At 72.3% G+C, this 460,091-nt stretch carries 411 protein-coding genes, 6 tRNA genes, 1 other RNA gene, 1 pseudogene and 1 riboswitch (2 of these 420 cut by a window edge); of the genes and pseudogenes, 224 read left to right on the plus strand and 195 right to left on the minus strand.

Features of this window, described 5'->3' with window-relative positions; genetic code table 11:
• From PYR91_RS07740 to PYR91_RS07780, 9 genes are all read left to right on the plus strand, one after another.
• On the plus strand, positions 1–1,024 hold the 3' portion of the coding sequence (locus PYR91_RS07740) for a hemolysin family protein (protein WP_279778550.1). Its footprint begins 341 nt before the window's first position; the window shows 1,024 of its 1,365 coding nt (coding positions 342–1,365); the start codon falls outside the window, past its left edge; it ends in the stop codon at positions 1,022–1,024.
• The gene (locus tag PYR91_RS07745) at positions 1,021–2,037 is read left to right on the plus strand and encodes a CNNM domain-containing protein (protein ID WP_279778551.1); all 1,017 of its coding nucleotides are present in this window, start codon (positions 1,021–1,023) and stop codon (positions 2,035–2,037) included. Before PYR91_RS07740 ends, PYR91_RS07745 begins: the two co-directional genes overlap by 4 nt.
• A 355-nt stretch (positions 2,038–2,392) precedes the next feature.
• Positions 2,393–3,379: an ABC transporter permease subunit gene (locus tag PYR91_RS07750; protein ID WP_279778553.1), complete on the plus strand. Its 987-nt coding sequence runs from the start codon at positions 2,393–2,395 to the stop codon at positions 3,377–3,379.
• Positions 3,376–4,281 carry a carbohydrate ABC transporter permease gene (locus PYR91_RS07755; RefSeq protein ID WP_279778554.1) on the plus strand — a complete coding sequence of 302 codons (906 nt, stop codon included), beginning with the start codon at positions 3,376–3,378 and terminating at the stop codon, positions 4,279–4,281. The genes PYR91_RS07750 and PYR91_RS07755 overlap by 4 nt, the downstream gene beginning before the upstream one ends.
• A 65-nt stretch (positions 4,282–4,346) precedes the next feature.
• Positions 4,347–5,981 carry an extracellular solute-binding protein gene (locus tag PYR91_RS07760; protein ID WP_279778555.1) on the plus strand — a complete coding sequence of 545 codons (1,635 nt, stop codon included), beginning with the start codon at positions 4,347–4,349 and terminating at the stop codon, positions 5,979–5,981.
• 40 nt (positions 5,982–6,021) lie between these two features.
• Complete coding sequence (locus tag PYR91_RS07765; protein WP_279778557.1) at positions 6,022–6,708, plus strand: hypothetical protein; 687 nt, start codon at positions 6,022–6,024, stop codon at positions 6,706–6,708.
• Positions 6,709–6,781: 73 nt separating this feature from the next.
• A complete protein-coding gene (locus PYR91_RS07770; protein WP_279778558.1) occupies positions 6,782–8,989 on the plus strand; it encodes an alpha-glucuronidase in 2,208 nt (735 codons plus the stop codon).
• A gap of 87 nt (positions 8,990–9,076) precedes the next feature.
• Complete coding sequence (locus tag PYR91_RS07775) at positions 9,077–9,466, plus strand: TraR/DksA C4-type zinc finger protein (RefSeq protein ID WP_279778559.1); 390 nt, start codon at positions 9,077–9,079, stop codon at positions 9,464–9,466.
• 67 nt (positions 9,467–9,533) lie between these two features.
• Positions 9,534–10,094 carry a cysteine hydrolase family protein gene (locus tag PYR91_RS07780; RefSeq protein WP_279778560.1) on the plus strand — a complete coding sequence of 187 codons (561 nt, stop codon included), beginning with the start codon at positions 9,534–9,536 and terminating at the stop codon, positions 10,092–10,094.
• A 39-nt stretch (positions 10,095–10,133) separates the two neighbouring features.
• On the opposite strand, the gene PYR91_RS07785 is transcribed toward PYR91_RS07780, so the two are convergent.
• Positions 10,134–10,844, minus strand: a complete 711-nt coding sequence (locus tag PYR91_RS07785; protein WP_279778561.1) for a spermidine synthase — start codon at positions 10,842–10,844, stop codon at positions 10,134–10,136.
• Positions 10,845–11,095: 251 nt separating this feature from the next.
• On the opposite strand from PYR91_RS07785, the gene PYR91_RS07790 reads away from it, so the two are divergent.
• From PYR91_RS07790 to PYR91_RS07805, 4 genes are all read left to right on the plus strand, one after another.
• Positions 11,096–12,592: a phosphoesterase gene (locus PYR91_RS07790; protein WP_279778564.1), complete on the plus strand. Its 1,497-nt coding sequence runs from the start codon at positions 11,096–11,098 to the stop codon at positions 12,590–12,592.
• A gap of 62 nt (positions 12,593–12,654) precedes the next feature.
• Entirely contained in the window at positions 12,655–13,128 is a 474-nt protein-coding gene (locus PYR91_RS07795; RefSeq protein ID WP_279778565.1) for a tryptophan-rich sensory protein, read from the plus strand.
• A gap of 180 nt (positions 13,129–13,308) precedes the next feature.
• Positions 13,309–16,068, plus strand: coding sequence for an AbfB domain-containing protein (locus tag PYR91_RS07800; RefSeq protein ID WP_279778567.1), 2,760 nt, complete (start codon positions 13,309–13,311; stop codon positions 16,066–16,068).
• Between the two features lie 408 nt (positions 16,069–16,476).
• Positions 16,477–17,544, plus strand: coding sequence for an endo-1,4-beta-xylanase (locus tag PYR91_RS07805; protein ID WP_279778568.1), 1,068 nt, complete (start codon positions 16,477–16,479; stop codon positions 17,542–17,544).
• Positions 17,545–17,618: 74 nt separating this feature from the next.
• Here the strand turns inward: PYR91_RS07805 and PYR91_RS07810 are convergent, their stop codons facing one another.
• Both PYR91_RS07810 and PYR91_RS07815 read right to left on the minus strand, forming a co-directional pair.
• Entirely contained in the window at positions 17,619–18,275 is a 657-nt protein-coding gene (locus PYR91_RS07810) for a response regulator transcription factor (protein WP_279778569.1), read from the minus strand.
• On the minus strand, positions 18,272–19,411 hold the full coding sequence (locus tag PYR91_RS07815; protein ID WP_279778570.1) for a histidine kinase: 1,140 nt from the start codon (positions 19,409–19,411) through the stop codon (positions 18,272–18,274). Before PYR91_RS07815 ends, PYR91_RS07810 begins: the two co-directional genes overlap by 4 nt.
• Before the next feature lie 266 nt (positions 19,412–19,677).
• Between PYR91_RS07815 and PYR91_RS07820 the strand changes: the two genes are divergently transcribed.
• On the plus strand, positions 19,678–20,229 hold the full coding sequence (locus PYR91_RS07820; RefSeq protein ID WP_279778572.1) for a DUF1772 domain-containing protein: 552 nt from the start codon (positions 19,678–19,680) through the stop codon (positions 20,227–20,229).
• On the opposite strand, the gene PYR91_RS07825 is transcribed toward PYR91_RS07820, so the two are convergent.
• The 7 genes from PYR91_RS07825 to PYR91_RS07855 form a co-directional block, all read right to left on the minus strand.
• Positions 20,176–22,158 carry an ABC transporter permease gene (locus tag PYR91_RS07825; protein ID WP_279778573.1) on the minus strand — a complete coding sequence of 661 codons (1,983 nt, stop codon included), beginning with the start codon at positions 22,156–22,158 and terminating at the stop codon, positions 20,176–20,178. The genes PYR91_RS07820 and PYR91_RS07825 overlap by 54 nt on opposite strands.
• A complete protein-coding gene (locus PYR91_RS07830; protein ID WP_347942943.1) occupies positions 22,155–22,958 on the minus strand; it encodes an ABC transporter ATP-binding protein in 804 nt (267 codons plus the stop codon). The genes PYR91_RS07825 and PYR91_RS07830 overlap by 4 nt, the downstream gene beginning before the upstream one ends.
• Positions 22,959–23,640: 682 nt before the next feature.
• Positions 23,641–24,582 carry a hypothetical protein gene (locus tag PYR91_RS07835; protein WP_279778574.1) on the minus strand — a complete coding sequence of 314 codons (942 nt, stop codon included), beginning with the start codon at positions 24,580–24,582 and terminating at the stop codon, positions 23,641–23,643.
• A gap of 163 nt (positions 24,583–24,745) precedes the next feature.
• On the minus strand, positions 24,746–29,143 hold the full coding sequence (locus PYR91_RS07840) for an NEW3 domain-containing protein (protein WP_279778575.1): 4,398 nt from the start codon (positions 29,141–29,143) through the stop codon (positions 24,746–24,748).
• 110 nt (positions 29,144–29,253) lie between these two features.
• On the minus strand, positions 29,254–31,257 hold the full coding sequence (locus PYR91_RS07845) for a glycoside hydrolase (protein ID WP_279778576.1): 2,004 nt from the start codon (positions 31,255–31,257) through the stop codon (positions 29,254–29,256).
• A gap of 110 nt (positions 31,258–31,367) precedes the next feature.
• Positions 31,368–32,606: a glycosyl hydrolase gene (locus PYR91_RS07850; RefSeq protein WP_279778577.1), complete on the minus strand. Its 1,239-nt coding sequence runs from the start codon at positions 32,604–32,606 to the stop codon at positions 31,368–31,370.
• Positions 32,607–32,665: 59 nt separating this feature from the next.
• A complete protein-coding gene (locus PYR91_RS07855; protein ID WP_279778579.1) occupies positions 32,666–33,706 on the minus strand; it encodes a LacI family DNA-binding transcriptional regulator in 1,041 nt (346 codons plus the stop codon).
• A 331-nt stretch (positions 33,707–34,037) separates the two neighbouring features.
• Here PYR91_RS07855 and PYR91_RS07860 point away from each other — a divergent pair, with 331 nt between their 5' ends.
• From PYR91_RS07860 to PYR91_RS07875, 4 genes are all read left to right on the plus strand, one after another.
• Positions 34,038–35,318, plus strand: a complete 1,281-nt coding sequence (locus PYR91_RS07860; protein WP_279778581.1) for an extracellular solute-binding protein — start codon at positions 34,038–34,040, stop codon at positions 35,316–35,318.
• 59 nt (positions 35,319–35,377) lie between these two features.
• Positions 35,378–36,250, plus strand: a complete 873-nt coding sequence (locus PYR91_RS07865) for a sugar ABC transporter permease (protein ID WP_279778582.1) — start codon at positions 35,378–35,380, stop codon at positions 36,248–36,250.
• Positions 36,250–37,101: a carbohydrate ABC transporter permease gene (locus PYR91_RS07870; RefSeq protein ID WP_279778583.1), complete on the plus strand. Its 852-nt coding sequence runs from the start codon at positions 36,250–36,252 to the stop codon at positions 37,099–37,101. Before PYR91_RS07865 ends, PYR91_RS07870 begins: the two co-directional genes overlap by 1 nt.
• Positions 37,102–37,217: 116 nt before the next feature.
• Positions 37,218–37,994 (plus strand): alpha/beta hydrolase, encoded by a 777-nt coding sequence (locus PYR91_RS07875; RefSeq protein ID WP_279778585.1) that lies wholly within the window; start codon positions 37,218–37,220, stop codon positions 37,992–37,994.
• Between the two features lie 125 nt (positions 37,995–38,119).
• Here PYR91_RS07875 and PYR91_RS07880 read toward each other — a convergent pair whose 3' ends face one another.
• Together PYR91_RS07880 and PYR91_RS07885 are read right to left on the minus strand one after the other, a co-directional pair.
• Positions 38,120–38,449, minus strand: coding sequence for a transcriptional regulator (locus tag PYR91_RS07880; RefSeq protein ID WP_279778586.1), 330 nt, complete (start codon positions 38,447–38,449; stop codon positions 38,120–38,122).
• Positions 38,449–38,904, minus strand: coding sequence for a hypothetical protein (locus tag PYR91_RS07885; protein ID WP_279778588.1), 456 nt, complete (start codon positions 38,902–38,904; stop codon positions 38,449–38,451). The genes PYR91_RS07880 and PYR91_RS07885 overlap by 1 nt, the downstream gene beginning before the upstream one ends.
• A 150-nt stretch (positions 38,905–39,054) precedes the next feature.
• On the opposite strand from PYR91_RS07885, the gene PYR91_RS07890 reads away from it, so the two are divergent.
• Entirely contained in the window at positions 39,055–41,274 is a 2,220-nt protein-coding gene (locus PYR91_RS07890) for a transglycosylase domain-containing protein (RefSeq protein ID WP_279778589.1), read from the plus strand.
• 77 nt (positions 41,275–41,351) lie between these two features.
• On the opposite strand, the gene PYR91_RS07895 is transcribed toward PYR91_RS07890, so the two are convergent.
• Positions 41,352–42,221, minus strand: a complete 870-nt coding sequence (locus tag PYR91_RS07895) for a TetR/AcrR family transcriptional regulator (protein WP_279778590.1) — start codon at positions 42,219–42,221, stop codon at positions 41,352–41,354.
• Between the two features lie 65 nt (positions 42,222–42,286).
• On the opposite strand from PYR91_RS07895, the gene PYR91_RS07900 reads away from it, so the two are divergent.
• Complete coding sequence (locus tag PYR91_RS07900) at positions 42,287–44,101, plus strand: right-handed parallel beta-helix repeat-containing protein (RefSeq protein WP_279778591.1); 1,815 nt, start codon at positions 42,287–42,289, stop codon at positions 44,099–44,101.
• Between the two features lie 314 nt (positions 44,102–44,415).
• Here PYR91_RS07900 and PYR91_RS07905 read toward each other — a convergent pair whose 3' ends face one another.
• Complete coding sequence (locus tag PYR91_RS07905) at positions 44,416–45,156, minus strand: VOC family protein (protein ID WP_279778593.1); 741 nt, start codon at positions 45,154–45,156, stop codon at positions 44,416–44,418.
• A 10-nt stretch (positions 45,157–45,166) separates the two neighbouring features.
• Positions 45,167–45,625 (minus strand): ATP-binding protein, encoded by a 459-nt coding sequence (locus PYR91_RS07910; RefSeq protein WP_279778594.1) that lies wholly within the window; start codon positions 45,623–45,625, stop codon positions 45,167–45,169.
• A 171-nt stretch (positions 45,626–45,796) separates the two neighbouring features.
• Between PYR91_RS07910 and PYR91_RS07915 the strand changes: the two genes are divergently transcribed.
• Positions 45,797–46,618, plus strand: coding sequence for a helix-turn-helix transcriptional regulator (locus tag PYR91_RS07915; RefSeq protein ID WP_279778595.1), 822 nt, complete (start codon positions 45,797–45,799; stop codon positions 46,616–46,618).
• Positions 46,611–46,811 (plus strand): DUF397 domain-containing protein, encoded by a 201-nt coding sequence (locus tag PYR91_RS07920; RefSeq protein ID WP_279778596.1) that lies wholly within the window; start codon positions 46,611–46,613, stop codon positions 46,809–46,811. Before PYR91_RS07915 ends, PYR91_RS07920 begins: the two co-directional genes overlap by 8 nt.
• Before the next feature lie 59 nt (positions 46,812–46,870).
• Here PYR91_RS07920 and PYR91_RS07925 read toward each other — a convergent pair whose 3' ends face one another.
• The 3 genes from PYR91_RS07925 to PYR91_RS07935 form a co-directional block, all read right to left on the minus strand.
• Complete coding sequence (locus PYR91_RS07925) at positions 46,871–47,266, minus strand: TIGR03618 family F420-dependent PPOX class oxidoreductase (RefSeq protein ID WP_279778597.1); 396 nt, start codon at positions 47,264–47,266, stop codon at positions 46,871–46,873.
• A 52-nt stretch (positions 47,267–47,318) separates the two neighbouring features.
• Entirely contained in the window at positions 47,319–47,921 is a 603-nt protein-coding gene (locus PYR91_RS07930) for an AAA family ATPase (RefSeq protein ID WP_279779227.1), read from the minus strand.
• 186 nt (positions 47,922–48,107) lie between these two features.
• A complete protein-coding gene (locus tag PYR91_RS07935; protein WP_279778598.1) occupies positions 48,108–48,731 on the minus strand; it encodes an SRPBCC family protein in 624 nt (207 codons plus the stop codon).
• Positions 48,732–48,860: 129 nt separating this feature from the next.
• Here PYR91_RS07935 and PYR91_RS07940 point away from each other — a divergent pair, with 129 nt between their 5' ends.
• From PYR91_RS07940 to PYR91_RS07950, 3 genes are read left to right on the plus strand one after another with little or no spacing between them, the layout of a single operon-like run.
• Positions 48,861–49,223 carry a metalloregulator ArsR/SmtB family transcription factor gene (locus PYR91_RS07940; RefSeq protein WP_279778599.1) on the plus strand — a complete coding sequence of 121 codons (363 nt, stop codon included), beginning with the start codon at positions 48,861–48,863 and terminating at the stop codon, positions 49,221–49,223.
• A complete protein-coding gene (locus PYR91_RS07945; protein ID WP_279778600.1) occupies positions 49,223–49,687 on the plus strand; it encodes an SRPBCC domain-containing protein in 465 nt (154 codons plus the stop codon). The genes PYR91_RS07940 and PYR91_RS07945 overlap by 1 nt, the downstream gene beginning before the upstream one ends.
• Positions 49,688–49,718: 31 nt before the next feature.
• The gene (locus tag PYR91_RS07950; protein ID WP_279778601.1) at positions 49,719–50,177 is read left to right on the plus strand and encodes a nuclear transport factor 2 family protein; all 459 of its coding nucleotides are present in this window, start codon (positions 49,719–49,721) and stop codon (positions 50,175–50,177) included.
• On the opposite strand, the gene PYR91_RS07955 is transcribed toward PYR91_RS07950, so the two are convergent.
• Both PYR91_RS07955 and PYR91_RS07960 read right to left on the minus strand, forming a co-directional pair.
• Positions 50,162–50,608, minus strand: coding sequence for a lamin tail domain-containing protein (locus PYR91_RS07955; RefSeq protein WP_279778602.1), 447 nt, complete (start codon positions 50,606–50,608; stop codon positions 50,162–50,164). The genes PYR91_RS07950 and PYR91_RS07955 overlap by 16 nt on opposite strands.
• Positions 50,609–50,833: 225 nt before the next feature.
• Positions 50,834–51,448, minus strand: coding sequence for a TetR/AcrR family transcriptional regulator (locus PYR91_RS07960; RefSeq protein WP_279778603.1), 615 nt, complete (start codon positions 51,446–51,448; stop codon positions 50,834–50,836).
• Positions 51,449–51,570: 122 nt separating this feature from the next.
• On the opposite strand from PYR91_RS07960, the gene PYR91_RS07965 reads away from it, so the two are divergent.
• A complete protein-coding gene (locus PYR91_RS07965; RefSeq protein WP_279778604.1) occupies positions 51,571–53,736 on the plus strand; it encodes an MMPL family transporter in 2,166 nt (721 codons plus the stop codon).
• A 46-nt stretch (positions 53,737–53,782) separates the two neighbouring features.
• Here PYR91_RS07965 and PYR91_RS07970 read toward each other — a convergent pair whose 3' ends face one another.
• From PYR91_RS07970 to PYR91_RS08015, 10 genes are all read right to left on the minus strand, one after another.
• Positions 53,783–56,080, minus strand: a complete 2,298-nt coding sequence (locus PYR91_RS07970) for a catalase (protein ID WP_279778605.1) — start codon at positions 56,078–56,080, stop codon at positions 53,783–53,785.
• Positions 56,081–56,313: 233 nt separating this feature from the next.
• Positions 56,314–56,607 (minus strand): DUF2795 domain-containing protein, encoded by a 294-nt coding sequence (locus tag PYR91_RS07975; protein WP_279778606.1) that lies wholly within the window; start codon positions 56,605–56,607, stop codon positions 56,314–56,316.
• A gap of 76 nt (positions 56,608–56,683) precedes the next feature.
• Entirely contained in the window at positions 56,684–58,084 is a 1,401-nt protein-coding gene (locus PYR91_RS07980; RefSeq protein ID WP_279778607.1) for an L-fucose/L-arabinose isomerase family protein, read from the minus strand.
• 39 nt (positions 58,085–58,123) lie between these two features.
• Positions 58,124–60,154 (minus strand): bifunctional aldolase/short-chain dehydrogenase, encoded by a 2,031-nt coding sequence (locus PYR91_RS07985; RefSeq protein WP_279778608.1) that lies wholly within the window; start codon positions 60,152–60,154, stop codon positions 58,124–58,126.
• Positions 60,154–61,311 carry an L-rhamnose isomerase gene (gene rhaI, locus PYR91_RS07990; protein WP_279778609.1) on the minus strand — a complete coding sequence of 386 codons (1,158 nt, stop codon included), beginning with the start codon at positions 61,309–61,311 and terminating at the stop codon, positions 60,154–60,156. Before rhaI ends, PYR91_RS07985 begins: the two co-directional genes overlap by 1 nt.
• 59 nt (positions 61,312–61,370) lie before the next feature.
• A complete protein-coding gene (locus PYR91_RS07995) occupies positions 61,371–61,691 on the minus strand; it encodes an L-rhamnose mutarotase (RefSeq protein ID WP_279778610.1) in 321 nt (106 codons plus the stop codon).
• Between the two features lie 58 nt (positions 61,692–61,749).
• Positions 61,750–62,835: a rhamnose ABC transporter substrate-binding protein gene (gene rhaS / locus PYR91_RS08000; protein ID WP_279778611.1), complete on the minus strand. Its 1,086-nt coding sequence runs from the start codon at positions 62,833–62,835 to the stop codon at positions 61,750–61,752.
• A 17-nt stretch (positions 62,836–62,852) separates the two neighbouring features.
• Positions 62,853–63,899 (minus strand): ABC transporter permease, encoded by a 1,047-nt coding sequence (locus PYR91_RS08005; protein ID WP_279778613.1) that lies wholly within the window; start codon positions 63,897–63,899, stop codon positions 62,853–62,855.
• Complete coding sequence (locus PYR91_RS08010) at positions 63,889–64,920, minus strand: ABC transporter permease (RefSeq protein ID WP_279778614.1); 1,032 nt, start codon at positions 64,918–64,920, stop codon at positions 63,889–63,891. The genes PYR91_RS08005 and PYR91_RS08010 overlap by 11 nt, the downstream gene beginning before the upstream one ends.
• The gene (locus PYR91_RS08015) at positions 64,917–66,416 is read right to left on the minus strand and encodes a sugar ABC transporter ATP-binding protein (protein WP_279778615.1); all 1,500 of its coding nucleotides are present in this window, start codon (positions 66,414–66,416) and stop codon (positions 64,917–64,919) included. Before PYR91_RS08015 ends, PYR91_RS08010 begins: the two co-directional genes overlap by 4 nt.
• A gap of 191 nt (positions 66,417–66,607) precedes the next feature.
• Here PYR91_RS08015 and PYR91_RS08020 point away from each other — a divergent pair, with 191 nt between their 5' ends.
• Complete coding sequence (locus PYR91_RS08020; protein WP_279778616.1) at positions 66,608–67,675, plus strand: LacI family DNA-binding transcriptional regulator; 1,068 nt, start codon at positions 66,608–66,610, stop codon at positions 67,673–67,675.
• Between the two features lie 148 nt (positions 67,676–67,823).
• Positions 67,824–69,245 (plus strand): rhamnulokinase, encoded by a 1,422-nt coding sequence (locus PYR91_RS08025; RefSeq protein ID WP_279778617.1) that lies wholly within the window; start codon positions 67,824–67,826, stop codon positions 69,243–69,245.
• A 349-nt stretch (positions 69,246–69,594) separates the two neighbouring features.
• Here the strand turns inward: PYR91_RS08025 and PYR91_RS08030 are convergent, their stop codons facing one another.
• The 6 genes from PYR91_RS08030 to PYR91_RS08055 form a co-directional block, all read right to left on the minus strand.
• Positions 69,595–70,716 (minus strand): branched-chain amino acid ABC transporter permease, encoded by a 1,122-nt coding sequence (locus PYR91_RS08030; protein ID WP_279778618.1) that lies wholly within the window; start codon positions 70,714–70,716, stop codon positions 69,595–69,597.
• On the minus strand, positions 70,713–71,573 hold the full coding sequence (locus tag PYR91_RS08035; protein ID WP_279778619.1) for a branched-chain amino acid ABC transporter permease: 861 nt from the start codon (positions 71,571–71,573) through the stop codon (positions 70,713–70,715). Before PYR91_RS08035 ends, PYR91_RS08030 begins: the two co-directional genes overlap by 4 nt.
• Positions 71,574–71,661: 88 nt before the next feature.
• On the minus strand, positions 71,662–72,357 hold the full coding sequence (locus PYR91_RS08040; protein WP_279778621.1) for an ABC transporter ATP-binding protein: 696 nt from the start codon (positions 72,355–72,357) through the stop codon (positions 71,662–71,664).
• Between the two features lie 88 nt (positions 72,358–72,445).
• A complete protein-coding gene (locus PYR91_RS08045) occupies positions 72,446–73,201 on the minus strand; it encodes an ABC transporter ATP-binding protein (protein WP_279778622.1) in 756 nt (251 codons plus the stop codon).
• Between the two features lie 133 nt (positions 73,202–73,334).
• Complete coding sequence (locus tag PYR91_RS08050) at positions 73,335–74,552, minus strand: ABC transporter substrate-binding protein (RefSeq protein WP_279778623.1); 1,218 nt, start codon at positions 74,550–74,552, stop codon at positions 73,335–73,337.
• Between the two features lie 188 nt (positions 74,553–74,740).
• A complete protein-coding gene (locus tag PYR91_RS08055) occupies positions 74,741–77,551 on the minus strand; it encodes a glycosyl hydrolase (RefSeq protein ID WP_279778624.1) in 2,811 nt (936 codons plus the stop codon).
• 514 nt (positions 77,552–78,065) lie between these two features.
• On the opposite strand from PYR91_RS08055, the gene PYR91_RS08060 reads away from it, so the two are divergent.
• Positions 78,066–78,707 (plus strand): response regulator transcription factor, encoded by a 642-nt coding sequence (locus PYR91_RS08060; RefSeq protein WP_279778625.1) that lies wholly within the window; start codon positions 78,066–78,068, stop codon positions 78,705–78,707.
• Between the two features lie 51 nt (positions 78,708–78,758).
• On the plus strand, positions 78,759–79,163 hold the full coding sequence (locus PYR91_RS08065; RefSeq protein WP_279778626.1) for a pyridoxamine 5'-phosphate oxidase family protein: 405 nt from the start codon (positions 78,759–78,761) through the stop codon (positions 79,161–79,163).
• Here PYR91_RS08065 and PYR91_RS08070 read toward each other — a convergent pair.
• Both PYR91_RS08070 and cydB read right to left on the minus strand, forming a co-directional pair.
• Positions 79,156–80,850, minus strand: a complete 1,695-nt coding sequence (locus PYR91_RS08070) for a GAF domain-containing sensor histidine kinase (RefSeq protein ID WP_279778628.1) — start codon at positions 80,848–80,850, stop codon at positions 79,156–79,158. The two genes, PYR91_RS08065 and PYR91_RS08070, sit on opposite strands and share 8 nt — an antisense overlap.
• A 50-nt stretch (positions 80,851–80,900) precedes the next feature.
• On the minus strand, positions 80,901–81,881 hold the full coding sequence (gene cydB / locus PYR91_RS08075) for a cytochrome d ubiquinol oxidase subunit II (protein WP_279778629.1): 981 nt from the start codon (positions 81,879–81,881) through the stop codon (positions 80,901–80,903).
• Positions 81,882–82,063: 182 nt separating this feature from the next.
• On the opposite strand from cydB, the gene PYR91_RS08080 reads away from it, so the two are divergent.
• From PYR91_RS08080 to PYR91_RS08090, 3 genes are all read left to right on the plus strand, one after another.
• Positions 82,064–82,498, plus strand: coding sequence for a pyridoxamine 5'-phosphate oxidase family protein (locus tag PYR91_RS08080; RefSeq protein WP_279778630.1), 435 nt, complete (start codon positions 82,064–82,066; stop codon positions 82,496–82,498).
• Positions 82,499–82,841: 343 nt separating this feature from the next.
• Entirely contained in the window at positions 82,842–83,399 is a 558-nt protein-coding gene (locus tag PYR91_RS08085; RefSeq protein WP_279778632.1) for a hypothetical protein, read from the plus strand.
• 333 nt (positions 83,400–83,732) lie between these two features.
• Positions 83,733–84,509, plus strand: a complete 777-nt coding sequence (locus tag PYR91_RS08090) for an SDR family NAD(P)-dependent oxidoreductase (RefSeq protein WP_279778634.1) — start codon at positions 83,733–83,735, stop codon at positions 84,507–84,509.
• A 245-nt stretch (positions 84,510–84,754) separates the two neighbouring features.
• Here the strand turns inward: PYR91_RS08090 and PYR91_RS08095 are convergent, their stop codons facing one another.
• The 3 genes from PYR91_RS08095 to PYR91_RS08105 all read right to left on the minus strand — a co-directional run bounded on the left by PYR91_RS08095 (position 84,755) and on the right by PYR91_RS08105 (position 87,129).
• Positions 84,755–85,414 carry a class I SAM-dependent methyltransferase gene (locus PYR91_RS08095; RefSeq protein WP_279778635.1) on the minus strand — a complete coding sequence of 220 codons (660 nt, stop codon included), beginning with the start codon at positions 85,412–85,414 and terminating at the stop codon, positions 84,755–84,757.
• 117 nt (positions 85,415–85,531) lie between these two features.
• Positions 85,532–86,572 carry an LLM class F420-dependent oxidoreductase gene (locus PYR91_RS08100; RefSeq protein WP_279778636.1) on the minus strand — a complete coding sequence of 347 codons (1,041 nt, stop codon included), beginning with the start codon at positions 86,570–86,572 and terminating at the stop codon, positions 85,532–85,534.
• 137 nt (positions 86,573–86,709) lie between these two features.
• On the minus strand, positions 86,710–87,129 hold the full coding sequence (locus tag PYR91_RS08105; protein WP_279778637.1) for a DUF6223 family protein: 420 nt from the start codon (positions 87,127–87,129) through the stop codon (positions 86,710–86,712).
• A 218-nt stretch (positions 87,130–87,347) separates the two neighbouring features.
• Here PYR91_RS08105 and PYR91_RS08110 point away from each other — a divergent pair, with 218 nt between their 5' ends.
• The gene (locus PYR91_RS08110) at positions 87,348–88,472 is read left to right on the plus strand and encodes a sensor histidine kinase (protein ID WP_279778638.1); all 1,125 of its coding nucleotides are present in this window, start codon (positions 87,348–87,350) and stop codon (positions 88,470–88,472) included.
• A complete protein-coding gene (locus PYR91_RS08115; protein ID WP_279778639.1) occupies positions 88,469–89,131 on the plus strand; it encodes a response regulator transcription factor in 663 nt (220 codons plus the stop codon). The genes PYR91_RS08110 and PYR91_RS08115 overlap by 4 nt, the downstream gene beginning before the upstream one ends.
• Positions 89,132–89,234: 103 nt before the next feature.
• Here the strand turns inward: PYR91_RS08115 and PYR91_RS08120 are convergent, their stop codons facing one another.
• Positions 89,235–90,167 (minus strand): DUF2332 domain-containing protein, encoded by a 933-nt coding sequence (locus PYR91_RS08120; protein ID WP_279778640.1) that lies wholly within the window; start codon positions 90,165–90,167, stop codon positions 89,235–89,237.
• Positions 90,168–90,196: 29 nt separating this feature from the next.
• Here PYR91_RS08120 and PYR91_RS08125 point away from each other — a divergent pair, with 29 nt between their 5' ends.
• Entirely contained in the window at positions 90,197–90,358 is a 162-nt protein-coding gene (locus tag PYR91_RS08125; RefSeq protein WP_279778641.1) for an SDR family NAD(P)-dependent oxidoreductase, read from the plus strand.
• 292 nt (positions 90,359–90,650) lie between these two features.
• Here the strand turns inward: PYR91_RS08125 and PYR91_RS08130 are convergent, their stop codons facing one another.
• Positions 90,651–91,046, minus strand: coding sequence for a MerR family transcriptional regulator (locus PYR91_RS08130; protein WP_279778642.1), 396 nt, complete (start codon positions 91,044–91,046; stop codon positions 90,651–90,653).
• A 95-nt stretch (positions 91,047–91,141) separates the two neighbouring features.
• On the opposite strand from PYR91_RS08130, the gene PYR91_RS08135 reads away from it, so the two are divergent.
• Positions 91,142–91,849, plus strand: a complete 708-nt coding sequence (locus PYR91_RS08135) for an SDR family oxidoreductase (RefSeq protein ID WP_279778643.1) — start codon at positions 91,142–91,144, stop codon at positions 91,847–91,849.
• Between the two features lie 140 nt (positions 91,850–91,989).
• Here PYR91_RS08135 and PYR91_RS08140 read toward each other — a convergent pair whose 3' ends face one another.
• Positions 91,990–92,454: a tetratricopeptide repeat protein gene (locus PYR91_RS08140; protein ID WP_279778645.1), complete on the minus strand. Its 465-nt coding sequence runs from the start codon at positions 92,452–92,454 to the stop codon at positions 91,990–91,992.
• Positions 92,455–92,604: 150 nt separating this feature from the next.
• The gene (locus PYR91_RS08145; protein ID WP_279778647.1) at positions 92,605–93,468 is read right to left on the minus strand and encodes an NAD(P)H-binding protein; all 864 of its coding nucleotides are present in this window, start codon (positions 93,466–93,468) and stop codon (positions 92,605–92,607) included.
• Positions 93,469–93,552: 84 nt separating this feature from the next.
• Here PYR91_RS08145 and PYR91_RS08150 point away from each other — a divergent pair, with 84 nt between their 5' ends.
• Complete coding sequence (locus PYR91_RS08150) at positions 93,553–94,341, plus strand: TetR/AcrR family transcriptional regulator (RefSeq protein WP_279778648.1); 789 nt, start codon at positions 93,553–93,555, stop codon at positions 94,339–94,341.
• 12 nt (positions 94,342–94,353) lie between these two features.
• On the opposite strand, the gene PYR91_RS08155 is transcribed toward PYR91_RS08150, so the two are convergent.
• Positions 94,354–95,631: a hypothetical protein gene (locus PYR91_RS08155; protein WP_279778650.1), complete on the minus strand. Its 1,278-nt coding sequence runs from the start codon at positions 95,629–95,631 to the stop codon at positions 94,354–94,356.
• Between the two features lie 70 nt (positions 95,632–95,701).
• On the opposite strand from PYR91_RS08155, the gene PYR91_RS08160 reads away from it, so the two are divergent.
• Together PYR91_RS08160 and PYR91_RS08165 are read left to right on the plus strand one after the other, a co-directional pair.
• Entirely contained in the window at positions 95,702–96,160 is a 459-nt protein-coding gene (locus PYR91_RS08160; protein ID WP_279778651.1) for a hypothetical protein, read from the plus strand.
• An 80-nt stretch (positions 96,161–96,240) separates the two neighbouring features.
• Entirely contained in the window at positions 96,241–96,543 is a 303-nt protein-coding gene (locus tag PYR91_RS08165; protein ID WP_279778652.1) for a hypothetical protein, read from the plus strand.
• Positions 96,544–96,570: 27 nt separating this feature from the next.
• On the opposite strand, the pseudogene PYR91_RS08170 reads toward PYR91_RS08165, so the two are convergent.
• Positions 96,571–97,421, minus strand: a pseudogene (locus PYR91_RS08170) (IS5 family transposase).
• A gap of 157 nt (positions 97,422–97,578) precedes the next feature.
• Positions 97,579–98,181, minus strand: coding sequence for a class I SAM-dependent methyltransferase (locus tag PYR91_RS08175; RefSeq protein WP_279778653.1), 603 nt, complete (start codon positions 98,179–98,181; stop codon positions 97,579–97,581).
• A gap of 155 nt (positions 98,182–98,336) precedes the next feature.
• Between PYR91_RS08175 and PYR91_RS08180 the strand changes: the two genes are divergently transcribed.
• The gene (locus tag PYR91_RS08180) at positions 98,337–98,486 is read left to right on the plus strand and encodes a hypothetical protein (protein ID WP_279778655.1); all 150 of its coding nucleotides are present in this window, start codon (positions 98,337–98,339) and stop codon (positions 98,484–98,486) included.
• 103 nt (positions 98,487–98,589) lie between these two features.
• Here PYR91_RS08180 and PYR91_RS08185 read toward each other — a convergent pair whose 3' ends face one another.
• On the minus strand, positions 98,590–99,417 hold the full coding sequence (locus tag PYR91_RS08185; protein WP_279778657.1) for an alpha/beta hydrolase: 828 nt from the start codon (positions 99,415–99,417) through the stop codon (positions 98,590–98,592).
• A 209-nt stretch (positions 99,418–99,626) separates the two neighbouring features.
• On the opposite strand from PYR91_RS08185, the gene PYR91_RS08190 reads away from it, so the two are divergent.
• Complete coding sequence (locus PYR91_RS08190) at positions 99,627–100,895, plus strand: glycosyltransferase (protein ID WP_279778658.1); 1,269 nt, start codon at positions 99,627–99,629, stop codon at positions 100,893–100,895.
• 56 nt (positions 100,896–100,951) lie between these two features.
• Here PYR91_RS08190 and PYR91_RS08195 read toward each other — a convergent pair whose 3' ends face one another.
• Positions 100,952–101,257 carry a hypothetical protein gene (locus PYR91_RS08195; RefSeq protein WP_279778659.1) on the minus strand — a complete coding sequence of 102 codons (306 nt, stop codon included), beginning with the start codon at positions 101,255–101,257 and terminating at the stop codon, positions 100,952–100,954.
• A 699-nt stretch (positions 101,258–101,956) separates the two neighbouring features.
• Between PYR91_RS08195 and PYR91_RS08200 the strand changes: the two genes are divergently transcribed.
• Positions 101,957–102,529 carry a hypothetical protein gene (locus tag PYR91_RS08200; RefSeq protein WP_279778660.1) on the plus strand — a complete coding sequence of 191 codons (573 nt, stop codon included), beginning with the start codon at positions 101,957–101,959 and terminating at the stop codon, positions 102,527–102,529.
• Between the two features lie 187 nt (positions 102,530–102,716).
• Here PYR91_RS08200 and PYR91_RS08205 read toward each other — a convergent pair whose 3' ends face one another.
• The 8 genes from PYR91_RS08205 to PYR91_RS08240 are packed head-to-tail and all read right to left on the minus strand — an operon-like array spanning position 102,717 to position 130,871.
• Positions 102,717–103,991: an MFS transporter gene (locus PYR91_RS08205; RefSeq protein ID WP_279778662.1), complete on the minus strand. Its 1,275-nt coding sequence runs from the start codon at positions 103,989–103,991 to the stop codon at positions 102,717–102,719.
• On the minus strand, positions 103,972–107,874 hold the full coding sequence (locus PYR91_RS08210) for an amino acid adenylation domain-containing protein (protein ID WP_279778664.1): 3,903 nt from the start codon (positions 107,872–107,874) through the stop codon (positions 103,972–103,974). The genes PYR91_RS08205 and PYR91_RS08210 overlap by 20 nt, the downstream gene beginning before the upstream one ends.
• Positions 107,871–115,004: a non-ribosomal peptide synthetase gene (locus PYR91_RS08215; RefSeq protein WP_279778665.1), complete on the minus strand. Its 7,134-nt coding sequence runs from the start codon at positions 115,002–115,004 to the stop codon at positions 107,871–107,873. The genes PYR91_RS08210 and PYR91_RS08215 overlap by 4 nt, the downstream gene beginning before the upstream one ends.
• On the minus strand, positions 115,001–118,330 hold the full coding sequence (locus PYR91_RS08220; protein ID WP_279778666.1) for an amino acid adenylation domain-containing protein: 3,330 nt from the start codon (positions 118,328–118,330) through the stop codon (positions 115,001–115,003). The genes PYR91_RS08215 and PYR91_RS08220 overlap by 4 nt, the downstream gene beginning before the upstream one ends.
• An 11-nt stretch (positions 118,331–118,341) precedes the next feature.
• Positions 118,342–118,533: an MbtH family NRPS accessory protein gene (locus PYR91_RS08225; protein WP_279778667.1), complete on the minus strand. Its 192-nt coding sequence runs from the start codon at positions 118,531–118,533 to the stop codon at positions 118,342–118,344.
• 1 nt (position 118,534) lies between these two features.
• Entirely contained in the window at positions 118,535–124,081 is a 5,547-nt protein-coding gene (locus PYR91_RS08230) for a type I polyketide synthase (RefSeq protein WP_279778669.1), read from the minus strand.
• Between the two features lie 8 nt (positions 124,082–124,089).
• Positions 124,090–129,525 carry a non-ribosomal peptide synthetase gene (locus tag PYR91_RS08235; RefSeq protein ID WP_279778671.1) on the minus strand — a complete coding sequence of 1,812 codons (5,436 nt, stop codon included), beginning with the start codon at positions 129,523–129,525 and terminating at the stop codon, positions 124,090–124,092.
• Positions 129,522–130,871, minus strand: a complete 1,350-nt coding sequence (locus PYR91_RS08240; protein WP_279778672.1) for a thioesterase domain-containing protein — start codon at positions 130,869–130,871, stop codon at positions 129,522–129,524. The genes PYR91_RS08235 and PYR91_RS08240 overlap by 4 nt, the downstream gene beginning before the upstream one ends.
• 795 nt (positions 130,872–131,666) lie before the next feature.
• Between PYR91_RS08240 and PYR91_RS08245 the strand changes: the two genes are divergently transcribed.
• Positions 131,667–132,686 (plus strand): C45 family peptidase, encoded by a 1,020-nt coding sequence (locus PYR91_RS08245; RefSeq protein WP_279778673.1) that lies wholly within the window; start codon positions 131,667–131,669, stop codon positions 132,684–132,686.
• Positions 132,687–132,859: 173 nt separating this feature from the next.
• On the opposite strand, the gene yjfF is transcribed toward PYR91_RS08245, so the two are convergent.
• From yjfF to PYR91_RS08270, 5 genes are all read right to left on the minus strand, one after another.
• Positions 132,860–133,882, minus strand: a complete 1,023-nt coding sequence (yjfF, locus tag PYR91_RS08250) for a galactofuranose ABC transporter, permease protein YjfF (protein ID WP_279778674.1) — start codon at positions 133,880–133,882, stop codon at positions 132,860–132,862.
• On the minus strand, positions 133,879–134,997 hold the full coding sequence (locus PYR91_RS08255) for an ABC transporter permease (protein WP_279778675.1): 1,119 nt from the start codon (positions 134,995–134,997) through the stop codon (positions 133,879–133,881). Before PYR91_RS08255 ends, yjfF begins: the two co-directional genes overlap by 4 nt.
• On the minus strand, positions 134,994–136,505 hold the full coding sequence (locus PYR91_RS08260; RefSeq protein WP_279778676.1) for a sugar ABC transporter ATP-binding protein: 1,512 nt from the start codon (positions 136,503–136,505) through the stop codon (positions 134,994–134,996). The genes PYR91_RS08255 and PYR91_RS08260 overlap by 4 nt, the downstream gene beginning before the upstream one ends.
• 33 nt (positions 136,506–136,538) lie before the next feature.
• Positions 136,539–137,405 (minus strand): ABC transporter substrate-binding protein, encoded by an 867-nt coding sequence (locus PYR91_RS08265; RefSeq protein WP_279778678.1) that lies wholly within the window; start codon positions 137,403–137,405, stop codon positions 136,539–136,541.
• A 335-nt stretch (positions 137,406–137,740) separates the two neighbouring features.
• Positions 137,741–138,868 carry a GAF domain-containing protein gene (locus PYR91_RS08270; RefSeq protein ID WP_279778679.1) on the minus strand — a complete coding sequence of 376 codons (1,128 nt, stop codon included), beginning with the start codon at positions 138,866–138,868 and terminating at the stop codon, positions 137,741–137,743.
• 109 nt (positions 138,869–138,977) lie between these two features.
• On the opposite strand from PYR91_RS08270, the gene PYR91_RS08275 reads away from it, so the two are divergent.
• From PYR91_RS08275 to PYR91_RS08285, 3 genes are all read left to right on the plus strand, one after another.
• Complete coding sequence (locus tag PYR91_RS08275; protein ID WP_279778681.1) at positions 138,978–139,646, plus strand: ANTAR domain-containing protein; 669 nt, start codon at positions 138,978–138,980, stop codon at positions 139,644–139,646.
• Between the two features lie 355 nt (positions 139,647–140,001).
• A complete protein-coding gene (locus PYR91_RS08280; protein ID WP_279778682.1) occupies positions 140,002–141,204 on the plus strand; it encodes a hypothetical protein in 1,203 nt (400 codons plus the stop codon).
• Between the two features lie 10 nt (positions 141,205–141,214).
• Complete coding sequence (locus PYR91_RS08285) at positions 141,215–141,805, plus strand: hemerythrin domain-containing protein (protein WP_279778684.1); 591 nt, start codon at positions 141,215–141,217, stop codon at positions 141,803–141,805.
• A 177-nt stretch (positions 141,806–141,982) separates the two neighbouring features.
• Here PYR91_RS08285 and PYR91_RS08290 read toward each other — a convergent pair whose 3' ends face one another.
• Entirely contained in the window at positions 141,983–142,627 is a 645-nt protein-coding gene (locus PYR91_RS08290; RefSeq protein WP_279778685.1) for a class I SAM-dependent methyltransferase, read from the minus strand.
• A gap of 113 nt (positions 142,628–142,740) precedes the next feature.
• Here PYR91_RS08290 and PYR91_RS08295 point away from each other — a divergent pair, with 113 nt between their 5' ends.
• Positions 142,741–143,298: a TetR/AcrR family transcriptional regulator gene (locus PYR91_RS08295; protein ID WP_279778686.1), complete on the plus strand. Its 558-nt coding sequence runs from the start codon at positions 142,741–142,743 to the stop codon at positions 143,296–143,298.
• Between the two features lie 190 nt (positions 143,299–143,488).
• Here PYR91_RS08295 and PYR91_RS08300 read toward each other — a convergent pair whose 3' ends face one another.
• Complete coding sequence (locus PYR91_RS08300; RefSeq protein ID WP_279778688.1) at positions 143,489–144,334, minus strand: GNAT family N-acetyltransferase; 846 nt, start codon at positions 144,332–144,334, stop codon at positions 143,489–143,491.
• Between the two features lie 198 nt (positions 144,335–144,532).
• Positions 144,533–146,077 carry an SLC13 family permease gene (locus tag PYR91_RS08305; protein ID WP_279778690.1) on the minus strand — a complete coding sequence of 515 codons (1,545 nt, stop codon included), beginning with the start codon at positions 146,075–146,077 and terminating at the stop codon, positions 144,533–144,535.
• A 1,208-nt stretch (positions 146,078–147,285) separates the two neighbouring features.
• Here PYR91_RS08305 and PYR91_RS08310 point away from each other — a divergent pair.
• The 8 genes from PYR91_RS08310 (at position 147,286) to PYR91_RS08345 (ending at position 154,705) form a co-directional block, all read left to right on the plus strand.
• Positions 147,286–148,176, plus strand: coding sequence for a copper resistance protein CopC (locus PYR91_RS08310; RefSeq protein ID WP_279778691.1), 891 nt, complete (start codon positions 147,286–147,288; stop codon positions 148,174–148,176).
• Positions 148,177–148,318: 142 nt separating this feature from the next.
• A complete protein-coding gene (locus PYR91_RS08315; protein WP_279778692.1) occupies positions 148,319–148,696 on the plus strand; it encodes a hypothetical protein in 378 nt (125 codons plus the stop codon).
• Positions 148,697–148,706: 10 nt separating this feature from the next.
• Positions 148,707–150,023, plus strand: coding sequence for a hypothetical protein (locus PYR91_RS08320; protein WP_279778693.1), 1,317 nt, complete (start codon positions 148,707–148,709; stop codon positions 150,021–150,023).
• A gap of 207 nt (positions 150,024–150,230) precedes the next feature.
• Positions 150,231–151,232, plus strand: coding sequence for a PstS family phosphate ABC transporter substrate-binding protein (locus tag PYR91_RS08325; protein ID WP_279778694.1), 1,002 nt, complete (start codon positions 150,231–150,233; stop codon positions 151,230–151,232).
• Positions 151,232–152,170 carry a phosphate ABC transporter permease subunit PstC gene (gene pstC, locus PYR91_RS08330; RefSeq protein WP_279778695.1) on the plus strand — a complete coding sequence of 313 codons (939 nt, stop codon included), beginning with the start codon at positions 151,232–151,234 and terminating at the stop codon, positions 152,168–152,170. The genes PYR91_RS08325 and pstC overlap by 1 nt, the downstream gene beginning before the upstream one ends.
• Positions 152,171–153,061, plus strand: a complete 891-nt coding sequence (gene pstA / locus PYR91_RS08335; RefSeq protein WP_279778696.1) for a phosphate ABC transporter permease PstA — start codon at positions 152,171–152,173, stop codon at positions 153,059–153,061.
• Between the two features lie 29 nt (positions 153,062–153,090).
• Positions 153,091–153,918 carry a phosphate ABC transporter ATP-binding protein PstB gene (pstB, locus tag PYR91_RS08340; protein WP_279779229.1) on the plus strand — a complete coding sequence of 276 codons (828 nt, stop codon included), beginning with the start codon at positions 153,091–153,093 and terminating at the stop codon, positions 153,916–153,918.
• Positions 153,919–153,943: 25 nt separating this feature from the next.
• Positions 153,944–154,705: a response regulator transcription factor gene (locus PYR91_RS08345; RefSeq protein WP_279778697.1), complete on the plus strand. Its 762-nt coding sequence runs from the start codon at positions 153,944–153,946 to the stop codon at positions 154,703–154,705.
• Positions 154,706–154,823: 118 nt separating this feature from the next.
• On the opposite strand, the gene PYR91_RS08350 is transcribed toward PYR91_RS08345, so the two are convergent.
• On the minus strand, positions 154,824–156,218 hold the full coding sequence (locus PYR91_RS08350) for a serine/threonine-protein kinase (protein ID WP_279778699.1): 1,395 nt from the start codon (positions 156,216–156,218) through the stop codon (positions 154,824–154,826).
• A gap of 186 nt (positions 156,219–156,404) precedes the next feature.
• Between PYR91_RS08350 and PYR91_RS08355 the strand changes: the two genes are divergently transcribed.
• Entirely contained in the window at positions 156,405–157,340 is a 936-nt protein-coding gene (locus PYR91_RS08355; RefSeq protein WP_279778700.1) for a DUF5996 family protein, read from the plus strand.
• A 129-nt stretch (positions 157,341–157,469) separates the two neighbouring features.
• On the opposite strand, the gene PYR91_RS08360 is transcribed toward PYR91_RS08355, so the two are convergent.
• The 4 genes from PYR91_RS08360 to PYR91_RS08375 all read right to left on the minus strand — a co-directional run bounded on the left by PYR91_RS08360 (position 157,470) and on the right by PYR91_RS08375 (position 160,801).
• Positions 157,470–158,156, minus strand: a complete 687-nt coding sequence (locus PYR91_RS08360) for a DUF3618 domain-containing protein (protein WP_279778701.1) — start codon at positions 158,154–158,156, stop codon at positions 157,470–157,472.
• Positions 158,132–158,530, minus strand: coding sequence for a phage holin family protein (locus tag PYR91_RS08365; RefSeq protein ID WP_279778702.1), 399 nt, complete (start codon positions 158,528–158,530; stop codon positions 158,132–158,134). Before PYR91_RS08365 ends, PYR91_RS08360 begins: the two co-directional genes overlap by 25 nt.
• Positions 158,527–159,408 (minus strand): hypothetical protein, encoded by an 882-nt coding sequence (locus PYR91_RS08370; protein ID WP_279778703.1) that lies wholly within the window; start codon positions 159,406–159,408, stop codon positions 158,527–158,529. The genes PYR91_RS08365 and PYR91_RS08370 overlap by 4 nt, the downstream gene beginning before the upstream one ends.
• A 223-nt stretch (positions 159,409–159,631) precedes the next feature.
• Positions 159,632–160,801, minus strand: a complete 1,170-nt coding sequence (locus PYR91_RS08375) for a hypothetical protein (RefSeq protein WP_279778704.1) — start codon at positions 160,799–160,801, stop codon at positions 159,632–159,634.
• 544 nt (positions 160,802–161,345) lie between these two features.
• Here PYR91_RS08375 and PYR91_RS08380 point away from each other — a divergent pair.
• Positions 161,346–161,639 (plus strand): hypothetical protein, encoded by a 294-nt coding sequence (locus PYR91_RS08380; protein ID WP_279778706.1) that lies wholly within the window; start codon positions 161,346–161,348, stop codon positions 161,637–161,639.
• 190 nt (positions 161,640–161,829) lie between these two features.
• Here the strand turns inward: PYR91_RS08380 and PYR91_RS08385 are convergent, their stop codons facing one another.
• Positions 161,830–162,852, minus strand: a complete 1,023-nt coding sequence (locus tag PYR91_RS08385) for an NAD-dependent epimerase/dehydratase family protein (RefSeq protein ID WP_279778708.1) — start codon at positions 162,850–162,852, stop codon at positions 161,830–161,832.
• A 157-nt stretch (positions 162,853–163,009) separates the two neighbouring features.
• On the opposite strand from PYR91_RS08385, the gene PYR91_RS08390 reads away from it, so the two are divergent.
• Positions 163,010–163,450 carry a thioesterase family protein gene (locus PYR91_RS08390; protein WP_279778709.1) on the plus strand — a complete coding sequence of 147 codons (441 nt, stop codon included), beginning with the start codon at positions 163,010–163,012 and terminating at the stop codon, positions 163,448–163,450.
• A complete protein-coding gene (locus PYR91_RS08395) occupies positions 163,447–164,553 on the plus strand; it encodes an alcohol dehydrogenase catalytic domain-containing protein (RefSeq protein WP_279778710.1) in 1,107 nt (368 codons plus the stop codon). Before PYR91_RS08390 ends, PYR91_RS08395 begins: the two co-directional genes overlap by 4 nt.
• Positions 164,554–164,574: 21 nt before the next feature.
• Here PYR91_RS08395 and PYR91_RS08400 read toward each other — a convergent pair whose 3' ends face one another.
• Positions 164,575–165,228, minus strand: a complete 654-nt coding sequence (locus tag PYR91_RS08400) for a TetR family transcriptional regulator (protein WP_279778712.1) — start codon at positions 165,226–165,228, stop codon at positions 164,575–164,577.
• A 124-nt stretch (positions 165,229–165,352) separates the two neighbouring features.
• On the opposite strand from PYR91_RS08400, the gene PYR91_RS08405 reads away from it, so the two are divergent.
• The 10 genes from PYR91_RS08405 to PYR91_RS08450 all read left to right on the plus strand — a co-directional run bounded on the left by PYR91_RS08405 (position 165,353) and on the right by PYR91_RS08450 (position 175,123).
• A complete protein-coding gene (locus PYR91_RS08405; protein WP_279779230.1) occupies positions 165,353–165,853 on the plus strand; it encodes a 2Fe-2S iron-sulfur cluster-binding protein in 501 nt (166 codons plus the stop codon).
• A complete protein-coding gene (locus tag PYR91_RS08410; RefSeq protein WP_279778714.1) occupies positions 165,850–166,845 on the plus strand; it encodes a xanthine dehydrogenase family protein subunit M in 996 nt (331 codons plus the stop codon). Before PYR91_RS08405 ends, PYR91_RS08410 begins: the two co-directional genes overlap by 4 nt.
• A complete protein-coding gene (locus tag PYR91_RS08415) occupies positions 166,842–169,148 on the plus strand; it encodes a xanthine dehydrogenase family protein molybdopterin-binding subunit (protein ID WP_279778715.1) in 2,307 nt (768 codons plus the stop codon). Before PYR91_RS08410 ends, PYR91_RS08415 begins: the two co-directional genes overlap by 4 nt.
• A gap of 113 nt (positions 169,149–169,261) precedes the next feature.
• Positions 169,262–169,429, plus strand: coding sequence for a hypothetical protein (locus PYR91_RS08420; protein ID WP_279778717.1), 168 nt, complete (start codon positions 169,262–169,264; stop codon positions 169,427–169,429).
• A gap of 44 nt (positions 169,430–169,473) precedes the next feature.
• Entirely contained in the window at positions 169,474–170,466 is a 993-nt protein-coding gene (locus PYR91_RS08425) for a MoxR family ATPase (protein WP_279779231.1), read from the plus strand.
• Positions 170,463–171,425: a DUF58 domain-containing protein gene (locus PYR91_RS08430; RefSeq protein WP_279778718.1), complete on the plus strand. Its 963-nt coding sequence runs from the start codon at positions 170,463–170,465 to the stop codon at positions 171,423–171,425. The genes PYR91_RS08425 and PYR91_RS08430 overlap by 4 nt, the downstream gene beginning before the upstream one ends.
• Entirely contained in the window at positions 171,422–172,369 is a 948-nt protein-coding gene (locus PYR91_RS08435; protein ID WP_279778719.1) for a VWA domain-containing protein, read from the plus strand. The genes PYR91_RS08430 and PYR91_RS08435 overlap by 4 nt, the downstream gene beginning before the upstream one ends.
• 9 nt (positions 172,370–172,378) lie before the next feature.
• Positions 172,379–173,233 (plus strand): trypsin-like peptidase domain-containing protein, encoded by an 855-nt coding sequence (locus tag PYR91_RS08440; RefSeq protein WP_279778720.1) that lies wholly within the window; start codon positions 172,379–172,381, stop codon positions 173,231–173,233.
• A 10-nt stretch (positions 173,234–173,243) separates the two neighbouring features.
• On the plus strand, positions 173,244–173,912 hold the full coding sequence (locus tag PYR91_RS08445) for a response regulator transcription factor (RefSeq protein WP_279778721.1): 669 nt from the start codon (positions 173,244–173,246) through the stop codon (positions 173,910–173,912).
• On the plus strand, positions 173,909–175,123 hold the full coding sequence (locus tag PYR91_RS08450; protein ID WP_279778722.1) for a HAMP domain-containing sensor histidine kinase: 1,215 nt from the start codon (positions 173,909–173,911) through the stop codon (positions 175,121–175,123). Before PYR91_RS08445 ends, PYR91_RS08450 begins: the two co-directional genes overlap by 4 nt.
• Positions 175,124–175,143: 20 nt before the next feature.
• On the opposite strand, the gene PYR91_RS08455 is transcribed toward PYR91_RS08450, so the two are convergent.
• Together PYR91_RS08455 and PYR91_RS08460 are read right to left on the minus strand one after the other, a co-directional pair.
• Positions 175,144–176,001: a cytochrome c biogenesis CcdA family protein gene (locus PYR91_RS08455; protein WP_279778723.1), complete on the minus strand. Its 858-nt coding sequence runs from the start codon at positions 175,999–176,001 to the stop codon at positions 175,144–175,146.
• 1 nt (position 176,002) lies between these two features.
• Complete coding sequence (locus PYR91_RS08460) at positions 176,003–176,629, minus strand: redoxin domain-containing protein (RefSeq protein WP_279778724.1); 627 nt, start codon at positions 176,627–176,629, stop codon at positions 176,003–176,005.
• Positions 176,630–176,758: 129 nt separating this feature from the next.
• Here PYR91_RS08460 and PYR91_RS08465 point away from each other — a divergent pair, with 129 nt between their 5' ends.
• Both PYR91_RS08465 and PYR91_RS08470 read left to right on the plus strand, forming a co-directional pair.
• Complete coding sequence (locus tag PYR91_RS08465) at positions 176,759–178,492, plus strand: HAD-IIB family hydrolase (protein WP_279778725.1); 1,734 nt, start codon at positions 176,759–176,761, stop codon at positions 178,490–178,492.
• Positions 178,493–178,506: 14 nt separating this feature from the next.
• Positions 178,507–179,031, plus strand: a complete 525-nt coding sequence (locus tag PYR91_RS08470) for an HAD-IIIA family hydrolase (RefSeq protein ID WP_347942957.1) — start codon at positions 178,507–178,509, stop codon at positions 179,029–179,031.
• A gap of 48 nt (positions 179,032–179,079) precedes the next feature.
• Here the strand turns inward: PYR91_RS08470 and lysA are convergent, their stop codons facing one another.
• Both lysA and PYR91_RS08480 read right to left on the minus strand, forming a co-directional pair.
• A complete protein-coding gene (gene lysA, locus PYR91_RS08475) occupies positions 179,080–180,453 on the minus strand; it encodes a diaminopimelate decarboxylase (RefSeq protein ID WP_279778727.1) in 1,374 nt (457 codons plus the stop codon).
• Position 180,454: 1 nt separating this feature from the next.
• The gene (locus PYR91_RS08480) at positions 180,455–180,730 is read right to left on the minus strand and encodes an SAV_915 family protein (protein ID WP_279778729.1); all 276 of its coding nucleotides are present in this window, start codon (positions 180,728–180,730) and stop codon (positions 180,455–180,457) included.
• 218 nt (positions 180,731–180,948) lie between these two features.
• On the opposite strand from PYR91_RS08480, the gene PYR91_RS08485 reads away from it, so the two are divergent.
• Positions 180,949–181,362 (plus strand): nuclear transport factor 2 family protein, encoded by a 414-nt coding sequence (locus tag PYR91_RS08485; protein ID WP_279778731.1) that lies wholly within the window; start codon positions 180,949–180,951, stop codon positions 181,360–181,362.
• A 61-nt stretch (positions 181,363–181,423) separates the two neighbouring features.
• Here PYR91_RS08485 and PYR91_RS08490 read toward each other — a convergent pair whose 3' ends face one another.
• Positions 181,424–181,882 (minus strand): DUF5709 domain-containing protein, encoded by a 459-nt coding sequence (locus tag PYR91_RS08490; RefSeq protein WP_279778732.1) that lies wholly within the window; start codon positions 181,880–181,882, stop codon positions 181,424–181,426.
• A 158-nt stretch (positions 181,883–182,040) separates the two neighbouring features.
• On the minus strand, positions 182,041–183,018 hold the full coding sequence (locus PYR91_RS08495) for a YihY/virulence factor BrkB family protein (protein WP_279778733.1): 978 nt from the start codon (positions 183,016–183,018) through the stop codon (positions 182,041–182,043).
• 487 nt (positions 183,019–183,505) lie between these two features.
• On the opposite strand from PYR91_RS08495, the gene PYR91_RS08500 reads away from it, so the two are divergent.
• Complete coding sequence (locus PYR91_RS08500; protein WP_279778734.1) at positions 183,506–185,125, plus strand: cellulase family glycosylhydrolase; 1,620 nt, start codon at positions 183,506–183,508, stop codon at positions 185,123–185,125.
• Between the two features lie 402 nt (positions 185,126–185,527).
• Here the strand turns inward: PYR91_RS08500 and PYR91_RS08505 are convergent, their stop codons facing one another.
• Complete coding sequence (locus tag PYR91_RS08505; protein ID WP_279778735.1) at positions 185,528–186,025, minus strand: hypothetical protein; 498 nt, start codon at positions 186,023–186,025, stop codon at positions 185,528–185,530.
• Positions 186,026–186,331: 306 nt separating this feature from the next.
• Here PYR91_RS08505 and PYR91_RS08510 point away from each other — a divergent pair, with 306 nt between their 5' ends.
• Both PYR91_RS08510 and PYR91_RS08515 read left to right on the plus strand, forming a co-directional pair.
• Positions 186,332–186,595: a DUF2277 domain-containing protein gene (locus PYR91_RS08510; RefSeq protein ID WP_279778736.1), complete on the plus strand. Its 264-nt coding sequence runs from the start codon at positions 186,332–186,334 to the stop codon at positions 186,593–186,595.
• A gap of 547 nt (positions 186,596–187,142) precedes the next feature.
• Entirely contained in the window at positions 187,143–188,201 is a 1,059-nt protein-coding gene (locus tag PYR91_RS08515; protein ID WP_279778737.1) for a PP2C family protein-serine/threonine phosphatase, read from the plus strand.
• A 58-nt stretch (positions 188,202–188,259) separates the two neighbouring features.
• Here the strand turns inward: PYR91_RS08515 and PYR91_RS08520 are convergent, their stop codons facing one another.
• The 3 genes from PYR91_RS08520 to PYR91_RS08530 form a co-directional block, all read right to left on the minus strand.
• Positions 188,260–189,444: a site-2 protease family protein gene (locus PYR91_RS08520; protein ID WP_279778738.1), complete on the minus strand. Its 1,185-nt coding sequence runs from the start codon at positions 189,442–189,444 to the stop codon at positions 188,260–188,262.
• Positions 189,441–190,409 carry a universal stress protein gene (locus PYR91_RS08525; RefSeq protein ID WP_279778739.1) on the minus strand — a complete coding sequence of 323 codons (969 nt, stop codon included), beginning with the start codon at positions 190,407–190,409 and terminating at the stop codon, positions 189,441–189,443. Before PYR91_RS08525 ends, PYR91_RS08520 begins: the two co-directional genes overlap by 4 nt.
• Before the next feature lie 76 nt (positions 190,410–190,485).
• Positions 190,486–191,091 (minus strand): hypothetical protein, encoded by a 606-nt coding sequence (locus PYR91_RS08530; RefSeq protein ID WP_279778740.1) that lies wholly within the window; start codon positions 191,089–191,091, stop codon positions 190,486–190,488.
• A gap of 501 nt (positions 191,092–191,592) precedes the next feature.
• Between PYR91_RS08530 and PYR91_RS08535 the strand changes: the two genes are divergently transcribed.
• On the plus strand, positions 191,593–192,459 hold the full coding sequence (locus PYR91_RS08535; RefSeq protein WP_279778741.1) for a hypothetical protein: 867 nt from the start codon (positions 191,593–191,595) through the stop codon (positions 192,457–192,459).
• A 58-nt stretch (positions 192,460–192,517) separates the two neighbouring features.
• On the opposite strand, the gene PYR91_RS08540 is transcribed toward PYR91_RS08535, so the two are convergent.
• Positions 192,518–194,377, minus strand: a complete 1,860-nt coding sequence (locus PYR91_RS08540; RefSeq protein WP_279778742.1) for a cytochrome c oxidase assembly protein — start codon at positions 194,375–194,377, stop codon at positions 192,518–192,520.
• Between the two features lie 312 nt (positions 194,378–194,689).
• Between PYR91_RS08540 and PYR91_RS08545 the strand changes: the two genes are divergently transcribed.
• Complete coding sequence (locus PYR91_RS08545; protein WP_279778744.1) at positions 194,690–194,887, plus strand: CsbD family protein; 198 nt, start codon at positions 194,690–194,692, stop codon at positions 194,885–194,887.
• An 80-nt stretch (positions 194,888–194,967) separates the two neighbouring features.
• On the opposite strand, the gene PYR91_RS08550 is transcribed toward PYR91_RS08545, so the two are convergent.
• Positions 194,968–195,633, minus strand: coding sequence for an RraA family protein (locus PYR91_RS08550; RefSeq protein ID WP_279778745.1), 666 nt, complete (start codon positions 195,631–195,633; stop codon positions 194,968–194,970).
• Positions 195,634–195,940: 307 nt separating this feature from the next.
• The gene (locus PYR91_RS08555; protein WP_279778747.1) at positions 195,941–196,393 is read right to left on the minus strand and encodes a VOC family protein; all 453 of its coding nucleotides are present in this window, start codon (positions 196,391–196,393) and stop codon (positions 195,941–195,943) included.
• A 173-nt stretch (positions 196,394–196,566) separates the two neighbouring features.
• On the opposite strand from PYR91_RS08555, the gene PYR91_RS08560 reads away from it, so the two are divergent.
• The 4 genes from PYR91_RS08560 to gndA all read left to right on the plus strand — a co-directional run bounded on the left by PYR91_RS08560 (position 196,567) and on the right by gndA (position 201,910).
• Entirely contained in the window at positions 196,567–197,889 is a 1,323-nt protein-coding gene (locus tag PYR91_RS08560; RefSeq protein WP_279778748.1) for an acyltransferase, read from the plus strand.
• Between the two features lie 197 nt (positions 197,890–198,086).
• Positions 198,087–199,481 (plus strand): LCP family protein, encoded by a 1,395-nt coding sequence (locus PYR91_RS08565; protein WP_279778749.1) that lies wholly within the window; start codon positions 198,087–198,089, stop codon positions 199,479–199,481.
• Between the two features lie 133 nt (positions 199,482–199,614).
• On the plus strand, positions 199,615–200,280 hold the full coding sequence (locus tag PYR91_RS08570; RefSeq protein WP_279778750.1) for an HAD family hydrolase: 666 nt from the start codon (positions 199,615–199,617) through the stop codon (positions 200,278–200,280).
• 196 nt (positions 200,281–200,476) lie between these two features.
• A complete protein-coding gene (gene gndA / locus PYR91_RS08575; protein ID WP_279778752.1) occupies positions 200,477–201,910 on the plus strand; it encodes an NADP-dependent phosphogluconate dehydrogenase in 1,434 nt (477 codons plus the stop codon).
• Positions 201,911–201,946: 36 nt separating this feature from the next.
• Here gndA and PYR91_RS08580 read toward each other — a convergent pair whose 3' ends face one another.
• Positions 201,947–202,141: a hypothetical protein gene (locus PYR91_RS08580; protein ID WP_279778753.1), complete on the minus strand. Its 195-nt coding sequence runs from the start codon at positions 202,139–202,141 to the stop codon at positions 201,947–201,949.
• A gap of 619 nt (positions 202,142–202,760) precedes the next feature.
• Here PYR91_RS08580 and PYR91_RS08585 point away from each other — a divergent pair.
• The 6 genes from PYR91_RS08585 to PYR91_RS08610 all read left to right on the plus strand — a co-directional run bounded on the left by PYR91_RS08585 (position 202,761) and on the right by PYR91_RS08610 (position 210,582).
• Entirely contained in the window at positions 202,761–203,633 is an 873-nt protein-coding gene (locus tag PYR91_RS08585) for a hypothetical protein (protein WP_279778754.1), read from the plus strand.
• Positions 203,634–203,862: 229 nt separating this feature from the next.
• On the plus strand, positions 203,863–204,699 hold the full coding sequence (locus PYR91_RS08590) for an undecaprenyl-diphosphate phosphatase (protein ID WP_279778755.1): 837 nt from the start codon (positions 203,863–203,865) through the stop codon (positions 204,697–204,699).
• A 72-nt stretch (positions 204,700–204,771) separates the two neighbouring features.
• Positions 204,772–207,234 carry a glycoside hydrolase N-terminal domain-containing protein gene (locus PYR91_RS08595; protein WP_279778756.1) on the plus strand — a complete coding sequence of 821 codons (2,463 nt, stop codon included), beginning with the start codon at positions 204,772–204,774 and terminating at the stop codon, positions 207,232–207,234.
• A gap of 209 nt (positions 207,235–207,443) precedes the next feature.
• Positions 207,444–208,928 (plus strand): serine/threonine-protein kinase, encoded by a 1,485-nt coding sequence (locus tag PYR91_RS08600; RefSeq protein WP_279778757.1) that lies wholly within the window; start codon positions 207,444–207,446, stop codon positions 208,926–208,928.
• A gap of 187 nt (positions 208,929–209,115) precedes the next feature.
• Positions 209,116–210,069 carry an ATP-binding protein gene (locus tag PYR91_RS08605; protein ID WP_279779233.1) on the plus strand — a complete coding sequence of 318 codons (954 nt, stop codon included), beginning with the start codon at positions 209,116–209,118 and terminating at the stop codon, positions 210,067–210,069.
• Between the two features lie 126 nt (positions 210,070–210,195).
• Positions 210,196–210,582 (plus strand): SCO5389 family protein, encoded by a 387-nt coding sequence (locus PYR91_RS08610; protein ID WP_279778758.1) that lies wholly within the window; start codon positions 210,196–210,198, stop codon positions 210,580–210,582.
• Positions 210,583–210,812: 230 nt separating this feature from the next.
• Here PYR91_RS08610 and PYR91_RS08615 read toward each other — a convergent pair whose 3' ends face one another.
• A complete protein-coding gene (locus PYR91_RS08615; protein ID WP_279778760.1) occupies positions 210,813–211,301 on the minus strand; it encodes a hypothetical protein in 489 nt (162 codons plus the stop codon).
• A 356-nt stretch (positions 211,302–211,657) separates the two neighbouring features.
• Between PYR91_RS08615 and PYR91_RS08620 the strand changes: the two genes are divergently transcribed.
• Positions 211,658–214,729 (plus strand): BTAD domain-containing putative transcriptional regulator, encoded by a 3,072-nt coding sequence (locus PYR91_RS08620; protein WP_279778761.1) that lies wholly within the window; start codon positions 211,658–211,660, stop codon positions 214,727–214,729.
• A gap of 438 nt (positions 214,730–215,167) precedes the next feature.
• Positions 215,168–215,470, plus strand: coding sequence for a hypothetical protein (locus PYR91_RS08625; protein WP_279778763.1), 303 nt, complete (start codon positions 215,168–215,170; stop codon positions 215,468–215,470).
• Positions 215,471–215,488: 18 nt separating this feature from the next.
• On the opposite strand, the gene PYR91_RS08630 is transcribed toward PYR91_RS08625, so the two are convergent.
• A complete protein-coding gene (locus PYR91_RS08630; RefSeq protein ID WP_279778765.1) occupies positions 215,489–216,079 on the minus strand; it encodes a TetR/AcrR family transcriptional regulator in 591 nt (196 codons plus the stop codon).
• A complete protein-coding gene (locus PYR91_RS08635; protein WP_279778767.1) occupies positions 216,076–216,684 on the minus strand; it encodes a GNAT family N-acetyltransferase in 609 nt (202 codons plus the stop codon). The genes PYR91_RS08630 and PYR91_RS08635 overlap by 4 nt, the downstream gene beginning before the upstream one ends.
• 89 nt (positions 216,685–216,773) lie before the next feature.
• Between PYR91_RS08635 and PYR91_RS08640 the strand changes: the two genes are divergently transcribed.
• Complete coding sequence (locus tag PYR91_RS08640; RefSeq protein ID WP_279778768.1) at positions 216,774–217,247, plus strand: helix-turn-helix domain-containing protein; 474 nt, start codon at positions 216,774–216,776, stop codon at positions 217,245–217,247.
• Here the strand turns inward: PYR91_RS08640 and PYR91_RS08645 are convergent.
• The gene (locus PYR91_RS08645; RefSeq protein ID WP_279778769.1) at positions 217,244–217,894 is read right to left on the minus strand and encodes a VC0807 family protein; all 651 of its coding nucleotides are present in this window, start codon (positions 217,892–217,894) and stop codon (positions 217,244–217,246) included. The two genes, PYR91_RS08640 and PYR91_RS08645, sit on opposite strands and share 4 nt — an antisense overlap.
• A 243-nt stretch (positions 217,895–218,137) precedes the next feature.
• Here PYR91_RS08645 and PYR91_RS08650 point away from each other — a divergent pair, with 243 nt between their 5' ends.
• Together PYR91_RS08650 and PYR91_RS08655 are read left to right on the plus strand one after the other, a co-directional pair.
• Positions 218,138–219,112 carry an SURF1 family protein gene (locus PYR91_RS08650; protein WP_279778771.1) on the plus strand — a complete coding sequence of 325 codons (975 nt, stop codon included), beginning with the start codon at positions 218,138–218,140 and terminating at the stop codon, positions 219,110–219,112.
• 134 nt (positions 219,113–219,246) lie between these two features.
• Entirely contained in the window at positions 219,247–220,443 is a 1,197-nt protein-coding gene (locus PYR91_RS08655) for an amidohydrolase family protein (RefSeq protein ID WP_279778773.1), read from the plus strand.
• Between the two features lie 251 nt (positions 220,444–220,694).
• Here PYR91_RS08655 and PYR91_RS08660 read toward each other — a convergent pair whose 3' ends face one another.
• The 3 genes from PYR91_RS08660 to PYR91_RS08670 form a co-directional block, all read right to left on the minus strand.
• Positions 220,695–221,033 carry a YkvA family protein gene (locus tag PYR91_RS08660; protein WP_279778774.1) on the minus strand — a complete coding sequence of 113 codons (339 nt, stop codon included), beginning with the start codon at positions 221,031–221,033 and terminating at the stop codon, positions 220,695–220,697.
• A gap of 138 nt (positions 221,034–221,171) precedes the next feature.
• On the minus strand, positions 221,172–222,116 hold the full coding sequence (locus PYR91_RS08665; RefSeq protein WP_279779235.1) for an LLM class F420-dependent oxidoreductase: 945 nt from the start codon (positions 222,114–222,116) through the stop codon (positions 221,172–221,174).
• Between the two features lie 91 nt (positions 222,117–222,207).
• Positions 222,208–222,918 (minus strand): TetR family transcriptional regulator, encoded by a 711-nt coding sequence (locus PYR91_RS08670; RefSeq protein ID WP_347942962.1) that lies wholly within the window; start codon positions 222,916–222,918, stop codon positions 222,208–222,210.
• A gap of 697 nt (positions 222,919–223,615) precedes the next feature.
• On the opposite strand from PYR91_RS08670, the gene PYR91_RS08675 reads away from it, so the two are divergent.
• Positions 223,616–224,722 carry a hypothetical protein gene (locus tag PYR91_RS08675; RefSeq protein WP_279778776.1) on the plus strand — a complete coding sequence of 369 codons (1,107 nt, stop codon included), beginning with the start codon at positions 223,616–223,618 and terminating at the stop codon, positions 224,720–224,722.
• Between the two features lie 81 nt (positions 224,723–224,803).
• Here the strand turns inward: PYR91_RS08675 and PYR91_RS08680 are convergent, their stop codons facing one another.
• The 7 genes from PYR91_RS08680 to ffs form a co-directional block, all read right to left on the minus strand.
• Positions 224,804–225,877, minus strand: coding sequence for an aspartate-semialdehyde dehydrogenase (locus tag PYR91_RS08680; RefSeq protein ID WP_279778777.1), 1,074 nt, complete (start codon positions 225,875–225,877; stop codon positions 224,804–224,806).
• Positions 225,874–227,148, minus strand: coding sequence for an aspartate kinase (locus tag PYR91_RS08685; protein WP_279778778.1), 1,275 nt, complete (start codon positions 227,146–227,148; stop codon positions 225,874–225,876). The genes PYR91_RS08680 and PYR91_RS08685 overlap by 4 nt, the downstream gene beginning before the upstream one ends.
• 88 nt (positions 227,149–227,236) lie before the next feature.
• Positions 227,237–227,770, minus strand: coding sequence for a DUF5063 domain-containing protein (locus PYR91_RS08690; RefSeq protein ID WP_279778779.1), 534 nt, complete (start codon positions 227,768–227,770; stop codon positions 227,237–227,239).
• Positions 227,763–228,362, minus strand: coding sequence for a recombination mediator RecR (recR, locus tag PYR91_RS08695; protein WP_279778781.1), 600 nt, complete (start codon positions 228,360–228,362; stop codon positions 227,763–227,765). Before recR ends, PYR91_RS08690 begins: the two co-directional genes overlap by 8 nt.
• Before the next feature lie 4 nt (positions 228,363–228,366).
• A complete protein-coding gene (locus tag PYR91_RS08700; protein ID WP_279778782.1) occupies positions 228,367–228,714 on the minus strand; it encodes a YbaB/EbfC family nucleoid-associated protein in 348 nt (115 codons plus the stop codon).
• Between the two features lie 150 nt (positions 228,715–228,864).
• The gene (locus PYR91_RS08705; RefSeq protein WP_279778783.1) at positions 228,865–231,081 is read right to left on the minus strand and encodes a DNA polymerase III subunit gamma and tau; all 2,217 of its coding nucleotides are present in this window, start codon (positions 231,079–231,081) and stop codon (positions 228,865–228,867) included.
• 94 nt (positions 231,082–231,175) lie between these two features.
• An RNA gene (gene ffs / locus PYR91_RS08710) (signal recognition particle sRNA small type) lies at positions 231,176–231,271 on the minus strand.
• Positions 231,272–231,388: 117 nt separating this feature from the next.
• Here ffs and PYR91_RS08715 point away from each other — a divergent pair.
• Positions 231,389–231,474 (plus strand) — tRNA-Ser (locus PYR91_RS08715).
• Between the two features lie 292 nt (positions 231,475–231,766).
• Positions 231,767–232,138, plus strand: coding sequence for a YciI family protein (locus tag PYR91_RS08720; protein WP_279778784.1), 372 nt, complete (start codon positions 231,767–231,769; stop codon positions 232,136–232,138).
• A 113-nt stretch (positions 232,139–232,251) separates the two neighbouring features.
• On the opposite strand, the gene PYR91_RS08725 is transcribed toward PYR91_RS08720, so the two are convergent.
• A complete protein-coding gene (locus tag PYR91_RS08725) occupies positions 232,252–232,503 on the minus strand; it encodes a hypothetical protein (RefSeq protein WP_279778786.1) in 252 nt (83 codons plus the stop codon).
• Positions 232,504–232,739: 236 nt separating this feature from the next.
• Here PYR91_RS08725 and PYR91_RS08730 point away from each other — a divergent pair, with 236 nt between their 5' ends.
• The 3 genes from PYR91_RS08730 (at position 232,740) to PYR91_RS08740 (ending at position 235,023) form a co-directional block, all read left to right on the plus strand.
• Positions 232,740–233,618 carry a neutral zinc metallopeptidase gene (locus PYR91_RS08730; RefSeq protein WP_279778788.1) on the plus strand — a complete coding sequence of 293 codons (879 nt, stop codon included), beginning with the start codon at positions 232,740–232,742 and terminating at the stop codon, positions 233,616–233,618.
• A gap of 67 nt (positions 233,619–233,685) precedes the next feature.
• A complete protein-coding gene (locus tag PYR91_RS08735) occupies positions 233,686–233,997 on the plus strand; it encodes a type II toxin-antitoxin system VapB family antitoxin (RefSeq protein WP_279778790.1) in 312 nt (103 codons plus the stop codon).
• Between the two features lie 144 nt (positions 233,998–234,141).
• Positions 234,142–235,023, plus strand: coding sequence for a hypothetical protein (locus tag PYR91_RS08740; protein WP_279778791.1), 882 nt, complete (start codon positions 234,142–234,144; stop codon positions 235,021–235,023).
• Positions 235,024–235,095: 72 nt separating this feature from the next.
• Here PYR91_RS08740 and PYR91_RS08745 read toward each other — a convergent pair whose 3' ends face one another.
• Entirely contained in the window at positions 235,096–235,410 is a 315-nt protein-coding gene (locus tag PYR91_RS08745; RefSeq protein ID WP_279778793.1) for a hypothetical protein, read from the minus strand.
• A gap of 358 nt (positions 235,411–235,768) precedes the next feature.
• Between PYR91_RS08745 and PYR91_RS08750 the strand changes: the two genes are divergently transcribed.
• Complete coding sequence (locus tag PYR91_RS08750) at positions 235,769–236,290, plus strand: N-acetyltransferase (protein ID WP_279778795.1); 522 nt, start codon at positions 235,769–235,771, stop codon at positions 236,288–236,290.
• A 50-nt stretch (positions 236,291–236,340) separates the two neighbouring features.
• On the opposite strand, the gene PYR91_RS08755 is transcribed toward PYR91_RS08750, so the two are convergent.
• The 5 genes from PYR91_RS08755 to PYR91_RS08775 form a co-directional block, all read right to left on the minus strand.
• Positions 236,341–236,796, minus strand: a complete 456-nt coding sequence (locus tag PYR91_RS08755; RefSeq protein WP_279778797.1) for a hypothetical protein — start codon at positions 236,794–236,796, stop codon at positions 236,341–236,343.
• A 360-nt stretch (positions 236,797–237,156) separates the two neighbouring features.
• Positions 237,157–237,246, minus strand: a tRNA-Ser gene (locus PYR91_RS08760).
• Positions 237,247–237,317: 71 nt separating this feature from the next.
• Complete coding sequence (tadA, locus tag PYR91_RS08765; RefSeq protein ID WP_279778799.1) at positions 237,318–237,785, minus strand: tRNA adenosine(34) deaminase TadA; 468 nt, start codon at positions 237,783–237,785, stop codon at positions 237,318–237,320.
• Positions 237,786–237,842: 57 nt separating this feature from the next.
• Positions 237,843–238,334, minus strand: coding sequence for a tRNA adenosine deaminase-associated protein (locus PYR91_RS08770; protein ID WP_279778801.1), 492 nt, complete (start codon positions 238,332–238,334; stop codon positions 237,843–237,845).
• A 16-nt stretch (positions 238,335–238,350) separates the two neighbouring features.
• Positions 238,351–238,839 (minus strand): tRNA adenosine deaminase-associated protein, encoded by a 489-nt coding sequence (locus tag PYR91_RS08775; RefSeq protein ID WP_279778803.1) that lies wholly within the window; start codon positions 238,837–238,839, stop codon positions 238,351–238,353.
• A gap of 178 nt (positions 238,840–239,017) precedes the next feature.
• Between PYR91_RS08775 and upp the strand changes: the two genes are divergently transcribed.
• The 6 genes from upp to PYR91_RS08805 all read left to right on the plus strand — a co-directional run bounded on the left by upp (position 239,018) and on the right by PYR91_RS08805 (position 243,071).
• Entirely contained in the window at positions 239,018–239,656 is a 639-nt protein-coding gene (gene upp / locus PYR91_RS08780) for a uracil phosphoribosyltransferase (protein ID WP_279778805.1), read from the plus strand.
• Between the two features lie 132 nt (positions 239,657–239,788).
• The gene (locus PYR91_RS08785; protein WP_279778807.1) at positions 239,789–240,004 is read left to right on the plus strand and encodes a hypothetical protein; all 216 of its coding nucleotides are present in this window, start codon (positions 239,789–239,791) and stop codon (positions 240,002–240,004) included.
• A gap of 119 nt (positions 240,005–240,123) precedes the next feature.
• Positions 240,124–240,282 carry a hypothetical protein gene (locus PYR91_RS08790; protein ID WP_279778809.1) on the plus strand — a complete coding sequence of 53 codons (159 nt, stop codon included), beginning with the start codon at positions 240,124–240,126 and terminating at the stop codon, positions 240,280–240,282.
• Positions 240,279–240,806 carry a PH domain-containing protein gene (locus PYR91_RS08795; protein ID WP_279778810.1) on the plus strand — a complete coding sequence of 176 codons (528 nt, stop codon included), beginning with the start codon at positions 240,279–240,281 and terminating at the stop codon, positions 240,804–240,806. The genes PYR91_RS08790 and PYR91_RS08795 overlap by 4 nt, the downstream gene beginning before the upstream one ends.
• 132 nt (positions 240,807–240,938) lie before the next feature.
• Entirely contained in the window at positions 240,939–242,276 is a 1,338-nt protein-coding gene (locus PYR91_RS08800; protein ID WP_279778812.1) for a helix-turn-helix transcriptional regulator, read from the plus strand.
• 105 nt (positions 242,277–242,381) lie between these two features.
• Complete coding sequence (locus PYR91_RS08805; protein ID WP_279778814.1) at positions 242,382–243,071, plus strand: FCD domain-containing protein; 690 nt, start codon at positions 242,382–242,384, stop codon at positions 243,069–243,071.
• 34 nt (positions 243,072–243,105) lie between these two features.
• Here the strand turns inward: PYR91_RS08805 and dnaN (PYR91_RS08810) are convergent, their stop codons facing one another.
• From dnaN (PYR91_RS08810) to PYR91_RS08820, 3 genes are all read right to left on the minus strand, one after another.
• Positions 243,106–244,200: a DNA polymerase III subunit beta gene (dnaN, locus tag PYR91_RS08810; RefSeq protein ID WP_279778816.1), complete on the minus strand. Its 1,095-nt coding sequence runs from the start codon at positions 244,198–244,200 to the stop codon at positions 243,106–243,108.
• A gap of 104 nt (positions 244,201–244,304) precedes the next feature.
• A complete protein-coding gene (locus tag PYR91_RS08815) occupies positions 244,305–244,958 on the minus strand; it encodes a response regulator transcription factor (protein WP_279778818.1) in 654 nt (217 codons plus the stop codon).
• Entirely contained in the window at positions 244,955–246,457 is a 1,503-nt protein-coding gene (locus PYR91_RS08820) for a sensor histidine kinase (RefSeq protein ID WP_279778820.1), read from the minus strand. Before PYR91_RS08820 ends, PYR91_RS08815 begins: the two co-directional genes overlap by 4 nt.
• Before the next feature lie 133 nt (positions 246,458–246,590).
• Between PYR91_RS08820 and PYR91_RS08825 the strand changes: the two genes are divergently transcribed.
• The 3 genes from PYR91_RS08825 to PYR91_RS08835 all read left to right on the plus strand — a co-directional run bounded on the left by PYR91_RS08825 (position 246,591) and on the right by PYR91_RS08835 (position 249,343).
• Positions 246,591–247,517: an ABC transporter ATP-binding protein gene (locus PYR91_RS08825; protein WP_279778822.1), complete on the plus strand. Its 927-nt coding sequence runs from the start codon at positions 246,591–246,593 to the stop codon at positions 247,515–247,517.
• Positions 247,514–248,311, plus strand: a complete 798-nt coding sequence (locus PYR91_RS08830) for an ABC transporter permease (RefSeq protein WP_279778824.1) — start codon at positions 247,514–247,516, stop codon at positions 248,309–248,311. Before PYR91_RS08825 ends, PYR91_RS08830 begins: the two co-directional genes overlap by 4 nt.
• A 138-nt stretch (positions 248,312–248,449) precedes the next feature.
• Entirely contained in the window at positions 248,450–249,343 is an 894-nt protein-coding gene (locus PYR91_RS08835) for a helix-turn-helix transcriptional regulator (protein ID WP_279778825.1), read from the plus strand.
• Here PYR91_RS08835 and soxR read toward each other — a convergent pair.
• The 3 genes from soxR to dnaB all read right to left on the minus strand — a co-directional run bounded on the left by soxR (position 249,277) and on the right by dnaB (position 252,590).
• Complete coding sequence (gene soxR / locus PYR91_RS08840; RefSeq protein ID WP_279778827.1) at positions 249,277–249,846, minus strand: redox-sensitive transcriptional activator SoxR; 570 nt, start codon at positions 249,844–249,846, stop codon at positions 249,277–249,279. The genes PYR91_RS08835 and soxR overlap by 67 nt on opposite strands.
• A 298-nt stretch (positions 249,847–250,144) precedes the next feature.
• Positions 250,145–251,152 carry a phosphotransferase gene (locus tag PYR91_RS08845; RefSeq protein WP_279778829.1) on the minus strand — a complete coding sequence of 336 codons (1,008 nt, stop codon included), beginning with the start codon at positions 251,150–251,152 and terminating at the stop codon, positions 250,145–250,147.
• Positions 251,153–251,234: 82 nt separating this feature from the next.
• Positions 251,235–252,590, minus strand: coding sequence for a replicative DNA helicase (gene dnaB / locus PYR91_RS08850; protein ID WP_279778831.1), 1,356 nt, complete (start codon positions 252,588–252,590; stop codon positions 251,235–251,237).
• Positions 252,591–252,891: 301 nt separating this feature from the next.
• Between dnaB and PYR91_RS08855 the strand changes: the two genes are divergently transcribed.
• Positions 252,892–254,202, plus strand: a complete 1,311-nt coding sequence (locus PYR91_RS08855) for an MATE family efflux transporter (RefSeq protein WP_279778832.1) — start codon at positions 252,892–252,894, stop codon at positions 254,200–254,202.
• 119 nt (positions 254,203–254,321) lie between these two features.
• On the opposite strand, the gene rplI is transcribed toward PYR91_RS08855, so the two are convergent.
• The 4 genes from rplI to rpsF all read right to left on the minus strand — a co-directional run bounded on the left by rplI (position 254,322) and on the right by rpsF (position 256,050).
• The gene (rplI, locus tag PYR91_RS08860; RefSeq protein ID WP_279778833.1) at positions 254,322–254,768 is read right to left on the minus strand and encodes a 50S ribosomal protein L9; all 447 of its coding nucleotides are present in this window, start codon (positions 254,766–254,768) and stop codon (positions 254,322–254,324) included.
• A 16-nt stretch (positions 254,769–254,784) separates the two neighbouring features.
• On the minus strand, positions 254,785–255,021 hold the full coding sequence (gene rpsR, locus PYR91_RS08865) for a 30S ribosomal protein S18 (RefSeq protein ID WP_061256131.1): 237 nt from the start codon (positions 255,019–255,021) through the stop codon (positions 254,785–254,787).
• Positions 255,022–255,106: 85 nt separating this feature from the next.
• Positions 255,107–255,658 (minus strand): single-stranded DNA-binding protein, encoded by a 552-nt coding sequence (locus PYR91_RS08870; protein WP_279778842.1) that lies wholly within the window; start codon positions 255,656–255,658, stop codon positions 255,107–255,109.
• Positions 255,659–255,759: 101 nt separating this feature from the next.
• On the minus strand, positions 255,760–256,050 hold the full coding sequence (gene rpsF, locus PYR91_RS08875) for a 30S ribosomal protein S6 (protein ID WP_279778844.1): 291 nt from the start codon (positions 256,048–256,050) through the stop codon (positions 255,760–255,762).
• A 249-nt stretch (positions 256,051–256,299) separates the two neighbouring features.
• On the opposite strand from rpsF, the gene PYR91_RS08880 reads away from it, so the two are divergent.
• Positions 256,300–256,605, plus strand: coding sequence for a hypothetical protein (locus PYR91_RS08880; RefSeq protein ID WP_279778845.1), 306 nt, complete (start codon positions 256,300–256,302; stop codon positions 256,603–256,605).
• Between the two features lie 90 nt (positions 256,606–256,695).
• Here PYR91_RS08880 and PYR91_RS08885 read toward each other — a convergent pair whose 3' ends face one another.
• Positions 256,696–256,878, minus strand: a complete 183-nt coding sequence (locus PYR91_RS08885) for a hypothetical protein (protein ID WP_279778846.1) — start codon at positions 256,876–256,878, stop codon at positions 256,696–256,698.
• Between the two features lie 99 nt (positions 256,879–256,977).
• Between PYR91_RS08885 and PYR91_RS08890 the strand changes: the two genes are divergently transcribed.
• Positions 256,978–257,733, plus strand: a complete 756-nt coding sequence (locus tag PYR91_RS08890; protein ID WP_279778847.1) for a deoxyribonuclease IV — start codon at positions 256,978–256,980, stop codon at positions 257,731–257,733.
• Between the two features lie 51 nt (positions 257,734–257,784).
• Here the strand turns inward: PYR91_RS08890 and PYR91_RS08895 are convergent, their stop codons facing one another.
• The 4 genes from PYR91_RS08895 to PYR91_RS08910 all read right to left on the minus strand — a co-directional run bounded on the left by PYR91_RS08895 (position 257,785) and on the right by PYR91_RS08910 (position 263,665).
• Entirely contained in the window at positions 257,785–258,912 is a 1,128-nt protein-coding gene (locus tag PYR91_RS08895; RefSeq protein WP_279778849.1) for a mannosyltransferase family protein, read from the minus strand.
• A 62-nt stretch (positions 258,913–258,974) separates the two neighbouring features.
• On the minus strand, positions 258,975–260,318 hold the full coding sequence (locus tag PYR91_RS08900) for a glycosyltransferase 87 family protein (RefSeq protein WP_279778850.1): 1,344 nt from the start codon (positions 260,316–260,318) through the stop codon (positions 258,975–258,977).
• Positions 260,319–260,354: 36 nt separating this feature from the next.
• On the minus strand, positions 260,355–263,168 hold the full coding sequence (locus tag PYR91_RS08905) for a transglycosylase domain-containing protein (protein WP_279778851.1): 2,814 nt from the start codon (positions 263,166–263,168) through the stop codon (positions 260,355–260,357).
• 86 nt (positions 263,169–263,254) lie between these two features.
• Positions 263,255–263,665 carry a DUF5318 family protein gene (locus tag PYR91_RS08910; protein WP_279778853.1) on the minus strand — a complete coding sequence of 137 codons (411 nt, stop codon included), beginning with the start codon at positions 263,663–263,665 and terminating at the stop codon, positions 263,255–263,257.
• A gap of 146 nt (positions 263,666–263,811) precedes the next feature.
• Here PYR91_RS08910 and PYR91_RS08915 point away from each other — a divergent pair, with 146 nt between their 5' ends.
• Entirely contained in the window at positions 263,812–264,468 is a 657-nt protein-coding gene (locus tag PYR91_RS08915; protein WP_279779238.1) for a PadR family transcriptional regulator, read from the plus strand.
• A gap of 13 nt (positions 264,469–264,481) precedes the next feature.
• A complete protein-coding gene (locus PYR91_RS08920; RefSeq protein WP_279778855.1) occupies positions 264,482–265,561 on the plus strand; it encodes an inositol-3-phosphate synthase in 1,080 nt (359 codons plus the stop codon).
• 104 nt (positions 265,562–265,665) lie between these two features.
• Here PYR91_RS08920 and idi read toward each other — a convergent pair whose 3' ends face one another.
• Entirely contained in the window at positions 265,666–266,247 is a 582-nt protein-coding gene (idi, locus tag PYR91_RS08925) for an isopentenyl-diphosphate Delta-isomerase (protein ID WP_279778857.1), read from the minus strand.
• A 215-nt stretch (positions 266,248–266,462) separates the two neighbouring features.
• Here idi and PYR91_RS08930 point away from each other — a divergent pair, with 215 nt between their 5' ends.
• Positions 266,463–267,761 (plus strand): MFS transporter, encoded by a 1,299-nt coding sequence (locus tag PYR91_RS08930; RefSeq protein ID WP_279778859.1) that lies wholly within the window; start codon positions 266,463–266,465, stop codon positions 267,759–267,761.
• A 15-nt stretch (positions 267,762–267,776) separates the two neighbouring features.
• On the opposite strand, the gene PYR91_RS08935 is transcribed toward PYR91_RS08930, so the two are convergent.
• Entirely contained in the window at positions 267,777–269,051 is a 1,275-nt protein-coding gene (locus PYR91_RS08935; protein ID WP_279778860.1) for an adenosylmethionine--8-amino-7-oxononanoate transaminase, read from the minus strand.
• 19 nt (positions 269,052–269,070) lie between these two features.
• A complete protein-coding gene (locus PYR91_RS08940; RefSeq protein WP_279779239.1) occupies positions 269,071–270,495 on the minus strand; it encodes a CCA tRNA nucleotidyltransferase in 1,425 nt (474 codons plus the stop codon).
• Positions 270,496–270,652: 157 nt separating this feature from the next.
• Here PYR91_RS08940 and PYR91_RS08945 point away from each other — a divergent pair, with 157 nt between their 5' ends.
• The 8 genes from PYR91_RS08945 (at position 270,653) to trxA (ending at position 279,975) form a co-directional block, all read left to right on the plus strand.
• Positions 270,653–271,231: a YbaK/EbsC family protein gene (locus PYR91_RS08945; RefSeq protein ID WP_279778862.1), complete on the plus strand. Its 579-nt coding sequence runs from the start codon at positions 270,653–270,655 to the stop codon at positions 271,229–271,231.
• 46 nt (positions 271,232–271,277) lie between these two features.
• On the plus strand, positions 271,278–273,437 hold the full coding sequence (locus tag PYR91_RS08950) for a DUF6049 family protein (protein WP_279778864.1): 2,160 nt from the start codon (positions 271,278–271,280) through the stop codon (positions 273,435–273,437).
• Positions 273,434–275,053, plus strand: coding sequence for a murein biosynthesis integral membrane protein MurJ (murJ, locus tag PYR91_RS08955; RefSeq protein ID WP_279778867.1), 1,620 nt, complete (start codon positions 273,434–273,436; stop codon positions 275,051–275,053). The genes PYR91_RS08950 and murJ overlap by 4 nt, the downstream gene beginning before the upstream one ends.
• Positions 275,054–275,234: 181 nt before the next feature.
• Positions 275,235–276,737, plus strand: coding sequence for a protein kinase family protein (locus PYR91_RS08960; protein ID WP_279778870.1), 1,503 nt, complete (start codon positions 275,235–275,237; stop codon positions 276,735–276,737).
• A 13-nt stretch (positions 276,738–276,750) separates the two neighbouring features.
• Entirely contained in the window at positions 276,751–277,395 is a 645-nt protein-coding gene (sigM, locus tag PYR91_RS08965; protein ID WP_279778872.1) for an RNA polymerase sigma factor SigM, read from the plus strand.
• Positions 277,385–278,473 (plus strand): zf-HC2 domain-containing protein, encoded by a 1,089-nt coding sequence (locus tag PYR91_RS08970; RefSeq protein ID WP_279778874.1) that lies wholly within the window; start codon positions 277,385–277,387, stop codon positions 278,471–278,473. The genes sigM and PYR91_RS08970 overlap by 11 nt, the downstream gene beginning before the upstream one ends.
• A 226-nt stretch (positions 278,474–278,699) precedes the next feature.
• Positions 278,700–279,635, plus strand: a complete 936-nt coding sequence (gene trxB, locus PYR91_RS08975) for a thioredoxin-disulfide reductase (RefSeq protein ID WP_279778875.1) — start codon at positions 278,700–278,702, stop codon at positions 279,633–279,635.
• Between the two features lie 16 nt (positions 279,636–279,651).
• Positions 279,652–279,975, plus strand: a complete 324-nt coding sequence (gene trxA, locus PYR91_RS08980) for a thioredoxin (protein WP_279778876.1) — start codon at positions 279,652–279,654, stop codon at positions 279,973–279,975.
• Positions 279,976–280,139: 164 nt separating this feature from the next.
• Here trxA and PYR91_RS08985 read toward each other — a convergent pair whose 3' ends face one another.
• Positions 280,140–280,757, minus strand: a complete 618-nt coding sequence (locus PYR91_RS08985) for a GNAT family N-acetyltransferase (protein ID WP_279778877.1) — start codon at positions 280,755–280,757, stop codon at positions 280,140–280,142.
• Between the two features lie 455 nt (positions 280,758–281,212).
• On the opposite strand from PYR91_RS08985, the gene PYR91_RS08990 reads away from it, so the two are divergent.
• From PYR91_RS08990 to PYR91_RS09000, 3 genes are all read left to right on the plus strand, one after another.
• Positions 281,213–282,445: a PLP-dependent aminotransferase family protein gene (locus PYR91_RS08990; RefSeq protein WP_279779240.1), complete on the plus strand. Its 1,233-nt coding sequence runs from the start codon at positions 281,213–281,215 to the stop codon at positions 282,443–282,445.
• 80 nt (positions 282,446–282,525) lie between these two features.
• On the plus strand, positions 282,526–283,494 hold the full coding sequence (locus tag PYR91_RS08995) for a D-alanine--D-alanine ligase (RefSeq protein WP_279778878.1): 969 nt from the start codon (positions 282,526–282,528) through the stop codon (positions 283,492–283,494).
• Positions 283,495–283,503: 9 nt separating this feature from the next.
• The gene (locus tag PYR91_RS09000) at positions 283,504–284,550 is read left to right on the plus strand and encodes an aminotransferase class V-fold PLP-dependent enzyme (protein WP_279778880.1); all 1,047 of its coding nucleotides are present in this window, start codon (positions 283,504–283,506) and stop codon (positions 284,548–284,550) included.
• A gap of 728 nt (positions 284,551–285,278) precedes the next feature.
• Here PYR91_RS09000 and PYR91_RS09005 read toward each other — a convergent pair.
• From PYR91_RS09005 to rpmH, 8 genes are all read right to left on the minus strand, one after another.
• The gene (locus tag PYR91_RS09005) at positions 285,279–286,241 is read right to left on the minus strand and encodes a ParB/RepB/Spo0J family partition protein (protein ID WP_279778881.1); all 963 of its coding nucleotides are present in this window, start codon (positions 286,239–286,241) and stop codon (positions 285,279–285,281) included.
• Between the two features lie 146 nt (positions 286,242–286,387).
• Positions 286,388–287,236: a ParA family protein gene (locus PYR91_RS09010; protein ID WP_279779241.1), complete on the minus strand. Its 849-nt coding sequence runs from the start codon at positions 287,234–287,236 to the stop codon at positions 286,388–286,390.
• A 218-nt stretch (positions 287,237–287,454) separates the two neighbouring features.
• Positions 287,455–288,144: a 16S rRNA (guanine(527)-N(7))-methyltransferase RsmG gene (gene rsmG / locus PYR91_RS09015; RefSeq protein ID WP_279778883.1), complete on the minus strand. Its 690-nt coding sequence runs from the start codon at positions 288,142–288,144 to the stop codon at positions 287,455–287,457.
• A gap of 330 nt (positions 288,145–288,474) precedes the next feature.
• Positions 288,475–288,975, minus strand: a complete 501-nt coding sequence (locus PYR91_RS09020; RefSeq protein ID WP_279778885.1) for a R3H domain-containing nucleic acid-binding protein — start codon at positions 288,973–288,975, stop codon at positions 288,475–288,477.
• Positions 288,976–289,003: 28 nt separating this feature from the next.
• Positions 289,004–289,969 (minus strand): membrane protein insertase YidC, encoded by a 966-nt coding sequence (yidC, locus tag PYR91_RS09025; protein ID WP_279778887.1) that lies wholly within the window; start codon positions 289,967–289,969, stop codon positions 289,004–289,006.
• Positions 289,970–289,973: 4 nt separating this feature from the next.
• Positions 289,974–290,207 (minus strand): membrane protein insertion efficiency factor YidD, encoded by a 234-nt coding sequence (gene yidD / locus PYR91_RS09030; protein WP_279779243.1) that lies wholly within the window; start codon positions 290,205–290,207, stop codon positions 289,974–289,976.
• 110 nt (positions 290,208–290,317) lie between these two features.
• Positions 290,318–290,710 (minus strand): ribonuclease P protein component, encoded by a 393-nt coding sequence (gene rnpA, locus PYR91_RS09035; protein ID WP_279778888.1) that lies wholly within the window; start codon positions 290,708–290,710, stop codon positions 290,318–290,320.
• Positions 290,711–290,808: 98 nt separating this feature from the next.
• Positions 290,809–290,946 carry a 50S ribosomal protein L34 gene (gene rpmH / locus PYR91_RS09040; RefSeq protein ID WP_010849920.1) on the minus strand — a complete coding sequence of 46 codons (138 nt, stop codon included), beginning with the start codon at positions 290,944–290,946 and terminating at the stop codon, positions 290,809–290,811.
• Positions 290,947–291,473: 527 nt separating this feature from the next.
• Here rpmH and dnaA point away from each other — a divergent pair.
• The 9 genes from dnaA to PYR91_RS09085 all read left to right on the plus strand — a co-directional run bounded on the left by dnaA (position 291,474) and on the right by PYR91_RS09085 (position 304,661).
• Positions 291,474–293,450 carry a chromosomal replication initiator protein DnaA gene (gene dnaA, locus PYR91_RS09045; RefSeq protein ID WP_279778909.1) on the plus strand — a complete coding sequence of 659 codons (1,977 nt, stop codon included), beginning with the start codon at positions 291,474–291,476 and terminating at the stop codon, positions 293,448–293,450.
• A gap of 586 nt (positions 293,451–294,036) precedes the next feature.
• Complete coding sequence (gene dnaN, locus PYR91_RS09050; protein WP_279778910.1) at positions 294,037–295,173, plus strand: DNA polymerase III subunit beta; 1,137 nt, start codon at positions 294,037–294,039, stop codon at positions 295,171–295,173.
• 97 nt (positions 295,174–295,270) lie between these two features.
• The gene (gene gnd, locus PYR91_RS09055) at positions 295,271–296,215 is read left to right on the plus strand and encodes a phosphogluconate dehydrogenase (NAD(+)-dependent, decarboxylating) (protein WP_279778911.1); all 945 of its coding nucleotides are present in this window, start codon (positions 295,271–295,273) and stop codon (positions 296,213–296,215) included.
• Between the two features lie 143 nt (positions 296,216–296,358).
• Complete coding sequence (recF, locus tag PYR91_RS09060; protein ID WP_279778912.1) at positions 296,359–297,687, plus strand: DNA replication/repair protein RecF; 1,329 nt, start codon at positions 296,359–296,361, stop codon at positions 297,685–297,687.
• Entirely contained in the window at positions 297,677–298,207 is a 531-nt protein-coding gene (locus PYR91_RS09065; RefSeq protein ID WP_347942975.1) for a DciA family protein, read from the plus strand. Before recF ends, PYR91_RS09065 begins: the two co-directional genes overlap by 11 nt.
• Before the next feature lie 346 nt (positions 298,208–298,553).
• On the plus strand, positions 298,554–300,497 hold the full coding sequence (gene gyrB, locus PYR91_RS09070; protein WP_279778913.1) for a DNA topoisomerase (ATP-hydrolyzing) subunit B: 1,944 nt from the start codon (positions 298,554–298,556) through the stop codon (positions 300,495–300,497).
• A 42-nt stretch (positions 300,498–300,539) separates the two neighbouring features.
• Entirely contained in the window at positions 300,540–303,041 is a 2,502-nt protein-coding gene (gene gyrA / locus PYR91_RS09075) for a DNA gyrase subunit A (RefSeq protein ID WP_279778914.1), read from the plus strand.
• A 101-nt stretch (positions 303,042–303,142) separates the two neighbouring features.
• Positions 303,143–304,435: a DUF3566 domain-containing protein gene (locus PYR91_RS09080; RefSeq protein WP_279778917.1), complete on the plus strand. Its 1,293-nt coding sequence runs from the start codon at positions 303,143–303,145 to the stop codon at positions 304,433–304,435.
• Positions 304,436–304,587: 152 nt separating this feature from the next.
• A tRNA-Ile gene (locus PYR91_RS09085) sits at positions 304,588–304,661 on the plus strand.
• Between the two features lie 71 nt (positions 304,662–304,732).
• Here PYR91_RS09085 and PYR91_RS09090 read toward each other — a convergent pair.
• Positions 304,733–305,602: a Gfo/Idh/MocA family oxidoreductase gene (locus PYR91_RS09090; protein WP_279778918.1), complete on the minus strand. Its 870-nt coding sequence runs from the start codon at positions 305,600–305,602 to the stop codon at positions 304,733–304,735.
• 80 nt (positions 305,603–305,682) lie between these two features.
• On the opposite strand from PYR91_RS09090, the gene PYR91_RS09095 reads away from it, so the two are divergent.
• The 13 genes from PYR91_RS09095 (at position 305,683) to PYR91_RS09155 (ending at position 321,112) form a co-directional block, all read left to right on the plus strand.
• A complete protein-coding gene (locus tag PYR91_RS09095) occupies positions 305,683–306,516 on the plus strand; it encodes an aldo/keto reductase (protein ID WP_279778920.1) in 834 nt (277 codons plus the stop codon).
• 529 nt (positions 306,517–307,045) lie between these two features.
• Complete coding sequence (locus PYR91_RS09100) at positions 307,046–307,405, plus strand: MerR family transcriptional regulator (protein WP_279778921.1); 360 nt, start codon at positions 307,046–307,048, stop codon at positions 307,403–307,405.
• 47 nt (positions 307,406–307,452) lie between these two features.
• Entirely contained in the window at positions 307,453–308,466 is a 1,014-nt protein-coding gene (locus PYR91_RS09105) for a zinc-binding dehydrogenase (protein ID WP_279778922.1), read from the plus strand.
• A 140-nt stretch (positions 308,467–308,606) separates the two neighbouring features.
• Positions 308,607–309,569, plus strand: coding sequence for a membrane dipeptidase (locus tag PYR91_RS09110; protein ID WP_279778923.1), 963 nt, complete (start codon positions 308,607–308,609; stop codon positions 309,567–309,569).
• Between the two features lie 157 nt (positions 309,570–309,726).
• Positions 309,727–311,106, plus strand: a complete 1,380-nt coding sequence (locus PYR91_RS09115; RefSeq protein WP_279778924.1) for a serine hydrolase — start codon at positions 309,727–309,729, stop codon at positions 311,104–311,106.
• A complete protein-coding gene (locus PYR91_RS09120; protein WP_279778926.1) occupies positions 311,103–312,689 on the plus strand; it encodes an ABC transporter substrate-binding protein in 1,587 nt (528 codons plus the stop codon). Before PYR91_RS09115 ends, PYR91_RS09120 begins: the two co-directional genes overlap by 4 nt.
• A 2-nt stretch (positions 312,690–312,691) precedes the next feature.
• On the plus strand, positions 312,692–313,654 hold the full coding sequence (locus PYR91_RS09125) for an ABC transporter permease (RefSeq protein ID WP_279778927.1): 963 nt from the start codon (positions 312,692–312,694) through the stop codon (positions 313,652–313,654).
• Positions 313,654–315,459, plus strand: coding sequence for a dipeptide/oligopeptide/nickel ABC transporter permease/ATP-binding protein (locus tag PYR91_RS09130; protein WP_279778928.1), 1,806 nt, complete (start codon positions 313,654–313,656; stop codon positions 315,457–315,459). Before PYR91_RS09125 ends, PYR91_RS09130 begins: the two co-directional genes overlap by 1 nt.
• Positions 315,456–316,187 carry an ATP-binding cassette domain-containing protein gene (locus tag PYR91_RS09135; RefSeq protein ID WP_279778929.1) on the plus strand — a complete coding sequence of 244 codons (732 nt, stop codon included), beginning with the start codon at positions 315,456–315,458 and terminating at the stop codon, positions 316,185–316,187. Before PYR91_RS09130 ends, PYR91_RS09135 begins: the two co-directional genes overlap by 4 nt.
• Positions 316,184–317,563: a serine hydrolase gene (locus tag PYR91_RS09140; protein ID WP_279778930.1), complete on the plus strand. Its 1,380-nt coding sequence runs from the start codon at positions 316,184–316,186 to the stop codon at positions 317,561–317,563. Before PYR91_RS09135 ends, PYR91_RS09140 begins: the two co-directional genes overlap by 4 nt.
• Before the next feature lie 2 nt (positions 317,564–317,565).
• Positions 317,566–318,348: a GNAT family N-acetyltransferase gene (locus PYR91_RS09145; RefSeq protein ID WP_279778932.1), complete on the plus strand. Its 783-nt coding sequence runs from the start codon at positions 317,566–317,568 to the stop codon at positions 318,346–318,348.
• Positions 318,345–319,469 carry an o-succinylbenzoate synthase gene (gene menC, locus PYR91_RS09150; protein WP_279778933.1) on the plus strand — a complete coding sequence of 375 codons (1,125 nt, stop codon included), beginning with the start codon at positions 318,345–318,347 and terminating at the stop codon, positions 319,467–319,469. Before PYR91_RS09145 ends, menC begins: the two co-directional genes overlap by 4 nt.
• Before the next feature lie 23 nt (positions 319,470–319,492).
• A complete protein-coding gene (locus PYR91_RS09155; RefSeq protein WP_279778934.1) occupies positions 319,493–321,112 on the plus strand; it encodes a helix-turn-helix domain-containing protein in 1,620 nt (539 codons plus the stop codon).
• Positions 321,113–321,142: 30 nt separating this feature from the next.
• Here PYR91_RS09155 and PYR91_RS09160 read toward each other — a convergent pair whose 3' ends face one another.
• Positions 321,143–321,319, minus strand: a complete 177-nt coding sequence (locus tag PYR91_RS09160) for a hypothetical protein (RefSeq protein ID WP_279778935.1) — start codon at positions 321,317–321,319, stop codon at positions 321,143–321,145.
• Positions 321,320–321,585: 266 nt separating this feature from the next.
• Here PYR91_RS09160 and PYR91_RS09165 point away from each other — a divergent pair, with 266 nt between their 5' ends.
• Positions 321,586–322,572 (plus strand): NAD-dependent epimerase/dehydratase family protein, encoded by a 987-nt coding sequence (locus PYR91_RS09165; protein WP_279778936.1) that lies wholly within the window; start codon positions 321,586–321,588, stop codon positions 322,570–322,572.
• A 112-nt stretch (positions 322,573–322,684) separates the two neighbouring features.
• Here PYR91_RS09165 and PYR91_RS09170 read toward each other — a convergent pair whose 3' ends face one another.
• Positions 322,685–324,013 (minus strand): hypothetical protein, encoded by a 1,329-nt coding sequence (locus PYR91_RS09170; protein ID WP_279778937.1) that lies wholly within the window; start codon positions 324,011–324,013, stop codon positions 322,685–322,687.
• Between the two features lie 217 nt (positions 324,014–324,230).
• On the opposite strand from PYR91_RS09170, the gene PYR91_RS09175 reads away from it, so the two are divergent.
• The 6 genes from PYR91_RS09175 to PYR91_RS09200 all read left to right on the plus strand — a co-directional run bounded on the left by PYR91_RS09175 (position 324,231) and on the right by PYR91_RS09200 (position 328,793).
• Entirely contained in the window at positions 324,231–324,878 is a 648-nt protein-coding gene (locus PYR91_RS09175; RefSeq protein WP_279778938.1) for a glycosyltransferase family 2 protein, read from the plus strand.
• On the plus strand, positions 324,875–325,555 hold the full coding sequence (locus PYR91_RS09180; protein WP_279778939.1) for a TIGR04282 family arsenosugar biosynthesis glycosyltransferase: 681 nt from the start codon (positions 324,875–324,877) through the stop codon (positions 325,553–325,555). The genes PYR91_RS09175 and PYR91_RS09180 overlap by 4 nt, the downstream gene beginning before the upstream one ends.
• 12 nt (positions 325,556–325,567) lie before the next feature.
• Positions 325,568–326,104 (plus strand): YetF domain-containing protein, encoded by a 537-nt coding sequence (locus PYR91_RS09185; RefSeq protein ID WP_279778940.1) that lies wholly within the window; start codon positions 325,568–325,570, stop codon positions 326,102–326,104.
• Positions 326,105–326,115: 11 nt separating this feature from the next.
• On the plus strand, positions 326,116–327,408 hold the full coding sequence (locus tag PYR91_RS09190; protein ID WP_279778941.1) for a molybdopterin-dependent oxidoreductase: 1,293 nt from the start codon (positions 326,116–326,118) through the stop codon (positions 327,406–327,408).
• A complete protein-coding gene (locus tag PYR91_RS09195; RefSeq protein WP_279778942.1) occupies positions 327,405–327,911 on the plus strand; it encodes a hypothetical protein in 507 nt (168 codons plus the stop codon). The genes PYR91_RS09190 and PYR91_RS09195 overlap by 4 nt, the downstream gene beginning before the upstream one ends.
• A 312-nt stretch (positions 327,912–328,223) precedes the next feature.
• Positions 328,224–328,793 (plus strand): methyltransferase domain-containing protein, encoded by a 570-nt coding sequence (locus PYR91_RS09200; RefSeq protein ID WP_279778943.1) that lies wholly within the window; start codon positions 328,224–328,226, stop codon positions 328,791–328,793.
• Positions 328,794–328,820: 27 nt separating this feature from the next.
• Here the strand turns inward: PYR91_RS09200 and PYR91_RS09205 are convergent, their stop codons facing one another.
• Positions 328,821–329,051 (minus strand): hypothetical protein, encoded by a 231-nt coding sequence (locus PYR91_RS09205; RefSeq protein ID WP_279778945.1) that lies wholly within the window; start codon positions 329,049–329,051, stop codon positions 328,821–328,823.
• A gap of 318 nt (positions 329,052–329,369) precedes the next feature.
• Positions 329,370–330,980 (minus strand): hypothetical protein, encoded by a 1,611-nt coding sequence (locus PYR91_RS09210; RefSeq protein WP_279778948.1) that lies wholly within the window; start codon positions 330,978–330,980, stop codon positions 329,370–329,372.
• 303 nt (positions 330,981–331,283) lie between these two features.
• Here PYR91_RS09210 and PYR91_RS09215 point away from each other — a divergent pair, with 303 nt between their 5' ends.
• Positions 331,284–332,060, plus strand: coding sequence for an arylamine N-acetyltransferase (locus PYR91_RS09215; protein WP_279778949.1), 777 nt, complete (start codon positions 331,284–331,286; stop codon positions 332,058–332,060).
• Positions 332,061–332,067: 7 nt separating this feature from the next.
• Here PYR91_RS09215 and PYR91_RS09220 read toward each other — a convergent pair whose 3' ends face one another.
• From PYR91_RS09220 to pobA, 5 genes are all read right to left on the minus strand, one after another.
• Positions 332,068–332,982: a DUF72 domain-containing protein gene (locus PYR91_RS09220; RefSeq protein ID WP_279778950.1), complete on the minus strand. Its 915-nt coding sequence runs from the start codon at positions 332,980–332,982 to the stop codon at positions 332,068–332,070.
• Positions 332,983–332,989: 7 nt separating this feature from the next.
• Positions 332,990–333,820 (minus strand): MBL fold metallo-hydrolase, encoded by an 831-nt coding sequence (locus PYR91_RS09225; RefSeq protein WP_279778951.1) that lies wholly within the window; start codon positions 333,818–333,820, stop codon positions 332,990–332,992.
• Positions 333,821–333,910: 90 nt separating this feature from the next.
• On the minus strand, positions 333,911–334,411 hold the full coding sequence (locus tag PYR91_RS09230; protein ID WP_279778954.1) for a protocatechuate 3,4-dioxygenase subunit alpha: 501 nt from the start codon (positions 334,409–334,411) through the stop codon (positions 333,911–333,913).
• On the minus strand, positions 334,411–335,091 hold the full coding sequence (gene pcaH, locus PYR91_RS09235) for a protocatechuate 3,4-dioxygenase subunit beta (RefSeq protein ID WP_279778955.1): 681 nt from the start codon (positions 335,089–335,091) through the stop codon (positions 334,411–334,413). Before pcaH ends, PYR91_RS09230 begins: the two co-directional genes overlap by 1 nt.
• 34 nt (positions 335,092–335,125) lie before the next feature.
• Positions 335,126–336,298 carry a 4-hydroxybenzoate 3-monooxygenase gene (gene pobA / locus PYR91_RS09240; RefSeq protein ID WP_279778957.1) on the minus strand — a complete coding sequence of 391 codons (1,173 nt, stop codon included), beginning with the start codon at positions 336,296–336,298 and terminating at the stop codon, positions 335,126–335,128.
• A gap of 135 nt (positions 336,299–336,433) precedes the next feature.
• On the opposite strand from pobA, the gene PYR91_RS09245 reads away from it, so the two are divergent.
• Positions 336,434–337,189: an IclR family transcriptional regulator gene (locus PYR91_RS09245; protein WP_279778958.1), complete on the plus strand. Its 756-nt coding sequence runs from the start codon at positions 336,434–336,436 to the stop codon at positions 337,187–337,189.
• 10 nt (positions 337,190–337,199) lie between these two features.
• Here the strand turns inward: PYR91_RS09245 and PYR91_RS09250 are convergent, their stop codons facing one another.
• The gene (locus PYR91_RS09250) at positions 337,200–338,177 is read right to left on the minus strand and encodes an acetylxylan esterase (protein ID WP_279778960.1); all 978 of its coding nucleotides are present in this window, start codon (positions 338,175–338,177) and stop codon (positions 337,200–337,202) included.
• 148 nt (positions 338,178–338,325) lie between these two features.
• On the minus strand, positions 338,326–339,312 hold the full coding sequence (locus tag PYR91_RS09255; RefSeq protein ID WP_279778963.1) for a WYL domain-containing protein: 987 nt from the start codon (positions 339,310–339,312) through the stop codon (positions 338,326–338,328).
• Positions 339,313–339,356: 44 nt separating this feature from the next.
• On the opposite strand from PYR91_RS09255, the gene PYR91_RS09260 reads away from it, so the two are divergent.
• From PYR91_RS09260 to PYR91_RS09275, 4 genes are all read left to right on the plus strand, one after another.
• A complete protein-coding gene (locus PYR91_RS09260; RefSeq protein WP_279778964.1) occupies positions 339,357–339,827 on the plus strand; it encodes a hypothetical protein in 471 nt (156 codons plus the stop codon).
• 361 nt (positions 339,828–340,188) lie between these two features.
• Positions 340,189–340,308, plus strand: coding sequence for a DLW-39 family protein (locus tag PYR91_RS09265; RefSeq protein ID WP_279778966.1), 120 nt, complete (start codon positions 340,189–340,191; stop codon positions 340,306–340,308).
• A 28-nt stretch (positions 340,309–340,336) separates the two neighbouring features.
• On the plus strand, positions 340,337–341,095 hold the full coding sequence (locus tag PYR91_RS09270; protein WP_279778968.1) for an HAD family hydrolase: 759 nt from the start codon (positions 340,337–340,339) through the stop codon (positions 341,093–341,095).
• A 15-nt stretch (positions 341,096–341,110) separates the two neighbouring features.
• A tRNA-Ala gene (locus tag PYR91_RS09275) sits at positions 341,111–341,186 on the plus strand.
• A gap of 399 nt (positions 341,187–341,585) precedes the next feature.
• Here PYR91_RS09275 and PYR91_RS09280 read toward each other — a convergent pair.
• The 3 genes from PYR91_RS09280 to PYR91_RS09290 all read right to left on the minus strand — a co-directional run bounded on the left by PYR91_RS09280 (position 341,586) and on the right by PYR91_RS09290 (position 343,718).
• Positions 341,586–341,816 carry a hypothetical protein gene (locus PYR91_RS09280; RefSeq protein WP_279778971.1) on the minus strand — a complete coding sequence of 77 codons (231 nt, stop codon included), beginning with the start codon at positions 341,814–341,816 and terminating at the stop codon, positions 341,586–341,588.
• 525 nt (positions 341,817–342,341) lie between these two features.
• Positions 342,342–342,866, minus strand: coding sequence for a tyrosine-type recombinase/integrase (locus tag PYR91_RS09285; RefSeq protein ID WP_347942987.1), 525 nt, complete (start codon positions 342,864–342,866; stop codon positions 342,342–342,344).
• A 132-nt stretch (positions 342,867–342,998) separates the two neighbouring features.
• Positions 342,999–343,718, minus strand: a complete 720-nt coding sequence (locus PYR91_RS09290) for a DinB family protein (protein ID WP_279778974.1) — start codon at positions 343,716–343,718, stop codon at positions 342,999–343,001.
• A 712-nt stretch (positions 343,719–344,430) separates the two neighbouring features.
• Between PYR91_RS09290 and PYR91_RS09295 the strand changes: the two genes are divergently transcribed.
• The 18 genes from PYR91_RS09295 (at position 344,431) to PYR91_RS09380 (ending at position 365,598) form a co-directional block, all read left to right on the plus strand.
• On the plus strand, positions 344,431–345,153 hold the full coding sequence (locus tag PYR91_RS09295) for a DUF4184 family protein (protein WP_279778978.1): 723 nt from the start codon (positions 344,431–344,433) through the stop codon (positions 345,151–345,153).
• Between the two features lie 538 nt (positions 345,154–345,691).
• The gene (locus PYR91_RS09300; protein ID WP_279778981.1) at positions 345,692–347,284 is read left to right on the plus strand and encodes a serine/threonine-protein kinase; all 1,593 of its coding nucleotides are present in this window, start codon (positions 345,692–345,694) and stop codon (positions 347,282–347,284) included.
• Between the two features lie 258 nt (positions 347,285–347,542).
• A complete protein-coding gene (locus tag PYR91_RS09305) occupies positions 347,543–348,076 on the plus strand; it encodes a hypothetical protein (protein WP_279778983.1) in 534 nt (177 codons plus the stop codon).
• Between the two features lie 26 nt (positions 348,077–348,102).
• Positions 348,103–349,119 carry a hypothetical protein gene (locus tag PYR91_RS09310; RefSeq protein WP_279778985.1) on the plus strand — a complete coding sequence of 339 codons (1,017 nt, stop codon included), beginning with the start codon at positions 348,103–348,105 and terminating at the stop codon, positions 349,117–349,119.
• A gap of 17 nt (positions 349,120–349,136) precedes the next feature.
• Positions 349,137–350,564, plus strand: coding sequence for a peroxidase (locus PYR91_RS09315; protein ID WP_279778987.1), 1,428 nt, complete (start codon positions 349,137–349,139; stop codon positions 350,562–350,564).
• A gap of 107 nt (positions 350,565–350,671) precedes the next feature.
• Positions 350,672–352,342: an AMP-binding protein gene (locus PYR91_RS09320; protein ID WP_279778990.1), complete on the plus strand. Its 1,671-nt coding sequence runs from the start codon at positions 350,672–350,674 to the stop codon at positions 352,340–352,342.
• Between the two features lie 142 nt (positions 352,343–352,484).
• Positions 352,485–353,522: an alpha-hydroxy acid oxidase gene (locus PYR91_RS09325; protein ID WP_279778993.1), complete on the plus strand. Its 1,038-nt coding sequence runs from the start codon at positions 352,485–352,487 to the stop codon at positions 353,520–353,522.
• A complete protein-coding gene (locus PYR91_RS09330) occupies positions 353,516–354,871 on the plus strand; it encodes a cytochrome P450 (RefSeq protein WP_279778995.1) in 1,356 nt (451 codons plus the stop codon). The genes PYR91_RS09325 and PYR91_RS09330 overlap by 7 nt, the downstream gene beginning before the upstream one ends.
• Before the next feature lie 144 nt (positions 354,872–355,015).
• Positions 355,016–355,705 carry a response regulator transcription factor gene (locus tag PYR91_RS09335; protein ID WP_279778998.1) on the plus strand — a complete coding sequence of 230 codons (690 nt, stop codon included), beginning with the start codon at positions 355,016–355,018 and terminating at the stop codon, positions 355,703–355,705.
• Complete coding sequence (locus tag PYR91_RS09340; protein ID WP_279778999.1) at positions 355,702–356,994, plus strand: HAMP domain-containing sensor histidine kinase; 1,293 nt, start codon at positions 355,702–355,704, stop codon at positions 356,992–356,994. Before PYR91_RS09335 ends, PYR91_RS09340 begins: the two co-directional genes overlap by 4 nt.
• A gap of 415 nt (positions 356,995–357,409) precedes the next feature.
• On the plus strand, positions 357,410–358,153 hold the full coding sequence (locus PYR91_RS09345) for a hypothetical protein (protein ID WP_279779000.1): 744 nt from the start codon (positions 357,410–357,412) through the stop codon (positions 358,151–358,153).
• A 68-nt stretch (positions 358,154–358,221) separates the two neighbouring features.
• Positions 358,222–359,037 (plus strand): glycosyltransferase family 2 protein, encoded by an 816-nt coding sequence (locus PYR91_RS09350; protein WP_279779001.1) that lies wholly within the window; start codon positions 358,222–358,224, stop codon positions 359,035–359,037.
• Positions 359,034–360,314 (plus strand): 2-phospho-L-lactate transferase CofD family protein, encoded by a 1,281-nt coding sequence (locus PYR91_RS09355; protein ID WP_279779002.1) that lies wholly within the window; start codon positions 359,034–359,036, stop codon positions 360,312–360,314. The genes PYR91_RS09350 and PYR91_RS09355 overlap by 4 nt, the downstream gene beginning before the upstream one ends.
• A complete protein-coding gene (locus PYR91_RS09360) occupies positions 360,311–360,976 on the plus strand; it encodes an HAD family hydrolase (RefSeq protein WP_279779004.1) in 666 nt (221 codons plus the stop codon). The genes PYR91_RS09355 and PYR91_RS09360 overlap by 4 nt, the downstream gene beginning before the upstream one ends.
• Complete coding sequence (locus PYR91_RS09365; RefSeq protein ID WP_279779006.1) at positions 360,973–361,734, plus strand: NTP transferase domain-containing protein; 762 nt, start codon at positions 360,973–360,975, stop codon at positions 361,732–361,734. The genes PYR91_RS09360 and PYR91_RS09365 overlap by 4 nt, the downstream gene beginning before the upstream one ends.
• Entirely contained in the window at positions 361,731–362,996 is a 1,266-nt protein-coding gene (locus tag PYR91_RS09370; protein ID WP_279779008.1) for a glycosyltransferase family 4 protein, read from the plus strand. Before PYR91_RS09365 ends, PYR91_RS09370 begins: the two co-directional genes overlap by 4 nt.
• A complete protein-coding gene (locus PYR91_RS09375; protein ID WP_279779011.1) occupies positions 362,993–364,300 on the plus strand; it encodes an oligosaccharide flippase family protein in 1,308 nt (435 codons plus the stop codon). Before PYR91_RS09370 ends, PYR91_RS09375 begins: the two co-directional genes overlap by 4 nt.
• Entirely contained in the window at positions 364,297–365,598 is a 1,302-nt protein-coding gene (locus PYR91_RS09380; protein WP_279779012.1) for a glycosyltransferase family 4 protein, read from the plus strand. Before PYR91_RS09375 ends, PYR91_RS09380 begins: the two co-directional genes overlap by 4 nt.
• A gap of 233 nt (positions 365,599–365,831) precedes the next feature.
• Here PYR91_RS09380 and PYR91_RS09385 read toward each other — a convergent pair whose 3' ends face one another.
• The 4 genes from PYR91_RS09385 to PYR91_RS09400 form a co-directional block, all read right to left on the minus strand.
• Positions 365,832–367,193, minus strand: a complete 1,362-nt coding sequence (locus PYR91_RS09385; protein WP_279779013.1) for a GH1 family beta-glucosidase — start codon at positions 367,191–367,193, stop codon at positions 365,832–365,834.
• Complete coding sequence (locus PYR91_RS09390; RefSeq protein ID WP_279779014.1) at positions 367,190–368,068, minus strand: carbohydrate ABC transporter permease; 879 nt, start codon at positions 368,066–368,068, stop codon at positions 367,190–367,192. Before PYR91_RS09390 ends, PYR91_RS09385 begins: the two co-directional genes overlap by 4 nt.
• Before the next feature lies 1 nt (position 368,069).
• Positions 368,070–368,996 carry a sugar ABC transporter permease gene (locus PYR91_RS09395; protein ID WP_279779017.1) on the minus strand — a complete coding sequence of 309 codons (927 nt, stop codon included), beginning with the start codon at positions 368,994–368,996 and terminating at the stop codon, positions 368,070–368,072.
• Positions 368,997–369,077: 81 nt separating this feature from the next.
• The gene (locus PYR91_RS09400; RefSeq protein WP_279779018.1) at positions 369,078–370,361 is read right to left on the minus strand and encodes an ABC transporter substrate-binding protein; all 1,284 of its coding nucleotides are present in this window, start codon (positions 370,359–370,361) and stop codon (positions 369,078–369,080) included.
• Between the two features lie 249 nt (positions 370,362–370,610).
• Between PYR91_RS09400 and PYR91_RS09405 the strand changes: the two genes are divergently transcribed.
• The 5 genes from PYR91_RS09405 to PYR91_RS09425 all read left to right on the plus strand — a co-directional run bounded on the left by PYR91_RS09405 (position 370,611) and on the right by PYR91_RS09425 (position 374,029).
• The gene (locus PYR91_RS09405) at positions 370,611–371,615 is read left to right on the plus strand and encodes a LacI family DNA-binding transcriptional regulator (RefSeq protein WP_279779019.1); all 1,005 of its coding nucleotides are present in this window, start codon (positions 370,611–370,613) and stop codon (positions 371,613–371,615) included.
• Between the two features lie 269 nt (positions 371,616–371,884).
• On the plus strand, positions 371,885–372,016 hold the full coding sequence (locus PYR91_RS09410) for a hypothetical protein (RefSeq protein ID WP_279779020.1): 132 nt from the start codon (positions 371,885–371,887) through the stop codon (positions 372,014–372,016).
• Positions 372,017–372,019: 3 nt separating this feature from the next.
• Positions 372,020–372,190 carry a hypothetical protein gene (locus PYR91_RS09415; protein ID WP_279779021.1) on the plus strand — a complete coding sequence of 57 codons (171 nt, stop codon included), beginning with the start codon at positions 372,020–372,022 and terminating at the stop codon, positions 372,188–372,190.
• A gap of 182 nt (positions 372,191–372,372) precedes the next feature.
• Positions 372,373–373,578: a hypothetical protein gene (locus tag PYR91_RS09420; RefSeq protein ID WP_279779023.1), complete on the plus strand. Its 1,206-nt coding sequence runs from the start codon at positions 372,373–372,375 to the stop codon at positions 373,576–373,578.
• A 94-nt stretch (positions 373,579–373,672) separates the two neighbouring features.
• Positions 373,673–374,029, plus strand: a complete 357-nt coding sequence (locus PYR91_RS09425) for a hypothetical protein (protein ID WP_279779025.1) — start codon at positions 373,673–373,675, stop codon at positions 374,027–374,029.
• A gap of 109 nt (positions 374,030–374,138) precedes the next feature.
• Here the strand turns inward: PYR91_RS09425 and PYR91_RS09430 are convergent, their stop codons facing one another.
• Positions 374,139–376,232 carry an MMPL family transporter gene (locus PYR91_RS09430; RefSeq protein WP_279779026.1) on the minus strand — a complete coding sequence of 698 codons (2,094 nt, stop codon included), beginning with the start codon at positions 376,230–376,232 and terminating at the stop codon, positions 374,139–374,141.
• 72 nt (positions 376,233–376,304) lie between these two features.
• Between PYR91_RS09430 and PYR91_RS09435 the strand changes: the two genes are divergently transcribed.
• The 3 genes from PYR91_RS09435 (at position 376,305) to PYR91_RS09445 (ending at position 378,008) form a co-directional block, all read left to right on the plus strand.
• On the plus strand, positions 376,305–376,775 hold the full coding sequence (locus PYR91_RS09435) for a MarR family winged helix-turn-helix transcriptional regulator (protein WP_279779027.1): 471 nt from the start codon (positions 376,305–376,307) through the stop codon (positions 376,773–376,775).
• A 55-nt stretch (positions 376,776–376,830) separates the two neighbouring features.
• Complete coding sequence (locus PYR91_RS09440) at positions 376,831–377,028, plus strand: hypothetical protein (protein ID WP_279779029.1); 198 nt, start codon at positions 376,831–376,833, stop codon at positions 377,026–377,028.
• A 143-nt stretch (positions 377,029–377,171) separates the two neighbouring features.
• The gene (locus tag PYR91_RS09445; RefSeq protein WP_279779030.1) at positions 377,172–378,008 is read left to right on the plus strand and encodes an NAD(P)H-binding protein; all 837 of its coding nucleotides are present in this window, start codon (positions 377,172–377,174) and stop codon (positions 378,006–378,008) included.
• Here the strand turns inward: PYR91_RS09445 and PYR91_RS09450 are convergent.
• The 6 genes from PYR91_RS09450 to PYR91_RS09475 all read right to left on the minus strand — a co-directional run bounded on the left by PYR91_RS09450 (position 378,005) and on the right by PYR91_RS09475 (position 382,713).
• On the minus strand, positions 378,005–378,664 hold the full coding sequence (locus PYR91_RS09450) for an NUDIX hydrolase (protein ID WP_279779031.1): 660 nt from the start codon (positions 378,662–378,664) through the stop codon (positions 378,005–378,007). The two genes, PYR91_RS09445 and PYR91_RS09450, sit on opposite strands and share 4 nt — an antisense overlap.
• A gap of 163 nt (positions 378,665–378,827) precedes the next feature.
• Entirely contained in the window at positions 378,828–379,466 is a 639-nt protein-coding gene (locus PYR91_RS09455) for a response regulator transcription factor (RefSeq protein ID WP_279779032.1), read from the minus strand.
• Between the two features lie 4 nt (positions 379,467–379,470).
• On the minus strand, positions 379,471–380,715 hold the full coding sequence (locus PYR91_RS09460) for a sensor histidine kinase (protein WP_279779033.1): 1,245 nt from the start codon (positions 380,713–380,715) through the stop codon (positions 379,471–379,473).
• Complete coding sequence (locus PYR91_RS09465) at positions 380,712–381,434, minus strand: ABC transporter permease (RefSeq protein ID WP_279779036.1); 723 nt, start codon at positions 381,432–381,434, stop codon at positions 380,712–380,714. Before PYR91_RS09465 ends, PYR91_RS09460 begins: the two co-directional genes overlap by 4 nt.
• Complete coding sequence (locus tag PYR91_RS09470; protein WP_279779039.1) at positions 381,431–382,147, minus strand: ABC transporter ATP-binding protein; 717 nt, start codon at positions 382,145–382,147, stop codon at positions 381,431–381,433. Before PYR91_RS09470 ends, PYR91_RS09465 begins: the two co-directional genes overlap by 4 nt.
• Positions 382,148–382,245: 98 nt before the next feature.
• On the minus strand, positions 382,246–382,713 hold the full coding sequence (locus tag PYR91_RS09475; RefSeq protein ID WP_279779041.1) for a GNAT family N-acetyltransferase: 468 nt from the start codon (positions 382,711–382,713) through the stop codon (positions 382,246–382,248).
• Between the two features lie 113 nt (positions 382,714–382,826).
• Between PYR91_RS09475 and PYR91_RS09480 the strand changes: the two genes are divergently transcribed.
• On the plus strand, positions 382,827–383,678 hold the full coding sequence (locus PYR91_RS09480) for a DUF72 domain-containing protein (protein ID WP_279779042.1): 852 nt from the start codon (positions 382,827–382,829) through the stop codon (positions 383,676–383,678).
• Between the two features lie 104 nt (positions 383,679–383,782).
• Here PYR91_RS09480 and PYR91_RS09485 read toward each other — a convergent pair whose 3' ends face one another.
• Entirely contained in the window at positions 383,783–384,835 is a 1,053-nt protein-coding gene (locus PYR91_RS09485; protein WP_279779043.1) for a sigma-70 family RNA polymerase sigma factor, read from the minus strand.
• A gap of 413 nt (positions 384,836–385,248) precedes the next feature.
• Here PYR91_RS09485 and PYR91_RS09490 point away from each other — a divergent pair, with 413 nt between their 5' ends.
• The gene (locus PYR91_RS09490; protein ID WP_279779044.1) at positions 385,249–385,779 is read left to right on the plus strand and encodes a hypothetical protein; all 531 of its coding nucleotides are present in this window, start codon (positions 385,249–385,251) and stop codon (positions 385,777–385,779) included.
• A gap of 4 nt (positions 385,780–385,783) precedes the next feature.
• Complete coding sequence (locus PYR91_RS09495) at positions 385,784–386,824, plus strand: hypothetical protein (RefSeq protein ID WP_279779045.1); 1,041 nt, start codon at positions 385,784–385,786, stop codon at positions 386,822–386,824.
• Between the two features lie 22 nt (positions 386,825–386,846).
• Here the strand turns inward: PYR91_RS09495 and PYR91_RS09500 are convergent, their stop codons facing one another.
• Positions 386,847–387,956: a zinc-binding dehydrogenase gene (locus PYR91_RS09500; RefSeq protein WP_279779046.1), complete on the minus strand. Its 1,110-nt coding sequence runs from the start codon at positions 387,954–387,956 to the stop codon at positions 386,847–386,849.
• 369 nt (positions 387,957–388,325) lie between these two features.
• On the opposite strand from PYR91_RS09500, the gene PYR91_RS09505 reads away from it, so the two are divergent.
• The 6 genes from PYR91_RS09505 (at position 388,326) to PYR91_RS09530 (ending at position 395,972) form a co-directional block, all read left to right on the plus strand.
• Positions 388,326–390,491 carry a serine/threonine-protein kinase gene (locus PYR91_RS09505; protein ID WP_279779047.1) on the plus strand — a complete coding sequence of 722 codons (2,166 nt, stop codon included), beginning with the start codon at positions 388,326–388,328 and terminating at the stop codon, positions 390,489–390,491.
• Positions 390,488–391,990 (plus strand): hypothetical protein, encoded by a 1,503-nt coding sequence (locus tag PYR91_RS09510; protein WP_279779049.1) that lies wholly within the window; start codon positions 390,488–390,490, stop codon positions 391,988–391,990. Before PYR91_RS09505 ends, PYR91_RS09510 begins: the two co-directional genes overlap by 4 nt.
• A gap of 74 nt (positions 391,991–392,064) precedes the next feature.
• Positions 392,065–393,906 (plus strand): AAA family ATPase, encoded by a 1,842-nt coding sequence (locus PYR91_RS09515; RefSeq protein ID WP_279779247.1) that lies wholly within the window; start codon positions 392,065–392,067, stop codon positions 393,904–393,906.
• Positions 393,903–394,583 carry a 4Fe-4S single cluster domain-containing protein gene (locus PYR91_RS09520; RefSeq protein ID WP_279779050.1) on the plus strand — a complete coding sequence of 227 codons (681 nt, stop codon included), beginning with the start codon at positions 393,903–393,905 and terminating at the stop codon, positions 394,581–394,583. The genes PYR91_RS09515 and PYR91_RS09520 overlap by 4 nt, the downstream gene beginning before the upstream one ends.
• Positions 394,571–395,209, plus strand: coding sequence for an FHA domain-containing protein (locus PYR91_RS09525; protein WP_279779053.1), 639 nt, complete (start codon positions 394,571–394,573; stop codon positions 395,207–395,209). Before PYR91_RS09520 ends, PYR91_RS09525 begins: the two co-directional genes overlap by 13 nt.
• Positions 395,202–395,972, plus strand: a complete 771-nt coding sequence (locus tag PYR91_RS09530) for a serine/threonine-protein phosphatase (RefSeq protein WP_279779055.1) — start codon at positions 395,202–395,204, stop codon at positions 395,970–395,972. Before PYR91_RS09525 ends, PYR91_RS09530 begins: the two co-directional genes overlap by 8 nt.
• Here PYR91_RS09530 and PYR91_RS09535 read toward each other — a convergent pair.
• Positions 395,940–396,881, minus strand: a complete 942-nt coding sequence (locus PYR91_RS09535; protein ID WP_279779057.1) for a GNAT family N-acetyltransferase — start codon at positions 396,879–396,881, stop codon at positions 395,940–395,942. The genes PYR91_RS09530 and PYR91_RS09535 overlap by 33 nt on opposite strands.
• Before the next feature lie 104 nt (positions 396,882–396,985).
• Entirely contained in the window at positions 396,986–397,924 is a 939-nt protein-coding gene (locus PYR91_RS09540; protein ID WP_279779249.1) for an AraC family transcriptional regulator, read from the minus strand.
• Between the two features lie 115 nt (positions 397,925–398,039).
• Between PYR91_RS09540 and PYR91_RS09545 the strand changes: the two genes are divergently transcribed.
• Positions 398,040–399,062: an aldo/keto reductase gene (locus tag PYR91_RS09545; RefSeq protein WP_279779058.1), complete on the plus strand. Its 1,023-nt coding sequence runs from the start codon at positions 398,040–398,042 to the stop codon at positions 399,060–399,062.
• Between the two features lie 12 nt (positions 399,063–399,074).
• On the opposite strand, the gene PYR91_RS09550 is transcribed toward PYR91_RS09545, so the two are convergent.
• The 3 genes from PYR91_RS09550 to PYR91_RS09560 all read right to left on the minus strand — a co-directional run bounded on the left by PYR91_RS09550 (position 399,075) and on the right by PYR91_RS09560 (position 400,952).
• Positions 399,075–399,380 (minus strand): hypothetical protein, encoded by a 306-nt coding sequence (locus PYR91_RS09550; protein WP_279779059.1) that lies wholly within the window; start codon positions 399,378–399,380, stop codon positions 399,075–399,077.
• Between the two features lie 192 nt (positions 399,381–399,572).
• A complete protein-coding gene (locus PYR91_RS09555) occupies positions 399,573–400,400 on the minus strand; it encodes an NmrA family NAD(P)-binding protein (protein WP_279779060.1) in 828 nt (275 codons plus the stop codon).
• A gap of 162 nt (positions 400,401–400,562) precedes the next feature.
• Positions 400,563–400,952 carry a hypothetical protein gene (locus tag PYR91_RS09560; RefSeq protein ID WP_279779061.1) on the minus strand — a complete coding sequence of 130 codons (390 nt, stop codon included), beginning with the start codon at positions 400,950–400,952 and terminating at the stop codon, positions 400,563–400,565.
• Positions 400,953–401,571: 619 nt separating this feature from the next.
• Between PYR91_RS09560 and lpdA the strand changes: the two genes are divergently transcribed.
• From lpdA to PYR91_RS09575, 3 genes are all read left to right on the plus strand, one after another.
• Positions 401,572–402,972, plus strand: a complete 1,401-nt coding sequence (gene lpdA / locus PYR91_RS09565) for a dihydrolipoyl dehydrogenase (protein WP_279779062.1) — start codon at positions 401,572–401,574, stop codon at positions 402,970–402,972.
• 118 nt (positions 402,973–403,090) lie between these two features.
• Positions 403,091–403,591, plus strand: coding sequence for an RICIN domain-containing protein (locus PYR91_RS09570; protein WP_279779063.1), 501 nt, complete (start codon positions 403,091–403,093; stop codon positions 403,589–403,591).
• Between the two features lie 116 nt (positions 403,592–403,707).
• Entirely contained in the window at positions 403,708–403,911 is a 204-nt protein-coding gene (locus PYR91_RS09575; RefSeq protein WP_279779064.1) for a DUF6203 family protein, read from the plus strand.
• 99 nt (positions 403,912–404,010) lie between these two features.
• On the opposite strand, the gene PYR91_RS09580 is transcribed toward PYR91_RS09575, so the two are convergent.
• Positions 404,011–405,417, minus strand: coding sequence for an AI-2E family transporter (locus PYR91_RS09580; RefSeq protein ID WP_279779066.1), 1,407 nt, complete (start codon positions 405,415–405,417; stop codon positions 404,011–404,013).
• Between the two features lie 390 nt (positions 405,418–405,807).
• Entirely contained in the window at positions 405,808–406,245 is a 438-nt protein-coding gene (locus PYR91_RS09585; protein ID WP_279779067.1) for a DUF5324 family protein, read from the minus strand.
• A gap of 240 nt (positions 406,246–406,485) precedes the next feature.
• On the opposite strand from PYR91_RS09585, the gene PYR91_RS09590 reads away from it, so the two are divergent.
• Both PYR91_RS09590 and PYR91_RS09595 read left to right on the plus strand, forming a co-directional pair.
• Positions 406,486–407,007: a peptidylprolyl isomerase gene (locus PYR91_RS09590; protein WP_347942988.1), complete on the plus strand. Its 522-nt coding sequence runs from the start codon at positions 406,486–406,488 to the stop codon at positions 407,005–407,007.
• 82 nt (positions 407,008–407,089) lie between these two features.
• Complete coding sequence (locus PYR91_RS09595) at positions 407,090–407,971, plus strand: rhomboid family intramembrane serine protease (RefSeq protein WP_279779070.1); 882 nt, start codon at positions 407,090–407,092, stop codon at positions 407,969–407,971.
• Positions 407,972–408,046: 75 nt separating this feature from the next.
• On the opposite strand, the gene PYR91_RS09600 is transcribed toward PYR91_RS09595, so the two are convergent.
• Positions 408,047–408,292, minus strand: coding sequence for a cell division protein CrgA (locus tag PYR91_RS09600; protein WP_279779072.1), 246 nt, complete (start codon positions 408,290–408,292; stop codon positions 408,047–408,049).
• 301 nt (positions 408,293–408,593) lie between these two features.
• Here PYR91_RS09600 and PYR91_RS09605 point away from each other — a divergent pair, with 301 nt between their 5' ends.
• From PYR91_RS09605 to PYR91_RS09615, 3 genes are all read left to right on the plus strand, one after another.
• Positions 408,594–409,202 carry a class E sortase gene (locus tag PYR91_RS09605; protein ID WP_279779073.1) on the plus strand — a complete coding sequence of 203 codons (609 nt, stop codon included), beginning with the start codon at positions 408,594–408,596 and terminating at the stop codon, positions 409,200–409,202.
• Positions 409,203–409,299: 97 nt separating this feature from the next.
• Positions 409,300–409,458, plus strand: a complete 159-nt coding sequence (locus PYR91_RS09610; RefSeq protein ID WP_279779074.1) for a hypothetical protein — start codon at positions 409,300–409,302, stop codon at positions 409,456–409,458.
• Positions 409,455–410,027, plus strand: a complete 573-nt coding sequence (locus PYR91_RS09615; protein ID WP_279779076.1) for a gamma-glutamyl-gamma-aminobutyrate hydrolase family protein — start codon at positions 409,455–409,457, stop codon at positions 410,025–410,027. The genes PYR91_RS09610 and PYR91_RS09615 overlap by 4 nt, the downstream gene beginning before the upstream one ends.
• Positions 410,028–410,247: 220 nt before the next feature.
• Here PYR91_RS09615 and pknB read toward each other — a convergent pair whose 3' ends face one another.
• The 7 genes from pknB to PYR91_RS09650 all read right to left on the minus strand — a co-directional run bounded on the left by pknB (position 410,248) and on the right by PYR91_RS09650 (position 418,911).
• Complete coding sequence (pknB, locus tag PYR91_RS09620; protein WP_279779077.1) at positions 410,248–412,074, minus strand: Stk1 family PASTA domain-containing Ser/Thr kinase; 1,827 nt, start codon at positions 412,072–412,074, stop codon at positions 410,248–410,250.
• A gap of 82 nt (positions 412,075–412,156) precedes the next feature.
• Positions 412,157–413,569, minus strand: coding sequence for a serine/threonine-protein kinase (locus PYR91_RS09625; protein ID WP_279779079.1), 1,413 nt, complete (start codon positions 413,567–413,569; stop codon positions 412,157–412,159).
• Positions 413,566–415,014 (minus strand): penicillin-binding protein 2, encoded by a 1,449-nt coding sequence (locus PYR91_RS09630; protein ID WP_279779081.1) that lies wholly within the window; start codon positions 415,012–415,014, stop codon positions 413,566–413,568. Before PYR91_RS09630 ends, PYR91_RS09625 begins: the two co-directional genes overlap by 4 nt.
• Complete coding sequence (locus PYR91_RS09635) at positions 415,011–416,360, minus strand: FtsW/RodA/SpoVE family cell cycle protein (RefSeq protein ID WP_279779250.1); 1,350 nt, start codon at positions 416,358–416,360, stop codon at positions 415,011–415,013. Before PYR91_RS09635 ends, PYR91_RS09630 begins: the two co-directional genes overlap by 4 nt.
• A gap of 30 nt (positions 416,361–416,390) precedes the next feature.
• Positions 416,391–417,689: a Stp1/IreP family PP2C-type Ser/Thr phosphatase gene (locus PYR91_RS09640; protein ID WP_279779083.1), complete on the minus strand. Its 1,299-nt coding sequence runs from the start codon at positions 417,687–417,689 to the stop codon at positions 416,391–416,393.
• Positions 417,686–418,153, minus strand: coding sequence for an FHA domain-containing protein (locus PYR91_RS09645; protein WP_279779085.1), 468 nt, complete (start codon positions 418,151–418,153; stop codon positions 417,686–417,688). Before PYR91_RS09645 ends, PYR91_RS09640 begins: the two co-directional genes overlap by 4 nt.
• Before the next feature lie 17 nt (positions 418,154–418,170).
• Positions 418,171–418,911 carry a DUF3662 and FHA domain-containing protein gene (locus tag PYR91_RS09650; RefSeq protein WP_279779086.1) on the minus strand — a complete coding sequence of 247 codons (741 nt, stop codon included), beginning with the start codon at positions 418,909–418,911 and terminating at the stop codon, positions 418,171–418,173.
• A 92-nt stretch (positions 418,912–419,003) separates the two neighbouring features.
• On the opposite strand from PYR91_RS09650, the gene PYR91_RS09655 reads away from it, so the two are divergent.
• Positions 419,004–419,086: transfer RNA gene (locus PYR91_RS09655), tRNA-Leu, on the plus strand.
• A 288-nt stretch (positions 419,087–419,374) separates the two neighbouring features.
• Here the strand turns inward: PYR91_RS09655 and PYR91_RS09660 are convergent.
• Together PYR91_RS09660 and PYR91_RS09665 are read right to left on the minus strand one after the other, a co-directional pair.
• The gene (locus PYR91_RS09660) at positions 419,375–420,424 is read right to left on the minus strand and encodes a hemolysin family protein (RefSeq protein ID WP_279779087.1); all 1,050 of its coding nucleotides are present in this window, start codon (positions 420,422–420,424) and stop codon (positions 419,375–419,377) included.
• Complete coding sequence (locus PYR91_RS09665) at positions 420,421–421,785, minus strand: hemolysin family protein (protein ID WP_279779090.1); 1,365 nt, start codon at positions 421,783–421,785, stop codon at positions 420,421–420,423. The genes PYR91_RS09660 and PYR91_RS09665 overlap by 4 nt, the downstream gene beginning before the upstream one ends.
• Before the next feature lie 275 nt (positions 421,786–422,060).
• Between PYR91_RS09665 and PYR91_RS09670 the strand changes: the two genes are divergently transcribed.
• From PYR91_RS09670 to PYR91_RS09685, 4 genes are all read left to right on the plus strand, one after another.
• Positions 422,061–423,401, plus strand: coding sequence for an LCP family protein (locus PYR91_RS09670; protein WP_279779092.1), 1,341 nt, complete (start codon positions 422,061–422,063; stop codon positions 423,399–423,401).
• A gap of 56 nt (positions 423,402–423,457) precedes the next feature.
• Entirely contained in the window at positions 423,458–424,336 is an 879-nt protein-coding gene (locus PYR91_RS09675; RefSeq protein ID WP_279779093.1) for a DNA-formamidopyrimidine glycosylase family protein, read from the plus strand.
• Between the two features lie 112 nt (positions 424,337–424,448).
• Complete coding sequence (locus PYR91_RS09680; RefSeq protein ID WP_279779094.1) at positions 424,449–424,781, plus strand: rhodanese-like domain-containing protein; 333 nt, start codon at positions 424,449–424,451, stop codon at positions 424,779–424,781.
• Positions 424,782–425,054: 273 nt separating this feature from the next.
• Positions 425,055–425,166, plus strand: a riboswitch (TPP riboswitch).
• Positions 425,157–426,512, plus strand: coding sequence for a cytosine permease (locus PYR91_RS09685; protein ID WP_279779095.1), 1,356 nt, complete (start codon positions 425,157–425,159; stop codon positions 426,510–426,512). (Overlaps the previous riboswitch by 10 nt.)
• Here PYR91_RS09685 and PYR91_RS09690 read toward each other — a convergent pair.
• Positions 426,509–427,072, minus strand: a complete 564-nt coding sequence (locus tag PYR91_RS09690) for a methylated-DNA--[protein]-cysteine S-methyltransferase (protein ID WP_279779096.1) — start codon at positions 427,070–427,072, stop codon at positions 426,509–426,511. The two genes, PYR91_RS09685 and PYR91_RS09690, sit on opposite strands and share 4 nt — an antisense overlap.
• Positions 427,073–427,287: 215 nt before the next feature.
• Here PYR91_RS09690 and PYR91_RS09695 point away from each other — a divergent pair, with 215 nt between their 5' ends.
• Together PYR91_RS09695 and PYR91_RS09700 are read left to right on the plus strand one after the other, a co-directional pair.
• Positions 427,288–429,174 carry a PAS domain S-box protein gene (locus tag PYR91_RS09695; protein ID WP_279779097.1) on the plus strand — a complete coding sequence of 629 codons (1,887 nt, stop codon included), beginning with the start codon at positions 427,288–427,290 and terminating at the stop codon, positions 429,172–429,174.
• Positions 429,175–429,325: 151 nt separating this feature from the next.
• Complete coding sequence (locus tag PYR91_RS09700) at positions 429,326–429,760, plus strand: ATP-binding protein (RefSeq protein WP_347942981.1); 435 nt, start codon at positions 429,326–429,328, stop codon at positions 429,758–429,760.
• Here PYR91_RS09700 and PYR91_RS09705 read toward each other — a convergent pair.
• Entirely contained in the window at positions 429,743–430,972 is a 1,230-nt protein-coding gene (locus tag PYR91_RS09705) for an arginine deiminase (RefSeq protein ID WP_279779098.1), read from the minus strand. The genes PYR91_RS09700 and PYR91_RS09705 overlap by 18 nt on opposite strands.
• 95 nt (positions 430,973–431,067) lie before the next feature.
• Positions 431,068–431,238 (minus strand): hypothetical protein, encoded by a 171-nt coding sequence (locus PYR91_RS09710; protein WP_279779100.1) that lies wholly within the window; start codon positions 431,236–431,238, stop codon positions 431,068–431,070.
• A 241-nt stretch (positions 431,239–431,479) separates the two neighbouring features.
• Here PYR91_RS09710 and PYR91_RS09715 point away from each other — a divergent pair, with 241 nt between their 5' ends.
• The 8 genes from PYR91_RS09715 to serS all read left to right on the plus strand — a co-directional run bounded on the left by PYR91_RS09715 (position 431,480) and on the right by serS (position 444,609).
• Positions 431,480–432,238 (plus strand): response regulator transcription factor, encoded by a 759-nt coding sequence (locus PYR91_RS09715; protein WP_279779101.1) that lies wholly within the window; start codon positions 431,480–431,482, stop codon positions 432,236–432,238.
• A gap of 25 nt (positions 432,239–432,263) precedes the next feature.
• Positions 432,264–433,391, plus strand: a complete 1,128-nt coding sequence (locus tag PYR91_RS09720) for a HAMP domain-containing sensor histidine kinase (protein WP_279779102.1) — start codon at positions 432,264–432,266, stop codon at positions 433,389–433,391.
• Between the two features lie 692 nt (positions 433,392–434,083).
• Positions 434,084–434,434 (plus strand): STAS domain-containing protein, encoded by a 351-nt coding sequence (locus tag PYR91_RS09725; protein ID WP_279779103.1) that lies wholly within the window; start codon positions 434,084–434,086, stop codon positions 434,432–434,434.
• A gap of 283 nt (positions 434,435–434,717) precedes the next feature.
• Entirely contained in the window at positions 434,718–435,467 is a 750-nt protein-coding gene (locus tag PYR91_RS09730; RefSeq protein WP_279779104.1) for a glycosyltransferase family 2 protein, read from the plus strand.
• 519 nt (positions 435,468–435,986) lie between these two features.
• Positions 435,987–437,507: a polyprenol phosphomannose-dependent alpha 1,6 mannosyltransferase MptB gene (mptB, locus tag PYR91_RS09735; RefSeq protein WP_279779106.1), complete on the plus strand. Its 1,521-nt coding sequence runs from the start codon at positions 435,987–435,989 to the stop codon at positions 437,505–437,507.
• A 2,954-nt stretch (positions 437,508–440,461) separates the two neighbouring features.
• Positions 440,462–442,039, plus strand: coding sequence for a glycosyltransferase 87 family protein (locus PYR91_RS09740; RefSeq protein WP_279779109.1), 1,578 nt, complete (start codon positions 440,462–440,464; stop codon positions 442,037–442,039).
• A gap of 326 nt (positions 442,040–442,365) precedes the next feature.
• On the plus strand, positions 442,366–443,283 hold the full coding sequence (gene pheA, locus PYR91_RS09745) for a prephenate dehydratase (RefSeq protein ID WP_279779110.1): 918 nt from the start codon (positions 442,366–442,368) through the stop codon (positions 443,281–443,283).
• Positions 443,284–443,346: 63 nt separating this feature from the next.
• Positions 443,347–444,609 carry a serine--tRNA ligase gene (serS, locus tag PYR91_RS09750; protein ID WP_279779111.1) on the plus strand — a complete coding sequence of 421 codons (1,263 nt, stop codon included), beginning with the start codon at positions 443,347–443,349 and terminating at the stop codon, positions 444,607–444,609.
• 149 nt (positions 444,610–444,758) lie between these two features.
• Here serS and PYR91_RS09755 read toward each other — a convergent pair whose 3' ends face one another.
• Positions 444,759–444,962 carry a cold-shock protein gene (locus PYR91_RS09755; protein ID WP_279779113.1) on the minus strand — a complete coding sequence of 68 codons (204 nt, stop codon included), beginning with the start codon at positions 444,960–444,962 and terminating at the stop codon, positions 444,759–444,761.
• Between the two features lie 236 nt (positions 444,963–445,198).
• Here PYR91_RS09755 and PYR91_RS09760 point away from each other — a divergent pair, with 236 nt between their 5' ends.
• A complete protein-coding gene (locus tag PYR91_RS09760; protein ID WP_279779115.1) occupies positions 445,199–445,996 on the plus strand; it encodes an HAD hydrolase family protein in 798 nt (265 codons plus the stop codon).
• A gap of 44 nt (positions 445,997–446,040) precedes the next feature.
• Here PYR91_RS09760 and PYR91_RS09765 read toward each other — a convergent pair whose 3' ends face one another.
• Both PYR91_RS09765 and PYR91_RS09770 read right to left on the minus strand, forming a co-directional pair.
• Entirely contained in the window at positions 446,041–446,556 is a 516-nt protein-coding gene (locus PYR91_RS09765; protein ID WP_279779116.1) for a bacterial proteasome activator family protein, read from the minus strand.
• A 15-nt stretch (positions 446,557–446,571) separates the two neighbouring features.
• Complete coding sequence (locus PYR91_RS09770; protein ID WP_279779119.1) at positions 446,572–447,528, minus strand: NAD(P)H-quinone oxidoreductase; 957 nt, start codon at positions 447,526–447,528, stop codon at positions 446,572–446,574.
• Between the two features lie 113 nt (positions 447,529–447,641).
• On the opposite strand from PYR91_RS09770, the gene PYR91_RS09775 reads away from it, so the two are divergent.
• Entirely contained in the window at positions 447,642–450,191 is a 2,550-nt protein-coding gene (locus PYR91_RS09775; RefSeq protein WP_279779120.1) for an AAA family ATPase, read from the plus strand.
• 22 nt (positions 450,192–450,213) lie between these two features.
• On the opposite strand, the gene PYR91_RS09780 is transcribed toward PYR91_RS09775, so the two are convergent.
• The 4 genes from PYR91_RS09780 to PYR91_RS09795 form a co-directional block, all read right to left on the minus strand.
• Positions 450,214–450,300 (minus strand) — tRNA-Ser (locus PYR91_RS09780).
• 56 nt (positions 450,301–450,356) lie between these two features.
• Complete coding sequence (locus PYR91_RS09785) at positions 450,357–451,178, minus strand: TIGR03943 family protein (protein ID WP_279779121.1); 822 nt, start codon at positions 451,176–451,178, stop codon at positions 450,357–450,359.
• Positions 451,179–451,183: 5 nt separating this feature from the next.
• Entirely contained in the window at positions 451,184–452,212 is a 1,029-nt protein-coding gene (locus PYR91_RS09790) for a permease (RefSeq protein ID WP_279779122.1), read from the minus strand.
• A gap of 83 nt (positions 452,213–452,295) precedes the next feature.
• Positions 452,296–453,390: an NUDIX domain-containing protein gene (locus PYR91_RS09795; protein WP_279779124.1), complete on the minus strand. Its 1,095-nt coding sequence runs from the start codon at positions 453,388–453,390 to the stop codon at positions 452,296–452,298.
• A 223-nt stretch (positions 453,391–453,613) separates the two neighbouring features.
• On the opposite strand from PYR91_RS09795, the gene PYR91_RS09800 reads away from it, so the two are divergent.
• Complete coding sequence (locus PYR91_RS09800; protein WP_279779126.1) at positions 453,614–454,888, plus strand: hypothetical protein; 1,275 nt, start codon at positions 453,614–453,616, stop codon at positions 454,886–454,888.
• Here the strand turns inward: PYR91_RS09800 and PYR91_RS09805 are convergent.
• The 4 genes from PYR91_RS09805 to PYR91_RS09820 form a co-directional block, all read right to left on the minus strand.
• Positions 454,824–455,390 (minus strand): hypothetical protein, encoded by a 567-nt coding sequence (locus PYR91_RS09805; RefSeq protein ID WP_279779127.1) that lies wholly within the window; start codon positions 455,388–455,390, stop codon positions 454,824–454,826. The genes PYR91_RS09800 and PYR91_RS09805 overlap by 65 nt on opposite strands.
• On the minus strand, positions 455,387–455,983 hold the full coding sequence (locus tag PYR91_RS09810) for a hypothetical protein (protein WP_279779128.1): 597 nt from the start codon (positions 455,981–455,983) through the stop codon (positions 455,387–455,389). Before PYR91_RS09810 ends, PYR91_RS09805 begins: the two co-directional genes overlap by 4 nt.
• Positions 455,980–456,591 carry a hypothetical protein gene (locus PYR91_RS09815; protein WP_279779129.1) on the minus strand — a complete coding sequence of 204 codons (612 nt, stop codon included), beginning with the start codon at positions 456,589–456,591 and terminating at the stop codon, positions 455,980–455,982. The genes PYR91_RS09810 and PYR91_RS09815 overlap by 4 nt, the downstream gene beginning before the upstream one ends.
• A gap of 180 nt (positions 456,592–456,771) precedes the next feature.
• Positions 456,772–457,542 (minus strand): M15 family metallopeptidase, encoded by a 771-nt coding sequence (locus PYR91_RS09820; protein WP_279779130.1) that lies wholly within the window; start codon positions 457,540–457,542, stop codon positions 456,772–456,774.
• Between the two features lie 337 nt (positions 457,543–457,879).
• On the opposite strand from PYR91_RS09820, the gene PYR91_RS09825 reads away from it, so the two are divergent.
• Positions 457,880–459,061: an ATP-binding protein gene (locus PYR91_RS09825; protein ID WP_279779131.1), complete on the plus strand. Its 1,182-nt coding sequence runs from the start codon at positions 457,880–457,882 to the stop codon at positions 459,059–459,061.
• Between the two features lie 234 nt (positions 459,062–459,295).
• Here the strand turns inward: PYR91_RS09825 and PYR91_RS09830 are convergent, their stop codons facing one another.
• On the minus strand, positions 459,296–460,091 hold the 3' portion of the coding sequence (locus PYR91_RS09830; RefSeq protein WP_279779132.1) for a MauE/DoxX family redox-associated membrane protein. The gene runs 44 nt beyond the window's last position; only the last 796 of its 840 coding nucleotides appear in the window; its start codon lies off the right edge, out of view; the stop codon is at positions 459,296–459,298.

A 460,091-nucleotide genomic window follows, 5' to 3' on the forward strand; every position in this document is an offset into this window, starting at 1 on the left:
CGTCCAGATGGTGCTGGGCGAGCTGGCGCCCAAGAACCTCGCCCTGGCCCGGCCGGAGCCGCTGGCCCGGGCGCTGGCCTCGTCCACCCTGATCTACCTGACGATCGCCGGGCCAGTCATCAAGCTCTTCGACTCGGCGGCCAACAGGCTGCTGCGGGCGGTCGGCATCGAGCCGGTGGAGGAGCTGCACCACGGCGCCACGCTGGAGGAGCTCGGGCACATCATCGGCGAGTCCGAGGCCCACGGCCACCTGCCGGGCGACCAGGCCGACCTGCTGGAGCGGGCGCTGGCGTTCTCCGAGCACACCGCCGAGGAGGTCATGGTCGCGCGGGCGCACGTCATCGCCGTCAGCGGCTCGGCCCTGGTGCCTGAGCTGGACGAGATCATCGCCCGCCACGGCCACACCCACTATCCGGTGCTCGGCGGCGACGGGGTGGACGACCTGGTCGGCGTGGTGAGCCTGCGCGAGCTGGCCGCCCTCCCGCAGGACCAGGCCGCAGGCACGCGGGTCGCCGACGTCGCCCGCGACGTGCTGGTGGTGCCGTTCTCGACGTCGCTGCCCGACCTGGTGGCGCAGATGCACGCGCGCGGTCAGGAGGTCGCCTGCGTCCTGGACGAGCACGGCGGCCTGAGCGGGCTCATCACCTGGGAGGACGTCGCCGAGGAACTGGTCGGGGAGATCACCGACGAGAACGATCTGGAGATCCCCGCCGTGGTCAGCGCCGGCGACGACTGGGAGATCGACGCGGAGCTGCGGGTCGACGAGGTCGCCCTGGAGACCGGGCTGGTGCTTCCCGACGAGGACGACTACGACACCGTGAGCGGCCTCGTGCTCGACCGCCTGGGCCGGTTCGCCGTCCCCGGCGACGTGGTCACGGCCGAGCTGGTGCCCTCGATAGCGGAGCACGCGCCCACCCACGTCGAGATCGAGGTGCTGACCCTCGACCGGCACGTCCCCGAACGGGTGCGGCTGCACCCGCTGCACCGCGCCCACGGGCACACCGGCGAAGGGGAGGACACGTGAGCCTGCCGCTGGGCCTCGCCCTCACCATCCTGCTGCTGGTCGGCAACGGCTTCTTCGTCGCCTCGGAGTTCGCGCTGGTCGCCGCCAAACGGCACCGGCTGGAGAAGGCCGCCGCGCACGGCAGCCGCGCCGCCGCCACGGCGGTGAAGGGCATCCGTGAGCTGTCGCTGATGCTCGCCGGGGCCCAGCTCGGCATCACCCTGTGCTCGCTGGGCCTGGGTGTGGTGTCCGAGCCGCTGATCGCCGGCACCCTGGCCCCGCTGTTCCACACGTTCGGGCTGCCCGACGCCGCCGCGCACGCGGTCGCCTTCGTGATCGCGCTGGGCGTCGTGACGTTCCTGCACATGGTCATCGGCGAGATGGCGCCCAAGTCGTGGGCGATCGCCCACCCCGAACGCTCGGCGATGATCCTGGCGCCGGCGTTCCGCGGCTTCACCGTGGCGGTGCGGCCGATCCTGCGGGCGCTCAACGGCGTCAGCAACCTGCTGCTGCGCCTGCTGCGGGTGCGGCCGCGCGACGAGATCTCCAACCCGCGCACCCCCGCCCAACTGCGGCGCCTGGTTGAGGAGTCGCGCCGCCTGGGCCTCATCGACACCGCCGACCACGCCGTGCTCACCCAGGCGCTGCGCGCCCCCGCCGCCGAGATCACCCCGCTCGTCACCCCGGCCGGCGAGATCGTCGGCGTCTCCGCCGCGGACTCCCCCCAGGACGTGATCGACGTCTGCGCCCGCACCGGGCGCACCCGCCTGGTCGTCCTGGACGACGCCGGCGCCCCCGCCGGAGTCGTGCACGTGCGCGACGCCTACCTCGCCCGCCGTCGCGGCGCCCGCTCCCGCGCGGGCGAGCTCGCCTACCGCCTGCCCGAGCTGCCCGTCACCGTCTCGGTCTCCCAGGCCGTGGCCGAGCTGCGCGCCGCCTCCAGCCAACTGGCCGTCGTCCGCGCGGAAGACGGCACGCTCGCCGGCCTGGTGAGCCTCGACGCCCTGCTCAGCACGCTGCTCATCCCGGCCTAGAGAGGCGGCGTCCCGCCCGAAGGCGCGGTGCCGGGTGCGACGCCAAGGGAAGGCGTCGAAACTTTTCGCAACCCCGGACCGGGCCGTCGGGACCGCGTGGACGTGAAACTTTCACCCGGTCAACCTCGCGAAACACGCCTACCAGGACGGGGATCAGACGATCGCCGGATGCCTGACACGCTCTTGACACGCCTGTATGGGGAGCTTAGTTTCCGCGATGTCGAGGAGAAAGATCGAAAGTTTCGGAGGCGCCACGATCATGCTCTCTGCTGACAGTGGGGGATGACGCCGTCGTCGGCCGACGGGCCGGCATGAGCGAACGGCGGGCACCGCGGCCTTGGCCGGAGGCACGAGGATGAGCGCCACCCTCGACGCGCCGCCCGGCTCGCGCAACCCGGGCGAGGCCGAGCCGGAGCCCCGCCGGCCGAAGCGCACCGCCGGCCCCACCTGGCGTCAGGCGCTGCGGCGCGACTGGCAGCTGTACTCGCTCGCCATCCTCCCGCTGCTGTTCTTCCTGGTGTTCCGGTATCTGCCGATGCTCGGCAACATCATCGCCTTCCGCAAGTTCGAGCCCGGCGGCAGCGTGCTGGGCGAGGAGTGGTCGGGCCTGCGTTACGTGCGGCTGTTCTGGAACGACCCATCGTTCTGGCACGTGTTCCGCAACACCCTGATCCTCGGCTCGCTGACGCTGCTGTTCTGCTTCCCGATGCCGATCGCGCTCGCGCTGCTGATCAACGAGGTCCGGCACCGGCGCGTCAAGCGGTTCGTCCAGTCGGTGTCCTACCTGCCGCACTTCCTGTCGATGGTGGTCGTGGCCGGCCTGGTCATCGAACTGCTGTCGGTGGACGGGCCGGTGAACCAGATCCGGCGCGCGCTGGGCGACGACCCCATCGCCTTCATGCAGGAGGCGGACTGGTTCCGGATGGTCTACGTCTCCTCGGAGATGTGGCAGACCGTCGGCTGGGGGACGATCCTGTACCTGGCCGCGCTGACGACCATCGACAACCAGCTGTACGAGGCGGCTCGCATCGACGGCGCGGGACGATGGCGGCAGATCTGGCACGTGACACTGCCCGGCATCCGGCCGACCGCGGTCACCCTGCTGATCCTCAACATCGGCGCGTTCATGGCGGTCGGGTTCGAGAAGGTCCTGCTGCTCTACAACCCCCTCACGTACCCGACCGCGGACGTGATCTCCACGTACCTGTACCGCATGGGCGTGGTCTCCAACAACTTCAGCTACGCCGCGGCGATCGGACTGTTCGAGGCCCTGATCGGGCTCACGCTGGTCCTCACGGCGAACCAGATCTCCCGTCGCGCAGTGGGGACGAGTCTGTGGTGACAGCGCTCAGCGGTGACCAGCCCGTGACGGTGAAGGCGGACACGAGCCGGGGCTACCGCGTGTTCCGGGTGCTCAACGCCGTGATCCTGACCGGCGTCGTGGTCATCACCCTGTACCCCTTCCTCAACATCGTCGCCCGCTCGTTCAGCGACGAGACCGCCATCCGGTCGGGGCAGGTCAACCTCCTGCCCCGCGGCTTCACCCTGAGCACGTACGCGTACGTGTCCGCCGACCCGACGTTCTGGATCAACTACCGCAACACCATCGTGTACACGGTCGTGGCCACGGTGATCGCGATGGTCCTGACCACCTGCTACGCCTACGTGCTGTCCAAGAAGCACCTCAGGGGCCGCAAGTTCCTGATCGGCGTCGCGGTCTTCACGATGTTCTTCTCCGGCGGCCTCATCCCCAACTACGTCCTGATCACCAGCCTCGGGCTGAAGGACAGCATCTGGGCCGTCGTGCTGCCGAACGCCGTCAACGTCTTCAACCTGCTGATCATGAAGGCGTTCTTCGAGGGGCTTCCGGTCGAGCTTGAGGAGGCCGCCGCGATCGACGGCATGAGCACCTACGGCATCCTGCTCCGGATCGTGCTGCCGCTGTCGAAGGCGGTGATCGCGACGATGGTGCTGTTCTACGCCGTCGCGTTCTGGAACTCGTGGTTCACCGCCTTCCTCTACATGAGCCAGTCCGACCTCTTCCCGGTGACGGTGTTCCTGCGGAACCTGATCGCCGGCGCCACCACCGCGACGTCCGTCGGCGCCGACGCCACCGACATGACGGCCGCCGCCAACATCAAGTCGGTGACGATGGTGCTCACCATGCTCCCGATCATCGGGATCTACCCCTTCGTCCAGCGCTACTTCGTCTCGGGGGTGCTGATCGGCGCGGTCAAGGGTTAGGCACCGCCGCCCGCCTCAGACGCTCCGCACGACCCGTTCCGAGGGAAAGGACTCTCATGTACGAGATGAACCGGCGTCAGGCGCTGGTGGCCATAGGCGCGTTCGTCGCACTGGCCGGATGCGGCAGTGACGAGCCCAAGAAGCAGGGTGAGAGCTCGACGGCGAACCGGGCCGGCGCGATGCCGAACTACGGCGTCGGCACGCAGTTCAAGGCGACCGCGCCGCTCACCTTCAGCGTCCTGTACAACAACCACCCCTTCTACCCGATGAAGAAGGACTGGCTGTTCTGGTCGGAGCTGACGAAGCGGACCAACGTGACGTTCCAGCCGAGCGTGGTGCCGCTCAGCGACTACGAGAACAAGCGCAGCCTGGTGATCGGCGCCGGCGACGCCCCGCTCATCATCCCCAAGACCTACCCTGCCCAGGAGACGCCCTTCGTCGCCTCCGGCACGATCCTGCCGGTCAGCGACTACATGGACCTGATGCCGAACTTCTCGGACAAGGTCGCCAAGTGGAACCTCAAGGCGGAACTGGACACGCTGCGGCAGGCGGACGGCCGCTTCTACCTGCTCCCGGGCATCCACCAGGACCACTGGGTGGACTACTCCCTGGCGGTGCGCGCGGACGTCCTGGAGGACCTCGGGCTGGACGTGCCCGAGACCTGGGACGAGCTGACCACCGTGCTCAGGGCGATGAAGAAGAAGTACCCGGACCTGTATCCCATGACCGACCGGTGGGGGGTCCCCACCCCCGGCGGCAACCTGCTGAACATCCTCGGCACGGCCTACGGGGCCCCGGGCGGCTGGGGCTACCGCAACGGCGCCGTCTGGGACGCGTCCACCCAGAAGTTCCTGTTCACCGGCGCGACGCCCCAGCAGAAGCAGGTGCTGCAGTACCTGCGCACGCTGGTGGAGGAGAAGCTCCTCGACCCGGAGAGCTTCACGCAGCCCGACGACCAGGCGATCCAGAAGATCGTCTCCGGCAAGTCCTTCGTGATCAGCTCCAACGCGCAGACGCTGGTCAACGAGTACCGGCCGCCGCTGGCGAAGGAGAACCCGAAGGCCAGGCTCGTCAAGATCCCCTGGCTCATCGGGCCGCTCGGGCCGATCAAGTCCACCGCGGAGATGACCCGCCTGGAGAACGGCATCATGATCTCCAAGAAGGCCCTCGACAGCCCGAACTTCGTCGCGATGATGCAGTTCGTCGACTGGCTCTGGTACTCCGACGCGGGCCAGGTGTTCGCCAAGTGGGGCGTCGAAGGCGTCACCCACACCAAGGAGGGGAACAAGTTCAAGCTGGCGTCGGACGTCGACTACGTCGGGCTCAACCCCGGGGCGCCCAAGCACCTGCAGAAGGACTTCGGCTTCGGCAACGGCGTGTTCGCCTACGGCGGGCCCACCGAGCTTCTCCAGTCGACCTTCTCCGAGGAGGAGCTGGAGTTCCAGAAGGTGATGAACGCCAGGTCGGCCACGCCGGTGGCGCCGCCGCGCCCGCTCACCGACGAGGAGCGCGAGCAGGCGACGCTGTGGGAGACGCCGCTGAAGGACCACGTCACCCAGAACACGCTCAAGTTCGTGCTCGGCCAGCGCGACCTCGGCGAGTGGGACGCCTACGTCAAGGAGCTGGAGGGGCAGAACATGACGTCCTACATCAACCTGCTGAACACCGCCTACGAGCGGTACAAGAAGGAGCACGGCTGACCGGCCCGGGGCCGGCCGGATGCGACAGGAGGCCGGTGTGGTGAGCGACGCCACGGCGGAGCGCCGGTTCGGCGAGGGGCCCCTTTCCCGCGTCTCCGCGTTCGTCTACACCCTGCTCGTGGTCGAGTTCCTCCTGCTGGCCGCCGCCTCGCCCGGCCTGGCCGGGCTCGTCCTGCTGGAACGCGACGCCGCCAACGTGCCGCTGGCGGCGGTGTGCCTGCTGCCGGCCGGGCCCGCGCTGTCGGCCGCGTTGTACGCGTTGCACCACCGCCGGCTGGATCTCACCGATCTTCATCCCGCGGCGGCGTTCTGGCGCGGCTACAAGGCCAACGCCGCCGGGGTGCTGAAGCTCTGGGTCCCGTGGCTGGCGTGGCTGGCCGTCATCGGGGCGAACCTCGCGAACTTCGCCGTCGCCGGCGTTCCGGGGTGGTGGGGCGTGCTGTCGGTCCTCATCGCGGTGGCGGCGACGCTGTGGGTCGCCAACGCACTGGTGATCACGTCCCTGTTCGCGTTCCGGGCCAGGGACGTGGCCCGCCTGTCCGTGTACTTCCTCACCCGCTCCCCCCGCGCCACGCTCGGCAACACCGGGCTGCTGGCGGTGGCGGCCGTCGTCACGCTGGTCGCCTCAGAGGCGGTGCCGGCGCTGCTGGCCTCGGTGTTCGCGGCGGCGATCCTGCTGAACAGCCGGACGATGATCGCCGAGGTGCGGGAGAGGTTCACGGCCTGAACCCCGGGGCCGGCCGGCGACCCCATGTCCGGGCCGGCCGCCCCGGCGGGCCCGCACGCGACCGAGGAGCCTCGTGACCATACCCGAACCGGCCGGCGTCCACCCGGCGTGGCTGCCGCCGGAGGCCTTCCGGCCGATCGGCACGCGCCGCACGCTCGTGCGCGGCGACGGCCCGCTCGCCGGCACCGTGCGGGAGGAGGTGGCGTGGGCGCGCGCCCGGTACGGCGGCGACGCGCGCCGCCCGGCGCCGGACGCGACCGGCGGCCGGGAGGCACGCGGTGACCGGGCCGCCGGGCGACCGTTCGACCTCGTGCTCACCCTCGCCGCGGCGGAGCCCCTTCCGGCCGTCGCCCGGATGGTCCTGGCCGAGTTCCGGTCGCGGCCCGGACGGGCCGGCCACCCGATCGGCGACGAGGGCTTCGTGATCGGCCGCCGCGACGGCGTGACCGTGGTGCTCGCCGACGACGCGGCCGGCCTGCTCTACGGCCTGTTCCACGTGGTGCGGCTCGGCGAGGGCGCGTTCGGGGCCGCACGCCCGGTGGAGCACCACCGGCCCGCTATGCGCCGGCGCATGCTCGACCACTGGGACAACGTGGACGTGCACCCGGTGATGGGCCAGGTCGAGCGCGGCTACGCGGGCGGCTCGATCTTCTGGCACGACGGCGCCCGGCGCGACGACCTCACCCGGGTACGGGCCTACGGGCGGCTGCTCGCCGCGTGCGGGGTCAACGCGGTCGCGGTGAACAACGTGAACGTGCACGCCACGGAGGCGCGCCTGCTGACCGACCGGCTGGGCGACGTCGCCGCGATCGCCGGCGAGCTGCGGCCGTACGGGATCAGGGCGCACCTGTCGGTCACGTTCGCCGCGCCCATCGTGCTGGGCGGGCCGCCGACCGCCGACCCGCTCGACGAGGACGTGCGCGGGTGGTGGGCGCGCACCACCCGGCGGGTGTACGAGACCATCCCCGACTTCGGCGGCTACGTGGTGAAGGCCGACTCCGAGGGGCAGCCCGGCCCGTTCGCCTACGGCCGCGACCACGCCGACGGCGCGAACGCGCTCGCCGACGCGCTGGCGCCGTTCGGCGGCGTCGTCCACTGGCGCGCCTTCGTGTACGACCACCGGCAGGACTGGCGCGACCGCTCGACCGACCGGGCCCGGGCGGCCCACGACCACTTCGTCCCGCTCGACGGGCGGTTCAGGGACAACGTGGTCCTCCAGGTGAAACACGGCCCGATCGACTTCCAGCCGCGCGAGCCGGTGTCGCCGGTCATCTCGGCCATGCCGTCCACCCGCCTGGCCGTGGAACTGCAGGTGACGCAGGAGTACACCGGCCAGCAGCGGCACGTGTGCCACCTCGCGCCCATGTGGAGCGAGCTGCTCGGCTTCCGCCCGTGGGGCCCGGCCGGACCGGCCGTGGCGCACCTCGCCGCCGGCACGGCGCACGTCGACAGGCCGGGCGGCGACACGGCGGACGGCCACGTGACCGACGGCTACGCGGCGGACGGCGACACGGCGCCGGCTCCGGGTGCGGGCGGCGGCCTGACCGGGGTCTCCAACGTGGGCGACGACGCCTACTGGACCGGCCACCCGCTCGCGCAGGCCAACCTCTACGCGTTCGGCCGGCTCGCCTGGGCGCCGTGGACGGCCCCGGCCGCGATCCTCGACGAGTGGATCGACCTCACCTTCGCCCCCGTGGCGACCGTCGTGCCCGAGCGGCTGCGGCGCACCCTGCACGCGATCATGGACGACTCCTGGCGCACCTACGAGATGTACACCGCGCCGCTGGGCGTCGGGTTCATGGTCCGCCCGGGGCATCACTACGGACCCGACGTGGACGGGTACGAGTACACGCCGTGGGGCACCTACCACTTCGCCGACCGCGACGGCGTCGGCGTCGACCGCACCCGCGCCACCGGCACCGGCTTCACCGGCCAGTACCCGCCGCCGTGGTCGGAGGTGTACGAGCGGCTCGACCGGTGCCCCGACGAGCTGCTGCTGTTCTTCCACCACGTGCCGTACGGGCATGTGCTGCGCGGCGGATCCACCGTCATCCAGCACATCTACGACACCCACTTCGCCGGCGTCGAGCGGGTGGCCGAGGCCAGGTCGCTCTGGCGGGAGCTCGCCGGCACCGGATCGGCGCCGGCGGCCCTGCACGCCCGGGTCGAAGAGCTGCTCGACGAGCAACTGCGCTGCGCGGAAGAGTGGCGCGACCAGGTCAACGCCTACTTCTTCCGCAAATCAGGGGTGCCCGACGCCCGCGGCCGTCACATCCCGTGACGCCCGGCCCGCGTCACCGGCTCCCCGATCGAGCCGAACCCGGCGGGTGCGGGCGCATGGATAGGCTGGAGGGGGAGGTGAGGCACCGTGACGGCGGAACCACCCCGGGACGCCGCGCTCTCCCCGGCCGAGCGGGAGACCCTGCGGCGGCTGCTCGGGGACGACCGTGAGCGGACCATGGAGCGCATCGCCTCGCTGACGCGCGACTGGGACGCCATGGTCGAGTCGTCCGCGCTGGTGGCGACCGACGACGAGCACGATCCCGACGGGTCGTCGACGGCCTTCGAACGCGCCCATGTGCAGTCGCTGCTCGACCAGGCGCGGAGCCATGTCGCCGATCTCGACACGGCGCTGGAACGGCTGCGCGGCGGCGCCTACGGGGTGTGCGAGGGCTGCGGGTCCCCCATCGCCGTCGAACGCCTGATGGTCCGCCCGGCGGCCAGGACGTGCGTCGGCTGCGCGGCCGCCCGGCGGTGAACCCGATTGTCGGTGGCGGTGGTTACGTTGGGCTCGCACAGGAGTCCGGCGTGAGCAGGGGAACACCATGACCACACTCGAGAACCGGCCGAACACCGCGCTGCTCGTCGTCGACGTGCAGAACGGCGTCGTCGAGGGCACTCACGAGCGCGACGCCGTGGTCGCGAACATCGCGAGCCTGGTGGAGCGGGCGCGGGCGGAAGGGGTGCCCGTCGTGTGGGTGCGGCACTCCGGCGAGCAGCTCGTGCGGGGGAGCGACCGGTGGCTGATCGTCCCGGAGCTGTCTCCGGGCGACGCCGAGCCGCTCGTCGAGAAGCACTACGCCGACTCCTTCGAGGAGACCACCCTCGAAGAGGTGCTGGCGGGCCTGGGGGTCGGGCGCCTGATCCTCGCCGGCGCGCAGACCGACGAGTGCATCCGCTCGACGCTCCACGGCGCGTTCGTCAGGGGCTACGACGCCACCCTGGTCGGCGACGCCCACACCACCGAGGACCAGACGGCGTGGGGGGCGCCGCCGCCCGCCCTGGTCATCGCGCACACGAACCTCTACTGGAGCTACCACACCGCGCCGGGGCGCACGGCCGGCACGGTCGAGACCAAGGCCGTCGACTTCGGCCCCGCGTCCTGAGGCCGTCCGCCCCGCTCGGGCCGGCGCGGGGGCCGCCCGTCAGCTCGCCACGTAGACGGTGTTGGTGGACTCCCGTCCCTGGAGGAAGTTGTGGAAGGGGACGACGTGCGCCCGCGAGCTGCCGAAGACCTCGGCGAGCGCGGCGGTGAAGTCGTCGTCCGGGGGGTCGTTCGACCACAGGGCCAGCACACCGCCCGCGCGAAGATGGGCGGCCACCCGGCGCAGGCCCGCCGGGGTGTAGAACGCGGCGTGGCTGGGGTGCAGCACGTGGCGCGGCGAATGGTCGATGTCCACGAGTATCGCGTCGAAGCGGGCGTCCGGCGCCCGGGGGTCCAGGCTCGGGGAGGAGGCCGCCATCGCGAAGAAGTCGCCGTCGACCAGCCGGCAGCGGGGGTCCGACGTCAGCCGGGCGCCGATCGGCAGCAGCTTCGCCTCGTGCCACTCGATCACCTCGTGCAGCGCCTCCACGACGACGAGCGATCGCACGCGGGCGTGTTCCAGCACGGCCTGCGCCGTGTAGCCCAGGCCGAGCCCGCCGACGACGACGTCGAGATCCGCGCCCGGCAGCGCCGCCAGGCCGAGCCGGGCGAGCTCGATCTCGGCGACCGTGAACAGGCTCGACATGAGGTAGTCGTCGTCGAGCTTGATCTCGTAGACGTCGACGTCGAGCGAGGGTTCCCGCCGGCGCCGCAGGCTGAGCTCTCCGATCGGCGTCGCGCGCCAGTCGAGCTCCTCGAAGCGCGCGCTCATCGTCGACCTTCCCGCCGGGATACGTGGTCCCCACCGTATCCGGCGCGGCGACGGGGAGACGCCTCCGTCACCGAGGCGTGGCGTTTCCCGCCGTGCTGACCGTCTGCCACACCGTCCAGCGGACCGTGTCGTCGGGCGGGCATTTTGGAGCCTTTTGTTATTGATCGTCCTGCTTGCCGTTCAAGCTGCGTTCGGCCGGCGCCCCAAGACTGGTCCATCGCACCCTCAGGCAGTGGACGAAAGGCGTCACCATGCACGACGGCAACATCGAGGACCCCGAGAGCGCGGCGGTCTCGCGACGCCAACTGGCCAAGTTCGTCGGCCTCGGGGCCACCCTCGTGGCAGCGAACTCCGTCCTGGGCGCCGGGCCCGCGGCGGCCGACGCCGAGGACGAGCGCGGGAGCCGGGGCAACGACCGCAACCGGGCGTGGCGGGCCGGCGACCACCACGTGCACTCCGAGTACAGCGGCGACTTCGACACCTCCACCAACCCGCCGAAGTTCACCAAGGGCGCCGACGCGGTGTACCCGATCGTCACCAACGCCATCATGGCCAAGCACTTCGGCCTGAGCTGGGCGATGTGCACCGACCACGGCGGCCCGACGCACTCGAAGGTGAACCTGGAGCAGGCCTACCCCGACCTGCTGCGCTCGCGTGTGCTGGTGCCCGAGGTGCTGCAGTTCTGGGGCATGGAGTTCGACGCCCCGGCGCTGGACCACCACACCCTGATGATCCCGCGCCACGACGGTGAGGCGCAGCAGCTGTTCGAGCTGGAGAGCCGCTTCGCCAAGCACGACGCCTTCCCCGCCGACCCGGGGCGTGACACCGAGGCCAAGATGATCGAGTTCCTGAAGGCCGCGCGTGCCATGCCGCACAAGCCGCTGGTGCTCGGCCACCACACCTCGCGGTCGGCGACCGGTCTCGGCGTCTACGGCCAGGACACGCCGAAGGAGCTCCGCAACGGCAACAACGCCGCGCCCGACATCTACGTCGGTTTCGAGGGCGCGCCCGGCCACCAGGCCGGCCCGCTGAACGGCGGCGCACGCGGCGGGTACGGCAACCACCCCACCTACGGCGGCTACGACCAGATGACCGCCAGGGTCGGCGGCCTGTGGGACTCGCTGCTCGGCGAGGGCCGGCGCTGGTGGATCACCGCCACCTCCGACTCCCACGTGCACTGGACGCGCGGCGGCTCCGACTTCTGGCCCGGCGAGTACAGCAAGACCTACGTGCACGCCCGCCAGGACTACGCCGACATCATGGACGGCCTGCGCAACGGGCGGATCTGGGTCACCACCGGCGACCTGATCACCAGCCTCGACCTCACCGCGAGCGGCCAGGGCCGCCAGGCGGCCATGGGCGAGACGCTGACGGTGAACCGCCGCAACCGCGGCGACGTCGAGATCGAGATCAGGTTCCGCTCGCCGAACGGCGAGAACGGCAACGGCGACCGCCCCGAGGTGCGGCGCGTCGACCTGATCGTCGGCCAGGTCACCGGCCCCAGCGCCGACCTGGGCTCCGACACCAACCCCACCACCAAGGTGGTCGCGCGGTTCGGCCCCCGCGACTGGCGCCGGTCCGGCAAGGACCACGTCATCAGGCACACGCTGCGGAACGTCGAGGCCGACTGCTACGCCCGGGTGCGCGGCACGAGCACCGACGAGCAGGAGCCGCTCGCCGACGGCAAGGAGAGCCCCTGGGACGACCTGTGGTTCTACTCCAACCCCGTCTTCGTGCGCGTCCGCTGAGCCCGGCGGCACGACCGTCACTGCGGCGCGCTAGGTCGCCGGTGGCGGGGTAGTGCGGAGTCATGGTCATCGCCGAACGTCCCCGCCGCTGGGCGGTACTGCCGCTGTTCGTCATCGCCGTCGCCGTGGTGGCCGTGGTCGGGTCGCTGGCGGCGGTGGACGCCGGCGGCGAGTACCTGGCCCTGCGGCGGCCGGACTGGGCGCCGCCGCAGTGGCTGTTCGGGCCGGCCTGGACGGTGCTCTACGTCATGATCGCCGTCTCCGGCTGGCTCGCCTGGTCCGCCGGAGCCCGACCACGGGCGCTCACCGTCTACGGGGTGCAGCTCCTGCTGAACGCCCTGTGGACCCCGCTGTTCTTCGCCGCCGGCCTATACGGTCTGGCCTTCGCGGAGATCTGCCTGATGTGGGTCGCGATCGTGGCCAACATCCTGGTCTTCCGGCGCGTCAGCCGCACGGCCGCGGCGCTCCTGGTCCCCTACCTGCTCTGGGTCACCTACGCCGGTGCGCTGAACCTCGCCATCTGGCTGCTGAACTGACAACCGCTTGGATTCCACCAGAAACGCACAGGCCGCACGGAGATTGCACAATCACCAGGAATCAGGCTATTCCTCCCATCTCACAATCGGTATATGGTCACGATGCGATAAACAGGACCACCTGCTGACGCGAACCACCGGGGGGATTCAGGCCGGCTCGTTCCTCGTCTAGGAGCTGAGATGTTCCGATTCTCTGGTTGGTCCCGCCGGGTCGCGGCGGCGCTGGTCCTGTGCGCGGCGACGCTCGCCGCGCCGTCGCAGATCCAGCCGAGCGCGGCGCAGGCGGCGGCGCCCCCGCTCACCACTCCCTGGACCGCCCAGGTGAGCCCAGCGAACGCCCTGCCCGAGTACCCCCGGCCGCAACTGGTACGGACCGAGTGGCAGAACCTCAACGGGCTGTGGCAGTTCGCGGCCACCGGGGCCATCGACGACCCGCCGGTCGGGCAGAACCTCGCCGAGCAGGTGCTGGTGCCGTATCCCATCGAGTCCGGGCTGTCGCGCATCCAGCGGCACGAGGACCGGATGTGGTACCGGCGGACCTTCACGGTGCCGAGTTCCTGGTCGGGCCGCCGGGTGAAGCTGAACTTCGGCGCGTCGAGCTGGGAGACCAGGGTGTGGGTCAACGGCACCCGCGCCGGCACGCACACCGGCGGTTACGACCCCTTCTCCTTCGACGTCACCAGTGCCCTGCGCGCCGGCGCCAACGAGATCATCGTCGGCGTCTGGGCGCCGGTGGACGCCGCCGGCCATCCCATCGGCAAGCAGCGCCGCGCTCCCGGCGGCATCTTCTACACCGCCCACTCGGGCATCTGGCAGACCGTCTGGCTGGAGCCCACGGCCGCCGCCCACATCACCCGCCTGGACACCGTCCCTGACGTGGCGGCGGGGCAGCTCGACCTGGTGGTGCAGGCGGCGGGCGTCTCCGGCCAGGGCGTGCGCGCCGAGGTGCTCACCGGCGGGCAGGTGGTGGGCAGCGCAACCGGTTCGGCCGGCGCCCACCTTCGCGTCCCCGTGCCCAACGCCCGGCTGTGGTCGCCGGACGACCCCTTCCTGTACGACCTGCGCGTCACGCTGACCGGCTCGGGCGGCGGCGACGCGGTCACCGGGTACTTCGGCATGCGGTCGGTGGGCAAGGCGATGGTCGGCGGCGTCCTGCGCCCCACCCTCAACGGCCGGTTCCTGTTCCAGATGGGCACCCTCGACCAGGGGTACTGGCCGGACGGCATCTCCACCGCGCCCACCGACGCGGCGCTCCGCTTCGACCTGGAGCAGCAGAAGGCGCTCGGCTTCAACACCGTGCGCAAGCACGTGAAGGTCGAGCCCGCCCGCTGGTACTACTGGGCCGACCGGCTCGGGCTGCTGGTCTGGCAGGACATGCCCTCGATGCGCACGGGCGCCTCCCCCTCGGCGGGCGACCGCGCCAACTTCGAGAGCGAGCTGCGCCGTATGGTCGACCACCTGCGCGGCGTCACCTCGATCGTGCAGTGGGTCCCGTTCAACGAAGGCTGGGGCGAGTACGACCCGGCCCGCATCGCCGACCTGGTGAAGAGCTGGGACCCGACCCGCCTGGTGAACAACAACTCCGGCTCCAACTGCTGCGGCTTCGACGGCGGCAACGGCGACGTCGTCGACGACCACATCTACGTCGGCCCCGGCAGCCCGCAGCGGCCGTCCGCCACCCGGGTCGCGGTGCTCGGCGAGTTCGGCGGGCTGGGCCTGCGCACCCCCGGTCACGAGTGGCCGGGAACCGGCTTCGCCTACGAGATGACCCCGAACGCCGCCACGCTGACCTCCCGCTATGTGGCGATCAACGAACAGCTCAAGCCGCTGATCGTGAACAACGGGCTGTCGGCGTCCATCTACACGCAGCCCACCGACGTCGAGAACGAGGTCAACGGCCTGTGGACCTACGACCGGCAGGTGCGCAAGATCGACGCGGCCCGGGTGCTCGCCGTCAACCGCTCGGTGATCGCGTCGGCGACCGGCCTGGTCACCGGGAGCCTGGTCTCCCTCCGTGTCACCACGGCGGGCTTCACCGACCGCTTCCTGCGGCACGCCGACTCGCTGGCGCGGACCGACGTGGTGACCGCGAGCAGCCCCGACGCGCTCAAGCAGGACGCGACCTTCGTGGTGCGGCCCGGCCTGTCCAACTCCGCCTGCCACTCGTTGGAGTCACGCGACTTCCCCGGGCACTTCCTGCGCCACGCCGGCTTCCGGGTGCGCAAGGACGCGCGGGACGGCTCGGCGCTGTTCGACCAGGACGCCACCTTCTGCGCCCGCGCCGGGCAGGGCGGCACCGGCGTCTCGCTGGAGTCGGTCAACCTGCCGGGTCACTTCCTGCGCCACCACGCCGAGGCGGTGTACGTGGCGCGCGGCGGAGGCCCGAACGTCTGGGACACCCCCGCGTCCTTCGCGGCCGACGTGACCTGGCTGCCCGCCACGCCCTGGTGGCGCAGCGGCGCCGACCTGACGGTCGGCGCGGCCCAGTCGCTCCGCGTGACCACGGCCGGCTTCACCGACCGCTTCCTGCGCCACAGCGACTCGCTGGCGCGGACCGACGTGGTCACCGCCAGCAGCCCCGACACGCTCAGGCAGGACGCGACGTTCGTGGTGCGGCGCGGCCTGGCCGAGGGCAGTTGTTACTCCTTCGAGTCGCGCAACTTCCCCGGCCACTACCTGCGCCACGCCGACTTCCGGGTGCGAAAGGACGCCCGGGACGGCTCGGCGCTGTTCGACCAGGACGCCACCTTCTGCGCCCAGCCGCCCCGCGCGGGAACGACCGGCGTCAGCCTGGCCTCCTACAACATCGCGGGCCATCACATCCGCCACTACGCCGAGGCCGTGCACATCGCCGTACCCGGCGGCCCGCACGCCTTCGACAGTCCCGCCTCCTACGACGCCGACGTGACCTGGGCCGTCGCGGCCCCTTGGGCGCCCTGAGGCCGGCCCGGCAGAGAGCGACTTCCGCGCGGGGACGAGGGCCGATCCGTCTTCTCCCCGGCGGCCTACCTCGTCGAACCGCTCAGAATTCAGCGCGCCGCCACCCGCCCAGCGCGTCCGGGTCTTCTACTCCTTCCGCAACCTCAGTCAGGAGTGGGTGCCGGCCCCCGACCACCAAGCTCAGGCGATCAACGCCGCGCTGAGGCCCGGCGATCTGGACGGCAGGATGGGCCCCTTCCACTCCCAGGTCACCCCCGGCGGCGGCCTGAAAGTTTCCTCCCGGTCGTTCCCGTGGGCGGGGGGCGTACGGTGCGGCAACATGATTGTGGCGTCCGAAACGTTTCGACATTTCTTTGACACCTTTCCATCACCCTCCTCAGACTGGGGCGTCAACCGAGGAGGAGCAACATGATCGGGAATGTCGTCACGGACACGGCGCGTCAGGCGCGCCGGCCGGGTCTGCGGACCGCGCTCGTCGTCGGCATCGCCGGCGTTCTCGGCGCAGGCCTGATGGCGGGCCCCGCCGATGCCGCGAGCACCCTGGGCGCCTCGGCCGCGCAGACGGGCCGCTACTTCGGCGCGGCCGTGGCCGCCCACCACCTGGACGAGCCGGCGTACGTCGCCACGCTCGACCGGGAGTTCAACTCCGTCACGCCCGAGAACGAGATGAAGTGGGACGCCACCGAGCCGGTGCGCGGCTCGTTCCGCTACGCCGCCGCCGACCAGATCGTCGCCCACGCACGCGGCCAGGGCATGCTGGTGCGCGGCCACACCCTGGTGTGGCACTCGCAGCTGCCGAGCTGGGTGCGGGGCCTGTCCACCGCCGCCGACGTGCGAACCGCGATGACCGGCCACATCAACGCACTGATGAGCCACTGGCGCGGCCAGATCCACTCGTGGAACGTGGTGAACGAGGCCTTCCAGGACACCGGCGCCCGCCGCAACACGGTGTTCCAGAGCCGCATCGGCGACGACTACATCGAGCTGGCGTTCCGCACCGCCCGGGCCGCCGACCCCGACGCCAGGCTCTGCTACAACGACTACTACATCGACGACGCGAACCACGCCAAGACCCGCGCCGTGTTCGATCTGGTCCGCGACTTCAAGACGCGCGGCGTCCCGATTGACTGCGTCGGCCTGCAGTCGCACTTCAACGCCACGTCGCCGGTTCCCGACAACTATCGGCAGACCATCGAGCGGTTCGCCGCCCTCGGCGTGGACGTCCAGATCACCGAGCTCGAGATCCCGGGCTCGGGCGCCGCGCAGGCCGACGACTACCGCAAGGTCGTGAACGCCTGCATGGCGGTGGCCCGCTGCACCGGCATCACGGTGTTCGGCATCCCCGACCACTACTCCTGGCGCCCGTACGCCACCCCGCTGCTGTTCGACAGCGAGTACAACAAGAAGCCCGCCTACGAGGCCGTGCTCAGCGCCCTCAACGCCGGCGGTCCCGGCCCGGTGCCCGCCCGCTCCTGATCACCCCGTGCCCGCTCCCATCCCGGGGGCCCGCACGACGCCGTCACGGCGATCGCCGGAGGTGCTCGCGCGACCTACTCCGCCGGTGAGACGAGGCCCGACTGGTAGGCCAGGACGACGAGCTGGGCGCGGTCGCGCGCGTGGAGCTTGGTCATCGACCGGCTGACGTGCGTCTTGGCCGTGGCGGGGCTGATCACCATGTGGGCGGCGATCTCGTCGTTCGACAGGCCCTGGGCGACCAGCGCCATGACCTCGCGCTCGCGGTTGGTGAGCGTGCCGAGGCCGGGGGGTGACGTCCGGGGGCGTCGGGCGACGAACTCGCCGATCAGCCTGCGGGTGATGGCCGGCGCGAGCAGCGCGTCGCCGCGGGCCGCCACGCGGACGCCGTACAGAAGGTCGGCCGGCTCGGTGTCCTTGACCAGGAAGCCGGTCGCGCCCGCGCGCAGGGCGTCGAAGACGTACTCGTCGAGACCGTAGTTGGTGAGGATCACCACGTGGACGCCGCTCAGGGCGGGGTCGGCGGCGATCCGCCGGGTCGCCTCGATGCCGTCCACGACCGGCATCTGCACGTCGACGAGCGCGACGTCGGGCAGGTGCCGGCGGGCCAGCGCGAGGGCCCGCTCGCCGTCGGCGGCCTCGGCGACCACCTCGATGTCGTCCTCCGCCTCCAGCAGGGCACGGAACCCGCCGCGGATGAGTGCCTGGTCGTCGACGAGCAGCACACGGATCATGAGGGGTCCTTCACGGGGAGTTCGGCGCGGACGGTGAAGCCGCCCCCGGGCCGGGGCGCGGCGCGCAGCCGGCCGCCGAGCGCGGTGACGCGCTCGCGCATGCCGGTCAGGCCGATGCCGGGGACGGCGCAGGCGTCCGGGCCGGCGTCGCCGTCGTCGTCGACCTGCACGATCAGCTCGCCGGGAGCGTAGCCGATGCGCACCGACGCCGACGCCCGGCCCGCGTGCCGGGTGATGTTGGTGAGCGCCTCCTGCACGATGCGGTAGGCGGCGCCGTCGACGGCGGCGGGCAACGGCCGCGGCTCGCCGGTGATCGTGACGGTGGCGGGCAGGCCCGCCGAGCGGGCCCGGTCGACCAGGTCGCCGAGCCGGTCCAGCCCGCTGCCGCGCGACGCGCCGGCGTCGTCGCGCAGCACCTCCAAGGTGGCGCGCAGCTCGCGCATGGCCTCGCCGCTGGCCTCCTCGATGGCCAGCAGCGCGCCCGGCACCTCCTCCCCGCGTTTGCGGGCGAGGTGGACGGCCACCCCGGCCTGCACCTTGATGACCGAGATGCTGTGGGTGAGCGAGTCGTGCAGTTCCCTGGCGATGCGCAGCCTCTCCTCACCCGCGCGCCGCAGCGCGGTCTCCTCCCGCGTGCGCTCGGCCTCGGCGGCCCGCTGCTCGGCCTGGTGCACGAAGGCCAGCCGATGTCTGCTGACCGTCCCGGCGACGGCTGCGGCCAGGAACCAGCCGAGCAGCAGCACCGTGCGGTCCATCAGATCCTGGACGGGCCGTTCGGTGGCCCCGGCCAGGCCGGCCAGCACGGCGCCGCCCAGGAACGCGGCGGCGGCGACCACCGTGGGCACCCGGTGGCCCGCCCGGGCGGTGGCGTAGATCGCGACGAGCACGGGGAAGGCGGCCGGCGGCCCGGGGTTGGTGCGGATCGCGAAGAAGAGCATGCACGCCGTGGTGACGACCAGGACGGTCGCCGGGGCCCTGCGCCAGGCGACGAGCGCGAGCGAGGCGACCGCGATGGCGAGGTGGTCGAGGGGGCGCGTGTCGGGGGCCGACAGCGCGCCGGCCGTCAGCAGCGCGCCGACGCCCGCCGCGAGGGTCACGTCGGCCGCCAGTGGTCGCCAGGCGAGCTCAGGCCTCATCCCTGCACAGTAGGGCTCGATCGGACCGTCCTCTTCGGCGCCGGGTCGGATCCCGCGCTACTCGCCGCGTGGTAGTCACGCCCGCGCCTGCGCTCGGTGACGTAGCCGAGGGAGCCCTCCCCGGCCCGACGACCGGGGACGGCCGCCCGGGGGACGATCGCCCCATGCAGTCGCCCCATGGCGTCGCCGCGCGCCGCGCCCCGCACGGACGCGGGGCTCTTGCCGTGGGCGTGCCCTTCCCTCCCGCCCGCACAGGAGACCCCCTCATGGTCCGGTCCGTCAAAACGCTGACGCTGCTGTTCTTCGGCCTGCTCACCGGCGCGTTCTTCTACGGCGCCGTGAACGTCGTGTACGCGTTCCACGCCGTCCCGCTCGACGTGCGCCTCACCTTCCACTCGGCGCTGATGGAGGTGAACGGCTACGTCATGCAGGCGCTGATGGCGGTGACGGTGCTCAGCTCCCTCGCCCTCGCCGTCGTCACCCGCGGCGTGCCGCGTCTGCTGGCCGCCGGCGCGACGGCCCTGGCCGTGGCCGTGTTCCTGATCACCCGCTTCGGCAACGTGCCGCTGCACGCCCGGATCAAGGAGTGGTCCCTCACCTCGGCCCCGCCCGGCCACGAGCTGGTGCTGCAACGGTGGGAGACGCTGCACGCGGTGCGCACCGTCGTCGTACTGGTCGCGTTCCTGCTCGTCATCGCCGTCACCGTCTTCGGCGACCGCTTCGACCGCTTCGGCCGGTCCGGCGCCGCCGGGGCGGGCGCCGGGTCAGTCGGGGCGGGGGGCCGGGTTCGCGGTGACCGAGCGAAGCAGGGGGCGTGAGAGGGCGCCCGCGCCGACGACCCCGGCGAAGCCCACGGCCACCGTTACCAGCAGCGTGAGCGCGCCGGTCACGTTCATCACCGCGGGGACGAACGGCAGCGCGCAGAACATGCCGGTCACGATGGAGCCGCCGCCCATCACCGCGAGCGGGACGAGGGTCTCGGCGCGCCTGGCCCTGTCGAGCACTTCGAGCGGGGTGCCGGCCAGGTGCAGCAGCGCGTAGGCCTGGCGCCGGTCGAGCACCGAGGAGGCGGCGGTGATGCCGGCGCTCGCGATCGCCACCAGAAAGGAGACGCCGAGCACGATCAGCGTCCCGGTGCGGACGTCGTCGAGCAGCTGGTCGCCCAGGACCCGCTCGTCCACCGGCGAGGTGGCGATCCGCCCGGGCACCAGGCCGGCGAGCGCGGTACGGGCGGTGTCGGTCCGCGCGGCGCCGGCGGCCGGGGGCAGGGTGATCGTGAGCATCCGCCGCCCGGAGTCGCCGGAGTCGCCGGAGCTGCCGGAGACCTCGACGCGGGCGTCGATCCCGGCCCCGGCGAGCCGGTCCTCGGCCTGCCCGGCGAGGGCGGGCGCCTGGGCGGCGGGGACCGTCAGGCGCAGGCCGGTCGTGGCGGGCGGCTCGCCCAGCAGGTCGGACGACGGGCTCAGCAGGCCGATGAACCCGGCGACGAAGCCGGTCAGCGCCACCCCGCTGACGGTCCGCCAGGCCGACTTCGGGTCGTCGACCAGGCGGCGGCCGGCCAGCAGCCGGGCGGGGCTCCGGGCCGTGCGGGTGGTGGTCCTGCCGATGACGCCCACCACCCAGGGGCCGACCAGGTTGAGGGCGAGGAACGCCAGCGCGAGCACGATCGCGACGACCGCCGCCGAGGTGTTCCGGAAGGCCGCCGGGACGGCGGCCAGGATCGCCAGCAGCGCGACCACCCGCACGAACCGCATCGCGGGCGGCGTCTGACGTCGCGCCACCCCGAGCGGGCTGACCACCACCCGCCGAAGCCCGACCACCGCCGACAGGCCCACCAGCAACGGCACGGCCAGCAGCACGCCGAGCACGGGCAGCACCCCCGGCCACAGGTCGGCGGCGAACCACGACCCGCCGGCCATCCGGATCCGCCCCAGCAGGGGGGCGGCCGCGCCGTACAGCGCCAGGCCCAGCACGGCGCCGCCGAACGCCGTGATCACCGCCTCGGCGACCGTCATCAGGACGACCTGCCCCGGTGTCGCCCCCACCAGCCGCAGCGCGGCCAGCCGCTGGTCGCGGCGCGCCACCGTCAGCCGGGCCGCCGCGCCGCCGAACACGAGCAGCGGGACGACCATCAGCACGCTCGCGATCAGCGCCATGATCCGGTACACGGTGATCTCGTCGCCGGCCTTCCCCGCGAAGTCGGCGATCTTCGTCGGCGAGGTGGTGGTCAGCGGCTGGTCGGCCCGGGAGGCCGTCATCGCCGGGTCGGCGGGCGTGCGTCCGACGACGGCGACCAGCTCGCCCGGGTACAGCAGCCCGTCGTCCCCGAGCGTGCCGGCCACCTTGCCGGGGAAGCGCTCGGCGAGCTGCTTCGCCGGCAGGCCGGCCATCAGCTCCGCGAGCCCCGGGGACACCCACACCTCGCCGGGCCTGGGCATGCGGCTCATGCCGGGCGGCCGCACCCCCGCGGCCTCGCGCAGCGGCGCGACGTCCACGATCGTGATGATCCGGTCTCGTACGTGGTCCTGGGACGTGGCCTCGATCGCGACGGGCGTTCCCGCCGCCGCCACCGGGTGACGCCACGCCTCGCGGTCCGCCCTCGCCCCGAAGGCCACGTTGGCGGCCACCGCGAACAGCAGCAGCGCCGACGACACCGCCACCGCCGCGGCCGTCAGCCACGTCCCCAGCATCGCCTGCCGCCCGCCGCCACGAAGCAGCCGCCAGCTCAGCTCAAGCAGGTTCCTCACGCGTCGCTCCCCTCGAACCCGGGCAGCACACGCGTACGCCCCTGCTCCCGGCCCCCGGCGTGACCGGAGCTCCCCATCCCCTCGCGGCCCTCCACGTGACGGGAAAGGCCCATACCGTCCCGGCCCACGGCGTGACCAGGGAGGATCATGCCGTCGCGGACCTCGGCGACGCGGTCGCACCAACGGGCGACCTCGGGGTCGTGGGTGACGACGACGAGCGAAGCGCCGTTGTGCTTGGTGGCCTCGACCAGGATGCGCATGATCTCGTGGCCGGTGGCCTGGTCGAGCGCGCCGGTGGGCTCGTCCGCGAAGATCACGGCGGGCCGGGTGACGAGCGCGCGGGCGATCGCCACCCGCTGGGCCTGCCCGCCGGACAGCTCGCCCGGCCGCCGCCCCTCCATCCCGCCGAGACCCAGCGGCCCGAACCACTCCCGCGCCTCACGCACGGCCCGCGCCCGCGCCGTGCCGCCGAGCATGAGCGGCAGCGCGACGTTCTCCTCGGCGGGCAGCTCCGGCAGAAGCTGCCCGAACTGGAACACGAACCCGAACTTTGTGCGCCGCAGCGCGCTGCGCTCCCGCTCGCGGACGGTGTCGATGCGCTGGCCCAGCAGATGCACCTCGCCGGAGTCGGGCTTCATGACGCCCGCGAGGCAGTGCAACAGGGTGGACTTGCCCGACCCGCTCGGCCCCATGATCGCCAAGGCCTCCGCGCGCCCGATGGCGACGTCCACCCCCGCGAGAGCGACGGCCGGCCCGAACCGCTTGGCCAGCCGCCGTCCAGAAAGCACGATCTCACTCATACACACGACCCTGGCCCGCCCAGCCCCACTCCCGAATCGGCCGACCGGCCCAAAACCCCGGCGCGTATCAGCCGAAAGTCCACCCAGGATGAGCCCGGCTTTCCGCCCGGGGTTCGAGAAGTTATCCACAGTATCCACAGAGTCGTACACAGGTTCGAAACCCTGTACACAAGCGCCCTCCACCCCTGTGGACAACACCGCCAGTCGATGACCTGACCGGGTCGCCAAGCTCCACAGAAGCCCTCCACGGCCATCCACCCCGCCTCAGGCGAAGATCCCCCCGAGCGCCCGCCCTTCCCGAGGCGCCGGTACGCCCGGTCGCGGAACAAAGAAGCCGACGCCGCATACTGCGCCCCACCCGCGACCACCACCCCCAGCCACCACACCGAGACCCCCGCCCCCAGGGGCTACCACCCGGCGCCGGTACGGCGGGTCGCGGAACGGCGAAGTCGGCGCCGCGTACGGCGCCCGGCCCATGACCACCGACCCCAGGCGCACACGAAGGTCCACCCCATCTCTCACAGGCCGACCGCCGCCTCGAAATGGTGCCTTCGGCACGCTTTCTAAAGGCGACCCTCACTCAGCTCGACGGGCGCCCCTGACAAAGCGCGCCGAAGGCACCATTTCCGGGGGCGGACGAATGAGCGTCAGGCAGCGTGGAAGATACCGCGCGATCGGCTGGTCAGTGGCGGTGGTGGTTGTCCGGCTGGGCGGGGTCGCCGGGGTGTTCGAGGCCGGGGACGGAGCGGAGCCGGTGGGCGCGGGCGTGGTCGAGCCAGCGGACGAAGGCGAGGCGGCGGGCCGCCTCCAGGAGGTGCCGGTCGTGGGGCGGCGGTTCGGCCTGGGGACGCCGCGTTCCGAGGAAGGTGACGGTGTCGCCGTCCACGGTGACGGTCGCGCCGGGGCCGGCCGCCGCCAGCGCGTCCGCCAGCCGTCCGGGCAGCGTGCCGGGCGCCGCGTCGAACTCGCCGCCTGGCGTGGACAGGCGCCACTCCACCGGGCCCTCGGGGCGGCTGACGGCCGCCGCGTACACCGCCACCTGCTCCGGGGGAACGGTCACGTCGGCGGTGACCGCCTCGTACACGGCCCGTACGGCGGCGCTGCCCTCGAAGGCGGCGGCGGTGATCGAGCCGAGCTCCACGGCCGCGCGCTGGTCGAGGCGCACCGGCGCCGCAGCGTCCGTGTCGAGCCCCCGCTCGGCGGCCTCGGCCCGGCACAGCAGCTCGGTGAGCATGACCTGGGCGACCCAGCGGGTGAGCTGGCGGTCCTCGGCACTCCCCGGCTCGGGCAGCGCCGACGCCCGGGGCCCGCCGCGCAGAGCGGCGAGCCGCCGCTGCAGGTCGCCGCGCCCCAGCGGCCGCCCGTCGAGCCACCCGAGCAACCGCCCGTCGTCGAAGCCGAACGGCTCACCGCCCAGCGGGCCGGTGACCGTGACTGACGGGTCGCCGTTCAGCGCGTCCGTGCTCGTGAGGGACGGGTCACCACCCACCGGACCGGGGGCCCGGGCGGCCGGGTCGCGGCGCGCCGGGGGGACGCCGGCCGGGGCGGCCGGATCGCGGGGCCCCGGGTCGGCGGACGTGCGGTCCGGTGGGGGTGGCATGGAGGGGAGGTGGGCGGCGGTCACGGGGCCGCCACCTCCACGGTGGGGGAGGTGGGCGGAAGCCATGGGGCCGCCACCTCCACGGTGGGGGAGGTGCACGGAAGCCATGGGGCCGCCACCTCCACGGCAGGAGAGGTGCGCGGGGGCCATGGAGCCGCCACCTCCACGGCCGGAGAGGTGGGTGGGGTCATGGGGCCACCACCACCTTCACGGTCGGGGCGTACTGGCAGCGGCCGAACCACATCACCTTGGCCAGCGCCCAGTAGGAGCCGGGGTCGGCGTCGCGCGGAACCGTGACGTCGAAGGTGACGGTGCCTTCGGCGCCCGCCGCGAGCGTGAACCCCCGGACGGGGGCGGCGATGGCGTCCCACGTCCCCCAGGGGGAGACGACCTGGAGCTCGCCCCTGATCTCACCGCGGGTCCAGTTGGCCAGCGTCACGCCGAGCGCGCCCCGCCCGCCCGGCTCGACGCGCACGGACGTGGAGACGACGTCGACCGACAACCCGGTGTCCCGTGCCATGCCCGCGGTCGTCCCCTGCGCGGCCGCCCAGTCCTCGGGGATGGCGCCGGGCACCGGCAGCAGCCCGGGGAGGTCGCCGACGGCGATCGTCGCGACGTCCTCGACGCTCTGGCCGTCGTGCTCGATGCGGGTGGCGAGGAAGTACAACCCGGGCTCCACGCCCGGGGGCGGCGTGAGCGTCACCGGGAAGCGCAGGTGGCCGTCCGGTTCGAGCCGGTACGGACGGCGCGCGGGGGTCGCCGTCCAGCCCTCGGGCGCGACGAGCACGACGGCGCCCTCCACGGCGGCGTCGCGAAGCTGCGAGCTGATCACCACCGACGCCTCGACCGGCTCGCCGCCCGTGGCGCGCGCCAGCCCGGGCGACACCGCGACCGAGACCGGCAGGTAGCCCAGCGGCGCCGGGCCCCGGTTGTGCAGCCAGTACCGCGCGTGCACGGGCTGGGCGATCTCGGCCACCGGCCCGAGCCGGCCGCCCTCGGCCACCGATCTGAGCTGGGCGCCCTGGGTCACCGGCCCGAGCGTCCCCCCACCACCACCCCCGGAGGCCGGGTCGCCAGCATGCGCCGCCGAAGCGGGCGCCCCATGGCCCGGCTCGCCGGGAACGCCGTGCTGCGGGGGCGCCGGTACACCGTGGCCCGGAGCGGGCGGGGTGCCGTCGACCGGGGTGGGCGCGCCGGGGCGGGGAGTGCCCGGGACGGCGATGACGGTCGCGACCTCCGAGCCGGTGAGCTCGATGGGGCCGGTGAGCGGGTCGCCGGGGCGTTCCAGGAGGTCGGCGGTGCGTAGGGCGGTGAGGTCGAGGGCGCCGGTGAGGCGGGTGGTCGTCGCCAGGCCGGTGGACTCCATCAGTCGCAGCGTGACGCCGCGCGAAGGGTCGACGGGGGCGGCGGAGCCTTGGGCGATCGGGTCGCCGGTGGGCTTCACCGTGCCGAGCAGCACGTCCCGGGCGGGTTCGACCCGGAGGTATGACCTGGTGGGCGGCAGCGGGCCCTCGTGCGCGTCGGTGAGCACCGCGTAGAGGGGGTGGTTGAACTCCTGGCCGCGCGCGGGCAGGGTGGCGGCGCGCCAGTCGCCGTCGCCGGAGACGAGGGCGTAGGAGAAGTCGTGCGTCCAGTGCTGTAGCTGGAACGACGTCCCGTCGGGCGCGGTGCGCTTCGGCGGGTCGATCCACACGCCCGACGGCCACCCGGTGCACGACCGCATCAGCGACAGGTGCATGGCGCCGGTCGGGTCGACGGCGAATCCGGGCAGCCCGAAGGTGAGCAGCCCGACCGTGTGGTCGGTCAGCACCTCCGGCTCGGGCACCGGCCCGGGGCACACCGCCGAGACCCGCGCGTCGGCGAGGTCGGCCGCGAGCGCCGCCGCGTCGGTGACCACCAGCGCCGGCAGCGCCCGCAGGTCGCGCAGGTCGGCGTTGGGCCGCCACACCTCGTGCAGCGGCTTCCCGGCCGGAACCCACACACGTCCGTGCCTGGCCAGCGTCTCGGCGTACTCCGCGCCGGCGGCCTGGAGCAGGTCGCGCGCCGCCTCGTTGGTCTGCGGCCCGCCGATCACGATCCGGAAGTCCGGCAGGTTGGAGTCGACGTCGAGCCAGCCGTACCGGGCCCACCCGGCGCTCGCGGTCGTCGCGGTCACGCCCACCCGGGCCAGCGCGACCACCAGGTCGCGGGCGTCGGCGGCGTCGTCCAGGGCCGGTACGACGACCTCGGCGACGCCGAGCGCCCGGTCGCCCAGCGGCGTACCGCCGGGGTCGGCGAGCGAGACGCGGGCCGTCGAGCTGAGCCCGAACCAGGTGTTGGCCGGGTTGTCCAGCGTCCACGGCGCTTCGGCGGAGTCGACGTCCGGCAGCGCGAAGCCGCGCCCGACGACGGCGCCCGCGACCTCGCTGACCGGCAGCGCGCCCGGCAGGTCGACGGGGAAGCGCACGCGCAGCAGGCGGTCGGCGCCCGCGTGGTCGACGACCCGGGTGCCGAAGTCGACCCGGTCGACGCCGTGCCACAGGGTGACGGTCTGCCGGTAGCCGATGCCGTCCACGGTGCCCGTGACGACCAGGCGCGAGCCCAGCGGGCTGGTCTCGGCCCGCACGGTCGCCGGCGACTCCGACGACCCGACGACCGGCCCGCGCGGGATCAGGTGCCACGGCCCCTCGCCGAAGTCCGGGTGCGCCGGGTACTCCTCGTACACCCGCAGCTCGTTGCCGACGTGACCGTCGCGGACCAGCTCGCGGCCGGACGCCTTGTCGTAGACACTGCGCAGCCCGCCGCCCCGGGCGGGGTCGGCGGTGACGACGTAACGCTCGTTCTCGATGACGGCGCCGCCGGCCGGAGCCCACGCCGGCTCCTCGGCGGACGTCCCGGGCAGCAGCCGCCAGGTGCGCCACCCCATGGCGGGCACGTCACGCGCGTGGAACCGCAGCGTGCCCCGGTCGACCACACAGGCGACCTCCGCGCCGGAGTCGTCGACGACCCGCCCGCCCTCCAGGCCGTCCGGGAGCCGCACGGCGACCAGGGCCGAGCGGTCGAACGACAGCGTGTTGGCGACGACGACCGGGACCCCGTCCCCGGTGGTGTCCACCCGCCCGGCGAGCGCGGCGAGCGCGGCGTCCCGCACTCCGGCGGCCAGGTCGTGCGCCTCGCGCCAGCCCGACAGCAGGTCGATGTACACCTGATCGGACTCCGACCCGGTGATCGCGTCGTGGTGCGCGCCGTAGGCGAGCTGGCGCCACACCTTGTCCAGCGCCGCGCCGGGGTAGGTCCCGAGGTCCTCCAGCGCGGCGAGGGTGGCGAGCTTCTCGGCGTCGACGGCCGCGACCTCGCCGGCCCGCTGCGCCTGCTTGGTGTCGATGTACGACACGTCCTTGCCGGTGTACACGGGGTTCATGTCGCGGGTCTGCGGGCTCGGCCGCCGCCCGGTCGCCGCCAGCTCGGCCCGGACGGCGTCCAGGAAGTCGCGCGGCGTGCCGCAGACGAACCTCGGCCACACGTACTTCTCCGCCCACGACCGGTGGACCTCGGTGACCCACTTGTTCGGCGGCGTGTAGTCGGTGCCGACCGGCAGCAGCAGGTTCCTGGTCGCTCCCACCGGCTTCAGCTTGGCGTACAGCTCGTAGACGGCCTGCTCGGCCGACGGCAGGTCCGGCGAGGAGTCCATCCACCACCCGGCCGAGTAGTGGTGCGGCATGAAGTGGGTGAGCACGCCGCGGCCGGACGGCGAGATCCACTCGAACTCGCTCGGGAACTGCATGACCCGGGCGTCGTTCTTCGACTCGCGGAAGTTCTTCTGGATCGGGCCCCACTGGTGGAACGGCCCGCGCGCCCAGGCCGAGCCGGTCAGGCCGGCCGCGTCGAGATAGCCGGGGAACTGCGGGTCGTGGCCGAAGACGTCGAGCTGCCAGGCGGTGCGCGGGTCGCCGCCGAGGATGTCGCGCTGGTACCCGACGCCGTAGACGATGTTGCGGATCGTGGTCTCGGCGCCGGTGAGGTTGGTGTTCGGCTCGTTGTACGTGCCGCCGACCAGCTCCACCTGGCCGCGCTCCATGAGCAGGCGCAGGTCGGCGCGGCGCTCGGGGTGCAGGTCGAAGTACGGCTTCAGGTAGTCGATCTCGGCGAGCACGAACCGGTACACCGGGTCGCGCAGCGCCAGGTCCAGGTGCGCGTCCACCAGCGCGAAGCCGTTGCGCTCCCACAGCGGCCGGGTGGTCGCGTCGCCCGACAGCAGCTCCCAGGGCGAGGTGTAGGCCGCCTGGGTGTTCCACCACACCGGGTCGTAGTGGAAGTGCGAGACCAGGAACATCGTCCAGCCCGGCTCGGCCACGGTCACGACGGCCTCGGCGCTCGCCTCCCCGGCGGTGACGGTCACCGGCAGCTCGGCGCCGGTGACCGGGGCGGCGACGTCGAGCGGCACCTCGACCACTCCCGTGCCGGTCGCCTCGCCCGCGACCCCGGGGCCGGTCACCGTGACGCGGACGGGCGGGCCGTCGAGGGTCACGCGGAGCACCTGGCGGGCGGCGTCCTCGGTGCCGACGAACAGGTCGGTGGATTCTACGGCGGTGATGGTGACCGGCACGGGGTCTGTTCCTCTCTTTCCTGACCGGCCGCCCCTGGCTCGTGGGGCGGCCGGCGTCGTGCGTCGCGTCCGGGTGCGCCGGCCGGGGGTGGCCCCGGACGGCGTCGCCCCTACCAGGTCACGGTGGTCCTGGCGGCACGCGAGCGGCCGTACTCGGCCGACACGGCCTCCACCTCGATCGTGGTGGCGGTCTCGGCGCCGGCCCGGTCGAGCCGGGGGACGAAGTAGACGTGGTTGGGCGTGCCGCCGAGGTACGCGCGCGTGCCGTCGGGGTAACGCCGGTACACGTCGTAGTGGTGCACGGACCCGTGCCTGGGCGGCGTCCACGACAGGCGCACCGACTTGCCGGCGGGCGTGAGGTCGGCCGTGCCGAGGACGGACGGCCTGATCGGCGGGCTCGGCCGCTCGACCGCGCCGTCGTAGACGGCGATCTGGCCGACGCGCACGTCGTAGGAGGCGACCGTGGCGGGCGCGGAGGCTCGCAGGCCGATCTGCGCGATCGTCTTCCCGCGGTGGGCCGACAGGTTCAGCGTCCTGCGCTCCCAGCCGGCGCCGCGGGTGGGGCCGAGGTCGATCGTGGTGAACTTCGTGGGCGCGTCGGTGAAGGCGACGGCGGCCTTGAGGTTGGTCGCGCCGGCCCGCGGCGTCTTCACCACGACGGACAGCTTGGTGTCGGCGGCCACCGGCAGCCGGGTCTGGTAGAGCCGCACGGTGTTGGGCGCGTCGAGCCGCCCGGACAGGCGCAGCGAGGAGCCGCCCTCGTAGGCGTCGCCGAAGTCGATCGACGGGGTCAGCCTGGTACCACTCGACGACACCACCCAGCGGTAGGTGGGCAGCACGTCCTGCAGGGACAGGTTGTTCCAGCCGCCGGTGCCCACCCGCGCGCCGGCCACGTTGTAGAAGTCGCCCTGGCCGGTGTTGAAGCCGGTCACGAACGGCTTGGCGGTCACCGGCGTCGACTCGGCGACGTAGGAGGCCAGGCCCTTCCAGGGCGAGGTGGTCTCCGTGTTCGAGGGGTCGGCGTTGGCGCCGACCCAGTAGCGCGAGTCCCTGGCGTAGAAGTCGGCGCGGCCGCTGGACGACTTCCACGTCCACTCGGGCCGGTAGAGGCCGAGCGAGGTGACGTGCGGCCGGCCGGGCGGGAACAGGGCGTCCCAGGCGACGGGCGTGTCGTATCCCCTGGACTCGGTGTCGATGCCGGTGAACAGGTCGTACTCGCTGCGGCCGAGCGCCCTGGCGCGGTCGCGCGAGGCGGCCAGGCCCTCCTGAGTCCACCAGAAGTTGAGGAACATCGAGTGCGAGACGGGGGCGGGGTCGGCCAGGTAGGCGTCGTTGGCCGGGGTGAGCGCGTTCTGCCAGTCGACCGGGCCGTCCTCGGTCATCGCGTCGTACCACATGAAGTCGAGCTTCGGGCTCTCGGCGCGGGCGTACTTGATCAGGTCGCGCATGGACGTGGCCAGCTCGGCGTCCGCGCCCTCGGTCTCCTGGTTGATGAACCAGCCGTCGAACCCGTAGTACTCGGCCACCTCGGCCAGCTTGTCGGCGACCGGGAAGCGCGAACCGTCCTTCTGGACGAAGTCGCGGACCCACCGCAGCTCGCCGCCGTACACGGTCGGCGGGAAGAAGACGTTGCCGTAGACCTTCACGCCGTTGCGGTGCGCGGCGTCGATCACCGTGGCGTTCGGCGCGAGGATCAGCCCTTCGCTGGCCGACCCGCCCCAGAAGACGAGCTTGTCGACGTACTGCCAGTGCCCGAACGCGTAGTAGTCGGAGTCGGGCGAGCCCTGGGAGGGGTTGCCCGACGTGGGCCCGAACGAGACCAGCGAGGCGATGCGGCCCTCGCCCGCCCGGGCGCCGGCGTTCGCCTTGAGCGCCGGGTCGGCGGCGCGGGGCCGCAGCGGCGTGAACGAACGGTTGAAGCGGGCGTCGGGGTCGGTGGCGGGGTCCCAGCGCAGGAGCGTGTCCGGGTACCAGTACGAGGCGAGCGGCTGCCCGCCCGGGGCGGGCGCCGTGGCCGTGCCGTCCTGTCCGGACGGCCGGGCCTGCGCGGGCGCGGCGGCGAGCGCCGTGACCGTCAGCGCCGCGGCCAGCACGGATGACACTCTTCGTCGCATGGGGGGCTCCTTCGCGATGCCGGGGAGGGGGGTTGCCGGGGTCGGGGCCCGCCGCCCGCGTGAACCGGGCGGCGTCGCCCGGGGTCGCCCGGGGGACGGCACGAGCGGGATCAGGCCGGGGTCAGGACGGCGTCGATGCCGCGGGCGGCGAGGTAGGCGGGGTCGGCCGCGCGGTCGGCGCCGACGATGGCGAGCGGCCCGACCTGGCGCAGCCGCACCCACTCGGCGTGGAACTCACTGCCGGGCGCCACCTCGCCCCGCCGCTCGGGCTGGGTGCGCAGGTCGACGCCGCACACCAGCGCCGGGCGGGGCGCCGGCGCCGGCCGGCCGGCGCGCGACTCGGCGACGACCGCCGCGAGCTCCCGGGTGGCCGGCTTGATCTCGTGGTCGACGGTGAACAGGCCCAGGTCGTACTCGCGGTCGGGGAAGTCGGCCAGGCTCCGGTCGAGGTCGTGCGAGCACCACCAGGTGACGCCCCACAGCGCCGGGTTGGGGGTGACCGCGTCGAGCAGCCCCCGGACGAACGCCGGCGCGTCGCGCTCGCCGATGTCGGGGCGCGGGGCGCCGACCTCCTGCAGCCAGACCGGCCGCGCCGGGTCGAGCGCGCTCGCCGCCGCCAGCTCCACGAGGTAGTCGGCGTGCGAGACGGTGGCCGGGCCGAGCGGCCCGTCGACGGCCGAGACGCCGTTGAACACCCAGGAGTGGACCGTCGTCAGGCCGCCGAGGTCGGTGGCGTCGACCGGCCGGAACGGGTGGCCGGGGTCGTACCACGTCGCGTCGTAGACCGAGTGCAGGGCGAGCAGGCGCGGCGCGGCGGAGCGGGCGACGTCGAGCAGCTCGGCGGCCCAGCGGGTGGAGTCCTCGGGGGTGGTGGGGTTGGACGGCCACAGGTTGTCGACCTCGTTGCCGAGCGTCACGGCGAACACGTTGTCGCGGGTCGCCACCTCCCGGGTCAGCCGGTCGACGTACGCGGCGACGCCGTCGCGCACCGCCGGGTCGGTGAACAGGCTGCGCCGGTGCCAGGTGAGCACCCAGGACGGCAGGAAGTCGAAGCTCGACAGGTGGCCCTGCAGCAGGTCGACCGAGACGCCGAGGCCGAACTCGGCGGCGACGTCGACGAGGCTGAGCAGGTCGTCGACGCCGCGCTGCCTGATCAGCGTGCGGTTGGGCTGGATCCACGGCCAGATCGGGAAGACGCGCACGTGGTCGAGCCCGATGCCCGCGAGGTCGGCGAGGTCGCGGCGGGCGTCGTCCGCCGAGAAGTCGAGCCAGCTGTAGAACCACCCGGCCGACGGCACGTAGTTCGCCCCGAAGCGGAGCGGGGCTTGGCTGGGCGGTTGCGGTGTCACACGTCCTCCGGCGGCAGGGCGGCGCGGGGCGGACGTCCGCCGCGCTCGGCCCTGGCAGCCTAAACCGCTTTAGTTGAATCTGCCAAGGGCGGCGGCGAGGTGCTCTCGCGGACGGTGAGCCGGGGGGTGGGCGTCTTGCGGTTCACCCGCCGGGCGGGGTCGGCGACCAGGGCCAGCATGGCCTCGGCCACCTCCCGGCCGAGCGCGAAGGTGTCGCGCGACATCGCGGTCAGGGCGGGGTGGACGATGCGCGTGAGCACCGAGTCGTCGAAGGCGACGATCGACAGCTCGGCCGGGACGGCGACCCCCATCTCGGCGGCCACCCCGAGCCCGGCCACGGCCATGAGGTCGCTGTCGTAGACGATCGCGGTGGGCCGCTCGGCGCGCGACAGCAGCGTGCGGGTGACCGCCGCCCCCTCGGCGTCGCTGAAGTCGGTCGGCAGCGAGGCGACGCCGGTCAGCCCGAGCCGCCGCGCCGAGTCGCGCAGCGCGCGCATGCGGCGCTGTGTGTGCTGGAACGCCGGCAGCCCCGCCACGTGGGCGATGCGCCGGTGCCCCAGCGCGGCGAGGTAGTCGACGATCGAGAGCATCGCCTCGCGGTCGTCGGCCCACACGCTGGACAGCGTCCCGTGGGCCCCGGGGCCGCCCAGGACGACCGCCGGCACGCCGAGGTCCTCGACGACCTTGGGGCGCGCGTCGCGGAGCTTCAGGTCGACCAGGATGAAGCCGTCCACCCGGTGCTCGGAGGCCCAGCGCCGGTAGACCTCGATCTCGGCCTCGGTGTCCTCGACGACCATCAGCTCCAGCGCGACCGAGCTGGCCGACAGCTCCGCCTGCAGGCCGGACAGCAGTTGGGCGAAGAACGGCTCCACCCCGATGGCGCGGGCGGGCCTGGCGATGACGAGGCCGACGGCCCCGGCGCGCGCGCCCCCGAGGGCGCGGGCCGCGGTGTGCGGGCGCCAGTTCATCTCCTCGGCGGCCCGCAGGATGCGGGCCCGCGTCGCCTCGCTGACGCCGGGCCGGCCGTTGAGCGCGAACGACACCGCGCCTTTGGAGACCCCGACGCGGCGGGCGATGTCCTCGATCGTCGGTCGCGCCACGACTCACCTTTCCCAACTCTTCCAGGGGTGCCGGGTCGCACGGGCCCGCCGGGCCCGCGCCTCGCCCGGCGTGCGGCGGCGGGCCCGGCCTCGCCTGCGGCCCGTCGCACCGAAGGGTCTCGGAACCCGGGGGTTCGTCTCAACCCTTGACATCGGAGTCTAGTGAGGTGGATAGTCCCCAGTCACTAGAGCGGTTTAGTAACCGAGGTGACCGGCGGGCTGTGAACGGTGGCCGGTTCACCCGTCACAGGTTCCGTGGCCGGGCTCGCGGAGCGGGAACCCGCGGCGGGCCGGGCGCCCGCACGGCGGACCGGTCATGGCAGGAGAGGTCATGGGAAGAAACTGGGTAGGGCTGGCGGCGGCCGCGGTGGCGCTGTCGACGCTGGCGGCGTGCGGGCTCGGCGGCCCCGAGACCTCCAGCGCTCCGGCCGCGAGCGCCTCGGGCGAGGTGAAGGGCAAGGTCAGCCTGCAGACGTGGGCGCTGAAGCCGAAGTTCACCGACTACGTGCAGGGCGTCATCGACTCCTTCGAGAAGAAGTACCCCGGGGTCGAGGTGCAGTGGCTCGACCAGCCCGGCGACGGGTACTCCGAGAAGGTCCTGACCCAGGCCTCCGGAGGCAGCCTGCCCGACGTGACCAACCTGCCGCCCGACTTCGCGCTGCCGCTGGTCAAGAACGGGCTGCTGGTCGACGTCGCCGCCGCCGACCCGAAGGTCGCCGAGGACTACGTCCCCGGCGGCGTGGAGGGCTACCGCTACGCCGGCTTCGACGGCGTGTACGGGTACCCGTGGTACCTGAACACCGACGTCAACTACTGGAACACCGAGCTGCTCACGAAGAACGGGCTCGACCCCGAGGCGCTCCCCACCGACCTCGACGGCCTCATCGCCCAGGCGAAGGTCATGAAGGAGAGGTCCGGCGGCAAGGCCTACCTGATGAGCCGCAAGCCCACGCTGATCGACCTGACCAACGCGGGTGTGCAGGTCATGGCGCCCGACGGGAAGAGCTTCACGTTCAACACCCCCGAGGCCGCGGCCATCCTCGACAAGTACCGTGACGCGTTCAAGCAGGGCCTCATGCCCCGCGACGTGCTTACCACCAAGTACGCGGGCAACACGGCGCTGTTCAACTCCCGGACGGTCGCCTGGACGACGGCCGGCGGCAACTACATCACCAGCCTGGCCACCGACAACCCGTCGCTGGCCCCGAAGGTCGTCCCCTCGCCCGCGTTCGGCACTCCGCCGCTCTACGTGCAGGGCCTGTCGATCCCCAAGAGCACCAAGAACCTGCCTGCGGCCATCGCGCTCGCGCGGTGGGTCACCAACGCGGAGAACCAGGCGGCCTTCGCCCACCTCGTCAACATCTTCCCCAGCACCAAGGCGTCGGCGAGCGACCCGTTCTTCAGCCAGAGCGACGGCACGCACTCGGGCGACGCGAAGGTCATCGCGTTCACCTCGCTGGCCAAGGCGAAGATCCTGCAGCCCGTGCAGGTCACGCAGGCGATGAGCGACTTCGTCGACCAGCAGTTCGCGCTAGCGATCAGCGGCGACGAGTCCTCACAGAAGGCGCTCGACGACGCCGTCGCCAAGTGCGACCAGCTTCTCAACGGCTGACGTAGATCCGCGACGGGTGCGGGGCCGGGCGGCCCCGCACCCGTCGCGCAGGAGATGAAATGACGCACAAGCGCTGGTTCACCCCGTGGGTGCTGATCGCACCGGCCGCCGTCTGGCTCGTGGTCTTCTCCGCCTTACCGGCCGTGAACACGGTGATCCTGTCGTTCACCGACGCCAAGCCGCTCGGCGGCGGCGGCTTCGTGGGCCTGGACAACTACACGCGGATGCTGGACGACCGGCAGCTCGTCGACGCGCTGGTCAACAGCATCGTCTACATGGCGGTCTGCCTTCCGCTGCTCACGTTCCTGCCCCTGCTGCTCGCGGTGCTGGTCGAGAAGAGGCTGCGCGGGATCACGTTCTTCCGCATCGCCTTCTACACCCCGGTGATCGCCTCTGCCGTCGTGGTCGGGCTCATCTGGGGCTGGCTGCTCGACGACCGCGGCCTGGTGAACGGCATGGCCGAACGGCTCGGCTTCCTGAGCGGGCCGCTGCCGTTCCTCACCGACCGCTGGCTGCTGCTGTTCAGCGCGATCAGCCTGACGGTCTGGAAGGGCCTGGGCTACTACATGGTCATCTACATGTCGGCGCTCGGCAACGTCAACCGGGAGCTGCACGAGGCCGCCGCCGTGGACGGCGCCGGCCGGGTGCGCCGGTTCGTCTCGGTCACCGTGCCCGGGGTGCGCAACACGATGCTGCTCATCTCGGTGCTGATCGCCGTCTTCGGCCTGCGGGTCTTCTCCGAGCTGTACATCCTCTCCAACGGCACGGGCGGCCCCGGCGGCCGGGACATGTCGCTCGTGATGCTCATCCAGATGTACGGCCAGGGGCTGACCGGGCAGCTCGGCTACGCCTCGGCGCTCAGCGTCCTGCTGTTCGTGGTCACCGTCGGCCCGATGCTCGTGCTGATGCGGCTCAACCGGAAGGGGGCATGATGGCCGGCGGTGGTCGCGGGTTCAACGGCGTCTCGCCTGTGGAGAAGGTGGTCCGCTACACGCTGCTGGTGTTCGTGCTGGTCATCACCATCGGGCCGTTCCTGTGGCAGCTCTCGACGTCGCTCAAGGGCATCGGCGAGGACGTCTACACGCAGACGCCGAGCTTCATCCCCCAGCAGCCGACCCTCGGCAACTACGCCGAGGTGACCGAGACGATCCCCGTGTGGGCGTACGCCGGCAACTCGCTGTTCGTCGCCTTCATCGTGGTCGCCGGCAACGCGGTCGGGGCGACGCTCGCGGGCTTCGCCCTGGCCAAGCTGCGCTTCCGGGGGTCCAAGCCGGCGCTGGGGCTCTTCCTCGCGACGCTGGTGCTGCCCGGCGAGGTCACGATCATCTCCCAGTACGTCATCGTCCGGGGCCTCGGCTTCGCCGACTCGCTGGTCGGGGTGGCGCTCCCGGGGGCGCTCCAGATGCTCAACGTGCTGCTGATGCGCACGGCGTTCCTGTCGATCCCGAAGGACATCGACTCCGCCGCGATCATCGACGGCGCCACGGTGTGGCAGCGCCTGGTGCACATCGGGCTGCCCAACGTGCGCGGCATGCTCAGCGTCGTGGTGATCTTCTCGTTCATCTACGCCTGGGACGACTTCCTGTGGCCGCTGATCGTGCTGACCGACCCCGACAAGTACACCCTCACCGTCGGCCTGCAGTACCTCAACGGCACCTTCACCTCCAACCCCCGCCTCATCGCCGCCGGCACCATGATCGCCTTCCTGCCGATCGTGGCCGTCTTCGCCGTCCTGCAACGCTTCTTCTTCAAGGGCGTCGAAGCCGGCGCGATCAAGGGCTGATGAGCGCTACAACCGGTCACCGGTTCATCCGGCCGGCGGCGACCACCGAGGGGTGGAGGCGAGGGGGGCGGCGAGCCGGTCTGGGGCGCGGTTGGCGGGAGTGAGATCATCGCGGCATGACGGAGAGCGCGGACGCGGTGGTCCTGTTGCATGGGTGGCCGGGGGGCACCTCGGACTACCGGCTGGTCGTACCGCTGATCGAGGGGTCGGCGCGGGTGTTCGTGCCCGATCTGTTCGACTTCGGGTCCGGGGCGCCGGAGCGGGAGGCGGCGGCGGACGCCCACGCGGAGCGGCTGCTGCGAATGCTGCGGGAGAACGACGTCCAGAGTCCGGTGATCGCCGGTTACGACATCGGCAGCCGCATCGCGCAGGCGCTGGCGCGGCGCGCCCCCGACGCCGTGCGGGGTCTCGTCGTCACGCCCCCCTACCCCGGGGTCGGCGACCGGCCGTTCCAGCCGGCGCACCAGGCGCAGTTCTGGTACCAGCACTTCCACCGCCTCGACGTCTCCAACCGGCTCCTCGACGGCGACGAGCCCGCGATCCGTGCCTACCTGGCCCACTTCTGGCGCACCTGGTCACGGGACGAGGGCATGGCCGCCGGCGACGCGTTCGAGGCGCTGGTCGCCGCCTACTCGCGCCCCGGGGCCTTCACCAGGAGCGTCGCCTGGTACCGCGCCAACCGCAGCTACGCCGCCGACCAGCCCGTGCGGGTGCCGACCGTCATGCTCTGGCCCGAGCGGGACCCGCTGTTCCCGGTGGAGTGGTCCGACCGGGTGAACGAGTGGTTCTCCGACGTCAGACTGATCACCGTCCCCGGCTCCGGGCACTTCGTCCCCCTGCAGGCCCCCCGGGCCTTCGCCGACGCGGTGTCCACCCTGGCCGGAGGCCGCTGAGCCCGCTCGCCCCGACCAGCCTGGAGGCGTAGACCTCACCCGTGCCCGGCCGGTGGGCCGACGGGTCGGGACCACCGGTGCGGGCCCCGTTCGCGTCCGCGACGTGACCTGTGTCATCACCAGGCCTATATCTCCTCCGCGCCCACCTCGGCGCCCTCCCCCGGCACCCGCGCCGCCGCGACGATCCTCTCCAGCGCCGCCGCGTGGCGCTGGAACGCCCGCCGTCCCTGGGAGGTGAGTCGCACGTGGGTGCGCCGCCCGACGGTGTCCCGGCCCTTGCGCACCGAGACGTATCCGGCGCCGGCGAGCGCGGAGATCTGCTTGGACAGCGCGGAGTCGCTGGTGTCGACGCTGTCGCGCAGGAAGGCGAACTCCACCCAGCCGGCCGGGGCCAGCAGCGCGAGGATCGACAGCCGCGCCGGGACGTGCAGGAACTCGTCGAAGGAGGCGTCCATCAGCCGCGGTCGCCCTCACGCCGCATGATCGCCTCGAAGACCCGGCGCCCCGGGCGCGCCGCCGCCACGCTCGTCAGGGCCAGAGCGGCGGCGGCGATGACGTTCGGCGCCGGCAGGCCGAGCGCGAAGGCGCCGATCTGGAAGGCGGAGAAGATCGTCAGCAGGACCGCGGCGGCGCCCACGTAGAACAGCAGCTCCAGGCCGGTGGGCCTCCTTCGGACCGCGGCGCGGAGCTGGTGGACGACCAGCAGGGCCACCGCCAGCACGAGCACGACCATGCCGACGACCGCGTTCCAGGGGCGCGGGAGATCGGCGGAGGCGAACATGACGAAGAGGAGCACCGCCGAGACCAGCACGTAAGGGCGGGCGAAGCCGTGGCGGCTGTACTCCTCGCGGGTCCGGTTCTGCATCCGGCGGATGTCGTCGAGTGATGCATGGGCGTCGTGCTGGGTCATCGGCCGTCTCTCGTCGTCCCGGTACTTTCCTCACAGGAAAGTACCAGCTACTTGCCTCACAGGAAAGTAGGTTGCCGAGGTCAACGGGCCGCATGGGAATCCCCTAACCTTTTGCCCATGTTGGAACGGGGCGAGAATCAGCCGGGGGTCATGTCGAAGATCGGTCGCCTGGTCGCCGTGGGGGCGGCCGCGGGCGTGCTGGTCGCGGGGATCGCCTTCCCGGCCGTGGGGGGCGCGGGGTTCGGCTTCATGGCGGCGGCGAACGAGGTGAACCTCAAGCCGGAGGACCTCACCGAACCTCCGCCGGCGGAGGTCACGATCGTGCAGGACGTGAGGGGCAACGAGATCGCCCGGTTCTACGAGGAGTACCGCGAGGTCGTCGGGCTGCACGAGATGGCCGACGTCATGAAGACGGCGATCCTCTCGATCGAGGACTACCGGTTCTACGAGCACGGCGCGATCGACCTGGAGGGAACCCTTCGCGCGTTCGCCAGGAACCTGAGCGCCGGCGGGGTGAGCGAGGGCGGTTCGACCATCACGCAGCAGTACGTCAAGCAGGTGCTGCTCAACTCCGCCGACACCACCCAGGAGAAGAACAAGGCGCTGGAGGCCAGCTACGCGCGCAAGCTCAGCGAGCTGCGGCACGCGATGGCCATCGAGCAGAAGTACACCAAGGACCAGATCCTGGAGAAGTACCTCAACATCGCCTACTTCGGCGCGAGCGCCTACGGCGTCGAGGCGGCGGCCAAGCGTTTCTTCGGCGTCAAGGCGAACGAGCTGACGCTGCCGCAGGCGGCGACGCTGGCGGGGGCCGTGCAGGATCCCAACGCCACCGACCCCAACCTGGGCAGGAAGCACCGTGAGCGGCTGCTGAAGCGGCGCAACGTCGTGCTCGACCGCATGGCCGAGCTGGGCGAGATCACCCCGGCCCAGGCCACCGCCGCGAAGGCCGCCAAGCTCGGTTACAAGGGCACGAAGCTGCCCGGCGGCTGCGAGGCCGGCAGGTATCCGTACTTCTGCATGTACGTCCGCAACGAGATCCTGAACAACGCCGACTTCGGCGCGACGTCGCAGGCCCGTCTCGAGTTCCTCAACCGCGGCGGCCTGACGATCAGGACGACGCTCGACCCCGGCATGCAGGCGGCGGCCGACAAGGCCATCAGGAAGTGGGTCCGCCGCTCCGACGGCCCGGCGGCGGCCGAGGCCCTGGTGCAGCCGGGCACCGGGGCGATCAAGGCCATGGCCGCCAGCCGGGTGTTCGGCCGGAGCAAGGCGAAGAACGAGGTCTCCTACAACCTCGTCGCCGACGCCGCGCACGGCGGCGCCGTCGGCCTCCAGGCCGGCTCCACCTTCAAGACCTTCACCCTGCTCAACGCCCTGAACAAGGGCATGAAGCTCGACGACGGCTTCAACGTCGGCGCGGGCTTTCGCGCGGCGGGCTACTCCTCGTTCAAGAACTGCCAGGGTGGCAACATCGGCGACCCGACGCACACCGTCACCAACGACGAGGGCACTCCTGGCTGGAAGACGCTGCGCACCGGCACGTGGGGCTCGGTGAACACCTTCTTCATGACGCTGGAGCAGCGGGTCGGGCTCTGCGACACGATCAAGATCGCCAAGTCGCTGGGGATCCACCGGTCCGACGGGCTCAAGCTCCAGGAGTACGAGACGTTCACGCTCGGCATCAACGAGATGGACCCCGTGACCGTGGCCAACGCGTACGCCGCGATCGGCGCGCGCGGCAGGTACTGCGAGCCGATGGCGATCACCCGCATCACCGACCGCGACGGCAAGGCCACCACCTACCGGCCCGAGTGCCGCCAGGCGCTCGACCCCCAGGTGGCCGACGCGGCGGCCGACGTGCTGTCCGGCGTGTTCACCAAGGGCACCATGCGCGCCGCCGGCGGCATCGGCCGCGACGCGGCGGGCAAGACCGGCACCACCGACGGCTACGCCAGCGCCTGGTTCGCCGGGTTCACCCCCGATCTGGCCGGTGCGGTCAGCCTCGGCGACCCGCGCGGCTCCCAGGAGCACAAGCTGATCGGCGTCACGATCGGCGGGCGTTACTACGGCTCGGTGTTCGGCGGCAGCATCCCGGGCCCGATCTGGCGGGACACGATGATCGCGGCGCTGCGGAACGTCGAGCCGACGCCGTTCACCCCCGTCGACAAGGAGCGCTTCGGCGGCTGCGGCGAGAGCTGCCGCCCCGCGCCTCCCCCGTCGGCCGACGACCCCGCCGGCGAGGACGCCCCCGACGCCGACGCCGACCGTGGCACCACGACCCCCGGCACCCCCCGCCCCGGCACCACCGGCACGCCCGGCCCCGGCACGCCCGGCCCCGGCACCACCGACGCCAAGCCGGAGGACTGACCCCTCACGAGCAGCCGTCCCAGCGGCACCGTCACGGCCGTGACCTCACCCTCACGGCCGTGACCGCCGCCGCCGTGTCACCCGTCCTGGCGTCTGCGGTACGCGCGTTGCTGGCAGGCGCGTGAGCAGTACACGCGGGGCCGGCCCGAAGTGGGGCGGTCGACCGGCCTGCCGCACACGCGGCAGGGTGCGCCACTACTTTCGCCGCTAGTTTCGTCACCCATTTCGTCACGCTGGCGGTCGATGAGCGCCTCGATGCCGTCGAGCACGCGTGCGAGGCCGAACTCGAAGGAGTCCTCCGGGCGGTCGTAGCCGCCGGCCTCCCACAGGGCCGTGAGCGTGGGGAAGCGGTCGAGCCGCTGGTAGAGCGAGTCGCGGGCGCCCCACCACTCCTGCTCGCTCACCCCGCTGCTCCGTTCGAGCCGCGCGGTCTCCACCAGGGTGAGGGCCTCGGCGTCGACGAAGCGGCCGACCAGGTTCACCGCGGCGATCATCTGCGCGGGGGCGAGGCCGGTGCCCGCGACCGCGCCGAGCATGTGGTCGTAGTAGGCGATGGCGTTGGGGCCGGGCAGGCGGCGGCTGCCGCGCACCTCGGCCACCCACGGATGGCGCCTGCGCAACTCCCAGCCGTCGCGGGCGCAGGCCTCCAGCCGCGCCCGCCAGCCGTCCCCGCCGGTCGGGAGCGGGCGCTCCCCGCGCACGGCGTCGAGCATGAGGTCGAGGAGCTGCTCACGGCCGGGCACGTGGCGGTAGAGCGACATGGTGGTGAAGCCGAGCCGCTCGGCGACCTTGCGCATCGACAGCCCTTCGAGGCCCTCGGCGTCGGCCAGCTCGACGGCGGCGCGCACGATCCTGCCCGCGCTGAGCCCTTGCCGGGGCTCCTCGCCGGTCTCGCGCCACAGCAGCTCCACACCGTGGTCGGGATCCTCCGCACCGCCTCTGGCCATCGCCACCTCTCTCGTCTATGGTGTTATATCTTGTGTACACCATAAACAGAAAAGAGGGCTCTCTCGTGACGGAGTTCCACGTCGATCCGCAGGGTGACGACTCCTGGCCGGGGACCGAGCACCGGCCGTACGCCACTCTCGCGCGGGCCGCGCGCGCCGCGCGTGAGGCGGCCGGCGCGGTGGTCGTCCACCTCAGGGCGGGCACGCACGTGCTGGAGGAGACGCTCGAAATCACCGGGGGGAACGTCGTCTTCCAGGCCTACGACCACGGCACTCCGGGCCGGGAGCGGCCGGTCGTCAGCGGCGGCCGCCGCGTCACCGGCTGGCGCGTCCTCGACGGCGTGTGGGTGGCGGACGTCGGCGACCTGGACACCCGCCAACTCCACGTCGGCGACCGCCGGGCCGAACGCGCCTCCATCGGCGCGCTGCCCGGCACCGTGACCGGCACGGAGACGGGTTACGTCACGGACGTCACGCTCGGCTGGCACAACCCCGCCGACGTCGAGTTCGTCTACCGGGGCGTCTACCCGTGGACCGAGGCCCGCTGCCCCGTGGCGTCCGCCGTCACCGCCCGCGATGCCGCCGACGGAGGTGCCGGCGACGGCGACGCCTCAGCCGAGGGAGACGACGGCGACGCCTCAGCTGACAGCGACGCCTCAGCCGACGGCGGGAGCGGCGCCGTCGTCCCCGGGTCCACCGTCGTCACCATGGCGCAGCCCGCGTTCGCCCGGGCGCGAGACCTGTACAACTACTCCTATGGCGGGCACTCCTCGCGCGGCCCCGGCCTGCCCACCCGGGTGGAGAACGACACCGCCTTCCTCACCGAGCCCGGCACCTTCGTGCTCGACCGCTCACGCCCGGGCCACCACGTCCTGCGTTACCTGCCCCGCCCCGGCGAGCATCCCGAGCGCACCCCGGTGATCGCGCCCGTGCTGGAGACGCTGCTGCGTGTCACGGGCGCGGCCGGCGTCACGTTCAAGGGGCTGGTCTTCGCCGACGCCACGTGGCTGCGTCCCAGCGCCGACGGGTTCCTGCACTACCACGGCGGCGGTTACTACGAAGGCGGCCCGGTCGACAAGGTCACCATCGTCGAGGGCGAGGCGTGGGTGACGGTCCCCCGTGAGTCGGCCCTGATCCCCGCTTGCGTCCGCGTCGACGACAGCACGGGCGTGCGGGTCGAGGACTGCCGTTTCACCCGGCTGGGAGCCACCGGGCTCGGGCTCACCGGCGGCGCGGACCTCACCGTGCGCGACTGCGACTTCGACACGCTCGCCGCCTCCGCCGTCACCGTCACCGGCGGCCGGGCCGTGCTGGTCGAGGGCAACCGCGTCCAGCACGTCGGCCTCGACTACTCCGGCTCCCCCGGCATCGCGGTCGGCGGCACCCGCGACTGCACCGTGACGCGCAACCACGTCTCGGACGTCCCGCACTGCGGCATCGTGGCCGGGCCCGCGCACGGCACCCGGATCGTGGGCAACCTCGTCACCGGCAGCATGGGGGTCCTCGCCGACGGCGGCGGCGTCTACCTGTCGGGCCCGCAGGGCGACGGCCCCGACGACGGCGCGCTCATCAGCGGCAACGTCATCAAGGACACCCGCACGCCCTACAACTTCGCCCTCTACACCGACTACGGGGCCCGCTGGGTGACGGTCGAGCGGAACGTCGTCATGCGCGCGGACAACACCGCCGTCCTTCAGGTCACGCCTCCGCTGGAGAACGTCGTCTACCGGGGCAACTTCTGGGACGCCGACCCGGTGGGCGCGAAGGACGTACCGGCGGGCGTCACCTACGAGGACAACACCACGATCCCCGAAGCGAGCGCCCTGGACGCCGCCACCCGGGACATCCAGGCACAAGCGGGCCTGGCGCGGCCACGCTGAACGCGACGGGCCGGGGGCTCGCTGTTCACAATGTGTCCGGATTCCTCGTGAGCGGGTGTCTTTCGTCACGGCTGTGCGCGGTGTGGGGGCGGAAGGACTCGAACCTTCGAGAGCCCTCCGAGTGAACGACCTGGGCGGCGCGTCGAGGTATTCGATTGGGTGTGAACTCGACGCGCCGGCCGTTCAACGGAGTTGTCGGCCCATCTTCCGTTTGTTCGCCCCCGGGAAAGGCGGAGCGACGGCGACAGAAAGGGAAGGAATAGCCCTGATCCGGTTGACCGCGACATAAGCCGAAGGGTCGTTGAGGTACCGCGTCAGGAGGGGGCGAGGACGCAGAACTCGTGGCCCTCCGGGTCGGCCAGGCACGTCCATGGGACGTCGCCCTGGCCGAGGTCGAGGCCGGTCGCGCCGAGAGCGCGCAGCCGGGCCACCTCCGCCGCCTGGTCGTCACCGGGATACGGCAGCAGGTCGAGGTGGACGCGGTCGGGCACGGTCTTCAGGCCTGGCGTGCGGAGGAACTCAAGGTACGGGCCGCCCCCCTTGGCGGAGCGCAGCACCGCGTAATCGTCGGTCACCTCGTGCGTGGCCCAGTCGATCGCCTCGCCCCAGAACCGTGCCATGGCCCGCGGGTCCGCGCAGTCGACCACCACCGCGGCGATCGGCCCGGTGTCCCGGTAGACCTCCCGGGGCTCCAGCACGCAGAACTCGTTGCCCTCCGGGTCGGCCAGGACCGTCCACGGCACGTCACCCTGGCCGACGTCGGCGGGCGTCGCACCGAGCGCCTGGAGACGCGCGACCAGCTCCGCCTGATGGGCCGCCGAGGTGGTGGCGAGATCGAGGTGCACACGGTTCTTCGTCGCCGTCTTGGGTTCGGGGACGGGAACGACGTCGACGCCGACGGCGACCGGGTCTGGCCAGACGAATTCGCCGACCGGCCCGACGTAGGTGGTCACGCCGGGGCTGTGGGCACTCCAGCCGAGCGCCTGCGCCCAGAACCGGCCGACAGCCGAGGCATCGAGAGCCTTGATGTTCACCTGGACAGGTCGCAGCGCCATGCCGGCGACCCTATGCGCCCCGCTCCGCGACGACGTCCGCGGGTGGCTCCCGCCGCCGGGGGACCGCCCGCGCGCTCGCGCGGGCGTACTCCACCTGGAACCACACCGTGCGGCAGCCGGGCCCCTCGCGCACGTCCCACCGGGCCGCGAGAGTCTGGACGATCGCCAGGCCGTGCCCTCCCTCGCCGCCCGCGTCGTCGCGGACGTGCGGCACCGTGTCGCCCCCGGCGTCCACGACGTCGACGTGCACGAAATCGTGGCAGTCGGCGAGCGCCACAGTGATCTTCCCGCCGTTCGCGGAGTCCGAGTGGATCAACGAATTCGTGACGACCTCGGAGACCAGTAACGTGACGTCGTCCAGCGCCGGATGTCCCGCGCCGAGTTTCTCGCCCGCGAAGACACGCGCGAGTTTGGCCGATTCGGGAGTACCGGCCAGTTCTATGACGCCCAGCAGTCTTCCTATACGCATGCGCTCGCCTTTTCGTTCGCCCGAAGGAACGCGCGTCTTGAGGGACTTCGCCTTACCAGAGTGGCGGCTGGTGGTTACGATGAGAAGAGAATGACCCTCACCTAAACTCACACCTTATGTGAGTGCGTTAGTGAGTCCTGATCTGTCGATATTCGGATAGGGAGGTATGATTTGTCCCCCCGAAAAGAGCTGGACCCCAACGAATCCCCGCGCGCCCTGTTCGCCGCCGAACTGCGCCGCTACCGGCACGCGGCCAGGCTCTCCCAGAAGGCGCTGGCCTCCCGCATGGGGTACTCCGACTCCCTGGTGGCCATGGTCGAGACCCTTACGCGGTCACCGACGGACGACTTCGCCAAAGCATGCGACAAGGCCCTCTGCCTGGACGGCACGATGTACGGCCTCTACGTCGCCACGAGGTGGGACAAAGCGCAGGCGCACCTTCGACCGTGGCTGGTAGAAGAGGAAGAGGCGCATGTTCTTCGGAGCTGGGAGCCGTCGATCGTCCCCGGCCTTCTCCAGACCGAGGCGTACGCTCGCGCGATGTTCATGACAGCCCCCGGCCTCACCTCGGAACAAGTTGAGGAGCGCCTGGCAGGCCGCATGCGGCGCCAGTCGATCCTGCACCGGGCCGATGCCCCCCTTGTCACCTTCGTTATAGATGAAGGGGTGATCCGTCGTCGTGTCGGAAGCGCGGAAATCATGCGGGAGCAACTGGGGTTCCTGTTGGATGTCGCTCAGCATCGGAACGTGACCCTGCAGATCGTGCTCCACGACGCTGGGGAGCACTGTGGGCTGGCTGGCGGGTTCATCGTCGCCGAACGGAACGGGTCGGTCTTCGCCGCTTATACGGATGCGCAGCCCAATGGACGGACGATCGACGACCGGCGGGTAATCGCGGAGCTCGCCGCCCGATATGACGCGATCCGGTCTGAGGCCCTACCGTTCAAACAGTCACTCCGACTCATAGAGGAAGTGGTGAATCAAAGTGGGTGACCTTCGGAGCGCACAGTGGCGCAAGAGCACCTACAGCACAGACAACGGCAACTGCGTCGAGGTCGCCGCCAACCTGCCGGGTGTCGTCGCCGTCAGGGACAGCAAGACCCCGACCACCCCGGCCCTGGCCTTCACGCCGGGAACGTGGTCCGCGTTCGTGAGCGGCATCAAGGACGGCACCCTGAGCGCCTGAACCCGGGCCTCAGGCAGACAGAAGGGCCCTCACCCGACGGCGAGGGCCCTTCGAACGGCTTAGACGTTGCCCAGCACGCGGGTCACGCGGATCTCCAGGACCACGCGCTGGGGGTTGGGGCGGGGCGGTTTGTAGCGTTCGGTGTAGCGCTGTTCGGCCGCGGTGACCTCGTCGGGGGTGTCGCGCACGGTCGCGCGGCCTTCCAGCGTCGACCAGCGGCGGCCGTCGACCTGGCAGACGGCCACGGGGACGCCTTCGGCTCCGGCCGCGGCGGCCAGGCGGGCCTTCACCGAGCCGGCGGAGGTGATCACGCGGGCGACGCCCTCGGCGACGTCGAGCGTGACCCCTACGGGCACGACGTGCGGGGTGCCGTCGGGGCGGACGGTGGTCAGCGTGGAAAGGTGCCGCTCCCGCCAGAAGTCGGCGAACGCCGCCCCGCGCTGCTCAAGGTCCACGCCATGGCTCCCTTCCCGGTGTCCCGCACCCGTGCCCCGTGCCCGTGCCAGGTTACGCGGCCGGGGCCTCGCCGAAGCAGATGCCGTCCAGACGGTCGGCGGTGGCGCGTTCGAGCAGGTGGGCGCTGGCCGCCGGGGCCGTCCTGCCCGCGCGGACCTCCGCGACCAGGCTCGTCCAGCGGCGGCTGTGACGCTGGAAGGTCGCCGGCGCCACGACCCGGCCCCGGGCGTACTGGCCGACCAGCGCCGCCTCGGGGTGGGCGTCGAGCATCAGCAGGTGCAGGCCCGCGCCGTTGCGGCGGGCCAGGCAGGCCATGACCCGCAGCACGATCGGGCCACAACCGCGGTTGTGCGCGACCACCGGCCGCCCTCCGCGCAGCGCGCCGCGGATGCGCCACAGGTGGGTGACGAACACCACGCCGGTGCGGGCCCGCGCCGGCGCCCACCGCAGCCTGCCCGCCCAGTGCGCACGCGACTGGGCGGAGTCGATCACCACGACCGTGCCCGCCACCACGGGCGCGACCTCGGCCCCGTCGAGGCCGTACAGGCGGCGCAGCAGGGTTGACTTGCCGGCCCCCGGCAGGCCGGTGAGCATCACCAGGGAGGCGGCCGGGTACCACAGCGTCTCCGCCGTCTTTCCGGCGATCGGCACCACGATGGCCAACGGACATCTCCTCCTGCGGACTCGCTCGCTGCGGGCTAATCGCAGCATACGTCCCGATCACCCTTAGTGATCGAGACGGTAGCGGTCACTCCCGCCGGCCGGCGACCGGTTCGGTCCCCGGCCTGGCCGCCGGAGCCCCCGAAGATGATGCCGTTTCCCCAGGTACGGCGGTCGCGGTCAGGCGGAGGCGTCCGGGGCGAACTGCGCCAGCGAGGCTTCGGACGCGGCTGCGATCTCGTCGGGGGTGGCGGTGCCCGAGGCCTCGATCGCCGCGACCCACGCGTGCACCGCCTGCCGGGAGAACTCCTGGCCCTCCGGCGAGCCGGCCGCCGCGACCGGGTCGTCGGCCACCTGGCCGTCGAGGAACAGGCCCAGCGCCATGAGGGCGCCGTCCCATCCAGGGCCGACGTAGAGCGCGCCCGCGCCGCTGCCGGCCATCTCCAGGGGGACGGCGTGCTCGAACTCCAGGGTGGTGGCGCGGTCGCCCTCGGTGGACAGGCGCAGCTCGACCACGCTGGTCTCGGCGCCGAACGTCACCTTCAGCAGGCGCGGCGCCTCGCACCGCAGGATGCGGCCGCCGGCATTGCCTTCGAGCTGGAAGTCGCCGCCGACGCGCAGCTCGCCGCTGACGGGCAGGAACCACCGCCTCAGGCGGGCGGGGTCGGTGACGGCGTCCCACACGTCCTGGGCCGGTGCGTCGTAGCCGCGCCGCAGCACCACGGCGACGCTCTCGGCGCCGTCGGCCGACCGGCGGACGACGTCACGGTGAATGGCTTTGATCTGGTCGCTTATGTCGATCACGGCGGAGACTGTAACAGTTTCCACTTATATAAGGCAAGGCTGCCATATATGCCGGCGGACTCGTGACGGTTGCACTCTCCGGCCGTCGCCGTTATGGTACTAACAGGTTCCGGAACCTGGAGGTTCTCATTGGAGAGTGACCCGCTCAGCGCGGCGTTCGCGGCACTCGCCGACCCCACGCGGCGGGCGATCCTCGCCCGGCTGCGGAACGGTGACGCCTCGGTCGCGGAGCTCGCCGAACCGTTCGCCATGACCCCGCGCGCCGTCTCCAAGCACATCGCCGTGCTGGAGGCCGCGGGGCTCGTCACACGCGGCCGGGACGCCCAGCGCAGGCCCAGCCGGCTTCGGGTGCAGCCGCTCGCCGACATCGACGAGTGGCTCGACTCCTACCGGCGGCTCTGGCAGGAGCGCTTCGACCGGCTCGACGGGCGCCTCGCCCGGCTGCGTGAGCAGGAGGAGCGGCCCTCCGACGACGAAGACAGGAGAGCATGATGACCCCACACGACGACCCGGCCCGATCGATCTCGATCGTCCGTCTCTTCGACGCCCCGCGCGCCCTCGTGTTCCGCACGTGGGTGCGGGCCGAAGACCTCGGCGCGTGGTTCGCGCCGGAGGGGTTCTCGGTCACCGACTGCGAGGTCGACCCCCGGCCGGGCGGCCGGTGGCACGTCCACTACCGGTCGGCCGAGGGCGAGCTGTTCCGGGAGTCCGGCGAGTTCCGCGAGGTGGTGGAGCCCGAGAGGCTGGTCTTCACGCTCCTCCAGCAGCCCCCCGACGGCTACCTCGGCGCCGACACGCTGGTGACCGTCGCCTTCGCCGAGCGGGGCGCGAAGACCGAGATGGCGTTCCTGCAGACGGGTTTCGACTCGGCCGCCCTGCGCGACGGCGTCGCCGAAGGCTGGCAGGGGTGCTTCGGCAAGCTCGACGAGCGGCTGAGCGCGAACGCCCGGCCGTGACCACGACAGGACGACCCGGAAAGGACCCATCATGAGCACGACCCCCGAAGAGGAAGTGCGCGCGACCTTCGAGGAGTGGTTCAGGGACTCCTCGGCCAAGGATCTGGACGCCGCGATGTCGAAGATCGCCGATGACGCGGTCTCCTACGAGCACGGCATCCCGCTCGTGTACACCGGAGTGCCCGCCATCCGCGAAGTCTGCCGTGAGGGCTTCGAACTCATGACGGGCGACTTCCGGTGGGACATCCCCGACCTCCAGGTCATCGTCCGCGGCGACATCGCCGTCACCTGGGGCCTGAACCACATGCGCGCGCAGGAGCCCGGCGGGCGGACGGTCGAGTCGTGGTCCCGCGGCACGCGGGTGTTCCAGAAGATCGACGGCGAGTGGAAGATGATCCACCAGCACGTGTCCTACCCGTTCGACCCGGCCACGGGCCAGGCCCGCACCGACCTCCGGCCCGAGCCGGCGGGCGCTCAGCAGTTCTTGTAGTCGTATCGGGTGCTGTCGTAGGAGCAGGAGTCGACCAGCTTGCCGTCGGCGCGGCGCAGGTAGGCGGTGTCGGTGTCGTTGTTCCACACGTAGGCCCGCCGCCCCCAGTAGACGGTGCTGGTGCCGCCGTCCCCCTGGCCGGTGCGCACGGTGACGGTCCTGCCGGGCTTGATGACCATCGCGCCGAAGGTGTACCGGTAGCCGGTCCTGTCGCGCAGGGTCCAGTCCTCCACGCTGACGGTCTTCTTCGTCATGTTCTTCACGACCACGTACTCGCCGTTCAGGCTGGCGTTGCCGCGCCGGTCGACGCCCGGGCTGTCGTAGTACACCTTGGTGATCTGCACCGCGGGGGCGGCGGCCTGCGCCGGCTGGGCGACGACGGCCAGGCCGCCGGTCAGCAGGACGGCGGCGATGAGGGAACGGCGGCGCACGGGGACTCCTCGTGTGGGGGATGAGACACCAGAGGAGACGGGTGAGGAATCACCACCGTTGGCGCGTTCCACATCTGGTGCTCCAATTACTGCTTAAGCCCCCGAAACCATGGCAGTTCCTAGCATCAGGTCGCCTATGCGGGGCTGGTGTCGGTGATGCGGCCGGCCGAGCACTGCGGTCCGGACGGGCGGGTGGGCGGGCACGCGGTGGCACCGGCCCGCGTCTCACTCGTCGAGGGCGGGGGTCAGGTAGGCCGCCAGCATCGTCTTCAGTTCGGCGATGAGCTCGGCAGAGCGCTGCGGCGGCGCCGAGGCGACAAGCGGCATGACGGCCTTCACCGTCGCCAGCGACATGGTGGCCAGCGTGAGACAGCGCTCCTGGTCGAGGTGCGGGGCGCGTGTGGAAAGGACCTGCGCGACGCGCGTGGCGATGTCCGTGTGGAGCTGCTCGGAGGCCCAGGCCAGGCGGTCGCCGGTCGCCGAGCCGTGCAGCAGTGCCCAGTAGGCGGGGCGGCTGCGCTTGAAGTCGGCGATCTCATCGACGAGTTGGTCGATCAGCTCGGTCAGCGGTATCCGCGTCACGTCGCCGGTCAGCCGCTCGTTCCAGTGCTGCCGCCTGCCGTCGGTGAACCGGGCGAGCAGGGACTCCAGGATCTCTTCCTTGTTGTGGAAGAACTGGTACAGCGAGCCCGGCGACATCCCGGCTCGCGCGGCGATCGCGTTGGTGGTCGCCTCGGCGTAGCCGATGTCGGCGATCACCTCCTCCGCCGCGTCGAGGATCTCCTCCATGCGTTTGAGGCCGCGCGCCTGGCGGCGTACAGGCTTGCGTGTCTCGACCATGGATCACCGTCCACCTTGACAAATGCGAGCGTTTACTTGTATTTCTCAGTTCATCGCTAAATACGAGTAGTTTACCGACTTCGGGGTTGATCAAGATGATCGTCCGCGCCCATACCCCTCCGGTGACCGCGCCGCCGGCGCCCCCGCTGCGCCGCCTCGGCTACCTGCTGGTACGGCGCCGCCGCCTGGTGATGATCCTGGCCCTGCTCGGCACGGTCGTCATGGGCACGCTGGCGGCGGGCACCGTGAGCGGGCTGTCCCTCGCCCGCTACGACGCGCCGGGCTCGGAGTCCGACCGGGCGCAGAACGAGCTGGCCGAGCGGTTCGGCACGGGTAGCGCCGACCTCGTCCTGCTCGTCACCGCCAAGGGCGGAAACGTGGACGACCCCGCCGTGGCCGCCGCCGGCCGGGAGCTGACGAGCCGGCTGGCCGCCTTCGACGGCGTGGCCGAGGCCGCCTCCTACTGGTCGCGGGGCACCCCCGCGACGCTGCGCAGCGAGAACCGCGCGCACGCGCTCGTGCTCGCGCGTATCCCGGGGGACGCCAATGTGGTCAGGGGACGGATCCTGCCGCGAATCATCCCCGAGCTGACCCGAGACGATGACACGATCACCGTTCGGGCGGGCGGCGGGGAGGAGGTCTACCGCCAGACCGTCCCGCTGGCCAGGCAGGACTTCGTGCGGGCCGAGATGGTGATCTTTCCCCTGGTGTTCATACTGCTCTGGATCTTCCTGCGCCGCCTGGTGGCGGCCGTGGTGCCCATCGTGCTGGGCGTCTTCGTGATGGTGGTCTCGCTGGCTCTGATCCGCCTGCCGCTGCTCTACTCCGATGTCTCCACCTTCGCGCTCAACCTGACGCTGGCGCTCGGCCTCGGCCTCGGCATCGACTACGCGCTGTTCATCGTCTCGCGGTTCCGCGAAGAGGTACGGCTGGGCCATGACCGGCACGAGGCGGTCGCCAGAAGCGTCGAGAAGGCAGGCCGTACGGTGATCTTCAGTGGAGTGACCGTGGCGGCCTCGCTCGCGGTGCTGCTGCTGATGCCCTTCGACTTCTTCCGGTCCTTCGGCTACGCGGGGATCGCGGTGGTCATCGGGGGAGTGGTCGGCGCCGTGATCGTCCTGCCCGCGGTGCTCGCCGCGATCGGTGACCATGTGCTGCCCCGGCGTACGAAGGAGGAGGACGGCACGTTCTGGCGCGGCCTGGCCACGCGCGTCATGCGCAAGCCGCTGATCTTCGGCGGAGTGGCGACGGTGGTGCTCCTGCTGCTCGGCTCGCCCTTCCTCGGGCTCAACTTCGGCGTCGCGGACGATCGCATCCTGCCCACCTCGGCGCCGGCGCGGCAGACCTCCGAGGTGATCCGGGCGGAGTTCCCCGCGGAGGAGAGCGACGCGCTGCAGGTCGTCTCCGCCGGGACCGCCGACGCGGCGGCGGTGCCCGGCTACGCGGCCGCGCTGTCGCGGCTGCCCGGGGTCGCCCAGGTGGACTCGGCGGCGGGATCCTATGCCGGGGGGCAGCGGGTCGGCGACGGCGATCCCGGGCGGTTCCAGGGCGACGAGGGGACCTGGCTGTCCGTGGTGCCGTCCGCGGAGCTTATGGAGCGTGATCCGGTGGGCCTGGTGCGGGACGTGCGGGCGCAAGCGGCGCCGTTCGAGGTGCTGGTCGGCGGCTACCCGGCAGAGCTCGGCGACTACCGGCAGGCGGTGGTGGACCGGCTCCCGCTGCTGCTCGGGCTGATCCTCGTGGTGACGTTCGTCATCCTGTTCCTGATGACGGGAAGCCTTCTGATCCCGTTGAAGGCCACGGTGCTCAACCTGCTGAGCCTGTCGGTGATGCTGGGCGCGCTCGTGTGGATCTACCAGGATGGGAACCTGTCGGGCCTGCTCGGCTTCACCGCGACGGGCACCCTCGATCCGAGCATTCCCATCCTGATGTTCTGCATCGGGTTCGGGCTCTCGATGGACTACGAGGTGTTCCTGCTGTCGCGGATCAGGGAGGAGTACGACCGCACGGGCGACACCGCCGCCGCCGTCACGGCAGGGCTCCAGCACAGCGCCCCGCTGATCACCGCCGCCGGTGCGATCCTGGCGATCTCCTTCGCGGCCTATGTCACCGCGGGCGTCTCCTTCGTGCAGATGCTCGGCGTAGGGATGGCGGTGGCGATCCTGGTGGATGCCACGATCATTCGGGCGATCATGGTTCCGGCCTTCATGCGGCTCGCGGGCCGGGCCAACTGGTGGGCGCCCAGCCCCCTGCGGCGGGTGCACGCGCGGATCGGGCTGAGCGAGTGATCCGGGCCCCGCCCTTTCGGGCCGGGCCCGGGGTGCCGGAGGGGCGTCAGACCAGTTCGGACGCGGCGGGGAAGCGGGCCCAGACGCGGTGGTGCTCCAGGAGGCGGACGGTCTCCCCGAGGATCGCCTCGGGGGCGTCGCCGAGGAGGACGCCGGGGGCGCCCTCGGGGACGCCCGCGGCGGTGAGGGCCGCGTCGGCGCCGCCCCAGCCGCCGAGGGGCTTGGCGTGGCGGTAGGCCTCGGCGAGCATCAGCGCGACCCGGGGATCCACCACCGCCCCGGCGGAGGCGCCGTTCGCGGCCTTGGCGTCGCGGGCGCCGTAGGCGTCCGCGCCGGGCGCGGGCGCGCCGGCCACCAGCAGGGCGTCGAACTCCACCGACCGCGCCGTGGCGAAGGTGCGCTGCACCACGACGGGCTCGCCGTCGGCCGTCCCGAGCACCCCGCCGGTCGGCGCGACGACCAGCGGCACCATGCCGCCGTCCAGGATCGCCTGGCGGACGGTCGCGACGGCGTCCAGGTCGCTGCCGGGGCCGGCGACGATGCCGATGACCCGCCCCGCGGTGGGCCAGGTGTCGCCGAGCTGCGAGAGCGCCGGGCTCGGGTCGGCCTGCGGCAGCGGCCCGGAGGGCTGGGGCGCCGGCAGGCCGAGGCCGGCCGCCACCTGCTCGCACAGGTAGGGGTCGATCTCGGCGAGCGTCCTCAGCGTGCGCTCCTTGATCACCTGCTCGTAGACCTTGCCCAGCTCGAAGGTGTACGCCGCGATGATGTGCTCGCGCTCCACCGGCGTCATGCTCAGCCAGAACAGCCTCGCCTGGCTGAAGTGGTCGGCGTACGAGGCGGGCGCCTCGCGCACCTTCCGCGCCGCCGGCACCGGAACGGGCACCTCGACGTACCCGCCCTCCTGCGCGCCCGCGAAGAAGGGGCAGCCGCCGTCGAGCGTGTTGGGCTTGTAGGGGGCCACACCGGTGTGCACCGCGGTCTGGTGCATCCCGTCGCGGAGCATGTCGTTGACGGGGGCGTGCGTGCGGTTGATCGGGATCTGCCCGAAGTTGGGGCCGCCGAGCCGGCTGATCTGGGTGTCGAGGTAGGAGAACAGCCGCCCGGCCAGCAACGGGTCGTCGGTGACGTCGATGCCCGGCACCAGGTGGCCCGGGTGGAAGGCGACCTGCTCGGTCTCGGCGAAGTAGTTGCTCGGGTTGGCGTCGAGGGTGAGCAGGCCGATCGGCTGGACGGGCGCCAGCTCCTCCGGGACGATCTTGGTCGGGTCCAGCAGGTCGATGCCCTGGAAGGTCTGCTCGGGGGTGTCGGGGAAGATCTGGATGCCGAGTTCCCACTCGGGGTACGCGCCGGCCTCGATGGCGTCGGCCAGGTCGCGCCGGTGGAAGTCGGGGTCGACGCCGTTGATGATCTGCGCCTCTTCCCACAGCAGGGAGTGCACCCCGGCCTTGGGCTTCCAGTGGAACTTCACCAGCGTCGTGCCGCCCGCCGCGTCGACCAGCCGGAAGGTGTGGACGCCGAAGCCCTCCATCGTGCGGTACGAGCGCGGGATGCCGCGGTCGGACATGTTCCACAGGGTGTGGTGCGTCGCCTCGGTGTGCAGGGAGACGAAGTCCCAGAAGGTGTCGTGCGCGCTCTGCGCCTGCGGGATCTCCCGATCGGGATGCGGCTTGCCCGCGTGGATGACGTCGGGGAACTTGATCGCGTCCTGGATGAAGAACACCGGGATGTTGTTGCCGACCAGGTCGAAGACGCCCTCGGAGGTGTAGAACTTCGTGGCGAACCCCCGCGTGTCGCGTACGGTGTCCGCCGAGCCCCGTGAGCCCAGCACCGGCGAGAAACGGACGAACACCGGCGTGCGCACGTCCTTGGCGAGGAACGCCGCCTTGGTGATGTTGGCGGCGGAGCCGTAGCCGCGGAAGACGCCGTGCGCCGCGGCGCCGCGGGCGTGCACGACACGCTCGGGGATGCGCTCGTGGTCGAAGTGCATGATCTTCTCGCGCAGGTGGTGGTCCTGCAGCAGGACCGGGCCCCGGGGGCCCGCCTTGAGCGAGTGGTCGGTGTCGGCCAGCCGCAGCCCCTGGGCCGTGGTCAGGTACTGCCCGCCCTGCGCCCTGGCGGCGGGCGGGACGTCCGTGCGCTGCCCCGTGGGCGAGTACGGCCCGGGCCCGCGCTGGTCGGGCTTCGGCGGCAGAGGCCCCCGGGGCGCGGTCGGCTCGTCGACCGGCGGCGGCTCGGGAGCGGGCCCGCCGGGCGCGACACCGGCCTTGCCGTCACCGGAGACCGCCTCGGCCATCTTGCCGGCGACCTTCTCCACCGCCGCCTTCACCGGATGGGACTCTTCCATCGTTCTCCTTCGACATGAGATCAGGGGCGGTCCGCGCGAACCCTCGGACACCGAGAGCCATCGGCCACTCACGTGGAGTGACCGACGAAGGGCGCAGGGCCCCAGCGGGAAGATGCCCTGGAACGGGCGGCCAGAACCGGCACGTGGAGCAGTTCACCCGGCTCGGCCGCCCTGGTCGTCGGACCGGCACCGGGTGAAGCTCACCCGCGCCGACCGGCGACCGCGGTGGACGGCTACGCGTGCTGCTCGCCGCCGCTGAGGCCGAGCTCCGCGGCGACGTCCTCCATGTTGTCGAACGTGCGATCCGGCAGGGACCGGACGACGGCCAGGACACCGTCGGGCGCCCCCTCCGACCGCGCCCGCTCCAGCAGCGTCGCCCGGTCGGCGGGGAACACGTGGGTGCCGCTGATCCACTTGGCGAGCTCGCTGCGGCTCTCCACCTCGCCCGAGCTCATGCCCTCCGGCGAACCGGGCTCGTGCGCCTCATCGTGTCCGGCACCGTCGGTGCCGGGTATCCGCTGTTCCATATGACCCACCTCTCGTATGGATCAACAGCTATCCCGGCTGGGGACCGGCAAACATCCGGCGTGGCGAAGTGGCTGCTCAGACCTGGTGGAGGTCGACGTCCAGCAGGTCGGCGAGGGCCTTGAGGTCGGCGGTGCGGTGGCCGGTGCCGAGGGCCCAGTGGTGGGAGACGCCGGTGGCGCTCCACTCGTCGGTCCACTCGCCGGGGTCGCGGCCGAAGTCCACGCGGGAGGTGGTGTTGCCGATCCGCAGGAGCGGGCCCGCCACGGTGCGGCCTTCGGAGGCGAGGAAGGCGAAACGGCCGTCGGGGCGCTGGATGAGGCCGAACGCGGTGACCGGGCCGTGCCTGACGTCGAACTCCACCGACACGCCGTAGCCGCGCTTGCCGTGGTAGACGCCGAGGCCGCGCAGCAACGGCTTCCCGGCGCTGATGGCCAGGTGGGCGGGGCCGTCGTGGCCCATCTCGACGTGGCCGCGCTCGAAGTCCAGCGCCTGCAGCTCGGTGAAGGAGCCGCCGGCGCCGAGTCGGTCCATGATGAGCATGGCCAGGCTGGTGCGCAGCTCGTACTCGCCGGTCGCGGGCACGCCGCGGGCGGTGAGCAGCGAGGCGCCCAGGATCATGCCCGCGCCGAGCCGTTCGTGCACCTCGCCGTCGAGCCCCCGGTGGTAGTAGGCGAGGCTGTCCAGCTCGAAGTCGGCGACCAGCCGGTCGAGCCCGACGGCCACCCGGGCGGCCCAGTCGAGGTCGGCCCCCTTGACGGTGTCGGCGAGCTCGAAGACCTCCTCGGCCTCGGCGCGCTTGGCTGCGGCCTCGGCGTCGGTGACCTTCTCCACCCGCACGCGCAGGTCGTCGAACTCCAGCACCTCGACGTGCCCGCCGAAGTTGGACGACACCAGCGTGAGGTCGGTGGACACGTCGAGCATGCCGGGGTACAGGTGCCCCATCAGGCCGTGCCGGCCGTGGCGCAGCGTCGCGCGCACGCCCGCGGCGCGCACCCAGCGCCCGATGCGCGCCCACGCCCGCTCGTCCTCCAGGTACCCCGAGACCGAGCGGAACGGGACGCCGCAGCGCTGGAAGGTGTTGGCCATCTCCGGCAGCGGGCAGGCGCCGCAGTACGCCAGCCACTGGCCGGTGTCGAAGGTGGCGTGGTCCATCGACGGCGTCGGCTGCAGGTTGACCAGCAGCACCGGCGCGCCGCTGCGCTGGGCGATCGGCAGCAGCATGGTGGCGGTCATGTACGTGGTGAGGAAGCCGACGATGAGGTCGCAGCCGGCGACACGCAGTTTCTCGGCGGCGGCGGCCCCCTCCTGGGCGTCGGAGACGAACCCGACGTCGACGATCTCGGCGTCGAAGCCGCGCATGCGCTCGGCGACGCGGCGAGCGGACTCCTGGAGCTGCGGGAGCAGGCCGGGGAACTGGGGCCAGTAGGCCCCCAGCCCGCCCGCGACGAGCCCGACGCGTACCTTCTTGCCTGCCATGCTGGTTGTGCCTTTCCGTGCTGGTCGCGCCTTTCGGTCTCAGCGCAGGAACGCGGCCGCGACCCCGGCGTCCACCGGGATGTGCAGGCCGGTGGTGTGGGAGAGCTGGGTCAGGTGGAAGACGGCCGCCGCGACGTGCTCGGGCAGCACCTCCCGCTTGAGCAGCGTCCGCCGGGCGTAGAACTCGCCCAGCTCGGACTCCTCAACCCCGTACACGGCGGCCCGGTTGGCGCCCCAGCCGGAGGCGAAGATGCCCGAGCCGCGCACCACCCCGTCGGGGTTGACGCCGTTGACGCGGATGCCGTGCCCGCCCAGCTCGGCCGCCAGCAGCCGCACCTGGTGGGCCTGGTCGGCCTTGGCCGCCCCGTAGGCCAGGTTGTTCGGCCCCGCGAACACCGCGTTCTTGGAGGAGATGTAGACGATCTCGCCGCCCAGGCCCTGGTCGACCATCACCCGGGCGCTCTCGCGGGAGACGAGGAAGGAGCCCCTGGCCATCACGTCGTGCTGCAGGTCCCAGTCGGCGACCGTGGTCTCCAGCAGCGAGCGCGACAGCGACAGGCCCGCGTTGTTGACGACCAGGTCGACCCCGCCGAAGGCGAGCACCGCCTGGCGCACGGCCTCGGCGACCTGCTCCTCGCTCGTGACGTCCGCCTCCACGGCCACCGCCGCGTCGCCGGGCAGCAGCGCCCTGGCGCCGATCTCGGCGGCGACCTTCTCGGCCGCGCCGAGGTCGCGGTCGGCGACGACGACGCAGGCGCCCTCGGCGGCGAGCCGGCGCGCGGTCGCCGCGCCGATGCCCGAACCGCCCCCGGTGACCAGCGCGACGCGGGTGGCGAGCGGCTTGGGAGCTGGCATCCGGCGCAGCTTCGCCTCCTCCAGCTCCCAGTACTCGATGCGGAACTTCTCCGACTCCTCGATCGGCCGGTACCGGGAGACCGACTCGGCGCCGCGCATCACGTTGATCGCGTTGACGTAGAACTCGCCGGCCACCCGGGCGGTCTGCTTGTCCTTGCCGAAGGAGAACATGCCCACGCCCGGCACCAGCACGATCGCCGGGTCGGCGCCGCGCATCGCGGGCGAGCCCGGCACCACGTGCCGCTCGTAGTAGGCGCGGTAGTCGTCGCGGTAGGCGGCGTGCAGCTCGCGCAGCCGGGCGACCGCCTCCTCCAGGGGAGAGTCCGGCGGCAGGTCGAGCACCATCGGGGCGACCTTGGTGCGCAGGAAGTGGTCGGGGCAGGAGGTGCCCAGCGCGGCCAGCTCGGGGTGCCGGGCGCGGGACAGGAAGTCGAGCACCTCGGGCGTGTCGGTGTAGTGGCCGACCTGCCGGGCGTCGGTGCTCGCCAGGCCGCGCAGCACCGGGAACAGCGCGGCGGCGCGGGCGTGCCGCGCGGCCTCCTCCAGCGGGGCGTGCACGACCGGGCCGAACGGGTCGGGGCGGCCGTGCTCGGCCAGGTACCGCTCCGCGGTGCGGATGATCTCCAGGGAGCGGGCCTGGCACTCCCCGGAGGTCGCGCCCCACGCGGTGATGCCGTGGCCGCCGAGGATCACGCCGATCGCCTGCGGGTTGGCCTCCTTGATGGCGGCGATGTCGAGGCCGAGCTGGAAGCCGGGGCGCCGCCAGGGCACCCACAGCACGCGGTCGCCGAAGACGCGACGCGTCAGCTCGGGCCCGTCCTCGGCGGCGGCGACGGCGATGCCGGCGTCGGGGTGCAGGTGGTCCACGTGCGCGGCGTCGACCAGGCCGTGCATGGCGGTGTCGATCGACGGCGCCGCGCCGCCGCGCCCGTGCAGGCAGTAGTCGAACGCGGCGACCATCTCGTCCTCGCGCTCGACGCCCGGGTACACCTCGCGCAGGGCGAGCAGCCGGTCGAGGCGCAGGACGGCCAGGCCGTTCCCGGTCAGCGTGCCGAGGTCGCCGCCGGAGCCCTTGACCCACATCAGCTCGACGTCGGCGCCGGTGACCGGGTCGTGGCCCGGGCCCTTGGCCGAGGCGTTGCCCCCGGCGTAGTTGGTGTTGCGCGGGTCCGCGCCCAGCGTGTGACAGCGGCCGAGCAGCTCGTCGACGTCCATCAGGCCCCCCAGCCCGCCTGCGTGCCGCCCACCCGGGCAGCGACGATCTTCTCCTGGTATCCCGAGGCCTGGTAGGCGGCGATCGGGTCGCCGTCCAGGCCGCGGCCGCTTCGCCACTCGGCGAGCAGCGGGCGCACGTCGGTGTCGTACGCGTCCATCAGCACGGCGTTGGCGCCGAGCACGTCCCCGGCCTCCTGGGCGGCCCGCAGCGCCGCCGCGTCCACCAGCAGGGCCTTGGCGGTCGCCTCCTGGGCGTTCATCACCGAGCGGATCTGTCCCTGGATCTTCGGCTCGATGTTGTGGCACTGGTCGAGCATGAACGCCACGCCCGTGGACGGCTCAAGGCCGCCGCCGCGCACCACCTCGTGCATGATGCGGAAGAGCTGGAACGGGTCGGCCGCGCCGACCATGAGGTCGTCGTCGGCGTAGAAGCGGGAGTTGAAGTCGAAGCCGCCGAGCCGGCCCTCGCGCAGCAGCAGGGCGACGATGAACTCGATGTTGGTGCCCGGGGCGTGGTGCCCGGTGTCCACCACGACCCGCGCCTTGGGGCCGAGCTTGAGGCAGTGCGCGTAGGCGGTGCCCCAGTCGGGCACGTCGGTCATGTAGAAGGCGGGCTCGAACAGCTTGTACTCCAGCAGCATCCGCTGGTCGCCGCCGAGCCGCGCGTACACCTCGCTCAGCGCCTCGGCCAGGCGGTCCTGCCGGGCGCGGACGTCGTCCTGGCCGGGGTAGTTGGTGCCGTCGGAGAACCACAGCTTCAGGTCGCGCGAGCCGGTGGCGTCCATGATGTCGACGCATTCGAGCAGGTGGGCGAGGGCCTTGCGGCGCACCCGAGGGTCGGGGTTGGTGACCGACCCGAGCATGTAGTCGTCGTCCTGGAACACGTTGGAGTTGATGGTGCCGATCGCCACGCCCAGGTCGCGGGCGTGCGCGGCGAGCGCGGCGTAGTCGTCCACCCTGTCCCAGGGGATGTGCAACGCCACCGTGGGCGCGGCCCCGGTGAAGGCGTGCACCTGGGCGGCGTCGGCGAGCTTCTCCCTGGGGTCGCGCGGCACGCCCTTCTGCGCGAACACCTTGAACCGGGTGCCGGAGTTGCCGTAGGCCCACGAGGGCGTCTCGATCGCCAGGCTCGCCAGCCCGGCGTGCAGGTCACTCATGTGTCGTATCCCCCCGGGATCAACAGGTTCGGTTCCGTCCAGTGCGGGTCGCCCGCCGGTCAGGGCAGGTGGAACACCTCGGTCAGCGGCGTCATGCCGGAGTCGGGGGCGCCGCCGTCCAGGCCTTCGAACATGGGCGCCATCTCCGCCTGCCAGCGGGCGTTGACCTCGGTCGCGGCCATCGCGCGCTGGGCCGCCTCGAAGTCGTCGGTCTCCAGGTAGCCGACCAGGAGGCCGTCCTCGCGCAGGAATAGCGAGTAGTTGCGCCAGCCGGTGTCGCGCAGCGCGTCCAGCATCTCGGGCCACACGGCGGCGTGCCGCTCGCGGTACTCCGCCAACCGGTCCTGGCGTACTTTCAGCAGGAAGCAGACGCGCGGCATGCGGCCCTCCGGGATGAGGGGTACGGCGCGGTCCGCGCGCCGTACCCGGGGCTGTCGGTCAGAAGTCGAACTCGTCGATGTTGTCCTTGTCGAAGGTGAACGGCGGGCCGAGGATGATCTCGCCGTCCTTGCCGATGGTGCGCTCGCCGAGCTTGCCCGCCTTCAGCGTCTCGCCCTCGGCGCCGGTGATCTGGCCGGAGACCAGGGCCGCTGCGGCGTAGGAGGCCAGGTAGCCGAGGTCCTTGGGGTTCCACAGGGCGAACTTCTCGACGGTGCCGTCCTTGACGAACTGCCGCATCTGGTTGGGGGTGCCGAGGCCGGTCAGCGCGACCTCGCCCTTGTAGTCGGTGCCGGAGATGTAGCGGGCGGCGGCCGAGATGCCCACCGTGGTCGGCGAGATGATGCCTTTCAGGCCGGGGTACGCCTGCAGCAGGCCCTGGGTCTCCTGGAAGGACTTCTGGTCGTCGTCGTCGCCGTAGGCGACCTTGACCAGCTTGAGGTCCTTGTACTCGGGCTTGGTGAGCTCGTCCTTCATGAACTCGATCCAGGTGTTCTGGTTGGTCGCGTTCGCGGTCGCCGACAGGATCGCGATCTCGCCCTTGCCGCCGACCAGCTCCGACATGAGCTTGACCTGGCTGCGGCCGACCTCTTCGGAGCTGGCCTGGTTGATGAACAGGTCGCGGCAGTCCTTGGCGGCGTCGGAGTCGTAGGAGACGACCTTGATGCCCTTGGCCATGGCCTGCTTCAGCGGCCCGCACACCGCGTTGGCGTCGTTGGCGGCGATGAGGATGGCGTCCTGGCCCTGCTGCGTCAGCGTGTTGATGTAGGACACCTGCGAGGACGCCGAGGCGTCCGACGGGCCGACCTCCTTGGCCTCGCCCTTGTACTCGGCCGCGGCCTCGATGCCGGCCTTGTCGACGATCGTCTCGTAGGGGTTGTTGATCGCCTTGGGCAGGAAGGCGATCTTGAGGCCCTCCTTGATCGGGGCGTTCGGGTCGGCGGCGGCCGGCGCGGCCGAGGAGACGGCGGCGGAGGGCGCGGCGGAGGCCGAATCCTTGGTGGTGCCACCGCCGCAGGCGGCCAGGCCCAGGCACAGCAGGCCGGCCAGGGCCGCCGCGGGGGCGAGCCGTCGCGAAGAAGTCATCATGGATAACGCCGCTTTCAGGAGGTGGGGACGGTGAGAGGTGGGCGTCCGCGTCGCCGGAAGGCCGACACCAGGCGCGGGGTGAGCACGGAGACGATCAGAAGCAGGCCGGTGACGATCGACTGGATCTCGGTGGACACGTCGTTGAGCATCAGCAGGTTGCGCAGCAGGCCGATGAGCAGCACCCCGGCGATCACCCCGCCGAGCGTGCCCTTGCCGCCGTCGAAGTCGACCCCGCCGAGCAGCACCGCGGCGATGACCGCGAGCTCCAGCCCCACGCCGTTGTCGGCGCGGGCGCTGCCGTAACGCAGGGTGTAGACGACGCCGGCGAACGCGGCGACCGTCCCCGACAGCACGAACAGGATGAGCTTGACGCGCTTGACCCGGACGCCGGCGAAGTAGGCGGCCTCCTCCTGCGCGCCCATCGCGAACAGCGACCGGCCGAACCCGGTGGCGTGCAGCAGCACCGCGGTCGCGGCGGCGAGCAGGACGAACAGCATGACCGGGTACGGGATGGGCGTGCCGGGCACGTGCCCGACGGCCAGGTCGGTGAACTGCTGGGGGTACTCGGCGACCGCGCGGTCGCCCAGCACCACGTAGGCCAGGCCCCGGTACAGGGCCAGCGTGCCGATGGTGACGGCGAGGGAGGGCAGGCCGAGCCGGGTCACCAGCAGGCCGTTGACCAGCCCGCAGACGGCGCCGACGACGACCACCAGCGGGATGATCGTCTCGATGGCCCAGCCTGCGTCCCACAGCGCGCCGACCAGCGCGCTCGACAGGCCCAGCACCGAGGCCACCGACAGGTCGACCTCGGCCGCGACGACCAGCATGGTCATCGCCAGCGCGATGAGCGCGATCTCGCCGAGGTCGCCCAGCGCGAACGACAGGTTTCCGACGGTGGCGAAGCCCGGCGACAGTCCGGCGCCGCCCAGGAACACGACGACCAGCAGCACGCCGACCAGCACGTCCCAGCGCAGGAACCGGCCCAGCGGGTTGCCGGCCACGCCCGCGCCGCCCGGGACGGCGCGGGTCGCGGCCGGCCCCGCGGTGGTGTCAGGAGCCATGACGGGCGTTCCTCTTCCTCAGGGCCCGGGCCACGCGCGCCGCGAGCAGCCGGTCGACGCTGATCGCCAGCAGCAGGAGAGCCCCGGTGACGGCCTGCTGCCAGAACGGGTTGACCTTGAGCGCCACCAGGGCGCTGGTGATCGTGGTGAGCAGCAGCGCGCCCAGCGCCGCGCCCCACACGGTGCCGACGCCGCCGGTGATCGCCACCCCGCCGACCACCACCGCGCTGACCACCTGCAGCTCCCAGCCGTTGGCCGCGTCGGCGACCACGGTGCCGAACCGGGCCAGCCACAGCACGCCGGCGAGGCCGGCGAGCGCGCCGCTGAACAGGTAGGCGGAGAAGACGCGGCGGCGCACCGGGATGCCGGCCAGCCGGGCGGCCTCCGGGCTGGAGCCGATCGCGTAGAACTCGCGGCCCGACCGGTAGGAGCGCAGGTAGTAGCCGACCAGGCCCATCGCCACGACGGCGATGATCGGCAGGTACGGGACGCCCAGGATGGTGCCGTTGCCCATCGCCAGCATGGCGGGCGGCAGGTCGACGGCGTTGATCTGACGGCCGTGCGCGATGTAGTGGCCGAGGCCCTGGATCACGTACAGCGTGCCCAGCGTGACCACCAGGGCCGGCACCCGGCAGAAGCTCACCAGCAGCCCGTTGACCAGGCCGCACAGGGCCCCGATGCCCACCCCCGCCAGCACCGCGAAGGTGACGCCGCGGCCGTGGTCGGCCGCGAGCAGGTCGCCGACCGTGAAGGCCACCAGGCCGACCACCGAGCCGACCGACAGGTCGATGTTGCGGGTGATCACCACCACGGCCTGGCCCACGGCGAGCAGCACGAGGATCGAGGCGTTCAGCGAGATGTCGGTGAGCCCCTGGGCGGACAGGAAGTTGCCGTTCACCCCGGCCGTCACCGCCACCAGCACCACCAGGGCGGCGACGATGCTCAGCTCGCGGGCCCGGAAGACGACGTCCACCAGGTTGCGGGCGCTGCGCGCCTCGGGCGGGGCCGTGACCGCGGTCATGCCGCGCTCCCGGTCGCGGCGGTCATCACGCTCTCCTCGGTGGCGTCGGCACGGGCGATCTCGGCGACCAGGCGGCCCTCGTGCATGACGAGCACCCGGTCGGCCATGCCCAGCACCTCGGGCAGGTCGGAGGAGATCATGAGCACCGCGAGCCCGTCGGCGGCCAGCTGCGACAGCAGCCGGTGCACCTCGGCCTTGGTGCCGACGTCGATGCCGCGGGTGGGCTCGTCGACGATCAGCACGTCGGGACGGGTGGACAGCCACTTGGCCAGCACGACCTTCTGCTGGTTGCCGCCGGACAGCACGCCGACGGCGTCCGACAGGCGGCCGAACCTGAGCCGCAGCCGCACCGCCCAGTCCCTCGCCCGGTCGCGCTCGGCGGAACGGGAGATGACCGGGCCCCTGCGCAGCGCCTTGAGGCCGGTCAGGCCGATGTTGCGCTCGATCGACTGCTCCATGACCAGGCCCTGCTGGCGGCGGTCCTCCGGCACCAGGGCCAGGCCGGCCGACATCGCCGCGGTGGGCGAGGCGGCGGGCAGCCTGCGCCCGTTGACCTCGACCGAGCCGGCGTCCCAGCGGTCGATCCCGAAGACGGCGCGGGCGACCTCGCTGCGCCCGGCCCCGACCAGCCCGGCCAGCGCGACGATCTCGCCGCGCCGCACCTGGAACGACACGTCGGTGAACACGCCCTCCCGGGTGAGCCGGTCGACCTTCAGCGCCGTCTCGCCGGGCGTGCTCTCCTGCTTGGGGTACAGGTCGCCGAGGTCGCGGCCGACCATGCGGCGGATCAGGTCCTCCCGGGTGATCTCGGCCACCAGGTCGCCGGCCACCCAGGCGCCGTCGCGCAGCGTGGTGACCCGCCGGCACAGCTCGAAGATCTCGTCCAGCCGGTGGGAGATGAACAGCACGGCGCTGCCCTCCTCGCGCAGGGCCTTCACCACCTTGAACAGGCGGTCGACCTCGTTGCCCGACAGCGCCGCGGTCGGCTCGTCCATGATGAGCACCCGCGCGTCGCGCGACAGCGCCTTGGCGATCTCCACGAGCTGCTGGTCGGCGATGGACAGCCCGCGCGCGGGCTGGCCGGGGTCGAAGGCCACGCCGAGCCGGGTGAACAGCTCGCGGGCCCGCGAGCGCATCGCGGCGCGGTCGATGCGGCCCAGCGCGGCGCGGGGCTGGCGGCCCATGAAGATGTTCTCGGCGACCGACAGGTCGGGGAACAGCGTCGGCTCCTGGTAGATGACCGCGACGCCCGCGTGCTGCGCGTCGGCGGGCCCGGCGAAGACGACCGGCTCGCCGTCGAGCAGGATCCGCCCCTCGTCGGGGCGGTGCACGCCGGAGAAGGTCTTCACCAGCGTCGACTTGCCCGCGCCGTTCTCGCCCGCCAGCGCGTGCACCTCCCCGGCGTACAGCTCCAGGTGCACGTCCCGCAGGGCGCGCACGGCGCCGAACGACTTGCTCACGCCGGCCAGGGCCAGCACGGGGGTGGGATCGCTCACCTGCCGTCTCCTGACATCATCCGCGGGTCCCTCGTGTAAAAATCGTTTTAAGGTCTGGTTACCGTGGACCGTAGATGTCACTCAACGCATGCGTCAATACCTCCCCCGAAGCCGAAATCGAAGGTTGACACGATTTAACGCAACGGTCAGGGTGGGGGGCCTGTCGCATCTCTCCCCCGCGAGGAACACCCATGGCGCCATCGGACACCCGCCCCCGTGCCGGTTCGCGGGGTGCGCGGGGTTCGGCGCGGGAGGGCACCCGCGACGGCACTGTGGGCATCAAGCAGGTCGCCGCCGCCGCGGGGGTGTCGGCGGGCACGGTCTCCAACGTGCTGAACCGGCCCGAACGGGTCAGCCCGGCCACCCGGGCGCGGGTGCTGGCGGCCATCGGCGAGCTCGGGTTCGTCCGCAACGGCTCGGCCTCCAGCCTGCGGGCCGGGCAGGGCCGCACCGTCGGGCTCATGGTGCACGACCTGCTCAACCCGTTCTTCACCAGCCTGGCCGCGGGCGTCGAGGACGTCATGAGCGAGCGCGGGCACGCCGTCATCATGTGCAGCTCGGGCAGCTCCCCCCAGCGCGAGGAGCGCAACCTGCGCATGCTCGCCGAGCAGAAGGTGCGCGGCGTTCTGGTCACCCCGCTGGAGGAGGGCCCCGACCGGCTGCGGCTGCTGCGCGAGCGTGGCATCGCCACCGTCATGCTCGACCACGCGGCCACCCGCCCCCAGCAGTGCTCGGTGAGCGTCGACGACGTGGCGGGCGGGCAGATGGCGGTGCGGCACCTGCTGGAGCGCGGGGCCCGCGACATCGCCTACGTCAGCGGCCCGCTGTCCATCCGCCAGTGCGCCGACCGGCGGGCCGGCGCGGCCAGGGCCATAGCGTCCGCCGGGTTCGGCGCCCTGCGTGAGGTCACCATGGCCGAGATGACGCCGCGCGCCGGGCAGGAGGCCGGCGAGCACCTGCTCGCCGAGCTGCCCGACGCCGTCTTCTGCGCCAACGACCTGCTCGCGATGGGCGTCCTGCGGGCGCTGCTGCGGCAGGAGGTGCGCGTGCCCGAGCGGGTGCTGCTCATCGGCTACGACGACATCGAGTACGCCACCGCCTCGGCCGTCCCGCTCAGCTCGGTGCGCCAGCCCACCTACCAGCTCGGCCGCATCGCCGCCACGCAGCTGCTCGACGAGTGCGACGACCCCGGCGGGCACGCCCACCAGCAGATCATGTTCCAGCCCGAGCTGGTCGTCCGGGAGTCCACCACCCCGTGACGACCGCCTCCCCCGCCACCCCGCCCGGCGTCCCCCCGCCCCGGCCCACCACCGCCCGCGACGAGGCCGCCGTCCCCCCGCCCCGGACCGCCGGCACCCGGCGCTCCAGCCCGGCCGCCGCACGTCCCCGCTCCGAAGGTGGTGCCGCATGACCGCGACGATCGCCGCGATCGACCTCGGAGCGTCCAGCGGACGCCTCATCACCGCGCGCGTCGGCGACGGTTCGCTGCACCTGACCGAGGTCCACCGCTTCGCCAACCAGCCGGTCGCCGTCGCCGGCAGGCTGCACTGGGACGTGCTCGGCCTGTACCGCGAGATCCTGCACGGCCTGCGCCTGGCCGGGCCCGGCCTCGCCTCGGTGGGCGTCGACGGCTGGGCCGTCGACTACGGCCTGCTGGACGACGCAGGCCACCTGCTCGGCAACCCCGTCCACTACCGCGACGAGCGCACCGCCGCGGTGATCGGCGCCGTGCACGACCGCGTCTCCCCCGAACGGCTGTACGCCGTCAACGGCCTGCAGTTCCTGCCGTTCAACACCCTGTACCAGCTCGCCGCCGAACCGCTGCTCGATCGGGCGGGCACGTTCCTGCTCGTCCCCGACCTGATCTCCTACTGGCTCACCGGCGAGCGCGGCGCCGAGCACACCAACGCCTCGACCACGGGCCTGTACGACGCCACGGCGCGGGCCTGGTCGCACGAGCTCATGGACGGGCTCGGCCTGCCCCGCGCGATCTTCCCCGGCCTGCGCGCCCCAGGCGACGCCGCCGGGCGCCTGCTGCCCGAGACCGGCCTGCCCGGCGTGCCGGTGACCGCCGTCGCCTCGCACGACACCGCCTCGGCCGTGGCCGCGGTGCCCGCCGCCGAAGGCGGCTTCGCCTACATCTCCTGCGGCACGTGGTCCCTGGCGGGGGTGGAGCTGCCCGCGCCGATTCTCGGCGAGCGCAGCCGCGCGGCCAACTTCACCAACGAGGCCGGCGTCGACGGCACGGTGCGCTACCTGCGCAACGTCATGGGCCTGTGGCTGCTGCAGGAGTCGCTGCGCACCTGGGGCGAGACCCACCTCGACGCCCTGCTCCCGGCCGCCGCCGAGGTGCCCGCCCTGCGGTCGGTGGTCGACCCCGACGACCCGGCGTTCCTGCCGCCGGGCGACATGCCGGCCCGCATCCGCGCCTTCTGCGCCCGCACCGGGCAGCCCGTGCCGGAGTCCCGCGCCGAGGTGGTCCGCTGCGTGATGGACAGCCTGGCCCTGGGCCACCGCGCCGCGATCCAACGCGCCGCCGACCTGTCGGGGCTGCCGGTCGAGGTCGTCCACCTGGTCGGCGGCGGCTCACGCAACGCCCTGCTGTGCCAGCTCACCGCCGACGCCACCGGCCTGCCCGTCGTCGCCGGCCCCGCCGAGGCCACCGCCCTGGGCAACATCGGCGTCCAGGCCCGCGCCCTAGGCCTGATCGACGACCTCCCCGCCCTGCGCGCCCTCGTCGCGGCCACCCAGCCGGTGCGCCGCTACACCCCCGCCGGCCCCGACACCCCCTGGGCCGAGGCCGCCGCACGCGTCGGCGACCCGCCTTAGGGACGGGGCGCCCGGCACTAAGGCGCCCGGCGCCCGGCGGGCCGGGGGTAAGGCGGGGGGAGGCGCGTTGATAGGGCATCGTGCCGATGCGGCGGGTGGCGTCTTACGAGGACTCTTGAGTTATCGGCAGGTGAGGGACACCGGCCGACCGACCAGGGAGCACCCGATGATGAGCCACGACATCCTCCGCGAGGTAGTGAACGACCGCGCGCGCCAGATGCGCCGCGACGCCAAGGCCGCCGTCAAGGCGACCAAAGCCGCCAAGGCCGCCAAGCGGTGAGCCGGGCGTCACCGCTTCCCCGCCCGCCACGCCCTCGCTCCTTCGGAACGGGGGCGTCTCGCCGTCCGGCTACGGCCGGGGCGCGCGGCGCAGGCGGGCGACGGCGGCGGGGAACAGCCCCCTGGGCAGGAAGAGGACCACGGTGATGAGGACCACCGCGTAGACGGCGTACGACAGGACGCTCGGCGCGTAGCTGGGCATGCCGGGGGCCGTGCCGATGAGGTTGAGCGCCTGCACCAGGAGCGTGATGGCGGCCGCGCCGACCACCGCGCCCCACACCGTGCCGAGGCCGCCGACCACGGCCATGACGATGTACTCGATGGACAGCAGCACGGGGAACGACGACGGGGCGACGTAGCCGGTGTAGTACGCGTAGATGCCGCCCGCCAGCCCGGCGAAGGCCGCGGACAGGGCGAAGACCACGAGCTTGTACCGGCCCACGGGCACGCCCGAGGACGCCGCCGCCGTCTCGCTCGTGGCCAGGGCGCGCAGCGCGCGGCCCGGCCGGGAGACGATCACGTTGCGGGTCACCAGCATGACCAGCGCCACCCCGCCCCAGGTCAGGTAGGCGTAGCCGACGGCGCCCGTGAGCTCGAAGGACCCCCACCCGAACGGCGGGATGGCCTGCAGCCCGATGTCGCCGCCGGTGATCGCCAGGCGGCCCGCCAGCGAGAGCACGATGAGCTGCATGGCGAGCGTCGCGAACGCCAGGTGGTGCCCGCGCAGGCGCAGCAGCGGCACGCCGACGACCACCGCGAACGCCGCCGCGACGACCGGGGCCGCCAGCAGTCCGGCGATCGGCGGGCCGCCGCGCACGGCCAGGATGCCGGCGGTGTAGCCGCCGACCGCGTAGAACGCGCCCTGGCCGAGCGACACCTGCCCGGCGTACCCCATCAGCAGCGAGACGCCCACGGTCACCATGGCGGCGAGGCCGAGGAAGATGTACACGGTCAGCGCGCTGTCGTCCAGGACGGCCGGCAGCGCCAGGGTGACCGCGCCCACCACGAGGCCGGGCAGCAGGCGCGCCGCCCGGCGCGCGGGCCCGGGCGCCGGGGCGTCCTGCGGGGTGGACGGTGGCGTCACGCGGGCTCCTCCGGGAGGGTCGTGCGGCAGGTCGCGGGCGGCGGCGGGCGGCCCGCCGGGCCCGTGCGGCCGGGGCCCGGCGTCCTCGCCGGTCGGCGGGGACGTCATGCGGGCTCCTCCAGGACGCTGGTGCGGCGGGTCGACTGGACGACCATGATGACGAGCATGAGACCGAGCGCGATCTCCAGCTGGTAGGCCGCGTACCCGTATCCGGCGGCCAGCGACTCGGCGAGACCGAGCAGCAGCGCGCCCACCAGGGCGAGGCCCGCGCGGCCGAGCGAGCCGAACACGGCCGCGGCGAAGCCGTTGACGATGAGCGTGACGTCGGTGTCGAACGAGATGGGCCGCAGCGGGGTCACCAGCACCCCGGCCACCCCGCCGAGCAGCCCGCCGAGCACGAACGCCAGCAGGCCCATGCGGGTGACGTCGATGCCGATCACCCGCGCGGCGTACGGGTTCGACGCGCACGCGGTGAGCGCCTTGCCGAGGTAGGTGCGGCCGAAGAAGGTGGTGAGCAGCGCGAATGTCACGGCCGTGGCCGCGATGACCAGCAGGTGCTGGCTCTGGACGCCCACCCCCGCCACGCTGACCGAACCGGGCAGGCCGGGGAACGAGCGGGGCTGGTCGCCCCAGACGACGATCTCCACCGCGTACGCCAGCACGCCGACGCCGAGCGTCACGATGAGGGCCGACTGCGGCGTGGTGCCGCGCCTGCCGATGGCGAGCAGGCCGGTGAGCAGCCCGGCCACGGCGGCGACCAGCACGGCGGCGCCCTCGCTCAGGCCGTGCGGCAGGCCGGTGCCGAGCAGCCACGACGCGCTCAGCCCGGCGACGACCGCGAACATGCCCTGGGCGAAGTTCACCACGCCGGTCACCCGGTGGACCGCCACGAGGCCGGCGGCGATCAACGCGAACCCGCACCCGACGGCGAGCCCGTTCACGACGTAGGTCAGCAGCTCGCGCACGCCCGCGTCCTTCCGGTCACCGCTCTCGCCCCGAGGGCGAGCCCGTTCACGACATGGGTCGGCTCGCGCACGCCGGCGTCCTTTCCGGTCACTTCCGGGTCTCCTCGATGGAACCGCCCAGGTAGGCGCGGGCGACCCGAGGGCTCTCCGCCAGCTCGGCGCATGGCCCCTCGGCGACGATGCGGCCCGCCTCCAGCACGTAGGCCCGCTCGCAGACGTCGAAGGCGAGGCGGGCGTTCTGCTCGATGAGCAGCACGGTGAGGCCGTGCTCGGCGTTGAGTTGGGTGAGGTGGCGGGCCAGGTCGCGGGTGACGATGGGGGCGAGTCCGAGGGACAGCTCGTCCACCACCAGCACGTCGGGCCGGGACATCAGCGCCCTGCCGAAGGCCACCATCTGCTGCTCGCCCCCGGACAGCACCCCGGCCAGGCGCCGCCGGATCGCCGCGAGCTGGGGAAGCAGCTCGTACACCTGCGCCGGGTCGCGGCGGCGGGAGCGCCAGCCGCCCAGGCGCAGGTTGTCCTCCACGCTGAGGTCGGGGAAGAGCTGGCGGCCCTCGGGGATGTGCGCCAGCCTTCCGCCCACCTCGACCGTGCCGGACGCCGGGGTGAGGATCCCCGACAGGGTGTCGGCCAGCGTCGACTTGCCCGCGCCGTTCGGCCCGAGCAGGGCGACCATCTCCCCGCGCCCGGCCGACAGGCTCACGCCGTCGAGCGCGACGGCCGACCCGTACCGCACGACCAGGTCGGCGATCTCCACCACACCGGTGCCCGCGGGGGTGGTCACGAGGCCGCTCCCGGGTAGGCGGGGACCACGGGGACGCCCGAGCGGGGGCCCACGCGGCTCCCGGACGGGCGGAGCCGGGCCTGGGTGTTCATGAGGCCGCTCCCAGGTAGGCGGAGACCACCAGGGGGTCGGCGCGGACCTCGGCGGGGGTGCCCTCGGTGATCACCTCGCCGAGGTTGAGCACGGTGATCCGGTCGGCGAGCCGGGTGACGAACGCGACGTCGTGCTCCACGAGCATGATCGTGAGGCCGCCGGCGCGCAGCTCCTCGATCAGCGTCGCGAGGGCCTCGCGCTCCGCCGCCCGCAGGCCCGAGGCGGGCTCGTCCAGCAGCAGGAGCCGCGGCCCCGCGCACAGGGCACGCGCCACCTGCATCGAGCGCTGCTGCCCGAGCGGCAGCAGGCCCGCCTCGCGGCCGGCCCACTCCGTCAGGCCCACCCGCTCCAGCGCCTCGTCCGCGCGCCGCGCGATCTCCCGCTCGTCGCGGCGGTGCCGGGGGAGCCGCAGCGCGGCCGCGGCGAAGCCGGCGCGCGTGCGCCCGTGCGCCCCGACCATGACGTTCTCCCTGACCGTCATGCCGCGGAACACCCGCGCGCCCTGGAAGGCGATGGAGACGCCGAGGCGCGCGCGCCGGTGCGCCGGGAGGCGCTCGATGCGCTCGGACCCGAGGGAGATGGCGCCCCCGTCGGCGGCCAGGTGGCCGGTGATCAGGGAGAACAACGTGGACTTGCCCGCGCCGTTGGGCCCGATCACGCCGCGCACCTCCCCCTCGGCGATGTCGAGGCTGACCTCCCGCACGGCGTAGACGCCTCCGAAGGAGCGGGACACCCCCTTGACGCTCAGCAATTCCTACTCCGTCGGCTCGGGCGGGCCGCCGCGACCCGGGTGGACGAGACGGCCCGGGTGGGCGGGGCGGCCCGGGTACACGTGGCCGGTGCCACGACGGGACAGGCCGGTCGGCGCATCCGCGCTGCCCGCCCTACTCGGCGGAGACGGTCTTGGTGAGCTGCTCCTTGGCCCACTCGGTGGGGACGAACTGGCCGTCCTTGACGGTGTTGACGGAGATGTACTCGGGCCGCAGCCCGGAGTGGTCGGTGGCCGAGTACCGGAACCGGCCGTTGGGGGTGATCAGGTCCATGTTCTCCAGCGCCTGCCGCACCTTGGCCTTGTCGGTGCCGCCGGCCTTCCTGATCGCCTCGAACAGCAGCAGGCTGGCGCTGTAACCGTCCTGGGCGAACTGCGGCGGCGGGTAGCCGTACTTCTGCTTGAACGGCGTGGCCATCTGGTCGATGACCTGCTTCTGCTTGCTGTCGGGCAGATGGTCGCCCACGACGCCGATGGCGCTCTGGACGGTCATGCCCTCGGCGTCCGCGCCCATCGGCTCCAGCCAGAGCTTGCTGGCCTGCGACCCGGTCAGCAGCAGCGGGACCTTCAACCCCGAGGCGGCGTACTGCTTGCCCGCCGTGACCCCCGGCGCGCCCGACCCCCAGAAGACCAGGGCCTGCGCGCCCGACTCGCGCACGTGGGTGAAGACGGCGCTGAAGTCGGACGTGGTGGTCTCGTACGGCTCGTCGGCGACGATGGTGACCCCGTACTTGGCCGCCAGGGCCGTCATCGCGGCGTTGCCGGAGACGGAGTAGGCGCTCTTGGTGTCGTGCGCCACGGCGATCTTGGTGATGTCCTCCGCCTGCAGGTACTGCAGGTACCGCTCGGCGTACATGCTCGACAGCGCGGGCGTGACGAAGATGTGCGGCTTGATGGGCTCGACCTGCTCCTGCGCCGGGGCGAGGGAGAGGTAGGGGATCTTCGCGCGCTCGGCCAGCGGCTCGACCGCGAGGGCGGAGTTGGAGAACACCGGCCCGATCAGCGCGTCGATCTGCCCCTTGATCTGGTTGAACGCCACGATGCCCTGGTCGGGGGCGGTCTTGTCGTCGCGCTGGACGAGCTCCACCTTGCGCCCGAGCAGCCCGCCCTGGGCGTTGACCTGCTCGACCGCGAGCTCGACGGCCTTCTTGTCCTCGCTGCCGAGCGGGGTGTAGTTGCCGGTGAGGGAGACGATGAGGCCGACCCTGATGGGGCCCGCGCTCCCGCCTTCGGACTCCCCGGCCCCGCCGCATGCCGTCGCCACCAGGGCGAGACAGGCGATCGCTGGGATGAGCTTGCGCACGTGCGCCTCCTGGAGGTCGTGTCGCGGCACCCAGGCTCCGCGCGTGCCTCCGTCACGCCGACACGGCCACCGCGGGGGGGTAAAGCGTGTGATCAGGCTCTGATCGCCCTGAATTTAGGCACGCCTCTTACGGCTGTCAATACATATGTGAGAGCCGTCGCCCAGCGGTGAAAGCGATCGCCCGAGCGGACGCCCGGGCGATCGCCGTCATACGAGGATCAGTTGAAGGGGAGGTTCAGGACGGAGCGGTTGCCGACGCCCAGCGAGATCGGGTTCGAGCCGATCGCGCTCCAGACTTCGAAGCGCACCCGGCCGTTCCTGAGGTTGCCGAGCGTTCCGGAGGACGAGCTGAGCCCGGCCGCCTGGGTGTAGTGCTCCCATCCGGTCACCGGGTCGGTGGCCATGTACCGGTAGGTCTCCACCCGGTCGTAGCTGCCGTCACCGGTGAGGTCGTAGGAGACGCGGGCCTGCGCGCCGTTGGCGACGAAGCTCCCGGAGTCGACGAACAGGTCGAACCCGGTCGCGCCGCCGGTGTAGTTCATGGTCACGCCGGTCGCGGTGTAGACCAGCGGGTTGTACGGCGTGCCGTCGTGGTTGGTGCCGCCGGCCGAGGGGATCGAGTCGGCTCCCGCCGCGCCCGCGGTGCCCGCCAGGCCGCCCCCGGTCACCAGGTACCGCACGGGCGCCTGCGGATCCGGCGTCGGGGTGGGCGTGGGGGTGGGAGTGGGCGTGGGGGTCGGATCGGGGTCGGGCGCGCCGCCGGCGCTGGTCGCCGTGGAACCGGCCGGCACGGCCAGCGTGCGGCCGTCCGAGAACGTCACCGTGCGGGCGGCGGTGCCGTAGTTGTGCGCCACGTAGGTGCGGGTGCCGCCGGAGGTGAAGACGGCGGCCGTCGGGCTGTTGGCGGTCACCCCGGCGTCGACCAGGCCCAGCCTGGCCAGGTTGTAGATCCAGTGATAGGTGTGCGCCTTGGAGTCGCCCGACTCGGGGCTGTAGGAGTTCCAGCCGGCGTCCCAGTTCGCCTTCGCGGCGGCGGGGTCGCCGAGCGCACGGTACTTCCAGATGATGTCGCGCCACTCGACCGCCGGGCCGCCGTTGTTGGCCTCCAGCTCGGCGATGCCGGCCCGCACCTCGGCGGGGTAGAGCCCGTGGTAGAGCGAGCCGCTGGTGACGGGCAGGTAGTTGATGCCGTGGATCTCCTCGGGGTTGCCGGTCCACCAGGTGGCGTAGGCTCCGCCGTTGCTCCAGACCATCCCGACGGTGTCGTGGCCGAACGCGGCGGGGAACACCGTGTTGTCGGCGTCGAACCAGTACTGGGCGATCGTGGCCGACTGCGTGGTGTAGAGGTAGATGCCGAGGTCACGCAGGCCGGTGTCGCCGGTGGCCGCGCCCAGCAGCAGGGCCGCCGCGGCGAAGTTCATGCCCTCGGACGTCGACTCCTCGTTGTTGCCGGCGGCGAAGCCCTGGTGGCCGGAGGCCCAGCCGTGGCCGGCGTAGGCGTCGAAGTTGCGCAGGAACGGGAACCTGGTGTCGCTTCGGTCCCAGTTGTTGGCGTCCCTGGCCAGGAGCTTGGCCATGCCGCCCCACTGCGCGTCGGACGCCCACGCCTTGTCGTACCGCGCCACCGTGGCGGCGGCCATCATGTAGTAGCCGTAGTGGAAGTGGTGGTCGTTGAGCTCGGTGTCGCTGCCGTACGAGGCCGGGTAGCCGGTGAGCGCGCCCCAGGCGGCGTCGTAGCGGAAGCCCTCCCCGCCGGCGGTGAACCAGCTCTGCAGCTCGGCCTTGAGCAGGCCGAGCAGCTTGTCGCGCGAGGTGGTGTCACCGAGCTGCGCGGCGATCGGCACGAGCTGCGAGAGCCGGCCGAGTGCCTTGCCCGCCCAGTAGGTGTCGCCGGCGCCCTTCCAGGGGTCGGCGGCGTTGGCCTCCTGCCGGACGAAGTCGCCCAGCCGCGCCCGGTCGTAGGCGCCGAGGTCGGGCAGCGACGGCAGGACGCCGTGGAAGGTCTGCCGGGTGGTGAACGTGCCGCCCTCGCGCAGCTTCATCGTGCCGCGCGGCGACACGTAGGTGTAGCTGGTGAGCGCGTCGGGGCTGGTCAGCCACTGGTGCCGGTACAGCGCCTGCAGGGTGCCGGTCTGGGTGCCCTCCTTGGCGCTGGTCGTCGCGGTGTAGGTGGTCGTCAGCCTGGCGGCGGCCTCGTCGTACGCCCAGCTCACCCGGGTGTCGGTGACGAAGGAGTAGGCGTACTTGGCGAACAGGTCGAGCGCGGCGCGCGAGGGCAGCGCGGCGACGGAGTAGTAGTTCCTGCCGCCGAGCGCGGCGGTCACCGTGGTGCCCGCGATGCTCCAGTCGGTGCCGGTGGGCGCGAACAGGGCGTAGTCGTGCCCGTTGACCGTGGCGCCGAGCACGTTGCCGCGGTCGGCCCAGATGGTCGGCGTGGCCACGAAGGACACCTGCGCGTTGCCGCCGGTCGGGGTGGCGTACACGAAGGGGAGCCCGTGCCCGATCGTGGCGCGCAGGGTGCGGGTGCCGTCCGACCAGTACGGGGTGACCGTCCAGTCGCCCCAGCCGTCGACCTCGGTGCGCGGCGCGTTGAGGCCGGTCACGCCGAGGGTGAGGTCACGCGCGTGGTCGTAACTGTATTGACTGGCGGAGATCGACGGCGTGGTCGGGTAGCTGACCTCCAGGCCGCCGGCGACCGCGTGGAAGGCCATGGGGTGGGCGTACATGTTCTCGGAGTACGGGTTGCCCGCGTACCTCTGGAAGGCCAGCGAGGACCACCAGTCGTTGGTCGGGACCTTGCCCGTGACGTTCGCGGTGACCTTGGGGGTGACCGCCGCGCCGGCGCTGTTGGTGGGGCCGGATGCGCCGGCGGGGAGGTCGGTCGTGTAGCTGCCGGCGCCGACGCTGATGGTGGCGGCGTCGGCCGCGGTGGCGGGGACGACGGCGAGCAGGCCGGCCACCAGCATCGTGGCCGTGAGCCCGGCGGACCGCCGCCTCGGTGAGGGTTTGGCGGGGGATTCGAAGATCATGCGTTAGGACACTTCCGTCGTGAGGGGTGGGCCGGCCCGCCTGCGGCGAGGCGATGACCGGCGACGACTCTGTACGGCAGGCGCGACGCCGTTCGTGCCCGCACATGGCTGCGAACCCGGGATTCGCACACACGTAACGTGTTCGTAACTCTCTCGGTGTCGCTGACGCTAGATCCCCCGACAGGCGGTGTCAACCGCCGGAAAAAGGTTTCTCGACACCGTGAGAACGCTCTCTGCGACTCCCCGTCGCCTTCCAGGCGAAACGCCCAGCGGCCCCGGAAACACCTTCTCGAAACTTCCGCCTTCGCCATACAGACCGGGGTCCACCGGGGTGCCCTTCCAGCGCGCCGCTCCATCCAGGAAGATCGGTCTCGTGTCTTCCCGTCTCCGAAAGCGCTCTCCTGAAGATCAAGTTTTGTGGGGTGCGGAAGCCGTCCGGCGGGGGGTGCCGGAGGGGCGGGCAGGGACCTAGGCCCCTACCGCCGGGCGGCGAACACGGCCTAAATTCGGGGGCATGATTCGCGTTTTCCTGCTCGACGATCACGAGGTCGTCCGTCGCGGCGTCGCGGCCCTGCTCGACTCCGAGGACGACATCGAGGTCATCGGCGAGGCCGGCACGGCCGAGTCGGCGATCGCCCGCATCCCGGCGCTGCGGCCCGACGTGGCGGTGCTGGACGTCCGGCTGCCCGACGGCAGCGGCGTCGACGTGTGCCGCGAGGTGCGTTCCCGGCTCCCGGAGCTGGCCTGCCTGATGCTCACCTCCTACGCCGACGACGACGCGCTGTTCGACGCCGTCATGGCCGGGGCCTCCGGCTACGTGCTCAAGCAGATCCACGGCTCCGACCTGGTCGGCGCGGTGCGGACGGTGGCCGGCGGCCAGTCGCTGCTCGACCCGCAGACCACCGCCGCGATGCTGCACCGGCTGCGCGACCAGGCCGCGAGGAAGGACCCGCTGGCCGGCCTGTCCACCCAGGAGCGCCACATCCTGGAGCTGATCGGCGAGGGCCTGACCAACCGCCAGATCGGCGAGCGCATGTTCCTGGCGGAGAAGACCGTCAAGAACTACGTCTCCAACCTGCTGAGCAAGCTCGACATGCAGCGCCGCACCCAGGCCGCGGCCTTCGCCGCGCGGATGAAGGCGGAACGGCACGAGTGACGTGACTTTGGTCCCTCATCCTGGACGTCAGGACGAGACACGCTGGTAGACATGAAAGTCGACTCGGCCGGACTACGCGTGCTGACCCGCCACGAGTGCCTGCACCTGCTGACACAGACCCCCATCGGGCGCATCGTGTTCACCGATCGCGCCCTGCCCGCCGTCCAGCCGGTCAACTACCACTTCGACGGCGTGCACATCGTCATCCGCACCACCGCGGGGTCCAAGCTGGCCGCCGCCACCCGCAACGCCGTGGTGGCCTTCGAGGCCGACGAGATCGACCCGCAGGCGCGCACGGGATGGTCGGTGACGGTCGTCGGGCACGCCAGGACCGCGACGGAACCGGCCGAGGTCGAACGCCTGACCGCGCTGCCGCTGCACCCGTGGGCGCCGGAGAGCCGTGACCACTTCATCGTTATCCCGGTGGAGCAGGTCTCCGGGCGCCGCCTCATGTGAGGGGCGCGCTCCAGACCACCCGTGTCCCGCCCCCGTCGCCCGCCCGCTCCGCCGTGAACTCCCCGCCGAGCTGGGTGGCACGGTCGTACAGGTTGCGCAGGCCGCTGCGCCGGCCGTCGGGCGGCAGGCCCACGCCGTTGTCCCGGACGACGAGCACGACCCGGCCGCCGGTCACCTCCGCCGACACCTCCGCCTTGGACGCCTTGGCGTGCCGCACCACGTTCGACAGGGCCTCCTGCAGGACGGCGAGCAGGTGGTCGGCCACCGGCCCGGGCACCGCGTTGTCCAGCCGGCCCTCCATGCGCAGCCCCGGCATGAAGCCGAGGTGGCCGCGCGCGCTCTCGACCAGGTCGACGATCCGGGTCCGCAGGCTGGGATCTCCGGTGCCGCGCGGCACCTGGAGCGCGAAGATCGTGGAACGGATCTGCCGGATCGTCTCGTCGAGCTCGTCCACCGCGTGCTGCACGCGGGTGGCCGCCTCGGGGCGCTCGACCAGCCGCACCACGCTCATCAACGTCATCGCGACCGCGAACAGGCGCTGGATGACGACGTCGTGCAGGTCCTTGGCGATGCGGTCGCGGTCCTCCAGCAGGCCCAGGCGCTCGGCGTCCTCGCGGGCCTCGGCCAGCTCCAGCGCGATGGCGGCCTGGCCGGCGTAGGCGTGCAGCATGCGCAGCGTCGACGGCGTGAACGGGAACCGGCCCGACCGCTTGCCCAGCCCGAGCACGGCGCGCACCGAACCGGCCGCGCCGAGCGGCACCGCCGCCGCCGGGCCCAGCGGCGGGCCGGACGGCCAGGGGAAGTCGCCGGCGTCCAGGTCGCTGACCATCCGCGGCTCGCCGCTCGTGTACGCGGCGCCGGGCAGCGAGCCGTCCACGGGCACCTCGGTGCCGATCAGCCCGTCGGCCCCCTCGGCGTACATCACCCGGAGGGTCTCGCCCTCCTCGGCGGGGAACAGGACCGTTGTGACGTCGGCGTCGGCCATCTCGCACACACGGACGGCCACCCGGGTCAGCACCTCCTCGGCGCCCGCGCCCGACAACAGGCTGGTCGTGACCTCCGAGGACGCCTGGAGCCAGATCTCCCTGCGGCGCGTGTCCTCGTACAACCGGGCGTTCTCGATGGCGACCCCCGCGGCCGTGGCGAGCGCGATGACGACGGCCTGGTCCTCCTCGTCGAACTCGGCCCCGCCCCGCTTCTCGGTCAGGTAGAGGGTGCCGAACACCTCGTCGCGCACCCGCAGCGGCACGCCCAGGAACGAGCCCATCGGCGGGTGGCCGGGCGGGAAGCCGTACGACTCGGGATGTTCGGAGATGGACGGCAGCCGCAACGGAGCCGGCTCCTTGATCAGCAGGCCCAGCAGGCCGAGGCCGTGCGGCCAGTGCTCGATGCGGGCGATCTCCTCCTCGGACAGCCCGACGGGGATGAACTCCATCAGCGTGCCGCCGTCGCCGACCACGCCGAGCGCGCCGTAGCTGGCGTCCACCAGCCGGGTCGCCGTCTCGACGATGCGGCGCAGCACCGCTTCCAGCTCCAGGCCGCTGCCCACCGAGACGACGGCCTCCAGCAGCGTGTGCACCCGGTCGCGGGTGGCCAGGACGGCTTCCAGTCTCGTCTGGAGCTCCGAGAGCAACTCGTCCAGCCGCATGTGAGGGATCAGGGGCCGGCCGGGGTCTCCGAGGGTCATGGAAGGGATTGTTCCACCCGCCGGCCACACCCGCCCATCCCAACGGCCGCTCACGCTCCGCGGCCGGCGGTCAACCGCTTGCGGAACACCCAGCACGTCCACGCCTGGTAGGTCAGCACCACCGGCGTGAGGATCCCCGCCACCCAGGTCAGGACGCTCAGCGTGTACGGCGTCGAGGAGGCGTCGTAGACCGTGAGGGTGTTGGCCGGGTCCAGCGCCGGCATGACGTTCGGCCACAGGTTCATGAACAGGGTGGCGGTGACCGCGACGATCGCGGCCGCGTTGGCGGCGAACGCCCAGCCGTCCCGGCGCCGCACCGTCGCGACCAGCGCCGCGGCCACCGCCATGACGGCCATGGCGGCGGTGAGCCAGGTGACCGGCTTGCCGGAGTCGAGCTCGGTGGTCACCAGGAACGCGCCGACGACGACCAGCGCGACCAGGCCCAGCCTGCGGGCCGCGCGGGCCGCCGCCGCTCGCAGCTCCCCCTCGGTGCGCAGGGCGAGGAACACCGCGCCGTACAGCGCGAACAGCACGAGGGTGGCCGCCCCGCCGAGCAGGGCGTAGGGGTTGACCAGCGTCAGCGGCGAGCCCCTGTACGCGTGGCCGACGTCCAGCGGCACACCGTGGACGATGTTGGCGAACGCCGCGCCCCACAGGAACGACGGGATGAGCGAGGCCCAGAAGAACGCCCGGTCCCACCCCCGGGCGCCGTCGCTCCCGCGGTGGTACGCCAGGGCGGCCATCCGGATGATCACCGCCGCCAGGATGAGGAGGAGCGGCAGGCGGAAGCCGCTGAACAGGGTGGCGTACCACGCGGGGAAGGCCGCGAAGGTGGCGGCGCCGGCCCCCAGGAACCAGACCTCGTTGCCGTCCCAGACCGGCCTGATCGACTCGGCGACGGCCCGGCGCTCGGCCTCGTCCCGGGCCAGGAACGGCAGCACGACCCCGACGCCGAAGTCGAAGCCCTCCAGGACGAAGTACCCCGCCCACAACATCGCGATGAGGACGAACCAGACGGTTGTCAGCTGCATGAGCGGGATTTCCCTCCAAGGTGCTCGGCCGCCTTCCCAGCGTGTGGCACGGGCGCCGGCCGCCCAAGGGGCCGCCGACCCCACACGCAGGGCCATTGGTCCCGGCCGCCGGAGCCCATCGGCCGTGTCGGCCCGGGGCCGGGGCGGGAAGACTGGGATCGGAGACGACGAAAGGACGACCCATGTCTGAGACGGCGAACACCACCGCCCACCTTGAGGAGCTGGGCGAGGAGGAGTGCCTCGCGCTCATCTCCCCCGGCGGCATCGGCCGGGTGGCGTTCGGCGGTGCGCCGGGGCCGACCGTGCTCCCGGTGAACTACCGCGTCCTCGACGGCGCGATCGTGTTCCGCACCCGCACCGGCGGCGCCATGGACGAGGACCTGCGCTCCGGCATCCGCGGCCTCGACATCAAGATCGCCTTTGAGGTGGACGACATCGACGCGGCCGAGCACCGGGGGTGGAGCGTCCTGATCCAGGGCCCGGCCCACCACATGTCGAAGGACGAGGTGGCCGCCCTGCCCGGCTCCGCCGCGCACCCGTGGGCCGGCGGCGACCGCGACCACTACGTCCGCATCATCCCGATGCGCATCACCGGCCGCCGCATCACCGCACTCTGATCCCGCCCTCGGAAGGCGCGCCGGACACCCGGCGGCACGATCCACGACGAGCCGAGAAGGGCCTCATCCGACCCCGGATGAGGCCCTTCTCGCGTGCGTCCCGCCACCGCGAGCCGGCGTGATGGCCGGGCTCGCCCATAAGGAGCCGTGGACGGCCGGCGGACCCGGGTGAGGTGGCCGCGCCCCCGATGAGGGGCGGGCGGGGCGATCCGCCGAAGGTCCCGAATCGGGCGGGACGTCTGGCCGGAGGGTGGAGTCGTACGGCACTGCTCGTGGGAGCGGCCAGACGATGTCATTGAGTCAAGCAAGAACAGTGACCCCCGCACTGAAAGCGAGGCCAGCCATGGCACTCACCGAAGGACGCCACCAGAACGCCACCCACGCCCCCGTGCCGGCCGGCCAAGCCGAGGTGCTCAACCGCCCCGCCCGTCACGTGTTCGCCGTCGCCCGCCTGGCCCTCGGCTGGGTCTTCCTGTGGGCCTTCCTCGACAAGCTGTTCGGCTGGGGTCTCGCCACGCCGGCCGAGCGCGCCTGGCTCAACGGCGGAAGCCCGACCACCGGGTTCCTCAAGGGCACCGGCGAGAACACCTTCGGCGCCTTCTTCGCCGGCCTGGCCGGTCAGCCCTGGGTCGACTGGCTGTTCATGATCGGCCTGCTCGGCATCGGCACCGCCCTCATCCTCGGCATCGGAATGAACATCGCCGCCATCACCGGCGGCCTGCTGCTGGTGCTGATGTGGGCGGCCGAGCTGCCGCTGGCCAACAACCCCTTCATGGACGACCACCTCGTCTACGCCGTCGTCCTGGCCGGCCTGGCCCTGATCGGCGCCGGCAACACCCTGGGCCTGGGCGAATGGTGGGGCCGCACCGACCTGGTCCGCCGCTACCCGATCCTCAAGTAGCCATCCGTGGCACCGCTCCCGCGCCCGCCCTCGACCGACGAGGACGGGCGCCGGCGTGTGCGCCCCGAAACAGGTACGACGTCCCCGCCCTCACCCCTGAGGGCGGGCATCGGCATGTCCACCCCGTCACGTTGGCGGACCCGCTCCCCACCCCTTGGGGAGCGGGCATCGGCATGCCCACCCCGCACGCGCGTGGCCGGCCCGCTCCCCACCCCGAGGGCGGGCGTCGGCGTCCGCGCCATGGGTGCGGCGGACGGGTAGCCGTGCGCCGGGTTCTCACGCTTCGTGGTAGGACCGTCGGTGACAGGTGTTCGCGAGTGGGGGGAGTGACCCGTGGCCCGTGTTCTCGTCACCGGATCGAGTACCGGTCTGGGGTTGATGGCCGCTCAACTGCTCGCCCGGGAGGGGCACCGCGTCACGCTGCACGCCCGGGACGAGGCGCGCGCCGGTGACGCCCGGGCGGCGCTTCCGGAGGCCGAGGCCGTCGTGACCGGTGACCTGTCGAGCCTGGCGGAGACACGGGCGGTCGCCGAGCAGGCGAACGCGCTGGGTCGCTACGACGCCGTGATCCACAACGCGGCCGTCGGCTACCAGGAGCCGCGCCGCGTCGCGACGGCCGACGGGCTGGCCCACGTGTTCGTCGTCAACGTGGTGGCGCCGTACCTGCTGACCGCGCTGATCACGCCGCCCCGCAGGCTGGTCTACCTCAGCTCCGGCATGCACCGGGGCGGCACCGCCGACCTGGCGGACCCCCAGTGGACTTCTCGCCGGTGGAACGGCCCCCAGGCGTACTCCGACAGCAAGATGTACGACATCCTGCTCGCGTTCGGGGTGGCCCGCCGGTGGCCCGACGTGCTGTCCAACTCGGTGGACCCCGGCTGGGTGCCGACCAGGATGGGCGGCCCCGCCGCCCCCGACGACCTGTCGCTGGGCCCGAAGACCCAGGCCTGGCTCGCCGTCAGCGACGACCCCGCCGCCACCGTCACCGCCCGCCACTTCCACCACCAGCGCCCCCGGACCACCGCGCCCGACGCCCTCGACGAGAAGAGACAGGACGCCCTCCTCGACTACTGCGCCGGCCTGACCGGAACCCCGCTCCCCCGCCCCTGACCCGCGCAGGTCTGCGGCGCGGCGGTTCCCGGCCGGCCACTGGCGATCGAGGCGGCACCGCCCGTGACAAGCGGCACCCCTGTGGGAAGCCGTTCGCGCAACCCGCCCGCCGGTGATCGGGGCACGACCGCATCTCGGAACCCGCCCGCCGGTGATCGACGTGCGAGCCACGCGGGAATCCACCCCGTCGGTTGTCGACGTGCGAGCAACGCGGGGACCGCCCGCCGATGACGGCCCTGAGGGCTTCAGGCGGCGGACGGGTCCCGGCCGGTGCGTACTGCGAGCGCGAGGTAGCGGTCGTCGCCGTCGTCGCAGGCGGTGAGGGTCCACCCGGTGCCGGCGAGCAGGGGGCGCAGGTTGGGCTCGGCGCGCACGTCACCGGCGTCGGGGACGCGGCCGTGGCGGGCCGCCAGCGCCGCGCGGCCCACCGGGTGGAACAGCGCCAGCCGGCCGCCCGCGACGGTGACCCTGGCCAGTTCCGCCAGCACCGCCGCCGCGTCGGGAAGGTGCCCGACCAGCCCTGCGGCCAGCACGCCGTGCACGACGCCGTCGCGCAGCGGAAGGCGTGCGGCGTCGCCGACCAGCAGGTGCCCCCACGCGCCCCGGCCCCTGTCTCTCGCGGACCAGATCATGCTCGGCGTGACGTCGACGCCGACGACGTGCCCGGCGCCGCCCACCGCCGCCCGCAGGGGCGCGAACGCCCTGGCCGTGCCGCACCCGGCGTCCAGCACCGTCGCCCCGGGTTCCAGCGCCAGCTCAGCCACCGCGGCGGCGAAGGCGGGGTCGTCATCGGGGAACTTCTCGTCCCACCCCGCCGCCCGGGCGGCGAAGAACTCCTGGGTCTCGCGCAGATCCCGCCGCTCCCGGCGCCCGGCCGTGGAGGCCCCGCCCTGTTCCTCGTTCATGATCACTTCTCGTCGCTCGCCGGAAGCCGCCTGCCAAGCACGATATGCCACCCCCGTGAAGCGTCCGGGCGTCAGTGCTCGCCCATCCCCGTCACCCCCGCATGCCCTGTCCGGGCGTCAGTCCGTGTTGAGTTCGGCCAGCCAGGCGAGCTGTTCGACGCGGTCGTCCAGGGTGGGGGCGTTCAGGCCGGCGATGAGCGTGGTGGCCCCTGCCTCGCGGTAGGCGGCGAGGCGCTCGCGCACCCGGGCGGGGGTGCCGCAGAGCGTCAGGGAGTCCACGAGGTCGTCCGGCAGCTCCTCCATGGCCTCGCCCAGGCCGCCGTCGAGGTAGGAGTCCTGCACGCGCTCGGCGGCGTCGGCGAAGCCGAGGCGGTGCGCCAGGCGGTTGTAGAAGTTCACCTCCCGCGTCCCCATGCCGCCGAGGTACAGCGCGAGCATGGGGCGCGCCAGGTCGCGCGCGTAGTCGGCGTCGTCGTCCACCATGGCCATGACCATCGGCGACACGGCGATCCGCGACGCGTCCCGCCCGGCCCGCGCCGCGCCCTCGCGCAGGAGCGGGAGCGACGCGGCGACGTGCTCGGGCGGGAAGTGGATCGGCAGCCAGCCGTCGGCCACCTCACCCGCGAGCGCGATGGCCTTCGGGCCCATGGCCGCCAGGTGGATCGGCAGCGGCTTGCGCACCGGCTCGGCCGCCATCGTCAGCGCCTTGCCCCGGCTGTCGGGCAACGGCAGCACCAGGGTCGGCCCCTCGTGCCGCACCGGCTCGCCCGCCAGGGCGGTGCGCACGACCTTCACGTAGTCGCGCAGGTGGGCCAGCGGGCGTTCGTAACGCTGCCCGTGCCACCCCTCGGCCACCTGCGGCCCGGAGGTGCCGAGCCCGAGCCGGAACCGCCCGTTGGACAGCCGGTCGATCGTGACCGCCGTCATCGCACCGGCGATGGCCGTGCGCGCGGAGATCTGCAGCACCCCCGTGCCCAGCTCGATACGCTCGGTGCCCGCCGCCAGCCACGCGAGCGTCGCCGCCGGGTCGACCCCGTACCCCTCCGAGGCCCACACGGACTCGTACCCGAGCCGCTCCGCCTGCTGAACGAGTTTGAGCTGGTCCCCGGGGGACGAGGCGACGGGTCCCAGGGTGCCGATGCTGAAGCCGAGGCGCACGATGACTCCTTGCCGGAAACGCGGTTCTTGATCCCATCCTCCCCACAGAACCCCGCCCACGACAGCCCTTCCAGGAGCCGTCACACGATCGAACGCCCGGGCGCGGGCGCGGACCCGCCAGGACGGCCCGGTGACGGTCAGCCGACGCGGTCGGCGCGGCGGGCGCGGTTCAGGACCAGCCCGCCGAGAACCATGGCGATCACCCCGATCAGCAGGGCGATGAAGCCGCCGACTATTCCGTAGCCGGTGCTGGGGCCGCCTTCGGCGGCGGCCACGACCATCCCGCCGACGGCCGCGCCCACCAGCCCCGCCACCAGGGCCACGACGGCCCCTCTTCTCCCGTCTCCGGCGCCGGCGCGACGGGCGCGGGTCAGAGCCCGGCCGCCCGCGACCGCGCCGACCAGCCCTATCAGCGTGCCCACCATGGCCCAGACCCGCCCGGGGGTCATGGTGTAGGAACTGACGGGGGCCAGGAGGGCCGAGACGCGCGCGGCCGCCGGTGCGGCGAGCCCGTGACCTCCGAGCACGGCGGCGGCGAGCAGGTGACGGACGGACATGGGGTGCTCCTTCTCATGCTGCGACTGGATGTCGCCTGATCATGTCCGCTGGACGGCCGCCGGTCGTCCCGCCGGCGCAGGCGATTCACGCTGCCGCGCGTGGGGCATCCGGCTGCCGCAGGCGCCGCAGGCGCCGGGAACATACCGCGTGCGCGGTAGGCGGCCGCTCGTCCATGAGGAGGTGTCGTCCGCGGCACGACCTGGCTTAAGGTGCGCGCATGGGCCCAGGACGGTCCGGTGTTCCGGCCGGTGTCAGAGATTGGGCGATCGCCGTCTGCGTGGCTGCGGCGCTGCTGGTCGCCGGGCTGTCCGAGAACCGCTCCGCCACCGACGCCGACCTGCTCGGCTACACGCTGCTGGCGGCCGGCGGCCTGGCGCTGACCGCGCGCCGCCGGGCCCCGGTGCCCGTCCTGGCCGTCACCGGGCTGTGCGCGGTGGGTCACCAGGCGGCCGGGTTCGACGTGCCCGCCGTGGCGTTCCTGTTCGCCGTGTACGCCGCCGTACGGGCGGGCCACCGCGGCGTCACGGTGGCGGCGGCCGTGCTGACGCTGGTCGCCCTCCCGCTCGTGGCCCTCGCCGTGCAGGGCCTGCCCGTGGGCGAGGCGCTCGCGCGAGCCCGGGGCGCCTTGGAGCTGGCCTGGCTGGTCGCCGCCGGCGCGGCGGGTGAAGCGCTGCGGCAGGCCGAGCGGCGGGCGGACGAAGCCGAGCGCACCCGGGAGGAGACCGCGCTGCGCCGCGCGAACGAGGAGCGGCTGCACATCGCACGCGAGCTGCACGATTCGCTCACCCACCAGATCTCGGTCATCAAGGTGCAGGCCGGAGCCGCCGTCCACCTGGCCCGCAGGCGTGGCGAGCGGGTGCCGGAAGCCCTGCTGGCGATCCAGGAGGCCGCTCGCGAGGCGAACCGGGAGCTGCGGGCGACCCTGGAGGCGCTGCGCGAGGACGGCGACGCTCCGCCGCGCGGGCTCGACCACGTCCCCGAACTGGTCGAGCGGGTCCGCATGACCGGCCTGGACGCGACGCTGACGATCGAGGGCCAACGGCACGACGTGCCCGCCGCCGTGGGCCAGACCGCCTACCGGATCGTCCAGGAGTCGCTCACCAACATCGCCCGGCACGCCTCCGCCGCCACCGCGTCGGTCCGGATCGGCTACCGCCCGGACGCCCTCGCCATCCGCGTCGACGACGACGGCAAGGCCAGGCCCGGCACCGCCCCGGTGCCCGGCGTCGGGCTGCTCGGGATGCGCGAACGCGTCACCGCCCTCGGCGGCCGGCTGCGCGCGCAGCCACGCGACGAGGGCGGCTTCACCGTCGATGCCGAACTGCCCGTGGCCCGGCCGTGATCCGCGTCCTGCTCGTCGACGACCAGCCGCTCCTCCGTGGCGGGTTCCGCGCGCTGCTCGACATCGAGGACGACATCGAGGTGGTGGCCGAGGCCGCCGACGGGATGGAGGGGGTGGCCCTGGCCGGGGAACACCTGCCCGACATCGCGCTCATCGATATCCAGATGCCGGTCATGGACGGCATCGAGGCGACCCGGCGCATCGCCGCGAACCCGGCCCTGGCCCGGGTGCACGTCGTCATCCTGACCAACTACGGCCTCGACGAACACGTCTTCCACGCTCTGCGCGCCGGCGCCGCCGGTTTCCTCGTCAAGGACATCGAGCCGGAGGACTTCCTGCACGCCATCCGCGTCGCCGCCCGCGGCGACGCGCTGCTCGCACCGTCGATCACCCGCATGCTCATGGACCGCTACGTCACCGAGCCGCTCCACCAGAACACGGACGCGGCCCTGAAATGGCTGACCGCCCGCGAACGGGAGGCCGTCGTCCTGGTCGCCCGCGGCCTGTCCAACGACGAGATCGCCGAGCGCATGCTCATCACCCCCCTGACCGCGAAGACCCACGTCAACCGGGCCATGACCAAGCTCCACGCCCGCGACCGCGCCCAACTGGTGGTCCTCGCCTACGAGTCCGGCCTGGTGACCCCCCGCACCCGCTGACCTCCAGACCGTTTCCACCCATCGCCAAGCTGACAGGCTTCTCAGCAGCCGGCCTCCGCAGCCCCGTGCGGCTGCTGCCCGAGCAGCCGGGACACCGCCGGGATCACGCGAACCAGGTGATCGCCTGCCCGTGCGAGCGGGTCCAGGCGAGCGGCGTCCCGTCCAGCGCCAGTACGTTCGGCGCGCCACCGGGCGGCTCGGGCAGCGCGTCGTTGGGCAGCACGTCCGGGTTCTCGTTCGCGATCCAGTGCCCGGGCAGTCCGCGTACCACGTCGGCGAACGCTTTCCTGCGCGGCGCGGGCACCTGGTACATCACCGAGGTGTGGAACACCACCAACGTCGCGCCGGCCGGCGCCCGCGCGGCCAGCGCCGGCAGGTCGTCCACCAGGTCGCCGCGCACGAGCAGCGGCGGCTCGGCCGCCGCGACGGCGGCCGCGGCCCGCAGCCGGGCGCGGCGGTGCGTGTGCTCCGGCCAGATGAGGGCGTCGAGCCATGCGAGATCGGCGGGGTCGGTGACATCGAGCGGGTTCAGATCCAGGCCGGCCCGCCACACCACCTCGGGTACGCCGGTCGGCGGCGCCACTCCGGTCGCCGCGCAGTCCAGGACCGGTTCGCCGGCGCCGACCACGTGCTCTCCGTAGCGGTAGGCGTACCGGTCGGGGTAGAGGCACAGCCCGGCGGACGCGCCGACCTCCAGCAGCGCGAGCGGCTGTGGCAGCGTGGCGAGCACCGGCAGCAGTACGGCACATCGTCCGGCCTCGTTCGTCTGCGTGGCCCGGGTGCGCATCTCCGCCTCGATCGCCGGCCAGTTCGCCACGGTGTAGTCGTGGAACGAGGCCGGGTCCTCGACCGCGCCACCGAGGAGGCGTACGACGCCGAAAAGCAGGTTCGGCTGACGCTTGGCCGGTGGAAGTGTTCCGAGCAGTGCGAGTACCTCGTCGTCTCGGGAGACCGCGAGCGACAGGCGCTCGTACGCCGGCGACACGCCGTGCGCCTCGTGCGCGGCGAACTCGGCGTACTGCGCGGCAGTCGTCATGTCCGTATCATCCCGCAGAGGCGGCCCTCGTGACCGGCGCCACCGCCGGTATCGGCCGCGCCGTCGCGCCGCGACTGGCAGCCGGCGGCATCGACGTGGTCGCCCACGGCCGCGACCCCGAACGCGGCGCCCAGCTCGTCGAGGAGATCTCGGCACAAGGCGGCAGCGCGCGTTCGCCGCGGCAGACCTGACGAACGCCCAGGAGGTCTTGGCGCTCGCCAAGGAGGCGGGTGACGTGGACATCCTTGTCGACAACGCCCGAATCTACGTGTTCACCAGCACGCCAGACACGACGGCCGACAGCTTCGATCAGCACTTCGCGATCAACACCCGGGTCCCGTTCCTGCTCTTCGGCGCATCGGCGCCCCCATGGCCGAACGTGGGCACGGGTGGATCGTCAACGTCACCTCGACCGCCGCGACGTCGCCCCCCATCGGCGGCGCGTACGGCGCGTCCTGCCGGGGGACCTGCGGGGTGATGAGGTCAGTGGGCTGGTGCTTGCGCCTGGCCTGTGCGCAGGGCGGGGCAGTGGTCCGGGTGGGGGTGGCGGGCGATGTCGATCATGCGGTCGAGGTGGGCGAGCGCCTGTTCCAGCTCGTTCATCGTCGCCGCGATGCGGGCGCGCTCGGTGGCCAGGACGTCGAGGACCTTGGGGGTCGCGGTGCCGGTGTCGACGCAGGGTAGTACCTGCAGGATGGTGCGGCTCGACAAGCCCGCGGCATAGAACTGCTGGATGAGGCGGACCCGCTCGACCACGGACTCGGCGTAGGTGCGCTGACCGCTTGAGGTGCGCTCGGCACTGAGCAGCCCTTGCTCCTCGTAGTACCGCAACGCCCGCACGCTCACTCCCGCGCGGCTCGCCACATCGCCGATTCGCATGCGAACTCCTTCGGTCGCCGACTTGCCTCTGACGTCAACGTCAGGGAATAGCGTAGCCGCGTTGGACAGTCACGAAGGATGAGGAACACATTCACATGAACATCACCGACCAGGTCGCCCTCGTCACCGGAGCCAACCGCGGCATCGGACGGCAGTTCGTCGAGGAGCTTGTCGAGCGTGGCGCGCGCAAGGTCTACGCGACCGCCCGCCGCCCCGAGCTGCTCGACGTGCCCGGGGTCAAGGTGCTGCGGTTGGACATCACCGACCACGACTCGGTCGTCGCGGCGGCCGAGGCGGCGTCGGACGTCACGCTGCTCGTCAACAACGCGGGCGTCTCGACGGGCACACCGCTGGTCACCGGCGACCTCGCGGACATCCGCCGCGAGATGGACACGCACTTCTGGGGCACGCTCGACATGATCCGCGCGTTCGCGCCGGCGCTCGCCGCGAACGGCGGCGGCGCCGTCGTCAACGTGCTCTCCGCGCTGTCGTGGTTCGCCTATCCCGGTAACGGCGCCTACGCGGCGGCGAAGGCGGCCGCGTGGAACCTGACCAACGCCGTCCGGCTCGACCTCGCCGGGCAGGGCACCCTGGTCCAGGGCATCCACCTGGGCGCGGCCGACACCGACATGATGGCCGACTACGACGGACCCAAGATCGACCCGCGCGACGTGGCCCGCGCCTCCCTCGACGGCCTCGCCGCCGGGTCGATCGAGATCGTCGCCGACGAGTGGAGCGCGATGGTCAAGGCCTCCCTCGCGGGCGACCCCGCCGCCTTCTACGCCACCTGGCTCGCCGGCTGAGCCGGACAGACGAGGGCCAACGGACGAGGCGAACACCCTCGCGCGGCCTACCGAGCGGCCACCCGTCCGGTCGGCCGTCTCGGGTCCCGAGGTCGGCGTGGACCACACGCGCGGTCAGACGGCGTCGTCCAGTTGTTCGGTCAGACGGCGTCGTCCAGCTGTTCGGTCAGCCGCTCCAGGCCGCCCCTGATGAGCTGCCCGTACTCGTCGTCGCCGAGTGCGCCCATCCCGGCTCGCGCCTGCCGGAGGTGCTCACGGGCGCGGTCGAGATCGCCCAGCTTGCGGTAGCAGTCGCTCAGATTGAGGTGCAACGACGGATACAAGCCGGCCACTGAGAGCGGCACCCCTGCTTGGGCCACGCGCTCATCGGTGACCAGACCGACGGCGGCGAGCGCCCGCAGATCCCACATCAGCTCCTGGCGCACGTCGTCCTGCACGTCGGCCATCGAATGGGCGAGGACGCAGACATGCAGCGGGTCGCCTCGCTCGCCGCCGATGTCGTCCCAGATCCGCGCGAACAGGTCGCGAGCGGCTGCACGCTGACCCTGGTGGTGGTGCAGCTCCACCCCCTGGCCGATGCGGGTCATCGTCGGGTCGGTGGTCATCGGCGGCTCCCTCACCATCGCGGGCGACCCCGGCCAGCCTAGTCGCCTGACGCGTCCCGACGATCTCAAAGCCGCTGACCGGCCGGTCCTCTTGACGGCTCAGACGACCACGGCCACGTCCTCGACACAGGGGGGTCGCGGGGGGCGGCTTCACCGCCGGGGGGTGAGCTCCGCCAGCATCGAGCGGACCGGCGTTGCTGGGCGCTGGAGGAGCTTCTCCAGGTCGGGCCCGGCGGTGGAGAACTCCCCGCGGCGGCTCGCCTGGAACATGCCGAGCAGCATGTTCGCCTGGTCCGCGGGGACCCCGTGGCCGATCATCGTGGCCGTCCACGCCTCGTCGTCGGCGACGACGCGGCGGATGGCGCGCCCGCTCAGTTCGGTGACGATGCCGGCGATGTCCGCGAGGTCGAGCGCGTCCGGTGCGGTCAGCGGCGGGGTCGGGCCGTCGAAGCCGATCTCGGCGGCGAGGAGGGTCGCCGCCGCCTCGGCGAGGTCGGCGTGCGTGGTCCAGGAGACGGGCCCGTCGGCGGGGGCAACGAGTTCGCCGGTCTCGAACGCCTGGCCGAGCAGGAGCCGGACGGTGTCGGCGTAGAAGCCGTTCCGCAGCGCCGTGAACGGCGTGCCCGCCTTCGCCAGGTACTGCTCGGTGGCGGCGTGGTCGCGCATCGGCGCGAAGAGCGAGTCGTCGGCGACGCCCTGGTGGCTGGTGTAGAGGATGCGCTCGGCGCCGGCATCGCGGGCGGCGTCGATCGCGGCGACGTGCTGGGCGACGGCCGCCTGGCCCGTCCGGTCCGTCGAGACGATGAGCACCTGGGTCGCGCCCTCGAACGCGTCGGCGAGGGAGCCGGGGTCGGTGAAGTCGCCGCGTCGCACGCGTACCCCGCGCGCGGCCAGGTCCCCGGCGCGGCCGGTGTCACGAACGCTCACGCCGACCCGGTCAGCCGAGACGCGGCCGATCAGCCGATCGACGATCTGGGAGCCGAGCCGGCCTGTACCACCGGTGATGACGATCATGTCTTCCTCCTGCTAACACTGGAATGACATGGATGCTATCACCGTTAGCAACAACGATAGCAATAGCGCGTTATCATTGACAGCGTGGCAGAGGCTCGACCGGACGGCACCGGCAGGAACAGGACGCGAACGAACATCGTGGAGTGCGCGGCGCGGCTCCTGCGCGAGCAGGGCGCGGGTGCGGTCACCACCCGCGCGGTCGCGCAGGCGGCCGGCATGCAGGCGCCGACCATCTACCGGTTCTTCGAGGACAAGGACGCGCTGCTCGACGCGGTCGCCGAGCACGTCTTCGCCACCTACGTCGCGGGGAAGACCCTCGCCGAGGACGGCGGCGACCCGGTCGCGGACCTCCGGGCGGGGTGGGACACGCACATCGGCTTCGGCCTCGCCAACGCTGCGCTGTTCGGCCTGCTCACCGACCCCGCGCGCGGTGCGCGTTCACCGGCGGCCGCCGCCGGCCTGGAGGTCCTGCGCGCCCGGGTGCACCGCGTCGCGGCGGTCGGCCGGCTTCTCGTCCCCGAGAGGCGCGCCGTGGACCTCATCCACGCCGCCGGCACCGGCGCCGTGCTCACCTTGCTCGCCACCCCGCCCGAACACCGAGACCTCGGCCTAGCGGACGCGATGTACGAGGCGGTGACCCGATCGATCCTCACCGACACCCCGGCGCTCCCCGCCGACAGCGCGACGGCCGCCGCCATCGCCTTCCGAGCCGTCGCCCCCAACCTGACCCAGCTCACCGAAACCGAGCGCGCCCTGCTCACGGAGTGGCTGAGCCGAGCCGACACCCCCCACCCACCCCCGCCGCCCCAGCCGACCCCGCCTGACACGACGACCAGGCGCCCCTCGAAGTCGAAGCGGCCTCGAAACGTCTGAGTGGGTGGACGCCTAATCAGCCCTCGCACGCCATCGCTGCTCTTCGTTCTGCAATCCTTCATCTTGGGTGACAAGGAGGACGAGTTCCATTATCGCCGACTCTGCCGAAGCGCTCCTTTCAAGCCGCCACCCACTGTTCGATGGCAACCAAAGCGTCTTGTCCGGCTGGTCATGCCGATACGGCACTTCTTTCCACCACTGCTCGGCGACGTCGAGGGCAGCTCTCGGCTGACGGAGCGCGACATGGCAGCACATTCGGTTGTAGACGTTGACGGCAATGGGTTCGTACCCCTGCCGCGCCGCCATGTTCAGATGGGTCAGTGCGCGTGCCGGATCAACAGGCATCAGGCAGAACCCAAGATTGTTCCGTGCGCTGACGTCGTTCGGCCACTGCCGGACGGCGAACTCGAAGAGTGCGGCCGCATCCATCGCACGACCATTGGCCAGGAGCTCGCGGGCGTGCTCGGTGATCCCTGCCGGCATGAACGCAGTACGCGGCGGTCCGTCGGAAAGCGGATTCCATTCGACTGCCGCTCGGTGCGCGATCGCCGTGGTCACGTCCCCAAGAGGCACATCACGCGCCTCCAGCACCCATCCGGGGAAACTCATCGGTTGCAAGTTGTGCCGATATCGGTACTCAAGCAGCAGCGAAGCTTTAGACCATGACTTCATATAGGTTTCGGTCAGCCGCTCAACGAGCCAACGGTACTCGGTCACGAGGGTCAGGTGATCGGCCGGCAGGTTCGCCCGGGTCCAGAACTCTCGTCCGTCAGGAACTTCGAGGCTGACGAGAGCCGCCAGACGTGCCCGCCCCACCCAGTTCACGAGCGGGGGCGTCACTGAAGTGATCGTGCTGTTGACGAGACTGGTGAACTCGTCGTTGCTCTCTGGCACCTGAGCAGGGACTCGCAGCAAGCTGCGCCACCCCTCGATGTCGACACCGAACCCTCTTAGATGGTCACCGCTGTCGGACTGCGGCAAGATCTTGTCGATCAGCAGCACGACGAAGACGGGCCCGAGGATCTCGCCGATCATCCCGTAACGCACGAGGGAGTCCGCGTCCACCCCTCGCCGCGTCAGCTCCGCAGCCGCCGCCTCGAACGCTTCGATCTTGCTGAGGTCCGGCTTGGCGGTGAATCGGGCGAGGAGAGCCTGCTTCATCTCCGTCACGAGACTGATCGCCTGCCAGCTCTCGCGAGACCCCGAGTGATCTTCACACAGCAAGGCCTTGTGCGCGTCGAACGGCTGCGGCTCCCGGCCCAACCCGGCCTCCCCGTACAGAAGCTTCACCGATTGGTTACTGCAACATCTACGAAACCATCTAAGATTGTAGCTACGATCCTGGCAACGGAGGACCGCCATGAGAGACATCATCTTCCAAGCCTCAGATCTCGCGAACAAGCGTACGGAAATCCTCGAATCAGCTCGCCAAGGTCTAGCCCAGATCCGCGACAAGGACAGCACGAGCCTGGTCATGCTGCCGGAGCGTCGGTTGCGGATGCTCGAAGAGATCGCCAAGTGGTCGCTCGCCCACATGCGCCTGGATGATCTGCTACGCCGTGACGCCGAGCCGAGCATCGGCGATCTAGGAGATCTCGCGTGGCTTCGAGTCTTCGACGTAGACGATCTACGGGAGTTCGTGGACGAGCTGCACTCGGCCCTGATCGCAGCCCACTCTGATCAGGATGCATCCGTACTGGATGAGTTCATTCGAGCCTGGCGTATCACTGCGCGTCAGCTTGAGGATCCCCTGAGAAGGTCGGTGCTTCTTGGTCGCCACAACCCAGAAGACTTCTCAGAGGCATCCCCGCCCCAATGACTACAAGTGCCTACGACCCGATGCGACCTGCTCGCCGTCCTGGCAGGAGGCCCGAGGCCACGCCTAGGTATCGGGTCCTGGTGCATCGACGTTTCGCCCAGCATTACGAGCAGCTTGTCCACCGCGTCGGCCTGCAGCAGGCCGAGCAGTTCTGGGATCATGTCTCCCAGGAGCCGGGCAAGCCGTCGGCGCTGGCCTCGATCACTATTCTCAAGGGCTCCGCGGGAAAGCCCAGGGGCTCAGGTTGGTCCCGAACCCACCACTACGAACTCACCAGCATGGCTCGCGTCGACTACCAGTATCACGACGGATACCGGACGGCACCGGATGGAGACGCGCATCCAGTCGTCGCCATCCTCACGATCAGCTTTGGTAGTCACTGATTGCCCTGCTAGGGCGTGTCCGGTAGATCACGCGTGGATCCATAACAGGGTGCTGACCAGGGTGATGCCGGCCTGGTAGTTGCGGGTGAGCTTGTCATATCGGGTGGCGATGCCGCGCCATTGCTTGAGCCGGTTGATGCAGCGTTCGACGACGTTGCGGCGGCGGTAGGCGGCCGGGTCGAACAATGGTGGACGGCCACCGCGGTTGCCCCGTCGCAGGCGTCCGTCCTGCTGGTCGATCCGTTCGGGGATGGTCGCGGTGATATTGCGGGATCGCAGGTGGGTGCGGATGGCGCGGGAGCTGTAGGCCTTGTCGGCGATGACCCGGTCCGGCCGGGTGCGGGGACGTCCCGCGCCAGCCCGGGGGATCGTGATGGCATCCATTACCTGCGCAAAGACGGTGCAGTCGTTGACGTTGCCCGCGGTGATGATCACAGTGAGCGGCAGCCCGCGTCCATCGACGGCCAGGTGCAGTTTGCTGGTCAGCCCGCCCCGGGACCGGCCGAGCGCCTGATTCGTCCCGGGTCGGTCCCCTTTTTCCTGGCCCCGGCCGCGTGCTGGTGCGCGCGGACGATGGTGGAGTCCACGCTGACCGTCCAGTCCAGGCGGCCGATCGCGTCATCGTGCACCTGCACCTGCTTCAGCAGGGCATCGAAGGTCCCCTCAGCCGCCCAGCGCCGGTAGCGCTCATAGACGCTTTTCCAGTTGCCGTATCGCTCGGGCAGATCCCGCCACGGCGCGCCGGTGGCCAGCTTCCACAAGATCCCGTTCAGGACCGTCCGATGGTCCAGCCACCGCCTGCCCTGCACAGGCTGGGCAGGCAGTAACGGCTCGATCCGCGCCCACGCGGCATCGGTCAGCTCATGACGACGCACCATGCAGGCATCTCACCGCAACCTGCTGATCGACCTCAGCTCAACGCCAAGATCTAACGGACACGCCCTAGCTCCCGAGCCCTGAGACCGGGCCGGCCACCACATCGGCCGTTCCGTCGCTCCGGCGGCGGGCCCCGGGTCGGCCCCGGCCCAGTCCTGCTCAGTTCTGGGGTTTGCGCCAGGTGATGCTGTAGCGCAGCATCAGGTGGCGGCGGTACTGGGAGCCGGGCAGGAGGTCGGCGGCCAGTGCGCGCATCTGCGGGTACGTCACCGGGGGCGGCCACACGAGGGGGGACGGGTGCTCCCAGTGGCCCTTCGCGGCGCGGTGGAAGGTGCTGACGGCGACGCCCGCGAGGTCGCGCGGCAGGTCGTGGGGCATGGTGCTGCGGGCGAGGCCGACGATCGCCAGCACGCCCCCGGGACGCAGCAGCTCGCGCATGCGGGCCAGCCCGGTGGCGGCGTCCATGTGGTGCAGGGTGGCCACCGACGCGACTACGTCGAACGAGGCGGGCGCGAACGGGTGGGTGAGGAAGTCGCCGAGGATGTAGTCGACGTCGTCGGGGTGCTCGCGGGCCTGGGCGATGCTTGGCGCGTCGAGGTCGATGCCGGTGACCTGCGGTAAGACCCGCCGCAGTTCACGAGCGAGCATCCCCTCCCCGCACCCGACATCGAGCGCGCGCCGGGCGCCCTCGGGAACCGCGCGCAGGATGCACGGGTGGTAGTGGATGTTGTGGTTCCACCGCCTGCCGTTCCTCATCGTCATCGGATCATCGTGCCGGACGCACGACGTCCAGGTGGCGATCACCGCGAATCCAGACGCACCGCCCGTGCGCGACTGATCTAGGGGCGCCGCATGACGACCGTGCTCTGCGTACCGCAATGGCAAGGCTCGGCGTCCGGCGTCGCGGCTGACGCCCGGTGCTCACCGAACCGCCGAACTCGTTCCTGCCGACGCCGTGGGTGACCGTGCCGGTGCTCGCGGATGGCGGGGAGAAGATCGCGGGGATCCGCGCGTTCGACGCGTTCGTGGAGACGATGACGACCCCGACCCCGGCGAGGACGAGGTGATCCGCCGGTTGGGGGCCGCTCTGACGCGCTGACGCTCGCGACAGAGCCGAAACCGTGCGGTCCCGCGGGATGTGGAGGAGGAGGATCTGGTGCTGCCGGTCGGCTAGCCGGCGAGGAAGCCCTCGACTGCCTCGGCGAAGGTCTTCGGAGCGGTGACCCAGGGGTAGTGAGCCCCGGGCAGCACGACGCTGGTCCCGCGCGGGAAGATCGCGGCCAGCTCGGCCGCGTGGGCGGGTGATGGTCCTGGATCCCGCTCTCCCGCGATCACCAGGACCGGCGTGGTGACCTTCGCCAGGCTCGCGCGGGTGTTCTCGGCAGCGGGCATGGCGGTGTGGAAGCGCTTCGCCGCCTCGGCCGAGCGTTCGGCGAACCGGGTGGCGTGCGCTTCGGCGGTCTCGTTCCAAGGACTGTAGAAGAACGGCTGCGCCCTCAGGCGCCGGCTCTCATCGCCCGCGTCCCACGCCTTGAGGTCTGGCAGTCTGCTCTCGTACCAGCTCTCGTCAGCGCGGCGCTCGATCTGGGCGTACCACTGCTCATCGGTTATCTCGATCCCCACCAGGTGCACGGTCGGTGTGACCAACACCAGGTGCCCTATCCGTTCGGGATACCGGGCCGCATACAGCAACGCCAGCCCTCCGGCCGCCGAATGCCCGAGCAGGTCCATCCGCTCGAACCCCAGACGCACACGCAGCGCCTCGACATCCGCGACCATGCGGTCCACCGCATAGGTGCCTGGATCCAACGGCGCCGCGGATTCGCCGGTTCCTCGGTTGTCCAGCAAGAAGAGCCGACGCTGAGCCGCCAGACCGCCGAGGTCTCCCAGGTATCGCGAGGACCGCCCCGGCCCGCCCGGCAAGCAGACCAGCGCCGGCCCTTCTCCCCGCTCATGACAGACGAGCACGGTCCCGTCGTAAGAGGCAAAACCGATCATCCCGCCATCCTCGCATCGCGGCCCCGAGAGCCGTCGCGTCTCGATCTCGATCTCAAGCCCGGAGCCACCGGTAACGGGCCGTCGACGGCGGAGTGCCCGCTCTCGTTTGGCGGGTAGACGCCATCCATCGCCTGCCGATCTCCGGTGTGCGCGCCGCTTGCGTAGGCTTGCGCCTGCCGACCGGAGATCCGCGGGGGATGGAGAGTGGTGTGCGCGTCGTCGTCTGCGCCCTTGGGACCCGTGGCGACGTGCAGCCGCCGGCCGTCCTGGCGGCGGAGCTCCAGGCTCGGGGCCACCAGGTGCTGGTGGCGACCACCCACGATCTGATCGACTTCGTCGCTAGCCTGGGCCTGCGGACGGCCCCGTTGAGTGCCGACATCAAGGGCATCTTCCAGTCGCCCGAGGGGCAGCGGCTCATGGCGTCGGGCAACGCCAGGGCGTTCCTGAAGCACATCGCCGGCATCCGCCGCGAGCGGGTGACGACCGTCCAGGACGAGATGATCGCGCTCGCGCGAGGTGCCGACCTGCTCATCGCGGGCAAGCACAGCGAGGACGACACGGCCTGCATCGCCGAGGCGTACGGGGTGCCGCTGGTCACCCTCCATCACGCTCCCTGGGGCGGCAACCCCGTGTACCCCGCGTTCCTGGCGACGACCCGCCGACTCCCGGGCGGGCTCCGGCAGGCCAGCCATTGGTACGTCGAGCGGGCCACCTGGAAGTCCCTCGAAGCCGACATCAGGCGCATCCGCCAGGTTCTCGCCCTGCCGCCGGTTTCCAAGCCCACCGAGGCCGGGCTGTACCGCGTCGACGCCCTCCAGATCCAGGCCTACAGCCGCCATCTGACCCCCGAGCTCGTGGACTGGCATCCGCGCCGCCCGCTGACCGGCTTCATCGAACCGACGAGAGCCCAGCACGAGGCCTTCGGCGACGCCACCGCCGACCCCGATCTCGGACGATGGCTCGACGCCGGCGACCCGCCGATCTACTTCGGCTTCGGCAGCATGCCGGTCCTCGACCCGGACGCGATGCTTCAGATGGTCACGAACGTCAGCCGCGCGCTGAACATGCGCGGGCTCGTCGTCGCGGGCTGGACCGAGCTGCGCAGGACGCCGGCCCCGGACGGCCCGATCCACGTCACGCCCGCCGTCGACCACGGGGCGGTACTGCCGCGCTGTCGAGTGGCCGTGCACCACGGCGGCGCCGGCACCACCGCCGCCTCCATCGGAGCGGGCCTCCCGACCGTCGCCGCCGCGGTCTTCATGGACCAGCCCTTCTGGGCGAACCGGTTGGAACGCCTGGGCGTCGGACGAGCGATGCGGTTCGCCGACCTCACCGAGAAGAGCCTTCTGCGGGCGATCGAATCGCTACTGGGGCCGGAACCCAAGCGCCGGGCGGCCGCGATCGCGTCAGCCATGCGAACGGAGAACGGCACGTCCAACGCGGCCGATGCGGTAGAGAAGGCCCCCTTCGAGGCATGAGCCGTCCCGCAGATTGACCGCGAGCATGGTCAGCACGAGCCACCACGGCCGCCAGGTCACCCGGTGGCGTAGCCGTTGGTGTGGGCGATGGCGTCCTGGGCGGCCAGGGCCGCTACCAGGCCTTCGGCCTCGCGCATCAGGTGCCGCAACTCCTCGGCACCGGACACCGCGATGCACACCGGCTCTGCCGCCCACCGCGCGAACGCCACGAACTGCCGCGTCCCCTCGCCGTACATCACCACCCAGGCGGGCTCCAGCTGGTCAAGTTGCGCGGCGGCGGCCTTCTTCGCCCGGGCGAAGCGGCGGGAGGTGAACCCGGGCGGACGCCCGCCTTCCCGGTGCCGTCCCACGGGGCGGCTCATGTCGATTCCTGATCACAGACTGCTGTCATGCCGTGACCGTACGTTCACTGTCCGCTACGGGACCGAACCGGCGTGGGCGAACTTCTGGTTCGCGTCCGGCTACTGGAGGATGCGGTGACGCTCGGCCAGGTAACGTACTTCCGGTGCCCACGACGGCCGGGCGCGACGAGCCAGAGAACTCACCATCTCCCTCAACAGCCGCTTGTAGTCCAGCTTTCCTCCCAAAAGGACTTCGCCCCGGCGGCAGTGCCGGCATCGGACACGATGCCCACACCCTCCGGCACATGGATCGGCGGGGGGACGTCCGCGCCAAGGACCTGCGCGGGCAAGCGGAGGTCGCCTGAGAAGACTGCGCCGAAGGCACCACTGAGCCTTGTCTGGACTTCGCGGCTTCGACTCATCCACCAGGGGCCTCACTACGTCTGCGGCCAGACGCCCAACCCGCGATCATGCTGTGACCAGCCAGCCCTCGCACGGGGATGAAAAAGGCTGTGGAATGGGCATATTTCGGTGGCCGGTCCCGGGCGTGCCCCGGTAAAGCGCGCGCCGCCGCATTTCGCCGGATACGAGGATTCATCCAGGCGGCACTAGGTTTCGGGCGCCCGGAGTCCCGGTTCGCCCGACCTTAAATAGACGGCGGTCGCGGGCGCGTCCATACTCGATTTGTCCCGGGCTACCCAACGCCTTTCCGGAGGAATCTTGAACACGCTAATCCGTAGAACGCGATTACGCCGGGCGCTGGCCCTGCTGATCGCCATCGTGGTCGCCTCGACCGGAACGGTGGCGGGCACCGCCTCTCCGGCCCAGGCAGGAGTCATCGACTGGGTCGACAGCCTCGAAGGACCGACCCCCTGGACCACATGGGAGGGAGGCGGCCAAGGAGACGGCGTCGCCGGCTACGACATCAACGGAGGGGTGGCCCATTCGGGGCTGAACGACGGCTGGCTCTACGTGGGCAACGGCTGGGCCGCCAACCGGATCCGCAAACCCCTCGCCAGTATGAGCCCCCGTTACAACTGCTCGGCGGCCGTCTGGTTCAACGTCCTGGCCTCCGGCGCGCAGGTCGGCCTGCAGATCTGGAACCCGAACGGATGGCGCGTCATCGCGGAAACCTATCCGTGGGTCGCCGGAGGCGGCTACAGGCAGGTCTACATAACCGGACTCAACCTGCAATCCTACGGGGAAATCTACCTGCAGGTCATCTACGGCAACAGCAACGGCGTCAGAACCTACATCCGCTTCGACCACATGCAACTCCAGTGTTACTACTGAACGTTTTCTCATCAATGAACATTTTCAACCGGCCCTGGATCGGCGGTGGGACGCCCCGCGCGACGGACCTGCATCGGGCAGGTCGAGGGTCGCTGAATAAGGCTGCGCCGAAGGCACCATTTCGAGGGCAGGGCTGCTTAACGATCGCCGGCGCCGCCCGAGAGAACGGGCGGCGCCGGGGAGGGGGTTAGGCGGAGAGGGTTTCTGGCATTTTCTTTAGTTTGGGGATGGGGGAGAAGGCCAGGACGGCTATGGGGACGAGGGCGCCGATCAGGGCGGCGGCGAAGACGACCGGGCGCATGCCTATGGCCTGGCCCACCAGGCCCGCGACCAGGGCGCCCAGGGGGGCGGGGATGAGGCCCATGGCCCAGATGGTGGCGATGACGCGGCCGACCATCTCGCGGGGGGTGGCCGTCTGGAGCACGGTGATGTTGTTGACCACGAAGATCTGCGTGGTCAGACCGACGATGAGCTGCGAGACCCCGAGCATGGTCAGCGCGAGCCACAGCGGCCCGCCGGCCAGCGGCACCAGCAGCAGCGAGCTGTTGCCGATGACCGTGGCCCACAGCATCGTCGGGCCCGGCCCGGCGGACTTCATGAGGCGGACCGCCAGCCAGGCGCCCGCGATCGCGCCGACGCCGCCCACGGCCAGCACGCCGCCGACCCAGGCGGCGGGCACGCCCGCGTCCTCCACGACGTACGGGAAGTAGAGCGTCTGCAGGATGCCGATGTCGAAGAACGAGTACACGGCGCTCGCGATCGCGAGCGGACGGATCATCGGCTGACCCATCACCCAGCGCAGGCCGTGCCAGATGGCCTGCAGCATCGAGGGGCCGCCCGGCTCCGGCTGCGGCTTGTCCTCAGGCTTGCGGATGAACAGCAGGCAGATCGCCGAGGTGAGGTACGTCACCACGTCGATGATGATGACCAGCGGCGCGGACCGCGCGGCCACCAGCACGCCCGCGAGGCTCGGCCCCACGGCCTTGGCGACCGAGTCGCTGAGCTGCAGCTTGCTGTTGCCCTCGCCGAGGAGCTCGCCCGGCACCAGGCTCGGCAGGTAGGAGCGGTAGGCGATCTCGAACAGCACGCCGAACAGGCCCATCGTGAACACCACGACGTAGAGCCACCACAGCGTCAGCATGTCCATGAAGAAGAACAGCGGGACCGTGAGCAGGATGGCGGCCCGGGCGAAGTCGCTGACGACCAGCACCGGCCGGTGACGCATGCGGTCGACCCAGACGCCGACGACCAGGAACAGCACCAGGGGCAGCCGGGCGAGCGCCCCGAGGAAGCCCATCTCGGCGACCGAGGCGTTCAGCAGCAGGTACGCCACGATGGGCATCGCCAGGACGGTGACCTGCGTGCCGACCTGAGAAAGGCTCTGGCCGGCCCAGAGCTTGAGGAAGTCCGGGTGCTTCCACAGCGTGGCCGGCTCCGCCCGCTCAGTCGTGGGTGAGGCCATGATCCATGCAACTCCTCAGTTCGGCGGCCGCGTCGGCGACCAGGGGTTCGTACATGACGGTGAAGCGCTCGCCGAGGATGGGCGAGATGCGCAGCCGGCCGGTGACGACGGCGCGCCACCCCATGTCGTCCGGGTCCGCGCCCTCCCGGGCGGGCGAGAACAGCAGCACGTCGCCGTCGTAGGACTCGTGCCGGTAGTAACCGACGGCGTGCGCGTTGGCGCGGAAGACGTTCACGAAGCGCCGCGCCTGCTCCAGGTCGGCGGCGTCGGGCTGCAGCCGGTCGGCCTTGGCGGCGGCCTCGATGACGGCGAGCAGCCGCTCGTCGGGCTCCATGCGCCGCAGGCTCTCCAGGTCGGCCTCCACCGAGCCGCCGGCCAGCGCGTGCATCAGCAGGACGGCGTCGTCCTGGAGCGACCCGCGGATCACCGGCTCGTCGGCGTCGGAGTAGAAGAGCACGACCAGCGGGACCTCGTGCCCCATCTCGCGCAGCCGCCGCGCCGTCTCCAGGGCGATGTTGCCGCCGATGCAGTAGCCGCCGAGGACGTACGGGCCCTCGGGGCGCACCTTGAGCAGGTGGCCGACGTAGTCGTCGACCATCTCCTCCATGCTGGTGTGCGGCTCCTCGCCCGGCGCCAGGCCGCTGGCCTGGATGGCGTGGACCGGCTGGTCGGGGCCGAGGTGGCGGGTCAGCGGCAGGTAGCGGAACACCTGCCCGCCCAGGGCGTGCGACAGGAAGACCGGCGGACGGTCGCCGCCCGGCCGCAGCGGCACGATGCGCTGCCCGCCCTCGCTGTCCTGCGGGCGGCGCAACGCGACGGCGAGCAGCGCCACGGTCGGCGCGGTGAGCACCAGCGAGACGGGGATCTCCCGGCCCAGCTCCTTGCGCAGCTTCATGGCCAGCCGCAGCGCCAGCAGCGAGTGGCCGCCGAGCGCGAAGAAGTCGTCGTGCACGCCGATGGCGCTCAGCCCCAGCGTCTCCTCCCACAGGGTCGCCAGGCGCGCCTCGAACGGGTCGCGCGGCGGCAGGTAGGGAGCGCGGCCGGTGATGCCGGGGTCGGGCAGCGCGGCCCGGTCGAGCTTGCCGTTGGCGGTGACCGGTAGGGCGTCGAGCGGCACCCAGGCCGACGGCACCATGTGGTCGGGCAGGACGGGGCGCAGCCGCGCGGCGAGGTCGACGTCGGCGCCGGGCTCGGTGGGCACCACGTACGCGGCGAGGGTGCCGCCGCGCAGCGCCACCACGGCGGTCCTGACCTCGGGCAGCGCGGCCAGCCGGGCCTCGATCTCGCCCAGCTCGACCCGCTGCCCGCGGATCTTCACCTGGAAGTCGGTGCGGCCGAGGTACTCGATCTCGCCGTCCGGCAGCCACCGGGCCACGTCGCCGGAGCGATACAGCCGCGCCCCCGGCGGGCCGTAAGGGTCGGGGACGAACCGTTCGGCCGTCAGCGCGGGGCGGTTCACGTAGCCCCGGGCGAGCTGGACGCCGCCGATGCACAACTCCCCGGGCGTCCCGACGGGCACCCGCTCGCCGCGCGTGTCGAGCACCTCCAGCCGGGTGTTGGCGACGGGCCGCCCGATGGGGACGACGCTCTCGCCGGCCGCGCAGGCGTGCCACGAGACGTCCACGGCCGCCTCGGTGGGGCCGTACAGGTTGTGCAGGCCCACGCCGGGCAGCCGCTCGTGGAAGCGCCAGGCCAGCTCGGCGGGCAGCGCCTCACCCGAGCAGATCACCCGCCGCATGCGCCCGGGAAGGGTGGGCTCCTCCAGGAAGAGCTCCAGCATGGACGGCACGAAGTGCAGGGTCGTGACGCCCTCCGTCTCGATGAGCGAGGCCAGGTAGGCGCTGTCCCGGTGCCCGTCCGGCCGGGCGACCGCGAGCCCGGCCCCGGTCATGAGCGGCCAGAACAGCTCCCACACCGACACGTCGAACCCGATGGGCGTCTTCTGGACGACGCGGTCGGCGGAGGTCAGCCCGAACGTCTCCTGCATCCACAGCAGGCGGTTCACGATCGCGCGGTGGGAGACGCCCACGCCCTTCGGCCTGCCGGTGGAGCCGGAGGTGAAGATCACGTACGCCAGGGCGTCGGGCGGGACGGACGGCGGTGCGTGGCCCGCCGGGGCCTCGGCGGGCGGCGCGTCCACGCGCAGCGCGACGCCGCCGGGCACCGCGCCCTCGGTCTCCCCGACCACCAGCACCGTGCGGGCCCGCGCCTCTTCGATCATGTACGACAGCCGCTCGGCGGGCAGGCCGGGCTCCAGCGGCAGGTAGGCCGCGCCCGCGCCGAGCACGCCCAGCAGCGCGGGCAGCAGCTCCGGGCCGCGCGGCAGGTGCACGCCCACGACGTCGCCGGGACGGGTGCCGGCGCCCACCAGCAGGGACGTCACCGCCGCCGCCCGTGCCGCCAGCTCGCGGTAGGTCAGCCAGAGGCCGTCGTAGCCGACGGCCGGCGCCGACGGCGTGCGCGCGGCCTGCGCGGCGATCAGCTCGTGCAGCGTCCCGGCGGCGTACGGCCGCCGCGTCGCGTTCCAGCGCTCGATCGTGTCGCCGTCCGCGGCGAGGTAGGGCGCCGACGGACGGGGGTCGCCGTCGGGCCCGGCGGCCAGGGCGCGCAGCGCGGTCAGGTAGTGGTCGCGGATCCGCTCCATCTGCGCGGCGGTGAACTGGGCGCGGTCGTAGGTGAGGGTCAGGTCGAAGCCGCCGTGGTCCCTGCTCCGGCCGAAGCTGACGGTGAGCGGCAGGTCGGTCTGCTCGAAGAACTCCTGGTCGAGGAGCTCGATCCCCGCCTCCGCGGGCATGCCGCGGTAGACGTGGAAGTCGCGGAAGTCGAACAGCACGTCCAGCAGGGGCGAGCGTCCGCTGGCGCGCTGGATCTCGAACAGCGGGTACTGCCGGTGCGGCAGCAGCGCGACCTCCGCGTCGAAGACGCGCCGCACCAGCGCGCCCCACGTGGGCGCGCCGGCGTCCACCCCCAGCGGAACGGTGTTGAGGAACAGCCCGAGCACCTCCTCGCCGGCCTCGCTCTCCGGGCGGCCGTGCGTGACCAGGCCGGTCATCACCTCCGGCCGTCCGGTCAGCAGGGCGAGCACCCGCGCGTGGACGGCGAGCAGCACGGTGCGCAACGGCACCTGGAGCGTCCGCGCCACCGCCCGCAGGTCGTCCAGCACGCCGGCGGGCACCGGTGCGGCCAGGACGTCGACGGCGCGCGTCTCCCCGGCCGGGGCGCCCGGCAGGCGCGGGATCCGGGTGTCGGGGGCGTCGGCGACCCGGGCGTTCCAGAAGTCCTTCGCCTCCGGGGAGGCGACCAGGGCGCGCTCGCGGGCCACCAGGTCGCGGAACGCCGCGCCGGGCGGCCGCACCGGGAGCGGGGCGCCGGCCAGGTGCGCCGCGTACCGGCGGAACAGCTCGGTGGTGAACGCGGCCACGCTCCAGCCGTCGAGGATCGCGTGGTGGAAGCTGAGGCTGAACGCGAACAGGCCGCCGGGGAGAAGGTGCACGTGGACGCGGGCCAGCGGCGGGCGGGCCCAGTCGAACGGGCGCAGCTTCTCCCGCTCCGACCACTCCCGCAGCCGGGCGGGCGCGTCGGCCTCGCCCGTGAGGTCGGTGACCTCCAGGGGCAGCTCGGCGGACCGGTGCACGAGCTGGATGGGCTCGCTGAACCCGGCGAGGTCGAAGGAGGTGCGCAGGACGGGATGGCCGGCGGTCACCTCCGCGAGCGCCGCCGCGAAGGCCGCGCGGTCGAACCGGCCGCGCAGGGTGATGGTCGTCAGATCGTGGTAGGTGGGCGCGCCGGGCTCGTACTCGCTGTGGAACAGCATGCCGGCCTGGAGCGCCGCCAGCGGATAGGCGTCCTCGAGACCTCGTGCGGGACCGGCCGTGACCGTCATCGCATCTCACCTCCGAGCAGTCGGGCCATGTCATCGGGGTTGAGCAGGCCGAAGGCCGCCGCGCTCGGCTGCTCCGGCTCGGTGTCGTCCCGCGCGGAACGCAGGTGCGCGGCCAGCTCGCGCACGGTCTGGTGCAGGAAGACCTGCTCCAGCCGGACGCCGTAGCCCTCCTTGCGGAGCCTCGCCACCACCTTGAGGCTGCGGATGGAGTCGCCGCCGACGGCGAAGAAGTTGTCGTGCGCGGAGACGCGGTCGAGGGCCAGCACCGCGCGCCACGCCTCGGCGACGGCCGCCTCGGCCGGGCCGCGCGGGTCGTCGTGGGGAGCCCGCTCGTCGGGGCCCGGCACCGGCAGGGCGCGCCGGTCGAGCTTGCCGCTGCCGGTGACGGGCAGCTCGTCCAGCACCACCCAGCTCGCGGGGATCATGTGGTCGGGCAGCCGCGCCGCGAGCGCGTCGCGCCACTCCCGGACGGAAGCCGTGCCGGTCGCGTGCTCCGGGGCCGTGGCGGCCGGCTCCCGGACGGAAGTCGTGCCGGCCGGGCGGTCGGGGACGGACACCGGTCCCGCCTCGGCGGGGGGCGTGGTGGCCGGATGCTCGGGGACGGACGCCGGGCTCGCCTGGGCGGGGGCCGTGCCGGTCGGGCGGTCGGGGACGACGTAGCCGGCGAGGCGGAGGCCGGCGCCGTCTCGCACGGCGTGGACGGCGGCGGCCCGCACACCGGGCAGGGACGCCAGCGCCGCCTCGATCTCGCCCAGCTCGACCCGCATGCCGCGGATCTTCACCTGGAAGTCGGTGCGGCCGAGGTACTCGATCTCGCCGTCCGGCCGCCACCGCGCGAGGTCGCCGGTGGCGTACAGGCGCGCCCCCGGCGGGCCGTGCGGGTCGGGCACGAAACGCTCGGCGGTCAGGGCCGGCCGGTTCACGTAGCCCCGGGCGAGCTGCACGCCGCCGATCCACAGCTCGCCGGGCACGCCGACGGGCACCCGGTTCAGCCGGGCGTCCAGGATCTCCAGCCGGGTGTTGGCGATCGGCCGGCCGATCGGCACCGTGCCCTCCCCCGGGGCGCAGGCGTGCCACGACACGTCCACGGCGGCCTCGGTCGGGCCGTACAGGTTGTGCAGCCCGGCGGCGGGGGCGGCCAGGGTGAGGCGTCCGGCCAGCTCGGCGGGCAGGGCCTCGCCGGAGCAGACCACGGTGCGCACGCCGCTCAGCCGCCGTTCGAGGCCGGGCTCGTCGAGGAAGGCGTCCAGCAGGGACGGCACGAAGTGCAGCGTGGTGACCGCCTCGGCCTCGATGACGTCCGCGAGGTAGGCGGGGTCGGCGTGCCCGCCCGGGCGTGCCACCACCATGCCCGCGCCGGTGATCAGTGGCCAGAACAGCTCCCACACCGACACGTCGAAGGTGAACGGCGTCTTGTGCAGCACCCGGTCGTCCGGCCCGAGGGCGAACGTCTCCTGCATCCAGCGCAGCCGGTTGACGATCGCCCGATGTGACACGCCCGCGCCCTTGGGCCGCCCGGTCGAGCCCGAGGTGAAGATCACGTACGCCAGCGCGTCCTGCGGCACGTCCACGTCCGGCAGGACCGCCACGTCGGCGGGCGCGTCCTCGGCAGAAGCGGCGTCGGCGGGCGCGGCGTCAGCGGGCACAACCTCGGTGGGCGCGACGTCGGGGGTGTCCAGCAGGATGGGGGTGACTTCGGCGGGGAGGGACGCGGCCGTCGTGGCGGTGGTGAGGACGAGGCGGGCGCCGGCCTCGGCGGTCATGAACGCGAGGCGTTCGGCCGGGTGGCCGGGCTCCAGGGGGAGGTAGGCGGCGCCGGCGGCCAGGACGGCGTGCACGGCGACGACCAGGTCGGCTCCGCGCTCCAGGCACACCCCGACCACCTGGTCCGGGCCGGCGCCGTGCCGCCGCAGCGTGCCGGCCAGCCGGTTCACCCGGTCGGTGAACTGCCCGTACGTCAGCCAGGCCCGGCCCCGCCCGTCCGGCCGCTCGTACCCGAGCGCCGGGGCGTCCGGCGTCGCCGCCGCCTGCCAGGCCACCAGGCCGTGCAGGGTCGCCGCGTCGCCGTCCGGGTCCTCGTACACGCGGGCGGTGGCGTTGGCCGTCTCGATGGTCGCCAGCTCACCGGCGGTGAGCAGCGGGAGGGCGGAGATCGGGGTGTCCGGCTCGGCGACGGCGGCGGCGAGGAAGGCGCGGTAGTGCTCGGCGAGGCGCTCCACGCGCTCGTGGCCGAACAGGTCGGTCGCGTAGTGCAGCAGCCCGACCAGGCGGTCCCCGGCCTCCTCGACCACCAGGTGCAGGTCCACCTGCGCGACGCCGGGGTCGAGGTCGAGGGTCCGCAGCGTCAGGCCCGCCGCCTCGGGCGGCGAGGGCGGGACGTTCTGGTAGGCGAACATCACCTGGAACAGCGGGTTGCGCGACAGGCTGCGCTTCTCGGCCAGCTCCTCGACCAGGACCTCGAACGGCAGATCGGCGTGGTCGTGCGCCTCCAGCACCCGCTCCCTGGTGCGGTGCAGCAGCTCGGCGAAGCCGGGATCGCCGGACAGGTCGCCGCGCAGCACCAGCGTGTTGAGGAAGAGCCCGGCGACCTCCTCGACGGCGGGGTGGTCGCGCCCGGAGACCGGCGTGCCGACGGGGATGTCGGTCCTGCCGGTGTAGCGGGACAGCAGAGCCTGGAGCGCGGCCAGCATCACCATGAACGGCGTGGCGCCGCGCGACTGGGCGAACGCCCGCACGGCGGCGACCGTTCCGGCGTCGACGGTGAACGTCAGCCGCCGCCCCTCGAAGGTGGGCCGTCCCGGCCGGTGGCGGTCGGCGGGCAGGTCGAGCGTGTCGGGCAGGTCGGCGAGCGCCCGCTTCCAGTAGTCGAGAGCGCCGCCGCTCGGGCGTCCGCGCTGCCAGACGGCGAAGTCCCGGAACCCGGCGGTCAGCTCGGGCAGCTCGGGGCGGTCGCCGGAGACGCGTGCCCGGTACAGCTCCATCAGGTCGCGGAGCAGGATCGACAGCGACCACCTGTCGGTGATCACGTGGTGCAGGGTGAGCAGCAGGTGGTGCTCCTCCGGGGCCACCCGGAGCAGCGTCGCCCTGATCAGCGGCCCCTCGGCCAGGTCGAACCGGTGCCGCGCCTCGGCACGGCCGATCTCGGCGGCGGCTTCGGAAGCCGTAGAAAGGTCCCCTGCCGGAAGGGCGGGCCCGGCGCGGCCCGCCTCGTCCGCGGCCTCAAGGCTCACCTCCCGCGTGACGAGGGCGGGGCGGTGGCGCCCCTCCGCCAGCAGCGGTTCGCCGTCCTCGTCGGTGATCACCATGCGCAGGGCCTCGTGCCGGTCCACCAGGGCGTCGAACGCGCCGGCCAGCGCCTCGGCGTCCAGCGGGCCGAGCAGGCGCTCGGCCCAGGCGACGTTGTAGGCGGGGTTGCCGGGGTCGAGCCGGTCCATGAACCACAGGCGGACCTGGGCGGGCGAGGGCGGCACCGGGTCGTCGCCCGCCGGCGGGATCGTCCCGGCGACCGCCTGGGCCGACCTGCCGGCGAGCAGCGGGGCCAGGCCCGCGATGGTCGGCGTCTCGAAGCAGCGGCGCAGCGGGACGGCCACGCCGAACGCCTCGCGCAGGCGCGTCACGAGGCGCAGCGCGAGCAGCGAGTGGCCGCCCATGGCGAAGAAGTCGTGCTCGACGCCGATGTCGTCGCGTTCGAGCAGCTCGGCGAACATGGCGTGCAGCGCCCGCTCCTCGTCGGTGCGCGGTGCGACGCGCGCCCGCGCCCCGGCCTCCTCGGCCGCCGGTGCGGGCAGCGCGGCCCGGTCGAGCTTGCCGCTGGGCAGGGTGGGGAAGCGCTCCAGCGCCACGAAGGCGGCGGGCACCATGGCCTCGGGCAGCCGCGCACGCAGATAGGCACGCAGCTCGGCCGCGGGATCCCCCGCCGCGTCGTCGCCACCGGCCGCACGAGCCCCGAGGGCCGCGGGGGCGCCCGCGACCTGGTCAACGTCGGCCGCATCAGGCTCGCCGGCCACTTCGCGACGGGGGACGAGGCCGGTGGCGCCCGTCCAGTCGACGTAGGCGACCAGGCCACGGCCGCCCGGGGCGTCGTCGCGGACGGTCACGACGGCGCGCCCGACCCGGGGGTGCCCGGTCAGGACCGCCGCGACCTCGTCCAGCTCGATGCGCACGCCGCGGATCTTCACCTGGTGGTCGATGCGGCCCAGGTACTCCAGCGTGCCGTCGGCGCTCCAGCGCACCAGGTCGCCCGTGCGGTACAGCCGTCCGCCCGGCGGGCCGAACGGGTCGGGCACGAACCGCTCGGCGGTGAGCCCGGGGCGGCCGTGGTAGCCGCGCGCCACGCCCACCCCCCCGATCAGCAGCTCCCCGGCCACCCCGGAGGGGACCGGGCGCAGCGCGGCGTCCACGACGTACACCCGCGTGTTCGCCACCGGGATGCCGATACCGGCCGAGCCTGGCTCGACGCGCCGCCTTGTGGACCAGACGGTCGTCTCCGTGGGCCCGTACAGGTCCCACAGCTCGCCGGTCGTCTTGAGCAGGCGGGCCGCCAGGGGCTGCGGCAGGGCCTCGCCGGTGCTGATGATCCTCGGAACGCCGCCCGCGAGCGCGGGCAGCAGGGCTTCCAGCACCGACGGCGTGGTCTGGACGGTGTGCAGCCGTCCCCCCTGAACGAGGTCGCGCACGCGGCCGGTGTCGGAGGTGGACGCGACCACCACCGTGCCGCCGGTGACCAGCGGCCCGAACAGCTCGACCATGGCGATGTCGAAGGACAGCGACGTCAGGAACAGGAACCGGTCCCCCGGCGCCAGGCCGGGGCTGCGCCGCACGTCCCACAGGAGGCTGACCGCGCCCCGGTGCGGCACCACCACCCCCTTGGGCCGTCCGGTCGAGCCGGAGGTGTAGATGAGGTAGGCCGCCTGGTCCAGCGGGACGACCGGCAGCTCGTCCGGCCCGTCATGGTCCGGCCCCAGGTCGGCCTCCGGCGCGTCCAGGAGGAGGAGCGGGGGGCGGGGATCGGGGAGGCGGTCGGCCAGGGCGGCGACGGTCAGGACGAGGGTGGCGCCGGAGTCGAGGACGACGTGGCCGAGGCGGTCGGCGGGGTAGTCGGGGTCCAGCGGCAGGTAGGCGCCGCCGGCCTTGAGGACGGCGAGCAGCGCCGTCGCCAGCTCGGGCTCGCGCGGCAGGCAGACGCCCACCCGGGTCTCGGGGCCCACCCCGAGCCGGACCAGCCGCCGGGCCAGCCGGTCGGCGCGCGACTCCAGCTCCGCGTAGGTGAGCGAGCCCCGGGCCCCCTCGACGGCGACCGCCAGGGGCGTGCGCGCGGCCTGCTCGGCGACCAGCTCGTGCAGCGGGCGGTCCGGGTAGGCGGCGACGGTGGCGTTCGGGCCGTGGAGCGTCCAGTGCAGCTCGTCCTCGTCCATGAGCGGCAGCGCCGACAGCGGCGTCTCCGGGTCGGCGGCGGCGGACGCGAGCAGGGTGCGCAGGTGACCGGCGAGCCGCTCCATGCGCGGGCGGTCGAACAGGTCGGTCGCGTAGTCGAGCACGCACAGCAGCCCGCCGTCGGCGCGCTCCTCGACGATGAAGTCGAGGTCGAACATGGCCGTCCCCGGCGGGACGTCGAGGCGCTCCAGCGTGAGGCCGTGGCCGCCGCCGGGAAGCGACGGGGTGTTCTGGAAGGCCAGCATCACCTGGAACAGCGGGTTGCGCGACAGGTCGCGCCCGCTGACGAGCTGCTCGACCAGCGTCTCGAACGGCAGGCCGGCGTGCTCGAAGGCCGACAGGACGCGTTCGCGGGTCCGCCGGAGCAGGCCGGCGAAGCCCGGGTCGCCGGTGAGGTCGCCGCGCAGCACGACCGTGTTGAGGAACAGGCCCGCCGTCCTGTCCAGCGAGGGGTGCGGGCGTGACGACATCGGGGTGCCGAGCGGGATGTCGGTCTGACCGGTGTACCTGGCCAGCAGCGCCTGCAGGCCCGCGGTCAGCACCATGAACAGGGTGGCGCGCTCGCGCTGGGCCATCCGCCGCAGCTCGCCGGTCAGGGCCGCGTCCAGGCGGAACAGCAGCCGTTCGCCCGCGTTGGCCCGGACGGGCGGGCGCGGCCGGTCCGCGGGCAGGTCGAGCACCTCCGGCAGGCCGTCGAGCGCCCCCCGCCAGTACTCCAGGCTCTCGGCCCCCACCGGCCGCCCCCGCTGCCATGCGACGTAGTCGGCGTACGCCACGGGCGGCGCCCCGACGGCCTCGCCGTCCGAAGAACCCGTGGTCTCGTCGTCGAGAGAACCCGCGGTCTGGCCGTCCGCAGAACCCACGGCCTGGCCGTCCGGAGAACGTGTGGTCTCCCCGGCCCGCGATCGCGGGCCCGAGGGCTTTCGCGCCTCGTACAGGTTCAGCAGGTCCTCGAAGAGGATCGCCACCGACCACCGGTCGGCCACGATGTGGTGCAGCGTCAGCGTCAGCAGGTGGGCTTCGGGGGCCAGCCGGATGAGACGGGCGCGGACGAGCGGCCCGGCGGTGAGGTCGAACCGGAACCGCGCCTCCTCGGAGGCGAGCGCCATCGCCGCCTCGGTCGCCTCCGGCGTGGGCCCGCGCCCGGACATGCTAGCTATGTCGGATCTGCCGGGCGGGGCTGACCAGTCGGACGGGCCAGAGAGCGCGGAGGGGTCCGAACGGTCGGACGGGCCGGAAAGCCCGGAAGGGCCGGATGGGTCGGACAGGTCGGTGAGCAGGAGGGTGGGGCGGGTCGGGCCCGGTTCCTGGTGGGGCTCGCCGGCGTGGACGGTGACCACGGCGCGCAGGACGGGGTGCCGGTCGACCAGGGCGTCGAAGGCGGCGGCGAGCGCCTGCCCGTCCAGCTCGCCGTCGACGCGGTACGCCCACGACAGCGTGTACGCGGGGTTGCCGGGGTCGAGCTGGTCGACGAACCACAGCCGCCGCTGGGCGTCCGACAGCGGCACGGGGGCGTCCGGATCGTCCCGGCGCGGGATCGGCGGCTGCCCGGCGGGGCCGGAGCCCGATCGCCGGGCGGAACCGGCGCCCGGCGATCGCCCGGCGGTCCGGGCGCCTGCCATGCGGGACTCCAGTGCCGCGCGCTGCTCCGGGGTGAGCCGGGCGAGCCTCTCGCGCAACCCGTCGACGTCGGTCACCGCTCCTCCTCCGCCAGCAGGTCGAGCAGGTCCGCGTCCGTCAGGCTCGCCTCGAGCACGGCGAGGGCCTGCTCCTCGACCGTGCTGGCGTCGAAGCAGCGCCGCAGGGACAGCTCCACGCCGAACTCGTCGGCGATCCGCCCGATCAGGCGCACCACCAGCAGCGAGTGCCCGCCGAGCGCGAAGAAGTCGTCGGTCACGCCGACACGCTCGCGCCCGAGCAGCTCGCCCCAGACGGCGGCGAGGGTCTGCTCCATCGGCGTGCGTGGAGGCACGAAGGACGGCGCAGGCCCGGCGGCCGGAGGCGGCAGCGCGGCGCGGTCGAGCTTGCCGCTGGGCAGCATGGGGAAGCCGTCCACCAGCACGAACGCCACCGGGATCATCGCGTCGGTGACCCGGGGCCGCAGGTGCTCCCGCAACCGCGCCACCGCCTCGGCGTGCCCGGTGTCCGCCGCGTGCCCGGTGTCCGCCGCGTGCCCGGTGTCCGCCGCGTGCCCGGTGTCCGCCGCATGCCCGGCGGGGCCGGGGTCGGGGGTGGGTTCGCCGCTCGCCCAGTCGACGTAGGCGACCAGGCCTCGGCCGCCCGGGGCGTCGTCGCGGACGACGACGACGGCGCGGCGGACGCGGGGGTGTTCGGCGAGCACGGCCGCGACCTCGTCCGGCTCGATCCGCACGCCGCGCACCTTGACCTGGTGGTCCAGGCGGCCGAGGAACTCCAGCACCCCGGCGGCGCTCCAGCGCACCAGGTCGCCCGTGCGGTACAGGCGTCCGCCCGGGGCGCCGAACGGGTCGGGCACGAACCGCTCGGCGGTCAGCCCCGCGCGGCCGTGGTAGCCGCGCGCCACGCCGGCGCCGCCGATGAGCAGCTCCCCCGGCACCCCGGCGGGGACCGGGCGCAGCGCGGCGTCCACCACGTACACCTGCGTGTTGGCGACCGGGGTGCCGATGCCCGCCGAGCCGGGCTCGACGCGGTGACGGGTGGACCAGACGGTCGTCTCCGTGGGCCCGTAGTAGTTCCACAGGCTCGGGGTGACGTCGAGCAGCCTGCCCGCGAGGTCGGGCGGCAGCGCCTCGCCGCCGACGATGATCCGGGGCAGCCCGTGCGGCAGCTCGCCGAGCAGCATCTCGGCGACCGACGGGGTGAGCTGGACCAGGTCGGCCCGCTCGGCGGCCCTGCGCACCTCCTTGGGCGTCTTGACCGCCTCGTCCGGCGCGACGATCAGCGTGCGGCCGGACAGCAGCGGAGTGAAGATCTCCAGCGCCGCGATGTCGAAGGAGAGCGAGGTGAGCAGTAGCACGTCGCCGTCGCCCTGCTCACGCAGCACGTCGGTGACCAGGTTGACCACGCCCCGGTGCGGCACCTCCACGCCCTTGGGGCGGCCGGTCGACCCGGAGGTGTAGATCAGGTAGGCCAGCCGGTCGGGGCCGACCTCCGGCAAGGGTGACGGCGCCGGCTCCGGGGACTGCGGCCCCGCCGGCCCGTCCGGGAGCGCTTCGCGCGCGATCGCGCGGCCGTCGGGCTCCGTCTCGCCCGCGTGCCCGTCCGGGAAGGGCCCGGCCGTGGGTGCGAGGCCGTCGAGCAGCAGTTGGGGCGGGCCTTGCGCCGGGAGGCGGTCGCGGAGGGCGGGGTGGGTGAGGACGAGGCGGGCGCCGGAGTCCTCCAGGATGTACCTCAGCCGTTCCGGCGGGTAGGCGGGGTCCAGGGGCAGGTAGTGGGCGCCCGCGCGCAGGACCGCCAGCAGGGCGACGATGAGGGCGGGGTCGCGCGGCAGGCACACCGCGACGCACGACTCGTCGGTGACGCCGCACGCGCGAAGCTCGCGGGCGAGGGCCGCCGACCGCTCGTCCAGCTCGGCATAGGTCAGCTCGGCGTAGGTCAGCTCGGCGCCCTCGGGGGTGCACACCGCCGTGGCGCCGGGGACGCGGCGCGCCTGCTCGGCGAACAGCTCGTGCAGCGGCAGCTCCGGGTAGGGGGCCGCCGTGGAGTTGGCCTCGGCCAGCAGCCGGCGGCGCTGCCCCTCGGTCATCACGGGCAGCTCCGACAGGCGGGCCTCCGGGTCGGCCACGGCCGCCTCCAGCAGGACGCGGTAGGCCGTGACCAGCCGGGCGACGGTCTCCTCCTCGAACAGCTCGGTGCTGTACTCCACCCAGACGCCGATCCCGTCGCCGGTCCTGACCACGTCCATGCTCAGGTCGAGCTGGGCGGTGCCGTTGGAGAACAGGGGGCGCCCGCCCATGGGCAGCAGGTTGAACTGCACCTGGTACAGGGGCGGCCTGTTCGCCTCGCGGTGCGGATGCAGGGCCTCGACCAGCCGGTCGAACGGCACCTCCGCGTGGTCCAGGGCGTCCACGACGGTGGTCCGCACCCGCTCCAGCGCCTCGGCGAAGGACGGGTCCCCGTCGAACCGGGTGCGCAGCACCAGCGTGTTCACGAACATGCCGATCAGCGGCCCGACCTCCGGCAGGTCGCGCCCGGCGACGGGCGAGCCCACGACCACGTCGTCCCGGCCGGCGAAGCGCGCGAGGACGGCCTTGAGGCCGGCGAGCAGCGCCATGAACAGCGTCGCGCCCCGCCCCCGCGCCAGCGCCTCCAGGTCGGCGGCGAGGCCGGCGGGCAGGTCGGCGTGGTAGTCCGCGCCGGCGTAGGTGCGTCGGGCGGGGCGCGGGCGGTCGGCGGGCAGCTCCACGTCCGCCGGGATCCCGTCGAGCTTCTCCCGCCAGTAGCCGAGCTGGCCGTCGAGCACGCCCCCGCCGAGGTGCTCCCGCTGCCAGACCGCGTAGTCGGCGTACTGGACGGGAAGCTCGGGCAGGCGCGGCGGCCTGCCCTGTCCGAGCGCCTCGTAGTGCTCCGTCAACTCGTCCGAGAGGTTGATCCCCGACCGGGCGTCGAAGACCGCGTGGTGCACGACGAACACCAGGCGCCAGTCCTCGGCGGCCACCCGCGCCAGGTGCGCGCGCCACAACGGCGCGGCGCCCAGCTCGAACGGCCGCGCCGCCTCCCGGGCGGCCAGCTCGTCGAACGCCTTCTCCCGGCCGGGGCCGTCCCGGCCGTCGTCCGCGGTCAGGTCGGTGACGGCCATCGTGACGGGCAGCTCCACCGCGACGAGCTGCACCAGGGCGCCGTCCTCGACCACCAGGGCGGTGCGCAGCGCCTCGTGCCGCTCGACCACCCCGGCCAGGGCCTTCCGCAGCCGGTCGGGGTCGATCTCTCCGGGCAGGTCGATCCGCACGTTGAGGTTCTGGACGGGGATGTCGGGTTCCAGCCTGCTCAGGAACCACAGGCGCTCCTGGGCGAACGAGGCCGGGAACACGTAGCTGCGCGTCACTGATGCCCTTCCTAACCGCCCATGGCTTCGCGCAGGCTGCGCGGCCGCATGTCTGTCCACACCTGGTCGATGTGGTCGAGGCACTGCTGCTTCTCGCCCGAGAAGCCCGTCTCCCGCCATCCGCCGGGGACCGGCCGGTCGGCGAACCAGATCGAGTACTGCTCCTCGTGGTTCACCACGACCTTGTACGAGCCGTCCTGCATGTCACGCCCTCTCCATTCGGGGCAGCCGCTTGATGGCCACCTGCTTGTCGCCGCCGGACGCGGCCGGGGCGGCGTCCTTGCCCGCCCCGCCGCCGGAGCCCTGGGCGCGGATCTCCTCGACCAGCGCGGCCATGCCCCTGACCGTCGGCACCTGGAAGAGGCTGCGCATCGGGAGCCGCACGCCGAGCTTCTTGCGAAGCAGGGCGATGAGCTGGACGGCGACCAGCGAGTTGCCGCCCAGCTCGAAGAACTCGTCCTCGACGCTGACCCGCTTGGCGCCGAGGACCTCGCACCACAGCCCGGCCAGGGTGCTCTCCAGCTCGGTGCGCGGCGCCACGTGCCCCGTCGCGTCGTCGTCCGCGACGGCCTCGCCGGCGGTCGTGCCCAGTTCCTCGGCCACGGTGTCCTGCGTCAGCTCGCGCACGCCGGCCACGAACTCCGCGAGCGGGGTCGCGTTCACCACGACCTGCACGCCGAGGTCGAAGGCGACCAGCCTGCGGAAGGCGTCGGCGCCCTCGGCGGGCGCGATGCCGCGCTTGGCGCCCTCGGCGTCCAGGGCCGCGCCCGCGGCGGCCGACTGCTCGTCGACGGCCTGCGCGCCGGCCGTCTCGCGGGCGGCCTCGTCGACGCCGCGGGCGACGTCGGCGGCGTCGATCCGCCTGAGCACGAAGTCGGCGACCTCCGCGACCCGTTCGCCGCCGTCGTCGTACAGCGTCAGGTCGACGGCCACGATCTCGCCGCCCTCGGTGTCGCGGAGCCGCGCGTGGCTCCACAGCTTGGCGGGCAGTGGGGCGAGCAGCGTGAGGCGCCCGTACCCGAGCGGCAGGTACTTGCCGCCGACCAGGGCGCTGACGAAGGCGGTCGCCTCGTCCAGCAGCGCCGGGTGCAGCGGCAGCCGGTCCAACTCGGCGGCCGCCTCCCGGCCGGCCTCCAGCCGGGCCAGGTGCTCGTTCTGCCCCATGTGGACGGCGCGCACGCCGCCCCACCGGGAGCCGAACGTCAGCAGCCCCGAGGAGGAGGCGGAGAACATCTCGTCGGTGGCGTGGCTGATCCCGTAGGAGCACCGCAGCCGCACCTCGGCGAGGTCGCCGGCGTCGTCGGCGCGCGCCGCGGCGGGCACCCACGACGCGATGCCGCGCGCGTGTGAGGTGGACCGCTCGCCGGCGACGCTGGTCACCTCGAACTCCACGCCGTCGCCTCCCGGCGCGAACACGACGCGCAGCTCGGCCGACGCGTCGTCGGCCAGGGACAGCGGCGTCGTGAACGCCACGTCGCGCAGCTCCACGACGTGGCCGGGGCCGGGGCTGGGGACGGATGCCTCGAAGGCGTGGCGCGCGGTCTCCAGGTAGCCGGTGCCGGGCATCACCGCGACGCCGGCGATGCGGTGCTCGTCGAGCAGCCAGTGCGTCGCGGGCGAGATCTGGCCGGTGCACCAGGGCAGCCGGTCCGCGGACGGCTCGTGCCGGTGGGTGAGCACGGGATGGTCGAGCGCGGTGACCCGGTCGCCGCGCTGGAGGGCGCGGAACGCCACCGGCGCGGCCACCTCCGCCGCCATGCCGACCTCCAGCCAGGCGCCCCAGTTCACCGAGACGACCCGGCCCGGCCAGGTCTGGGCGTAGGCGTCGAGGAAGTTGTTGGCGGCGCAGTAGTCGACCTGGCCGAACCCGCCGGCGACCGCGGTCACCGAGGAGCACAGCATGACGACGTCCAGGTCGAGATCGCCGAAGGCCTCGCGCAGCGCGACCGCGCCGAGGATCTTGGGCGCCAGCACGCTCTCGGCCGTCTCGCGCTCCTTCACCTCGGCCATGCCGCCGCCGGGCAGCCCGGCCGCGTGCACGACGCCGTCGACGCGGCCGAAGCGGGCGAGCGTCTCCTCGCGGACCCGGCGCATGGCGCCGGCGTCGGTCACGTCGGCCGCCAGGGTCAGCACCTGCGCCCCGGCCGCCTCCATGCGGCGGATCGCGGCGACGGCGCGCGACGTGCGGTCGGCGCCGCCCGCGAGGGCGTCCCACTCCTCGCGCGGCGGCAGCCCGGAGCGGCCGAGCAGCACCAGCCGGGCCCGCAGGCGCACGGCCAGGTCCTCGGCCAGGGTCACGCCGATGCCGCCCAGACCGCCCGTGATGACGTACACGCCGCCCTGCCTGAGGCCCGCGTCCGCGGCGGTCACCTCGACGGGCTCGTAGCCGCGGACCCAGCGGCGCCCGCCGCGCAGCGCGACCGGGGACGGCGGAGTGCCCTCCTCGGGCCGGTCGAGGGCGGGGTCGCGGGCCAGCTCGGCCAGCAGCGGGGCGAGGTCGTGGGAGGGGTCCGCCAGGTCGACGTGGCGCACCGACAGCCACGGCGCCTCCAGCGGCACGACCTTGGCGATGCCCGCCACCGTCGCGTGCTCGGGACGGGTCAGGTCGGCCCCGACGACGCCCTGCGTGCCCGCGGTGAGCACGTCGAGGTGGACGTCGGCCTCGCGGTCGGCCTGGGCCAGCGCCTGCACCAGGTTGAGCAGGCTGAAGAACCCGAGGTCCTGCGCGGCCCACACGCGGCCGGGCGTCCGCTCGTCCGGCGGTTCGTCGAGCGCCCAGGCGTGGACCACCCGCTCCGGGACGCCGGCCTCGGCGACCAGCGCGTCGTAGTCCTCGCGCACCCCGGGCCGGACGGTGAACGAGCCGTCCGGCGAGCGCCCGTACGCGTCCCCGGCCGTCACGGTGACGACCTCGGCGCCCCCGGCGCGCAGGGCCGCGACCAGCGGGGCCGCCGTCGGGCCCGCGAAGGCCAGGCAGCGCCCCGTCAGGGGCGTGCCGGTGACGGGGACGGGCGCCTGCCGCCAGGCCGGGACGCTGAACCACTCCTGCACCGGCAGCGCGCCCGTGCGCGGCGGTGCGGGGTAGACCATCTCCGGGTCGGGCAGGATCGGCACCCAGTGGTGGGAGCGCTCGAAGGGGTAGTGCGGCAGCGGGACGCGGCGGCCCGGCGCGGTCAGCGCCCCGGGGTCCACGGCCGCGCCGGCCGTCCACAGGGTTCCGGCGGTGGCGCACAGCACCTGGAGGTCCGACTTGGCGTCCGACGGTCCGGGCAGGCTGGCCAGCGGCGCCGTGCCGCCCTGCCGCACCTGTGTCCTGGCCAGGCCGGCGAGCTGGCGTCCGGGCCCGCACTCGACCATCAGCCAGTCGCCCTCGGCGAGCAGGGTGGCGACGCAGTCGCCGAACCGGACGGTCTCCCGCAGGTGGCGCGTCCAGTACGCCGGGTCCACGGCCTCCTCGGCGGTGATCCACGTGCCGGTGAGGTTGGACAGGAAGGGCAGGCCGGGCACGTGCCGCGTCACCCCGGCGACCAGGTCGTGGAACTCGGCGAGGACGGGGTCCATCATCGGCGAGTGGAAGGCGTGCGAGGTGCGCAGCCGCGTGTGACCGGTGCCGTCCTCGGCGAGCGTCGCCGCGTACCGGTCGACCAGGTCGTCCGGCCCCGCCACCACGCAGGCCCCCGGGCCGTTGACGGTGGCGATCGACAGGCCGTCGGGCAGGCGCCCGCGCAGCTCGTCCTGGTCGAGGCGGACGGCGAGCATCGAGCCCGGCGGGATGCCCTGCATCAGCCGGCCCCGGGCCGCCACCAGGCGCAGCGCGTCGGGCAGGTCGAAGACGCCCGCGCAGGCGGCGGCCACGTACTCCCCGATGCTGTGGCCGATCATGCCGGAGGGCTCGACCCCGCACGAGCGCCAGAACCGCGCGAGCGCGTACTCCACGGTGAACAGCGCGGGCTGGGTGAACTCGGTGCGGCGCAGCCGCTCCTCGGCGGCCTGGCGGTCGGCTTCGGCGGGCATCAGCAGGTCGCGCAGGTCGAGGCCGATCTCGTCGCGCAGGATCTCCGCGCACTCGTCCACGGCCGCCCGGAACGTCTCCTCGGCGCGGTAGAGCTCGGCGCCCATGCCCGCGTACTGGGAGCCCTGGCCGGAGAACAGCCACGCCACGCGCGGCCGTCCGGCGCTGCCCTTGACCAGGCGCCGCGGGTCGCGAAGCGCGCGCACCGCGTCGGCGGCGTCCGAGGCTACGACGACGGCGCGGTGCTTCATCTCGCGCCTGCCGGCGCCCAGGGTGAAGGCGACGTCGGCCAGGTCGAGGTCCTGGCCCGGCTCCTCCAGCCGGTCGGCGAGGCGCGTCGCCATTGCGGCGAGCGCGGACGGCGTGCGGGCCGAGAGCCGCAGCAGGTGGGCGGTGCGCGGCTCGCGGGGCACCGGGTCCAGAGGGGGCGCCTCCTGCAGCACCACGTGGGCGTTGGTGCCGCCGATGCCGAACGAGCTGACGCCCGCGCGGCGCGGGAAGTCCTCCGGCTCCCACTTGGTGGGGGCGCTGACGACGTAGAAGGGGTTCTTCCCGAACCCGATCTCGGGGTTCGGGCGCTCGAAGTTGATGCTCGGCGGGATCAGCCCGTTCTCCAGCGCCAGCACCGTCTTGACGAACCCGGCGATGCCGGCGGCCGGACCGAGGTGCCCGATGTTGGTCTTGACCGAGCCGATGCCGCACCAGCCGGCCTCCGTCGTGTCCCGGTGGAACACGTTCGACAGGGCCGCCACCTCGATGGGGTCGCCCATGGAGGTGCCCGTGCCGTGCGCCTCGACGTAGGTCACCGTGCGCGGGTCGGCCCCGGCCACGTCGAGCGCCTGCGCGACGGCGACCGCCTGCCCCTCGGAGCTGGGCGCGGAGAACCCCACCTTGGTGGCGCCGTCGTTGTTGATCGCGTTGCCGATCACGATCGCGCGGATGTGGTCGCCCGCGGCGACCGCCTCCGACAGCCGCTTCAGCACCGCGACGCCGCCCCCGCCGCCCCACACCGTGCCCTTGGCGCCCGCGTCGAAGGCCCGGCAGTGCCCGTCGGCGGCGTAGATGCCGTCCTGGTGGTACTGGTAGCCCCACTCGGGCGGCATCTCGATCGAGACGCCGCCGGTGAGCACCATGTCGCACTCCCCGGCCCGCAGCGCCTCGCACGCCACGTGCAGCGCGACCAGCGAGGAGGAGCAGGCGGTGTGCATCGTCAGGCTCGGGCCGCGCAGGTCGAGCTTGTAGGAGACGAGCGTGGACAGGTAGTCGGGGTGGTTGCCGACGTAGATGCCGAGGTTGCCCACCGAGGCGTGCACGCTCTTGTCGCGCCGGATGTACATCCACTGGTACTCGTCGGAGCCGACGGCCCCGTAGACGCCGATCTCGCCCGGGTAGCGGGCCGGGTCGTACCCGGCGTCCTCCAGGGCGGAGTGCGCCAGCTCCAGGAACATCCGGTGCTGCGGGTCGCGCGTCTCGGCCTCGCGCGGCGACATGCCGAAGAACGGGGCGTCCAGGGCGCCGTAGTCGGCGGCGATGGACGCGGCCCGGACGAAGGTGGGGTCGTCCAGCAGGTAGCCGGGCACGCCGAGCGCCGCCTGCTCCTCCTTGGTGTAGAACCTGACCGACTCCACCCCGTCCACCAGGTTGCGCCAGAACGCCGGGACGTCCGGCGCGCCGGGCAGCCGGCAGGACAGGCCGACGACCGCGATCGGCTCGACCGTGTATTCCTCGTCAGTGCTCATCGGGCCGGTCATTCGTTGTTCTCCTGTCTGGCCTGGTGAGGCCTTCGCGACGAGGGACGCGCCTGGCGCGCGGCGATCCGCCGGGCGGCGCGCTCCGATCCTTGGAGCCTTCGGTCGCCGTCCAGGTGCGCGGCGAGGGAGCGGACGGTCGGGAAGCGGAAGAGGTCGACGATCGGCACCTCGCGGCCGAGGGAGGCGGCCAGGCGCACCTGGACCTGCGCGGTGGCGAGCGAGTGACCGCCGATGTCGAAGAAGTTCTCCTCTGCGGAGACCCTCGGCACGCCGAGGACCTCGCGCCAGACGGCGGTGATCAGCCGCTCGGTCGCGGTCGCCGACTCCTGGCCGGGCCCGCGCGCGGGGCGCGGCGCCGGGGCGGGAAGCGCGGCCCGGTCGACCTTCCCGTTCGGGGTCAGCGGCAGGGCGGGCAGCAGGATCACGTCGGCGGGCACGGCGTAGCCGGGCAGGCGGTCGCGCAGGTGGCGGCGCAGCTCGCCCGGCGGCGTGCCGGCCGCGGCCGGAACGGCGTACGCGCGCAGCAGGGGGCCGTCGGGCCGGTCGACCGCGACGACGACGGCGGCCCGCACGCCCGGGTGCGCGGCGAGGGTGTTCTCGATCTCGCCCAGCTCGACCCGGTAGCCGCGGATCTTCACCTGGCCGTCGCGCCTGCCGGCGAGCACGACGCGGCCGTCGGGGTCGTAACGCCCGAGGTCGCCGGTCCGGTACCGGCGGACGGCCTCGTCGGGGCCCTCCGGCGTGAACCGCTCCTTGGTGAGCGCCTCGTCGAGGTACCCCTCGGCCAGCCGGCGCCCGCGCACCACCACCTCGCCCAGCTCGCCCACGGCGGCCGGCGCGCCGCCGGGCGTCAGCACGAGCAGCTCGGCGCCGTCCACGCCGTGCCCCACGGGCACCGGTCCCGCGGCGGCCGTCCGGTCGGTGATCTCGTACATGGCCTGCACCTGGGGCGTCTCGGTGGTCCCGTAGGTGTTCACCAGCCGGGCGTTCGGCGCGACCCGCGCGAGGCGCGCGACGTCGGCGCGGGTGAGCCGGTCGCCGCCGAACAGCACCAGCCGCAGGGCGGGCAGCCGGACGCCCGCGGCGGCCACGAGCGTGGCGAGCTGCGGGGTGACGTGGGCGACGGTGACGGCCTCGTCGCGCAGCCACGCGGCCAGGACCGCGGGGTCGCGGACGGCGTCCTGCCCGGGGACCCGCAGCGTCGCGCCCGTGACCAGGGGGGTGAAGGCGTCGCGCAGCAGCGGGTCGTGGGCCGGGCCGGCGAGCAGGGCGAACCTGTCGTCCGGCCCGAGGCCGAAGGCGCGCGGGTACCAGTCGAGGAAGCGGGCGAGCGGGCCTTCGGCCGCGCGCACCGGCTTGGGCTCGCCCGTGGTGCCCGAGGTGAACGACAGGTAGCCACGCCGTCCGGCGGGCACGACCGGGGCCTCGCCGTCGCTGTTCGACTCCAGGACCGGCTCGGGGCGCCCGGCCAGTTCAGGGAGCCCGGCCGGCTCGGGGAGCCCGGCCAACTCGGGGAGCCCGGCCAACTCGGGGAGTCCGGCCAGTTCGGGGGGCGTGACGGTGCCCGGGCAGCGCAGCAGGGCGCGGGCGTCGACGGCCCGGGCCTGGGCCGCCAGCCGGGCGGGCGGCAGCGCCGGGTCGAGCACGGCCCACCGCGCGCCGCTCGCGAGCACGCCGAGCAGCAGGGCGGGCAGCTCGCGGTGGCGGGCGGCCAGCACCGCGACCGCCTGGCCGGGCAGGACGCCCGCGGCGGCGACGGCGCGTGCCGTGCGGTTCATGAGGCCGACCAGCTCGGCATAGGTCAGCTGGCCGCCCGCGTCGGCGACCGCGACCCGCCCGGGGTGGCTCGCCGCCCGGCGCAGCACCCGCTCGACCAGGCCGGGGCCGTCCCACGCGGGCAGCTCGGCGCTCCCGTCGGGAAGCGCCCGGCCCACCGGGCCCGCCGGTCGGAGCCGGGCGAGGCCCGCCGGCCGGGCGGGGTCGTCCACCAGCTCGCCGAGCAGGTGGACGTACCCCGCGAGCAGGGCCTCGACGCGCTCGGCCCGGAACAGGCGGGGGTTGTACACGGTGTGGAGGACGTAGCGGCCGTCCCGCTCGGCCACGTACATCGTCAGGTCGAACAGCGAGCCGGGCAGTCCGGGCGGCAGCGGGCGGGCGGTGATCCCGGGCAGGTCGAGCCGGGGCTCGGAGAAGTCGTACATGTTGAACTGCACCTGGATGAGCGGGTTGCGCGACAGGTCGCGGCCCGCCACCAGCCGGTCCACCAGGCGCTCCAGCCGGGTGTCGAGGTGGGCGAAGGCGCCCGACAGCGCCTGCTGGCAACCGGTCGCCTGCTCCTCGAACGTCCGCTCGTCCGCCACGGTGAGCCGGAGCGGCATGACGTGGACGAGGCAGCCGGCCAGCGGCTCGAACGCCGGGTCCCGCCGGTCGGCGACCGGCGTGCCCACGATCACGTCCTCGGCGCCGCTCAGCCGCCGGAGCACCTGGGCGAACGCCGCGAGCAGCACGGCGTACGGCGTGACGCCGAGCCGCGCGGCGAGCCGGCGGACGCCCCGGCTCGCGCCGTCGTCCACCTCCGTCCCGGACGCGGCGCCCTCGAACGTCTGCACGGCCGGGCGCGGGTGGTCGCCGGGCAGGTCGAGCACGGTGGGCGCGCCGCGCAGCGCCTCGGCCCACCAGTCGAGGTCGGCTGGGGACTCCCGGGCCGCGAGCCAGGCGACGTAGCCGCCGAAGGAGGTCGCCAGCGGCGCGTACGGCTCGCGCCGGTACGCCCGTGCGACGTCCTCGTACAGCACCGCCTGCGACAGGCCGTCGAACACGATGTGGTGCGCCGTGACGGCGAGCACGTGCTCGTCCGGCCCGAGCCGGAACAGCCGCGCCCGCCACAGCGGCCCGGCCGCGAGGTCGAAGGTGCGGCGCGCCTCCTCCTCCAGCAGCGAGCGCAGCGCCGAGTCCGGCGGGGCGGCCTCCTGCCCGGCGGCGGAGTCGAACGTGTGACGCGCCTCCTCCTCCAGCAGCGAGCGCAGCGCCGAGTCCTGAGCGGCGGCCTCCTGCCGCCCGGCGGCGGAGTCGAACGTGCGGCGCGCCTCCTGCTCAGGCGGCGGGGGTGACGCGGGCTCCGGCGCGCCGTCCCCCCGTCCGTCGAACGGGAGGGCGCCGGTCAGGTCCTCCACCGGCAGCGGCACCTCGCCCGGCGGCTCCACGACGACCACCGGCACGCCGCCGGTCTCCGGGACACGCCAGCGCAGCACCTCGTGCCGCCGGGCGACCTCCCCGAGCGCGGCGCGCAGCGCGCCTGCGTCGAGCGGGCCGGACAGCCGCAGCGCCATCGCGATGTTGTGCGCGGGCGTGCCGGGCGAGAGCCGTTCCACGAACCACATGCGCCGCTGGATCGCCGACAGCGCCGCCGGGGCCTCGGCGGGCGGGGCGCCCGCGGGCGGGGCGGCCTCGACCCGGCGCGCGATGCCCGCGACCGTCCGGCCCGAGAGCACGTCCTCGATGTAGACGTCCCTGCCCAGCTCGGCGCGCAGGGCCGACACCAGGCGCATGGCGAGCAGCGAGTGGCCGCCCGCCGCGAAGAAGTCGTCGCCGGGCCCCGGCTCGGCGTCGCCGAACGTGCGGGCCCACGCCGCGGCGACGAGCCGCTCGGTCTCGGTGCGGAGCGCCTCGCCGCGCGCCGGGACCGGGCCGGGGGCGGCGGCGTGGGCATGGGCGCGCAGGCGGGCCAGGTCGACCTTGCCCGCCGTGGTCAGCGGCAGCACGGGCAGCCCGACCACCTGCGTGGGGACCATGTAGGCGGGCAGGCGGGCCAGGCAGTGCTCGCGGATCGCCCCGGGGTCGGCGGCGTCCCCGGGCGCCAGGTAGGCGACGAGGGCCCGCAGGCCCGAGGGGCCGGTGTCCACGTCCACGACGGCCTGGCGCACGCCGGGGTGGGCGCGCAGCACCGACTCGACCTCGCCGATCTCCACCCGCTGCCCCTGGATCTTCACCTGGCGGTCGAGCCGTCCCAGGAAGCCGATCCGCCCGTCGGGCTCGACCACGACGCGGTCGCCCGTGCGGTACAGCCGCGAGCCCGGCGGGCCGTGCGGGTCGGGGACGAAGCGGTCGGCCGACAGGCCCGGCCGATCCAGGTAGCCCCGGGCGAGCTGGGGACCGCCGATGCACAGCTCGCCGGGCGTGCCGGGCGGGCACGGCTCCAGCCGGTCGTCCAGCACCCGCGCCACGCAGCCGGGGAGCGCGTGGCCGATCGGCAGCGGCCGGTCCCACGCGCCGGACAGCTCGGTGCCGACCACGCACACCGTGGTCTCGGTGGGCCCGTACCAGTTGTGGAACCGCCGCGTCCCCGGGCGCGCCCACCTGGCGACCTGCTCCGGCCCGGCGGGCTCGCCGGCGGTGAGCAGGTCGCGCAGCAGGGGCAGCCGGTCGGGGTCGAGCAGCGGCAGCAACGCGGGCGGGATGGTGCCCCAGGTGACCTCGTGCGCCTCAAGAAAGCGCTGCAGCCGGACGGGGTCCACCCGGTCGTCGTCGGGGATGAACGCGACCGAGCCGCCCCTGGCCAGCGGGGCGAAGACGTCGAGCACCGACACGTCGAAGCCCAGCGCGGCGAAGCCGATGCTGCGGCAGCCGGCGTCGAGGCCGAAGAACTCCCCGGCCATCGTGACGAACGCGACCGCGGACGCGTGGCTCACCACCACGCCCTTGGGACGGCCCGTGGACCCGGAGGTGTACAGCACGTAGGCCGCGTTGGACGGGTGCGGCCGCCCGTCCCGCGCCCCCGCCTCCCACGACGGCACGCCATCGGGAGCGGCCGAGTCGCCGGAGGCCGCCGCGTCTTCCGGGGTCTTCGGCCGGTCGCGGTGGGCCGGGACGTCGGGATGGGCCGGGCCGGAGGCGGCCGGGACGTCGGGGTGGGCCGCGCCGGAGGCGGCCGGGATGTCGGGGTGGGCCGCGCGGGAGGCGGCCGGGATGTCGGGGTGGGCCGCGCGGGAGGCGGCCGGGCCGTCGGGGTGGGCCGCGCCGGGGGTGGCCGGGGCGTCGTCCTCGGCGGGCGCGAACAGGCGGACCGGGAGGCCCGTCAGCAGGTCTTCGGCGCCGGGGCCGGCCACCACGTGTCGGATCCCCGCGTCCTCGACGACGCCGGCCAGCCGCGCGGGCGGGTGGCCGGGGTCCAGCGGCACGTACGCGCCGCCCGCCCGCAGCACGCCGAGCACCGCGATCAGCAGCTCGGGCGTCCGGCGGGCGCAGACGCCGACGCGCACCTCCGGCCCGACGCCGGCCTCGCGCAGCCGCGCGGCCAGGGCGTCCGCAGCGCCGGTGAGGCGCCGATAGGTCAACCGCCGGTCCCACTGCCGCACCGCGATGGCGTCCGGGGTGCGCGCGGCCTGGCTGACGACGAGATCGTGCAGGAGTGCCACCGTCGTGCCCCCGCTCAAAGTGAACTGTCCAGGGTGTCGAAGCGCAGCAGCGTCCGGCCGCGCGGGAGGGCGACGGCCGCGAGCGCCTCACCGCGTGAGGTGGGCAGCGGCAGGTGGGTGACGTGCCACCCCGCGATGTCGGTCGCCGTCGCCGTGGCGATGCCGGGCGCCGTCGCCGTCGCGAGGGCGGTCGCACGGCCCGGCGGCGCGGGCGGCGGGCCGGGGTCGCCGTGCGCGACGGGCCGCCACGTGCCGGGGGCGGCGAGGTCGGGGAAGCCGACGCTCGAAGGCTCGACCCCGCTCGCCGCCACCAGCGCCTTCTTCGCCGTACGCGCGCGCAGGGCCAGCCACGGACGGTCCTCCTCGGCGGCGCCCTCGATCTGCTCAAGCTCGTCGGCGCTGAGCAGGGCGTCGTCGGGGTGGCCGCCGTCCAGGGCGCGCAGCCGCTCGACCGCCACGCCGATCTCGCCGCCCGGGGAGACGGCGGCCAGCGCCAGGCCGTCGCCGCCGGCGACGCCGCAGCTCGGGGCCGGGCCGGCGGAGTCGTAGCGGCGCATGACGGCGTCCGCGAGGCGCGCGGCGGGGACGTCCCCGGTGGCCAGCCAGACGTGCACCTCGTCGTCGCCGACCCGTTCGGGGGCGTGGCCGTCCGCCAGGTCGTCGGCGAGCAGCCGGGCCAGGCCGGCGTCCGGGTCGGCCAGGAACAGGTGACCGCCGCGCACGGTGCGCAGGCGGAAGCGGGAGCTGGTGTGCCTGCCCCATCCGAGCATCACCGGCGGCGGCACCTCGGCGTCGTCGAGCCCGGCGACGGCGACCACGGGAACGTCCAGCGGCGGCTCGGGGGTGTACCGGTACCGCCTGATCCACGTGAAGTCGGCGCGCAGCACCGGCAGGAGCAGCTCCCGCAGCTCCGGCTCGTCACGCAGCTCGGGCAGCGCGCCCGCGCGGCTGATGAGCTGCTCGATGAACGTGTCGTCGGGAAGGTCGACCGCCGCGGCCAGCGGAACCCTGCGGTCGGGCGGGTGCGCCCCGCCCACGTAGAGGCGCGCCGGCGGGGGCAGCGCGCGGCGGCGCAGCTCCCTGACCACCTCGAACGCGATGCGCGCGCCCATGCTGTGGCCGTAGAGGGCGTAGGGCCCGCGGGTGTGCGGGGCCAGCTCGTCGGTGATCTCGCCGACGCTCAGGTGAGGCGGCTCGGAGAAGCGGGTCTCCCTGCCGGGAAGCTGGATCGGGACGACCTCGGCGGCGTCGCCGAGAACCGCTCGCAGGGGCCGGTAGGCGCTCGCCGCGCCCCCGGCATACGGCAGGCAGAACAACGTCGGTGCGGATTCGAGGGTAGAAGGTCGTGGTCGGTCCACCGCCATATGCAGTGCTCCCCTGTGAAGCCGCAATTCACCGGTATTCGGATGTGGTACGAGCCACTACCACGCCCCTCTATATCCCACTGAGACTTGCCAAGGACCCTTATATACATGTCGAAGGAGGAACGTCAAGATCCTTTCGGCACACTCGTGACACACGACGTTCACCGACTTCCGGTCCAACCGAAAACAGGTGTTCACATGGCCGATTGGATGGTGGAGAGTTCCGGAGCAGCGGGTCCGAACGGCGACGCAGGCCCATCCGGCCCGCCGGTCAGGTCGCGAAGGAGCGCGTCAAGCCGCTCTGAACTGCGAGAACGCCTGAACGCGAGGGGCCGGTACGCCGGAGCGGCTCCCGTTCAGCGATCACCCGGCTACGGGCGGCGGCGTCCCGCCCCACCCGCCGGACGAGAGGGGCGGGAAGGGCTCCGCCAAAAGGCCCAGCACCCTATACGCCGCAATTAAGGCGGTCAACTTTATTCTTTCCGCGGGATCCGACACTTCAACGATCGCTCGAACAACGGCCCTCCGGCGGAAGATCGGAACGGTCCGATTCGACACTTCAACGATCGACCGAACAACGGCCCGGACGTCGGACCGGAACGGTCCGATTCCACAATTGCCGTCAGAAGGCCAAGGGCGCGCGCAGTCAGGAACATCACCATCAGGTGATTCCCGTTGACCGTCCGATGGCAATTGAATTTTCATCCTTCACGGGTTACATTTCCCGGCGGGAAAGGCCGTCGTCCCAGCCCCTCACGGCTGGCGGTCCCCGCCGCGGCGCGTCAGTATGGCACCATGCCTGAGCCTTCCAGGGTCGCGGTGACGGTCCTGCTCGTCCTCGCGGCGCTCACCGGTTGCGCGACCGGCGCCGCCCGGCCGCCCGAGGAGGACGCCGCGAAGAAGTCCGCCGGCGGGTCGCTTTCCGCCGACCACGCCGCCTCGCTGGCCACCCTGCGCAAGGTCGACGACCACCCGCTGTGGACGATGCGCTTCACCGGCGGATACGACCCCTTCACGCCGCTCGACGCGCCGCTGCCGGCCACCGGCGTCGGGTGCTCGCTGTTCAGCGCGCACGGCGATCCCGCCGACCCCGTCTTCGGCCGCAACTTCGACTACCCCCGCCAGCCCGCCCTGCTGCTGTTCACCACCCCGCCGTCCGGCCACGCTTCGGTGTCCATGGTGGACGTCTCCTACCTGGGCGTGTCGTCGGAGCAGGACTTCGCCACCGACGCCGGCAGGCGGGCGCTGCTGAAGGCCCCGCTGCTGCCGTTCGACGGCATGAACGCCAAGGGCCTGGTCGTGGGCATGGCCACCGTCCCGCGCTGGCAGCCGGTTCACAAGCCCGGGCGCCGCACGATCGGCAGCGTCCGCGTCATGCGCCTGGTGCTCGACGGCGCGGCGACGGTGGACGAGGCCGTCGAGATCTTCGGCCGGCACAACATCGACACCGCCGACACCCCGCCCCTGCACTACATGGTCGCCGACGCCGAGGGCCGCTCGGCGATCATCGAGTTCGTCGACGGCGAGATGGTGGTGCGGCACGGGGAGGGCGCCTGGCAGGCCATGGTGAACTTCATCGACGCCGGTTCCACCGAGAAGGGCCGCCAGGACGACCCGCGCTACCACCGGGCCGACAGGACGTTGCGCGCCGCCGGGGGCAGGCTCACCCCCGAGCAGGCCATGGACCTGCTCTCCGGCCTGCAGCAGCACCACACGCAGTGGTCCATCGTCTACGGCAAGAAGTCCGGCGAGGTGCGGCTCGCCACCGGGCAGAAGTACCACCGGGTCCACCGGTTCCACCTGCCGATGGGCTGAGCCTCCCCCGGCCGCCCGCCGCACCGCCGTGCCCGCCGGCGCCCCCGGCTTCGGGGGCTCCGGCTCCGCGGGCCGGCTCGCGGGCTACGGCGGCGACGGCCGCGGGGATAACGGTCAGCCCGTAAACCGGCTCACGATGAGCGCCGGTGAGGCGCGCGCCCGGGGCGCGCGCCTCACGCCGCGGTCGCGACCGGCGCTCCGCCACGGGTGCGGCGGACGCCGATGAACCTCTGCAGGACGATGAAGACGAACAGCAGCAGGCCGATGAAGATGCTCGTCCACCAGGGGCTGAGCGTCCCCTCGAAGCTCAGGATCGTCTGGGTGAGGCCGAGCACGAGCACGCCCAGCACCGTGCCGACGAGGTACCCCGAGCCGCCGGTGAGCAGCGCCCCGCCGATGACCACCGCCGCGATGGCGTCCAGCTCCATGCCGACGGCGTTCAGACCGTAACCCGAGAGCATGTAGAAGGACATCAGGAGTCCGCCGAGAGCGGAGCACAGGCCGCTGATCGTGTAGACGGCGATCGTCGTGCGCGCCACCGGCAGGCCCATGAGCAGCGCCGACTGCCGGTCGCCGCCGACCGCGTACACCGCGCGGCCCAGGCGGGTGTAGTGCAGCACGTACCCCGCCACGAGCACCACCACGGCGGCGATCACCACGCTGGGCGAGATCCACATCCCGGCGCCGAGCTCGATCCGGGCGTCCGCGACGGCGGTGAAGGTGCCGTCGGTGATCGGGATGGACTCGGTGCCGATCACGTAACACAGGCCGCGGGCCAGGAACATCCCGGCGAGGGTCACGATGAACGGCTGGATCTCGAAGTAGTGGATGACCGCCCCCATCCCCAGCCCCAGCAACGAGCCGGCCGCCAGCACCAGGGCGATCACCAGCGGCGCCGGCAGGCCGGGATCGGCCAGCAGGCTCGCGGAGATCATCGTGGAGAGCGCCACCACCGCCCCGACCGACAGGTCGATGCCGCCGGCCACGATGACGAACGTCATGCCGACCGCGACGACGAGCAGGAAGGCGTTGTCCACGAAGACGTTGAGCACCACCTGGCCGCTGGCGAAGCCCTCGTAGCGGATGCCGCCGGCCACGAGCATCGCGACGAACAGCCCCGCCGTCACGGCGACGGGCACGTACTTGCGCGGGAACGTCAGCCGTGTCTCGGGCAGGGTCGCGGTGGTCTCGGTCATCGGTTCCTCACAGTCTCTTCACGTCCCTCGCCCGCGGTCACGTCCGAGACGGACGCGTCCGAGGGGCCGTCCGCCGGAGCGGGCGGCGGCGGGGCGGGCCTCGCCCGCCGCCGGAACGCCTTGCGCCGGAACGACGGCGACTGCAGCAGGCACACGAGGGTCACCACCAGCGCCTTGAACAGCAGCGTGGTCTCCGGCGTCACGCCGATCGAGTAGATCGTCGTGGTCAGCGTCTGGATGATCAGCGCGCCCAGCACCGTCCCCGCGATGGAGAACCGGCCGCCCAGCAGCGAGGTGCCGCCGATCACGACGGCCAGGATGGCGTCCAGCTCGATCCACAGCCCGGCGTAGTTGCCGTCCGCGCTGGACACGTTGGAGCTGATCATCAGCCCCGCGATGCCGGCGCACAGCCCGCAGAAGGTGTAGACGACGATCAGCACGCCGCTGGACCGGATCCCCGACAGCCTGCTGGCCTCGGCGTTGCCGCCCACCGACTCGATGAACATGCCGAGGGCGAGCCGCCTGGTGAGGAAGCCGGTCAGCGCGACCAGCGCCGTCACGACGAGGATGCCGAACGGCAGCGTGAGCCAGTAGCCGCCGCCGATCAGCTTGTACGGCGCGCTGTTGATCGTGATGATCTGCCCGTCGGTGATGAGCTGCGCCAGGCCGCGCCCGGCCACCATGAGGATCAGCGTCGCGATGATCGGCTGGATGCCGATGACCGACACCAGGACCCCGTTCCAGGCCCCGAGCACGAGCGCGACGGCCAGCGCGACGCCCACGGCCGCCAGCACGCCGGTGACCGAGCCCTGGTCGGTCAGGTCGCTGATGCGCAGGCAGGCCAGCGCGCCGGCGATGGCCACCACCGATCCGACCGACAGGTCGATGCCGCCGGTGGCGATGACCAGCGTCATGCCGAGCGCCACGAGGATCAGCGGCGCGCCGAACCGGAGGATGTCGATGAGGCTGCCGTACAGGTGCCCCTGCCGCATCTGCACGGTCAGGAAGCCGTCGGTGAACACGACGTTCAGCACCAGCAGGGCGACCAGGACGGCGACGGGCCAGAACAGCCGGTGCGCAGTCAGGGCCCGGGCGAGGTTCCTCTCCTGGCTCACGACGGCACCCCACTCGCGATCTTGTTCATCAGCGCGTCGGTCGTGAGCGCCTCGTCGTTGTCGAGCTGGGCGACCAGCTCGCGGTCGCGCACCACGCCCACGCGGTGGCTGAGGCGCAGCACCTCCTCCAGCTCGGCGGAGACGAACAGCACCGCCATGCCGCCGTCCGACAGCTCGGCGACCAGCCGCTGGATCTCCGCCTTCGCGCCGACGTCGACGCCCCGGGTGGGCTCGTCCAGGATGAGCAGCCGGGGTTCCATGATCAGCCAGCGGGCGAGCAGCACCTTCTGCTGGTTGCCGCCGCTGAGGGTGCCGACCGGCTGGTCGGGATCGCCCGGCCGGATGTTCAGCGCGGCGATGTACTTCGCGACCAGCTCGTCCTGCCTGCGCCGGGGCACCGGCCTGCTCCAGCCGCGGGACGCCTGGAGCGCCAGCACGATGTTCTCGCGCACGGTCAGCTCGTCGACGAGCCCCTCCGCGCGCCGGTTCTCCGAGCAGAAGGCGATCTTGCGGGCCATCGCGGCCCGCGGCGACCGCAGGGTCACCGGCTTGCCGCCCATCTGGACCGACCCGCCGCCGGCGAGGTCGGCGCCGAACAGCAGGCGGGCGATCTCGGTGCGGCCGGAGCCGAGCAGCCCGGCGAGGCCGAACACCTCGCCCCGCCTGATGGTGAGCGAGAACGGCGCGATGCCGCCGGGCCGCCCGAGGTCGCGCGTCTCGATCAGCGGCTCGGCGACGCGGGCGAGCGGCCTGCCCTCCAGCTTCTCCAGGGCGGCCAGCTCGCGGCCGATCATCTTGGCGACCAGGTCGACCTGGGGCAGCTCGCGGGTGAGGTACTCCCCGACGAGCCGGCCGTCGCGCAGGATCGTCATGCGGTCGGACACCTCGTACACCTGGTCGAGGAAGTGCGACACGAACAGGATGGCGATGCCCTCCTCCTTCAGCCGCCGCATCACCCGGAAGAGCTGGGCCACCTCGCCGGCGTCAAGGCTGGAGGTGGGCTCGTCGAGCACCAGCACCTTGGCCTCGACGCCGACCGCCCGGGCGATGGCGACCATCTGCTGGACGGCGAGCGAGCACGACGCCAGCGGCGCCGACACGTCGACGTCCAACTCCAGCCGGTCCATCAGCGCCTTGGCGCCGCGGCGCATCTTGCTCCACTGGATGCGGCCGAACCGGCGCGGCTCACGGCCGATGTAGATGTTCTCGGCCACCGAGAGGTTCCCGCAGAGGTTGACCTCCTGGTACACCGTGCTGATGCCGGCCCGCTGCGCGGCGAGCGGGCCGGAGAACGCGACCGGACGTCCCGCCAGCTCCACTCGGCCCTCGTCGACCTCGTAGACGCCGGTCAAGACCTTGATCAGCGTCGACTTGCCCGCGCCGTTCTCGCCCATCAGCGCGTGCACCTCGCCCGGCAGCAGCCGGAAGTCGACGCCGTCCAACGCCTTGACGCCGGGGAACCGTTTGCCGATGCCGCTCATCCGCACGATGGGCGCCGGTTCGGCCATGCGACGATCCTCTCTCTCCTCGGAACGCGCCGCTCAGTACTGACGGGAGGGGAGGGCTTCCTTGGCCTGCTCCTGCGTGAAGGTGGTCTCCTCGGTCACCACGCGGGCGGGAACCTGCTCGCCCTTGACGACCTTGCCGGCCAGGTCCATGAGTTGCGGGCCAAGCAGCGGGCTGCACTCCACGATGTAGTTGATCTTGCCGTCGGCCAGCGCCTGCATGCCGTCCTTCACCGCGTCGATCGTGATGATCTTGATGTCCTTGCCCGGCACCTTGCCCGCGCCCTCGATCGCCTCGATGGCGCCCAGGCCCATGTCGTCGTTGTGGGCGAACAGCACGTCGATCTTCGGGGTGGACTTGAGGAAGGCGTCCATGACCTCCTTGCCCTTGGCCCGGGTGAAGTCGCCGGTCTGCGAGGCCGCGATCTTGAACTTCGAGTCGGCGCCGATGACCTCGGCGAAGCCCGCCTTGCGGTCGTTGGCCGGCGCCGAGCCCGTGGTGCCCTGCAGCTCGACGATGGTCACCGGGTCCTTGGAGTCCTTGTACTCCTCGACCAGCCACTGGCCGGCCTTCTTGCCCTCCTCCACGAAGTCGGAGCCGAGGAAGGTCTTGTACAGGCTGGTGTCCGCCGAGTCCACGGCGCGGTCGGTCAGGATGACCGGGATGTTGGCGTTCTTCGCCTCCTTCAGCACGGTGTCCCAGCCGGACTCCACGACCGGGGAGAAGGCGATGACGTCCACCCGCTGCTGGACGAACGAGCGCAGGGCCTTGATCTGGTTCTGCTGCTTCTGCTGGGCGTCGGAGAACTTGAGCTGGATGCCGGCCTTCTCAGCGGCCTCCTGTACCGACTTGGTGTTGGCGGTACGCCATCCGCTCTCGGCACCGACTTGCGAGAAGCCCATGACGATCTTCTTGTCGGCCGCGGCCCCGCCCGTGACGGCTCCCGTGGAGGGTTCACTGCTCGTCTGTCCGCAAGCCGTCATCGTCAGGGCGAGCGCGCCCGCCAGTATTAACAGTGGTGCTCTCTTCGACACGGGGGGTGTCCTCTCTTGTTAGCGTTAACAGCAAGTAAGGATGGCCATCGCGAGCGTGATCTGCGCGTGGCGATTCGGTCCGCTGATCGGCACTTGATGAAGACTGTGAACGTTAACAACCTGACCGTCAAGCGTCCGGTTTATTACGGTCTGGTTACACCACCGCCGCGTAACGGCCCCTGCGGGCCCCTCCCGGCCGGCCCTTACGGCCGGTACGGAACCTCCAGCGCCAGGCGCGACGCCAGGTGGCCGCAGAGCTCCTCCAGCAGGGCCGTCTCCACCAGCGAGAACGGCGGGCGGGCGCTCGCGCGGACCGCGGTGACCGCGCCGGACGGCTCGTTTCCCGTGCTCAGCGGCACGCACACGACGGACCCCGCCGCCAGGCGGGTCACGATCGACGCGCCCTCGTCGTCATGCCCCAGCAGGCCGGGGTCGTCGACGTGCGCGACCAGGCGCGTCCGGCCGGTGGCCTGGACCTGCCGCGGCAGCTCACCGGGCGTCCGCAGCGAACGCGTCACCGCGGGTGACGCCGGTGCGCGGCCCAGCACGACCTCGCGCCGCCAGCCGCCCTCGTCGTCGACCAGGTCGACGAACAGCCAGTCGGCGAACGCGTCCAGCAACGCCTGCCCCGCCCCCCGCAGGGTCAGTCCGGGCGAGAGCAGGAGCCGGGTGAAGCCGGCCCGCAGCTCGTCGCGTCCGGCCCGCTCGGCGTCGTCCCACGGGCCGTCGAGGGCCGGCCCCGGCTCCGCGTGCTCGCGGACGGGGGCGGCGGTGAGCAGGATGTGCGGCCGGGCGCCGGGCACGTCCAGCCGGGTCAGGACCATCGTGAGGTCCACCGGAGGCCGCCTGCGCCGGACGAGCCGGGTGTGCACCGACCGTGTCCCCTGCCGTACGGCGGCCGCGAACGCCGAGCGCAGGGCGGCGCGGAACCTGAGGTCCACGAAGACCGGGAACGACCGCCCGGTGGCATACGCGTGGGAGATGTCCAGCAGGTCGAGGGCCGCCTGGTTGGCGCGCCTGATGATCGCCTCGTCGCCGGTCACGAGCAGCGCCGGCGCGGGCGACCCGGTGAAGGCGGCGCGCAGGAGGTGCCTCTCCTGGTCGGTGGCGACCCTCTCGGCCACGGCCTGGTCGGCCCAGCCGATGATCTCCTCGTGCTGGACCCGCAGCTCCTCGACGGCGAGGTCCAGCTCCGACAGGACGGCCTCGGCCCACTCCGCGCCCTCCTCACCTCCACCGATGACGGAGCGTGACTCACGAAGATCGTCCAGACGCCGTTGGAATCTGAGGAACTCCTCCTCGAAGGCCTGGACCCCCGAGCGCTCGATCATCGTGCCCTCCCCCTCTCGCCGCCGCAGGGCGGCCCGCGTTGAGGACTGGGCCCCTTCCCCGCGGGTAGCCCGGCATTCGCGCGACGACGCCCGAGTGGAGGACACCTATATGCGAAGGCCACTCCCCCGAATCCCGCAGGACACGCCCACGGGCGCCCTGAGCCTGCTCGCCGACCAGGCGGCCGTCGCGGCCGGCGCCTGCGGGGCCTCGATCTCGGTACGACGGGACGGCGGAGACGTCCTGCTGGTGGCCTCCCATCCCGACGTCGGCGAGCTGGCCGAGGTCGAGGCGGAGCTCGGGGAGGGGCCCGGGCTGGACGTCATGCCGGGCGGCGAGCCCGTGCTGCTGGCCGACACGCTCCGGGAGGAACGCTGGCCCCGCTACTGCCGGGCCGCCCTGCGCCGCGGCGTGCGATCCTGCCTGGCCGCCGCCGGGCAGGTGCCCCGGGCCCGCGCCACGGTGACGGTGTACGGCCTGCGGCCGGGACACCCCGGCGCGTCCGGCGGCCCGCTGGCGGCGGCGTTCGCCGCCCAGGCGGCGATGGTGGTGACGCACCTGGAGGACCGGGAGCGCGGATGGCGTGCCGTCGAGGAGATGCGCGACACCCTGGCCACCCGCTGGCCCATCGAGCAGGCCAAAGGCATGATCATGCAGGCCCTGGGCTGTGACGCCGACGAGGCGTTCGCCGAACTCCGTAAGACCTCGCAGAACGGCCACCTGAAGCTCCGCGACGTCGCCCACCGCCTGATCTCACGAGAAAGCGCGCCGGAAGGTTAGGGGACGGCGACTCGGGTACTGGAGGGGCTCAGCACAACAGCGCGCTGACGTCGTCCCCGGCATGGGATCTTCGATGAGAGCACATCTCAGCGTCAGCATGCGCGCAGGCGTTCCGTCGCCGAGACCCGCCGCCAGGTGGGCGCCGTCACCGAGTCAGGCCGGCGGGCCCGCGCGGCGCCGCCGTGAGCCGGCCCGATACGTGGCGCCTCATGGGCGGGCGTGACCCGCATCGACGTCCCAGGCACGCGGCGCCTGATCCACCCCGGCCCCACGGCTCCGCGGCCCACGCGCCACCGTACGAGTTCAGCGCGCACCCGAGCGTACAAGCCGATTTCCACCCGTAGGAGTGAAGCAGATGACGTTCAACCCTCTGCGTGAGCGAGGCATCCCGCTGGACAAGCAGCTCCGCAACTGGCGCGAGCTCAACGTCACCCCGATCGACCCCGACCACTCCGATCCCTACACGCGGTGCCGCGTCATCGCGATGAACGGGATCGAGGTCGAGGCGATCATGTTCAGCCACCAGCTCGCCCGGCACTGCCCGAACGTGGACATCAAGCGCCAGCTCGCGCAGGTTCGCTACATCGAGGCCCAGCAGCAGAAGGCCGTGAACTGGCTGCTTCCGGGGCTCGCCTCGGTGCTGGAGACCACCATCGCCTACGAGCAGGTCGCCGTCGACCTGACGTCGTGGGTGGCGCGCATGGAGCCCGACCCCTACCTCAAGCAGGCCTACCAGTTCGGCGTGCTGGAGGACTTCGACCACCTGTACCGGTACGCCAACCTGTACGAGCTGATCGAGCACCGCAGGGCCGAGAAGATCGTGGACGGGCTCACCGAGGTCATGCCCGGCCGGCCGACCTACATGCACCACCGCGACCCCTTCGACAACGTGCGCGAGCCGTACGACAAGACCGCCACCGCGCCCATCTCCAAGGGGCACGCGCTCACGATCATGGCGGCCGAGCAGCAGACGATGAACTTCTACATGAACGTCGGCCCCACCTACATGGAGCCGATCGCCCGCCAGCTCTACCAGGAGATCGGGCTGATCGAGGAGGAGCACGTCACCCACTACGAGTCGCTGGTCGACCCGGGTGAGACCTGGTGGGAGATGCTGCTCCACCACGAGTACAACGAGTGCTACCTCTACCACTCGTTCATGGAGACCGAGACCGACCCCAAGGTGAAGGCCGTCTGGGAGCTGCACCTGAACATGGAGCTGGAGCACCTGCGCCTCGCCGCCGACCTGTTCAAGCGGCACGACGGCCGCGAGCCCGAGCAGGTGCTCGCCCCCGAGCTGCCGGCCCCCGTCACGTTCGAGCCGAACAAGGCCTACGTGCGGGAGCTGCTCGCCACCCAGATCGACTTCACCACGATCGGCACCGGCTACGTCCAGGACGCCCACGAGCGGTTCGAGAAGATGCAGGAAGCCGTCATGGGCGGCGAGCCGGCGCCGTCCGAGCAGGTCATCAACGATAACCGTGACAAGGCCGGCCGCGAGTACCGGCTGGAGACCGAAGGACCCCACCCGGTGCAGAGCCTGCGCCTCGACCGCTGAAGGAGAACGAGTGAAAGAGCGACAGCCCGTGCCCGAGCTCATGGACGAGGGAGACGTGGTCGACCTGCTGCTGCGGCAGCACGCCCTGATCAGGGACCTGTTCGACGAGACCGAGCGGGCGGCCCCCGGCGACCGCGCCGAGGCCTTCTCCCGGCTGGTGCGCATGCTCGCCGTGCATGAGACGGCCGAGGAGGAGGTCGTCCATCCCTACGCGCGCCACAAGATCGAGGGCGGCGACGGCGTGGTCGACGAGCGGCTCACCGAGGAGAACGAGGCCAAGCAGCTCCTCATGCAGATGGACAAGAACGGCGCCGACGCGCCCGGCTTCGAGGAGAACCTCGCGCTGCTGCGCGCCGCCGTGATGGCGCACGCCCGCAGCGAGGAGCGCTACGAGTTCCCCCAGCTGCGGGCCGCCACCAGCGTGGCCGAACGCCGGGCCCTGGCTGCGGGGGTGAAGGCGGCCGAGGCCATGGCGCCCACCCACCCGCACCCCGGCACCGAGTCGGCCACCAAGAACCTGCTGGTCGGCACGCCGGTGGCCATCATGGACCGCGCCCGCGACGTGATCCGCCAGGCCATGGGCAAGCAGCCTTCCGGCTGACCGCCGGCGGTCACCACGGCGAGAGGTACCACCGGGCCTCGAAGGCGGCGGCCGCCCGGCCGCCGCCGCGAGAATCCGGATGCGCACGCCGGCCGCGTCCCGGGCACGAGCCCGGGACGCGGAGGACCCGGCCGTCACCTGGGACGCGCTCGGCCGCCGAGGACGACGGCCCTGAGGTCACTCCGGGCGTACGGCGCGCACGTAGTAGAGCAGCGGGGGCAGTTCGCCCTCGTCCCGCAGGTGGAAGCCTGCGCCCGGGATCAGGTCGCCGAGCAGCTCGCGCGGGTTGTGCCGCATGGCGGGGCCGGCCAGGAGGTTGGCGACGAGGACGGCCAGGCGGCCGGTCGGCGGCCGGAACTCGGCGATCAGCAGGCGACCGCCGGGGCGCAGGACGCGGAACATCTCGCGCAGCGCGGTGCCGCGGGCGGCGGCGGGCATGTGGTGGACGGCGAGGCTGGAGACGACCACGTCGAAGGAGGCGTCCGGAAGGTCGAGCGCCTGCCCCTCGCCCACCAGGTAGGAGCAGTTCCCGTACGCCCGCCGACGGGCGTACTCGACCATGGACGGCGAGGGGTCGACGCCGGTCATCCGCCCCTCCGGCCCGAGCACGGGGGACAGGATCCTGCTCAGGTAACCCGTGCCGCACCCGACGTCCAGCACGGCGTTGCCCCGCCGCGCGCCCGAGAGCGTGGCCAGGCGGGTGAAGACCTCCCGCCGACGGCCGCCCAGGCCGACGGCCGCCATCACCTCGTAGGCGCGGGGGTGGTCGATCGTGCCGCCCCCCTCGTCGTGCGAGTGGTCGTGCAGCCCGCCCACCTTCATCGTGACCTCCTTTGCCGAACACACTGTTTGTTTTCCTATGATGTGTTCGTTAACTTGGAGGGGTCAACACCCAGATCCGGCCTGGCGTGCCGTACCGAACAGGAGCGGGGAAGATGTCCGGAAAGGTGGATCGCCGGGTGCGCCGCACCCGCCAGGCGATCCACCGCGCGCTGGTGGAGCTGGTGCTGGAGAAGGGGTACGACGGCGTCACCGTCACCGACATCATCGAGCGCGCCGACGTCGGCCGCTCCACCTTCTACGCGCACTTCACCGGCAAGCAGGAGGTGCTGTTCGGCGACCTCGGCGGGCTCGCCTTCCTCCACCCGGCGCCGAGCACCGACGGCCCGCTCCTCGCGTTCACCCTGCCGGTGTTCGAGCACGTCGCCGACGAGCGCAGCCTGGTGCGGGCACTGCTCGGCCGCCGCGGCGGCGCGGCGATCGTGGCCCGCGGGGAGCAGATGCTGGCCCGCGTCGTCCGCGAGGAGTTCCTCGCCCGGGGCGCCGCCCCGTCCGTCTTTCTCGACCTGACGGTCACCTGCGTGGTCGGAGCCTTCATGGGCCTGCTGCGCGAGTGGGCCGACGGCGACACCACCACGACCCCCGCCGACCTCGACGCCGCCTTCCGCGCCGTGGTGATCCCCGGCGTCGAGGCGGTGCTGGCCCGGCGGTGACACACGGCCCCACCGCACCGACGGCCTCCCCCGGCGGGCCGGGGTCGCGCGGGGCGGCTCTCCGCTCGCCGGGCGTGGCACGGTCGAGCGCGCCCGGCTCAGGCCCCGCGTTCGGCCTACCCCGCCGGCCGCGGGTGAGTGGATCGTGCCGGCGCCCCTGTTCACCCGATGCCGTCGATCGGGATCACGGCTAGGGCCGCCAGGTCCAGTTCTGGCGGACGTACAGGCTCTCGAAGCCCGCTCTGGTCAGGTTGCGCAGGGAGGTGTTGTGCTCGCCGGGGCGTTCGACGCCGGTGTCCGCGCAGAGCCAGCGGCAGCCCGCGGCGGCGGCGGCCTGGATGCGGGCGCGCAGCATCGCGGTCTGGGCGCCGCGGCCGCGGTGGGACGGCAGCGTGGCGGCGCCGACCAGCTGGGCCGCGTCGTGGTGCGTGTACAGGCCGGCCGAGGACACCACGTCGCCGCCGGACCTGGTGACGTAGGCGCGGAAGCCGGGCATCGCGACGGCGGCGGCCGTCATGTCGACCAGGGGGCCCTCCGGCATGCCGAAGCCGCGCATCAGCACCGACGCCCACCGCGCGGCCTCCGGCGCCTCGACACGCTCGGCCTCCGGGCCGCCCTCCGCCTCCGGGACGGGCACGGACAGGTCGCGGGCGAGCTTGACCCACGACGATCCCTCGAAGAGGCCGTACTTCGCGCGGATCTCGTCCCAGTCGGCGGGCAGCACCGAGGGGGCAATCTGGACGACCGCCCCCGGGACGCCCCTGGAGCGGAAGAAATCGCAGACCTCCGCGACCAGATCCGCCGTCACGGGCTCGGTGATCCCGAACCCGAGCGCCTTGTTCCAGTACCCCGTCGGATCGTTGCGCATGGACAGCACCACACCGCCACCCAGCCGCACGCACTCGATGCCCAGGGCCTCGCGCGTCTCGGCGGGCGCGCCCGACTCGAACCGGTACATGGCCTCGGCCTCGACGAGTTCGAGCACCGCCGGCTCGGGGCGGGAACGGGGGCTGGGGCTGGGGCTGGGGTCGATCATGGCGCTGTCCGTTCGGGTGACATCGGGAGACACGGCTCCACCGGTGGGGGACGTCGGCCCGACGTCGGCGGCGGAGTCCGCGCGGTCACGTTACCCGCCCCGCCGAAGGCCCGAAGCACCGGACCACGACGTCACGCGAGGTGAGGCGGCCGGTCACCGGGCCGCGCGCGCCGCGTCCACGGCGGCGGTCGTCGGGTTTCAGGGGCCGAGCACGCGCAGGGTCGCCCACAACGCGGTCGTGGCCGCGAGCAGGGCGGCGGGCACGGTCAGCAGACCGAGGCGGGTGAAGTCGCCCAGGGACGGCTCGTGGCCGTGCCCGCGCAGGACGCGCCGCCACAGGAGGGTGGCGAGCGAGCCGGTGTAGGTGAGGTTGGGGCCGATGTTCACGCCGATCAGCGCGGCCAGCACCGGCCCGGTGCCGGCCGGGCCGAGGACGGGGAGCAGCGCCAGGATCGCGGGCAGGTTGTTGATCGCGTTCGCCAGCACGGCGGCGAGGGCGGCGACCGCCAGCAGGCTGAGCAGGCTTCCGTCCCCCGGCAGCACGCGGGTGAGGGCGGCGCCCATGCCGTTGTCCACGACCGCCTTGACGATGACTCCCAGCGCCAGCACGAACAGGCAGAAGAGAGGGTCGGCCGCGCCGCCCAACCCGAGAAGAGTGGTCTCCCGGCGATACAGGGCACGCCCGCCGAGCACCACGGTTCCCGCCAGCGCCGCCCAGGCCGGCTCGAATCCCGCCAACGAGGTGACGGCCAGAGCCACCAGCGTGACCGCGAGCACCACCAGCGGAAACACCGGCACCCGCACCGGCGGCACCCCCGCCCCGCCACCGCCACCCGGCGGCCGGGTGGTTCCGTCCCTCGTCCGCCGAGAAGCGCGAGCCCCCCACGCCGCACCCGAAGACGGGGAACGCGGACCGGAGACGGCGGACGACGGCCCGCCCGAGGACGGGGAGCGCGGACCGAAGAGCCCGGACGACGGCCCGCCCGAAGACGGGGAGCGCGGACCGGAGACGGCGGGCGGCTCGCCCGAAGACGGAGAGCGCGGACCGGAGACCGCGGGCGGCTCGCCCGAAGACGGGGACGGCGGATCGCCGCCGGCGGGCGCGGGCGAGGGTGCGGGGCCGATGGCGCGGTCGGCGGCGAAGAAGCGGCGGAAGACGGCGTACTCGACGCCGATGGCGACCAGCCAGGCGGGTGACATGAGCGCGGCGAAGCGGGTGAAGGTGAGCCCGGTCGCCGTGAAGGCGAGCAGGTTGGTGAGGTTGGACACCGGCAGGAGCAGCGAGGCCGAGTTGGCCAGGTGCGCGGTCGCGTAGACGTGCGGGCGGGGGCGGACGCCCAGGCGGGCGGCGGTGGCCAGCACCACCGGGGTCAGCAGGACGACGGTGGCGTCCAGGCTGAGCACCGCCGTGGTGAGCGCGGCGACCGCGAACACCCCCGCGAGCAGCCGGTCCGGGCCGTCCGCGTACCTCCGCGCCAGGACGTCGCCCATCGCGGCGAACAGCCCTTCGTCCGCGCAGAGCCGCGCCAGCACCAGCACCACGGCCAGAAAGGCGACCACCGGCAGCAGCGCCCGCATCTCGGCCCAGGCGTTCGCGGGCGGCACCGCGCCCAGGAGCATCAGCAGACCGGCGGCGGGCACCGCCGCCACCGCCTCGGGCCACCCCCGCGGTCGCGCCACGGCGAACGCCAGCACCGCGACCAGCAACACGACCGACACGGCCTCGGCGACGGCGACGCTCACCGAGCCTCCTCGTTCATGTGCGACGGCACCCCACAACATGCTCCACCCAGGCCGCCCCCTTCCCCACCACCCACCCCGGCGTGGCGAACCCCCCGGCCGTCGGAGACGGCAGCCCACCTACACCTCGAAGCCCCCCAGGCCCGTTCCGCCGCCGGGCACAGGAGACGGGGCCACCGCAACATGGCGCCTACGGCGCAGCCTCATCCAGGGCGACTCTCACTGCGCCCCACCCCGCCGTTGCGCCGGCAACCGCCCGGACTCCGCCCCCAGTCGGGCTTTGACCACGATGACGAAGTCTTACGGCGGCTGAGGCGGATGCTCGCGCGACGGCGGGGCGGGGCCTGATCAGGGTCGCCCTTGAGAAAGGCCGCGCCGAAGGCACCGTTTCGGGGACGGCGGGCGACTGCTCGCGGACGGGTTCTCAACCATCCACAGCCGGACGCGCGTGAGGCGTAGTACCAACGGGGACGTGCCCCTTCCCCTGGGCGCCACGTCGGCGGGATGTTCGTACGGCGAAACGGCGCCTCTGTAGGACGCGCGACCGGGCGCTGCCCACACCCCGGCTTTGCCCCAACCATCCACGCGCCGTTACCGCAACCACACCACACACCCGCACCGGGCCCCCACCCCTCCCACCGGCGTGCCCTCCCCCCGGCGCCGCGTCGGTGGGACGTCGTACGGCGAAAGCGGCGCCGCCGTACGACGCGCGACCCGGCGCGCGTTCGCCGGTGACGCATGGTGCCTTAGGTCGGCGGGAGTCATCGGAGCATTGACGTTCCGGTCGGCAGATGGCGACAATTGGCGCGGATCAGGTCACCTCACACCGGTCGGCACACCGGTGAGGGGTGGCGGAAGCTTTCACTACGACGTGGTCGGCGCACGCGTACTTCACCCCGGAAGGATCGACGCTGCGCTTGTTCCGACGCACACGGCCCTGCGCGCCACCGCCCGTATCCGGCCTCTCCGCGCCGCCGTCTCCGCCCGCGAGCATGACTCTGCCGTCTCCGCCCCAGGCTGGGACGCCGCAGCCCCCGCCGGTGGCCGGCACTTCGCCCTCCGGGGCCAGGGGCAGGACTTCGCCGTCCCGGGCCGGGGCCGGGATCTCGCCGTCACGGGCCGAGGTCAGGACTTCGGCGTTCCGGGGCGGGGCCGGCACTTCGGTGTCCCGGGCCGGGGTTGGGACTTCGGCGTCGCGGGCTGCGGGCAGGGTGCGGTGGTTCGCGCGGGTGGTGCTGGCCGCCGTGCTCGCGGGTGGGGCGGTGGCCGTCGTCGCGGCGCCCGCGGCGGCGCACGGGCAGCTCGCGCTGTCGACGCCGGCCAAGGACAGCACGGTGTCCGAGCCGCTGGAGGCGGTGGAGCTCTACTTCACCGAGCAGCCCACGGCCAACGCGTACTTCACGATCCTCACGCCGCGTGGTGCGCGCGTCGACCGGAAGTGGTCGTACGGCGAGGAGAAGCGCCTGGACAAGCCGGTCCGCGAGGACTTCCTCGTGAACGGCGTCTGGGAGCCGCGGCTCTACCACATCGGCTACTCGGTGAAGGTCCCCGTGGCCCACTGGCCCGAGAAGGGCGTGTACGCGGCGACGTACCTGACGGTCGCCTCGGACGGCGAGCGCGTCAAGGGAGAGGTGCGCTTCACCTACTCGGGCCCGACGTCGAAGGCGCCCAAGGGCTGGAAGACGCCCACCGACCAGCCCGACCCCGCCCTGCTCGCCGCAGCGAACGGCCACGCGAGCGGCGCCGCGACCCCGCAGCCCGGCGCCCCGGCACAGGGCCCCACGATGCAGGGAGACACGGGCCCCGTGGTCGGCACGCCGAACCCCGTGAGCACCGGCGCCTCGGCGGAGGACTCCGGCACCGGCCTCATGGTGTGGCTGCTGCCCGTGCTCCTCGTCGCCGGAGCGGGCCTCATGGTGGCCCGCGCGGCACGACGACCACCGGCCGCCGGGGGAGCGACCGCCCGGGCCCCCGCCGGCCCGCGGCCCAGGACGCCGAAGGCGGGACGCCCGACCCCGAAGGCGACGCGCGGAGCACCGGCCAAGGCACGGCGCGAGACCCCCGGCAAGCCGCCGCGCACCAACCCCGGCAAACGCCGGTGACCACCGCGCCTCACCATCGCGGTCACCGGAGGAGACCCCCGCCGAAGGCCGTGCACGTCGCACCAGGCGGTCCGCGCGCCGAGCCGGGCGGGCGCCGGTGACCCGTCGCTCCGCTCATCCATCTCGTCCCAGGAGAACATCCATGTCGCTCGTCCTCGCCCGCCTCCGCCCGCTGGCGGCCGTTCTCGCGCTCGGCGCGGTCCTGCTGGCCGCGGTGGCCTGCGGGTCCTCGGACGCGGACGCTCCGGCCGCCACGGGGGTAAAGGAGGTCGCCGTGACCATCGCCGGGCGGCAGGTCACGCCGCCGCCGGGGCGGGTCGAGGTGGCCAAGGGCCAGACGGTGCGCATCACGGTGACCAGCGACGTCGCCGACGAGGCGCACGTGCACGGCTACGACAAGTCGGCGCACCTGCAGCCGGGCACCCCCGGGACCGTGGAGTTCGTCGCCGACCAGAGCGGGCTGTTCGAGGTCGAGACGCACGGCGCCAAACTGCAGCTGTTCCAGCTCATGGTCCGCTAGGCGGCGCGCGGTGCTGCTGGCACATGGCGTCGGCGGGCGCCAGGACCTGCCGATCCCCTTCGAGGCCGCGCTGACGGGGGCGATCCTCGCGCTGCTGGTGTCGTTCGCGGCGCTCGGCGCGCTGTGGACCGAACCGAGGCTGGGCGCGTCCATCCGGTACAGCCGCCCGCTGTCGGCCGTGTTCCAGCAGGTGGCGTCGGCTCCGGCCTGGCAGTGGGTCTGGCGGGTCGCCGGCCTCCTGGCCGCCGCCTATTTCTGCCTGGGCCTGCTCTTCGGCCCCGACCGGGCCGAGAACCCCACGGCGGGCGTGGTGTACGTCCTGTTCTGGGTGGGACTGATCCCGCTGTCGCTGCTGTTCGGGCCGGTGTGGCGGCACGTCAACCCGCTGCGGACCCTGCACCTGCTGGCCTGCATGGCCGTGCGGCGCGACCCCGCCGCGGGGCCGCGCCCGCTGCCGGAAGGGCTGGGCTACCGCCCCGCCGCGATCGGCCTGTTCGCGTTCGTGTGGCTGGAGCTGGTCGCCCCGGAGCGGGTGACGCTGCCGGTGATCGGAACCTGGCTGGCGCTGTACGCCGTGGCCATGCTCGCGGGAGCGGCGCTCTACGGGTCGCACTGGTTCGACCGGGGTGACGCGTTCGAGGTGTACAGCGACCTCATCGGCAGGCTGGCGCCGGTGACACGGCGTCCCGACGGCGCGGTGGCCTGGCGCAACTCGCTCGACGGCATGGCCGGCCTGCGTCCGGCGCCGGGGCTGACGATCCTGGTGGTGGTGCTGCTGGGCTCCACCATGTACGACAGCGTGTCCAACGCGCCGTTCTGGGTGCGTTTCGTGCAGGAGAGCGCGCTGCCCGCGCCGGTGACCGGGACGGCCGGCCTGCTCGCCGTCATCGGCCTGGTGCTCGCGGCCTACCTCGGGGCCACCGCGCTGGCCGGCCGGCTGGGAACGGCGCCCCCGGGGAAGACGGCGGGCGAGCTGGCCCACGCGATCGTGCCGATCGCGGTGGGCTACCTGGTCGCGCACTACTTCACGCTGCTGCTGCTGGAGGGGCAGCACACGCTCGCCCTGCTGTCGGACCCGCTGGGCACCGGCGCCGACTGGCTCGGCACCGCCGGCTGGAGCATCGGCACGGCCGGCACGACGCCCGCGAGCGTCGCGATGCTGCAGGTGACCGTCATCGTCATCGGCCACGTGCTGGGCACGGTGCTCGCCCACGACCGCGCGCTGGTGCTGTTCCCCAGGCGCACGGCGGTCGTGGGGCAGATCCCGCTGCTCGTGCTGATGGTCCTCTACACCGTCGCGGGACTGCTCCTCCTGTTCGCCGCCTGAGCCGGACGGGCCGCGCGCCTCGCCGTCGCCCGGGCCGGCGCGCCCGCGTCGCGCCGGAGGGCCGTTAGAGCACCGTGTTCAGACATTCAGGTGGGACGGCCCACGTCTTCCGGCGGCGGTCATGACCCGTTTCCGCTTTGTTCATTTTTCACGGTTTGTATTCAGGTGCATCAACTACGCACCTCACTCTTCAGAAGGACACATACCGTGACCAGTGGACAGCGCCGCCTGAGCGCGGTGGCGACGGCCGCCCTCGTCGTTTCCCTCGCGGCGGCCTGTGGTGGCACCAACACCACCCCGCCGGCCGGCGGCGACAGCACCTCGGCGGCCAGCGAAGGCGGGACCGCGGAGCTGAGCGGACAGGTCAAGGCCGACGGCTCCAGCACGGTCGCCCCCCTGACCAGCGCGGCCGCCGAGTTCTTCGCCGAGACCCAGCCGAAGATCAACGTGACCGTCGGCACCTCCGGCACCGGCGGCGGCTTCGAGAAGTTCTGCAACGGCGAGACCGACATCTCCGACGCCTCCCGTCCGATCAAGGACGAGGAGAAGGCGGCGTGCGACGCCAAGAGCATCGCCTTCAGCGAGCTCACCGTCGCGACCGACGCCCTCACCGTCGTGGTCAACAAGGAGAACACCTGGGCGACCTGCCTCACCACCGAGCAGCTCAAGAAGATGTGGGAGCCGGCGGCCGAGGGCAAGATCACCAACTGGAACCAGGTCGACGCCAAGTTCCCGGACGAGCCGCTGAAGCTGTTCGGCGCGGGCACCGACTCGGGCACGTTCGACTACTTCACCGACGAGATCAACGGCGAGGAGGGCGCGAGCCGCAAGGACTACAGCCCGAGCGAGGACGACAACGTCACCGTGCAGGGTGTGTCCGGCTCCAAGGGCGGCGTGGGCTACTTCGGCTTCACCTACTTCGAGGAGAACGCCGACAAGCTGAAGGCCGTCGAGATCGACTCCGGCGACGGTTGCGTCGCTCCCAGCGTGGAGGCCGCGCAGGCCGGCAAGTACACCCCGCTGTCCCGGCCGCTGTTCATCTACCCCTCGGTCGCCGCGGTGAAGAGGCCTGAGGTCGCCGCCTTCCTCCAGTACTACGTCGACAACGCCCACAAGATCGTCACCGACGCCAAGTTCATCCCGCTCAACGCCGAGCAGGAGTCCAAGCTGAAGTCCGACTTCGCCGCCCTGAAGACCCAGGCCGGCTGATGACCGTCCAGGACCGACCGACCGCGCCGGGGGCCTCCCAGTCCCTGGCGCGGTCGCGCCCGCGTTACGGCGAGCGGGTCATCAAGGTGATCCTCCTGGTCGCCGCACTGGTGTCGGTCGCGACCACGGTCGGCATCATCATCTCCCTGCTCGGCCCGACGATCGGCTTCTTCGGGGACGTCGGCTTCGGCCGGTTCTTCGGCGGCACGAGCTGGGGGCCGCTGTTCGAGCCGCCGAGCTACGGCGTGTGGCCCCTGGTCAGCGCGACCCTCATCACGACCGGCATCGCCATCCTCGTGGCCGTGCCGCTCGGCCTGATGGCCGCCATCTACCTGTCGGAGTACGCCAGGCCCCGCGTCCGCAAGCTCTTCAAGCCGGTGCTGGAGGTCCTGGCGGGCGTCCCGACGGTGGTCTTCGGCTTCTTCGCGCTCAGCTTCATCACCCCGCTCCTGCGGAACGTGCTGCCGTTCGAGGTGGAGATCTTCAACGCGCTGAGCGCGGGCCTCACCGTCGGCTTCATGATCATCCCGATCGTCGCCTCGCTGTCGGAGGACGCGATGAGCGCCGTGCCCAACGGCCTGCGCGAGGGCTCCTTCGCGCTGGGCGCGTCCCGGATGATCACCTCGTTGCGCGTGGTGGTGCCCGCGGCGTTCTCCGGCATCGTGGCGGCCGTCATCCTGGCGATCTCGCGCGGCGCCGGCGAGACGATGATCGTCTACATCGCCGGCGGCGGTCAGCCCAACTTCACCTTCGACGTGACCGTCGCGATGCAGACGATGGCCGCGTTCATCGCCGCGGCGGGCTCGGGAGACGTGCCGGTGGGCACCGTCGACTACAACACCATCTTCGCGGTCGGCTCACTGCTGTTCCTGATGACCTTCGCCATGAACTTCGTCAGCGCCCGCCTGGTGCGGAAATATCGTGAGGTGTACGAGTAAATGGCTGTTCTCACGACGCCGCGCTCCAACGTCGAACTGGCGAGCAAGGGCCGACCGGTCAAGGAGACCGCGTTCCGGCTCGCGCTGCTCGCCAGCCTCGCCATCGCGCTGATCTTCCTGGTCGCCCTGCTCGCCTACGTGTTCATCGAGGGTTCACCCCGACTCGACTCCCGCCTCTGGTCGAACATGCCGTCGATCCGCGACCCCGAGATCGCCGGCGCCCAGTCGGCCATCACCGGGACGCTCTGGGTGATCTCCCTGACGGCCCTGTTCACCATCCCCACGGGCATCGCGGCGGCCATCTACCTGGAGGAGTACGCGAACACCTCCAAGTGGTACAACCGCGTCATCGAGCTGAACATCCAGAACCTGGCCGCGATCCCCTCGATCGTCTACGGAATCCTGGGCCTGGGCATCATCGCCCGCACCTTCGGCCTCGGCTTCAGCGTCATCACGGCGTCCCTCACGCTCGGGCTGCTGGTGCTGCCCATCGTCATCATCGCCGCGCGCGAGGCGATCCGCTCGGTCCCCCCGTCGATCAGGGAAGGCTCGCTGGCCCTGGGCGCCACCCAGTGGCAGACGATCTCACGGCAGGTGCTGCCCGCCTCGATCCCCGGCATCGCCACCGGCTCGATCCTGGCGCTGTCGCGCGCGATCGGCGAGGCGGCCCCGCTGCTCATGCTGGGCGCGGTGTCGTTCATCCGGTTCAACCCCGACGGCGTCTTCGCCAGCTACACCGTCCTGCCCATCCAGATCTTCAACTGGATCGCCCAGTCCCGCGAGGGATTCCACATCCTCGCCTCGGCGGCGATCGTCATCCTGCTGGCCATCCTGCTGCTGATGAACTCCGTGGCGATCTGGCTGCGCAACCGCTACCAGAGGCGCTGGTGAAGGAAGAAATGTCTGAGATCGGAACCTCCATGCCCAACCTCACCGTCCGCGGCTCCGCAACGCCCCGCAGCCTCGGAGCCCTCGACCCGGTGTTCACCGTCTCGGGCCTCAGCGTCTTCTACGGCGACTACGAGGCGGTGCGCGGCGTCGACATGACGATCGGCAACCGCGAGATCACGGCCATGATCGGCCCGTCGGGCTGCGGCAAGAGCACCGTGCTGCGCTGCTTCAACCGCATGAACGACCTGATCATCGGCGCCCGGGTCTCCGGCAAGATCCTCTACCACCACGAGGACCTGTACGGCGACCACGTCGACCCGATCGAGGTCCGCCGCCGGATCGGCATGGTCTTCCAGAAGCCCAACCCCTTCCCCAAGTCGATCTACGACAACATCGCCTACGGCCCCAAGGTCATCGGCATGAAGGGGAAGATGGACGACCTGGTGGAGGGCGCGCTGACCAAGGCCGCGCTCTGGGACGAGGTCAAGGACAAGCTCAAGCAGAACGCTCTCGCCCTGTCCGGCGGCCAGCAGCAGCGCCTGTGCATCGCGCGCGCCATCGCGGTGAAGCCCGACGTCATCCTGATGGACGAGCCCTGCTCGGCGCTCGACCCGATCGCGACCACGAAGATCGAAGACCTCATGCAGGAGCTGTCGCGCGACTACACGATCGTGATCGTGACGCACAACATGCAGCAGGCCGCACGTGTCTCCGACCGCACCGCCTTCTTCACCGCGGAAGTGGACGACTCCGGTGAACGGCACGGCCGCCTCGTCGAGTTCGACGAGACCAGCCGCATCTTCACCAACCCGAGCGACAAGCGGACCGAGGACTACATCACCGGCCGCTTCGGGTGACACCACTCACCAGAGGAGGACGTGGGTGATCCAGTCGCGGACCGCACCCGAGACGGGCGTCGCGCGAAGCGGCGAGGAGCCGAGGCGGACATGGGCGGCCGCCCAGGCCGCCCCGCTTCTGCTGGTGGCCGATCCCGAGGAGTCGATGGTGCGGGAGCTGGCCAGGACGCTGGAGCGGGAGGGCGTCGAGGTGACCGGGGTCGCCGACGGCGCCCAGGCGCTCATCCAGGCCGGCGCGCTCCGGCCGGACGTGGTGCTGGTCAGCGCGACGCTTCCCGTCATCGGCGCCGTCGAGGTCATCAAGGCGGTCCGGCTCAACCGGACGCAGCCGGTGCTGCTCGGCGTCGGGCAGGCCGACGCCGAACAGGCCGTGCTGGCCCTGGCGGCCGGGGCCAGCGCCTGCGTCGCCCGCCCCTACCGGGTGCACGAGCTGCTGCCGCTCGTGCAGGCCGCGGCCTCCGGCGAGTCCGGAACCGGCCGCACCATCCACGTCGGTGACATCGAGCTGGACACCAACGCCTACCAGGTGCGGGTGGACGGCAGGGTCGTCCACCTGCCGCTGCGGGAGTTCGAGCTGCTGCACTACCTGATGCGCAACGCCGACCGCACCGTCACGCGCGAGCAGATCCTGCGCCACGTCTGGAACGCCTCCGCGGGCACCACCGCGACCAACACCATCGCCGTGCACGTGAAACGGCTGCGGGCCCGCCTCGGCGACACCGATGACTCCGTCATCATCACCGTCCGCGGCGTCGGCTACCGCCTCGTCTCCCCCGAGCGCCGCTGACCCATCGCCTTTCCGTGCCGTCAGACCCGCACGGACGGATGCGGAAGGCCACCGCCGCGACGGGAGACGGCGAAAAGCAGCCACCCCGAGGGCGTGCCGTCGTACCCGCGATCCGCGCTCAGGGGCCTTTGGGCTTACCCGCGATCTTGCCGGGCACGCCGACCTTGACCTTGAGCTTCAGCTCGTTCTTGTTGTTCTTGTTGTTCTTGTTGTTCTTGTCGTTCTTGTCGTCCTTGCTCGGGGCGTTGTCGCTGCGTACGGGAACGGACCGCGTCACCTCGGGTCTGGGGACCACGGGAGGGCGCGTGTTCCCGGTCGCCTTCGGCGTCACGGGGCGCGGGCTGGTCGCGGGGTCGGTGCCGCGGCGCGCCGCGGGCCGGGTGGTGCGATGGTCGACGGGCTCCGGGCTCGCCGTGCGGGTGTGGACGACGGTCACGGTCGGGGCGCCGGCGGCGGGACCGACGTCCGCGGCGGGCGGGGCGCTCAGGGAGGTCACGTAGGCGGTGCCGCCCGCCACCGCGCCCACGAGGGCGGCGCACGCGACGGTCGCGACGAGAACACGCGACCTCTTCGGGCGTGACGCGACCGGCGGCCGGGGGGCCGCCGCGAGCCGGGCCGGCAAGGGCACGCGCCAGGTGGCCGACCGGCGCACCGGTTCGGGCGTCCCGCCGGCGGCGACCGCCCTCAGCCGCCGCGCCGCCTCGGACGCGGACATCCGCACGCGGGGATCCTTCACCAGCAACCCGTCGAGCACCGGAGCCAGCGCCCCGGCCCGGGCGGACGGCGGCGCCTCCTCGTACAGGATCGCTCCAAGGGTCGCCAGCGCGTGGGAACGGTGGAACGGCGAACGGCCCTCCACCGCGAAGTACAGCGTCACCCCCAGCGACCACAGGTCGGACGCCGCCCGCGCCTGCCCGCCGAGCGCCCGTTCCGGGGCGACGAACGCCGGCGTGCCCACCAGCACGCCGGTGCGGGTCACCGGGCCGTCCTCGTCCAGCGTCGCGATGCCGAAGTCGGTCAGCACGGCCTGGCCGTCGGCGGTCACCAGCACGTTGTCCGGCTTGACGTCCCGGTGCGTCACCCCGGCCGCGTGGGCGGCGCACAGCGCGCCCAGCATCTGCAGGCCGATCTCGGCGACCCGCCGGGGCGGCAGCGGGCCGTCCTCCTCGACGATCCCGGCGAGCGTGCGGGACGGCACCAGCTGCATGACGATCCAGGGCCGGCCGTCCTCCTCGAAGACGTCGTAGACCGCCGCGATGTTCGGGTGGCTCAGCCGCCCGGCCGTCCTGGCCTCGCGCAGTGTGCGCGCGGTGAACAGCTCCCGCTCATAGCTGGTGAACTCGGCCAGGCCCCGCAGTTCCTTGACCGCGACCTCCCGCCGAAGCGTCTGGTCCTCGGCACGCCAGACCACGCCCATGCCGCCGCGCCCCAGCGGCTCGACCAGCCGGTAGCGTCCCGCGACGAGACGCGTGGACGCCGGTAAATGGGGATCGGACGCCTGAGAACCAGCCACGCATCCCTCGCTACCCTCTCAATGCCACACCAATCACCTGATCCCCGACCGCCTCCGGCGTGCAAGCACTTTCGCGCCCGCCGGGCCCGCCGTCAAGCGGGGCGGCCCACCCCGCCGTTCGCCACGAGCGGTCCGCAGGCGGTGCGGCGATCGCGCGCGGAGGGCGACGCGGGAGAGGATCACGGTATGGAACCGTTTCCGGAACTTCCGCTGGCATCGTGGCAGGACACCAAGGCCACCCTGCACCGTTTCGCCCAGGTGGTGGGGAAGATCCGGCTCGCCGCCGGAATCCGCCGCAACCACTGGTGGAACGTCCCCTTCCACCTCACCGGGCGCGGCCTCACCACCCGGCCGATGCGCGACGGCGACGTGATCTTCACGATCGACTTCGACTTCGTCGGCCACCAGCTCGTCCTCACCTCGACCGACGGCAGGACGGTGTCGATCCCGTTGTACGGCCGGTCGGTGGCGTCGTTCTACGAGGAGACCCTGCGGGCACTGGCCCACCTGGACGTCGAGGCGCGGATGAACGTGCCGCGGCCGTTCGACCTGCCCGACTCCGGCCGGCCGTTCGCCGAGGACACCGAGCACGCGGCCTACGACCCCGTCATGGCGCACCGCTACTGGCGGGTCCTCAGCGAGGTGAACCTCCTGCTGGAGGAGTTCGCCGCCGGGTACTCCGGTAAGACCAGCCCGGTGCACCACTTCTGGCACACCTTCGACATCGCCTGCACGCGGTTCTCCGACCGCGCCGTCGACCAGCCGCCCGAGGCGGACCCGGTGACACGCGAGGCCTACTCGCGCGAGGTGATCAGTTCGGGGTTCTGGTTCGGCGACGACGCCTTCCCCGAGGCCGCCTTCTACTCCTACACCGCTCCCGAGCCCGACGGGCTGGTGTCGGAGCCTCTGGCGCCGAAGGACGCCCGGTGGATCGAGCAGCGGGGCGGCCACCTGGCCGTGCTGCCCTACGCCGCCGTCCGCGCCGAGGCCGATCCGCGCGGCGCCGTACTGGCGTTCTACGAGAGCGCCTACCAGGCCGGAGCCCGGCGGGCCGGCTGGGACACCGGCCGGTACGCCTGCCCCGGCGGGGTCACCGACCCGCGCGTCGGCGTGCGGGGCTGAGCCGGTCGGCCGGCCGTGCGACGGAGGCCTTCTGGGGCCGAAGGGGTTCCGTGCGGCTGAGGGACCGCCTGGCCGGCGCGTCCGCCGGGGACCCGCGCCGCGCGGCGCGGGACCCCGGCCGGACCTCGGTCACCGCTCGGTGAAGCCGGTGGCGGTGTCCTTGACGCGCCGTGCCTGGTCGTCGGCCTCCTCGCGGGTCGTCCTGGCGGCGTCGGCCGCGGTGCCCCGCACCTGCTCGGCAGCCTGCTGGGCGACGTCCTTCGCCTCCTGCCTCAGGTTGTCCGCCGACTCCCTGAGCGATTCGGCGACCGGCTCGGCCAGCGCCTGGGCCTGGTCCTTCATCTGCCGGGCGGCCTGCCGCTCCGCACGGGTCTCGGGGATGACGGTGGCCGCGAGCAGCCCCGCGCCGAAGGCGATGAGGCCGGCGGCCATCGGGTTGCCGCGGGTCGTCCTGGCCGCCTGGGCGGGCACCGACTTCACGGCCTGGGCGGCCTGGTGGGCGCCGTGCTGGACGACCTCGGCCGCCTGGTGGGCGCCGTGCTGCACCGCGCCGACCGCCTGGTGCGTGCCGTGCTGCACCGCGTCCGTGCCCTGCTGGAAGGCGCCCACCGCCTGGTGGGAGCCCTGCTGAACCCTGTCCATGGGTGTTCCCATCACTCGCTCTCGAAGGTCGCGGGCCGCCGAACGTACCTGTTCGGTGCGCCGCCGTACGATCCGCGCCGGGCTGGTGCGGTCGGCCAGGCGATCCACGTCGGTGGTGAGCTCGGCCCGGGTACGGGCGATCTCCTGTCTCAACTCGTCAGATCGCGAGCCCACTGGGCATCCTCCTTGAGGGTCTGGATGGTCTCCCGCGGCTTCGGGTCCACCTGGCGCATGCGGGTGCGCCCGACGCTGAACAGCGCCGCTCCCGCGCCCGCCCACAGCACGCCGACGATCAGCGCCGCCCATCCGGCGTCCATGACGTTGGCCAGCGCGAAGACGAGGGCGAAGCTGAGCAGCACCGCGGTCATGACACCGGCGAAGCCGGCGCCGCCCAGCAGTCCCGCGGCCTTGCCCGCCTTGGCGGCCTCTTCCCGCAGCTCGGTCTTGGCGAGCTCGACCTCCTGCTGGAACAGCTTGGACAGGTCCTCGCCGATCTCACCGACCAGCTCCCCGAGCGAGCGTTCCGACGGGTCGCGTGGAATGGTCATCTGCGCTCCTCACCGGGTGCGGCCGAGGGCTCCTCGCCGTACGGCCGGGCCTGGCCGGGGGTGGGCGCGCCGGGCTGCGGCGCGGCCGAGGGGTACTCGGTGTACCCGGTGCCGCCGGTGTACTCCACCTGATCCGGACTCGTGTACGGAGCCTCCTGACTCGTGTACGGAGTCTGCTGGCTCGTGTACGGAGTCTGGGGGCTCGTGTACGGAGCCTGCGGGTCCGCGTACGGCTCCGGCCCGCTCGTGTACGGCTCCGGCTGCGGGGTGGCGTAGCCGTAACCGGTCGGGGCGGGATAGGTGGTCTGAAGCCGGTCGTAGTCCTGGCGGCCGTCCCGTGACGCGCGGCCTTCGTCGGGCTCGTCGGCGGACATGCCGGCCTTGGCCAGCCGTCCCACCAGGAAACCCGCGGCCAGCGCCCCCGCGAGGAACACTCCCGGGCGCTTGCGCGCGAACCGCTGCACGTCCTGCGCCACCCCGGCGACGCCGTGCTCCTCCAGGTAGTCGGCGGCGCGCTTGCCGGTCTCGGCGACGTGGTGGGTGGCCGTGCGCATCGGCGAGTCGGGCTTGCTGTTCTCGGCCATGTAGCTCAGGTCGTCGGCCCACTGGCGGATGCCCTGCGCCGCTCGCTGGGCCTGCGAGTCGGCCTCCTTGGAGGCGCGGCTCCTGAGCTGCCCGATGGCCTGCCCGGCCTGGGTCTTGACCTCGCCCGCGACCGCGCCGGCCTGCTGCTTGGCCGTGCCGGCGACCTGCCCGGCGGCCTGCTTGGCCGTGCCCGCCACCTCACCGGCGGCTTCCTTCGCGCGCTGAGTGGTGTCCTGGCCGCCCTGGGGAGTGGGCGCCCCCGTGCTGCCGTAATTCGCTGGGTATTCGCTCACAGATTCCTCCGTAGACGTCCTGTCGCTGGAAGCCCCGTGCTACCCCCGGAGGACGAAAGGAACCGATGATTTACGCCATCGACGGCATATACATAAGACGTCGAAGATAGGCGGATATAGCGTTTTATAACGTTTGTTCGCCGCAAGCCCTGGAGTGGGCCTGATTCTCCGCCACGCCGAGATCACGGTCGGTAAGGGTGTTGTGGCCCCGCCGTACCGTCCGTCAGCCGTCTCGCGCGATGAGCTCGAAGCCGCGGGAGACTTCTCCGTCGTCGACCGAATAACCGCCGACCGCCCAGTGCCGGTTGGTGCCGCGAACGGGGGCGAGCCCGTTCATGATCTCGGCGCGCCCGCCCGGCGGGAGTTCGCCGGCGACCGTCAGCCAGCCGGTGCCGTCATAGCGCCAGAAGAGGGGCGGGCCCTGGAAGCCGGCCGGGTCGCCGGTGACCCAGAGCCGGCCACGGCCGTCGCCGCTGATCGCGGTCGGCGTCTGCCCCTCGTCCGGCAGGCCGGCGTCCCGCCAGACCTCTCCGTCCCAGCGCAGGACGGCCGGGCGCTGTTCCTCGCCCTCGGGGATCCACCCGGTGACCCACACGTCGTCACGGCCGCCGGCGTACACGTCGGTCACGACGAGATCGTTCTCCGGCATGTCGACGGGGCTCCACGCGGCGCCGTCCCAGCGGGTCGTGTACGGCTGGACGCCGCTGCCGGGCTCGAAGACGTAGCCGGCCATCCACACGTCGGAGGGGGTGCGCGCGTCGATGGAGGTGATGTGCACTCCCTCCGGCAGGCTCGTCGTCTCCCACGTGCCGCCGGAGGAGCGCGCCACCCAGGTCTCGCCGGCCAGCCACGCCGCCCCGCGCGCGACGGCCAGCTCGGCATAGGCGGTGGAGGCGCCCTCGGGCAGGACGGGCATCGGCACCCGCCGCCACGAGGCGCCGTCGAAGCGCGCCACCGCCGCCTCCCGCTGGCCCCATCCGTAGACCCACACGTCGCGCGGGGAGGACGCGCTCACCGAGTGCCAGTAGCCGATGTCGGGCAGCGCGCTCGCGGGCACCCGCCTCCACCGGTCCCCGTTCCAGCGCAGGACGACGCCGTGCGCGACACCGGACTCGTCGCGCTGGTGGCCCGCCGCCCAGGCCGCCTCCGGGCCGGGCGCGGTCACCGAGCTGAGGTAGCCCTCGGGCAGGCGTCCCGCCTGGGAGATCCTCCAGCGAGGCCGCTGGATCGCCGCCGCGTCCGCCGGGGAGGCGGTGAGCGAGGGCACGCCCGGCGCGACCGACGGGGCTCCCTCGGCCGCGGCCGGGACGGCGAGAGCGGGGACGAGGGCGAGCAGGACGACGGCGGCCGGCCGGGCGAGCCGAGTGAGCCGGGTGAGCCGGGTGATCCTCATCGTGATCCTTCCCTCCGCGCCGGCCGGTACGGCCCGGCGCCGTCTGAGGCGGATGGAGCATCACGGAGAGGACGGGAGACCCGCGGGCGCGGTTGACAGCCGGCGGGTGAACAACGGGCGAACCGCGGGAGGCGGCGGGCCGCGCCGGTCACCGTGAGGCGCGCCCGCTGATGGCACATCAATGGGGCGCCGGAGTTAGGGCGGTATGGCCACTCGCGAAGCCCGTCTGTGGTAACCGCCGGGCGTCGATCCGCCGCGATCACACGCCACCGTCACGCTCGGCGATGGCGTCGTGGCTCACCGTACCGTCCCGCCGCGCACTGGGTTCGCTGGGCGAAATCAGCTGGTCCGGCATGGTCTGGGGTGGGTACGACATCACGGAGACGGGAGACCCGCGGGGGCTGACAGCAGCGGGCGAAGGTGCGCTCCCATCTCCTGTTTCGACGGTCTCCGTCCTGCCCTGCCCGGCGGCGCCGCGGATCGGGTGGTGAAAACCCCCTCGCCGGAGGGGGATCAGACCACCATCGTCGCGGAAGGAGCAGCGATGGGAACGCCTTGGGGAGAGCAGGCCGCGACGGCCCTCACCGAAGGACCGCTGGGCCCGGCATCGGGTCAGGTGTACGAGGAGGACGGCCGGCACGGCCGGGACACGATCGTGGTGGTGGTGAGCGCCCGCGGTGGCGACGAGCCGCCGGCGAGCGTGCCGGGCCACGCACGGGGGGCGGCCGAGGCCGCGCTGGTCATCGTGATCCCGCGGCACGCCGGCACCCGGCGGCCGCGAGCAGGCCCCGACCCGGCAGAGCCGGGCGACATACCCGCCGGCCCCCGGCGGGGGTGACGGGAACGGCCCGAGCCGTCCCGGCCGGCGCGAAGCCGGCCGGGGCGGCCCGGGGATGTCACCGTGGAATGGGCAGGTCCCCGCCGTGACGCCCTCGGGACGTCACGGCCGAACCGGGCGGTCGCCGCCGTGACGTCCTCGCGATGTCACGGCCGAACCGGGCGACCCCCGCCGTGACGTCCTCGCGATGTCACGGCCGAACCGGGCGGCCCCCGCCGTGGGGGCGCAGCCCTTCGAGCAGGGCGGCCTCCACCGCGGGGTCGAGGCCGACGGACGGGCGGTCGGGGCGCATCGGCGGTTCGCCGCCGATGCGCCGCAGCCAGGCCCAGGTGTCGGCGACCGTCTGCTCGGCGGGGCGGCATCGCAGCCCCGCGGCCACGGCCTTGGACACGTCGCCGCTGTAGATGTGGTCGTCGAGTTCGCCCGGCGGAAGCCAGATCGGCAGGTCGGTCCACGGCTGGACGCCGGCCGCGAGGATCGGCTCGGGGCCGGCCCACCACAGCTCGGCGTCCGAGCCCGTGACCTTCACGCAGGCTTCGAGCAACGTGCGCATGGTGGCGTGCCCGGGCGGCGAGACCACGTCGTACGGCCCGGCGAGGCCGCGCGCGGCGGCGGCGAGGCTCCACGCGGCGAGGTCGCGGGCGTCGACGAGCGGCCGTTCGGCGTCGGCCGGGCCGGGGGCCAGCACCGGCCCGCCGCGCGCGACGCGGAGCAGCCACCACGGCAGGCGCCCGATGTTCTCGTACGGGCCGAGCACCAGGCCGGCGCGCGCCAGCAGCGCCCGGTCGCCGAAGGCGCCGAGCGCGGCGAGCTCGCCGCCCCTCTTGGTGGCGGCGTAGTCGTCGGCGTCGGCGCGGTCGGGGGTGGACTCGACCACCGGCGCGTCCTCCGTCGCTCCGGCGGGAGCGGGGTAGGCGTAGACCGACCGGCTCGACACGTACACGTAGTGGCCGGCCCGCCCGGCGAGCAGCCGGGCCGTGTCGCGTACCGCGGACGGGGCCCACGACCAGGTGTCGACCACGATGTCCCACTCGCCGTGCTCCAGGGCGGCCAGCCCGCCCGGCGCCGAGCGGTCGCCGCGCAGCGCCGTGACCCCCGGGGGCGGCGGGTGGGTGCCGCGGTTGAAGACCGTCACCGGCCAGCCCAGCGACAGCGCCTCCTCCACGAACGCGCGCCCCACGAACTCCGAACCGCCCAGTATGAGTACCTTCATATGCCTACTGTGGTGCCCGGCTCCCCCGGGGTGACGGGCGCACGCTGACAGCGCAATCGCCCGTAGCTGAACCCCCGGAACACGCTAGGGCCCCGCCCCGGCGCAGCGAGCACTGGAATATAGTTCTATTCTCTGGATCCGAGCGTGGGGAGCCGGCGTGTACGCGCACTGGGAGACCGTGCCCACCAGGTGGAAGGACAACGACGTGTACGGGCACGTCAACAACGCCGTCCACTACGCGCTGATGGACACGGTGATCAACGCCTGGCTCGTGGAGCGCGCCGGGCTGGACATCCACGGCGGTGCCGCGATCGGCCTGTGCGTGGAGTCCCACTGCTCCTACACCGCCTCCGTCGCCTTCCCCGAGGCGATCCGCGTCGGCCTGCGGGTCGGCCGCCTCGGGCGCACCAGCGTCCGGTACGAGCTCGGACTGTTCCGGTCCGACGGGCGGACGCCGGTCGCCGACGGGCACTTCGTGCACGTCTTCGTCGACCGCGGCACGCGCCGGCCCGTCGAGATCCCGGCGCCGCTCCGCGCGGCCATGGAGAAGCTCGTCGTGCCCGCCGCCGGCTCCGGCGACGGCCGGGAGGACGGATGAGCACCCGCACGCGCGCCGCCGTCCTGGTGGAGTCCGGCCGCCCGGCCCCGTACGCGCGCTCGCGCCCGCTGGAGGTGCGGTCGCTGGCCCTGGACGACCCGGGCCCCGGCGAGCTGCTGGTGCGGGTGGGCGCGGCCGGGCTGTGCCACTCCGACCTGTCGGTGGTCGACGGCTCACGCCCCCGGCCGCTGCCCATGGCCCTGGGCCACGAGGCGGCCGGCGAGGTGGTGGCGGCGGGCGAGGGGGCCGAGTTCGCGCCCGGCGACCACGTGGTGCTGGCCTTCGTCCCCGCCTGCGGCCACTGCCCCCGCTGCGCGAGCGGGCGCCCGGCCCTGTGCGGGCCCGGCGCCGAGGCCAACCGCGACGGCACCCTGCTCGGCGGCGGCACGCGGTTCACCGGCGCCGGCGGCGACCGGCCCCGGCACCACCTGGGCGTCTCGGCGTTCTCCGAGTACATCGTCGTGTCGTCCCGCTCGGCGGTGCGTGTCGAGAAGGACCTTCCCTTCGAGGTCGCCGCCCTGTTCGGCTGCGCGGTGCTCACCGGCGCCGGCGCCGCCCTCCACGCCGCCGCGGTCGCGCCCGGCGACGCCGTCGCGGTGCTCGGCCTCGGCGGCGTCGGCCTGGCCGCGCTGCTGGCCGCCAAGGCGGCGGGCGCGGCCACCCTGGTCGCCGTCGACCTGGTCGACGCCAAGCTCGCCCTGGCCCGCGAGCTGGGCGCCACCCACACCGCCAGGGACACCGGGCCGCTGCGCGAGCTGGGCGTGGAGAAGGTGATCGACACCACCGGCGTCGTCCCGGTGCTCGAACAGGCCTACCTGGCCGCCGCCCCCGGCGCCACGATCGTCACCGTGGGCCTCCCGGCGCCCGACAGGCGGCTCACGCTCCCGGCGCTCAGCCTGGTCGCCGAGGAGAAGACTTTGCGCGGCAGCTATCTGGGCTCCTGCGTCCCGCGCCGCGACATCCCGCGCTTCATCGCGATGTACCGCTCGGGCGTGCTCCCGGTCGAGGCGCTGCTCTCCCACCGCATCACCCTGGACGAGGTGAACGAGGCCTTCGACCGCCTCCGCACCGCCGAGGCCGTGCGCCAGGTCATCGTCTTCTGAGCCGGGCCGACGCCGGCCGCGTCAGCGCACCCGGGGGAGGCCGGCGGCGAAGACGGTGGCGGCGCGGCGCATCGTCGGGACGAACGGGGGGCACAGGGCGGCGATCTCGGGGTTCTCGGCGTACAGGCGCTTCATGGTCTCGGGCGGGTTGACGAGGGGGTACAGGCTTCCGGCCAGCATGACGACCACCGACACCAGGTCGGTGCCCTCGCTCGCGGTCAGCTCGGGGTGGGCCTTGGCGACCCGCTCGCCGATGCGGGTCACGACGCCGGACACCGTCTGCTTGAAGGCGCGGGCGGCGGGCAGCGACACGTTGTGCTCCAGGCTGGTGGACGTGTGGCCGAGCAGGTCGCAGAGCAGCGGCAGCTCCGCGACGGTGTCCACCAGCGCCGCCACGACGTCGTCGGCGCCCTCGGCTGTGCTCAGGCGCTCGGCGGCCGCGGCGTCCCACCGCCGCCACTCCTCGGCGGCGAGCTCGAGGTAGATCTCCTCGCGCGTGCCGAAGTAACGCCCGACGTTGGACTTCGCCAGACCGACGGCCGCCGCGACGCCGCCCAGGCTGACGTTGCGCACGCCCGAACGCAGGGCGAGCTCGCGTGCGGCGGCGAGGATGGCCTCGCGCCGCTGCTGCTTGTGCTCGGGCCGCCTCGCCCGCATGAACGCCGAATCTGCCATGACCACGCAAGCATACGACCGGCTTAACAGAACGTCGTCCTCTTGTTAAGCGGACGACGTTCTGTTAACGTCGCGGCATATCCCAACACGAGCCACGGAGGATGATCGGGTGATCAGCGTGCGGATGCGGGTGAACGGGTCCGAGGTGTCGGTCGCCCTGGAACCGCAGGTCAGCCTGCTCGACCTGCTGCGCGGGCGGCTCGGCCTGACCGGCACCAAGCGAGGTTGCGACCAGGGCGCCTGCGGAGCCTGCACGGTGCTCGCCGACGGCGAGCGCATCAACTCCTGCCTCGCGCTGGCCGTCCAGTACGAGGGCCGCGACATCACCACGATCGAGGGCCTCGCCCGCGACGGCGAGGCGCACCCGCTGCAGACCGCGTTCGTCAGGAACGACGGCTTGCAGTGCGGCTACTGCACCTCCGGCCAGATCTGCTCGGCGGTCGGCATGCTCGCCGAGCACGGCGCCGGCGCGCCGAGCGCCGTCACCGAGCACCTCTGCTCGGCGGCCGCGCTGACGGACGCTGAGATCAGGGAACGCATGAGCGGCAACCTGTGCCGCTGCGGCGCCTACAACGGCATCGTCGGCGCCATCCAGGAGGTCGTGGGAAAGGAAGCGGTCCGGTGAAGACCTTCTCCTACGTGCGCGCGACCGACGTCGCGACGGCGGTCGGCGCGATCGCGTCCGAGCCCAACGCCAAGTTCATCGGCGGCGGCACCAACCTCGTCGACCTGATGCGCGAGCGCGTCGAGTCCCCCGACACCGTCGTCGACATCTCCGCGCTCCCGCTGACCGAGGTGGAGGAGCTGCCCGGCGGCGGCGTGCGCGTCGGGGCGCTCACCCGCAACAGCCACCTCGCGGCGCACCCGCTGATCCGGGCGCGGTACCCGGTGCTGTCGCAGGCCATCCTCACCGGCGCCTCGGCGCAGCTGCGCAACATGGCCACCGTGGGCGGCAACCTGCTGCAGCGCACCCGCTGCCCGTACTTCTACGACGACACGGCCGCGTGCAACAAGCGTGAGCCCGGCGCCGGGTGCGACGCGATCGGCGGGTTCACCCGCGGCCACGCCGTCCTCGGCGCCAGCGAGGCGTGCATCGCGACGCACCCCTCCGACATGTGCGTCGCGCTGGCGGCCCTCGACGCCACGGTGGAGGTGCGGAGCGTGCGCGGCACCCGCCGCGTCCCGGTCGACGGCTTCCACCTGCTGCCCGGCGCCACCCCGCACATCGAGACCGTCATGGCGGCGGACGAGCTGGTCACGGCGGTCGAGCTGCCGGCGTCGCCGCTCGCGGCGAATTCGCGCTACCGCAAGGTGCGCGACCGCGCGTCGTACGCCTTCGCGCTGGTCTCCGTGGCCGCGGCGCTGGAGGTGACCGGCGGCGCGGTGGCCGGGGTGCGGCTGGCCCTGGGCGGCGTGGCCGCCAAGCCCTGGCGGGCGCGGGAGGCCGAGCGAGTGCTGCTCGGCGCGCCGGCCACCGAGGAGTCCTTCCGGCGCGCGGCCGAGGCCGAGCTCGCGCCCGCGGCGGCCCAGCCGCACAACGCCTTCAAGATCGAGCTGGCCCGGCGCACGATCACCGCGACGCTGCGCCGGCTGCTCACCGACGGGAGCGCCGCATGACCCAGACCGAGGTGCGGACCCCGCCGCTCCGCGAGACGACCGGGAGCGCCGTCGGCGCCCCGATCGACCGGGTGGACGGCACGGCCAAGACGACGGGCGCCGCCCGGTTCGCCGCCGAGCACCCCTACCCCGACCTCGCGCACGCCGCGCTCGCGCACTCGTCCGTCGCCCGCGGCCGGATCACCGCGATCGACACCGCGGCGGCCGCAGCCGTCCCCGGCGTGCTCACGGTGATCACCCACCTGAACGCGCCGGCGATGAAGCCGCCGCCGAAGATCAGCCCGTTCAACCTGGTCTCGCTCGCCACCGGGACGTCGGTCAACTACCTCAACACCGACGAGGTGCACTGGAACGGCCAGCCGGTCGCGGTCGTCGTGGCCGAGACGCGGGACGCCGCCCTGCACGCCGCGAGCCTGGTCGAGGTCGCCTACCAGCGCTTGGAGGCCGTGGTCGACTTCGCCGCCGAGGAGGGGAACGCCGAACCGCAGAAGAGCAACGCCCTGCAGTCGGGCGGCGCGAGGAAGGGCGACGCGCGGGCCGCGCTGGCCGCGGCGCCGGTGTCGGTGGACCTGCGGTTCAGCACGCCGCAGCACAACCACAACGCCTTGGAGCCGCACGCGACCACGGCCGCCTGGGACGGCGACCGCCTGACCGTCCACGAGGCGACGCAGGGCATCGCCTGGACGCGCGGGCAGCTCGCCCTGCGGTTCGGCGTGCCCGAGAGGAACATCCGGGTGCTCTCGCCGTACGTCGGCGGAGGCTTCGGCGGCAAGGGCATGGTCTGGGCCGGCACCGTGCTCGCGGTGCTCGCCGCCCGGGTGGCCGGCCGGCCGGTGCGGCTGGAGCTCACCCGCGAGGGGGTCTACCGCACCGTCGGCGGCCGCACGCCGTCGACGCAGCGGGTGGCGCTCGGCGCGCGCGCCGACGGGCGCCTCACCGCGCTCGTCCACACCAGCGTGGCGCGGGTGGGCCGGGTGGGCGGCGGCGGCGAGCAGATCACCTCCCAGTCGCGGCACCTCTACGACGCCGAGAACATCCTGCTCCAGCAGAACCTGGTCACGCTCGACCTGCTGCCCAACACGATGATGCGCGCGCCCGGCGAGGCGATCGGGACCTTCGCGCTGGAGAGCGCGGTCGACGAGCTGGCGTACAAGCTGGGGCTCGACCCCATCGAGCTGCGGATGCGCAACGAGCCCACGGTCAACCCGCTCGACGGCAAGCGCTTCGCCCACCGCATGCTGCGGGAGGCCTACGAGCTGGGCGCCGAGCGGTTCGGCTGGCCCGAGCGCACGCCCGCGCCCGGCTCGATGCGCGACGGCCGGTGGCTCGTCGGCATGGGCGTCGCCTCGGCCTACCACCCGTCGTGGCAGCTCGCCGCCAACGTCACCGTGCGGCTGTCGGCCGACGGGGGCGTCCTGGTCCGGTGCGCCTTCCAGGAGATGGGCATGGGCTCGGCGACGGTCGTCGCGCAGATCGCGGCCGACGCGCTCGGCGTGCCGGTCGCGGCCGTCCGGGTCGAGTACGGCGACTCCCTCCTGCCCGGCGGGCCCGCCGCGGGCGGCTCCGCGCAGACGGCGAGCATCGCGGCGAGCCTGCTGCCGGCGGCCGAGAAGCTGAAGCGGTCGGTGCTCGCGCTGGCCAGGCGGTCGCCGGAGTCCCCGCTGCGCGGCACGCGGGCGAGCGGGGTGCTGGCCCGCGACGGTGGGCTGTACCCGGCGGACGGCCGCGGGGCCGGCGAGAGCTACCCGGCGATCCTGGCCCGGGCCGGCCGGGACTCCGTCGAGGCCCGGGTCGGGTCCGACACCCGCGTCGGCGCGATGGTCTCCCAGGCCCGCACCGTAGGGAAGGTCCTGAACGACCGGCGGCGCTGGGTGAAGGCCGCTTGCGGGGCGCACTTCTGCGAGGTGCGCGTCGACCCCGACACCGGCGAGGTCCGCGTGACGCGCTGGGTGGGGGCGTTCGACGTCGGCCGGGTGATCAACGCGAAGACCGCCGCCAGCCAGCTCCGCGGCGGCATCGTGATGGGCATCGGCATGGCGCTGTCGGAGGAGACGCTCGTCGACCCCCGGACCGGGCGCGTCATGAACCCGAGCCTGGCCGAGTACCACGTGCCCGTGCACGCCGACATCCCGCCGATCGAGGTGCACTACCTCGACGAGCCCGACCCGACCATGCCGCTGGGCCTGATCGGCGTCGGCGAGGTGGGCATCACCGGCGTCGCCGCCGCCGTCGCCAACGCCGTCCACCACGCGACGGGCCGGCGGGTGCGCGACCTGCCGATCACCCTCGACAAACTGCTGTGACCAGCCGGAACAGCGACCGAAAGAAAGGGTAAAGAGGGCAGTTACCCGGGTTTTCGGGGCGGGTTGATGCCATAGGTGCCGTGCACTCCATTCTCAGAGGGAGACAGACACCCATGGCACGCGCATCACGATGGAAGACCGTCGGGCTGGTCATGGCGCTGAGCGGCGGCGCGCTGCTGACCACGGGCAGCGTGGCCCACGCCGACCCCGGACCGGACGCGGTCGAGCTGCGCCTGGTGCTCGACGACTGTCCCAAGGGCGCCCCGACGGTGGCCCCATGACCGAACCCCGTCCCGTGACCGGCCCGCACCCCCTGCCCGACCCGATGCGCGAGCCCGCCGCGCGCACGGCGCTGCTCGAACGGGCGCTCTTCGAGGTCAAGCGGGTGATCGTGGGCCAGGACCTGCTGGTCGAGCGGCTGCTCGTGGCGGTGCTGGCCCGCGGGCACTGCCTGCTCGAAGGCGTCCCCGGCATCGCCAAGACACTCGCCGCCGAGACGCTCGCCGGCGTGGTGGGCGGCTCGTTCGCGCGCATCCAGTTCACCCCCGACCTCGTGCCGGCCGACATCGTCGGCACGCGCATCTACCGCCCGTCGACCGAGAGCTTCGAGGTCGAGCTCGGCCCCGTGATGGCCAACTTCGTGCTCGCCGACGAGATCAACCGCGCGCCCGCCAAGGTGCAGTCGGCGCTGCTGGAGGTCATGGCCGAGCGGCAGGTCAGCATCGGGGGCCACACCCACCGGACGCCGGCGCCTTTCCAGGTGCTGGCCACCCAGAACCCCATCGAGTCCGAGGGGGTCTACCACCTGCCCGAGGCGCAGCGCGACCGCTTCCTGATGAAGATCGACGTGGGGTATCCGAGCGAGTCGGAGGAGCTCGCGATCCTCTACCGGATGAGCGCGGACCCGCCCACGCCCAACCGGATCCTCGACCCGCAGCGCCTGCTCGCCCTGCAGCGGCAGGCTCAGGAGGTGTTCGTCCACCACGCCGTGGCCGAGTACGTCGTCCGCCTGGTGTACGCCACGCGGGAGCCCGACCGGTTCGGCGTCCCGGAGGTCGGCCGCCTGCTGGCGTTCGGCGCCAGCCCCCGGGCGACGCTCGGCCTGGTCGCCGCGGCGCGGGCGCTGGCCCTGGTGCGCGGGCGCGAGTACGTGCTGCCGTCGGACGTCCGCGACCTGACGCACGACGTGTTCGCCCACCGGCTCGTGCTCTCGCTGGACGCGCTGGCCGACGGCGTCACCGCGCGCCACGTCGTCGACCAGGTGGTCGCGGCCGTGCCCCAGCCGCAGGTGGCCCCGCAGCACGGCGAGGCGGCGTGACCGGGCACCTGGGCGCGGAGCCGGTGCTGCGCCGCCTGGAGCTGAGCATCGTGCGCCGGCTAGACGGACTGCTCCAGGGCGACCACCTGGGGCTGCTGCCCGGCCCCGGCAGCGAGCCGGCCGACGCGCGGGCGTACGCGCCCGGCGACGACGTGCGGCACATGGACTGGAACGTGACCGCCCGCATGTCGGAGCCGCACGTGCGCGACATGGTGGCCGACCGGGAGCTGGAGACGTGGGTGCTGCTCGACGCCAGCGCCAGCATGGACTTCGGCACCGGCCTGATGGAGAAGCGCGACCTGGCCCTGGCCGCCGTCGCCGCCGTGGGGTTCCTGACCGACCGCACCGGCAACCGCGTCGGCGCCCACATCCTGCACGGGGGCGGCGTGCGCCGCGTCCCGGCCAGGAGCGGCCGGCCGCGGCTGCTGTCGCTGCTGAACGCGGTGTCCCGCCTGCCCCGAGTGCCGCCGGGCGGCCCGTCCCGGCCGCTGGGGACGGCCATCGAGGAGCTGCGGCGCTCGCTGCGCCGCCGATGCCTCGCGGTGGTCGTGTCCGACCTCCTGGACGACCCCGCCACCTGGGAGGGCCCGCTGCGCCTGCTCGGCGTCCGGCACCAGGTGCTGGTCGTCGAGGTGGTCGACCCCCGGGAGCTGACCCTGCCCGACGTCGGCGTGCTGACGCTCACCGACCCCGAGACGGGAAGGCGCCGCGAGGTGAGCACGGCGTCGGCCCGCCTGCGGGAGCGCTACGCGCAGGCGGCGGCTCGGCAGCGGGGGGCCATCGGCGAGGCCGTCCGGCGCTCCGGCGCCGCGCACATGCGGCTGCGCACCGACCGCGACTGGATCAGGGACGTGGTCACGCACGTCATGACCCAGCGCCGGCTGGCCGGAGCCGCCCCCGCCATGTCCGCCGCCCGGCGCGCGCCGGGCGGGCCCGGCACGGGGGGTGACGCCGCGTGACGCTCGCATCGCCCGTGTGGCTGTGGCTGCTCGTCCCGGTGCTCGCCATCCTGGCCCTGTACGTCGTCATGCACCGTCGGCGCAGCCGGTACGCCGTCCGGTTCACCAACCTCGACCTGCTGGAGAAGGTCGCCCCCAAAGGGCCCGGCCGGCGCAGGCACGTGCCCGCCGCGGCGTTCGGCGCCATGCTCGTCCTGCTCGTCGTGGGCTTCGCCCGGCCGAGCGCCGACGTCCAGGTGCCGCGCGAACGGGCGACGATCATGGTTGCGTTCGACGTGTCGGCGTCCATGGAGGCCACCGACGTGTCACCCGACCGGTTCACCGCGGCGCGGAACGCGGCCAGGGAGTTCGTACAGGGGCTGCCGCCTCGGTTCAACCTCGGACTGGTGGCGTTCTCGGCGGCGGCGGCGGTGAGCGTGCCGCCCACCACCGACCGCCCGGCCGTGCTGGCGGCGATCGACCGGCTCACCACCAGCTCGGGCACCGCCATCGGCGAGGCGGTCTCCACCTCGCTCGACGCGATCAGGTCGCTGGACGCCGACGCCGACGCCGACCCGCCGCCCGCGCACGTCGTGCTGCTGTCGGACGGCTCCAACACCACCGGCCGGCCGGTGGAGCAGGCGGCCAGGCAGGCGACCGAGAGCGGCGTGCCGGTCACCACGATCGCCTACGGCACGGCCGACGGCGTCATCGACATCGGCGGCCGCGAGGTGCCGGTGCCGGTCGACGGCCCCTCGCTGAAGGGCCTCGCCGACGGCACCGGCGGCGGGTTCTACGAGGCGGCCTCCGGCGACCAGCTCCAGGCGGTCTACGACGACATCGGCACGTCGGTGGGCTACCGCACCGAGCGGCGCGAGGTGTGGCCGTGGTTCGTCGGCGCGGGGCTGCTGGCCGCGATGCTGGCGGCGGCCACCTCGATGCTGTGGTTCTCCAGGCTCCCGTAGGAGGCAGGCATGAACGACCAGATGGGACTCGGCACGCCGCGCGGTCCCCACTTCCTGCGGGCGGTCATGGAGCACCCCGGGCGGACGGCACCGCCGGCGCCCCACGGCGCCCCCGCGCCGCCCGCGCGCCCACCGGGCGCCGCACGCGTCCTGCTGGCCGCCGCGATCGTCGCGGCGGTCACCGGCGGGGCGGCGGGGTTCGCCGGAGCCGGGCTGAACGCGGCCCCGGACCCGGCTCCGGCGGCCCTTCCCCGGTCGAGCTCCGGCCCCGTCGCGGCGCCGGGCGCGCTCAGCGCGGTCGCCGCGCGGGTGCTGCCGAGCGTCGTCTCGGTGGAGGCGCGCGGCGGGACCGGCTCCGGCTTCGTCATCGACGCCGACGGCCACGTCCTGACCAACGCCCACGTCGTCGGGACGGGCTCGGAGGTGACCGTCGTCCTGGACGACGGCCGCCGCGAGCCGGCCCGGGTCATCGGCTCCGACACCGGCAACGACCTGGCGGTGCTCCAGGTGGACGGCGTCTCCGGGCTCACCCCGGCCGTCCTCGGCCGCTCGCGGGACGTCGCGGTGGGCGACCAGGTGCTGGCCGTCGGGTCGCCGCTCGGCCTTTCTGGCACGGTGACCTCCGGCATCGTCAGCGCCGTCGACCGCGAGGTGCCGCTCGGCCGGGGCCGGCTGACGGCGGTGCAGACCGACGCCTCCATCAACCCCGGCAACTCCGGCGGGCCGCTGGTCAACGCGCGGGGCGAGGTGATCGGCGTGAACACGGCGATCCTCTCGCGCCGGGGCGGCGGCTCCATCGGGATCGGGTTCGCCATCCCCGTCGACCGGGCCGCGAACGTCGCGGAACGGATAATCCGAAACTAGGTTCATCACCATGAGGTTGCTCGTAGTCGAGGACGAGGAGGACCTGGTCGACGCGCTCAGGGTCGGCCTCGTCCGTGCCGGTTACGCCGTGGACGTCGCCTACGACGTCGCACAGGCGCAGGAGAAGCTCCAGGTCAACTCCTACGACCTGGTGCTGCTCGACCTGAACCTGCCCGACGGGGACGGCTTCGAGCTGTGCCGCGCCGTGCGCCGCGCCGAGTACGGCCAGGCGGTGCGGATCCTCATGGTGACGGCCAGGGACCGCCTGGACGACCGGGTCAGGGGCCTGGACGAGGGAGCGGACGACTACCTGGTCAAGCCGTTCGCCTTCCCCGAGCTGCTGGCCCGGGTGCGCGCCCTGCTACGCAGGGACACCGGCGGCACCTCGGTGCTGGAGGTGGGCGAGCTGCGGCTGGACACCGCCCGGTTCGAGGCGCACCGCACCGGACGGCAGCTGCACCTCACGCCCAAGGAGTTCGGCGTGCTGCACTACCTGATGACCCGCCCCGGGCACGTCGTCTCCACCGAGGAGCTGCTCGAACACGTCTGGGACGAGCACACCGACCCGTTCACCAACACCGTGCGCGTCACCGTCGGCAACCTGCGCCGCAAGCTCGGCGTGGAGGGGCTGATCGACACGGTGATCGGCAAGGGCTACCGGCTCAGGGAGAAGACGTGAACCGGGTGCCCGCCTTCGCGCAGACCATCCGGTTCCGGCTCGCGGTGCTCTACTCGGGCCTGCTGTTCGTGCTGGCCGCCCTGGTGATCGGCGGCATCTACTACGCGGTCTCCAAGAGCACCGAGCAGCGGCCCTACGCCACGAAGTTCGCCAAGGCCTACCAGGGCGACACCTACCTGGGCAAGCGTGAGGTCGTGCTGGTGGCGGAGGTGGAGAACGCGGTCAACGTCCAGACGATGGAGATCCTGCGCAACTACTCCTTCGCCACGCTGGGCGCGCTCTTCGTCGCGAGCCTGGGCATCGGGTGGGTGCTGTCGGGCCGGGTGCTGCGGCCGGTGCGCGCGATCACCCGCACCGCCGCGGAGATCCAGGCGACCGACCTGACCCGCCGCATCCAGCTCACCGGCCCGAGGGACGAGCTGCGCGACCTCGCCGACACCGTGGACACCATGCTCGACCGCCTGGAGCGGGCGTTCCGCGCGCAGCGGCAGCTCATCGACGACGCCTCCCACGAGCTGCGCAGCCCGCTGGCCATCATCCGGGCGAACGTGGACGCCGTGCTCACCTCGCCCGAGAGCACCGACGAGGAACGCGCGCGGGCCGCGGTGATCGTCGACCGGGCGACCACCCGCATGACCCGCCTCGTGGAGGACCTGCTCGCCACGGCCCGCCGCGCGGCCCCGGCCCTGGTCGACGCAGACGTCGACGTGGGGGAGGTGGCGCACGAGGCCTGCGAGGAGTTCGCCACCCTGGCCGCCGGGCGCGGGCTCACGCTGCGCCGCGTCCTGCCCGGCGGGCTCGCCGTGATCGGCGACCACGACGCGCTGCGGCGGGCCGTCGGGAACCTGCTGTCCAACGCCGTGCGGCTGGCGCCGGCGGGCTCGGAGGTGACCGTGGCCGCCGGCCGGACCGGGGGCTGGGTGTGGACGGCGGTGCGGGACGCGGGCCCCGGCCTGCCCGAGGAGGACCAGGGCCGGGTCTTCGACCGCTTCTGGCGCGGCGAGACCAGCCGCCGCGACCGGCACACCGGCCTGGGCCTGGCGATCGTCCGGCAGATCGTGGAGTCGCACGGCGGCCACGCGCGGCTGTTCTCCCGCGTCGGCGAGGGCAGCACGTTCGTGCTCTGGCTGCCCGCCCCCGACGGCCTCCCCGGCGAGCTGCCCGACGGCGACCCGCTCGCCCTGGCCGGCCATCCGCGGCGCCCGGCCTAGGTGCGCCGACGCCGTCGCCGTCAGCCGTCCCCGGACGGTCGCGCGCCGCGCCGCGACCCGCGCACCGCGAACACGCCGAGGGCCAGGGCGACGAGCGCGACGGCGATCCACGCGGCGCCGAAGCCCTCGACCCAGCCGGCCACCGCCCCCTGGACGGCGGTCACAGCGTCCACGACCGGGTCGCCGAGCACCGTGCCCGAGAAGAGGCGCAGTTCGTACCAGCCGTAGTAGGCGACGTACAGCCCGGCCAGGAGCATGAGGCCGCCGCTCGCCCTGGACACGTGCGGCAGGACGCGCCGGGCCCGCGCGGCCGCCGCCTCCCCGGCCAGCGCGACGACCAGCGACAGCGCCGCGACGACCAGGCCCATCCCCAGCGCGTAGGCGACCAGCGTCGCCAGGCCGCCGAGCACGCCGCCGCTCACCAGGGACGCCGAGGTGACCGCGAGGAACGGCCCGACGGTGCACGACAGGGAGGCCACCGCGTACGACACGCCGTACCCGTACAGCGAGGCGGCCGAGCCGGTCGGGCGGCCCCGGCCGAGCCCCGGGACGCGGAGCAGCAGCTCCCGCCCGCTCAGCAGCCACAGCCCGAGCGCGGTGAGCGCCACCCCGATGACGATCGTCACCCACGGCAGGTACCGCCCGGCGGAGACGGCGAGCGGGGTCACGATCAGCCCGAACAGGCCGAACACCGTGACGAACCCGCAGGTCATCGCCGCCGAGAGCAGCAGCGCCCGCCCCACGGGGCCGCGCCGCCCGGGCCGGTCGCCGGCGACGAGCATGGCGACGTACGCCGGGAGCATCGCGAAGCCGCAGGGGTTGAACGCCGCGACCGTGCCGGCGGTGAGCGCCAGGGCCAGCGGCAGGTCGGCGCTCACCTCACGCCGCGCGCAGCTCGCGGACGTGCGCGTCCAGCTCGTCGGCGCCGAGCGGGCCCGAGGCCTTCTCGGTGGAGCCGTCCGGCCGCATGAACACGAACGTCGACTGGCTGGTGACGCCGAGCCTGCTCCACACCGCGCCCTTCTCGTCCGAGAGCTGCACGATCGTGCCGGTGCCGGTGCGCCGCACGAACTCCTTCATCGCCTCCTCGGTGTCCAGGCCGGCGACCCCGACGAACGCGACGTCGCCGTACTTGGCCGCGGCCCGCTTGACGGCGGGCGCCTCCGAGAGGCACTTGGGGCACCACGGCGCCCAGAACCAGAAGACGACCGGTCTGCCCGCGAGGCTCGCGCCCCGGAAGGGGTCGCCGCCCAGCGTCGTGGCGGTGAACTTCAACGCCGGGGGGACGGTGGCCGCGGGGCCGGGCGTCCGGCTCGGGTCTGCGGCGGGGGTCGCGGACCGCCCGGTGCCGCGACCCCCATCCGGCTCAGGCAGAGGCTCGACGGTCGCCGACAACGGGGTGTCGCCGGGCGGTTCCCCTACCGCCTCGCCGCGCCCCGCGCCCCCGCATGCCGTCACCATCAGGCCCGCCACCAGGGCGGCGACCGCCGTTCGAACTCTGAGCATGCGGCCAGCCTAGGCGCGGAGGGCCGGTGAAGATCTTACGAGGCGGTGACACCCGGGCTCCGGACCCGGGCGCGCACATTGGTGGGCCCCGGCGCGAGACCTTCGGCTCGCGCGGGGTAGGGCTCGCGCATGAGGTATCACGTGTTTGCCTGTGACTACGACGAGACGCTCGCCACCCGGGGACAGGTCGAGGATGACACGCTGAAGGCGCTGGAGCGAGTGTCCCGCTCGGGCAGGAAGCTGGTGCTGGTCACCGGCCGCGAGCTCGACGACCTGCTGGAGATCTTCCCGCACGCCGACCTGTTCGACCTGATCGTCGCCGAGAACGGCGGCCTGCTCTACGACACCGGCCACCGCACCAGGGACCCGCTCGCCGACCCGCCGTCCAAGGCCTTCGTGGAGCGGCTGCGCGGCGAGGGCGTCACCCCGCTGGGCGCCGGCCAGGTGATCGTGGCCACCCGCGAACCCTACGACGTGCAGGTCAGGGAGGCGATCCGCGAGCTGGGGCTGGAGCTTCAGGTCATCCACAACAAGGGCGCGGTGATGGTGCTGCCGCCCGGGGTCAACAAGGCGACCGGCCTGGCCGCCGCGCTCGACCGGCTCGACGTCTCGGCCCACAACGTGGTGGCGGTCGGCGACGCCGAGAACGACCACGCCTTCCTGGACGCCGCCGAGTGCGGCGCGGCGGTCGCCAACGCGCTGCCGTCCCTGAAGGAGACCTGCGACCTGCGGCTGACCAAGGACAGCGGCGCCGGCGTGGCGGAGCTGGCCGACATGCTGCTCACCGACGACCTGGACACCGTCGACCTCCCCCGCCACCACGTGCTGCTCGGCCGCCGCGACGGCGAGGACGTGCTCGTGCCGCCGTACGGCATGGGCGTGGTGGTGGCGGGCCCGTCGGGCAGCGGCAAGTCGACCGCGACGACCGCGCTGCTCGAACGGCTGACCGAGGCCGCCTACCAGTGCGTGGTGATCGACCCCGAGGGCGACTACGCCGAGTACCCCGGCGCGAACGTGCTGGGCGACCCCGACCGCGCCCCGAGCGTCGACGAGGTGCTGCGGTTGCTGGAGCCGCCCACACAGCACGTGGTCGTCAACATGATCGGCGTGCCGCTGCGCGACCGGCCCCCGTTCTTCGCCGAGCTGCTGCCGCGCCTGTCGAGCATGCGGGCCAGGCTCGGGCATCCGCACTGGGTGGTGGTCGACGAGGCCCACCACCTGATGCCCGCCGAGCTGGCGGAGATCCCGCTGAAGGACCCCAAGGACGTCGGCTCGATCATGATGATCACCGTTCATCCGGAGGCCATGAGCCCGGCGGCGCTGAAGCTGGTCAACACCGTGGTCGCGGTCGGCGACGACCGTCCCGCCACGCTGGCCGCCTTCGCCGAGGCGACGGGCGCCGGCGCCCCGTCCGTGAGCGACGCCACCGACGGCGACCTCGCGCTGTGGCGGGTCGGCGACAAGGAGGCCGAGGAGCTGACGCTCGTGCCGGCCCGCGCCCAGCGCACCAGGCACCGGCGCAAGTACGCGGCCGGGACGATGTCCAAGGAGAAGAGCTTCTACTTCACCGGCGCGGAGGGCCGCCTGAACCTGCGGGCGCGCAACCTGCACACGTTCGTCGAGCTCGCCGAGGGCGTGGACGACGACACCTGGCTGCACCACCTGTCCCAGGGCGACTACTCCTCGTGGATCCGCGAGTCCCTGGGCGACGACGACCTCGCCGACGAGGTCGCCGGCGTCGAGACGACCGACGACCCCGCGCCGGACGAGACCCGGCGGCGGATCGCCGGCCTCGTCGAGGAGCGGTACACCCTGCCCGCCGAGCCCACCACCTACGATCCCGACCACGACGACCGCGACTAGCGGGGAGGTGCCCGTTGCCGACCGGCTCCCGCCCGGCCGCCGTGCTGTTCGACCGGGACGGCACGCTGGTCGTCGACGTGCCCTACAACGCCGACCCCGCCCTGGTGCGGCCGGTTCCCGGGGCACGCGAGGCCCTCGGCCTGCTGCGCGGGGCGGGCGTGCCGATCGGCGTGGTCACCAACCAGTCCGGGGTCGCCAAGGGCCTGATCACGGCCGGCGCGCTGCGTGCGGTCAACGCGCGCGTCGAGGAGCTGCTCGGGCCGTTCGGCGTGTGGGCGGTGTGCCCGCACGACGAGGACGACGGATGCGCCTGCCGCAAGCCCCGGCCGGGGCTCGTCCTGCGCGCCGCCGCCGTCCTGGGCGTGGACCCCCGCGCCTGCGCGGTCGTCGGCGACATCGCCCGTGACACCGGGGCCGCGGCGGCCGCCGGCGCCAGGGGCATCCTGGTGCCGACGCCGCAGACCCTGCCTTCCGAGGTCGCCGCGGCGCCCGAGGTCGCGCCCGACCTCATCTCGGCGGTGGAGCTGCTTCTCGCCTGAGGCGCTCGCGCCGGAGGCCGGGCGCGCCACGCGCCCGGGCTCCGGTGTCTACAGGCCGACGTCGCGCCGCAGCAGGTCCTCGGTCAGCTCGCGGCGGACGACCAGCCTGGCGGCGCCCTGGCTGACGGCGACGACGGGCGGCCGGCCGGTCTGGTTGTAGGTGGACGCCATGGAGTGGTTGTACGCCCCGGTGGCGGCCACGGCCAGCAGGTCGCCGGGGTGGACGTCCTCCGGAAGCGGGACGTCCCGGGCGATCAGGTCGCCCGCCTCGCAGTGGTGGCCGGCCACGGTGCAGGCGCGCACGGCCCCGCCGGCGGCCCTGCCGACCAGGCGGACCTCGTGGCGCGCGCCGTACAACGCCGGGCGGGGGTTGTCGCTCATCCCGCCGTCCACCGACACGTACGTGCGGTTCAGGCCCCGCTTCACGGCGATGACCCGGTACAGCGTCACCCCGGCCGGCCCGCTCAGCGCGCGTCCCGGCTCGACGGTGAGCCGGGGCACGGGCAGGTCGAGCTCGGCGCACCGCGACTCCACCGCACCGGTGACGGCGGCGGCGAAGCGCCTCAGGTCGAGCGCCCGCCCGCCGGTCTCGTACACGATGCCGTGGCCGCCGCCGATGTTCAGCTGGGGCGGCGTCACGCCGTACACGTCCCTGACCAGCGCGAGCTGATCGATCATCCGCACGACGGCCGTCGTGAACGGCTCGGTGCCGATGATCTGCGAGCCGAGGTGGCAGTGCAGCCCGGCCAGTTCGAGGCACGGCTGCCCGAGCACCCGGCCGACGGCGTCGCCCGCGGCCCCGGTGGCGATCGACAGGCCGAACTTCTGGTCCTCGCCCCCGGTGCGCACCGCCGCGTGCCCGCCCGCCTCGACGTCGGGGATCACCCTGACCAGCACCCGCCGGCGCTGGCCCGGCGGGGTGAGCGCGGCGAGGCGGCTGATCTCGGCGACGTCGTCCACGACGATGCGCCCGACGCCGTACTCCAGCGCGGCCGCGAGCTCCTGCGGCGTCTTGGCGTTGCCGTGCATGATCACCCTCTCGGCCGGGAAGCCGGCCGCCGCCGCGACGGCCAGCTCGCCGGAGGAGCAGACGTCGAGGCTGAGCCCCTCGCTGCGCACCCAGCTCGCCATCGCGCGGCACAGGAACGCCTTGCCCGCGTACGCGACCTCCGCGCCGGGCAGCGCCGCGCGGTAGGCGCGGCACCGCATGCGGACGTCGGTCTCGTCCACGACGTAGGCGGGCGTGCCGAACCGGGCGGCGATCGCGGTGAGCGAGACGCCGCCCATCGTGGCGTCGCCGCCGGGGTGGAAGCGGGTGGTGGCGGACCACGGCGGCGTCCCGTCCGGAGCGCCGGCGAAGGCCGGCGCGGCGCTCGGCCGCTCGTGATCGGTGTACAGGGGTCTGGCGACGCTTCGCATCATGTCAGGCGACCTCGCGCTCTGCGGCGGGGGCGGTGAAGGCTCCGGCGGGGTCCAGGACGATGCCCCGCACGCCCAGCTCGCCGATCATGCCGCGCAGGGCCGGCTCGCTGAGGTACGTCCAGGGCTGCTCTGGCCCCAGCACCCTCGTCAACCGTGCGGGCGAGGTGAACGCGATCGCCGTCCGGGCGCCGCTCACCGTCCTGAACAGGCGCAACGACTGGGTCATCGCACCGGTGCGCACGGGAACGACTAACGGGGGCTGTGCCCGATCTTCCATCTCCGCCTCCTGACGAAACGGGTTCCAGGTGACGAACCCGACGAACACCAGGAACGTTAGGCGCCGCTCGCGCCGCCGCACGTGATCGCGACGGGATCCTGACGGGGAGGCCGCGAAGCTTGACGCGACGTTGACGCCGGTGGACGGGGTCCCCTCAAGCACGGCCACCGGACGGCGGAGGCGCCGCGCGACCCGGCGGCCGGACCTAGCATCGGGTCATGCAGCCCGAAGAGCTCGCCGAGGAGTACCTCACCGCTCTGGGCGAGGGCGACCTCCACCGCGTCATGGCCCTCTTCGCCCCCGGCGCCGTGGTCCACTCACGCCTGTACGGGCCGACGCCGGCCGCCGACTTCTACCCGTCGATGCTCGCGGAGACCGGCGCGTCGCACCTCACCCTGCGCGGCGTCACCACGGGGAGGTCCGTCGCCGGGACGGCGCTGGTCAACGTGTGGTTCCACTACGACTGGCGCCTGCCGAGCGGGCGCCCGGCCCCCTTCGACGTCATCGACGTCATGGAACTGGACGACGAGGGCCTCATCGTCACCCTGCACCTGGTCTACGACACCGTGAACGTGCGGCCCGTCTACGAGCAGGAGACCGGAAAGACCTCCTGGCGGCCGGGCGAGCCGTGACCGGCGCCCACGGCGGCCCGCGCCGGCGTACCCGGCGCGGGCCGTGCCGAGACGCCGCGGGTTACTCCGGCTCCACCCGCATGGCGGCCTCCTCGGCGGTGTAGCCGCCGCCGTCCGGGCCCACCTCGTCGGCGATCGCGGCGGCCTCGGTGTCGGCGTGGGCGCCCTCGTCGGGCGCGACCAGCCGGCCCGCGGAACGCGGGTCCTCCCAGACCGTCCCGGACGGCTCCTCCGGCTGGGCGCCGGTGTCGAGGTCGAGCTCGCCTTCGTCCCCGGCGGGCGTGGCGTCCACCCCGAAGACCGGCTGCTCCTCGGGGACCTCGCGGTCCAGGCGGCCGTCCAGAGGCTCGCCCTGGAAGTGCTCCTCGGCGGTCGTGCCGAAGTCGTCGACCGCCACCGGGCGGTCACCGGGCAACGGCGCCTCCTGCGGGTCGACCGCCCACTGCTGCTGCGGGGTGCCGTCCTGCAGGTCGGGAATGCCCTCATCCTCGAACCGCGAACGCGGATCATGCTCTGTCACAGCCACTCCCTTCGGCTCGTACGGGAACTCCGCGGGCCCGGCCGCGCCGGGGGTACCGGCGTGCGCGCACGCGGGCTCCGGGCGGTGGACACACGGCGTCCCGCGCTGGGACCAGCTCCGCTACCCGCGCGCCGGGGCGGAAACACCCTGATGGGTGTTCACTTCTTGTCTATCGTGCGGGTGTCGCGCGGTTCCACGTAGGGCTCCTCGTCGGCCGGCAGGCCCGCCTGGATGGCCCGCCCGCGCGCCAGCTCGGCGTCGAACTCCACGCCCAGCAGCACCGCGATGTTGGAGATCCACAGCCAGATCAGCAGGACCGCCACGCCCGCCAGGGCCGCGTACGTCTTGCTGTAGGCGCCGAAGTTGGCGACGTAGAAGGCGAAGCCGGCCGAGGCGATGATCCAGATGATCACGGCCAGCACGCTGCCGGGGGTCACCCAGCGGAAGCCCGGGTGCTCGACGTTGGGCCCGATCCAGTAGAGCAGTGCGAGCACCAGCATCAACGCGACGGCCAGGACGGGCCACTTGGCGATGTTCCAGATCGTGATGGTGGTGTCGCCGAGGCCGAGGATCTCCCCCGCCCTGTCGGCCAGGACGCCGGTGAACACGACGGCCACCGCGCCGGCCGCCATGAAGATCACCAGAACCGTGGTGATGCCCAGCCGCAGCGGCACCGTCTTCCAGATGGGCCTGCCTTCGGGGACCTCGTACATCACGTTGGCGGCCCTGATGAACGCGCCCACGTACCCCGAGGCCGACCACAGCGCCACGCCCAGGCCGATGAACGTGGCGATCCCGGCGGCGCGCGGGCTGCTCTGCAGCCCCTGCAGCACCGAGTCGAGGATCTGCTGGGCGGGGCCGGGGGCCAGCGCGCCGAGGTTGTCCATCAGCGGGTCGGTGGCGTTCCTGCCGAACAGGCCCAGCACCGACACCGCCGCGAGCAGCGCGGGGAAGATCGACAGCATCGCGTAGTAGGTGAGGCCGGCGGCCCAGTCCATGACGTTGTCGGCCTGGAACTCCTTGACGGTGCGCTTGAGCACGCCCCACCAGGTGCGGCCGGTGAGCTGGCCGGGCTTCTCGGGCGCCGCCCCCGGCTCCCGCGTCGCCGTTCCCGCCTCACCCGGCTGCTCGGCCATCTTCCCACCCTCTTGCCACGGCGCCCGTTCCGACGCCCGCCCGCTACCCCCCGGCGGCGCTCCTATCCGCGTACGCCGTGAACGGTGACGTCGCGGTCACCGGATGGCCGGCCGGGTGCCGGACCGCGCCCTGGTCGAGGTGCCGTCCGCCGAACTGAAAGTTTCAGTGGATCGCCGGGCCGGGCGAGCCTGCGGGGCGCGGACCACGTCGCGGCGTCTTGCGACGTCCGCGAGGGTCGGCGGCGGAGCCTCGGCGCGGCCTCGGCGCCGACCGGCTGCGACCAGCGCTGACACACCCTGTACACGCGTGGGAAACACACCCAGTATGGGAGCGCTCCCAAGCCGTCCACCCCGACGGCCTCTCCGCGCCGCCCCTCCGACAGTCGCGTCGCGGCCCATTCCGGCGGGCGGCGTCCACGCCTTCCCCACTCCTGGGCGGGCCGACGGCCGCCGGATCGCTTAACCGGTTAATACAGGAAGGCAGATCATGACAAGAAGACTCTGGACGGTGAGAGCGGCGGTCCTGTCCCTGCTCGCCGTCCTCGGCGGGATGCTCGTCGCCGCGCAGCCCGCGAGCGCCGCCGTCGGCCTGCGGGTCAGCGGAACCAATATCGTCGAGGCGAGCGGCGGCACCTTCGTCATCCGCGGCGTCAGCCACCCGCACGCCTGGTACCCCTCCCAGCTCGCGACCTCGATGGCGGGCATCAAACTGCAGGGTGCCAACGCGGTGCGCGTGGTCCTGAGCGGCGGACGCTGGCCCGCCAACTCCGCGAGCGACGTGGCCGGCGTCATCGCGCAGTGCAAGGCGAACCGGCTGATCTGCATCCTGGAGAACCACGACACCACCGGCTACGGCGAGCAGAGCGGGGCCGTCACGCTGGACGCGGCCGTCGACTACTGGGTGAGCATCCAGAGCGCGCTGACCGGCCAGGAGAACCACGTCATCATCAACATCGGCAACGAGCCGATCGGCAACAACAGCGTCACGCCAGGCTGGGCCCAGGCGACCAGCGCCGCGATCACCCGGATGCGCTCGGCCGGCTTCCAGCACCTGCTCATGGTGGACGCCCCCAACTGGGGGCAGGACTGGTCGTTCACCATGCGCGACAACGCCGCGAGCGTGGCCGCCGCCGACCCGCAGCGCAACACCGTCTTCTCCATCCACATGTACGGCGTCTTCGACACGGCCGCGGAGATCAACAGCTACCTCGACGCCTTCCGTACGGCCGGCCTGCCTCTGGTGATCGGCGAGTTCGGCCACAACCACTCCGACGGCAACCCCGACGAGGACACGATCATGGCGCAGGCGCAGGCGCGCGGGCTCGGCTACATCGGCTGGTCGTGGAGCGGCAACAGCAGCGACGTCGCCTACCTCGACATGGTGAACAACTTCAACTCCGGCAGCCTGACCTCGTGGGGCACCCGGATCTTCACCGGCGCCAACGGCATCCGGCCGACCGCGCGCGAGGCCGCCATCTACGGCGGCGGGAACAACCAGGACACCACGTCGCCCACCACCCCGGGCACCCCGTCGGCCTCCGCGATCACCTCCTCCGGCGCGACCCTCACCTGGACCGCCTCCACCGACGCCGGCGGGTCCGGCCTGGCCGGGTACCTCGTCTATCGCGAGCAGGGGACGACCGACACCCTGCTGGGCCAGTCGGCCACGAACTCGATCACGCTGACCGGGCTGAGCGCCGCCACGCGGTACCAGGTCTACGTCCGCGCGCGTGACGGGGCGGGCAACCTGTCCGGCAACTCCGGCATCGCCACCTTCACCACCACGACCGGCGGCGGTGGCGGCTGCTCGGTCTCGACCACCGGCATCAGCCAGTGGGGCACCGGCTACGTCCAGCCGGTGACCGTCACCAACACCGGGACCTCGGCCACCACCGGGTGGACCGTCACCTTCACGCTGCCCTCCGGCCACCAGGTCACCGGCTACTGGGGAGCCACGCTGACCACCAGCGGGCAGACCGTGACGGCGCGCAACGCCGGCTACAACGGCACCCTCGCGCCCGGCGCCGGCACGACCTTCGGCTTCCAGGCAAGCCGGCCGAACGGCGACACGCAGCTCCCCTCCGGCTACACCTGCACCGCCTCCTGAACACGGCCGCACGGCCCGCTCCGCCTCATGCGGTGCTCTCGTTCAGCTCGCCCGACAGTCCTCCGGGAGTCGGGCGCGCCGGAGGCCCCCTCCCGCTCGATGCGGGAGGGGGCCTCGTGTTTCCCGGGTCCCGGGCGCCTGCCGGGTCCGGCGGAATTCCCTGATGGCTAAAAAGATTGAAAGTCATATATATGGCGCCTTTGTAGGATTTCGGGAACTCAGGTGCCCGCACCCGTGGCCGTCGGGCGACAACCCGCGCCTCGCGGAGGCGGGACGAGGGCACGGCCGACGCCGTTGCCGCGATTCCGCCGACGCGCGCGATCTTCCATACGGCGCCCGGATATCCGTATCGAAGTGACGGCGAGGGTATTTCGCAGCCGGCACGGTGAGGCGGTGAAACGGTCAGCGACGCCGCCGCCGGCCGGCGCCGCCCACCATGCGGAACGTGACGGCGGTTACGAGCCCGAACACCAGGTGGGGCGCGAGGTCCGACAGCCATCCGGACACGCCCCACGCACGCGGGTCGGTCAGCCGCAGGGCCGTCATCGGCAGGAGGCCGGCCAGCGACGCCGCCGCCCCGAGGCCGGCGGCGGCGACCGGCACCGGCGCCTGCCGCGCGGCGGCTCCGCAGGCGGCGCCGTACGCCGCGCCGACCGCGATGCCCGTCGCGATGCCGAGCAGCCCGCCGAGCCCCTGGGCCCGGGCCTCGGCCTTCTCCCCCTCGCCGAGGTCGGCGCCCGCCAGCGCGGCGATCCTGGCGGCGGTCTGGTCGGGCAGCGTGCTCGACGGCCGACCGCGTGTCGCCTGGTCCAGGTAGGTGACCGCGTAGAGCGCGGTCGTTCCCGCCGTGCCGGCCAGGGCGCCGGCGCCGAGCCCGCGCAGTGCGCGTGTGGTCGCCATGAGCCCGCTACGCCGCCTCAGCGGCCCGCCCGGCCGGGCGGCGCGCCCGGTGCCCGGCGGCGGGTGCCTGCGCCATGACCGCCTCCATGAGTCGAGATGCCTGCCCCATCCCCGGCGGCTCTGGCCCGGTAACGCGGTTTGATCGGTACTTTGCCGCTCTTGGTGCTTTCCGAATGATCCATTCCGGAGCCGTGTGACGTGCCGCCGGCCGCGCACCCCCGGCGTCCCGGACGTCACCCCTAAGACGTGCGCGCTTCGCCGCCCCGATGTGCCCGCGACCGCCCGCGATGACATAGCGTCCTGTCCATGTGCAGGAGCATCAAAACCCTTCGCGAGCCCTACACCAGCGACGTCACCGATGACGACGTGCGGGCCGCGGCGCTGCAGTACGTGCGCAAGATCTCCGGCTTCCGCGCGCCGTCCGCGCGCAACGCCGAGGCGTTCGACCGGGCCGTGGAAATCGTCGCCGCGGCGACGCAGAGCCTGCTGGACGAGCTCGAGCTCAAGCACGTGCAGCGCCGGCGCCCCGACGTCGAGCCGCGCGAAGCAACCGCTAATCAGATGAATTAGCGGTTCTACAACTGTTTATCGCTGTCGGCGATGACCGCACGCGGAAATCGGGAGATCTACGCGGAACAGGTCCCCGGAAGGCCATCCCCGAGTAAGGTTCGATTCAGGAGGCCTTCAGAGACCTCCCAGGTGGAATGGCGCTCGGGCAGGCTCGGTGCGCCTTCAGGGCGGCGGGGGGCCGTCCAGTTCATTCCTGCTGTGAGGTCATCGAGGTGCTTGCTGGCGTAGGCGCAGAATTGTCAGACTTATCCTTTCTCAGGATCGGCGGCCATCCCCGCGGGGTGCACGTTCCGCCCGCGTGCACACGCCTGCTCGCTTACCCGTCCACCCGAACCAGGGCCGAACGCCTCGCCATCCCCGGCGTGAACGGCCGGCCTGCCGCGATTCGACGGCCGGCACGCTTTTCGCCGAACCCCGAAAGCGTTACAGTGACCGCGGAGCGCTGGGAACTTTGGTCGGCAGATATCCACATTCTGCCCGATCCGCTGGGGCGTCCTTTGACGGGCGGCCCCCACTTCGAGCCGAGCCTCACAGGTGCGGAGGGTCCATGACCCAGGTGAACCGCAGAACACAGCGGCTTATGGCGGCGCTGCCCATCGTCTCGCTCGGCGTGGTGGCGGCGGTGGACATCATCACCGGCCCCGACCTCGGCTATCTCTCGCTGCTGGCGGTCGGCCCGGCCTTCGGCAGCCTGGCCGGCGGCGTACGGCGCACGGTCGCGATCGGCGTCCTCGCGCTCGTCCTGTCCCTGCTGCTCGCCATGTACAACGGGCTGCTCGGCGAGCGTCAGAGCAACATGAGCTTCATCTCGATCACCGGGGTCACCGCGGCCAGCATCCTGGCCAGCGTCGGGCGGCAGCGGCGCGAGCGCGAGCTGGCCACCGTCCGCTCGGTGGCCGAGGTGGCGCAGCGGGTGCTGCTCCGGCCGGTCCCCCGCCGCGCGGGCCACTTACGGGCGGCCGTCTCCTACACCTCGGCCAACGCCGAGGCGCGCATCGGCGGCGACCTCTACGAGGTCGTCACCGGGCCCGGCGGGGTGCGGGCGATCGTGGGCGACGTCCAGGGCAAGGGGCTCGAGGCGGTCGAGACCGCCGCGCTGGTGCTGGGCGCGTTCCGCGAGGCCGCGCACGACGAGCCCGACCTGCGCGGGGTCAGCGGGCGGCTGGAGAAGGCGCTCAACCGGCGGCTGTCGGGCGAGGAGTTCGTGACCGCCATCCTGGTCGACGCCGCCCCCGGCGGCACGCTGACCCTGCTGAACTACGGCCATCCGGCGCCGCTGATCCTGCACGCCGACGGCGGGCTCACCCTCGCCGAGCCCGCCGACAGCGCGCCGCCCCTGGGCCTGGCCGTCCTTGGGGTGGAGGGCCCGGCCCCGCACCACGTCGAGTTCGGCCCCGGCGACCAGGTGCTGCTGTACACCGACGGGGTGATCGAGGCCCGCGACCGCGCCGGGCGCTTCTACCCGCTGACCGAGCGGGCCTTCCTGCTCAAGGACGACGACCCCGAGGCCGCCCTCGAAGCCCTGCGCCTCGACCTCGTCGCCCACGTGGACGCTCCCCTGCACGACGACGCCGCCATGCTCCTCCTCCGCTTCCGCGACGGGTGAGCACGACGGCGACGCGGCACGGCCGCGGGCCGGAGGGCGCCGGCTTCACGGGCGGCGCTCAGGCCTCGCCGTCCGGGCCGCCGGCGTAGTCGGGGTTCCTGCGCGCCTCGGGCGGCGGTACCCGCGACGAGGAGCGCAGGATCCCCTGCTGCACGGCCCTGGCCAGGTCGGCCGAGGTGACCATGCCGACCACCCGCCCGGTCTCCCGGACGACGGCGAGCAGGCCGCCGGGCAGCGCGCGGAGGGTGAGGATCCTGCTCGCGTCGTCGTCGGGCGACAGGATGTGGTCGGCGGGCAGCGGTCGCGCGACCGTCCCGACGCGCCTGTCGCGACGGTCCGCGGCGGGGATCGCGGCCAGGCCCTCCAGGGTGACGACGGCGGTCGGCTCACCGGAGAACTCCACGACGGGGAACACCATCTGGCGGGAGTTCAGCCCCATCCCCGCGACGAAGTCGTCGACGTCCTGCCAGGCGGGGGCGATGTCGGGCGAAGCGGTCATCACCTCGCGCACCCGCAAGCCGGTCAGCCCGTCCCAGGCCGCGCGCACCATGCCCTCGTTGCGCGCGGCGCTGCTCAGGAACCACCCGATCAGCATCGTCCACAGACCGGCGGTCCAGCCGAAGACGACGACCTGCGCGCCGCCGATCAGCAGCAGGGCCAGGCCGAGACCCTGCCCCGCCCTCGCGGCGACCCGGTCGGCCGCCGCACGGTCACCGCTTCTTCGCCACATCACGGCGTGCAGCACCCTGCCGCCGTCCAGCGGGGCGCCGGGCAGCATGTTGAAGCCGGCGAGCACGGCGTTCATCAGCGCGAGCCACTGGACCGCGGACGCCGTCAGGGCCGGCCGCGGGAGCAGCAGCAGCGGCGGGTAGAGGAGGACCGCCAGCAGCAGGCTCGTCAGCGGCCCGGCCACCGCGATGCGCAGCTCGTCCCCGGGGCGCTTGGCCTCGCCGCTGAACTCGGTGACCCCGCCGAGCAGCCACAGGGTGATCCCGGTGACCGGCACGCCGCGCCGGCGGGCGGTGATGGCGTGCGCCAGCTCGTGGGCCAGCAGCGAGGCGAGGAACAGCAGCGACGTGACGACGCCGGCCACCCAGTACCACTCCCGGCTCGTCTCGGGGACGTCCTGGGGGAACACCACGCCCGCCAGCGCGCCGGCGATCAGCGCGACGATCATCAGCGTCGACCAGTGGGCCCCCACTGCGATGCCGCCCACCCGGCCGAGACGCACGCTCTGCTTCATCTCCCGAGGCTCCCGCTCCCTTCTCCCCACCGGTCGTCGAGGCCGGGCCCGCCGGGCGCCTCGTCACGGCCCGCCTCGCCCGGCTGCGGCCGGGAGGCCCACTCGCGCGCGCGCACGACCGCGACCGGGCAGTGGGCGTGGTGCAGCAGCCCGTGGCTGACCGAGCCGAGCATGGCCGAGCCGATGGCGCCCCTGCCACGCGAGCCCACGACCACGAGGTCGGCGTCGGCGGACGCCTCGCTCAGCGCCTCGACGGGATCGCCGCTCACGATCAGGTCGCGGACCTCCACCCGGGGATACCGGGTGCGCCAGGGGACGAGCTGCTCCTCGGCGGCGTGCCTGCCCCAGTCGATGGCCGCGTCCATGTCGGCGGTGTAGCTGGAGAACGTCGGCAGGAAGGCCGAGACCTGCCACGCGTAGATGGTGCGCAGGCGGCTCCCGCGCCGCCCCGCGTCCGCGAAGGCGTACTCCAGCGCGGCCTCGGAGTCGGCCATGCCGTCGTGACCCACCACGATCTCCCCGCGCGGGGCCGTGCCCACGTGGCCGGCCACGACGACCGGGCAGTCGGTGTGCCCGGCGACTCCCATGGAGACCGAGCCCAGCACCAGCCCCATGAAGCCGCCGAGGCCGCGCGTCCCGACCACCAGCTCGACGGCGCTGCGCGCCTCCTCCAGCAGCACCGCCCGCACCTGGCCGGTCAGTGCCGCCGTCTCCACCGGCAGCCCCCCCGGGACTCGCTCGCGGGCGGCGCGGGCCGCCTCCGAGAGCACGGCGCGTGCCCCCTCGCCGGGCGAGGGGGGCGACAGGCCGGGCGGTGTGATGAGCGCCTGCTCGCCCGTCCACGGCTCGGTGACGTGCACGATCCTCAGGGGCAGGCCGCGCCGGGCCGCGTCGTCCGCGGCCCACCGCACCGCGTCCGTCGCGGGGGCCGACCCGTCGACGGCCACCACGACGTGTCCGTTCATGCCCGTCCTTCCTCTCCGGGGCCCGGCGGGCCGCGTCGCCCGCGTCGCCGAGCCGCCGGACACCCGGGCGGTCGCGTCACGGCCGCCTCGGACCGCGCCATCGGTCGCGGATCGACGTCCACTCCTGCTCCCACTCGGCGTAGCGGCGGCGGTTCAGCATCCACCGGACGGCCGCCAGATTGAGGAACAGCACGGCGGCGGTGCCGGCGAAGACGCCGAATGCGGCCACCGTGGAGTCGGCGACCGTCTGCGCGTGCGTGCGCGGAGCGGACGCGGCGCGGCCGGTGGAGTCGACCCACATCTTCAAGGAGGATCCCGCACGCGCGTCCGCCGGCACCGACACCACGCCGATCCGCTCACGCCCGTCCGGGGTGTGCCACCTGGCCTTCGCCTGGACGCCGAGGATCGTGCCCTGCGCCGCGGCCGTGCCGCCGCCGGCGGCGTCCTCCAGCAGGACCGCCGTCACCGAGTGCCGCGCGCCGGGGTCCGACCTCTCCATGGCGGCCCCGTGCCGGTAGACGGCCTGGCCCGCCAGCACGGCCGGCCAGACGCTCACCAGCACGGCGAGCAGGGTCGCCAGCAGGGCGACGGCCTCGATGCGGTCCGAGCGCCGGCGCAAGGGATTGCGGTCGAACCGGTACCGGCGAACGCACCTCGTCGTCCACCTGACGAAGGCTCGCATAGCGCACCTCCCCATCGGGGATTCTCCATCCAGACTCCGGTACACCGGAGCCATAGGACAGGGTCTTGCGGCGCCTCGGAATGGGACCTTCGACCCTGCCTGACCTGCACTTTCACGCGTAGGGACGCCTACAACCAACGTACGGCCACCCGAGGCGGCGCGCATCCTCCCCCGGCTACCCGAGCCGCTTGCGTCACCGGCCGGGCGCGACTCGGCAAGCGCCGGTTAAAGCGGCGCGCGACCATCTCGAACGCGTGCAAAGACGGTTCGAGCGGGACCTCAGCCGGGAACGTGACAACGCCCTAAGCGCGATGGCGGCATGTTATGGATGTGGCCCATGGGAGGATTACCAACCTTCGGGGAAACTGTGAAGTTTCCGGACATGCCGCTGTCGAACCTGCTAAGAAGATGCGCGGCAAGGTTATTACAGAGAGGGCCAGTATGGACCGCGACGGCATGCCGAGATCCCACGACGAGGATCCTCTGAAGCAGACCGGTCCCTTGGGGATTGAGTGGCACAACGAGCCCGAGCGCCCGGGCGGCGACGTGCTGTCCGACGGATGGACACCGGGGCAGGAGACCGCGCACACCCACAGCGACGACTCCCTGGAGTTCGAGCGTCCGGACTACGACCGGCCCGAGGACCACGACCGCCCCGAGGACTACGAGCACGAGGGCCGCCCGGGCGATCCGGACGACGACTACGAGGGCACCGTCACCCACGCCCGGCTCGACGAGGAGCCGTGGGACCCCGACGGCGAGCACGACCCCGAGACCGAGTCCGAGGCCCGCCGCGGCTTCCTGGGCTCGGGCTGGACGGGCGAGCAGGACGCCGAGGAGGAGAACAAGAGCCAGAACCGGCGGCTCATCCTCGCCATGGTCGCCATCGTCGTGCTGGCGGTCGCCGGAGGATGGATCGTCTCCTCCTCGGTCGGCTCCCAGCCCGAGGCCGCGTGCGCCACGCCCGGCGCCTGCGCCCCGACGAGCGGGCCCGAGCCCACCCTCTCCGACATCCCCACGGATGAGGAGCCCGCCACCGACCCGGCGCTCGACCCCACCCCCACGCCCGGGGCGACGACCGCCTCCCCCGCCGAGACGGCCGCCGCGGTGCCGGACGGATCGCGGTCGCGTGCGCCGGAGGACGAGCCCTCGGCCTCGGCCCAGCCGACGCGCACCCGGGAGCGCTCGCCGGAGCAGGACCCGCCGGCCGAGAACCGCCCGCGGCAGCAGGACCCGGAGTTCCAGGACGACCCCAGCTCGCCCCCGGCCCCGACGCCCACGACGGCCCCGCCGACGACGCAGCCTCCGCAGCCGACGCCGACCCAGACCCAGGAAGACAACGGCGGCCTGCTCGACTGGCTCTTCTGAGCCGCACCCGGCCCACCCGGCCCGCCCGCCCGATCGAGGGCGCGGCGGGCCCTTCGGCCTAGTCGGTCACGCTCGCGGGAGAGGGCGCGTCGGCGGGCGCCACGCGTTCGCTCCCGCGACGGGCCAGGGTGATCCCCAGCAGCACGGCGATCGTCACGGCGGCCGGGACCACCCCGATCAGCACGCCGGTCCGCTGGTCGGGTACCCGGTCCGGAGCCCACGGGATCGCCAGGGCCTCGTACCAGCCCTGCCCCTGGATCGGGCCGAACAGGAGCACCAGGCCCACCCACACCTGGAGGGCCAGCGCCCCCAGCAGCATGCGGATCCGGGTGACCCGGCCGATCGCCACCGGCAGCGGGCCCAGGCCCAGCGCGACGCAGAAGAACCACGTCGCGGAGGCCACCAGCACGAGCTGGGCGACCAGTCGCACGGCCAGGCTCGACTGGGCCGGGTCGAACAGCGGGGCCACGTACAGCAGCAGGTAGGGCACCGCGTAGACGGCCAACGCCGCCGCCGGGTGCGCGAGCCTCGCCGTGACCGGGCCCGCGGCGAGCCGCCGGCTGAGCGGCATCGCCTCGTGGAGGGGCGCCAGCGGGACGCCGAGGGCGAGCAGCGCGGGGCCGACCGCGCCGAGCAGCGTGTACTGCAGCGCCTGCACGGAGAACACCGCGGGCCCGTACGCCGCGACGCCTCCCGACGCGCCGTACAGAAGCACCAGCAGGCCCGCGAGGGCTGCGACCGTGCGCCCGACGGGCCACGTCTCGCCCCGCCGGGTCAGGCGCCGCACGCCCGTCAGGTACGCGGCCGCGACGCCGGCGACGGCCAGGACCGCGACGGGGTCGAGCCGGATCTCGGTCAGCACCCGCCACGGGGTCATGGCGGGCAGCGCGTAGCCGAGCAGCTCGTGCTGGCCGTGCACCTCCCCCGCGCGCGGGGGAGGTGTGCGCGACAGCGCGACGGCGAGCGCGACCGTGCAGGTCATCACGCCGATCTCCACGGCGGCGAGCCGCAGGAAGGGCCGGGACGCAGTACCGGCCTCCAGAGCTGCGATGGTCGCGCGGCGGTGGCGGAGGCCGAACCAGCCCAGCGCGACCAGCGCGGCCATCTTGCCGAGCACCAGCAGCCCGTAGCGTGACTGCCAGAACTCCGGCAGGCCGCCGAGCCGGACCCAGGCGTTGACCAGCCCTGAGAAACCCACGGCGACGAAGCAGCACAGCGCGAGGGCGCTGAACCGGCGCACCGCGACGGTCAGGCCGGGCGCGCCGCGCAGCAGGGTCACCAGCCCGAACAGGCCGCCTGCCCACAGGGTCACCGCGGCGATGTGCACCATGAGACTGGAGACGGCGAGGTTGTGGTCCGCCGCCGACGCCGAGTGGCCGACGTACGCGGGCGGCAGCACCGCCAGCACCGCGACGACCAGCAGCAGCGCCCTGCCCCAGGTGCCCAGCGTGAGCGAGGTCGCGGCCGCCACCAGCAGCGCGACCAGCGTCACCAGCAGGAACGCCTGCCCCTGCGGGACCTCCAGCCCGAAGGTGGTCAGGAACCCCGACGCCAGCGCCTCGTCCAGCGGCAGGCCGAGCAGGTCGGAGAGGGTCAGCAGCGCGGTGAGCACGGCGGCGCCCGCCCATCCGACCGCCCACAGGCCCGCGGCGCGGGTGACGCGGTGCCGGGTCTCGCCGTCGTCGGTCAGCACCACGGCGGTCAGCAGGATCCCGATCGTCACGACCGCGCAGACGTCGTGGAAGGCCCGGACCAGCGGGAGCCCGAGCGTGGTGAGGGTGCCGGCCGAGGGCAGGCCGGGGATCTCGGGCCTCGGCCATGCGCCGCCGAACCACATCGCTCCCACCAGCACGCCGAGCGCCACGACGACGGTGAGGGTGACGTACACGGCGGGGCGTTGTCGTGGAGGGGTCGTCATACTCCTGCTTCCTCGCTTAGGACCGCACGGTGCCGAATTTCCCACCCTTGATCAAGTATGTCGCTACATCCCGAAAGTGGCGAGATACCTCTTTTACCGAACCAGACTGCCGCAAGGTGACCCGGCTGACCGGAAACACCGGCTCCCGGCGGAGGCACAGGGGTGGCCCTCTCGGTCGACTTCGCGTACGGAACCCGCGTTTTAGCTGGTCATGGGCTGAACCCGGGCATCGGCAGGCTCCGCCGCGCGTTTATCCGCCCCCGCACCGGACAGTGCCTTGAGTGAAAGAACCGCTCTGCGAAGGAGAGCATCATGGGCGCGGACGACAAGGTTTCCAACAAGGCCGAAGAGCTCAAGGGCAAGGCCAAGCAGGGTGTGGGCGACCTGACCGACGACGACCGTCTCAGGGCCGAAGGCGAGGCCGACGAGTCGAAGGGCAAGCTCAAGCAGGCCGGCGAGCGGGTGAAGGACGCCGCCAAGAACGTCAAGGACGCCGTCACCAAGGACTAGGCATCCGGCGAAACGCCGTCGCGGCGGGCCCCTCTCCACTGAGGGGGCCCGCCGCGACGGCGTTCACACGTCCCCACCCGTCACGGGGCGCCGCGGTCCTCCTCGCCCGCCGGGCGGACGGACGCCGAACGCCGCAGCTTGGCGACCGTGTCGGCCTTGTGCCGGTAGGCCTCGGCGAGCGTGGCCCCCTCGCGCAGGGCCGTGACGACGTCCTCCTCGGCCTCCGCGTAGGCGTAGGAGTCGTCCAGCACGTCCGTGGACGGCAGGGCGACCACACCCGCGCCGTCCATGACGATGAACGTGTCCTCGTCCACGATCACGCCGGCGATCTCCACCGGGTCCCCCACGGAGGCGACGCGCACGGCGGCCCCCGGGCCGGCCGTCGCCTCGTACAGGGCCCAGACCGGCAGGCCGAGGTCACGGAAGGCGTTCACGTCCCGCACCCCGCCCTCCACCAGCAGGCCGGCGGCGTGCCTGGCCAGTGCGGCACGGGTGAGGATCTCTCCCCACACCGCCCCGGCCGCCGCCTGGGCGCCCGCCAGGACGAGTACCCGGTCACGCAGGTCCTCGTCGAGCACGGCGCGCAGCGGCTCCAGATCGTCGTCCGGGCCCGGGGCGAGCCGCACGGTGCGCGCCCTCCCGATGAGGCCCATCGTCGGATGTATGGGGCGCAGTGGGGGGCTGAGCCACCCGCTGAGCCCTCGTAGTTGCAGGACGTCCGCGATCGCGGTGGTAGGCGGAACCACGGATCGATCACCTCTTAGAGAGATTTCTGGTCTTTCCCGACCAACCTGAGGACGGTGGCCCTCGGCTCGATCATCCGGGCCCGGCGCCGCCTTAGTAAACACGGCTACACGAGACGGCCGAACCGGAGGCCACGACCGGCGTACGCCGCCGACGGGCCCGGAGCGGCGACGGCCGACGGTGAGGGCACTTCACGGCGGCGGCCCGGATTCTGACGATCACCAAGGTGACACAGCACACCCGTCGCCTGCACGGAAACGGAGGAAAGCGACAGCCGCCCGGCGACCTCGCCGGCCGCGGAGCGGCGGGTCACTCGCTCCAGAGCGTGCGGACCTCCTCGAACACCCTCTGGTCGTGGGAGATCTCGACGACGTTGCCGTCGGGGTCCTTGAGCGCGCACACGTACCCCACCGGCGGTGGCAGCTCCATCGGCTCCCAGTGCAGGCAGCCCAGCTCGCGGCCGCGCGCGGCGGCCGCGTCGACGTCCTCGCGGCTCGGCACCTCCATGCCCAGGTGGGCGAACGGGGCGAGCTGCGGCTGCCTGACGCCCCTGGCCTCGGCGAACTCGACCAGGACCAGCACGAAGGGGGTCTCCACCTGTTTGTCGTTGGACAACCAGGCGTTGCGCCCGTCCTTGTCGTGGTGGGTGGAGACCACCACCAGCGGCGTCAGGGTCGTGTAGAACTCGACGGCCGCGTCCAGGTCGGAGCTGGGCAGCGCGACGTGCGTCCAGCGCGCCTCCGTGAGCTTTCTGCCGAGCATCGAAGCCTCCCTGAGCCCTCGGCCGCCGCCCGCCGGTGCGCTCGGGCGCCCTTCCAGTCTGCGCCACGGCACCGCCTCCCGGCACCCGCCTCGACGGATGCGCAAAAGGGAGAAATCACCCTTAATGTGACTCGGTGCTAATAGATCCAGGGTTACGGGGTAGGGCGGGGCAAATGTCCGTCGCGACCCGATCCGCCCCTCCGGCACCACCCGCGCTCGTCACCCGCCAGTCCTGGCTCGACGCGCTCCGCGGCGTCGCCGCCCTGGTGGTGGTGTTCGAGCACTCCCTGGACGCCCTCCTGCCGGAGGTCCGCGGCACGGTGAGCCCGTGGTTCGACTTCGGCCAGTACGGCGTGCTGGTGTTCTTCCTGGTCAGCGGCTACGTCATCCCCATCTCGCTCGAAAGGCGCGGCGACGTCCGCGGCTTCTGGATCACCCGGTTCTTCCGCCTGTACCCGCTGTGGGCGCTGGCCGCGGCGCTCGGCGTCGGCTTCGCCCTGGCCGGGGTCTACACCCCGCTCTCGGACCAGGCCGAGCGCGAACCGTGGGTGGCCGCCCTGGCCCACCTCACCATGCTCCAGGACCTGTTCCAGGTCCCCAGCGTCGTGAACGTCTTCTGGACCCTCTCGTACGAGATGGCCTTCTACCTGCTGGTCACCGCGATGTTCCTGCTCGGCGCCCGCCGCGCCGGCACCGGGACCTCGGTGACGCTCGCCGGGTGCGCGCTGGTCGCCGGCGCGCTGGTGCCGGCCGGCCTGCTCTCCCGCTCGTTCGGCACCGGCCCGGTGGTGGTCGCCATGACGGTGACGATGGTGGCCGCCGGGATCGCCGCCGTCCTGGGCGCCGGCCGGCCCACGCGGGCGCGCGGCGCCGCGGTGCTCGCGGTGGCCGCGCTCGCGCTCGTCGTCCTCAACAGCAGGGTGGGGGCCTGGCAGAGCCTGATCATCCTGGCGACGATGTTCGGCGGCACCGCGATCCACCGCGTCGAGCGCTCGGCGGGAGGTGCGTGGGCGCTGTGGGCCATGCCGCTGGTGCCGGCCCTGTCGGTGGCCGCGGCCGTCCTGCACGGCCCGGGCTGGGGGATGACCGAGGCCGGGCAGCAGGCGTTCAAGTGGGGCTGGTCGACCGCCGTGGTCGCGGCCTGGCTGACCTTCGCCGCCGGGCTCGCGCTGCGCCACCGCGCCGTCTCGCCGGTGCTCGCCTGGCTGGGCCTGACGAGCTACTCCCTCTACCTGCTCCACCCCCTGGTGCTCCAGGTGATCAGGAGGGTCACCGGGGACGCGGCGCAGATGCCGCTCACCGGGCGACTGCTGTGGGAGGCGGTCTTCTTCGCGCTCGTGATCGGCGCCGCGGCGCTCGGGTACCGCTTCGTGGAACGCCCCGCGCAGCGCCTCGGCCGCCGCCTCGCGTCCCCGGCCCCGTCCCCTCACGCGCCTCCGGACGTGCGCCCGGACCCGCCGCGGGCCGAGCGATGGCGGGCACGCCACCCGTACTGACCACGGGAAATCCGGATTCCCTGTGAATAGTCCGACAGTAGGCCCCAAACTTCCCCGGCGTGGCTAGACTGGCTCGCGGCTTGCCGGGCGGGTGGATCCGGCGCCTGGAGTCGGCGCGTGGCCTCGGGTCACCAGCCCTGGCCATTTCCGTGGGGACGATGAACGGCGGGCTCGTCGAGACGCGCACAGCCCGGCCCGTGGACGACGGATCCGCGGACCGGCCCAGCGCGGGCAGGTGGTGGAAGCCGTGGCTGTGGTGCCTGGTGGCCGCGGTCGCGGGCGTCGCGGTCGCGGGCGGCGGCACCCTCGTCGGCGCCTACGCCACGCTGAACAACAACATCAAGCACATCGGCGTCGACGCCGATGACCTCGGAGCGCGCCCGGTCAAGACGACCAAGGCGCTGAACATCCTCATCGTGGGCTCCGACACCCGCGCCGGCGCGAACCTGAAGTACGGCCACCGCGAGCCGGGCGAGCGCACCGACACGATCATCCTCGCCCACCTGTCGCCGGGCAGCGACAACGCCCTGCTCATCAGCTTCCCGCGTGACTCACTCGTCCAGCTCCCCGCCTGCCCGCCCCGCCGGGGCAAGCCCGGGCAGCGCCCGCACACCGGCATGATCAACGAGTCGTTCAACTTCGGCGGCATCGGCTGCACCTGGAAGACCGTCGAGACACTCACCGGCATCCACATCGACCACTACGTCAAGATCGACTTCACCGGCTTCAAGAGCATGGTGAACGCGCTCGGCGGCGTCGAGATCTGCGTGCCGAAGGCGATCGACGACAAGAAGGCCCTGCTGCGGCTGCCCGCCGGCAGGCAGACCGTCAAGGGGGAGCAGGCGCTCGGCTACGTGCGCGCCCGCTACAGCCTCGGCGACGGCTCCGACATCGGGCGCATCCAGCGGCAGCAGATGTTCATCGCCTCGATGGCCAAGAAGGCGATGAGCGGCGCCACCCTCGCCGACCCCGCCCGGCTGTTCGGCTTCCTGGACGCGGCCACCAAGTCGGTGACCACCGACCCGCAGCTCACCGTGGGCGTGATGAAGGACCTGGCGACGAGCGCCCAGGGGCTGGCGGCCGGCGACATCCGGTTCGTCACCACCCCGTGGCGGTACTCCCTGACCTGGCCGGGTCGCGTCGAGTGGGTGCAGCCGCAGGCCAGGCGGCTGTTCCACCTCGTCGCGACCGACACCACCCTCAAGGGCTCGCAGATCAGGACCGGCCGCCAGGGCAAGGTGCCCAAGTCGACGGTGGAGGTCGTGGTCCAGAACGGCACCGCGCGGGCCGGGCTGGCGCGCCAGGTCGCCGCCGACCTGGAGCGGCGCGGCTACCACGTCGTCCACGTGGGCGACACCAAGCGCAAGCCGTACCCGAAGACGCTGGTCAGGTACTCGGCCAACGGCCAGGCGAAGGTCCCCACCCTGGCGGGCGACCTGCTGACCTCCCGCCCCAGCCTGGTCGCGAGCGCCACGACGCCCCGGCTGGTGCTGGTGATCGGATCCGACTGGAAGGGGCTCAAGCCCGCCCCGATGTCCGACACCGACCTCAAGGGCATCGACGCCACCCAGGACTCCTGCTCGGGAAGCTGACCCGCTTCAGTGCATTCCGGGCACTCCGGGGGTACGGAACCGGACATGCGTTACTTGCTTTCCGTTACCGGACGAGTACCGTACGCACTGCGTGCGGTCCGGGGGCAGGGGCGTCACACGAGGGCGGTGAACGATGAGGCAGGGTGTGATCTTCGACGTCGACGGCACTCTGGTCGACACGAACTACCTGCACGTGGTCGCGTGGTGGGAGGGGTTCCGGCGACGGGGCCGCGACGTGCCCATGGTCGACATCCACGGAGCGGTCGGGCGCGCCGACCGCTCGCTGATCGACTACCTGGCGCCCGACCTGACGGAGGAGGACGCCCAGGCCGTCTCCGCCACGCACGCGGAGCTGTTCAAGCCCCGGCTGGCCGAGGTGCGGCCGCTGCCCGGGGCGGGGGAGCTGATGCACACGCTGGCCGCCCGGGGGCTGGTCATCGTCGTGGCGACCAGCGCCCCCAAGGACGAGGCCGACCGCCTGATCGGCGTCACCGGCGCGGAGGACGCCGTGTCCGCCCTGGTGCACGCGGGAGACGTCGAGACGTCCAAGCCCGACCCCGAGCCGGTGCGCGAGGCCCTGGAGAAGTCGGGGCTCTCCCCCGACCAGGCGATCATGATCGGCGACACCGTGTGGGACGCGCTCTCGGCCCGCTCGGCGAAGGTGGGCGCCGTGGCGGTGCGGTCGGGCGGCATCGACACGGCCTCCCTGTTGGAGGCCGGCGCGGAGGCCGTCTACAAGGACTGCCACGACCTGCTGCAGCGCCTGGACGACAGCCCGATCGGCCGCCTCCTCGGCTGAGCCCCGCACCCTGCCGGCACCCGTTTCGCGACGCGCGCCTAGATTGTGACGGGGAAGCGCCTCGGGCATCGGATCGGGGCCGGTCAGGCCCGCGTCCCCGCGTGCCGGCGCCGCCGGGCGCCCGCGTGGCGGCGCCGTCCTTCGAACCCGACGGCGCTCCCGGGCGTACTGCCAGATCAGAAGGAGAGTGATCGATATGGCACAGCAGGCGGTCATCGGCGTCACGGGCCTCGGGGTCATGGGCCGGAACCTCGCACGTAACTTCGCCCGGCACGGCTACCCGACGGCCGTGCACAACCGCACGGAGGCGAAGACGAAGGCGCTGGTCGAGGAGTACGGCCACGAAGGGCTGTTCCTGCCCGGAGAGACCATGGAAGCCTTCGTGGCGTCGCTGGAACGCCCCCGCAAGATGGTGATCATGGTCAACGCGGGCAAGGCGACGGACGCGGTGATCGAGGAGCTCGTGCCGCTGCTCGACGCCGGCGACATCGTCATCGACGGCGGCAACGCCCACTTCGCCGACACCCGCCGCCGCGAGAAGGCGCTGCGCGAGCACGGCCTGCACTTCGTCGGCGCCGGCATCTCCGGCGGCGAGCAGGGCGCGCTGGAGGGCCCGAGCATCATGCCCGGCGGCTCACGGGAGGCCTACGAGGCGATCGGGCCGATCCTGGAGGACATCTCCGCGAAGGTCGACGGCGTCCCCTGCTGCACCCACATCGGCCCCGACGGCGCCGGGCACTTCGTCAAGATGGTGCACAACGGCATCGAGTACGCCGACATGCAGCTCATCGCCGAGGCCTACGACGTGCTGCGCCAGGGCACGGGGATGTCGCCCGCCGAGATCGCGCAGGTGTTCCGCACCTGGAACACCGGGCGGCTCGACTCCTATCTCATCGAGATCACCGCCGACGTGCTGTCGCACACGGACGCCGCCACGGGCAAGCCCTTCGTGGACGTCGTGCTCGACCAGGCCGAGCAGAAGGGCACCGGCCGCTGGACGGTGCAGGCCGCGCTCGACCTCGGCGTGCCCGTCACCGGCATCGCCGAGGCGGTCTTCGCCCGCTCGTTGTCGGGCCACGTCGAGATGCGCCAGGCGGCGCGCGAGCTGCCCGGCCCGTCGGTGGGCGGCCTGCCGGCGTCGTTCGGCGACGACGTGGAGCAGGCGCTGTACGCGTCCAAGGTCGTGGCCTACGCCCAGGGCTTCAACGAGATCCAGGCCGGCAGCGCCGAGTACGGCTGGGACATCGACCTCGGCGCGACCGCGACGATCTGGCGCGGCGGATGCATCATCAGGGCGCGGTTCCTCGACCGCATCCGGGCCGCCTACGAGGCCGACCCGAACGTGCCCACGCTGCTGGCGGACGCCGACTTCGCGGCCGAGGTGGGCGCGGCCCAGGAGTCGTGGCGTGACGTCGTGGTGGCGGCGGTACGCGGCGGCGTCCCCGCGCCCGGCTTCGCCAGCTCGCTGTCGTACTACGACGCTCTGCGCGCCGAGCGGCTGCCGGCCGCGCTGATCCAGGCGCAGCGCGACTTCTTCGGCGCCCACACCTACCGCAGGTCCGACCGCGAGGGCGTCTACCACACCCTCTGGGAGCTCTCCGAGCGCCGCGAGGCCCGCGTCGACGTCTGACCGGCCGGCCGCCCGACGGTGAGGGACCGATCTCCCTCAGGACGCCGACGTGGCGCGCTGCTCCTGCTCGGCGATGAGACGGGCGAGGGTGGTGGCGTCGTCGGCGTCCACGGTGCGCCAGACTCCGGCGGCCTCGGCGTCGTCGTCGAACCGGACGCGGGTCGCCCAGAAGCGGCCGGTGTCCGACCGGAAGACCGTCCACCCGGCTGTTTCGGGGGTCGAGAGCCTCATCGTTTACCCTCTTCCCTGCTCGGGGAGAACGCTTGTGGACTAATACATATATGTCGCATTTCTCGCACCGAACCTAACTCGGACCACGCAGCAAAAGCACCCAGAGGCACAGGAATCACCCTTCAGGGTTTCGCCATTTCGCCGTCATCGAACTGTGCGCCTGACATCCGCGCTACCGTCATTGTGAGTATCCGATAACGGCGTGTCACCGTTGCACCGGTGCCGCACCGTCGTTGCCGCAACACGGGGAGTTACCATGACGACCGGTGCCGATCTGCGCGCCGCCCGCACCCGCGCGGGTCTCAGCCTCGGTCAGCTCTCCGCCCGGACCGGCGTCTCACCAGGTCACCTCAGCAGAGTGGAGCGTGGTGACCGTGAGGTCACCCCCGCGCTCCTGCACCGTTACGAGCTCGCGCTGGGCCCGATCCCGGTTCCCGATCCGGCGACGAGAACACCGGATGCAGACGGCCCTTCAACGGGTACCTTCGATGACATGAAGCGTCGGGGCCTACTCTCAGTCATCGCGGCCGCGTCCGTCGGTGTGGCCGCGGGCGAACCCTTGACAAGCTTGTTAGACGGACTGGCGGCCGGTTTACCGGCCCGTGTCGGTTTATCCGAAGTGCAGGCCGTCGAGGCGGCGGCCGATCTCTACATGCGCATGGATCTCGCGCGCGGCGGCAACGGCGCCATGGCCATGGCGCGCGGCGCGCTCGAATGGGCGGTCAGGCTCCAGGGCCAGCCGATGAGCGACGCCACCCGCGAGCGGCTGGCCTCCGCCATCGGGCTGCTCGCCGACCGCCTGGGCTGGGCCACGTACGACCAGGGCCAGATCGAGCCCGCCACCAAGATCCTCACCTTCGCCCTCGACTGCAGCGCGCGGGGCGCCGACCGCGACCTCCGGGCGCACACCATGCTCGACCTGTCGGTGTCCTTCGCCGACATCGGCCGGCCGCACGACGGCGTCGAGATCCTCCGCCTGGCCCTGGGCGACGAACGCATCTCCAGCGCCGAGCGGGCCAACGTCCACGCCGTGGCGGCCCGCCACTGCGCGGCGGCGGGCGACCGCCAGGCCGGCGTGCGGCACATCGGCCTGGCGCAGGAGGCCCTGGCCCGCGCCGAGCCCGCCGTCGCGCCCGACTGGGCCCGCCACATCACCGTCTCCCCCGGCCACCACGACAGCGCGCTCGGCCTGGCTCTGTACGAGCTCGGCGACCACACCCGCGCGCACGAACGCCTGGCCGCCGCGCTCGAACGGCTCGGCGAGGGCCGCACGCGCACCGGCCTGCGCTGCCTCACCCGCGTCGCGGTGCTGCGCATGCGCGAGGGCGACCTCGAAGGCGGCGCGTCCCAGGCCCGACGGGCGGTCGCCCAGTCCTCCGGCGTCCGCTCCACCCGCGTCGCCCGAGACCTCCAGATGATGATCGACGGCGTCCGGCGCTGCGGCATGGCCGACCTCGCCCGCGAACTGGAGCAGTCCATCGTCGCCGCCTGACCGCGGCGGCGACGACGTCGCGGCGGAGGCGGCGCGGGCCGCGTCCCGAGACGGGCGAGCGCGCCCCGGCCGTCTCGGCGTGGCCGGGGTGGACCTTCGCCGGCGGAGGAGATCGGCCGTTCGGCCGACACCGGCGGGCCCCGGGTGCACTAGCCTCACCTGGGTTCCCCGCTTCGCGCGGCCCGCACGGCCCGGATGGTCCGCCGTGCCCCGCGGCCCTCCCCGGAAGGTGTGTTCATTGATCGGCTGGTTTGAGGCGCTCGTGCTCGGCCTGGTGCAGGGACTGACGGAGTTCCTGCCCATCTCGTCCAGCGCCCACATCAGAGTCGTCTCGGCGTTCTTCGGCTGGCGCGACCCGGGGGCCGCGTTCACCGCCGTCATCCAGCTCGGCACCGAGACCGCCGTGCTGATCTACTTCCGCAAGCGCATCTGGGACATCATCACCACCTGGACGCGCTCACTGTGGACCCCCGAGCTGCGGCAGGACTCCGCGGCCCGCATGGGCTGGTACGTCATCGCGGGCAGCATCCCGATCGGCGTCCTGGGGCTGACCTTCAAGGAGCAGATCGAGACGACCGTGCGCGACCTGCGCCTGGTGGGCGCCTGCCTGATCGTCTTCGGCCTGCTGCTGGCGGTGGCCGACCGCATGGCGCGCAACGAGCTGACCCTCGACAAGCACCTGAACCTCCCGCACGCCCTGACCTACGGCTTCGCCCAGGCGCTGGCCCTCGTGCCCGGCGTCTCGCGCTCCGGCGGCACCACGGGGGCCGGGCTGCTGCTCGGCTACCGGCGCGAGGAGGCGGCGGAGTACTCCTTCCTGCTCGCCATCCCCGCCGTGCTCATGTCGGGCGCGCTGGAGCTGCTGGAGATCGGCGAGGGCCACGCCCCCGCGTGGGGCCCGACGATCCTCGCCACCATCGTGTCGTTCGCGGTCGGCTACGCGGCCATCGCCTGGTTCCTCAGGTACATCAGCACCCACCGCTTCACTCCTTTCATCATCTACCGGGTGGTCCTCGGCCTGCTGGTGATCGCCGCGGTGAGCTTCGACCTGATCCCGGCCATCTGAGCACCGCGCCGCCGCTGAGCGTGTCTCGACAGAGTCAGTAACATTTTCTGATTCATCCCGTTAAGATCTGTTTTGATCATCATTTCTGAGCGGGGAGCGATGCTGACGCTGTGGTACGACCGTCCCGCGGCGGGGCCGGATGAGCACGACGCCTGGCAGCGCCCCGCCCTGCCCATCGGCAACGGCCGGCTCGGGGCGATGGTCTTCGGCGGCGTCCGCGACGAGCGCCTCGTTCTGAACGAGAGCACCCTGTGGACGGGCGGCCCGGGGTCGCGGCACGCCGGGCCGGGCTCCTACCAGCCGCTCGCCGACCTTTCGCTCACCGTCGAGACGCCGGGCGCCGTCTGCGGCTACCGGCGGGAGCTCGACCCGCGGACGGCCGTAGCGTCGGTGCGCTACACGGCCGGCGGCGTCGTCTTCGTCCGCGAGCACTTCGCCAGCCACCCCGCCCAGGTCGTGGTCGTGCGGCTGACCGCCGGCCGTCCCGGCGGCGTCACGCTCGTCGTCCGGCTGACCGGCACGGCCCCGTGTCACACCGGGGGCGTCCGCGTCGCCGGGGCCGGCCTCCTGACCCTGCGGGGGGCGCTGGAGGACAACGGGCTCCGGTTCGAGTGCCAGGTCCGCGTACTGAACGAAGGCGGCGACCGCGCGGACGCGGAGGGCGCCGTCACCGTGACCGCCGCCGACGCCGTCACCCTCGTGGTCGGCGCGGGGACCGACTACGCCGCCGCGCACCCCGCCTACCGGGGCCACGACCCGCACGAGCCGGTCACCGCGCGCATGGACGCGGCCGGCGCGCGCGGCTACGCCGCGCTGCGCGCCGAGCACGTCGCCGACCACCGCCGCCTGTTCGACCGGGTGCGGCTCGACCTCGGGCAGGGCGCCCCCCTGCACGCGGCGGGTCCGGCCGGCCGGGAACCCGCCCTCCCGGGAGCCCACGCGGCGGCGTTCCCCGACGGCCCGGAGACGGCACGATCGGGCGGCCCGGCGACCGCACCGGCGGGTGGCCAAGGGAGGGCACCGGCGGGTGGCCGGGAGCCGGCACCGGCGGGTGGCCCGCGGACGGCGCCGGCGGACCAGCCGGCGGTCGCGCCCCTGGATCGGGCGCTCGCCGCGTACGGCGGCGGGGGGCCGGGCGACCGGGCTCTGGAGGCGCTGCTGTTCTCCTACGGGCGTTACCTGCTCATCGCGTCGGCCCGCGAGGGGTCGCCGGCGCCGGCCGGGCTGCGCGGCGGCCTGTGGCGGGACGGGGCGGGCCCGCCGTGGACCGCCGCCGGGCATCCGGCGCTCACGATGCCGATGAGCCACTGGCCCGCCGAGGTCACCGGGCTCGGCGAGTGCGCGGAGCCGCTGTCGCGCCACCTCGGCGCGCTGCGTCCCCCGGGCCGGGCCGCCGCCGAGGCGTCCGGCGGAACCGGCTGGCTGACGCACGCCGTCACCGACCCGTTCGGCTTCACCGGCCCCGCCGAGGGGACGGGTGGCACGCGCGCGATCACCGGCCCGTTCGGCCTCACCGGCCCGGGCGCGGGGACGAGTGGCACGCGCACGGTCACCGGCCCGTTCGGGCCCACCGGCCCCGGCGCGGGGACGGGCCCCCGGTTCCCCGAGGGGGGCGCCTGGCTCGCCCAGCACGCCTACGAGCGGTTCCTGTTCGGCGGGGACGCCGCCTACCTGCGTGACCACGCCTACCCCCTGCTCAGGGAGGCGGCGGAGTTCTGGCTCGACCGGCTGGCCGGCGACGGCGGCCTGCTCGGCCCGTCGTCGGACGGCGCGGCGAGCGCGCAGCAGATCGTGTGGGACCTGGTGGCCAACACCGTCGAGGCCGCGGAGTTCCTGGGGCTCGACCCCGGCTACCGCCTGCTGCGAGCCCTCGGCGAGCTCGACGAGGGCCTGCGGGTCGGCGCGGCCGGCCAGCTCCAGGAGTGGCGGGACGACCGGGAGGACCCGTGGGCCGCCGACCCGGGCGTCCTGCACCTGTTCGCGCTGCATCCGGGCCGCAGGATCCGCCCCTGCACCCCGCTCGGCGAGGCCGCGCGGGTGACGCTCGAACGGCGCGGCGACGGCGGGCCGTGCTGGAGCCGGGCCTGGAAGATCAGCCTGTGGGCCCGCCTGCTCGACGGCGACCGGGCGCACCGCCTGCTCGCCGGGCAGATCGCCGACGCCGCCCGCCCCGGCCCGCGCGACGATCCGCCCTTCCAGGCGGCCGGGGTGCTCGGGACCACGGCCGGGATCGCCGAGATGCTGGTGCAGAGCCACGCCGGGGTGGTCGACGTGCTGCCCGCGCCGCCGTCCGCGTGGCCGCACGGCTCCTTCGACGGGCTGCGCGCCCGCGGCGGCCACACCGTGGGGGCCACCTGGGTGAACGGCGAGGTGGCCGAGGTCCGCCTGACCGCCGGACACGACGGCGAGGTCCGGGTGCGCAACGTGGCCTTCCTCGGCGGGTGCGGCGCGAGCGTGCCGTGCGCGGTGGAGGCCGACACCGCCGTCGTCCCGGCCAGGGCGGGGCACACCTACCGGCTCACGCCCGTCCGGTGACCCCGCGCCGCCCGGCGCGAAGCATCCCCCCGGCCATGGCCGAACGGCCACAGGTGACACCGCGCCACGCGGCGCGAAGCATTCCCGGCCATGGGGCGGAACGGCCACAATCGCATGCCGGTAGGGCGATGCGAGCCGCCGGGCGAGGCGACTGTGGGAGACTGCCGATTTGCTGACTTGTTGGGCTATCGCCTGCGGAGGGCTTTGCGATGGGGACTCCAGGCCAGCTCGTCGTCAAGCGGTACCGGCTCGTGCGGGCGCTGGGCCAGGGCGGCATGGGCATGGTCTGGGAGGGGCACGACACGCTCCTCGACCGGCCGGTCGCGGTCAAGGAAGTGCTCATGCCGCCCCGGCTCGACTCCCGGCGCCAGCTCGACCTGATCCACCAGACCTCCCGCGAGGCCCGCACCGCCGCCAAGCTCAACCACCGCAGCATCGTCCGGGTCTTCGACGTCGCCGACGAGGACGGCCGGCCCTGGATCATCATGGAGCTCGTCCCCTCGCGCTCGCTCGACCGGGTGATCGGCAGCGAGGGGCCGCTGTCGGTGGCACGCGCCGCCGTCATCGGCAGCGGCGTGCTCACCGCCCTGTCGGTCGCGCACGCCGCGGGCGTGGTGCACCGCGACGTCAAGCCGGCCAACATCCTCATCGGCTACGACGGGCGCATCGTGCTCAGCGACTTCGGCATCGCGACGACGCTCAACGACCCGAACGCGCACCGCGGCGGCGCCACCGGCTCGCCCGGCTTCCTCGCGCCCGAACGCGTCCAGGGATCACCCGCCGCGCCGGCGTCCGACCTGTGGTCGCTCGGCGCGACCCTCTACGCCACGGTGGTCGGCAGGCCGCCGTTCGGCAGCGGCAGGGGGCCGCTCGCCTCGCTGCTCACGCTGGACACCGAGGTCGCCAAGGCCCCGGCCGAGCTGCGCCCGGTGCTGGCCGGCCTGCTCGTCGCCGACCCCGTCAAGCGCATGGGCGCCGAGGAGGCCAAGCGGCTCCTGGACGCCGTCGTCACCCCGCCCGCGCCCGTCACCGTGCGCATGGGGGACGCCGCCCGCACCAAGCTCCTCGCGGGGGTGGCGGCGGCCGTGGTGGTCGCGGGGACGGTCGGCGGCTGGGCCGTGCTGCGCCCCTCCGGCGCCGCCGGCGCCGAGCCCGGCGCCTCGTCCCCCTTCGCCGCGCCGACCACGGCTCCCACCACCACCCCCACGACCGCCGCCCCCTCGCCGACGGCCGGGCTGCCGCCGCTGCGGTGGTACGACGCCGGGCAGGGCTGGCGGGCTCGGGTGCCGCGGGGCTGGCGGCTCACCAAACGGCAGGGCTCCTTCACGTGGGCCGCCAGCACGGGCACCGCCTACCTCGGGCTCCAGGTGTTCGACCGGCGCGGGCGCGACGCGCTGACGCTGCTGCGCGAGACCGAGACGTCGCTGTCCGGCGCCGTGCGCGAGTACCGGCGGATCCGCCTGGAGAAGGCTCCGGGGCGTGACACGGCGGAGTGGGAGAGCACCTGGACGGGCCCTGGCCACCACCCCTGGGCGGTGTCGGGCGTGGACTACCACGAGGTGCGGCGCGTGGTCGTCAGCGGCGACCGGGTCAGCGTCATCGACTTCGCGGCCGTCCGGTCGGAGTGGGAGCGCCTGCGGCCGACCATGCGGGCGGTGCTGAAGTACTACCGCCCCCCGGCCCCCGGAGGCTGAAAGCGCGCCCCGGCCCCGGAGGCCGACGCGCCCCGGTCCCCGGAGGCCGGCGGCGCGCCCCACCGCACCGCCGGGCGGGCGGAAAGTCCTCCGGTGCGGCGTCTGACGGGCGGCGTCCCCGCGACATGACCGGCTGACGACGCTCGGTAGTTGCAATGGTTTTCATAATCATGTTGGATCCGTGCTTATGAGAGTTGCCTTCGTGGGCAAGGGCGGAAGCGGCAAGACCACCCTGTCCTCCCTCTTCGCCCGGTACGCGGCCCGTCAAGGGCACCCGCTCGTGGCCGTCGACGCCGACATCAACCAGCACCTGGGGCTGGCCCTGGGCCTCGGCCCCGCCGACCTGCCCGCACCGCTGGGCGCCGCCATCACCGAGATCAAGGACTACCTGCGCGGGGACAACCCCCGGGTGCCCTCCGCGGCCACCATGGTGAAGACCACCCCGCCCGGCCGGGGCTCGCGCCTGGTCGGCATCGACGACGCCTTCTTCGCGGAGCGGCACACGACCCGCGTCCAGGGCTTCGGGCTGATGGTCACCGGGCCCTTCGAGGAGGACGACCTCGGCGTCGCGTGCTACCACTCCAAGGTCGGCGCGGTCGAGCTCTTCCTCAACCACCTGGTCGAGGGCCCCGACGAGTTCGTCGTCGTCGACATGACCGCCGGGGGCGACTCCTTCGCCTCGGGCCTGTTCACCCGGTTCGACATGACGTTCCTGGTCGCCGAGCCCACCCGGCAGGGGGTGGGCGTCTACCGCCAGTACCGCGACCACGCCCGCGACTTCGACGTGCCCATCGCGGTGGTCGGCAACAAGGTGCACTCGGAGGCCGACGTCGCCTTCCTGCGCGAGCACGTGGGTGACGACCTGCTGGTGTGCTTCGAGCACTCCCCGGCGGTCCGCGCGATGGAGCAGGGCAGGGCCCTCACCCTCGACGACCTCGAACCGGCCAACGAGGAGGCCCTCGCGGTGCTCCTCGGCCGGGTGCGCACCCAGGAGAAGGACTGGGAGAAGTTCGGCCGCCAGACGATCGAGTTCCACACCCGCAACGCCAGGGCGTGGGCCAACCGCGCCACCGGGGAGGACCTCATCGGCCAGATCGACCCCGGCTTCGTCTTCGGGCGCCGTCCCGCCGTCATGGCCTGACGACGACCTTGACCGCCATCTTGACGAAGTGGTCGGCGCCCACGTGACTGTCCCCCTCGCGCCACCTGCTGTACAGCCGACGTGACGCCTAACGTCGGATTCGTCCTTCCGAGAGGAGAACACAGCATGTCGCTCACCGTTCCCAACGAGCTACTCGACCAGGCCAGGGCCGGCGACGTCGACGACGAGTCGTTCCTCGCCTGTGTCCGCGACTCCCTGCCCTACGCTTGGGCGCTGGTCACCGAACTGGTCCAGCGACGCCAGGAGACCGGTGCCGAGTTCGCCGACAACGAGGTCCCGCCACCTGACGAGGCGGCTCGCGGCCAGTTGCTGCGCTGCCTGGCCAGCGACGCCATGCGCGGCGCCCTCGAACGTCACTTCGGCGTGCGTCTCGCCTTCCAGAACTGCCACCGCGTCGCGGTCTTCGACCCCGCGGCCGAGAAGGCGCTCGCCGAGTTCACCACCGCACGCGCCCAGATCCTCAACCAGCGTCCCGACCTCGTCGACTGCTGAGGCGCGCTCCCGGGCGACCGCAGGCTCCCGCGGCCTCACCCGCGCCACGGGAGCCGTGCGGCGGCCGGCGCGGTCGCCCGCGCCGGCCGCCTCTCACCCCGTTCCCCGCCGGAAAACCTGGTGCCCCTGGTCACCCCGTTCCCCCCGGAACGTTCGGCGCCCCGTGCTCACCCCGTCCCCGTCGACGTCCCCGTCCCCGTGGTCGTGCCGTGGGCCGCGCGTGCGAGCGGTCAGCTCTCCTCGGTCTCGTAGATGTAGTTCCAGCGGCCGCAGGACTTCTTCTTGTCGAACTTGTCGTTGTAGTAGCACACCCGGACCTGGATGCTGTCGACGTCGTGCTCGTAGAAGTGGAAGTAGCGGGCGCCGTGGGACCCGCACTTCTTGGCGAAGTAGGTCGACTCCTCGCCGTCCTCGTCCTCGAACTTCACCTGCGTGTAGCCGCACAGCCACCACGGGGAGTGCTTGTCGTACAGCTTGCCGTCGACGTGCATCCGGCCCTTCTTGTCCTCCCAGACGTGGCCCTTGGCCTTGGCGCGCGAGCCGTTGTAGTACTTCGAGTAGTAGGAGCCCCAGGAGTCCTCCCAGCCGAACCCGGAGGCTGTGGTGGGAGCGGTCGCGGGGGTCGTCACGGCACTGGCCGAGGCGGCGGCGGGCACACCCACCGCGATGACGGCGGTGACGGCGGCGAGGCCGAGCGTGGTGCGGAGCGAGCGGCGCATGTGGTTCTCCTGAAGCTGAGGGTTCCCGGTTCTTCTGCTCACCGGGGCTTGTGCTCTAGTGATAGAGCCCTCCGCCTGCAGGCCGCTTACAGCGGGCTTATGTCCGCCTGCAAGGCACTTGAGGCGGCCCGCCGGATCCGGCCGGAATGCCGAATCCGGGTCGATAGCCGCATATCGCACGTGACCGCCCCCGCGAGGGGCCGCGCCCGATTGCCCCCAGCCTGACCTCGAATGCTCAACGTGAGATTGAAGAGCAATCAACACGCGGCTTAACGGGAGGCGTTCGCATAGGGATATACCAACGGGGGATCTATCATTTGCCCAAGAAACCGCGCAAAGGCTGGAGATTTCGAAGAATGGCTGGTCAGGGAGGACAGGCTGGCCTGAGCTTCGCCGTGCTCGGGCCGGTGCGCGCCTGGCTGGACGGCCGGGAACTGGAGCTGGGCACGCCCCTCCAGCGCTCCATCCTCGCCATGCTGCTGCTGCGCGAGGGCCGCGCGGTCACCCCCATGGAGATGATCGACGCCGTCTGGGGCGAGGACGCGCCGCCGCGCGCGCTCGGGGCGCTGCGCACCTACGTGTCCCGGCTGCGCGCCGTCCTGGAACCCGACCGGTCGCCGCGCACCCGCCCGGAGCTGCTCACCTCGGTCGGACGCGGCTACGCCCTGCGCCTGGAGCCCAACGCCCTCGACCTGGCCCTCTTCGAGCACCGCGTCACCGCGGCCGAGGCCGAGCGCCGGGCCGGCGACCTCGCCGGCGCCGCCGAGACCGTGCGCGGGGCGCTCGCCCTGTGGTCGGGCGAGCCGCTCGCGGGCGCCGTCGGCCCGTACGTCGAGAACCAGCGCGGCAGGCTCGTCGAGCGCCGGATCGGCGTGGTGGAGACCCTGATGGAGCTCGACCTCGAACTGGGCAGGCACGCCGCCGTCATCCCCGAGCTGATCGCCCTGACGGCCGAGCACCCGCTGAGGGAGCGGCTGCGCGGGCAGCTCATGCTGGCCTACTACCGCTGCGGGCGCCAGGCCGACGCGCTGGCGGTCTTCACCGACACCCGGCACGCCCTGGTCGAGGAGCTCGGCATCGACCCCGGCCGCGAGCTGGCCTCCCTCCACCAGCGCATGCTCGCCGCGGACGCCCGCCTCGGCTGGGAGGAGGCCACCGGCCCGGCGCGCGCCGACGGGGGGCGCGCTCCCGCCGCCCCGGGCACGGCCGGCCCGGGGCCCGGCGACCACACACACGAGGCGGCGGGCGGGCAGGCCGAGGCCGGCAAGCCCGAGGAGGAGCACCCGGCGCCACCGGAGATGCCGCGCCCGGCGCAGCTGCCCGCCGCGGTGAGCGACTTCACCGGGCGCAAGCAGGTCGTCAACCGGATGCGCACGCTGCTGACCAGCGCCACCGGCAGCGACGGCATGCCGGTCGTCGCCGTCTGCGGGATCGGCGGCGTCGGCAAGACGGCGCTCGCCGTGCACGTCGCCCACTCCCTGCACGAGGTCTTCCCCGACGGCCAGCTCTACGCCGACCTGCGGGGGCACGGCGACGAGCCGCCCGCGCCGGAGTCGGTGCTGGCCGCGTTCCTGCGCGCCCTCGGCACGCCCGTCGACGTCATCCCCGACGGACTGGCCGAACGCGCCGCCCTGTTCCGCTCGCAGCTCGCCGAACGGCGCATGCTCGTGCTGCTGGACAACGCCCGCCACGCCGAGCAGGTCGAGCACCTGCTCCCGGGCACGGCCGGGTGCGCGGCGATCATCACCAGCCGAGCGAAGCTCGCCGACCTCCCCTCGGCCCGGCTGCTCGACCTTGAGGTCATGGAGCCGGAGGAGGCGCTCGGGCTGTTCTCGGCCGTCGCCGGCCCCGAGCGCGTCGCCGTCGAGCGTGCCGCGGCCATGGACGTCGTCGCCATCTGCGGCTTCCTGCCGCTGGCCGTCCGCATCGTCGCCGCCCGCCTGGCGGCACGGCCCGCCTGGACGGTCGCCTCGCTGGTGCCGCGGCTGGCCGACGAGCACCGCCGCCTGGACGAGATGCGCGTCGGTCACCTCGCGGTGAACGCCACCTTCTCGCTGGGGTACGGTCACCTGGAGCCGGGCCAGGCCCGCGCGTTCCGGCTGCTGTCCCTGCCGAACGGCCCCGACATCTCCCTCCAGGCCGCCGCCGCCGTGCTGTCCATGAGCGTCATCGAGACCGAGGACATGCTGGAGTCCCTGGTGGACGTCAGCCTGCTGGAGGCCCCGGCTCCCGGCCGCTACCGCTACCACGACCTGCTCAAGCTCTTCGCCCGCAGGCAGGCCGAGGTGAGCGAGGACCCCGCGGCGTGCGCGCTCGCGCTGCGCCGGCTGCTCGGCTTCTACCTGGCGTCCGCGCAGGCCGCGCACCGCCTCGCCTACGAGGGCAGCGTGATCGCCGACCACCTGGCCGTGACCGGCGCGTACGGGCGCGCCTTCGTCGGCGCGGAGGAGGCCGTCGCCTGGCTCACGGCCGAGGCAGAGACCCTGTTCGGGGCGATCGGCCAGACGGCCGAGTCCGGCCCCACGCCGCAGACGCTGCTGCCCGCCGCCGACCTGCTCCTGGCCATGGAGCCGCTGCTGGAGTCCGGGGCCTACGTCAGGGAGTTCGCCGGCCGGACCGCCGTCGTGCTGGCCGCCGCGCGCGCCATCGGCGACCGGGCGAGCGAGCTGCGCTGCCGGTACGTGCACGGCCGGGTGCTGTTCGGGGCCAACCAGCTCGCCGCCGCCGACGAGCAGTTCCGGGCGGCCCTGGAGCTGGCGGCCGCCACCGGCGACCGGATCGTCACCGGGGAGCTGCAGAACGGGCGCGCGGTCGTCGCAGGCCGGCAGCGCCGCCACGAGGACGCGCTGGTGCTGTTCGACTCCGCGCTCAAGGCGTACCGGGAGATCGGCGCGGCGGCGGGGGAGGCGCTGGTGGCCAGCTACTCCGCCCGTGACCATCTGGCGCTCGGCCACCCGGAGGACGCCATCGCCGCCGCCGAACGCGGCCTGGCCATCTTCACCGAGCTGGGCAGCGGCGCGGGCATGGCCCGGGCCCGATACCACCTCGGCATCGTCCTGTCCCGGGTCGGCCGGCTGACCGAGGCGGTCGTGCACCACGCCGAGTGCCTCGACTTCTTCCGCGCCGGCGACCAGAAGGTGTGGGAGCAGCGCGTGTGCTGCCGTCTCGCGGAGACCTTCATCGCCGCCGAGCGGTACAAGGACGCCGCCCGGCACGCCGAGCAGGCGCTCACGCTCAGCAGGGAGATGGGCCACCCATACGGCGAGGCGCTGTCGCTGACGGTGCTAGGCCGGGCGCTGGCGGGGCTCGGCAGCGTCCGGCGCAGCGGCGACTGCCTGAGGCGCGCCTTCGAGATCTTCACCCGGCTCGGCTCCCCCGAGGCCGACGATTTGCGCGCCCTTCTGAAGCTCGACCAGCTCAGCGATTAGGTCGCGCACCGTGCCGCTGAAGGGGTCGTCGTCCAGCCGCGTCATCCACACGTGGTTGATCACCTGTTGGCTCACCAAGTTCCGTCGAGGTCGTCGTCCGGGAGTCGTGGGTGCCCGGCCGGCCGTCCGCCGCCGCGTCGACGCCAGGGGGCCCGGTACCTTCAGGAGGCGTCCCGCGGCGGCACGGCCGCCTCACGAAAACGACGACGACCGGCCGGGCGTGGCACGGAGTTCGAACCCCTCAACCTCCGTGCCCACGACACCAGCGTGCTCGGGGCGGTTCAACGTCGGATCAACAGCCGATGAACACCCCCGGCCAAGCGCTCCGACCAGCCGGGACGCCGGGCGGGCAAGCGGCTCGCAAGTGCCGGTCAAGGGTGCGCGGGTATCAACGGGGTGTAAGAAGCCCGCACCGGCTCTACAAGGAGCGGATCCTCGATGCTGATCCCCTGTTTCGCGTGTGAGTCCAGGTTCCGGCCGGACGAGTACTTCCTCGCCTGCCACGACTACAACCGCGGCATGGATCTGGTGGCGTGGACCTGCCCCCGGTGCGGCAACCGGGACGACCTGCGGGTGCTGCCCGGCGCCCTGGGCTTCGGCTACCCGCGCAGCGGCCGGTTCGACGTCCACGACCGCTTCCACGTCCCCGGCCTGCGCCGCCAACGCGGCGACCTTCGGCTGGACATCTCCCTGGACAAGGAGGTCTGGCGCGTCCCCACCCGCCTCCGTCAGGCCGCCTGACCGGCCCCGCGGGCGGGCTCAGGGAAGCCGCAGGCTGTTCCAGGCGGCCTCGCACAGGGCCCGGATCTCCTCCTCGGTGGGCTGGTGGGCGCCGGAGAACCACAGGCGGCACATCTCGGTCGCCGGGCCGAGCCACAGCACGTAACACATCGTCGGGTGCACCGGGCGCAGCACGCCGTCCTTCATGTGCGGGCGCCACCAGTCGGAGACCTGGCGGAAGAACGCCCTGCGCGACTCGGCGACCTCCGAGCCGCCCGGCTCCTCGCGGCGCGGCGGCCGCTCGCTGAGCAGGATGCGCGCCCGCTCCGGGTGCTCGCCGCACCATGCCATGTGCATGGCGACGATCGCCTCGATGCCGCCGCGCGCGGTCTCGTGCCGGCACAGCTCGTCGACGAAGACCCCCTGGTAGAGGTTCTGGATCTCGGAGTACAGCACCCCGAAGACGTGTTCCTTGCTGGCGAAGTGGTGGTAGAAGCTGCCGACGCTGACGCCGCTCTCCTCGCGGAGGCTGGCGAGGGTCGTGGCCGAGACACCGTCCTGGCTGAAGCGGCGCAGCGCGCCGTCGATGATGCGGGTGCGGCCGTCTCGCCCGTTCTTCGCGCTCTTCACAGAGTCAATGGTGACTCAACAGAACCTTGTTCTGCAAACGTCGGGGGCGGGCACCATGTTAGCGGGCGCTCCGGCCGGGTGACGGCGGGCTCGGGAACGCCGGGCGCGCGGGCCGGCGCGATCGCGGCGACGACCTCCACGGTTCCCGACTCGATCCGCGTCCGGGCGTCCGGCCACCAGTGCCTGATGATCTGGAGCGCCCTGCGGTTCTCCCCCATGACGTCCATGCCGACGTTCCGCGCCCCCCGCTCGGCGGCCCGCCTGAGCAGCGTCCGCACCAGGCGGGAGCCGACGCCCATCCCCTGCCACCCGTCGGCGACGACCACCGCGATCTCGGTCGTGTCGTCCCGCAGGAAGCCCATCGCGTGGCCGACCACGCGACTGTCGCCGTCCACGGCCAGCAGGACGTCGCGGCGGTCGTCGACCGCGACGAGGGCGCGCGCCGTCCGCCGGTCGACGCGCGGCATGCCGGTGAAGAAGCGCAGGGTGCGGCTGCGCGGGGACAGCCCGGCGACGAACGCCGTCACCCGCTCCTCGTCGTCCGGCCGGGCGGCCAGGACCGCGACCAGGGCCGGAGGAGCGGGCGCCACCTGAGTTCGATTCACAGACTCAGAGTCGCGTACGACCTCTGAGTCTGTCAACTAGACTTAGCTGTCGTTGGGAAGTGAGGGATATGACGTCCTACGATGCCTCCATGACCGCGCCGAACCACTTCCGCGTGGAGAACTGCTCCATCGAACGCACGCTGGCGATCCTGGGCGAGAAGTGGACCTTTCTCGTCCTGCGCGAGGCGTTCAACGGGGTGCGCAGGTTCGCCGACATGCAGGCCGGCACCGGAGCCCCCCGCCAGGTGCTCAGCGCCCGGCTGGCCAAGCTGGTCGAGGAGGGCCTGCTGCGCAAGGTGCCCTACCGCGAGCCCGGCAGCCGCCGGCGCGACGAGTACCGCCTCACCGAGAAGGGCCTCGACCTCTACCCGATCATGGTGAGCCTGATGCAGTGGGGCGACCGCTACCTCACCGACTCCGACGGCCCGCCGGTGATCCTCAGCCACCGCGACTGCGGCTCGCCCATCGGGGTGCACCTGCGCTGCGCCGACGGCCACGACGTGCCCTCGGCGCGCGCCGTCACCCCCGAGCCGGGGCCCGGCGCCCGCAGGCTGGCCAGCTAGGCCCGCTGCACCGCCCGCAGCACCCGCTTGAACGCGAACACCGACGCCAGCGCGGCGACGGTCATCAGCACCGCCACCGCGGCGGTGCGCACGACCAGGTAGGTCTCGATCGACCGGCTCAGCAGCAGCCACAGGCTGAGCGACCCGTTGGCGAGCTGCACGGTGCCCCACAGCAGCGACAGGTGGACGAAGAGCCTGCGCATGAGGGGGTGCCCGACCAGATGCTCGGGCAGCGGCACGAGGTCGGTCGTCACCCGCTGGATCAGCGGGCGGCGCGAGGCCGCGGTGCCGAGGAAGGCCAGGCTGGCGCAGAACACGCCGAGGGTCGGCTGCAGGAAGTAGATCACCACGTTGCCGGTGACCAGCGCCAGCGCCCCGCGCACGGTGATCGCCAGCATCGCGAGCAGGACGGTGCCGGGAACCGGCTTGCCGCGGGCCATGCGGAGCGCCGCCCCGCCGTACACCCACGCGACGGCGGCGACCAGCCCGACGGTGACCCCGCCGGCGAGCATCCCCGCGTAGAACACCGCGACCGGGATGATCATGCCTTCGAGCACACGGGGGACGGCGTGCCGGACCAGGGCCGAGATCCTCGGCACCGCGGGCAGTTCGGGTGCGGACGGCAACGCGAGAGTGGACGCTGTCATCTTCGAGGAGGCTCCCGAGTGCCTGAGCGACGTGCCGTGGACGGACAACCTCACCGACCGTACGGCATGCCCCCGGCGTTCGCGAGCGAATCGGAGAGATCATGATCCACCGGTGGCCGGCCCTTCACCGTGCCGGGAAAGCGGCCGCGTCCGGCCGTCGCCGGAGGGCTACGTGGCCGGTCAGCGCCGCACGCGGGCGTGGGCGGGTCACGGACCGCCCAGCAGGCTGCCTAGGCTGATGACGTGTACCGGTTCCTGCTCACGCCCCGCTGGCTGGCCTTCCACGCGCTGGTCCTGCTGGTCATCCCCGCCTTCCTCCTGCTGGGGCAGTGGCAGTTCGGGCGGTTCGAGGAGCGCTCGGCCGCGAGCGAGCGCACCACCGCCAACCTGGCCGCCGCGCCCGTGCCGATCACCACGCTCGACCGGCCGGGCGCCGCCGTCCCCGAGTCGGTGAAGTACCGCTCGGTCACCGTCGCCGGACGCTACGACCAGGCCAATGAGCTGCTGGTACGCCGCCGTCCCCACACCGGGCGCCCCGGCTACAACGTGCTCACCCCGCTCGTGACGGCCGACGGCGCGGCGGTGCTCGTCAACCGCGGCTGGGTCGCGATGGGCGCGACCGCCGACACCCCTCCCACGGTGCCTCCCGCTCCCTCGGGTGAGGTGAATGTCACCGGACGGCTACGCCCGGCCGAGACAGAGGAGAGCACCGGCCTCTCCGACCGCGCAGGCCTCCCGGCCCGCCAGGTGCTGCTGATCAACACCCCCTCGATCGCCGCGAGAGTGCCGTACAAGCTGTTCGGCGGCTACGTCGAGCTCACCGAGCAGCGGCCGGAGGTCACCCCGGCCCCCGAGCCGGTGACCGAGCCCGACGTCGGGGGCGGCGGCGGCCTCAACCTCGCCTACGGCGTCCAGTGGTGGCTGTTCATCGGCATCGCCGTCGGCGGGTGGTTCATGCTGATCCGCCGCGAGGCCCGCGACCTCCGCGAGCAGCGCGACGCGCCCGCGGGACCCCCGGAGAACGCCGCCGCGCTCAGCGGCCGCGGAACGGAGACGGACACCGGCCCCGCCGGGCACGGCGGCCCCGGGGCGGGCACGGACGACACGCCTGGTGCGGCGCGGAATCCGGCTTCCGGCGGCACCCCCGATCCGGGCCCGCGCCCGGCGGCCGACCCGGCCTCGCGTTCGGGCACGGACGTCCCCACCCGGCGGTCATGACAGGCTGACGGGGTAATTCGTCATGATTACGGTAAGTCCGATAACCACGCCGAGCACCGCTCCGGGTGCGAACGGATACCAACCGGAGACCTCCCAGCTTGTCTCGTGTTATTCCTGCGGCATACGGTTTCCTCGTGAACACATCGCTGCCCCCTGACCCCGAGCCAAGGCGGCGCGACTACGTCATCATGAGCGTCGACGACCACCTGATCGAGCCCCCCGACCTGTTCGAAGGCCGTCTGCAGGAGAAGTACGCCGATGCGGCCCCCAAGGTCGTCGAGACCGAGTCGGGGCACCAGGTGTGGCGGTACAACGGCACCACCTACTCCTGCGCCGGCATCGACGCCGGCGCCGGTCTCCCGCGCGAGCAGTGGACCCTCGACCCCGTGCGCTTCGACGAGATGCGTCCCGGCTGCCACGACATCGAGGCCCGCATCCAGGACATGGACGCCGCCGGCATCTGGGCCGCGCTCAACTTCCCCGGCATGCTCGCCGTCCAGTCGGGCATGGCCTTCGCCAAGACCCGCGACCAGGACCTCGGGCTGGCCCTGACGCGCGCCTGGAACGACTGGCACGTCGACGTCTGGGCCGGCACCTACCCCGAGCGCATCATCGCCCTGCAGCTGCCCTGGCTGCCCGATCCCGAGGTCGCCGCCAAGGAGATCCGCGCCAACGCGGCGCGCGGCTTCAAGGCCGTGGCGTTCCCGGAGTTCCCCACCCGCCTGCGGCTGCCGTCCCTGCACACCGGCCACTGGGATCCCTTCTTCGCCGCCTGCGAGGAGACCGGCACCGTGGTGTGCCTGCACACCGGCGCCTCGTCGTGGGCCCCGGTGCCCTCGCCGGACACCCCCATCGAGGCCATCACCACCATGATCCCGGCGAGCGCCATGTTCGCCTGCGCCGACTGGCTGTGGTCGGGCGTGCCGCTGCGCTTCCCCAAGCTGCGCATCCTCATCGTCGAGGGCGGCGTCGGCTGGCTCCCCATGCTGTCGGCCCGCGCCGACTACGCGCTCGACCACCCCGTCGCGGGCGAGGCCACCTGGGAGGGCGGCCTCAAGCCCAGCGAGGTCCTGCGCCGCAACTTCTTCTTCGGCACCCTCGACGACTACGCCCTCTCAGGCGTCCGCCTGGCCATAGGCCTGGAACACGTCCTGCTCGAGACCGGCTACCCCCGCTCGGAGTCCACCTGGCCCGACGTCCAGCAGTCCCTGGCCCGCAACCTCGGCAGCCTCCCCCCGGCCGACATAGCCCGAGTCGCCTACGGCAACGCCGCCCGCCTCTTCGGCCACCCCCTCCCCTCCCGAGCCTGGCTCCTCATGGAGCAGCTCTAACCCCCCTGGACGACGCCGGTACGGCGGAAGGCCCGGCGAACCCGGCACCGCCGTGCGGCGACCCGCCGGCGAGCCCGCGCGACCAGGGCAACGCCCCCCTGACGCACCCACGCCCCCACCGACGCACGCCGAACCCCCACCCGCCTCCGTGTCCGCCCCATCCCCGGCGCCGACACGGCGAGACGAGGACCGGCGAACCCGGCGCCGCCGTGCGGCGGCGCGCCGGTGGGTCTGTACGGCCGAGGCGGCCGTCAGAGGATCTCGCCCTGGATCCTTCGGCGCTCCCAGTCGACGTAGCGGCCGCTTTCGCCGAGGACGGAGGCGGTGAGCCACAGCAGGACGCCGAAGTCGTCGGTCACGCCTATCAGGGGGAGGAACTCGGGGATCGCGTCGATGGGCGAGACGATGTAGAGCAGACCCATGCCCATGAGCGCGAGCTTGCCCTTGCCCAGTTCGCGGTAGTCGCCGCGCAGGGTGCCGGCGATCATCTTCGGCACGGCCTTGACGCGGGACATCAGGCTCGGCGACCCCTCACGGGTCACCTCGCGGTAGACCCGCCACGACGCCATCGCACGTCCAGCCTTGACCATGGTGGCCACCCCTCCGTCTGTGCACGCGGTGCGCGCACGGTGGGAACGTCCGACTCTCGCCACTACCCCGCCGTGCTTCCCGTTAACGCCCGGCCCTTCGGGCGGAGTTCCCGCCTGGGATCGGACGGGGTTCCCGCCCTAGGGGGCGCCCGGGGCGAGGTCGCGGACGGCCTGCGGTATCGGGACCTCCCCGCCGGGGATCGGGGCCAGCACGGGCGTCGTGAGCCCGTTGGCGACGTACTCCCGGACACGCGCCCGGCAGGTGGCCGCGTCACCGTGGACGATCAGCTCGTCCACGACCTCGTCGGGTATGGCCTTGAGCGCCGCCCGGCGGTCGCCCGCCGCCCACGCGTCCCACATCGGGCGCAGCACCTCGCCGCGCCCCAGCCACTCGTGGAACGCCGCGTACACCGGCACCGTCAGGTAGGCGGCCAGCATGCGCCTGCCCAGCTCCCGCACCTTCTCGGCGTCCTCGCTGACGCACACGAACAGGCGCGCGATCAGCTCGGTCTCCGGCCCGATCTCGGCCCTGACCTGCCGCACGTCCTGCGGGGACAGCCAGTTGGTGATGGCCCCGTCGGACTCCTCGGCGGCCAGGTGGAGCATGCGGGGACGCAGCGCGGCCAGCACGATCTTGGGCGGCACCTTGGGGGCGCGGTCGAGGCGGAAGCCCTTCACCTCGAACGTCTCATACCGCTCGGTGACCTTCTCGCCCGTCATCGCGCGCTTGAGGAACCGCAGGGTGTCGCGGGTCCTGCCGTACGGCTTGGTGAACTCGCCGGCGTTCCAGCGCTCCACGATGGCCGGGGACGACGCGCCGATGCCGAGCACGAAACGCTCCGGCGCGAGGTCGGCGAGCGTCGCGGCCGACATCGCCAGCAGGCCCGGCCCACGCGTCGACACCGGGACGATCGCGGTGCCGAGCCGCAGCTCGGGCGCCCACTCGGCCGCGAGCGCGAGCGGGACGAACCCGTCGTTGCCGCTCACCTCGGCCGACCAGGCATCGGTGTATCCAAGATCGGAAAGCTCGGCGACCAGCTCCCTGGACTCCGCGAGCGAGCGGTCGTACAGCGGGATCGTCATACCCCAGCGATTCACCGTCCACCTCCTTCCGCCGACCATACCAACCGGACGGTATGTCCGCGAGATCGTGCTCGGATCCGCCTCGGCGGGCCTACGACCTGAGCTCCCGCATCGCCGTGATGAAGTCCTTGGCCACTCCTCGCAGCCCCGGGAGATGCGAGAGCCCCACCAGGCGGTCGATGAGCGGCACCATCACGTCGATCAGCCGGTAGGTGCGCTCGCACCCCGGCGAGGTGTCGTGCACCCAGTACAGCACCACGCCCATCGAGGACAGCCAGAGCAGCTCGGGAAGCTCGGCGCGAAGGTCGGGGTCGATGCGGTCGGCCGAGCCCTCGACCACCTGCCGGTAGATCGCGATGGCCGCCTCGCGGGCGGGCGCCGTCTCCCCGCTGAAAGGGCTGAGCGGATTGCCCGGCTCCGAGGCGTGTTTGTAGAACTTCACCGCGAACGCGTGGTACGGCTCGGACACCCGCACCCAGGCCCGCAGCACCCCGTCGAGCCGCCCGGCGAACCGCCGCTCGGACGCCAGGACGGCCCGGCAGGCGACCTCGTGCTCCGCGTGCGCACGGTCGTAGTACGCCTGGACGAGCTGCTCTTTCGACGCAAAGTAGTAGTAAGCAGTGCCCACGGACACGTCGGCCTCCGCCGCGATGGCACGCATGGTCGTCGCCTCGTACCCCCGCTCCCGAAAGAGGCGAAGGGCCGTCTCGACGATGACCTCCCTGGTCCTTTCTCCCCCACGCCCTCTCGGCGTCGCGTCGACCACGGGGCAACTGTACGACCGGAAGCCAAGCAAGGTCACAGACGCACAGCATGACCACCATTTTCCTGCCAAAACACGCAGAGTAGTGGAGTCACCACTTTCTACGGGTGGCATAGATCTTCTGTCGGAGGGGCGCCCGAAACAGAGGATCCATATGGTTTCGCATCCCTGCACTCGGGGGCCCGCGCGGCTTGGTGCCGGCGCGTTGCTCGCCATGCAGATCACGGTGACGGCATTCGGCCCAGCGGTACCGGCCTCGGCGGCCACCCCACAGTCGCCCGGGGCCGCCGTGTCGCGGGCCGTCGCCCGTCATGCCCACCACCAGGCCGGAACGCTCGGCGGCGTCCACAGCGCACGCGCGCACGCGCTGAGGTACTCGCTCCCCGCCCTGGAGTCGGGGCAGGCCGCGAGGAGCTGGCACGCCGCCGGCCCCGGGGAGGGCGCCCCGACGGGCGCGGTGGCCCGCCCGGGGCACGTGGTCCCGGCGCGAAGGACGGCCCCGCGGGCGTCGCGGAAGGGACGGCTTCTCAAGGGGGCGGCTCCCACGCGCCGGACCCACGCGCGGGCCGCCCGCGCGAGGTGGGGCACCCTTCCGGCGTCCCTGAGCGGGAAGGCGCGGCGGCCGTCCCTCACCGCCACGCATGCCCGCAGGACGCCCGACACGGCGAAGGCGGCCCGTGCCCTCCGGCGGGCGACCCCGCGAGTGGCGCACGCGCCCAGGATCACGGCGGCGCCGGTGAGTGGGGCCACCGCCGCGCAGGCGCCCGAGATCGCGGCGGCACCCGTGGTGGCGGCCGCCCAGGCCGCCGCGGCCCCGCAGACGGCGGCGGCGCAGGCAGCCGCCCCCGAGGCTGCGGCTCAGGCGCCCGAGGCGGTCGCCGTACCGAAGAAGGCCGTGCCCGAGGCACCGAAGACCGCCACCACACCGAAGAAGGCCGTGGCGCGGGCACCCAGGGCGGCCGTCGCACCGAAGAAGGCCGTGCCCAAGGCGTTGAAGAAGGCCACCGCACCGAACAAGACGGCGGCACAGGCACCCGAGGCGGCCGTCGCACCGAAGAAGGCGGCGGCACCCAGGGCGGCCGTCGCACCGGAGAAGGCCGTACTCAAGGCGCCGAAGGCCGTCACCGCACCGAAGAAGGCCCCGGCACAGGCACCCGAGGCGGTCATCGCGCCGAAGGCGGTCACCGCACCCGAGAAGGCTGCGGCCAAGGCCGTCGTCGTGCCCGAGACGGCCGTGGCCCGGACGCCGAAGACCGCGGCGCGGGCGAGGGCCGGCGCGGCGCGGGCCTTCAAGAGGGCCACGGCGGCCGGCGTCGCGCTCGCGGGGTCGGCGCCCGCGATCGGCAAGGCGAAGGCGCCCGCCGCCGTCGCGGTCAAGGCGCCCGGCGTGGCCCAGCCGGCCAGCGCCGCGATGTGGCGGCAGCACCGCCGGTTCCGCGACTTCCGGGTGAGTCACACGCAGGCGCACCAGCGGCTCCGGCAGGCCGGGCTGCGGTGGCGCTCATCGGGTAAGTGCGCCAGCCGCCACAGGTCCACCTGCACGTCGCTCGACACCGTGCGGCTCGGCACGCTGTGGGGGCTGGTGAACCTCAAGCGCCGCAGCGGTTGCGACATCGTGGTCACCGGCGGCACCGAGATCGGCCACGCCCCCGGCCCGCACAGCCACGGCAACGGCTACAAGATCGACGTCGTGCACAACCGGTGCATCGACCGGTTCATCAGGAGCAAGCACCGCGGCCAGATGCGCGGGGACGGCGCCCGGCTGTTCTACGAGAACCGCCCCCAGGGCGGGGAGACGGTCTACGCGAACGAGCCCAGCCACTGGGACATCACCTTCAGATGAGCCCGCGGCGCGGCGGGCGGGGGCATGACGCCACCGCCCGCCGCGCCCGGTGCCGGGGCCGCCTGCGAGCCCGGCGGGCCGCTACGCCGTGAACTCGGCGGCGAGCAGCTCGGCGATCTCGGCGGTGTTGAGGGCCGCGCCCTTGCGCAGGTTGTCGCCGCACACGAACATGTCGAGCGTGTTGGGGAAGTCCAGCGCCTGGCGGATGCGGCCGACATAGGTGGGGTCGGTGCCGACGACGTCGGCCGGGGTCGGGAACACGCCGTTCGCCGGGTCGTCCAGCACGACCACCGTGGGCGCCGCCTCCAGCACCGCGCGGGCGTCCGCCACCGTCACCGGGCCGTCGAAGGTGGCGTGCACCGCCAGCGAGTGCGTGGTGACGACGGGCACCCGCACGCAGGTCGCCGAGACCTTGAGGTCGGGGATGCCGAGGATCTTGCGCGACTCGTTGCGCACCTTGAGCTCCTCGGAGAACCAGCCGTCCTCCTTGAGCGAGCCCGCGGCCGGCACCACGTTGAGGGCGAGCGGCGCGGGGAACGGCGAGGCCAGCAGGTCGGGAACGGCCTTGCGGACGTCGCCCGCGACGGTGCCGAGCGTGCGGTTGCCCGCGACCGCCTCGATCTCGTCGTACAGCCGCTCGGGCCCCGCGACGCCCATGCCGGAGACGGCCTGGTAGGACGCGACCACCAGCTCGCGCAGGCCGTACGCCCGGTGCAGGGCGCCGAGGGCGGCCATCATCGACAGCGTCGTGCAGTTGGGGTTGGCGATGATGCCTCTGGGCCGCTCGCGCACCTTCTCGGGGTTGCACTCGGGCACCACGAGCGGCACGTCGGGGTCCATGCGGAAGGCGCCGGAGTTGTCGACCGCGACCGCGCCGCGCGAGGCGGCGATCGGGGCCCATTCGGCGGACACCTCGTCGGGGACGTCGAACATGGCGACGTCGACCCCGTCGAAGGCCTCCGGTGACAGCGCGACGACCTCGACCTCGCGGCCGCGGACCACGAGCCGCTTGCCCGCCGAGCGCGCCGAGGCGATGAGGCGGATCTCGCCCCAGACGTCGGGACGACCGGAGAGGATCTCCAGCATCACCGTGCCCACGGCGCCGGTGGCGCCGACGACGGCCAGGGTGGGCTTGGCGGTGTTCTGGTCGCTCATCGGCCGCTTCCTCCGTAGACGACGGCCTCGACCTGGTCGCTGTCGAGGTCGAAGGCGTGGTGCGCGGCGCTGACCGCCGCGTCCACCTCGTTCTGCCCGACGATGACCGAGATGCGGATCTCGGACGTCGAGATCATCTCGATGTTCACGCCGGCGTCCGCCAGCGCGCCGAAGAAGGTGGCCGTGACGCCGGGGTGCGAGCGCATGCCCGCGCCGATCAGGGACACCTTGCCGATCTGGTCGTCGAAGAGCAGCTTCTCGAACCCGATCTCGTCCTGGATGCGCTTCAGGGCCGTGACCGCGACGGTGGCGTCGGCCGAGGGCAGCGTGAAGGAGATGTCGGTGCGCCCCGTGGCGGCGGCCGAGACGTTCTGCACGATCATGTCTATGTTGATCTCCGCGCCGGCCAGGGTCCTGAAGATGGCCGCGGCCTCTCCGACCTTGTCGGGCACGCCGACCACTGTGATCTTGGCCTCGCTCCGGTCGTGCGCGACGCCGGAGATGATCGGCTGCTCCATCTCAATTCCTTCGGTGTTGGGATCGGAGACGACCCAGGTGCCTTCCCTGCTGCTGAACGAGCTGCGGACGTGGATCGGCAGGCCGAACCTCCGGGCGTACTCGACGCAGCGCAGGTGCAGGATCTTGGCGCCGCAGGCGGCCATCTCCATCGCCTCGTCGTAGGAGATGCGCGGGATCTGACGGGCGGTGGACACGATGCGCGGGTCGGCGGTGAAGATGCCGTCGACGTCGGTGTAGATCTCGCAGACGTCGGCCCGCAGGGCGGCCGCGAGCGCCACCGCGGTGGTGTCGGAGCCGCCGCGGCCGAGCGTCGTCACGTCCTTGGTGTCCTGGGAGACGCCCTGGAAGCCGGCGACGATGCCGATCTGCCCCGCTTTCAGAGCCTCCTGGATGCGGCCGGGCGTCACGTCGATGATGCGCGCCTTGCCGTGGGTGGAGTCGGTGATCACGCCCGCCTGGGAGCCGGTGAACGACCGCGCCTCGTGGCCCAGGTTGGCGATCGCCATCGCGAGCAGCGCCATCGAGATGCGCTCACCGGCCGTCAGCAGCATGTCGAGCTCGCGACCGGGCGGCAACGGCGTCACCTGCTGGGCCAGGTCGAGCAGTTCGTCGGTGGTGTCGCCCATCGCCGAGACGATGACCACGACGTCGTTTCCGGCTTTCTTCGTGGCGACGATCCGCTGGGCGACCCGCTTGATGCAAGACGCGTCGGCCACCGACGATCCGCCATATTTTTGGACAACGAGCGCCACGGGCTGTCTCCCCAAGGTTCAGTCTGCGGAGCTCACAGTCTACTGGGGGCCTCGTGACACCCTGCTGAGTTGGCCAGTATGTGGACAATCAGGCGATCGTGGTCTCTTCCACCACATCAAGGCGTGCGTGCGCGACGAGCGCCTGCAGGGCCCGCAGCGCGGCGCCGGCGTGGTTGCCCCAGGTGTTGAAGTAGGAGAACTGCCACCACCACAGCGCCTCCAGCGGGCGCCCGTTGCGGTAGTGCCCGAGGCCGTGGATCAGGTCGGCCGCGACGGCCGTGAGGTCGTCCGACAGCCGGTACGGCGTCACGCCGGTGTCCTTGTAGGGGTCGAACACCTCGGCGTAGTCGTCGACGTCGCCGAGGCGCGTGGCCAGGGCCGTGCGCACCCCGTCGAGGTCGGGGTCGGGACTGATCGCGGGCTCGAAGTTGCCCTGCAGGATCACGTCCTCGGCCGCGCCGAGCTGCGCGCCCGCCAGGCTCACCTGGGAGACCTCGACGAGCAGCAGGGGAAGCAGGATGGCGTCACCGCCCTCGCCGCCCGCGAGCCTGGTCAGGCCGTCGAGGTAGTTCTGCGCGTGCACGGCGACGCGGTCCGCGAGAGCGGCCCATCCGTCAGACATCCAGCAGCCTCCGTCCTTCGAAAGCGCGGCCCAGAGTGACCTCGTCGGCGTACTCGAGGTCGCCGCCGACCGGCAGACCGCTGGCCAATCGTGTCACTTTCAGCCCCATGCTTTTGACGAGCCTGGCGAGGTACGTGGCGGTCGCCTCGCCCTCCAGGTTGGGGTCGGTCGCGAGGATGAGCTCGGTGACCCGGCCGTCCGCCAGCCGCACCATCAGCTCCCGGATGCGCAGGTCGTCGGGGCCGATGCCCTCGATCGGGCTGATCGCCCCGCCCAGCACGTGGTAGCGGCCGCGGAACTCGCGGGTCCTCTCGATGGCGACGACGTCCTTGGACTCCTCCACCACGCAGATGACCTGGGGGTCTCGCCGGGTGTCGCGGCAGATGCGGCATTCCTCCTCGGCCGCGACGTTCCCGCAGACGCGGCAGAACCGGACCTTCTCCTTGACCTCCAGCAGCGTGTGCGCGAGCCGCCTGACGTCGGCGGGGTCCGCGGAGAGCAGGTGGAAGGCGATGCGCTGCGCGCTCTTGGGACCGACGCCGGGCAGCAGCCCCAGCTCGTCGATCAGGTTCTGGACGACCCCCTCGTACATGTGGCTAGAGCCCCGGAAGCTGGAATCCGCCTCCGCCGAGGCCCTGCGCCAGCGGGCCGAGCTTCTCCTGCTGGAGGTCGGCCGCCGCACGGACGGCGTCCCGCACGGCCGCCAGCACCAGGTCGGCGATCGTGTCGGCCGTGTCCTGCGGGTCGCCGGCGTCGACGGCCTTGGGGCTGATCTTGAGCTCCAGCAGCTCCCCGCTGCCGTTGACGGTGGCGACCACGAGACCGCCACCGGCGGTGCCCTCGACCTGCGCCTCGGTCAGCTCCTGCTGTGCCGTCGCGAGCTGCTGCTGCATGAGCTGCGCCTGCTCCAGCAACTGCTGAAGATTGACATCACCTGGATTCACGATCGTGCGCTCCTCATGACTTCGCGTGTGGCACGAGCCTACGGGGTTTGCCATGCATGTTGCACTGGCGCCCATCGGTGTTCCTCCCGGCGATGACAAAAGTCATTTCGGGGGAGCTTCTTCGCATCGCTCCGCATCGCGGCCGGACGGCTACGAGTGGTCGATCTCCTCGATGATCTTGCCGCCGAGTTCGCGCTCCACCAGGGCCATGCCGCTCAGGGCATCGGAGTCGGCGTCGGCGTCGTTGACGGGGTCGACCTCGTCGGCCTCGGACGCCGACCGCGAGGGACGTCCGGGAACGGTGTCGGGCCAGGCGGGGGAGCCCGCCTGGCGCGGACCGGCCTGCGCCGCCGCCTGGGCCGCCGAACGCGCCGCGTTCAGGCCCCGGACGGGGCCGGGGCCCTCGTCGTCCTGCGGGGCTTCCGGCCAGGGCTCGTCCGCCGGCGGGGGCGCCTCCTGCGCCGCGCGGGGCGCGGCCTGCTGCCGGCCCTGCGGCGCGCCCTGCGCCGGGGCCGCCGGCCGCCGCGCCGGGGGCGGGGCGTCGGGCGCCGGGGCGCCGGGACGCGCGGTCGCCGGCCTGGCGGCGGGGCCGTTGCGGCCTGCCTGAGGCTGGCCCGCCTGGGGCTGGGCGGACGGGGCGGTGGGGCCGCCGGAGTTGCCGACCACGGCCTCCACGCGCCAGGTGCCGCCCATGACCTCGCCGATCACGGCCGCGACCAGGCTGTCCTTGCCGCCGTTGACGAAGTTGCGCATGGCGCCGACCTGGCTGAAGCCGAGCGTGACGATGTCGCCCTCGACCCCGATGAGCTGTGAGTTGGTCTTGACGTTCGCCCAGACGGCGGGGGAGCGCTGTCTGAGCATGTCGACGATCTGCGGCCACGCCTGCTGGAACGCGCCGCCCACCTGCGCGGGGGCCTGCGCGGCCGCCGGAGCGTTCTCCGCCTGGCGCGGCGCCTGCGCCCCACCGGCCCGGGCGGGGGCCGGCCAGTCGTCCGCCGGACGTCGCGCGGCCTTGGACGCCTCACCCGGCTGCGTGTCCCGCGCCGGCGGCCCGGACGGCGCGGCGGGCGCGGGCGGCACGGACGGCGCGGACGCCGGTCGCGGCGCGGCGGCCTCCGCGGCGGGGGCGGCGGGAGCGGGATAGACGGCGGCGGGCTGGGGCGCGACGGACGGCGGCGGCCCCGGCACCACGGCGCCCGCCGTGGCGGCGGCCCCGCCGCGCTCCAGGCGCTCCAGGCGTGCGACCAGCGCGGCCTCGCCCTGGTCGGCCGCCGGGAGCAGCACCCTGGCGCACATCAGCTCCAGCAGCAGCCGGGGCGAGGTGGCGCCGCGCATCTCGGTCAGCCCGGCGTTGAACACCTCCGCCGCCCTGGTGAGCTCGGCGGGCCCCATCGAGGCGGCCTGCGCGGCGAGCCGCTCCAGCTCGTCGGCGGGACGGTCGAGCAGGCCGCTCGTCACGGCGTCGGGCACGTTGGCGAGCACGACCAGGTCGCGGAAGCGCTCCAGCACGTCCATGGCGAAGCGGCGCGGATCGTGCCCGCCCTCGACCACACGGTTCACGGCCTGGAAGACCTGCGCGCCGTCGCGCCGCGCGAACGCCGTGATGATCTCGTCGAGCAGGCCGCCGTCGGTGTACCCCAGCAGCGACACCGCGCGGGCGTAGGTGATGCCGGACTCGCCGGCCCCCGACAGCAACTGGTCGAGGACCGACAGCGAGTCGCGGGCGGACCCCGCCCCCGCCCGCACGACGAGCGGCAGCGCGGTGGCCTCGTACGGCACCGCCTCCGACTCCAGGATGTCCACCAGGAGCTGGCGCAGCGTGGCGGGCGGCATCAGCCGGAAGGGATAGTGGTGGGTGCGGGACTTGATCGTCCCGATGACCTTCTCGGGCTCGGTGGTCGCGAAGACGAACTTCAGGTGCGGCGGGGGCTCCTCGACGAGCTTGAGCAGCGCGTTGAACCCCTCCCGCGTCACCATGTGCGCCTCGTCGATGATGTAGATCTTGAAGCGCGCCGACACCGGGGCGAAGAAGGCCCGCTCGCGCAGGTCGCGGGCGTCGTCCACACCACCGTGCGAGGCGGCGTCGATCTCGATGACGTCGAGGTGCCCCGGCCCGGTGGGCGCGAGCGCCACACACGACTCGCAGACGCCGCAGGGATCGGGCGTCGGGCCCTTCTCGCAGTTCAGGGAACGGGCCAGGATGCGCGCGCTGGAGGTCTTGCCGCACCCGCGCGGCCCGCTGAACAGGTAGGCGTGGTTGACCCGCCCGTTGCTGAGCGCCTGGCGCAGCGGCTCGGTGACGTGATCCTGACCCTTGACCTCGGCGAACGTCTCAGGCCGGTACTTGCGGTAGAGGGCGAGACTCATGCCGTCTCCTCGCCTAGGGGGCCGGAGTGCGATACGCCGAAGGGCCGGCGCGACCATGCGCCCGTTCGAGTGACGACCCGCCCCGGACCCCAGCGAAAGAGACCCCTCGCACACCCGACAGAGCCCGCTTATCCTTGCTGCCTTCCGGCCCTGGGGAGGTTCACAGGATGACGCCATGCGAGGGGTCCTGGGACAGTCTAGCCGCGCCCGGCAGTACTCGGGGCCGCATGCCGCACCCGACACCGAGACCGTTTCGTGGTCACTCGCGTGGTCCGCACGCCCACCGAAGTCAGGTAAGCTTCTCGGCGGAGGATTCGCCTAGTTGGCCTAGGGCGCACGCTTGGAAAGCGTGTTGGGGGCAACCCCTCAGGAGTTCGAATCTCCTATCCTCCGCGCCTGGTTGAGGCACAAGTCACGAGGGGCCCGGTCGATACAACCGGGCCCCTCGTGCTGTCCGGGGTCTCGCTACGGGTCTCAGTCGGTGCCCGACCTGTCGCACCCGCCCCCGCCGGATCAGGTTCGCCCCCGCCCTGCCGTCGCTCTGCGTAGCCGGGTCTGCGCGCGGCGGCCGAGCGGCGGAACTCGCGTGGGAAATCTTCCGGCATGGTGTCGAATCCGGGGCCGGTCGTTCGTACAACAGGCGAGAGGCGGTCGCGGGAGGCCGCCGGAACAAGGGAGTCATGGCATGACCCAGTACTTGATCTCGTTCAACGACGGCGCGATGGACCACATCCCCGGCGAGGACTGGGCCGACGTGGGCAAGGCTTCGCACGCGGTGGTCCGGGAGGCCGTCGAAGCCGGCGTGTGGGTGTTCGGCGGCGGGCTGGAGAGGCAGCGGGCGAGCATCGTGGCCACGGACGGGACGGTCACCGACGGCCCCTACCCGGAGACCAAGGAGGTCATCGGGGGGTTCTGTGTCGTCGAGGTGGCCTCACGCGAGGAGGCGCTGGAGTGGGCCGCCAAGACCGCCGTCGCCTGCCGCTGCGCGCAGGAGGTCCGGGAGCTCCTGCCCGACCCCGAGACGGACGAGCTGCTCCGCCAGATCGGCAGGCGATGACGACATCCCGGCGACGTCTGATCGGGGAGCACCCACCACGTTGAGGCCGGCGGGGTCCGAGGGCGCCCCGCCGTCTTCGTCCGCCGCTCCACGGTGAGGTCACCCCCGCCCTCTCACGGGCCGGGCGGGGGCGGGACGCGGTGCGGGATGTGGCCCGGGTGGGACGGCGCCGGGGCGGGCGGCGCACAGGGGGGACGCAGGCCGATGGCCATGCCCGCGCCGGCGGCCATGGCGAGGATCATCGCGGCGGCCAGGGGCCCCCGGGAGACGATCATCAGCTTGATCCAGGCCCGCAGCGGCATCACCGGGAGGCTTCGGACGAAGTAGGCGGGGGGCGGCAGGTCGGGACGCATCAGCGAGATCACCCCCGTCTCACGAGTATCGCTCGATCAGCAGCGACAGTACCCAGACCCGGGCGGCCCGCCATGATCACGCGCCCGAGACCGGCCGATCACGACCTTCCCTTTACCCGCGTTTTGCCGGTAGCCGACCTTCGCCAGTTTTCTGACCTGCGGGGACGGTGCGACGTGCATGATCGTTTACTTCCGGGGCAGCGGAGGGGTCACGAGTTCTCACCGCCGAGACGAAGGAAATCGGTCCCATGGACTTCAGGGATAACGTCGGCCTGGACAGCTCACAGGTCGAGAACCGTGGCAGCGGCGGAAGACGGGGCGGCGGGCTGGCGATCGGCGGCGGCGCCGCCGGCATCATCGCGCTCATCGCCGCCTTGATCTTCGGCATCAACCCGGGCGACATCACCGGCGGCGGCGGCGGGGACACCACCGCGGTGCAGCCGTCGTCCGACCTCAGCCAGGAGTGCAAGACGGGGGCGGACGCCGACCAGTCCGAGAACTGCCGGGTGGTCGGCGTGGTGAACAGCATCCAGGCCTACTGGACCGACTCCTTCGGCCAGGGTGAGCAGGGCCAGTACAGCCCGGCCAAGACCGTCCTGTTCTCCCAGGCGGTGAGCACCGACTGCGGCGAGGCGACCTCCCAGGTGGGGCCCTTCTACTGCCCGGCCGACCGGCAGGTCTACCTCGACCTGACCTTCTTCGACGACCTCCAGAGCAAGTTCGGCGCCAAGGGCGGCCCGTTCGCGCAGGCGTACGTCATCGCCCACGAGTACGGCCACCACGTGCAGAACCTGCTCGGCACCATGGACCGCGTCCGCGGCCAGAGCCAGGGCGCCGAGAGCGACTCCGTCCGGCTGGAGCTTCAGGCCGACTGTTACGCGGGCATCTGGTCCAAGAACGCCGTGGAGACCGGCTTCTACGAGCGGGCCTTCACCGAAGCGGAGATCCAGGAGGCGCTCGACGCCGCGGCCGCCGTCGGCGACGACCGCATCCAGGAGAAGTCGCAGGGCCGCGTCGACCAGGACGCCTTCACCCACGGCTCGTCCGCCCAGCGCATGAAGTGGTTCAACACCGGCTACAAGTCCGGCGAGCCCCGCCAGTGCGACACCTTCACCGGATCGGTGTGACCAGGCCGCCCGTCGCGCGCCCGCCACGGCAGCGGCGAAGCTCGAAAACTCTCCTAAACTACATAGCGTGATCTTTAAGTCAGTCGGCGAAGGACGGCCGTACCCAGAGCACGGGCTGTCGCACCGCGAATGGGCCCGCATACCGCCCCGGCAGGTCAGGCTCGAGACGCTGATCACCACCAAGGCGGTCCTCGACCTGCACTCCCTCCTGTCGAAGGACTCGACCTTCTACGGAGACCTGTTCCCGCACGTCGTCCAGTGGCAGGGTGAGCTCTACCTGGAGGACGGGCTGCACCGGGCGCTGCGCGCGGCCCTGCACCAGCGGTCGGTCCTGCACGCCCGCGTCCTGGAGGTCGACGCCGCGCCGCCGTCCGAGTGACCCCGGCCCGGCCCACGGGTGCGAAGGAGCCAGGTAAAAGAGTGTCCGTCCGCCTGATCCGCCGGGGCCGCGCTTCCTAAGCTGCGACAGTCGCAGGGGGCGACACGGCTCATGCCGCGGGAACGCAACGTCAGGCGGGCACCGATGCGAGATGTCACACAGATCGTGGCGCAGGTACGTGAGGAACTCGCCGCGGAGCTTCGCGAGCGCGTACGGATCCGCCTTGGCGAGCAGTCCCCCGAGTGGCTGGTCGACCAGTTGATGGCGCTGGTGCTGCGCGCCGACGAGGCCCCGTACACCATCCCCCGGCAGGTGCCCCGGGGCCCGGCCGGCGAGGGCCTGTACCTCCCGCCGCCCCGCGACGCCGAGGGCGGCCACGACCACGCGGCGAGGAACGGCGGGGACTCCGGCCGCGAGCCCGGTCCCGGCGGTTCCTCCGGGGAGGCCGCGACCGGCTGGGCCGAGGACGACCGGGCGGCGCGGGCGGCCCGGGTGCGCCGCCTGGGCCTCGACCGCGACTCCCTGCCGGGCTACGTCGAGCGCTACCGGTCGCTGGGCCGCGAGGTGCTCGAAGCCGAGGGCTACCTGGTCGATCCGCCGGGCAAGGGCGGTCCGCTCATCGCCCCCCGCCATCGCACGCCCCGCGGCGAGTCCTTGCTGGCGGAGGCCAAGGACGTCCTGCACGCCTTGCTGTTCGGCGGCGAAGAGCACGGCGTCCGGCTCGACCGCGCCGAGCGCGAGCTGCTGACCCTCACGGTGCCGCGGGGCAAGGCGCACGCGGTGGCCTCGTTCCTGCGCGCCGCCACCGCGTTCGCGGCCGAGGGCGCCTGGCGCGACCCACGCCGGGCGGGGGGCGACGACCCCTCGCCGAACGTCGTGCTCCAGGTCGAGTACGGCGAGGCCCGCGACGAGCTGGTGGGCAAGGCCGTCATGGCCGCCCTGCGCCTGATCAACGACCTGGAGATCAACGAGCGGGTGCTCTACGGGCGCATGGAGGACATCGAGGAGAGCACGCTCGACCCCTGACCGGCCGCGTCCCGCACGGGAGTCGCCCCGCGAGGAGGTCCTCCCGGGGCGACCGAAGCGGGCATGACCGCGCTAGCGGCGGCTGTGCTTCCTGTGCTTCGAACTCCCGTGCTTCTTGTTCTTCTTGTGCTTCGAGCTGCCGTGTTTCTTGTTCTTCTTGTGCTTCGAGCTACCGTGTTTCTTGTTCTTCTTGTGCTTCTTTTCGCCGCGCTTGGTCTTGCACCGCTTTCCCCTGCACTGGTTCTGCAGGTCCGCGCCCGGGCTCGTGGGCGCCGCGGACACCGAGGCGGGGGCGGAGGCCGCCGCGCCGGCCGGCGTCGTGAGCGCACCGGGGATGACAAGGGCGGAAGCCACCAGAACACCGGTGGCGAGAGCGTGTCTGAGCATGAGATCACTCCGAATCGAGTGGCCGACGCCTGGGGTGTTGCCCTGGCGGGTCGAGCGCCGCGGAGGCCGGGTTTACTCGGGACACCGCAAAACGGCGCGAAACTACAAAGTTCACCCTAACCGGGCGGAATGCAGCGAGCAGCCGTGAAGAGGCAAAGCCTTGGTTGCGGCATTCGGAGGGTCTTGGAGGTTTATAGGCTGATTCACAGCGCATTGTCGTGAATCAGGAGAATGGCCATTCAGCCGGGTTCCCCGGCCGCCGCGAACGACCCGCCACCCCGCTCGGCCCACGCGTCGATCCGCTGGTCCTCAGGTTTATTCGGTTGACGAGGCGGTCCCGGGTGGGAACCCTGAGCGGGTGTTGATAAGACGTGAGTCGCCGGCGGACATTTCGTCGATCCATGAGGTCCACACCGCCGCCTTCGGCAAGCCCGGCACGCCCGGCGACCCCCCTGCCGAGGCGGGCCTGGTGGACGCCCTGCGTGCCTGCGACGCCTGGCTGCCGGCACTGTCGCTGGTCGCCACGACGCCCGACGGCGCGGTCGCCGGTCACGTCGTCTGCACCCGGGCAACGGCCGGGTCCACCCCCGTGCTCGGTCTCGGCCCGCTAGGCGTCCTGCCCGCCCACCAGGGGCGCGGCGTCGGCCACGCTCTCATGCACGCCGTCCTCGGAGCCGCCGACGCGTTGGACGAGCCCCTCGTCATCCTCCTCGGCCACCGCGACTACTACCCGCGCTTCGGGTTCCGCCCCGCCGAGGACTACGGCATCACCCCCCCGGTACCAGAGTGGGGCCCGTCCTTCATGGCACGCCCCCTGACGTCCTACACCCCCACGATCCGCGGCGCCTTCGCCTACGCCGCCCCGTTCGACGACCTCTGACGCCGTGAACGCCGGACCGCCCTCGTGCGATCCGGCGTTCACGCTTCGGGTCAGGGGCAGGAGCCGTACTTCTGCGCGCGGACGAAGGCCGTGCCGTAGTTCTCGACCTTGACGTAGACCGGGGTGGACATGCCCGACCGGTTGAAGTTCACCGTCCAGTCCTTCCCCGGAACCGTGAACCGGACCTTGTAGCAGTAGCCCGCGTCGACGCGGAACGCGTCCCAGTCCTCGCCGTCGTTGGTCCGGTAACCGGGGTTGATCCATTCGGTGACGCCGAGGCTGACACATCCTGTGCTGGCGGTCCCCGTGGTACCGCTTGAGCAGGTCCAGTTGCGGATCGCAAGCACGCCGAGGGTGCTCTGGTTCCGGGTCTGGGAACAGTAGATCCCGGCGGTGCAGCTCGGCCCCGCGTGGGAGGCCGGAGCGGGCAGCACCACCGCGATGGCCGCGGCGGACGCGCCCAGCGCGGCCAGCCTGCCCACCGTGGACATGATCGTCTTAATCACTCGTATCCTCCAGTTGCCCTCCGCCGGCCTTCCTGGCCGGCGTTCAGGCAGGCCCAACGCTGGCGAAGCCCCCGCCCACCGGCAACGATTCCGCGCCAGCTGGGACGCTGGGACGCCTTCCCCCCCGGCAACAGCCCCGTTCCCCGCCCCCTGGGACGGGGGTGGGACGCCTCCCGGAACGCTCGGGCGCTAGCGCCATCGCCGGTGTCGCGATCGGAGAGGACGGACGATGCGGCGGAGCCAGGCCCGCCCCCGCTCGGCCGGGGCGAGCTCCAGGCCCCGGCAGCGGAGAGCGCGCCGCCATGATCTTGACATGCCAAGGGCCTCCGACCTTTTTCGCGGGTCGGAGGCCCTTGGCAGTGGCGGTGGAGGTGGGATTTGAACCCACGGATAGGTTGCCCCATCACACGCTTTCGAGGCGTGCGCCCTCGGCCACTAGGCGACTCCACCGCCGAGCAGCCTACCGGATGCGCGCCCTCGTTCGCGCACGGCTTGTGCCTGATATGCGGAGAAATGGGTAATCACCGGCGGCGGTCGGCGAAGAAGTCTCTCAGTACGGCGGCGCAGTCGGCCGCCAGGACGCCCATGACCACCTCGGGGCGGTGGTTGAGCCGGCGGTCGCGCAGTACGTCCCAGAGGGAGCCGGCCGCGCCTGCCTTCTCGTCTACCGCGCCGTAGACGACGCGGTCGACGCGGGCGAGGACTGCGGCGCCCGCGCACATCGTGCAGGGCTCCAGGGTGACCACCAGCGTGCAGCCGGCCAGGCGCCAGCCGCCGCGGGCGCGGGCCGCCGTGCGCAGTGCCAGCACCTCGGCGTGCGCGGTGGGGTCGGCGGCGCCCTCGCGGTCGTTGCCGGCCTCGGCCAGGACGTCGCCCTCGGGGCCGACGACGACCGCGCCGACCGGGACCTCCCCGCGTTCGCCCGCCCGCGCGGCCTGCGCCAGGGCCAGCCGCATCGGGCCCTCGTACGGCGAGGCGCCGGAGGTCATCACCGGCCTGCGAGGGGCGGGGTGCCCGCGGAGGACGGGGTGCGGGCGGGCATGGCTTCAGCGCAGACGGTCGAGTTCGTCGGCGAAGGAGAGCTTCTCGCCGATCACCGAGAGCGTGTCTGCCGGCAGGACGCCTTCCTCCATGCTGAGCTCCAGCAGTTCCTCAGGGCTCACGCCGAGGTCGCCGAGCAGCTCGAAGTCGCCGGCCGGGCGCACCCCGAGCTCTGCCTCCTTCTCGGGGACCACCACCGCGGCCAGCTCGTTGAACAGCTCGCCGAGCGGGTCGCCGGCCGCCGCGTGCGCGTCGGACAGGAACGCCCGCGGCTCGACGGCGTCCTCGTAGCGGACGATCGCGAACCACTCGTCCTCGACCTCCACGCAGAGCAGGACCAGTTCGTCCCCCCCGAGGCCGAGGGCCTCCTGCACGGCGTCGCCGAGGTCGTCGGCGATCTCGGCTTCGGTGAGGTCGACCTCCGCGCCCCGCCACCCGTCGGGTGTGCGGACGAAGCCCGCGGCGAACAGGGCGCTGCGTGATGGTCTGGAGGGCATGATCGGGCTCCCGATGTCAGCCTAGGGCTGCGTCGACGGCACGTTCAAACGGCTGGGAGAAGCCCAGCCGGGCGGCGATGCTGGAAAGCACCTCGTCGGGAAGGAGTTCGAGGTCGCCCGAGAGGGCGCCGAGCTCCATCTCGTCGAGACCCAGGTCGGAGAAGATCGACAGGTCTCCCGCGGGGAGCACCATGTCGAGCTCCTCCTCCTCGGGCACGGGGACTTCAAGGAGTTCGAGGACCTGCTGGGCCAGCGGCCAGTCCCACGCCGCGGTGATGTCGGAGAGGAAGAGGTCGACACGGTCGCCGAACACCCGTAATGCCACGAAGAAGTCATCCCCAACGGCGACCAGGCCAATCGTGGCACTCATGCTGGGCTGTTGGCGCAGAGCGTGGATGAGGCCGTGCAGGTCGGCGGTCAGGCCGACCGGCAGCATCTCGGCTTCCCACTGGTCATCCTCGCGGTAGACCACGATGGCGAAGTCGAGAGCGTCAACGTCTGTCATCTTCACTCCACCGACGCGGTTTTCACAGGTGGCAATGCTCCCAGAATCCCTAGGTCCTCGTACGCCGCTCGGGCAAATTGTGATCAAAAACGGGTGTGCCCGCCCAGCTTAGAGCCTGGTGGTCGTTACCACCCCGCTCGTACCGTTTACCAGGTCAGACGAGATACCGTTGACCTTCATGAAGACCCTCGTCGTCGATCATCCGCTGGTCGCCCACAAGCTCACCGCGCTGAGGGACGAGCGCACGGACTCCCCGACGTTCCGCCGCCTCGCGGACGAGCTCGTGACCCTGCTGGCCTACGAGGCGACCAGGGATGTGCGGGTCGTCGAGGCGACGGTCTCGACGCCGGTGGCCCAGGCGCACGGGGTGCGGCTGGCGCGGCCGGCCCCGCTGGTGGTGCCGATCCTGCGCGCGGGGCTCGGCATGCTCGACGGCATGACCCGCCTGCTGCCCACGGCCGAGGTCGGCTTCCTGGGCATGATCCGCGACGAGGGCACGCTGACGGCGCAGACGTACGCCACCCGGCTGCCCGAAGACCTCTCGGGCCGCCAGTGCTACGTCCTGGACCCCATGCTGGCGACCGGCGGCACGCTGGCGGCGGCCGTCGAACTGCTCTTCCGGCGCGGCGCCGAGGACGTCACCGCCATCTGCCTGCTCGCGGCGCCCGAGGGCCTGGCCCACATGGAGACCGTGTTCGCGGACTTCACCAACCCCGTGAGGGTGGTCACCGCCGCCCTCGACGAGCGCCTGAACGAGCACGGCTACATCGTGCCGGGGCTCGGTGACGCCGGGGATCGCCTGTACGGCGTGGTCTGATCCTTTTCCTTCGTTCTCCCTGGTGATGACATTCACTTCGTTACAGAGCGTGCTTCCTTGGGTACTCTGAGTGAGGAAGATGTCATCTGTGTCCCGGGTCCGACAGACCGGGGACGCATACCTGGGAGAGCAATGAATCAGCCGGACACTGACACCTACACACAGGTCGAGACCGCGCTGAGGGTCGAGTTCGCCGGGGTCCACCCCGCCGCCACGGTGACGCGGTGCATCGAGGCCGCTCACCACGGGGCGATGGAGGTCACCGGTTTCGCGTACCCGAGTCTGGTGGAGCGCATCGCGCGAAAGCACCTGCAGGTGCTGGCCGCGGTCGCGACCGAGCAAGGGTGACGCGACGGACATCCGGACCCCATAAGTCTGACTGTGGGGTCTCGATGCGCTTTACCCGGCCACCCGGCTGGGTAATGTATACGGTGGGTGCAGTGGGTGAGTGGTAATCGGAGGCGGCAGTGCAGGTCAAGAAGGTTCTAACGTACGCGGCCATCGCTTTTGTGGCTTTCTACCTGTTCACCAGACCGGCTGACGCGGCCAGCGCGGTCCAGGGAGCGATGAACACCGTGGTCAACGCGGCGGATTCGCTGGCGGTATTCTTCACGAGACTCACATGAGGCTTGTGACCCACGGGGACTCCGCTCCGTCGTCGGTCAACCGCTACCTTCTCCCCCACGAACACCAGGTCATCATGGTGCGGCGCCACCCGGCCGTGCTGTTACGGCCGGTCGCCGAGGTTTTCGGCGGCCTGATCCTGGCCGGATTGCTGAGCAGGTGGCTCGGTGCGAACCAGGGCTCCCAAGCCCTGGTCATCGTCTGGTGGGCCTGGCTGCTGCTATTGATCCGTTTCGTGTGGAAAGTGGCGGAGTGGTCGGTCGACTACTTCGTGGTGACCTCCAAGCGCATGATCCTGACGACAGGGCTGATCACCCGCCGGGTCGACATGATGCCCCTCGGCAAGGTCACCGACATGAGCTTCCAGCGTTCCCTGCTCGGCCGTGTTCTCGGCTACGGCGAGTTCGTGCTGGAGTCGGCCGGCCAAGACCAGGCCCTGTCGACGGTCCCCTACATTCCTTATCCCGAGACCCTGTACCTCGAGGTCTGCCAGATGCTCTTTCCGGGATCTGACGACGACGATTAGTCACATTCGTCCAGAATCCCGAGGGGTGAGACACAGTTTCCCTTCGGGATTCTTGACGTGGGTATACCCGATTCGGCTGCTTCGTGCCATCATGGCGAGACCATTGACCACTTCCCCGCCTTAAGAGATCACATGCCGAGTCAGGGAACCATCGGTGACCGCGTCCGCGGACTGCGACTGAGTAGGCGCATGTCTCAGGCTCAGTTGGCCGGACCAGACCTCTCCGACAGTTATGTCTCACTCATCGAGTCCGGCAAACGCACGCCGACGCCGGTGGTCGCCCGCCTGCTCGCGGAGCGCCTAGGCTGCACCACCGAGTTCCTCCTGCACGGGATCGAGCCGCGCCAGCGCATCGACACCGAGCTCGGGTTGCGGCACGCCGAGTTGGAGCTCTACCACGGAGACCCGGCGCTCGCCGCCGACCGCTTCGGCGACATCGTCAAAGCGGCGGGCGAGGACAACGCGCTGCTCGCGGCGCACGCCCGGCTCGGGCGCGCGCGAGCCCTGGAGGCCCAGGGCAAGATCGGCAGCGCCGTCGAGGCGTACGAGCGGCTGCGCCGCGAGGCCGCCGCGCATCCCGAGCGGCTCGCCGACATCCCGCTGATCGTGGCGCTGTGCCGCTGCTACCAGCGGGCCGGCGACACGCTCCGCGCTCGCGACCTCGGAGCCGGTGCTCTCGAGCACATCTCCGAGCTGTCGGTGGTCCACGGCGACGTCGCGGTCGACCTGGCCGCCGCGCTGGCGGAGGCCGAGATCGGCCTGCCGTACGTCGAGGAGGTGCTCGCCTCCACCGGCGTCCCGGTGCCCGCCGACCGCACCACGGAGATCCTCTCCCTGTGGCAGGCCAGCGTCACGGCGGCCGAAGGCGAGGACTCCGCGCTCGCGGTGCGCTTCGCCGACGACGCCCTGTCCGCCGGCCGGCCCGCGCGGATCGCCGTCCGAATGGCGCGCATCGCGATGCGCTGGGCCGAGATCTCCGTGCCTCTGCGTGGGAACGATCCCGAGCGGGTGGGCGACCTCGTCTCCCGCGCGACCCAGGTCTTCTCCCTCGTGCCGGCCGACGCGGTCGACCACGCGCGAAGCCTGCTCGTGCTGGCTCACCTACGCCTGAAGTCCGGCGACCACGCCGGCGCCGAGACGTTCGGCAGGAACGCGCTCGACGTGCTCCCCGACGGCTCGACGTCCGTCGCGGCCTCGGCGCACCTGGTGCTGGCCGAGGCGGGGCTGGCACGGTCTGACTCCGACCAGTCGCTCACGCTGCGGCGTGCCGGCGCGCTGCTGGCGACGGCCCCGCGCAACGGGGCGCTGCGCGACCGCGAGGTCGCCCGCGTCTGGCGCGAGCTGGGCGATCTGTGGGGCAGGGCCGGTCGTCGCGACGAGCAGACGGGGGCGTATCGTAAGGCACTCGAAGCGGTCGGGGTCAGGTCGACCGTCGCCGGTGCCGTGACCTCCGCGGTGGTCGCTCGGTAGGCCTCCATCCCGGCGGCTCCGGATTTGGCGCGGAGGCACGGGAATAACTAAGGTCAACCAGTCATTGACTCGTAGGATGATTGGTTACCTCGGAGGAGGCAGACGGTGAGTCTGCGTACGGCGCAGCGGGCTTCCCTCGTCGACCAGGTGATCGAGCAGTTGAAGGAGCAGATCACCTCCGGGTCCTGGCGCATGCATGCCAAGATCCCCACAGAGACCGTGCTGGCCGAGCATCTCGGGGTGGGCCGCAACACCGTCCGTGAGGCCGTGCGCGCGCTCACCCACGCCGGTCTGCTGGAGTGCCGCCAGGGCGACGGCACATACGTGCGCGCCACGAGCGAGCTCTCCGGGGCGATGGCGCGCCGTCTGCGCGCCGCCGAGCACCTGGAGATCCTCGAGGTGCGGCGGGCGCTCGAGGTCGAGGCCGCCAAGCTGGCGGCCGTACGCCGCACCGAGGGCGACATCGAGCTGATCGAGGCGGCCCTGCGCCGCCGCGAGCAGGCATGGATCGAGGCGGAGGTCGACGCCTTCGTCGAGGCCGACCTGGCCTTCCACATCGCGGTCGTGGAAGCCACCCACAACCGGGTGCTGATCGAGCTCTACAAGGACTTCTCGGCCGCGTTGCGCGCCAGCATCGCCGCCGCCGGCGCGCCCCTGGAGAACGGCCACATCCCCCACGACTCCATCGCGCGCGCCATCGCCTCCGGCGACGCCGCCGCGGCCGAGCGGGCCGGCCACGCGTGCATGGAGCACATCGCCATCGCGCTCTCCGACAGCCAGGCCATTCTCGACTGACGGGCCCCGCCCGGCCGGGCGGGCCACGCGAGGGTCAGTTGAGGCGCAGCGACATCACCAGGTAGCGGAACGCCGGGTCGGCGGCGTCGTCGGTGACCAGCACGGGCCGGGTTGGCGAGGCCATGTTCAGGCAGGCCGTCTCGGTCTCCACGCCCGCGAGGCCGTCGAGCAGGTAGTGCGGCTGGAAGGCGATCTGGATGTCGCCCCCCTCAAGCTCGGCGGCCAGCGCCTCGGCGCCGCGGCCGATGACGCCGCCGCCCGCCTGCACCAGCACCTGCCCCTGGGTGAACGACAGCCGGATCGCGGTGTTGCGCTCGGCGACCAGCGCCACCCGCTTCACGGCCTCCACGAACGGCGCGACCTGGACCCCGGCGCGGATCGGCCAGTCGTCCACCAGCCGCGAGCGGTAGTCGATGAACTGGTCGTCGAGCAGGCGCACCGTCGTGGCCCGCCCCGCGCACATGAACCCGGCGATGCCGTCGCCGAAGCCGATCGACACCTCGCCCGCGCGCAGGGAACGCGCCACCTCGGCCATCACCCGCGCCGGCACCATCACGCCGGCCTTGAGACCCTCGTTCTCGGGGTGCCAGAGGAAGTCGCGCGCGGCGATGCGGTAGCGGTCGGTGGCGGCCATGGAGACGTTGACGCCGTCGATGTCCATGCGCACGCCGGTGAGCATCGGCAGCGCCTCGTCGCGGCTCGCCGCCGGGGCCACCTGACCGACGGCCGAGGCGAAGACGCCCCCGCCGACCGCGCCGGCCGTCGCCGGCAGGGCGGGCAGGGTGGGGAAGTCGGCGACCGGCATGGTGAGCAGACCGAACTCGGCGCTTCCGCAGGTGAGGACGGCCTCGGAGTCGGACGTGACGATCTCGACCGGCTCGGCGGGCAGGCTCTTGGTGATCTCGGCGAGCAGGCGGCCCGGGATGAGCGCCTTGCCCGGCTCGGCGACGTCGGCGTCGACCGTGGCGCGGGCGGAGACGTCGTAGTCGAACACCGACAGCACAAGGCTGTCGTCGAGCGCCTCCAGCAGGATGCCGCTGAGAGCGGGCACCGCGGGACGGCCCGGGAGCGCCCGCGCGCTCCACGCCACCGCGTCGGCCAGGACATCGCGGTTCACCTGGAACTTCACGCTGATCCATCCCCTTCGAAACGTCCGTCCCCAGAAAGGTAACGCGTGGGTGGGACATTTGGCGGCCCGGCGCGGACGGGGAGGGGTTCGCGGGCGGCGAACCGCTAGGCCCGGGTGCCGTTCAGGTAGGCGAGCACGGCGAGCACGCGGCGGTTGTCGTCGTCGGAGACCGCCAGGTCGAGCTTGGCGAAGATGCCGGCCGTGTGCTTGGCCACGGCGCTCTCGCTCAGGTACAGGCGCTGTGCGATGGCGGCGTTGGACCTGCCCTCGGCCATCAGCTCCAGCACCTCGCGCTCGCGCGGCGTCAGCCTGCCGAGCGGCTCGCTGCGGGCGTTGCTGGCCAGCAGCTTGGCGATGACGTCGGGATCCATGGCCGTGCCGCCCGCCGCCACCCGGCGCACGGCGTCGACGAACTGGCCGGAGTTGAGCACACGGTCCTTGAGCAGGTAGCCGACCCCGCCGGTGCCGTCGGCGAGCAGTTCCCTGGCGTAGAGCTGCTCCACGTGCTGGGAGAGGACCAGCACCGGCAGCCCGGGGACGGCGCGCCGGGCCGTCAGCGCCGCCTGCAGCCCCTCGTCGGTGAACGTGGGCGGCAGGCGCACGTCCACGACCGCCACCTCGGGGCGTTCGCCGAGCAGCGCGGCGAGCAGCTCGGGCCCCGACTCGACCGCCGCGACGATCTCGAACCCGTGCGCGCGGAGCAGGTGCACCAGGCCGTCGCGCAGCAGGTAGAGATCCTCGGCGAGCACCACCCTCATCGGGCGGGCCTCAGGCCGTGCCCGTGCCGGTTGCGGTGGACGTAGAGGCCGGTGCCCAGCATGCCGAGACCGAGCGTGATCATGCCGATGATCACCGGCCACTGGTAGGGCCCCGGCACGTGCATGCCGAGGAACCAGCTCCGCTCGCCGCCGGTGACCTTGACGACCGCGGTGACCAGCCCCTGCGGGAACAGCGGGAGCCAGCACAGCGACCAGCAGACGGTGGTCACCGTCTTCTTCCACGGCGGCACGTCCTCTTCCAGGCGCTCGCCCGCGCCGGGCAGGGCGTCCGGGATCTCGATCGTCGCCGTGGTCGGCCCGCCGGGCGGGCTGTTCAGCGCGAGGACGCCGTCGAAAGCCGCCAGCCGCCGTTCGATGCCGCGCAGCCCGGTGCCCCGCGTGGGGTCGGCCCCGCCCCGGCCGTCGTCGACGACGGTGACGCGCAGGGCCTTGCCCCGTCGGCTGAGATCCACCGTGACGTGCTGGGCGTCTCCGTGCCTGGCCGCGTTCGCCAGCAGCTCGCTGACGGCGAAGTACGTGGCGGACTCGACCGGGGCGTCGGCGCGGCCTTCCAGGTCGACGGCGACCTCCACCCGCAACGGGCTGTCGAGCGCGAGCGCCCGGACGGCGTCACCGAGCCCGCGCTCGGCCAGCAACGGGGGGTGGATCCCGCGCACGAGCCTGCGCAGCTCGACCAGCGACTCGGCCGACGCCTCGCGCACCTTGGCGAGCAGGGCCTTCGCCGCCTTCGGGTCGCTCTCCATGAGCTCCTCCGCCGCGCCCAGGGTCATGCCCATGGCCACCAGCCGCGCCTGCGCGCCGTCGTGCAGGTCGCGCTCGATGCGCCGCAGCTCCGCCGCCTGGGCGTCGTTGGCGTCCATGCGCGACCTGGTGAGGTGGCGGACCTCGTTGGTCAGCCGCGCCCGGTGCGTGGGGGCGAGCAGCAGGCTCGTCCACATGGCGTGGACGCGCACCGCCCAGGGCGCCAGCAGCATACCGGCGACCATCAACAGAACACCGGCCGCCATCAGCAGCGGATGCCAGCTCGCCACCAGCACCGCGCCGCCGCCCACCATGGCCGGCGGCGCCGCGGCGATCACGCCGCCGATCACCGGGTCGGCGAGCAGCCACAGCAGGTCGCGCCAGGTGGCGGGGTCTTTGATCATCCAGCTGAGGTTCTGGTTGTGGAGCGGGACCAGCGCCGTGCGGTAGCGCTGCCCCGCGTGGTGGTACCAGCCGTCCCGGCCGGGCAGCGGCATGGGCGGCTCGGGCCGGTACGGCGGCGGGATCTCCACCCCCGTCCACCCGAGGGCCAGCAGCCGGGCCCGCTGGGCGTGCCCTCGGGTCATGCGGACGGCCGACGGGAACAGGAAGACCGCGCCGAGACCGAAGCTGAGCGCGATCATCGTCACCACCGGCAGGGCCGTGAGCAGTCCCAGCACCGCCATCCCGAGCAGCGCGAGACACCGGGCGAGACCGATGAGCGTCCTGGAAGCCATACCGCTCAGTCTGGAGCACCCGGGCGGCGCTCGGAATGGCCGTATCTGCCGGGCGGGAGGTGTACTCAGGTACACCTCCGGTGGGCAACCAGCCTCATTCCCGAGCCACCACCCCGTTCCTACCGTGATGGTCATGGAAATCATCGAAGTCACCGGGCTGCGCAAGCGGTACGGCACCCAGGTGGCGGTCGAGGACGTGTCGTTCAGCGTGCGAGAGGGCGAGATCTTCGGGATCGTCGGCCGCAACGGCGCCGGCAAGACCACGACGGTCGAATGCGTCTCCGGCATGCGGACCGCCGACGGCGGCGCGATCACCATCACGGGCCTCGACCCGCGTAAGGACCGCGAGCGCATACGTGAGCGGGTGGGCGTGCAGCTCCAGGACTGCACCCTGCCCGACAAGATGAAGGCCGGGGAGGCGCTGGAACTCTACGCGTCGTTCTACGAGCGGCCGGCCGACTGGCGGGCGCTGCTGGAGGAGGTCGGCCTCGGCCCCAAGCGCGACACCCCCTTCGCCAAGCTCTCCGGCGGCCAGCGCCAGCGGCTGTCGATCGCCCTCGCGCTCGTCGGCTCGCCGCGCGTCGCGATCCTGGACGAACTGACCACGGGGCTGGACCCGCAGGCGCGCCGCGACACCTGGGAGCTGGTGGAGCTGGTCAAGGCGCGCGGCGTCACGATCGTCCTGGTCACCCACTTCATGGAGGAGGCCGAGCGGCTGTGCGACCGGGTCGCCGTGATCCACCGGGGACGCGTGGCGGCGATCGACTCGCCGGCCGGCCTGGTCGCCCGCGTCGACGACGAGCAGCGGTTGACCTTCCGCGCCGCGCCCGAGGCCGACGGGGTCCTCCGGTCCCTTCCCGAGGTGCGCACGGTGACCCACGAGGCCGGTCACTTCACCGTCACCGGCACCGACGGCGTCCTGCTCGCCGTGGTCACCGCCCTGGCCGCCCGCCGGATCACGCCCCTCGGGCTCCGGACGGAGCAGGCCACGCTGGACGACGCGTTCCTCGCCCTGACCGGCCCCCCGGCCGGCGACGCCCCCCTGGAGCACACCCGATGACGACGACAGACACCTCGCCCGCGACCCCCCGCGTCGCCGGAGGCCGGTGGGCGGGCACGCGCAAGCTGACGCTCATGGAGTTCAAGCTGTACCTGCGGGAGCCGGCGGCGTTGTTCTTCACGATCCTGCTGCCGGTCGGCCTGCTGCTCATCCTGGGCAGCGCGATCCCCGGCTTCCAGGAGCCCGACCCCGCGCGCGGCGGCGAGCGGGTGGTGGACAGCCACCTGCCCGCCATGATGATCCTGCTCTCGGTGGGGACGTCGGCGTTCAGCGCGATCCCGGCGGCGCTGGCGACGTACCGCGAGCGCGGCATCCTGCGCAGGCTGTCGGCGACCCCGCTGTCCCCCGTCCGGCTGCTGGCCGCCCAGCTCCTGGTCAACCTGACCACGGCGGTCGTGGCCGTGGTGGTCACCATCGGGCTGGGCAACCTGGTGCTCGGCACGCGGGTGCCCGAACGGCCGGTGTGGTTCGCCGTGGCGTTCACGCTGGGCGTGTGCGCGCTGTTCGTCCTCGGCCTGTGCGTGGCGGCGGTGGTGCCCAACAGCCGCGTGGCGGGCGGGATCGGGGCCGCCGTGCTGTTCCCGCTGCTGTTCTTCGCCGGCATGTGGCTGCCGCGGGAGCTGATGCCCGAGGCTCTGCGCACGGTGAGCGACTTCACCCCGACCGGGGCGTTCGGGCAGGCCATGCGGGACGCCTGGTTGGGCGGCACCCCGCAGGTGCTCCACCTCGCGGTCCTGGTGGCGTGGACGGCGGTGGCGGCCCTCGTCGCGGCCCGGCTGTTCCGCTGGGAGTGAGCCGGTACGGGCCGGCGCGATCCGCGGGGGCGGTCGCACCCGGCCCGCCGGGGCGGGCGTTCGCTACCCGGCGGGGAGCACGCCCGCCTACCTCCGGCGTAATCGCCGTGCGCCCGGCCGCCGAATAGCCTCAGACCCATGACGACCACGGCGCTTCCCCGCCGGCCGGTGGGCGAACTCCTGCGGCGGTGGCGCGAGCAGCGGCGCATCAGCCAGCTCGACCTCGCCATCCAGGCCGACATCTCCGCGCGTCACCTCAGCTTCCTGGAGACCGGCCGCTCCAACCCCAGCCGGGAGATGGTGCTACGCCTGGCCGAGCAGCTCCGGCTGCCGCTGCGCGAGCGCAACCGCCTGCTCCTGGCCGCCGGATACGCGCCGGTGTACCCCGAGAGCACCCTGGACGCCCCGGCGATGGCGGCCGTGCGCGGGGCGCTCCGCCAGGTGCTCACCGGGCACGACCCGTACCCGGCGCTCGTCGTGGACGGGCACTGGAACCTGGTGGACGCCAACGCCAGCCTGTCGCTGTTCACCGGGCTCGTCGACCCGAGCCTGCTCGCGGCGCCGGTCAACGTCCTGCGGGCCGGCCTGCACCCCCGAGGGCTGGCGCCGCACATCGTCAACCTCGGCGAGTGGCGCGGGCACCTGCTGGCGCGGCTGCGCCGCCAGATCGCGTTCACCGCCGACGCCGGGCTGGAGGCGCTGGAGGAGGAGCTGCGCTCCTACCCGTGCGAGCAGCCCGAGCCGCACGTCGACCTCCCCGGGCCCGGGGAGATCGCGGTGCCGCTACGCCTGCGGTACGAAGGGCGGGAGCTGGCCTTCCTCAGTACGATCGCGACGTTCGGCACGCCGCTGGACGTCACGCTGGCCGAGCTGGCCATCGAGTCGTTCCTCCCCGCCGACCGCCGCACCGCCGAGATCCTCACCGCCGCCGGCCAGGGCCGGAGCGCACCGCCGGCGGGGGCCGATCAGGCTTCGGCGGGCACGCCGCCGCGGCAGCCGGCGGGCACCGCCGCGCCGTCCCCGGACGGCTGACCGCAGACGTCCGGCTCACGCGCGCCGGCCTCGCCGGTGGCCGGCCGGCCGGAGCCGACCAGGCGGCGGGGGCCGGGGCCCTGCCTGCCCAGCACGTCGCCGGGGTTGATCAGCGGGCAGCGGTCGATCGACATGCACCCGCACCCGATGCAGTCGGTGAACTCGTCGCGGATCTGCTGGAGCCGCCGGATGCGCTCGTCGAGCTCCTTGCGCCAGCACTCCGACATGCGCTGCCAGTCGGCGCGCGTGGGCACGTGGTCGGGCGGGAAGAGCGCGAGGACCGCGCCGACGTCGGCCAGCGGGATGCCGACCCGCTGCGCCATGCGGATCAGCGCCACCCGCCGCAGCATGTCGCGGCGGTAGCGCCGCTGGTTGCCCGCGGTGCGGCGACTGCTGATGAGGCCCTGCCGCTCGTAGAAGTGCAGCGCCGACACCGACACGCCGCTGCGCTCGGCGAGCTCTCCGACACTCAGCTCCATCGCCCCGCGAAAGGTCTGGTCCATCGCCGGCATGCCCCCGTCTCGTCGCGTTGACCTCAACATTACTTGAGGCCGCGATGCGGGCGCCGGCATGCCGGGTGCTTATCGGCCGGCACCACAGGGCAGGGCGCGGGATGGGAGCGAGTTCGTGTGCTGATCCACGGACAAGCCATGCGGCTCAGCGAAGCTGATGCACGCAGAAGTCATCGGGGTCAGCCGAGATGACGGGATTCCGGCCGTGAGCGGATCTTGAACTCTCTGACCCGCGCAAATATGGAGGTACCGAGCCCCTTCGTGGGCTCGCGCCAGCCGCCCGTCAGGATCACCGGTGCCCGCCGGCGGTCGCGAGTGACCGGAGCCTCCCGCCGTTGGCGTCGAGCCAGCGGGTCGTGTCCTCCAGCTTACGGATCCGGTCGGCGACCTCGCCGAGCTCTGCCTTCCCGTTCAGCCAGCGGCCCCCTCGCGACAGAGCGCTACCGACGGCCCGGGCGAGGAGCAACCGGGGCAGCGCGTCGGCCTCGGCGGCGTCCAGCGGGCGGACCGAGGCGTACCCCCGGAGAAACGCCGCCGTGCGGAGTCGCCAGTCGCGCGTCTCCAAGGCCCCGCTGTAGAACAGCGCCGCCGTCACGTCCTGGACCAGGAAGCCGACCCCGGCGAACTCGAAGTCAAGCAGCCCGCTCACCTCTCCGGTGTCCTCGTCGACCAGCACGTTCGAGGCCGCCAGGTCACCGTGGATGACCTGGGTCGGCAGCGCGCCGCCGCCCGCGAGCCACTCCTGCTCGACGCGGCGCGCCCCGGCGTCGAGACGGGCGACCCGCTCCGCGCTGATCCCGGCGGCGCGCAGCCGACGGCAGAGGGCGCCAACGTGCGGCACGGCCGGGTGCGTCAGAGGATTACCGCGCCAGTGCCCCAGCCCGTCTTCTGGCGGCACGCCCAGCATCGCCTCGCCGAGCAGCCCGGCCGCCCGGCCGAAGCGCTCGAGTGCCGTCTGGCCCGTGAGGTCGGGCCGCACGCCGGGGATCCACCGGCAGACGGTCGCGGGCCCGGCCGCGGTCTCGATCACCGTGTCCCCGCTGAGCGTGGCGACTGGCTCAGGCACCCGGAAGGGAAGTCCGGCCTGCCGTAGCCACCGCAAGATCCGGTGCTCGGCGTCCACCTGCGCGGCGGACAGGGACCGGCTGACCTGGAGCACGAATCGGAGGTCCGCCTGGCGGAGCATGAACGTCTGGTTGTTGGTTCCCTGCTCGGCTCGGATGATCGTCGTGCCCGGGGGGAAACCCCACGCTGCAAGCAGCCGTGGCAGGAACTCGCGATCGGCGGGCGCGCTCACGCGCAATTCTGGCGGCATGCCCAGACCGGCGCGCAACCGGTTATAGGCGCATCAAAGCGCGGACCCCACACGAACGTCCGGCTCAGTGCGGGGCCATGTCGACGAAGCGGCTGTAGTGGCCCTGGAAGGCGACGGTCACCGTGGCGGTAGGGCCGTTGCGGTGCTTGGCCACGATGAGGTCGGCCTCACCCGCCCGGGGCGACTCCCGCTCGTAGGCGTCCTCCCTGTGCAGGAGGATCACGACGTCGGCGTCCTGCTCGATCGACCCGGACTCCCGAAGGTCGGACACCTGGGGGCGCTTGTCGGTGCGCTGCTCGGGGCCGCGGTTGAGCTGGGAGATCGCGATGACCGGCACCTCCAGCTCCTTGGCCAGCAGCTTGAGCGCCCGGGAGATCTCGGAGACCTCCTGCTGGCGGCTCTCGGTGCGCTTGGGGGAGCTCATGAGCTGCAGGTAGTCGACGATGACGAACCGCAGGTCGTGCCGCTGCTTCAGCCGGCGGCACTTGGCGCGGATCTCCATCATCGACATGTTGGGCGAGTCGTCGATGAACAGCGGCGCCTCCGCCACCTCGCTCATGCGCCGCGCCAGGCGGGTCCAGTCTTCGTCGTTCATCGTGCCCGACCGCATGGTGTGCAGGGCCACCCGCGCCTCGGCCGAGAGCAGCCGCATCGTGATCTCGTTGCGCGACATCTCCAGCGAGAACACGACGGTCGTCATATGGTTCTTAATCGCCGCAGACCTGGCGAAATCCAACCCAAGGGTGCTTTTTCCAATGGCCGGGCGGGCGGCGACGACGATCATCTGGCCGGGGTGGAGGCCGTTCATCAGGGCGTCCAGGTCTTGGAAGCCGGTGGGGACGCCGACCATCTGGCCGCTGCGGCTGCCGATCGCCTCGATCTCGTCGAGGGCGCCGGGCATGATCTCCGACAGGGGGCGGTAGTCCTCGCTGGTGCGGCGCTCGGTGACCGCGTAGATCTCGGCCTGGGCGCGGTCGACCAGCTCGTCGACCTCTTCGTTCTGGCCGCCGTATCCGTAGGAGACGATGCGCGTGCCGGCCTCGATGAGACGCCGCAGGATGGCCTGCTCGCGCACGATCTTGGCGTAGTAACCGGCGTTGGCGGCGGTGGGGACGACGGCGGTCAGGGTGTGGACGTAGGCGCCGCCGCCGACGCGGGCGATCTCGCCGCGCTTGGACAGCTCGCCGAAGATGGTGACGGCGTCGGCCGGCTCGCCCCTGCCGTAGAGATCGAGGATGGCGTCGTAGATGATCTGGTGCGCGGGCCGGTAGAAGTCGTCGGCGCGCACCACCTCGACGACGTCGGCGATGGCGTCCTTGGACAGCAGCATGCCGCCCAGCACCGACTGCTCGGCCTCGATGTTGGAGGGCGGGGTGCGCTCGAACGGGGCTTCGAAGGCCGGGGCCACTTCGCTGCTCACCGTGGCCCCTCTCTCCCCATGCGCCCACCCCCGCGGTGGCCGGGGTGACAGTCTCGCCGGTTCTGAACGAACCGGCAACGTGCCCTGTCGACAACGTTGTGGATAACGTGTGCAGTTCTCGCCCCGGCATGTGGGAACGCTGGGGACAACACTGTGGATAACCTGTACCGGTATCCACACAGCCCCTACTGAGCAGGGGAAACGACATCCACTGCCTGTGGAGGAAAGAAAGTCGACGTGACACGCGCGACACGGCCGCGGCCCGGCGTCCACAGGGCCGCGTAATGCCCAAAATGGACAAGTGACTCTTACGTCCCGCGTCGGCAGCCGGGAGATCCTCCGCCTCGCCGTGCCCGCGTTCGGCGCGCTGGTGGCCGAGCCGCTCTTCATCCTGGTGGACTACGCCATCGTCGGACGCCTGGGCACCTCCTCCGTCGGCGCGCTGGGCGTCGCCGGCGCCGCGCTCACCACCGTGGTGAACATCTGCGTCTTCCTCGCCTACGGCACGACGGCGGCCGTGGCGCGCCAGGCGGGGGCCGGCGACCTGGCCCGGGCGGTGAAACAGGGTGTCGACGGGCTGTGGCTGGCCCTCGGGCTCGGCGTCGCGCTCATCGCGGTCTGCTGGCCGCTCGCGCCGGGCATCGTCGAGCTGTTCGGCGCCTCGCCGGACGTCGCGGACCAGGCCGTCACCTACCTGCGCATCAGCCTGCTGGGCCTGCCCGCCCTGCTGGTCATCCTGGCCGGGACGGGCATCCTGCGCGGGCTGCAGGACACGGTGACGCCCCTGGTGGTGTCCATCGGCTCCTTCGCGCTCAACGCCGTGCTGAACTACCTGTTCGTCCTGGTCGCGGGGTGGGGCATCGCCGGATCCGCGTGGGGCACCGTCATCGCCCAGGGGCTGGGCGCCGCGGTCTACCTGCTCGTGGCCTACCGGGCCGCCCGGAAGCACCGGGTGCCGATACGGCCCGACCCGGCGGGCGTCAAGGCGTCCGGCACGGCCGGCTTCGCCCTGCTGGTCCGGACGATCTGCCTGCGCGTCGTGCTCCTGGTCGCGACCGTCGCCGCCACCCGCATGGGCGTCGCCCAGTTGGCCGCGCACGCGATCGCCACCCAGATCTGGACCCTGATGGCCTTCGCCCTGGACGCGATCGCCATCGCCGGGCAGGCGATCACCGGGCACGCGCTCGGCGCCGGCGACGTCCGGCGCACCCGTGCCGCCACCAGGACGATGGTCGTCTGGGGCGTCGGGTACGGCATCGTGCTGGGCGCGGCGCTCCTGCTGCTGCGGCCGGTCGTGCCCGGCCTGTTCGGCGCCGATCCCGTGGTGGGCGCGCACCTCACGTCGGTGCTGTTGGTGGTCGCGCTGCTACAGCCCCTGGCGGGCGTGGTCTTCGTCCTGGACGGCGTGCTGATCGGGGCGGGCGACCGGCGCTACCTCGCCTGGGCCTCCGCCCTGACGACGGTCGTGTACCTGCCCGCCGCGCTGCTCGCCGTCCACCTCGGCGGCGGCCTGGTGGCGCTGTGGTGGGCGCTCGGCGTGTGGATGGCCGCCCGGTTCGTCACCCTCGGCCTGCGGGCCCACGGACGCGCCTGGCTCGTGACCGGCGGCTGAGCGCGCCGGGCCGCGCGAGAGGGGCGCCGGGCCCGCGCGCCCGGCGGGCCTGTGCCGGGAAGACGAAGGGCCCCTTCCCCGCCGGGGGAAGGGGCCCTTGTCAGCCGTCGTGCGGGACGTCAGGAACCGACGACCTCGACATCGAGGTTGGCCGAGACGTCCGGGTGCAGGCGGACGGAGACGCGGTGCGAGCCGACGCTCTTGATCGCGTTGTTGATCTCGATGCGGCGGCGGTCGAGCGCGGGACCGCCGGCGGCCTTGACGGCGTCGGCGATGTCGCCGGTGGTCACCGAGCCGAACAGGCGGCCGGAGTCACCGGCGCGGGTGCGCAGCGTCACGCGGAGCGCGCCGAGCCGCCCGGCGACCGCCTTGGCGGTGTCGAGATCGCGGATCTCGCGGGCGTCGCGCGCCTTCTTGATCGAGTCGATCTGCTTCTCGCCGCCGCGGGTCCAGCGCAGGGCGAACCCGCGCGGGATGAGGTAGTTGCGGCCGTAGCCGTCCTTGACCTCGACGATGTCGCCGGGGGTGCCGAGGCCCGAGACCTCGGTGGTCAGAATGAGTTTCATATCTCGGAGCCTCCTTTCAGCGCGCGGTGCTCGTGTACGGCAGCAGCGCCATCTCACGGGCATTCTTGATCGCGGTGGCCACGTCGCGCTGGTGCTGGGTGCAGTTGCCCGTCACCCGGCGGGCACGGATCTTGCCGCGGTCGGAGATGAACTTCCGCAGCAGCGCCGTGTCCTTGTAGTCGACGTAAGAGATCTTGTCGTGGCAGAACAGGCAAACCTTTTTCTTGGGCTTGCGCAGTGCCGGCTTCGCCATCGTGGTGCTCCTCCTAAGAGAGCCCCGCCTCACGCGGGAATGGTCGGTCGGTTACCGGTTGGATGTGGTGCTGGGAAGGCGTGGGTCAGAAAGGCGGTTCGTCGCTGAGGTCGCCGCCGCCGGCCTGGGAGCCGCCGTAGCCGCCGCCCTGGTTGTAGCCGCCACCGCCACCGCCGCCGCCGAAGCCGCCCCCACCGGGCGGCGCGGGCGTGGCGGACGCCCACGGGTCGTCGCCGCCGCCGAACCCGCCGCCACCGCCGCCGCCCTGGCGCGAGGTCTTGTTGACCTTGCAGGTGGCGTTGCGGAGGGACGGGCCGACCTCATCGGCCTCGACCTCGTAGACGGTGCGCTTCTCGCCTTCCTTGGTCTCGTACGACCGCTGCTTGAGCCGACCCTGGACGATGACCCGCATGCCGCGCTGGAGGCTCTCGGCGACGTTCTCGGCCGCCTGGCGCCACACGTTGCAGGTAAGGAAGAGGCTCTCGCCGTCCTTCCACTCGTTGGTCTGACGGTCCATGAACCGCGGAGTGGACGCGATGCGGAACCGGGCCACGGCCTGCCCCGAGGGGGTGAAACGCAGCTCCGGGTCGTCGACAAGGTTGCCGACGATAGTGATCGTAGTGTCGCCTGCTGCCATCGGTCGCTCTCGCCTTCTGGGTGTATCTGCGCAGCCTGTCGCGCCTCAGAGTACGGCCACCGCCCGACAAAAGCCGGGCTTCGGCTCGACCCGGAGCCCGCTCAGTGCATGTCGGGACGCAGCACCTTGGTGCGCAGGATTCCCTCGTTCAGGTTGAGCTGGCGGTCCAGCTCCTTGACCGTCGCGGGGGCGGCGGTGATGTCGATGACGGCGTAGATGCCCTCGGACTTCTTGATGATGTCGTAGGCCAGCCGGCGACGTCCCCAGACGTCGACCTTCTCCACGGTGCCACCGTCGTTGCGGATGACGCCGAGGAACTGGTCGAGCGAGGGAACGACCGTGCGCTCATCGAGGGACGGGTCGAGGATGACCATCACTTCGTAACGACGCATGCGGACTTCCAACCTCCTCTGGACTCTTGCGGTCACGACACCATGCCGTGACAGGAGGACGCTGACGCCTTCGCGAACACCTTCGGAGGCGGCGCGAGCGCGGTGCGGAACACGCGCGTGACCGGCGCAGCCCACGCAGTCTACCAGGGAGCTCACGCCGCCCGTACGCGATTGTCCACAGGCCGTAAGGGGAACGTCATGGGCGAGGAAGAAGCGCACGAACCGCGCAGAAGAGGGGGGGTGGCCGCCATGCCACGCGCCCTGGGCCCCGCCACCATGAGGGCTCTCCGGCTCAACACCGACGGCCGCAGGCATCCGGTGGAGAACGCGCTGTCGCTGACCGTGCTGGGCCTCGGCCTGGTGGCGTTCGTGTGCGGCTTCATCGTCAGCGCGCACGTCGTCGCCTCCTGGGCGGGTGTGGCCGGCTTCCTGGTCGGCCTCGTCTCCCAGTACTTCTCCGCCACGACGGCCGAGCGCTCGGTCAACGTCGTGGGCATGGTGATGTCGTTCGTCGGCGTGCTGACCGGGGTGTCCCACGGCGGGTTCCTCCCGTAGCCGGCGCTCACGCGCCGCGCGGAAGGCCGGGCCGCGACCGCTCATGAAGGCGGGACGCCCCCCGAGGCGCCCCGATATCGCGGTCGCGCGTCACTTCTCGATGTGGAGATCCACGCCGAGGAGGGGGAGGAACCAGAGGAAGATCGCGAGCAGAGCTTGCGCGAGCCTCTTGAGGAGGCTCGGCGTGATGTAGTCGTAGACCCATGCCACGTAGATGCCGATGAGGATGTAGATCAGTCCTATGACGCTGACCCCGCGGCGGTAGCGAGCCACTTCTGTCTCCTATGTCTCACGGTGCGCGGGTTTCCAGGCGCACCAACAGGCAGCACCACTGCCCTTACGCTCGTCCTCGAAACGGCTAGGCTCGACCCCATGGTGCGCATCGGAGCTCACGTCGACCGGGACGACCCACTGGCCCACGCCGCGGTGCGTGAGGCCGAGGTCGCGCAGTTCTTCCTGGGGGATCCGCAGGGCTGGAAGGGGCCGGTCGTCCCGGAGTCGGCGGCGGCGCTCAAGGCGTCGGAGGTCGACCTCTACGTCCACGCCCCCTACGTGATCAACGTCGCCACGGCCAACAACCGCATCCGCATCCCCAGCCGCAAGCTGCTGGCGTCCCACCTGGAGGCGGCGGCGTCGATCGGCGCCAAGGGGCTGATCGTCCACGGCGGCCACGTCGGCAAGGACGACGACCCCCAGGTGGGCTTCGACAACTGGCGCAAGGTCTTCGAGCGTCTCGACCTGCACGTCCCGGTGCTCATCGAGAACACCGCGGGCGGCGACAACGCGATGGCGCGCAGGCTGGAGCGCGTGGCCCGCCTGTGGGACGCGCTGGAGGGGTTCGACGTCGGCTTCTGCCTCGACACCTGCCACGCGCACGCCGGCGGCGAGGAGCTCTCCGACGTCGTCGACCGCGTCAAGGCGATCACCGGCCGGGTCGACCTCGTGCACTGCAACGACTCGCGGGACGTCTTCGGGTCCGGGGCCGACCGCCACGCCAACCTGGGCAAGGGCCAGATCGATCCGGAGCTGATCCTCGGCGTGTGCCGCGCCGCGGGGGCGCCGATCGTCGTGGAGACGCCGGGCGACGGGCAGGCGGCCGACATCGCCTACCTGCGCGACAACCTCTGATCCACAGGCTGTGGACGGCCGGCGCGCGGGCGGGCCGGGAGCGCCGGCGCGTCAGCCCGCCCACGCCCCGCTGATGAAGGTCACCGTGTTGAGCACCATCAACGGCCCCGCCAGCAGCGCGTAGCCGATCAGCACCGCGCGGTGCCGCACCGCGAGCTGCCCGAGCATGATCCACAGCGGCCACCACAGCAGGGCCGACCGCGGGATCGACAGGTAGTAGGCCGACAACAGCAGCGCCCCGAGCTGCAGCCCGACGTAGACGAACTCCGCCCACCGCCGCGCGACCAGCAGCCAGACCGCCGCGGCGACGCCGAGCAAGGCGCCCGCCACCTCCAGCCGGAAGGCCCAGGTGAACTGGCCGTCGTCGGCCGCCATCCGCCAGGTCGTCAAGAAGGACTCCCACGGCCACACCATCTGCCGTCCCCAGCCGGCCTCCTGGGCGTGCTGCCAGGCCAGCCAGTCGCCCGTGCGCGAATACTGGTACGCCGAGTACAGCACCAGCGGGATGAACGGCACCAGGAGCCAGGCGGCGCTACGGGTGCCGCCCCGGCGCACGACGAACTCCACGATGAGCGCGAGCGCCAGGAACAGGCCGGTGACGCGCACGCACGAGGCGCCGGCGGCGAGCAGCCCGGCGGCCATCCAGTTGCCGCGCCGCGCGCACAGCCACGCGGGGATCGCGAAGGCGAGGAACAGCGCCTCGCTGTACCCGGCGAACAGGAAGACCGCCGTCGGGCACAGCAGCAGCGCGAGGACCGCGCGCGTGCCCGTGCCCGCCGGGCCTTCGAACTCGCCGAGCCGCGCGAGGGACACCATCGCGACCGCGCCCGCGACCAGCGAGATCAGCAGGCCCGCGAGTGACCAGTCGTGCACGATCATGTCGACCAGGCGCAGGGCGAGGGGCATGCCGGGAAAGAAGGCGGGAAGTCCGGCGTCCGGCCCCTGGGCGGGGTCGCCGTCGTAGCCGAACTTCGCGATCTCGACCAGGTGCGTGGCGTCCCAGTGCTGCCACCGTTCCAGGAACGGGGTGCGTTCTTGGTCACCGGGCAGGATCCCGGCGCCGACCGTCACCGCCAAAACGATTCCGGCACGTGAGGCGACCCACAGCGCCACGGCCTCCGCGTCCGAGCGGCCGGCCGACGGCGCGTCGGTGACGGTCTCCTGGGGGGAGGTCTGCACACAGAGGAGAATAGACGGTCATCCTGGACTTCTCGGTCAGATGTGTCGAACGCGCGGCCCGCTCACACCGACGCCGGCGTGGCCTCCCCCGGGCGGGTGGACGGCGGGGCACGCAGGACGAAGCGGTCGTCGGCCCCGTCGAAGACGCCGCCCGCCGGGTCGTCGGCGCCACCCTGGCGTATGACGTCGCGTTCGGGGCGGTAGATGTCGCGCACGACGAACGCCGCCATGACGGCGATCGTGATCACCCGGCCCCAGACGGCCGTGAAGTAGGTGAAGTCGCTGATGCCCAGCGCCTCGTTGCCGGGCTGGATGCCCACCAGGTAGAGCCAGATCGCGAAGAAGTACCAGCACTCGGCCACCTGCCAGAGCAGCAGGGGCTTCCAGTTGGGCCGCGCGAGCACCGCGAACGGCACCAGCCACAGGACGTACTGCGGGGACCACACCTTGTTGGTCACCATGAAGGCGGCCAGGACCAGGAAGCAGAGCTGCATCAGCCTCGGCCTGGTGGGCGCCGTGAGAGTGATCACCGCGATGACCAGGCACAGCAGGGCGAACGAGGCGATGCCCAGGGTGTCGACCCTCTCGGACTCCCCGAGGAAGGGCCACTGCTTCATGTTGAAGAAGTACCAGATGGAGCCCCAGTCGGCTCCGCGCTCGCTGCTGAAGACGTAGAACTTCTTCCAGCCCTGGAACGCCAGCAGCATGAACGGCAGGTTCACGGCGACCCAGCTGATCACCGCCCCGCCGAGCGTCCAGAGGAACTCCGGGAGCTTGCGGGTGCGCAGCGCGAGCAGGAACAGCGGGCCGAAGAAGATCAGCGGGTAGAACTTGGTGGCGATCGCCAGGCCCAGCAGCACACCTGCCAGCAGGTGCTTGTTCCTGGCCCAGGCCAGGAAGGCCGACAGAGCCAGCGCGCCGCACAGGAGGTCCCAGTTGATGAAGGCGGTGAGCACGACGGCGGGTGCGATGGCGTACCAGGCGGCGTCCCAGCGCCGGCCCTGCAGCGCGGCCAGCGACGCCATCGCGACCACGCCCACGACCAGCGCCGCCGCCATCAGCAGGACCGTGACGTCGTAGAACCAGACGCCCGGCTCGTTGAGGCCGGAGACCAGCCGCTGAACGAACCACATCAGCCCGCCGATGCCGACCGGATACTCGACCTCGTGCCCGAAGTAGGGGACGGCGCCCTGGTCGAGCCGCTCGTTCCACCACAGCGGGTAGATGTCGGTGTAGCAGAAGTTGAGGAACTGCTGCGTGCCGTCGTTCCAGGCGCCGCCGAACCGGCACGGCGCCTTCCACAGGTACGCGAGCACCGCCCCCGCGGCCGCCAGGAGGGCCAGGGGCAGGAACGGCGCGAGGGCGCGCGTCGCGGGGCCGGGGCCCTCCGAAGTCGATCGGCTCATCACGTCACTCGGCTCGTCGCTCACGTCGTCGACTCGTCAGGGCCGTCGGGCGTCGGGAGGGACCGCCGCCGGTGCCCGGCGCTGCGCGGGCTCGGGGCTCGGGGTGGGTGTGGGCGTGGCGGCCCTGCCGGGCGTGTCCACCGGGTCGAAGGTGTCCACCTGGCCGCCTCCTCCGTCGTTGTTCCCACACGTGTCGTCCCAGGGTAGGCAACCCTCGCCCGCGTCGCCACCGCCGTTGTCGCCACCGTCGGGGCCGCCCTCGGGCCAGCCGTCGCCGCCGCCGTCGGGGAACTCGTCCTCCGGCGTCGGGGTCGGCGTGGGCACGGGCTTGGGCGCCAGGTCGAGCGGCGAGCCGATGTTGGACGGCGTCGGGAAGTCCTTGACCGGCTTGCCCTTCATCGCCTCGCTCATGAACGCCCGCCACACGCGGGCGGGGACGGTGCCTCCCTCGAAGCTGCTGCCCAGCGGCAGCTCGGCGCCGGTCTTCCGGTTCTCCTTGTAGATGCCGACGGCGGCGGAGAGCTGCGGCGTGAAGCCGACGAACCAGGCTTCCTTGTTGTCGTTGTTGGTGCCGGTCTTGCCCGCCACGGTGCGGTCGGGCAGCGCGGCGGCCGTGCCCGTGCCGCCCTTCACCACCGACTTCAGCGCCACGACGGCGTCCGCGGCCACCTCCTCGGCGATGACCTGCTTGGGGGTCTTGTCCTCAGAGATGATCTGGACCTTCTCGCGGTCGATCACCTTGACGACGGTGTGGGTCGGGTAGTGCTTGCCGGAGTTGGCGAAGATGGAGTACCCGCCCGCCTGCTCGACGGGGGTCACGCCGGCGCTGCCGATGGAGAACAGGTACCTGTGCTCGTCGACGCTCGACTGGAGGCTCTCCTTGCTGAGCCCGGCGTCCTCGGCGATGCGCTTGACGGCGTCCAGGCCCACCTCGGCGCCCATCTGGCCGTAGGCCGTGTTGATGGAGTGCTGGGTGGCGTAGATGATGTTCATCGACGACGGGGTCGAGTGCCCGTTCGAGATCGGCGTCGTGCCTTCGAGCTTGAGCGGCTGCTTGCCCGTCACGTAGCTCTGCAGGCTGTGGCCGGCCTCCAGCCACGCCGCCAGCACGTAGGGCTTGAACGCCGACGCGGCCTGCTTGCGGGCCTGGAACGCCTCGTTGAACTGGTCGGGGCGCTTGCCGAGGTAGTTGTCGCCGCCGTAGAAGGCGACCACGCGGCCGTTGGTCGGGTCGACGGCGGCCAGACCGGTGTGGACCTCCCGGGGCAGCCCCGCGGTGGTCTGCTTCACCGCCGCCTTGGCGGCCAGCATCAGCTTCTTGTCGAAGGTGGTGTAGATCTTGTAGCCGCCGGTCTCGATCATCGAGCGGGACAGCCCCTTGCTCTCCAGCTCCTTGAGGGCCTCGGTCAGCATGTAGCCGCGCAGGCCGCTGAAGGCCGACGACGCCTTGCGGGGCTCGGGCTCGGGGAACTTCAGCTTCGCCGGATAGGACCCGTACTTCTGGGGGTTCAACACGGCCATCTGCTTGAGGACGTAGTTGAAGCGGAACTTCGTGCCGGAGAAGTCCTTCTTCTCCTCGGAGATGTCGAACTGGCCGGGCTGCTGGATGCGGCCCGCGAGGTAGGCGGCCTCGGCCGGCGTGAGGTCCTTGACGCCGTGGCCGAAGAACTCGCGGGCCGCCGCCTCGATGCCGTAGGTGTTGCGGCCGAAGGGGATGGTGTTCAGGTAGAACTCCAGAACCCGCTCCTTGCTCCACTCCTTGTCGAGCTTGACCGCGATGAAGATCTCAGTGATCTTCCGCTTGACCGACCGCTCCTTGCTGAGGCCCTTGAAGTAGCTCCGCGCCATCTGCTGGGTGATCGTCGACGCGCCCTGCACCTGGGCCCCGGTGGCGGTGCTCCACGCCGACCGGACGATGCCCGAGAGCGAGATGCCGGCGTCGCTCCAGAAGGTGTCGTTCTCGGCCGCCACGACGGCGTCCTTGGCGAACTCCGGCACCGACTCCAGCTTGACCATGCGCCGCTCGGTGCCGAGCCGCGTCATGTACGAGCCGTCGGCGTAGTAGAAGCTGCTGCCCAGCGACTTGGCCTCTTCCTGGGCGTCCTGGTCGGTCGGCAGCTCGGTGTTGGCGTAGCCGACGGCGATCATGCCGAAGACGCCCGCGACCACGACGGCGAAGCCGACCGTGACGATCTTCCAGTTGGGGACGAACCGCCGCCAGCCCCTGCGCCGGGGAGGCTCGCCGCCCCGCGCGCGCCTGCGGCCGGGACCGTCGCCGGGAGGCCCGTCGCCGGGACCGTTGCCGCCCGGGCCCTGCCCGCCGGGACCCTGCCCGCCCGGCCCGGAACCGGCGGGGCCGGCCGGGCCGCCGCGCGACCGGCGGGACCGGCCGGGTGCTCCCGGGCTCGCGCTGACGGAGGTCTCCGTGCCGGACACATCGCGGCGGGAGGGACGGGCCTCGCGGGAGACCTGCCCGATCGACTGGGTGTCCTCGAAGGCCGCCTCGGCGCGGCGTCGCCGCGGCTCGCCGGAGGCGCGCCCCTCGCTCGCGGGCGGGCGGAACCCGCCCGTGGGCGCGGGCCTCGGGTCGCCGCCCCGCCGGCGGGGCTCGGCCTGACGGCCGGGCGGCGCCTGCGAGGTGCTCCGGGTCTCCTCGGCGCCGCGTGGCGGCGCCGCGCGGCGCCCAGAGGGGGCTGAGGTCTCCGGGGGCGGCTGGTGCGCCGGGTGTCCACCGGCGGGCGCGCCCTCCTGGGAAGAGCGACGGCGCCGCCCGGGACGAGCTGATCCACCGGCGCCCTCGGCGGGGCCGGGGCGGCCGGTCGGCTCTGGGCCATAGCTGCTGTAACTCACGCGTCCTCGTTGGGTCATCTGGCGATCTGGAGGTCTTCGACGTCTGTGTGCGGCAGCGGGTGAGCGTACCTGGGCTCGCGGGTGGACTACGTCTTCTCCGCGGTCCGCCCGTCCGCACCGGTGCTGCCCGGTGGCGTGTCAGTGCCCAGGACGAAGGAGACCGTCAGGTGATTCCATGAACAACCTTGGCAGACCTCGACAACGTAGACGCGGAATTCCTGGTATTCGCGAGCCATCTCGACGAGGTCTGACGATGTCTTTACACGGCCTGCGGAGCGACCGAGCTGGTCACCGTACACGTATGTGACATGAGTCACGTTGTGTCGTTCGCACACGGGGCAGGGCCGTTTCGTGGGCTCCCCGTGATGGCGCGCGGCACGCAGAAGGTAGGGATGGGCATCACACACGTCGTTCCTGGTCGTGCGACCGGAGCGCAGCGACTGTACCGTCGCGCGCTTCGCGAGGCCGTAGTCGACGACCCCTCGCTGTGACCACATGGGCGCCAGACTACGACTTTTTTACCTATTCCGCCCATCGCCTTGACGGATTCGTCGATTGCGCCGTATGCCGAGCCGACGTATCCTCAGGATGTATCGAGTCGATACATCAGCGGGACACATCGGGGCGAGAGGGGGCGGTGGCAGTGGCGGTCGGCAAAGGCGGCGTACTGGAACTCGCCGTGCTCGGCTCGCTGAACGAGACCCCGTTGCACGGCTATGAGCTGCGCAAACGGCTCAACGCCCTGCTCGGCATGTTCCGCGCCTTCTCCTACGGCTCCCTCTACCCGTGCCTTCGCCAGCTACTGGTCAACGGGCTCATCACGGAGGAGCCGCCGGAGGAGACCGCCGCCACCACGGCGGCGCAGGCCGCGCGGGACGCCAGCCCGCCGCTCGCCGGGCGCCGGTCGAAGATCGTGTACAGGCTGACCGCCGAAGGCAAGGAACGACTGCAGCACCTGCTCACCCAGGCGGGTCCCTCCGCGTGGGAGGACGAGAGCTTCGGCGTCCACTTCGCCTTCTTCCGCCACACAGAGGCGGAGGTGCGGCTGCGCATCCTGGAGGGCCGCCGTAGCCGGCTCGAAGAGCGGCTCGACGCGGTCCGCACGGCCCTGGCCCGCACCCGCGAGCGTCTCGACAGTTACACCCTCGAATTACAACGTCACGGTCTGGAGTCGGTCGAGCGCGAAGTGCGCTGGCTGAACGAGCTGATCGATACCGAACGCGCGCAAGCCGTCCGGGCCACAACGGAGAGGGCGGACGCGCGGGACGCCGAACCCCTGTCTGATAAGCCAAATGAGTAAAGGAGCGAGTGCGATGGGTTCCGTGCGCGTAGCCATCGTCGGTGTGGGCAACTGTGCCGCGGCGCTGGTGCAGGGCGTGCAGTACTACAAGGACGCCGACCCCGCCACGCGGGTGCCGGGCCTCATGCACGTCCAGTTCGGTGACTACCACGTCCGCGACGTCGAGTTCGTCGCCGCCTTCGACGTGGACGCCAAGAAGGTCGGTCGCGACCTGTCCGAGGCCATCGTGGCCTCGGAGAACAACACGATCAAGATCTGCGACGTGCCGCCGACCGGGCTCACCGTGCTGCGCGGCCCGACCTACGACGGCCTCGGCGAGTACTACCGCGAGATCATCGAGGAGTCCGACGAGGCGGCCGTCGACGTCGTCAAGGCGCTGAAGGAGGCGCGGGCCGACGTGCTCGTGTCCTACCTGCCCGTGGGGTCCGAGGAGGCCGACCGCTTCTACGCCCAGTGCGCCATCGACGCGGGCGTGGCCTTCGTCAACGCTCTTCCGGTCTTCATCGCCTCCGACCCGGTCTGGGCCCAGAAGTTCACCGACGCCGGGCTGCCGATCGTCGGCGACGACATCAAGTCCCAGGTGGGCGCGACGATCACCCACCGCGTCATGGCGAAGCTGTTCGAGGACCGCGGCGTTGAGCTGCTGCGCACGTACCAGCTCAACTTCGGCGGCAACATGGACTTCATGAACATGCTGGAGCGCAAGCGCCTCCAGTCCAAGAAGATCTCCAAGACGCAGTCGGTCACCTCGCAGATCCCGCACGAGATGGCGAAGGCCGACGTGCACATCGGCCCGTCCGACCACGTGCCGTGGCTCGACGACCGCAAGTGGGCCTACGTGCGCCTGGAGGGCAAATCCTTCGGCGACACCCCGCTGAACCTGGAGTACAAGCTGGAGGTGTGGGACTCGCCGAACAGCGCCGGTGTGATCATCGACGCGGTGCGCGCGGCGAAGATCGCCCTGGACCGCGGCATCGGCGGCCCGATCCTCTCGGCGTCCTCCTACTTCATGAAGTCGCCGCCCGAGCAGTACTCCGACGACGACGCCCGCGACTCGGTGGAGAAGTTCATCCGCGGCGAGATCGAGCGCTGACCGGCGGTTCCGTGCACGACGGACGCCCGGGCCCCCGAGGGGCCCGGGCGTCGTCGTGTGTCAGGGCTCGTCGCCGGGACGCGCATCATCGTGCCTCGACCGCCTCAGCGGGCGGCCGGGGGCAGCTCCGCGGGATCGGCCGGGGCCCAGGTGAGCGGGTCGGGGCCGAGGGCTTCGAGCTGCGGCACCTGCTCCACCGCCCACGGGGAGATCGCCAGCAGCCCGCCGGCGACGTCGTGGCCGAAGTCCTTCCACGGCATCCAGCGGACCCCGCCGACCTCGTCGGGGTTGGGGCGGGGCTCCTCTGAGACGACGGCGCGGTACACCGGGCACATCTCGTTCTCGACCGTGCCGTCCTCCATCACCGCCCGGTACGCGAACGCGGGGAGCATCAGCTCCACGGCGTGGGCGGTGAGACCCAGCTCGTGCGACAGCCGCCGGGTGACCGCCTCGGCGGGAGACTCACCCGGGAGCGGGTGCCCGCACACGCTGTTGGTCCACACCCCCGGCCAGGTGAGCTTGTGCGACGCGCGCCGGGAGAGCAGCACCCTGCCCTCGGGGTCGAACACGTAGCAGGAGAACGCCAGATGCAGCGGAGTGTCCGCGCCGTGGACGGTCGCCTTGGGAGCGGTGCCGATCGACTCGCCTCGGGCGTTCAGGAGCACGACACGTTCGTCATGGGTCACCTCACCGAGATTACGTGATCATGCCGGACGGCGAGCCGCCCGCGCGCCGCCGCCCGCGGCGGTCGTCGAAGGTCCCTCACCCCCGGTGTGCCAATCGTCATCCCAGGTGGGTCAGGCCTCCACCCCCGATTCCCCGCGTGGGCCGGGGGCCGGCCAGGGAGATATCGGGGATGTTCCCGATGTGACCCACGGCACCCGGCCACTAAGCTGACGCCGTGTCAATCGTCTCCGACCTCCGCGCCGTCCTTCGAGGCCGGGACTTCCGACGTCTGTTCGCCACCCGCCTGGTCTCGCAGTTCTCCGACGGCGTCTTCCAGTTCGCCGTCGCCGGGTACGCCTTCTTCACCCCGGAGAACCAGACCAGCGCGGCCGAGGCCGCTGTGGCGTTCGCGGTGCTCCTGCTGCCCTACTCGTTGCTCGGGCCGTTCGCCGGCGTGCTGATCGACCGCTGGGACCGTCGGCGCATCCTCATGGTCGCCCCCATGGTCCGCGGCGCGTTCCTGCTGCTGGCCGCGCTGCTGGTGGGCCTGGGCGCCCCCGACTGGTGTTTCTACGCCGTCGCGCTGATCGTCCTGGGCGTCAACCGCTTCTTCCTCTCGGCCCTGAGCGCCGGTCTGCCGCACGTGGTCGCGGGCGAGCGGTTGCTGATCGCCAACTCCGTCACCCCGACTTCGGGCACGATCGCCACGTTCATCGGGGCCGGCGCGGGCTACCTGATGCGCCTGGTCTTCGGCCCCGAGCACGGCGGCACGGCGCTGCTGCTGGTGGTCTCCGGCGTGATCTTCGGCCTGAGCGCCGTGATCGCCTCCACCATGGCCAAGGGCCTTCTCGGCCCCACGTACGACTCCGCCCGGCCGCAGGCGCGCGAGGCGGTGCGCAACGTCGTGACCGGCATGGTCGACGGCGTCCGGCACGTCCTGCACCTCAGGTCGCCGGCCGGGGCGCTGGGGGCCATGGCGGCGCACCGGTTCATGTACGGCCTGGTCATCGTCATGACCGTCATGCTCTACCGCTACTACTTCACCACCGACGCCGAGGCGGGCCTCAACCACATCACCGGCGTGCTGGCCACCTCGGGCGCGGGCTTCTTCGTCGCCGCGTTGATCACCCCGTGGGCGACCAGGCGGTTCCGCCCCGAGATGTGGATCCCGCTCATGCTGGCCACCGGCGGCGTGCTGCTGCTGGTGCTGTGCCTGCCGTTCCACCAGGCCGGCTTCCTCGTGGCGGGCTTCGTGCTGGGCGTGACCGGGCAGAGCGTGAAGATCTGCGCGGACACCATCGTGCAGCGCGACGTCGAGGACGCCTATCTCGGCCGGGTCTTCTCCATCTACGACATGCTCTTCAACGGCATGTTCGTGCTGGCCGCCGTCGTGGCGGCGTTCCTGCTGCCCGCCGACGGCAAGTCGTACACCGTGCTGGTGATCGCCTCACTCGGCTACGTCGCCGCCGCGGTGGTCTACCGCCTGGTCACCGCAGGCGCCGACCGCCGCGCGCCCGAGAAGGTCGCGGGCTGAGCCGCCCGGCGGCGCTCAGCCGTCGAGCGTCGCGACCGCGGCGGCCATCGCCCCGGTGATCATCGCGAGGTCGTCGGGGGCGGTCACGTAGGGCGGCATCGTATATATAAGGTGCCCGAACGGCCGAAGCCAGACCCCGTGCTCCATGACGGTGTCCTGCACCCTCGCGACGTCGACGGGCCGCTCGGTCTCGACGACGCCGATCGCGCCCAGCACCCGCACCTCGCGCACCCCCGGCGCGCCCGCGACCGCGGCCAGCCCCTCGGCGAGGCCGGACTCGATGCCCTTGACCTCCTCGCGCCACGGACGCTCCTCGAGCAGCGTGAGCGAGGCGCCGGCGACGGCCGCCGCCAGCGGGTTGCCCATGAAGGTCGGCCCGTGCATGAGCACCCCCACGCGCTCGGCGACCTCGGGCGTGCACAGCGTGGCGGCGAGCGTGAGGTAGCCGCCGGTGAGCGCCTTGCCCAGGCACATGATGTCGGGCCGCACGCCGGCGTGGTCGCAGCCGAACATCTCCCCGGTGCGGCCGAAGCCCGTCGCGATCTCGTCGGCGATGAGCAGGAGGCCGTGACGGTCGGCCAGCTCGCGCAGCCGCCTGAGGTAGGCGGGATGGTAGAACCGCATGCCGCCTGCGCCCTGCACCACGGGCTCGACGATGATCGCCGCGAGCTCGTGCGCGTGCCGCGCCACCAGCGTGTCGAGGTGGGTGAGGTAGGCGGGGTCGGCGGGCTCGGGCTCGGCCGTCGCGCCGGGGCGCAGGCCGTACCCCCCGGGCGGGCGGTCGGCGAAGACGTGCTCGGGCAGCGCGCCGGCGAACAGGTGGTGCATGCCGTTGACCGGGTCGCACACCGCCATGGCGCCGAAGGTGTCCCCGTGGTAGCCACCCCGCACGGTGAGCAGGCGGCTCCTGCCGGTGCACTGGATCGCCATCTTGACGGCGACCTCGACCGCCACCGAGCCGGAGTCGGCGAGGAACACCTTCTGCAGGCCGGTCATCTCGGCGAGCCGCCGGGCCAGCCGCACGGCGGGCTCGTGGGTGAGCCCGCCGAACATGACGTGCGCCATGACGTCGAGCTGCTCGTGCGCCGCGGCGGTGAGGCGCGGGTGGTCGTGGCCGTGGATGACCGCCCACCACGACGACATGCCGTCGATGAGCTCGCGGCCGTCGGCCAGCCTCAGGCGCACGCCCTCGGCCGCGGCCACGGGGTGGATCAGGGCCTTCGGGGACGCGGGAGCGTAAGGGTGCCACACGTGCTTGCGGTCGAGCTCACGCAGGGTCGCGTCATCCATCGGGCCACCCTAGCCAACGTCAGGACGGTGTGACGCCCTGGTCACGAGCCCATTCGAGCAGGGCCTTCGACGCGGCGTCCTTGCCGACCAGGCCTTGGTCGAGGCGCATGTCGAGCAGGAACTTGTACGCCCTGCCGATCACCGGGCCGGGCGGCACGCCGAGGACCTCCTGGATCTCGTTGCCGTCGAGCTCGGGCCGGATCTTGGCGAGCTCCTCCTCCTCGGCGAGCCGGGCGATGCGCACCTCGAGCTCGTCGTAGGTGCGCGACAGGGCCTGCGCCTTGCGCTTGTTGCGGGTGGTGCAGTCGGCCCTGGTGAGCTTGTGCAGCTGCTCCAGCAGGTGGCCGGCGTCCCTGACGTAGCGCCGCACGGCCGAGTCGGTCCACTCGCCGCTGCCGTATCCGTGGAAGCGCAGGTGCAGCTCGACCAGCCGGGCGACGTCGGCCACGACGTCCTTGGGGAACCGCAGCTCGGCCATGCGCTTCTTGGCCATCTGGGCGCCCACCACCTCGTGGTGGTGGAAGGACACCCGCCCCGCCTCTTCGTACCTGCGGGTCTTGGGCTTGCCGATGTCGTGCAGCAGCGCCGACCACCGCAGCACGCGGTCGGGGCCGGCGGTCTCCAGGGCGATCGCCTGCTCCAGCACGATCAGCGTGTGCTCGTAGACGTCCTTGTGGCGGTGGTGCTCGTCGATCTCCAGCCGCAGCTTGGGCAGCTCGGGCAGCACGTGCGCGGCCAGGCCGGTGTCCACGAGCAGGGCCAGGCCCTCCCGGGGGTGGGCGCCGCAGATGAGCTTGTCGAGCTCCTCGCGGATGCGCTCGGCCGAGACGATGTCGATGCGGTCGGCCATCGCCGTCATGGCGGCGACCACGGAGGGATCGACCTCGAAGCCGAGCTGGGACGCGAAGCGGGCCGCCCTCAGCATGCGCAGCGGGTCGTCGTCGAAGGACCGCTCGGGGGTGCCGGGGGTGCGCAGGACCTTCGCCGACAGGTCGGCCAGACCGCCGTAGGGGTCGACGAACCGGTGGCCGGGCAGGCGCACGGCCATGGCGTTCACCGCGAAGTCGCGCCGCTCGAGGTCGGCCTCCAGGGTCTGGCCGTAGGTGACGTCGGGTTTGCGCGACTTGGGGTCGTACGACTCGCTGCGGTAGGTGGTGATCTCCAGGACCCAGCCGGCCTTGCGTACCCCCACCGTGCCGAAGTCGATGCCGATGGTCCACACGGAGTCGGCCCAGTCGCGGACGATCTCCAGCACCTGCTCGGGGTGCGCGTCGGTGGTCAGGTCGAGGTCTTTGCCGATGCGGCCCAGGAAGACGTCGCGCACCGACCCGCCGACGACGGCGAGTTCGTGTCCGCGACCGGCGAACAGCTCGCCGAGCTCGTCGGCCACGGGAGCTATGCGGCGGAAAAGGTCGATTACGGCCCTCTGCTGACTAAGGCTCAGATTTGAGACGGACAAGCTGGGTAGGTCCTTCGGTTACGGAGGAGAACCTCCGTGTTGGCCTGGGGTAACGCGCTAGCGATCCACCCTGTGCTACCACCAGGCTACGGTTGGTCAACGGTCTGTCGGGGGCACCCGGACGAGGCAAGGAGCACGAGAGATGAAAGACGCCCTCGCGATCCACCGCTGGCTCCTGTCCCACCAGATCCATCATGAGATCGTACGGCTTCCCCGGCCGTCGGCGTGCGCCGACGACCTGCCGGGCATCCTGCGCGTCGGCCCTGCCTCCTGTGTCCGCGTCACCGTGTTCGAGGTCACGACCCGCAGCACGCGTGAGCCGGTCGCCGTGGTCACCAGCGTGGCCGCGCCTCCGCGACCCGGTGCCGTCGGGGCCCTGCTCGGCGCCCGCCGGGTGCGCCCGGCGCCCGCGTTCATGATCAACGCCGCCACCGACTACACGGCCACATCCGTGTCACCTCTCCTGCTCCCGGCGAGCCTCACGGTGCTGATCGACGAGCGCCTGGCCGACTCCCGCGAACCCGACGACGTCGTGTACTCCCCGACCGGCGAGCGGCGCACGGCGCTACGGTTGCGCGCCCTCGACCTGCTCGCCCTCACCCCGGGCAAACTGGTGGACCTGCAAGGCGCCCGGCACCGGCCCCTGCGAGGGCCGGTCGCCAGGGACGCGCGCCCGTCGAGGCCGCTGCCGCGCCGCGGATCGCCGCCCGCTCGTCTTTAGGCCATACCATTCTGGGCGTGCGCCGAACTCCACCCATGGCCGGCACGTGACCCGCGGAGCCGCCCTCCTCTCCTTGCTGACCGCCGCGTTCGTCCTCGCCCCGGCGTCCACCGGCCTTGCCGGCGCGGCACCGGCGGCGGGCTCGGCACAGGCGCAGGCGGGAGTTTCGGCGATCCGCCAGGACGCCCAGCTCACGGTGGCCTCCATCACCCCCGAGGCGCCGCGCGAGCCGTCCACCCCGCTCACGATCTCCGGCTCGGTGACGAACACCACCGCGGCCACCATGTCGTGGCTGTCGGTCCGTCTGCGCTTCTCCCGCCAGCCGTTCGCGACCCGCGCCGAGATGCAGGCCTTCGCCGACGGCGGCCCGATGCTCGACTCCGTGCGGCGCACCGTTCCGGTCAGCCAGCTCACCGCCTCCGGCGAGGTGCCGTGGGAGTTCGCCGTCACGCCCGGGGAGCTGGGCGTGTTCCGCTTCGGCGTCTACCCGGTGACCCTGGAGCTCGTCGACTCGGCCGGCCGCCAGCTCGCCGCGCAGCGCACGTTCCTGCCGTACGCCCCCAAAGACCAGACGGTCGCGCGCACCCGCATCGCCTGGGCGCTGCCGGTGGTCGACCAGCCGCACCGCGGCGACGACGCCACCTTCGTCGACGACGGCCTGCGCCGCACCCTCGCCGACGACGGGCGCCTGGGCAAGATCCTCAAGATCGCCGAGACGCCGGCCAAGGGCGTGAGCTGGTTCGTCGACCCGGCCGTGCTGGACGACGCCCAGGCCATGGCCCGGGGGTACAACCTCCGGTCGGGCGAGACGACGAGCGCCGAACCCGCCGACCCGACGGCCGCCCGCTGGTTGCAGCGCCTGCGTGAGGCCCTGGCGGAGGCCTCGGTCTCCGCCACCCCGTACGCCGACGCCGACGTGGCGGCGATCACCCACAACGGCCTCGACGGCGCCACCGAGGTCGCGCTCGAGAAGGGCGCCTCGGTCGCGACCCAGGTGCTCGGCAAGGAGGTCGGCACCGGCGTCAACTGGCCGATGGGCGGGGTGATCGACGACGACGGCCTCGACGCCCTCGCGGTCGGCGACGTGCGCACCGTGCTGCTCAACGCCACCGCGCTGCCGCCCGAGCCCCCGGTGCTGTACACGCCGGACGCCGCCACCTCGGTGGAGACCGTCGGCGGACGGGTCGGCGTGCTGCTGGCCGACCCCGTGCTGAGCCAGCTCATCGCGGCGCCGGCCCCGCCGGCGTCCGGAGGGGCCCTGCTGACCAAGCAGCGGTTCCTCGCCGAGACCGCCATGATCAGCGTGGAGCGGCCGCAGGAGTCGCGCGCGGTCGTCGCCGCGCCGCCGCGCCGGTGGAACCCCGACCCCGCCTTCGTGTCCGACATGCTGCGCGCGGCCGCCTCGGCGCCGTGGCTGAAGCCGGTCTCGCTGGGGTCGCTCAAGCCGCCATCCACGTCCACGGCGGTGCCGCGCGCCGGCCTGCTCTACACCGAAAAGGACCGCGCGGCCGAGCTCAGCCGGTCCTACCTCGCCGGCGTCAAGAGGCTGAACGCCCGCGCCGGGCTCACGGCCGCCGTCACCGACGACCACCTGCGGGTCTTCGACACCGCCGTGCTGCGGCTGACCTCCACGGCCTGGCGCGGCCGCGCGCCCAACGCGGCGCCGCTGGTCGAGCAGCTCGACTCCGCCGTCACCGAGCGCACCCGCATGGTCGCCATCACGCCGGTGGAGCGGCGCACCCTGGCGGGGGACAACGGCGTCATCCCGATCACCATACGCAACGGCCTTGAGCGCGAGGAGGTCACCGTGGGCGTGAAGATCACGTCCGGCGACCGGAAGCTGCTCCAGATCGGCGCCTACGACTCTCCGGTCACCATCAACCCCGGCGGCACGCGGCAGGTCGACATCCCGATGGTGGCCGCCGGCGGCGGCCAGACCACCGTCAAGGTGCAGCTCACGAGCCCCGAGGGCGCCGCGTACGGTGAACCGGTCGCGGTCACCGTGCACACCACCGGGTACGGCGGCATCGCGCTGGTGATCGTCGGCGGCGCCCTCACCGTGATGCTCGCCGCCGTGACGCTGCGCATCCTGCGCCGCAGGTCGCGGCGGCCGGCGCGCGGCCAGCGCGCGACCCGGCCCAGCGCTCCCGCCGTCCCCGGCCCCAGAGCCGAACCCGCCGCACAGCAGCGAGAGGGGCTCTCATGAGCCGGATGTTGCGCGCGAGCGCGGTCATGGCCGCGGGCACCCTGGTGTCCCGCCTGACCGGTTTCGTGCGTACGGCGGTGCTCGCGTCGGCCATCGGCGTCGCGGCACTCGGCAACGCCTACAACGTCGCGTACACGATCCCGTTCATCCTGTTCGACCTCCTGATCGGAGGTCTGCTCAGCAGCGTGGTCGTGCCCATGATCGTCAAGGCGCAGCAGCGCGACGCCGACGGGGGCAGGGCCTACGAGCAGCGCCTGATGACCCTGGCGACCCTGGTGCTCGCGGCCGTGGCCGTGGCCGGAGTGCTGTGCGCGCCGCTGCTGGTCGGCCTGCTGACCACCGATCTGAGCCCCCGGGCGTTCGAGGTCGCCACCACGCTGGCGCGTTACATCCTCCCGCAGATCGCCTTCTTCGGCATCGGCGCCGTCGCGGGCGCCGTCCTGAACACCCGCGACCGGTTCGCCGCGCCGATGTGGGCGCCGGTGCTCAACAACGTCGTGGTCATCGCGGTCGCGCTCGCCTACCTCGTGGTGAGCCGCGCGGGCGGCGACGTCGCGGCCGTCACCGACGCCGACCTGCTCCTGCTGGGGCTCGGCACCACGGCGGGCATCGTCATCCAGTCGATCGTCCTGGTGATCGCCGTGCACCGGGCGGGGTTCCGGTTCGTCCCCCGGCTCGACCTGCGCAACGCCAGGCTCGGCGAGATGGGCAGGGCCGGCGTGTGGACGCTGGCGTTCGTCGTGCTCAACCAGATCAGCTTCATCGTCATCACCAACCTCGCGACCGGCGCCACCGGCAAGGCCGCCGCGCAGGGGGCGGGGGACGTCGCGGGCATCGCGTCCTACAGCTACGCGTTCCAGCTCTTCCAGCTTCCGTACGGCATCATCGCCGTCTCGGTCATCACCGCCATGCTGCCCCGCATGAGCCGCCACGTGCACGAAGGCCGCCCCGAGGCCGTCGGCGAGGAGTTCGCCTCGGGCGTGCGGCTGGTCTCCTCGGTGATGGTGCCGTCGGGGCTGCTGCTCATGGTGCTCGGGCCCGCGGCCACCGTGCTGATCTTCGCGCACGGCAACACCAGCGTGGGGGACGCGCTGGCCATCGGCAACGTCCTGCAGGTGTTCGGCCTCGCGCTGGTGCCGTTCTCGATCTACCAGCTCCTCCTGCGGGTGTTCTACAGCTTCGGCGACACCCGCACCCCCGCGCTGATCGCCGGCGGCAACATGCTGGTGACCTCCGCGCTGGGCTACGCGCTCTACCTGGCGCTGCCCCCGCACCTGATCGTCATGGGGCTGGCGCTGGCCTACACCGCCGCCTACTCCGTGGGTGCCGCGGTGGCCTGGAGGCTCGCCAGCCGCAGGGTGGGCGGGCTCGGCGGCCGGTCGGTGGCCTCCGGCCTGGCCCGCATGTACGTCGCGGCGGTGCCCGCGGCGGCGTTCGCGCTCCTCGCCCTGTGGGCGACCGAGCGACTCGGCGGTGTGAGCCAGGTCAGCTCTGCCATCATGCTGGTGGCCGGCGGCGGCGTGGGCGGCCTGGTCTACCTGATCGTCTCGCAGCGCATGCGCATCGCAGAGATCAGTTCGATCATTGGACTTGTGGCAGGAAGGGTAGGCCGCTAGTCATAGGTAAGCCGGAAGTCCGGTTCGCCCGTGTTCCAACGGCAACACAGGCGAGACCCGCTCCCGACTACCATGGTGGCCGGTGCGCGGCTCGCCCGCGCGCCGCCGGCTGACGACGTAGCAGGAGGGGCGTGGGGGCATTCACCCGGACATCGCCCGAGACCAGGGAGAGGACCGCCTCATGAGCGCCCCGGCCGTGGAGCCCGGTGGCCGGCTGGCCGACCGGTTCCGCCTGGAGGACCGCGTCAGCGAGTCAGGTGGCGCCACCCTGTGGAAGGCCATCGACGAGGTGCTGGCCCGGCCCGTCTCGGTCCTCACCCTCGCCCCCACCTTCGAGCGGGTCGTCGAGGTCGTGACCGCCGCCCGGGGCGCCAGCCGGCTGACCGACCCCCGGCTCACGCAGGTCTTCGACGCCGCCGAGGAGAACGGGCAGGCCTACGTCGTCAGCGAGTGGGTCACCGGCGAGACGCTCACCGACATGGTCTCCTCCGGGCCGCTGAGTCCTGAGCGCGCCGCCGCGCTGGTCGCCGAGGCCGCCGAGGCCGTCGCGCACGCCCACCGGGCGGGCCTGTCCCACCTGTGCCTCACGCCCGACCGCCTGGTCTGGACGGCCGGCAGCACCGTCAAGCTGCTCGGCCTGGCCGTGGACGCCTCCCTGGGCTGTGTCGAGAGCGACGACCCCGCCCGTGAGGACGCCCAGGGGCTCGGCCGTCTCCTGTACACCGCCCTGACCGGTCACTGGCCCGGCGGCGGTGAGGTCGACCTGCCGCACGCCCCGCTCGACGACGGCAAGATCTGCACTCCGCGCCAGGTCACCGCGGGCGTTCCGGGGTTCCTGGACGCCATCACCTGCCGCGCCCTGCTGCAGGAGTCCCGGCGCGGCCTGCCCCCGCTCTCCACCCCGGCCGAGGTGGCCGAGGCCCTGGCCGAGGTGCCGAGGCCGGCCCCGGTGCCGGTGTCGGGCATGCCGCCCGCGCTGGCCCTGCGCTCCGAGGCGCCCGACGACCTCGACACCATGCGGCCGCCGAGGCCCTCGTCGCCCCCGCGCCCGCCCGCGCGGTCCCGCCGCCGGGAGTCCGGCGGCATGGCCGGCAAGGCCATGGTGGCGCTGATAGTCGTCCTGGTGATCGCCGCGGTGGGCCTGGGCGCGTGGACGCTCGGCCGCAACCTGGGCAAGCCTCCGACACCGCCCGCGGCGTCGGCCGAGCCGTCGAAGGCGGCCTCGCCGAAGCTCGTCGCGGTGAAGCCCTCCGCCGCCCGCGGCTTCGACCCGCAGGGCACCGACCGTGACGAGCACCCCGAGATCACCCAGCTCGCCATCGACGGCAAGAGCTCCACCGAGTGGCACACCGACTCCTACCAGAGCGCCGAGTTCGGCCGTCTGAAGGAGGGGGTGGGCCTGCTGCTCGACATGGGCCGCCAGACCTCGGTCGCCGACGTCGTCGTCTCCCTGGGCGACGCCCCGGGGGCGTCCGTGCAGCTCAGGGTGGGTGACAACCCCGATCTCGGCGATTTGAAGAAGGCCGCGGAACAGGAGAACGTGTCGGGCACGGTGACCCTCACACCGAGCAGACCGGCCAGCGGCCAGTACGTTTTGATCTGGTTTACGCGCCTTCCGGCGTTTGAGGGGAAGTTTCGTGGCACCATCTATGACGTAGTCGTGCATTCTCCCGGATCGGCCTAACAGGACACGCGCTGTGAACCCACCTCCCGACAGCCCACCGGCGGTCCCGCACGCCGCGCGGCCCGCGGTGTCCGATGCCGACCTGCTGACAAGCCATATCGGCGGCGATCCGCACGCGTTCAGCGAGATCGTCCGCCGCCACCGCGACCGCATGTGGGCGGTGGCGCTGCGTACGCTCGGCGACCCCGACGAGGCCGCCGACGCCGTGCAGGACGCCTTCGTCTCCGCCTACCGCAAGGCCGACAGCTTCCGCGGCGAGGCGGCCGTCACCACCTGGCTGCACCGCATCGTGGTGAACGCCTGCCTCGACCGCATGCGCCGCAAGTCGATCCGCCCCGTGGCGGACGACGAGCTCGTGGAGGCCGCCGAACGTGACACCCCGATCCCCGACCAGACCGGCGAGCGCGACGTCTCCATGGAGGTCTCGGCCGCGCTCAAGCTGCTGCCGGCCGACCAGCGGGCCGCGCTGGTGCTGGTCGACATGATGGGCTACTCCGTCGAGGACGCGGCCCAGGTTCTCAACGTGCCCACCGGCACCGTCAAGAGCCGCTGCGCCCGGGGCCGGGCCAAACTCGCCCCGATTCTTTCGCATCTGCGGAACCGATCAGATCTGACCCGCGTCTCATCCGCGAAGGGAGCAGAACTTCGTGACGGGTGATACGCACTACGACCTGGAGACCCTGGCCGAACTGGCGGAGGGCCTCCTCGACGACCCCACGGCGGCGCGCGTCCGCGAGCATCTCGCGGTCTGCGACCCATGTGGGGAGAGCTTGGCCGACCTGGCGGCGGTCCGCGAGGTGCTCGCGGCGGTGCCGGTCCCGGCGATGCCGATGGGCGTCGCGCTCCGCATCGACAAGGCGCTCAACGCCGAAGCGGAGAACCGGAGGTCAGGAGGGCTTCGCCTGGACGAGACGCCCGACTGGGACCGCATCATGGGCGACTCCCCATGGGAGACCCCCGTTCCCGCGTCGGTGTCCTCGGCGCCCTCGCACGCCGAGCCGCGCCCGCTGGCGTCGGTGACGCACCTGCTGCCGGCCTCCGTGGGCGCCTCGGCGCCGCCGGAGCCTCCGGCTTCGTTCGTTCCCTCGGTTCCCGCGGCTCGCGAGCCCCAGGAGCACGAGGAGCCCCAGGTCGTCCGCCTGGGCGTCGTGTCCGACGACGGCTCGGTGGTCCCGGCCAAGAGCCGCAAGAGGGAGCGGCGCTCCTGGGCGATGCCCGTGATGGCGAGCGCGGCCGCGGCCGTGGTCCTCGGCTCGATCGGGCTGACGGCCAACATGCTGACGGCCACGGGCACCGGCGGGGCGAGCGAGGGCTCCATCGCCTGGACCCCTCCGAGCACGGGCCCGACCTCGGCGGCCGAGCAGCCGGCCGGCACGGTCGACAGGGCCACCACGTCGGGCAGCGGCTACTCGATCGGCACCAGCGGTTACAACTACTCCGACGCCGTGCTCGACGGGCCCCTGCTCACCGTCTTCGGCGCCACCGGCCCGGGTTCGGGCGGTCAGGCGTCGGTCGACCCCGGGGTCGTGCGGTGTGTGAGCCGCATCTCCGAGAGGGTCGGCGACCGCGTCGGCAGGACTCCCAAGCCCATCGGCGTCGACAAGGCGCTCTACCTGGGCAACGAGGCCACGGTGATGGCCTTCTGGAAGGACCGCCTCCGCAACGCCGTCTGGCTCTACGTCGTCGACTCCAACTGCCGCAACCTGCGGCCGCCGACGGTGGGGCGCTGGCAGTAGGTTCCGCGGGCCGGCCACAACCCCTTCGACACCACGCAAGTCCCTCCACGCCCTGCGTGGAGGGACTTCGCCATGTCAGGGGTGGCCTTTGGGCGGGGCGGGAATCGCAGGGCCCTAGGATCTGTTGACGCCACTGCATCGAAGGAACCGGTGGCGTCAGGCCATGGTGCGGTGAGCGCACGGGCGGCCCGCCAAACGGCCGCAACGGGCAGGAAGGGCATGAGGCGTGAGCGACGTCCGTAACGTGATCATCATCGGGTCGGGCCCGGCGGGTTACACGGCCGCGGTGTACGCGGCCCGCGCCGATCTCAACCCGCTCGTGTTCGAAGGCTCCGTCACCGCGGGTGGCGCGCTGATGAACACCACCGACGTGGAGAACTTCCCGGGCTTCCCCGATGGCATCCTCGGGCCGGAGCTCATGGAGAGCTTCCGCAAGCAGGCGGAGCGGTTCGGCGCCGAGCTGGTCGCCGACGACGTGGTGGAGGTCGACCTCACCCGCGATCCCAAGGTGGTCAAGACCGCCACCGAGACCTACCTCACCCGCACGGTGATCGTCGCCACCGGCTCGGGGTACCGCGAGCTGGGCCTGCCCAACGAGAAGCGCCTGTCCGGGCACGGCGTCTCCTGGTGCGCCACCTGTGACGGCTTCTTCTTCCGCGACCAGGACATCGTGGTCGTCGGCGGCGGCGACACCGCCATGGAGGAGGCCACCTTCCTGAGCAGGTTCGCCCGCTCCGTCACGGTGGTCCACCGGCGCGACGAGCTGCGCGCCAGCAAGATCATGCAGGACCGCGCGTTCGCGAACGAGAAGATCCGCTTCGCCTGGAACAGCGTGATCAGCGACATCCACGGCGAGAGCCGGGTCTCAGGCGTGACGCTGCGCGACCTCAAGACCGGCGAGGAGACCCTGCTGCCCGTCACCGGAGTGTTCGTCGCCATCGGGCACGACCCCCGCAGTGAGCTGTTCAAGGGCCAGTTGGAGCTCAACGAGGAGGGGTACGTCGTCGCCGACGCGCCGACCACCCGCACCAACATCGATGGCGTCTTCGCCGCCGGCGACGTCGTCGACCACGTCTACCGACAGGCGATCACCGCCGCCGGCACCGGTTGCTCCGCCGCCATCGACGCCGAGCGCTGGCTCGCCGACCACGCCACCAGCTGAACTAGGGGAGAGAACCTTGAGCGAGATCAAGTCCGTGACCGACGCCACTTTCGAGGCCGAAGTCCTGCGGAACGACAAGCCCGTGCTCGTGGACTTCTGGGCAGAGTGGTGTGGTCCGTGCCGCCAGGTCGCGCCGATCCTGCAGGAGATCGCGAAGGAGCACGCCGACAAGCTGTCCATCGTCAAGATCAACATCGACGAGAACCCGCAGACTCCGCGCGACTACGGCGTACTCCAGATTCCGACGCTGAACGTCTACAAGGGTGGAGAGGTCGTGAAGCAGATCATCGGCGCCAAGCCGAAGGCCATGCTGCTGCGCGAGCTCGACGGCGTCATCTAGACGCCCCTGCGGTCCGCGTTCGCCGCGTCGGCGCGAGCCGTACCACCACCGCCTTCGGGCGGCACCCACCCCAGCGGAGCCCTCCGTGCCTCGGCACGGAGGGCTCTCGCCGTCACGGGCGGCACCTCACGTCACGGTGCTCCCGGTAAGGCGCTCAGATCCCGTCAGACGGGGCGCAGGGCCCGCTCGGGGGACATGGAGCCCAGCAGGCGCTCCAGGGCCACCTCGACGTCCTCACGCCACGACGCGGCCGTCTTCAGCTCCAGCCGAAGGCGCGGGAACCGCAGGTGCGGGCGCACGGTCTTGAAGCCGACGGCGAGAAGGTACTCGGCGGGCAGCAGGCACCCGGGCTGCTCCCACTTCAGGTCGCCGAACGCCTCGATGGCCCGGACGCCCCGGCGCGTCAGGTCCTTGGCGACACCCTGGATCAGCATGCGCCCGAGGCCGCCCCCGGAGAACTCCGAGATGATGTGCGCGCTCATCAGCAGCACGGCGTCCGCGCTCACCGGCGACGTGGGGAACGCGACCGAGCGCGGGACGTACAGCGGCGGCGCGTACAGCACGAAACCGGCGGGAACGCCGTCGACGTAGCAGATCTTGCCGCAGCTTCCCCACTCAAGGAGCGTGGCGGAGATCCAGGCTTCCTTCTCCAGCGCCGGATCGCCCACCTTCTGGGCGCGCTCCCCGCTCACCGGGTCGAGCTCCCAGAAGACACACCGGCGACAGCGGCGTGGCAGGTCGTCGAGGTTGTCCAGCGTGATGTTCACCAGCCGGCGCGACACCCGGGCCCCCAATCCTTGCGCGGACGCGAGTCATGGCGGAAAAGCGCACGAATCACGGCGTCTCCAAAGTGGCATGGTAGCCGAGTGCGGCATGGCCGCGGCGGTCCCCGGCGACGCGCGCGCGGGGCCGCCGGCCCTCCGGCCGCGCCCGCGCGGGACCTCGGGCGCGTCGCCGCAGGCCGGGGCGGCCGGCTGGCGACGCGACTGGGGCCTGAATCTATGCCCCCGGCAACGTCCCCTGAAACGCGTAATCACCCCAAGGCGGGCGGGCGACCTGCCGTAGTGTGGTTCTCCGACACAGCCCCTCTGGCGTCGCCCGAACGCGGCGGACGCCGTGGGCTCGGCTGAATAGGAGGTGGACCGTGACGGAAGAGCAGGATCACGGTCGGAGGAGCGTGGCCCAGGGGTCGCGCATCGATCCCTACATCGATCGGTACGCAGCACGTGCCGCCGGGATGGTCGCCTCCGAGATCCGAGCTCTCTTCGCCGTCGCGTCCAGGCCCGAGGTGGTCTCGCTCGCGGGCGGCATGCCCTACGTCACGGCCCTCCCCCTCGACACCGTGGGCGAACTGGTCGCCGACCTGGTCGCCCGGCGCGGCACGGTTGCGCTCCAGTACGGCTCCGGCCAGGGCGACCCGCACTTGCGCGAGCAGATCTGCGAGGTCATGCGCCTGGAGGGCATCGACGCCGGGCCCGACGACGTCGTCGTCACCGTCGGCTCGCAGCAGGCGCTCGACCTCATCACGCGCATCTTCATCGACCCCGGCGACGTCGTGCTGGCCGAAGGGCCCTCCTACGTGGGCGCTATCGGCACGTTCGCCGCCTACCAGGCCTCGGTCGTGCACGTCGCCATGGACGCCCAGGGGCTCGTGCCCGAGGCGCTCGACGAGTCGATCCAGGCGCTGCACCGCGCCGGCCGCCGCGTCAAGTTCCTCTACACCGTCCCGAGCTTCCAGAACCCGGCCGGCGTCACGCTCTCCGCGGAGCGCCGGCGCCGGGTCATGGAGATCTGCCGGCGCGCCGGCGTGCTGGTCGTCGAGGACAACCCATACGGGCTGCTGGGCTTCGACGGCGATCCCATGCGGGCTCTGCGCGCCGACGACCCCGACGGCGTCGTCTACCTGGGGTCGTTCTCCAAGACCCTCGCCCCGGGCTTCCGTGTCGGGTGGGCCCTGGCCCCGCACGCCATCCGCGACAAGCTGGTGCTCGCCATGGAGTCGGCGGTGCTGTCCCACTCCAGCTTCTCCCAGCTCGCCGTGGGGCAGTACCTCGCCACCCAGCCGTGGCGCGAGCAGATCAAGACGTTCCGCGAGCTCTACCGCGAGCGCAGGGACGCCCTGCTGGGCTCCCTGGAAGCGCTCATGCCGCCCGGCTGCACCTGGACCCGCCCCGCCGGAGGGTTCTTCGTCTGGCTGACGCTGCCCGAAGGGCTCGACTCCAAGGCGCTGCTGCCCCGCGCCGTCGCCGAGCGCGTCGCGTTCGTACCGGGCACCGGGTTCTACGCCGATGGCTCCGGCGCGGGTAACATGCGCCTTTCCTACTGTTACCCCGAACCCGACCGCATCCGCGAAGGCGTCCGGCGCCTCGCAGGTGTCGTCCAGCAGGAGCTGCTGCTGCACGACACCTTCGGCACCGGAGCCATGCGTGCCCTCGGTGGGGTGGACACCCCCGGGCCTGACCTGGCCTGAGACGCGCGGGAAGGAGCCCGGCGCACCCGCCCGACCGGCGGGCGCCGGGCTCTTCTCCGAAGAAGCAAGAGAGGTCGCTGATGATCGAGCTCGGCCACGTGCTGGTGCTGGCAGGCGGGCTGTCGTACGAGCGGGAGGTCTCGCTCCGTTCAGGGCGCCGCGTGAGCGAGGTGCTCCGCGCGGCCGGCATCGACGTCGAGACGCGCGACACCGACGCCGGTCTGGTGCCGGCCGTGCTCGCCGACCCGCCCGACGTCGTGTTCGTCACCCTGCACGGCGGCAGCGGGGAGGACGGCGCGATCCGCTCGGTGCTGGAGCTGCTGTCCGTCCCGTACGTGGGCGCCGCGCCCGACGCTTGCCGCATCGCCTACGACAAGCCGACCGCCAAGACGGTGGTCCGCTCGGTCGGCGTCCGCACGCCCGAGTCGGTCGTCCTGCCCAAGGAGACCTTCCACGACCTCGGCGCCGCGGCCGTGCTCGGGCGCATCGTCGACCGGCTCGGCCTGCCCCTGTTCGTCAAGCCGTCGCGCGGCGGGTCGGCCCTCGGCGGCTCGATCGTCCGCAAGGCCGACGAGCTGCCCGCCGCCATGGTGGGGTGCTTCGCCTACGGGGACACCGCGCTGATCGAGCGGTACATCGAGGGGGTGGAGGTCGCGGTGTCCGTGGTCGACCTCGGCGACGGCCCGGTGGCCCTGCCGCCCATCGAGATCTTCCCGAACGAAGGCGTGTACGACTACTCGGCGCGCTACACCGCCGGGCACACCGAGTTCTTCGCCCCCGCGCGGCTGCGTCCGGAGGTCGCCGACGCCTGCGCGCGGCTGGCCGTGACCGCGCACACCGCGCTCGGGCTGCGCGACGTCTCGCGCACCGACCTCATCGTGGACGCCTACGGCGACCCGCACTTCCTAGAGGTCAACGTGGCCCCGGGGATGACCGAGACCTCCCTGCTGCCGATGGCCGTGGAGGCCGCGGGCAAGGATCTCGGCGCCCTGTGCCGCGGGCTGCTGGAAGCCGCCGCCCGGCGCGGCGGGGCCGCCGGCCGGGCGTAACCTGGCGGCGTGATCGAACCCCTCTACCCCAAGAGCTTCGCCAGCGACAACCACGCGGGAGTGCACCCCGCCGTCCTGAAGGCCGTCGCCGCGGCCGGCGCCGGGGACGCCCCCGCCTACGGGGACGACCGGTGGACGGGCGCCCTCGCCGACCGGCTCCGCGCCGAGTTCGGCGAGGACGCCGCCGGCCTGGTCGTCCTCAACGGCACCGGCGCCAACATCGTGGCGCTGGGCAGCATGCTGGAGCGCCGCTACGACGCGGTGATCTGCCCGGAGACCGCGCACATCGCCACCCACGAGACGGGGGCCAGCGAGCGCCTGCTCGGCGTCAAGCTGGTCACCGTGCCCACCGCCGACGGGAAGCTCACCCCGGCGGACGTGACGGCCCGGCTCGGCGAGCGCGGCAACATCAGCGCGGTGCAGCCGAAGGTGGTCTCCATCTCGCAGGTGACCGAGCTCGGCACCTGCTACACGGCCGACGAGGTCGCCGCGCTCGCGCGGGCCGCCCACGACCACGGCATGCTGCTGCACATGGACGGCGCCCGCCTGGCCAACGCGGCCGCCTTCCTCGGCTGCTCCCTGCGCGAGGTGACCACCGACGCCGGCGTGGACGTCCTCAGCTTCGGCGCCACGAAGAACGGCGCCATGGTCGGCGAGGTCGTGGTCGTGCTGCGCCCGGAACTGGCCGAGGCCGGCCCGTACCTGCGCCGCCAGTCACTGCAGCTCGCCTCCAAGATGCGCTACGTCTCCGCCCAGGTCTCCGCGCTGCTGACCGACGAGCTGTGGCGCCGCAACGCCGCCCACGCCAACGCCATGGCCCGCAGACTCGCCGACGCCGTCACCGGCCTCCCCGGCCTGAGCGTCGAGTGGCCGGTCCAGTCCAACGCCGTCTTCGCCCGCCTCCCGCACGGCGCGATCACCGAACTGCGCTCCCGCTACCTGTTCCACACCTGGGACGAGCCCTCCGGCGTGGTCCGCTGGATGACCGCCTTCGACACCTCCCCCGAGGACGTCGACACCTTCGCCACCGACATCCACCAGGCACTGAAACGCTGACCGGCGACCACTCACCCATAAGTCACACCTCCTCGGGCACCCGTCCCGTACCCGCCGAGCCACCTTCGTGAAATGACGCCTTCGACACGCCTCCTGAAGCGCGCCCCGCACCCGGCCCCCTCCCCACCACCCCGCAGGCGGCCACCCCCAGGCGCCCAGGGGGGCGGCGGTCATCGACACCAGCCGATGGACCGACCGAACACGGGCGACGTGTAGCACCAACCGATCACCCTGCCCCGCCCCCATCACCCCGCAGGCGGCCACCCCCAGGCGCCCAGGGGGCTGCGGTCATCAACACCACTCGATGAACCGGCCGGACCTGGGCGAGGTGTAGCACCAACCGATGGATCGGCCGGACACGGGCGAAGTCGAGGACCAGCCCGATGGGCCGGCCGGATGTAGGCGAGGTGTGACACCAGCCGATGGACCTACCGGAGCTGGGCGAGGTGTAACGGCAACCGATCACCTACCCCCGCTCCATCCGCTCGCCGGCCCTCCCCTCCGCCGGTGGAAGCGCCGACTCCCGGCGCCGCGTCGGCGAGAAGGGATACGGCGAATTCGGCGCCGTCGTACGGCGGGCCACCCGGCTGACGCACACACCGGGAGTGAGCCGGCTCCCCCCGGTAATCCAACCTGGGTGAGCGGACCGTTTCACGTGAAACGGCCGCGTCGCCCGTTGCCGGAAGGGCGCGTGGGGCGGTTTCACGTGAAACGCGGAGGGGGTGGGGTCAGCCGGTGGCGTCGTGCATGGCGCCGGCCGCGCCGGGGGCCATGGCGCCGATGATGCGCTCCAGGTCGTCCATGGTGGCGAACTCGACGACGATCCTGCCCTTGTGGCGGCCGAGGTCGACCTTGACGCGCGTCTCGAAGTGGTCGGAGAGGCGGTTGGCCAGGTGGGTCAATGTGGGCTCGGGGGTGTCGCGAGGGCGGCGGGCGCGTGGGGCGGGGGCGGCGGTCGCCTCACCCATGGACACGATCTCCTCCACGGTGCGGACCGAGAGGCCCTCCGCCACGATGCGGGTGGCGAGGTGCTCCTGCGCCGCCGGGTCGCTCAGCGCCAGCAGCGGGCGGGCGTGTCCGGCGCTGATCGTGCCGGCGGCGACCCGGAGCTGGACGTTGGCCGGCAGGTTGAGCAGCCGCAGGGTGTTGGAGATGTGCGAACGCGAGCGGCCGACCCGCTGGGCGAGCTGCTCGTGCGTGGCGCCGAAGTCGTCCAGGAGCTGCCGGTAGGCCGCCGCCTCCTCCAGCGCGTTGAGCTGCTCCCGCTGGAGGTTCTCGATGAGGGCGTCCCGCAGCATCGCGTCGTCCTGGGTGCTCCGGACGATCGCCGGGATCTCCGTCAGCCCCAGGAGCCGCGACGCGCGCCACCGCCGCTCCCCCATGATCAGCTCATGACGGCCGTCGCCCACCGCGCGGACCACGATGGGCTGGAGCAGGCCGACCTCGCGGATGGAGTCGGCCAGCTCGCCCAGGGCCTCCTCGTCGAAGATGTCGCGAGGCTGCCGGGAGTTGGGCACGATCGAGTCGACCGGGATCTCCTGGAAGTACGCGCCGGCGACGGGCTTGAGCCCGTCGCGCTCCCCCGGGGACTCCGAGGCCCACACCCCGGCGGTCGGCTCCTCCACGGCGGGCCCGGTGGGGATCAGGGCTCCGAGACCCTTCCCCAGTCCACCACGCCTCTGCTGGCCCACGGTTCCTCCTCGACACGACATCCCGCCCGTACCGAGTCGACGGCTTTTGTACCGTCGCCCTCGCCGGCCGGGTTCACAGACACTCGCTTACCGCCGTTCCGGCCGGCGCGGGACACCCTCCAGGAGAGTACCGCCGCCGGGCCGGGTCAGCCTCCCGCGACGGCGGCACCACGGAAGGCGATCTCCCGCGCCGCGTCCATGTACGCCATGGCGCCGCTGGAGCCGCCGTCGTAGGTGAGCACCGACTGCCCGTAGCTCGGCGCCTCCGACACCCGGACGCTGCGCGGGATGACGGTCGAGAGCACCGTGTCGCCGAAGTGCGACCGCACCTCGTCGGCCACCTGCGACGCCAGCCGGGTGCGGCCGTCGTACATGGTGAGCAGGATCGTCGACACCCGCAGCGCCTGGTTCAGGTGAACCCGCACGAGCTCGACGTTCCGCAGGAGCTGGCTGACCCCCTCCAGGGCGTAGTACTCGCACTGGATCGGGATCAGCACCTCCTCGGCGGCGACCATCGCGTTCACCGTCAGCAGGCCGAGCGACGGCGGGCAGTCGATCAGGATGTAGTCGAGCTCGATGACGTCGAACGCCTCCAGCGCCCGCTTGAGCCGGGCCTCCCTGGCGACCAGCGACACCAGCTCGATCTCCGCGCCGGCCAGGCCGATCGTCGCCGGCGCGCAGTAGAGGTCGGGCATGTCGGGGACGGGGCTGACGATCTCCTTCAGCGGAAGGTCCTCGACCAGCACCTGATACACCGAGGGGATCGTCCCGCGGTGCTCGACCGACAGCGCCGTGGACGCGTTGCCCTGCGGGTCGAGGTCGACCACGAGCACCCGCTGGCCGTGCATGGACAGGCCCGCCGCCAGGTTGACGGCCGTGGTGGTCTTGCCCACGCCGCCCTTCTGGTTGGCGATGGTGATGATGCGCTTCTTCGGTGGGCGAGGCCAGTCGCCCTCCTGCCGGGACGACGGGTAACCGAGTGAAGCGGCGGCTATGGGAGCGGAAGGAGCTGTTTCACGTGAAACCACTGAGCTGAGCGCCTCTCGGACCAGCGGCGATTCGCCGGGGCTAAGGGGGGGCTGTGACACGGTTGTTGTCCTTTCAACCGGCACGGCGACGGAAGGAGGCCAGCCGAGACCCGAAGGTCTCCCGCTCGAAGCGGAGACATGACCGCCCGGCCAGCCAAGGCCGGTCGCCGTACCCGGCATGACCGTCACCTCTTCCGCCGACGCCGCGTACCTGGCGCACTCCGCGCCGGGGAGCGTCCGGCAACCGCCCGGACAAGAGTCGCGGGCGGATCGACCTTACCGTGCCCGACAGTCACAAGTTCGGCAGTATCAACGCCATAGGACGGCAATCGTTGCGCGACGGCCGCCAATTCCTCGGCGGCACGCTCCCCTTTCATGGCCAGCAACCGGCCACCCTCCCGCAGGAGCGGCATCGACCAGGACAGAAGGCGGTCGAGCGGCGCGACGGCCCGCGCGGACACGACGTCGAAGACCCGCCGGCCCGCGAACTCCTCGGCCCGGCCGCGCAGCACCTCGACGTTGGACAGCTTCAGCTCCTCCACGCACTCCTCCAGGAACGTCGTCCTGCGCAGGAGCGGCTCCAGCAGCGTCACCGAGATGTCGGGCCGGACGATGGCCAGCACGATTCCGGGCAGGCCCGCCCCCGAGCCGACGTCGGCGAGCCGCGCGCCCTCGGGCACGGCCTCCGCCACGACGGCGCAGTTCAGCAGGTGCCGGTCCCAGATGCGGGGGATCTCCCTCGGCCCGAGCAGGCCGCGGACCACGCCGGGCCCGGCGAGCAGCTCGGCGTAGGCACGGGCCAGCGGCCAGGCGTCACCGGGGAAGACGTCGCGCGCGGAATCGGGCGGGTCGGGCAGCTCGTCGCTTTCGGCCATCACTCACTCAACAGGAAGGTCACGGGATCTCCGCGTAAGGGTAGCCGTCCCGGCACGCTTCACCGCCCCGGACGCGTCCGGGGCGGCGCGCCGTTCTCACATTCGGGGTGAAGCGCGGGCAACGGCGGGGTCAAAACAGGGGAAGGACGGCGAGCCGCGACGGCGCCGGCCGGCCGGTGGGTTACAACGGGGGAGACGCATCGGGATGCCCGGCTCGGTCACCGTGGTGACGAGGGTCGGGAATGCCGAAGGGCCGCCGATCCTCGACGGATCGGCGGCCCGCTGCGCGTCCGGGCTCCACGGCGGCGCGGTGGCGCCGCCCGTACGCCCTCAGACGGGCAGGACCACCACGTACCGCTCGGGCTCCTCGCCCTCGGACTCGCTGCGCAGGCCCGCGGCGGCGACGGCGTCGTGCACGATCTTCCGCTCGAACGGCGTCATCGGCTGCAGCGACTTGGCCTCGCCGGAGCGCTTGACGTCCTCGGCGGCCTTGGAGCCCAGCTTGCTGAGCTCCAGCCTGCGCCCCTGGCGGTACCCCGCCACGTCGAGCATGAGCCGGGACCGCTCCCCCGTGCGGCGGTGGACGGCCAGGCGGGTGAGCTCCTGCAGGGCCTCCAGCACCTCGCCGTGGTCGCCGACGAGGTCACCGCCCTTGATGTCGACGATGGACACCATGGCACGGTCGCCTTCGACGTCCATGTCGATGTCGCCGTCGAGGTCGGCGATGTCCAGCAGCCCTTCGAGGTAGTCGGCCGCGATCTCGCCCTCCTGCTCCAGGGCGGCGAGGTCGGGCGCGGCCTGCGGGGCCTGCTCCTCGTTGACTTCGGTCACGTCCGAACTCTCCTTCGAAGACAACGGGTCAGGACTTCTTGGTGCCCGTGCGCTTGCTGCGCGGCTGCCGCGTGGGCTGCTGCCGGATGATCTTCTGCTCGGGCTCCGGCGGGGGAGCGTCGACCGGCGCCTTCGCCTTGGCAGCCCTGCCGGGAAGGATCCTGCTCAGCACCCCGGGCTTCGGCTCGGGCTCCACCACGTTCCCCTTGGAGTCGATGACCGGCATCGGGTGCCTGCTGTAGAACCAGTGCTGCTGGCCGAGCGTCCACAGGTTGGTGGTGACCCAGTAAAGGATAAGGCCGAGGGCGAAGTTGAGGCTGAAGATCGCGAACAGCGGCGAGATGTACATCAGGATCTTCTGCTGCTGCGCCATCGGGTTGTCGGGCATCTGGGCGATCGAGCGGGTGACGCTCTGGCGCACCGTGAGGAACGTGGTGGCCGAGCTCACCGCCACGAAGATGCCGAGGATGATCTTGGTGATGATGGGGTCGGCGCCGAGGGCCAGGATGTCGGTGGAGCTGGTGAAGAACGTCGCCGGGATCGGCGCCCCGAAGATGTGCGCGGAACGGGCGCTGTCGACCAGCTCCTGCGACATGCCGAACTTGTCCTGGTCGTTGGCGATCGCCTGGAGCACCGTGAACATGGAGATGAAGATCGGGAACTGCGCGACCACCGGAAGGCAGCCGCCGAGGGGGTTGGCGCCCCCTTCCTGGTACACCTTCATGACCTCTTGGTTCATGCGCTGTTTGTCGTTCTTGTACTTCTTGCGCAGATCCGCGACCTTCGGGGCGAGCTCCTGCATCTTCTTCGACGAGCGCATCTGCTTGAGGAAGAGCGGGAAGATCAGCAGACGCATCAGCACCGTAAGGGTGATGATGGTCAGCGCCCAGTTAAGACCGTTGTCCGACGGTATGAACGTGCTGTAGCCCGCGTGGATCCACGCGATGACCGTAGCGACGGCTTCATACAGCCAGTTCAGCCATGACAGCTCCACCGAGCTAGCTCCCTTGCGTTGTGTCGTGGGACCGGACCGGGCGCGGAGGCACCGGGTCGTAACCTCCCGGGTGGAAGGGGTGGCAACGCCCGATTCGCCTGGCGGTCAGCCACAAGCCTCGTAATGCGCCGTGGACGGCGATCGCCTCAAGGCCGTAAGCACTACAGGACGGTTCGAAACGACATCGCGGCCCCAGCACGGGGCTCACGAAGGCTCGATAGAACCGGATCGGGACCATGAGGACCCGGGCGGCAGGCGAGGCCGCGGCGGCCGGGTCTCGGGTGTCCGCGGTCGCGCCGGCCGGAGGGGGCGCGTCGACGGCGTCCCACCCTCGGGGTTCTCCGCTACTCATGATCGTCCATCCGTCGCGGCCGGACGGCCGGCCCGCCGCGAGGGCGTCCGCCGCCCGATCAGTCGATCGAGGGCGACATCCAGCTCGGCGGCGAGCTGCTCGCTGCGCGCGGACGCCGCCTGTGGATTGGCGCGTACAACAAGCAGGCTACCTCTCGGCAGACAATGCAGGCGGTGGCGCATCAGGTGTCTCAGACGGCGCTTGACGCGGTTTCTCTCGACCGCCCCGCCGACGGCCCTGCTCACGACGAACCCGACGAGGGGAGGGTCGGCGGGGTTCCCGCGATCGCTCAGATGGGCCACCAGTGTGGGGCGGCCGGCGCGCTTTCCTCCGCGGACGGCGCCGGCGAACTGGTCGCTGTGACGCATGCGGGAGGCGGACGGCAACACGAGTGGACCTGTCTCTCAGACCAGCACGGGCCCGGGGACGGCGCTCGCCCGCCGGTCAGTTCCGACGGGCGAGCACACGACGCACCGGGATTGCGCGCTCAGGCGGACAGCTCCGCGCGGCCCTTACGGCGGCGGGCGGCGAGGATGGCACGGCCGGCCCGCGTGCGCATGCGCAGCCGGAAGCCGTGGGTCTTCGCGCGGCGACGGTTGTTCGGCTGGAAAGTACGCTTGCTCACGAGTGGGCTCCAGGCTTGAGTTCACCCGCACGGGGTGATCGACACACACAGGGCACGGCCTGTCAAATGCGCGGGCACGACAAAGAGCCGTCGCGCGACAAGCCGACCGTCGTACGTTACGGCGCTAACGGGCCAAAGGTCAAACCGGATCGGCGTCCCATACGCCACTCCGGCGTCGTCCACTATTCCACAGGCACGTTTTCCACCGCCCGCCACGTCGTCCACAGTATGTGCATCGTGTCTCCCCAACCTGCCAGTAGTCTGTGGACAACGTCTTGAACAGGGGTGTGCACAGCGCTACTGTCGGCCCTCCGAACCTTCCCTCCATCTCGTCGATGTGCTGGAAAGCTCGCCTGGTGGCTGTGGACATCTTGTGGATCCCCTGTGGACCACCGGAAGGAGCCTGCGGACAACGCTGTGGGTACAGCCGCGAGGGCGGGCGCCGGGGAGTCCACTCCCGCGGGACGTCGATGTGGATAACTGACCGCGGCGAGCGTACGGGGGCCGCGTAGACGGAGGAGGGACCCATGGACGGCGTCGACCTCGGCCCGATCTGGGCCCGGGCGCTGGAGAGCTTCACCGACGGCAGCGTTCCGCCTCAGCAGCGGGCCTGGCTGAACATGACCCGGCCCTTCGGTCTCGTGAACGACACGATCATTTTGGCCGCTCCCAACGACTTCGCGAAGGATGTCCTGGAGACCAAGCTGCGGCCGTTGATCGCGCAGGCGCTCTCCCAGGAGTTCGGCCGCCCGATGCGGGTGGCGGTCATGGTCGATCCGATGGCCGGCGCGGGTGACGCTCCGAGAGCGGACGGTTATCCCCAGGCCTCGCAGCCGGGTTATCCCCAGGGTGGACAACCGCAGTCCGGCTACCCACAGCCCGGCAGGCAGGGTCCCGGCGCCCAGCAGGCGTATCCCGGCCACGGCATGCCGGCCGACTATCCACAGAACCGCCCACAGGCGAACCCCTACAACTACTCGTATGGCACAGGCCCGGAGGAGTCCTACGGAGGCCCCCCGGCCGAGGCCTCGCAGCCCTACCTTCCCGACGACTACCAGCAGGGCGGCGACGGCTACCAGCGCCAGGACGGCTTCCCCCCCGGCCGGTCCGGCCACGAGCAGTCGCAGCCGGCCCAGCAGGAGCAGTCCGGCGGGCCGCCCTTCCCCCGCGGCGACGGCTCGCCATTCCAGCGCGGCGAGGGCAACCAGCCCTACTCCCGGGGCGAGAGCCAGCAGCAGTTCCCGCGCGGCGAGGGCTCCCAGGCTTATCCCCAGTCAGAGCAGCCCCCCGGGTACGCCCGCAACGACGGGGCCGCGCCGTACCAGCAGCAGACGGGGGGGTTCGCCGGCGAACCCCCCTATTCCGGCAGGCAGGACGGCCAGCCGCCTCGCCCGCGCCAGGAGCCCGACGGCTACGACCGGCCGGTGCAGAACCGCTGGGACAGCCGGGGCGGCAAGCCGAGCGAGCCCGCCCGGCTGAACCCGAAGTACACCTTCGAGACCTTCGTCATCGGCGCGTCTAACAGGTTCGCGCACGCCGCCGCCGTCGCGGTGGCCGAGGCGCCCGCCAAGGCGTACAACCCGCTGTTCATCTACGGCGACTCCGGGCTGGGCAAGACCCACCTGCTGCACGCGATCGGCCACTACGCGCAGCGGCTGTACGACGGAGCCCGCGTCCGGTACGTAAGCTCCGAGGAGTTCACCAACGACTTCATCAACTCGATCCGCGACCACAAGGCCGACGGATTCCGGGCCCGCTACCGGGCGGTCGACATCCTGCTTGTGGACGACATCCAGTTCCTGGAGGGCAAGGAGCAGACGCAGGAGGAGTTCTTCCACACCTTCAACACCCTCCACAACGCGAACAAACAGATCGTGATCTCCAGTGACCGGGCGCCCAAACAGCTCGTGACGCTGGAGGACCGGCTGCGCAACCGCTTCGAGTGGGGCCTGATCACCGACGTCCAGCCGCCGGAGCTGGAGACACGCATCGCGATCCTGCGCAAGAAGGCCATACAGGAAGGGCTCGCCGCCCCGGGCGACGTGCTCGAGTACATCGCCAGCAAGATCTCCACGAACATCCGCGAGCTGGAGGGGGCGCTCATCCGCGTCACCGCCTTCGCCAGCCTCAACCGGCAGTCGGTCGATCTGCAGCTCGCCGAGGTCGTGCTCAAGGACCTCATCACCGAGGACTCCAGCACCGAGATCACCATCGCCACGATCATGGCCCAGACCGCCGCCTACTTCGGCCTGTCGATCGACGACCTCTGCGGCGGCTCGCGCTCGCGGGTGCTGGTGACCGCCAGGCAGATCGCCATGTACCTCGCGCGGGAGCTCACCGACCTGTCGCTTCCCAAGATCGGCCAGCAGTTCGGCGGCCGCGACCACACGACCGTCATGCACGCCGAACGCAAGATCCGATCGCTGATGGCGGAGCGCAGGTCGATGTACAACCAGGTCACAGAGCTGACGAACCGCATCAAACAGCACTCGCGCAGTTCCTGATGATCCACAGCCTGTGGATAACTCTGTGGATCAACGCACACTACCGGTGAATCAGGCGAAATGCCGCCGACGGACGTCACCAAGCAAGCGATCGGCCGATTGGGGGCGGTCCGGAGCCTGGGGACAAGTCTGGGGACATCCTGGGGAAGACCTGGGGACTACTCGTGGATGACCTGGGGACGGCCTGTGGGCGATGCCCGGAGGGTATGGCGCCAGTCCCTTTTACCCCGTGGATAACCGGTGGAAACCTCGTGGATGACCGGTGGACGAAGGCCCCGAATCTGGGGACAGCCTGTGCGCAACTCTCGGTTGTCCCCAGGCCTGGCCCGGATACCCACCGGCCACCCACAGGCCCGGTGGACAAAGAACACCCTCTGACCTGCGAAGACACTAGACTTCCACAGTATCCACTGCCCCTAATGCGATGACCTCTATCTCTCTCTACTAAGAACTCAAGACCCATAGAAGGGTTCCGGCGGTCCTCCTGTGCGGGAGAGTGAACACTTGAATCAACGGCGCGGAGCAGTCGAGCCGGGATGAAGACCGCGATCAAGACGCAAGCCCATACACCAGGAGGCGGATCCACGTGATGTTCCGGGTCGACCGAGACGTGCTCGCAGAGGCGGTCGCGTGGACCGCACGCAGCCTGCCCGCGAGGCCGTCCGTGCCCGTGCTCGCCGGCATGCGGCTGGAGGTCACCGACCAGCAGCAGCTCAAGCTGTCGGGCTTCGACTACGAGGTGTCCGCCGAGGTGACCCTCGAACTGCAGACCGGCGACCCCGGCCTGGTGCTCGTGTCCGGCCGCCTCCTCGCCGAGATCACGCGCGCCCTCCCCGCACAGCCTGTGGACTTCGTGGTGGAGGGGGCCAAGGCCGTCGTCACCTGTGGAAGCGCCAGGTTCACTCTGCTGACGATGCCCGCCGAGGACTATCCCTCCCTGCCGGCGATGCCCCCGGCGACCGGCCGGGTCGGCAGCGACGTCTTCTCCTCGGCGGTGGCACAGGTCGCCGTCGCGGCGGGCAAGGACGACACCCTGCCGATGCTCACCGGCGTCCGCATGGAGATCGAGGGCGACACCGTCACCCTCGCCGCCACCGACCGCTACCGCCTCGCGGTGCGCGAGCTCAAGTGGCAGCCCGGCCGGCCCGACATCTCGGCCGTCGCGATGATCCCCGGCCGCACCCTCGCCGACACCGCCAAGTCGCTGACGACCGGCGCCGAGGTCGAGATCGCGCTCAGCTCCACGGGCGGCACCGGCGAGGGCATGATCGGCTTCTCCAGCTCCGGCCGCCGTACGACCACCCGTCTGCTCGACCCGGAGTTCCCCAAGTACCGCTCGCTGCTGCCCACGGAGTTCTCCGCCCACGCCGACCTCTCCACCTCGGCGTTCGTCGAGGCCGTCAAGCGCGTCGCCCTGGTGGCCGAGCGCAACACGCCGGTGCGCCTGGCGTTCAAGGGCGGCGAGGTGGTGCTGGAGGCCGGCAGCGGCGACGAGGCCCAGGCGGTCGAGGTGCTGCCCGTCGAGTTCGACGGCGACGAGATCAACATCGCCTTCAACCACCAGTTCCTGCTGGAGGGGCTCGGCGCGATCGACTCCGACGTGGCTCGCCTGCAGTTCACCACGTCCACCAAGCCGGCCATCCTCACCGGTGGAAAGCCTGTGGAGGACGGCTCGACCCCCGACTACCGGTACCTCATCATGCCGATCCGCCTGTCCAGCTAAGATCCGCTCGTACCTCGCGCATGGTGACGCATGGGCCGGGTACAGCGCGTCACTGGTGTGTCGTCCATGATGGAGACCTTGACGAGGGGTGGCGGTTATGCAGATCGGCATGGTCGGGCTGGGCAAAATGGGCGGCAACATGGCTGAACGGCTGCGCCGGGCCGGCCACGACGTGGTCGGCTACGACCACCACCGGGAGTCCAGCGACGTCGGCAGCCTCAAGGAGCTCGTCGAGCGGCTCTCGCCGCAGCGGGTGATCTGGGTGATGGTCCCGGCCGGCGAGCCGACCCGCAAGACCGTCGAGGAGCTCGGCAAGCTGCTGTCCGAGGGCGATCTCGTCGTCGACGGCGGCAACTCCCACTACCTGGACGACAAGAAGCACGCCGACGAGCTGGCGACCAAGGGCATCGGCTTCGTCGACGTCGGCGTCAGCGGCGGCGTCTGGGGCCTGGAGAACGGCTACGCGCTGATGGCCGGCGGCGCCCCCGCCGACGTCGGCGCGCTGACGCCGATCTTCGAGGCGCTCAAGCCCGAGGGCGAGAACGGCTTCGTGCACGCCGGCAGCGTGGGCGCCGGCCACTTCGCCAAGATGGTCCACAACGGCATCGAGTACGGCATCATGCAGGCCTTCGCCGAGGGCTGGGAGCTGCTGGAGGCCACCGACGTCGTGACCGACGTGCCGGGGGCGTTCGCGAGCTGGCGCACCGGCACCGTCATCCGCTCGTGGCTGCTCGACCTCGCGGTCCGCGCCCTGGAGCAGGATCCCGACCTCTCGGAGCTGAAGGGCTACGCCGAGGACTCCGGGGAGGGCCGGTGGACGGTGCAGGCCGCCGTCGACCACGCCGTGCCGCTGCCCGCGATCACCGCCGCCCTGTACGCCCGGTTCTCCTCCCGCCAGGAGGACTCCCCGGCCATGAAGATGGTCGCGGCGCTGCGCAACCAGTTCGGCGGCCACGCCGTCGCCTCGAAGGAGGGTCAGACGTCCAAGGGCGCCGACGCGCCCGGCGCCGACGTCGTGCCGCCCGCCGAGGCCCAGGGCTGACAGGCCCGTCATCCACAGCCCGGCGCCGCGCGTTCCCGCGCGGCGCGTGGGCCCCCGGTGACGCACAGGCTGTGGACGAACGCCACGTGCCGGCGGTGCCGGTTGTGCGGATGTTGTCGTAGGGGAGCACTACCCTTCGTGGGGTGCATGTCGCCCATCTGTCGCTGACCGACTTCCGGTCCTACGCCGCGGTGGAACTGGCTCTGGAGCCGGGGGTGACGGCGCTGGTCGGCCCCAACGGCCAGGGCAAGACCAACCTCGTCGAGGCGCTGGGCTACGTCGCCACCCTCGGCAGCTTCCGGGTCGCCACCGACGCGCCCCTGGTGCGGCAGGGCGCCGCCCGGGCCGTCGTCCGCTCGGTGGTGGTCCGCGACGACCGGCAGGCCCTGGTCGAGCTGGAGATCAACCCCGGCCGGGCCAACCGCGCCCGGCTCAACCGCGCGGCGGTCCCCCGCCCTCGCGACGTCCTCGGCCTGCTGCGCACGGTGCTGTTCGCACCCGAAGATCTGGCCCTGGCGAAGGGCGATCCCGCCGAGCGGCGCCGTTTCCTCGACGACCTCCTGGTCGCCCGCGCGCCGCGTTTCGCGGGCGTGCGCGCCGACTACGACCGCGTGCTCAAGCAGCGCGGCGCCCTGCTGCGCACCGCGATGCAGGCGCGGGGCGGGCGCCGCCAGAGCGCCCGCCGTCAGGACGCCGAGACCGCCTTCTCCGCCGCGGGCGCCGGCGACGCCCTCAGCACGCTGGAGGTCTGGGACGCCCACCTGGCCCGCCAGGGCGCCGAGCTGCTCGCCGCCCGTCTGGAGCTCGTCGAGCTCCTGCGCCCGCTCGTCGCCCGCGCCTACGCCATGCTGGCGCCCTCCTCGGCCCCGGCGGGCATCGAATACCGCGGCACCTCCCCCACGGGCCTGTGGACGGCTCAAGGCCCCGCGGAGCCGCCCTCATCCGAAGGGGCCGGAGCCGCCGCCGGATCACCCGAGCCCCAAGGGGCCGGAACCGCCGCCGGCCCGCCTGAGCGGGGGGGCACGGCCGGCGCCGCCCCGTCCACAGGGGCGCGGGGCCCGGTGGCCGATCGGGCCGCGCTCGAAGAGGGCCTTCGGGCGAGCCTGCTCGAAGTGCGCCAGGCCGAGCTCGAACGCGGCGTGACCCTGGTCGGCCCGCACCGTGACGACCTGCTGCTCGCCCTCGGCGAGCTGCCCGCGCGCGGCTACGCCAGCCACGGCGAGTCCTGGTCGTTCGCGCTCGCGCTGCGCCTCGCCGCCTACGACCTGCTCCGGGCGGAGGGCGGCGACCCCGTCCTGATCCTCGACGACGTCTTCGCCGAGCTCGACTCGCGCAGGCGGCGCGCCCTGGCCGAGATCGTCGCCCCGGCCGAACAGGTGCTGATCACCGCCGCCGTGCCCGAGGACGTCCCCGCGCAGCTCGTGGGAGCCCGGTTCGACGTCATGGAAGGGAGCGTCACCCGTGCTGGATGAGACCTCTGCCGAGTCCTCCGGGGTGCAGTCGCCGGAGGGCATGGCCGCCCGCGGGGCGGCGCTCGCCCGCGAGAAGCTCGCCCAGGCGAAGGCCGACGCCGCCCGGCGCGGGCGGCTGCCCAGGAGCGAGCCGCGCCGCCGCTCCTCGGCCCGGCGTGACACCGCGGACCCTCAGCTCTTCGGCCGCGCGATCCGCGAGCTGCTGTCCGACCGCGGCTGGGAGCAGCCGGTCGCCGTCGGCGGGGTTTTCGGCCGGTGGCACGAGATCGTGGGCCCCGACCTCGCGGCGCACACCAAGCCCGAGTCCTTCGCCGACGGCGAGGTGCTGGTCGTCGCCGACTCCACGGCCTGGGCCACGCAGCTGCGCCTGCTGGCGTCCAGCCTGGTCAGAAGGCTCAACGAGGAGCTCGGCGACGGCACGGTGCGCCGGGTGAAGGTGCGCGGGCCGCAGAACGGCCCGCGTCCGACGGGCGGCCTGCGGGTCACGGGCAGCCGCGGCCCCGGCGACACCTACGGCTGAGCCGGGCCCGCGGCGGCCGTCCGGCCCTCGCCGCAGAGACGTCGATCCCCGGGGAAACCGATCAGAATCCCGTTGGCGGGGGTGACCCCCTCGCCCGTGGGGGGATGCCCCCGGGGGTGGTGAACGCGGGACAGGCGAGCACAGCGGCCGTCAATGCCACCTGAAGCGCTTCTGACCGGTAGAATGAAATCGGATTCCGGACACGTCCGATGCGCGTCACCCCCGGCTTCGCGCCGATCCCTCGGGGTGGTCTGTATCGCGGCACTCACGACGGTGACGGGCACGGCAGGGCAGCGGCCACTTGGGGGCTCTCCTGCCGCGTGTCCGCGGCAGGAGGATTTCGCACTTGTCCTACGACGCTAGCTCAATCACCGTTCTCGAAGGGCTTGAGGCGGTACGTAAGCGCCCGGGAATGTACATCGGCTCGACCGGAGAGCGTGGTCTCCACCACCTCGTCCAGGAGATCGTGGACAACTCCGTCGACGAGGCGCTCGCCGGGCACGCCGACCACATCGAGATCACCCTCCTTCCCGACAACGGCGTCCGGGTCGTGGACAACGGACGCGGCATTCCCGTGGGCATGGTCAAGGGCGAGCAGCGCCCCGCGGTCGAGGTCGTGCTCACCGTCCTGCACGCCGGCGGCAAGTTCGACAGCAAGTCCTACGCCGTCTCCGGCGGTCTGCACGGCGTGGGCGCGGCGGTCGTCAACGCCCTGTCCTCGCGCCTGCAGGTCGAGGTGCGCACCGAGGGCCGCTACTGGCGGCAGTCCTACATCCGCGGCGTGCCGACCGCCCCGCTCGCCGAGGGCGAGCCCGCGACCGACACCGGGACGTCGATCACCTTCTGGGCCGACGAGGAGATCTTCGAGACCACCACCTGGAGCTTCGAGACCCTCTCGCGGCGGTTCCAGGAGATGGCGTTCCTCAACAAGGGCCTGACCATGGTCCTGCGCGACGAGCGTCCCGACCACGTCAACGGCGAGCCCCGCGTGGTGACGTACCACTACGAGGGCGGCATCTCCGACTTCGTCCGGCACATCAACTCCAAGAAGGAGCCCGTCCACGGCTCGGTCATCGACTTCGACGCCGAGGGCGACGGCATCTCCGTCGAGATCGCGATGCAGTGGAACGGCTCGTACACCGAGTCCGTCTACACCTTCGCCAACACGATCAACACGGCCGAGGGCGGCACCCACGAGGAAGGTTTCCGCGCGGCGCTGACGTCGATCGTCAACCGCTACGCCCGGGAGCAGAAGTTCCTCAAGGAGGGCAAGGACGACAACCTCACCGGCGACGACATCCGCGAGGGCCTCACCGCCATCATCTCGGTCAAGCTCACCGACCCGCAGTTCGAGGGGCAGACCAAGACCAAGCTGGGCAACACCGAGGCGAAGTCGTTCGTGCAGAAGGCCTGCAACGACTCCATCCGCGACTGGTTCGAGCGCAACCCCGGCGAGGCCAAGGAGATCCTCAACAAGTCCCTCCAGGCCTCCCGCGCCCGCATCGCCGCCCGCCAGGCGCGCGACCTCACCCGGCGCAAGTCGCTGCTGGAGGCCGGCTCCGGGCTTCCGGGCAAGCTGGCCGACTGCCAGTGGACCGAGCCCGAGAAGTGTGAGCTCTACATCGTCGAGGGCGACTCGGCGGGCGGTAGCGCCAAGGGCGGCCGTGACGCCAAGTTCCAGGCGATCCTCCCGATCCGCGGCAAGATCCTCAACGTCGAGAAGGCCCGCATCGACCGGGTGCTCAAGAACAACGAGGTCCAGGCCCTCATCACCGCCCTCGGCACCGGCGTGCACGCCGAGTTCGACATCCAGAAGCTCCGCTACCACAAGCTGATCCTGATGGCGGACGCCGACGTCGACGGCCAGCACATCACCACGCTGCTGCTCACGCTGCTGTTCCGCTTCATGCGGCCGTTGATCGAGGCCGGGCACGTCTACCTCTCCCAGCCCCCGCTGTACAAGATCAAGTGGGACAGGAAGGGTGAGGACGCCAGCTACGCCTACTCCGACCGCGAGCGCGACGCCGTCATCCAGGCCGGCATCGAGGCCGGCCGCCGCGACCCGCGCATGCACGACGGCGTGCAGCGCTTCAAGGGTCTGGGCGAGATGAACCCCTCCCAGCTCTGGGAGACCACGATGAACCCCGCGACGCGGGTCCTGCTCCAGGTCACCCTCGACGACGCCGCGCAGGCCGACGAGATGTTCACCGTCCTCATGGGCGAGGACGTCGAGGCACGCCGCTCGTTCATCATTAGAAACGCACGGGATGTCCGGTTCCTGGACGTGTAGCCGTAGCCGTACAGCCTCATCTTCGAAAAGGACACATCACCCGTGACGGAAGTGAACACCCCGCCCGGCCCGCCCGCGAACCGCGTCGAGCCGGTCGACATCCAGTCCGAGATGCAGCGCAGCTACATGGACTACGCGATGTCGGTCATCGTCTCCCGCGCGCTGCCCGACGTGCGCGACGGCCTCAAGCCGGTGCACCGGCGCGTGCTCTACGCGATGTACGACGGCGGGTACCGGCCCGACCGCGGATACTTCAAGTGCTCCCGCGTCGTCGGCGACGTGATGGGCTCCTACCACCCGCACGGCGACGCGTCGATCTACGACACCGTCGTCCGGCTGGCACAGCCCTGGGCGCTGCGCTACACGCTGGTCGACGGCCAGGGCAACTTCGGCTCCCCGGGCAACGACCCGCCCGCCGCCATGCGGTACACCGAGTGCCGGCTCGCGCCGATCGCCATGGAGATGCTCCGTGACATCGACAAGGAGACCGTCGACTTCCAGCCCAACTACGACGGCCGCTCCCAGGAGCCGATCGTCCTGCCGTCGCGGTTCCCCAACCTGCTGGTCAACGGCTCGGCCGGCATCGCGGTGGGCATGGCGACCAACATCCCGCCGCACAACCTGCGCGAGGTCGCGAGCGGCGTCAAGTGGTGCCTGGAGAACCCCGACGCCTCCGAGGAGGAGCTGCTCGAAGCGCTGATCGCCCGGGTGAAGGGGCCCGACTTCCCCACCGGCGCGCTGATCGTCGGCCGCCGCGGCATCGACGACGCCTACCGCACCGGTCGCGGCTCGATCACCATGCGCGCCATCGTGGAGGTCGAGGAGGACGCCAAGGGCCGGCAGAACCTGGTGGTCACCGAGCTGCCCTACCAGGTCAACCCGGACAACCTGGCGCTCACCATCGCCGAGCTGGTGAAGGACGGCCGGGTCACCGGCATCGCCGACGTCCGCGACGAGACCTCCTCGCGCACCGGCCAGCGCCTGGTGATCGTGCTCAAGCGCGACGCCGTGGCCAAGGTCGTGCTGAACAACCTCTACAAGCACACCCAGCTCCAGACCACGTTCGGCGCCAACATGCTGGCGCTGGTCGACGGCGTGCCGCGCACCCTGCGCATCGACCAGTTCGTCAAGTACTACGTGGCCCACCAGATCGAGGTCGTGGTCCGCCGCACCCGCTATCTGCTGCGCAAGGCCCAGGAGCGCGCCCACATCCTGAGCGGCCTGCTCAAGGCCATGGACCGCATGGACGACGTCATCGCCCTCATCAGGCGGTCGCCCTCGGCGGCGCAGGCCGTCGGCGGTCTGATGGAGCTCCTGGAGATCGACGAGATCCAGGCGCAGGCCATCCTCGACATGCAGCTCCGCAAGCTCGCGGCGCTGGAGCGCCAGCAGATCACCGACGAGTACGAGTCGCTGATGGCGCAGATCGCCGAGTACGAGACGATCCTGGCCTCGGAGCCCCGGCAGCGTCAGATCGTGTCCGACGAACTCGGCGACATCGTCACCAAGTACGGCGACGAGCGCAAGACCGAGATCATCGCCTACGACGGCGACATGTCCATCGAAGACCTCATCGCCGAGGAGGACATGGTCGTCACGATCACCCGTGGCGGCTACGCCAAGCGCACCAAGACCGACCTGTACCGGGCGCAGAAGCGCGGCGGCAAGGGCGTGCGGGGCGCGCAGCTCCGCCAGGACGACATCGTCGAGCACTTCTTCGTCACGACGACGCACCACTGGCTGCTGTTCTTCACCAACAAGGGGCGCGTCTACCGCGTCAAGGCCTACGAGCTGCCCGACTCCGGCCGCGACGCCCGCGGCCAGCACCTGGCGAACCTCCTGGCCATGCAGCCCAACGAGCACGTCATGGAGGTCCTCGACCTGCGCGACTACCAGGTTTCGCCCTACCTGGTGCTGGCCACCCGCAGCGGCCTGGTGAAGAAGACCCGCCTGTCGGAGTACGACTCCCCCAGGTCCGGCGGCCTGATCGCGATCAACCTCCGCGAGGACGACGAGGTGATCGCCGCGCGGCTGGTCTCCGAGGAGGACGACCTGCTGCTGATCTCGCGGGGCGCCAAGTCGATCCGCTTCACCGCGGCCGACGAGGCACTGCGTCCCATGGGGCGTGCGACCAGCGGCGTCATCGGCATGCGGTTCCTCGACGGGGACGAGCTGCTCGCCATGAACGTCGTGAGCGACGGGGCCGACGTGTTGATCGCGACCGAAGGCGGGTATGCGAAGCGGACGCCCGCGGATCAGTATCCGCTGCAGGGCAGGGGCGGGCAGGGTGTGCTGACTGCCAAGATTGTCAGTGCTCGTGGGAAGCTGGTCGGAGCAGTCATGGTGAGTCCCGAGGACGAGGTGTTCGCCATCACCTCGGCAGGCGGAGTCATCCGGACCAGTGCGGGCGAGATCAAGCAGTCCGGCCGCCAGACCATGGGAGTGCGCCTGATGAACCTCTCGGACGGAGACAGCGTGGTCGCCCTTGCCCGCAACGCCGAAGCGCTGGACACCGAGGACAACGGGGGAGATGACGAGCAATGAGCCCTCAGGCCAGCTCCGGGGGAGCCGGCGGGCCGGGGAAGCCCGGCACGCCGTCCAACCGGAAGCGTAACAATCCCAAGGGGAGCCGTCCGGCCTCCTCGGTGAACTCATCGACACGCAACCAGGTCACCGAGAACGTCGAGAAGACCGACGCCGCCGAGGCCCGTCCCGCCGACCAGGCCGACGACCGCGTGGTCGTCGTGTCCGAGGACGACACCACCGCCGAGGGCACCGAGAGCGGGGACGCCACGCTGCGCATCCGCTCCTCCTCGGTCCCCGACGGCTCCTGGTCGCCGTCCGACACGCCGGGCGGCGGCCCCACCAGGCCCGCCTCGAAGCCTTCTGGCCCGTCGGGCACGACCGGCACGTCCCGCGTGACGCCGTCCGGCAGGACGCCCGCCTCCGGCGCCAGGCCCACGCCGGCGTCGTCCGGCACGTCGTCCACCACGTCGTCCACGCCCTCGGGGCCGGCGGCCTCCGCGCGCACCGGCACCTCGTCGCGTCCCGGCTCCGGCACGTCCGGCCCCGGGGCGGGAACGTCGGGTTCCAGCGGAACGTCGGGTTTCGGAGCGGGCACGTCCGGCTCCGCCTCGGGCACGTCGAGCGCGTCCGGCACCCGCACCGGCGGCCCCGGGAGCACGAGCGGCCCAGGGGCGCCGGGAAGCACCGGTGGCCCCGGGGGCCGGGGAAGCGCGAGCGGTTCCGGCACGGGGCGCCCCGGCGCTCCGGGCTCGGGCGGGCCCGGCCGTCCCGGCGGGTCCTCCGCCTCGGCCGGCGCCACCGAGAGCACCGGCGTTCTCGGCGCCACCGCCCCGGGCGGCACCACGTCTCCCGGCGGCACCACCGCCCCCGGCGGGGGAGCCCTCGGCGGCCTGGGCGAGAGGGGCGAGGGCGGCCAGCGGCTCTCCGGCGCCAACTCCCGCGCGGGCGGCCTCGGCACGGTGTCGGCGCTGGCGACGCCCGACGCCCCCACCACCGCCCGCACCGGCCAGCGCGACAAGGCGGCCCCGGCCAAGGCCCCGCGCAAGGCGCACCTCGTCCTGCGCAGGATCGAGCCCTGGTCGGCGATGAAGTTCAGCTTCGTCGTCTCCGTGGTCTGCTTCCTGATGCTGTTCGTGGCCGTGGCCGTCCTGTACGGCGTGCTGTCGGCCCTCGGTGTCTTCGACTCGATCGTCAGCACCGTGACCCAGCTCACCGTCCCCGACGGCAACACGAGCAGCGGCCTCGACATCCAGTCCTGGTTCGAGCCCGGCCTCATCCTCGGCTACACGGCCCTGATCGGCGCGGTCAACGTCGTTCTGATCACCGCCATGTGCACCCTGGGCGCCGTGATCTACAACCTCGCAGCCGAAGTGGTCGGCGGCGTGGAGGTCACCTTCAGCGAGGCCGAATAACCACCCGGGCCCCCGCCGGGTTCCCCACCACAGGAGCCCGGCGGCCCCTCCCGGCCGACCCACCCGGCCGCGAAGCACGGTAAGCTTTCCCCAGCCAGGCAGACGATTCGCCTCCGCCCCGCGGACACGATAGTCTTCCTGCACCGCAAAGCGGGGCTATAGCTCAGACGGTTAGAGCGCTTCCCTGATAAGGAAGAGGTCCCAGGTTCAAGTCCTGGTAGCCCCACACAGCTCAGAGGCCATTTCCCGCAAGGGAAGTGGCCTTTTTGTTCTTCCGGGCGACTAAGAGGGCCTCGTTCACGACTCGCCGACGACCAGATCGGTCTCTGCGGCCTCGATCACCTGCTGCAGGCGCAGGCCGTGGCGCACGTCCAGCTCGTGCGAGGTGTCTTCCTGGACCGCCGCCACGAACTCCCGGTACATCTTGTTGATCGCGTCAAGGCCGACCGCCGCCACGCAGTCGATCGCGGCGGAGCCGCCCGGACCGAAGACCTCGACCTCGGCGCGCCTGGCGCCCCCCTCCGGCGATACGTACATCGACGCCTCGCTGTGACGGCCGATCCGGTGCTCCAGCATCAGTCCGAACCAGCCGTCCGGATCGCCGTGGGCGCGCACGCCGACCACCCTGCCCAGGGCCGCGTCGAGGAGGTCCACGAGATCGGATCCCAGATTCCGCAGGACGCTGAGTTCGCGCACCCAAGGGCTCGCGCCGACCGGTGCCGGGGTGACGACCCGGCCGCTGCCCCCTTTGGGGGACGTCCGCGGAACCTCGGTGGTCAGGAAATCACGGACCGCCGAGGCATAGCGCCATGTCAGCGCGACCTGCGAGACGCTGCGCTCGGCGGCCACCGCCAGGTCCTCGGCCCCGGCGAGGTCGCTCGCGATGGGCCTCTCCAGCAGCACCGCCTTGCCCCGGCGCGCGGCCACGGCGGCGACGTCTTCTTGTACGGCGGGAGGAACGGCGAAGACGACCGCGTCGCAGTGGTTGAGCATCTCGCTGAAGTGGTCGAACACTGGCACGCCGTACTTGTTCGCGAGAGCGCGGGTGGCCATCGGAGAGCGCGCCCACACCCCGGCGAACCGGACTCCCCGGCACGAGGCGATGGCTGGAGCGTGGACCTCGGTGGCCCGGCGCCCCGTCCCGGCAAGACCGATGGTGACTGTCATAGCATCGACTGTAAACACCCGACTTCGCAGTTCGGAAGGCATGGCCTGATACGGAGAGTCGGGCTTTAGGGAGGTCCGCCATGCGCATGACCAAGCTTCCGTCCGGTGACGAGATCGTGGTTCTCGGCATGGGGACCTGGCATATGGGTGAGGTCCCCTCGCTCCGGAGGGAGGAGATCGCGGCGCTGCGCCAAGGTCTGCAACTGGGAATGACGCTGATCGACACCGCCGAGATGTACGGCGACGGCAGGGCGGAACAACTCGTCGGCGAGGCAATCGCCGGCCACCGGGACGAGGTCTTCCTGGTCAGCAAAGTCCTGCCGCAGCATGCCACGTTCAGTGACACGATCGCCGCCTGCGAGGGCAGCCTGCGCCGCCTCGGGACCGACCGGCTCGACCTCTACCTGCTGCACTGGCGGGGCCCCGCGCCGCTGGAGGTGACCGTGGGGGCCTTCGAGGAGCTAATGAGCCGGGGGCTCATCCGGAGCTGGGGCGTGAGCAACTTCGACGTCCCAGACATGGAGGAGATGATGACTGTTCCCGGTGGGCAGGCCGTACAGACCGACCAGGTGCTCTACAACCTCATGCGGCGCGGCATCGAGTACGACCTGATGTCCTGGTGCCACGAACGGAGCATACCGATCATGGCTTACTCGCCCATCGAGCAGGGCCGGATGCTCACCCATCCCACGCTCCGCTTCGTGGCGGAGCGGCATGAGGCGACTGCGGCTCAGGTGGCCCTCGCGTGGGTGCTGCGCAATGATGGTGTCGTCGCAATTCCCAAGGCGGGAACGCGGGAGCACGTCCAGCAGGACCACGCGGCCCTCGCCCTGCGTCTCACCGAGGACGACTTCACGCTTCTGGACGGGGCGTTCCCGCCACCGCTGAGCAAAAAGCCGCTCGAAATGCTGTGAACACGGTGCGGGTGGCCACCTTGATCTTCCACTACCGGCCCGGTTAGATGTCCGGGCCCTGATCGTGAGGGACACCCGAGCGTCATTCGCGTGCCTCACGACCACGTCACTCGCTGATCCAATCCTGCGGCTCCGATCGGCCGTCCAGCGTCGCCGCCTCGCTGTCGTTGTGATCATCGAGAGGGCTGGTGGGCGCCGGTGATCGACGGGCGAACTTCGGGCCGTTCAGGAAGTCGCTACAGCAAGACCGCGCAGCCCTGATGGCGGAGCGTCGTGATCCAGTCGGGGGGTCGATCCAGCTTGGTCCATCGCAGGTCGAGTTTCTCCAGCCGGGGTAGGGTGCCGAGACTGTCGGGCAGTTCGCGCAGACTGCTGGCGCAGGTCGAGGTGGACGAGGTGCGGGAGGAAGTCGGGAGATCACCTTTCCGGCGCCGCCTCCCGCGTCGTCCTCAGTGCCGCGGCGAGCTCGGCCTGTCGGCGCCGGGATGGGGCGGGAAGAGCGCGACTTCCTCGTGGGTTGGGACTGGGCGTGAGGATCGGTGAGGCGGCCAGGACCAGTGGTGTCAGCGCCAGGGCGCTGCGGTTCTACGAGGACGAAGGGCTCATCGTCCCGGGCCGGTGCGGCAACGGGTACCGCGACTACTGCGGCTTCACCGTCGACCGGGTGATCGTCATTCGCTCGCTGCTGGACTCGGGGCTGTCCGTGCGACTGATCAGGGACGTGCTGCCCCACGTCACAGGCGAGGCCACAGGCCGCGATCAGCTGTGCGAGGAGTTCCTGGCCGAGGTCCGGCGCTATCGCGATCGACTCGATGCCCGCATCGCCGCGCTCACCGCTCGACGGTCGGCGCTCGACGTGTTCCTGGACGAGAGTTCACACCAGTCGTAGCGAACGACTTGACCTTGACGTCGGCGTGAGTCTCGTACGTTCCGGGAATGGACATCGAGAACGTGACACCCGCTGGGACGATGCGTGCCCTGGTGCAGCCTTCGTACGGCGGCCCGAACGACCTGACCCTGGTGGCCGACCATCCGCGTCCCGTCAGTCCTGGGCCGGGTGACTACGTGGTCCGTGTGGGTGCGGCGGGGGTCAACTTCGCGGACGTGATGCAGACCCGTGGAACCTACGGCGGCGGGCCGCGACCTCCCTACGTGGCCGGGTTCGAGGCGGCCGGCGAGATCGTCGCCGCCGGTGCCGGGGTCGACGGGCCGCTGCCGGCCGGAACCCATGTCATCGGAGCCGGCTCCGGCGCTTTCGCCGAGTACATGCTGATGCCGGCCGCGGGCGTCCTGCCGGTTCCGCCGGGGTGGAGCGACGCCGCGGCCCTGGGCATGGTGCTGAACTGGGCGACGGCCCTGGCGGCGCTGCGGCCGCTGGGCGAACTCAAGGAGGGTGAGGTGGTGCTCATCCAGGCCGCCGCGGGGGGCGTGGGACAGGCCGCCGTCCGCCTCGCCCGTCACTATGGGGCCCAGATCATCGCCACCGCGTCGCCGGCGAAACACGACGACGTCAGGGCGCTCGGCGTCGACGTGGTTCTCGATCCCTCCCGCGGCGATCTGGCCGAGGAGATCCTGCGCCGGACCGGCGGTGTCGACGTGGTGCTCGAGTCGGTCGGCAAGGCCACCTTCGAGGCCAGCCTGTCGGTGACCAAGCCCATCACCGGCCGAGTCGTCGTCTTCGGCGCCGCTTCCGGGGACGCCGTCCTGACGACCCATGACCTGATCTTCACCCACCCGGTGCAGGTCAAGGGACTCCACATCGGCGCGTTGGCGAAGGCGTCGCCCTCCGTCTACCAGGGGCTGATCGACGAGATCGAGCGGCTCATCGCGCGGGGCGTCTACGCGCCCGGTACCCCTCAGGTGCATCCCCTCGGCGAGGGCCCGAGGGTCCTTCGAGAGCTCGAGGCAGGTGTGACCCGCGGCAAGCACGCCCTCGACCCGAGGCGCTAGAAGGCGGAGGCGCGGCGCTCGAACCGAGCAGCGCCCACCGGCGGAAAGAGCCCGTCTTCACGAGGGAGGGGGCGGCGTCCCGGGGCCTGAGCGGGCCCGCCGAGTGCCGGCGCGGTGGCTGCGCGCAGCAGGATGGGCGCATGACTACAGCTCGACGTGCGTTCTGGGAACAGCACGCCTGCCTGCCCCTCAGCCTTGACGCCGAGGTCGGCGACATTCTGCGGTACCGCCGGCCCGGCGGGGCCTATGTGTGCGTCAACGTCGGCTATGCGCCGCATTCTCGTGAGGATTCGCTCTCCTACATCGACCACTTCACCCGCGCGATCGAGGCCCACCCCGACCTGGAGCTCGCCACGACCGTCAAGGAGATCGACGCGGCGGTACCGGACGACCGGATCGTGGTGGCGTTCGACCTGGAGGACTCGGGTCCGCTGGCGGGCGACCTCGACATGGTGCGGACCTTCTACGACCTGGGTGTGAAGTCGCTGCTGCCGAGCTACAACAACGGCAACGCCGCCGGGGGCGGCTGTCTCGACGCCGTCGACACGGGGCTGACGGCCTACGGCCGGGAGCTGGTGCGGCGCATGAACGAGGTCGGCATGCTGGTCGACGGGTCGCACTGCGGCACCCGTACCGGGCTGGATCTCTCGGAGGCCTCCGAGCAGCCGATGATCTACTCGCACTCGGCGATGCGCGGGTTGTGGGACCACGCCCGCAACATCACCGACGAGCAGGCCCGCGAGTGCGCCGCGACCGGCGGCGTCATCGGCATCCCCGGCGTGGGCATCTTCCTGGGGCCCAACACCGCGACCCTGGACGCCTTCGTCGCCCACATCGACTACGCCGTCGAACTGGTGGGGCCCGAGCACGTCGGCATCGGCAGCGACTACTCCTTCGACGCCGAGGACGTGATGGCGGAGTTGGAGGACAACCCCGAGCTCTTCCCCGAGGAGTACACCCGCTGGGGCGTGATCCAGTTCGTCGAGCCGGAGACGACGCTGCTGGTCGAGCGTGAGCTGGTGGGGCGCGGTTATCCGGAGGAGGCGGTGCGCGGCATCCTGGGCGGCAACTTCCGGCGGGTGGCGGCCCAGGTCTGGAAGTGAGTGGTCGCCGATCGCGCAACCGCGATCAAGGGCTTGCCACCTCCGGTGGGGGCGGCTCGGTCTGGAAGTGAGTGGTTGGCCAATCGCACAAACGCGACCGGTTCGGGCTGTGCGATCGGCTGAGTACGGCGGCTGGAACACGATCTAGCCTCAGCACATGATGTCGCCGGAAAGCGTGCAGGACTGGCTTGACGAGCACTTCGCCGAGGTCGTGGCCCGGCGCGAAGTGCCGGGCGCCTCGGTCGCCGTGCTGGCCGAGGGCCGGGTGGTCACCGCCGCCGCCGGGGTGCTCAGCACGGCCACCGGGGTCGAGGCGACCACCGACTCGGTCTTCCAGATCGGGTCGATCACCAAGCTGTGGACCAGCGCTCTGGTGATGCAGCTCGTCGACGACGGTCTGGTCGACCTGGACGCGCCCCTGCGCACCTACCTGCCCGACTTCACGGTCGGCGACGCGGCCGCGTCCGCGGCGATCACCACCCGCCAGTTGCTCTGCCACGTCGCGGGCTTCGAGGGCGACGTCTTCACCGACACCGGCCGGGGCGCGGACGCCGTCGAGCGGTACCTCGCCTCGATCCGCGACATCCCGCAGCTCTTCGAGCCGGGAGAGGTGTTCTCGTACAACAACACCGGGTTCGTGGTGCTCGGCCGCCTGGTCGAGGTGCTGCGCGGCAAGCCGTTCGACGAGGTGCTGGTCGGGCGGCTCGCCGCGCCGCTCGGCCTCACGCACGTCTCGCCGAGCCCGTACGAGGCGATCATGCATCGGGCCGCCGTCGGGCACGTGCTGGGCGAGGGCGGCGCGCCGGTGCCCGCCCCCTTCTGGGCGCTGGCCAGGTCGAACGCGCCCGCCGGCTCGATGCTCGCGATGACCGCGCGCGACCTGCTCGGCTTCGTCGCGATGCATCTGGCGGGCGGCTCCGGCGTGCTCGAACCGGGCACGGTGGCGGCCATGTGGCAACCGCAGGTGAAGCTGCCCCGGCTCAGCGGCATGGGCGAATCGTGGGGGCTGGGCTGGGAGATGGCCGAGCACGACGGCCACGCCGTCGTCGGGCACGACGGCGGGACCGTCGGCCAGGCGGCCTTCCTGCGGGTCGTGCCGGACCACGGTGTGGCGATCGCGCTGCTGACCAACGGCGGCGACGTCTTCGGGATCTTCGAAGACGTGCTGGCGCACCTGCTCAAGGAGCTCACCGGAGTCACGCTGCCGGGGCGCCCGATGCCGCCGGCCGAGCCGGAGGCGATCGACCCGGCGCCCTACCTGGGCCGGTACGCCGACACGATCACCGAGATCACCGTCGGCCAGGACGCCGACGGCGTCATCTGGCTCGACCGGGTGCCCAAGGGCGTCATCGCGGAGATCGGCGAGAAGCCCCTGCGTATCCGGCTGGTGCACTTCGACGGCGACTCACTGATCTCCGCCGAGCCGTTCCGCGGCATCCATCCCGTCTTCGCCTTCATCGGGCGCGACGAGACGGGCCTCGCGAAATACGTCCACTACGGCCGTGTGGTCGCCCGTACCAGAAAAGGAACCGTATGAGTGCCCTACGCACGAGGGCCCTCGCGGCCCTCGCCCTGATCGCTCCGATCGGCCTGGCGGGCTGCGGCGGTGACGGCGGCGGCGCCGGTGGCGGCGGTGAAGCAGCCCAGGGCAAGACCTTCACCCTGGACATCCCGGCGGACCCGGGCGCGCTCGACCCGCAGGGTTCGGCGGTGAGCGCCCTGTTCGGCATGACGCAGTTCGCCTACGACAACCTGGTGGCCGTCGCCGAGGACGGCACGATCCTGCCGCAACTGGCCGGCGCGTGGACCGTCGACGGCACCACCCTCACCTTCGACATCAAGAGCGGCGTCACCTGCGCCGACGGTGCCCCGTTCACGGCGCAGACGGTGGTCGACAACATCGCCTACGTGGAGGACCCGAAGAACAAGAGCCCGTTCCTGGGCGTGTTCATCCCGGCCGGCGCCACCGCCTCCGCGTCGGGCTCGAAGGTCACCGTCAAGCTGGCCGCGCCCGCGCCGTTCGTGCTGAACTCGTTCTCCAACCTGCCGATGGTGTGCGACGCCGGCATGAAGGACCGGGCGAGCCTGAAGGCCAAGACGAACGGAACCGGGCCCTACGTGCTCACCGAGGCCGTTCCGTCCAACCGCTACACCTACCAGCTGCGCGAGGGCTACACCTGGGGCCCCGGCGGCGCCACCACGGCCGAGAAGGGAATGCCGGCCAAGGTGGTCGTCAAGATCGTCGCCAACGAGACCACCGCCGCCAACGAGCTGCTCGGGAGCACGGTCAACGCGGTCCAGATCACCGGCTCCGACGCCGGCCGCCTCTCTGGGGCGGGACTGAAGTCCGTCGGCACGCAGGCGATGATCGGCCAGCAGTGGTACAACCACGCCAAGGGTCACCCCACCTCCGATCCGGCCGTGCGGATGGCGCTGACCCAGGCGCTCGACCTCAAGCAGCTCCAGGTCGCCCTCACCTCCGGCAAGGGCGCCGCCGCGACCCAGCTCGCCACGCTGGAGCCGACCGGCTGCGCCGGCGACGCCGTCACCGGCCACCTGCCGGCCTTCGACGCCGCCGCCGCCGGGGCCACCCTGGACGCCGCCGGCTGGACGAAGGGCGCGGACGGCGTGCGCGCCAAGGACGGCAAGCCGCTCTCGGTCTCCTTCATCTACGACAACTCGCTCGGCACCGGCGGAGGAGCCGCCGCCGAGCTGGCCGCGGCGGCCTGGAAGGCGATCGGCGTCGACGTCAAGGCCACCCAGCAGAACCAGACCCAGCTCTCCGGCGCGCTGTTCGGCACCGGCGACTGGGACGTCGCCTGGGCGCCCGTCAACGTCAGCACTCCCGACCAGATCATGCCGTTCGTGTCCGGCCCGGCCGCGCCGAAGGGCACCAACTTCGCCTCGATCGACAACGCCGACTACCTCGCCGCCGCCACCAAGGCCATGGGCGTCACCGGCGCCGACGGGTGCAAGGACTGGTTCGCCGCCGAGCAGGCGCTCTACCGCTCCGCGGACCTGGTGCCGTTCGCCAACAACGTCATCCCCATCTTCCTCAAGGGCGCGGAGCTGTCCGTCATCGGCAACATCGTCCCCACCAGCATCCGGATGCTCGGTTAAGGATGAGGAACCCGACAGGCGGCCGGTGGCCGCGCTTCGCGCTCCGGCGCGCGGGGCGGCTGCTGGGGTCGCTCTGGGTGCTCGTGACCGCCTCGTTCCTGATGATCCACCTGGTCCCGGGCGACCCGGTGCGCGCGGCGCTCGGCCCGACCGCCCCGGCGGACCTGGTGCTGGCGCACAAACAGGAGCTCGGCCTGCTGGACCCGCTCTGGCGGCAGTACGCCGACTTCCTGAGCCGCCTGCTGAGCGGGGATCTGGGGGTGTCGATCTCCAGCCGGCTCCCGGTGGGCGAGACGATCGCCCACCGGCTGCCCGCCACGGCCCAGCTCGCCGTGGCCGCGTTCCTGCTCTCGGTGGCCGTCGCGGTGCCCATCGGCGTGGTGATGGCGGTGCTCACCCGCCGCGGGCGAGGACGGCGCGCGGAGCTGGCGTTCACCGGCACCAGCGTCGTGGTCGGCGCGATCCCCGACTTCCTGCTGGGCGTCGGGCTCGTCTACCTGCTGGCGGTGCAGACGCACGTGTTCCCGGTGGCGGGACTCGACGGGCCCGACTCCTACGTGCTGCCGGTGCTCGCGCTGGCGATCGGCCCGGCCGCGGTGCTGTCGCGCATCGTCCGGGTGGAGATGCTGGCGGTGATGGAGGCCGACTACGTCCGCACCGCGCGGGCCAAGCGGCTCACCCCGCTGCGGGTGCACGTCGTGCACGCGCTGCCGAACGCGGTGACGGCGAGCCTGACGATCGGGGGGCTGCTGCTGAGCTCGCTGGTGGCCGGGACGGTGCTGGTGGAGAACGTGTTCGCCTGGCCTGGGCTCGGCTCCTCGATCGTCGCCTCGATCGTCGCGAAGGACTATCCGCTGGTCCAGGGCACCGTCCTGGTCTACGGCGTCGGCGTCCTGCTGATCAACACCCTCGTCGACGTGGTGCTCGCGCTGCTCGACCCCCGTTCGGCGATCGGAGAGAGCTGATGCGGGCATTGCGGAGGCCCGTCGGCGTCGCCGGGCTGGGGCTGCTGGCCCTGGTTCTGTTCGTCGCCGCGTTCGGACCCGTCCTTTGGGGTGAGCGGGCCACGGTCGTCGACACCGGCGACCTGCTGGCGGGACCGTCGGCCGAGCACTGGATCGGCACCGACAACCTCGGCCGTGACCTGTTCGCCCGGGTGATGGTGGCCGCCCGGCTCTCGATCCTGCTGGCACTGGCGGCCACGGCGATCAGCCTGGTGCTGGGCATCGCCCTCGGGGCCGCGCCGATGCTGGTCGGGCGGCGGCTGGGCCGCCTCATCACCTCGGCCGTCAACGTGCTGGTGGCCTTCCCGGGCCTGCTGCTCGTGCTCTTCTTCGCCGTCGTCTTCGGCGTCGGCGCCCGGGGGGCCGCGCTCGCGGTGGGCCTGGCCGGGGCGCCGGCGTTCGCCCGGTTGTGTCACACGCTGGTCGCCGCCGTCTCCGAGCGGGACTACGTCGCGGCGGCGCGCATCGCCGGGGTGAGCAGGGTGCGGGTGCTGCTGCGGCACGTGCTGCCGAACATCGCCGAGCCGCTCATCGTGAACGCGACGATGGCGGCCGGTGGCGTGCTGCTCACCTTCGCGGGGCTCTCCTTCCTGGGACTGGGCGTGCAGGCGCCGTCCTACGACTGGGGCAAGCTCATGCAGGACGGGCTCAACGGCATCTACGTCCACCCGCTCGCCGCGCTCGGCCCCGGCATCGCCGTCGTGCTCGCCGGGCTCGCGTTCAACCTCACCGGTGAGGCCTTCGCGGCGGCGCCCGGCAGGACACGCCCTCTCGAAGCGGCCCGCGAACCGGCGGCCCGCACGGCTCCGGTCGCGGGCACGAGCCTGTCCGTGGACGGCCTGCGGGTGACGATCCCCGGACCGGCCGGCCCGATCCACGCGGTGCGGGGGGTCACGTTCACCGTCGGGGACGGCGAGGCCGTGGGGGTGGTCGGCGAGTCCGGCTCGGGCAAGTCGGTGACGGCGCTGGCGGTGGCCGGGCTCCTGGAACCGCCGATACGCGTCGACGCGAATCACCTGGTCGTCGCGGGAGAGGACCTCATGGCCGCCGGAGCGCATCGGCGCCTGGGCACCTCGCTGGCGGTCGTGTTCCAGGACCCCATGACGTCCTTCAACCCGGCGCACCGGGTCGGGCCGCAACTGGCCGAGGTGAGCCGCTTCCACCAGGGAATGAGCCGGAAGGCGGCCTTCGCCAGGGCGGTCGACCGGTTGCGCGCCGTGCGGATCGGCGAGCCCGGACGGCGCGCGCGGCAGTACCCTTTCGAGTTCTCCGGCGGCATGCGGCAGCGGGCGATGATCGGCATGGGTCTCATGGGAGACCCCCGGCTCATCATCGCCGACGAGCCGACCACCGCACTCGACGTCACCGTCCAGCGGCAGGTCCTGGAACTGCTCGCCGAGGTGCGCCGCGACACCGGTGCCGCCCTGCTGCTCATCAGCCACGACGTCACGGTCGTGACGGACGTGTGCGACCGGGTGCTGGTCATGTACGCGGGTCGGGTCGTGGAGGAACTGCCCGCCAAGGACCTGCGCACGCTCGCGCGGCATCCGTACACGCGGGCGCTCGTCGCGGCCGTGCCGGACATGGAGACCGATCTGAACCGGCCGCTCGCCGTCATCCCCGGGTTGCCCGTCGACCCCACGCAGGTGCCGTCCGGGTGCGCCTTCGCGCCCCGCTGCCCGTTCGCCGACGACCACTGCCGGGCGGTCGCGCCCGCGCTCGTGGCCGGCGTGGCGTGCCACAAGAGCGCGGAGGTCGGCCGGTGAGCGTGCTCAGCTTCCAAGAGGTCTCCGTTCGGTATGGCGCGCACACCGTGCTGGACGACGTCAGCCTGGAGGTGGCGGCGGGTCAGACCGTCGGCCTGGTCGGCGAGTCGGGCTGCGGGAAGTCGACCCTGGCGCGGGCCGCCGTCGGCCTGGCGCCAGTGACCGGCGGGCGCATCCTGCTCGACGGCAGGCCGGTCCCGAACCGGGGCCGCCGCCCGGTGCAGATGGTCTTCCAGGATCCCTACTCCTCCCTCGACCCCCGCATGACCGTGGGGGAGAGCATCGCGGAGGCCATGCCGGAGCGTCTCGGCAAGAAGGCCAGGCAGGCGGAGATCACCCGGCTGCTCGCCCTGGTCCACCTCGACGCGGCCCGGGCCGCGGACATCCCGGGAAGGCTCTCCGGCGGGCAGCGTCAGCGGGTCGCGCTGGCCCGCGCGCTCGCCGCCCGGCCGCGGGTGATCCTCGCCGACGAGATCACCTCCGCGCTGGACGTGTCCGTGCAGGGCGCCGTGCTCAACCTCATCCGGGACATGCGCCGCGACCTGGGCCTGTCCATGTTGTTCATCTCCCACAACCTGGCCGTCGTCCGGTACGTCGCCGACCACGTGGCGGTGCTGCACGCCGGGCGGATCGTCGAACACGGCCCCACCGCACGGGTGCTCGGCGCGCCACAGCACGAGTACACCCGCCATCTCCTCGCCGCCGTTTCCCTGAAGGAGCAGAAGTGACCGCCATCGACCAGGCCCACTGGCAGGACCGCCTCGACGAACTCGTCGCCAAGCACGGCATCCCCGGCGCCCAGCTCGGCATCCTGCGAATGGGCGAGGAGGAAGAACTGTTCACCCTCGCCACCGGGGTGCTGCACGCCGGCACCGGCCAGCCCGCCACCACCGACTCCGTCTGGCAGATCGGCTCGATCTCCAAGGTGTGGACCGCGACCGTCATCATGCGCCTCGTCGACGAGGGCGCCTTCACCCTGCACTCCCCGATCACCGAGATCCTGCCGGAGTTCCGGCTGCGCGACCCGCAGACCACCGCAGCCGTCACCGTCTGGCACCTGCTGACCCACACCAGCGGCATCGACGGCGACCTGTTCACCGACACCGGGCGGGGCGACGACGCCCTGGAGAAGTACGTCGCCCTGCTGGCCGACTCCCCGCTGAACCACCCGATCGGCGCCACCTGGTCGTACTGCAACGCGGGCTACTCCGTGCTCGGCCGCGTCATCGAGGTCGTCACCGGCCTGACCTGGGACCAGGCGATCAAGGAGAAGCTCTTCGCGCCGCTCGGGCTGACCCACACCACGACCCTGCCCGAGGAGGCGATGGTCTTCGCCCACGCGATGGGCCACGTCAAGGGCGGCGACGAACCCGTGGTCGCGCCGGTGTGGGCGCTGCCCCGCGCGGTCGGCCCGGCCGGGCTGATCACGGCGACCGTCACCGACGTGCTCGCCTTCGCCCGGATGCACCTGCTCGGCGGGATCGCCTCCGACGGCACCCGCGTCCTGTCGCAGGAGAGCACCGCGGCGATGTCGGCGTACCAGACCGACTGCCCCGAGAAGCGCCTGCTCGGGGACTCGTGGGGGCTGGGCTGGTTCCGCTGCGACTGGCACGGCCACCGGGCCTACGGCCACGACGGCAACACCATCGGCCAGGCGGCGTTCCTGCGCGTGCTGCCGGAGGCCGGTGTCGCGGTGGCGCTCAACACCAACGGCGGCAACACCCACGACCTCTACGTCGACCTCTACGAGGAGATCTTCTCCGAGCTCACCGGGGTGCGGCTGCCCGAGCCGTTCGAGCCCCCGGCCGAGCCGGTCACCAGCGATCTGACCCCGTACGCCGGCACGTACGAGCGCGAGTCGATCCGCATGGAGGTGTTCGACGAGGACGGCAAGCCGACCGTGCGCGTCACGGCGACGGGCCCGCTGGCCGAGCTGGAGGCCGACCCCGTACAGACGTACGAGATGACCCCGGTCGAGCCGGCCATGTACGCCGTGCAGCCCGACGGCATGGAGTCGTGGATGCCGGTGACCTTCTACTCGCTGCCCACCGGTGAGGACTACGTCCACTTCGGCGCCCGCGCGACCCCGAAGAGGCTCGGCTGACCATGCCTCTCAGCATCAAGACGCTCGACCTGGCGGCGCAGAACGCGGGCGAACGGGCCCGGAAGGCGGGCGTGACGATCAGGGAACTCCGGGACCTGCCAGAAGCCCACGCCATGATCGAGCTGCTCACGGAGATCTGGGGCCGCCCGCTGATCACGGTGGAGTTCCTCCGGGCCCTGACCAGGGCGGGCAACTACGTCGCCGGCGCCTACGACGGAGGCCGGCTCGTCGGCGTCTGCATCGGCTTCCACGAGGAACCGGCGGCCCGCACCCTGCACAGTCACGTCGCCGGGGTCGCGCCCGGCCTTTCGGGCCGCGGTGTCGGCACGGCGCTCAAGCTGCATCAGCGCGCCTGGGCCCTCACCCGCGACATCCCCACGATCGAGTGGACCTTCGACCCGCTGGTGAGCCGCAACGCCCACTTCAACATCGTCAGGCTGGGGGCGCTCCCGGTGGAGTACCTCACGAACTTCTACGGCGCGATGCACGACGCCGTCAACGGCGCCGACGAGACCGACCGCCTGGTGGTGCGCTGGAGCCTGCTGTCCCCGAGGGTCGTCGCCGCCTGCTCGGGGACGCCGTTCGAGCGCCCGGCCCGCGGCCCGTCGAGCCGCCGGGTCGCGGCTCCGGCCGACATCGAGGCCCTGCGCGCCGGCGACGCGGCCGCCGCCGTGGCCTGGCGCCGCCGGCTCCGCGACGAACTGGCACCGCTGATGGCCGCCGGAGGTCGCGTCGTCGACTTCGACCGCGACCTCGGTTACCTCGTCGACCTGGAGAACTCATGAAACTGCGCGGAGTCGAACTGCGCCGTGTCTCGATGCCGCTCGTGTCGCCGTTCCGCACCTCGTTCGGCACCCAGACCGAGCGTGACATCCTGCTGGTCAAGGCGGTGACCGACGACGCCGAAGGCTGGGGCGAATGCGTCGCGCTGGCCGATCCGCTCTATTCGGCCGAGTACGTCGACTCGCAGCAGGACGTGCTGCGCCGCTTCCTGCTGCCGAGACTGGCCTCGCCCGAGGGGACGGCCGCGATCGCGCGTTCGGGCGCCGCCGCCGTCGCGGGCCTGCTGCGCGCGTTCAAGGGGCACCGCATGGCCAAGGCCGCGGTGGAGATGGCGATCCTCGACGCGGAACTGCGCGCGCTCGGCCGTTCGTTCGGCCGCGAGCTCGGCGCCGTCGCCGACCGCGTCCCCAGCGGCGTGTCGGTCGGCATCCACGACTCGATCCCCGCGTTGCTGTCCGCCGTCCAGGGCTATCTGGACGAGGGGTACGCCCGTATCAAACTGAAGATCGAACCGGGCTGGGACCTGGCCCCGGTGGCCGCCGTCCGCGAACGTTTCGGCGCCGAGGTGCTCCTTCAGGTCGACGCCAACACCGCCTACACCCTCCGCGACGCGAACCACCTGGCCAAGCTCGACGCGTTCGACCTGCTCCTGATCGAGCAGCCGCTGGAGGAGGAGGACGTCCTCGGGCACGCCGCGCTGGCGCGGCGACTGGCGACGCCGATCTGTCTCGACGAGTCCGTCGTGTCCGCGCAGACCGCCGCCGCGGCGATCACGCTCGGGGCGTGCCAGATCATCAACATCAAGCCCGGCAGGGTCGGCGGATACCTGGAGGCCAGGAAGATCCACGACCTGGCCGCCGCCCACGGGATCGCGGTCTGGTGCGGCGGCATGGTGGAGACGGGCCTCGGCCGCGCGGCGAACATCGCCCTGGCCGCCCTGCCCGGCTTCACGCTGCCCGGCGACGTCTCGGCCTCGGACCGCTTCTACCGCACGGACATCACCGAGCCCGTCGTCCTGGTGGACGGCCACGTCGCGGTGCCCACCGGCCCCGGCCTGGGTGTCGCCCCCATCCCCGAGCTGCTGGAGAGGGTGACCACGTCGACGGAGTGGATCGGTCTCTGACGTGCGCGTCTATACTGCCGGGCGTGAGTCAGCGACCGCGTGCCAGCCTCGGCCGGGTGCTCGACGACCTGGGCTCCACCCTTCTCGAACTCGTCGCCGGTGACGTCGGCCACCCGGAGGGCATCAGCGCCCTCGTCATCTTCGACCCCCTCGACGAACCCGTGCTCGCACCGCGCTCGCTGGTTCTGGGCGTCGGGGTCGTCCCGGACGCCGGCGCCCTGGTCCCGCTGCTGCGCTCGCTCGGTGCCCACGACACGGTGGGTCTGGTGGTCAGGGCCCCGGTCGCGCTGACCCCGCAGGTGCGGGCGGCGGTCCAGGAGAGCGGCGTGGCCCTGATCGGCCTGCGCCGAGGCGCCACGTGGGCGCAGCTCACCGCCCTCATCCGCGTGCTGCTCGCCGAAGACGACATCGGGGTCACCGGCCACGAGTCGCTCGGCGGTCTCCCGTCCGGCGACCTGTTCGCGGTGGCCAACGCCGTGTCCGCCCTGCTCGACGCCCCCATCACCATCGAGGACCGCAGCTCCCGTGTCCTCGCCTTCTCCGGCCGCCAGGACGAGGCCGACTCCTCCCGGGTGGAGACCGTCATCGGTCGCCAGGTGCCCGAGCGGTACGCCGCCCGGCTGACCGAGCTGGGCGTCTTCCGCGACCTGTACCGCCACCAGGCCCCGGTCGTCGTCAGGCCCCAGGACCTGGGGCCCGACGACGCCATGACGGTGCAACGCGTCGCCATCGCGGTCCGCGCCGGCGATGAGGTCCTCGGCTCGATCTGGGCCGCCATGGACGGCGAGGTCGACGCCGAACGCACCCAGGCCCTGCTCGACGCCTCCAAGCTGGTCGCGCTGCACCTGCTGCGGCTGCGGGCCAGCGCCGACGTCCAGCGGAGACTGCGCACCGACCTGATCGCCACGGTTCTGGAAGGCGGCACCGGGGCACGGGACGCGCTCGCCCGCCTCGGCCTGTCGGCCCGCCGTCTCGTCATCGTCGGCGCGGGCCTGCTGGCCGGGGACGACCACACGCACACCGACCTCGAACGACTCGGGGACGTGCTGTCGGTCCACCTGTCGGCGACGGTGCCGTCCAGCGCGGTGGCAGCCGTCAGCGGCACGGTCTACGGCCTGCTGCCTGTGGTCGTGACCTCGGGCAGCCCCGAACAGCGGGCCGCCCGGCTGGCCGCCGACTTCGTCGACCGGGTGGACGGCAACCTGCACGCGATCGTGGCGGTCGCCCCGGCCGGATCGGACATCAGCGGCATCGTCCACGGGAAGGCCCAGGCCGACCGCGTGCTGCGGGTGATGCGCGAAGGCCACACCAGCCTGCGGGTGGCCCAGCTCGACGACGTCCAGACGCTCGCCCTGCTCCTGGAGCTGCGCGACCTGGCCGCCTCCCGCGACGAGCGGCCCGGCGGCGCGATCGCCCGCCTGATGGAGTACGACGAACGCAACAACGCGGGGCTCATCGAATCGCTGGAGGCCTGGCTGGACGCCCTCGGCGACGTCGGCAAGGCCGCAGGCAACCTCTTCATCCACCCGAACACCCTGCGCTACCGGCTCAAACGCGTCGCCGAGGTCGGCGAGATCGACCTGACCGACCCGGAGCAGCGGTTCGCGGCGATGCTGCAACTGCGTATCCTGGCTCCCCGCTGACGGTGCCGACCGGTGACCGGTGACCGGTGGCTACGAGGTGAGCTTGAGCAGGAACTCCTCGACGATCTCGCCGCGCGCGTTGGAGAAGCCGCTGTCCTCGCCGTAGACGGTGAAGGCCGCCATCCGGTTGGCCTCGGGGTCCAGTTGATGCCGGTAGAACGCCGGAAGGTCGTCCTTGGTCATCGCACGCAGTACGAGATCGCTCACGCCGTGCCCTCCTCGCCGTCTTGCCCGCCCGAACCCCTCAGACCTCGAGTCACCAGAAGGGACCCGAGGTGAGTGAGCCGAGGGGAGAGTACCGGCGGGAACCGACAGACTCGGGGGACCCGACGATCACCTGAGGCGGCCGGCCGACGACGCTCCCCCGGCTCCCCGGAGGAGACGCCGCCGCATCGGCGCGGAGCTCTTACGGCTTGCGAACGTCTGGGTGCGGAACCGCCGTGGCGGCGGTGTCGCGTCGTACCCTCGGGCGGGTGAAGATCCTGCTCACCGGCGCGGCCGGGTTCATCGGAAGCCATGTGGCCGAAGCGCTCCAGGCCGCCGGCCACGACGTGATCGGCTTCGACCTGCGCACCGGCACCGACGTGCGGGACGACGCGGCGCTGGACGGGCCGCTGGGCCGGGTGGACGCCGTGGTGCACCAGGCGGCCAAGGTCGGGCTCGGTGTGGACGTGGCCGACCTGCCCGACTACGCGTCGGTGAACGTGTACGGCACCGCCGTGCTGCTGGCCGCGATGGCCCGTCACGGCGTGGCGAGGCTGGTGCTGGCCTCGTCGATGGTGGTGTACGGGGAGGGCGCCTACGACTGCGCCGGCCACGGCCGGGTGCGGCCGGGGCCGCGGGCGGCCGAGGATCTGGACCGGGGGGCCTTCGACCCGCGCTGCCCCCGATGCGGCGCCCCGGTGACGTGGGCCGTCATCGACGAGTACGCGCCGATGGATCCCCGCAACGCCTACGCCACCACGAAGCTCGCCCAGGAGCACCTGGCGGCGAACTGGGCGCGCGAGACCGGCGGCACCGCCGTCGCGCTGCGCTATCACAACGTGTACGGCCCGCGGATGCCCCGGGACACCCCGTACGCGGGGGTGGCGGCCATCTTCCGGTCGGCGCTGGAGGCGGGGCGCGCGCCACGCGTCTTCGAGGACGGCGGCCAGCGCCGCGACTTCGTCCACGTGCGGGACGTCGCCAGGGCGAACCTGGCCGCGCTGGGGCGCGGGGAACCGGGCTCGCTGACCGCCTACAACATCGCCAGCGGCGAGCCGCACACCGTGGGCGAGATGGCGGCCGCCCTCGCCGGGGGGCGCGGCGGGCCCGCGCCGGTGGTGACCGGCGACTACCGGCTGGGGGACGTACGCCATGTCGTGGCCTCGCCGGAGCGTGCCCGCGGCGAGCTGGGGTTCGCCGCGGAGGTCTCCTTCGCGGAGGGGATGACGGAGTTCGCCACCGCCCCGCTGGGATGACGCGCCCGAAGACGCACCTGGGATGACGCGTCCGGGACGCGCCTGCGATGACGCGCCGCGATGACCGCGCCCGCGATGACGTGGCGGTGTCGAAGGCGTGCCGCGGGGCGGCTCACCACGGCGAGACGACCAGGCCCTGCAGGAGCGATCCCATCACGACCTGGGCGGCCAGCCACCGTCTGCCGGGTGCCTGACTGGCGGCCAGGCCGATCCACAAGGCGTAGGGCACCCAGATGCGTTCCACTTCGCCCCGCGTCACGCCGCTGACGTCCAGCGCGAGCACCGCCACCAGGGCGGCGGCCACCAGGACGCGCGACCCGCCGGGGCCCAGCCGCGCCAGGCCCACGGCGGTGGCCGGGCCGGTGAGCATGGCCAGCACTCCAAGGTTGGCGAACAGGAAGTACAGGTAGGGCCGGGCGGCTCCGGGGTCGGCCGCCCACTCGGCATGGGTGGCCAGCACCCCGGCGGGCCACAGGAAGCCCGCGGCGGCGAAGGCGGCGGTCACCGTCGCGGCACCGGCCAAGGCCGCGAGCACGGCCTCGCGCGGCACCCGGGCGGCGACCGCCGCGGCCACGGGGATGAGCAGGTAGGGGACCAGGCCGTAGCTCAGGTACGGCAGCGAGCCGAGCAGCACCCCGGCCCCCAGACCCCAGCAGAGCCTTCGCGCGGTCCGGCCGCGTCCGCCGCGCGGCACTCGGGCGCCGTACCCCCGGCGGGCCCTTCGCCCGGTCCCGCCGCGTCCGCCGAGGACCAGGAGTGCCACCCCCCACGCGCCCACCCCGGCGAAGAAGGCGTCCATGCTGGTGGCGATCCAGACCGAGGCCGGGGTCAGCGCCAGGTACGGCAGCGCCCGGCGGGCCGCCCGCTCCCCGCCCAGCTCCCGCACGGTCAGCGCGATCGCCATGGTGGCCGAGCAGCCGGTCGCGACGATCAGCAGCGACGCCCACAGCGGCCCGGACGGCCCGAGCGCGGCCAGCGACCAGAGCACCAGGACGGGCAGCGGCGGGTGGCCGCGCACGTGGGTGGGATAGTCCGGCAGGTGCCGGGTGAAGGTGGCCAGCCAGCCCAGCGGGTCGTCGCCGACCAGGGGCAGCACCGCCGGATACTCCTGCGGGTGGGTCATCGGGGCGGCCGGCCCGTCGGCGGAGACGGACAGCAGGACCGTCCAGGCCAGCGCGCAGCCGTACGACACGAGCAGGGCGCCGCCGAACCCCAGCCGCGCCGTGAGGACGGGCAGGAACAGGACGGCGGCGCCTCCGAACGCGACGGCGGGCAGCAGCGTGAGGGTCAGCACGCGGAAGTGCCCGTGCAGCGGCGGCAGGTGGTCGATGGTGAGCACGCCGAGCGCGTGCAGGATCGCGCCGGTCGCGAAGGACACGGCGATCAACGACGCCCAGATCCAGAGCGCGCGTGCCGTCCTGCCGTCACGGGTGGAGTTCACGGTTGGAAGGCCCCGCGCCATGACCGTGGAATCGGGCGGTGGTGAAATGTCGGGAACCTCCGGTGAGGAACTAGGCAAAAAGTGTTCCCTCTCCCTTTGATTCGCTGCCCCGAGTCGTGGACCGCGTTCCCAAGGTAGAGCCGAACCGGCCACACGCCGGATACGCGTCACCACTTTGTAAGAGGTGATCGGCGCTTCCTGGCCTAGCCTCGAAGTCATGAAGATCGACGTGGTGTTGCCATGTCTGGACGAGGAGGCCGCGCTCTCCTGGGTGCTCGACCGGATGCCGCGTGGCTATCGCCCGATCGTGGTCGACAACGGCTCCACCGACGGCTCGGCCCGTGTCGCCGCCGAGCACGGCGCGCTGGTGGTGAGCGAGCCGCGACGCGGGTTCGGCGCCGCCTGCCACGCCGGGCTGCTGGCCTCGGACGCCGAGGTCGTGTGTTTCATGGACGCCGACGCGTCGCTCGACCCTGGCCAGCTGCCCCGGGTGGCCGGCCCGGTCCTGGCGGGCGAGAGCGACCTCGTCCTCGGGCGTCGGGCGCCTCACGCCGGGCCGGTGCACGCGCGGGTCGCCAACGCCGTGCTGGCCGCGCGCCTGCGGCGCCGCATCGGCGCCCCGCTGCGCGACCTGGGCCCGATGCGCGCCTGTAGACGCGCGGAGCTGGTCGAGCTGGGCCTGGCCGACCGCCGGTTCGGCTACCCGCTGGAGATGGTGCTGCGCGCGGACGCCGCCGGCTGGCGGATCACCGAGGCCGAGGTCGACTACCTGCCGCGCGTGGGACGCTCCAAGGTGACCGGCACCGTGCGCGGCACCCTCCGGGCGATCGCCGACATGCGCCGCGTCATGGGGGAGACGACATGAGCGCCGCGCAGATCGTGGTGATCGCCAAGGAGCCGGTGGCCGGGCGGGTGAAGACCCGCCTGACCCCGCCGTTCACCCCCGCCCAGGCCGCTCACCTGGCGGCGGCCGCCCTGCGGGACACGCTGCACGCCGTGGCCGCGACACCGGTCGACCGGCGGGTGCTCGCGCTCGACGGGCGCCCGGGGTCCTGGCTGCCGTACGGCTTCACGGTGATCCCCCAGCGCGGCGACGGCCTCGACCAGCGTCTGGCGGCCGCCTTCGAGGAGGCCCACCGGCTGCGTCCGCTGCCGGTGATCCTGATCGGCATGGACACGCCCCAGGTCACCCCGGGGCTGCTGAACACCGCCGTCACCCTGCTGGCCTCGCACGACGCGGTCTACGGACCGGCGGCGGACGGGGGCTTCTGGCTGCTCGGGCTGCGCCGCCCGGACCCCTCCCTGCTGCTCGGCGTGGCGATGTCACGGCCCTCCACCGGCGCCGCCCAACTGCGACGCCTGCACGAGGCGGGGCTGGACGTCGCCCACCTGCCGGAGCTGGCGGACGTCGACACCGCCGCCGACGCCTTCCACGTCGCGTCCCGAGCGCCCGGATCCCGCTTCGCCGCGGCTCTGGCGGCGATCAGGGCGGAAGTCCCCCGAAGCGGCGCGGCGATGCCGGTCGCCGCCGACACCGGTTGAGGGCGAGCGGTCGTGAACAGCTTCGGCGACGCCCTGATCGGTGACTGGCATCGCGCCGTCTACGCCGCGGTCAAGGCGACGACGTTGTTCCTCACCGCCGTGGTGGCGTTCCGGCTCACCGAACGCCGGACCATGGCGGAGTTCGCCCCGTTCGACTGGGTCGCCGCGGTCGCGGTCGGCGCCATCGTGGGACGCACCGCCACCGCGACCGACGCCTCCTGGCTGACCGGCGCCGCCGCGCTGCTGGCCCTGCTCGCCGCGCACGCGGCCATCACCAGGCTGCGGTTCCTGCCGGGCGTCAGCCGTCTGGTCGACCCGCCGCTGCGGATTCTGATCCACGACGGGGACGTCGACCGGCGCGCCCTGCGCCGTTGCGGACTCACCGATGCCGACCTCGACGCCGTGCTCCACCAGCACGGCCACCACGGCCCGGCCGGCATCCATCTCGCGATCTTCGAGACGAAAGGCGCCGTCTCCATCCTGCCCGCCCCTCCGTCCGCCCCGCCTCCACCCGGCGGCGGTGGCACCGGCCTTCGGCCACGCCGTTGAAGGGCGGGGGAATGCGGCGCGTGAGGGCCTGGCTGCGAGGGGACGAGCGGCCACCGGGCCCGTTCCGCCCGGAGTTCTGGCGCAGCCCGCTGCGAGGGCCGTGGCTGACGTCGGTGTTCGGCCTGGTGCTGCTGGTGGGGATTTCGATCATGGCCCTCACGGGCCTGCTCTCCTATGCCGCCTACAATCCGCGGCTGCCCGGCAACGACATCACCCCGGAGAGAGGGCTGCTGGGCTTCTACCTCTTCGACTGGCCGACCGATCCGGTCTGGCTGTACCGGCTCAACCAGGGAGTACACGTCATCCTCGGGCTGACCCTGGTGCCGGTGCTGCTCGCCAAGCTGTGGTCGGTGATCCCCAGGCTGTTCAGCTGGCCGCCCGCCCGTTCTCCCGCCCAGCTGCTGGAGCGGGCCAGCCTGCTGCTCCTGGTCGGCGGGGCGGTCTTCCAGTTCGTCACCGGCATCCTGAACATCCAGCTGTTCTACGTCTTCCCGTTCTCCTTCTATCCGGCGCACCTGTACGGCGCCTGGATCTTCCTGGCCGCGCTCGCGGCACACGTCGTACTCAAACTGCCCCGGGTGATCACCGCGCTGCGGTCCCGCGGGTTCCGCCAGGAGCTGCGCACCGGCCTGCGCGACACCCGCCCGGAACCGCCCGACCCGGACGGGCTGGTGCCGGTCGCCCCGGCGGCGCCCACCATGTCCCGGCGCGGCGCGCTGGCCTTCGTCGGCGGCGGTTCGCTGACGGTGTTCGGCCTGTCCGTCGGCCAGACCCTCGACGGGCCGCTGCGCGGCACCGCGCTGCTGGCCCCGCACGGCCGCACGTACGGTCCGGGCCCGAACGACTTCCAGGTGAACAAGACCGCCGCCAGCCTGGGGATCGGTGCGGCCGAGACAGGTCCCGGCTGGCGGCTGGCCCTGACCGGGCCGCGTCCCGTGCGGCTGTCGCGCGCTGACCTGCTGGCCCTGCCGTCGCACACCCACCGGCTGCCGATCGCCTGCGTGGAGGGCTGGTCCACCGAGCAGGAGTGGACCGGTGTACGGCTGGCCGACCTGGCCCGGCTCGCCGGGGCCGAGGACGGGACCGGTGTCTTCGTCCGGTCGCTTCAGCGCGGCGGTGTGTTCAGCCACGCGTCGCTGAGCGCCCGTCAGGTGGCCGACCCGCGCTCGATGCTGGCCCTGCGGGTGAACGGCGCCGACCTGTCGCTGGACCACGGCTTCCCGGCCCGGATCATCGTGCCCGGCGCCCCCGGTGTGCACAACACCAAGTGGGTGCGCGAACTCGACTTCCGGTCGTTCTCGTGACCCGCCGCGAGCGCTGGGCGCGCCGGTGGGCGACCACGTACGGCGCCGGACCGGGGCACCTGCTCACGCTGGCCGTGTGCCTGGCGGTGGCCGGGTACGCCGCCACCCGGGTGCTCGCCGCCGGGATATGGGTGGGGTTCCTGCTGTGGTTCGTCGGCGCCGTGATCCTCCACGACCTGGTGCTGCTCCCGCTCTACTCCTTCGCCGACACCGCCGTCCAGTCACGGTCGCGGCCGCCGGCGCCGCCACCCGGGACACCGCCCGCCGGCCGGTGGCCGCCGCCGGTCAACTTCGTGCGAGTGCCGGCCGCGCTGTCGGGCCTGCTGCTGCTCGTCTGGTTTCCGGTCATCCTGCGCGCCTCGGAGCACGAGTACCGGGAGGCGACGGGGCTGAGCACCATCCCGTACCTCGGGCGATGGCTGCTGGTGACCGTGCTGTTCTTCGCCGCCTCGGGCCTGCTGTACGCGCTGCGGCTCCGCGCCGCCCGGCGGACGTCCCGGTGAGCCCGGGCGGCCGCGTCGCCTCGCCGTGTTCTCGCGCCGCGAACCCGAAAACTCCGTGCTTTCGACGCATTGCCGCGTGGCGGCGTGAACAGGGGGTGCGCGTCACCGGTTCGTAAGAGTTCACGGCGCCTGTCGGCGGTAACGTCGCTGCATGATCGTTGTTTGTCGCTTTAACTCCTTGAAGCCCCATTGTGGCCATGAAGGCTCCGGACGAAATCTGCCGCGAATCGAGGGATATTTCGGCGTTTTCCCGGAAAGCGGGAAAGCCGCATGATCGGTGCCCTCTACGAAGACTCTCTGAGGGGAGGACGCGTGACCATCGAATCCTCCGACGGCCGCGTCCGGCCACTCGCCGCCGCGTCCTGGCTGCGGCCCATCGAGGGGGACGAGCACATCCTCGCCCGGTGCGACGGGCCGACCCTCGACGTCGGCTCGGGGCCCGGCAGGCTGACCGTGGCGCTCACCCGGATGGGAGTCCCGGTGCTGGGCATCGACATCAGTCCGCTGGCCGTCAGCCTGACACGGCGCGCCGGCGGCCTGGCCCTGCACAGAAGCGTCTTCGACCCGCTTCCCTCTACCGGCCGGTGGTCCACGGCGTTGCTGGCCGACGGCAACATCGGCATCGGCGGCGACCCGAAGGCCCTGTTGCGGCGTCTGCGGGAGCTGGTCAGGCCGGGCGGGACGGTGATCGCCGAGCTCTCCCCGCCCGGCTCGCCGAGCGGGGTGGAACGCCTGCGGCTGCGCCGCGACGAACGGACCGGCGACTGGTTCGCCTGGGCCACCGTCTCCGTCGACGACATCCGCTCGCTCGCCCGGCCCTGCGGATTCACCGCCGTCGAGTGCCGGCGGGAGGCCGGGCGATGGTTCGCTAGCCTGAGCTGACGCCGGTGTCGCGAGAGGGGCTTCGGTTCAGGCGTAGAGGAACCAGAACGACGAGGTGCCGCCGCCGGGATACTCGGTGGAGCAGCGGAAGGACGTCCACCAGCCCCACTGGATGCCCAGATTGCCGCCGTTGTAGCAGTCGGACTGCAGGTAGTAGGCGTAACGGATGCTTTCGGCCTGGGCGGGGGCGGCGGTCATGGACAGCAGCACGCCGGTGGCCAGGGCGGCGGAGACGAGTAGGGCCCGGAGTTTGCGCATCCCATTCCTCCAAGGGGCTCGCGCGGGGAGGTGTAGCGGACAGTCCGCTGACCGGCTCACGCTTAGGTGAGCCGTCCTCGCACTATGACACCGGGGATGCTGCGCTGAACACGGCTCCGGCTCCTTCGCCGGAGGGGACGGCACCTGACGACGGCCGATGGGCGGGGCGGCGCGCGCGGGACCTGAAACATTCACCCCGAGCCCGCCGCGCGGGCCGCGACGAGTGCCCTGGTGGATCGCCCACCGGGCGCGACGGGCGCCGGGGAGCGTGTGCCCGGCGGGCGAGGGAGGGCACCCGCCGGGCACGTGGGCGTACGGTCAGATCCTGCCGACGCCTGCCCCGGTGGTGACGATCGTCCGCACGGTGTTCGGGTCGTCCAGGGTGTAGCTGTAGTAGATGCTCGGCTCCTGCACGGTGCCGCCGCAGTCGGGCCGGCCCGACTCGTTGACGAAGACGTTGGCGCGCGCGACGCACCTGCCGGTGGGGCCGGCGTAGGAGTCGGTGACCGGCTCCTCGACGCGGTCGAAGTAGTTGCCCTCGACCACGCAGCCGGCGTTGGCCTGGCAGGCCACCCCGACGTCGGTGTTGTAGTAGTAGTAGTTGTTGAACACGTGCACCGGCTCGCCGAACCGCACGCGGGGGTTGCGCTGCGGCGTCTGGTTGAACCAGTTGTGGTGGTAGCTCACCTTCAGCCGGCCGATGTCCTGCGCGCCCGCGCCGTCGTCGTGGCCGAGCAGCATGTTCTTGGTGTGGTTGTGCAGGTGGTTCCACGACACGGTGACGTAGGACGAGCCGCGCTTGATGTCGATCAGCCCGTCGTAGCCGCTCGCCAGGTCGTTGTGGTCGATCCACACGTGGTGGGAGAACATCTGCACGTTGATCGAGTCGTCGCTCGCGTCACGGAACGACAGGTTTCGGATGATCACGTTGTGCACGGCGTTCGCCGGCGGCGAGGTGATCGCGTCGTCCGGCGGGAGGCCGATGTTGAGCCCGCCGCCGCTGATGCCGGCGTCAGAGCCGATGCCCACGATCGACTTGTCGGAGGATACGTCGTACATCCCGGCCGGGACGGTGATCGTGCCGCGCACGCAGATGTTCAGCGGTCCGGCCTGCCCGATCGCGGAGATCAGCTCGGCGGCCGTGTCGACCTCGACGGTGGGACCGCCGGCGCCGCCGGTGGTGCCGTTCTGACCCCAGGCGTTGACCGAGGCGAAGCCGACGGGCGCCCCGGAGGTGGTGCACCGGCCCGGCGGGGGCGGCGACACGGTCGGGGTGACCGGCGGCTCGCTGGGCCCGCCGACGTCCGTCACCAGCACGTCGTCGAACGAGGCGCTGGCGTAGTAGCCCGCCAGCCCGGCGCGGCCGGAGGCGTAGGACGTGTCGGTCGCCGAGACGACCTGCACGTTGTTCACGAAGCCGCGCAGCGTCGTGCCGAACGCCTCCAGCCTCAGCGTGTACCACGTGCCGGGGGTCACCGTCGCGGGGGCCGAGGCGAGGGTGACCGGGGAGCCGCCGGTCCGCTTGCCGAGGATGACCGAGCCGGAGTTGCCGAGCCCGAGGAAGTAGTACGCGCTGGTGCTCTGCGCGCGGGCGAGCACCGCCGCGTACCGGCCGCCGCCGTTGAACGCGATCGGCTTGACCCGCGCCTGCACCGCCTGGTCCGACCATCCCGCGCCGGCCACCGCGCGGGCGTCCGAGCTGGTGCCGGTCTGCCGGAGCACCCGCGAGCCGTCGGAGACCACCGACCAGCTACCTCCGGACCTCGACCAGCCCGCGCTGTCGCCGTCCTCGAAGTCGTCGCCGAACAGCGTCGCGGCCGACGCGCCGGGCACCGCGACCAGTGCCGTCAGCCCGATCAGGGCGGTCATCACGGTCGTCACCAGCACGGCGAGCATCGAGCCGGTGCCGCGCTCCTTGTCTCTTCGCACGGGAACCTCCGGTGAGGAAGCGCTGTCCAACTTCCCCGCACTTGTACGTCCGGCAAAAGGTGAGGGCAAGAGAGCCGGTCGACCGCCGAGTCGATGCATACAACGGAACGGCGTCCTGCCACATGAAACGCATCCAGGCACGACTCAACAGAAAATGAAAGTTTCACGCGAACGCCCGCACCGACGGCCACCACGCCGGCCGGGATGTCGTTCGTCACGCATGGCCGTTCCGGGATTGTGACCCGCGGCCCCGGTCACCGGCGGTATGACTTGAGGAGAGGTCGCCGAGGCGGGGGAGGGCCGATGGACGAGGCGCGTGTGGACGCCTACCTGGCGCGCATCGGGGCCGCGCGGCCGGAGGCCGCCGACTTCGAGGGGCTGTGTGAGCTGCAGCGTGCCCACCTGTACGCGGTGCCGTTCGAGAACCTCAGCATCCACCTCGGGGAGCCGATCGTGCTGGAGGAGGCCGCGCTGGTCGAGAAGATCGTCGACCGGCGGCGGGGCGGCTTCTGCTACGAGCTCAACGGCGCCTTCGGCGCGCTGCTGACGGCGCTCGGCTACCGGGTGACGCTGCTGTCGGCCAGGGTCTTCAACGAAGACCGGGTGGGCGTCCCGTTCGACCACCTGGCGCTACGCGTCGACCTCGACGGGCCGCTGCTGGCCGACGTCGGGTTCGGCATGTTCAGCGAGCGTCCGCTGCGCCTGGACGCCGTCGGCGAGCAGCGCGACCCCAACGGCGTGTTCCGGCTCATCCGCCACGGCGACCACGGCGAGGTCGACGTCTTCCTCGACGACCGGCCCGAGTACCGCCTCGACACCCGGCCGTACCAGCTGCGCGACTTCCGGCCGACCTGCTGGTGGCAGCAGACCTCGCCGGAGTCGCATTTCAGCAGGTCCCTCACCTGCTCGCTGCCCACCGAGTCGGGCCGGGTCACCCTGAGCGGCACCAGGCTGATCCACACGGTCGACGGCGAGCGGCGCGAGCGGGTCGTCGAGGGCGACCGCGACCTGCTGGAGGCCTACCGGCGGTACTTCGGCATCGTCCTCGACCGCGTGCCCGCCGTCGCCGCGCGCACGTGAGGAGGGCTCACTCCGCGGGCGCGGGCGGCCGCACCGGGCAGGCCGGCACGGCCGCCAGCAGGCTCGCGAGCTGCGCGGCGCCGGTCTGGGCGTAGTCGCGGTAGCAGTTGTTCATCAGCGCGTGCGTGCTCGACGTCTCCCCGGCCAGCTCGCACAGCCGCGGCACCCACTCGCGCAGCTCCTCGGCGGAGTACCGGTAGCCGAACCGCTGGTAGATGTCATGGCTCGTCCACTTCTCGCTGCGGCCGTGGAACCGGACGATCCCCAGGCCGGCGGTGGCCGCCGCCACCGGCGGTATCGAGCAGGGATGCCCCTGCGGCATGTCCACGCACACGTACGGGATGGCGTAGGAGCGCAGGAAGTCCAGCGTCCCGGCCCGGTTCTCCTCGGTCATCCACGTCCGGTTCCGGAACTCGACGGAGATCGGCAGCGGGTCGCAGCGCCTCTTGCACTCCAGGATGTAGTGCCTGTTCCGCCTGCCGGCGGGGAACCAGCGGGGGAACTGGAACAGCACCGCGCCGAGCTTGCCGGCCTCGCGCAGCGGCAGCAGCGCGGACACGAACCGCTCCCACACCTGGTCGACGACGGCGGCGTCCAGCTCGTGCGCGTACAGGTTCCTCCCGTCCCGCCCGGCGCGCTCCCGCAGGTCCCGGGGCAGGGCCGCCGGGCGGGTGGGGTGCGTGGTGAGCAGCGAGAACGCCTTGACGTCGAAGACGAAACCCTCCGGGGTCCTGTCCGCCCACAGCCGCGCGGTGTGCTCGGCGGGCAGGGCGTAGTAGGTGGCGTCCACCTCCACGACCGGGAAGCGCCCGGCGTAGTGGCGCAGGCGCAGCTCCGGCGTCGTGGCGTCCGGCGGGTACCAGCCGGACCCCAGCAGCGTCTTGTCGGTCCACGAGGCCGTGCCGACGAGGATCTCCCCCATGCCGCCCTCAGGGGGTGCGGCGGCCGGCCCGCCGGGGTGTGATGTGGTAGGTCTCCCCCCGCGCGATGTAGTGCACCTTCCCGGCCAGGCCGAGGCGGTTGACGTGGTGCCGGAAGTCGTCCAGGCCCGAGGTGAACGCCTCGTAGTCGTCGTAGTGCACCGGCAGGACGAGGTCCGGGTCGATCATCTCGACCCAGTGCGCGCCCTGCATGCCGTCCATGGTGACCATGACCTGGCCGAGGATCTTGGTGCCGCCCAGGTGGACGAGGCCCACGTCGATGTCGGGGAAGCGCTCGGGGATCGCCTCCAGGCGCTCGTCCAGGAGGGTGTCGCCGCTGATGTGCATGCGCAGGTCGGGGGCCGCGCCGGCGTCGCCGAACCCCAGCATGGCGCCCATCACCGGCGGCAGCATCCGGTCGACGGCGCCCGGTCCGTGCCGTCCCGGCAGCGCGGTGATCACGAGGCTGTGGTCGCCCCGGCGCAGCACCCGCTCCTGCCAGGTCTCCAGGCCGACGGCGTTGTGGAACCCCTGCCTTCTCAGCCGCCGCGCGGCGTGCGGCGTGGTGAAGATCGGCAGCTTGCGGTCGAGCCCCCGGCGCGCCACGCGGTCCCAGTGGTCGCCGTGCATGTGCGACAGCACCACCGCGTCCAGCGGCGGCAGCCGGTACACGTCCATGGCGGGGTCGGTGCGCCTTCGCGTGCTGATCCCCCACCCCAGGTACGCCCGCTGGCCGCGGTGCAGGAAGTTGGGGTCGGTCAGCAGGGTGAAACCGTGGCTGCGGATGATCGTGGTGGCGTTCCCGACGAAGTACACGCTGGCTTCTGGTGAGTCGGACATCGCGGTCCCTCTCCGTTCGTCCTGCCACTTCAGGTTAACCACCAGGCAGAACGCCCCCGGGGGCCGGGGCGACGGCGACGCCGGACCCCCTCACGGGGCGAGGAAGACCGTCTCCCCCTCCCCCTGCAGCCGCACGTCGAACCGGTAGGCGTCCGGCCCGTCCGGGCGGGCGACCAGCGTGGCCCGGCGCGCCGGCTCCAGGGTGTCGAGCAGGGGGTCGGGGCCGTCCGCGAGGTAGACCCGCGTGAGCACCGGCCGCAGCAGGCCCCGCGCGAAGACCAGCAGAGCGAGGTACGGCCCGCTGGGACGCGCCGTACGGAACCGGTACGAACCATCGGGCGCGGTGGCGCACCGCCCGAACCCGGACGCGCCCGTGCCGGTCCGCCGCAGGGTGCCGCGGGTGCCGTTCACGCCCGTCCAGATCTCCAGCAGCGCGTCCGGCACCGGCTCCCCCGCGCCGTCCAGCACCCTCCCGGTGATCTGGACGGCCGCCGGGTCGTCCTCGCCCACCAGTTCGTGGCCCCCGTCGTACGGCAGGGCGCGGCCGAAGAACGGCCCGACCGTCTGGGAGGGGGTCTGCGAGGGCGGCATCAGGACTCCAGGGGGGTGCTGCCGAGTACGACGTCGAACTGGTAGCCGAGGGCCCATTCGGGCTCGGTCACGTCCAGGTCGAACCGGGCGACCAGCCGTTCGCGCGCAGCGGGGTCGGGGACGGACTGGAAGATCGGGTCGAACGGGAACAACGGGTCCCCGGGGAAGTACATCTGGGTGACCAGGCGCTGCGTGAACGCCGTCCCGAACACCGAGAAGTGGATGTGCGCCGGACGCCACGCGTTCTGGTGGTTGCGCCAGGGATAGGCCCCCGGCTTGATCGTCGTGAACCGGTAGCGGCCGTCGTCGTCGGTCAGGCACCGCCCCGCGCCCGAGAAGTTCGGGTCCAGCGGCGCCGGGTGCCGGTCCACGTCGTGGTGGTAGCGGCCGGCCGCGTTGGCCTGCCACAACTCCACCAGCGTGCCGCGCACGGGGCGCCCGCCGGAGTCGAGCACCCGGCCGGTGACGACGATGCGCTCGCCGATCGGCTCGCCGTCGTGCCGCCTCGTCAGGTCGGCCTCCAGGGGGTCGACCTCGTGGTGGCCGAACACCGGGCTGGTCAGCTCGACCGCCTCGGGGTCCTGCTTGGCCGTGACCGGCGGCAGCGACGGCGCCCGCAGCACGGTGCTGCCGTAGGCGGGGCTGAGGTACGGAGGGTGGACGTCGGGCGGGGGAGTCATGGCGTGCCTCCGGCGGCGGTCGGGGGGCGGGGGGTCACTCGGCCGCCCCGTAGGGAAGGCCCACGTAGTTCTCGGCCAGCGTCGCCGCCGCCGCCTCCGACGAGGTCACGTAGTCCAGGTGGGAGAGCTGCAGGCGGTGCCCGTAGGCGTCGTCGGAGTCGAAGGTGTGCAGCAGCGTCGTCATCCACCACGAGAAGTGCTGCGCCCGCCACACCCGTTTCAGGCACGCGTCGGAGTAGCCGTCCAGCAGGTCGGCCGAGCCGGTCTCGTACCAGTGGGCGAGCGCGCGGGTCAGCAGCCGGACGTCGGCGACGGCCAGGTTGAGGCCCTTGGCGCCGGTCGGCGGCACGATGTGCGCGGCGTCCCCGGCGAGGAAGAGGCGGCCGTACCGCATGGGCTCGGCGACGTAGCTGCGCATCGGCGTCACGCTCTTGTCGACGATCTCCCCGGTGGACAGCTCGAAGCCCGGGACGGTCTCCAGCCGCGTCTTCAGCTCCGCCCAGACGCGCGTGTCGGGCCACGCGGCGACGTCCTCGTCCGGGGGGACCTGCAGGTAGAAGCGGCTGATCTCGGGGGAGCGCATGCTGTGCAGGGCGAAGCCGCGGTCCGTGCGTGCGTAGATCAGCTCCTCGGTGGACGGCGGCACCCGGGCGAGCACGCCGAGCCAGGCGAACGGGTACTCCCGCTCGTAGGCGGTCAGCACCCCCGGCGGGATCGTCTGCCGGGACACCCCGTGGAAGCCGTCGCAGCCGGCGATGACGTCGCAGTCGAGCCGCTGCCCGCCGAAGGTGACGTAAGGCCGGTCGGTGTCGGCCGCATGCGGCATGACGTCGTCCACCTCGAACCGGATGTCCGCCCCGTCCTTGAGGCGTGCGGCGATCAGGTCCTTGACGACCTCCTGCTGGCCGTACACCGTGATCGCGCGGCCCGGGACGAGCTTCTCGAACGCCACGCGGTGCCCGGCCCCGCCGAACCGCAGCTCGATGCCGTGGTGAAGGAGCCCCTCGCGCAGCAGCCTGTCGCCCACGCCCGCCTCGACCAGCGTGTCGACCGTGCCCTGTTCCAGCACCCCGGCCCGCACCCGGGCCTCGGCGTGGGCGCGGCTGCGCAGCTCCAGCACCACCGACTCGATGCCGCGCAGGTGCAGCAGGTGGGACAGCAGCAGCCCGGCGGGCCCGGCGCCGATGATCGCGACCTGAGTGCGCATGGCACGAGCATCGTGTGCGCGGCCGGTGCCGAACGAGCCTTGCCTTCCGCTCAGCGGAAGGGAACTGCCAGAATCCCGGATAGGCGGCCCGGGTCACCGTGCCGCGGCCCGCCTCGCGCCCCCCAGGAGGTCCGGATGTCCGGCGGATCCGGCGAGCCCGGACGTTCGGTGACGTCCCGCGTCCTCGCGGTCCTCGGCGCGTTCGACACCGGCCACCAGGAGCTCACGCTCACCGACATCGCGCGGCGCAGCGGGCTCGCCCTGACCACCGCGCACCGGCTGGTGCGCGAGCTGGAGGGCTGGCAGGCGCTGAGCCGCGGCGACGACGGTCGCTACCACGTCGGCCTGCGCCTGTGGGAGCTGGGGCAGCTCGGCTCCGGCCGGCTGCGCGAGGTCGCGCACCCGTGGCTGCAGGAGCTGTTCGGCGCCACGGGGGAGAACGTCCACCTGGCCGTCCGCGACGGGCTGGAGGTGCTCTATGTGGACAAGGTGTACGGGCGGCGCGCCGTGCCCATCCTGTCCCGCACCGGCACCCGGCTGCCCATGCACCCCACGGGCGTCGGCAAGGCGCTGCTCGCCTACGAGACCGAGTGGTTCATCGGCTCCTACCTGGCGCGGAAGCTGGAGCGGCCGACCCCGCACACCGTCACCGAGCCCGGGCGGCTGGCGCGCGAGCTGGCGTCCGTGCGGGCGCGGGGGTACGCGCTCACCTACGAGGAGATGACGCTGGGCTCGTGCTCGGCCGCGGCGCCCATCATGGTGGACGGCCGCCCGGTGGCGGCCGTCGGCGTCGTCCTGTCGTCCCGGCGGGCGCGGGAGCTGCCGCGGCTCGTCGAGCCCCTGCTCGACGGCGCGCGGCAGATCGCCCGCGCCTACGGCGAACGGGGCTGACGCGAGACCGTCAGGTGACCGAGAACAGCCGCCGCAGGTGGCGGAGCTGGGCCTCACGCTGGCGGGACGTGCCGCCCTCGTGGCCGTTCCACGGCCACACGGTGATCTCCTTCTCGCCGGCCCAGTGGTTGTGGGCGGCGAACACCGTGGAGGGCGGGCACACCCAGTCCATCAGCGCCACCGAGTACAGGGCGGGGACGCGGGCCCGCGCGGCGAAGTTGAGGCCGTCGAAGTACGACAGCGTGCGGAACACCTGCTCCGCGCTGTCGTGCTGGGTGGCGAGGAACCGGACGAGCTCCTGGTACGGCTCGCGGTCGGTGATCTCGACGGCGCGCCGGAAGTGCGTCAGGAACGGCACGTCGATCAGTGCCGCCCGCACCTTCGGCTGCAGGGCGGCGACCGCCTGGGCGATGCCGCCGCCCTGGCTGATCCCGGCGACCGCGATCCTCTCGGCGTCCACCGCGGGGTGGGAGGCGGCCACGTCGACGGCGCGCACCGCGTCGGTGAAGACCCGCCGGTAGTAGTACTGCTCGGGGCTGGCTATACCGCGGGTCATCATCCCCGGCGCCTCGGCGTTGTCGCCGCCGTACGGGTCGCCGGTGGAGCCCGGGCTGGTGGGGGCGGTCGCGCCCTGGCCGCGGGTGTCCACCACGAGCACCGCGAAGCCGGCCGCCGCCCACACCGTGTGGTCGATCGGCAGGCCGCGCCCGCCGCCGTAGCCGATGTACTGCACCACACACGGCACGTTCGTAGCGTCCGCGGGCACCAGCATCCACGCCCTGATCGGATGGCCGCCCCACCCGGCGAAGGTGGTGTCGTACACCCGCACGGCGCTCAGCGGAGCGTCGTACGGGGCGAAGTCGGGCGCGAGGTCGTGCGAGGACGCCTCGTCCAGCGTCTTGGCCCAGAAGGCGTCGAAGTCGGCGGGCTCGTCGCGCTCGGGACGATACTCGCGGAGGCTTTCCAGGGACATGTCGAAAAAGGCCATCACCACTCCAGACGTATCGGGGACGCATGGTATCGGCGGGATCCCCACAGGCTCACGCCGGTTCGTACCCGACGGTGGACGTCCGGCAACGGGCCGCTGCGGGGGAGTCGACGGCGCCCCCCGTGGCGCCGCCCGTGAGCCCGCCCGCCTAGCGCGGCGCCGGGGCCAGGTAGAGCCCGGCGAGATCCCGCGCCGTCGCCTCCATGCGCCCGCGCAGCTCGGGCGGCTCCAGTACCTCGACCAGCGCGCCCAGCTTCATGAACTCCGTGTGGGCGTGGGTGAGCGACTCGATGGGCACCACCGCGGTCACCCAGCCGTCCGCGTCCGGCGCGCCGGCGGTCCGGTCGACGGCGCCGGCCACCGCCGAGCTCAGCACCTCTCTCACGCGGGCGCGGCCGGCCGGGGAGAGCCGTAGGGTGGCCTCCCCCTGGAACAGGCGCTCGTGGAAGCCGGCCAGGAACTCGCGCCAGTAGACGGCCACGTCGAAGTCGTGTGGCCGTTCGAACGTCTCCTCCAGCACCGTGAGCCCGGTGATGTGCTGGACGCGGTACGTGCGGACCCGCTCGCCGCCGCGTGCCACCAGGTACCACTTGCCGCCCTTGATCACGACGGCGTACGGCTCCAGCGTCCGCGCCGCCTCGGGGGACTCCTTCCAGCTCCGGTAGCTCATCAGGACGCGGCGCTGGTTCCACACCGCCTCGGCGATCGCGGTGAGGTGGACGGGGCGGTCGCCGTCGTAGTACCAGCCGTGCGGGTCGAGGTGGAAGCGCTCCTGGACCCGCGACGCCCGATCACGCAGCTCCTCCGGAAGCGCCGCCCGCACCTTGAGCTGCGCCGCCGCCACCGCGGCCCCCAGGCCCAACTCGGCGGCCGGGCCGGGCATGCCCGTGAGGAACAGCGCCTCGGCCTCCTGCCCGGTCAGCCCGGTCAGCCGGGTGCGGTAGCCGTCCACCAGGCGGTAGCCGCCGGACGGCCCCGCGTCGCCGTACAGCGGGACGCCCGCCGCGTGCAGGGACTCCATGTCGCGGTAGATGGTGCGCACCGACACCTCCAGCGTGCCCGCCAGCTCCCGCGCGGTCAGCCGCCCCCGGGTCTGCAGGAGGAGAAGGATGGACAGGAGGCGGCTCGCACGCATATCGCTGACAGTAGATGGCAGTGCGGCCCCCGTACGGTCGGGTGGTGGCTTTCACCGAGAAGTACCTGCGTGTACCCGGCGTGACGCACGTCGCCGGGCGGCGGGTCAAGCGCTACCACGTCACCACCGTCGACGCCGAGATCGAGGACGCCGTCCAGCGGGCGGCCTACGCCTTCCTGCCGAGCCTGATACCCGAGCCGGACGGCACGCCGCCGGCGGCGTTCACCGTCCTGCACCGCGGCGTGGACGCCGTCTACCTCAACGCCTACAGCTGGGTGTGGGACAACGTCCTGGAGTGTCACACGGCCGCCGCGGGCTCCCCGTTCCTCGGCTGCGACGACACCGACGTCACCCACTTCAAGCAGCTGGCCAAGCCGTGGATCGGCTGCGTCTGGGAGCTTCCCCCGCTGGAACACGAGCGCGCCGCCTGGGTGCGGCACCTGCTCGACCCCGACGAGCCCGACCTCGACGCGTACCTGGCCGACCTGCCGAAGGAGGGCATGATCGGCCGCTGACATTCCGGCGCCCCCGCTTCGCTGTGGACAACCTGTGGAAAACCTGTGGACGGCGTCCACTTCCCGCCCGTTCGAGAGGCGGCGCACCATAGACGCCAGTCAAGGATGGAACCTCCCGAGCACAGTCATCCTGACTCGCGTCCGAGGCCGCTCGGACACCTCCTTGACCCCTTCGTTCCTGGTGCTCCAGAGGCGGTAATGGATGTCCTGAAGGAGGTTCCGTATCGGAAGATTGTGGACAACCGCTTCGCGCGCGGCCCGAAGCCGGGGCCCGATCCCTTGCTAGGCTGCATTCATCTGTAAGGAACCCGGCGTTGTCCCGTCGTCCGCTGACGGGGCCGTTGAGAAGTGGGGTTACACCGTGAAGAAGCTGCTCGTTCTCGCGATCGTCGCCCTCGGGGGGCTGCTGGTCTGGCGCAAGGTGCAGGCTGACCGCGCCGAGCTCGACCTGTGGACTGAGGCGACCGGCAGCGAGAACTGACCACCGGGCCGCCGATGCGGGTGCGTCGATGAATCCGGCTCAGGGACGGGGTGACGGCACGACCGCCACCTCGCCCATCAAGCTGGCCTGCCTCGATCTGGCCGGCACCACGATCGGTGACATCGCCATGGTGGAGCGCGCGTTCGCCGAGGCGATCGCCACGCAGGGCATCGTCCCCGGGACCGGCGCGTACGCGCGGGCCATGGTCCACGTACACCGGTCCCGGGGTCGTCCGAAGATCGAGGTCTTCCGCGGCATCTTCCCCGGCAACGAGGCGCAGGCCCAGGCGGCCAACCTCACCTTCGAGCGCTCCTACGAGGGCGCCGTCGACAGGGCCGGCCTGTACCCCATGCCGGGAACCGTCGAGGCCCTGGAGAAGCTCCGGGGCGCCGGGGTGAAGATCTGCCTGATCACCGGCTTCAGCAGGCCGACTCTCGGCCGCGTGCTCAGCGCCGTCGGCTGGGTCGACAAGGTCGACCTGGCCCTCTCCCCCGAGGACGCCGGCGGCCGCGGCCGCCCCTGGCCCGACATGGTGCTCACCGCCGTCCTCCGCTTAGGCATCGACGACGTCCGCCAGGTGGCCGTGGCCGGCGACTCCGAGAGCGACATGCTCTGCGGCTCCCGAGCGGGCGCCTCCATAGTCGCCGGCGTCCTCACCGGCGTCCACAGCCGCGAACGCCTCCTGAGAGGCGGCGCCACCCAGATCATCGACTCCATAGCCGACCTCCCCGCCCTCCTCCTGGACACCCACCCCACCGACACCCCCACACCCACGCCTTCCCGGTAAGCTGTCCCCCGAGAAGGGGCCTTAGCTCAGTTGGCAGAGCGCCTGCTTTGCAAGCAGGATGTCAGGAGTTCGAATCTCCTAGGCTCCACCAGCATAAACACACCCCCACTTATGATCGCTTAGTGGGGGTGGGTGTCTAACTGGGTGCCTGCGTATCCCCGCTCATGGGGAAGATGTCGTCCATGGCTTTCGCCCCTTGCAGCAGGACAGATGAGAGCTGGAAGCGGTAGGCCGTCTGGTGTTCGCGTAACCGACCAGGCGTGAGATGTACTCCAGTGACACTTCGCGGTCGAGGTGACGTGAAACGCCCACCACGTGATCATCGGTGTTTGTGAATTTCAGCTCACCGGTGAGAGGAGCGAGGGGCAGACGGTCGGGATGCTGGATCTAACCAACGCCTGACGCGGCCACCATCCCCAGCGCCGTCGCGTTGCTTCCTGGACTCCTCGGTGGCGCCTACGACCCCGTAGCACATACTCGGGCGCGGCGCTCAGGATTCGCCGGCGTCATTCCTTCGCGCGATGAAGACGGAGCCGACGGCCAAACCCAGGGCCAAACCCAGAGCCAAACCCAGGGCGGCACCGAGAGCGATGTTGTCCAAGAAAATCCCGACCGTGGTGCCGAAGACGGCGCCGAAGAGAGAGCCAAATGCGAGCCAGACCCCGAGATTTCCCGAGATCCCGAGACCTTCGGCGCCCGAGGGCATGTTGTTGCTCGTCATCGCATCTCTCCAGGACGTGGGCGGACTGGCGGGCCCACCACGGCGGATGCGCAACCACCTTCCTCCACAACGTAACACCTGACATCGAAGTTCCCGCCGCCATCGCATGATCTTTTGTTGTCTTCACAAACTCCAAATGATCTCGCGGTGGCCGTCGCCGTTTGATCCCCAGGAGAGCGGCCAAAGGGGAGTCATTGGGATTCACGAACAACGGAACACCGCCTCTGACCTGAAGTTCAGCAGGGTCAGAGGATGGTACGGGCGGATGACCGCTGGACCGTGATCCAGCCTCCTCGCTGGTCGATTCTCCTGGATGAGCCCACCGAGTCAAGGGCTCCTGCCGGCGTCGCTTCGCCATCAGCTTCGCTGACCTTTGACACGGCGCGCTCGCTCTAGGGATCGGCAGCTACGAGGCGGAGGGGGAAGACCAGGGGCCTGGTGAACGGATCCGCTCATCTCGTGCCCGTCGCGTGCCCGATTGGGCGGGAAACAAGGGGAAACACCGGGGAGCCACGGGGAACGCCATCAGCGCGCTGAGCTGTGTCTTCGCAGGGCGAGCAAAATCGGTAGCCGTCTTTGCAAGCAGGATGTCAGGAGTTCGAATCTCCTAGGCTCCACCCAAAGAAAACCCAGGTCAGGGCACACATCCCGACCTGGGTTTCGCGTTTCAACGGGCCTGTTTCGACTCCCGTGCCCGCCCGATGCCTTCGTGAGCTGGTCTCTAGCGAGGGCGTCGAGCTTGCTCGCCACCTCACGCTGACGCTCATGCGAGCCGTGCTGATAGACCATCGCCGCCCGGGTGCTGGAGTGCCCCATCCGGTCCATCAACTCTCGAATGGACGCCCCTGCGTTCGCGGCGAGCGTGTTGCCTGTGTGTCGAAGGTCGTGAAAGTGGATCTTCGGTAGTCCGGCCTTGGCGAGCGCCTTGGCTTGGTTTCGTTCGCGTGACCTGACCGCGGTTGTTCGTCGGCTGTGACCGCGGGCATGGTTGGGCGAAGTCGTTGTTCGTGCGATTCGACCGCACTCATGGACCGCATCGCCGGCCTCCAGGGCGGCGCACCTCTACGAGCTCGCCGACCTCCGGGCGGCCGCCCGTTATCAAAGGTGCCTGCGGAGCCTCAGGCTTGTTGAGGCAAGTACCGCCGGATACTCGAGAAGTACCGCGTGAGTCCGTGGCCGGTCCTACTCAGCGTCCTGTGCCTCGATCAGGTCGAGGTCGCGGACGCAGAAGCCGTGGTGCTCGAAGGTCTCGTCGAGCACCGTGCCGAGGCACCGCCGCACCGAGCGGCCCCGGGCGTACGGCGGCCAGATATCGTCGTCGGGCACCGGCGCTCGCCCGGCGAGCTGCCCAGCGGTGACCCCGTCGAGCCAGGCCTCAAGCTCGGAGGCCTGTGCCTCACGCACGCTCACGATCTCGTCGAGGGACGGATCGAGCGAGAGGTCAAGCCCGTGCGCTCCACGGTAGGGCTCAACGGTCGTCCCGATGCCCATCGGCGTGAACAGCTCCGTCGAGCCCAGGCAGCAACGGCGGAACCACGAGTCGTGGACGAAGACCAGGTGGCGCATCGTCTGCACAGCCGACCACTCGTCATTCACGCTGCGGCGCTCGATGCCGGGCGTACGACGGATTCGCTCGATCGTGGCGGCCCAGCCGGTATGGAGCTGACGCGCTGCCTCGCGCAGATCGGCAGGGTCCTCGGAGCGGATCAGCAGCCGCACCGGATTACGCCGGTCGAGCTCTGCCTCGACGTACTCGGTGACCTCGACCCCGTTCACCACGAGGTTGGTGATAAGCCCGTCGATCACGGCGTCCTGCATGACGACGCCGATCAGGCGTGCCCCGGTCAGATCGCACTCGCGGAACTCTGCACCGTGCAGGTCCTCGTCGACATATCGTTTCATGCTCCGCATGGTAGGGCCGAGCACTGACAAACCAGCCCCCCTGTCCCCGCGACCTCCACCCCATTGGTGCGGTCGGCTCTCCCGAACATTGATCATGGTTCCAGCCCTCAAGTGTGCGGTCAGAACTCACGAACAAATGCGGTCACTTCTCACAAACGAAACCAGCGGCTACTCCCGACGCTGCACCTCCCACCGCGCTCACAATGCCAGCGATCGTCGTGATAAGCGCTGTCGCATCTAAGCCCGCATTCGAGCCGGAATGGGACGTGACCACGTTGCCCAGTAGTAACGCAGCAGCGACGAAGAGGCCCACAGAAAGGACTCCCATCTCGCAGCGGCGAATGGCGGTGTCCGGATGCTCATGCTGTGAACCGTACGACGGCGCGTGGGCCCCAGCTAGAGCCCCACTCTGATCGGTTGACCGATCGGAGTGAGGGTACCGCCGTGCCCGTCGCGTGCCCGATGGGGCGGGGAACAAGGGGGAACAGCGGAGAGTCGCGGGGCCTGCGATCAGTGCTGTCAGCTGCGTCGTCGCAGGTAGGACAAGATCGGCGTACGTCTTTGCAAGCAGGATGTCACGAGTTCGAATCTCCTAGGCTCCACCAGCCGAAACGCCGCTTCCGGATGGGGAAGCGGCAGTCGTGCCATCAGCTCGCGGAGATCGGCACCGGCTGAAGCCGGCAGTTGATTGTGGCCGTTAGCATCCTGTGGCATGCCGTTTACCTTGATCCATGCCGTTGTCGCGGTGCCGTTACGCCGCATTCTGCCGGCGGCGCCGCTGGCTGCCGGGGCGATGACCCCCGACCTTCCCTACTTCGTCCCCAGCGGGATCACTATCCCCGACGGGCCCTGGTTTCAGCCGCTGATGGATGCCGGATACACCCACAAGGTGCAGGTGGACGCGCTTGTCGCCGATGTGGCGCTGGCGCTGGTGCTGGCGGGAGTGATGACGGTGTGCGCTGCCCCGGCCCGCGCTCTGCTGCCCCAGATGCTGGCCCGGCGGATGGAGCGTCGCGGCCCGGCGTGGGCGGCACGCTGGGCGTGGTGGCCGGTGGCTGCCGTCGTCGGGGTCGCCACCCATCTGGTGTGGGATGGCCTGAATCACTGGATGGCGGACGCCGGGGACCCGGCGCTGCTGAAGGCCGAGGGGGTGCATCTGGTGGGTTCGCTGATCGCTCTGGCGGCGGTCGGCTGGGCCTGCTGGTGGCTGTGGCGCAGGCCGCTGAGCGAGCCGGTGCCCCAGCCGGGCCTAGGGGTGCGCCTGGGGCTGCTGGCGGCGATGGGGCTGGTGGCAGCCGGACTGGTCACGATGAAGGGCACTTGGGCTTGGACGGTGCCGCGGTCACTGGTGACGTCGACGATCGCCGCGATCGTGCTGGTGCTGCTGGCCTATGCCGCCTTCCGTCGCCTGGCCATCTCTCGGGCGGCGACCTGACACCGTCGGGTTAGGCCGAACAGACCTTCCCGCGCCGATGAACCGCTGCGGGCGCTGCTATGACCATGAACTGAATCTGGGAGCCGCCCCTGGTTCAAGTCGTCGGCCGCCCGCTGATCGAACGCGTCGCCGGCTACCTTGACATCCTCACCGCCCACGGCGTCGGCGGTGAGGATGATCCGGTCCTCAGACTCGGGCTGGATCATCTACGAAACGACCATCCGATCGTCGCCGCACCCCACTCCAGCTTCGACGATGCCCTGTGAAGGGGCCGCCAACTCGAGCCTGATCAGCGGCGAGCGTGTTGCCCGTGTGCCGGGGAAGTTCGAACCCTTGAGTCCATCTCTTTCAGCGCGTTCACCCACTTGACCTCACGCCGGAAGTCGCCGCTCCGCAGGATGTCGCCACGGACGCCGAAAGCGCGATTTCGTGTCGAAGTGGCCGCGTCGCACACCGAGCGCTCCCCCAGACCGAGCCGGGGCCGGGGCACCCACCACGAGCGGTTCGCTCCGCGAGACCACAGGCCCGGCCGGGCACTATGTTCCCCTGTGTGACCGCGCACTCCCCCCGCGTCCTCGTTGGGCGCTATCGGCTCACCTCCTCGCTCGGCAAAGGAGGAATGGGCACCGTCTGGCGAGCCGTCGACGAACTCCTCCAGCAGGAGGTCGCGGTCAAGGAGGTACGGCTGCCGCCCGACCTGGACGATGCCACCCGCGCCGAGTTGTTCGAGCGGACCTTGCGCGAGGCACGGGCGGCCGCCAGGCTGCGCGCGCACCCGTCGATCGTCACCGTGCACGACGTCGTCGACGACGGCCGGCCCTGGATCATCATGGAACTGGTCCAAGGCCGGTCACTCGACCAGATGATCCGCGAACACGGCCCGCTGCCCCCGCGGCAGGTCGCCGACATCGGAATTCGCCTGCTCGACGCCCTCGCCGCCGCGCACGCCGCGGGCATTCTGCATCGGGACGTCAAGCCGGCCAACATCCTGATAACGGGCGAGGGCCGCGTCGTGCTCACCGACTTCGGCATCGCCACCCTCGCGGGCGAGGCGGCCCTCACGCAGACCGGGCTGGTCTCCGGTTCACCTGGGTTCATGGCTCCCGAGCGACTCAAGGGGGAGGATGACCGCCCCGAGTCTGATCTGTGGTCGCTCGGCGCCACGCTTTACGCGGCGGTGGAGGGCCGTTCCCCGTACGCGCGAGAACGTCAGACGGCCGTGCTCGCCGCCGTGCTTCTCGACCTGCCCCATCCGATGATGTTGGCCGGGCCCCTCGCACCTGTCCTGGCCGGTCTGCTCGAAAAGGATCCCGCGCGACGTCACAGCGCGGGCCAGGCCGCCGCACAACTGCGATCGATCACGGCTCACGGCCCGTCGAACGCCGGCGCGCCTCGGATGGCCCCACCACCGCACGGCAACCCGCCCCTGGCGGCTCCACCGGTCCACGGCGCCCTACCTGCGCAGCCTGCCAGGCCGGCCCGCAAGAAGCCGGTGGTTCTGGGGGCGGTCCTGGCGTTGACAGTGGCTCTCGTCACAGGAGCGGTGTTCGCGACCCGCGATGTCTGGCAGGGCGCATTGGCCGCGCCGCGGAAGAGTGGTGACGGGACCACGAGAAGCGTCACTGCGGCGCCGAGCGAGTCGGGGACGGGCGTGCCCTCCCCGACCGAGGTGCGGGAAGCTGCGTACACCAAGGACCCGGAAGCCTGCGAGCTGGTGAACCTCCGGCAGGCGGGGCAGTTCCTCACCGGCCCGGCGAAGCAGCGGTTCATGACCAAAGGGATGTGCATGTGGCAGAGAGAGGATATCGGTGCTTTCTTCCATGTGAACGTCATCCGCTCGCCGACGACGGAGAACGCCCGCATGGTATTCGCGTCGCTACGCGAGAACATGCAGGAGGAACCGAGAAGGAACCCTGGGACCACCCTTCGGAAGGGCCCTGACGTGGGCGATGAAGCCTTCAGTTACGCGAAAGGCGAGGTCATCGCGGACATCAGAATTCATCGGACGCAGGTGCTGTTCCGGCAGGACAACGTGAACGTCATCGTGTACTTCACGCTCCGCAGCCCCGGCTACCGCAAAGCTGACCTGGTGGCCGCGCTGGTCGAGAAGGGCCTGGCGGCGTATCGCTAGGGGTTCGCCCGCCGCGCTCAGGTTATCCGGCGCCGGTCGAGCCGTGTTGGTCAGACGTCGAAGCGGACTTCACCACGTCGCCGTCACGCATGACGTGGTCCGCTCGCCGAGCGGCAGCCGTGAGGTCTCCATCAAGGAACGTCAGGCCGACGACGGCTGAAAACACTGTGATGTGGATTGGCTCGGTGGGGCTGGCGTGGTTTGGTTGCGGGTAGGTAGGTGGTGGTTCGGTCCCCCTGTCAGGTGAGGGGGACTGGGATGGAGATCACACCTCGGGCGGTAGTCATTCCCAAGGAGACGGGGCATCTGGAGCAGGGGAAGTATGGTCCTGTGTTTCCCCGGAGCCCGGCGTGTCATGGGTTCACGATCGTCGCGAAGGTCAAGTCCGGTCGGGGCGAGGCGATCCGTGATCACGGGCGCGCGCTGGCCGAGGCGTTGGAAGCCGATCCGCATCTGCTCGCGCCGCTCAAGCTGCACTATCTGCGCTGGGTGCTGTTCGACGACGACACGCGGTTCATGTACCAGGGGATCTTCGACACCGACTTCGACAAGTACACCGAAGACGCCGTCGACCTCTTCAGCAGGTCGGGGGTGAGTACGGCATTCGAGAACCTTGAGGGATTTCCCGAGGACTGGAGGACCAACCCCGAGGCGTTCGTCCGGTTCGTTCGTGCGCATCACTGCCCGAGCTTCGTCGAGTACGGGGAGTACCCGTACGTCACCGCCGACGAGATCAAGAAGGCTCTGCGGATCAAGAGCGCGCTGTCGGAGATGCTCGACCAGCTGCAGTGACGCTCGCACGGTGCACGGGGGATGAGATGAGCGAGTTCAGGACCGCGCGTACGTACAACCAGCACCACACGCCACGCCAGTACACACCTGGCCGGCGGCGGATGAGCATCTACGTCGCGTGGAGCTACCCGGCCGAGGCGGGCCGGAACACGGCCGAGCTGGACGACCGGTTCTCCACGATGACCGAGGTTCGCCGCGTCACCTGGCCGGCGTATGAGGATCCGCGATGGTCGGATCCGCTGCGGTTCCAGCAGGGCGTCGCGGGCGGGCTGGAGCTGTTCTTCTGGGGCTGGCTGCCCTTCCAGCGGTTCGCCGAGGAGACCACCGGCCACGCGGTGCCCGTGTACCAGCGCATCGACCAGGCGGGCTTTCACACCCCGCTGGACGAGCGGGTGCTGGCGGACACCGACACCCTGTTCGTGTGGGGGCTGGACCACATGATCACCGGGCAGGAGGCCGCGCCCCGGGAGATCGAGGCCGTGCGGGACTTCCTCACCCGGGAAGGAACCTGCCTGGCCCTGGGGCCGCATCACGACGTCGGGGCATCGGACGACATGGCCGTACGGGACATGGAGTATCGCCATCACGGCGACGCCCTGGTGCCCCGCCGGCAACGCTTCGGCAGGTACACCAGATCGTTGATGGCCGGTCTCGCGGTGCCGGTGGAGAACCGGTACGGGCTGCGGCCCGCGGTGCGGGACGGCAACAAGATCGCCCCGCTGTCTGTCGCGAGGGATCTCGACTCCAGGGGATGGCTGAAAGGAGTGTCCAGCCTCAACTTCCACCAGCACCTGCCGCACTACGCCGTGACCACCGACGACGCGGACGTCGTCCACGTGCTGGGCAGGCAGCCGATCGACACGGCCCGGCCGCACCCGTTCACCGAGGCGGGCAACACCGAGTTCAACATGTTCCTGTGGATGCCGCCCAGCGGCGAGCGGGCCGGCGACGTGATCCTCGCCGACTCGACGATCTTCAGCGCGTTGTTCGGCGTCGACGAGAACGTGCGCGGCTTCTGGGGCAACCTCGCCTCGGCGAAGTGACACCACAGGGAGGCGACATGGTCCCCGAGACAACACAGGCGGCGCTCGAACTCCACGACATCCAGCGCTGCGTGCTCAGCCCTCGGCCGACGCCGTACGCGGCGACGTACATCCTGGTGCGCGTCGACGACCCCGCGCACGGCAGGGAGCTCATGCGCCGCGCGAGCGCGGTGGTGACCTCGGCCGCCGACCCGGTCGGCCCTCCGGGGGAGACCTGGGTGAGCGTGGCCGTCACCTACCAGGGTCTCAGAGCACTCGGCGTGCCACAGGACTCGCTGGACACCTTCGCCTGGGAGTTCCGCCAAGGGATGGCGGCGCGGGCCAAGGCGCTCGGCGACGTCGGCGAGAGCGATCCCGCCAACTGGGAGCCACCGCTCGGCACCTGCGATGTCCACGTGGTACTGGTGGCGCTCGCCCCCGACAGCGAACGACTCGAAACCGTCCTCGCACGTGCGCGCCCGGCCTTCGACGCGCTCCCCGGCGTGACGGCGATCTGGCGGCAGGACTGCCACGCACTGCCCTCCCAGACCGAACCCTTCGGCTACCGCGACGGCATCGGCAACCCGGCGGTCCAGGGCAGCGGCATCCCCGGGTCGAACCGGCTGGAGCCACCGCTCAAGGCCGGCGAGTTCGTGCTCGGGTACCCCGACGAGCTCGGCGGTGTCCAGACACCCCTGCCCGAGGTGCTCGGCCGCAACGGCACCTACATGGTCTTCCGCAAGCTCCACCAACGTGTCGCCGCCTTCCGGCGCTTCCTGAGGGACAACTCCACCGGCCCCGAAGACGAAGAGCTGCTGGCAGCCAAGATCATGGGACGCTGGCGCAGCGGCGCGCCCCTGGCCCTGACCCCGCTGCACGACGCCCCCGGCCTCGGCGCCGACCCGGACCGCAACAACACCTTCCTGTACGAGCGCGACGACCCGGCGGGCTACACCACGCCCGGCGGCTGCCACATCCGGCGGGGCAATCCCCGCGACGCTTCGGTGGCCGGATCCCCCAGGCTGCACCGCATGATCAGACGCGGCACCGCGTACGGCCCGCAGCTGCCCGAAGGCGTTCTGGAGGACGACGGCGAGGACCGCGGGCTCATGTTCGCCTTCATCGGCGCGCACCTCGGCCGGCAGTTCGAGTTCGTCCAGTCCGAGTGGATGAACAGCGGCGTCTTCTTCGGCGGCGGCGACGAGCGGGATCCCGTCATCGGCTTCGACCAGGGCTGTCGCGACTTCACGATCCCCCGGCGGCCCGTACGCCGGCGCCTGCGCGCTCTGCCCACGTTCGTCGTCACCCGCGGCGGCGAATACTGCTTCGTACCCGGACTCCGCGCGCTGCGACGGCTCGGAGAACTCCCCGACCGACCCGTGCCACCTGTGGCCGTCCCGCGCGGCGGGCCGGCAGATCGTTCCTCGTGCGGCGACGACGGAGCCGGCGATGGGCTGCACTCCTGACTCCCGCGGCGTTCTGATCCGTCTCTGATCTGTGCCGTCTACCGTCGTCCGGCGACAGGCGGTGGGAGGCCGGGGGGCGGGCGCCTCAGGAGACGAAGGAGCTGGACATGGACGATTCCATGACGCGCGCTGTGCGCCAGGGACGCGCCGAGGGGCTCGCAGAGGCGGCCGAGGACGTGGCGGAGGCGTTTCCGCGGCTGTTGCTGGACGCGTTGCTGCGTTCGCCGGGCACCGCCGCCTTTGAGCAGGGGGACAGGGTCGTTTCTCGGGGCGAGTTGCTTGAGCTCATCGGGCGCATGGCCGTCACCATGCGCGGTGTGGGCATCGGCCCCGGGTGGGGGGTCGCCGTCAGCACCGGCGTCTCGCCGGAGGGGTTCGCCGCTCAGATGGCCGCGTACGTGCTGGGGTGCCGCGTCGTGGGCGTACGGCCCGGGTACACGCCCGGCCAGCTCGTCCATGTGTTCGGCGTGGGGGTCGACGCCGTGGTTCTCGACCGGTCGACGGTGACACCGGAGCTGCTGCGCGCCGCCGGATCGGCCGTTGTGCTGTCGCTCGGGCCCGTCCCCGGGGTGGCGGGGGCGATCGACCTCCTGGCCGATCCCGGCGATGGCCGCTTCCTGGCGGCCGATCCTGGGGACGGTCGCTTCCTGGGCGCGGTCGATTCTGGCGGCGGTCGTTTTCCGGTCGTCGCGGCGCATCCGGACGACGTGGCTCTGGTGTCCTTCACCAGTGGGAGCACGGGGCGGCCGAAGGGGTGTGCGCTTACTTATCGGGCTCTTGCCGCGCACTGGTCTTGCCATCTCACCTGGGCGTCGATCGCGCCCGGCTTCGCCGAGTCCTTTCAGCGGTACATGGTGTTCGGCACCCTGTCCAGCATGGTGGTGCTGGACTTTCTGGCGGCGTGTCTGCTGGGCGGCGGGACCGCCGTGATTCCCGAGGAGGACGGCCGGCCGCTGTTCCCGTACGCGATCGAGCGGTACCGGATCACCGGCGCCATCGCGGCCGTGCCGCGGTTGTGCGCGATGCTCGACCTGCTTCGCGAGGAGCGGGTCGACGTCGGCAGCCTGCGCGCGCTGACGGTCTCCGGCTCGCCTGTCAGCCGGCATCGGCTGCGGGAGGCGGTGGACCGGCTGGGTCCCGTCGTCTACGTGGGGTACGGGGCGACCGAGGCCGGCGTGATCTCCATGTTCCCGTCCAGCGACCTCGCTCGATTGCCGGACGACGCGCCTGTCCCGGTCGGACGCCCGCATCCCAGCGCCGAGATCAGCGTGCGCGACGAGAAGGGCCGCCCGGTCGCCGCGGGGCGCACCGGCGAGATCCACGTGCGCAGCCCCTTCGTGATGGCGGGCTACTGGGATCTGCCGGAGGAGACCGGCGACGTGCTGCGGGACGGCTGGGTGCGCACCCGTGACCTCGGTCACGTCGATGACGCCGGTCTGCTGTACCTGTCCGGACGGACCAGAGACGTGATCATGGTCAACGCGATCGTCGTGTACGCCGGCGCCGTCGAACGGGTGCTGGCCGGCCATCCGGACGTGGCCGAAGCGTACGTGGCCGGCGCGCCGGACGAGCGGACCGGGGAGGCGGCCCACGCGTTCGTCGTCCCGGCCCCCGGCCGCACCCCGGATCCCGCCGCCCTGGCGGAGCTGGTCCGCGCCGATCTCGGTGAGGGCAGCGTCCCGCGGACGATCAGGACGGTGTCCGCCGTTCCGGTCGCGGCTAGCGGCAAACCGGACAAGCGGGCCCTGCTGGAGCGGTACCTGCCCCAGACGCTCTGATCGATCTCTGAGAATCCCGGGCCAAGACTGGTGAAACTTCAATCACCGCAGGGCGGGAGGCGCCAGTGCCCGACAGCTCGGTCCGCGGGGCCCGCCGATCGGCGGGCACTCACCACAGCCTCCCGGCCTCGGGGTGACGGCCGTGCTACGGACCATCGGGGAGTTCGAGGCGGCGGCCCGGGACCGGTTGGACCCCGCGCACTACGACTACTTCGCCGGCGGGACGGGCGAGGAGATCACCTTGCGGGCCAACGAGGCGGCGTTCGCCCGGCTCGCGCTGCTGCCGCGCGTGCTGCGTGGTGCGGGGAGCCCGCGGATCGGGGTCACCCTGCTCGGCAGCCCCGTGGCCATGCCGGTGCTGGTGGCGCCGACCGCGTTCCACCGGCTGGCCGATCCGGAGGGCGAGCCGGCCACGGCGCGCGCGGCGGCCGGCGCGGGCACCATCATGATCGTGAGCATGGCGGCGACCGTGGCCGTCGAGGACGTCGCGACCGCCGCGCCCGGCGCCACCCTGTGGTTCCAGCTCTACGTCCAGCCGGACATGGCCTTCACCGAGGCGATCGTCCGCCGCGCCGAGGCCGCCGGATGCACGGCGCTGGTCGTCACCGTGGACTCCCCCGCCCGGGGACACCGCGACCGGGACCTGCGCAACGGCTTCGTCGACCTGCCGGAGGGCATGCGCTGCGACAACCTGCGCGACGGCGACCTGGTGCGGCCGATCGTCATGTCGCCGGAGATCTCGTGGGAGCACGTCGACGCGCTGAGGCGGATGACGAGGCTGCCGATCGTGCTCAAGGGCGTCACGCATCCGGCCGACGCGCGCCTCGCGCTGGAGCACGGCGTGTCGGCGCTGTACGTCTCGAACCACGGCGGACGGCAGCTCGACACCGTCCCGGCCACCGTCCAGCTGCTGCCGGAGATCGTGGCCGCCGTCGCCGGGGCCGTGCCGGTGCTGGTGGACGGAGGGATCCGGCGCGGCCCCGACGTGGTGAAGGCGATGGCGCTGGGCGCGTCCGCGGTCGCGGTCGGACGTCCGGTGATCTGGGGCCTGGCGACCGGCGGCGAGCGCGGCGTGGCCCGCGTGCTCGCGCTGCTCCGCGAGGACGTCGAGCAAACGCTCACCCTGTGCGGCGTCGCCTCGGTGGACGACCTCGGGCCAGAGCTGGTGCGGCCGTGCTGACGGCGGCGGCGGTGGCGGTGGCCGTGGCCGCACTCCTCATCGGCTTCCCCCGGTGGCTGCCCGGCCGGGTCGTCGCGCTGCGCGGGTGGGTGTTCACGAGGATCAACGGTGACGAGAGCATTCCGGTCCCCGGCGAGCTGATCGGCGTCGACCGGTTCCGGGAGGTCTACTCCCACCCGGCGGCCTCCGGCCGCAGCAGGGGCGCCGCCCTGTCCGACCTGTTCTGGTACTGGCTGTCGCCGGGGCCCGAGATGCACCAGGAGCACCTGGAGGCCGGGGAGCGGTACGACGCCGTCGCCCTCGTCACCCGCCGCATCATGTCCGTGCCGCGGACACGGGCGGAGGAGCTCACCCGCCGCTGCGTCACCCGGGCGCTGCGGGACAGGCGGGGGATGGTCCGGCTGCGGGACATGCTGATGCCGGTGTGGGCAGAGTTCTCCTACGAGCTCGTGTTCGGCGAGCCGTGCCCGCCGCACGCGCGGGATCTGATCGTCGGCAACGCGGACGACGTCGTCACCACCCTGAAGTTCTGCGGCCTGCGGCACATGGACCGGCGCGAGCGGCTGACCGCGTACCTGGTCGAGTCGCTGCCCCGGGTGCGGCACGAGCTCCCGGCGGGCCTGACGGCCCGGGAGCGGGCGCTCTATCTCCAGGGCGCCTTCTTCAACACCGCCGTCGTGCAGATGTCGGAGGCCGTGGCGCACGTGCTGATGGCACTCGCCCGGCACCCGGACGTACAGGACAGGGCGCGTGACGGCGACGACCGCTACCTGGACCAGGTCGTCTCGGAGACGCTGCGGCTCTACCCGCTCTTCGGCATCGCGCACCGCATCACCACCGGCGACATCCCTCTCGGAGACGGGGGGACGATCCCGGCCGGCTCGGTGCTGTGCTTCGACTACCCCGCGTTCCACCGGGCGGGCTTCCCCGACCCCGAGCGTTTCGACCCCGGACGCTTCGCACCCGGCCACGCCCCGAGACGGGAGCTCAACCACATTCCGTTCGGCATGCCGGCGAACCGTCCCTGCCCGGCGGCGCGGCTCGCGCCGCTCGCCATGCGGGTCGCGGTGCGTGAGACCCTCCGCGCGTGCCGGCTCGACTCCACCGCCTCGCACACCCGGTCCCTGCCCAACCGGGGGCCGTGCCTCCTCACCCCCCTGGGAGCGGCGCGGCGCGGGCCGGTACGGCGTCTGACGTTGCTGTACATGTGGTTCAGGGACGGCTGGGAGGACCTCTGGCGCAGCCTCGTGCAGCTCGTTCTCGGGACGTACATGGTGTGGGACGCGCACCGGTCGCGGCCGTGCGAGCGCCACTTCTCCGGCGGGCTCACCCCCAGGGCCGGTGAGTGACCAGGGGTCGGCCGACACGAGAGGTTGCGCGAGAAACCATTCAAATTTCATCTAGTTTCAGGTGTCGGCTGGTGAATGCGCAGCATGCCCCGGCGAAGTTGCTGAAAGCTGGATATTTCCTGATATGGGTGCCACGGTGGGCGGGTGGCACGGACACCGGGGACGCCCGGATCGCGCTCCCGTCGCCTGCTGCTCGTGGAGGACGACCGCGATCTGGGGGACATGCTGGCCGACGTGTTCGTCGGCGAGGGATACACGGTCGATCTGGCGCTGGAGGGCCAGCGCGGCCTGCACCTGGGGCTGAGCCGCGACTACGACGTGATGATCATCGATCGCGGGCTCCCCGTGGTCGACGGTCTCGATCTGCTGAGAAGGCTGCGCCGCCGGGCGGTCACCGTGCCGGTGCTGATGCTCACCGCGTTCGGCGCCGTCACCGACCGGGTCACCGGGCTCGACGCGGGCGCCGAGGACTACCTGGTCAAGCCGTTCGACCTCGACGAACTGCTGGCCAGGGTGCGCGCCCTGCACCGCAGAAACCTGGACCAGGCCGCGCTGCTGCCGGTCGGCGTCGGCTGGCTCGACTCCGCGTCCTGCACCGTGAGACTGTCGTCCGGCGGACAGGTGACGCTGTCCGGCCAGGAGAGCCGGCTGCTCCGCACGCTGGCGATCCGCCCCAAGCAGGTGCACACGCGCCCCCTGCTGTTGCAGCGGGTGTTCGACGGCGCCACGACCGAGTCGATCGTGGACACCTACGTCTACTACCTGCGCGGCAAGCTGGGGTCCTGCGTCGTGCACACCGTTCGTGGCGTGGGGTACCGCCTGGGTGAGCTGTGAGACGACGGCCCGCCGACCCGGAGCGTCACCTGCTGACACGTGCCCGCCGGAGGATCACCGCGCAGGTGGCGGGCGTGTTCTCGCTGGCGATCGCGCTCCTGGGCGCGCTGGTCTACTACGTGGTGGTCGACGACCAGGACGCCACCGCCCGGCGCGACCTGGCCGTGGCCGCGCGGTCGGCCCCGATCACCCACCCGCCGCCGTGCGTCTGGCTGTTCGAACTGAGGCAGGACACCGTGTGGTCCTCCCCGGGCGCACCGCGGGGCTTCCCGGTTCGCGGGGCACTCGACCGGGTCGCCGCCGGCGGCCGCACCCGGGTCGAGGTCGTGGAGGCCGGCGGGCAGACGTACCTGGTCCGTACGCAGCGGCGCGGCGGCGTGCCGGTGCAGGCGGTGATGGACCTGTACTTCCCTGTCGCCGAGCGGCAGAGGCTGCTGCGCACACTCTGCGCGGCGGAGGTCGTGGCCCTGCTGGCGGCGCTGCTGATCGGGCAGATCCTCGCCCGCCGGGCGATCGCGCCGCTGGGCGAGGCCCTCGACCGGCAGCGCCGGTTCACCTCCGACGTCAGCCACGAGCTGCGCACGCCGCTCACCCGTCTTCACGTCCGCGCGCAGCTCGCCGCGCGGCGCCTGCGGCGGGAGCCGGATCCCCAGCTCATCGCCCGCGACGTCGACCAGCTCGTCACCGGCATCGGGCAACTGGGCGAGGTGATCGAGGACCTGTTGCTTTCGAGCCAGCTCAAGCGGCACCGCCGGTCGTTCGGGCTCACGGACCTGGCCGCGCTGGCCGAGGAGTCGGCCGCCGCCGAGGCGGCCCGCGCCGAGGCTCGCGGAGTGACGATCGGCCTGCGGCGAGGCCCGGGCGACCACGTCGTGCGCGGAGCGCAGCCCTCGCTGCGCCGGGTGATCTCCGCACTCCTGGACAACGCGCTCCGCCACACCTCCCAGGGCGGCCACATCTGGCTGACCGTCGGCTCGGGTCCCGAGACGGTGCGGCTCAGTGTGCGGGACGACGGCGTGGGGCTGGACCCGCGTGACGGCGAGCGCCTGTTCGCCAGGCATGTCGGCGAACCTCACGCCGGAGGTCTCGGCATCGGCCTGGCCCTCGTGAGCGAGGTGATGGACGCGCACGGCGGCACGGTCGACGTGGACGGGCGGCCGGGTGCAGGGGCGACCTTCACCATCCGTCTCCCACGGGCCACGCCGGACGACCGCGCCCCGCGCCTGTCTCGGGTCCTCCTCCCGCAGCGGGGGCGGAACGAGGGGGCCGAGGCGCCGGGATCGTCGTAGAACGCCGGCTCGATCGCCGGATACGGCGGTTGGACCTGCCCGCGAAGGCATCCCGGCGTCACGCGGGGTGAGCGGCGGAGTGGCGGCAGGGATGGAGCCACGCACTCCCTTACGGAATTCGCGACGAATTGTCCGAAAGTCGAGTTGCGGCACCGATACCTGAGAAGGGCTCATATATCAGCCGTTCCGGCTAGAAATACGTTCGGAAGTTGAATTTTGTATAGCGGTTCACCTGGGCGTTTCGCGCACGGCCCGAAATCCGCTTTGAGGAAGCGAGGCGGGAAGGTCCCAGTTTCATATACTTAGGTGCTATTGGAGAGGCTGCTGCCATACTGGGGGACGCTCCATGGCTTGGGGCTGGAGTTAATAACCGTCCCGGATCGCCCGTCGTCTGGAGGAAAGGTGCCGATTCTCCATGACGGCACGTGACGAAAGCCCGCCCTCCCCGTCGCTCCTGAACGGGGACGTCACCACGAGCCGGCCCGGGCGCGTCGCCGACGTCGTCCTGCGCGGGCGGCGCCGGTGGGCCCGGCACCTGTGGTGGCTGGCCCTGGTCGCCGGGGCGGCCGGTGCCGCATTCGTCTGGCTGGCCACCCCCCACGCGCGGGAGATCCAGACGGCGTGGGAGCTCGTGGCCAAGCTGCTCGCGTTCGCCTGCCTGTGCGTGGCCATCGCGTTCTTCCCGTGGGTGTCGCCGCGCCTGCAGTGGCTGGTCTACATCCCGTTCGTCTTCTTCACCGGTTACCTGATCCCGCGCGTCAGCTGGTTCTACTTCGGCGACGTCGCACGCGCGCAGGGCGACAGCTTTTACACGCACCTGTATCTGCTGCTCTATCCGGCGATCGTCCTCACGGTCGCCGCCGCCTACCGGATCGGGGGCGGCAGTCCGGGCCGCTGCCTGAAGGTCATGGCGACCGGCGTCGTCATCCTGTTCTCGGGGTTTCTCGACCTCATGTGGTTCGTCGCCAACCCGGTGGCGATCCCCGAGGTCATCGACGCGCCCCACATCAACCTGTTCACCGGCGGCCCGATCTCGTTCGGCATGACCATCCTGTTCGCCCTCGCGCACGTTCCGATCGTCGTCGGGATCAACCTGCTTCCCCTGGATCGCTGGATCGCCCGCCTGCTGGGGGCCGGGGAGCTCACGCCGGTCCGGTAGCCGGCTCCGGCGGCCCGTCTCGCCATGGCCGTCACGCCAGAATCCGAAGCTCTTCCGGGAGGTGAGATTTGCCGAACACGCATGCCGGGGCCCGTGCCGTCGACATCTCGGTGGCGGCGCCCGCGTACAACGAGGCGCAGACCATCGCGGCGGCGGTGACCGAGTGGCGCGACTACCTTGAGCGGCACCCGGCGGTCGGCGCGTGGGAGATCGTCGTGTGCGACGACGGGAGCACCGACGCGACCGGGGCCATCCTCGCGGCCCTGCGGGCCGACTGCCCCGAGCTCGTCGTCGTCTCGTTCGACCGCAACCGGGGCGCGGGCGCCGCGATCGCCGCCGCGATCGCCCGCACCCGGCTGGACTGGGTCGTGCTGCTCGACTCGGACGGCCAGTTCCCGATAGCCAATCTCGACGCGTTCATCCCGCGCGTCCAGGCCGGTGAGGCGCTCGCCTTCTCCGGCGCGCGGATCAGGAAGGCCGACGGCCTGCCGTACCGGTGGGGATCGGCGGCCAGCGGCGCGGTCAGCAACGCCCTGCTCCGCACCCGCTACCGCGACTTCAACTCGATCTTCAAGGTGGTCAGCGGGCCGCTGTTCCGCGCCCTGCCGCTGGAGTCCGGCGGGATGAACTGCTCGACCGAGATCACGGCGAGGGTCGCCGAGCTGGGCCACACCTGGGTCGAGCTTCCCATCGAGCACCGGGAGCGCGGCGGCGGCCGTCGCGGGTGGCGGTTCTGGAAGGGGGCGCGGGACCGGGCGCTGTTCGTGGGCTACGTGGGATACCGCAACTGGCTGCTGCGCCGGGGCGTCCTGCGCGGGCCGGGCCCGTCCGGTGCGCCGGCGCCACGGCCGGTGGCGTCCCGGGTGACGGAGGAGACGCTTTGAGCGCGCGTGCACGCCCGCTGAGCGCGGTCACCATGTTCAGCGGCGGGCGCGGCGGGGCCAGCATCGCGCGCCGGCTGCTGGGCGTCCCCGGGCTCGCCCTCTCCCTGGTGATCAACGGGTACGACAACGGGCTGTCCACCGGCGCGCTGCGACGTTACCTGCCGGGGATGCTCGGGCCGTCCGACTTCCGCAAGAACTGCCTGCTCCACCTCGACCGCGGCGACCCGCGGCAGGCCGCGCTGATGTCCGTCCTGGAACATCGCCTGCCTGCCGGGACCACGCCGGAGCGCCTCGGGCACCTCATCGACGAGATCGCCTCGTCCGGACGGCGCGCGGGGCGTCCGCCGTCCGGCTCGGCCTCCGGCACGCCGTTCGACGCGCTGCGGCCGGAGGCGCGAGCGGAGATCACACGCGACCTGCGCCTGTTCGCGCGCCGGCTCGGCGCCGAGCCGCACGGGATCGACCTGGGCGACTGCGCGCTCGGCAACCTCGTGTTCGCCGGCGCGTACCTCCGCACGGGGGAGGACTTCAACGCCGCCGTCCGCTCCTGCGCCCGCACGTTCGGCTCCCCGGTCCGGCTGCTGAACGTGACCGGCGGCGAGAACGCCTTCCTCGCCGCGCTCAAGCGCGACGGCCGCCTCCTGGCCGACGAGGCCGACATCGTCGCGCCGCAGGACGACGAGGCGATCACCGACCTGTTCCTGCTCCGTCGGCCGCTCGGCCACCGGTGCCGGGCCGAGCTGGAGGCGCTGCCCGCCGCGCGGGTGCGGGAGGTGCTGGCCCGCCACCGCGCCGACGTCACGCCGAACCCGGAGGCGCTGGACGCGATCAGGGACACCGACCTCCTGGTGTACGGGCCGGGCACCCCGCACTCGTCGCTCCTGCCGAGCTACCTGACGCCGGGCGTCACGGACGCGATCGCGGCGAGCCGGGCCGTGGCCAAGGTGTTCGTCGTCAACACCCGCGACGACCACGACATCCAGGGGCTGACCGCGCCCGATCTGGTCGACCTGACCCTGTCCTACCTCGGCGACCCCCGCAACGAGCGGCGCACCGTCACCCATGTCCTGTGCCCCCGCCCCGCCCCGCCGTCGGACGGCCTGCCGCCCGTGCCCCCGGTGCCGCGAGCCGTGATCGACCGCGGCGAGTGGGCCGGGGCGCGGTGGGTCACGGCCGACCTGGAGGACCCCGGCCGTCCGGGCGTGCACGGCGGCCGCAGCACGGTCGACGCCCTGACGGCCATCCGCGGCGAGGCGGCGCTGGCGGGAGCCGAGTGACCCGGGCGCGGGCCGGCGCGGTCGCCGGCCGCCGCACCTGGCTGTTCGACCTCGACGGCACGCTCGTGGACTCCTGCCCCGCGCACGAGGCCGCGTTCCGCCAGGCGATCGCGGAGTTCGCGCCCGGCGCGCTCGCCTCGTTCCGGTACGCCGCCCACGCCGGCGCGAGCACCGCCGAGGTGGCGGCGCGCCTGGTCCCGGGCGACGCCGTCGCGGCCGGGCGGCTGGCCCGGCGCAAGCAGCGGCTCTACCACGAGTACGCCGAGGCGGGGGTGGTCGTCGTGCTGCCCGGCGCCCGCCGCCTCCTGGAGCGCCTCACGCAGGACGGTCGCACGGTGTACCTGGTCACCGGCGGCAGCCGCGGGTCGGTCGAGCGGGTCCTTTCGGCCTGCTCCCTGGGCGGCTACTTCCGGGCCGTGCTCACCAGCGACGACATCCCGGTGAGCAAGCCCGATCCGCGGTTCTACGCGGACGCCTGCCGCCGCTGGGCCGTCGACCCGGAGGACGCCGTGGCCGTGGAGGACTCCGCGCACGGGGTGGCGTCCGCGGTCGGCGCCGGGCTGGTGACGCTCCAGGTCCACGCCGCCGAGCCCGCGGCCGGGGCGATCGCCGTACAGGACCTCGACGAGATCGTGTCCCTCTTCCACCAGGAGCAGCGGTGAGTGAGCGTGTCTGCGCGGTGATCCCGGCGGCCGGGCGTGGCACCCGGCTCGGGTTCGGCATCCCGAAGATCATGGTCGAGGTCGCCGGCGGCGTCACCGTCTGGCATCTGCTGCACCGGCGGCTGCGGCCCCGGGTCGAGCACACGCACGTCGTCGTCTCCCCCGAAGGCGAGGCCCCGTTCCGGGACCTCGCGGCCGAGGAGATCGGGAGCGGCGCCGTCTCGGTGAGCGTCCAGGACGAGCCGACCGGCATGGGAGGCGCCATCTTCGGCGCCGCCCCGCACTGGGAGTCCTACGACGCGATCCTCGTGGTCTGGGGTGACCAGGCGAACCTGTCCGCCGCGACCGTCCGCCGCGTCGTGGCCGCCCACCGGGGGGCCGGGCTCACGATTCCGCTGGTGCCGATGGCGGATCCGTACGTCGAGTACGAGATCGCCGGCTCCGAGCTCGTACGGGTGCGGCAGTCGCGCGAGGGCGACGAGTGCCGCCCCGGCGGGCTCAGCGACGTCGGCGTGTTCTGCCTCGGCACCGACGGGCTTCGGGAGCGGTGGGCGCGCTATCTGCGTGACGCCGCCCCGGGCGCCGTCACCGGCGAGGTCAACTTCCTGCCGTTCCTTCCCTGCCTGTCGCGGGCCGGCCGGCCGCTGACCGTGGTGCCGGTGGACGACCCCGTCGAGGCGCGCGGCGTCAACACCCAGGCCGACCTCGACTTCGCCCGGCAGGCGTACCTCAGGGACACGGAGGCCGGCCGCCGATGAGCGAGCCGACGGCCCGGCCGCGCCCCGTCTACGTCGTCTGCGCCGAGGCGCCGCCGGACGTCGTCGGCGGGCTCGGGCGGTACGCCGAGCGGATGATGGCCGCGATGCGTCAGCTCGGCACGCCCGTCGAGGTGTTCGGGGCCACCGCGCGGCACGGGGCGCCGCGGACGGAGCGGATCGGCGACGTCACCCTGCACCGGGTGCGCACCCCCGGCGGTGACCGGGCCGGCGGCGGCACCCGGACGCCGGCGGCGCTCCTGCGGGTCGCCCGGGTGATCGGGGTGCTCGTGTTCAACGTACGGGTCGCGGCCCGCATCCTGCGGGCCGGCGCCGGGCCGTCGGGGTCGGTCGTCGCCGTGCACGACTGGATGGGCTGCGTCGCCGGCATCCTCTGCCGGGTGCTCGCCCGCACCCCGGTGGTGTTCCACGTCCACACCCGTGAGCTCAACGCCGCGCCCTCCCGGCGCCGGTCCGCGGTGGCGTCCGGCATCGCCGCGCTGGAGACCGCCCAGGCGCGGATGGCACGCCTGATCGTGGTGCCGAGCGCCGGGATGCGCGACGAGCTCGCGGCGTCCGGGTGGCCGGCCGACCGGCTGCGGGTCATCCCGCACGGCTTCGAGGACCCCGAGCTGTCGCGGCTGGCCGCTCTCACCGGCGACGAGCGCGACCGGCTCCGCGAGGCGGTCCGGCGCCGTTACCTGCCCGGCGGCGGCGGACGGCTCGTGGTGTTCGCCGGTCGGCTGTCGCCGCACAAGGGCGTCCGCACCCTGGTCCGGGCGGCTCCGCTGATCGCCGGGGACCGCGACGACGTGCGGATCGTGCTCGTCGGCGCGCAGGCTCCACGCACCGGCGAGAACGCGGAGGTGGCACGGCTGATCGACGAGACGGGCGTCGGCCGCCACGTGGTCGCCGGGTACCGTTTCCTGAGCTCAGCCGAGGTGTTCGCCCATTTCCTGGCCGCCGACGTGTGCGCGTTCCCGTCCACCTACGAGCCGTTCGGGCTGGTCGCGATCGAGGCGATGGCGCTGGCCCGGCCCGTGGTCGTCGGCCCCGGCTACTCCCCGGAGGTGGTGGGGGACGGCGCGATCCGGTGCGAGCGCGACTCGCCGGAGGAGCTGGCCGGCGCCCTGCTGCGGTGCCTGGACGACCCGCCGGCCGCGTCCCGGCTCGGCGGGCGCGGCGCCGCCCACGTCCGCGAGCGGTACACGTGGGCGCGGACGGCCGAGCTGACCCTGGCGGCGTACGCCGAGCTGGCCCGGTGACGCGCCGGGGACCGGCCGGGGACGTGCGCGCCCGCGTCGCGCGGGTCGTCGACGGCCACCGATGGGCGGCCGGGCCCACGCTCGTGAGCACCCTGGCCAGCGGCACCGCGGCGGCCACCACGCTGGTCATCGCCAGGGGGGTCGGCGCCGCCGCGTTCGGCCACTTCACCGTCGTCCTGTCGATCGCGCTGATCGCCACCGTCGCCATGCTCACCAGCCTCAACTACGTCATGTTCCAGGAGCTGCCGCGCGCCGAACCGGCGGACCGGCCGGCCCTGGTGACGACGGCGCTCTTCTCGACGCTGGTGCTCGGGACGGCCCTGTTCGCCGCCGGGATGCTGGCCGCGCCGCTGTTGACCGCGGCGCTCGGCGTCGACACCCGCACGCTCGCCTTCGGCCTGGCGCTGGCGCTTTCGATGACCGTCAACCAGCTCACCGAGAGCTTCCTGCGCGGGCTGAAGAGGTTCAGGCTCGTGGCCGCGCTCAAGCTGGCCGTCGCCGCCGCCTACCTGGCCGGTTCGGCGTACTGCCTGCTCGTGCTCGGGATCAGGGACGCCGAGATGTACCTGGGCGCGCTCATCGTGACGAACCTCGTCTTCGCCGCCGTGGCCGTGGCCGGGTGCGAGGTGGCGCCGCGCTCCTGGTCGCCGGCCCTCGCGAGGTCGCTCTACCGGCACGGCGCGTACGTGACCGTCATCGCCACGTTCACCGCGGTGCTGTTCGGCGTCGACGTGATCTTCCTCAACCACTGGGCCGGGCGGGCCGACGTCGGGGTGTACTCCCTGTACAACGGCTTCCCCAAGCGGCTGCTCGGCGTGGTGTTCATCGACGGGATCGGCCTGGTGCTGCTGCCCATGCTGGCCACGACGGCCAAGCCCGCCCTGATGCGCAGGATCGCGCGGCTCGCGCCGTCCGTCGCGGCGGCCACGGCGGTCTTCTGCTTCGCGGCCAGCCTGGTGTTCTTTCTCGTGATGGGCGAGGAGTACCCGTACTCGGTCGGGCTGATGGCGCTGGCGGCCGTGGGCATCGGCGCGCACACCGTCTTCAACCTCTACTTCGTCGCCCTGTCGATGGACGGGGTGCGGGGCGCCAAGGTGCTCATCGCCTGCCTCGCCGCCGGGACGCCCGCCGCGCTCGCCGGCCAGGCGGTGTGCATCGCCTGGTGGGGGCTGATCGGAGGGCTGGTGGCGTTCGTCCTCAGCAATCTCATCCTGGTGGCCGTCGTGGCGGGTGCCGCGAGCCGGGTGTACCGGCCGGACGGCCCGGCGGCGGCCACCCCACCCACGGAGGAGGCCGATCGATGAGGATCGCCTGCGTCGTCAACCAGTATCCGCCGAACATCACCGCGGGGCTCGGCCGCTACGCCGAGCTGATGACGCCGTACCTGGCCCGCGACCACCGGCTGGCCGTCCTCACGCTCAACGACGGCCACCAACCCGTCCACGAGCGCGGCGACGGCGTCACCGTCTACCGCCCGCTCGGCCGCGTCCTCGGCGCGATCGGCCGCCGCCGGCGGCTCAACCGCACCCGGGGCGCCGAGTTCGCCCTGCTCGCGCTGAACGTCGTGGCAAGCAACTGGCGGTACTTCCTGCGGCTGCGCCGCGCGGGCCGGGACGGGCGGCCCGACCTGGTCGCCGTGCACGACTCGACGAACTTCCTGTGCGGGCTGCTCTGCCACTACGTGCTGCGGCTGCCGGTCGTCTTCCACGTGCACACCACCGAGTACGGCGTCGCGGCGCAGCGCACCATCACCGACCCGCTGAACGTGTTCGCCGCCGTCGAGCGGTGGCTGGCGCGGATCTCCCGGCGGGTCGTCGTCGCCACCCCCGAGGTACGCGCCGAGCTGGCCGCCGCGGGCTGGAGGCGGACGCCGATCGACGTCGTACGCCTGGGCGGCACCTACGAACGGGTGCTCGCCGACCCCGCGTTCGACCGCGACGGGCTTCGCTCGGGAGCCGCCGCCCTGCGGGCCCGGCTCGGCATCGCCGCCGCGGACCCGGTGCTGCTGTTCGTCGGCCGCATCGAACGGCAGAAGGGCGTCTATCCGCTGCTGGAGGCCATGCGGAGGATCGCCCCTGCCGTCCCCGGCCTGCGCCTGGTGATCGTCGGGGAGGGGGACGAGGCGGGTGTGGCGCGGATCGTCGCCGAGACGGGCCTGGGCGGGCGTGTCCTGACGTCCGGCGGGTTCGTCGACGGCAAGGCGCTCCTGGAGTTCTACGAGATGGCCGACGCCTGCGTCTTCCCCTCGCTCTTCGAGCCGTTCGGCCTGGTGGCCACCGAGGCGATGGCGCTGGCCAGGCCCACGATCCTCGGCGACGGGTTCTCCCGCGTCTTCCTCGGCGACCCCGACCGGCCCGCCGTCCGGTTCGTACGGAGCGCCGACCCCGGCGACATCGCCCGCGTCGTGATCGAGGTCATGACCGATCCGGAGCTGCGCCGTACGCTCGGCGCCCGGGGGGAGAGGTTCGTCCGGGAGAACCTGAGCTGGAGCAGGGCGGCCGACGAGACGCTCGCGGTCTACCGCGCCGCGCTCGCAGGGCGGCGCGCCATCGGCGGTCCCGAGCCCGCCGGTGACGGCGCCGAGGGGCCGGGTACGCCCTAGAAATCCGGTTGCACCGGACGAGAGAGGACCTCCCGCGAAACGGCGTCTCCATCGACGCCACCGCACCGCTCGCCCACGTCGTCGACGAGATCGTTCGTCGCGTCGAAGCCGATTGACAGCACCGACGAGATCCGGCGAGGCGGACACGGTTCTCCGCCGGCCCGGCCGGCCGGCAGAGGCCACTCCCCGGGGAAGTGGCCCCGAAGGCGCGTGGGGTCAGTCGGCCGGGATCCTCATCCCTGCTTCGCGATGAACTCGCGCAGCCAGTGGAAGCTCGCCTTCTCGGTGCGGGCCTGGGTCTCGTAGTCGACGTGGACGAGGCCGAAGCGGGCGGCGTAGCCGCGGGCCCACTCGAAGTTGTCCAGCAGCGACCAGCAGAAGTAGCCGCGCACGTCCACGCCGTCGGCCATCGCGGTGCGGATGGCGGCCAGGTGGTCGCGCAGGAAGGCGACGCGGCCGGTGTCGTCGAGGGTCCCGTCGTCGCCGTAGCCGTTCTCGGTGATGAGGATCGGCGGCAGCGCGGGATAGCGCCGGCTCAGGCCGAGCAGGGTCTGGTGGAGCCCCTGCGGCTCCATCGGCCAGCCCAGCCCGCTGGTCGCCGCGCCGTCCGGGGTTACGCTGCGCACGCCGAGGTCGAACGCGGAGCGCAGCGCCGGGTCCGCCTGCTCGTACGGCGCCGCGGCGGCGTGGATCCGGTAGTAGTAGTTGACGCCCAGGAAGTCCAGCGGGGCGCCGATGACCTCCAGGTCGCCCTCGCGGCGGAAGGAGAAGTCGCTGATGGCGCCGAAGGTCTCCGCCATGTCGGGCGCGTAGGCGCCGAGCAGCAGCGGGTCGGTGAACTGCCGGTTGACCAGCAGGTCCATCCTGCGCGCCGCGTCGGCGTCGGCCGCGGAGCCGGTCGCGGGCACCGTGGGCGACATGTTGAGCGTGATGCCGACCCGCTGCCCCGGCCGCGCCCGCGCCCGCAGCCTGGCCGCCGCGAGGCCGTGGCCCAGCAGCAGGTGGTGGGCGGCGGCGAGCGCGCCGTGCCCCTCGCGCGCGCCGGGCGCGTGGCGGCCTTCGGCGTACCCGACGATGGACGAGCAGTACGGCTCGTTCAGCGTGATCCAGTGGGACACCGAGTCGCCCAGCGCCTCGTGCGCGACCTCGGCGTAGTCGGCGAACCGCTCGGCGGTGTCGCGGGCGCGCCAGCCGCCGCGGTCCTCCAGCGCCTGGGGCAGGTCCCAGTGGTAGAGGGTGACGTACGGCTCGATGCCGCGCTCGCGCAGGGCGCCGGCGAGCCGCCGGTAGAAGTCGAGGCCGCGCTGGTTCACCCGGCCGTCGCCGTCGGGCATGATCCTGGGCCAGGCCAGCGAGAAGCGGTAGGCGCCGGCGCCGAGCCGGTCCATCAGCTCCACGTCCTCCCGCCAGCGGTGGTAGTGGTCGCAGGCGTGCTCGCCGCTCTCGCCCCTGGCCACCGCGCCGGGGACGCGGCAGAACGTGTCCCAGATGGAGGGCCCGCGCCCGTCGGCGTCCACGGCGCCCTCGATCTGGTAGGCGGCGGTGGCCGTCCCCCACACGAACCCGGCGGGAAAGGCCGTATGTTCCTGGGTCATCCCTTGATCGCTCCTGACATGATTCCCCCAATGATCTGACGGCCCAGCGCGGCGAAGACCGCCACGATCGGCACGATCGCGAGAACGGTACCGGTGAGCACGAGCGCGTAGTCGGTGGTGTAGCCGCTGGCCAGGCTGGAGAGCGCGACCTGGACGGTCGGGTTCTCCGGGGTGAGGACGACCAGCGGCCAGAAGAAGTCGTTCCACGCCTGCATGAAGGTGAACAGGCCGAGTACGGCCGCGGCCGGCCGGGCGGCGGGCAGCACGACGTGCCAGAACAGCCGCAGCGTGCTGCACCCGTCGATGCGGCCGGCCTCCAGCAGATCGTCGGGGATGGCGCTGGACAGGTACTGGGTCATGAGGAACACGCCGAACGCGGTGACCAGGCCGGGCACGATCACCGCCTCCAGCCTGCCGGTCCAGCCGAGCTCCGCCATGAGGATGTACAGCGGGATGATGCCGAGCTGCTGCGGCACGGTGGTGGTGGCGATGGCCATGACGAGCAGTACGTTGCGCCCGCGGAAGCGCAGCTTGGCGAAGGCGAAGCCGGCCAGCGTGGAGAACAGCACGACCGAGACGGTGACCGAGCCGGACACCAGGACGGAGTTGAGCATCGCCTGGCCGAACGCGGTGGTGTCGAAGACCCGGGCGATGTTGTCGAACAGGTGGCCGCCGGGGGTGAGGACCGGCGGGACGCTGGCGATGGCGTCGTTGTCGTGGGAGGCCACGACCAGCGACCAGTAGATGGGGAACAGCGAGCCGAGCAGGACGGCGACGAGCGCGGCGTAGGTCCAGAACCCCGCCCCCAGCGGATTCAAGCCGCGTTGGACGGCCCGGCGGTTCAGGCCGCGCCGGACGGCGGTGAGGGTTGCCATGTCAGCTGCTCCTGATCCTGCGCGTGATGGCGAAGTTGACGAGCGCCATGACGACGATGATCATGCAGAGCGTCCAGGCGATCGCCGAGGCGTAGCCGAACTCGTACATGCTGAAGCCCTGCTCGTAGAGGTAGAGGCCGACGGTCTGGAACTGGCGGTCCGAGCCGCCGGTCGGGTTGCCGGTGCCGGCCTGGAACAGCAGCGGCTCGGCGATGATCTGGAAGCCGCCGATGGTGGACACGACGGCGGTGAAGATGATCGTGGGGCGGAGCATCGGCACGGTGATCTTGCGGAACTGGGTGAACTGGCTCGCGCCGTCCAGCCGGGCCGCCTCGTACAGGTCCTCGGGGATGGTCTGCATGGCGGCCAGGTAGATGAGGGCGTTGTAGCCGGTCCACCGCCAGATGACGATCAGCGAGATCGCGACGTGCGAGGAGAGCGTGCCGGCCTGCCAGTCGATCGGGTCCAAGCCCACCAGGTCGAGGGCCCAGTTCACCATGCCGAAGTCGCGGCCGAAGAGCTGGGCGAAGATGATCGTGACCGCGACGATCGAGGTCACGTTGGGCAGCAGCACGCCCATCCGGAACAGCGTGCGGGCGCGCAGCCTGCGGTTGAGCATGTGCGCGATGAACAGCGCGGCCAGCAGCTGCGGCACGGTGGACAGCAGCCAGATGCTGACGGTGTTGAACAGCGCGTTCCAGAAGTAGTCGTCGGCCACCAGCTCGGCGTAGTTGGCCAGCCCCACCCACTCGCGGGCCGGGTCGAGCAGGTTCCAGTCGGTGAGGGAGACGTAGGCGGTGTACAGCAGCGGGAACATGCCGACCGCGCCGAACAGCAGGAAGAACGGGGCGATGTACAGGTACGGCGAGCCCTTGACGTCGAGCTGGTAGATCCAGCGGCGCCGGGGCCCTGATCTGGCGGAGGTCACGTTCGGTTCCTCGGGGGAAGGGGGCGCGACGGCGGGCACTCGCTCGCCCGCCGTCGCCCGGCTCTCACGGATCGGCGCGCGTCACTTGCTGATGCGCTCGACGTCCCCGAGCAGCTGCGTCCACGCCTCGGCGCCGTCCTGCTTGCCCTCCTCCACGCGGTTGATCGCGTCGCGGATGGCGGTCTGGATGTCGCCGGCCCTCGGGCCCTGGTACTGCGGCTTGAGGTTGCGGGCGGCGGTGGTGAAGATCTGCCCGATCGGCGCGTTGTTGAAGAACTCGTGCTTGAGCCCGGTGACCTCGGGCTTGTCGTAGGTGGCGACGGTGGAGGGCAGGATGCCGTGCTTGGTGAACACCTCGATCTGCTGCTCGGGCGTCGTCAGCCAGGTGATCAGCGCCACGGCCTCTTTGAGGTTCTTGCTCTTGGCCGGGACGGTCAGGTACGAGCCGCCCCAGTTGCCGCCGCCGCCGGGGATGGCGGCCACGTCCCACTGCCCGGCGAAGGCCTTGCCCTGGTCCTGGATCTTGGCGAGCATCCAGGCGGGGCAGGCGATGGTGGCGAACTGGCTCTTGGCGAAGCCGGTGTTCCAGGCGGGCGAGCTGCCGACGAGCTTGGCCGACTGACCGTCGGCCACGGCCTTGAGCACCTGGTCGTAGGCGGAGCGGACGGCCGGGTTGGTGGCGACCACGACGTTGTCCTGGGTGTCGTAGTAGCCGGTCTCGGCCTGGCCGATCATCGCGTTGAACACCTGGGGGCCGCCGTCGAAGAACGCGGCGCCTTCGGGCTTCTTGGCGGTGTAGCGCTTGCCGGTCTCGAAGTAGGACGCCCAGTCGGGCCACAGCTTGCCGACCTCGTCACGGTCGGTGGGCAGCCCGGCCTTCTCGAACAGGTCGCGGCGGTAGCACATGGCCAGGCCGCCGACGTCGGTGCCGTAGCCGATCTGGGCCCCCGACTTGGCCAGCGACGCCTCCCACTTCCACGGCAGCCAGCGGTCCTTGAGCTGGTCGCCGCCGTGCTTGAGCAGGTCGGCGAAGTGCTGGGGCTGGTTCCTGAACTGGGCGACGAACCCGGTGTCGATCGCCTCGATGTCGGCGGTGCCGCTGCCGGTGGCCAGGTGCGCCGCGAGGTTGCGGTGGTGGTCGTTGTACGCCGACGTCCTCTCGACGATCTTGATGTTGGGGTGGGCCGCCTCGTACTTGGCGTAGAGCTCCTTGAAGCCCATGTTCCCGAACAGGTTGAGCGTCAGGGTGATCTTGCTGTCGGCGGGCGCGGAGCCGGTGGAGGGGGAGGGTGAGCCGCCGCAACCGACGGCGAGCATGCCGACGGCCAGCGCTCCGGCGGCGAGACGGATTCGTCCAGCAGACACCTGGGACTCCTTCGAGGGGAAAGGAAGGGTGACTGCGAGATGCGATGAGAGGCCGAGCCCCGCGGCAACGGTGCGGCATCGGCCTGTCAGTGGGCCATCTCACAGAACGCGGCCCCCCTCTGTCAAGTCACAGAAACGTCATGCTGCGGAAATATTCGATATTGGTTGACATGGTGCGGGCTCTCCCATAGCTTCCCATGCAACCGGTTACATGAAACCGGTTTCAGCGAGATGCGATAACGTACGTCCGTGGCAACGATCCGTGAGCTGGCGCGCCTCTGCGGGGTGTCGTCGGCGACTGTCTCCCGCGTGTTCAACAACCCCGAGGTGGTGAACGCCCAGACCCGCGAGCTGATCCTCAGCACCGCGGCACGCATCGGATACCTGCCCAACGAGTCGGCCCGCACCCTGGCCACCAAGAGATCCCACATGGTCGGCCTGATCTGGGACACCGACCACCGCCGTCCCGGCTGGCGGCACCCGTTCTTCCAGGAGATCCTCATCGGGCTGAAGACCGCGCTGAGCGAGCGCGGCTACCACCTGCTCATGCTCGCCACCAGCGAGGACGGCACGCCCGACAGCTTTCTCCGCGCCGTGCGCAGGCACCACCTCGACGGCGTGGTCTTCATAGACAACGGCAGGGCCGACCCCTCGCTCCAGCCGCTGGCGGCGTCGGAGGTGCCGTGCGTCTCCCTCGACCGGCCCGTCGAGGGGCCGTGGACCACCTACGTGACCTCCGACAACGTGGGCGGGGCGCGCGAGGCGGTGCGCCACCTGCACGCGACCGGGCGCCGGGCCATCGCCACCATCACCGGCCCGGCCCGCACCAGGCCGGGCGCGGAGCGGCTGCGCGGTTACCTGGAGGAGCTGGCCGCCCTCGGCCTGGAGCACCGGCCGGAGCTGGTCGTCGAGGGCGACTTCTACCTGTCGGGCGGTCACGCCGCGATGCGCGCCCTGCTGGAGCTGGAGGAGCCGCCCGACGCGGTGTTCGCCGCCGGCGACGAGATGGCGATCGGCGCGCTGCGGGCCGTGACCGAGGCCGGGTTGAAGGTGCCCGAGGACATCGCCCTGGTCGGGTTCGACGACATCGAGCTGGCCGCGCTGGTGCCGCCGGGCCTCACGACGCTGGCCCAGGACAAGGCGGGCTTCGGCACGGCGGCCGCCGCGGCGGTCATCATGATGATCAACGAAGGCGTCACCCCGCCCCCGCGGATCCTGCCCACCCCCCTGGTCGTCCGCGGCTCCACCGGGTAGACCGGGCCCCGCGAGTACCGAGCTCGGGCGTGCCGCCGTGACGGCGCGCCCACCACGACGCCGTCGAGCCCGGCTCCGGACGAACCAGGGCGCGTCGTGCGGCTGGGCGCTCGTGATGCTCCACTTGATTCCGTGCGGGGCGAGCCAGGTCAGGAAGTCGGCCGGTCGCAGGCCTCGCCTGGTTCGAGGAGCAGCACGCCTCCGGCGGCTCCGCCACCGGCTGGGTCGCGGCCCTGCACGACCCGGCGACCGCGGCGGCTCTGCGCGCCATGCACGGCGACCTCGCCCGGCAGTGGACCGTCGACGAGCTGGGCAGGTCGGCCGGCCTTTCCCGCGCGGCGTTCGCCCGGCGGTTCACCCACCTCGTCGGCCGCCCGCCCCTGGGCTGCCTGACGTGGTGACGCGTGACCACCGCGGCCCGGCTCCTGCGCACCTGCGACGCGCCCGTGAACGTGATCTCCCGGCAGGTCGGCACCTCGCGGTACGCGTTCACCCACGCCTTCAAACGCCAGTACGGGTCACCGCCCGCCGGCTACCGCCGTCAGGCCCACCTGACGGCCGGCCGCGCGTTCTGAGGTTTCACGCTCACACGGGACGGCTGTCCGAGCGGTGGACCGGTAACCGGCTGGAGCGATGGCCGGCGGGTGGTGAGCACCGGCCCGACCGGCTCGATGTCACGAATACGACGCGAAGCTCGTGGCGGGGGAACAGGCACGTGGCCAGGTGCATCTCATCTGGTATGCGCCGAGCACGCGCCATGACGCGAAATCCGGCTCTCGCCTGGCTGAGCCACCCCGCGACGGTCACGGCCGTGATGGTTCTGCTGCTCAACGACCACTTCCTCAAGCACCTGTGGCCGGGCGTCGTCACCGGGAAGCTGAGCGACGTCGCGGGCATGCTGGTCGCCCCGCCGCTGCTGGCGCTGCCGGTGTCCGTCTTCGGGTTCGCCCGCCGGCAACCGTGCGCCGACCGCCTCGCCGTCGCCTCGCTGCTGCTCACCGGGAGCGGCTTCGCCCTCGTCAAGGCCACCCCGGCCGGAGCCTCCCTGGCTTCTCAGGTGTGGTCCACGGTCGCCGGCCCGTCCGTGGTGCTCGCCGACGTCTCCGACCTCGTCGCGCTTGCGGCGCTGGGCGTGGCGTGGTGGGTGTGGCGGCGCGCCCGGCACGCCGCCGTGCACACGGGGACGGCACGGGTGATGCTCGTGGTCCCCGTGGCGATGTTCGCGGTCGTCGCCACCCCGGCCCCCGCCGAATACCACGCGGACGCCGTCGGCACACAAGGCGGAGTGATCGTCGTCCGCGCCTCCACGGGGCTGGTGGTCAGCCGGGACGGCGGCGCCACCTGGCGGTCGGAATCCGACGACGCCGCGCTGCCGGGTTCCGGCGCCATCCGGCCGGTCACCCCCGGCCTCGACGCCGGAGACGGAGCCGTGACCAGGCCCGTCTTCCGGGAGCCGGAGCCGAGCACGAAGGCGTGTGTACCCGGGCGGCCGGAGCACTGCTACCGCGTCGACCCGCCCGCCATGCGCCTGAGCGCGACCACCGACGGCGGCGCCACCTGGACGACCACGTGGCAGGTCCCCCCTCAGGTGCGGGAACGGCTGAGGGGGTCGTGCACCCCCGAAGACGACCCCCCCTCCTCGAAGGCGGTCGCCGTACTCCCCCGGACGGGGGGACACGTCGTGGTGGTCGCGAACGGATGCGACGGGATCGCGGTGCGGGACCCGTCGGGAACCTGGCACCGGTTCACCTTCACGGCCAATCTCGACCCCCAGCCGCAGGGCGCACCCTGGCCGTTCACCGAGCAGGCTCTCCCCGCGACCGGTCCGCCCCCCGCGGAGGAGAACGGCCGCGCTCGTTCTCTCCGCAACTCACTGATCATCGCCGCGGTGGCCGGGAGCCTGGTCTGCCTGGCGCTCATCTCGGTCGGCCTGCGCCGCAGGGCCTTGCGGCGCGCTGATTGAGCGCCGGGGCGCCGAACCAGGCGATCATATGGGTCGTCGGACGCTCGCCCGGCGCCGTCCTGAACACGACGACACGAAATGGCGGACCGTCGAAATGATCGAGCTGGGGTCGCGGGAGCGGGCGCAGCCGCCGCCCGCACGTGTCGTGTGGGAGAGCCTGCGTGACCCCCGGCGAGCCGGTGGGCGGCAGTGGCTGGAACTGCGGCCGGGGGAGGTCGAGCCGCGCGTTCTGCGGGCGGTGGAGCCGGAGCTCGTCGTCTGGTCGTCGTTGTGGCCAGAAAGGGCCGGTGACGAGATCCGGTTCGACATCCGGCCGGCGCCGAACGGGTGCCTGCTGCGCTGGACGCTGCTGACGCCTGGGGAGGCGCCGGAGCAGGCGGTGGTCGGCCGGCTGCGTTACCGGCTCAACCATCTGATCAACGCTCGGCTGCGGTTCTCCTTCGGGCAGTGACGTCTCTGCGGGCGACCGCGCCTTATCACACGCTCGATCCCGATTTGTACCGTGTTTACAGGCCGGCGACGCCCGGTGGCGCCCGTCAGGATCGGGGTGACGAGCCGGATCACCTCGGCGTTCCGGCCGGAGCCCGGGACGCCTGTTCCTCTCCCCTCAGGCCCAGGCGGCTGGGCCACCAGGCCCGCGCGTCCAGGTCGCGGATCAGCGCCGGGACCAGCAGGGAGCGCACCACCAGGGTGTCGAGCAGGACGCCGAAGGCGACGATGAAGGCCGTCTGCAGGAGGAAGGCCAGCGGGATCACGGCCAGGGCGGCGAAGGTGGCGGCGAGCACGACCCCCGCCGACGTGATCACTCCGCCGGTGGTGACCAGCCCGCGCAGGACGCCCTCCCGGGTCCCGTGGAGCGCGGTCTCCTCGCGCACCCTGGACATGAGGAAGATGTTGTAGTCGACACCCAGCGCGACCAGGAAGACGAACCCGTACAGCGGCACGGACGCGTCGCTGCCGGTGAAGCCGAACACGTGCGTGAAGACGAGCGCGGAGACGCCGAGGGTGGCCAGGAAGTTCAGCGCCACGGTGACCACCAGCAGCACGGGCGTCAGCAGCGAGCGCAGCAGGACGATCAGGATCAGCAGGATGATCGCCAGCACGACCGGGACGATGAGCAGGGTGTCGCTCTTCGCGGTCTCCGTCGTGTCGTACCGCTGGGCGCTGTACCCGCCGACCATGACGCCGTTCTCGGAGTCGAGGGCGGTGCGCAGACGCTTGACCGTGTCCTGGGCGGCGTCGCCGTCCGGCGCGTCGCTCAGCGTCGCCTCCACCAGCGCGAGCCCGTCGACGATCTTCGGGGGGCCGCCCGGACGGCCGCTCTCGGACACCACCGCAGCGTCGGACACCCCTTCGACGCCGCCTGCCGCCCGCGCCACGGCCGCGGCACGTCCGGCGGGCGCGACGATGACGGCGGGCTGGCCCGAGCCTTCGGGGTAGTGCTCGCTCAGCGTCGCCTGTGCGGCCACCGACGGCGCGTCGTTGACGAACGTCTCGTCCAGCGGCACGCCCCTGGCGTTCAGCTGCGGCGCCATGAGGGCGAGGGCGATGAGCGGCAGGATGGTCGCGATCCAGAGCCGGCGCGGACGGCGGTCGACCACGGCGGCGACGCGGCCCCAGATGCCGCGGGTGCCGGCGTCGGCCGGGTGCGGCTTCGCCGGCCACAGGGCGGCGCGTCCGAGCAGGACGAGCACCGCGGGCAGGAACGTGAGCGCGCTCAGCGCAGCGCACACGATGCCGATGGCGCCGACGGGGCCGAGCGCGCGGTTGTTGGTCAGGTTGCTGAGCAGCAGCGCGAGCAGGCCCAGGGCCACCGTGGCGGCGCTGGCCACGATGGGACCGAACGAGCGCCGCAGCGCGACGCGGCCCGCGGCGAAGCGGTCGCCGGTGGTCGCCAGCTCCTCCCGGAAGCGGGCGGTCAGCAGCAGGGCGTAGTCGGTGGCCGCGCCGATGACCAGGATGAACAGGATGCCCTGCACCTGGCCGTCCACCCGGACGATGTCGCGGTCGGCCAGGAAGTACACCACGGCGCACGCCAGGCCCAGCGCGAAGATCGCGCCGACGATGATGACGAGGGGCAGCAGCACGCTCCGGTACACCGCCAGCAGGATGATCAGCACGGCGAGCAGCGCCACCCCCAGCAGCAGGCCGTCGATCCCGGCGAACGCGTCGGACAGGTCGGCCCGGGTGGCGGCCGGGCCCGCGAGCTCGGCCCGCAGGCCGTCGACCGCCACCGCCGAGCCGATCCGGTCGAGGATCTCGCCGAGCGCGTCGTCGACGCCGGAAGCGAGCTGCACTATGCCCCGCAGTGCTTTGCCGTCGTCCGACCCGATGGCGGGGCTGGGGGTCCCGGCGACGCCTGTCGTGCCGCGCAGCGAGGCGAGCGCCCGGGTAGCGGCGGCGGTCTGCTCGGGGGTGACGTCCGCGCCGCCGGCGGTCCAGACCACGATGAGCGGTTGGGTCTCACCGGCGCGGAACCGTTCCCGCACCTCCAGCACGCGGGTCGACTCCGCGCTCTGCGGCAGGAACGCCGCCTGGTCGTTCGTGGACACCTCGGTGAGCTTGCCGGCGAACGGCCCGAGCCCTCCGCCCACCGCCAGCCAGACCAGCACCAGCAGAGCCGGAACGAGCCAGCGGATCGGCTGCCGCGCCATGAGACCACCTCGCCAGACGAGTTAACTCAATCATTGAGATACTTAATAATTGAGTTAATGTAGCATGGCCGCATGAGCGCCGACAGGGGGGACGGCATAGACCTGCTGTCCTTCGCGGTACGACTGCGCCGGATGACCGCCGAGTTCAACCGCATCGCCCACGAGTTCGCCGGCCACCACGGGCTGCACCCCACCGACGTCCAGGCGCTCATCAAGATCTTCGACGCGCCATCGCCGATCACCCCCAGCCGGCTGCGGGCGGAGCTGAACCTCACCTCAGGGGCCGTCACCGCGTGCCTCGACAGGCTGGAGCGCGCCGGCCACATCCGCCGCGTACGCGACGTCCACGATCGGCGCGTCGTCCACCTGCACTACCTCGACGCCGCGAAGGAGCTCGCCGCCACCTTCTTCCGCCCGCTCGGCCGCAGCACCGACAACGCTCTGCGCCGTTTCAGCCCGGAGGAACTGCGCACCGCCGCCGCCTTCCTCGACGCCATGAACGAGGAGCTCGAGCTGCTGCGAGCACCACCGGACTCCCCCTGAGCATGGACGGAAGGCGCGGTCCGGTGGATGCTTGTCTCCCGGGCACCGTGTACGGATGGACGTGGCCATGGCGAACTCGCCGAGCGACTGCCCGCTGACGCTCGACCTGCCGCATGATCCGCGGCGCACGCTGCTTGATCTCACCGGAGCGCCGGCCGTTGTCAGGGCGTGCGCGTACCACACCTACACGACCATGGAAGACGCCGTGGTCATAGGTTCCCGCGTGCTTTCCGGTCAGGTCGTGGACGCATGATGGCGATCACATCGCTGAGCACGTCCACGCGAGGACGCTAGCAGGAGACGATCGCGTATGAATTCCAGATGCCGAAGCATTGGTCATCCGGGCCCGGCCCCCTAGCGTTGTCGATCAGACAACTCCGCGATGGGAGGCCTTGGATGCCGGGACGGATTCTGGTCACCGGGGCGACCGGCACGGTCGGCCGCCAGGTGACGGAGCTGCTGCTGGAGGCCGGGGCCGAGGTTCGCGCGTTCACACGAGGGCAGGCCGATCTTCCGCCCGCTGTGGAGTGCGCGCGCGGCGATCTGTCGGCGCCCGGCTCGCTGGACGCCGCTGTCGAGGGCGTCGAGGCCGTGTTCCTGGTCTGGCCGTTCGCCACGGTGGAGGGGCTCGGGGCGGTGCTGGCGACGGCGGCCGAGCACGCCCGCCGGGTGGTCTACCTGTCGTCGGCGGCGGTGCGTGAGCACGAACGCCAGGCCGAGCGGCTGATCGAACGGTCGGGGCTGGAGTGGACGGTCCTGCGCCCGCACGCGTTCGCGGCCAACGCCCTGCGCTGGGCCGGGCCGATCCGTGCCGAGGGCGCGGTGCGTGAGCCGTACGGCCAGGCCGCCATGTCGCCGGTGCACGAGCGGGACATCGCGGCGGTCGCCGTGCGCGCGCTGACCGAGGCCGGGCACGCCGGCGCCGTCTACGAGCTGACCGGGCCGCAGTCGCTGACCCAGGCCGAGCAGGTGGGCGTCATCGGCGAGGTGATCGGCCGCCCGGTGCGCTGGGAGGAGACCTCCCCGCAGGACGCCCGGCGGCGGATGCTGGCCCGGGGCTGGCCGGCGCAGGCCGTGGACGGCATCCTGCGCGCCCAGGCCGGGATGACCATCGGCCCGGCGCCGGTCACCGCCGCCGTCGAGGAGGTCACCGGGGACGCGGCGCGGACGTTCCGCTCGTGGGTGGCCGAGAACGCCCACGCCTTCCGCGCCGTCGCGCGCGTCCCCTCCTAGAGGCCGGGGACTTCGCCGTCCAGCTCGCCGGGCGCGCCGGCGCGACCGTGATCGCCACCGCGGTTAGCCGCGGCGCCGCCGTGGACCGCGTTCTTGGCGTGGGCCGCGTCCTCGGCGTGCGGTCGCTGGAGCAGCAGCAGCATGTGGGCGGCGACGGTGGAGGAGTCGGTGATCGACCCGTCGAGGATCATCCGCTCGAACTCCGCGCGGTCCACCCAGCGCTGGCGCATGTCCTGCTCGGTGTGCTCGCGGTCGGTCTTCCCCTTCGTCAGGCCGGTGGCCAGGTACACGTGCAGCCGTTGGTCGGTGATGCCGTGGGCGTTGTCCATGGTGCCCAGGAAGCTCAGCCGTTCCGCGCGGAGCCCGGTCTCCTCCGCCAGTTCACGCCGGGCCTCGTCCTCGTGGGTGGCGGCCTCCGCCGTGCCCTGGGGGAAGCTCCAGGTGCGGCGGCCGATCGGATACCGGTACTCCTCCACGATGTGGTAGCCGTCGTCCTCCTTCGGGACGACCACCACGAAGTCAGGTTTGACCACGTACCCGTACAGGCCGGGCGAGCCGTCGGGACGCTCGATGCGGTCCTCCCGCACCGTCATCCACGCGTTGCTGTAGACGACCTGGGAGGAGATCTGCCGGATCACGGGCTGCGCGTCGGTCATGATGCCGCATGGTAGTCATGTCGCACCGTTTGTTCAGAATGAGGTGGAACGCGGTGTCTCCTCGCGAGACCCGCCGCGTTGCGGCGCGGCCCTGGCCCTGAGGGGAGCCGGCCGGGAAAACGACCGGCCCGGCGCCGGAGCGCGCACGGCCGCCGTGCCGTGGTCAGGGGCCGGAGGCCCGCTTGAGCAGGCCGGTCTCGTACGCGACCGCGACCGCGGACGCCCGGTCGTTCACCTCCAGCTTGGCGAAGACGTGCAGCAGGTGCGTCTTCACCGTCGCCTCGGTGATGAACAGTTTCGCGGCGACCTCGCGGTTGGTGGCGCCGCGGGCGATGAGCCCGAGGATCTCCAGCTCCCGGGGGCTCGGCGTCCGCCGCTCCGGCGCGCGCGCCCTGTTCGTCATGACCTCGGCCACGGACGGGGACAGCACGGTCTCGCCGCGGGCCGCCGCCTGGACGGCACGACGCAGGTCGGCGCGCGGGGTGTCCTTGAGCAGGTATCCGGTGGCGCCCTGCTCGATCGCGGGCAGCACGTCGGCGTCGTCGTCGAAGGTGGTGAGGACCAGCACGTTGACGCCGGGCGTCTGTTCGCGAAGCCGGCGGATGACCTCCGACCCGCTCATCTTCGGCATCCGCAGGTCCATGAGCACGACGTCGGGTCTGGTGCGCAGGGCCACGGCGAGCGCTTCCGGCCCGTCCGCCGCCTCGCCGACGACCTCGAAGGAGTCGTCGTCGGTGAAGATCCCGCGCAGGCCGTCGCGGACGACCGGATGGTCGTCCACGATGATCATTCGAATGGGCATGTGCTCACAACGCGTCTCTGGAGGGGGCGGGTGATTCCCGGACGGAGGCGGCCGGGATGGCCGGGACGGTGGCGGAGATCCCCGTTCCCTGGCCGGGCGTCGTCTCGATCGCGAAGTCCCCGGCCAGCCGGGTGACGCGCTGGCGCATCGCGATGAGCCCGAAGCCGCCGCCGGTCGAGGAGCTCGCCGCGCCGGGCGTGAAGCCCGAGCCGTCGTCCCGTACGTCCAGCGCCACGACGTCCTCCATGTACGACAGGGTGATCCCGGCCCTGGTGGCCCCGGCGTGCTCGCCGACGTTGGCCAGCGCCTCCTGCGCCACCCGCAGCAAGGTGATCTCCACCTCCGTGTGCAGGGGCCGGGGGTCGCCGGTGACGGACACCGCGGCGGGTACGCCGGTGTTCCGCGACCACTTCTCGGCGATGTCCCGCAGGGCGGTGGCGAGCTGGGCCTCGTCCAGCGGCGCGGGACGCAACGCCTGGACCGACCGCCGGGCCTCGTTCAGGCTCTCCCTGGCCAGGGTGCGTACCGTGTCCAGGCGCGACCGGGCCGCGGGCGCGTCGCCGATCGTGTCCTCGGCGGCTTCGAGTTGGGTGAGGATGCCGGTCAGGCCCTGCGCGATGGTGTCGTGGATCTCCCGCGCCATCCGCTGCCGTTCCCCCAGCACACCGGCCTCGCGAGCCTGGGTCAGCAGCCGGGCCTGCAGCTGCGCGTTCTCCTGCGCGAGCTCCGCCAGCTTGGCGCCGGTCTCCCGCAGCTGCGCGATCATCACCCTGCGGTTCTCGTTCTGGTCGCGCATGGTCTGGGTGACCAGGCCCATCGCCGAGGCGACCAGCAACGCGACCAGGAAGGAGTAGAGCATCTCGCCCGGGGTCCGCCCCGCCTCGGGGCGGGCGCCGATGATCACGCCGGCCGTCGCGGCCACCCCCGCGTACGCCCACCATCCGGAGATCAGCGTGAACGACTGGACGAACATCACCAGCGCCGTCACCGTGAACAGCGTGTCGATTCTGATCAGGGCCCCGATGAGGGCGAGCATCACGGCGAGGTAGACGACCACCCCCACCGGGCGCCTGGTCCACCCGGGGTGCGAGGTGACCATGAACCAGTGCCAGGCTCCGGCGAGCAGCGCCAGGGCGAGCACTTCCGGCCTCCAGTCGCGCACCAGGGCGAAGAGCGTGGGAAGCAGGACGAACAGGTACGGCATGACCGGCCAGGCGCGGTCCCAGCGGGTGACGTCGGGGCCGGTCACCACCGGAACGCCTTGACGGCGACGCCGCCGGCGATGACGGATATCGCGACCATGACGCCCAGGGTAAGCGGGGAGGTCGCGTCGCCGGCCCAGCCGTCGCGGATCGCCTGGACCGCGGGGGCCATCGGGGTCAGGTCGCCGATGGCCCGCATCGACCCTGACATGGTCTCCCGGGGGATCATGGCGCCCGACAGGAAGACCATCGGGAAGAAGAGGCTCAGCCCGATCACGGTCGCGCCGCGGCCGCTGGGGACGAGCGCGCCGAGCAGCAGGCCGATGGAGCTGAGGCTCAGCGCGCCGAGAACCCATGCCAGGACGACGCCGCCCGGGTTCGCGGGCGCCGCCAGCCCGAAGAAGGCCAGGCCGATGACGATCAACAGCGCCGTCCCGAGTACGGCCAGCAGCATGTGGGCGATCCACTGGGAGCCGAAGAGCATGGTGGACGAGGCGGGGGTGGCGCGCAGCCGCTTCAGCACCCGGCGCTCCCGGTACTGGGCCAGCGTCGCCGGGAGCACGACCAGCCCGGCCAGGCCGATGACGAAGACGCTCAGCATCGGCACCGTGGCGTCGATGGCCGGCAGCCCGCCCGGCAGCGGTCTGCCGCTGCGCATCTTGACCGCCAGCATGAGGGCCGGGAAGGCCAGGGCGAAGAACGCCGACATCGGGTCCCGCATGATCAGCTTGAGCTCGACCGCGGTGACCTGCCTGAGGCCTCTCATGCCATTTCCTTTCCGGTCAGTGCGAAGTAGGCGTTCTCCAGCGAGTCCGACCGTCCCTCGATGATCAGCCGGCTCGGAGTGCCCTCGGCGGCGACGCGCCCCTCGTCGATGATCGCGATGCGGTCGCACAGTGCTTCGGCCTCGTCCATGAAGTGGGTGACCAGCACGACGGTGACGCCGCGCTCGCGCATCGCGCGGATCAGCCCCCAGGTCGTGCGGCGGGCGGAGGGGTCCAGGCCGGTGGTCAGCTCGTCGAGGAAGACGACCTCCGGATCGCCCACGAGGGCGAGCGCGATGAACAGCCGCTGCTTCCAGCCGCCCGACAGGCTGGCGAAGCCGGCGCGCCTCCTGTCCGCCAGGCCCCACTCGTCCATGAGCTCCCGCCAGTCGGCGGGCTTGTCGTAGAAGGAGGCGTACATCCGGAGCGCCTCCTCCACCTTGATCGCGTCGGGCAGGGCCGCCTCCTGCAGTTGGACGCCGACGCGCTGCAGCAGCGCGCGCCGATCGCTCCGCGGGTCCAGCCCCAGCACCCGCAGGGTGCCGCCATCCGGCCGCCGCAGCCCCGTCGCGCACTCCACGACCGTGGTCTTGCCCGCCCCGTTGGGCCCGGCGATGCCGAAGATCTCCCCCTTCTCCACCTTCAGGGAGACGCCTCGCACCGCCTCGTGTGTCTTGTAGCTCTTACGCAGCCCGTCGATCTCGATCACCGTCATGCTTCGAGAATCCCGTGCGGGCGCCCCCGGCATAATCCACCGAACGGTTGATGGGCCGGCGGCTCCTCCCCTCTGACGACCGGGCGGCGAGCGGCCGGTCAGCGTCTGCGGGTGAGTGTGAGGCCGGGGTGGTCGTCGAAGCCGAGCGCCCGGTAGAGGCTCTGGCCGTCGGGGCTGGAGTGCAGGTCGACCCGCGTGAGGCCGCGGTCGTCGAACCAGCGGAGCAGGTCCTCCATGATGGCTCGCGCGTGGCCGCGCCTGCGGTACGCCGGATCGGTGACGATCCCGTAGACATGGCCGATCGAGCCGCCGAGGTTGTACGGCGTGGGCAGCCGCCGCTCGACGACGGCCATGCCGCACGAGGCCAGCCCCGCCTCGCCGTCGATCACGACGATCCGCATCGAGTCGTCGGCGAGCAGTTCGGTCAGCGCGTCGGCGCAGCGCTCCCTCCAGTCGGACGCGGCGGGAGGCAGCCCCCATTCGGCGGCGAGGTCGCGGAAGAGCAGGCCCCTGAGCCGTACGAGCTCCGCGATGTCGGGGGAAGCCGCTGAGCGCACGTCGACCATGGTTCGCATCCTAGGAGCGCCCGCGGCCTCACCGGCGGCCTGATCGGGGCGTGGGACGGAGGGAACCCCCGGGTCCGCCCTGGAACGTCGCCGGGTTTGGGTAGCGTCGGGGGATGCGGCTTCATGTGGGATGCGCGATGTGGGCGCACGCGCCGTGGCAGCGTCGGTTCCTGCCGCATCCGCTCGCTCCGGGGGAACGCCTGCGGGCCTATGCGAGCTGGTGCAACGCGGTGGAGGGGAACACGACGTTCTACGCGACCCCCGCGGGGAGCACGGTGGAGTCGTGGGCGCGGCAGACCCCGCCCGGCTTTCGCTTCCTCGCCAAGCTCCCCAGGTCGGTCACGCACGAGCGCCGTCTCACCGGGGCCGAAGAGGAGCTCCGGGTGTTCCTGGAGACGGTCGAGCCGCTCGGGCCCAGGGCCGAGGTCTTGTGGGTGCAGCTGCCGCCGTCGTTCGGGCCGGCCGACCTCGGCGTCCTGGCGGGCTTCCTCCGCGGCCTTCCCCGCTCGCACCGGTACGCCGTGGAGGTCCGGCACCGCGCGTTCTTCGAGGACACGCGCTCCGCGCGGCTGCTCGAAGGGGTTCTCGCCGGCGCCGGAGCCGAGTGGGTGCCGTTCGACACCACCGTCTTCTTCGAGAGCCCCCCGGCCACCGACGCCGAGCGAGACGCCTGGACGAGGAAGCCGCGCCTGCCGCGCCGGGCGTCGGCACTCACCGACCGTCCGATCGTCCGCTACCTCGGCCGCGACGACGCCGAGCGCACCATCGAGGGCTGGCGGCCGTGGGTCGGCACGGTGACCGGATGGCTGCGTGAGGGCCGCTCGCCCACGGTGTTCGTCCACACCCCCGACGACGCCGACGCGCTGATGCTGGCCCGCCGTTTCCACGACGACGTGCGCGCCGGGCTGCCCGAGCTGGAGCCGCTCCCCGACCCCATGCCCGCCGAGCCGCTGACCCTCTTCTGACCACCGCGCCGGCCTCGCCGATCGCCGGGTCCGGCGCCCGCCGTCCCGGTGACGGGCGGCTGGACCCGGCGGCCGCCCGGGCCCGCGCTCCCGGGCTCCCGGGCTCAGGGAAGTGAGACGGGGAGGCCGAAGGGCGGGAAGTGGCCGGGGCCGATGAACGAGGTGATCTCGGCGATGCGGTCGTCGCGAAGGGTCAGGACGTTGACGGACCAGGCGAGGTGGGCGCCGGCGGCGTCGTCCCGCAGGTAGAGGGCCACCGCCGGCTGGCCGTTGGCGGTGACCGGGAGGTGGCGCCAGTAGCCGCAGCTGGCCAGCGGCACGCGCACGGCGAAGTCGGTGACGGCGGCCAGCCCCCGGTACCACTGGTGCAGCGGCGGCATCGACCAGGTGACGTCCTCGGTGAGCAGCGCGACGAGGGTGTCGGCGTCGCCCCGTTCGAGCGCGGCGGAGTAGCGGGCGACCACCTCGCGCAGGCGGGCGTCGCCGATCTCTCGCAGCGTCCGCTGCTGGGACGGGGAGGGGACCTTCTCGGCCACGATCGCGCGGGCCCGTTGCAGGGCGCTGTTCACCGAGGCGGCCGAGGTGTCCATCATCGTGGCGATCTCGGCGGCCGAGAAGCCGAGGACCTCGAAGAGCAGCAGCGCCGCCCGCTGGTTGCCCGGCAGGTGCTGCAGGGCGGCGACGAAGGCCAGCTCGACGGCTTCGCGCTGCTCGTAGCGCGTGTGCGGGGCGGCGGGGCCGTCGGGCAGGCCCGTGTCCGGGTAGGGCCCCAGCCAGGCGACGTCGGCCCGCGAGGCGGTGCCGAACACGGCGCGGTCGCTGGACGGGCCGAGGTCGACGGGCAGGGCCCGCCTGCCGCGGGCTTCGACGATGTCCAGGCAGGTGCGGGTCGCGACGGTGTAGAGCCACGAGCGCAGCGAGCCGCGACCCTGGAAGCGCGCGAGCCCGCGCCACGCCCGCAGCAGGGCGTCCTGCAGGGCGTCGTCGGCGTCGTGGGTCGAGCCGAGCATGCGGTAGCAGTGCGCGTGCAGCTCGCGGCGGAGCGGTGCGACGAGGCGGGTGAACGCGGCGTCGTCGCCCGCGCGGGCGAGGGCGACGTCGGCGTGCTCGGCGTACGCCTCCGTCGTGCCCGCCGTCCCCCGGGAAGTTCGCCTCACGAGCGATGAGTATGCCTCATGCCCGCGGTCTCCTCTCCGCCTCGACCTGTCGAGGGCGCAGGTCGAGGCGGTCGCCGTCCGGCGCCCGGCACGGCATCGCGATTTCCGGCTTGTCGCCACATTTCACTGCAGTGGATCGGAGGTGCAGAGCAGGTGAAGGCGCTCTATTACTACCAAGGAGGATTATTGCCACAGAACGCCATGAAGGCGGTTCGACGGTTTTTGATCGGGACTTGACGGGGCATGATCGATGGTGCCTTTCCCGCCGTGTTAGCGTGCTGCTATCTGACTCTTAAATGAGGCGGTAAGTCGATTTTTAGCCATCCGCCATAATATAAGAAGGTTCGGGAGCCATGAACAGGCTTACTTCAGCAGCTGTCATCACCGCGGCAGCGATGTTCTCCTTGCAGACCTTGACCGGACTGCCCGCCCAGGCGGCCACCTGCCCCGTGGACACGGCCTGCCCCACCACGGTGACGTTCGACATCGCCGCCGGCGCCCTGGAGATCACGGTGCCCGACACGGCCGATCTGGCCAACGACGGTGCGCCTGGCGGGTTCGCCTACGGACCGCTGGGCGCCGTCACCGTCGACGACAACCGCGCCTCGGCCACGCCCGCGTGGACGGTCGCGGTGACCAGCACCGACTTCGTCACCGCCGGCGGCGACGACCCCGGCGAGACCATCGTCAACGACAGCGTGTACTACTGTTCGGGCGCCGCGACGGCGACGACCGGCGACGGCACCTTCACGCCCGGCCAGACGGGCTGCGCCGCGCCGCCGCCGCCCACCGGACAGACCCTGGACATCGAGCGCACCGCGTTCGCCCACGCCGGCGGCACCGGCGTCAACTCCGCCACCTGGAACCCGCTGATCACGATCGCGCTGGCGCTCAGCAACGTCGCCGGCCAGTACACGGGCACGATCTCCCACACGGTGACGTAGCCACGTGGCACCAGGTTCCCGGCCGCTCGCCCTGATCGCTGTGACGCTCCTGCTCCAGGCGGCCGTCTGCGCGGCGGCCTTCGCGGAGGGTGGCTCGGAGGGTTCGCGTCCGGGCCACCGAAAGGCCGGCGGCACCATCGGGATCAGGCTTCTGGAGGCGTCGTCGAACCGCCGCGACGACCCCCGGGCACAGATTTACGTCGTCGACCACATCAACCCCGGAACGACGATCCATCGGCGGCTGGAAATCAGCAATACGTCCAGAATTCCGCAACGCGTCGCGGTATTCGTCGGCGCGGCGGAGATTCGCGGCAACAAGTTCAAACCGGCACGAAATCGCAACGCCAACGAATTGGCCTCCTGGATATCCGTCGACTCGCCGGCGCTCGTCGTGCCGGCGAACGGCCGGGTGCCGGTCAAAGCGACCATCGCCATTCCGGAGGGGGCGTCGAAAGGGGAGCGGTACGGCGCCATCTGGGCCGAGACGGCCTCCGAGCTGAAGCCGGGCTCCCGGCGCAACGTCGCGGTGGTCAACAGGGTCGGGGTGCGGATCTACCTCGACGTCGGCCCCGGCGGCGACCCCCCGACCGACTTCCGCGTCAAGCGGCTGACGCCCGGCCGCATCCGGGACGGCACCCCCGTGGTGCGGGCGACCGTCCAGAACACCGGTGAGCGCGCCATCGACGTCGAGGGGCGGATATGGCTGTCCGACGGCCCGGGCGGCCTCAAGGCCGGCCCGACTCCCGTGCAGGTGGGGACGACGCTCGCGCCCGGCGACGAGGCGCCGGTCATGGCCGTTCTCGACGCCCGCCTGCCCGACGGCCCGTGGCGGGTCAAGCTCACGCTGGAGAGCGGCAGGGTGCGCCGGACGATCACCGGCACGCTCACCTTCCCCGCCAAGGGCGCGACCTGGGGCCAGGCGGCGCTCCTGGACTCCACGCCGTGGATGTACGTCGCCGCCGGCGCGCTGGCCGCCGCGCTCGTCGCCGGCCTCGGGATCGTACTCCTGCGCCGGGTGCGCCGGCCGCGCCGCCGGGCCGGATGACGGCCCCGTCCGGCCCTGACGATCACCCGGGGACGATCAGGGCCTTCACCACACGCTGCGCCGCGACGTCCTCCAGGGCGGCCTGGGCCTCGGCGAGCGGGTACTCCCCGGTGATCAGGTCGGTCCACGGGAACTGCTTCGCGTACCGGGACATCACCCTGACGGACCGGTACACGTGGCCGACGTCGCTGCCCCAGCAGCCGCGGACGTCCAGGTGCTTCTGGTTCAGGTCGAGGTGCGGGTTGAAGGTCGCGGCGCCGGCGTCGGTGTACTGGCCGACGACCACGTAGCGCCCGGCGTCCCGGGTGAGCCGCATGCCCTCGGGGACGGCCTCCGGTGCGCCGGTCGCCTCGATCGTGACGTCGGCACCGCGCCCTCCGGTCGCGTCCCTGACCGCGGCGAGCCGCTCCTCGGGGGTGGTCGTGGCGATGTCGACGACGGCGTCGGCGCCGAAACGGGCGGCCGCGTCCAGCCTGGCCTCGGGGCCGCCGACGACGATCACCGACCCGGCGCCGCGCAGCTGGGCCAGCACGGCCGCGCACAGCCCGACCGGCCCGGCGCCCTGGACGACGACGGTGTCGCCGAAGGCGATCTCGCCGAGGGTCACCGCGTGCAGCGCCGTCGGCATGCCGCAGCCTCCGGCGAGGAACGCCCGCCAGTCGAGCCCGTCGGGCAGCGGGATCACGTGGACGCCGGGCTTCAGGTAGACGTACTCCGACCAGCCGCCGAGCAGGCCCTCGTCGGCCGACAGCGTGATCCCGTAGACCCTGCGCGACGGGCAGCGGGTGGTGGCGTGGCCGACGGTGCAGTACCAGCACCGCCCGCACGTGCCGTACACGTCGAGGAACGTCACGATCTGCCCGATCTCCAGCGGCGTCCCCGACACGTCCCGGGCGACATCCCCCGTGGCGTCCGCGGGCCCGAGCGCCGCGACCCGCCCGACGCTGACATGCCCCGGAATGATCGGATACGGCACACCAGCGAGCTGTCCCTTCCACAGATGCGCGTCCGTGCCGCACACCTCGCTGCCCAGCGTCCGCAGCAGAACCGCGCCCGGCTCCACCTCGGGCCGCTCGAACGCGCGCAGCTCAAGCGGCGCGCCGGGTCCGGTCATCACGACTGCGGAGATCACGGTGATTCCTCTTCACTCGCCGGGTGCGTTCACCGACGCCGACCCGGAACCCATGGTCCTCGCGGCCCGAGCCCTCGGGGACCGGCACGGTGCGGGTGGTCGCGACGTCGTCCGGTGCCGTACAGGTGGTGACGCTCATCCAGGGGAGGGCGGGCGGTAGATCCACCATACCGCCACCGACATGGCCCTATACCGAATGGGTCTACTTAAGGTACGTATAACTATTAATGCAGTAGAACTGTGCTCAGCTCTAATAAAGCGGCCCCGCGCGGTCGGGATCGCGGGCGATGCGCGTCAGCGAGGTGTCTCAAGGCCATGGCCGTTCCTCCGGAAGACTCTCCGGCCACGAGAAGAGATCAGTCTCCTCACGTGGCGCCGACCGTCCGCGACGGCATCCGCGCGGGCGCCCCGGGCGGTCTGCCCGCTCCGCTCGCAGGGCGGTACGAGATCACCGGTCATGTCGGCAAACCGGGTGCCGAGGCGGACGTGCTCATCGTGCGCGACGGCGCGGGCGAGCAGTTCGTACTCAAGCTCTACCGGCCCGGCTACCGGGCCGACCGGAAGGTGTGGTCGGTTCTCCCGCGGATCCGTACGCGCCACGTCGTCCGCGTCCTTGAGACGGGCGAGGACGGCGGCCGCGACTTCGAGGTCCAGGAATACGTCGCCGGCCACACGCTGGCTGAGCTCATCAAAGGCACTCCGATGCCGGTCGGGCAGGTCACTCAGGCCGTCCGGCAGTTGGCCGGAGCGCTGAAGGAGTTGCACGGGCACGACATCGTGCACCGCGACGTGAAGCCGGCCAACATCCTCGTCAGGTCCGCCGGGCCGCACGCACGGGGAGAACTCGACCTCGTCCTCGCCGATTTCGGGCTGAGCAGGGAGATCGACGCCTCCGTGGTGTTCGGGACGCAGTCCAGGACCGTGGCCTACGCACCCCCTGAGTGCTCCAGCGGCGCGGTGTCGCGGCACTGGGACTGGTGGTCCCTCGGCATGCTGGTGGTCGAGATGGCCACCGGACGCTCGCCTTTCGCGGGCATGACCGAGTCCGCGGTGATCTATCACCTGAACACCGACGTGATCAGCGTCGACGGAGTCGCCGACCCCCGGCTGCGGCTGCTGTGCCGAGGGCTCCTACGGCGGTCACCGGCCTCGCGGTGGGACCAGGAGGAGGTCTACCAGTGGCTCGCCGGCGGCTCGCCGCCGGTCGAGGAGGAGGCCCTTCCGGCCGCCTCCGCCGGGCGGCGGGTTCCGCTGCTCTTCCTCGGCGAGCAGTACACCGATCGCAGGGCCCTGGCACGCGCCATGGTGGCCGAGTGGGACGAGGCCGCACGCCGGTTCCTCGTCACCATGGGCACGCCGGGACACCCGAGCGAGGGCTGGCGTGCACTGCGCGACTTCCTGCAGCAGTTCGACGACCCCGCGCACGACGACGTCGAGGGACGCCGAGAGCTCATCGACCGCCGGCTCACCCCTGCGTTCCCGCCCGACGTCAAGCTGTTGCATCTGCTCTACTGGCTCGACCGCGAGCTGCCGCCGGTCTACCGGGGCATGGCGGTCACCCGCGAGAACCTGCTGAGAACCGCCACGACGACGATGAGCCGGCCCGGTCACGACCACACCGTCGACCACCTGTGGACCCATCACCTGCTTCCCACGTTAGCGGAGCTGACCGGTGCAGAGGAACTGCGCGGCATCGACGCGCGGTGGCGGTGGCTGGAGAACGGCTTCCGCGTCCTCGCGAGCCGGGTCCCCTCGTCGGAGGGCACGTTCGACGCGGTGCGGGTGCGTAGCGGCCTGCTCGCCCTCGCCGTCGACGAGGAGAGGACCGCGGCCACACTGCGCGAGCACGCGGCGCGGGCGCGGGCCGACCTGCCCGCGGCCGTCCCGTGGTTCTCCGAGCTGCTCCATTCGAACGACCCGGCCGCGCTTCTGGTCGCCGTCCTCGCGTCAGGCCACGCCCGGGCATGGGCGCAGGACCGGCTGCGCCGCGACGCGCAGGAGCTCGCGGCACGGCAGGCGCGCCAGGCGAGCCTGCGGGAGGCGGTGCGGCGCCGGGAGGCGGCCAGACCGCAGGCCCTCGGCTGGGCGGCGCTCGCCTTCGGCGGATTCTCGCTGCCCTGGCTCCTGTTGACCAAGACGGCGACCGCGCCGATCCCGTCAGGGTTCATGGCGCTGGTGTGGCTGTGTGTCGGCGCGGGCGAGGCGGTCATGGCGCTCCTGCTCGGCGGGGCGTACCACCCTCGGTACTCGCTGCTCGGCCCGCTGGGGCGGGTGGCCTCCGGCGCACGTCGCCCGGCGGGCGGCATGCGGGCGCTGACCGCCCTCGCGTCCACGGGCGGCATCGGCTGCCTGATGTCCGTGGTGGTGTGCATGGTCGTGCTCTACGCGGTCGTGCTGACCGCCGCGGTGGTGGTGAACTTCCTGATCCTGCCGATCGGGGTGGCCGTCCTGTACGGAGTCTGGACTCGGCGCCGCTGGCAGTCCTGGGAGGCCGAGCAGCGGCAGGAACGTCGCGCCTATCTGGAGAACGCATGAGTGGCGAGGTGTTCGCCGTGACGAGGGTCGACGGCCAGGCGATCATGGCGGCCCGCGGGGCATCCGGGGCGTCACGCCAGAACGGGGGGAACATGAGTGGTGAGGTGTTCGCCGTCGCGCGCGTCGGGGGCGAGGTGGCCATCGCGGTCGCCGGGTTCGCCAGCCGGACGGCGCTCGCGGGTACGACCATGGCGCTGGAGGGGGTCGCCGCGCTCGGTGACCACATGAACGGCGTCGTCGCCAGGGCCGAGGAGGCGCATCGGTCGGCGTGCGCCTGGTCGACGGTCGCGAGCGGAGTGCTCGACCGCAACGCCCGCCTGGCCGTGCTCGCCCAGGCGTGTGCGAACGCCGGTGAGGCCGCGAGCGGGAGCACGCCGGGTGGGGAGGCCGCACGGCTGGCGGCCTCGCTCCCGTCGCCGCTCACACCCGAAGGTCACTCCCCCGACGAGCTGCTGCGCTGGTGCGCCGGGACGGACGATGTCATGCGGCAGGTGGACGGAGCCCTGGCCCGCATGAACTCCAGCGCCCTGACCCGCGCGGTTCTCGACGATCTCGTCGGCCACCTCTCCGGGATGCGGCCCACCGACCCTTCCGACGCCTCGGAGGAACTCGCGACGCTCCTGAGCGCGCTTCCGTCCGTACCCGACGCCTGGCGCGATCAGGACGCCGTCGAGGCGCTCACGGCGAACCTCGGCCGAGTGCTGGGCAGGTTGTCGCCGTACGTCTCCGAAGGCGACAGGGCCGCGGTCCGGGAGGCCGCTCGCCGCATGGGGAGCGCGAGCGGCCCCGCCGAGGCGCGCGGGCGCCTCGTGGACGTCCGGCACCGGGTGCAACTGGCCAATCTGGCCGCCACGAGCAGGCGGCAGGGCGCGGTGGAGGCGGCACGGCTGTTGCACGCCCTCCAGATCGACGTTCCGAACCCGCAGGGTGAGCACGAGGCGCTGCGCGGACGGCTCGCCGAGGTCGTGGCCGGGCGCGTGGAGATGGATCCCGGCCTCCGCGACGCCGCGCGAGCCGCCTGCGCCGCCGCGGTCGCCGGCGCCGACCGCGCGCATGTCCGGCGAACCCTGCTCGACGTGCTCGGCACGCTCGGCTACGAGGTGCAGGAGGGTTTCGAGACCATGGAACCGCTGAGGCTCTCCAAGGAGGGCTGGGACGAGCACGCGGTGAACCTCGTCATCACCGAGCAGGGCCAGATTCGATCGGTCGTCGTGCGGACCGCCGACCACCCGGCCGCGGGCGGCGTGATCGGCGCCGACGACGGATCGGCGCCGGCGGCGGAGAACGACACGAAGGCCGGCGGTGCCGCCGACGCCGCCCGCGAGCAGGAGTGGTGTACGGCGTTCGACGTGGTCAGGGAGCGCCTGGCCGGTGAAGGCGTGCAGACCGCGGTCGAACGGCTGGTGCCTCCGGGAACGCGCCCCGCTCCGCGCTCACGCCTGAAGACCGTGCGACCGCGCAGGGCCACGCAGGTCCGTCGCCGAGACCGGCCCGAGTGAGAAGGCGGCCACACCCGGCACGGCGAAGAAGGGCCTGACCGAACCGTGAAGATGGAAGGTGATCGCCGGTGACCATGCCCGCGCGGGGGTGGCCTCCGTTCGTGCGCGAGATCGACGCGACGCTCGCGGTACAGGCTCAGTACGTGCTGTACGGCAACCTTCGCGACCACTTTCTCGTCCGCCCCGACGGCGGCCCTCCACAGCTCCAGTCGCTGCGCGACCTGCTGTGGGGAATGCTGGAGCCGAACGGCTACCGGTGCCTGCTCTACACCGACCCGGTCGACGGGCTCGCCGTTCACCCGCGGTCACCGGACGCCACGGAGGCCGCGGCGCGGTTGCTCGGCGGTCAGTCGCGCGGCGCGCCCGGTGGCGGCAACCCGCCGTCACTGGCTCGGCTGCGCGCTGATCTCGCGGCCTTCGGCCGGCCCCAGCAACCCGAGCAGGGCCGGCCGCCCGTCCGAGCCGCCTTCGTGATCGACTACGCGTCACAGCTCGCGGTGAGCCCCGAGAACCTCGACCCGGCGGAACGAGACTTCTTCCTGGCGTGCCTCAAGCTCTCCCGCACGGCGGCCGGGCTCTTCCTGCCCGGCGCCGTGCGGCCGGGTCCGCTGTACAACCCGATCATCTGGCTGGTCGAACGCGAGCAGGACCTTCCGTCGTGGTTCACCGCGGCGAACGCGCGTGTGCGGTCCATCGGCGTCCCCAGCCCCGACTTCGGCGACCGGCAGGAGACCGCGAGACTGCTGGCCGGGTCGTTCCGCGGAGAGGCGTCGGCGCCGGAGGTCTGCGACGCCTTCGCCGAGCAGGCGGAGGGCCTGGCCCTGCAGCAGATGGTCGACATCACCAGGCTGGCGCGCGACCGCGGGCTGGGCTTCGAGCGGCTCCCCGACGCGGTGCGAACGTACAAGCTGGGCGTGCTGGACAATCCCTGGCGCCGGGGCTTCCTGCGCGGGCGCATCAAAGAGGGCGAGACCAGCCTTCCCGCCCGTGTCGTCGGGCAGGACGCCGCCGTGACCAAGACGCTGGACATCCTCAAGCGCGCGGCCCTGGGCCTGTCCGGCGCGCAGGCCGCGCAGTCGTCCTCCCGTCCCCGAGGCGTGCTCTTCTTCGCCGGCCCCACGGGCGTGGGCAAGACCGAGCTCGCCAAGAGGGTGGCTGCGCTGGTGTTCGGCGACGAGTCGGCCTATCTGCGCTTCGACATGAGCGAGTTCTCCGCCGAACACGCGGGAGATCGGCTCATCGGCGCTCCACCGGGCTACACGGGGCACGAGGCGGGCGGCGAGCTGACCAACGCGGTCCGGCAGCAGCCCTTCAGGGTCGTGCTGTTCGACGAGATCGAGAAGGCGCACCCCCGCATCCTCGACAAGTTCCTCCAGGTGCTGGAGGACGGCCGGTTGACGGACGGGCGGGGCACCACCACCCACTTCTCGGAGTGCGTGCTCATCTTCACCTCCAACCTGGGCGTCAGCACCTCCGACGGCGCCGCGGTGCGGCCGGGGATGCCCTACGAGGAGATCGAGCGGGTCATCAAGGCCGCGGTCGCCCACCACTTCACGTCGGTGCTCAAGCGGCCGGAGCTGCTGAACCGTCTCGGCGACAACATCGTCGTCTTCGACTTCATCGGGGAGGAGGCGGCGGCCCGCATCTTCGACCTGCAACTCGCCAACATCCTCCGCACGGTCGGCGACCAGCACGCCATCGAGGTGCGCCTGAAGGACGACGTCCGGGCGACGCTGCTCGGGTGGTGCACCTCCGATCTGGAGAAGGGCGGACGCGGCATCGGGGCCGCCCTTGAGTCGCTGTTCGTCAACCCGCTCGCCCGAGCGCTGTTCGACCTGGCCGAGGGCCGGCCGGACACGCTCACCGTCTCGGGCATGCGTCGCGACGGCCCCACCGTGACCCTGGAGACGGCGTGACGACGACACTGCTGCTGAATCGATGCCACTACCCCGTGACCGCTCTGGGGCCCGGCGTCCGCGCGGGGATCTGGGTGCAGGGCTGCACGATCGCCTGCCCTGGATGCGTCGCCGTGGACACGTGGGCGGCCACCCCCGAGGCGGCCGTCGGCGTCGACGCGGTGATGGGGTGGCTGTCGACGCTGGACGGCCCGGTGGACGGCGTGACGATCTCCGGCGGGGAGCCCTTCCAGCAGCCGCAGGCGGTCGGCGCGCTCATCCGGGAGATCCGCGACTGGGCGGGCCCCGGCCGGCTCGACGTGCTGGTGTACTCGGGGTACTCCCTGTCGCGGCTGCGGTCGCGGACGCACCTGTCGGCGTTGGTCGACCTGTGCGACGCGGTCGTCACCGGCCCCTACGTGCGGGCCAGGCCGGACGGCGGATGGCTGCGCGGGTCGTCCAACCAGGTCCTCACCCCGCTCACGGCTCTCGGCCGGGAGCGGTATGGCGCCGAGTCGGTCGAGGCGACCCGATCGGGCGAGCCCGAGGCGCCGCTGAAAGCCCCTCGAATGCAGGTGAGCGTGGAGGGAGGACGGGTGCGCATGATCGGCGTCCCCCGGCGGGGCGACCTCGACCGCGCCGCGGAGGAGCTGAGGCGCGCCGGGATCGAGATCGAGGGAGCGTCGTGGTGGAGCTGACCTGCTACTACTGCCAGGAGTCCGTCTCCGAAGGGCAGCTCCTGTGTCCGGCCTGCGGGGGATCGCTGGTCGGCACGCCGACCGTCGCGAGCCCCCTTCCGCGGTCGTCCGGTGAGGTGGAGGCACCGCGCGTGGCGCCCGGCGAGTGCCCGCGGTGCGGTGCCGACGTCCCCGATCCCGGCAACCTCATCTGCGTGAGCTGTCTGGAACCGCTGAACCGGGACCCGGGGTTCGAGGGTGCGGGAGCCGGTGCCGGCACGCTCACCGGCTCCGGCGCGGCCACGGGAACGCGCCGCGACGTGCCGCGCACCCTCACGCTCGATTTTCCCGGGGGGCGGGTGACGATCCGCCCGGGCGGGTCGGCCGTGCTCGGCCGTGACCCCGTCGCCAGCCCGTACGCGCCGGTCTTCCAGAGCGCCGAGAACGTCTCCAGGAGGCACGCGACGCTCGGAGTCGCGTCGAGCGGTGCGGCCTGGGTTCGGGACGAGGACTCCACGAACGGCACCTACGTCAACGGAGCCGTGTCCGAGGCCGGTGTCACCACGGCCCTGCGCGACGGGGACCGCCTGCGCCTGGCCGCCGACGTCGAGTCCGACGTGCGGCTGGTGGAGTGCGTCGATGGATGACCGGCTGGTCGTGACGCTGATGACCCACACCGGCGCGGTCCGCGACGCCAACGAGGACGCCGTCACCGCGGCGGGGTTGGTGGTCTCCCGGATCTCGATGCCCGAGCCGGTGACCTTGACGGTGTCGGCGGCGCGTCCGGTCCTCGTGGCGGTGGCCGACGGTCTCGGCGGGCATGCGGGGGGTGAGGTGGCCGCCGGGCACGCGGTGACCGTCCTCGCGAGTGAGGGGGCCTCCGTCGATGATCTCGAAGGGCTGGCCCGCCTCGTGAAGGAGATCGACGTCCAGGTGACGGCCATGTCCGACCGGTCGCCGCGGTACGCCGGAATGGGCACCACGGTCGCCGGGCTGCTGTTCGGTCCGGAGAAGACGTCGTGGTTCAACGTCGGGGACTCTCGCGTCTACCGCATGGAGGACCGCTTCCTCGGCCGGCTCTCGGTGGACGACTCCCCGGGCGGAGGCGAGCCGGGCGCCGCGGCGCCGGTCACGCACATCGTCACGCAGGTGGTCGGCGGAACCGGCGGTGGGCTGGAGGTACATGGCGGCGACGACTCGCGTGACGGTTGCTGGCTGGTGTGCAGCGACGGGCTCAGCGACCTGGTCTCCGTGGCCGAGATGGAGGAGACGCTGAACGCGGAAGCCGACGACGCCCTGGCCGTGAAGCGCATGTGGGCCCTGGCGATGAACGCGTCGGGTCGCGACAACATCACCATCGTGCTCGCCCGCCGAGGGTCAGGGGAGGGTGCGGTAGTGGTAGGTGTGTGAGGGGGTGAAGCCGGCGCCGGTGTAGAGGCGGTGGGCCGGGGTGTTGGCGTCCTCCACCTGGAGGTAGAGGCGGGCGGCTCCCCGGGTGCTCGCCCAGCGGGCTGCGGTCGCGAGGACGGCGGTCGCGACGCCGCGGCGGCGGTGGGCGGGGTGGGTGGCCATGCAGAAGACGCCCGCCCAGCCGGAGTCGGCGACGGCCAGGCCCACGGCGGCGGCGCGGCCGTCGCCGGGAACGCTGAGGAAGGCCGTGGGGGAGGCGATGCGGGAGATGACCTCACCGCTGACGAGCGCGCTGTCCGCGTGCTGGTCCAGCTCGGCGAAGGCGCCGAGCCACGAGGCGGGGTCCTCGGCGAGGTCGGCCCGCGGGGCCGGGGCGGTCCGCGCCGTCGCGGCGACGACGTCCTCGGTGGCGGCCGTGAGCACGTGGGTCGTGCCGTCGGCGTGGTACCCGCGGGCGGCCAGCAGGGCGTCCAGCTCGCGGTGGTACTCCAGCGGGCTCACCTGCACGCGGACGGGCAGGCCGCGGTCGCGGTAGAAACGCTCGACGGACTCGACGGACTCGACGGACTCGACGGACTCGACGGACTCGACGGACTCGACGGACCCTCCGGATCCGGACTCGATGATTTCGAGCATGCCGGGGCCGACCGTGATGGGCCCGGCAGCGGCGGGGCCGGGCGCGGTGGGGACGGCCGCGGTGAGGCCGGCGGGGGCGCTCAGCGGGAGTGCCGAGTTCGAGCGCCGTCGGGTCACGCCGGGGGTGTGCCGGAGCAGCCAGCCGTCCCGTTCCTCGGCGACCGTCGCGGGCCAGGCCAGGGCGGCCCGCCGTTCGACCTCGGCGGCGATCGAGGCGTGGCCGGGCCGCGCGGGCTCGGCCGCTGGTGACGCGGGGTCCGTCAGCTCGGCCAAAACCCTCTCCTCTTGTCGAAAGATGACAGTCTGCGCGATCAGCCACCGAAGGTCCACAGCGGCCCGCGCGCGAACGACGGCCCGTGGCCGTGCCCGCCCTGCCGTCATCCGTAGAGGGGAGGGGCGGCCGGCGGGGGCGGCTTCAGCGTCCGGTAGCGGGCGGGGGGCTGGCCGGTGACCCGTTTGAAGGCGTTGCTGAAGGCGCTCTCGGAGGTGTACCCCCACTCGGCGGCCACCGAGGCGACCGTGCGGTCTCCGGCGCGCAGCGTCTCGGCCGCGGATCGGATGCGCCAGTGCAGCAGGTAGTCCAGCGGCGGTATGCCGACGAGCGCCTTGAAGCGCTCGGCGAAGCTGGAGCGGGACATGCCGACCTCGACGGCCAGGCCGGCGACCGTCCAGCGGCGGGTGGCCTGCTGGTGCATCAGCGTGAGCGCGGTGCCGATCCGCGGGTCCCGCAGGGCCCCCAGCCAGCCGGGGACGTGCTCGGCGCCGGCCAGGTGGGCGCGCAGCGCCTGGATGAACAGGATCTGGGTCAGGTGCTCGATCATCACCGCCGCGCCGAGCGGCTCGGCCGCGGTCTCGTCGGCCAGCATCCTGAGCACCGGGCGCAGCGTCCGGGCGGCGGGGCTGTCGACCGGAATGCGCGCGACGGGGGGCAGGCAGTCGAGCAGGAGCGCGGCGGTCGTTTCGTCGAGGGTGATGCTGCCGCCGACGATGACGGTCCGCTCCGCGTCCGAGGCGGCGGTGCCGTACCGCACGTTCCTGATGTCGGGGGCCCGCAGGTAGACGGCGTGGCCGTCCTCCGGCTCGGCCTCCGGGTCGCTCGCGACCCGGTACGGCCGGCCGCCCGTGAGCAGGTAGCAGTCGCCCGCCGACAGCCACAGCGCGGGCCCGCCCTCGACGGCGACCCGGCAGGTGCCCGCCACGACCGCGCCGATCTTGACGTGCCGGTAGCTCGGGAAGCGCAACGCCCAGCGGCCGCCGCCCTCGAAGCGCGAGGTGAAGGCGCTCCGGACGTTCAGCAGGGTCAGGACGTCGGACATGGGGTCCACGGCCACTCCAGACGATCGCGCATATATGCCGGACGCTTTGTCATAGATTGTCCCGTATGGGTGGTTGTAGCGTGCCAGCGACCCACCCATTCGGAAGGTACTGAACATGGAATACGCGCAGCTGGGAGCCACCGGAGTCTTCGTCTCCCGCATCTCGCTGGGGGCGATGAGCTTCGGCGGGCGCGGCTCACAGGTGTGGGACGCCGTCGGCGCCCTGGGCGTGAAGGAGACGGACCACCTGGTGGGCACGGCGCTCGACCACGGGGTGAACCTCATCGACACCGCCGACGTCTACGCCGCCGGCGAGTCGGAGGACCTGCTCGGCCAGGTGCTCGGGGCCCGCCGCCGCGACGTCGTGCTGGCCACGAAGATGACCGCGCGGACGGGCCCCGGCCCGAACGAGGTCGGCCAGTCGCGGCTGCACATCATGCGCTCGCTGGAGGACAGCCTGCGCAGGCTGCGCACCGACCACGTCGACCTCTACCAGATTCACAACATCGACCCGATCACGCCCTTCGAGGAGACGCTGGCCGCGCTGGACGACGCCGTCCGCCAGGGCAAGGTCCGTTACATCGGCGCCTCGAACCTGACCGCCTGGCAGATGATGAAGGCCCTGAGCGTCTCCGAGCGGCGGGGCTGGGCCAGGTTCAGCTCCCTGCAGTCGTACTACTCGCTGGCCGGGCGGGACATCGAGCGCGAGATCCTCCCGCTGGTCCAGGACCAGAACGTCGGCCTGCTGGTCTGGAGCCCGCTGGCCGCCGGCCTGCTGTCGGGCAAGTTCGACCGCGACGGCGCGCGGGACGGCGACGCACGGCGGACGCGGTTCGAGTTCCCGCCGGTGGACCACGAGCGGGCCTACGACGTCATCGACGTGCTGCGCGAGGTCGCCGCCCGCCACGAGACCGGCGTCCCCAGCGTCGCGCTGGCCTGGGTGCTCGCGCGCCCGGGGGTGTCCAGCGTCATCATCGGCGCCAAGCGCCCCGAGCAACTCACCGAGAACCTCGCCGCCGTCGGCCTGAAGCTGACCCCCCGGGACCTGGCCGAGCTGGACGCGGTCAGCGCCCTGCCGCCGGAGTACCCCGGCTGGATCCAGGCCGACCACGGCGACCGGTACCCGAAGCCGGCCTGATCCGCCTCGCCGCTAAGAGTGGGGACCGCAGGGGTCTCCGCATGCCTGCCAGACGCACACGTAGGCACCGCTCACGTCGTCGACGAGACAGCAGAGGCACCAGATGGCGTCCACCTCGCCGGGCTGCACCCTGAGGTTGGCGAACTTGCTGGAGTCCTTGGCGGAGGCCCAGAACATGCGTTCCATCTTGCCGGTGTTCCACTGGAACACGACGTCCTTGCCGTCCGCCTCGACGATCACCTCGCCGTCACCGGTCGCGGGGCGGGGCGGGGTTTCGATTATGGTGATCTTTGGGGGTTTCGACGCCTGCTCTGGCATGACGCTCCTTCGTGGGGAAGCCGCGGCCGCGGCTCCGGACGGGGCCGCCCGCGCGTCCGCCGAGGCGGGCGGCGAGGCTCGTGCCAGCCCAACCTCGCACCGGGCGCGGGCGCCGTCATGAGTACCCGCCTACTCATTCAGGCGAGCCGGCCCGGCTCTCCCCACCGGTTTCTCGCCGCTCGCGCACGCACATCAGACGGCTCGGTCGCGCCAGGCGCCTTGGGCGGCGGCCTCGGCGGCGTAGGTCTCGAAGGGCTTGGGGTCGCGGCCGGTCACCTGACGGACGTCGGGGGTGGGGTGGCCGTCGCCGAGGTCGCGCAGGGCCGCGTAGGCCTTGATCTCCTGCTGGGTCTGCTCCGCGGGGATGCCGAGCGCCGCCTGCGCGGCCAGGTAGTCGTCGGGGGTTCCCCGGTAGCTGACGGGCCGGCCGGAGACGCGGGTGATGATCTCCAGGGCCTCGGGGAACGACAGGGCGCGCGGGCCGGTCGGCTCGTAGTGGCGGCCCTCGTGGCCGTCCTCGGTGAGGGCCGTGGCGGCCACGGCGGCGATGTCGCCGGCGTCGACGAACACCTGCCGCAGGTTGCCCAGCGGCATCGCCAGCTCGCCGGCCATCACGGCGGGCCGGAAGAAGCCCTCGTCGAAGTTCTGGCCGAACCAGTCGGGCCGCAGGATGGTCCAGCCGGCGCCGGACTCGCGCACCGTGCGCTCGGCCGCCATCAGGCGGTGGTCGCCCATGGCCTCGATGGCCCGGCTCGACAGCAGCACGACGCGCCGGACCCCCTGCTCGACCGCGCACCGGACGAACGCCGGGTCGACCGGCAGCTCATGGGGGGCCATCAGGTACATCGCCGCGGCCCCGGCCGTCGCGGGCTCCCAGGTGGCGGGATCGGCCCAGTCGAAACGCACGGTGCCCCGGCGCGACGCGGCCCGCACAGGGAAGCCGGCGTCGCGCACCCGGGCGGCCACGCGCCGCCCGGTCGAGCCGGTGGCGCCGAGGACGAGAATCGGTTGCCTGCTCATGCCTGGCAGCCAATCACCCCTCACCGACAGAACCGTCCGGTGACCCGTGCGGCACGTCGCCGCGTGCGCGAAGGTGGCCCCGGCCGGGAGGCGGAGTCCGGCCGGGGCGGTCTGGGCGCGCGGTGGTTCACGGCGGTCCGGGCGGGGAGGAGGGCGCGGCGGTCAGTCGCGCCGGGAGCTGTTGGCGGTGGCGGTGATCGGCGAGGTCAGAGTGTCGGGGAAGACCAGGTTGATGTTGACGGTCTGCGCCTGGCGGTTGGTGGCGCGGCTGAGGCTGCGGTTCAGGTGACGGGCCCAGTTGCGCGCCCAGCTCCGGGCCAGCGACCGGTTCCAGTGGCGGTTGTGGTTGCGGGCCCAGCTGCGGTTCCAGTTCCGGTTCCGGCTGCGGGACCACGAGTCGTCGTCGTCCCCGCCGTTCCCGTTGCCTCCCGTCACGACGACCACGGCCGCGCTGGCGCCGGTCGCGGTGGTGGCGGCGCCGAGGCCGACCATGCCTCCCGTGATCGCGGCGCCGACCGTCAGCGTGCTCACGATTTTCTTGAGCTCGGGCATTGCGTGTCCCCCTTGGACGACGGATGCGGTGGTGAGGGCATTCACTACGATTTTTCGACGAATGCCTTGAAGACTGAGTCTGTCTCCCGCTTGTCTATTTTCCTACGGACGCAGCGCCACAAACGCGGATCGTACGCTTTTGCTCTGTGCTTAATCTCCTCTTGTAGTCTTCACAACAGTATTTCCGGATTTCTCGGACATATCAAATGATCTTGGTGTACCGTCGCCGTTTCCGCTGGATGGCCTGCCGCAGCCCCGCATCACATCGAACCCGCTCTGACCACGGGAAATCGGACATGCTGTGCGGCGCCACGGCAGACCGTAGCGCTGATCGAATGTCCCGGTGTGCGGATGTTCGGCGCTATTGGTGCAGCGTGGCACCATGGGCCATATCGCATAAATGGCTCTGAACGAATACTGTCACTGAATGTATGAAACGTGCTCTTCGCCCGGTTCGCGCGGGGCGTTAGCCATATTTCCGGCTAATGCTCAGCCGGTGCTCCCCCCGGCGCCGACGGCGGCGCGTCCCGCGGGTCCGTGACCGGTGGACGGAGTGCCGCCCGCACCGGCCGCACCCCGGTGCGGCGGAGTGGCCCGCTCACCCCATATTGTCCGGTGCATGACTGCTCATTATGACGTCGTGGTCCTCGGAGCAGGCCCCGGCGGTTACGTCGCCGCCATCAGGGCCGCACAGCTCGGTCTCAGCACGGCCATCGTGGAGGAGCGCTACTGGGGCGGCGTCTGCCTCAACGTCGGGTGCATCCCCTCCAAGGCCCTGCTCCGCAACGCCGAGCTGGCCCACCTGTTCACCCACGAGGCCAAGACCTTCGGCATCCGCGTGGACGGCCAGGTCACCTTCGACTACTCCGAGGCCTTCAAGCGGAGCCGCAAGGTGGCCGACGGGCGCGTCAAGGGCGTGCACTACCTCATGAAGAAGAACGGCATCACCGAGTACGACGGCCGCGGCACCTTCACCGACGAGCACACTCTGCGGGTGGCCACCGGCGACGGCGGCACCGAGACCGTGACGTTCGACCACTGCGTCATCGCGACCGGCGCCACGACCCGGCTGCTGCCCGGCACATCGGTCGGCGAGCGCGTCGTGACGTACGAGGAGCAGATCCTCAGCGAGGAGCTGCCGGAGAGCATCATCATCGCCGGCGCGGGCGCCATCGGCGTCGAGTTCGCGTACGTGCTGCGCAACTACGGCGTGAAGGTGACGATCGTCGAGTTCCTCGACCGCATCGTGCCGCTGGAGGACGAGGAGGTCTCCGCCGAGCTGGCCAAGCGCTACAAGCGCCTGGGCGTCGAGGTGCTCACCTCCACCCGGGTGGAGTCGATCGACGAGTCGGGCGACAAGGTCCGCGTGACGGTGTCGCGGGGCGAGGAGCGGCTCACCCTTGAGGCCGACAAGGTGATGCAGGCCATCGGCTTCCAGCCGCGGGTCGAGGGGTACGGGCTGGAGAACACCGGTGTGCGGCTCACCGAGCGCGGCGCCATCGACGTGGACGGCCGATGCCGCACGAGCGTGCCGCACATCTTCGCGATCGGCGACGTCACCGCCAAGCTCATGCTCGCGCACGCGGCCGAGGCCATGGGCGTCGTCGCGGCCGAGACCATCGGCGACGCCGAGACGATGGAGCTCGACTACGTCATGATCCCGCGGGCCACCTACTGCCAGCCGCAGATCGCCAGCTTCGGCTTCACCGAGGCGCAGGCGCGCGACCGCGGCTTCGACGTGCGGGTGGCGAAGTTCCCGTTCACCGCGAACGGCAAGGCGCACGGCCTCGGGGACGCCACCGGGTTCGTCAAGATCCTCAGTGACGCCGAGCACGGCGAGCTGCTCGGCGCGCACATCATCGGGCCCGAGGCCACCGAGCTGCTGCCCGAGCTGACGCTGGCCCAGCAGTGGGACCTGACGGTGCACGAGGTCGCCCGCAACGTGCACGCGCACCCGACGCTCGGCGAGGCGGTCAAGGAGGCGATCCACGGCCTGGCGGGTCACATGATCAACATGTGAGGCCCGGCGTCGGCCGCGTCCGCCGCCGCGGGCTCGCCGACGTGTCTCCCCCCGCGGCGCGGTGCCGTGCGTGTAGGTTCTGCTACGCACGGTAGCCGGCGAGGGGGAGACGAGGACGATGCGACGGAAGACGACCAGGGCCGCCCAGGTGCTCGCGGTGGTGTCCTGCTGCGCGGCGGTCACGGCCGGTTCGACGGGGGCGTCCGCCGCCACCCATGGGCCCGGCCCCGTGCGCAGCCACGCCAACCACCAGTGCCTGGACGCCGACCTGCGTGCCATCGGCGAGAACGGCGCGGGCGCCCAGCTGTGGAAGTGCCACGGCATGAACAACCAGAAGTGGAACTACGACCCCCGCGCCCGCACGATCCGCAGCAACTACAACGGCCGCTGCCTCGACGCCGACCTCGGCATGATCGGCCGGAACGGCACCAAGGTCCAGCTGTGGGACTGCAACGGCGGCCACCACCAGAAGTGGATCTACGACGCCATCAGCCACACCGTCTACAACATGCACAACGGCCGCTGCCTGGACGCCGACCTCGGCGGCGTCGGCGGCAACGGCGCGAAGGTCCAGTTGTGGGACTGCAACGGCTGGTCCAACCAGAAGTGGACGCTCTGAGCGCTCCGCCCGATCCTTCGCACGCGGCCGTCCCGCGGCCCGCCGGGTGGCCCCCGCAGCATGGGGGCCTGTCACCGGGGTAGAGGGTGCGCGACGAGCAGCATGAGGAGGAAGTCGTGAAGAGAATTCTGCAACTGGTGGTCACGCGCTGGCTGGCCCGCACGCCGTTCGGGCTCGCCGTCATGGGCATCGGATGGCTGGTGATGCGCAAGCGCCGCGCCGCCAAGGCCGGCGGGCGGGCCGACGTGCTCCGCGAGCCCGGCCGCAAGTCCCGCAATCCGTACGCCTGGCAGGGACCGTCGCCCCGCAACCGGCGATGACCGCCGCGCCCCGCCGGGTCTCCGGCGGGGTCGTCCACGGCCGGCTCACCCCTGACCCGCCGCCCCCGGACGCCCGTGAGGACGTCCGGGGGCGGCGGGTCAGATTCGTTCCTGGCGCGGGAACACGACCTCGCGCCCCAGCATCAGCGCCGCCGCGGCCAGCGGGATGCCCAGCAGCGCGCCCACGATGCCGAGCAGCGCGCCGCCGAGCAGCGCTCCCAGGATGGTGGCGATCGGCGGCACCGCCAGCGACGACTTGAAAACCCGCGGCGAGATGACGTAGTTCTCGATCTGCTGGTACACGGTGAAGAAGATCAGGCAGGCGATGCCGACCTCCACCGACGTGAGGAAGCCCACCCCGGTGGCGACGGCGGCGCCGACGATCGCGCCCACCATCGGGATCAGGTCGGTGATGGCAACGAAGATCGCCAAGGCGACCGCGTAGGGCACGTCCATGATGGTCAGGAAGATGAACGTCACCACGCCGGCGATCAGCGAGATGATCAGGTTGCCCGCGACGTAGCCGCCGATCTGCTGCAGGATCCCGTCGCCGAGCAGCCGCACCCGGTTGCGCCGCGACCGCGGGACGAGCCGGTAGGCCGTCTCCTTGAGCGAGTTCAGCGACCCGAGGAAGTACAGGGTGAGCACGAGTATGGTGAGGCCGCTGAACAGGGCGCTGATCACGACGCTCGCCACGCCCAGCAGCCCGCCGAACATCTGCGTCGCCAGGTCGCCGCTGGTGACGTACTGCTGCAGCTTCTCCAGCACCTGGTAGCGCTCGTCGACCGAGCGGATCATCGGGTGGTTCTGCAGCTGCTGCACGTAGTCGGGGAGCTGCTGGATGAACCCGGTCGTCTGCTCGGTGAGCAGGGGGACGATCGCCAGCCCGAACCCCACGAAGAACACGATGACCGACAGGAAGACCAGCGTGATCGCCAGGCGGCGTGGAAGGTTGCGGCGCTGCAGAGCCTCCACCGCGGGGTTGAGGCCGATCGCCAGGAACAGCGAGATGACGATCAGGACCAGCACCGAGCCCGTGGTGGCGATGGCCTGCACCAGCAGCCACGCGGTCAGCACGCCCAGCGCGCCGGTCAGGCCGAACATGAACGGGTTGTCCCGCAGCGGGCGTCCCGGGCGGCCGAACGGCCGCGCGTGGTCCTTGGGGTCGACCCTGTGGTCGTCGTCCGGTTTGGCGACACCGGCGGCCTGGATGCCGCTGCGCGGCGCGGGCGGGACGTCGTACCCCGTGCCGGGTACGGCAGGGGCCTCGTCGCGGCCGGGGACGGTGGAGTCGCGCTCGTGCCCGGCCTGTTCGGCCGGGGTGCGGGCCTCCGGGACGCCGGTGCGGCCGGACGCGCCGGCGTCCTCGGCGGGGGAGGCGCTCGCGGCCTCGGGCCCCGTCCCGTCACCGTCCTCGGGCGGGGTGTGCGGCGCCTCGCCGCCGGCGGGAAGCGAGGGGAACACGCTGGACAACTCGGCGCGCTCAGATCTGCCAGTGTCGGACACGGCACCTGTGCTGCCCGTCAGCAGCCCGCTTAGTCTCGTTCCCGCCCAGATCAACGCGGGAAAACGGCCGGAGATCCGGTGACGGGTGACGCCGACGCGTCGCGGTCGACGGGACCGCTTCGGCCGGCGAAGTCGGAGACGAACGGCTCGGCGTCCTCCAGGGGTCGCTGACCGGCTCGGCCGGCGGCGCCGACGGGCCGCACGGGCGCGCGGCAGTCCTCCGGGCAGCCGGAAACGGCATGTGCCCCCGTCGCCGGGGGCACATGCCGTAACAGACGTCCGTCACCGCCAGAGCGGCACGTCTCCGTGAGCCGAGCACCTCTTCTCGAGGCCGGGTCGGTGCTCGTGACGCGGGTGCGTCCTCGCGGAGGCCGGGCCTCCCTTACACGATCAGTACGTTCTGGGCGAGGTCTCGTCGGCCTTGGTGCCGGTCTCGCCGGCCCCACCCGTGTTCACGCTGTTCTCCGGCCTGCCGGCGGACCACCTGCTGGCGTCGGCGGCGGAGTCCTTCATGGAGTCGGCCCACTGGCGTGCGTTGTTGCGGTACAGCACGACACCCACCGCGCAGGCCGTGAATCCGGCCAGCAGGGCGAACGTCGACCAGCGCCCACGCCGGTTCACCGTCGGAGAGGGGTCGATCCTCTCGGCGGCCTGGGAGAGGAACGCGCTCACCTTCGGCGCGATCTGCTCCTCGACCGAGTGGGCCGCGCGGTCGAGCCTGGGTGCGGCCCAGATGCGCGCGTCCTCGATACGGTGTGCCGCGGCCTCTCGGGCGGTGTTCGCCACCGGCCGGACCTGCTCGGCCGTCCGCATTGCCTGAGTCCTCACCTGGTCCAACCGTGTCTTGGGCATAAGCATCTTGACGCGGCGTCTCTTGAGTGTCAGGGACACGATTACCTCCCCTGTCCTTGCGGCCCCGCTGGCTCACCTTCCCCTGCGAAAGCACCTCAATCCTGACGGTGCGCGGAAGAATGCCAGATAGGCTGGGCGGCTGTAGACCGCTGAAACCACTACCGCCACCCGTTGCACGGGTATATCGAAGGGGGCGATCCGCTCGTGGCCGAGACTCTGATCGCGAAGCTGCGCACCACTCTTGGAGACATCAAGCTCCGCCTGTTCCCCGACCACGCGCCGAAGACCGTGCGCAACTTCGTGGAGCTCGCCGAGGGCACCCGTGAGTGGACCCACCCGGAGACCGGGACCAAGTCGACCGACCGCCTGTACGACGGCACGATCTTCCACCGGGTCATCCAGGGGTTCATGATCCAGGGCGGCGACCCGCTCGGCCAGGGAATCGGCGGGCCGGGTTACGACTTCGACGACGAGATCCACCCCGAGCTCTCGTTCAACCGCCCCTACCTGCTCGCCATGGCCAATGCCGGCAAGCGCTTCGGCCGCGGCACGAACGGCTCCCAGTTCTTCATCACCGTGGTCCCGACCCCGCACCTCAACGGCAACCACACCATCTTCGGCGAGGTCATCGAGGGCGCCGACGTCGTGGACGCCATCGTCAAGACCCCCACGCGCCAGGAGCGCCCGGTCACCGACGTCGTCCTGCAGGAGGTCGTCATCGAGCGCGTTTCCTCCTGAGCCCGGCGCCCGTGTACGCGGGGGCGTCAATAGGGTGGCAGTCTGTGTACAGGCGCACAGGCGAAGGGGCCTCTGACAGGCGATGACCACTCAGCCAGACCACCCAGACCCGTCGGGGAACCCCGGCCACCCGGCCGGGGGATCCGTTCCGACCTGCTACCGGCATCCCGACCGCGAGACCTACGTACGCTGCCAGAGGTGCGAACGGTCCATCTGCCCCGACTGCATGAGGTCGGCGTCGGTGGGCCACCAGTGCGACGAGTGCGTGCGCGAGGGCAACAAGACCATCCGCCACGCGCAGGCCCCGTTCGGCGGCCGGCCCGTGACCACCCCGGTCGTCACGTGGGTGCTGGTCGGGGTCAACGTGGCCGCGTACGCGGCCGAGGTGGCGATGACCGCCCAGGTGCTCAACCGCTTCGCCATGTGGGCCGACGGCGTCGCCGCCGGCGAGTGGTGGCGGCTGTTCACCGGCGCGTTCCTGCACGCCCCGCCGCCGTCCTACTGGCACATCCTGTTCAACATGTGGGCCCTGTACGCTCTGGGCCCGCAGCTCGAACGACTGCTCGGCTCGCTGCGGTTCGCCACCGTGTACATGCTGTCGGCGCTCGGCGGGTCGGTCGCGGTCTACCTGTTCGGCAACGAGGCCGTGGGCGCCTCGGGCGCGATCTACGGGCTGTTCGGCGCCATGTTCGTCATCAGCCGCCGCCTCGGGTACGACATGCGCGGGGTGCTCTGGCTGATCGGCATCAACGTGGTGCTGACCCTCGTGATCCCGGGGATCAGCTGGCAGGGCCACCTCGGCGGCCTGGTGACCGGAGTGCTGGTGACCGGCCTGTTCGCCTACGCGCCCGAGAAGAACCGCAAGGCGTTCCAGCTCGGCACGGCCGTCACCGTGCTGGTGGTGCTGGCGCTCACCGTGATGCTCCTGCCGCCGCTCGCCTCACCGCTCGCGGGAGTCGGCTGAGCTGCTTCCCCAGGGTGTGGATAAAGCTGTGGAAAAAAGTCGCCCCGGGGTCGCGTCAGCGCCTCGGGGCGACCCTCAGCGCCAGCGTGTCGACAGCACCACGCCGAAGATGATGAAGACGAAGCCGACCAGCAGGTTCCAGTTGCCCAGGGCCCCGATGCCGGGTGCGCTGGGCGCGATGTAGAACACCGCGATCCACAGGATGCCGATGATCCACGAGGCCACCATCACCGGTGCCAGCCACCGGGGGCTCACCTTGACCTGCTGCGACTTCTGCGGAGGCGTGTAAACGGCCTTCTTGCGGGTGTTCGACTTGGGCACGGCAGCTCTCCTGGTGGGGCCCGCGCTGACTGGCGGGCTCTGACAGCCAGCGTAATCGCTGGCGGACGACGACCGCAGCAAGCCTAGTCGGCCTGATGCCATACGGCCATTCCGCGCGGGCCACGCTCGCGGCCGCACGCCCCTTCGGCGCGGGTAAAGGCGGGGTCAAGTCCGGTCTGTCGGCCGTGAAACCCAGCAGGCGCGTGACTAGCCTGGCTCCGCGGGGCGCCGCGTGCGCGGGCCCCGGGAGGGCCTGGAGAAGGGAGTGCGGCCTCCCCGTCGGGGGCCGCTCGGACGAGCCGTGAGAGTGTTGCTGCGGACCTGCGGGGAGCTCTTCATCACCGCGGGGCTCGTCATGCTCCTCTTCTGCGGTTACCTGCTGTGGGGCACCGGCTCCTACACCGAGCACCACCAGCGCCTGCTGAAGCGCCGGCTGGCCGACACCACCAAGCTCGCCAGGCTCGAACTGGGCGGGGCGATCGGGCTGATGCGCATCCCCCGGCTCGGCCGCGACTACGAGTACGCCGTCCTGGAGGGCGTCACGCCCGACGACCTGCGCAAGGGGCCCGGCCACTACCCGGGCACGGCGATGCCCGGCCGGGTGGGGAACTTCGTGGTCTCCGGCCATCGCACCACCTACGCCGCCCCCTTCAAGCGCCTCGGCGAGCTGCGCCTCGGCGACGCCATCATCCTGGACGCCCGCGACGCGCGGTACACCTACCGCGTCTCGGAGACGCGGATCGTCGACCCCTCGGCCATCGAGGTCATCGCGCCCGTGCCCGGCCGTCCCGGCAGGCGGCCGACCGAGGCGATGATCACCCTGACGACGTGCCACCCGGAGTACTCCGACCGGCAGCGAATGGTCGTCTTCGGCGAGCTGTCCACCAGGCGGGCACGCCATGCGAGCTGACCGCAGCACCCGTGCCGGCCCGCCCCGCCTCCGCCGAGGGCCGGGCACCGGCGGCGGTCCGGCCGAAGCCGCGACCTTCTGAAGGGAGGTGAACCACGTGTACGGATGGATCTGGCGGCTGCTCCCCGGCGGCGCCGGCGCCAAGACGGCCGCGACGCTGGCGCTGGTCATCGTGGCGGGCGTCGTACTCTGGTACGTGGTGTTCCCCATGCTTGAGCCGCACGTCCGCCTCGACAGCGGAACCGTCGGCCGATGACCCGCCTGCTGGTCGTGGACAACCACGACAGCTTCGTCCACACGATCGTGCAGTACCTGCGACGGCTGGGCGCCGAGTGCGACGTCCGGCCGCGCGATGCCCTGTGCCTTGAGGACGCCCACGGGTTCGACGGGGTGGTGATCAGCCCCGGCCCCGGCACCCCCGAGGCCGCCGGCGTGAGCGTCCCGCTCGTGGGCTGGTGCGCCGAGAACGACGTCCCCCTGCTCGGCGTGTGCCTGGGCCACCAGGCGATCGCGGTCGCCTACGGAGGCACCGTCGCCCGCGCGCCCGAGCTGATGCACGGCCGCACCAGCGAGGTGCGCCACAACGGCGCGGGGGTGTTCGCCGGGCTTCCCTCTCCGGTCACGATGACGCGCTACCACTCGCTGGCCGTCGTGCCCGAGAGCGTCCCCGCGGTCCTGGAGGTCACGGCGGTCACCGCCGCCGGGGTGGTCATGGGGCTCCGGCACAGGTCCGCCCGGGTCGAGGGAGTCCAGTTCCACCCCGAGTCGGTGCTCTCGCACCACGGCGACGAACTTCTCGCGAACTGGCTCGCCCAGATCGTGTAACGCCGGGGGCCCCGGTGACGACTACTGGGTGAGGGTCTCCGCCGTCGCCCCCGAGCGGCGGAGACCCTCTCTTCATGTCCCGGGCCGCCTCCCGATGTCCTGAGCCGTCTGGCGATGCCCAGAGCCGCCGGGAGAAGCCGAAGACCCGGGCCTGTGGTCACAGACCCGGGTCCTGCGGTGCGCGACGGGCCCCGGGCTCCGTGGGAGCCCGGATGCCCGGTCAGAAGTCCGGCGGCGGGTCGCTGAACGGGTCGTCGGTGGGAATGTCGGAGGGCTCGTCGGTGGGCTCGGTCTCCGGCTGGGTCGGGTCGTCGGAGGGCGGGAAGGTCTCCTCGGGCGGGCCCTCGGACACCACCAGCGTGATCGTGGTGCCGGAGGTCAGCTTGGCGCCCGGGCCGGGGCTCTGGCTGATGACGTTGCCCTCGGGCACGACCGGGTGCTGCTGGCGGACGACCTTGACCTTGAAGCCGGCGCCCGTCAGAGTCGCCTTGGCGTCCGCCAGGGTCTGCTCGCTGACGTCGGGCACCTCGATCTGCTTCTTCGGCACGTAGATCTTGACGATGCTGTTCTCGTCGACCTTCGTGCCCTCGGCGGGCTTGGTCTGGAAGACCTTGTCCTGCTCCTGGTTGGACACCGCGTTCACGACCTGCACCTTGAGGTCGTTGGCCTTCAGCGTCGCGGTCGCCTCGTCCACGGTCGACCCGACCAGGCTCGGCACCGTGACCTGCTTGACGCCGTCGGACACCAGGAGCGTCACCGTGCTCCCCTTGGCGACGTCGGTGCCGCCCTCGGGGTCGGTGCCGATGACGGTGCCCTTCTCGACGTCGGAGCTGAACTCCTTCTTGACCTCGACCTTCAGGCCCTGGGCCTCCAGTGCGGCCGTGGCGCCCTTGAGCGTCTGGCCCGCCACCGAGGCCATCTTCACCTGCGTGTCGCCTTCGGGCGAGTTCGGCGCCAGGAAGGCGTACCCGATGCCGATGAAGGCCGCGATGACCAGCAGGGGGATGAGGATCCAGGCCGCCACCGCCCAGGGGCTGCTCTTGCCCGCGCGCCGGCGCTCGTACCGGCCGCCCGTCTCGGTGGGCGCGTACTCGTAGGCCGGCACGGCGTTGGTGCGCTGCGTCTGCGGGCCGGAGGCGTTGAGCGTGCGGGTCTGCTGGCCGGTGTAGTTCTGGCTCATCGCCATCGTGTGCGAGGCGTCGACCGGCATGCCGGACATCGCCCGCTGGATGTCGGCCCGCATCTCGGCCGCGCTCTGGTAGCGGTGCGCCGGGTCCTTGGCCATGGCCTTCAGCACTATGGCGTCGGCCCACCTGGGGATGTCGCGGTCGATCTGGGACGGCGGGATGGGGTCTTCGCGGACGTGCTGGTAGGCGATCGCCACGGGGGAGTCGCCGGTGAACGGCGGCTGGCCGGTGAGCAGCTCGTACAGCACGCAGCCGGTGGAGTAGATGTCGCTGCGCGCGTCCACCCGCTCGCCGCGCGCCTGTTCGGGCGACAGGTACTGGGCGGTGCCGATGACCTGGGCCGTCTGCGTCATCGTGGCCGCGGAGTCGGCCATCGCGCGGGCGATGCCGAAGTCCATGACCTTGACGTCGCCGGCCAGCGTGATCATCACGTTGGCGGGCTTGATGTCACGGTGGACGATGCCGCCGCGGTGGCTGTAGTCGAGTGCGCGCAGGATGCCGTCGACCAGCTCGACCGCCCGCTCGGGCATCAGCCGGCGGTCGGCGCGCAGGAGGTCGCGCAGCGTGCGCCCGTCGACGAACTCCATGACGATGTAGGGCACCGGGGTGGCTTCGGTCATGTCTTCGCCGGTGTCGTACACCGCCACGACCGAGGGGTGGTTCAGCGATGCCGCGGACTGCGCCTCACGCCGGAAACGGGCCTGGAAGGTGTGATCTCTCGCCAGATCTGAGCGCAGCGTTTTGATTGCGACAATTCGGTCCAGCCGGATGTCCCGGGCACGATAGACCTCGGCCATGCCGCCGCGCCCGACGACTCCGTCGAGCTCATAGCGACCGCCGAGTAGCCGAGGCTGTGTCATTTCCTGCACTGTCCCTTGCCGTTCATCTTGGGTACCGGCCCGCGGTGCGGCTGCCGGTGTCCATCATCGACCCCGCACCGCATTACGTCTCCCCGTTCGGGGGGATTGTGGCGCTTGCGGATGAGGTGGGGCTAGGCGTCTCACTCGGCGTGGGGGTCGGTGTGGGCGTCGGAGTCGGGGTTGGGGTGGGAGACGGAGTTGGCTTCGGCGTCCGTCGCCGGGTGGGTGTCGCCGACGTGTTCACCGTAGCCGAACGTGACACGTTCGGCTTGACAGGCTTCACCGGTTTCGGTGTAACCGACGTGCCTGATCTGCGTGAGGAGGACGGCGACTGGCTGGGGTCGGCGACCGCGGGGTCGGCGGGAGAGCTGGGCCCGCCGTCCACGCCGAACTGGGGAAGGCCCCCGGCCGCCAGCAGACCGAAGCCGACCGCCGCGGCGCAGCCCGCGGCGGCCACGAGCCCGATGGCCCTGCCCCGGCGGCGGCGCGCGGGCGGCCGGGGAGCCGGAGGCCGGGAAGCCGGGGGCCCGGCCGTGCGGGTGGGCGGGGAGGGCGGCGCCGGGACGGCGGAGGTCTCGTAGAGATCGCCGTACGGGTCGGTCGCGCGGTCGCGCGCCTCGCGCACGGCGAAACCGCCGGGGTTCGTGAGCGTGCTCAGATGCGACTCGTCGGGGGTGGAGAGCGAGTCGCGCAGCACCATGGCGCGGTCGGCCAGCTCACGCGCGGTGGCGGGCCGGTGCTCTGGGCTCTTGGAGAGCATGGCCATGATGAGGGCGCGCACGGGCTCCGGCACGCCGGGGGGCAGCGGCGGCGGCTGCTCGTTCAGGTGCATCAGGGCGATGGCCACCTGGTTGTCCGCGGTGAACGGCGGACGCCCCGCCAGCGACTCGTAGGCCACGACGCCGAGGGAGTAGATGTCGGTGGACGGGGTCAGGAGGCTGCCGGACGCCTGCTCGGGGCTGACGTACTGCGCCGTGCCCAGCACGGTGCCCGTCATGGTCATGCGGGCGCCCTCCAGCGCCCTGGCGATGCCGAAGTCGGTGACCTTGATCACTCCGGCCTCGGTGACCAGCAGGTTGCCCGGCTTGATGTCGCGGTGGATGATCCCGGACCGATGGGCCGTGTTCAGGGCCCGGGCGGTCTGGCCGATCATGTCGAGGGCGACCTCGGCGCTCAGTGTGCCGTTGCGGGCGAGGATCGCCGACAGCGCCTCACCCGACACCAGCTCCATCACCAGGTAGGCGATCTCGTCCTGCTCGCCGTAGTCGAAGACCTGGGCGATGTGGGGGTCGGCCAGCCCCGCGGTGATGCGGGCCTCGTTGCGGAAGCGCTCGCGGAACTCCGGGGACGCGGCGACGTGCTGGCGCAGCACCTTCACCGCGACCTCGCGGGCCAGCAGCTGGTCGGTGGCGCGCCAGACCTCGCCCATGCCGCCCGCGGCGATGCGGCGGGTGAGCCGGTAGCGATCGCTCAGCACCCGGTCAGCGGCCGTCACTGATCAAGCACCGCCTGCATGACGTCACGGGCGATGGGCGCGGCCACCGCGCCGCCGGTGGCGTCGTTGCCGGCGCTGCCGGACTCGACGAACACCGCGACGGCGACCTTGGGGTCGTCGGCCGGAGCGTAGGAGATGAACCAGGCGTGCGAGGCGGCGCCCTTCTCGGTCTCCGCGGTGCCGGTCTTGCCGGCCACGGTGACGCCGGGGATCTTCGCGGCCCCGCCCGTGCCGGTCTCGACCACGCTGATCATCATCTGCTCGAGCTCGTCGGCGATCTCGGGGGAGACGGCCTCGTCGAGCTCCCGGGGCCGCGCGGCGGCGATCTCGTCGCCGTCGGGGCTGATGACCTTGTTGACGAGGTACGGCCGCATCACCGTGCCCTGGTTGGCCACGCCCGCGGCCACCATGGCCATCTGCAGCGGGGTCATCTGGTTGCTGCGCTGGCCGATCGAGGTCTGCGCGAGCGCGGCCTTGCCCTCGTCGCGCCCGAGGCTGCTCGCGGTGACCTCCAGCGGGATGGCGAGCGGCTTGCCGATGCCGAACTTGGCCGCCTGCTCGCTGAGCCGGTCGTAACCCATCTCCAGGGCCATGGAGCCGAACGCCGTGTTGCACGAGATCGTCAGCGCGTCGATGAGCGTGGTGCGGCCGCCGCACGACTCGCCGTGGTAGTTGCGCAGCGTGATGTTGGTGCCCGGCAGCGGGAGCTGGTCGGGGGCGTCGACGGTGGTGTTGACGTCACGCGAGTCGTCGTCGCTGAGATAGGCGGCCGTGGTGACCACCTTGAACGTCGAGCCGGGGGCGTACGTCTTGTTGATCGCCCGGTTGATCAGCGGCTCGTTGTCGTTGGCGTCGAGCTTGTTGTACGCCGCCGCGGCCTTGGCCTTGTCGGGGACGGCGATGAGGTTGGGGTCGTAGCTCGGCACCGACACCATGGTCTGGATCGCGCCGGTCTTGGGGTCCATCGCGACCACGGCGCCGCGCTTGCCGCTGCGCTGCATGCCGCGGTAGGCGGCCTCCTGGGCCTTGGGCACCAGAGTGAGGTCGACGGCCGCGCCGAGCGGCGGCTTGCCGGTGACGAGGTCGACCGTGCGGCGCACGAAGAGGTCGGGGTGGCTGCCGTCGAGGTACTGGTTCTCGGTGCCCTCGATGCCCTGCGCGCTCTCGGGCGCGAAGAAGCCGATGACGGGCGCGTAGATCGGCCCGTCGGCGTACTTGCGCTGGAACCGGAACGTGCCGCCGACGTCGACCGACCGCGCCAGCGTCTCGCCGCCCGCGGTGATCTGGCCGCGCTCGTTCTGGTAGCGGGCGTAGAAACTGCGGTTGTTACGGCTGTCGGTGCGCAGCTCGTCGGCCTTGACCGCCTGCAGGAAGTTGATGTTGAGCATCAGCAGGCCGAACATCAGCAGGCAGGCCACCGAGGCTCGCTTGAGAGTTCCGTTCATCGCTGAAACACCTGGGTCAGCCCCTCGTCCTGGATCGCCTGCGGCGGTGGCCGTCGGGCGGCGTCTGACATGCGTACCAGCAGGGCGATAAGCATCCAGTTAGCGAGCAGGGCGGAACCGCCCTGCGACATGAACGGCGTGACCAGGCCCGTCAGCGGGATCAGGTTGGTGACGCCGCCCACGATGATGAAGACCTGCCACGCCAGGATGAACGCCAGACCGCCCGCCAGCAGCTTGCTGAACGGGTCGCGGGAGGCGAGGCCCGTGCGCAGGCCGCGCTCGACGATCAGCGCGTAGACCATCAGCAGCGCCATCAGGCCGGTGAGCCCGAGCTCCTCGCCCATGGCCGCGAAGATGAAGTCGGAGAACGACAGCGGGATGAGGTCGGGATGCCCCTGCCCGAGCCCGGTGCCGAGGATGCCGCCGGACCCCATGCCGAACAGGCCCTGCATGAGCTGGAAGCTGCCGCCGAACGCGCGGTCGTAGAGCTCGGGGTCGCCGGGGTTGAGATACACGGCGAAGCGGTCGCCCACGTGGTCGAAGAGCTGCCCGGCGACGAACGCGCCGCCGAGGAACAGCAGCACGCCGATCAGGACCCACGAGGTGCGCTGGGTGGAGATGTACAGCATCGCGACGAACGCGCCGAACAGCAGCAGCGAGGTGCCGAGGTCCTTCTCGAGGATCAGGACGCCGACGCTGACGATCCAGGTGATGAGCACCGGGCCGAGGTCGCGGGCGCGCGGCAGGTCGATGAGGAGCAGGCGCCGGCCGGCGAGCGCCAGCACGTCGCGCTTGGCGACCAGGTAGCCGGCGAAGAACACGACCAGGGCCAGCTTGGCGAACTCGCCCGGCTGGATGGAGAACCCGCCGACGCCGACCCAGATGCGGGCGCCGTTGATCTCCTTGCCTATGAAGGGCACCAGAGGGAGGACCAGCAGCCCGAGGCCGATGAAGCCGGCGGTGTAGGTCATGCGCTGCAGCGCGCGGTGGTCGCGCAGCACGATCAGCGTGACCGAGAACATCACGACGCCGACGGCCGTCCAGAACAGCTGCGTGCTGGCGGAGGCGAGCTTGGGCGCCTCCAGCTCGATGCGGTAGATCATCACCAGGCCGAGGCCGTTGACCAGCGTCACCAGGGGGAGCAGCAGGGGGTCGGCCCAGGGGGCGAACCTCGCCAGCACCAGGTAGGCGGCGAGCACCAGCCCGCCGAGGCCGAGGCCGTAGGTGAGCATGCCCGCGGGCACCGTGCCGTCCCGGCCCAGCCCGACGTTGGCATAGGCGACCATGACGATGGCGACGGCGGAGGCGAGCAGCACGAGCTGCGCCCCTCGCCTCTTCGCGGTCATGGGGACGGCGTCGGCGGCGTCGGCGCTCACCTAGGAGGACCTCGACGCGCTGGGGGACGCCGACGCGGTCGGCTGGGTCACCTGTTGGTCGCCGCCGGATTTGGCCTTCAAGTCGTCGATCTTGCTACGCCCTGCCTGGAGATCTGCGACGGGGATGCCGCGCCGCACCTGGTCGCGCTCGGGCTCGGGGATGGAGGACACCGAGAGGCCCGTGGCCTGCGCGACGGAGTTCAGTTGGATCGGTCCGAGGGATGTGTCCACCCCGCGGAACAAGACTAGCTCGTCACCCTGGGCGCCGACGTAGTACTGGCTCTGCGTCCAGTTGTAGCCGAAGTAGCCGCCGCCCCCGAGGACCGCCGCGATCAGCACGATCGCGGTGATCGCCACCGGCCAGAGGCGGCGGCGCCTGACACGCCGCGGGGCGGCCGCGGCGCTCGCCGCCGGGCCGCCCGCGGGCTCGTCGTCCAGGTCGTCGTCCACGATCACGGGCTGGGGAGCGGTGATCGTGGACGCGCGCCCTGCCGGCGTGTCGGGAGGTTGGGATCGCAGGCGGTTGGAGCCGGCGGCGCCGACGACCGCCGCGTCGCCCGCGACGACCTGGCCGTCCTCGATCTCGACGACGTCCGCCACGATGCAGGTGATGTTGTCGGGGCCGCCACCGCGGTTCGCCAGGTCGATGAGCTGGCGGACGACGGAGTCGGGCTCGTCGACGGTGGTGAGGGTGTGGTGGAGGGTCTCCGCGCTCACCACGCTGGACAGGCCGTCGGAGCACAGCAGGTAGCGGTCGTTGACCTGGGCCTCGCGCAACGACAGGTCGGGGTCGACCTCGCCGCTGCCGTCGAGGGCCCGAAGCAGGATCGATCGCTGGGGGTGGCTCGCGGCCTCCTCCTGCGTGATCCTTCCGTCGTCGACCAGCGACTGCACCAGGGTGTGATCGTGGGTGATCTGGTACAGCTCGCCGTTGCGGAGGAGGTAGGCGCGGGAGTCGCCCACGTGGACCAGCGCGACCCGGGTGCCCGACCACAGCATGGCGGTGAGGGTGGTGCCCATGCCCTTCAGGCTGGGATCACGGCCGACCATCTCGTGCAGCTTGCGGTTGGCGTCGCGTACCGCGGCCTCGATGGCGCTGAGCAGGTCAGCCCCGGACGCGTCCCGGTCGAGGGACGACATGGCGGTGATGGCGACCGAGCTGGCCACCTCACCGTGAGCGTGCCCGCCCATGCCGTCTGCGACGGCGAGCAGGCGCGGGCTCGCGTACGCCGAGTCCTCGTTCCCTTCGCGGAGGAGGCCGACGTCCGAGCGGGCGGCGTAGCGGAGTGCGATTGTCATTTGCGCAATTCGATGACGGTTTTGCCGATGCGAACGGGAACGCCGATGTGCACCGGAGTCGGGCGGGTGACTTTGGAGCGGTCGAGATACGTGCCGTTGGTCGAGCCGAGGTCTTCCACGATCCACTGACCGTCCTGGGGGAACAGCCGGGCGTGCCGGCTGGAAGCGTAATCGTCGCTGAGGACCAGCGTGGCGTCATTCGCCCGACCGATAGTGATTGGCGTCTCCGTGAGGTTGATGATGGTTCCTTGCAGGGGACCACCGGTAACGACCAGCTGGCGGGGCTCCCCCTTCTTCGGCTTGGCTGTTGGGCGTGCTGGTTTGGGTGCTTTGCGCGGGGCCACCGGGGCGGTCGTGCGCGATCCGAACAAGTCTGTCCGGATCACACCGACCGCGGCAATCACAAAGAACCACAGCACCGCAAGGAACGCGAGCCGGATCAGCAGCAGTGTGAGCTCGGACATGGACCGTCTGTCTACCCTTAATCGCGCCGGAACACCAGGGTCGTGCGCCCGAGCGTGACCCGGGTGCCATCCTGGAGTTCCACCCGGCGAACCGGCTGGCCGTTGACGAATGTGCCGTTGGTCGAACCAAGATCGACGAGGGCGACGTCGTGCCCCTCGACCCTCAGCTCGGCGTGGTGCCGCGAGACCCCGGGATCCACCAGCCGCAGATCGCAGTCGGTGCCCCGCCCGAGGAGCGTCACGGGGGTCGTGAGCTCGTACGAGCGCTGCCCCTGCGGGTCGTCCTGGGTGGACACCAGCAGTCGCGGCCGGCCGCCGAACGCGCTCGGCCTCGCGGCCGGGAGGTCGCTCACCGGCTGACGGATCTCGTCCTGCTCCACCGTCGCGCCCCGGATGACTCCCGAGCGGATGCGGAACAGCCCGACCGCCAGGTCGTCGGCGGTCTCGAAGCGAACCCGGACGGGTCCCACGAAGGAGTACCCCTGCTCCTTGGCGTACTCCCTGGCGAGGTTGGCGAGCTCGTGGCTGATGCTGTCGGCGTACACCTCCAGCCGCTCGCTGTCGGTCGTGGACAGCTCGACCACGAAGTCGTTCGGCACAAGGGTGCGCCCCTGCGCCACGATCGCGGCCCGCTCGTCCATCTCCCGCTGCACCGCGCTGGCGACCTCGACCGGCTGAAGGTCAGATTTGAACGCCCGCGCGAAGGCGCCCTCAACCAAACCCTCGAGCCTGCGCTCGAAGCGCTGCAGGACTCCCACCGGGTACCTCCCTTCCTCCATCGTCTAGGAGGATCGTATCCGGGTTCGTGGGCATGCACGGATCCGTGCTAGCCTTTCCACGCACTCAAAGAGGGCGAGTGGCGGAACGGCAGACGCGCACGGTTCAGGTCCGTGTGTCCGAAAGGACGTGAGGGTTCAAATCCCTCCTCGCCCACACCGAACCCGGCTGGCCGAAGCTGAAGCTTCGTCCCGTCGGGCTTTTTGATTTGGCCCCAGGGCGACCCTGGAACCCCCCGAGTGGCCTGGCAGGTCGAAGCGTAACGTCTTCCCGTCAGCTTGGCATCGGCCAGGAGACGAGTCCCTGGAATCTTCGAAGATCCTGTGGACGCGATCCCGCCGCGGGCGCCGGTCCAGGGGGGTCGCCCCTGGGAAGCCGAAGGCCCCGGCGGTCGGAGAAAGATCTCTTCCCGCCGGGGCCTTTGTACTCAGCCGGGCTTTCAGTTCACTTGCCGGGGGCTTGAACCACCGCGGGTGTGCGGGTGTTGAGCAGCTCGCCGATGAGGTCGGTGAGGCTCACCAGGCCGCCCACCCGGCCCTGGTCGTCGGTGATCAGCCCGAGGTGGGCGCGAGACTGCTGGAGCAGCGCCACGGCCTGCGGGATCGTCGTGGACGACGGCAGCCGCGGCGCCTCGCTCACGAGCTGCTCGGGCGCCGCCTCCGGGTGCAGGAGCACGTCGCGCACGTGCAGCACGCCGAGCACGTCCTCCGGCGAGCCGCTGTTGACCAGCAGGCGCAGGTGGCCGCCCCGCGCGGCCGCCTGCCGCACCGCGGCCGCCGAGGAGCCCGCCGGGACCCCGGCGGCCTCGGCGATCGGCACCATCAGGCGCTCGACGGACTGCGACTGCAGCCGCAGTGCTCCGGTGAGCAGGTCGTGCTCGTCGCGGTCGAGCAGGCCCATGCGCGCCGACTCGCCGACCAGCATCGCGAGCTGGGGCGGCGTGCGCGCGGTGGCCAGCTCGTCCCTCGGGCGCACGCCGAAGGCGCGAAGCAGAGCGTTGGTGATGCCGTTGAGCACCGCCAGCAGCGGCCGGACGACCCAGGTGAAGCCGCGGAACGGAAGCGCCAGCCCCATCGCGGCGCGCTCGGGATGGGTGAGCGCCCACGACTTGGGCGCCATCTCGCCGATGACCATGTGCAGGAACGTGACGATCGCCAGTGCGATGACGTAGGCGATGGCCAGCCGCATGGACTCCGGCACGCCGACGAGCCCGAAGAGCGGTTCGAGCAGGTGCTCGATCGCGGGCTCGGTCACCATGGCCAGGCCGAGGGAGCACAGCGTGATGCCGAGCTGCGCCCCGGCCAGCATGAGCGAGAGCTGGCGCGCGTTGCGCACGGCCGCGCGCGCGGCGGCCTTCTCCAGGGCCCCGCCACCGGTGGCGGCCTCCTCCAGCCGGTGCCGGCTGGAGGACACCACGGCGAACTCGGCGGCGACGAAGAGCCCGTTGCCGATCAGCAGCAGCACGCTCAGCAGCAGCGCGGTCGTGGTGCTCATCGGGCCTCACCCCGCGTGCCCGCCGGGTCGGCGACGCGGGGCGCCAGGCGCACCCGCTGGGGGATCCTTCGCTCGACCGCGAGGACGGTGAGCACCGCCAGGTGGCGCCGGGACCTTTCCGGGTCCAGCAGGTCGAGGTCGGGCTCCATGGTGACGGCGACCTCGTCGCCCGCTTCGGCGATGCGGCCGAGGCGGGCCATGATCAGGCCGGAGACCGTCTCGTAGTCCTCGCTCTCGGGCAGCCGGAGCCCCGTGGCCCGCTCGACCTCGTCCAGCCGCAGGGCGCCGGGAAGCTCCCAGGCGCCGTGGCTGCGCCTGACCGCCTCGGCCGGCTCGGGGTCGTTCTCGTCGGCCAACTCGCCGACCAGCTCCTCGGCAAGGTCCTCCATCGTGACGACGCCCGCGAGGCCGCCGTACTCGTCGATGACGCACGACAGCTCGCCGTCGGTCGCGCGCATCCGCTCCCGCAGGGCGGGCAGCGGCAGCGTCGCGGGCACCAGGAGGGGCGCGACGGTGATGCGGTCGAGCCCCACGTCGTCCCCCTCGGCGCGCAGCAGCTCGCGAAGGCCGGTCGTCCCTACGACGTCGCCGTCGGGGCCGAGCACGGGGTAGCGCGAGTGGCCGGACGCCTTGACCGCGTCGAGCAGGTCGGCGGCGGTGCCGCCGGCGCGCAGCGACACGACGCGGGGCCGGGGCACCATGACGTCCTCGGCGATGCGGTCGCCGAACTCCAGGGCCCGCTCCAGCAGGTCGGACAGCGGCTCCGACAGCCGGCCCGCGGCCTCGGAGTCGGCGATGATCCGCGCCAGCTCCTCGGGGGTGGCGCCGTGCTCGATCTCCTCGACCGGCTCGACGCCGAACAGGCGGAGCAGGCGGGTGGCCGAGGTGTCGAACAGCCGGATCACCGGCCCGGCGACGGCGAGGTAGAGCAGCGTCGACCTCGCGAGCCGCTTGGCGACCTGCTCGGGCCGCGCGATGCCGAGGTTCTTGGGGGCCAGCTCGCCGAACACCATCTGGATGACGGTCGCGACGACCAGGCCCAGCGCCACCGCGATGCCGGGCACCGCGCCGGCGGGGACGCCCGCGCCGGTGAGGCCCGGGGTGAGCAGGGGCGTGAGCGCGGGGCCGGTGACGAAGCCGACCAGCAGCGTCGTCACGGTGATGCCGAGCTGCGCGCCCGAGAGCATGAAGGAGAGCCTGCCGGTGACCTTGAGGGCCCGCTCGGCGGCGGCGTCCCCCGCGGCGGCCTGCTGCCGGAGCACGGCACGGTCGGCGGCGACGAACGCGAACTCCTGGGCGACGAAGTAGCCGGTCGCCAGGGTGAGAAGTAGTACGGCCGGGAGGCCGAGAATGGTGCTCACAGGGACGCCATCCCCTGTTGAATCGAACCCGTGCTGACGCACGGGCAGGTACTCCACGGGTCCGGAGCGGACACGACTGTCCTTTCACTAGGGGTCGTCGTCAACGGTAACGGTCCGGTGGTTGCCAATGTTTCCCGGGACTGCGCATTGGTGACTTAGTGTGACTCTACGTACTTTTACATGAGAAAACCTTGGTGACGAAGCTTCGCGGGCAGGGGGCCGTGGCGTTAGCTTCGAAGCACAGCGGCTACAGCCACAGGACGGGGAAAGACGACGTGGGCGACAGGCCTGGACATCGGGAGACGCCGGACGACGCCGGGCGGCGCGAGGGGCCGACCCGTGCCCTGCGGCGTCCCGGAGGTGAAGGGGCCTACAACCCCTCCGCGGGCCGCGGCGACGAGGCCTACTCCGCCGGTCAGCCCGCCTACCGCGTCCCCCCGCCCGCCGGTGGGGGCGGGCGCGGGCGCGGCGACGACGCGGCGGGCGGTGCGACGACGCGGCACGCGCCGCCCGGCGAGGCCTCCCAGCTCGGCGCCGAGGACGGTTCGGGGCGCGGCGGCAGGTCGCGCGTGTACGGCAAGCCCAGGCCGGGCAGCTCGCCGGTGCGGCCGCTGGGGGGCCCCGAGAAGGAGCGACGCCCCCGCGAGCCCAAGAGGCGCGACCCGCGCCGCACCGGCCGCATCGCGCTCCGCGCGCTCGCGGTCCTGGTCGTGCTGCTGGTGGTCCTCGGCCTCGGCGGCTTCTTCTGGATCGACTCCCGGCTCCAGGCCGTCGACTCGCTCACCGACTACGAAGGCCGCCCGGCCGCCACCCCCGGGCAGGACTGGCTTCTGGTCGGCTCCGACAGCCGGGCCGGGCTGACCGCCGCCCAGCGCAGGAAACTGGCGACCGGCCGGGCGCCCGGCAAGCGCACCGACACCATGATGCTGCTGCACGTGCCCGACGGCGACGGCAAGCCGACCCTGGTCAGCCTGCCCCGTGACTCCTACGTGCCCATCCCCGGCCACGGCAGCGACAGGCTCAACGCCGCGTACTCCTTCGGCGGGCCCAAGCTGCTCGCCCGGACGGTGGAGAAGGTCACCGGCATCCGCCTCGACCACTACATGGAGATCGGGTTCGGCGGTTTCGTCGGCATCGTGGACGCCGTCGGCGGCGTGAACATCTGCGTCAAGGCTCCCATCAAGGACCCGAAGGCCGGCATCAACCTGAAGAAGGGCTGCCAGGACATGGACGGCGGCACCGCGCTCGGCTACGTGCGCACCCGCGCCACCGGCAGCCTGCCCGACTTCGACCGCACCCAGCGCCAGCGTCAGTTCTTCTCCGCCGTGGTGAAGAAGGCGGCGGCCCCCGGCGTGCTGGCCAACCCGTTCCGGTCGATCCCCCTGGCGATGAGCGCCACCGACTCGGTCGCCGTCGACCCGGACACCGGCGCCTTCGACATGCTCGGGCTGGGCCTGGCGATGGGCGGCGACCCGGTCACCACGGCGGTGCCCGTCGGCTCGCTTCCCACCATCAACGGCGCGTCCGTCGTCAAGTGGGACACCCAGCGCGCCCTGCGCCTGTTCAACGCGCTGGCCGAGGACAAGCCGGTGCCCAAGGACGTCCTGTCCAGGTGAGCGACGCCCCGGCCGCGACGCGGCCGGGGGTCCTGGCCTGCGGCTAGTGTGTTGGCATGCCCGAGCTTCCCGAAGTGGAGTCGCTCGCCGAGTTCCTGCGCGAGCGGGCCGTAGGCCACCCCGTCGCGGGCGTCGACGTGGTGGCCTTCCAGGCGCTGAAGACCGTCGACCCGCCGGTGTCCTCGCTCGGCGGCCTGGAGGTCACCGGGGTGACCAGGCACGGCAAGTTCCTCGACCTCGACTGCGACGGCCTCCACCTGGTCATGCACCTGGCCCGCGGCGGCTGGCTGCGCTGGCGCGACGACCTTTCGGGCGCGAAGCCGGTGCGCCCCGGCAAGGGGCCGCTGGCGGTGCGGGTGCGGCTGGCGCCCGGCGACGACGGCCGCGCGCCGGGCTTCGAGCTGACCGAGGCCGGAACGCAGAAGCGCCTCGCCGTGTACGTCGTCCGCGACCCGCTGGAGGTGCCGGGCGTCGCGGGCCTCGGCCCCGATCCGCTGACGCCGGAGTTCACCGCCGACACGCTCAGGGGCATCCTGAGCGGCAGCCGCACCCAGATCAAGGGCCTGCTGCGCGACCAGAAGGTGATCGCCGGTATCGGCAACGCCTACTCCGACGAGGTGCTGCACGCGGCGAGGATGTCCCCGTTCAAGATCGCCGGCTCGCTGGGCGACGAGGCGGTCGACGAGCTGTACGAGGCGATCGTCACCACGCTGCGCACGGCCGTGGAGCGCTCGCGCGGCATGGCGGCCAAAGACCTGAAGAGCGAGAAGAGGTCGGGCCTGCGGGTGCACGGGCGCGCGGGGCAGCCGTGCGAGGTCTGCGGCGACACGGTCAGGGAGGTGTCGTTCGCCGACTCCTCCCTGCAGTACTGCCCCACCTGCCAGACCGGCGGCAAGCCGCTCGCCGACCGCCGGCTGTCCCGCCTGCTCAAGTAGGCGCGGCCCTCCTGCAGGGAAAAGGGGAGCCGCACCGCGAAACCCCGAAAGTACACTCCGTTATCATCGATAACCGTCTGTTAGCGGGCGGAAGGCGGGCGGAGCGGGGACAATGGACGGTATGAACGTCCCAGAGATCGAGGCCAAGGCCGTGCCGGACGACGTCTACCTGCTCGACGTGCGCGAGCCCGACGAGTGGCAGGCCGGCCACGCGCCCACGGCCGTCCACATACCGCTCGGCATGCTCCAGCAACGCGTCGACGAGGTGCCGGCGGGCGTGCCGATCTACGTCGTGTGCCGGGTCGGCGGGCGGTCGGCCAACGCCACCGCGTGGCTCAACCACGTCGGGCGCCAGGCGATCAACGTGGGCGGCGGCATGCGCTCATGGGCCGAGGCCGGCCGTCCGATGGTCACCGACACCGGGGGGCAGCCCTTCGTCGCCTAGCCGCCCGCCCCGGGCGGGCCGGTGAGGCGGCCCGCGGGGCCGGGCGCGGGCCGCCTCGGGAGATCACGGGTCCGCCGCCGGGCGTGGCTGGTCGCACACGTGGCTGGTCGCGCCCGTGGCTGGTCGCGCCTGTGGCCGGTGCGCGGCGTGACGGCGCGCGGCTCGTCGGCGGCGTGCCCGCCCGGAGGCCGGCGGACGGGGCCGTGGGACGACCGTGATCTGTCTCACTGTGGTCAGATGTTCGCCGATGAGGCAGGATGAGGCGCTGACTGCATAAGTGAACGCGGGAGCTCGGGTGCACCGGGCTGAGAGGGCAGCTGGTCCGCTGCCGACCGCCTGAACCTGTCCGGGTAATGCCGGCGTAGGGAGTGTGCGATGACGTCCGCCGTCGGCGAGGCCCCCCTGACCCTCGACGAGGCTCCTCCGCGGACCCTCGGAGTGCTCGACCAAGGCGCTTTCTGGGCCAACCTCGGGGTGAGCCTGCTGGGCTTCTCCGGAGCGCTCTACCTGCTCAACCCGCTCGGCGACGCCCCGCTGAGCCTGACCGCCGCGGTGCTCGCCGCCGTCGTGGGCAGCCTCGTCGGCACCGCCATGGTGGGCCTCGCGGCCGTGCCCGGCGCGCGCACCGGCGCCCCGGCCATGGTGCTGCTGCGCGGACTGTTCGGAGCCCGGCTCTCGTACGTGCCGACCGTGCTGAACATCGTGCAGATGCTCGGCTGGGGGGCCTTCGAGCTGTGGGTGATCGCCACCGGCGCCCGCGCCATCTTCGGCGACGCGGTGCCGTACGGGGTGTGGGTGGTGGCGGCGGGCGCGCTAACCGTCGCGCTGACGATCCGGCCGCTGGGCGCGATCCGGCTGCTGCGCCGGTTCGTGACGGCGGGCGTGGTGGTCGCGATGGTGTGGCTGTCGGTGGCGCTCGTCCGCGAGAGCCCGGCGCTCGGCGGCGGCGACTGGAACGCCTTCGCCCCCGCGGTCGACTACGTGATCGCGCTGTCGGTCTCCTGGGTGCCGGTGGCGGCCGACTACGCCCGGCACTCCAGGTCGAGCCGGGCGGCCTTCACCGGCGTGGTCACCGGCTACACGATCGCCCAGGTGGCGTGCCTGACCCTCGGCATCCTCGCGCTGGCCATGGTCGGCAACGACCCCGACCGGGTGTGGGACGCCTTCGTCGCCGTGCCGCTCGGCGCGGTGTTCTTCGGCATCCTGGTGCTGCGCGAGGCCGACCAGTCGTTCGCCAACGTCTACTCCACGGCGATGTCGCTGCAGAACCTCCTGCCGAAGGTCGACCGGCGCGTCTTCTCGATCGGCGTCGGCGTGCTGACGACGGTCGTCGCGCTGTTCGTCGACGTGACCTCCTACGGGGCCTTCCTCGGCGTGATCGGCGCGGTGTTCGTCCCGATGTTCGCCGTCCTCGCGGTCGACTACTTCGTGCTCGGCGGCGCCGCCCGCTGGGACACCTCGGCGGACGCGCCTGCGCGGTGGGCGATGGTCGTGCCCTGGGTGCTCGGCTTCGTCGCGTACTGGCTGGTCACCGCGACGCCCACGGTGCCCTGGTGGGACGACCTGTGGGCCGCCCTGCGCGGGGTGATCGGGTTCGAGCGGCTGCCCTGGATGAACGCCGCGCTGGCCGCCTTCCTGGTGTCGGCGCTGGTCACGCTGCTGGTGGGCCGCCTCGGCCGTCCGCGGCCGGGCTCCGGCCGTCCGCTGGACGCGCCCGCCCGGCAGGCCTAGAGGACGGCGCCCTCCAGGCGCAGCAGCCGTTCCTTGGCGGCGGGCCCGCCGGCGTAGCCGCCGAGGCGTCCCCGCGCCTCGACCGCCCGGTGGCACGGGATGACGACGCAGACGGGGTTGGCCGACAGCGCGTTGCCGATGGCGCGCAGCGCCTGGGGCCGGCCGATGCGCTCGGCGATCTCGCCGTGGGTGGTGACGCTGCCGTACGGGACTCCCATGGTCATCTGGAGCACCGTGCGGGCGAACGGCGTGGCCAGCCGGAGGTCGGCCGGGAGGGTGAACGCCCTGAGCCTGCCGGCGAAGTAGGCGTCGAGCTGACGCCTGATGGGGTCGAGCCGCCGGGGGTCGGGCCCGATGAACGAGCCCAGCTCGCGGGCGATGCGTGCGAAGACGACGTGTTCGTCCTCGTAGCTGCAGGCCACCAGGCCGCGCGCGGTGACGGCCAGCGCCAGCCGCCCGAAGGGGGTTTCGGTCATCCCGAACGCGATGTCGGGCGGGGTCTCGCCCACGTAGCCGGGGGACGTCACCCGCACCAGGGCCTCAAGGTCACCCGCGGTCATGGCCCCTCCTCCCGGTGCGACTACCCGCAGCGTATCTGGCGCGGAGGGCCGGGGCGGCCGTGACGGTTCCCGGCGCGGACCGGCGCGTCGCGCCTCGTGGGAGCCCTCCACCACACGCACGGGGAGGCGGCGCCGGGGACACCGATCGGCTGATGCCATCATTCGCCCATCGAAATGCCTCAGACCGTGCGGGGAAAACGGGCACGATGGAGGTCATGAGTGACGACAGGGTAGAGAACGCCGACGACTGCATCGCCCTCAACGTCATCGCCAGCTCCGCCAGCGCCGTCGTGGCCCTCGATCGCGACCTGTCGGTCCTGGTGTGGAACCCCGCCGCCGAGCGGTTGTTCGGCTGGCGGGAGGCCGACCTGGCCGGCCGCCGGGCGCCGCTGGTCCCCGAAGAGCTGATGGCCGAGCACAACGCCGTGCTGGAGCGCGCCCGCACCGGAGGCCCCGTCTCCCTGCGCACCAAGCGCCTGCACAGCGACGGCTCGTTGCTGGACGTCGGCGTGGACATCAGCGCGCTGCGGTCCGCCGCCGGCGCGCTGCTCGGCTACGTGAGCGTCTACCACCCGGTCAAGGACGACCACGCGGCACGCGACCGCGGGGCGCGCCGGGCGCGGCTCGTGCGGCGGCTCACCGACGTCGTCGCCGACATCAACTCCGAGCTGGAGCTGCCGCACGTCCTCGACCGCATCGCCGAGAGCCTCAGCGAGCTGACCGGGGCCGACGCCGGCGGCTTCGTCCTGATCGAGGACGAGCGCCTGCGCCTGGTCAGCACCCACGGCCTGCCGCAGGACCTTCGGGGGGCCACGGCCGACCTGCGCACCAGCCTCGTCGGCAAGCTTCTGCGCACCGGCAAGACCGTGCTGCTGGAGACCGGCGACCAGGCCGTCCTCGACGAGCTGATCTGGTCGGAGCTGCGCGGCCTGCACACCATCGCGCTCGGCGTCGCGGCGGTGGGCGGGCGTCCGTACGGAGCGCTGTACGCGCTGTTCGCCCAGCACAAGGCGGGCCACGTCGAGCTGGAGCTGCTGGAGCTGCTGGCCGGGCACGCCGGCATCGCCCTGGCCAACGCGATGGCCTACCAGGACGTGGTGCGGCAGCGTGCGCACGAGCGGGCCGTCGTGGACGCCAGCGCCGACGGCATCGCCGTGCTGGACGAGGCCGGCGCGGTCCGGCAGTGGAACCCGGCCGCCGAGGAGCTGACCGGCCTGCCCGCCGCCGAGGCGCTGGGCGGCAGGCCGCCGTTCCCGCTGCCCGCGCCCGGCGAGAAGCTGACCACCCAGTTGCCGTCCGGCCGCTGGCTGGACGTGGTCAGCGCCGAGATCGGCGGCACGGCCGAGCTGGTGGTCGACTTCCGCGACGTCACCCGCGCCAAGGAGCTGGAGGAGGCCAAGGACCTGTTCCTCGCCACGACCAGCCACGAGCTGCGCACGCCGATCACCGTCGTCCAGGGCTTCGCCGGCACGCTGGACGCCCGCTGGGACAAGCTCTCGGACGTCGAGCGCCGTTCCGCCGTGCGCACCATCGCCGAGCGGTCGAGGTCGCTGGGCCGGCTCATGGACCACCTGCTGCTCGGCGCGCGCGCCGGGGCCGACGAGCTGAAGGTGCGGGTCGAGAGCTTCGACCTCGGCGAGCGCGTGCGCGCGGCCACGCTCGGCATGCCGGCCCTGTCCGACAAGCACCGCGTCGAGGTGGACATCCCCTGCGACCTGCCATCGGTGGACGGCGACACGCTGGCCACCGACATCCTGCTCGGCCAGCTCCTGGAGAACGCTTTCAAGTACTCCCCGGACGGCGGCCTGATCCGGGTGGCCGCGTGGCAGGAGCACGACACGGTCGTGGTGGTCGTGGACGACGAGGGGGTGGGCATCGCGGCGGACGACCGCGACCGGGTGTTCGAGCGGTTCGTGCAGGCCGACAGCGGCGACCGCCGCCGGTTCGGCGGCGTCGGGCTCGGCCTGCACATCGCGCGCAGCCTCGCCAGGGCGCAGGGCGGCGAGGTCACCGCGCACGCGGGGCCGGCGGCCGGCACCCGAATGCGATTCGTTCTACGCCGCTCATCGGCCTATATCGAATCCGACACACCGAAGCGGTAACGAGCTGGTCACGGATGGACTCACCTATTGTCGAATCTGCACAAGCTGTGATCGCCGTGCGGTTTCCAGATCCATCCAACGGGGCATTTCGGTCGTACTGGGATGTGTTTTCCTCAGGGGGAATGCAGGAGAACGGGGAAGTGAGGGCGTCGTGCTGTTGCCGTATGCGCCGACCAGCGTCGCCATCGCACGCCGGCGTCTCAGCGCCGACCTGGAGACACGGGGCATCTTCTCCGCCGCCGTCGAGGACGCCGTCCTGGTGGTGAGCGAGCTGCTGAGCAACGCGTTGCGTCACGCGCATCCGCTGCCGTCCGGCCAGATCATCGCCACGTGGGAGTGGGCGGAGGACCATCTGGAGGTCACGGTCAGCGACGGCGGGGCGGCCACCGAGCCGCGCGCGGGGCGTCCTGCCCTGTCCTCGCTCGGGGGGCGGGGGCTCGGCATCGTCGAATTCCTGGCCGAGCGCTGGGGGGTGCGTCACGACGGGGACATGACGACGGTGTGGGCCGTCCTGCACGCCCCCATCGCTGTCCTCAACCAGGGGAATCGGACAACCGAAATAGGGGCCCTACGGGAGTGCGGGTAGCCCTTCCCTGCTCACCGGGCACGACATGCACCGCGGGCCGCCCCGGCCGCTGCCCAGTTCGCTGCCGGCGATCCTGATGACCTTCACGCCCGAAGCCTCCAGGCGCGCGTTGGTCTCCACGTTGCGCTCGTAGGCCACCGCGACGCGCGGCGCCAGGGCCAGCGTGTTGTTGCCGTCGTCCCACTGCTCCCGTTCCGCCGTCACCGGGTCGAGCCCGGTGTCGATCACCTTGACCCGTTCGATGCCCATCGCCTCGGCCGCCGCCTCCAGGAACGGGCGCGGCCCGGAGACACGCGGCTCGTCGCCGTCCGACGGCGTCACCGTGTAAGCCTGCAGCGAGTAGGCCACCGGCGGGTACATGACGACGGTGTCCACGTCGACCATCGTGCAGATGGTGTCGAGGTGCATGGTCGCGCGGCGCTGGGCGATCGGCACCGCCAGCACGGTGTGCGCGAGGCCGGCCGCGAACAGCCTGCGGCACAGGCGCTCGACGCCGGCCGGCGTCGTCCGCTCGCCGGTGCCCACGGCGACCACCCCGGGCGCCATCAACAGGACGTCACCGCCCTCCACGTGCTCCAGCCAGGGCTCGTACAGGTGCTGGGTGGCGGCGAACCTCGGGTGGTAGGTGTAGATCAGCCGGGTGAGCATGGACTCGCGGGCGCGGGCGGGCATCGCCAGGCTGGCCACCGCCACCCGGTCGCCGATCCACACGCTGGAGTCGCGGGTGAACAGCAGGTTGGGCAGCGGGTCGACGACGAAGTCGTGCCGGTCCATCAGGTCGTACACCAGGCCGCGGCCGGTCTTCAGCTCCTCGCGGGCGAGCCCGGCGATCAGCGTCTGGGCGAGGTCCTCGGGGTCCAGGTCCTCCAGGTGGCGGCGGGTGAGGTCGGCGAGCCGGTCGCCGAGCTGCCGGTCGGCCAGCACGGCCGGGATGATCTCCTGGCGCGCGGTCTCGTACTCCAGCGTGTCCTGCAGCAGCTCGGTCAGGTAGAGCACCTCGACCCCGTGGTCGCGCAGCGCCTGGGCGAACGCGTCGTGCTCCTCCTGCGCCCGGCCCACCCACGGGATCGCGTCGAAGAGCAGCTTGTCGTTGTTGCGGGGGGTCAGACGCTTCAGCTCGGCGCCCGGCCGGTGCAGCATCACCGTCGTCAGCCGTCCGACCTCGCTGTCGGCACCGTTCATCATCCGGCCCTCCGCCTTCGAAGCAGTCATTCCGACATCCAACCGTAATGGCGGATGAAAGCCTCAGGGCGCGCGAGGTGGCGCGGAGCACCCGGCGCGCCGGGCGCCCCGCGCCGGAAGGGCGTCTACCTGCCGGAGATCCTGCCCACGAGAGTCACGGCGGCGATGGCCACGAGGGCGACGACCGCGATGATCAGGAGCAGCTTCACGATGCCGAAGACGGCGGGGATGATGAACACGAAAACCACGTACAGGGCGAGCAGGACGCCGAGTACTGACAGCACGGTGCGGGCCATGGAACGAAGGTACGCCCGCCCGGTCCCGGTCGCGAGGGTGATCGGCCGCATGGGGCGCGGATCGTGACCTTCGCCGAAGCCCGGGTCCTTACGAAGTGATGACGAGGGCTCGTGGAACCGGACGGCGCCCCCCTAACGTGGTGTGTCTCCTCGCTGGCGAGCCGAATCGCCGAGTGATTCCTCTAAAGTCGGCGATTAGGATGAAAATGGATGAAAAGGCCGATGGGACGGGGCGTGAACCATGAGCGGGTCGTCCCCGTCGCGGATTCTCGTCGTGGACGACGACCCGACCGTGGCCGAGGTGGTCGTCAAGTATCTGGAACGTGACGGGCACGTGGTCGAAAGCGTCCGCGACGGCGCCGAGGCGCTGCGCCGGGCCCTGGCCGACCCGCCCGACCTGCTCGTGCTCGACCTGATGCTGCCCGGCATGGACGGCCTCCAGATCTGCAAGAAGCTCAGGGAACGCTGGCCCGTGCCGGTGATCATGCTGACCGCGCTCGGCGAGGAGATCGACCGCGTGGTGGGCCTGGAGACCGGCGCCGACGACTACGTCACCAAGCCGTTCAGCCCCCGCGAGCTGGCGCTCCGCGTCCAGTCGGTGCTGCGGCGCGCACGCGGCGCCCTGGTCACCACCGGCACCGGGATCCTGCGCGACGGCGACCTGGTGGTCGACGTCGGCGCGCACGAGGTGCGGCTGGGCGGGCGTGAGATCACCCTCACCGCCCGGGAGTTCGACCTCCTGGCCTACCTGATGCGCAACCCCCGGCAGGCGTTCAGCCGCTCCGCCCTGCTCGACCAGGTGTGGGGCTGGTCGTTCGGCGACTCCTCCACCGTCACCGTGCACGTCCGCAGGCTGCGGGAGAAGATCGAGGCCGACCCGACCGCGCCCCGCCGGATCGTCACCGTGTGGGGCGTCGGCTACCGCTACGAACCCGTCGACGACCTGGACGTGCTCGATGACGCCGACGCGGTGGCGGACGAGACGGCGGGGCCGCCGTGACCGGCGGCGCCCGCGAGGGCCGGCCGTGATACTGCAGATCCTCGCCGTCACCGCCGGCCTCGGGCTGGCGATCTCCGGGCTCGGCCTCGGCGTCCTGTGGATGCTCCGCGGGCGCTCGATCGGCATGGTGCTCGCCGTCGTCGCGGTGATCACCGTCTCGGCCACGCTCGCGGGCGTGGTGGCGATCACCATCGAAATGGTCATCGAGGGGCGCTCCCGGGACATCGTGCTCACCGTGGTCGCCGTCGGCGGCATGGTCGGTCTGGGCGTCTCGACCGTCGTGGCCCGGCGGGTGGTCGCGGCCAGCAGGAAGCTGGTCGCCGCCGTGGAGGCGGTGCCGCCGTCCCTGGCCTTCACCCCGCCGTCCGGCCCGCTGCCCGCCGAGCTGTCGACGATCTCCCAGGCGCTCGACCAGGCGTACGAGCGGCTGCGCGAGGGACGCGAGCGCGAGCGGGCCCTGGAGGGGGCGCGGCGCGAGCTGGTGGCCTGGGTCAGCCACGACCTGCGCACCCCGCTGGCGGGCATGCGCGCCATGGTGGAGGCCCTGGAGGACGGCGTCGTGACCGACGACGCCACCGTGCGGCGCTACCACAACCAGATCAGGGTGGAGGTGGACCGGCTCTCGCACATGGTGGAGGACCTGTTCGAGCTGTCGCGCATCCACGCGGGCGCCCTGCGGCTCTCGCCGAGCCGCATCGGCCTCGGCGACCTGGTGGCCGACGCGCTGGCGGGCGTGGAGGCCCTCGCCAAGGCGAAGGGCGTGCGGCTGAGCGGCGACGCCCAGCCGGCGCTGCCGGTGTACGCGGACGCGGCCGAGCTCGGGCGGGCCGTGCGCAACCTGGTGGTCAACGCGATCAGGCACACGCCCGAGGACGGCACGGTGGTGGTGCGCGCGGTGGCCGGCGACCGGACCGCGCGCCTGTCGGTGGCCGACTGCTGCGGGGGCATCCCCGAGGACGACCTACCACGCGTCTTCGACGTGGCCTTCCGCGGCGAGGCCGCGCGAACCCCCGGCCCCGATGGCGGCGCGGGGCTGGGGCTCGCCATCGCGCGAGGCATCGTCGAGGCCCACCAGGGCGCCATCGCCGTCGTGAACGAGGGCGCGGGATGCCGCTTCGACATCGTGCTTCCGCTCTCGGAACCCGCTGCCTGACCGGCGCGGGGCGGGCTGGGACCCGTTGGCGGGCACCGCCTCGCGCCCGGCGGCCTCCTCGCCCTCCGCGCCTTCCTCGCCCTCCGCGAGCGAGTCCAGCGCCTCGGACATCGCGCGGAACGTGGGGCAGGGCCAGCGCCACATGCAGCTCCGGCAGCGCAGGATCGGGTTCGCGACGTCGCTGGTGATGCCGCCGGCGTCGCGGGGCTGGTGCAGGTCGATCAGGCGTAGGCCCAGCTCGGTGAAGCACACGAGCTCCTGGCGTGCGGCGGCGAGCAGGTTCAGGTCGTCCACCGTGAGGCGGGTCGTGATGGGGACGTACCCGTCGCGGTTGATCAGGGGACGCAGCGGCAGTGCGGCGTCCCCCCAGGCGCGGGCCCTGTCGGACCGGGCGAGGATGGCCTCAAGCCGCTCGCGCATGACGTTACGCTGGGGATCTTCGGGTTGGTCACTGTTCATCGGCGTCGTCGGGCCCGTCGCACTCCACGCCCGCCCCTCCTCATCGTCGAAGTGACGGCCGGGTGCGGAGGTTCCGGGCCTCCCCCCCTTCCGGCCGAGCCGGTGTCGCATAGCGTCAAGCTTTGCGCACTTAGCGTTTCCATGGGGCTGAAACCGGGGACAAAGGGCTGACGACTCTTCGGTTATGGCGGTAGAGCGTGACCCGGGGGCGGTACGGCGCTAGTGTGCCCGCTGTGGAGCTCAAGGTCTCGACTCGATCACATGCCGGCCACGCTGTCTTGACGGTCGTCGGCGAAATCGACCTCTATACCGCGCCCCGACTCCAGGCGGAGTTCACCCGCCTGCTGGAGACCGGGCCGGAGCGGGTGGTCATCGACATGTCCGGCGTGGAGTTCTGTGACTCCACGGGCATGAACGTCCTGCTGTCCGCGCTCAAGCGCATGCGAGAACGCGGGGGCGTGCTGGAGGTCGCGTCGCCGCGTCCGGCCGTCCGCAAGATCCTGCAGGTCACCGGGCTCGATTCGGTGTTCACCGTGCACGACACCATCCCGGCGGAGCTGCTCACCGCCGAGCATCCGGGGTAGCCCGCGAACGGCCCGCGGAGGCGGGGAGGACGAGCACCGGTGGCGGTCGCCATCGGTCTTCGGCGCGCCGGGGCGCCCGGCGGGCGGCCACGGTCAGCCGTCCGAGCCGTCGGTGAACCGGGCGAACAGCGGTGGGGCTGCCATCGCTCGTCCCGAGCCGCGGGAGCGGGATGGGCGGCGACGGGTGGTCACGATCGGTCGTCCGAGCCGCCGGCGAGCCGAGCGGAGAGCGATGGGTGGCTACCATCGGTCGTCCGAGCGCAGATAGACCGGACGAGGAGCGATGAGCGACCCATCCGCACAGCCTGACACCGCGGTCGTCGTCCCTGCCAAGGACGAGGCCGACCGCATCGGCGCCACCGTCAAGGCGGCCCTGGCCATCCCCGGGGTCGCCCTGGTCGTCGTGGTCGACGACGGCTCGGCCGACGCCACGGGGCAGGCCGCCGCCGCGGCCGGCGCCCGTGTCGTGCGGCACAGCCGCAACCGCGGCAAGGCCGCCGCGATGGAGACCGGCGCCGAGGCCGTGCGCCTTCTCGACGAGGGCGTGCCCCGGCACCTGCTCTTCCTCGACGCCGACCTCGCCGAGACGGCCGGCGAGGCCGCGCCGCTCATCGAGCCGGTCCGCGCCGGCACGGCCGACATGACCATCGCCAGGTTCACGGCCCGCGTGAGGCTCGGCGGCCACGGCTTCGTCGTCCGGCTCGCCCGCGAGGGCATCCGCCGCGCCTGCGGCTGGGAGGCCACCCAGCCCCTCAACGGCCAGCGCTGCCTCACCCGCGCGGCCTTCGAGGCCGCCCGCCCCCTGGCCCACGGCTTCGGCGTCGAGACCGCCCTCACCATCGACCTCGTCCGCGCCGGCTTCCGCGTGACGGAGGTCGAGGTGCCGATGTCCCACCGCGCCACCGGCACCGACTGGCACGCCCAACTCCACCGAGCCCGCCAGTTCCGCGACGTGGCCAGAGCCCTGGCCCCCCGCGACCCCGGCCTCGCCCCCCTCCGCCAAGCCATCCGCCCGACCCGCCCCCCGAGATAACCGTCTGACCGCCTAGAGGTGGTCGGCTGCCCGCCGCCGAGACGGTGCCCGCGGCGCAGCCTTCCAGAGGCGACCCGCACGAGCCCACGTCCCTCAACGCGCAGGCAACCGCTCACGGGCCGAAAGACAGTCGTCCTCGGCCCACCGCCGGGCCGGCCGCCGTAGCCGGCGCCGACTTCGCCGTGCCCCGACTCGCTGTATCGGCGCCGGGAGAAGCCGGTCCGGTGAGCGGGGGGTCTTCGGCGACGTCCGAAGGCGTGATCGTGCACGCGCACGCCCATCGGTCCACCGCCGGGCCGGCCGCCGACTTCGCCGGGCTCCGACTTCGCCGTGTCGGCGCCGGGAAGCCGATCCGGTGAGCGGGAGTCTTCGGCGACGCCGGAAGGTGTGTCGAAGGCACGGGCCCGCCGGTCCTGCCCTCAGGTCCGGTGCGGTGAGTCGGGGGCGGCGACGTCGGCGCCGCTTACGGTGGGGGGCGCATTGGCGTCGTGAGTGTGGGGGGTGTGCTGGAATCGTGCGGTGGACGGGGACGGGTGGGGCGCGCGGGGCTGGGTGGCGGGCGTCGCCGTGGGGGGTGTCGGGCTCGCGATCGTTCTGACGATCGCCATCGGGGCGCTGGGGCCGTCCGCCGTGGTGCCCGCGCTGCCCGGGGCCGGGTGGCAGCCGCCTTACTCGCTGGACGCCCGCCCCGACGGGCACCTGGTCATCGCGATGGAGGCGGCGGCGGTCGTGCTCGGCGCGGTGGGCCTGGCCGCCGCGCTGCTCGCCGTACGGCGGGGACGCCGGCCGGATCCCCGGCTGCTGCTGCTGGCCGGGTGCCTGGCGGCGGCCGTCCTCGCGTTCCTGCCGCCCTCGGGGTCGGCGGACCACCTCAACTACGCGGCCTACGGACGCATGGCGGTCCTCGGCCACGACCCCTACGCGACCGGCGCCGCCGACCTCCCCGGCGACCCCGTGGCGCGGGTGGTGGAGATCCCCTGGCAGGAGGAGCCGAGCGTCTACGGGCCGGTCGCGACCGCCGTCCAGGCCCTGGCGAGCCTGGTGGGCGGGGAGTCCGTACGGCTGACCGTCTTCGTGCTCGCCCTGGTGAACGCGACGGCGTTCGTGGCGACGGCGCTGTTGCTGCACCGGCTCACCCACGGCGACCGGGCCCGGCAGGCCCGCGCGGCGCTGCTGTGGACGGTGAACCCGCTGGTGATCTACCAACTCGTCGCCGGGATGCACGTGGACACCCTCGCCATCGTCTTCATGGTCGGCGCGCTCGCCGCGGGGGGAGGCCGGCGGTGGTGGACGGCCGGCCCACTGCTGGGCCTGGGCGTCGCCGTCAAGGTCAACGCGGGCCTGGTCGCGCTCGGCCCGGCGTGGGAGCTGCGACGGTCGCCCGCGCGGCTCGCCGTCGTGGCGGGAACCGCCGTGCTCACCACCGTGGCCGCCTACCTGCTCGCCGGCCCCGACTCGCTCGACCAGGTGCTGACCGCCAGCAAGTCCATCTCCTGGGCCACGCCCTGGCACCTCGTCCAGGCGCTGCTCCAGACGCTCTTCGGCTCGGGCGCCTACCGCGCCTGGATCCAGGCCGGCTCAATGCTGCTCTTGGTGCTGCTGTCGGCGTCCCTGCTGCGGGCCCTGCGCCGGCACGCCGAGGCAGGTGCGCCCACGAGCGCCCCCCGGCCCGCCGCCTCTTCGCTCGGGGGCGCACCGGCGGGCGAGGCGGCCTGGGTGGCGACCGCGGTGGTGGTCGCGTGGCTGTTCTCCACCCCCTACGCGCTGCCGTGGTACGACGGGCTGGCCTTCGCGCTGCTGGCGCTGGCGCCCGTGACGGCGCTGGACGGTTTCGCCGTCGCCCGGACGGCCGCGCTTTCGCTGGCGTACCTGCCGGCCCGTCAGGCGGCGCAGCCTCCCGACCTCAGCTGGCTGGGGACGGTGGTGCGGGGTCAGGTGGTGCCGTGGATCCTGCTGGCGCTGACGGCGGCTCTGGCGTGGTGGGCGCTGTACGCAGCGCGCGGATCGACGCCGCGAGCGTCAGCGGCACCGCGACCGTGAGGGCCATGGCCGGGATGGCGATGCCCGAGTCGTTGACCAGGAAGCCCGCCAGCGCGGTGGTCAGCACCCCGAACAGGCCGGCGCGCAGCACCGGTGCCTGGGCGTAGGCCAGCCCCAGCGCCGAGGCGCCCCACCGCGACGGGCGCGCGAGCACGAGGTACAGGAACGCCAGCGCGACCAGCGACAGCACGGTGAGCTGCCAGTTGCCGAGCGTGCCCAGCATCGCGCCGATCTTGCGGGTGACCACCGGCACGGCCTGCCCGTCCACGACCTGCTGGACGAACGCGCCGAGGTGCGTGCGACCGGCGCTGGGCCGCAGCCAGTCGGCGACCGCGATGGCGCCGACCAGCACCGCGCCGGCCGCTCCGGCGATCGCGAGCTTGCCCGCCGTGACGCGGCGGCCCGAGAGCAGCATGAGGAAGACGGCGTATCCCAGCACGAACGCGGGCACGCCGCCGAAGTCGGCCCCCCAGCCCGGCCATCCGTCGGCGAAGATCGCCAGCAGCCCGTACGCCGCGCAGACCGCCAGGGCGAGGACGCGGCGGCCCCGCTCGATCAGCATCTGCGCCACACCGGCGAGCGCCAGGATCGTGCCGGTGGCGTACACGGCGAAGGCGATGTTGCCGAAGCCGTAGAACCGCCCGCCGGTGACCGGCTCGTAGCCGGTCACCGCGTTGACCTGCAGCCGCGAGCCCGTCATCACGTCGGCGAGCAGGGCGAGCGAGGTGACGCCCGCGACCACCGTGAGCGGCCCGAGCACGTGCGAGCGCCACGGCCCGGCGAACGCGAGCCCGGTCAGGGCGCCGGCGAAGCCCGCGATCGTGACGACGAGGGCCGCCATCGGCCACGGCGAGCTCCACCAGGGGACGAGCTGCGCCAGGAAGGTCGACACCGCCACCGCGCCGGCGGCGACGGCCGCCACGCGGGTGGCGGCCAGCACCCGCACCCCGCCCCAGCGGCGGCGGAACGCCAGGGCGGCGAGCCCGTAGAACAGCACCTGCACGGCCACGAGGACGGCGAAGAACGGGGCCCGCACCCGCACCAGCACCCGGCTGGCCAGATCGGCGTCGGCGAGCTCGGCGACGGTGGCGGCGACGCCACCGGGGGCGTCGCCGTCGGACACCCATGGGCGCCCGACCGCCCCTCGCGGCACCGGGGCGCCCAGCACGCCGAGGACGGTGGCGGTCACGTCGGTCACGGTCACCAGGGCGTCCTGGCGGGTGGAGGTGGCGGTCAGGTGGCCCCGGCGGAACGGCTCGCCGCCGGGGGACGGCCCCCGGGCCGCGGCGACGTGCAGGTGCGCGGCGGCGGACACGTCGGACAGGCCCGCCACCAGGACGGTCGCGCCCGCGGGGGCCCGGCTCAGCACCTCGCCGACCCGCCGGTCGGCGTTCGCGACGGCCTGGGCGCGGGCCTGTGGGGTGAGCTCGGGCGGCGGTGCGCCGGCGGTCGCGAGCCACGCGCGGGCCAGGTCGTCGACGTCCACCACGACGAGGGCGTGGCGGCTCAGGTCGCCGAGGCCCTCGACGCCGCCGGCGTACGCCGCCACCCTGCCTGACCGGTCGGCGGCGGCGAGCGCGGCTCCGGGGCCCGCCGCGGCCACCGAGCCGCCGGCGTCGCGCACGGCCTGGCCGAGCAGGCCGAGCGCGGCCCGGTAGGAGGTCGCCGCGTTGTAGGACGCCAGGCCCTCCCACCCGGGCACGCTCGCCGAGCCGTCGGCGTCCGCCCGGGGGGCGGCGGGCAGGACGCAGTCGGCGTCGGCCGACCCCGCCCGCTGCCCCGCCGACACCGTGAGCCACCCGGCCACCGGGCAGGTGCTCGCCCGATCGGGCCGCGGGTAGGCACGTGTGGACATCGAAGCCGCCCCGCCCTGCCCGACCAGCCCCCACAGATGAGGCGTCCCGCCCTGGCTCAGATCTCTCCATTCCAGGCCGGGAATCCCGACGAGCACCACGGTGCCCGCTCGCCGTGCGAACGCCTCTACGTCGCCCTCAGCTCCACGGAGACCCCATCCCGCGGCCGGCCCCCCGGAACCCCGAGCCAAGCGCTGAACACCCGAACCCCCAGCCGAACCGTGACGAGTCGAACCCTCAGCCGAACCGTGAAGAGTCGAACCCTCAGCCGAGCCGTGAAGAGGCGAACTCTTAACAGCCGAACCGTGAAGTATTGATCCCTTAACAGCCGGACCCTGAGCCGAGCCGTGAAGAGGCACCGAACCGTGAAGAGGCACCGGCCCTTGAAGAAGCGCTGCCCCCCGGCCTGAAGCGGCCCTATGCGCTGCCAGGTCCCCGATGACCCCGTCCGGCACCCCGGCATGGGCCGTACCAGCACAGAGCACCACCAACACCCCGGCGACCACCAGCGCCGCCCACCTGGCGCCCCGGGCCAAGCGAACGCCGAAGACCGCCTCGACGGCGTTCCGCCTGCTCACCGAAAATCCTCACTCCTGGCTGGGACGGCTCCGACTCGCAACCCTAATGCGACCCCCACCCGAGCCGCCCCGCCCGACCACCCGCCACCCAAGCGCACCCGGGTCCCCGCCGTAAACGGCGCCGCCCCCACCGCCCCACACCCCGCCGCCCCGGCGCCGGGTGGGCAGCCGGCGGGCGGGGAGGCGGGTCTGCGGGTAACGGTCACGGGTGGACGTCGCCCTGGGTGGTCGGTCGGGATCACGCGCGGTTGAGAGTGCCGGTTCTCCTGCCGTCAGCGGCGCCGCCCTCGCCGTCCCGCACCCCGCCCCGGCGCCGGGTGGGCAGCGGGCGGGTGGGTGAGGCGGGTCTGCGGGTGACGGTCACGGGTGGACGTCGCCCTGGGTGGTCGGTCGGGATCACGCGCGGTTGAGAGTGCCGGTCGCCTGCCGCCCCCACCGCACTCGTCCCCGCCGCCCGGTGGATTGGGAGCGCCGGCTGGGCGCGGGTGGTTGTCGGGGGGAGGGGGCGGTAGCCTGCGACGTCGTGAGGACTGGAGTGGGCGGCGGGAGGGCGTGGTGGGGGTGGCCGCTGGCGCTCCTGGTTCTCGGGGTGGCGGCGGTGCCGCTGGTCGCCCACTGGCTGACCAATCCGGCTGACCAGCGTCTGGTCGATCTCGACGTCTACCGCACCGGGGGCGAGAGCATCCTGCTCGGGCTTCCCGTCTACGACGTGATGACGCCCGCGCCGCAGCTTCTGCCGTTCACCTACCCGCCCGTCGCGGCCCTGCTGGCCGTGCCGCTCGCGCTGATGTCGTGGCCGGTGGCGCAGTGGGTGTGGACGGCGGGCGTGCTGCTCTGCCTCTTCGTGACGGTCTGGCACGGCTTCCGCGAACCGCTGAGCCTCGCCCGGCGCCCGGCCTGGGCGGCGCCCGCGCTTCTCGGGCTGCTGGCCGTCGCCTGCCTCTACCTGATGCCGATCCGCGACCAGGTGCGCTTCGGCCAGGTGGACATCCTGCTGGTCATGCTGTGCGCCGCCGACTGCCTGGCCCGCAGGCCCTGGTGGCCGCGCGGGCTGCTGATCGGCCTCGCCACGGCGGTCAAGCTCACCCCGGGCGTCTTCCTGATCCTGCTGCTGCTCACCGGCTTCGGCCCCGGAGCCCGGCCCGAGCAGCGCAGAGCCTTCTTCACGGCCGTCCTGACGACCACGCTGCTGACCCTCCTGCCCTTCCTGGTGATCCCGCACGACGCCGCCCAGTTCTGGTTCTCCGCGCTGCTCGACTCCGAACGGCTCGGGTCCAACACCGGCACCACGAACCAGTCGATCCGTGGAATGCTGCTGCGCCTCTACCTGCCCGACTGGCTCACGTCGGTGCTGTGGCTGGCGCTGGCGGGCCTGGTCGCCTGGTTCGGCTTCCGCGCGGCCCGCCGGGCCCTGCTGGGCGGCGACATGCTCGGCGCGGTGGCCCTGACGGGCCTGATGGCGGTGCTGGTCTCCCCGGTGGCCTGGATCCACCACCTCGCCTGGGTGGTGGTGGCCCTGGCGGCCCTGGCCATCCCGGGGAACCCCCTGCTCACAACCGCCGCTCCGTACGACGGCCCGGGCCGCGCCTCTCCAAGAGACGGCCCGGCCCCCGCGCCGCGAGACGTCCCGCCCCTCGCGCGGGACGCCGGGCCGGGCCGGGCGGTCGCGTCCGGACAAGGTTCGGAGGTCCACTCCCGGGCGGTCGCGTCCGGGCAAGGTCCGGAGGTCCATTCTCAGGCGGTCGCACCCGGGCCGGGTCCCGAGGGCCACGCCCAGGCGGGCGTGCCTCGGCGGGCCCCTGACACCCCCGCCATGCCTCAGCAGGCTTCCGAGGCCCACATCCGAGGGGTCGTGGCCCGAGGGGCGTCCGACGCCCATGGCCGAGCCGCCGGCATGCTCGACGACCCGGCGGCGCGCATACGTCTCGCGGTGGCGGCCTGGATCTTCTACGTGGTCCCCGTCCCCTGGTGGGGGGTCACGCTCCGCGCGGCCGAGATCCCCGTCCTCAGCCCGGTGGCGGGCAGGATCGTCCAGGACGCCTTCGGGCTGGGCGCCCTGGTGCTGGTGTGGCTGCTCGCCCGGCGCACCCGATCACGCTGACGCGGGCAGAGCCGTCTCACGTGCGGCCGGCCGCGGACGGCCAGGCGGAGCGTGCCGCTGGCCGCACCCGGCGTTCGCGGTGCGGGGGCGGGGGTGGGCGGCTGGGGTCGCAAGGCGGTGCGTGGGCACCGGTGGCCATCTCTCAGACGGGTGAGGTGGAGCGTGTCGCCGGACGCGTCGGGCGTTCGCCGTGCGGGGTGGGGGTGGGCGGCCGGGGTCGGCAAGGCGGTGAGCCGGCAGCGGTGGCCGAGGCGTTGGAGGTGGTACGCCCCCTGGTGTGCATATATGCCAGGTGGGCGGGTCCTTACGGGCGGTAGCCTGCTGGTATGCCGATCGCCTACCTGGGGCCCGAGGGCACCTTCTGCGAGGCCGCCCTGCGGATCCTCGACCCCGGCGCCGAGCGCCTGCCCTGTGCCAACGTCACGGCGGCGCTGGAGGCCGCGCGGGGTGGCGACGCCGAGGCCGCCGTCGTCCCGCTGGAGAACTCCGTCGAGGGCGCCATCACGGTAACGCTCGACGAGCTCGCCTGGGGGCGGCCGCTCCTGATCACCGCCGAGCTGCTGCTGCCCGTCGAGTTCTCCCTGCTCGTGCGGCCGGGCACCGGGCTGCCGCACATCAAGCGGGTCTTCACCCACCCGGCCGCGCTCACCCAGTGCCGCAACTACCTGGCGCGGCAGCTTCCCGACGCCGTGCTGGTCGCCGCCCCCTCCACAGCCGCCGCCGCGCTGGAGGTCTCCATGCCCGGCTCGCCGTACGACGCGGCGATCGGCCCGGCCATCGCCGGCGAGCACTACGGGCTGGTCGAGCTGGCGGCGCGCATCGGCGACCGCGACGACACCGTCACCCGGTTCGTCCGCGTCGCCCGGCCCGGGGCCCTGCCCGCGCCCACCGGCGCCGACCGCACCTCGCTGGTGGCCTTCCTCAAGGACGACCACCCCGGCGCGCTGCTGGCGATGCTGAGCGAGTTCTCGGTGCGCGGGGTCAACCTGACCCGCATCGAGTCGCGGCCCACCGGAGACGGCATCGGCCGCTATTTCTTCCACTTCGACGCCGAGGGCCACATCGGCGACGCCCGAGTGGGCGAGGCGCTGTCCGGCCTGCACAGGCTCTGCGCCGACGTGCGTTTCCTCGGCAGCTACCCCCGGGCCGACCGCCTGGCGCCCCAGGTCAGGACGGGCACCGGCGACGCCGAGTTCAGCGAGGCCGCGGGGTGGCTGGCCAGGGTCCGCGCGGGCGAGGTGTGACCGGTCTCTCGCGGCACCGGTAATGCGCGCGAGCGCGGGCCCGGACATCGGTAGCCTTGTCACGTGATTGACCTGCGTACCCTTCGTGACCACCCCGACCGGCTCCGGGCGTCGCAGCGTGCCCGCGGCGAGGACGACTCCGTCGTCGAGACCCTGCTCGCCCTCGACGAGCGCCGCAGAAGCGCGCTGACCGGCTACGAGACGCTGCGTGCCGAGCAGAAGAGCGTCGGCAAGTCGGTGTCCGCCGCCTCCGGCGACGAGCGGGCGGCGCTACTCGCGCGGGCCAAGGAGCTCAGCGCCGGTGTGAAGGGCGCCGAGGCCGAGGCCGAGAAGCTCGCCAAGGAGCTCGACGAGCTGCTGTCGTCCGTGCCCAACGTCGTCGAGGAGGGCGCCCCGGTGGGCGGCGAGGACGACTACGTCGTCCTGGAGGAGGTCGGCGAGAAGCCCCGTTTCGACTTCACCCCGCGCGACCACCTCGAACTCGGCGAGATGCTCGCGGCGATCGACACCGAGCGCGGCGCCAAGGTGTCGGGGGCCCGCTTCTTCTTCCTGAAGGGCGTGGGCGCCCGGCTGCAGCTCGGCCTGCTCAACATGGCGATGCAGCAGGCCATCGAGGCCGGCTTCACGCCGATGATCACTCCGGTGCTGCTCAAGCCCGAGGCGATGGCCGGCACGGGCTTCCTCGGCTCGCACGCCTCGGAGGTCTACCGGCTGGAGGCCGACGACCTCTATCTCGTCGGCACCTCAGAGGCGCCCCTGGCGGCCTACCACTGGAACGAGATCCTCGACGGCGGGTCGCTGCCCATGCGGTACGCCGGGTGGTCGTCCTGCTTCCGGCGCGAGGCCGGGTCGTACGGCAAGGACACCCGGGGCATCATCCGCGTGCACCAGTTCGACAAGGTCGAGATGTTCTCCTACTGCCGCCCCGAGGACGCCGTCCAGGAGCACGCGCGCCTGCTGGAGTGGGAGAAGCAGATGCTCGCGAAGGTGGAGCTGCCGTACCGCGTGATCGACATCGCGGCCGGCGACCTCGGGTCGTCGGCGGCCAGGAAGTTCGACTGCGAGGCGTGGCTGCCCACCCAGAACCGCTACCTGGAGCTGACCTCCACGTCCAACTGCACCGAGTTCCAGGCCAGGCGGCTCTCTGTGCGCTACAGGGACACCGACGAGAAGCCCAGGCACGTCGCCACCCTCAACGGCACCCTGGCGACCACACGGTGGATCGTGGCCATTCTGGAGAACCATCAGCAGGCCGACGGCTCAGTGGTGGTTCCCAAGGCGCTTCGCCCGTACGTCGGACTCGACGTGCTCGAACCGGTCAAATAGCCCGTTAGACCAGATACCACTTACTGTCAAGATAGTAAGTGGTATCTGCGTTCTACGGCTGTTATGTCCATTTACTACGTTGCTAGGTCGGTATACGACACGAAGGCGGAGTTCGCTTTGCGCGAACTCCGCCTTCTGTGTGTCAGTGGTCAGACGGCGCGGACCTGTGACGCCTGCGGGCCTTTCTGGCCCTGCGTGACCTCGAACTCCACCCGCTGCCCGTCTTCGAGGCTACGGTAGCCGCTGCCGACGATCTCGGAGAAGTGTACGAACACGTCCGGAGCGTCACCGTCCGGAGCGATGAATCCGTAACCCTTCTCGGCGTTGAACCACTTGACGGTTCCCTGAGCCATTAAAGCTCTCCCTGCGGTTGATCTTGGGGCCCACACCTCGCGAGCCCCGGGTTGTGTCGCACAGCTTCCCGGGGCCGCTCAGACAGTCAAGCTGGTTCTGCACATCGGGTTCAGCTAATACAACGCCACCACATCTAACACTATCGGAGCCCCTTTGTTCCCCCGCATGGCGAGATTTTTCGCGGCCCGGGGTGAGGGGTGGCCCATGCGCCGACACAAGGCAAACTGGAGCTGTTATGGTCAGCCCCAGACTCATCGCCACCGATCTCGACGGCACCGCCCTGCGGTCGGACGGCACGGTTTCCCCCCGTACGGCGGCCGCCTTCGCGATGGTGGAGCAGGCGGGCGCGATGCTCGTGTTCGTCACGGCCAGGCCACCACGCTGGATGAGCGACGTGGCCAGCGCCGTGCGCCATCGCGGGCTCGCGATCTGCGCCAACGGCGCCCTCGTCTACGACCTGCACACCGAGGCGATCGTCGAGTCGCACCTCATCGAGGCCGAGGTGCTGGCGGAGGCGGTGAGCCGCCTGCGCGACCGGCTTCCCGAGCTCAGCTTCTCGGTGGAGTACGAAGGCGGCTTCGCCCACGAGAGCGACTTCGGGCTTGGCGGCTGGGACAGCCTGCAGCTGACCGGGCTCAAGGTGGGCGTCTCCGCGCTGATCTCGGAGCCCTGCGCCAAGCTGCTGGCCTTCCACCCCGACATGAATCCCGACTCCCTGCACCTGCTGGTCGAGGAGGTGGTGGGCGACCTGCTCACCGCCACCCACTCCAGCGGCAGGGCGCTGATCGAGATGAGCGCGCAGGGTGTGACCAAGGCCACGGCGCTCGCCAGGCTGGCCACCCGCAACGTCATCGAGCGCGGAGAGGTCGTCGCGTTCGGCGACATGCCCAACGACATCCCCATGCTGACCTGGGCCGGGACGTCCTACGCGGTCGCCAACGCCCACCACGACGTGCTGGCCGCCGTCACGCACGTGACGGCGGCCAACGACGACGACGGCGTGGCCGTCGTCCTGGAGAAGCTCTTCGGCTGACGGCTCCCCTCCGCGCGCCCGGGGCGCGCGGAAGGGGTGCCCGGCTACAGATAGGGGCCGGAAGCGCGGTGCGGCTCCTCCTGGGCCTGGGAGACGCCGCCGGGAAGGGCGCGGCGCATCTGCTCAAGCTGGGCCCGCGCGGCCATCTGCTGGGCGAAGAGCGTGGTCTGGATGCCGTGGAACAGGCCCTCCAGCCAGCCGACGAGCTGGGCGTGCGCCACCCGCAGCTCGGCGTCGCTGGGAGGCGGGGTGTCGTCGCCCGCGAACGGCAGCGACAGCCGCTCCAGCTCCTCCACCAGCTCGGGCGCCAAGCCGTCCTCCAGCTCCTTGATGGAGCTCTTGTGGATGTCCTTCAGGCGCTTGCGGCTGGCCTCGTCGAGGGGTGCGGCGCGGACCTCTTCGAGGAGCTGGCGGATCATGCTGCCGATGCGCATCACCTTGGCGGGCTGCTCGACCAGCTCGGCGACGGAACGCTCCTCGTGCTCGGTTTTGTCGCCCTCCACCGAGAGGCCCTGCGGGCCCACGACCACGATGTGCGGGGTGCTCTCCTCAGCATTCATGAGACTCAACCTAGCTCACGGCGCCAACAGGACTTTCCCGATGTGAGCACTGGATTCCAGGATGCGGTGGGCCTCGGCGGCCTCCGCCATCGGCAGGGTCGCGTGGACGATCGGGCGGATCGCCCCGGCGTCCAGCAAGGGCCACACGTTCTCCAGGACCCCCCGGACGATGACCCCCTTGTCGGGGACCGGGCGGTGACGCAGGCCGGCCGCGTGGATCCAGGCCCGCTTGGCCAGCAGTGCGCCGATGTCGAGCTCCCCCTTGGCGCCGCCCTGGAGCCCGATCACCACCAGCCGCCCGCCGGCGGCCAGCGCGGTGACGTTCTTCCTCAGGTACTTGGCCCCGACGATGTCGAGGATCACGTCCGCGGAAACCCGCTCGGAGAAGTCCTCCTCGCGGTAGTCGATCGCCTCGTCGGCGCCGAGCTCCAGGCAGCGCCGCACCTTCGCGGGCGACCCCGCCGTGGCGACCACCCGCGAGCCGAACGCCTTGGCGAGCTGGATGGCGAACGTGCCGATGCCGCTCGTGCCGCCGTGGACGAGAAGGGTCTCCCCGCGCCTCAGGCGCGCCGCCATGAAGACGTTCGACCACACCGTGCACGCCACCTCGGGCAGGCCGCCCGCCTCGACCGTGCTCACGCCGGCCGGCACCGGCAGCACCTGCTCCCACGGGACGGCCACCCTCTCGGCGTACCCGCCGCCGGCGAGCAGGGCGCACACCTCGTCGCCCGGAGAGAACCCCTCGACGTCCTCGCCGACCTCGGCGACCACTCCGGAGCACTCGAGCCCCAGCAGATCGGAGACGCCGGGGGGCGGCGGGTACAGGCCGCGGCGCTGCATCAGGTCGGCGCGGTTGACGCCCGCCGCCGCCACGTCGATCAGGACGTCTCCCCGCCCCGGCCTGGGATCGGGCACCTCACGCCACTCCAGTACCTCAGGTCCACCGGGCTCGGAAACCACGATCGCGCGCATGTGATCAAGGTAGACGGGTAGCCAAGTCGGCGGTTGACCACGTTAGTAGTGATAGCGAACGGTAATCTTCAATTGTTTGCTGCCCCTTTAGCCCAGTCCCAAGGGGGAACACGGTGGCACGACACGATCGTGAGGATCCTCATTCCCTCGAAGAGCAGCTCGCCTGGCTCGACGCGATCAAGGAGAACGAGGAGCCGCCCGTCCCGGTGACCGTCGCCGCGGACGACACCGTCGTCTCGCCGTATCCGAACGATCCGTGGAGCCACGTGCCGGCGGAGCCGCCGGCGTCCCCGTCGCCGATGTTCCGCGCCGCCGGCGAGCCGCCGCGCGGGGGCGCGCAGCCCGACGACGGTCCGGGTGAGCGCTCCGGCGACACCGCGGAGGTCCCGCGCGCCGCGGCCGAGAGCCTCGGCGGATGGCAGACCGGTGACGACCCCTGGGGCAGGCCGGGCGACGACAGGTGGGGGAAGCCCGAGGAGCCGTGGGGCACGCCCGACGCCTACTCGTCCGGCTCCTCCGGGCCGGTCACGCCGCCGCCCGCGGGCAGCGCCCTCGGCGAGCGTCCCGCCGCCTCCTCCGGCAAGAGCGCCTTCGGCGAGCGGCCGTCCTCCGCCGGCGCCCTGGGTGAGCGGCCGTCCTCGGGCGGCGCCCTGGGCGAGCGTCCGGCGTCCACCCCGGGCGAGGCCGGGCGAACGGAGTCCGGCACCGGCGCCTTCGGCCTCCCGTCCGGCGGCTTCGGGGACGTCAAGCCGTCCGCCGGGGCCTTCGGCGAGCGCGGGCTGTCCGCGGGCGCGTTCGCCGAACGCCGTCCGGCGACGGAGACCGGCGCCTTCGGCGAGCCCCTCTCCGGCTCGGGCGCCTTCGGCGAGCCCGCCTCGCCGTCCGGCGCCTTCGCCAGGCCGGTCGTCGAGGAGCCCTCCGGCGAGCCCGCGGGCGAGGCGCCCGCCGCCGCCGGTTCCGCGACGCCTCCGGCGTCCCCCGCCGCGCAGCCGGTGAGCGAGGACACCGACAGCTTCACCTTCGGGTCGCTGGCCGAGAAGCCCTCGGGCGGCACCGGTTCGGGCTGGCCCTCCGCCGGCCTGGCCTCCTCGGCCACCAGGGCTCCCGCGGGCCCGGCGTCCCCGGGCGCCGGCGTGACCGGCGGCCGGTCGTCCAAGGGCGCGACGGAGGCGCCCGAGCCCTCCGGCGAGCCGGAGCCCGACACGTCCGACACTCGGGCCCTGCGGGGGTGGCCGGACGTCCCGCGCCCGGCGGAGCCCTCCGTCGAGGCCGACCCCGAGCAGGAGCGTTTCAACGCCTTCGCGTCGTCCGGCGTGGACGCCGACGACATCGTCGTGCCCCGCGTGGAGCACGTGGTGTACGAGCCGGAGGAGAAGGCCGCGCCGCCGGCGCCCGCCGCGGGCGAGGCCCGGCCGGCGTCCGCCTCGCAGCCCCTCGCCGCGCAGCCGCCGCGCGCGCCGGCCTCCCCGCCCGCCACCAGCCCGCCCGCCACCAGCCCGCCCGCCACCAGCCCGCCCGCCACCAGCCCGCCTGCCACGGCTCCGCCGGCGCCCGCCCAGGAGGCGCCCGCCGCCGAGGCCGCGGCGGCGCAGGAGGCCCTGGAGGAGCGCCAGCCGTACCGGCCGCGCCGGCGCCAGTCGACACCCGCCGACGGCCCTCAGCCGGCCTTCGGCGCCCCGTCGCGCCCGCAGGGAGCCCGGGGGGCGGCCAAGGCGGCGGTCGGCACCCGGCAGACCGCCGACAGCCTCGACCCCGTCTCCCTGCTCCGGGGGCGCAAGAACGCGCCCGCCGGCGGCTGGCGCAGGCTCGTCTTCAAGGCGTCCGCCGGGCTGATCAAGCCGGGGGAGTCCGGCGAGGTCCGCCGCCGCCGCGAGCTGCTCGCCAGGGCGCGCACCCCCGTGGCCACCGGGCACCACCGCGTCGCGGTGCTCAGCCTCAAGGGCGGGGTCGGCAAGACGACGACCACGGTCGGCCTCGGCGCCACCCTGGGCTCGGTGCGCGGCGACCGCGTGATCGCCGTCGACGCCAACCCCGACCGCGGCACGTTGTCCGACAAGGTGGAGCTGGAGACCTCGGCGACCGTGCGCGACCTGCTCAACGAGCGGCAGCAGATCAAGCGGTACGTCGACATCCGCGCGTTCACCTCGCAGGCGCCGTCCCGGCTGGAGATCCTGGCCTCCGACCGCGACCCGTCGGTCTCCGAGGCGTTCAGCGCGGCCGACTACCAGACGGTGGCGCAGGTGCTGGAGAACTTCTACTCGATCTGCATCACCGACTGCGGCACCGGCCTGCTGCACTCGGCGATGTCGGGCGTGCTCGGCCTGGCCGACCAGCTCGTGCTGGTCAGCTCGCCGTCGGTGGACGGCGCCAGGGCGGCGTCGGCCACGCTCGACTGGCTGGAGGCCCACCACTACGCCGACCTGGTGAAGGACGCCACCGTGGTGCTGTGCAGCGTACGGCCGCGCTCGAAGTCGACCATCGACCTCGACAAGCTGGAGGCGCACTTCGCCGCCCGCTGCCGGGCCGTCATACGCGTGCCCTACGACCCGCACCTGGAGGAGGGCGCCGAGATCGACCTCGACCGCCTGCAGCCGGGCACCCGCGAGGCCTACCTGCTGCTGGCCGCCTCGGTGGGCGACGGGTTCGGCGGCCGCCCGCTGTGATCGCGCGGCGGCCGGGCCGGGGCGGAGGGTGTGGGATTCGAACCCACGAGGCCGTCGCCGACCTGGCCGCTTTCAAGGCGGCTGCACTCGTCCACTATGCGAACCCTCCAGTGCGACACCAACGATAGCGGGGCCGCGAAGCCGCTCGCGCGGGAGATTCCCGGATCACTCGTAGGGTTCGGCGGGCTGGTCGACGCGGGTGAGGCCGGTGGCCTTCATCTCGGGGGCGACCGTGCCCTTGGGCAGCTTGTCGTACGGGGTCGCGACCCACGTGCCCGTCACCTCGACCCAGGTGTCGTCGGGCGGCGGGGCCACGCCGACCACGGCCACCCTGAGCGGGAACGCGTCGGCGGCGCAGCACCGCAGCTGCATGCGAGTGAGGTACCACTGGCCGCGCTTCTTGGAGCGGGCGACGAAGCCGGCCAGCCTGACGGGCTTGCCGGTCAGGGAGCGGTTGGTGTCGCCCCAGGCGCGCCCGATGAACTCACCCAGCGGCATGACCGTCACGCGGTCGCCGGCGAGGGCGCCGTACCCGTCGAGCACGGTGGGCCGGGGCTGAGGCGTCTCGTCGCGCCCGGCGGCGAAGGAGCCGAGGGCGGGCGGGGTGATGAGGAAGATGGCCATCACGGGCAGGCACAGCAGCCAGGCCACCCGGGGGCCGTGCCGGTGCCCCGCGTGCCCGGCGTGCCCGTCGTCCGGACTGTTCTCGCGGGCCGTGTCCCGGCCGTCCTCGGACGCCTCGCGCGCCCCGGCGTCCGGCGCGCGCCCGTCCGCCCAGGGCCCGTGCTCCGGCGGCCTGCGGTCGGGGACGAAGGGCCTGCGCCACTCCTGCACCAGCCCCATCACGCCGAGCAGGAAGACGACCAGCCCCGCCGCGATCAGCAGGGGGCGGAAGCCGGGTTTCACGTAGTTCAGGTAGGTCGTCGACAGGGCGGAGATGCGCAGCAGCGCGCCGCCCAGCAAGGTCAGCACCAGGCTCTGGGCCATGCGGTTCACAGCAGCGCCCACCCCACCAGCGCGCTGACCGCGACGGCCAGCGTGAAAGTCAGGGGGACGAACCGGAGGGCGAACGCCCGCCCGAACGTCCCCGCCTGCAATGCGATCAGTTTCAGGTCGACCATGGGCCCCACCACCAGGAACGCGAGCTTCGCCGTCGGGGAGAACGCCGTGAGGGAGGCGGCCACGAAGGCGTCGGCCTCGGAGCAGATGGACAGGACGACGGCCAGCAGGGCCAGCACCAGCACCGACAGCCACGGCACGCCGGCCACCGCCGACAGCCAGGAGCGGGGGACGACCACGCTGAGCGTCGCGGCGGCCAGGCCGCCGACGACCAGGAACCCGCCCGCGTGGAGCAGGTCGTGCCGCATCGCCGACACGAACGCCGCGTGGCGCGACTGGCCGGGCGGCACGTGGCGCGGAGGGACGCGCAGCCACTCGCGGCGGCCGAACGCCTGCCAGGCCCACCCGGCGAGCACGGCGACCACCAGCGAGGCGGCGAACCGGGCGACGACCATGAGCGGCTCGCCGGGGAAGGCCACCGCGGTGGCCACCAGGACGACGGGGTTGATCGCCGGGGACGCGAGCAGGAAGGTGAGGGCCGCTGAGGGGGCGACGCCGCGTGACATCAGCCCCGACGCCACCGGCACCGACGCGCACTCGCAGCCGGGCAGCACCATGCCCGCCGCCCCCGCGACCGGCACGGCGGCGTACGGCTTGGCGGGCAGCAGCCGGTTCCAGACGGACGCGGGCACGAACGCCGTGATGGCGGCCGACAGGGCGACGCCGAACACCAGGAACGGCAGGGCCTGCACGCAGATCGCGACGAAGATCGTCGACCAGGTGCGCAGGGCCGGCGCGGTCAGGTAGGGCGCCAGCAGGACGTTGCCGAGCACGAGGAAGCCGACGAGGGCCGCGAAGACCCAGGGCAGGACCTGTGCCTCCGGAGCTCGACGTCCCCACGTCGGCGGGGGGACCGGACTGTCGGGCTCGGCCGCCCAGTCAAGGCTGCTTCGATCGCTCATCAATGGTTCGGTGATGTCTTCGGATCTCGGGAGAGCCAGCAGGAGAAAGTTTCACGTTCCTTCGACGCCCTGACGCTACACCGTCAAACCCGCTGGAGCTGCCCAAGCAGCCAACTGGGGCCCGTGACCTCCGCGCCCAGCTCCCGGACCCGCCGGCGCAGCTCGCGGTCGGCGGTGACGACCAGCACCCGCTCCCACGGCCGGGTCGTCCTGATCTCGCGCACCGTCTCGACGATGGCGTCGTCGCCGTTCCCCGGCGCGTCCACCGCCGTCACCGGGCCCTGGGAGCGCAGGCCCCTGGCCGCGCCCTCGACGACCATGATGAGTCTCGGGAACCACCTGGCGGGCGCGGGAAACCCCTCCGGGGGGCGCAGGCCGCGCCGCGCGAGCTCCTCGACGTCCGCCAGAAGCCGCCTGGCGGCCCCCGCGCGGTCGCGCCACCAGCCGTGCTCGGCGCGGGCGCCGACGATGTTGGCCGCGTCCAGGACGACGACGGACGGCGGCAGGGCGAGCTTGATCTGCGGCCAGCTGTGCGCGAAGCCCGGGTGCAGCACCTCCCCGGCGTCGCGGTTCCCGGCGTGGCCGGGGTCGCGCCCGTCGTCGTCCCGGGCCCCGGCTTCGGCGTGCCCGGCTCCGGTCTCGCCCCCGGCCGGCTCGCCCCCGGCCGGCTCGCCCCCGCCTGACTCGACGACGACCGGCTCGACGACGACCGGGACGGCCGCGCCCGTCTGCTCCACCTCCGCGACGATCTCGACCGCCACCCGCAGGGTCTCCCCGGCGATCTCGTCGGCGCGCAGCCACCGCATCGCGGTGCTCTCGCCGTTCGCGGGCGCGGCGGGCAGCAGGGTGGCCGCCTCGGCGATCACCGTCGCGAACGACCAGCCTCCGTGGTCGTCCAGGTGCACCCCCAGGATGCGCAGCTCGTCGGCCGCCAGGGCGGCCTCCTCCAGCGCCTCGCGCAACGCTCCGGCGACGGCGTCCTCGTGGCTGTCGAGGGCTCCGCCGGGCAGGCCCCAGGTGCCGCCGTGGTGGCTCCACCCGGACCGCTTCTGCATCAGGACGTGAGGGGTTCCCTCGTCGTCGAAGTGGACGGCCAGCAGGCCCGAGGCGCCGTACAGCCCCCAATGCCGGTGGCCCTGATCGCACACGGCCCAGCCGTCGCCGTCCTTCACCGCCATCTTTCCATCCTGCCGCAACGCGGCGGGCGCGTCCCCCGTCGCCCACCCCGGTCCGCCGGGCGCCGTCACCCCGGCCGGCCCGGACCAGCCACCCCTCTTGCCGGTATTCGGGGTGATCCGGCTGATCAGTGGGAAACCAATCCTGTTTCCCGCTTGTGGTGTGATCCGGGCTTTCCCGGAACCCTCCAGGCGGTGCGCGCTGATTCGCTAGCATCCGTCAGCGATGGACGGTTCCCTCTCCCCGGTCCGGCTGCCCCTCGACACCTTCCGCCTCGCGGGCCGTCTCTTCCTGCCGCTCGCCTTCTTCTACTCCCTCGGCGCGCTGGTCCACCAGGGCGTCATCCTGGCGGCGGTGCACCTGGCCGAGCCCCGGGGCTGGCACGCCTACCTGGGGTTCGGCGTGCTGAGCTTCGGCGTGCTGGTCACGCTGACGGCGTACATCGCGATGCTCACCACCGCGGGCCGCGCCCTGGGCACCCACGAGACCGAGGCCCGTTCGCTGGACGAGCGCGAGCGCCGCCTGGTGGACGCCATCGCGCACACCCTGCTGCCGTTCCTCGTCTTCTACAGCGCCTGGAACCTGTTCGTCGACGACGTGCGCGCCTTCCAGCGGCTGTCGTCCGAGCTCGGCCCGCAGATCGACCTGGACGCCACCGCGCTGGTGGCCGAGCTGTTCGACTTCAACATCCTGGTCGTGGCCATCACGCTGGGGGTCTTCGCGCTCAAGGTGGCCTGCGAGCGGCTGTACGAGAGGTTCAACCTGCGCGTCCTGGGGGTGGCCAACAGCGCCCTGGAGTGCATGTGGATGTTCTTCGGCATCATCTCCCTGGGCAACTGGATCGGCCAGGGGGTCGACTGGCTGACCGGCCGCGTCGTCTGGGCCGACCTGACCGGTCTGATCGGCGGCCTGCCGCCGGTCGAAAGCCTGAAGCAGGCGGCCCAGGCCGTCGCGCCCTACCTGCCCGAGCTCAAGGACGGCCTGGTGCAGCCGCTCATCTGGCTCGCCATGGCCGCCGTCGTCCACAGCTCGTCGATGACCGACGAGATCAGGGTCATCCAGGGCACCCGCGTCGAGGCGCCGCTCTCGTCCTTCTGGCAACGGCTGCCCGCCCCGGTGCAGGCGGTGGCGGAGTTCTTCTCGCGCGGCTTCCGCGACAAGTACACGCCCCTGGCGAACGGCCTCCGCCTGGTCCTGCGCGTCGGCGCGCCCTTCTACCTGACGTTCTGCCTGATGTACGTGGCGCTCGAAGCGCTGGCGGCCGTCGGGTTCATGGCGCTCACCCGGCTGCTCGGGCCGCACGAGGTCCTGTGGTGGCAGATGTGGGAGGGCGCCGTCCTCTTCCCGGTCGACCTCGTGCACGAGGTGCTCCGCATCTGCCTGATCGCCGTCGCCTTCGACCTCGCCCTGCGCCAGGCGGGCGGCCCGGCCGCCGCTACGGAGCCAGTCGCACCGTCGCCCGGTCCGGCGACAGCCGCACCTCTACCCGCAGGTCGCTGAACGCGTCGGCGGGCACGACGTACTCGGCCTGGATGGTGTGCTCCTTGCCCACGGGGACCGGCGCCAGGGTGTAGTCCTCGTCCAGCACCTGGCACGAGACCGCGTGCGGCGAGTCGGGCGCGAGGTCCGTACGGAACGACCGCTCCCAGACCCGCCCCGCCCCGTCGGCCGCGTAGATCTTGCAGGAGCCGGTCTCCCTGGCGAACCACGCGCTCGCCCTGGCGTCCCTGGGCGTGGCCGAGACGACCACGACCGCGATCTTCGTGCGCGGCGGCAGCGGCCGGGAGAACTCCTCCTGCAGCCTGCCCTCGGTGATGCTCTTCAGGCGCCACTCGACGCCGTCGAGCGTGGCGGCCCGTCCCTGGGAGGCCACGACCTCCCGGCCGCCCTTGCCCGAGCGCACCTCGTACTTCTCCCGCCACGGCAGCACGGCGGCGGCGATCACGGCGGGGACCAGCACCAGCAGTCCCAGGCCGTAGGCGAGTTGGCGCCGCCAGGTCACAGCTCGCGCACCTGCCCGACCGTGAGCGAGGACGGCATCTCCTTCAGCAGCCGGCTCGCGTACGCGTCCGACAGGCCGAGGTCGACCTCCACGGCCGGGCCGAGGACGTCGAGGCCGCCCGCGCCATCGGCGTGCCGCGTCACGCTGAGCACCGCGCCCGCCAGGTCGCGGGCGGGGATCTCGAACAGCAGCGGCCCGTACACCGGGATGCCGGGCTGGAGCGTGACCTTGTCCAGCGTGTCCAGCACGGAGCTGGCCTCGTACTCCAGGCCGGCGCGGGTGCGCAGCCTGGCGCCCTGCGCCTGGAAGGTCTCGGTGGTCGCGGCGACGGTGGCCGAGACCACCACCCAGATCCCCGGCGTGCTCCTCGGCTCGCGGACCAGGCCGTAGGGGTCGGTCATCCGGATCGTCCGGGCGGGCTGCACGCGGTCGACCCGGAGCTGGAAGGTGGTGGTGTCGACCTGGTGGCCGGTGCCGCCCCGGGAGGCGATCGGGGCGTACCGCTGGTCGGGGGACGGGGTGGCGCGCTGCACCGCGACGTTGGCGGCGAACAGCGCCGCCGCGACGGCCGCCGCGACGAGGGTCCTCCTCACCGGCCCACCTCCAGGTCGTAGATCACCACGTCCTCACCCGGGCGCCACCTGGACAGCTCGGAGTCGAACCCCTCCTTGTATTCGCTGTCCCTCATGGTGATCTTCAGGTGGGTGGGGTCGGGCAGCGGCCTCGGCACCGTGTAGACGAGCAGCACCCGCTCCTTGAGGCGCGGGTGAAGCTGGTCGCGGGTGTGCGCCCCGTCGCGGATCACCCCGGCCGCGCTCATGTCCTTGAAGCGGTCGATCGTCGCGCCGCTGGGGGAGACGGTGAGGTGCAGGTCCTGGGCCAGATCCCGCACGGTGGCGGTGTCGTGGCCGATGTTCTCCACCCGCAGTTCGACGGCCAGGAACCGGCCCGGCTTGGCGTCCCCGAACGCCGGGGCCGGGTCGACGGCCAGGAGGGAGACCTTCGCCGGCACGATCGTGAACCGATGCCCGGCGCTCACCTCGCCGAGGCGGCGGCGCGGGACCTCGACCTCGGCCTCCTCCAGGCCGCCCGCCGGCCACGCGAGCGCCAGCGTGGTGGCCAGCACGAACACGGCGGCGGTGATGACGGCCCACGGCTTCGGAGCCCCCCGGCGTCCCTGCGAGCGCTCCGAAGAGGTCACGGCCAGCGATCATACGCGGCGATAACTCCCGAATGGGTGGTATCCCGGGTATTCATCACGCTTCGGCGGGAGAGACGTACGGGAAGCTCCGGGCCGGCTCCGACGCGGCGCGGTGGACTCCTTGCCCAGGCCGATCGTGAACGGCGCGGGCCGGGAACACGGCCCGGGCGAGCGTGGGCCTCACCCGCCGCCCTTGGAGAAGTGCTGGTAGTCCTTGGCGCCGGAGAAGTAGCCGCCCCACTCCCAGCCGTACTTCTCGAACAGGCTGACCACCCGGTCGCCGGGGTTGACGACACCCGGCTCGCGCAGCGGGCGCTTGGCGAAGGCCCGGGCGTTGCGGTGCGCGACCGAGCCGTCGGGCTCCACCCACGGGTTCTCCCGGGGGTTGAGGTCGATGGCCCGTCCGTACGCGTGCTTGGACCAGCTGGAGGCCCCGGTGGTCCTGCGGCAGTTGAACGCCGAGGTGTTGTCGGCCTCGATCGAGTCGAAGTCGCTGCCCTTGTAGACGTCGATCGTCCGCATGCGGGTGATGGGGAACCGCCAGTCGTAGAGCCGCCGGAACACGGCGGTGACGTCGTCGGTGACCGCGCGGTGCACGACCAGCTCCCCGGTGTGCGCGCGTTCGTCGAAGCCCCAGTAGGTCATGGTGACCTTGCGCAGGTCTTCGGTCGGCACCGGGCAGCCGGGACGCCACGACTCGCCGAGCTCCCGCGCGGAGACCGCCGAGACCTTGGCGGTGAACCCGGGAGGCGACTCCGAGGTGGCCTCCGGCGACGCGGGCGGCGTCCGCGGGCGGCCGGACACCTGCGGGGAGGCCGACGGCGGCGCCGCGGAGGTCGTCGCGGGTTCGACGGTGACGCCGGTGCCCGTGCCGCCGCAGGCGGTGACGGCCGCCGTGAGGCAGGCCAGGGCGAGAAAGCCCAGGTGACGATGGTTTCTGGTCCGGGACATACGTCAGCGTAAGCCCGCCGCGTGCCTGGTCGTGACGCAATCGTGATCCGGGGCCGCGATGGCGTGTCGGCCGGGGTTGTGGACGCGCCGCGCCAGAGCTTTTACGTTGAAGACCTCGCGCACGTGTTCGAGGAGGCGCTACAGTCTTGGCCATCGCATCGAACACGGGTTCGGACAACAGGGCGTGGGTGAAGGGTGGTGTGCCATGTCGTGGCTCGCGGCACCGGCGCCTCAGGCGCTCGTCCTGGTCCCAGCCCCGCGCGATCCCGCGACACGCCGTAGCGCTTTCTACGGAAATCTAGGACGGCCTCTAGATCCGGCCATAAAGTCCGAGAGCGTGGACCCCGTGCGCAATCCCTATGCCCCCGGTGCGGGGCAGCGCCCTCCGGAGCTCGCCGGGCGTGATCGTGAGCTGCAGCAGTTCGAGATCGTGCTGGAGCGGGTGGCCCGTGGCCGCCCCGAGCGCAGCATGGTCCTGACCGGGCTGCGCGGCGTCGGCAAGACCGTCCTGCTCAACACCTTCAAGTCGATGGCGATGCAGCGGCTGTGGGGCACCGGCAAGATCGAGGCCCGTCCCGAGCAGTCGATCCGCCGTCCCGTGGCCGCCGCCCTGCACATGGCCATCCGCGAGCTGGCGCCCCGCCATCGGGCGCCCGAGCGCATCGAGGAGTTCCTCGGCGTGCTCAAGGCCTTCGCCATGCGCGACCCCTCGGCGGCGAAGGGCACGTCCCACTGGTCCCCGGCGATCGACGTGCCCGCCCGCCGCGGCAGGGCCGACTCCGGCGATCTCGAGATCGACCTCACCGAGCTCTTCGTCGACGCCGCCTCGGTCGCCACCGATCTCGGCATCGGCATCGCCCTCTTCATCGACGAGATGCAAGACGTGCAGCCGCCCGACATCTCGGCCCTGTGCGCCGCCTGCCACGAGCTGTCGCAGAGCGGGGGCCCGCTGATCGTGGTGGGCGCCGGCCTGCCGCACCTGCCGAGCGTGCTGAGCGCCAGCAAGAGCTACTCCGAGCGCCTGTTCCGGTACGCCCGCATCGACCGGCTCGACCGCGAGGCCGCCGATCTCGCGCTCATCGCGCCCGCCGAGCGCGAGCAGGTCGAGTTCACCCCCGAAGCCCTCGACGCCCTGTACGAGGCGGCCGACGGCTACCCGTACTTCGTGCAGGCCTACGGCAAGGTCGCGTGGGATCTCGCGCCCCGCACCCCCATCACGGCCGACGACATCCGGGTGGCCGCGCCCGAGGCCGAGGAGGAGCTGGCGGTCGGCTTCTTCGGCAGCCGCTACGAGCGCGCGACCCCCGCCGAGCGCGACTACATGCACGCCATGGCCTCGGTCGGCGACGAGCCCGTGCCGACGGCCGACGTCGCCGAGCTGCTCGGCCGCAAGCCGTCCAGCCTGTCACCCGCCCGCGACAGCCTCATCAAGAAGGGACTCATCTACAGCGCCGAGCGCGGCCTCATCGCCTTCACCGTCCCGCACTTCGGCAGGTACCTCCGAGCCCAGCCGGTGTAGGCGCCGCAATCCCCGAGCCGGGCGCGGCGCCGCCGCGCTCCATCAATCTCTCTACGGCTTTCTAGAGGGGAAGCTAGAGAGCCGTAGAGAGTTGAATTCGCGCTGCCGGGCGGCCTTCGCGGGCCGCCCGGCAGCGCCGACGGCAGGCCGGTGCCGGGCCGGGCGCGTCCCGCCGTCGCCCGAAGGGGCCCGTCGATCGGAGCCGAGGGCGTCGATCGAGGAATCTAGGGCTGTCTAGTGCTGGGCCGATACTTCGACAGATTGCCGCAGACCGTTCTCCATGCCCGCCGCCGGAACGACGGTGACCCGAACCGGAGGGCGGCGCCCGCTCAGGTAGACCGCGAACACCACGTCCTCGGCGGTGCCGGCGGCGCCACGCGCGGGAAAGACGAAGAAGCGCCAGCACAGCTCCCGCCACGTGTCCGAGGGCTCGCCGGAGGTGAGCAGCCGCTCGTGCGCGCGCCACTCCGCGCTCGACCGCAGTCGGCTCGCGGCCTTCCCCGCCGGCATGGGGCGCTGCTCACACGGCGCGCGATACCGCAGCCGGGCGATGCCCTCGCCCATCTCGGGCGACAGAAGCGCCAGCAGGGCCGCGCCCGCGACCCCGGCCAGCCCCACCTCCCAGGTGAAGGCGGCCGGCAGGTCGGCGCCGGAGACCGGGACGACCGTGAGGATCACGGCCATGACCGTCAGCACCACGGCCCTGCCGATCGACCGCAGGCCGACCGGGGTGCCGCTGGTGTCTCCGAAGCAGCCGCAGCCGACGTCCGGCCGGCGCCGGCGCAGCTCCAGCAGCACGTACGTCGCCACCGAGAAGAACGCGATGGTGCCCCAGCGCGGCAGCGGGTGGTGGGTCAGCAGCAGGCCGGCCGCGAGCACCGTCTCACCGGCCGAACAGAAGATCATCACCGGTTTCCGCCAGCGTTCGGGCACCAGGACGCCGGGGCCGAGGCGCGAGAGCCCGCCCGGCTCCGACTCGCCGCCGGCCGTCGCCGCCTTCGCGACGCCGCCGAGGACGAGCATGAGGACG

Source organism: Sphaerisporangium sp. TRM90804 (assembly GCF_029846175.1).
Taxonomy (GTDB): domain Bacteria; phylum Actinomycetota; class Actinomycetes; order Streptosporangiales; family Streptosporangiaceae; genus Sphaerisporangium.

Excerpts from the sequence above, each read along its gene's own strand:
- PYR91_RS07760 (WP_279778555.1), top strand. The coding sequence starts at position 4,347 with ATGAACCGGCGTCAGGCGCTGGTGGCCATAGGCGCGTTCGTCGCACTG.
- PYR91_RS08510 (WP_279778736.1), top strand. The coding sequence starts at position 186,332 with ATGTGCAGGAGCATCAAAACCCTTCGCGAGCCCTACACCAGCGACGTC.
- PYR91_RS08730 (WP_279778788.1), top strand. The coding sequence starts at position 232,740 with ATGGACTTCAGGGATAACGTCGGCCTGGACAGCTCACAGGTCGAGAAC.
- PYR91_RS08080 (WP_279778630.1), top strand. The coding sequence starts at position 82,064 with ATGTCTGAGACGGCGAACACCACCGCCCACCTTGAGGAGCTGGGCGAG.
- PYR91_RS08030 (WP_279778618.1), bottom strand. The coding sequence starts at position 70,716 with ATGACGTCCCCGCCGACCGGCGAGGACGCCGGGCCCCGGCCGCACGGG.
- PYR91_RS07790 (WP_279778564.1), top strand. The coding sequence starts at position 11,096 with ATGCACGACGGCAACATCGAGGACCCCGAGAGCGCGGCGGTCTCGCGA.
- PYR91_RS09310 (WP_279778985.1), top strand. The coding sequence starts at position 348,103 with ATGAGCGAGTTCAGGACCGCGCGTACGTACAACCAGCACCACACGCCA.
- pcaH (WP_279778955.1), bottom strand. The coding sequence starts at position 335,091 with ATGACTCCCCCGCCCGACGTCCACCCTCCGTACCTCAGCCCCGCCTAC.
- PYR91_RS08820 (WP_279778820.1), bottom strand. The coding sequence starts at position 246,457 with ATGGCTTCCAGGACGCTCATCGGTCTCGCCCGGTGTCTCGCGCTGCTC.
- pstA (WP_279778696.1), top strand. The coding sequence starts at position 152,171 with ATGGCTGTTCTCACGACGCCGCGCTCCAACGTCGAACTGGCGAGCAAG.
- dnaA (WP_279778909.1), top strand. The coding sequence starts at position 291,474 with ATGGACGGCGTCGACCTCGGCCCGATCTGGGCCCGGGCGCTGGAGAGC.
- PYR91_RS09470 (WP_279779039.1), bottom strand. The coding sequence starts at position 382,147 with ATGACGGTGATCGAGATCGACGGGCTGCGTAAGAGCTACAAGACACAC.
- PYR91_RS09515 (WP_279779247.1), top strand. The coding sequence starts at position 392,065 with ATGCCCGCGCGGGGGTGGCCTCCGTTCGTGCGCGAGATCGACGCGACG.
- PYR91_RS09105 (WP_279778922.1), top strand. The coding sequence starts at position 307,453 with ATGGACATCGAGAACGTGACACCCGCTGGGACGATGCGTGCCCTGGTG.
- pstB (WP_279779229.1), top strand. The coding sequence starts at position 153,091 with ATGCCCAACCTCACCGTCCGCGGCTCCGCAACGCCCCGCAGCCTCGGA.
- PYR91_RS08570 (WP_279778750.1), top strand. The coding sequence starts at position 199,615 with ATGAGGCAGGGTGTGATCTTCGACGTCGACGGCACTCTGGTCGACACG.
- lysA (WP_279778727.1), bottom strand. The coding sequence starts at position 180,453 with ATGATGCGAAGCGTCGCCAGACCCCTGTACACCGATCACGAGCGGCCG.
- PYR91_RS09305 (WP_279778983.1), top strand. The coding sequence starts at position 347,543 with ATGGAGATCACACCTCGGGCGGTAGTCATTCCCAAGGAGACGGGGCAT.
- PYR91_RS07780 (WP_279778560.1), top strand. The coding sequence starts at position 9,534 with ATGACCACACTCGAGAACCGGCCGAACACCGCGCTGCTCGTCGTCGAC.
- PYR91_RS08690 (WP_279778779.1), bottom strand. The coding sequence starts at position 227,770 with ATGTCTGACGGATGGGCCGCTCTCGCGGACCGCGTCGCCGTGCACGCG.
- PYR91_RS07890 (WP_279778589.1), top strand. The coding sequence starts at position 39,055 with ATGTCGAAGATCGGTCGCCTGGTCGCCGTGGGGGCGGCCGCGGGCGTG.
- PYR91_RS09635 (WP_279779250.1), bottom strand. The coding sequence starts at position 416,360 with ATGACCGCGAAGAGGCGAGGGGCGCAGCTCGTGCTGCTCGCCTCCGCC.
- PYR91_RS09450 (WP_279779031.1), bottom strand. The coding sequence starts at position 378,664 with ATGACCGACGCGCAGCCCGTGATCCGGCAGATCTCCTCCCAGGTCGTC.
- PYR91_RS09615 (WP_279779076.1), top strand. The coding sequence starts at position 409,455 with ATGACCCGCCTGCTGGTCGTGGACAACCACGACAGCTTCGTCCACACG.
- PYR91_RS08680 (WP_279778777.1), bottom strand. The coding sequence starts at position 225,877 with ATGAGCGACCAGAACACCGCCAAGCCCACCCTGGCCGTCGTCGGCGCC.
- PYR91_RS09555 (WP_279779060.1), bottom strand. The coding sequence starts at position 400,400 with ATGAGCAGGCAACCGATTCTCGTCCTCGGCGCCACCGGCTCGACCGGG.
- PYR91_RS08890 (WP_279778847.1), top strand. The coding sequence starts at position 256,978 with ATGGTGCGCATCGGAGCTCACGTCGACCGGGACGACCCACTGGCCCAC.
- PYR91_RS08870 (WP_279778842.1), bottom strand. The coding sequence starts at position 255,658 with ATGGCAGCAGGCGACACTACGATCACTATCGTCGGCAACCTTGTCGAC.
- PYR91_RS08960 (WP_279778870.1), top strand. The coding sequence starts at position 275,235 with ATGAGCGCCCCGGCCGTGGAGCCCGGTGGCCGGCTGGCCGACCGGTTC.
- PYR91_RS09255 (WP_279778963.1), bottom strand. The coding sequence starts at position 339,312 with ATGCGTGCGAGCCGCCTCCTGTCCATCCTTCTCCTCCTGCAGACCCGG.
- PYR91_RS07800 (WP_279778567.1), top strand. The coding sequence starts at position 13,309 with ATGTTCCGATTCTCTGGTTGGTCCCGCCGGGTCGCGGCGGCGCTGGTC.
- PYR91_RS09095 (WP_279778920.1), top strand. The coding sequence starts at position 305,683 with ATGCGCATGACCAAGCTTCCGTCCGGTGACGAGATCGTGGTTCTCGGC.
- PYR91_RS08365 (WP_279778702.1), bottom strand. The coding sequence starts at position 158,530 with ATGACCATTCCACGCGACCCGTCGGAACGCTCGCTCGGGGAGCTGGTC.
- PYR91_RS08740 (WP_279778791.1), top strand. The coding sequence starts at position 234,142 with ATGCGAGATGTCACACAGATCGTGGCGCAGGTACGTGAGGAACTCGCC.
- PYR91_RS09770 (WP_279779119.1), bottom strand. The coding sequence starts at position 447,528 with ATGCGCGCGATCGTGGTTTCCGAGCCCGGTGGACCTGAGGTACTGGAG.
- PYR91_RS09295 (WP_279778978.1), top strand. The coding sequence starts at position 344,431 with ATGCCGTTTACCTTGATCCATGCCGTTGTCGCGGTGCCGTTACGCCGC.
- PYR91_RS09175 (WP_279778938.1), top strand. The coding sequence starts at position 324,231 with ATGAAGATCGACGTGGTGTTGCCATGTCTGGACGAGGAGGCCGCGCTC.
- PYR91_RS09760 (WP_279779115.1), top strand. The coding sequence starts at position 445,199 with ATGGTCAGCCCCAGACTCATCGCCACCGATCTCGACGGCACCGCCCTG.
- PYR91_RS08205 (WP_279778662.1), bottom strand. The coding sequence starts at position 103,991 with ATGGCCTCACCCACGACTGAGCGGGCGGAGCCGGCCACGCTGTGGAAG.
- PYR91_RS07860 (WP_279778581.1), top strand. The coding sequence starts at position 34,038 with ATGGGAAGAAACTGGGTAGGGCTGGCGGCGGCCGCGGTGGCGCTGTCG.
- PYR91_RS08065 (WP_279778626.1), top strand. The coding sequence starts at position 78,759 with ATGAAAGTCGACTCGGCCGGACTACGCGTGCTGACCCGCCACGAGTGC.
- PYR91_RS07950 (WP_279778601.1), top strand. The coding sequence starts at position 49,719 with ATGAGCACGACCCCCGAAGAGGAAGTGCGCGCGACCTTCGAGGAGTGG.
- PYR91_RS09410 (WP_279779020.1), top strand. The coding sequence starts at position 371,885 with ATGCACGGCGACCTCGCCCGGCAGTGGACCGTCGACGAGCTGGGCAGG.
- PYR91_RS07945 (WP_279778600.1), top strand. The coding sequence starts at position 49,223 with ATGACCCCACACGACGACCCGGCCCGATCGATCTCGATCGTCCGTCTC.
- PYR91_RS08815 (WP_279778818.1), bottom strand. The coding sequence starts at position 244,958 with ATGAGGGTGGTGCTCGCCGAGGATCTCTACCTGCTGCGCGACGGCCTG.
- PYR91_RS08195 (WP_279778659.1), bottom strand. The coding sequence starts at position 101,257 with ATGAGCCGCCCCGTGGGACGGCACCGGGAAGGCGGGCGTCCGCCCGGG.
- PYR91_RS08540 (WP_279778742.1), bottom strand. The coding sequence starts at position 194,377 with ATGACGACCCCTCCACGACAACGCCCCGCCGTGTACGTCACCCTCACC.
- PYR91_RS08515 (WP_279778737.1), top strand. The coding sequence starts at position 187,143 with ATGACCCAGGTGAACCGCAGAACACAGCGGCTTATGGCGGCGCTGCCC.
- PYR91_RS09800 (WP_279779126.1), top strand. The coding sequence starts at position 453,614 with ATGGACGGTTCCCTCTCCCCGGTCCGGCTGCCCCTCGACACCTTCCGC.
- PYR91_RS08900 (WP_279778850.1), bottom strand. The coding sequence starts at position 260,318 with ATGAGCCGATCGACTTCGGAGGGCCCCGGCCCCGCGACGCGCGCCCTC.
- PYR91_RS08145 (WP_279778647.1), bottom strand. The coding sequence starts at position 93,468 with ATGATCGTCATCACCGGTGGTACAGGCCGGCTCGGCTCCCAGATCGTC.
- PYR91_RS08835 (WP_279778825.1), top strand. The coding sequence starts at position 248,450 with ATGACGACCACGGCGCTTCCCCGCCGGCCGGTGGGCGAACTCCTGCGG.
- PYR91_RS08720 (WP_279778784.1), top strand. The coding sequence starts at position 231,767 with ATGACCCAGTACTTGATCTCGTTCAACGACGGCGCGATGGACCACATC.
- PYR91_RS09300 (WP_279778981.1), top strand. The coding sequence starts at position 345,692 with ATGTTCCCCTGTGTGACCGCGCACTCCCCCCGCGTCCTCGTTGGGCGC.
- PYR91_RS09270 (WP_279778968.1), top strand. The coding sequence starts at position 340,337 with ATGAATCCGGCTCAGGGACGGGGTGACGGCACGACCGCCACCTCGCCC.
- PYR91_RS08560 (WP_279778748.1), top strand. The coding sequence starts at position 196,567 with ATGTCCGTCGCGACCCGATCCGCCCCTCCGGCACCACCCGCGCTCGTC.
- PYR91_RS09115 (WP_279778924.1), top strand. The coding sequence starts at position 309,727 with ATGATGTCGCCGGAAAGCGTGCAGGACTGGCTTGACGAGCACTTCGCC.
- PYR91_RS09250 (WP_279778960.1), bottom strand. The coding sequence starts at position 338,177 with ATGGCCTTTTTCGACATGTCCCTGGAAAGCCTCCGCGAGTATCGTCCC.
- PYR91_RS09595 (WP_279779070.1), top strand. The coding sequence starts at position 407,090 with ATGACCACTCAGCCAGACCACCCAGACCCGTCGGGGAACCCCGGCCAC.
- PYR91_RS08795 (WP_279778810.1), top strand. The coding sequence starts at position 240,279 with ATGAGGCTTGTGACCCACGGGGACTCCGCTCCGTCGTCGGTCAACCGC.
- PYR91_RS08920 (WP_279778855.1), top strand. The coding sequence starts at position 264,482 with ATGGGTTCCGTGCGCGTAGCCATCGTCGGTGTGGGCAACTGTGCCGCG.
- pheA (WP_279779110.1), top strand. The coding sequence starts at position 442,366 with ATGCCGATCGCCTACCTGGGGCCCGAGGGCACCTTCTGCGAGGCCGCC.
- PYR91_RS09220 (WP_279778950.1), bottom strand. The coding sequence starts at position 332,982 with ATGGGGGAGATCCTCGTCGGCACGGCCTCGTGGACCGACAAGACGCTG.
- PYR91_RS09790 (WP_279779122.1), bottom strand. The coding sequence starts at position 452,212 with ATGAGCGATCGAAGCAGCCTTGACTGGGCGGCCGAGCCCGACAGTCCG.
- PYR91_RS09445 (WP_279779030.1), top strand. The coding sequence starts at position 377,172 with ATGCCGGGACGGATTCTGGTCACCGGGGCGACCGGCACGGTCGGCCGC.
- rpsR (WP_061256131.1), bottom strand. The coding sequence starts at position 255,021 with ATGGCGAAGCCGGCACTGCGCAAGCCCAAGAAAAAGGTTTGCCTGTTC.
- PYR91_RS09715 (WP_279779101.1), top strand. The coding sequence starts at position 431,480 with ATGAGCGGGTCGTCCCCGTCGCGGATTCTCGTCGTGGACGACGACCCG.
- PYR91_RS08995 (WP_279778878.1), top strand. The coding sequence starts at position 282,526 with ATGATCGAGCTCGGCCACGTGCTGGTGCTGGCAGGCGGGCTGTCGTAC.
- PYR91_RS09440 (WP_279779029.1), top strand. The coding sequence starts at position 376,831 with ATGGACGTGGCCATGGCGAACTCGCCGAGCGACTGCCCGCTGACGCTC.
- PYR91_RS08120 (WP_279778640.1), bottom strand. The coding sequence starts at position 90,167 with ATGACGACTGCCGCGCAGTACGCCGAGTTCGCCGCGCACGAGGCGCAC.
- PYR91_RS08880 (WP_279778845.1), top strand. The coding sequence starts at position 256,300 with ATGCCACGCGCCCTGGGCCCCGCCACCATGAGGGCTCTCCGGCTCAAC.
- PYR91_RS08580 (WP_279778753.1), bottom strand. The coding sequence starts at position 202,141 with ATGAGGCTCTCGACCCCCGAAACAGCCGGGTGGACGGTCTTCCGGTCG.
- PYR91_RS09290 (WP_279778974.1), bottom strand. The coding sequence starts at position 343,718 with ATGAAACGATATGTCGACGAGGACCTGCACGGTGCAGAGTTCCGCGAG.
- menC (WP_279778933.1), top strand. The coding sequence starts at position 318,345 with ATGAAACTGCGCGGAGTCGAACTGCGCCGTGTCTCGATGCCGCTCGTG.
- PYR91_RS09180 (WP_279778939.1), top strand. The coding sequence starts at position 324,875 with ATGAGCGCCGCGCAGATCGTGGTGATCGCCAAGGAGCCGGTGGCCGGG.
- PYR91_RS09530 (WP_279779055.1), top strand. The coding sequence starts at position 395,202 with ATGGATGACCGGCTGGTCGTGACGCTGATGACCCACACCGGCGCGGTC.
- rhaI (WP_279778609.1), bottom strand. The coding sequence starts at position 61,311 with ATGAGTGACCTGCACGCCGGGCTGGCGAGCCTGGCGATCGAGACGCCC.
- PYR91_RS09110 (WP_279778923.1), top strand. The coding sequence starts at position 308,607 with ATGACTACAGCTCGACGTGCGTTCTGGGAACAGCACGCCTGCCTGCCC.
- PYR91_RS09420 (WP_279779023.1), top strand. The coding sequence starts at position 372,373 with ATGACGCGAAATCCGGCTCTCGCCTGGCTGAGCCACCCCGCGACGGTC.
- PYR91_RS08440 (WP_279778720.1), top strand. The coding sequence starts at position 172,379 with ATGAACGACCAGATGGGACTCGGCACGCCGCGCGGTCCCCACTTCCTG.
- PYR91_RS08945 (WP_279778862.1), top strand. The coding sequence starts at position 270,653 with ATGAAAGACGCCCTCGCGATCCACCGCTGGCTCCTGTCCCACCAGATC.
- PYR91_RS07750 (WP_279778553.1), top strand. The coding sequence starts at position 2,393 with ATGAGCGCCACCCTCGACGCGCCGCCCGGCTCGCGCAACCCGGGCGAG.
- upp (WP_279778805.1), top strand. The coding sequence starts at position 239,018 with ATGAAGACCCTCGTCGTCGATCATCCGCTGGTCGCCCACAAGCTCACC.
- PYR91_RS09785 (WP_279779121.1), bottom strand. The coding sequence starts at position 451,178 with ATGGCCCAGAGCCTGGTGCTGACCTTGCTGGGCGGCGCGCTGCTGCGC.
- PYR91_RS08495 (WP_279778733.1), bottom strand. The coding sequence starts at position 183,018 with ATGGCCGAGCAGCCGGGTGAGGCGGGAACGGCGACGCGGGAGCCGGGG.
- PYR91_RS08910 (WP_279778853.1), bottom strand. The coding sequence starts at position 263,665 with ATGTGGTCACAGCGAGGGGTCGTCGACTACGGCCTCGCGAAGCGCGCG.
- PYR91_RS08990 (WP_279779240.1), top strand. The coding sequence starts at position 281,213 with ATGGTCGCCTCCGAGATCCGAGCTCTCTTCGCCGTCGCGTCCAGGCCC.
- PYR91_RS09680 (WP_279779094.1), top strand. The coding sequence starts at position 424,449 with ATGGACGGTATGAACGTCCCAGAGATCGAGGCCAAGGCCGTGCCGGAC.
- PYR91_RS08800 (WP_279778812.1), top strand. The coding sequence starts at position 240,939 with ATGCCGAGTCAGGGAACCATCGGTGACCGCGTCCGCGGACTGCGACTG.
- PYR91_RS07880 (WP_279778586.1), bottom strand. The coding sequence starts at position 38,449 with ATGGACGCCTCCTTCGACGAGTTCCTGCACGTCCCGGCGCGGCTGTCG.
- PYR91_RS07870 (WP_279778583.1), top strand. The coding sequence starts at position 36,250 with ATGGCCGGCGGTGGTCGCGGGTTCAACGGCGTCTCGCCTGTGGAGAAG.
- PYR91_RS08290 (WP_279778685.1), bottom strand. The coding sequence starts at position 142,627 with ATGAAGGTGGGCGGGCTGCACGACCACTCGCACGACGAGGGGGGCGGC.
- PYR91_RS08270 (WP_279778679.1), bottom strand. The coding sequence starts at position 138,868 with ATGATCGAGCGCTCGGGGGTCCAGGCCTTCGAGGAGGAGTTCCTCAGA.
- PYR91_RS09385 (WP_279779013.1), bottom strand. The coding sequence starts at position 367,193 with ATGACCCAGGAACATACGGCCTTTCCCGCCGGGTTCGTGTGGGGGACG.
- PYR91_RS08620 (WP_279778761.1), top strand. The coding sequence starts at position 211,658 with ATGGCTGGTCAGGGAGGACAGGCTGGCCTGAGCTTCGCCGTGCTCGGG.
- PYR91_RS08600 (WP_279778757.1), top strand. The coding sequence starts at position 207,444 with ATGGGGACTCCAGGCCAGCTCGTCGTCAAGCGGTACCGGCTCGTGCGG.
- PYR91_RS07820 (WP_279778572.1), top strand. The coding sequence starts at position 19,678 with ATGGTCCGGTCCGTCAAAACGCTGACGCTGCTGTTCTTCGGCCTGCTC.
- soxR (WP_279778827.1), bottom strand. The coding sequence starts at position 249,846 with ATGGACCAGACCTTTCGCGGGGCGATGGAGCTGAGTGTCGGAGAGCTC.
- PYR91_RS09675 (WP_279779093.1), top strand. The coding sequence starts at position 423,458 with ATGCCCGAGCTTCCCGAAGTGGAGTCGCTCGCCGAGTTCCTGCGCGAG.
- PYR91_RS08705 (WP_279778783.1), bottom strand. The coding sequence starts at position 231,081 with ATGAGTCTCGCCCTCTACCGCAAGTACCGGCCTGAGACGTTCGCCGAG.
- PYR91_RS08485 (WP_279778731.1), top strand. The coding sequence starts at position 180,949 with ATGCAGCCCGAAGAGCTCGCCGAGGAGTACCTCACCGCTCTGGGCGAG.
- PYR91_RS09125 (WP_279778927.1), top strand. The coding sequence starts at position 312,692 with ATGAGGAACCCGACAGGCGGCCGGTGGCCGCGCTTCGCGCTCCGGCGC.
- PYR91_RS08665 (WP_279779235.1), bottom strand. The coding sequence starts at position 222,116 with ATGACGATCCCGCTGTACGACCGCTCGCTCGCGGAGTCCAGGGAGCTG.
- PYR91_RS08615 (WP_279778760.1), bottom strand. The coding sequence starts at position 211,301 with ATGCGCCGCTCGCTCCGCACCACGCTCGGCCTCGCCGCCGTCACCGCC.
- cydB (WP_279778629.1), bottom strand. The coding sequence starts at position 81,881 with ATGCAGCTGACAACCGTCTGGTTCGTCCTCATCGCGATGTTGTGGGCG.
- PYR91_RS09120 (WP_279778926.1), top strand. The coding sequence starts at position 311,103 with ATGAGTGCCCTACGCACGAGGGCCCTCGCGGCCCTCGCCCTGATCGCT.
- PYR91_RS07905 (WP_279778593.1), bottom strand. The coding sequence starts at position 45,156 with ATGGCGCTGCGACCTGTCCAGGTGAACATCAAGGCTCTCGATGCCTCG.
- gnd (WP_279778911.1), top strand. The coding sequence starts at position 295,271 with ATGCAGATCGGCATGGTCGGGCTGGGCAAAATGGGCGGCAACATGGCT.
- rplI (WP_279778833.1), bottom strand. The coding sequence starts at position 254,768 with ATGAAACTCATTCTGACCACCGAGGTCTCGGGCCTCGGCACCCCCGGC.
- PYR91_RS09755 (WP_279779113.1), bottom strand. The coding sequence starts at position 444,962 with ATGGCTCAGGGAACCGTCAAGTGGTTCAACGCCGAGAAGGGTTACGGA.
- PYR91_RS08375 (WP_279778704.1), bottom strand. The coding sequence starts at position 160,801 with ATGAGGATCACCCGGCTCACCCGGCTCACTCGGCTCGCCCGGCCGGCC.
- PYR91_RS08610 (WP_279778758.1), top strand. The coding sequence starts at position 210,196 with ATGTCGCTCACCGTTCCCAACGAGCTACTCGACCAGGCCAGGGCCGGC.
- yjfF (WP_279778674.1), bottom strand. The coding sequence starts at position 133,882 with ATGACCGAGACCACCGCGACCCTGCCCGAGACACGGCTGACGTTCCCG.
- PYR91_RS08070 (WP_279778628.1), bottom strand. The coding sequence starts at position 80,850 with ATGACCCTCGGAGACCCCGGCCGGCCCCTGATCCCTCACATGCGGCTG.
- PYR91_RS09660 (WP_279779087.1), bottom strand. The coding sequence starts at position 420,424 with ATGAGCACCACGACCGCGCTGCTGCTGAGCGTGCTGCTGCTGATCGGC.
- PYR91_RS07795 (WP_279778565.1), top strand. The coding sequence starts at position 12,655 with ATGGTCATCGCCGAACGTCCCCGCCGCTGGGCGGTACTGCCGCTGTTC.
- PYR91_RS08025 (WP_279778617.1), top strand. The coding sequence starts at position 67,824 with ATGACCGCGACGATCGCCGCGATCGACCTCGGAGCGTCCAGCGGACGC.
- PYR91_RS08660 (WP_279778774.1), bottom strand. The coding sequence starts at position 221,033 with ATGGTCAAGGCTGGACGTGCGATGGCGTCGTGGCGGGTCTACCGCGAG.
- PYR91_RS09455 (WP_279779032.1), bottom strand. The coding sequence starts at position 379,466 with ATGCCCATTCGAATGATCATCGTGGACGACCATCCGGTCGTCCGCGAC.
- PYR91_RS08785 (WP_279778807.1), top strand. The coding sequence starts at position 239,789 with ATGAATCAGCCGGACACTGACACCTACACACAGGTCGAGACCGCGCTG.
- PYR91_RS09320 (WP_279778990.1), top strand. The coding sequence starts at position 350,672 with ATGGACGATTCCATGACGCGCGCTGTGCGCCAGGGACGCGCCGAGGGG.
- PYR91_RS08640 (WP_279778768.1), top strand. The coding sequence starts at position 216,774 with ATGACCGCGCCGAACCACTTCCGCGTGGAGAACTGCTCCATCGAACGC.
- PYR91_RS09390 (WP_279779014.1), bottom strand. The coding sequence starts at position 368,068 with ATGGCAACCCTCACCGCCGTCCGGCGCGGCCTGAACCGCCGGGCCGTC.
- PYR91_RS07875 (WP_279778585.1), top strand. The coding sequence starts at position 37,218 with ATGACGGAGAGCGCGGACGCGGTGGTCCTGTTGCATGGGTGGCCGGGG.
- PYR91_RS08245 (WP_279778673.1), top strand. The coding sequence starts at position 131,667 with ATGCCTGAGCCTTCCAGGGTCGCGGTGACGGTCCTGCTCGTCCTCGCG.
- PYR91_RS07865 (WP_279778582.1), top strand. The coding sequence starts at position 35,378 with ATGACGCACAAGCGCTGGTTCACCCCGTGGGTGCTGATCGCACCGGCC.
- PYR91_RS08745 (WP_279778793.1), bottom strand. The coding sequence starts at position 235,410 with ATGCTCAGACACGCTCTCGCCACCGGTGTTCTGGTGGCTTCCGCCCTT.
- PYR91_RS08225 (WP_279778667.1), bottom strand. The coding sequence starts at position 118,533 with ATGCAGGACGGCTCGTACAAGGTCGTGGTGAACCACGAGGAGCAGTAC.
- pknB (WP_279779077.1), bottom strand. The coding sequence starts at position 412,074 with ATGACACAGCCTCGGCTACTCGGCGGTCGCTATGAGCTCGACGGAGTC.
- PYR91_RS08240 (WP_279778672.1), bottom strand. The coding sequence starts at position 130,871 with ATGGCGGTGGACCGACCACGACCTTCTACCCTCGAATCCGCACCGACG.
- PYR91_RS07985 (WP_279778608.1), bottom strand. The coding sequence starts at position 60,154 with ATGGACGTCGACGAGCTGCTCGGCCGCTGTCACACGCTGGGCGCGGAC.
- PYR91_RS09435 (WP_279779027.1), top strand. The coding sequence starts at position 376,305 with ATGAGCGCCGACAGGGGGGACGGCATAGACCTGCTGTCCTTCGCGGTA.
- PYR91_RS08085 (WP_279778632.1), top strand. The coding sequence starts at position 82,842 with ATGGCACTCACCGAAGGACGCCACCAGAACGCCACCCACGCCCCCGTG.
- PYR91_RS09190 (WP_279778941.1), top strand. The coding sequence starts at position 326,116 with ATGCGGCGCGTGAGGGCCTGGCTGCGAGGGGACGAGCGGCCACCGGGC.
- PYR91_RS09640 (WP_279779083.1), bottom strand. The coding sequence starts at position 417,689 with ATGACAATCGCACTCCGCTACGCCGCCCGCTCGGACGTCGGCCTCCTC.
- recR (WP_279778781.1), bottom strand. The coding sequence starts at position 228,362 with ATGTACGAGGGGGTCGTCCAGAACCTGATCGACGAGCTGGGGCTGCTG.
- PYR91_RS08605 (WP_279779233.1), top strand. The coding sequence starts at position 209,116 with ATGAGAGTTGCCTTCGTGGGCAAGGGCGGAAGCGGCAAGACCACCCTG.
- lpdA (WP_279779062.1), top strand. The coding sequence starts at position 401,572 with ATGACTGCTCATTATGACGTCGTGGTCCTCGGAGCAGGCCCCGGCGGT.
- PYR91_RS08775 (WP_279778803.1), bottom strand. The coding sequence starts at position 238,839 with ATGACAGACGTTGACGCTCTCGACTTCGCCATCGTGGTCTACCGCGAG.
- PYR91_RS07960 (WP_279778603.1), bottom strand. The coding sequence starts at position 51,448 with ATGGTCGAGACACGCAAGCCTGTACGCCGCCAGGCGCGCGGCCTCAAA.
- PYR91_RS08020 (WP_279778616.1), top strand. The coding sequence starts at position 66,608 with ATGGCGCCATCGGACACCCGCCCCCGTGCCGGTTCGCGGGGTGCGCGG.
- PYR91_RS09570 (WP_279779063.1), top strand. The coding sequence starts at position 403,091 with ATGCGACGGAAGACGACCAGGGCCGCCCAGGTGCTCGCGGTGGTGTCC.
- PYR91_RS09510 (WP_279779049.1), top strand. The coding sequence starts at position 390,488 with ATGAGTGGCGAGGTGTTCGCCGTGACGAGGGTCGACGGCCAGGCGATC.
- PYR91_RS08830 (WP_279778824.1), top strand. The coding sequence starts at position 247,514 with ATGACGACGACAGACACCTCGCCCGCGACCCCCCGCGTCGCCGGAGGC.
- PYR91_RS08275 (WP_279778681.1), top strand. The coding sequence starts at position 138,978 with ATGCGAAGGCCACTCCCCCGAATCCCGCAGGACACGCCCACGGGCGCC.
- PYR91_RS08420 (WP_279778717.1), top strand. The coding sequence starts at position 169,262 with ATGGCACGCGCATCACGATGGAAGACCGTCGGGCTGGTCATGGCGCTG.
- PYR91_RS08400 (WP_279778712.1), bottom strand. The coding sequence starts at position 165,228 with ATGGCAGATTCGGCGTTCATGCGGGCGAGGCGGCCCGAGCACAAGCAG.
- rpsF (WP_279778844.1), bottom strand. The coding sequence starts at position 256,050 with ATGCGTCGTTACGAAGTGATGGTCATCCTCGACCCGTCCCTCGATGAG.
- PYR91_RS09215 (WP_279778949.1), top strand. The coding sequence starts at position 331,284 with ATGGACGAGGCGCGTGTGGACGCCTACCTGGCGCGCATCGGGGCCGCG.
- PYR91_RS09695 (WP_279779097.1), top strand. The coding sequence starts at position 427,288 with ATGAGTGACGACAGGGTAGAGAACGCCGACGACTGCATCGCCCTCAAC.
- PYR91_RS09820 (WP_279779130.1), bottom strand. The coding sequence starts at position 457,542 with ATGTCCCGGACCAGAAACCATCGTCACCTGGGCTTTCTCGCCCTGGCC.
- PYR91_RS09225 (WP_279778951.1), bottom strand. The coding sequence starts at position 333,820 with ATGTCCGACTCACCAGAAGCCAGCGTGTACTTCGTCGGGAACGCCACC.
- PYR91_RS08445 (WP_279778721.1), top strand. The coding sequence starts at position 173,244 with ATGAGGTTGCTCGTAGTCGAGGACGAGGAGGACCTGGTCGACGCGCTC.
- PYR91_RS09090 (WP_279778918.1), bottom strand. The coding sequence starts at position 305,602 with ATGACAGTCACCATCGGTCTTGCCGGGACGGGGCGCCGGGCCACCGAG.
- PYR91_RS08005 (WP_279778613.1), bottom strand. The coding sequence starts at position 63,899 with ATGGCTCCTGACACCACCGCGGGGCCGGCCGCGACCCGCGCCGTCCCG.
- PYR91_RS09480 (WP_279779042.1), top strand. The coding sequence starts at position 382,827 with ATGCGGCTTCATGTGGGATGCGCGATGTGGGCGCACGCGCCGTGGCAG.
- PYR91_RS09370 (WP_279779008.1), top strand. The coding sequence starts at position 361,731 with ATGAGCGAGCCGACGGCCCGGCCGCGCCCCGTCTACGTCGTCTGCGCC.
- PYR91_RS09315 (WP_279778987.1), top strand. The coding sequence starts at position 349,137 with ATGGTCCCCGAGACAACACAGGCGGCGCTCGAACTCCACGACATCCAG.
- PYR91_RS09685 (WP_279779095.1), top strand. The coding sequence starts at position 425,157 with ATGACGTCCGCCGTCGGCGAGGCCCCCCTGACCCTCGACGAGGCTCCT.
- PYR91_RS08130 (WP_279778642.1), bottom strand. The coding sequence starts at position 91,046 with ATGCGAATCGGCGATGTGGCGAGCCGCGCGGGAGTGAGCGTGCGGGCG.
- PYR91_RS09345 (WP_279779000.1), top strand. The coding sequence starts at position 357,410 with ATGACGGCACGTGACGAAAGCCCGCCCTCCCCGTCGCTCCTGAACGGG.
- PYR91_RS08935 (WP_279778860.1), bottom strand. The coding sequence starts at position 269,051 with ATGGATGACGCGACCCTGCGTGAGCTCGACCGCAAGCACGTGTGGCAC.
- rsmG (WP_279778883.1), bottom strand. The coding sequence starts at position 288,144 with ATGGCCGAAAGCGACGAGCTGCCCGACCCGCCCGATTCCGCGCGCGAC.
- tadA (WP_279778799.1), bottom strand. The coding sequence starts at position 237,785 with ATGACCTCCGGCGCCTCGCCGTACGAGGGCCCGATGCGGCTGGCCCTG.
- PYR91_RS08175 (WP_279778653.1), bottom strand. The coding sequence starts at position 98,181 with ATGACGATGAGGAACGGCAGGCGGTGGAACCACAACATCCACTACCAC.
- PYR91_RS08545 (WP_279778744.1), top strand. The coding sequence starts at position 194,690 with ATGGGCGCGGACGACAAGGTTTCCAACAAGGCCGAAGAGCTCAAGGGC.
- PYR91_RS09540 (WP_279779249.1), bottom strand. The coding sequence starts at position 397,924 with ATGTCCGACGTCCTGACCCTGCTGAACGTCCGGAGCGCCTTCACCTCG.
- PYR91_RS09205 (WP_279778945.1), bottom strand. The coding sequence starts at position 329,051 with ATGCGCAAACTCCGGGCCCTACTCGTCTCCGCCGCCCTGGCCACCGGC.
- PYR91_RS08010 (WP_279778614.1), bottom strand. The coding sequence starts at position 64,920 with ATGACCGCGGTCACGGCCCCGCCCGAGGCGCGCAGCGCCCGCAACCTG.
- PYR91_RS08060 (WP_279778625.1), top strand. The coding sequence starts at position 78,066 with ATGATTCGCGTTTTCCTGCTCGACGATCACGAGGTCGTCCGTCGCGGC.
- PYR91_RS09380 (WP_279779012.1), top strand. The coding sequence starts at position 364,297 with ATGAGGATCGCCTGCGTCGTCAACCAGTATCCGCCGAACATCACCGCG.
- PYR91_RS07995 (WP_279778610.1), bottom strand. The coding sequence starts at position 61,691 with ATGCCGCGCGTCTGCTTCCTGCTGAAAGTACGCCAGGACCGGTTGGCG.
- PYR91_RS08280 (WP_279778682.1), top strand. The coding sequence starts at position 140,002 with ATGACGTTCAACCCTCTGCGTGAGCGAGGCATCCCGCTGGACAAGCAG.
- PYR91_RS09130 (WP_279778928.1), top strand. The coding sequence starts at position 313,654 with ATGCGGGCATTGCGGAGGCCCGTCGGCGTCGCCGGGCTGGGGCTGCTG.
- PYR91_RS09145 (WP_279778932.1), top strand. The coding sequence starts at position 317,566 with ATGCCTCTCAGCATCAAGACGCTCGACCTGGCGGCGCAGAACGCGGGC.
- PYR91_RS07970 (WP_279778605.1), bottom strand. The coding sequence starts at position 56,080 with ATGGAAGAGTCCCATCCGGTGAAGGCGGCGGTGGAGAAGGTCGCCGGC.
- PYR91_RS08625 (WP_279778763.1), top strand. The coding sequence starts at position 215,168 with ATGCTGATCCCCTGTTTCGCGTGTGAGTCCAGGTTCCGGCCGGACGAG.
- PYR91_RS08265 (WP_279778678.1), bottom strand. The coding sequence starts at position 137,405 with ATGGGCTTCTCGCAAGTCGGTGCCGAGAGCGGATGGCGTACCGCCAAC.
- rhaS (WP_279778611.1), bottom strand. The coding sequence starts at position 62,835 with ATGACTTCTTCGCGACGGCTCGCCCCCGCGGCGGCCCTGGCCGGCCTG.
- gndA (WP_279778752.1), top strand. The coding sequence starts at position 200,477 with ATGGCACAGCAGGCGGTCATCGGCGTCACGGGCCTCGGGGTCATGGGC.
- PYR91_RS09705 (WP_279779098.1), bottom strand. The coding sequence starts at position 430,972 with ATGACTGCTTCGAAGGCGGAGGGCCGGATGATGAACGGTGCCGACAGC.
- PYR91_RS08260 (WP_279778676.1), bottom strand. The coding sequence starts at position 136,505 with ATGGCCGAACCGGCGCCCATCGTGCGGATGAGCGGCATCGGCAAACGG.
- PYR91_RS09430 (WP_279779026.1), bottom strand. The coding sequence starts at position 376,232 with ATGGCGCGGCAGCCGATCCGCTGGCTCGTTCCGGCTCTGCTGGTGCTG.
- PYR91_RS08825 (WP_279778822.1), top strand. The coding sequence starts at position 246,591 with ATGGAAATCATCGAAGTCACCGGGCTGCGCAAGCGGTACGGCACCCAG.
- PYR91_RS09465 (WP_279779036.1), bottom strand. The coding sequence starts at position 381,434 with ATGAGAGGCCTCAGGCAGGTCACCGCGGTCGAGCTCAAGCTGATCATG.
- PYR91_RS08055 (WP_279778624.1), bottom strand. The coding sequence starts at position 77,551 with ATGATCTTCGAATCCCCCGCCAAACCCTCACCGAGGCGGCGGTCCGCC.
- PYR91_RS07975 (WP_279778606.1), bottom strand. The coding sequence starts at position 56,607 with ATGGAACAGCGGATACCCGGCACCGACGGTGCCGGACACGATGAGGCG.
- PYR91_RS07980 (WP_279778607.1), bottom strand. The coding sequence starts at position 58,084 with ATGGCAGGCAAGAAGGTACGCGTCGGGCTCGTCGCGGGCGGGCTGGGG.
- PYR91_RS07895 (WP_279778590.1), bottom strand. The coding sequence starts at position 42,221 with ATGGCCAGAGGCGGTGCGGAGGATCCCGACCACGGTGTGGAGCTGCTG.
- PYR91_RS08555 (WP_279778747.1), bottom strand. The coding sequence starts at position 196,393 with ATGCTCGGCAGAAAGCTCACGGAGGCGCGCTGGACGCACGTCGCGCTG.
- PYR91_RS09560 (WP_279779061.1), bottom strand. The coding sequence starts at position 400,952 with ATGCCCGAGCTCAAGAAAATCGTGAGCACGCTGACGGTCGGCGCCGCG.
- PYR91_RS08505 (WP_279778735.1), bottom strand. The coding sequence starts at position 186,025 with ATGGCGACCACACGCGCACTGCGCGGGCTCGGCGCCGGCGCCCTGGCC.
- PYR91_RS08300 (WP_279778688.1), bottom strand. The coding sequence starts at position 144,334 with ATGATCGACCCCAGCCCCAGCCCCAGCCCCCGTTCCCGCCCCGAGCCG.
- PYR91_RS07885 (WP_279778588.1), bottom strand. The coding sequence starts at position 38,904 with ATGACCCAGCACGACGCCCATGCATCACTCGACGACATCCGCCGGATG.
- PYR91_RS08480 (WP_279778729.1), bottom strand. The coding sequence starts at position 180,730 with ATGGAAGATCGGGCACAGCCCCCGTTAGTCGTTCCCGTGCGCACCGGT.
- PYR91_RS08530 (WP_279778740.1), bottom strand. The coding sequence starts at position 191,091 with ATGCGAGCCTTCGTCAGGTGGACGACGAGGTGCGTTCGCCGGTACCGG.
- PYR91_RS08500 (WP_279778734.1), top strand. The coding sequence starts at position 183,506 with ATGACAAGAAGACTCTGGACGGTGAGAGCGGCGGTCCTGTCCCTGCTC.
- PYR91_RS09710 (WP_279779100.1), bottom strand. The coding sequence starts at position 431,238 with ATGGCCCGCACCGTGCTGTCAGTACTCGGCGTCCTGCTCGCCCTGTAC.
- PYR91_RS07810 (WP_279778569.1), bottom strand. The coding sequence starts at position 18,275 with ATGATCCGTGTGCTGCTCGTCGACGACCAGGCACTCATCCGCGGCGGG.
- PYR91_RS07845 (WP_279778576.1), bottom strand. The coding sequence starts at position 31,257 with ATGCGACGAAGAGTGTCATCCGTGCTGGCCGCGGCGCTGACGGTCACG.
- PYR91_RS09280 (WP_279778971.1), bottom strand. The coding sequence starts at position 341,816 with ATGACGAGCAACAACATGCCCTCGGGCGCCGAAGGTCTCGGGATCTCG.
- PYR91_RS08395 (WP_279778710.1), top strand. The coding sequence starts at position 163,447 with ATGAGCACCCGCACGCGCGCCGCCGTCCTGGTGGAGTCCGGCCGCCCG.
- PYR91_RS07830 (WP_347942943.1), bottom strand. The coding sequence starts at position 22,958 with ATGAGTGAGATCGTGCTTTCTGGACGGCGGCTGGCCAAGCGGTTCGGG.
- PYR91_RS08185 (WP_279778657.1), bottom strand. The coding sequence starts at position 99,417 with ATGATCGGTTTTGCCTCTTACGACGGGACCGTGCTCGTCTGTCATGAG.
- PYR91_RS08645 (WP_279778769.1), bottom strand. The coding sequence starts at position 217,894 with ATGACAGCGTCCACTCTCGCGTTGCCGTCCGCACCCGAACTGCCCGCG.
- PYR91_RS09645 (WP_279779085.1), bottom strand. The coding sequence starts at position 418,153 with ATGTCCGAGCTCACACTGCTGCTGATCCGGCTCGCGTTCCTTGCGGTG.
- PYR91_RS08415 (WP_279778715.1), top strand. The coding sequence starts at position 166,842 with ATGACCCAGACCGAGGTGCGGACCCCGCCGCTCCGCGAGACGACCGGG.
- PYR91_RS09550 (WP_279779059.1), bottom strand. The coding sequence starts at position 399,380 with ATGCCAGAGCAGGCGTCGAAACCCCCAAAGATCACCATAATCGAAACC.
- PYR91_RS09630 (WP_279779081.1), bottom strand. The coding sequence starts at position 415,014 with ATGAACGGAACTCTCAAGCGAGCCTCGGTGGCCTGCCTGCTGATGTTC.
- PYR91_RS08770 (WP_279778801.1), bottom strand. The coding sequence starts at position 238,334 with ATGCCCTCCAGACCATCACGCAGCGCCCTGTTCGCCGCGGGCTTCGTC.
- PYR91_RS08355 (WP_279778700.1), top strand. The coding sequence starts at position 156,405 with ATGGAACCGTTTCCGGAACTTCCGCTGGCATCGTGGCAGGACACCAAG.
- PYR91_RS08210 (WP_279778664.1), bottom strand. The coding sequence starts at position 107,874 with ATGACGGTCACGGCCGGTCCCGCACGAGGTCTCGAGGACGCCTATCCG.
- PYR91_RS08095 (WP_279778635.1), bottom strand. The coding sequence starts at position 85,414 with ATGAACGAGGAACAGGGCGGGGCCTCCACGGCCGGGCGCCGGGAGCGG.
- PYR91_RS09690 (WP_279779096.1), bottom strand. The coding sequence starts at position 427,072 with ATGACCGCGGGTGACCTTGAGGCCCTGGTGCGGGTGACGTCCCCCGGC.
- PYR91_RS08520 (WP_279778738.1), bottom strand. The coding sequence starts at position 189,444 with ATGAAGCAGAGCGTGCGTCTCGGCCGGGTGGGCGGCATCGCAGTGGGG.
- PYR91_RS08160 (WP_279778651.1), top strand. The coding sequence starts at position 95,702 with ATGAGAGACATCATCTTCCAAGCCTCAGATCTCGCGAACAAGCGTACG.
- PYR91_RS09230 (WP_279778954.1), bottom strand. The coding sequence starts at position 334,411 with ATGCCGCCCTCGCAGACCCCCTCCCAGACGGTCGGGCCGTTCTTCGGC.
- PYR91_RS08110 (WP_279778638.1), top strand. The coding sequence starts at position 87,348 with ATGGGCCCAGGACGGTCCGGTGTTCCGGCCGGTGTCAGAGATTGGGCG.
- PYR91_RS07815 (WP_279778570.1), bottom strand. The coding sequence starts at position 19,411 with ATGAGGCCTGAGCTCGCCTGGCGACCACTGGCGGCCGACGTGACCCTC.
- PYR91_RS08135 (WP_279778643.1), top strand. The coding sequence starts at position 91,142 with ATGAACATCACCGACCAGGTCGCCCTCGTCACCGGAGCCAACCGCGGC.
- PYR91_RS08230 (WP_279778669.1), bottom strand. The coding sequence starts at position 124,081 with ATGAGCACTGACGAGGAATACACGGTCGAGCCGATCGCGGTCGTCGGC.
- PYR91_RS07785 (WP_279778561.1), bottom strand. The coding sequence starts at position 10,844 with ATGAGCGCGCGCTTCGAGGAGCTCGACTGGCGCGCGACGCCGATCGGA.
- PYR91_RS08405 (WP_279779230.1), top strand. The coding sequence starts at position 165,353 with ATGCGGGTGAACGGGTCCGAGGTGTCGGTCGCCCTGGAACCGCAGGTC.
- PYR91_RS09730 (WP_279779104.1), top strand. The coding sequence starts at position 434,718 with ATGAGCGACCCATCCGCACAGCCTGACACCGCGGTCGTCGTCCCTGCC.
- PYR91_RS08140 (WP_279778645.1), bottom strand. The coding sequence starts at position 92,454 with ATGACCACCGACCCGACGATGACCCGCATCGGCCAGGGGGTGGAGCTG.
- PYR91_RS09545 (WP_279779058.1), top strand. The coding sequence starts at position 398,040 with ATGGAATACGCGCAGCTGGGAGCCACCGGAGTCTTCGTCTCCCGCATC.
- pstC (WP_279778695.1), top strand. The coding sequence starts at position 151,232 with ATGACCGTCCAGGACCGACCGACCGCGCCGGGGGCCTCCCAGTCCCTG.
- murJ (WP_279778867.1), top strand. The coding sequence starts at position 273,434 with ATGAGCCGGATGTTGCGCGCGAGCGCGGTCATGGCCGCGGGCACCCTG.
- PYR91_RS07805 (WP_279778568.1), top strand. The coding sequence starts at position 16,477 with ATGATCGGGAATGTCGTCACGGACACGGCGCGTCAGGCGCGCCGGCCG.
- PYR91_RS09765 (WP_279779116.1), bottom strand. The coding sequence starts at position 446,556 with ATGAATGCTGAGGAGAGCACCCCGCACATCGTGGTCGTGGGCCCGCAG.
- PYR91_RS08465 (WP_279778725.1), top strand. The coding sequence starts at position 176,759 with ATGAGGTATCACGTGTTTGCCTGTGACTACGACGAGACGCTCGCCACC.
- PYR91_RS09425 (WP_279779025.1), top strand. The coding sequence starts at position 373,673 with ATGATCGAGCTGGGGTCGCGGGAGCGGGCGCAGCCGCCGCCCGCACGT.
- PYR91_RS08315 (WP_279778692.1), top strand. The coding sequence starts at position 148,319 with ATGTCGCTCGTCCTCGCCCGCCTCCGCCCGCTGGCGGCCGTTCTCGCG.
- PYR91_RS09475 (WP_279779041.1), bottom strand. The coding sequence starts at position 382,713 with ATGGTCGACGTGCGCTCAGCGGCTTCCCCCGACATCGCGGAGCTCGTA.
- yidD (WP_279779243.1), bottom strand. The coding sequence starts at position 290,207 with ATGGTCCCGATCCGGTTCTATCGAGCCTTCGTGAGCCCCGTGCTGGGG.
- PYR91_RS08525 (WP_279778739.1), bottom strand. The coding sequence starts at position 190,409 with ATGAACGGACACGTCGTGGTGGCCGTCGACGGGTCGGCCCCCGCGACG.
- PYR91_RS08380 (WP_279778706.1), top strand. The coding sequence starts at position 161,346 with ATGGGAACGCCTTGGGGAGAGCAGGCCGCGACGGCCCTCACCGAAGGA.
- PYR91_RS08460 (WP_279778724.1), bottom strand. The coding sequence starts at position 176,629 with ATGCTCAGAGTTCGAACGGCGGTCGCCGCCCTGGTGGCGGGCCTGATG.
- PYR91_RS07910 (WP_279778594.1), bottom strand. The coding sequence starts at position 45,625 with ATGCGTATAGGAAGACTGCTGGGCGTCATAGAACTGGCCGGTACTCCC.
- PYR91_RS08425 (WP_279779231.1), top strand. The coding sequence starts at position 169,474 with ATGCGCGAGCCCGCCGCGCGCACGGCGCTGCTCGAACGGGCGCTCTTC.
- PYR91_RS08385 (WP_279778708.1), bottom strand. The coding sequence starts at position 162,852 with ATGAAGGTACTCATACTGGGCGGTTCGGAGTTCGTGGGGCGCGCGTTC.
- PYR91_RS08295 (WP_279778686.1), top strand. The coding sequence starts at position 142,741 with ATGTCCGGAAAGGTGGATCGCCGGGTGCGCCGCACCCGCCAGGCGATC.
- pobA (WP_279778957.1), bottom strand. The coding sequence starts at position 336,298 with ATGCGCACTCAGGTCGCGATCATCGGCGCCGGGCCCGCCGGGCTGCTG.
- PYR91_RS09245 (WP_279778958.1), top strand. The coding sequence starts at position 336,434 with ATGTCCGGCGGATCCGGCGAGCCCGGACGTTCGGTGACGTCCCGCGTC.
- PYR91_RS08105 (WP_279778637.1), bottom strand. The coding sequence starts at position 87,129 with ATGTCCGTCCGTCACCTGCTCGCCGCCGCCGTGCTCGGAGGTCACGGG.
- PYR91_RS09795 (WP_279779124.1), bottom strand. The coding sequence starts at position 453,390 with ATGGCGGTGAAGGACGGCGACGGCTGGGCCGTGTGCGATCAGGGCCAC.